Below are 338,024 nucleotides of genomic sequence, written 5' to 3' on the forward strand. Positions count from 1 at the left end.
CCTCCCCGAGGGCATGTGCCCCCGCTGCGAGGGCGTCGGCCAGATCTCCGACATCGACGTCGACGAGCTCGTCGACCGGACCAAGTCCCTCAACGAGGGCGCCATCACCGTTCCCGGGTACGCCGTCGACTCCTGGATGTGGCAGGTCATGGCCCACTCCGGCTTCTACGACCCCGACAAGAAGCTGGCGGACTTCACCGAGCAGGAGTGGGAGGACTTCCTCCACAAGCCGTCCTGCAAGGTGAAGGTCGGCAGCAACAACTTCACCTACGAGGGCTTGGTGGTGAAGCTCCAGCGGACCGTCCTCGTCAAGGACCGGGACGCGATGCAGGCCCACATCCGCGCCTTCGTGGACCGGGCCGTCGTCTTCCGCACCTGCCCCGAGTGCGACGGCACCCGCCTCACCCGGGCCGCGCTGTCCTCCCGCATCGACGGCGTGAACATCGCCGAGTGCTCGGCGATGCAGATCAGCGACCTCGCCGCGTTCGTGCGCCGGATCGAGGACCCTTCCGTCGCGCCGCTCCTCGCCGGTCTGCGCGAACTGCTCGACTCGCTCGTCGAGATCGGGCTCGGCTATCTGAGCCTGGACCGGGCCTCCGGCACGCTCTCGGGCGGCGAGGCCCAGCGCGTGAAGATGGTGCGCCACCTCGGCTCCTCCCTGACCGACGTCACGTACGTCTTCGACGAGCCGACCATCGGACTGCACCCGCACGACATCCGGCGCATGAACGACCTGCTGCTGCGGCTGCGCGACAAGGGCAACACCGTCCTCGTCGTCGAGCACAAGCCGGAGGTCATCGAGATCGCCGACCACGTCGTCGACCTCGGCCCGCGCGCCGGTTCCAACGGCGGCGAGATCTGCTACTCCGGCGACGTGCCGGGCCTGCGTGCCTCCGGGACGCTGACCGGCGAGCACCTCTCCCACCGGGCGAAGCTCCGCCCCGAGGTACGGCCGCGCACGGGCTCGCTCTCCATCACGGGCGCGGACCAGCACAACCTGCGGAACGTGAGCGTCGAGATCCCGACCGGTGTCCTGACCGTCGTCACGGGCGTCGCCGGCTCCGGCAAGTCGTCCCTGATCCACGGGAACCTGCCGGGCCGCGAGGGGGTCGTCGTCGCCGACCAGTCCCCGATCCGCGGCTCGCGCCGCTCGAACCCGGCCACGTACACAGGTCTGCTGAACCCCATCCGTACCGCCTTCGCCAAGGCCAACGGCGTCAAGGCTGCGCTCTTCAGCGCCAATTCGGAGGGCGCCTGCCCGAAGTGCAACGGACTCGGGCTCGTCTACACGGACCTCGCGATGATGGCGGGCGTCGCCTCGGTCTGCGAGGAGTGCGAAGGGAAGCGCTTCACCGCCGAGGTGCTCGCGTACACCCTCGACGGCAAGAACATCCACGAGGTCCTGTCGATGTCGATCGAGGAGGCCTACGACTTCTTCACGGCGAAGGGCCAGGCCCGCACGATCCTCGGCCGCCTGAAGGACGTCGGCCTCGGCTACCTCCGCCTCGGCCAGCCCCTCAACACCCTGTCGGGCGGTGAGCGCCAGCGTCTGAAGCTGGCGATCCACATGGCGGAGAAGGGCGCGACGTACGTCCTCGACGAGCCGACCACCGGCCTCCACCTGGCCGACGTCGACCAGCTCCTGGCCCTCCTGGACCGGCTCGTCGAGGCGGGCAACACGGTCGTGGTCATCGAGCACCACCAGGCGGTCATGGCCCACGCCGACTGGCTGATCGACCTCGGTCCGGGCGCGGGCCACGACGGCGGCCGGATCGTCTTCGAGGGCACGCCGTCCGAGCTGGTCGAGAAGGGCGAGACGCTGACGGCACGCCATCTGCGCGAGTACGTCGGCGCCTGATCCCCGGCCGTGGGTGCGGTCCGGTCCGCCCTCCGCACCCACGGCTCCGCCGCCGGCCGGCCCGTCCGCACACTGAAACGATCTGGACCCGGACCTCGGCCGCGGCGCACCATCACGCCCATGGCGACCTTCCTCCTTCTTCACGGCTTCCAGAACCACCGCCCGCCGGGCCACTGGCACCACTGGCTCGCGGGACAGCTCGCCGAGCGCGGGCACGAGGTGCGCTATCCGCAGCTGCCCGAGCCGGACGCGCCCGTACTGGAGGACTGGGTGGCGGCGCTGCGCGCGCAGCTCCACCCTCCCGCCGAGGGCGAGTTCGTCGTGATCGCGCACAGCCTCTCCGTCCTCCTCTGGCTGCACGCCGCCTCGCCCGACGTCGACCGGGTCCTGCTCGTCGCCCCGCCCTCCCCCGCCGTGACGGCCTCGATCCCGGAGATCGCCGCGTTCGCCGCGGGACTCGACCTCGACTCCGTACGGCTCAAGGCGCCGGCGCGGCTCGTCTACGCCGCGGGGGACCCCTACTGCCCCGAGGGCGCCGACGTCCCCTACGGCACACCGCTCGGCCTCGACATGGACGTGATCCCGGGCGGTGAGCACCTCACCCCGGACTCCGGGTACGGGGAGTGGCCGTCGGTCCTCCGATGGTGCGAGGACCCGGAGACCAGGCTCGGGCCCCGCTAGAACCGGGCAGAGCGCCGGGGCCGCGGCCGTCACCCTCCCGGGCGAACGATCACGGAGTCCGCCCGCCGCCCCGCGCGCACTGCCTAGGGTGGCGAGCCATGAGGTGGCTCAGCCGGGGAACCGCAGTCGAGAACGCCGTCGTCGCCGGGCAGATGCGGAGCTTCTACAGAGGGCTGTCGGCCGAGACCCGCAAGGACCCCCGGCTGGTGGCCCAGGCGTACGGCGAGCACCTCTTCCACCGGCGCCGGCGCAGGCTCGTGGACGAGAAGCGCTTCGCCGCCTCGCGCTTCCACGTCGGCATCGGCGTCGCCTCCGACGACTTCGCCGACCTGACCAAGCGGGCCGTGCTGGTCTCGGACACCCTCCTGCTCTCCCACAACGGGGCGGGGCACCGCCACCACGTCAGGCAGCTCTCGAACCGCGGATCGTTCATCCCCCGGACCGAGGAGGAGGAACGATCCGGAGTCCTGCCCACCGGGACCAGCACCACGGAAGACCTGTACATGCACTGCCCGGACCCGAACCGGCTGGGCCGCTGGCTGCTGCAGACCGAACCGTTGCTGCGCGCGGGCTGCGCCTGGTACCTGCCCACGTACTCGGTGTCCCGTCACACCACTCGCCACGGATACGCGGGGGAGCCGCTCGACCCCACCTACGAGCACCACTCCGACCCGGTCACGGACTCGGACGTGCCGAGCCTGCTCGACTTCGCGGCCACCGGGCGCCGGGTCGTCGCCCAGAGCCACACCCCCGCCGTGCTCAGCCGGCTCGTGATCCCGGTCGTCGAGGAACTGGAACTTCCCTTCGTCGACGGCGTCTCGCTGGAGGAGTTCAGCCGGATCACCGTCGGGGAGTTCGGCTCCTACCAGGCCCATCGCGGATGGTTGCGGATGGAGCTGGCCAACGTCGACAGCGCGCTCGACGCGGAGGGGCAGCAGAAGGAGCTGATGAAGATCGGCCTCCGGATGCAGGACGGGGTCCGGGGCATGCAGGCCCAGATGAACCAGGTCCGCCGCAAGCGGGCCGTCGCCGTGACCGGCGCGGTCGTCGGCACGGTCACCGCCAGCCTGGTCGCCGTCTACGGCCCCGCCCTCCAGTCGGCGCTCACGGCCGTGGTGGGCGGGGCGGCCGGCGGGCTGTGGGGGGCGTTCCAGGCCGGGGCCGACAACAGCCCGCGCACCCTCCGCGAGAACGCCTGGTACTACGTCTGGACGCTCTCGCGCGCGACGAACCGGAACCCCTGACGCGGACGCCCGGGCGGGGCACACACCGGGTGGGCGAGCCCATGACCGGATCGGGTGTCAGGCCGTGCGGCCCGGCCGCTCGGGCGCGATCATCGACGTATGACCACCGAGATCCACCTCGCCCAGCAGCCCGAGGCCGACGAGCTGCTCGGCCGCTCCCCGCTCGCCGCGCTCGTCGGCATGCTGCTCGATCAGCAGGTGCCCATGGAGTGGGCGTTCTCCGGGCCGTACACGATCGCGCAGCGGCTCGGCACGGACGATCTCGACGCGGGGCAGATCGCCGCGTACGACCCCGAGGCGTTCGGCGCGCTGCTCTCCGCGAAGCCCGCCGTGCACCGCTATCCGGGTTCGATGGCCAAGCGGATCCAGCAGCTGTGCCAGTTCCTCGTCGACGAGTACGGCGGTGACGCCGAGGCCGTCTGGGCGGACGCGGAGAGCGGGGCGGAGCTGCTCGCGCGGCTGAAGGCGCTGCCCGGTTTCGGGGTGCAGAAGGCGCAGATCTTCCTGGCCCTCCTCGGCAAGCGGTACGGCGTCCGGCCCACCGGGTGGCGGGAGGCGGCGGGGGCGTACGGCGAGCAGGGCTCGTACCGGTCGGCGGCCGACATCACCGGTCCGGAGTCGCTGGCGAAAGTTCGTGCCTTCAAGCAGGAGGCCAAGGCCGCCGCAAAAGCGGCGAAAGCGCAGAAAGCAGCCGGGAATTGAACGCTCCGGATGTCAATCCTGCTAAATCCGACATGAATTGTGCCGGAGCTGTTCACAGGAGCCATCAGAGATCGCTAACTTCCCCTCAACCTCGTCCTTATCGGGAAGGAACTCTGTGAACGCATCCTCTCGCAGAGCCGCGGCCACTCTGGCCGCAGCCGCACTCGCGACCCCGCTCCTGCTGGCCACCGCCTCCCCCGCCACCGCCATCGCGGACCCCGGGGCCAAGCCCGCCCGGGACGCCGCACAGCTGGCGAAGAAGCTGGTCCGCGAGACGTCCGGGAAGGACGCCTACAAGCACCTGCAGAAGTTCCAGGCGATAGCCGACTCGGCCGGCGGTCACCGCGCGGCCGGCTCGCTCGGGCACGACGCCTCGGCGGCGTACGTGTACCAGCAGCTGAAGAAGGCCGGCTACAACGTCTCGTACCAGAAGTTCGACTTCATCTACACCCAGACGCTGGCCGAGAAGGCCTCCGTCCTCTCCCCCGCGCCGCGTGATCTGGTGATCTCGGCGATGACGTACACGAAGTCGACCCCGGTCGGCGGCATCAAGGCCGACCTCGCGGCCGTCCCGGTCGACGCGGACGGCACGACCGGCTGTGAGCCGGGCGACTTCGCGTCGGGCACCTTCACCGGCAAGATCGCGCTGGTCAAGCGCGGCGGCTGCACCTTCGCCGTCAAGCAGGAGAACGCGGCCGCGGCGGGTGCCGTGGGCGCGATCATCTACAACAACACCGACGGCGCCCTCTCCGGCACCCTCGGCGACCCGGCCGCCGGCAAGATCCCGACGGGCGGCGTCACCCAGGCCGAGGGCGCGAAGCTCGCCGCGGACCTCGCCAATGGCCCGGTGAACGTCTCCTTCGAGATCCGTCAGCTCCAGGAGAAGCGTTCCACCAACAACGTCATCGCGGAGACGAAGGGCGGCAACGCCGCCAACACCGTGATGCTCGGCTCGCACCTGGACTCGGTGACCGCCGGCCCCGGTATCAACGACAACGGCTCCGGCTCCGCCGGTCTGCTCCAGGCCGCCCTGGAGCTCGCCGAGTCGAAGGACAAGGTCCGCAACAAGGTCCGCTTCGCCTGGTGGTCCGCGGAGGAGAACGGGCTGCTCGGCTCCGAGCACTACGTCGCGAACATGAGCGAGCTGGACAAGAAGGAAGTCAAGCTCTACCTCAACTTCGACATGATCGCCTCGCCGAACTACGGCCTGTTCGTCTACGACGGCGACAACTCCGACAACGTCGGCGCGGGCGCCGGTCCCGAGGGCTCCGCCCAACTGGAGCGGGACATCAACGACTTCATGGACAAGCGCGGCCTGCCGCACGAGGGCACCGACTTCACGGGCCGCTCGGACTACGGCCCGTTCATCGAGATCGGCATCCCCTCGGGCGGCACGTTCACCGGCGCCGAGGGCATCAAGACGGCCGCGCAGGCGGCCAAGTTCGGCGGGACGGCGGGTGTCGCGTACGACGTGAACTACCACGCGGCCGGTGACAACCTGTCGAACGTCAACATGAAGGCGTTCGACGCCAACATCGACGTCATCGCCAACGCCGTGGGCACCTACGCCCACGACATCAGCTCCCTGCGGAAGCCGGTCGTCTCCGTCCCGACGGAGGGCGACGCGGGCAGCGGCGGCGGCCTCCACGAGGACCACGGCCACGAGGTCACGGAGTAGTAGCCCGGGCGGCGGAAGCGGCTACCGCTTCCGCCGCGCCGTACCGAAGAGCGACCTCGAGATCTCCCGCCCCAACTGCGTCCCGATCGAGCGGGCCAGCGACTTGAACATGCCGCTGTCCACCACCTGCTCGACGAGCGACTCGTCCTCCTTCGGCGCCCGCGCCGTCGGCTTCGGCCGCGCCGCCTCCCCTTCCGCCGGCGTCGCCCGATCCGCCTGATCCGCCCGATCCGCCTGCTTCGCCTGCTCCGCCGAGAGGCGTTCGTACGCCGACTCCCGGTCCACCGCCTCCGCGTACCGCCCCCACAGCGGCGACCCCTCGACCGCCGCCTCCAGCGCGTCCGCCGCGATCGGACCCATCAGGGACTCCGGCGCCCGCAGCCGCGTCGCCGCCACCGGCGTCGGCGCGCCCGTCTCGCTCAGCACGGTGATCACCGCCTCGCCCGTACCGAGACCCGTCAGGACCTCCTCCAGGTCGTACGCCGAGTTCGGGAACGTCCGCACGGTGGCCTTGAGCGCTTTCGCGTCGTCCGGGGTGAAGGCCCGCAGCGCGTGCTGCACCCGGTTCCCCAACTGAGCGAGCACGTCGCCCGGAACGTCCTTCGGGGTCTGCGTCACGAAGAAGACCCCGACGCCCTTCGAGCGGATCAGCCGCACGGTCCGGGTGATCGACTCCAGGAACGCCTTCGACGCCCCCTTGAACAGCAGATGCGCCTCGTCGAAGAAGAACACCAGCTTCGGTTTCTCCAGGTCGCCGACCTCCGGCAGGTCCCCGTACAGGTCCGCCAGCATCCACATCAGGAACGTCGAGAACAGCTGCGGCTTGTCCTGCACCGCCGGCAGCTCCAGTACGGACACCGTCCCGCGCCCGTCCGCCGCCACCCGCAGGAACTCGCCCGTGTCGAACTCCGGCTCCCCGAAGAACCCGCCCGCCCCCTGCTGCTCGAACGCCGTGATCGACCGCAGGATCACCCCGGCGGTCACCGTCGAGAGCCCGCCGATCCCCTTCAGCTCCGGCTTCCCCACGTCCGACACGAGGAAGGCCACCACCGCCCGCAGGTCCTTGAGATCCACCAGCTCCAGACCTTTCTGGTCCGCGTAGTGGAAGATCAGCCCGAGCGACTGCTCCTGCGTCTGGTTCAGCTGGAGCACCTTCGACAGCAGGACGGGCCCGAAGCTCGTCACCGTGGCCCGTACGGGAATCCCCTGACCGACTCCCCCGAGCCCGTAGAACTCGCACGGGAAGCCCGTCGCCTTCCACTCCTGACCCACCTGCGCCGCCCGCTCCCTGACCCTCTCGCCGTCCGCGCCCGGCGCCGAGATCCCCGACACGTCGCCCTTGATGTCGGCGAGGAAGACCGGCACCCCGTTCGCGGACAGTTGCTCGGCGACGAGCTGCAGGGTCTTCGTCTTTCCGGTGCCGGTCGCGCCGGCGACCAGACCGTGCCGGTTGAGCATCGGCAGCGGGATGCGGATACGCGCGTCCGGGTGACATTCGCCGTCCCACAGCAGCGCGCCCAGCTCCAGGGCCGGTCCGGAGAAGGCGTACCCCGCCGCGATCCCGGCGACCGGAGACTGCTCGCTCACGCTCATGACGGAACCCCTAGTCCGGATTCGTGACGGTTTGCCCCAGCATCGCACCGGCTCCGCGTGGCTGCGCCGGGAGCCGCTTGCCCGGTAGGCTTTCCGTGTGATCTTCAAGCGCATCGGACAAGGCCGGCCGTATCCCGACCACGGCCGGGAAAGCACCCGGCAGTGGGCGGACGTCGCCCCGCGCCCGGTCCGCCTCGACCAGCTGGTCACCACGAAGGGCCAGCTGGACCTGGAGACGCTGCTCGCGGAGGACTCCACCTTCTACGGCGACCTCTTCGCGCACGTCGTGAAGTGGCGGGGCGATCTCTACCTCGAGGACGGGCTGCACCGCGCGGTGCGCGCGGCGCTCCAGCAGCGGCAGGTCCTGCACGCCCGCGTCCTGGAGATGGACTAGCGCCACGCCCGGGTCCCGGAGTTGCCGCGGAGCCACGCCCGCGTGCCGGAGACGACTCCGCGCCGACACGCCGATCTGACCCTTTCGGGGGCTCCGCCCGGCCATCCGGACGCGATCACATGATCGTCAAGTATCCAATGCCGACGGACGGCATTACGCTGCGTCCATGAGCATGCTCACTCCCCCCGGAATGGGCGGAAAATACCGCATCACGGGCGACAAGTACCCCCGTATGCGCCGCCCCCGGCACCGTCGCAGGATCGTCCTCGCGGCCGCGGCCGCCGTGGTCGTGCTCGGCGCGGCCGGGTGGGGGACCGTGCAGCTCGTCGACGTGTTCTCCGGCGGCGACGAGGACACGAAGACGACGGCCGGTCACCGCACCGACTGCAAGCCCGTCCCCAAGGCGACGACAGCACCCGGCGCCACGCTGCCCAAGCCCGCTCAGATCACGGTGAACGTCTACAACGCGACCCCGCGCAGCGGCCTCGCGAAGTCGACCGCCGACGAGCTCAAGAAGCGCGGCTTCGTCATCGGCAAGATCGGCAACGCCCCCGCCGCGTACGACAAGAAGGTCGCCGGCGCCGGGATGCTGCTCGGCGCCCCCGGGGCCACCAAGGGCGCTTTCCCGGTCCTCGGCACCCAGCTGAAGGGCGTCACGACGAAGACGGACACGCGCGCGACGGCGGACGTGGACCTGATCATCGGGACGGCCTTCAAGAACCTGGACCCGAAAGCGACGGCGGACGCCGCCCTGGTCGCTCTGAACAAGCCCAAGGCCGCGCCCGCCGCGAAGTGCTGAAGGTCCGCCGCTGACCGACTAGTCGGCCGTGCCGTACATGCGGTCACCCGCGTCGCCCAGGCCCGGGACGATGTAGCCGTGCTCGTTCAGGCGCTCGTCGACCGAGGCCGTCACGACGGTCACCGGCGTGCCCGCCAGCTCGCGCTCCATGATCTCGACGCCCTCGGGGGCGGCGAGCAGCACGACCGCGGTGACATCGTCCGCACCGCGCTTGATCAGCTCCCTGATCGCCGCGACGAGCGTGCCACCGGTGGCCAGCATCGGGTCCAGGACGTACACCTGGCGGCCCGAGAGGTCCTCCGGCATCCGCGTCGCGTAGGTCGACGCCTCCAGCGTCTCCTCGTTGCGGATCATGCCGAGGAAGCCCACCTCGGCGGTCGGGAGCAGCCGGACCATGCCGTCGAGCATGCCGAGGCCGGCGCGGAGGATCGGGACCACCAGCGGCCGCGGGTACGACAGCTTCACACCGGTCGTCGGCGTGACGGGGGTCTCGATGTCGACCTGCTCGGTCCGCACGTCCCTGGTGGCCTCGTAGGCGAGCAGGGTGACCAGCTCGTCGGCGAGCCGGCGGAAGGTCGGGGAGTCGGTGCGCTTGTCGCGCAGCGTGGTGAGCTTGTGGGCGACCAGCGGGTGATCGACGACGTGGAGACGCATGGTCACACAGTAGCCCGCACTGGCATCAACCCATGCCCTGGAGGGAAGGTGGGGGCACAGGACCCAGTCGTGGGGTGGTGTGGCCCATGCCCGACCCGGCAGACCCGGCACAGCCGCAGGACGCCAGGAACCACGGCGGCGAGAAGCCGCCCGAGACGGACGCGGAGCGCCGCAGGCGCCGCGCCCAGTTCCTGCGTGAACTGCACGAGGCGAAGGCGCTCCGCGACCGCGTGCAGCCCCGGCGCGCGCGGGCGGCCAGGATGCGCCAGCAGATGCGGATGAGGACCTTTCGCTGGTGAGGGCCACGGCGCCGGGCCGGCGTCGTGCGCCGCCCGTGCGCCGGGGCCGTGCGCCGGGTCCGCGCACCCACCCGTCGGGCGTCCGGATCAGACTGATGCACGACGCAAGAGCCGAAGACCTCTCCTGAAGCCGCTGTTTCTGCCACGATGCCGATTGGGCGGGGCATCGGAAGCGCGCCGCCGGATCGTCACACCTCTGATCAGTGGGAGAGTCACGGTGTACTTCGCCGCACTGCTCGCGCGCACCGAAGACGGGTGGGAAGCGAGCGACACGGAGCTCGACGACGTGGAGACCCTGTCGGATCTGATCGATCTGGCCCGCGAGGCCTCGGTCGACGACGACACGGTGATCGTCTTCATCGAACAGGAGGACGCCTGGTTCGGCGTCCTGCGGATCGAGGGGGAGGACGACCCTCGCATCTACGTGTCGGACGGAGCGGCCGCCGCCCGCTCCTCGTACGGGGAGATCCTCACCAAGGAGATCCTCGGGGACGACCTGGACGACGCCGACACCCTGGACGACCTGAACCTCGACGGTACGGAGGACGGCGAGCCTCTGGACCGCGACGACGACGACGAGGACGAGGCGGGTGCGTCCGTCGACGCGGTGCCCGCCGCACCGGTCGGCGACCGGCTGATCCTCGCGGACCTCGGCATGTCCGAGAGCCAGCTGCAGGAGCTCGACAGCGACGCACTCGCCGAGATCGCGGACGCACTGGGCGCCGCGGAGGTTCTGGAGACCGTTCGCTAGTGACCGAAGCAGTACCCGATCCCGACCCCGTACCCGGTCCCGAAGCGGCACCCGATCCCGTACGGGATCCCTGGCGGGAGTCCATGCGGCTCGCCCTCGCCGAGGCCGACCGGGCCGCGCTGGCCGGTGACGTACCGGTCGGCGCGGTCGTGCTGTCCCCGGACGGCACGGTCCTCGCCCTCGGACACAACGAGCGCGAGGCGACCGGCGACCCGACCGCCCACGCCGAGGTCCTGGCCCTGCGCCGGGCCGCGGCGAGGACCGGGGAGTGGCGGCTGACCGGCTGCACGCTCGTCGTGACCCTGGAGCCCTGTGTGATGTGCGCCGGCGCGCTCGTGCAGTCCAGGGTCGACCGGCTGGTGTTCGGCGCGCTCGACGAGAAGGCGGGCGCGGCCGGTTCGCTCTGGGATCTCGTACGGGACCGGCGGCTGAACCACCGTCCGGAAGTGATCCACGGCGTCCTCGGCGAGGAGTGCGCGGAGCAGCTGACGGCCTTCTTCCGGACCCGCTGAACCCGCCTCCGACCTGCGCGGCGATACGGATTTCATCGCTGGGGCATCTTTGGGCTAAGCTCTCTCTCGGTAGCGTGTCCGAGCGGCCGAAGGAGCTCGCCTCGAAAGCGAGTGTGGCGCAAGTCACCGAGGGTTCAAATCCCTCCGCTACCGCTGGTAGATGAAGGGTCGGTCCCGATGGGACCGGCCCTTCTTCTCGTTGGGTCGGCTGCGGGGCGCCGTACAACCAATGCGCGCGGTCGGTGGTCGGACGGGGCGGGACGCAGTGCCGTGCGTTCCACCCGGTTCCCAGGAGGATCGTTCCTTGCTGTCACAAAGCTCTGGCCGACGCCGTCTTGGTGCTTCGATCGCCGCCTGTCTCGCCGTCACCCTCGGGGCCGGTGTGCTGACCGCTGCCCCGGTGGGTGCGGCGGAGGTCCCGGTCGCCACCGAGGGGTCGGGGGGTCTGCTGCCGGCGGTGCCGGGCGCCTGGCTGGCATCCGCGGGCGCGAAAGGCTTCCTGACGTACGTTCCTTATGACGGCGAGGACGCGAGGTTGCGCTGGACCCCGTACGAGGGCGGCGCGACACGCGACCTGGCGTATCACGTGGTCGACGGCACCGCCGCCACGTCCGGGGAGATGGTCGTCACGTTGAGCGAGATCTACGGGACCTCGGCGACGGACATGACCACCGGCGCGTCGTTCGGCCTGCGTGCGGTCGACGACGGTGTGGACTCCCTCTATGCCGGTACGGCGGGCCAGGCCCTGTTCGTCAGCGGGGCCACGAACCTGTGGATGCAGACCAAGGACGCCGAACCCCGCGCCGTGCAAGGCCTGGAGAACGTCGCTACCGACGGGGTGTATCCGGGGGACGCCACGCACGGCCTGGTCACCGCGAGCGTGGGAGGCGAGTGGCGTGTCGGCCTCATCGACCTGACCAGCGCCACGTTCACCAGCCCCTACCCGGCCCACGCGCGGAACCCCGTCGTCTCGGGGAACCGTCTGGCATGGGTCGAGGACGACACCGCCACGAAGACGGTGCGGGTGGTCGTCCGCGACCGGACCACCGGCGCCGACACGATCGTCCCGGTCCCCGCTACGACGGCAGGCCAGAAGCTGGAGATCCGCCTCCTCGGCGACTGGGTGACCTACGGCGGGACGGCCCTCCACACGAAGACCGGCGAGACGTTCGGGTTCCTCGACCGCGTCGACGCCGCTTCCACCACCCCCGACGGCTCGGCCCAGATCGTCCAGGGCCGTAGCGCCGCGGAGGGCGAGGGCATCTTCCGCGTCACGCCCGGCGTGGACGGCCGGCCGACGGTCCGGCTCCTCGCGCACGCCGGCACCCCCACCTCCGCCCTGCACGACTTCGACAACAACGGCCTGTCCGACCTGCTGGGCCGGGACGCCTCCGGGGGGCTGTGGCGCGACAGCGCCAAGGACGGACAGCCGCGGTCGCGGATCGGCGGCGGCTGGCAGATCTACGACAAGATCGAGACCGTCGGCGACATCGCGGGAATGATCAGCCCCGGCTACACCCCCGAGCTCGTCGCCCGCGACAAGGACGGTGTGCTCTGGCTCTACGAGGGCCACGTGTACGGCGGCCTCAGCAAGCGGGTGCGAGTCGGCGCGGGCTGGCAGACGTACGCCACGATCACCGGCGGCAGCGACCTCACCGGCGACGGGCGACCCGACGTCGTCGCCGTCGACAAGGCCGGCGCACTCTGGCTGTACCGGAGCACGGGCGACACCACGCGCCCCTTCGAGTCCCGCAAGCGCATCGGCACCGGCTGGAACATCTACAACCAGGTCGCCGCCGTCGGAGACCTCGCCGGAGGCCCCGCCGGGGACCTCGTCGCCCGCGACAAGGAGGGCGCGCTCTGGCTCTACCTCGGCAAGGGCGACGGCACGTACACGCAACGCACGAGCATCGGCGCCGGCTGGCAGACGTACTCCCAGCTCATCGCCGCCGGAGACGTCGACCACGACGGCAAGGCCGACCTCTTCGCACACCACCCGGGTTCGAAGGCCGTCTACCTGTACTCCGGCACCGGCGACCGTCACAAGCCCTTCAGGGCCCGCAAGGTCTCGGATGTCCATGCGGGGAGCACGTACAACCACATGAGCTGACCGCTCTGTACGCGAAAGGCCCCGGACGCGCTGTGGGCGCGGCCGGGGCCTTCTCGTCGGACGGGGGAGCGGCATCGGGGGGACAAGCCGCTCCCCCCGATGAGAACCGGTCCTGCAAGTCCTCGCCGCGGTCAGGGGGGAAGCTCGCGGCGTGGACCCCGCAGTGAGGGCCGGTTCCTCGACCCCTGCGGATTCCTGCCAGATCCGCCGGGCTCGACATCCATGCTGCTCTGCCGTCACCCTTCCGGGGGGCGGCAAAGGACCCCGATCACCGGGCCCTTGGTCCATAAAGGCCCGGTGAAGTGGCCGAGACGGCTCCGTTAGACTCACGCGTCCACGCAGGGGTGCAGACAGGGGAGGGCGCGGCAGATGGCGCAAGCGAAGAAGGTCGCGCTCTACGCGCTCGTCGTCTTTGTGCTGTACACGATCATCAATTCCCCGGACAGGGCCGCCGATCTCGTCCAGGTAGGGTTCGAGGGCATATCGTCCGCCGCACAGGGCGTCGGCGAGTTCATGACCGAACTCGTCAACTAGAACCACCGACGAGGAGTCCTGCTGTGATCCGCCATCTGGTCCTGTTCAAGCTCAACGACGGCATCGCGAAGGACGACCCGCGTGCCCTCGCCGCGGCCGAGGCGTTCGACGGTCTGGAGAAGGAGATCCCGGAGCTCGGCTTCTGGGAGTGCGGCTGGAACGTCTCCGAGCGGCCCATCGCGTACGACTTCGCCATCAACTCGGCGGTCGAGGACACCGATGCGCTCCAGCGCTACCTGGACCACCCCGCCCACCAGGCCGGTGTCGCCCTGTGGCGCGAGATCGCCACGTGGGTGATCGCGGACTACGCGTTCTAGACACGTTCGGTTCTTTTCCGGAAGGCCCCCCGCCGTCATGGCGGGGGGCCTTCCGGCCGTTGGCGTCCGCCCGACGCCGTCAACACGTGGTTATGCGGTGCTTGCACACAGTGGACATGTCTTGTGATGCTATGACCGCTTTTGACGGATGAGTTGACCGTAGTTGACCAGCAAAAGGGGTGGCGTGAACGTGCCGGCCAGTACAGCGCCTCAGGTCCCGCCCCAGAACGAGGCCGGCGACCCGGACACCCCGCGCCCCCGACCGCAGAACAACCGCCCCCAGGGCAGCCGCCCCCAGAGCACCCGGGGCGCCGACACCCGCGCGCTCACCCAGGTGCTCTTCGGGCAGCTCAAGGGGCTTGAGCCGGGCAGCCCGGAACACGACCGCGTCCGCGGGGCGCTGATCGAGGCCAACCTCCCGCTCGTGCGGTACGCGGCGGCCCGCTTCCGCTCCCGCAACGAGCCCATGGAGGACGTCGTCCAGGTCGGGACCATCGGCCTGATCAACGCCATCGACCGCTTCGACCCCGACCGCGGCGTGCAGTTCCCGACCTTCGCGATGCCCACCGTCGTCGGCGAGATCAAGCGGTACTTCCGCGACAACGTCCGCACCGTGCACGTGCCGCGCAGGCTCCACGAGCTCTGGGTCCAGGTCAACGGCGCCACCGAGGACCTCACCACGGCCCACGGCCGCTCCCCCACCACCGCCGAGATCGCCGCGCGCCTGAAGATCGGCGAGGACGAGGTACTGGCCTGCATCGAGGCCGGGCGTTCGTACCACGCCACCTCCCTGGAGGCGGCGCAGGAGGGTGACGGACTTCCCGGACTGCTCGACCGGCTCGGCTACGAGGACCCGGCGCTCGCCGGGGTCGAACACCGCGATCTCGTACGGCATCTGCTCGTCCAGCTGCCCGAGCGCGAGCAGCGGATCCTGATGCTCCGCTACTACAGCAATCTGACGCAGTCCCAGATCAGCCAGGAACTCGGCGTCTCGCAGATGCATGTGTCAAGGCTCCTCGCCCGGAGCTTCGCCCGATTGAGATCCGCAAACAGGATCGAGGCGTAACCGAAACGGGTATACCGGCTCGGAGCAGTTCCGCGGCGGCCCAAATGCCGTACACCCCTTGTTTCCTGCGGATATTCACCCACGCCATGTCGACAAGTCACTACAGCGTGTTGCCGACATGTGACATTCTGCTGGAACCGCGTTTGCCGCAGCCCCGCCTCCGGTATTCAGGTGGAGGCTGCGTTCCTCCGATGGTCGTGGCCGCCGCGACCGTCCGCGACCTCAAGGGGGTGGCATGTCCGCAGAACAGGGCAGCTCGAAGGTGCTCACGCTCACGCCCGCGCAGACGCCTGTACCGATGCCGGTCCAGCCGACGGCCGAGAGTGCCGAGCCCGCCGCGCCGCTTGTTGTCACGCCGGAAGCCATCGACACCCGCACGCTCTCCCGCTCCCTCTTCCTCCGGCTGCGCGCCCTGGACGACGCCGGCGCCGCCGCGGAGAGCCCGGAGCGGACGTACGTCCGCGACACCCTCATCGAGCTCAACCTGCCGCTCGTGCGGTATGCGGCGGCCCGGTTCCGCTCCCGCAACGAACCGATGGAGGACATCGTCCAGGTCGGCACGATCGGCCTGATCAAGGCCATCGACCGCTTCGACTGCGAACGGGGCGTGGAGTTCCCGACGTTCGCGATGCCCACGGTCGTCGGCGAGATCAAGCGCTTCTTCCGCGACACCTCGTGGTCGGTGCGCGTGCCGCGCCGGCTCCAGGAGCTGCGGCTCGCCCTGACGAAGGCCAGCGACGAGCTCGCCCAGAAGCTCGACCGCTCGCCGACCGTCCCCGAACTCGCCGCCGTGCTCGGGGTGTCGGAGGAGGACGTCGTCGACGGCCTCGCGGTGGGCAACGCGTACACCGCATCCTCGCTCGACTCCCCCTCCCCGGAGGACGACGGCGGCGAGGGCTCGCTCGCGGACCGGCTCGGGTACGAGGACACGGCGCTGGAGGGCGTCGAGTACCGCGAGTCGCTGAAGCCGCTGCTCGCCAAACTCCCGCCCCGGGAGCGGCAGATCATCATGCTGCGCTTCTTCGCCAACATGACGCAGTCGCAGATCGGGGAAGAGGTCGGCATCTCGCAGATGCACGTCTCGCGGCTCCTGACCCGCACCCTGGCCCAGCTCCGCCAGGGCCTCATCGCCGACTGAAGTTCGCCGTTCCGGTTCACAACTGACATGGCGTCAGCAACACTGACGCCATGCGGCGACAGAAGTCACTTCTGACGGTGGTCGCGCTCTGCCTCGGCGGAGCGCTGACCGCGTGCGGCGGAAGCGAGGAAGAGGGCTACGCGGCGGTCGGCGCGGGCTCCACCCCGAGGGACGCGGTGCGCCCGTCGGGATCGGTCACGCTGATCCCCCTGGACTCCCCGTCACCATCGGCGAGCGGTACGACCTCGAGCACGTCGTCCCCCTCACCCCGCCCACCGGGCGCGGCCCCCGGCCCGACCCCGGCACCGTCCACCGGCGGTACGGGTACGGCTCCGGGCACCGACGCGGGTACGGGCACGGGCACAGGCGCCGGGACCTCGCGTCCCGGCACGACACCCGGCCGCCCCGGCACTACCCCGCCCCCCACCGCGACCGCACCGCCGCCGGGCGCGACGACCTCCCCACCACCCCCGGCGACGCCCGCCACCCCCGCCACGCTCACCCTCTCGGCCCCGGTCCTCGCGGACGGCGACAAGCGGTGGTGCGAACGCGTGACGATCACCTTCCGCAACACGGGCGGCACGGCGGCCACTTCGGGCACGGTCACCTTCGCCACCCACATCATCGGCGCGCTTGGCGTCGACTGGGCGACGATCGAATCGGCCCAGCCCCTCCCCGCCCCCATCGCGGCGGGGGCGGCGAGGACGGCGACGTACACGGTCTGCGTGGACTCCTGGCGGGTCCCGCTCGGCATGCGCGTCGACACCCAGAAGGTCACGGCGACATGGAAGTGACCGGGGGATCGTCCGGGACGTGATGCGCGCTGCGGTGCCGGCGCAGCAGCACGTTGGCATCGGTCTCCGCGCTCCAGTCGAACCGGGCACGCGCCGCCGTCCGCCGCGCGGCGAGCTCCGCGCAGTCCGTGCAGCCCGGCACAGGCACGGGCGGCCGGCTCAGCTCGTACTCCACCTCCGCCCGCTCGTTCGCGGCCCGCACGCCCGCGCTGAGCCGCTCGGCGGCCGTGGCGGGCCGTACCCGCGCCGGATCCGCCTGCCACTCGCGCCCACCCCCGACGGGCCGCAGCATGGCGTACGGCCCCGCCTCCCCCCGGTACTCGCCCACCTTGCGGACGGCGGGGTCGTAGACGAACCCCCCGCACTCCATCTGCCCTGCCATTCCACAGCTCCTCACCCGATCGGGCGACTACTCTCAGTGGCTAAAGCGTTGCTCAATGGAGAGGGCGGCCACAACGCTCGCCGCGTGCCAAGGACCCACTGTCACAAGGGGGGGTGGAGTGAGCCGACGTAACGCCACGGGGGGTACGGCCGCGACGACGGCCGGGGTCTTCGGCGAGGTGCTGCGGCACTACCGGGAGGCGGCGGGGCTGACGCAGGAGGGCCTGGCACGCCAGATCCCGTGCGACCGCTCGCACGTGGCCCGGGTGGAGGCGGGCACGCGGGTCCCACAGGACACGTTCGCGAAGGCGTGCGACGAGCTGTTGGGGACGGGCGGGGTGTTACTGCGGCTGTGGGGTCGGATCGACTGGTACCCGGAGGTCCAGCACCCGGACTGGTTCGAGCGGCGCGCGGACATGGACGCCAAGGCCGTGATCCTTCGGGAGTACCAGGTACACGTCGTGCCGGGTCTGCTCCAGACCCCGGAGTACGCCCACGCCCTGTTCTCCCGGGCGACGAGCGGCGCGGAACTGGAGGAGCGGGTCCGTGCCAGGTTGAGCCGCCAGCGACGTTTCCTGTTGGCGGACGGCCCGTTGTACTCGGTCGTACTGGATGAGAGCTGCCTCCGGACCGTCATCGGCGGCCCGGCCGTCATGCGCGCGCAATGTGCTCACCTGCTCCAGGTGGGCGGACTCCCCAACATCTTCCTACAGATCGCGCCGGCTCGCGATGCCGACCTGCACCGCCCGAACACGTCACTGTCGCTGATCAAGCTGCCCGACGGGCACGAATGGGTCTACTCGGAGTCGCTCGACAGCGGGCACTTCAGCGACGATCCGTCCGTCCTGCTCCGGCACACCCAGACCTATGATGGGCTTCGGGCGGATGCTCTGTCGGCCCGCGAATCCACCGCCCTGTTAGGCGACTTGATCGAAGGGTACGGACAGCATGGAGAGGCACGATCTGACTCCCGCGGCGTGGATCAAGAGCAGCTACAGCGGAGACAACGGCGGCAACTGCCTCGAAGTCGCCCCCGGATTCCCCGGCCTCGTCCCCGTGCGTGACAGCAAGGCTCCCGAAGGACCGGCCGTCGTCTTCGACCGCCGGGCGTGGGACTCGTTCGTGAGGTCCCTGTGAGCGGGATGCTGCCCAAGGGCACCAAGGTGCTCTCCATCGGGCTGCACCCCCGGTCGCTCGACTACCGGAAGATGCCCGAGGGCGTCACCAAGGAGTCGCTCACCGCACGCATCGAGGCTGCGAACTCCGCCTTGCGGGAGGCCGGGTTCGACATCGTCACGTGTCTGGTCGACCCCGACCCCGACACCGCCGAGGCGGCCGTCGCGGAAGAGCTCGGCGCCGGGTCGTTCGGGCTGGCGATGATCGGCGGGGGTGTGCGGATGGTTCCCGAGCACACCCTCGTGTTCGAGCGGGTCGTGAACGTGATCCTGGCGACCGCGCCCGGCATCCGGCTGTGCTTCAACTCCTCGCCGGAGACCACCGTCGACGCGTTGCGGCGCTGGATCGAGCCGTAGCCGTACGCCTCGGGCTCAGGCGAGGAACAGCGCGGCGACCGCCGGGGCCGCGTACATCATCGGCCAGACCACGTGCGCGTACGAGCGGGCGCGGATCACGGTGATGAGGGCGCCGGTGAAGTACAGGGCCACTCCGATGCCGGCCGCGAGGCCGATCGCCGGGACCCACAGGCCGACGACGAGGCCCGCCGCGCCGGCCGCCTTGGCGAGGCCGAGCCAGGTCCACCAGGACCGGGGGACGCCGTACTCGGTCAGCGGCTGGGTCACCCACGGGGCCTTGATGAAGACCGAGAGCGCCGAGAAGCCGACCATGAACGCGGCGACGGCGGTGACGACGATGTAGGTGGTGGACATCTCGGGCTCCTGGGTTCGGGGGTGGCGAGCGTTTCTCGCTCGTACACCCCACTGACGGAGAGCGCCGCCGCTGTGTGACAGGTACCGGCGGAGAAATAGGGTCACGTTCATGGATGCCAGTGCGGAGCACGCGATGATCGCGGTGCCGGCGGGGCCCGTCACCCTCTCGGACCGCCGGACACAGCGCAGTTGGACGGTCGAGGTCGCGCCGTGTCTGGTCGCGACGTACCCCGTCACCCGCGGCCTGTACGCGCAGGTCACCGGCGATACCCGGGGCGGGGAGCTGCCCGTCGAAGGCGTGTCGTGGTGGGACGCGGTCCGGTTCTGCAACGCCCTGTCAGATCGCGAGGGGCTCACGCCCGCCTACCTGATCCCGGCGGACGACGGCGGGGACGTCGAACGGAACACCTCGGCCGACGGCTACCGCCTGCCGACCGAGGCGGAGTGGGAGCACGCCTGCCGGGCCGGAACGGCCGGACCTCGGTACGGACCCCTCGACGAGATCGCCTGGCATCGCGGCAACTCCGAGGAGCGGATCCACGAGGTGGGCGGCAGACGGCCCAACCCGTGGGGGTTCCACGACATGCTCGGCAACGTCTGGGAGTGGTGCTGGGACGTCTACGACGCCGAGGTCTACGGCAGTTACCGCGTGCTGCGCGGCGGCGGCTGGTTCGACGAGCACTGGAGCTGCCGGGCCTCGGTGCGGCGCCGCAGCCACCCCGCCTTCCGCGTGGACGACGTCGGGTTCCGCCTCGCGCGGTCCGCCGGGCACTGACCGGAGCACCGGGGGGCGAGGACGCGGACGACCCTCCGGCGTCCTCACCCAGGTGAGTGGATCACACCGTCCAAGCAGCTCAGCGGGGCCGAGCCGTCGGCCGCATCCCCGCGGGCATGGCCGGAGTCTGTGGACCGTCACGCAGGACGGCCCGATCCGAGAGGTCTCCATGTCCACGTTCACTGGTATGCGAAGAGCCCTGGGGCGCGGCGGGCTCGCGGTCGCCGCGAGTCTGGCGCTCGTGCTCGCCCTTCCGGGAGCGGCACTGGCCGCCCCGGGAGATCTGGATCCCGGCTTCGGGGGCGACGGCACTGTGCTCACCGATGCCGGCGGGGAGGAGGCGGGCCAGGACGTGGTGGTGCAGGCCGACGGCAAGATCGTCGTCGTCGGCACGGACGCGCCGGACTCGTTGGGAAACTTCGCGCTGGTCCGCTACCTCGCGGACGGCAGTCTGGACTCCACCTTCGGTGACGGTGGAAAGGTGTCCACCGACATCGGTGGTTTCACCGAGACCGCCGAGGCGGCCGCGGTACAGGCCGACGGCAAGATCGTCGTGGTCGGGAGCGCCGCGACCGACTTCGAGACGTGCTGCACGTTCACGGTGGCCCGTTACACCGCCACCGGCAGTCTGGACACGACGTTCGGCGACGGCGGCGTCGCCTTCCTCACCGCGTTCGGCCAGCCCGCGGCGGCTCTGGACGTGGCGGTGCGTTCCGACGGCAGGATCGTCGCCGCCGGGTATGCCGGCGGCCGCTTCGCGGCGGCGCGCCTCCTGGCGGACGGCACCCCGGACACCAGCTTCGACGGCGACGGCACGGTGGCCACGGACCCGGACCCGAGTCCGGAGGCGGGCGGATCGGGCCGCTCCCTCGCCCTGCAGTCCGACGGCAAGGTCGTCGTCGGCGGCGAGGTGGGAACCACCCGCTTCGACTTCATGCTGATCCGCTACAACGCCGACGGCAGCCTGGACACCGGGTTCAGCGGTGACGGCATGGTGCGCACCGACTTCGGCGCCTACGAGGGCGCCGAGGAGGTGGCGGTGCAGGCCGACGGCAAGATCGTCGCCATGGGGAACACCGACGCGGACGCCGCGGTGGTCCGGTATCTCGCCAACGGCAACCTGGACACGAGCTTCAGCGGTGACGGCAGGGTGACCACCGCCGGTGGAGCCGCCAGGGACGGGTTCGTGCAGTCCGACGGCAGAATCCTCGTCGCGGGCAGGGGTGGTGGCGACGGCGGCGACTTCGGGCTGATCCGCTACAACCCCGACGGCGCTCCGGACCCCGGCTTCGGGACCGGCGGCAGGGTGACCACCTCTTTCGGCGGCACCGACATCGCCAACGCGGTCGCGCTGCAGGCCGACGGCAAGATCGTCGCGGCCGGCAACGGCGGGCCGAACACCGACTTCGCGGTCGCCCGCTACGAAGGAGGCGGAGGAGCCCCGACACCGCCCTCGGTCGACGTGTCGGTGACCAAGACCGGGCCCGCCACGATCAGCATCGGTGACCAGGCCACGTACACGATCCGGGTGACCAACAACAGCACGACGGCGACGGCCACAGCGGCCTCGGTCTCCGACACACTGACCGGCGGTTCCGGGACCCTGCTGTCGGCCACGCCCAGCCAGGGCGGCCCGTGCACCGTCAACCCCACCACGATGACGTGTCCGCTGGGCAACCTGGCCCCGGGCGCCTCGGCCACCATCACCGTGGTCGCGGAGCCGCGCGCCACCGGCACCCTGACGGACTGGGTGGCGACGGCGGCGGTCGAGACCGATCCGGTGCCCGGCAACAACAACGCCAACGCCGCCACCACGGTGAACAACGCCCGCGGCTGCACGATCATCGGCACGAGCAACTTCGAGACGCTCAACGGCACCTTCGGCAACGACGTCATCTGCGCGCTGAGCGGCAGCGACACCGTCAACGGCGGAGGCGGCAACGACACCGTGTACGCCGGACCCGGCAACGACCTGGTCAACGGTGGCAACGGAGCCGACCGTCTGATCGGGCAGAGCGGCAACGACCGCCTCAACGGCGACGCGGGCAACGACAACCTCGACACCCGGGACAGCGTCAACGGCAACGACGCCGCCTACGGCGGGACCGGTTTCGACACCTGCTCCACCGACACCGGCGACTTCCGCAACAGCTGCCCGTAGCGGGACGAACCGGCCGGTCCGGCCGACCTGTCGACCGTCACCGGAACCCGCGGAGGGTTCCGGTGACGGTTCACGTCGGGCCCGACCCAGGGCCGGCCCTCGGCTTCCGGCCGGGGCCGGCATGACGGCTCCGGCCCGGCTCAGCCCCTAGCCCAGGGCCAGCCACGCCACCGCGGCCAGGACGACGATCGCGGCGACCACGCCGACGATGAGGCCCACGCGGGGGCCGGAGGACTGGGGGGCAGCCGCCGCCTGGCGGCCGCCGCCCTGCGGGGCGCCCTCGTCGACGAAGGCGCGGAACATCTGGGTGCTGCCGGCGGGGTCGTAGTTGCCCTCGGGGCCGGGGCCCTGACCGTACGGAGCTTGGGGGTTGTGTGCCATGAGCCAGGACCCTAGCGAACCCCGGCTTCCCGCCCCAAGCCCCGGCAGGGTCCGGGCACCGGTCCAGCACGGCTCCGGCACTGATCCCCCGCACCCTCCCCCGCACCTCTCCCCCGGCCTCCACCTCCCGTCCCCACCCCCTTTGCCGATTCTTTAGCGCCGTTTGACCGATTTAGTTTGCCTGGAGCAACCATCCATCTCTATGGTTGCCCTAAGCAACAAGATGCATCGGGTCATGGGGTCACAGTGGAGAAGCCGAACCGGTACGAGAACCTCGCCCGACAGGTCAGCGCCATCGGCGCGGTCAAGCGCGGGATGGCCCGTTCGCTGCCCGCCGACTGCCCCAGCGGATCGGCCATCGTCCTCGCCCTGCTCAAGCACGACGGGGACATGAGGATGAGCCGGATCTCGGAGCGGATGGCCGTCGACATGTCGGTCAGCAGCCGCCACGTCTCCCACGCCGTCGACCGCGGCTGGGTCGAGCGGCTGCCGGACCCCGCCGACAGGCGCTCCCGCATCCTGCACCTCACCGACGAGGGCAGGGAGAAGCTCGACGAGCTCGACCGCCGGCTGACCGCGATGCTCACCCGCAACCTGGCGGACTGGTCCGACGACGACGTCGAACTGCTCACCCACCTGCTCGCCCGCCTCCGCGACTCGTTCGGGGACTGCCGGGCCCACCACGCGTAACAGCAAAGGACGTTCATGGCCACGACCACACCCGCCCCGCCAACGCAGGCGGGCGGCCACACCTCCGACGGTGCGCCCATGTCGCACCGGCAGATCATGGAGGCGCTCTCCGGGCTGCTGCTCGGCATGTTCGTCGCCATTCTGTCGTCGACGATCGTCTCCAACGCCCTTCCGCAGATCATCACCGACCTGGGCGGCGGCCAGTCCGCCTACACCTGGGTCGTCACGGCCGCGCTTCTGTCCATGACCGCGACCACCCCGCTCTGGGGCAAGCTCGCGGACCTCTTCTCCAAGAAGCTGCTCGTCCAGATAGCCCTGATCATCTACGTCGCCGGCTCGGTCGTCGCCGGCCTCTCCCAGAACACCGGCATGCTCATCGCCTGCCGTGTCGTCCAGGGCATCGGCGTCGGCGGTCTGACCGCCCTCTCCCAGATCATCCTGGCCGCGATGATCGCCCCGCGTGAGCGCGGCCGGTACAGCGGCTACCTCGGCGCCACCTTCGCCGTCGCCACCGTCGGCGGCCCGCTGCTCGGCGGAGTCATCACCGACACCGACTGGCTCGGCTGGCGCTGGTGCTTCTACGTCGGCGTGCCCTTCGCGCTGATCGCGCTCCTCGTCCTGCACAGGACGCTGAAGCTCCCGGTCGTTGGGGTCCCCCATGCCGGAGGCCAGGGGAGCAAGGTCAAGGTCGACTGGACCGGTGCCTTCGTCATCAGCGCCGCCGTCTCCCTCCTCCTGATCTGGGTGACCTTCGCGGGCGACAAGTACGACTGGATGTCCTGGCAGACGGCCGCGATGGTCGGCGGCTCCGTGGTCCTCGGCGCGCTCTTCGTCCTCGTCGAGTCCCGGGCGAGCGAGCCGATCATCCCGCTGCGCCTCTTCCGCAACCGCACCATCACCCTGGCCTCGGTCGCCTCGCTCTTCGTGGGCGTCGCGATGTTCGCCGGCACGGTCTTCTTCAGCCAGTACTTCCAGCTGGCCCGCAACGAGTCGCCGACGATGTCCGGCGTCCTCACCATCCCGATGATCGCCGGTCTGTTCGTCTCCTCGACCGTCTCCGGCATGGTCATCACCAAGACCGGCCGGTGGAAGGCCTGGCTGGTCAGCGGCGGTGCCCTGACGACCGGCGGACTCGGCCTGCTCGGCACGATCCGCTACGACACGGAGTACTGGCACATCGCGCTCTTCATGGGCGTCATGGGTCTCGGCCTCGGCATGATGATGCAGAACCTGGTGCTCTGCACGCAGAACCAGGTCGCCCCGGCCGACCTCGGCTCCGCCTCCTCCGTCGTCACCTTCTTCCGCTCGCTCGGCGGCGCGATCGGCGTCTCGGCGCTCGGCGCCGTGCTGGCCCACCGGGTCACGAACTACGTCCAGGACGGCATGGCCGCGCTCGGCCCGAAGGCCGCGGGCGTGAGCGGCGGCGGTACGGGCGGCGGCATCCCGGACATGGACAAGCTGCCGGCCCCGATCCGTACCGTCATGGAGGACGCGTACGGCCACGGCGTGGGAGACGTCTTCCTCTACTCGGCCCCCTTCGCGCTGCTCGCGTTCCTGGTGACGCTGTTCATCAAGGAGGTCGCCCTGAAGAGCGGTTCGGCCCCGCAGGCCGACGCGGCCCCGGTGGCGACCGAGAAGCCGGCGGCCGTCACCGCCGACGCGGTGGCCACCGTCTCCACCGGCCTGACCGTCAGCGGCACCGTCCGTACGGCCGAGGGCACGGACCTCGCCGGCGCGACGCTCACGCTGATCTCGCTCGGCGGGCAGCAGCTCGGCCGCGCGGTCGTCGGCGGTGAGGGCCGGTACGCCCTCGACGCGCCGGCAGCCGGTTCGTACGTCCTCATCGCCTCCGCCGACGGCTTCCAGCCGCAGGCCTCCACGGTCGTCGTCGACGACGGTCCGCTCGCCCACGACGTGCTCCTGACCGGGACCAGCGGGCTCACCGGCGCGGTGACCTCCGCCGAGGGCGGAACGCCCGTGGACGGGGCGATGGTCGTGATCACGGACGTACGGGGCGAGGTGCTGGCCACCGGCAAGTCCGGCGCGGACGGCGGCTTCGTCTTCGGCGAGCTGGTGCCGGGCGCGGTCACGGTCGCGGTCACGGCCGCCGGACACCGCCCGCAGGCGCTGCCCGTCGAGATCGGCGGCCAGGGCGTGACCCGGCTCGACGTGGCCCTCGTGGCCGGAGCGGTCGTCCACGGGACGGTCCGCGCGGGCCTCGACCACCGGCCGCTGGCCGACGCGCGGGTGACCCTGGTCGACGCCGCGGGGAACGTGAAGGCCTCGGCGACGACGGACACGGAGGGCGCGTACGCCTTCGCCGACCTGGACACCGGCGAGTACACGCTCATCGCGACCGGCTACCCGCCGGTGGCGGGACGGCTGACCGTGACCGGGGCCGGGGTCGACGGCCACGACATCGAACTCGCCCACCCGGGCGAGTGACCGACTCCCGGCCGCGCTCCGAGCGGAGGCGCGGCCGGGTCCGGGGCGGCAGGGGTCATGGGGACGGCCTGCCGCCCCGTCTGTTCTTTCGTAGTGAGGGTTGAGGGTACGGATGGGACTGCACGCACAGGTACGGACCCGCGACGGGTGGCCGGTCGAGCACGCGGTGGTGACCGTGACGGACGCTTCGGGCGGACAGGTCCTGCGGGCGGGGGCCGACGGGGACGGAGTCGCACGGGCGGAGGGCTCGCTGGCGCCGGGGCCGTACACGGTGGTGGTGACCGCGCTCGGCTACGCGCCGGACGCGCGCACGGCGTTGGTCGGCGGGACCGGGCGGGCGGACGTCGGGACGGTCGTCCTCGCCCGCGCGGGCGGTACGGAACTGCCGCCGCCGGGCACCTGGGCCGTGGACGCGGCGCACTCCTCGGTCGGCGCCGTGGCCCAGCACCTGGGGATCTCCAGCGTGCACGGCCGGTTCACCGAGTTCACCGGCCGGATCGAGATCGCGCCGGACGTCCTGGCCTCGCGTGTGGAGGCGGTCATCGCGGCCGGGTCCGTCGACACCGGCAACGGCCCGCGGGACAAGCACCTGCGGTCCGAGGACTTCCTGGACGTGGACCGATTCCCGGAACTCACGTACCGCAGCACGGCCCTGCGGGCGGCGGGCCCGGACCGGTGGACCGTGGACGGCGAGCTGACCCTGCGGGGCGTCACGCGGCACGTCCCGCTGGATCTCACGTACCTGGGGACGGGCGCGGATCCGTGGGGCGGAGTGCGTGCGGCGTTCCGCGCCGAGGCCGAACTGCGGCGCGAGGACTTCGCGATGAACTACAACCAGGTGGTGTCGGCCGGCATCGCGGCGATCGGCGCGACGCTTCGGGTGACCCTGGACATCCAGGCGGTACGGGAGGACTGAGGCCTCGCCGCGACGTCAGGAGGCTTCGCCGGCCTCGCGCGCGACCATGACCTCGATGCCCGCGACCAGCACGTCCAGGGCGTAGTCGAAGTCGCGGTCCCAGATGTCGCTGACGCTGCCGTGCGAGGCCCGTTCGTCGAGGATCTCCGCCATCGGTTCGAGCGCCTCCACGAACTGCGGATCGTCGCGGAAGGCCTTGATCGACTCACCGTAGAAGTCGTCCTGGGACATGCCCGCCTCGTTCGCCCGGCGCTCGAACTGCGACTCGATCGTCCCGTAGCCGTACACGAACTGGAAGACCGCCGACATCGCGCTCGGCTGCCGGTGCAGCGGCAGGCCGGTGTCCCTGACCGCGTCCTGGATCTTCGTGCCCACGGCGATCGCGTGCGGGCCGATGTTCAGGTACTGGCCCGCGCACGGCGACATCCACGGGTGGCGCACCAGCATCCGCCGGTAGTCCAGGGCGAGCACCCGGACCCGGTCCTGCCACCCCCCGGCGGCATCGACCGCGTCGAGGTCGATCTCCCCGTACACGGAGTCGACGGCGTACTCGATGATGTCGTCCTTGGTGTCCACGTACCAGTAGAGCGACATCGCCGTGACGCCCAGCTCGGTCGCCAGCTTGCGCATCGAGAGGCCGGCCAGGCCGTCCTCGTCCAGCATCCGGATCGAGGTCGCCACGATCCGGTCGCGGTCGAGGCCGGCCGGGCCGCCTCCGCTGCGCGGCGTCCGCTGCTCGAGCCACACACTGGAACGCGCCGGGTTCTTGGCGCGGTCGGCGGCCTTGACCATCGCGTTCCTCCGTGAGCTCACCTGTCAGCGGTCCGTCACCATGCTATGCAGCCGCCTGCCGCTTCTCGGACCGCTCCGCCCTCCGCAGCAGCGCCGCCGCGACCAGACCGCCGACGAAGACGGCGACCGCCCCGACCAGCTGGCTGGTCTGGAGGCCGGCGGCGAAGGCGTCGGAGATCTCGGCCCGTTCTGCCTCGCTTCCGGCCGCCGCGAGGGCCGCGGGCAGCGAGGTCGCGGTGACGGCGACAAGCGCGGCGAACCGGGCGTTGAGCACGGCGCCGAGGACGGCGACGCCCAGTCCGTTGCCGAACTCGGCGAGCGTGCCGTTGATTCCGGCGCCCACGCCCGCCTTCTCCGGCGGGATCGCGCTCATGATGGCGTTGGCCATGGCGGGGGACGAGACGGCGATACCGGCGCCCATCAGGACCAGGCCGAGGAGCATGCCCCAGTAACTGCCGTCCGTGCCGCCGCCGAGGACGGCGATCGAGGTGAGGCCGCCGGAGACCAGGGTCATACCGATGAGGACCGCCACCGGGGTGCCGATCCTCATCACGAGCTTCGGGCCGAGACCGGTCAGGTTGAGGCCCACGATGGTCAGCGCGAGCGGCGCCATCCGCAGACCGGCCTCCAGCGGCTCGTACCCGAGGACGAACTGCAGGTGCTGGGTGAGCAGGAAGAGCGAGCCGCCCATGCCGAAGACGACGAGCAGCGAGCCGCCGATGGCACCGATGAACTTCTGGTTGCGGAAGAAGTGCATGTCGAGCATCGGGTACGGGGTGCGCAGCTCCCACAGCGCGAAGGCACCGAGGACGGCGGCGCCGAGGGCGGCGGGGACCAGTACTTCGGCGGAGGTCCAGCCGTGCTCGGGGCCGGTGATGATCGCGTACACGACGGCGGTCATACCGATCGTGGAGAGCAGCGCGCCGAGCAGGTCGGGGCGCTCGCCCTGCGGGTTCTTCGACTCCGGTACGAGCTTGAGGACGGCGACCAGGCCGATCAGCGCCACCGGGATGTTGATGAGGAAGATCATTCCCCACCAGAAGTGGTTCAGGATGGCCCCGCCGATCAGTGGGCCGCCGGCGAAGCCGAGCGAACTGACGGTGGACCAGAGGGCGATCGCCCTGACCCGCTCCGAGTCGTCGAAGATCTGCATGACGACGGCGAGCGTGGTGGTCATCAGCAGCGCGCCGCCGACACCCATGCCGGCCCGGGCGGCGATCAGCTGCGCGGTGGAGCCGGCGAGTCCGGCGGCGAGCGAGCCGAGGCCGAAGAGGGCGAGGCCGACGGCGAGGAGCTTCTTGCGGCCGTAGCGGTCGGCGGCGTTGCCCGCGGTGAGCAGGAGGCCGGACTGGACGAGCGAGTACGCGTTGATCATCCACTGGATGTCGCTGGTGGACGCGTGGAGTTCGGAGGTCAGCGAGGGGATCGCGACGCTCAGGACGGTGTTGTCGAGCAGCACGGTGAGCTGGGCGAGACAGATGACGCCGAGGATCAGCCAGCGCTGCGGGTGTCCGCCGGTGGTGGCGGGCGAGGAGGCGGCGGTCGTCGCCGTCATGGGTCCCCCTTGTACGGTGTACGGGAATCAGGTCTCGTACACCGTACAAGGGACTCTCTTACGCTGTATAGCGATTACTTCTCGCGGGTCAGGTCGTAGAGGGTGGTGCCGTCGACGGTGACCTGTCCGAAGGTGGCCGTGACCCATGCGGAGATCTCCGAGTTGCCGCCCATTCCGCCACCACCGCCTCCGCCCGTGCCGCCTCCGCCGATGAAGTAGTGGATCTTGCCCTGGGCGACGTACTGCTTGAACTGGGCCAGGGTCGGGGACGGGTCACTGCCGTTGAAGCCGCCGATCGCCATCACCGGTTCTCCGGTGGCGAGCTGGTAGCCGGCGGCGTTCTGCGCGCCGATGGCCGCCGCGACCCAGGTGTAGCCGTCGGCGCCGTCGAGGAGGGTGGCCCTGGCCTCGGAACCGACGGTCGCGCCGTTGAGCAGGCCGCCCATACCGCCACCGCCGGCGCCCATGCCGCTGCGCTCCATGCCTTGGGGCGGGGCGCCGCCGGGCATCTGACCGGTGGGGGCCTGGCCTTGGCCCTGGCCCTGGCCTTGACCTTGGCCGCCCGGCATCTGGCCCGTGGGGGCCTGGCCTTGGCCCTGACCGCCGGGACCGCCGGGCATCTGGCCGCCCGGGCCCCTGCCGCCCTGCCCCTGGCCCGGGCCGTCGGCCATCCGCATGCCGCCGCCCGGGCGGCCGCCCATCGCACCGCCCGACGGGCCCGCCATCACGATCGAGCCCTGGTGGCCGGTGCTCAGCGTCTCCAGGGTGTACGCGAACGGCCCCGCGAGCCCCGCCGCCAGACCGAGCCCCGCGATCCCGAACCCGATCCGCCGGTCGAGCCGCCCCGCGAGCAGCAGCCCGACCGCGGCGGCCGACCCCACGACGAGGACCGCCCAGCGCAGCCACGGCAGCCAGTCCGGCGTCCGGCCCAGCAGCACGTACGCCCAGACCGCCGTCGCCGCGACCGTCCCCGCGAGCGCCGTCGAGGCGAGGAACCGGCCGCGCTCCTCCCACAGGACGCTCGCGCCCATGCCGACGAGCGCCGCGACGTACGGGGCCAGGGCCACCGTGTAGTACTCGTGGAAGATGCCGGCCATGAAGCTGAACACGGCCAGCGTGATCAGCAGCGAACCGCCCCAGACCAGGAACGCGGACCGGGCCGTGTCCGTACGGGGCGCCCGCCAGGTGACGACGAGACCGGCCACCAGAAGGATCAGCGCGGCGGGCAGCAGCCAGGAGATCTGGCCGCCGACGGCGTCGTTGAACATCCGCCCGATGCCGGTCTCACCCCAGCCGCCGCCACCACGGCCCCCACCACCGCCGCCACCGACGCTGCCGGTCTCGTCGCCGTTGATCCGGCCGAGGCCGTTGTAGCCGAAGGTGAGCTCCAGGAAGCTGTTGTTCTGCGAGCCTCCGATGTACGGACGCGAGGACGTCGGCCACAGCTCGACCAGGGCCACCCACCAGCCGGCCGAGACGATCATCGCGAGCCCGCCGAGGGCCAGTTGCCCGATCCGGCGGCCGAACCCGGCCGACGCGCACACCGCGTACACGAGCGCCAGCGGCGGCAGGATCAGGAACGCCTGGAGCGTCTTGGCGAGGAACGCGACACCGAAGGCGACCCCGGCCCACACCAGCCACTTCGCGCCGCTCTTCGCGTCCTCGAGGGCCCGCAGCACGCAGTACACGGCGACCGTCATCAGCAGCGCGAGCAGCGCGTCCGGGTTGTTGAAGCGGAACATCAGCGCCGCGACCGGCGTGAGCGCGAGGACCGCGCCCGCGATCAGCCCGGCGCCCGCGCCGAAGCGGCGCCGTACCGCCGCGTAGAGCACGCCGACGGTCGCCACGCCCATCAGTACCTCGGGGAGGAGGATCTGCCACGACCCGAGCCCGAAGACGCGCACGGACAGGGCCATCGGCCAGAGGGCGGCCGGCGGCTTGTCGACGGTGATGGCGTTGGCGGAGTCGAGCGAGCCGAAGAAGAACGCCTTCCAGCTCTCGCTGCCCGCCTGGACGGCGGCGGAGTAGAAGGAGTTGGCGTAGCCGGAGGCGCTCAGGTTCCAGACGTAGAGCACGGTGGTGACGGCGAGGAGCGCGAGGAAGGCGGGGCGCACCCAGGGGGCGTCCTCGGCCCGTCCGCGCCAGACGCGGGCGAGAGGGCCGCCGGGAGGCGCGGCGTGCGCGCCGTGGGCCGCCGGTGGCGCTGTGTCGTACGTGGTCGTGGTCATCGCGTGGTCCTTGCGAGCGAGGTGTCCGGGAAGACCCAGAGCCGGAAGAGGAGGAAGCGCACGACGGTCGCGGCGAGGTTGGCCACGATCAGGACGGCGAGTTCGGTGGAGTGGGCGGCGTCGCCGGTGGCCGCGCCGAGCGCCGCGAGCGAGCCGCTGGTCAGCGCGAGACCGATGCCGAAGACCACGAGTCCCTGCGCCTGGTGGCGTACGGCACGGTCCCGGCCGCGCACACCGAAGGTGAGGCGGCGGTTGGCCGCCGTGTTGGCGACGGCGGAGACCAGAAGGGCTGCGGCGTTGGCGAGCTGGGAGCCCATGCCGAGCCGGAAGGCCGAGTACAGCGCCACGTAGAAGAGCGTGGACAGCACGCCCACGGCGCAGAAGCCGACCAGCTGCCGGGCCAGACCGCCGGGCACGCCCGCGAGTTGCCGGTCGCGCGGATCGTCCCCGAAGGGGCGGGCGAGCCGGTCGAGCGGCAGCGAACCGGTGGCGAGCGCCCGGCCGACGCGCCAGACGCCCTTCAGGTCGTCGGTCGCGGTCCGCACGATGTGGACGGTGGAGTCGGGGTCGTCGACCCAGTCGACGGGCACCTCGTGGATGCGCAGCCCGGCCCGCTCGGCGAGGACCAGCATCTCGGTGTCGAAGAACCAGCCGGTGTCCTCGACCATCGGCAGCAGGCGCTCGGCGACATCGCCGCGTATCGCCTTGAAACCGCACTGCGCGTCGGAGAACCGGGCGGCGAGCGAGCCGCGCAGGATCAGGTTGTACGCCCGCGAGATGAACTCCCGCTTCGGCCCGCGGACGACCCGCGAGGAGCGGGAGAGCCGGGAGCCGATCGCGAGGTCCGAGTGGCCGGAGATGAGCGGCGCGACGAGGGGGAGAAGGGCGTTGAGGTCAGTGGAGAGGTCCACGTCCATGTAGGCGAGGACGGGTGCGTCCGAGTGCGACCAGACGGTGCGCAGCGCCAGGCCGCGGCCCTTCTGCTCCAGCCGTACGGACCGTACCTCGGGCAGCGTCGCCGCCAGCGCGGCCGCCACCTCGGGGGTCCGGTCGGTGGAGGCGTTGTCGGCGACCGTGATCCGGAAGCCGTACGGGAAGGTGCGGGAGAGGTGGTCGTGGAGCCGCAGGACGCACGGCTCCAGGTCCTTCTCCTCGTTGTAGACGGGAATCACCACATCGAGGACGGGCCGCCCGGCCATCCCCACAGGCAGGTGGTCCCGGGCGGGGAGGGTGCCCGCGATCGTTCGGGTTCGCATGGCACAGACCCTCGCCAGGGCGGCTGTCACGGCTGTGAGAACAGCCTGTGCCCTGCCTGTGAGTCCTGCGGGGCGGGACGGTGCTCCTCGGGTTGCGTGGGCTGCGTGGGCTCAACGGGCTCCGTGGGGAGCGCCACGGCGAAGACGGTCGTTCCCGGGCGGCTCCGCACGGTCACGTCCCCGCCGTGGGCGGCCGTCACCGCGCGGACGATGGCGAGCCCGAGCCCGGTGCTGCTGCCGCCGCCGGCGGCATGGCGGGTACGGGAGGCGTCCCCCCGGGCGAAGCGCTCGAAGACGACGGGGAGGAGCTCGGGCGGGATGCCAGGACCGTCGTCCTCGATCTCGACGAGGGCGCGGCCGCCCTCCGGCCGTACGCGCGCGGTGACGATCGTGCCGGGCGGGGTGTGGGTGCGGGCGTTGGCGAGCAGGTTGACCAGGACCTGGTGGAGACGGGCGGCGTCCGCCCGTACCGGCACGGCGGAGTCGGGAAGTTCGAGCCGCCAGTGGTGATCGGGGCCCGCCGCGCGGGCGTCCGAGAGCGCGTCCACGACGAGCGGTGCGAGATCGGTGCTCTCGTACGAGAGCGGGCGTCCGGCGTCCAGCCGGGCGAGCAGCAGCAGGTCCTCGACGAGGCCCGTCATCCGGGTCGCCTCGGACTCGATGCGCCCGAGCGCGTGCCGGGTGTCGGGCCCGCACTCCTCCCGGCCGCGCCGCGTCAGCTCCGCGTACCCCCGGATCGAGGCCAGCGGGGTCCGCAGCTCATGGCTGGCGTCCGCGACGAACTGCCGTACCCGGGTCTCGCTCTGCTGGCGGGAGTGGAGAGCGGAGTGGACGTGGTCGAGCATCCGGTTGATGGCCGCGCCGACCTGCCCGACCTCGGTCCGCGGATCGGCCTCGGGGACGCGGTGGTGGAGGGCCGGCTCACCGCTGTGGAGGGGGAGTTCGGACACCTGCGTGGCGGTGGCGGCGACCCGCCGCAGCGGGCGGAGCGCGATCCCGACCAGCGCACCGCCGGCCAGCGAGGCGGCGACGAGACCGGCGCCGGTGACGCTCACCTCGACGAGGATCAGGGTGGACAGCGTGTCCTGGACGTCGGACAGCGGGATGCCGACGAGATAGTCCCCGCGGCTCCCGGAGGCGTACTCGACCCGGTAGTCGTCCATGCCCGGCAGCTCGACGGTGTGGGGTGCGCCGTCGCGCGGAACGGCGGCGAGGGCGGCGCGCTGGGCCTCGTCCAGGGCCTGGGCACGGTACTTCGGACCGTACGCCCCCTGCTCCTCCTCCTCGGAGACGGCGGCGTCCCGCAGCTCACCGTCCACGACGGACGCGCCGATCGTGCCGAGCGGGGCGCCGGGTCCGGTGACGAAACCGAGCACCTCCGGTGTGCCGCCGGGGGTGAGCCCCGGCATGTTCTGCGGCGGCCCGGCGGCCCGGTTGGCGACGCCCCGCAGCTGCCCGTCGGCCTGGTCGTACAGATAGGACCGGAACGCGATCGTCGTCACCGTCCCGATCACGGTGGCGACGATCGCGATCAGGGTGACGGCGGAGACGACGAGCCGCGTACGGAGCGACCAGGAGCGGGGGGCTCGGACGGGGGCTCGGACGGGGGCTCTCATGGGGCCTCGCATGGGTTGCCCCTATTCCCCCGGCTTGATGAGATAGCCCGCCCCGCGCCGGGTGTGGATCATGGGGGGCCGCCCCACGTCGATCTTCCGGCGCAGGTAGGAGATGTACAGCTCGACGACATTGGCCTGGCCGCCGAAGTCGTACGACCACACCCGGTCGAGGATCTGCGCCTTGCTGAGCACCCGGCGCGGATTGCGCATGAGGTAGCGCAGCAGCTCGAACTCGGTCGCGGTGAGATGGATCGACTCGCCGCCGCGCGTGACCTCGTGACTGTCCTCGTCCAGGGTCAGGTCACCGACGGCGAGCAGCGACTCGCTCCGCGCGTGCGCCGCACCGGACCGCCGGATCAGCCCGCGCAGCCGCGCCACGACCTCCTCCAGGCTGAACGGCTTGGTGACGTAGTCGTCCCCGCCCGCCGTGAGCCCGGCGATCCGGTCCTCGACCGCGTCCTTGGCGGTCAGGAAGAGCACCGGCACGTCCGGCTGCTCGCGGCGCAGCCGGCCGAGCACGGAGAGCCCGTCCATGTCGGGCAGCATCATGTCGAGGATCACCGCGTCCGGCCGGAACTCCCGCGCCTCGCGCAGCGCCCCCGCCCCGTCGCCTGCGCTGTGCACCTGCCAGCCCTCGTACCGCAGGGCCATGGAGAGCAGCTCGGCGAGCGAGGCCTCGTCGTCCACGACGAGAACACGGACGGCGGAACCGTCGGGCCGGAGCATGTCGGTGCGCCCGCGGGGCCTGGTCGCGGTCGGTCGGATCGCAGTCATACGGCCACGCTGGCCGGACGTACTGAGATCTCCCTTTCCGCTACCTGTGAATTCCCTGAGAAACCTGCGGGAAGAGCGCGGCGCCGTTCTCGTACAGGACGCGGCGCAGCCAGTCGTCCCCGAGGCCGAGCCGTTCGAGGGCGTGGAGCTGGTGGACGTACGGATAGGGGATGTTCGGGAAGTCGGAGCCGAGGAGGATCCGGTCGCCCAGCGCGCGCAGCCGGGGGAGTTCGGCGGCGGGGAAGGGCGCGAGGCGTTCGCTGAAATCGGTGAAGGCCATGGTGGTGTCCAGGTGGACGCCCTCGTACCGCTCGGCGAGGTCGAGGAAGTCGGCGTACTCGGGCATCCCCATGTGCGCGACGATCAGCCGCAGCCGCGGATGGCGGGCGAGCAGCTGTCCGACGGGCCCGGGGCCGGTGAACTTTCCGGGGGTGGGCCCGGAGCCGCAGTGGACGACGACGGGCGTGCCGGCGTCGGCGAGGAGGCCCCAACCGGCTTCGAGGAGCGGATCGTTCGGGTCGAATCCGCCGACCTGGAGGTGCACCTTGAAGACGCGGGCACCGTCGTCGATCGCCTTGCCGACGTACGCGGTCGCGTCCGGTTCGGGGTAGAGGGTGGCGGTGTGGAGGCAGTCGGGCGTACGGGCGGCGAAGCCGGCGGCCCAGCCGTTGAGCCAGGGGGCCATGCCGGCCTTGTGCGGGTAGAGCATCGAGGTGAAGGCGAGGACCCCGAATTCGCGGAGGAGTGCGACCCGCCGGTCCTCCTCGTCGCGGTAGGTGATGGGCCACTCCACGCCGGTGAGGGGGCCGACGGCGTCGAAGTAGGCCCAGACCTTGTCGAGGACGTTCTGGGGCATGAAGTGGGTGTGGACGTCGACGAACCCGGGGATCCCGAGTCGCCGGGCGAGCTGCCGCGTCGTGTCAGCCGCGCTCAAAACCGTAACTCCGCTCGACCTTGCCGATGTGGACGCTGTAGCTCTCGTACCAGTGCTCCCTGCCGTGACGCTTCGCGGCCTGGTGCTCGGCGTTGTCCCGCCAGGCGTCGAGGGAGGCGAGGTCCCGGAAGTACGCGACGGTGATGCCGATGCCGCCGGGAGTGCGGGCGGACTCGTGACCGAGGAAGCCGGGAAGCTCGCTGACGATCTTCGTCATGCGGTCGCTGGTCTCGGCGTATCCCTCGGGGGAGTCGGGACGGATCGAGGTGAAGACAGCGGTGTAGTAAGGCGGTTCGAGGCCCGCCACCAGGTTCGGGGTCATGTGGATCACCCTCCGCCGGGCAGGGCGGCCGTGTCCATAAGGGCCGCCCGAAGGGATCCAAGTCTTTACCCGGTCCCGTCGCCGCTACATCGGGAACAGCTCGTCCTGGACGTCGGTGTCCGCCTTCCGCACGGGCACGGTGACGCGGTGGCCGGGGTCCACGGAGACGAGCCCCCACCCGCGGACGACACGCGTGTCGACGGCGAGGCAGCGCCCCGCGGCGTCACGAAGATGCAGGTCGGGCCCGGCGGCGGCGAGGAGGCGCCCGGCGACGACACCGTCGTCGACGAGCTCGGTGACGGCGCCGGAGAGCGGCGGCAGACCGTCGAGCCCGAACGCCTCGGCATGGTCGTACGCCTGGAACTCCAGCCGCTCCAGCGTCTCGGCCCATCCGGAGAGCCCGGTGGCACGCCCGTACAGCTCCTCGATCTCCCGGCGGCGCGCGTCCGGGCCGGGCAGGTCGTGCCGTACGGCGCGCTTACGGGCGTACGGGATCCGGTCGGGCACCTTCAGGGCGTGCCGCAGCAGCTCCTCGGTCCGCCGGGCGGCCATGAGCGGCCCGCGCCCGAGCCAGCCGAAGGCGACGGCCCCCTGCTCCAGGAGGCGGGCGTCACCGCGCTCCTCGGCCGTGATCCCGACCTTGGTCATCCCGGGCCCGAACCAGGCGAGATACACGCGGTACGTCCGGGGGTCGTCGGCGATCGTGTCGGCGGCGACCGAGTGGACCCGGTCGAGCCGCGCGCACTCGGGGCACTGCCCGCCGGTGGCGCGGGCGGGCACGGTCGCGTCGAGCGGGCAGGGGTTCCCGCGGGCGCCCGGGCAGCGCCGCGGCCCGACGGCCCGGAAGGCGACCTGCTGCCCGTACGCGAGCACGGACACCCGCCCACCGTCCCAACGGAGCCCGGGCACACCCCCGCTCCACCGCATCCCGACACACCGCCACGTCACGGAACCAGTCTGCTCCGAGCCACTGACAACGGAAGCGGCGGGACCGGCGGGCGGGCTTCAGGGGGTCCGGGCCGTACGACCACGTGGTCGCCGACGCGGTCGCCGGTCACCGGTCACCGGTCGCCCCGAGCCGGATCCCCCACCCCACCCATGCCCGTCCCGGCGCCCCCTCCCCCGAACGGCGCACGCGCGCCTGCGCGCCATGGCCGGTACCGCCGTACCCCTAGTACCGCCCGAAACAGGCCAAGGTGAACCTGGGTCAGAGGACGACGCGATAGTGGGTGGTCAGCCGCCGGTCGTCGCCCAGGACGTGGAAGGCGAGACCGGGCGGCTGGTCGCGATCGGCGGGGCGGTCGCCCTCCCAGGGCATGCGCAGGGTCCAGGTGACGGCGGGCCCGACGATCAGGGGACGGCCGGCGAAGGTCGAGGCGGCGGCGGTGTGGGCGTGCCCGGTCAGGACGGCGACCACCTGCGGGTGGGCGTCCAGCAGGGCGGCGAGCTGCCCGGGCTCTTCGAGCATTCCGGCGTCGGGCAGCGGGTGGTGCAGCGCCACCGGCGGCTGGTGGAAGGCGATCAGCGCGGGGGTGTCCCGCGGCAGCGCGGCGAGTCGGGTGTCGATCCAGTCGAGCGTCGCCGCGTCGAGACGGCCCTCGTCGCGGCCGGGGATGGTGGAGTCGCACATCAGGACGGCGACCCCGCCGACGTGGTGGATCCGGTTGACGGGCCCCGGATCGGGCGCCTCCCCGAGGAGCGCCTTGCGGTAGGCCGGGCGCACGTCGTGGTTGCCGGGGCAGGTGAGGACGGGAAAGGGGGCCGCCAGGATGCGGGCCGCTTCCTCGTACTCGGCTTCGGCGCCGTGATCGGCGATGTCTCCGGTGACCAGGACGGCATCGACCGGGCGGGGCAGGGCCCGGAGGTAGTCCATGACACGGGCGGCGCGCCGGGTGGCCCGCTCGCTGCCGTCCAGGTGCAGGTCGCTGATCTGCGCGAGCAGCAAGGTCATCCCTGGGCTCCTAACGGAATAAATTCGCTTTACCATTAGAGACCATAGAGTGGCCGAGGGAATGTGATCAAGTGGCTGACGACCGGACGGGGAAGGAGACGTCGATGGAGCGCTGGGCGGCACTGGAACTGGCGAGCACGATCCGCCACGATGGAGAAGGCGGCGTCACCGACGACCTCGCCACCGCAGCCGGAACATCCCGCTGGCTCCAGACGCAGGCCGACCACCTCCCGGCGCAAGGGATCGCAGCGGACGAAGACCTCAGGACGGAGCTCATCGAGCTGCGCCAGGCGATCCGGGCGCTGTTCGCTCGGGCGGTCAGCCCCGCACCGCCCAGCCCGGCGGACGCCCGGCAACTGATGCCGTCCGACAAGGCATTGGCGCACCTCAACGCGGTCGCCGCGCGCGAACCGATCACCCCGCAGCTCACCTGGCCCCCGAACGGCACGCCGGCACTCCACCTGTTGTCGACGGAGGGCACACCAAGGACACGCCTCCTGGCGACCCTGGCGCGCGCCGCGATCGACTTCCTGGCCGGCCCGCAGCGCGAACACCTACGCGCCTGCAGCGCACCCCGCTGTGTGCGCTACTTCGTCAAGGCCCACGGCCGCCAGGAATGGTGCAAACCCGCCTGCGGCAACCGCGCCCGAGCGGCCCGCCACTACCAGCGCCACCACGCACCCCCACCGGACGCCTCCACCCACCCCTGACGGCGGGTTGGGGTCCTGCGACGGGCGTACGACGACGGCGGTGCGCTGTCCGACGGCACGGGCGACCGACGGCTGACGGCCGTTGCGGTACGGCGCTGCGGTACCGCATGCGCGGCAGCGGCTTCACCGTGATGGCCTGCTGTTCCCGTCGACCCGCGCGCTTGACGTGCGCTTGCCTCGCCCTCGGCTGCCTCAGGGGTTCAGGACGCGAGATCGAGGGCTCACGGCGGATATGGGTCACAGGCCCTTCCATCGCCGTCTCGGTCGAGATGCGGCGCGTAACCGGGCTCGCCCCTGAAAAGAGGCGTGGCGCCCGCAGCTCGCACCTCGTCGCAGTTCTCGTAGCGTGGGGAAGCTTCGCTGGGTAGCTGCTCCGAGCCGTTCACCTCGCGTACGTCAGCGGCGACGATCGTGCCGCGGTGAACAGTGAAGGTGCCTTCGAAGACCCGCAGCGAGCCGTCGGTCTGCGTGGCCTCCAACCTGATCGAGACGGTGTCACCGTTTGCGCGGAGTACGTGAACTGTGTCGTGGGCGGTAGTGGCGAAGCCGTCCACGAAAGCTGCGTAGGAGTCTGCGAAGTTCTTGCCCCCGAGCTCCCAGGCACGTCGATAGTCCTGAGCGTTGATGGCAGCGAAGTACTCGCGCACAACGGACGGTGCGTCGGCGACGGTCGAAGGAGCCGTCGGACGGGAGGACACAGGCGCCGGTCCGCCCATCCACGCTGGCACCTGAACCTGGGAACCCCCGGTCTCCGGGGCCGTTGTGGCGCTCCGAACAGCGTCGGCGGGTCTACGCCGAGGCGAGCGTGGAGGAGGTGCGCTCCACGACCGGCAAGCTCTGCGCCCGCCTACTTCGATGCGGCCGCGACAGTCAGCGTGTAGTCCACACCGGTCGAGAAGTCACCCGACTGCTAGTCCACTGGCGTGCGCTGGCGTTGATGTCAGCCGCTGTTGCGGCAGCTCCGGGTGCCGTTGTCCCGGCCTTCGCAGTGGACCTGTGAAGGCCGGGACACCGATGGGTGGGGTGAGCGACGGTGGTGGTGGCGACCCCAGGACGCGGCGTCGATGGTGCGGCCGCGGTCGTCGCAGAGGGTGGCCTTGTCGGAGTTGGGGTCCCAGACGGTGGTCCTTCGGTGCCCGGAGCGCTCCTGTACGGCCCGCTCTCCGGTGGCGGCCGCATCAGTGGGCGCTCCGTAGGTCGTGTTGCCCGCCAATCGGCTTTTGATCGCCGCACACTGAAGTTCTTCAGCGCAGCAACGTCGAGAAATGGAGCCCCGATGGCGAGCCAGCCCATTCTGTTGTTTGACGGAGACTGCGGTTTTTGTGGCAGAACAATCGAGATTGTTCGGCGCACCGTTCAGCCGGGGGTGCAATTCGTCCCCTGGCAGTACGCCGACCTCGCCGCCCTGGGCGTCACCGAAGCCAGAGCCGACCGCGAGGTCCTCTGGATCAGCCCGGTCGGCGGCGAGGTCCACGGTGGACCACGCGCCCTGTCTGCCGTGCTGATGTGCGGACGAAGGCGCTGGTGGTGGCTCGGGCTCGCCCTTCGAGTGCCGCCCGTCAACTGGATGGCACGCGGTGTCTATCGGGTCGTCGCGAAGAACCGCCATCGCCTACCGGGCGGCACAGCCACCTGCTCTCTCCCTGCCCACATGCGGGGGAAGCCGGACTGTTGACTCCTACTCCGGTGAGGGCTGCGGCGGTACCACAGCGGATGCTGTCCCGACCGCGGCCTCCGCTCTCCTGTTTCCTGTGCGCTGGAAAGTGCGCCGCCACAGCCTTCCCAAAGCGCGGTAGAAGCGGTCCGGCAGGAACGCGGCGTCCGCGACGATCATCGCGCCCGAGAAGAGTGGCAGCCCCATGAGCACCGCGATATTCACGTGCATGCCCAACAGCAGGATAAGGACAGGGTATTTGAGCCTGCCGAACAGGACGAACGGAAACGCGACCTGCACCAGCACCGTCAGATAGCCGACGACGGCGATCAACACGTGATGGCCGGCGACCATCTGAGACAGCTCGGGCCAGGGCCGGAACAGGTCGATGTTCAGGACGTAGTGGAGGGCGGTCCCATCACCCCACTTGGGGCCCTGCACCTTGTACAGGCCCGCGCATCCGTAGAGGAAGCAAACCTGGGCGGCGATGACGAGCATGCCGCAGTTGTGCAGCACCGTGGTCAAGACAGTGCGGGCGTCGCCGAGATGGTGCCGGAGATCGCCGCCCCGCGGATCTGACGTCTTGCCCGCCGACGCCTGGAGCCGGGCCCGGCGGGCGTCGAGGGACCAGCGCCGGCCGCACGCGGTGAAGACCAGGTAGACAGCCATGAGGACCATGAGATTGTCCCCGCCGTCCGCCATGAAGAGCGCCCTGGCGTGGAACGACACCACCACGACCGCGAACAGCACGGACACCGCCCGCGTCCGCCAGCCCAGCAGGAACAGCGCACACGTGACCAGAGCGACGGCGTAGCAGACCTCGAAGTACACCCGGCTGTCGGACAGGGTGAGAATGCTGGCCCAACCGCTCTGGTCGAACATCTGCCTGGCCAGCGTGGGCGTCCACGGTGATCCAGGGCCCCACATCTCGTTGCGATGCGGAAACTCGCGGAGCAAGAAGACGAGATAGAGCAGCCCGTACCCGATGCGCAGCACCGCCGCCGCATACAGAGACACCGGCCGTTCGGTCAGGAGGCCGAGGCATGCGTGAACGCGGTCGAGTACGCGTCGCGGCATGAATACGACTGCCCGCCCGGTGGTACGTTCCGACACTTTCGGCGCCACGACCGATTCCTGCTCAGTCCGTTGCATTGGAGGCCACCTTCCACCAGGGCAGATACCGTGTATCGGCCCGCGCCGGTGCCGCTGCGACCGGGCGGGATTCAACCGCTGCGCCGGGCGCAGCGATAGGCAGCGTGATCACTCGCAGCTGGATGGAATCGAAGGGGCCGCCATGTTGGGCGGCGACGCGATCTGCCGCGATGTTGCGCAGATACTTCTCGATCATCAGAGCCCGCTCCGAGCGCGGCTGATTGTCTCTGCCATGCGTTTTGAGGAACGCGTTCCAGGCCTGGCGCAGCATGTTCTGTGCCGTATGGCTGGGGAAGACGTTGTGCTTTACGGCGGAATCGTCCACAGCAGTCAGATCGATCCAGTCACTCACCTGGGCGGTGCCGTCTGGTGCTGTCTGCTTGACCCTCGCCGAGATCTGCCGGTTGACGGACTGGGGATTCGGGGCGAAGAGCCGCCAGTTCTGCTCGAACACGGGCCGAACCCACGCGTTGACCTGCTGGCTGTACGCCTTCGAGACGGCGTTCGGAGGCGCCACGTACAGAAACACCAGAAGTACATGAACCAGGGTCACTGCCAGGCACAGGGCCACCGCGGCTCCTGTTCCAGCGCTCAGCAGGCGAGGTGGCCCCGAAATCTCACGGGCGCTACCCGCTCCCCCGCCGCCGTCCTGCGTTGCCGGCTCAGTGCCGGTCCGCTGCGGATACTTCTCGTTTGTCGACCCAGCACCGCTCAGCACGCCCCACCCGGTCCTTCCGATCCTGACTGTTCGCACCTGCTGCTCCTGCTTCCGCCGGCGGTGCGCGACGGAATCGATGACGATCCGCCGCGCACCACCCGTCTCACATCCAGTGCGGAACGTGCCACTCGTACTCGCCGTGCTTGCCCGGCTTGTACGGCCCGTAGTGGTGGCCGGGCTTGTACGGCCCGTCGTGGTGGCCCGGCTTCCCCGGCTTCCCCGGCTTCCCCGGGGAGTCGCACGCGCAGTCGCCGTATCCGCCCGTCTCATGCCCGCCCGTGTCGTGCCCGCCCGTGTCGTGCCCGCCCGTGTCGTGCCCGCCCACGGCGGCATCACCCGTCGCGGCATCACCCGTCGCGGCGTCACCCGTCGCGGCGTCACCCGTGGCGGCATCACCGGTCGCGGCATCACCGGTCGCGGCGTCACCCGTCGCGGCGTCACCCGTGGCGGCATCACCGGTCGCGGCATCACCCGTCGCGGCGTCACCGGTCGCGGCGTCACCCGTCGCGGCGTCACCCGTGGCGGCATCACCGGTCGCGGCGTCACCCGTCGCGGCGTCACCCGTGGCGGCATCACCGGTCGCGGCATCACCCGTCGCGGCGTCACCCGTCGCGGCGTCACCCGTGGCGGCATCACCCGTGGCGGCATCACCGGTCGCGGCGTCACCCGTCGCGGCATCACCCGTGGCGGCATCACCGGTCGCGGCATCACCCGTCGCGGCGTCACCCGTGGCGGCGTCACCCGTGGCGGCATCACCGGTCGCGGCATCACCCGTCGCGGCATCACCCGTCGCGGCATCACCAGTGGTCGTGGTGGTCGCGGCGTCGCCGGTGGTCGTCGTGGTGGTGTCTTCACACAACGGCCTGGTGATCACGTTGTTATTCAGCGTCACGGCCGCGTTGCGGGCCAGCACACGGCCCTCGATGGTCGCTCCACTGTTGACAGTGATCGATGTGAGCGCCATGAGAGTGCCCACGAAGGTCGAGCCGGATCCGAGCGTGGCCGATTCGTCGGTCACCCAGAACACGTTGCACGCCTGGGCGCCGTTCTGAAGGACGATGCTGCTCCCGGATGCCGTTGTCAGTCCCGCAGGCACCTTGAACACCCAGACGGCATCAGGGTTGTTCTGGGCATCCAGGGTCCACGTCCCGTTCACCAGGAGACCGGACTCGACGGCGTATGTACCCGGAACCAACGTGGGAGTCACGGGCGCCGGGGAAAGGTTGAATTCCGTGGGCTGCCCGAAGGCGTTGTCGTACGCGGTGCCGAGATCGGCCTTCGCCCCTGCAGCCGCCGCGCCTGCGTAGATCGTCCCGTCCGTCACCGTCCCGGGCGGGAATCCCGTAACGGCCGTTCCCGGAGATACACCGACATCTCCGGTGACCATAGAATTGCCTTCGTTGGTGACCGTCGAACCGGCCAGCACTGCGAAGCTTTCCGCAGTACCCAGCGGGACAACTGTTGCTGCATTTGCTCGTGTTGGCGTAACTGCCACGACGGCAACAGCGACCAGCAGGGTGAGTACCCCCGCGATCCAGGCCGTCATCGTGCGCCGTTGCGGCGCATCGGGAATGTTCAGTGTCATCGAGGAGCCAACTCCTGTTAGGGGGTGGTGGCGTCCGGCGTTCCTCGTCAAACGGAATCGCCTCTTCTGTCGGCGGCATATTACGCAGACACCCAACCCAGGTGGCGATTCACTCGGGTGATGTCGCCGAAATCATCAATACACATCAAGGAATGTACGATCAATATTGAGCCGACTGGCCGCCCCCCATCGGTGCGGCGATCCACCGTCGACCACTGTTCAGGGGAGCCATGAATTCGCCGTAGCAGAAATTCCCCTCACCTGGACGGCGGTTGCCGCAGGATTGGAGAGGCGGGCAGTGCATGTCCCCTAAGGGTTGTCCCGTAAATGATCTATGAGCGCCTCGGGCGCGGGTCCAGCTCGCCAGGGTGGTAACGCAGCGTCGGTGGTGACCAGTGCGGACGGCCCTGGGCCGACAACTCGGGGAAGGCGAGTCCGGGAACGCCGTCAGCAGCGCCGGTCCCGAGGGGTGCGTTCCGGCTGCGCCGGCATGGCCGGCTGTTCTTGCCCCGCCGGTTGTCGCCCCCTCTATCGCGGCGTGGAGCACCGCTCTGTTCGGGGCATCATCGAGCGGCAAATTACATGGTCACAATCCGTTTCCACCGCGGCCGGAGCCGACGGCACGGCGGATGATCAACAGTCGGTGCTCCGTGCCAACCTGCTGGCTCACGCAGAGCATTGAAGCTGGAGGTACACCGACCGTGGCGGCGAACAACACCCCCACCGTCAGGGGACGACGACTGGGAGCGGAGCTGCGCCGGCTCCGTATGGCCAGCGGTCTGACCGGGACGCAGGTGGCGGCGCACCTGCTGGTTTCCCAGGCCAAGGTCAGTCACATGGAGACCGGCCGCCGTGCCGTCAGTCCCCGCGACGTGCGTGATCTGTGCTCGCTCTACGGCGTCACCGACCAGGATGTCGTCGATTCCCTGACGGAGCTCGCCGGGGAATCGGGCCGGCACGGTTGGTGGCACGCGTACGGCGACATCCCCCACAGCGTGTATGTCGGCCTGGAGGCGGAGGCCGCCTCCATCGGTGCCTTCGAGGCCATGGTGATCCCCGGTCTGTTGCAGACGCCCGCCTACGCGGCCGCGGTCATCGAGGAAACGATCCCCCTGGTCACGGTCGAGCAGGCCGCCGCGCGCCTGAGGGTGCGGCTTCGGCGTCAGCACCGGCTCTACGACCCTGCCCGCCGCCTTCACCTGTGGGTGGTCCTGGACGAGTCGGCCCTGCGGCGCGTCGTCGGCAGCCGGGAGATCATGCGCGAGCAGCTGGAGCACCTGCACACGCTGAGCACCGAGCCGCACATCACTGTGCAGGTCCTTCCTCACACGGCGGGCGCTCACCCTGGCCTTGCGGGACAGTTCTCCCTCCTGCGGTTCCCCGACAGCCGCGAGGCAGTGGTGTACCTGGAGAGGTTCACCAGCGGCCTCTGCCTGGAAAGGCCGGCCGACGTGCAGCAGTACCACGCGGTGTACGCGCACCTGCAGGCGCAGGCCCTCAGCCCCGGGCACACCCGGCACTTCATCACCGACACCATCAAGCTCTACACATCATGAGGAGCACCTGGTCAGAGGTCACCCGAACCAGAGTGCAGCTCGGGGAAGCCTCCTTGGCCGAATCCCGGCCATCCTCATTACGGGACAGTCACCGGGCCCCACCAGCCGACCGGCCTCATCTCCACCACGTCGACCGGCCGGGCCACCGACCCCCGGAGCCTGAACCCGGATGCTCACGGTTCTCTGCACCAACGCCAAGGTGCGGCGGCTCCGGGCGCACGACCTGCGCCACACCTGCCCCTCGCTGCTGCTCGCTCAGGGCGTGGACGCCCGCACCATCATGGAGACGCTCGGGCACGGCACGATCACGATGACGCTCGACACCTACGCCCACGTCATGCGGACGACGCTCAAGGCGGCAGCCGATCGAATGGATGACGCCCTGGGCCTTGACGACACCGGCGAGGAAGAGGGTGAGGCTCCCGAGGAGACGCCGGCCGCCTGATCGGTTCGGCCGCCCGCGTTGATGTCACCCGCTGATGTCAAAGGCCCCCTGGACGATGTCCAGGGGGCCTTTGACCTGTGTGCACTCGGCAGGATTCGAACCTGCAACCTTCTGATCCGTAGTCAGATGCTCTATCCGTTAAGCTACGAGTGCTTGTGCTTCTCGGCTTTTTTCTTGCCGGTCGGCGTTGCGTGGACAACATTACATGACCTGCGCCGTAGCGCGAAATCCATTAGCCAGACCCCCTCTGACCTGCGGAAACGCCATCCTGGGGGTTCTCCTCCGCCCCCGTGGCGCCGCCGTACGGGTGAGCCTCGATCCGTCGTCCGGGGCCGGGAACGGCCGAAGCCCCGGCCTGTGGGGCCGGGGCTTCGGGTGGGGCGGAGGCGGAGGGATTTGAACCCTCGATGGGCTTTAAGGCCCAAACCGCATTAGCAGTGCGGCGCCATAGACCGGACTAGGCGACGCCTCCATGCACTCTCACGCGGGCGTGAGTGGTGCGTGCAGATGATGACACAGGCGAGCCTGGTGTCACCAATCGCTTCTCACCGTACTAGCCCTCCGGGGCGGAGAGCAAAGCCCCTCGGCGCACCCCGGTTGCGCAACGAACGGCAGTACGGAGCGTTAGAGGAGACGGGCCCGCGCCCCCGGCCCATCCGCCTCCCTGGAGTTCGTATGCTGCGCAGCCTCGTCCTCGCCGCCCTCGCCGCCACCACGACCGCCGCCGCCGGCCTCGGTGGCGTGGGAGGGCTCGGGCCCCTGCCCTCCCTGCCGTTGCTGTCCTCGCCCGACACACTGACCGTGACGATCACCAGCAGCGGCCACCGGAACGCCGACGGCACCTTCCGGCTCGAGTGCGGCGACAGGCCCGGCGGGACCCACCCGGCCGCCGCGCGCGCCTGTGCCCGCCTCGCCGGACACGCCGAGGCGGGGAAGGACCCGTTCGCGCCCGTCGCCAAGGACCGGTTCTGCTCCCTCCAGCACGGCGGGCCCGCCGCCGCGCACATCACCGGGCAGTGGCAGGGCCGCGCCGTCGACGCCCGCTTCTCCCGGGCCGACGGATGCGAGATCGAACGGTGGGAGAACCTGGAGCCCGTACTGCCCCACGTGCGGTGATGAGGTGAGGATGCCGTCGGGATGTTGCCGGGGGCATGCGACCTCCCCCCGAGACCGCCGGGCCTGCCTTTAGACTCCCTCTCAGTGACAGGCTGCGGTCCGGAGGGCAAGATGGGGCCGGCCAGCCGGGCAAGGTGCAGTGGGTCAGGGAGGAAGCGTCGTCGTGAGCAGCAGGCCATCCCGAGGCGCTGCTCGCCTCGCAGCCATACTTGACGCCCTCCCCGACGGCCTCGTGCTCGTCAACTGCAACGGCACGGTCGTCAACGCCAACACCATCGCCCTCGGCATGTTCGAGACCCCCGGCACCGCACTCGTCGGGCGCGGGCTGCTCGATCTGCTGCCCGGGTTCGACTCGCGCCTGATCCCCGGCTCCATGCGGCGCCCCGAGGGCACCGACGAACACGGCCGTACGAAGCCGACCCGGATGATCGCCCGCCGGACGGACGGCAGCGAGTTCGCCGTCGAGGTGACCAGCGCCAGCCTCGAGGACGGGCGCGAGGCCTACGACTCGTACACCGCCTACACCGGCGACGAGCTGCTCATGCTCGTCGTCCGCGACCTCACCGGCACGCTCGACACCGAGGCCGAGCTCGCCCGCTCGCAGCGCCAGACCGAGATGATCCTGCGCGCGGCCGCCGAAGGCGTCGTCGGTACGGACACCGACGGACGGGTCGTCCTCGTCAACCCCGCCGCCGCACAGATCCTCGGCTACCGGGCCAGCGACCTCGGCGGCAAGGACCTGCACCCCCTGATCCTGCACTCGCGCGCGGACGGCGAGCCCTTCCCGTACGAGGAGTCGCCGCTCGCCGACACCCTCAAGTCGGGGCGCAAGCACCGCGTCCGCGGGCAGGTGCTGTGGGCGAAGAACGGATCTCAGGTACCGGTCGACCTCACGACCGCTCCCGTACGGGACGGGGACCAGCTCGTCGGCGCGGTGATGACCTTCACCGACCGCCGGCCGTACGAGCAGCTCGCCGAGGAGCGGACGAGCGAGCTCGCCGCCCTCACCGAGAAGCACGACGCCGAGCTCGCCGAGCTGAAGAAGAGCCACGAGGAACGGGCGACGGCGGACAAGGAGCGGTACGAGGCGCTGGCCGCCCGGCACGAGCAGCTGACGGCCGTCCTCGGCGAGTCGCTGCGCGGGCCGCTGGAGGAGCTGCGGACCGAACTCTCCACCCTCGCCGCAGACGACGCCGGACAGCTCTGGCCCGAGGCCAACCAGCTCCTGCACCACCTGGCCGCCGGATACGCCCGGATGACGACCCTCGTCGACAACGTCCTCGGCTACCAGCGCCTGGACGCCGGGACGGAGACGCTCGGCACGTCCGTCGTCCTGCTCGACACGGTCGTCACGGCCGGCGTCGACGGGGCCGTGGAGCTCATCGGGCCCGGCCGGGCGCAGTTCGCCGTGCACGCCCCGCCGATCGAGGCCGAGGTGGACGCGGGCCGGCTCGCGACCGCGCTCGCCCATCTCGTCGCGGACGTCGCCGGAGTCGACTCCACCGGCAAGGCCCGCGTCGTGCCGGGCGCCGGGTACGCCGACTCGACGATCGTGGTGGCCGCCGCGCAGCGCGGTGACGTCGTACGGATCGAGGTCCGCGGACCGTACGCCGGTGGCGACCCCGTCCACCAGCCCATCGTCCGCGGCATCGTGGCCGCGCACGGCGGCGTGGTGCAGACGCACGAGGTGCCGGGGATGAGCGGCAGCGCGTACGTCCTCGAGGTGCCGCTCGGCGCCGGGAGGGGGACGGTCACGCCCCCGCCCGCGCCCCCTGCGCCCGCTGTCGCGTCCGCCTCGGAGCAGGCGGGCGCGCCGTCCGACGGGGCCGCGCTCGCGCTGCCCGCGCAGGCCTCGGACACGAACGGTGGCGGACGGCGGCGCGCCCGGCGTGCGTCCACCGACGCCTTCCTGGACAGCCCGGTGGCCGCCGAGGGCGGCGACGCCGGCGCCGTCGAGCCGACCGGACGTCGCCGCGGCCGTACGGAGCAGGCTCCGGCCGCTCCCGCCGAGCTGATCCCGGCCCAGAACGCGGGCACGGCGGGCGGTTCGGGAGAGAGCGCGGCCTCCTCCGGTGCCGTCGAGCCGACCGGGCGCCGTCGCGGCCGGCCCGCCGAGGGCTCCGTGGTGACCGCCGCCGAAGGCGCGCAGGGCCGTGCCGCGCTCGGCGACACCGTGCCCCCGCAGGGCGTGCCCGTCCCCGCCCAGGGCGTCCCGGCCGAGGCTCCCGCCCTGGCCCGGGCCCTGCCCGCGGCGAGCGGCGACGAGACGGGCGCGCCGCAGCCCACCGGGCGCCGCGCGCGCCGGGCGCTCGCGGCGCAGGAGCGGACCGCGGCCGCCGAGGCCGGGCCCCGTACGCCGTTCGCGCTGCCCCCGGCCGACGCGGACCGCGCCGCGGAGCCCGAGAGCGCTCAGCACCCCGCGCGGCAGGCACAGCCGCAGGCCGTACCCGCGTCGCAGCCGGCACAGCCGATGCCGCAGGCCATGCCGGTTTCGCCGCCGACGCCCATGCCGATGCCGATGCCCATGCCCGTGGCGGCGCCGATGCCGATGACCGTCGGCGACGAGGCTCAGCACGACGCCGTGCGGTCCGGGCCGGACGCCGACCACACGCCGCCGCACCCGCTGCCCGAACCGACCGGTCGCCGCCGGAACACGAGCGGACCGCAGGAGACGACCAGCGGCACCGGCACCGGTTCCGTACCGCTGCCTCCGGAGATGCCCGCGCCTGCCGCCGGGCCCGCCGCGACTGCCGTACCCGCCGCGACTGCCGCTCCCGCCGCCGCGCCGAAGGAGCCGAAGGACGGGACGCAGGGTGGGCGCGCGTTCAGCGTGCGGACGCTCGGGCAGGGCGTGCCCTTCGCCCAGCAGATCGCCGCACAGCAGATCGCCGCACAGCAGACCGCCGCACACCAGAACGGGCAGACCCCGCCGCCCGCCGGGAGCAACGGCTCCGGGCGGCGGCGCAAGCTCGCCACCCCGCCCGAGGGCGACCGGCCCGCACCCGCCGCCGTGTCCGCGGCACCCGCCGAGCCCGCGGGCAAGCCGCACCCGCAGACCAAGCTGGCCCCCGCGGCCCCCGAAGGCCGCTCGTACGCCATAGGGGCCCCCGCCGAGGGTGCCGCCGAGGGCCCCGAGCCGCTGGACGGTCCCGGCGGCGCGGTCGAGGTCGCCCACCAGCCCGTGCCGCGGCCCCTCGACGACGAGCTGCCCCCCGAGCCCCTGGACAACCCGCGCCGGCTGCTCGTCTGGCCCGCGCCGGACGTCTCCACACAGCAGGCGCTGAGCGACCGCGGCTACCGGCCGGTGATCGTCCACTCCCGCGAGGAGGTCGACGCCCAGATCGCCGCCTTCCCGGCCGCGCTCTTCGTCGACCCGCTGACCGGGCCCATCACCCGTACCGCGCTCCAGTCGCTCCGCCAGGCGGCCGTCGCCGCCGAGGTGCCCGTCCTGCTCGCGGCCGGGCTCGGGCAGGCCACCCGGGAGGCGGCGTACGGCGCCGATCCCGCCGTACTCCTCAAGGCGCTGGCGCCCCGCGACAGCGAGCAGCACCCGTCGCGCGTGCTGCTCATCGAGGAGAACGACGACATCGCGCAGGCGCTCGCCGCCACCCTGGAGCGGCGCGGGATGCAGGTGGCACGGGCCGCGGCCGACACCGACGCGGTCACGCTGGCCACCCAGATCCGGCCGAACCTGGTGGTGATGGACCTGATGCAGGTGCGCCGCCGGCGCGCCGGGATCATCGACTGGCTGCGCGCGAACGGGCAGTTGAACCGCACCCCGCTCGTCGTCTACACCTCGGCCGATCTCGACGAGGCCGAGCTGCCGAAGCTCTCGTCCGGCGAGACGGTCCTCTTCCTCGCGGAGCGTGCGAACAGCAACGAGGTGCAGGCCCGGATCGTCGACCTGCTCGCGAAGATCGGCACCAACTGAGAAGGAGGGGGCGCGGTGTCCACCGCGCCCCCTCCCTCCGTACGGACTACAGCTGGGTGACGTCCAGCTCGCCCTCCGCGTACTGCCTGCGGATCACCTTCTTGTCGAACTTGCCGACGCTCGTCTTCGGCACCGCGGGCACGATGGCCCAGCGCTCCGGGAGCTGCCACTTGGCGATGCCGCCCTCGGTGGCGAGGAAGTCCTTCAGCGCCTCGTAGTCCGCCGTGGCGCCGTCCTTCAGGACGACGGTCGCGAGCGGCCGCTCGCCCCACTTCTCGTCCGGTACGGCGACGACGGCGGCCTCGGCGACCTCCGGGTGCGCCATGATGGCGTTCTCCAGCTCGACGCTCGAAATCCACTCGCCGCCGGACTTGATGACGTCCTTGGCGCGGTCGGTGAGGGTGAGGTAGCCGTCCGGGCTGATGACGCCGACGTCGCCCGTCTTCAGCCAGCCGTCCTCGCTGAACTTGTCGGCGGGCCGAATCGGGTCGCCGTCGACGCCGCCGAAGTACGAGCCGGCGATCCAGGTTCCGCGCACCTCCAGCTCACCGGCCGACTCGCCGTCCCAGGGCAGCAGGTCGCCGCCGGGGCCGACGAGGCGGCCCTCGACACCGGCCGGGAAGCGGCCCTGCGTGACGCGGTACGACCACTCCTCCTCGGCGGTCAGACCGGCCGGCGGGTGGGCCATGGTGCCGAGCGGGGAGGTCTCCGTCATGCCCCAGGCGTGGCAGAGGCGGACGCCGAGCCGGTCGTACGCCTCCATGAGGGAGGGCGGACAGGCCGCGCCGCCGATGGTGACCTGCTTCATGGAGGAGAGGTCGCGGGGGTTGGCGGTGACCTCGGCGAGCAGGCCCTGCCAGATGGTGGGGACGGCGGCGGCGTGGGTCGGCTTCTCGCGCTCGATCATCTCGGCGAGCGGGGCGGGCTGGAGGAAACGGTCCGGCATCAGCATGTTGATGCCGGTCATGAACGTGGCGTGCGGCAGGCCCCAGGCGTTGACGTGGAACTGCGGGACGACGACGAGCGTCGTGTCCGCGGCCGTCAGACCCATCGACTCGGCCATGTTGACCTGCATGGAGTGCAGGTAGATCGAACGGTGGGAGTAGACGACGCCCTTGGGATCCCCGGTGGTGCCGGAGGTGTAGCACATGGCGGCGGCCGCACGCTCGTCGAGCTCGGGCCAGTCGAAGGTGGTGGGGCGGCCCGCGATCAGCTCCTCGTAGTCGTGCACGCGGGGCGTCACCCCGTCCAGCGCCGAACGGTCGCCGGGACCCGCGACCACGATGTGCTCGATGGTCGGCAGGTGGGGGAGGAGCGGCACGAGGAGGGGAAGCAGCGAACCGTTGACGATGACCACCCGGTCGTCGGCGTGGTTCACGATGAACGCCAACTGCTCGGGGGGAAGCCGCAGGTTGAGGGTGTGCAGGACCGCACCCATGGAGGGGATCGCGAAGTACGCCTCGACGTGCTGCGCGTTGTTCCACATGAGCGTCGCGACCCGCTGGTCGCCCGTGACTCCGAGCTCGTCGCGCAGGGCGTTCGCCAACTGGGTCGCGCGGGCGCCCGTCTCCGCGAAGGTCTGGCGGTGCGGCTCGGGCTCCCCGGTCCAAGTGGTGATCAGGGACTTTCCGTGAATCGTCATCCCGTGGTTCAGGATGCGGGTCACAGTCAGCTGTACGTCCTGCATGGTGCTCAGCACGGCGTCCTCCCGGTGGGCGCTACGTGGCAGTAAGGGTGTGGAGATTCTGCGCACGTACCGCTCGGTATGTCACTACCCGGGAGTACGGAAATTGCCAGTGACCGCTGGCAGAGGCAGCGGCGTCAGCGTACGGGGGAGAGTTCCGGGTCCTCGCGGAGCTTGCCGAGCGCACGCGACACCGCGCTCTTGACCGTACCGATCGAGACGCCCAGCACCTCGGCCGTCTGCGCCTCGCTGAGGTCCTCGTAGTACCGCAGGACGACCATGGCCCGCTGGCGGTCGGGGAGCTTCATCACCGCGCGCCACATGGCGTCGTGCAGCCCCTGCCGCTCGGCCGGGTCCGGCTCGGGCAGCCCGGCCGGCTCCGGAAGCTCCTCGCACGCGAACTCGTCGACCTTGCGCTTGCGCCACTGGGACGTGCGGGTGTTCAGCAGCGCGCGCCGCACATAGCCGTCCAGGGCGCGGTGGTCCTCGATCCGCTCCCAGGCGACGAACGTCTTGGTCAGCGCGGTCTGCAGCAGGTCCTCGGCGTCCGACGGGTTCGCGGTCAGCGAGCGCGCGGTGCGCAGCAGCACGGGCCCGCGTGCCCGTACGTAGGACGAGAACGACGGGTAGCCGGCGGCCGTGGAGGCGCCGACACAGACGGGGCCGGGAGGTGGCGGAGTCATGACTCCACGCTAGGAGCGGGTACGTGGGCGGCGGATCGGCCCCAGGTCCCGAACCGCACTCCCCCTCAGGTTGTAGGGGTGGGGATGGCTGGACCTCCTGAAGGTGGAGGTGGGGTGAGCCTGGAGTCAGGGTCGGGGCCGGCCGGCGCCTCAGCGGTCCGCGCCCAGGATCAAACCGGACGTAGGGACTCCGGTGCCCGCCGTGACCAGCGTCCTGGCCGCGCCCGGTATCTGGTTCACGGACGTGCCCCGTACCTGCCGCACGGCTTCCGCGATCCCGTTCATCCCGTGCAGATACGCCTCCCCCAGCTGGCCTCCGTGGGTGTTCAGCGGCAGCGCGTCCGCCGCGACGAAGTCGGCCGCCTCCCCGGGGCCGCAGAACCCGAACTCCTCCAGCTGCATGAGGACGAACGGGGTGAAGTGGTCGTAGAGGATGCCGACGTCGATGTCTCCGGGGGCGAGACCGGAGGTCTGCCACAGCTGTCTCGCCACCACGCCCATCTCGGGCAGGCCGGTCAGGTCGTCGCGGTAGAAGCTGGTCATCGCCTCCTGGGCGCGTCCGGCTCCCTGGGCCGCGGCGACGATCACCGCGGGCGGCCGGCGCAGGTCGCGGGCGCGCTCGGCGGAGGTGACGACGATCGCTTGGCCCCCGTCGGTCTCCTGGCAGCAGTCGAGGAGCCGGAGCGGCTCGACGATCCAGCGGGAGGCGGCGTGGTCGGCGAGCGTGATCGGCTTACCGTGGAAGTACGCGGCGGGGTTGGTGGCCGCGTACCGCCGGTCGGTGACGGCGACATGGCCGAAGGCGTCCGGGGTCAGCCGGTACGTGTGGAGGTACCGCTGGGCGATCATGGCGACCCAGGAGGCCGGGGTGAGCAGCCCGTAGGGCAGCTGCCAGCCGAGCGCGGCGCCCTCGGCGGAGGGCTCGCGCCGCTGGACGCCCGAGCCGAAGCGGCGCCCGGAGCGTTCGTTGAACGCCCGATAGCAGACGACGACCTCGGCGACCCCGGCCGCCACGGCGAGGGCGGCCTGCTGGACGGTGGCGCAGGCGGCCCCGCCCCCGTAATGGATGCGGGAGAAGAACGACAGCTCGCCGATGCCGGCCGCCTGGGCGACGGTGATCTCCGGGCTGGTGTCCATGGTGAAGGTGACCATGCCGTCCACGTCGGCGGGGGCCAGCCCGGCGTCGTCGAGCGCCGCGTGCACCGCCTCCACGGCCAGCTTGAGCTCGCTGCGGCCGGAGTCCTTGGAGAACTCGGTCGCCCCGATCCCGGCGACCGCGGCACGCCCCCCGAGCCGGTCGGCCCTCCGGATGCTCATGCCCCTGCCCCCTTCGCCTCGGGCGCCGACTCCCGCTCCGGCAGGCTCACCGTCACCGTGCCCGTCACGTGGTTGCCGAGCCCGTTGGCGCCGACCACGCGCACCTGGGCCGTGGCGCCCTCGACCTCGGTGACCATGCCCGTCAACGTCAGCGTGTCCCCCGGGTAGTTGGGCGCGCCGAGCCGTATCGCCACCTTGCGCAGGACCGCCCCCGGGCCGAGCCGGTCGGTGATGTACCGCCCCACCAGGCCGTTCGTCGTCAGGATGTTCATGAAGATGTCGGGGGAGCCCTTCGCCCTGGCCAGCTCCGCGTCGTGGTGCACGTCCTGGTAGTCCCGGGAGGCGACGGCCCCGGCGACGATCAGGGTGCGGGTGATCGGGATCTCCAGCGGCGCCAGCGTGTCCCCGGCCTTCATGAGCGCTCTCCGTTCGCGATCAGGTCGCCCAGTTCGGCGAGGAGTTCGGTGCCGCAGCCGAGGTAAGCGTCGAGCTGTCTGCCCCAGAGGAAGTGACGGTGGACGGGGTGGTCGAGGTCGGCCCCCATGCCGCCGTGGAGGTGCTGGCCCGCGTGGACGACCCGCTTTCCCGCCTCCGACGCCCACCAGGCTGCGGTCAGCGCGTGCTCGGCGGCCTCCAGCCCCTCGTCGTGGCGCCAGGCCGCCTCGTAGGCCGTCACCCGGATCGCCTCGGTGTCCATGTGGGCGTCGGCGGCCCGCAGCTGGACGGCCTGGTGGGTGGAGAGGGGGCGGCCGAACTGCTCCCGTACCGAGGTGTACGCGACGGCCCGGGCCAGCGAGCCGGCACAGACCCCCGCCTGGAGCCCGGCGAACACGATCCGGGCCGTGGCCAGCACGTCCGCACGGGCGCCCATGCCCCCGATCCGCTCGCCGCGCGCGCCGTCGAGGACGAGCCGGCCGGCGGCCCAGGGCGCGGTGAGCTCCACGGGCACGACGGAGGCTTCCGCCGTGGACACGAGCCACAGGGCGCCGTCCTGGTCCGGTACGAGGACGTGGGTGGCGTCCCTGAGCCAGGGCACCCACTCCACCGCCCCCGTCAGACGGCCGTCCCCGTCGGCCCGCACGTGTCCGGCGGGCGGGAAGGCACCGGTCGCCACGCTCGTACCGTCCCGGAGCCCCGGCAGCAGCCGCTCACGCTGCTCCTCGGTGCCGTGCCGGGCGACGGCGAGGAGGCCGAACGCACCGCTCGCGGCGAACGGCACCTGCGCCGTCGCGCGGCCCTGCTCCTCGGCGAGCAGCACGAGGCCGAGCAGCCCGATCTCCTCGACCGCACCGGGCAGTCCGGCCGCGCACAGGGCCTTCCACAGCTCGGCGTCCGTGCCCGAGCCGGCCGCCGCGAGCCGCTCGTGCGTGGAGAGGTCACCGAAGATCCGCGCCGCCAGCCCCTGGGCCGCGGTCTGCTCCTCCGTGGGCGTGAAGTCCATGTCAGCCCTCCCCGCCGTCCTGCGCCCGGAAGACGGGCAGCTCCAGCTCGTCGTCCACGCGGAGGAACTCCAGCCGGACCGGCATCCCGATCCGGACCTTGTCGTACGGCACACCGACCACGTTGCTGACCATCCGTACGCCTTCGGTCAGTTCGATCAGACCGACCGCGTAGGGAGGGTCGAAGGCCGGGAAGGGCGGGTGATGCATCACCACGTACGAGAAGACGGTCCCCTCGCCGCTCGCCCCGACGGTGTCCCACTCCGGCGAGCCGCAGGCACCGCACCCGGGCAGCCAGGGGAAGCGGAGGGCCGCGCAGGCCGCGCAGCGCTGGATGAGCAGCCGGTGCGCGGCGACGCCCTCCCAGAACCCGGCGTTGTCCCTGTTGATCACCGGCCGGGGCCGCCTGGCCACGGGCTCGCCGCCGCGCTTCGGCTTCGGTGCCGCCGGCGCGTACTTGAGGATGCGGAAGCGGTGGGTGCCCGCGAGCTCGCCGCCGGCTCGGATGTCCATCCGGGTCGTGACGAAGTGCCCCGTCCCGAGCTTGGTGGTCTTGCGCTCCGACACCGACTCGATCACGGCGTCGAAGGTGATCGCGTCGCCCGGCCGCAGCGGCCGCGGATACTCCTGCTCGCAGTCGGTGGCGACCACGGAGGTGAACCCCGCTTCGTCCAGGAGCGTGAGCAGCTCGTCGTACGCCCCGGACCGGTCGGTGTGGCCGGACAGGCCGCCCATCGTCCACGCCTGGAGCATGGTGGGCGGCGCGACGGCGTCCGGCCCCCTGTACGCCGGGTCGGTGTCCCCCATCGCCTCGCACCAGTGCCTGATCATGGGCTCGTTGACCAGGTCCTTGCCGGCGCCCGCGGTGGCGGCGGGCTGCCCTTCGTACGCCTTCAGCCGCTCGTACAGGCCGTCCGGACCGTTCCTCATCGCCGCCCCCTCCCCTTCATGCCGAGTCGCATCGTCGCGACGATCTCGCGCTGCACCTCGCTCACCCCTCCCCCGAAGGTGTTGATCTGCGCGGCGCGGTTCATCCGCTCGAGCTCACCGCCGTCGAACTCCCCCGGCGACCCCGCTCGCACGAGACCCGCTCCGCCCGCGATCTCCTGACATATTCGGTACACCTCCACCGCCGATTCGGTTCCCGCGAACTTCACCCCGCTGGCATCCCCGGGGGCCGGCCGACCGGCCCCCACATCCCCCACCAGACGCCAGTTGAGCAGGCGCGTCGCCGCGAGCCGGGCATGCGCCTCGGCGGCCCGGATCCGTATCCACGGCTCGTCAATGCGGCGCCGCCCCGTCACCGGATCGGGTGTGCGGGCCAGGCGGAGCGCCGCCTCGTAGAAGTCCTCGGCCTGCATTCCGATGGCGGCGAGGGCGACGCGTTCGTGGTTGAGCTGGTTGGTGATCAGCCCCCAGCCCCCGTTCTCCTCCCCGACGAGGTTCCCGGCGGGGACGCGGAGGGAGTCGTAGTACGTCGCGGTCGTCGTCAGCCCGCCGACCGTCTCGATCGGCGTCCACGAGAAGCCGGGGGCGTCGGTGGGGACCAGCACGATGGAGATGCCGCGGTGCTTGGGGGCCTCGGGGTCGGTGCGGCAGGCGAGCCAGATCCAGTCGGCGTTCTGGGCGTTCGAGGTGAAGATCTTCTGCCCGTCGATCAGCCAGGAGTCCCCGTCCCGTACCGCCTTGGTGCGGAGCGAGGCCAGGTCGGTACCGGCCTCCGGCTCGCTGTACCCGATGGCGAAGACGGTCTCGCCGCGCAGGATCCGGGGGAGGAAGTACGCCTTCTGCTCCTCGGTCCCGTACTTCATCAGGGTCGGGCCGACGGTGTTGAGCGTGACCATCGAGACGGGGGCGCCCGCGCGATAGGCCTCGTCGAAGAAGACGAACTGCTCGTCGGGGCCGCGGCCCTGTCCGCCGTACTCCGGCGGCCAGCCGACCCCGAGCATCCCGTCGCCTCCGATACGGCGCAGCAGGGCGCGCTGCGCTGCGCCGTCGGTGGCGGGCGGCGGGCCGTCGGGCATCACATCGCGGAAGTACGCGCGGAGTTCGGCGCGCAGCCGCAGCTGCCGCTCGGTCGGGGCGAGGTGCACGGCGACGGCCTCCCGTGGGTACGGCTAAGGTTTCTGACTGTCCGTCAGATACCGGAGCGGTGTCAAGGTCACGGACGCGGCGGGCCGTCCGGGCGCGCGCCGCGGACGAACCCGGAACGCGCGCAGCGGCCCGTGCGCCGGCGCCGAAGCGCCGCCGCACGGGCCGCTGTTCACCCCGTGGTGATTCCCCCCGTCGGGCCGGACCCCAGCTGTCGGCTAGAGCCACCAGGGGTAGAAGTTGACCGTCGCGTTCGACTGGTCGATGGCGGTGAGCCCGGAGCCGTTCACGCTCGCGGTGTTGTTCTGATTGGACGCACCGGACCCGGTGGCTACCTGCTGCGTGGTCGTCGAGTTGCCGAAGTTGTCGCCGCCCACGCCGCTGCCGATGATGGAGGCGACGCTCGTGTTCGATCCGTCGCCCGCGAATCCGCCGTTGTCGGCCTGCGCGACGCCACCGAAGAGAGCGGCGGCCAAGGGCAGCGCGGCGGCAGCGGCGAGAACGCGGGCGGTACGGATGCTTGCCATGTCTTTTCCTCCGTGAGCTGAGCTGAAGCTGTCGTGCCGAAGCACTGAAGTACGGCTGGTTCCAAGGCAGTTGGCCGACCGCCTCGGTCGTTGTGCTCGACGTCGCGACTCCAGAGTTGCCCACACAATCCCCGGCGAACCACCCCTCAGCAGCCGATTCCCCCTCAAGCGTGAGGACAAGTCGATAAACCCCCTTCCCGAACCCGAAGACGCAGCTCAGCGGGCCAGGGGCCGGATCACGCCGCTGCGGCCGCACCACCGCAAGAGGGGAAGCGTTCCGGCAGATTTTCAGCCAATCCTCCCCTCTTCCTTTTTTCGAACGCATGTACGAAACTGAGCTCATGGCCACCTCCGACCGGCGCTCCGCCACCCTGGCCCTGGCCCACGCACTGTCTGCGGCAGAGCGCGGCCTCCCCGTCATCCCCCTGTCGTCCTCCAAGCTCCCCGCGCTGCGCTCACCCCACCGGGACGACTCTCACCCGGTCGTCTGCCACGGCGAGTGCGGCCGTCCCGGGCACGGCGTGCACGACGCGACCACCGATCCCGCGGCCGTACGGGCACTCTTCGCCGCCGCGCCCTGGGCCACCGGCTACGGCATCGCCTGCGGGCGCCCGCCGCACCACCTCATCGGCGTCGACCTCGACGTCCTCCACGGAGACGCCCCCGCGGACGCGTCGGCCGAGCTCCGCCTCCTGGCGCTCCAGCACCTGTTCACGCTGCCGTCCACGGTCACGGTCCTCACCCCGAGCGGCGGCCGCCACCTGTGGCTGACCGGGCCGCCGGACGTCGTCGTCCCGAACTCGGCGAGCCGCCTCGCCCCCGGCGTCGACATCCGCGGCGCCGGCGGCTACCTGGTGGGACCGGGCTCGGTCACCGCCAAGGGCGCGTACCGGCTCGCCCCGGGCAGCGAGGACCTCGACCCGGCACCCTGCCCGCGCACCCTCCTCGACCTGATCGCGCCGCCCACGCCACCCCCGCGCCCCCACCACGCCCCGACGAGCCCGCGCCACGGCCGCGGGCTGATCCACTTCGTCCGCACCGCCCACGAGGGCCAACGCAACACGCGCCTGTTCTGGGCGGCCTGCCGGGCGTACGAGAACGGCCTCGGCGACTCCCTCGCCGACGCCCTGACGTCGGCGGCGGTCCACACGGGCCTGACCGAACACGAGGCCCGCACCACCATCCTCTCGGCGGCCCGCCTCACCCGGCACGCGGAAACCGACGCACCGACCGGGCGCGGTCACCTCGCGGGGTGACACGCACGCACGACGAAGGGGCGCCCCGTGACCGGGGCGCCCCTTCTGGTCAGCACAGCTGCTGACGTGCTGCGGTGGGTGTGGGATTTGAACCCACGGTGACTCGCGCCACGACGGTTTTCAAGACCGTTCCCTTAGGCCGCTCGGGCAACCCACCCATGCCCCGCCTCACCTGCTGCGGAGCGGCTACAGCCTACCGGGTGGGCGCATGCGGCGGGGATGGAAGGGCTCGTCAGGACCACTGGGTCTCCGCGAGCGAGCTGACCGGCTGCGGCTTGCCGATGACGGCCACGGCGATGAAGAAGTTGATCTGACCGATCGCGATGGTCAGGGTGGCCAGCGCCTTCTCGTCGTAGTGCTTCGCCACCTCGGCGTACAGCTCGTCCGTGACGCGCTCCCTGCCGTGCGGGGCGGGCTGGAGGGTGGCCTCCACCAGGGCGAGGGCGGCGCGCTCGGCGTCGGTGAAGTACGGGGCGTCCTGCCAGGAGGCGACCGCGGTGATCCGCTCCTCGGAGACCCCGGCCTTGCGCAGGAATCCGGTGTTCAGGGTCGTCAGGTAGGTGTTGCCGACGATCTGCCCGGCCCGCAGGTGGATCAGGTTCATCGTGGTGCGCGGCACCGAGCGGTTGCCCGTGGCCCGGAACAGGGCGGCGCCGATGTCGTCCAACTCGGGCACGAAATCGGCCGGGTTGGGCATCCGGGAGATGGTGGGGTTCGTCATGGCTGTGCTCCTTCGCTTCGGTCTGGCCGGCGTCTTCACAGCACTGACGGAGCGGTGGGCACACATGTGACAGGGATACGGGAGAGATTTTCCTGGGGTTCGGAGCGGGCCCGGACCACGGCGGCAAACCGCCCCGCGCCGGGTCCCGTTCGGGGCGGCGCGGGGATCGGCTCGGACGGTCAGTTGTCGCCCGTGCGTTCGCCGAGGGTCACCGTGGTGGTGGCTTCCTTGCCGTCGCGCTCGTAGGTGATCTTGATCGAGTCGCCCGACTTGTGCGTCCAGATCTCGCTGATCAGCGTCGGGCCGCTGTCGATCTGGCGGTCGCCGAAGCCCGTGATCACGTCGCCCGGCTTCAGGCCCGCCTTCGCCGCCGGGCCGTCCGCGATGACGGCCGGGGTGCCGCCCGCGCCCTCGTCGGCGATCGTGGCGCCCTCGCCCCGCTCCGTCATGTTCACCGTCGCGCCGATCACGGGGTAGACCGGCTTGCCCGTCTTGATCAGCTGCTCGGCCACGTTCTTGGCCTGGTTGACCGGGATGGCGAAGCCGAGGCCGATCGAGCCCGCCTGCGTCTGGCCGAGGCCGCTGCCGGTCGACTGGATCGCCGAGTTGATACCGATCACCGAGCCGCTCGCGTCCAGCAGCGGGCCGCCGGAGTTGCCCGGGTTGATCGAAGCGTCCGTCTGCAGGGCGCTCATGTACGAGTTGCTGCCGCCGGAGCCGTCGCCCGAGGCCACCGGGCGGTTCTTGGCGCTGATGATGCCCGTCGTCACCGTGTTCGACAGGCCGAAGGGCGCGCCGATCGCGATCGTCGAGTCGCCCACCGCCACCTTGTCGGAGTCGCCGAGCGGGAGCGGAGCCAGCCCCTCCGGGGCCTTCTTCAGCTTCAGGACGGCCACGTCGTAGCCCTCCGCGCGGCCCACGACCTCCGCGTCGTACGTCTTGCCGTTCGAGAAGGTCGCCGAGAGCGTGCCGCCCTCCGCCGCCGACGCCACCACGTGGTTGTTGGTGACGATGTGGCCTTCCTTGTCGTAGACGAAGCCGGTGCCCGTGCCGCCCTCGCCCTCGCTGTCCGTGCCGCTGCCGCTGCCGCCGGACTTCGCCTGGATGGTCACGACGCTCGGCAGCGCCTTGCCCGCCACCGCCGCGACCGTGCCCGGGTCGCGCTTGAAGGCCGCCGGCGAGTCGCCCGCGGCGACCGTCGTCGAGCTGATCCCGTCGTCGCCGCGCTCGGCCGCCCAGTAACCGATGCCGCCGCCGACGCCACCGGCAACCAGAGCGGCCACGAGGACCGCCGCGACGAGTCCGCCGGTCCGCTTCTTGCGCGGAGCCTCCGGGACGGGCGGGACGGGCGCACCCCAGGCCGGAACGGTCGGCGGAGGCGGGGGCCAGCCACCTGCCGCCGCCGCGGCCGGGACCTGAGCCGGGGCCGGGGCGTGGGCCTGAGCCGGGGCGTGGGCCTGAGCCGGGGCGTGGGCCTGGGGAGCAGGCTGAGCCTGAGTCTGGGGAGTGGTCGGGGCCTGAGGCCCGGCCGGGGCGTGGGTCGGTGCCTCGGCCTGGGTCGGTGCCTGCGGTTCCGCCGCGGCCGGAGGGCCTGCCGGCGCCTGCTCGTGAGCGGCGGGCGGGGCGACCGGGGGCGTGGGAGGGGCGGGAGGGGCGGACGGGGCACTCGGGTCCGCCGGAACCTCGGTGCCCTCGTTCTCGGTGCTCACAGCTCTCTCCTCGTTCACTGCACGGGTGGATGCCATCACTAGGGTGCTGCGAACAGCTTTTCCCACAGGCCGTCAGGCCACTGTAAGGCGGAGCTGTGCATCCGCACCCCATTCTTTATATACGGACAGAACGGACGCGATCCGCTACGGCCGCCCCGCCAATGGCACCATGACGCGGTGACCCACGCACGGCAGCACCCCCGGCCGCACTCGAACCCCGCCCCCGTCCAGGTGGTCGCCCACCGCGGGGCCTCCGAAGACGCCCCGGAACACACCCTCGCCGCCTACGTGAAGGCCATCGAGGACGGCGCCGACGCCCTCGAGTGCGACGTCCGGCTCACCGCCGACGGCCACCTCGTCTGCGTCCACGACCGCCGCGTCAACCGCACCTCCAACGGTCGCGGCGCCGTCTCCGCCCTGGAGCTCGCCGACCTCGCCGCCCTGGACTTCGGCACCTGGAGGGGCCGCGAGGAAGCGGGCGAGAGCCCGGACTGGAAGGACTCCGGACTCACCTCCGTACTCACCCTGGAACGTCTCCTGGAGCTCGTCTCCGACGCCGGGCGCCGGATAGAGCTGGCCATCGAGACCAAGCACCCCACCCGCTGGGCGGGCCAGGTGGAGGAGCGGCTGCTGACCCTCCTCAAGCGGTTCGACCTCGCGGAGCCGGCGGATCCGGCGGATTCCGCGGTGCGCGTCATGAGCTTCTCCCCGCGCTCCCTCAGCAGGATCGCCGCTGCCGCGCCGACCCTCCCCACCGTCTCGCTGTCGCAGTTCGTCACCCCCCGGCTGCGCGACGGACGGCTGCCCGCGGGCGCGCGGATCGCCGGACCGTCGATCCGGATCGTCCGCCACCACCCCGCCGTGATCCTGCGACTCCAGAAGGCCGGGCATCAGGTCCACGTATGGACGGTGGACGAACCGGAGGACGTGGAGCTCTGCGAGCGGCTCGGCGTGGACGCGATCATCACCAACCGACCCAAGCAGGTGCTGTCCCAGTTGGGCCGTCTTTGATCCTGTTTCCCTCCTCACGCATCCCCTTCTTCCCCACCCGTCACAGGTGTACAGGGAGTGCACCGGCGCGTTCGGTCCGTACTCGATCGTCACGAGTGCGTCACCGCACGCTCATGAGGCGGTTTCCGGTCCAGGCCATTGGGGCATCCACACCGTGGCGTGGGGCAAAGGAGGTCTCGGGGGTGGCGTTGGTGGTGGCACAGGAGGTGCCCACGTCGTCGAGCATGGCCGTACCCCATGGCCCTGCGGGCGTGGGTGAGGCGAGACATCGCATGCGGGAGCAGCTGAGCCGCAGCGGGATGTCCGAATCGGTCGTCGACGATGCGGTACTGATCCTTTCCGAGCTGCTCAGCAATGCCTGCCGGCACGGCAGGCCGCTGGGGCGGGCAGAGATGGGCGATGGGGATGTCCGTGCGGCCTGGCGCGTCGATCCGTCGGGTGGCCTGACGGTCGAGGTGACGGACGGCGGTGGTCCGACCCGGCCCGTTCCGTCGACGCCCTCGGTCACCGCGCGCGGCGGCCGTGGGCTGAACATCATCAGTGCGCTGGCTCAGGACTGGGGCGTACGGGACAACGCGTCCGGCGAGGTGACGGTCTGGGTGGTCGTCACCGAAGGCCATCGCCGCGAGGACTTCGCCGCGCGGGTCGGCGGCGGCCAGGGCTTCGAGTTCCTGGACGCGTACGACGACCTGGACTGACCCCGGACCGCGTCCGGCACCGGGCCCCGTCCGGGACGGGGCACGCCCCGGACCGCGTACGACCGGCCCCGTCCGAGACGGGGCACGCCCCGGACCACGTCCGACACCGGCGACGTCCCGGGTCGCACCCGACACCGGCCCCGTCCGGGACGGGGCCCGTCCCGGACCACGTACGACACCGGCGACGTCCCGCGCCATGTCCGGCACCGGCCCCACCCGGCACGGGCCCGACACGGGCCCCGCCCGGTGAACGTGGCCGCTTGAGTCCCTCGGCGCTTCCGTACGGCTAGGCTCGCCCGACACAGAGCCGTGCACCGAGCGCGGCCTGCACCACACGCACTGCCGCTATCGGGAGAAGCCACACCATGGCCAAGAAGCGCCCCCAGACGAAGGCCGTCAAGGCACAGGTCACGAACGGGGAGATCCCGGTCGTCGGCGCGCGCGAGCCGTGCCCCTGCGGGTCGGGCCGCCGCTACAAGGCGTGTCACGGCCGGGCCGCCGCGCACGCCGTGACCGAGCTGGTCCAGCGCCCCTTCGAAGGGCTGCCCGGCGAGTGCGACTGGGTCGCGCTGCGCGAACTGGTGCCCGCCGCCACCGTTCCGCTCACCCTCAAGGACGGGCTGCCCGAGGGCGTGCCGTCCGTGACGCTCGCGACCGTACTGCCCATGGCGTGGCCCGCGCTGCGCCGCGACGACGGCTCCGTCCTCCTCGCCCTGCAGAACGACTCCTCCTCCGGCGACCTCGCCCGCGATCTCGCCGACACCCTCCTGCGCGCCCTGGAGGCGGAGCCGGGCACTCCGGTCTCCGGCCGTCGCGTTCCGGCCGAGGGCCCGCGCCTTCAGGATCTGCTCGACCCGAACAGCGATTTCACGCCGGTCGTGCACACGGGCTTCGAATTCTGGATTCCGGAGTCCTCCGACAACTCCAACCCGGAGGTCGGTGCCTCCCTGGAGCGCGCCAACGCCGCCGCGATCCCCACGGTCAAGCTGACCGGCGTGGACTCGTCGTACTGGTGCGAGACCCCGGAGAAGAACCACCTGCGCTGGGTCATGCCGCACCCCGAGGAGAAGCTCCTCGACGCGCTCGCCCGCCTGCACGCCGCCGGTACGTCCTCCCTCGGCGACGACACCCGTCTCGTCGGCTCCTTCCGGGCCCACGGCCTGATGGTCCCGGTCTGGGACCTGCCGACCTCGATGCGCGCCGAGGACTGCGAGAAGCCGGCCGCCGAGTTCGCCGAGCGGCTCGCCGCGGCGCTGGCCACCGACGCTCCGCTCACCCCGGAGGAGCGCCGCGCCCGGGGCGGTCTCACCAACCGCCAGGTCACTCTGAGCTGACCCCCGTGATGCGCGTGGTGATGGCGGGGACTGACAGACCGACCAGTCGGTGACATCCGCCACAACTCCTCGTGCGGCCAGGTAAATCCCTGTCCGAATAACCGAGATCGAATTTGCGAACAGCAGATCTCTTGTTACCGTTCTAGAAGCCCGGTCGCTGGTGCATCCCCCGTCGCCAGCGATCGGGTCTTCTCATGCCCGGACGGATCCCGTCCCGAGGCTCAACTGCCGCCCGGTGCGGCCATGTTGCTCCCCGCCCGCAGCAGCAGCGGCGTACTGCCTCCCTCTCCCGAACCTGCGAATTCCGCCACGGCCGAATATGCCGAAGCGGCGCCCCGCGAACGCTCCCGCGGCGTCTCACAGGCCCCCGGTTCGTCCCGCGCCGGAACCGAGCAACGCACTTGTACGGTCCGCCCCGCAGGCCCCATAAGAGTGAGTACGGAGTCGAGCTGCTGGCCGCCGGCGTTGCGGTAGTACGTACGCGCCCAGGTGTCGGGCCCCTCCGTCAGCACGCACGTCTGCGCCTCGATCCCGTCGGGGGACGTCAGGTCGGGACCGCAGTGCGAGGCGCGGCCGGGAACGTCCGCGGGGGCCTGCGCGGCGGCGGCGGAGTTCTCGGGCGCGGGGGTCGGCGGGGCCTCGGGGGCGCCGAGACCGAGCCCGGGCAGCAGCCCCCCGTCGGCCCGTCGCCCGGCGTCCGGCGCGCGGTCCTCGGCGCGCGGCTTGGCGTCGGCGTCCGGACCCGGACCGCCGGCCTGGCCGGCGAGAGCGGCCAGCGGCAGCAGCGTGGCACACACCACGACGGCCCCGAGCCCGATCATGCGGAGATTCATGGGACCCACCTGCCCGGCTGGCTGCGACGTGAGAACGGCAAGAACGGCAAGAACCGCGTGCGCTACGTGATCAACGTGAACGGTGCGCCGAAGATATCGGCGGATCGGCGGCGCACAGCGCGCCGCGCGCCCATTTCCCGTACAAGTCGGGCAGCCTCACACCCGTACGGGTGAGGCAGCCCGGCGAACACCGCCCGTCCGAGCCCCTCGACCTGTCGCCCCGTCGACGCGCCGCGCGTCGCCCCCGGCCCTTCCGCCGCGCGTCGCCTCCGGCCGGTCCGTCCCCGCCCGTCAGTACGCGAGCCTGCTGCCGCCGCCCGGCGCGCCCGTGCTCGCCTCCACCAGCGCGTCCACGACCGCCTCCACGTCCGGCAGCCAGGGCCGGGCCGAACCCTCCAGCGGCGCGCGCTCCCAGCGCACCTGCCCCGGCCCCGCGACCGACGGCGGCAGCAGCAGATAGCCGCCCTCACCGTGGAACCGCAGCGAGCTGGGCACGCTGTCCTTCGCGTAGAGGAGCTCGCCGAGCTGTTCCAGGCCGTACGGAGCGACAAGCAGCGACCAGCGCGTGGGCGTCGCCACCACAGGCCCCAGCCGCATGCCCATCGTGTCGAGGGCGACCAGGGCTCGCGCCCCGGCGACGGCCGGCAGGCTCACCGCGCAGGGCGCGGTGCCTCCGGTGGCCAGGACCACCGGGGCGTCCGGGCGCCGGCCCCACCACCAGCGGATCATGCGCTCGTCGGTGGTGGCCGCGAGCAGTCCGGGGTCGAAGGGATGCGCGCCGGGGACGACACACCCCGGGTCGGGGCAGGCGCAGCCGGCCCCTCTGGACGTACGGGTCGTCGCCTTCAGCCCCACGCCGGGCAGCACGGGCCATCCCCACTCGGTGGCGCATACGAGCGCCGCGTCGAGCTGGACGGTCCTTTCCCTGCGCCGGAACCGGAACCTGCGTCGCCTTCCGAGGATCTCGCGCATGAGCGCTCGTTCCTTTCCGTTGAACGCCGAATCCACATCACACCATGTGCAGATCACTTCACTGTGCGTATCAGCGCGTACAAGGTCGGCGGTTCACCGCTCCATGTGGGGCGGGAGGGGCCGAGCTGAGGCTCGTCGTCCACTTGAGGGGGCGCGGCCTGCGGCGATGAGGACGCCCAGGCACCCTGCCAGGTTCCGGGGCGGTTCCAACTGCCCCTGGCCATCACCGATTACGTACCCGTCACGTTCAAATCAACGCGCTTTCAAACGACGCCAGTCGACCGCAAAAGGTGCGTCGAGGGGGCAATTTTCGGCCAACTTGGCCCGCACTTCAACCCTTCTGCCAAATCCCACGGACACCACAAGTCCCGTGGGGACAATGCTGGACATCGCTCCTCTTGTGCGTGTACATGTGGATGCATTGCTAGCGGCGCAGATTGACATGGGGGTTTGCGATGCTATTGAGCGAAACGCACCGGTCGGAAAGTCAGCCGACATGAGCGCCCCACACCTGCCGAAAGTGGCTGGAATCGATTCCACGGTTCCCTCGCCCGCGCACACTACCGCGCCTGTTCCGCCCGTACACCCGTCCGCGACAGCCCTCCCGGCGATCCCCGGCGCGATGATCCAGGACCGGCTGGCCGGCTGGGTCTCCGACCTCACCACCCTCCACGAACTCACCGAACGCCTGGTCAAGACCGGTTCGCTCGACGAAGCGCTGCGCGAGGTGCTGCGCGCCGGAGCCGCCCTCGTCGGCGCCCGTCGCGGCATGGCCGTCCTCGAACCCGGCGACGGCCTCGGACCCACCTCCACCATCGGCCTCGGACTCGCCCACGCCGACCTCGGCACCATCGAGACCGTGCCGCGCAGCGCCACCTCGTACGGCCGCATCCTCGACGGCCTCCCCGAACCGGCCCACGAACCGGCCGCCGCACGGGCCGTCCCCGATCCGGCCGGCGCCCACGGCTTCCCCGATCCGATCGCCGCGCCCCCTTCGACCGCGACCCCCCACCCGATCACCGTTCCCGATCCGATCGCCGTCCCCGACCTGCTCGGGGAGGCCGGGCTCGACCCGCGCCAGCGCGAAGTCGCCGCCCGGCTCGGCTACGCCGCCAGCTACGCGCTCCCCCTCGCCACCGAGGCGGCGGGCAAGCTCGGCGCCGTCGTCTGGCTCTACGACGAACCCGCCGAACCCGCCGAACGCCAGCGCCATCTCGTCGGCCTCTACAGCCGCCACGCCACCGAGCACCTCGCCCGCCTCCTGGAGCTGGAACGGGCCCGCGTCCAGGTCGCCACCATCGCCGAGGAGCTGCTGCCCAGCCGCCTCCCCCGGGTCCCCGGCGTCCAGCTCGCCGCCCGCCACCACACCGGCCCCCAGGGCGGCGGCGACTGGTACGACGCGCTGCCGCTGCCCGAGGGCGCCCTCGGTCTCGCCGTCGGCTCCGTCTCCGGGACCGGCCCCAGCGCGCTCGCCGCGATGGGCCGGCTGCGCGCCTCCCTGCGGGCGTACGCGGTCATGGAGGGCGAGGACCCCGTCGCCGTCCTCTCCGACCTGGAGCTCCTGCTCAGGCTGACCGAGCCCGCCCGCTCGGCCACCGCGCTCTTCGCCTACTCCGAGCCGAAGCAGCGCAAGCTCGTCCTCGCCGGAGCCGGACACACCCCGCCGCTGATCATCGGCGACCACCGCACGGAGTTCGTCGAGACCTCGCTGTCGGCACCGCTCGGGATGCTCGCCTGCTGGGAGGCGCCGAGCATCGAGATCGCCCCCGCCCCCGGAGAAACGGTGCTGCTCTACACCGACGGGCTGCTCCGCAGGACCGGCGACCCCATGGACCGGGCCTTCGCACGGCTGCACGCGGCCGCCGCGAGCGTCCCGAAGGCGGACCGCAGGGACCCCGGAGCCATCGCCGACCACGTCCTGCGGACGATGCTGCCCGAGGGCCTCGCCCACGCCGTCGACGGAGAGGACGTCGTCCTGCTCGCGGCCCGCTTCGAATGAGCCCCGCACGGACCACGCGTCCTCGCCGGAGCCGCGCCGCGCATGAGCTGCGCGTAGGCCGGAGGTGACTCAGCGGTAATGGGTCTTACGGCCCTGGGCCCCCTTCCGTACGACCGTACGATGGAGGGGGTTCAGTGTCGTACCAAAAGGAGACCCCCGTGGCAGACGAGCTCACCCCGGAAACCCCGGACGAGACCGAAGAGCCGATCAAGCAGCGCAAGAACGGCCTGTACCAGGGCGTGTCCGACGAGCTCGCCGAGAACATGAAGTCCGGCTGGGCCGACACCGAGCTGCGCGGCCTGGAGCCGATCGCCCAGGCGCGGCACACCGCCGACCGCCGTGCCGCGCTCTCCGCCCGCTTCCCGGGCGAGCGCCTCGTGATCCCGGCCGGCAACCTGAGGACGCGCTCGAACGACACCGAGTACAGCTTCCGCGCGTCGACCGAGTACGCCTACCTCACCGGCGACCAGACGCAGGACGGCGTCCTCGTCCTGGAGCCCACGAAGAGCGGCCACAAGGCGACGATCTACCTGCTGCCGCGCTCCGACCGCGAGAACGGCGAGTTCTGGCTCGACGGCCAGGGCGAGCTGTGGGTCGGCCGCCGTCACTCCCTGACCGAGGCCGAGCAGCTGCTCGGCATCCCGGCCAAGGACGTCCGCGAGCTGACCGCCGCGCTCAAGGAGGCCACCGGCCCGGTCCGCGCCGTCCGCGGCCACGACGCCGGCATCGAGGCCGCGCTGACCGACAAGGTCACCGCCGAGCGCGACGAGGAACTGCGCGTCTTCCTCTCCGAGGCCCGCCTCGTCAAGGACGAGTTCGAGATCGCCGAGCTCCAGAAGGCCTGCGACTCCACCGCCCGCGGCTTCGAGGACGTCGTCAAGGTCCTCGACAAGGCCGAGGCCACCAGCGAGCGCTACATCGAAGGAACCTTCTTCCTGCGCGCCCGCGTCGAGGGCAACGACGTCGGCTACGGCTCCATCTGCGCCGCCGGCCCGCACGCCACCACCCTCCACTGGGTACGCAACGACGGCGCGGTCCGCCCGGGCGAGCTGCTGCTCCTCGACGCCGGCGTGGAGACCACCGAGCTCTACACCGCCGACGTGACCCGCACCCTGCCCATCAACGGCCGCTACACCGAGCTCCAGCGCAAGATCTACGACGCCGTGTACGAGGCGCAGGAGGCGGGCATCGCCGCGGTGAAGCCCGGCGCCGCCTACCGCGACTTCCACGACGCCGCCCAGCGCGTGCTCACCGAGAAGCTCGTCGAGTGGGGCCTGGTCGAGGGCCCGGTCGACCGCGTCCTGGAGCTCGGCCTCCAGCGCCGCTGGACCCTGCACGGCACCGGCCACATGCTCGGCATGGACGTCCACGACTGCGCCGCCGCGCGCACCGAGGCGTACGTCGACACCACCCTCGAGCCGGGCATGTGCCTGACCGTCGAGCCGGGACTCTACTTCCAGGCCGACGACCTGAGCGTGCCGGAGGAGTACCGCGGCATCGGCGTCCGCATCGAGGACGACATCCTCGTCACCGAGGACGGCAACCGGAACCTCTCCGCCTCGCTGCCGCGCCAGGCCGACGAGGTCGAGGCGTGGATGGCCGCCCTGAAGGGCTGACCGGCCGGCCTGAAGGCGCGTACGAGAGAGGGCTCCCGCCGACCGTGACGGTCGGCCGGGGCCCTTTTTCGTACGCGCCGTCAGATCACGTCAGCGCGAGCGGGGCGTCCGTACGCCACTTCACGATCTTGTCGAAGCTGACCAGTGCCCCGCCCCGGCCCGTACGGCCGAAGTGGACATGGTCCGCCAGCTCCTCGATCAGCCGCAGACCCCGCCCGTTCTCGGCGTCCGCGGCGGCGGAGGTCACCGGGCACCCGGCCGCCGAGAAACCCGGCCCGGAGTCCGCCACCTCGATGTGGCAGGTCTCGCCGTCCAGATACGCGGTGACCCGGTACTCCGCCGAGGCCGGGCCGGAACCGGAGTCCCCGCCGTGCTCCACCGCGTTGGCGCACGCCTCGGTCAGTGCGACCGACAGTTCGTAGGACACATCGGGGTCGACCCCCGCCGTCTCCATCGTGCCGAGCAGCAGCCGCCGGGCGAGCGGAACGCTCGCGGCTTCGCGCCTCAGATGGAGGGACCACCAGATGCTCATGCTTCAGCCTCCTGGCTGCGGCTCGACATGCTGCGGCGCGACATACCGTTACCTATTGCCGCCCTATGAGGTCCGTAAGCGCCTCGGCACCACAAGAGCGCTCGTTCGGCGGATGTGTACACGCCGTGCGCCGGTGTATGCCGGTCCCGACACCCCGCCGCAGACCCTGCCCGGCGTCCCATCCGGCCCCCCTTCCGACGCCCCATCCGGCGCCCCGCCCGAAGTCGCCCCGAAGGCACCAAAGGTGATCTTCCGGACCTGCCTCATGCGGGGCACGGGCCTGGTGCAATGATGGGCCCGCCATGTCTGCCCCCGCGCTCGCGCCACGCCTGCTGAGGGCCGCGGTGTTCACCGCGGTCTGCGTCGTGCTGTCCGGGCTCGGACACGCCCTCGCCGCATGCGCGGGCATCGCCCTGTGGACACTGGCCGCCGGCTTCCTCGCGATCTTCGGCGTCACCGTGCTCTTCGCCGGACGGGAACGCTCGCTGCCCGTCATCGTCACCGCCCTGGCCGGCGGACAGCTCGGGCTGCACGTCCTGTTCGGGCTCGGGCAGCGGCCGCTCTCGGCCGGCTCCCTCGGTCCGGTCACCGACGACGCGCTGATCCGGATGGCCGCCAAGATCGTATGCGGCGGCGGGGCCACGTCCCTGAGCGCCGCCGACGCCACCCGGATCATCAGCGACGCCGGCCTCGACCCGGCCGACGCCGCCGCCACCGCGCACACGGCCCACGCCGCCCACCTCGCGGCCGGAACGGCGTCCGGCGCCGAGATCCTCCCCGACCTGCCGATGGTGCTGGGCCACCTCCTGGCCGCACTCGCCACCGGCTGGCTCCTGCGCCACGGCGACCTCGCCCTCGGCCGGCTCGTCCGGCTCTCCACCCACGGGGCGACCGAACTCGCCGAAGGCGCCCTCGTCCGCTCCCTGCGCGCCGCGCTGACTCTCGTACGGGCCCTGCTCGCCGGCCTCCCCGGACTTCCGGCCGCCGGACCGCGCCGCCTTGCCCGTACCGCGGACCACACCTCGCCGCCCACCGGCGCCGAGGCACTCCAGCACACGGTCGTCCGGCGCGGCCCTCCGGCCGCCGACTGCGCCCTCGCGGCCTGACGCGGACCGCTCACCGAGAGCGGGCCCGCGGCTCTTCGTACGCCCGTACCAACCGGATCACACCCTTCCGGCCCTCGGCGTGCCGGAACCCCGACCCTTCTCACGAGCTGGAGTGTCCTGTAGTCATGAACGTTTCCCGTATCGCCCTCACCGGTGGCATCGCCCTCTCCTCCGTCGTGCTGCTCTCCGGCACCGCCTTCGCGCACGTCGGCGTCCAGCCGCAGGGTGAGGCCGCCAAGGGCGGCTACGCGACGGTCAACGTCAAGGTCCCCAACGAGCGCGACAACGCCTCCACCATCAAGGTCGAGGTCAACTTCCCGGCCGACCACCCCCTCGCCTCCGTGATGCCGCAGCCCGTCCCCGGCTGGAAGTCCGAGGTCACCAAGTCCAAGCTCGCCAAGCCGCTGGAGCTGCACGGCAAGACCATCAACGAGGCCGTCACCAAGGTCACCTGGACCGCGGACGGCTCGAAGATCGGCCCCGGCCAGTTCCAGCAGTTCCCGCTCTCCCTCGGCCAGCTGCCGGAGAACACCGACCAGCTCGTCATCAAGGCCATCCAGACGTACGACAACGACGAGGTCGTCCGCTGGATCGAGGAGGCCAAGGACGGGGCCGAGCCCCAGTACCCCGCGCCCGTCCTGAAGCTCTCCGCGGCGAGCGACGACCACCACGGCGGCGGCGGCGCCAAGACGGACGACAAGGCCGGTCACGACGACAAGGCCAAGGACGAGGCCAAGGGCGACAAGGCCCACACGGAGAGCGCCGCCCACGCGGACTCCGACAGCAGCGACACCACCGCCCGCGTCCTCGGCGTCGTCGGCATCCTCATCGGTGTCGCGGGTGTCGCCTTCGGCCTGCTCGCCGGCCGCCGCCGCTCGGCCTGAACCGAGAGAACCACGAGAGAACGAGTTCCATGTCCGTCCAGAAGACGAACGACCCCAGCACCGACGCGCGGACCCGGCCCAGCCGCCGCGCGCCCCTGATCGCCGCCGCCGTCGCGGTCGTCGCCGCCCTCGCGGTGACGGCCGCGGTCGGCCTCGGCGGCGGAGACGACAAGGCCGCCGGATCCGGCAACGGAACGGTCGCCGCGATCTCCGGCGGCAGCGACGGCACCAAGGCGGCGACCGTCCTAGACCGCCCGTTCACCAAGCCCGACCTCGTCCTCACGGACACCAAGGGCCAGAAGTTCGACCTCCGCGCGCAGACCAAGGGCAAGCCGACGCTGATCTACTTCGGCTACACGCACTGCCCCGACGTCTGCCCGTTGACGATGAGCAACATCGCCATCGCCAAGAAGCAGCTCCCCAAGGCCGACCAGGACAAGCTCCAGGTCGTCTTCGTCACCACCGACCCCGAGCGGGACACCTCGGCCGAACTCGGCAAGTGGCTCCCCGCCGCCGGCGACCCGTCCTTCATCGGCCTCACCGGCGACTTCACCACGATCCAGGCGGGCGCCCGCCAGATCGGCATCGGCATCGACCCGCCGAAGAAGGAGAAGGACGGCTCGGTCGTCTCCATGCACGGAGCGCAGGTGATCGCCTTCTCGCCCACGACCGACCAGGGCTACGTCCTGTACGGCGAGGACACGAGGGTCGAGGACTACACCAAGGACCTGCCGAAGCTCATCAAGGGGGAGAACCCGTGAACCGCCGCACCACCACCCTGATCGCCGCCCTCGCCCTCACCTCCGGGCTGGCGCTGACCGGGTGCTCGACCGACAGTTCCGCCGGAGCCGCCGGAGCCACCGGCAAGCCCGAACTGAAGGTCAGCGGCGCGTTCATGCCGCAGCCCGTGATGGACATGGCCGGCGGCTTCCTGACCGTCAAGAACGACAGTGCCACCGCGGACAAGCTGACCTCCGTCACGAGCCCGATCTCGGACGACGTCCAGATCCACGAGACGAAGAACCAGAAGATGCAGCAGGTGAAGTCCTTCGACATCCCTGCCAACGGCGAGCTGAAGCTCGAACGCGGCGGCAGCCACATCATGTTCATGGCGCTGAAGCAGAAGCCCAAGCAGGGCGACAAGGTCAGCATCGAGCTGCACTTCGAGAAGTCCGACCCGATCAAGGTCGACCTTCCCGTCGAGGCCGCCACCCACAACCCGAAGCAGCACTGAGCTACTTGAGGGACTGACACACACATGCCCACCACCACCGCCCCGCGCCTCGGAACCGCCCTGGCGCGGCTGCTGCTCGTCGCGGCCACGCTCCTCGGCGCCCTGCTCGCCGGCGCAGCCCCCGCGTCCGCGCATGCCGCGCTCACCGGCAGCGACCCGCAGGACGGGGCGGTGGTCGCCACCGCCCCCAAGGACGTCAACCTCACCTTCTCCGAACAGGTCGCCATGAGCGACGACTCGATCCGGGTCCTCGACCCGGCGGGCAACCGCGTGGACACCGCCGAGATACGCGACCTGTGCAGCGGCTCGATCGTCAGGTACGGGGTCGGACTCCGCGCCGGCCTGCCCGAGGGCACGTACACCGTCGCCTGGCAGACCGTCTCCGCCGACAGCCACCCCATCGCGGGCGCCTTCACCTTCTCCATCGGCGCCCCCTCCCAGACCACCGTCGCCCTCCCCGACCAGGAGGTCGGCGGCGGACTCGTCGGCGCGCTCTACGGCATCGCCCGCTACCTCTCGTACGCCGGCTTCGTCGTCCTCGTCGGCGGCAGCGCCTTCGTCCTCGCCTGCTGGCCGCGCGGCGCGAGCGTCCGGCCCCTCCAGCGGCTCGTCGTGCGGGGCTGGCTCACCCTGACCGCGGCCACGCTGGCCATGCTGCTGCTCCGCAACCCGTACACCGGCTCCGGCGAACTCGCCGACGCCTTCGACCTCGGCGGACTCGGCTCCGTCCTGGAGACGAAGACCGGCGCCGCGCTCATCTCCCGGCTGCTGCTGCTCGGCGCGGCCGCGCTCTTCGTCGCCGTGCTCTTCGGGACGTACACCAAGCGGACCGACGAGAAGGAGAAGAAGGACCTCACCTTCGGGCTCGCGATCGGCGGCACCGTCGTCGCCGCCGGTATCGCCGGCACCTGGGCCCTCGCCGAGCACGCCTCCACCGGCATCCAGCCGGGGATCGCGATGCCCGTCGACCTGCTGCACCTGCTCGCCGTCGCGGCCTGGCTCGGCGGACTGACCGCGCTGCTCGTCGCCCTCTACCGGGCACCCGGCATCGAGCGGACCGCGGTGGAACGCTTCTCGAAGCTCGCCTTCGGTTCGGTCGTGGTCCTCGCGGCCACCGGGCTCTACCAGTCCTGGCGACAGGTCGGCTCCTGGTCCGCGCTGACCGGCACGTCGTACGGACAGCTGCTCCTGGTCAAGGTCGGGCTCGTGGCCGTCCTGGTCGGTATCGCCTGGATATCCCGCCGCTGGACCCAGCGCCTCGGGGAACCGGCGGCGTCCGACGCACCCGCCGAAGAGACCGCGCAGGACGAGAACGACCGGGAGGAGGACGCTCAGGACGAGGACGGCCGGGACGAGGCCGCCCAGGACGAGAACGACCGGGAGGAGGCCGCCCAGGAAGAGGACGGCCGGGACGAGGCCGACCTGGCAGCGAGCGACCGGGAAGAGGAGGCCCTCGACCCCGAGCGGGCCGCGCAGCTCGCCCGGCAGCGGGCCGCCGTCGCCCTCGCCCGTACGAAGCGGGACCGGGACGCCGACCCCGAGCGCACCGGCCTGCGACGCTCCGTCCTGACCGAAGCCGTGGTCGCCGTCGTCCTCCTCGCCGTGACGACCGTCCTGACCTCGACCGAGCCCGGCCGCACGGAGGAAGAGGCGGGCCGCTCGCAGTCCGCCTCCGGTTCGACCGCGGTGCCCGAGCGGCCCGTCGACATCCGGCTGCCCTTCGACACCGGCGGCCCCGCGGGCAAGGGGACCGTACGGCTCAGCCTCGACCCCGGCCGGACCGGCGCCAACGTGCTCCACCTGTTCGTCGACGGCCCCGACGGCCGCCCCCTGGACCTGCCCGAGATCAAGGTCGCCTTCACCCTGAAGGCGAAGGACGTGGGCCCGCTGCCCGTCGTCCCCGAGCGGATCCAGGCCGGACACTGGAGCGCCAACGCCGTACAGATCCCGATGGCCGGCGACTGGCAGATCCAGGTGACCGTCCGCACCTCCGACATCGACCAGACCACCATCGACAAGAACGTGAAGATCGGCTGACCGACGTGAGCGACAACGACAACCTTGAGATCTCCCGGCGGCGGCTGCTCGGCACGGTCGGCGCTGCGGGCGCGGCCGGCCTCGCCCTCGGCGCTGCGGGCGGCACCGGGGTCTATGCGGCGGTCGCCGACTCCGGCTCCTCGGCCTCCTCTGCCGCCGACGGAACGGCGCTGGCGACCGTCGGCTCCACCGAGGCGATGTTTCACGGGAAACATCAAGCGGGGATCATCACTCCGCTTCAGGCGCGCGGCCATCTGATCGCCTTCGACCTCGCGCCCGGGGCCGGCCGCAAGGAGGCCGCCGCGCTGCTGCGCCGCTGGTCGGCGACGGCCAAGGACCTGATGGCGGGCAAGCCGTCGACCGACGACACCGGTATCGCCCTGGACGCCGGACCCTCCTCCCTGACGGTCACCTTCGGCTTCGGCCACTCGTTCTTCGGCCGTACGGGACTCACCGCCCGCCGCCCCACACAGCTCGACGCACTGCCCGCCTTCTCCGCCGACGCCCTCGACCCCAAGCGCTCCGAGGGCGACCTCTGGGTGCAGATCGGCGCCGACGACGCACTGGTCGCCTTCCACGCACTGCGCGCCCTGCAGAAGGACGCCGGCTCGGCTGCCGGTGTCCGCTGGCAGATGAACGGCTTCAACCGGTCCGCAGGTGCCACGGCCAGGCCGATGACCGCCCGCAATCTCATGGGCCAGGTGGACGGAACCGGCAACCCGAAGCCGTCCGACCCCGACTTCGACCAGCGGATCTTCGTCCCCGCCGGGGGCGGGACCGGCGCCTCCGGGGCTCAGGAGTGGATGGCCGGAGGCTCGTACGCCGTCGTCCGCCGGATCCGCATGCTGCTCGACGACTGGGAGAAGCTCTCCCTGGACAAGCAGGAGCGGGTCATCGGACGCCGCAAGTCCGACGGCGCCCCGCTCACCGGAGGAACCGAGACCACCGAACTCGACCTCGACAAGACCGGGCCCGACGGCAAGCTCGTGATCCCGGACAACGCCCACTCGCGGATCTCCGCCCCCGAACAGAACGGCGGAGCGGCCATGCTGCGCCGCCCCTTCTCCTTCCACGACGGGATCGCGCCGGACGGCACCCCCGACGCGGGGCTGCTCTTCATCTGCTGGCAGGCCGACCCGCTCAGGGGCTTCGTCCCTGTTCAGCGCAAGCTCGACCGGGGCGACGCGCTCTCCCCGTTCGTCCGGCACGAGGCGAGCGGCCTCTTCGCCGTGCCGGGCGGGGCAGCGGAGGGCGAGTACGTGGGCCAGCGGCTTCTGGAGTCCTGAAAGCCCGGCGCCTATTAGGGTGACCGTATGTCAGCCACCCGGTATACGTATCTCGGCCCCGAAGGCACCTTCACGGAGGCCGCGCTGCGTACGCTGCCCGAGGCCGCGACCCGGGAACTCGTCCCGATGGTCTCCGTACCGGCCGCGCTGGACGCCGTACGCAACGGAGAGGCCGCCGCCGCGCTCGTACCGATCGAGAACTCGGTTGAGGGCGGCGTCACCGCGACGCTGGACGAGCTGGCCTCCGGGGAACCGCTGATGATCTACCGCGAGGTGGTCCTGCCGATCGCCTTCGCGCTGCTCGTCCGGCCGGGCACCAAGCTGTCCGAGATCAAGACGGTCACCGGTCACCCCGTGGCGCAGCCGCAGGTGCGGAACTGGCTGCGCGGTCACCTGCCCGACGCCCTGTGGGAGTCGGCGGCCTCGAACGCGGACGGGGCCCGGCTGGTGCAGGAGGGCCGGTTCGACGCGGCCTTCGCCGGCGAGTTCGCGGCGGCGACCTATGGCCTGGAGGCCCTGGTCACCGAGATCCACGACGCGGAGAACGCCGAGACCCGGTTCGTCCTGGTGGGCCGTCCGGCCAGGCCCTCGGCGCGGACGGGCGCGGACAAGACGTCGCTGGTGCTGTGGCTGGGTGATGACCATCCGGGTGCCCTCCTCGAGCTGCTCCAGGAATTCGCGGTGCGCGGGGTCAACCTGATGCTGATCCAGTCCCGTCCGACGGGCGCGGGGATCGGCAACTACTGCTTCGCCGTGGACGCCGAGGGCCATGTCTCGGACCGGCGCGTGGGCGAGGCACTCATGGGTCTGAAGCGGATCTGCCCGAAGGTGCGGTTCCTCGGTTCGTACCCGCGGGCGGGCGTCGCGGTCGAGGACGTACGGGCGCTGCGGCGCGGGACGTCGGACGCGGAGTTCATGGCGGCCTCCGATTGGCTGGCGAGGGCCCAGGACGGTCGGGCCTGACCTGATAGTGCCCCACCGCCTCCTTCGCCGGGGGCGGTCGTCCACAGGCGTGAACCACTAGTCCTACCTGCATATTTTCCGTCCACGCCCCTAGTTATCCACAGGCGACCCTCTCGGCCTGGGGACAAGTCGATATGGCTGGGGAGTGAGGTCGACAAATCACCCCAGTCGGCTTTCTGTCACCCACAGGGCGCAGCCCGCCTCACGTCACCCCCATTCCGTTGATCAACTCTTTAGAGCGAGTGAGATCAAGGAATTCCCACCCGGAAGAGTGCGCCGGGGTGGTTTGATCATGATTGCGCCCAGGAATTCGTTCACGATCCACAGAAGTTCCGCACAGCCTGTGGAAAACTTTTCAGGACAGGCCTCCGCTGTGGAGAAGTCCGCGCACCCACGGGGCGGTTCGGTCAAGCCGCGCGCCCGTCCGCCCCTTTTCGGGGGCCCCTGTACCGTTTATTGACGAATAGGGAGAGCATTTCCCAATGCCGGCAATTCGGGCATAGCAACACGCACGGCTATATCGGGTGGGGTGGGACGAGCGCGCACCGGTAGCCTGGTGGGGTGATTGACCTTCGCCTGCTCCGTGAGGACCCCGACCGTGTTCGCGCCTCCCAGCGCGCCCGTGGAGAGGACGTCGAACTCGTCGACGCCCTGCTCTCCGCCGATGAGCGGCGCAGGTCGTCCGGCGTCCGCTTCGACGAGCTCCGATCCGAGCAGAAGGCGCTCGGCAAGCTGATCCCCAAGGCCTCCCCCGAGGAGCGCGCCGAGCTCCTGCAGAAGGCGGAGCAGCTCAAGACCGACGTCAAGGCCGCCGAGGCCGAGCAGAACGAGGCCGACGAGACGGCCCGCAAGCTCCTGCTCCAGCTCGGGAACATCGTCCACGCGGACGTGCCCGTCGGCGGCGAGGAGGACTTCGTCGTCCTGGAGACGCACGGCACGATCCGCGACTTCGCGGCCGAGGGCTTCGAGCCCAAGGACCACCTGGAGCTGGGCGAGGCGCTGGGCGCCATCGACGTCGAGCGGGGCGCCAAGGTCTCCGGCTCGCGCTTCTACTACCTGACGGGTGTCGGCGCCCTGCTGGAGCTGGCCCTCGTCAACGCGGCGATCGCGCAGGCGACCGAGGCCGGGTTCATCCCGATGCTGACGCCGGCGCTGGTCCGCCCGCGCGCCATGGAGGGCACCGGCTTCCTCGGCCAGGCCGCGGAGAACGTGTACCACCTGGAGAAGGACGACTTCTACCTCGTCGGTACGTCCGAGGTGCCGCTCGCCGCGTACCACATGGACGAGATCATCGACGCGGACAAGCTCCCGCTGCGCTACGCCGGCTTCTCGCCGTGCTTCCGCCGTGAGGCCGGCACGTACGGCAAGGACACCCGGGGCATCTTCCGGGTCCACCAGTTCGACAAGGTCGAGATGTTCTCGTACGTCGCTCCGGAGGACGCCGAGAACGAGCACAAGCGGCTCCTGGAGTGGGAGAAGCAGTGGCTCACCAGCCTTGAGCTGCCCTTCCAGGTCATCGACGTGGCCACCGGCGACCTGGGCTCCTCCGCCTCGCGCAAGTTCGACTGCGAGGCCTGGATCCCGACCCAGGGCAAGTACCGCGAGCTGACCTCCGCGTCGAACTGCGACGGCTTCCAGGCGCGCCGCCTGTCCGTGCGGATGCGCGACGAGCGGGGCGGCAAGAAGGTCGTCCAGCCGCTCGCGACGCTGAACGGCACCCTGTGCGCCGTGCCGCGCACGATCGTGGCGATCCTGGAGAACCACCAGCTCCCGGACGGTTCGGTGCGGGTGCCCGAGGTCCTCCGGCCCTACCTGGGTGGCCGCGAGGTCCTGGAGCCGATCTCCAAGTGAGCTCCTTCCCGTACAAGCTCGTCGCGACGGACCTCGACGGCACGCTGCTGCGCGCCGACGAGTCGGTCTCGGAACGTACGCGTGACGCTCTCGCCGCCGTGGTGGCGGCGGGGGCGGCGCACATCGTCGTCACCGGCCGGTCCGTCCCCTGGACGCGGCACATCCTCGACGACCTCGGCTACGAGGGACTCGCGGTGTGCGGTCAGGGCGCGCAGGTCTACCACGCGGGCGAACACCGGCTGCTGACCTCGGTCACCCTGGACCGGCAGCTGGCCGGTCTGGCGCTGTCGAAGATCGAGGCCGAGGTGGGACCGCTGGCCCTGGCGGCGAGCCGGGACGGTCTGGACGGCGCGGTGCTGATCAGTCCGGACTACCGGGTGCAGGAGGGGCCGCTGCCGTTCGTCCCCTTCGAGGACCCGGCGGAGCTGTGGTCCGCCCCGCTGAACAAGCTCTACATCCAGCACCCCACGCTGTCGGACGACGAGCTGGCGGGCGCCGCCCGGCAGACGGTCGGCAGCCTGGTGGACGTCGTCATGGCCGGCCCGGGGATCGTCGAGATCCTCCCGCTGGGTCTGAGCAAGGCCACCGGCCTCTCGCTCGCGGCCCGCAGGCTCGGCGTGAAGGCGGCGGAGACGATCGCCTTCGGCGACATGCCGAACGACATCCCGATGTTCGGCTGGGCGGCGCGCGGCGTGGCGATGGAGAACGCGCACGAATCCCTGAAGGCGGTCGCGGACGAGGTCACGACCTCGAACGAGGACGACGGCATCGCGGTCGTGCTGGAGCGCCTGCTCGCGGCGTAGGCGCGGGGCCCGTACCCGTACGGGCCTCACCGCTTCGCTACGGCCCCGGGCCTCGGCGGCCGGCTGTCACAGCATGGTCGCCGCCCGCCCAGGGGTCACGCGGAGGATGCGCGGATCGAACGCGCGCGGGCGTGAACCCGACTACGGCTTAGCAAGCCGCTGCCTTACCACTCGGCCAATCCTCCGGGTGGGCGGCCTCGCGCGGAGAACCCGCGCGCTCGAAGCGGCCGCCCCGGCGGCGCTAGGGGGCGCCGCCCTGCAGGGAGCTCGACGGACTCGAACTCCGGCTCGAACTGGTGTCGGTCATCGTCGCGCTCCTCCCCGGTCTCGTGGCCGGCCCGGCGGCCTCACAGCGGGCGTCTCCCGCACAACTAGTGTGCGCGTGGCGGAGGTTCGGAAGCCACCGAATTACCGCGCGGGACGCCCCGGGTGAGCGGCCGGCAGGCCAGACCGACGGCGAGCGAGATCGCGTGACCCAGATCCGTGTACGTATGGCTCGTGAACAGCGGTACGGCGAATAACGTCAGCGCTCCCGCCAGATAGAGCCACCGCCAGGGCCGCGGGATCCGGTAGGTCAGGATGCCGACCGACGCCGCGAGCCCGTAGCTGACGCCGATGTCCACCACGTGCGCCATGCTGCGCGGCACATCGTGGTCCTGGATCGCCTCCAGGACGACCTTCTGGCTGATGAGCGTGGCCGCGATGTGGGCCGTGGCGACCGTGACGAGCCAGCGCGGCGTGCCGAGCCAGCGCTCGACGGGCGCGTGGAAGACCTCGAACAGCACCGCGTACAGCAGGAAGTTCGCCGGGTTCTCGATCCAGAACGCACTGCCGAGCAGCGCCCGGATCGGGTGGTGGGAGAGCTGGTGGAGATTGCTGCTGTTGCGGTGCAGCAGGTAGTGCTCCAGGCCGTCGGACGACAGCGCGATGACGATGCTGGTGATCGCGATGACGAGCAGCCACACATGCGTACCGGGTGACGAACGCACCCACGACCTGATCGGTCGGGACGGTTCGCCACCCGGCGCACCACCAGAAAGGGTTTCACACGGCACGTTTCAGTGCCTATCACCCTGAACCGGGAGAGTTCTCAGAAATTGATCATGTGTCCGGCAAGACCGTGGACCGCTTCCTTCACGGCCTCGCCCAGCGTCGGGTGCGCGTGGACGTTCCGCGCGACCTCGTGGACCGTCAGGTCCCACTGCTGGGCCAGCGTCAGCTCGGGCAGCAGCTCGGTGACGTCGGGGCCGATCAGGTGCGCGCCGATGATCTCGCCGTACTGCGCGTCGGCGATGATCTTCACGAAGCCGGTGGAGTCGCCGAGGCCGTGCGCCTTGCCGTTGGCGGTGAACGGGAACTTGGCGACCTTGACGTCGTACCCCTTCTCCCGCGCCTGCGCCTCGGTCCAGCCGAAGCTGGCGATCTGCGGCTGGCAGTACGTGGCGCGCGGGATCATCGGGTAGTCGAGCTCCATGGTCTCGGCGTCCCCGATGGTCTCGGCGGCGACGACACCCATGGACTCGGCGGTGTGCGCGAGCATCAGCTTCGCGGTCACGTCACCGATGGCGTAGATGTGCGGCACGTTGGTGCGGCAGCGGCCGTCGACCTCGATCGCGCCGCGCTCGGTGAGCGCCACGCCGGTGCTCTCCAGGCCGTAGCCGGAGACGTTCGGGGCGAAGCCGATGGCCTGCAGGACCTTGTCGGCCTCCAGGACCTTCTGCGCGCCGTCCTTGCCGGTGACGGTGACGCGGACCTGCGGGCCGGACTCGTCGATCGCCTCGACGCGGGTGGAGGTGAGGACGTCGATGCCGAGCTTGCGGTACTGCTTGGCCAGCTCCTTGGAGACGTCCGCGTCCTCCAGCGGCGCGACCCGGTCGAGGAACTCGACGATCGTCACCTTCACGCCGTAGTTGTGCAGGACGTAGGCGAACTCGATGCCGATCGCGCCGGCGCCGGCGATGATGATCGACTGCGGCACGTCCTCGGCGAGGATCTGCTCCTCGTACGTCACGACGCGCTCGCTGCGGGCGGTGCCCGGCAGGAGCCGCGGGGTGGCACCGGTGGCGATGATGCAGTTGTCGAAGGTGATCGTCTGCGTCGTGCCGTCGGACTTGTCGACCTGCATCGTGTTCGCGTCGACGAAGGTGCCGCGGCCGTCGAACTCCGTGATGCCGTTCTTCTTCATCAGGAAGTGGACGCCCTTGACCCGGCCGTCCGCGACCGTGCGGCTGCGGCTGAACGCCTCGCCGTAGTCGAAGGAGACCGTGCCGTCGACCTTGATGCCGAAGGTCTTGGCCTCGTGGTTGAAGATGTGGGCGAGCTCGGCGTTGCGCAGCAGCGCCTTGGTGGGGATGCAGCCGACGTTCAGGCAGACACCGCCCCAGTACTTCTCTTCGACGACCGCGACCCGCTTGCCCAGCTGGGCGGCGCGGATGGCAGCGACGTAGCCGCCGGGGCCAGCTCCGAGTACGACGACGTCGAAGCGGTCTGACATGACTGACTCCCGAGGGTGGTGAGGGTGTTCGGTCCCGTACGGAGCCACAGTAGTCCGGCGCCCCTCGGAGGGCCTCGGGCGTCAGTTGTAGGATGACTGGGCAACCGGGCCAATGAGGGTGGAGTGTCGCATGGCGGTGGAGTGGTGATGGCGCTGAAGGCGGCGGGGCGGACCTCGCTGGTGGATTCGGTGGTCGAGCAGCTGCGGGAGCAGCTGGTCCAGGGCGAGTGGGCCGTCGGCGACCGCATCCCGACCGAGCACGAGCTCGCCGAGCAGCTGGGCGTCGGCCGCAACACCGTCCGTGAGGCGATCCGGGTCCTGGTCCACGCGGGGCTCCTCGCCTCGCGTCAGGGCAACGGCACGTTCGTCCGCTCGACCGCCGATCCCGCGGCCGTCCTGCGCGGCATGCGCCATGCCGGCGCACGGGACGTCCTGGAACTGCGGGTGGCGCTGGAGGCGGAGGCGGCGCGCCTCGCCGCGGTACGGCGGGACACCCACGACCTGCTGCGGCTGCGGGCCGCCCTCACCACCCTCCGCGAGGAGGGCGACCGTGACGCGGACGCGGACCTGGCCTTCCACCTGGCCGTCGTCGCGGCCACGCACAACGCGGCCTTCACCGAGGTGTACCGCTTCTTCTCCACCCAGGTGCACGAGGTGCTCGTGGAGGCGCTCGGCGACCGGGAGATGCCGCCGGTCGACATCGACGCGCACGAGGCGCTGATCGCGGCGATCGAGTCGGGGGACGCGGAGGCGGCGGAGACGCAGGCCCGGGAGCTGTTGCGGGTGCCGATGGAGACGGTGACGGCACTGACGGGGGAGTCGCCCGCGGAGGAATCGTCGGAGGAGAAGCCGGCGGAGGGTGAGTCGCGGTGAGGACGGATGCGGGCAGCCCGGTCCTCGGCGCGCCGTCCGAGGACGGCCCGGCCACCGCAGCCTCCCAGGTCACCGACGTCACCCAGGCCACCCGATCCCAGTCCGCCGCCACGCAAGGGGCCTCGGGGCGGCGCGCGTTGCTCGCGCACCCGCTGCTGCTCATGGCCGCGATCGTGCTCGCCTCGCTCAACATGCGGGCGGCGCTGGCGAGCGTGGCTCCCCTGGTGGGTGAGATCGCGGCGCAGTACGGCCTGTCGTCGACGGCCAGTTCGCTGGTGACCTCCGTACCCGTCCTCTTCCTGGGGGCGGGCGCGCTGGTGGCGCCGGGGCTGGGACGGCGCTTCGGCGTCGAACCGGTGCTGCTCGCGGCGCTGTTACTGCTCGGCCTCGGCATCCTGGTGCGCGTGCTGCCGTCGGTGTACGCGCTGTACGGCGGCGGTGTCCTGGTCGGTACGGCGATCGCGCTGCTCAACGTGTTGATGCCCGGCCTGATCAAGCGGGACTTCCCGGACCGGGCCGCGTCGATGACCTCGCTCTACACGGGCGCGATGATCGCCGGTGCGACGGTGGTCGCGGCGGCGTCGGTGCCGCTGGAGGAGGCCTTCGGCGGGAGCTGGGAGGCGTCACTGGCCTTCTGGTCGCTGCTGGCGGCGCTCGCCGCGGTGTCCTGGCTGCCTCAGGTGCTGCTCGCCAAGGGCCGTACGGAGCGAGGGGGTCGGCCGTACGCCGGTCACGGGGGCCGTGCCGCGCCGGCGCCCGCGCCCGCGCGGAGCGTCTGGCGTTCCGCGCTCGCCTGGCAGGTGACCCTCTTCATGGGCCTGCAGTCCCTCTGGACGTACGTCCTGATCGCCTGGATGCCGACGATCTTCACGGACCACGGGATGAGCCGCTCCACGGCCGGCGTGCTGTTCGCCTTCAACACCCTGACGCAGGTGGCGGGGGCGTTCGCGGTGCCGCTGCTCGCGGGCCGGATGCGGAGTCAGCGCCCGCTGGTCGTCCTCGTCACGACGCTGGTCGCGGCGGGTTACGCGGGGCTGCTGGCCGCGCCCGTCGAGGGCGCCTGGCTGTGGTCCGCGCTCCTCGGCGTCGGACAGGGCGGAGGCGTCGGCCTCGCCCTGACCCTGATCGTGCTGCGGGCCGGCGACGCGGTGACCGCGTCCCGGCTCTCCGGGATGGCCCAGACCGTCGGCTATCTGCTGGCCGCGGCCGGACCGCTGGTCGCCGGCGCGGTGCACCAGGCGACCGGCTCGTGGACGGTGCCGATCGTCATGGTGCTTGGCGTCTGCGCGACCGCTCTGGTGGTGGGCCTGCTCGCGGCCGGGGACCGCAAGGTCTGACCACGCAGGACCACCCGCCCGAGATCTCATGACATGTACCGAGGCCCCCTCGCGGGGGCCTCGGTACGGCGCCGTCCCGCTCGGGGCGCGGGGTGCGTGCCGTCCTGCTCGGGGACTCGTGCGTGCCGTCCCGCTCAGGGACTCGTGCGTGCCGTCCTACTCCTCGCCCGCCAGCTTCAGCGTCCGCAGCTTCTGGCCCGCGTACCAGGTCGCGAGGACCGTCACGCCGATCAGCAGCGACACCGCCGTCGCCAGGCCGACGTCCGAGGTGACCAGACCCTCGCCGCTGACCTTCTGGGCGACCGCGAGCGCCCACTGCTGCACGCTGAGCGTCTTCGCCCCGGAGATCAGGGAGCCGAACAGGGCCTCCCAGACCAGCGCGTAGACGAGCCCGATGACGACCGCGTGCCGGCTGACCGTGCCCAGCAGCAGGAAGAGGGCGCTGTACGCGATGGAGGCGACCAGCGCCGCGACGGTGTACGCCACCGCCACCTGCTGCCCGTTGCCGTTGAGGATCATGCCGGCGATGAAGGTCGGCACCGCGGAGAAGACCATCGTCACGGCGATCGCGACGATCAGCTTGGTGAAGATGATCGACGGCCGCTTCACCGGCTTGGACAGCAGGTAGACGATCGAACCGTCGTCGATCTCCGGGCCGATCGCGCCCGTTCCGGCGATGACACCGATCAGCGGCACCATCGTGGCGAGCGCGAAACCGCCGAGGACATCGGCAGCGACCTGGTCGTCGGCGCCGTTGAACATCCGTACCGCAGCGGCGATCAGCAGCAGGAACGCGGGAAGAAGGAAGAGGATCAGCGCCCGCCGGCGGCCGAGGAGGGCCCGGTAGGTGAGCCGGGCGACTGTGGGGTTGTACATCGGTCAGGCTCCTTTCAGGCCGCTACGAGGTACGAGAAGACCGATTCGAGGGACTCGTCCGAGGGCGAGACCGTCAGCAGCCGGATCCCCTGCGCCCGGGCGACCCGGGGCAGCAGTTCCGTGAAGCGGCCGAAGTCCACCGCCTGGATGCGCAGGGCGCCTTCGGCGAGGTCGACCTCGATGCCGGCCGTGGACGGGTCGGCGATGAGCGCGGCCGCGAGCGCCCGGTCGTCGCTGGACCGTACGAGATAGCGGTGCGGCCGGTCCGTCATCAGCCGGCGGATCTTGCGGAAGTCGCCGGAGGCGGCGTGCCGCCCGGCCACGATCACCTCGATGTGCGAGGCGAGCTGCTCGACCTCCTCCAGGATGTGCGAGGAGAAGAGCACCGTGCGGCCCGCGGAGCCCATCCGGCGCAGCAGGTCCATCAGCTGCATGCGCTGGCGCGGGTCCATACCGTTGAACGGCTCGTCCAGCAGGAGCACGGACGGGTCGTGGACGAGGGCTGAGGCCATCTTCACGCGCTGGCGCATGCCCTTGCTGTACGTCGCGATCTTGCGGTCCTGCGCGTACTCCATCTCGACCGTGGCGAGCGCGTGCTGCGCCTCCTTGTCGCCCAGGCCGTGCAACTCGGCGTTGGCGACGACGAATTCACGCCCGGTGAGGAAGTCGTACATCGCCTCCCGCTCGGGCACGACGCCGATCTGCCGGTAGACGGACTCGTTGCGCCAGATCGCCGCGCCGTCGAGGGTGACCGTGCCCGTGGAGGGGGCGAGGAAGCCGCCCATCATGTTGATGAGGGTGGACTTCCCGGCCCCGTTGGGGCCGAGGAGGCCGGTGACGCCGGGGCCGATGGTCATCGTGACGTCGTTCACGGCCACGACGTTGCCGAACCACCGCGAGGCGTGGTCGATGTTGATCGTGGTCACAGTCCGACCTTTCGATAGCGGCGCATCAGGACTCCGTACGAGCCGGCGATGAGCGCGAGGACGACCAGCAGGTACACCACGCCGACTCCGGCGCCCGGGCCCACGCCGTCCCCGCCGGGGAAGGAGGTGCCGGCGCCGAGGAAGGCGGTCTGCACTCCGTCGATGAGCGTGATCGGCGAGAACAGGCCGATCCACTTGATGGCGTCGAGGTTGTCCGTGCCGTAGGCGATGCCCTGGAGCGTGGAGACCGCGCCGAAGGAGATCACCAGGGTCGCGATGACGGCGGCGACGCCGAAGCCGCGCCGCGGGGTGAGCGCGGCCATGACCAGGCCGATGCCGCCGAAGAGCAGCGAGAGCAGCGCCACGGAGACGAGCCCCTGGCCGAAGCCCGCGGCCTGGTCGGAGAAGTCCAGCTTCGCGAGCAGCGCCCCGACGAAGAGGATCACCAGCGGCGCGGCCGTCAGGACGAAGAGCGCCGATGCCATCGCCCCGTACTTGGCGAGGACGTAGTCCATCCGCTCGATCGGGCGCGAGAAGTAGAGCGGCACCGTCCTGAACCTCAGGTCCCGGGAGACGGACTGGGGGGCCTGGGCGGCCAGGTAGATGCAGATCACGAGCTGGAGGTAGATCGCGTAGGCCGTGTAGTCGAGCGGCAGCTTGTTCGCCTTGGTGACGACCGCGACCGCCACGATGATCAGCGCGGGAACGCACATCACGGCGAAGAGGATCATCGGCAGCACCTTGGACTTGGCGCTGCGGCCCAGTCCGTACGCCCCGCGCAGCGACTGCGAGAACAGCGCACGGCGCGCGTAGGCGCGGCCGAGGCGCGGCCCGTCGTAGTTGCGGTAGCCGATGTTGTGGATCTGTGTGGTCTCGGGGGCCTGGGAGCTCATCGCGCCGGCACCTCCTCCTGCTGCTGGGCGTCGGGGCGGAAGACCTCGGCGATGTGGTGCCGCCGCTGCTCCATCCGTACGAGACCGAGGCCGAGGTCGGCGACGGTGTCGCGGACGAGGTCGTACGTCTCCTCGCCCGCGGCCTCCACCAGGAGGATGTGCCCGGCTCCGGGCAGCCCGTCCTCGAGACCCTCGTGGAGGGTGACGCCCGCGGCGGCGAGCGCGGCGCGCACGGCCTGGGCCCCGTCGGGGTGGGTGTCGGAGTCGGTGACCTCGACCGCGAGGGTCGTGGTGATCTGGGTGAAGTCGCTGGTGGAGCTGGAACGCAGCAGCCGGCCGCCGTCGATGACGACGACGTGGTCGCAGGTGCGCTCCAGCTCGCCGAGGAGGTGGGAGGTGACGAGCACCGAGATGCCGAAGTCGGTCCAGACCCGGCGGATCAGGCCGAGCATCTCGTCACGGCCGACCGGGTCCAGGCCGTTGGTCGGCTCGTCGAGGAGGACCAGCTGCGGGTCGTGGACCAGCGCCTGGGCCAGCTTCACCCGCTGCTTCATGCCGGTCGAGTAGCCGCCGATGGGGCGGTACCGCTCCTCGTACAGACCGACGTGGCGCAGGGTGTCGGCCGTCCGCTCGCGGGCCGCGGTGGCGGGCAGACCCGACATCCGCGCCATGTGGACGACGAACTCGGTCGCCGAGACGTCCGGCGGGAGGCAGTCGTGCTCGGGCATGTACCCCACCCGTTCACGGATCTGGGCGCCGGAGGTGGCGACGTCCAGGCCGAGCACGTGGGCGCGGCCTTCCGTGGCGGGGGACAGGCCCAGGAGGATTTTGATCATCGTGGACTTGCCGGCTCCGTTGGCACCCACCAGTCCGGTCACACCGGGCCCGATGTCCAGGGAGAGCCGGTCGAGAGCGGTCACCCGGGGGAACCGCTTGCTGAGGCTTTCGGTGGCGATCACAGTCACGGTTCGAAGGTAGTGGTGTGCGCCACAGCAGTCGTCAGCCCAACGGCTCGATCCATATACGACTCCAGGCGTACAGACCCGTAAGGGAGTCGAGACCAAAGTCTTTCCGCGGAAGCCCCCGCCGGGTTTTCCACAGGCGTCCTGCACACCCCTTGACGTAGCCGCCGGGCATTGTCACATTCATCAGTGTCAAGTTACGACCACGTAGCGCACACACGGATGTTCATGGGACGGACGGGTGGCATGGCCTCAGCAGTGACAAGCGAACTGACCGCGGAGCTGCGGGGGTTCCGGGAAGTGCAGCGCCTCTCGTACGAGTGCGCGGAAGCCGTCGCGGCGCAGCTCAGGCCCGGCGTGACCGAGCGCGAGGCCGCGAAGATGCAGCGCGACTGGCTGTACGAGCGGGGCGTGCGGGACTGGTTCCACCGGCCCTTCGCCTGGTTCGGCGACCGCACGGCCTTCGTCGACTTCAAGATCCCGCTGCAGTTCTTCCCCACGAACCGGCGCCTCGAAGCGGGGATGCCGTTCATCCTCGACATGGCGCCCGTGTACAAGGGCTACACCTCGGACATCGGCTACTCCGGCTGTCTGGGCCTCAACCCGGTCCACGACAGACTCCTCGCCGACCTCCGGGCCCACCGGGAGCTGATCCTGGCCGAGGTGCGCGAACGCCGCACGCTGCGGGAGATCTACGAGGACGTGGACCGGCTCATGGTCCGCCAGGGATACGCCAACCGGCACCGCGCGTATCCCTTCGGCGTGATCGCCCACAAGATCGACCGGGTGAAGGAGCGCCGCTGGTCCCCCACCCTCTTCGGCTTCGGCACCCAGTCGCTCAAGGGCCTCGCGAGCGACGCGATCCACGGTCACCGCGACGGCTGGTCGCCGCTCTGGTCGCCGTACACGTTCTCCGACCACCCGCCCCGGCCGGGGCTGTGGGCGGTCGAGCCGCACCTCGGATTCCGGGGTACGGGAGCGAAGTTCGAGGAGATCCTCGTCGTCACCGACTCGAAGGACCCCGAGCAGAGCGCTTTCTGGCTGGACGACGACCTGCCGCACGTGCGGCGCTGGAACGAGGAGGGGGCGGCGGCATGACGGCGGCACTGAACGGGGCGCGGGAGCGCTGGGTCCGTACGGGCGGGATCGAGCTGTGCGTCGCCGAGCTGGGCGACACCGACCGGCCGACCGTCCTGCTCGTGCACGGTTACCCCGATTCCAAGGAGGTCTGGACGGAGGTCGCGCACCGGCTCGCCGAGCGGTTCCACGTCGTGCTGTACGACATCCGGGGCCACGGACGGTCCACGGCACCGGCTCCGCTGCGCGGCGGGTTCACGCTTGAGAAGCTGACGGACGACTTCCTGGCCGTCGCCGACGCGGTGAGCCCGGACCGGCCCGTGCACCTGGTGGGACACGACTGGGGCTCGGTGCAGTCCTGGGAGTTCGTGACCGTCCCGCGCACCGAAGGACGCATCGCCTCCTTCACCTCCATGTCCGGCCCGTCGCTCGACCACTTCGGGCACTGGATCAAGCAGCGCATGACGCGGCCCACCCCGCGCAGGGTCGGCCAGCTCCTCGGCCAGGGCGCCAAGTCCTGGTACGTGTACATGCTGCACACCCCCGTCCTGCCCGAGCTCGCCTGGCGCGGACCGCTCGGCAAGCGGTGGCCCAAGCTCCTGGAGCGCGTCGAGAAGGTCCCGGCCGGCGACTACCCGACCCCCTCGCTGCCCAACGACGCCGCGCACGGCGCCTGGCTCTACCGGGACAACGTCCGCTCGCGCCTGCGCCGGCCGCGCGCCGACGCGTACGCCCACGCACCCGTGCAGCTGATCACCCCCACCGGCGACGCGTTCCTGTCCGAGCGGCTCTACGACGACCTCGCCGACTGGGTCCCGGACCTGACCCGGCGCTCCCTGCCGGCCAAGCACTGGGTCCCGCGCACCCGGCCCGACCAACTGGCCTCCTGGATCACCGAGTTCGTCCAGGCGAACGAGGACCCGGCCACCAGGGCTCCGAGCACGGCCGCGAAGAGCGCCGCCGATCCCGTGTACGCAGAGCGGTTCGGTGGCCGGCTGGTCCTGGTCACCGGCGCGGCCAGCGGCATCGGCCGGGCCACCGCCTTCGCCTTCGCCGAGGCCGGCGCGCGGGTCGTCGCCGTCGACCGGGACGGCGAGGGCGCGGCCCGTACGGCTGAGATGGCCCGGCTCATCGGCGCCCCCGAGGCCTGGGGCGAGACCGTCGACGTCAGCGACGAACAGGCCATGGAGAAGCTCGCGGCCAAGGTCGCGAGCGAGTACGGAATCGTCGACGTGCTCGTCAACAACGCGGGGATAGGTCTCTCGGGCTCGTTCTTCGCGACGACCAGCGAGGACTGGAAGAAGGTCCTCGACGTCAACCTGTGGGGCGTCATCCACGGCTGCCGGATCTTCGGCGGTCAGATGGCCGAGCGCGGCCAGGGCGGCCATATCGTCAACACCGCCTCCGCCGCGGCCTTCCAGCCCTCCCGCGCCCTGCCCGCGTACAGCACGTCGAAGGCGGCCGTGCTGATGCTGAGCGAGTGCCTGCGCGCCGAGCTGGCGGGGCAGGGGATCGGGGTCTCGGCGATCTGTCCTGGGATCGTGAACACGAACATCACCGCGACGGCCCGGTTCGCCGGGGCGGGCGAGGAGGAGGAGAAGCGGCGCCAGAAGAAGGCCTCCCGGCTGTACGGGCTGCGCAACTACCCTCCGGAGAAGGTCGCGGACGCGATCCTGCGCGCCGTGGTGCGCGATCTGGCCGTCGTCCCGGTGACACCGGAGGCGCGCGGGGCGCACATGATGTCCCGGTTCGCCCCTAGGGCGCTGCGCGCGATAGCCCGGCTGGAGCCGCCCGCGTGAGAACCCGTACGGGCGGTGGCCACGGGGCCGGCGGCCGTGCGGGCGGTGGCGGGGCGGCCACGGCCGTACCCCGTCACGGCCGGCGGTCGTACCATCCCTCGCGGGAGAGCTCCCCGCGCAGGACCGCGATCGGGTAGCAGGATCGAGCGCGTGGGAGTGGGTTTGTCGGAGCAGACAGCACAGGGGGCGGCCGGGGCACAGGCCTCCCCGGCGGAGTACCGGATCGAGGATCTGGCCCACCACAGCGGTGCCACGGTCCGGACGATCCGCGCCTACCAGGACCGTGGCCTGCTGCCCCGGCCCGAGCGCCGGGGCCGGTCCAATGTGTACGGGGACACGCATCTGGCCCGGCTGCGGCAGATCGCGGACCTGCTCGACCGCGGCTACACCCTGGCCTCGATCAAGGAGCTGTTGGAGGCCTGGGACGCGGGTCGCGGTCTCGGCGGCGTCCTGGGTCTGGTGGCCGAGGTCGACGGACCGTGGACGGACGAGGAGGCCGACCGGATCTCCCGTGCGGATCTGGACGCCGCGTTCGGCGGCAAGCCCGACGAGGATGCGATCCGGGAAGCGATCGAGCTCGGCGTCCTGGAGCGGATCCCGGACCGGGAGAACGAATTCCTCGTTCCGAGCCCACAAGAGCTGGCGGTGGCAGCGGAGTTGTACGAAGCGGGCGTACCGCTCTCGGCGATCTCCGGACATCTGCGGGAACTTCGCGTCCAGGTCGAGCACATCGCCTCGCGCTTCCTGGAGTTCACGACCGAGCACGTCTTCGCCCGCTATCTGGAGCACCGGCCGCCGACGGACGCCGACGCGGTCGAGGCGGCGGCGATGGTGCGGAGGCTGAGGCCGCTCGCCCAGCAGACCGTGGACGCCGAACTCGCGCGCGCCATGCGTCTGTTCGCCACCCGGCACCTCCAGCACCACCTGTCGCCCGAGCCCCCGCCGGTACGTGACGACGAGCCCCGCCCGGTGGTCCTCCCGTCCGGCACGATTCGGGCCGTGCAGCGTCTGGTTGGCGCCGAGAACGCGGCGGCGTTCATCGCGGCGGCCGCCGAACGCGAGGTGCAGACACGCACATTGGACTCACTCGCCTCAAATCACCCTGACAGTAGCGAAGTAGCCCAAATGGGCTGATAATCCAGACTCGTTGTCCACAGAATCGCCAATTCCCCTGTGGATAACTACAGTTCGCTGTGGATCAAACATCCTGTGCGAATTTCATTGGTCGGCGGATCCGCCCTCCGGCATCCTGGCGTCATGAACAGACCGATGGACGAGAGACGCACCGTGAAGGTGTCGAAGTACCTCTCGAAACACCTGCGGCACCAACCCGAGCGGATCGGACTGGTCCTCGACGCGCACGGCTGGACCGAGATCGACGACCTCCTGCGCGCGACGGCCGCGAACGGCTTCCCGATCACGCGCGCCGAACTGGACCACGTCGTCGCCTCCAACGACAAGAAGCGCTTCGCGATCGAGGGAACGCGGATCCGCGCCAGCCAGGGCCACACCGTCGAGGTCGACCTCGACCTGCCGCCCGCGGAGCCGCCCGCGTACCTCTATCACGGTACGGTCGCCGCCCGGCTGGACGCCATCCGAGCCGAAGGCCTGCGCCCCATGGCCCGCCACCACGTCCATCTCTCCCCCGACCGGGAGACCGCGACCCGCGTCGGCGCCCGCCGCGGACGCCCGGTCGTCCTCAGCGTGGACGCCGGAGCGATGCACCGGGCCGGCCATGTCTTCCACGTCAGCGCCAACGGCGTCTGGCTGGCCGACACCGTCCCCCCGGAGTTCCTCCGCTTTCCCGGCTGAGAGATCCGGACCGGGCCCCGCTGCGGCATGATCGTTCCCATGACACACCCGCATCTGCCCACCACCGAGTCGGCCGTCACCGCGATCCGCGAGATCGCCCACGAGTACAACCTGGAGATGATCGTCACCGACGACATCGGTGCCGACCAGACCTCCCGGCGGACCGCAGCCGGTGTCTTCACCGTCCTCGACCCGGACGGCTCGCTCCCGCACGAGGCCCTCGTCGAGCTCGGCGGCTCCCCGGCGGTCACCGTCCGCCTCTTCCCCGAGGACGACGCCAAGATCACCGTCGACGGCGTGGACTTCGAGGACGTCCCGCGCGACTCCGTCCCCGCCTTCGTACGCTCCGTCCACGGGGGGCTGGCCTATGTGAAGGGCCGTTTCTTCCCGCCCGGCTGGCGCCTGATCGTGCCGCTGCCCGGTGACGAGACGTACAAGGAACTCATCCTCGACGAAAGCCTCACCCCCTGGCTGAGCCGTCAGGTCCGCTGACACGGGGCGGCCCCGCCGCGCCCTGCGCGGTTCCCGCCGGCCGCCGTAGGCTCGTGGGCATGACCTTGCGCCTGAGCACCGTGATCCTTCCCGTCCACCGCTGGCACGACGGCGGCCGCGAGCGCTGGCAGCGTGCCGAGGAGCTCGGCTTCCACGCCGGCTACACCTACGACCACCTGTCCTGGCGGACCTTCCGCGACGGCCCCTGGTTCGGCGCCCTGCCCACCCTCACCGCCGCCGCGACGGCCACCGAGCGGCTCCGTCTGGGCACCCTGGTCACCTCGCCCAACTTCCGCCACCCGGTGACGCTCGCCAAGGAGCTCATCTCCCTCGACGACATCTCCGGCGGCCGGGTCACGCTGGGCATCGGCGCCGGCGGCAACGGTTTCGACGCGACCGTGCTCGGCCAGGAGGCCTGGACACCGAAGGAGCGGGCCGACCGGTTCGGCGAGTTCCTGCCGCTGCTCGACCGGCTGCTGACCGAGGACGCGGTGACCGAGCGGGGCATGCACTACGCGGCGGAGGAGGCCCGCAACATCCCCGGCTGCGTCCAGCGCCCGCGGCTGCCCTTCGCGGTCGCCGCGACCGGCCCGCGCGGACTGAAGCTCGCTGCCCGGTACGGCCAGGCCTGGGTGACGACCGGCGACCCGAAGCTGTACGAGGAGGGCACGCCGGAGCAGTCCGTCGAGGCCATCCGCGGCCAGGTCGAGAAGCTCGGCAAGGCGTGCGCGGAGACCGGCCGGAACGTGGCCGACCTGGACAAGATCCTGCTCACCGGCTTCACGCCGGACCGCGGCCGGCCGCTGGAGTCCGTGGACGCGTTCGTCGACTTCGCGGGCCGCCACCAGGCGCTGGGCTTCACCGAGATCGTGATCCACTGGCCGATCCCCGACTCGGACTTCGCCGCCGACCAGCGCGTCTTCGAGCAGATCGCCACCGAGGCGGCCGGCCAGCTCGTCTGACGCCCGGCGCGCCTGACACCGAGGGGGCGTGGCGCGGGGCCAGAGGGCGTGGAACCTGCGCCGGGGGGCGCGCGTCGGGGCAGGAAATGCCCCTCTCAGATGTGCGCCCCCTCGCACGCCCGTGCACCAAGTGCGAAAGAATGGACCGGTGACCTCACCCCACTCCGCGCGCCGCGCCGCCCCGGCCACCCGACTGATCGCCACCGACCTCGACGGCACACTGCTGCGCGACGACAAGTCCGTGTCGGAGCGCACGATCGCCGCGCTCGCCGCCGCCGAGCGGGCCGGCATCGAGGTCTTCTTCGTCACCGGCCGCCCGGCCCGCTGGATGGACGTCGTCAGCGACCACGTCCACGGCCACGGCCTCGCGATCTGCGCCAACGGCGCGGCCGTCGTCGATCTCCACTCGGGAGGAACGTTCCTGGAGGTGCGTCCGCTGGCGCGGGACGTCGCGCTCGACGTGGTGTCGACGCTGCGCGCCGCCGCCCCCGGCACCTCCTTCGCGGTCGAGTTCACCACCGGCATCCACTACGAGCCGAAGTACCCGCCGTTCTTCCTCGACCCGGGTGCCACCGTCGCCTCCGCCGAGAAGCTGCTGTTCGAGGAGGAGCCGGGCGCCGCCGCCCCGGTCCTCAAGCTCCTCGCCCAGCACCCGGACCTCGACCCCGACGACTTCCTCGCCACGGCCCGCGCGTCCGCCGGCGCTCTGTCCTCCATCACCCGGTCCAGCCCGACGGCGCTGCTCGAGATCAGCGGCCTCGGCGTCTCCAAGGCGTCCACCCTGGCGCTGTGCTGCGCCGAGCGCGGGATCTCCGCCGAGGAGGTCGTGGCCTTCGGGGACATGCCGAACGACATCGAGATGCTCAGCTGGGCGGGCCGTTCGTACGCCATGGGCAACGCCCACCCGGACGTGATCGCCGCCGCCTCCGGCCGTACCGTCGCCAACAACGAGGACGGCGTGGCCGTCGTGATCGAGCGCATCCTCGCGGGCACGCTCGACGACTGACACCCCGGGCCCGGCTCGACACCGGGTACGGCTCGACTCCGGGTACGGCTCGACTCCGGGCCCGGCTCGATGGCGGGCCCGGCTCGGCGGGCCCGGCTCGACGGCCGGCCGGCTCCGGGGCCGGCCGGTACAGGTACGGCTCCGTCGCCGGTACGACTGCGGTGCCGGTACGGCTCCGGCACCCCCGCCCCGCCGGCGGTCCTACAGCGGGGCCTGCCACACCACCGTCGTACCGCCGCCGTCCTCGCCGATTCCCGGGCCGCACCAGCTCGACCCGCCCAGCGACTCCGCCCGCCGCGTCAGGTTGCGCAGTCCGCTGCGCCGCCCGCCCTCCGGGATGCCGACGCCGTCGTCCGCGACGGAGAGCCGTACCCCGGCGGTGCCGTCGGGGAGCTCGACGCCCGCGTCGACGACGACGTCGATCCGGGTGGCCCGCGCGTGCCGGAAGGCGTTGGACAGCGCCTCGCGCAACGCGGCGATGAGGTTCTTGCCGGTGAGTTCGCCGACCGTCGAGTCGATCGCCCCGAGGAAGCGGTGCGCGGGCTTGAAGCCGAGCGGGACGGCGGCCATGTTGATCTCCCGCAGCACGCGGGTGCGCAGCCCGGAAGGGGCCTCGGCGGGACCCTGCTGGAGGGCGAAGATCGCGGTACGGATCTCCTGGATGGTCACGTCGAGTTCGTCGACGGCCTTGCCCACACCGTCGCGCACGGCGGGCACGACCGACCTCCGCTGGGCGCTCTCCAGCATCATGCCGGTGGCGAAGAGCCGTTGGATGACCAGGTCGTGCAGGTCACGGGCGATCCGGTCACGGTCCTCGTAGACGGCGAGCCGCTCCCGGTCGCGCTGGGCCTCCGCCATCATCAGCGCGAGCGCCGCCTGGGAGGCGAACTGGGTGGCGAGCGTCCGCTCGGCCTCGGTGAACGGCCTGCCGCCACGCGCGCGTGGCGTGGCGAGCGCACCGAGCACCCTGCCGCCGCTCTGCAGGGGCAGCAGCATGCTGGGGCCGTACAGCGCGGCGAGGCGGCTGGCCATGCGTGGGTCGGTGGAGGCGTCGTCGACGAACACCGCCTCGCCTTCGAGGAGTCGGTCCACCACGGCGCTCTCGGGCGGGAGCACCATGCCCAATGCCTTGGACGGCCGGTCGGAGGAGACGGCGACGATCTCCAGACCCCCGTCAGCGGCGGGCAGCAGCACGATCCCGGCGGCCGCGTCGGCCAGCCTGCGGGCCTGCTCGGCGACCACCGTGAGGGCGTCGTCCGCGTCGCCGCCGGAGAGCAGGGCCGTGGTGACGGCCACCGATCCGTCGATCCACCGTTCGCGCTGGCGGGCGGCCTCGTAGAGGCGGGCGTTGCCAATGGCGATACCGGCCTCGGTGGCGAGGACCCGGACCATGTGGACGTCGTAGTCGTTGAACTCGCCGCCGTCCTTCTTCTCGGCGAGGTAGAGGTTGCCGAAAATCTCGCCCTGGACCCTGATCGGGACCCCGAGGAAGGTCCGCATCGGAGGGTGTCCGGGCGGGAATCCGGCGGAGCGGGGGTCGGTGGACAGATCGGCGAGACGGATCGTCTGGGGGTCGAGGATGAGCGCGCCGAGCAGCCCGGCGTGGCCGTCGGGGCGGCGCCCGATCCGGCGGGCGACCTCCTCGTCGACGCCGTAGGTGACGAAGTCGGACAGCCCCTTGCCCTCCTCGTCGACGACGCCGATCGCCGCGTAGCGGGAGCCGGCGAGTTCGGCCGCCGTCTCGCAGATGCGGTCGAGGGTGGAGTGCAGTTCGAGCCCGGTGCCGACCGAGCGCATGGCTTCCAGGAGCTGCGGCACGCGCGCGGTGAGCTCCGTGGACAGGCCCTGGAGGCTGCGGGTGGCCTGGGTGGCGGCTTCCAGGGGGTCCGGGAGATCAGGCACGGCGGCGGTCATGGCCTTGAGCCTAGTAAGTCCTATTTGGCGAGAAAAGTCGGACGCTCCACGGCCGCCCCCGAAGTCTCGCCGAAGGCTTGCCCGGAGGCCTCCCCCGACACCCGTCCCGGCGTGAGCAGCAGATCGGTCTCGCGCTCCTGCTCCAGCATCCGCCGCAGCGGGCCGTCGGCCCCTGCCAGCTCCGCGTAGGGCCCGCGCTGCACCGTCCGGCCCTCGTCGAGGACCACGACCTCGTCGACGGCGTCGAGGCCGTGCAACCGGTGGGTGATGAGGACCGTGGTGCGACCCTCGGTGGCGAGCAGCAGATCGTCGGTGAGGGCGTCCGCCGTGGCGAGATCGAGGTGTTCGGCCGGCTCGTCCAGGACGAGGACGGGGAAGTCGGCGAGGAGGGCCCGGGCAAGCGCGAGACGCTGCCGCTGGCCGCCCGAGAGCCGCGAACCGTGCTCGCCGACCAGCGTGTCCAGCCCGTCGGGCAGACCGTCCACCCAGTCGAGGAGCCGGGCCCGGCCCAGTGCCACGCGCAGCTCGTCGTCGCTCGCGCCGGTGCGCGCCAGGCGAAGGTTCTCGCGGATGCTGCTGTCGAAGATGTGGGCGTCCTGGGCGCAGAGCCCGACGAGGCGCCGGACATCGTCGCCGCTCAGCTCGGCCGCCTCCACCCCGCCGATCCGGTACGAGCCGGTGTCGGCGTCCAGGAAGCGGAGCAGCACCTGGGCGAGCGTGGTCTTGCCCGATCCGGAGGTGCCGACGACGGCGACGCGCCGCCCGGCCTCCAGCGTGAGCGCGAAGCCGCTGAGCGCCTCCCTTTCCTGCCCCGCGTGCCGTGCGGAAAGACCGCTGACCTCCAGCGGGAAGGGGCTCTGCGGCGGTGCGGCGGGCCGCTCGGGCTCGTGTACGGGGACGGGGGCGTCCAGGACCTCGTACACCCGCTCGGCGCTGCGCTTGACCCGCTGGCGGTACTGGACGGCGAGGGGGAGGCCGGTGACGGCCTCGAAGGCGGCGAGCGGGGTCAGGACGACGACGGCGAGCGCCACGCCGGCGAGGCGGCCGTCGAGGACGGCCTGGACGCCGACGACCGCGGCGGCTGCGACGGTCAGGCCGCAGACGAGCGCGGAGAGCCCGGCCCCGAGCGCGGTGGCGGCGGCCTGCCGGCGGGCGATGGCGGTGAGCGTACGGTCGGCCGCTCCGGCCCGGTCGGTTCGGTCCTTCAACGCTCCGGCCACCGTCAGTTCGGCACAGCCGCGCAGCAGGTCGACGACGCTGACGGCGAGGGCGCCGCGGGCCGGCGCGAGCTGCCGCTCGGCGCGGCGGGCCAGCATCCCGCTCAGCAACGGCACGGCGACACCGGCGACGAGGAGCCCCAGGGCGAGTACGGCCCCGGCCTCGGGCAGCAGCCAGGCGGTGAACCCGACGGAGCCGGCTCCCACGACGAGGGCGGCGCCCGCGGGCAGCAGCCAGCGCAGCCAGTAGTCCTGGAGCGCGTCGACGTCCTGGACGAGCCGGGAGAGCAGGTCGCCGCGGCGGGTGCGGCGCAGTCCGGCGGGGGCGATGCGCTCCAGGCGCCGGAAGACGGCGACCCGGAGTTCGGCGAGCATCCGCAGCACCGCGTCGTGGGAGACGATCCGCTCGGCGTACCGGAACACGGCCCGGCCGATGCCGAACGCCCGCGTGGCGGTGACGGCGACCATCAGGTAGAGCACCGGGGGCTGTTCGGAGGCACGGGAGATGAGCCAGCCGGAGACCGCCATGAGTCCTACGGCGGATCCGAGCGCCAGGCTCGCGAGCAGCAGGGCCAGGCCCATCCGCCCGCGCAGCTCTCCCGCCATGGCGCGCACCCGCCCGAAGACGGAGCGCTCCTCTCCCGTGTCCGCGCAACCCGGAACGCCGGCCGATGCCCCGGCCTCGGCGCGCGTCCCGGACTCCGCCGCTCCCTGGGCGGGCACGGTGGACGACCAGGCCGTCTCGTCCAGGGGCGCGGCGGGCCGCCGCTCCCCGGGGGCGCTCGTCGGCGCGAGCTCCACCACACGGTCCGCGACCGCGAGCAGGGCCGGGCGGTGGACGACCAGGAGGACCGTACGGCCCGCGGCGAGGCGGCGGACCGCGTCGACCACAGCCGCCTCGGTCTCGCCGTCCAACGCGGCCGTGGGCTCGTCCAGAAGCAGCAGGGGCCGGTCGGCCAGGAACGCACGGGCCAGGGCGAGGCGTTGACGCTGGCCCGCCGAGAGACCCGCGCCGTCCTCGCCGAGCACGGTGTCGACACCGGCCGGGAGGGACCGGAGGAACCCGTCCGCACCGGCGTCCCGCAGGGCCTCCCGTACCGCGTCGTCGGAGGCGTCCGGGCGGGCCAGGCGGACGTTCTCGCCGATGGTGCCCGCGAACAGATACGGCCGCTGCGGCACCCAGGCGATCCGCGACCGCCACTCCTCCACATCGAGCGTGCCGAGTTCGGCGCCCCCGACCCGGACCGAGCCGCCCTCCTCCGGGGTGGCGAAACCCAGCACCACATCGAGGAGCGTGGACTTCCCGACCCCGCTCGGCCCCACGAGGGCGACGGTCTCACCGGGTTCCACGACGAGCGAGGCCCGGTCCAACGAGGGCTCGGAACGGCCCGGGTGCCGGACGGTCACGTTCGCCAGCTCGATACGGGTCGACGCGGGCACCGCGCCGGTGCCGTGCTCGGGCGCCGGGGTCTCCAGTACCTCGAAGATCTCCTCAGCGGCGGCCAGTCCCTCCGCGGCCGCGTGGTACTGCGCGCCCACCTGGCGGATCGGCAGATAGGCCTCGGGCGCCAGGACCAGAATGACCAGACCCGTGTACAGGTCGAGGTCGCCATGGACCAGCCGCATACCGATCCCGACCGCGACCAGCGCCACCGAAAGCGTCGACAACAGCTCCAATGCGAAGGAGGAGAGGAAGGCGATGCGCAGCGTCTTCATCGTTGCCCGCCGGTACTCCGACGTGATGGCGCGGATCGACTCGGCCTGCGCCTTGGCACGTCCGAACACCTTGAGCGTCGGCAGCCCGGCCACCACGTCGAGGAAGTGGCCCGAGAGCCGGGAGAGCAGCTTCCACTGACGGTCCATCCGGGCCTGGGTGTACCAGCCGATGAGGATCATGAAGAGGGGGATGAGCGGCAGGGTCACGACGATGACCGCCGCCGAGACCCAGTCCTCGGTGACGATCCTCGCCAGGACCGCCACCGGCACCACGACCGCGAGCCCCAGCTGTGGCAGATAGCGCGCGAAGTAGTCGTCGAGCGCGTCCACTCCGCGGGTGGCGAGAGCGGCCAGCGAGCCGGCCTTCTGGCCGCTGAGCCATCCCGGCCCGAGCGCGGCCGCCCGGTCGAGCAGCCGCCCGCGCAGTTCGGACTTGACCGCCGCGCTCGCCCGATGGGCAGCCAGTTCGGTCAGCCAGGAGACCAGTCCCCGCCCCGCCGCGACTCCTGCGAGCAGCAGCAGGGGCGTGGTCAGGTCGGAAACCGACAGGCCCTTCTGGAAGGCCCCCACCACCACCTCGGCGATGAGCATCGCCTGGGCGACGACCAGCGCCGCCCCAGCCAGGCCGAGCGCCACGACCGCTCCGAGGAAGAAGCGGGTGGCCCTGGCGTACCGGAGCAGACGCGGATCGATCGGTTTCACGTGAAACATCCCCCACTAGTGAGCAGCGTCGGCGATGTGCTGGGTACCGATGCGCTTGCGGAACACCCAGTAGGTCCAGCCCTGGTAGAGCATCACCAGCGGAGCGGCGATCGCGGCACACCAGGTCATGATCTTCAGGGTGTACGGGCTCGACGACGCGTTCGTCACGGTGAGGCTCCACGCCGGGTCGAGCGAGGACGGCATGACGTTCGGGAAGAGCGTGAAGAAGAGCATCGCCACCGCCGCGGCAATCGTCACACCCGACAGCGCGAACGACCAGCCTTCCCTCCCCACCTTGATCGCCCCGATGGCGCCGACCAGCGACACCACGGCGACGAGCATGGCACCCAGACTCCAGCCGTCACCCTTGTCCGCCTGGGTCCAGAGCAGGAAGCCCAGCGCGAGGACGGCCGTGACGAGACCCAGCTTCAGCGCGAGCGCCCGGGCGCGGGCCCGGATGTCCCCCACCGTCTTGAGCGCGGCGAACACCGTCCCGTGGAAGGTGAAGAGGGCAAGGGTGACCAGGCCGCCGAGGAGCGCGTACGGGTTGAGCAGGTCACCGAAGGTGCCGACGTACTCCATCTCGCTGTCGATCTTCACGCCGCGCACGATGTTGCCGAACGCCACGCCCCACAGCACGGCGGGGATGAGGGAGGTCCAGAAGATGGCCTCCTCCCAGTTGCGCTGCCAGTTCTCCTCGGGCCGCTTCGCGCGGTACTCGAAGGCGACACCACGGATGATCAGACAGACCAGGATGATCAGCAGCGGCAGGTAGAAGCCGGAGAACAGGGTCGCGTACCACTCGGGGAACGCCGCGAAGGTCGCGCCGCCGGCCGTGAGCAGCCACACCTCGTTGCCGTCCCAGACGGGACCGATGGTGTTGATCAGGACCCGCTTCTCGGTACGGCCCCGGGCGAGCAGCTTGGTCAGGACGCCGACCCCGAAGTCGAATCCCTCGAGGAAGAAGTAGCCGATCCAGAGGACGGCGATGAGTACGAACCAGACGTTGTGGAGTTCCATACCTCGATCTCCTGAGCCTCAGTACGAGAAGGCCATGGGCCGGTCGGGGTCACGGTCGTCCCCGCCGATCTTGGTGGGCGGGTTGAGGTCGGACTCGGTGAGCTCGGGCGGTCCGGCCTTGACGTACTTCACCAGCAGCTTGACCTCGATCACGGCGAGCACCGCGTAGAGCAGGGTGAAGACGATCATCGAGGTGAGGACCTCGCCCTGGGAGGTGCCGGGGGAGACGGCGTCCATGGTGCGCAGCACGCCGTAGACGACCCACGGCTGGCGTCCCATCTCGGTGAAGATCCAGCCCCACGAGTTGGCGATCAGCGGGAACGCCATGGTCCAGAGAGCGATGATCCAGTACCACTTGCCCAGGCGGGGGCTGAGCGCCTTCCGCCTGAACAGGACCAGATTCGGCACCTCGTCCTCACCGGTCCGCAGCCCCGGCGACAGCAGGAACTTCTTACGGGTGAGCCAGAGGCCGAGCATCCCGATGGCGAGCGAGGCCATGCCGAAACCGATCATCCAGCGGAAGCCCCAGTAGGCGACGGGGATGTTGGGCCGGTAGTCGCCCGGGCCGAACTTCTCCTGCTCGGCCTTGTTGATGTCGTTGATGCCCGGGACGTACGAGCTGAAGTCGTCGTTGGCCAGGAACGACAGCAGGCCCGGGATCTCTATGGCCACCTTGTTGTGACCCTTGTCGACATCGCCGTACGCGAAGATCGAGAACGGCGCGGGTGCCTCGCCGTCCCAGAGCGCCTCGGCGGCGGCCATCTTCATCGGCTGCTGCTTGAACATGACCTTGCCGAGCAGGTCGCCGCTGATGGCGGTGCCGAGTCCGGCGATGATCAGGGTGATCAGACCGAGCCGCAGCGAGGTCCGCATCACCGGGACGTGCTTCTTGCGCGCCAGGTGGAAGGCGGAGATACCCACCATGAACGCACCACCGACCAGGAAGGCGGCCGTCATGGTGTGGAAGAACTGGGTGAGCGCGGTGTTCTGGGTCAGGACCAGCCAGAAGTCGGTGAGCTCGGCCCGGCCGCGCTCCTCGTTGATCCGGTAGCCGACCGGGTGCTGCATCCAGGAGTTGGCCGCAAGGATGAAGTACGCGGAGAGGATCGTGCCGATCGACACCATCCACATACAGGCCAGGTGGATCTTCTTCGGCAGCTTGTCCCAGCCGAAGATCCACAGGCCGATGAAGGTGGACTCGAAGAAGAAGGCGATCAGCGCCTCGAAGGCGAGCGGCGCCCCGAAGACGTCGCCGACGAAGCGCGAGTAGTCGGACCAGTTCATGCCGAACTGGAACTCCTGCACGATGCCGGTGACGACACCCATGGCGATGTTGATCAGGAAGAGCTTGCCCCAGAACTTCGTCGCCTTGAGGTACTTCTCGTTCTCCGTGCGCACCCAGGCGGTCTGGAGACCGGCGGTGAGGGCGGCCAGGGAGATCGTCAGGGGGACGAAGAGAAAGTGGTAGACGGTGGTGATGCCGAACTGCCATCGCGCCAAGGTCTCTGGCGCCAGAGCTAGGTCCACGTCGTCTTCTCCTTACCTTGCCGTGAGCACATCGGCAGTTTGCCCCTTTAATCCCGCCATTCCAGGGAGGAACGGGACACGCTTGTGAACGCGTTCACATTCACAAGCATTATGGCTCATACGAAATCCGTATGTAAGACCGGGGGTCCCCCCACCGAAGGTCACCCCTTCCCAGGACCTTCAACATATTGTTGAATCCTGGCTATGACCCTTCAGATCCGTATCTCCTGGCCCGCCGGACACACCACGGCGACCCTCGACGAAACCCCCACGAGCAAGGCGCTCGTGGGGGCTCTCCCGATCTCCTCCACCGCCCGGACCTGGGGCGAGGAGGTCTACTTCGACACACCGGTCTCCACCGCCGTCGAGGCCGACGCGCGGCAGGTGGTGGAGCCGGGCACGGTCGCCTTCTGGACCGAGGGCGACGCCCTCGCACTCCCCTACGGCCCCACCCCGATATCCCGGGGCTCCGAATGCCGGCTCGCGAGCCCGTGCAACGTGCTGGGCTCGCTGGACGGCGACCCGCGCGTCCTGGCCACCGTCAGGGACGGTGACCTGATCCGCGTCGAGCACGTCGAGGCCTGACCGACCGCGCTCCCACCATCCCGATCAGCCTCGGTCGATCAACCTCGCTGATCAGGCTCGGTCGACCAGGCTCCGTTGATCAAGCTCCGTCGACCGGCCTCGTGTGATCAGGCTCCGTTACGGAAGCCCTCCGCCGTCTTCAGGAACAGGTCGTTGGCCTCGCACTCACCGATCGTGACGCGCACGCCCTCGCCCGCGAACGGCCGCACCACCACGCCATGCCGCTCGCACTCCGCCGCGAAGTCCAGCGTCCGCTCACCGAGCCGCAGCCAGACGAAGTTCGCCTGAGTGTCCGGCACGGTCCAGCCCTGGGCCACGAGCCCCGCATGGACCCGCTCGCGCTCGCCCACCAACGAGCCGACCCGCCCGAGCAGTTCGTCCTCAGCCCGCAGCGAGGCCACCGCCGCGTCCTGCGCCAGCTGGCTCACACCGAACGGCACCGCCGTCTTGCGCAGCGCCGCCGCCACCGGCTCATGGGCGATCGCGAACCCGACCCGCAGTCCGGCCAGACCGTACGCCTTGGAGAACGTCCGCAGCACGGCGACGTTCGGCCGGTCGCGGTACAGCTCGATGCCGTCCGGGATGTCGGTGTCACGGACGAACTCGCGGTACGCCTCGTCGATCACCACCAGGACGTCGGAGGGCACCCGGTCCAGGAATCGCTCCAGCTCGGCGCGGCGCACCGCCGTGCCCGTGGGGTTGTTCGGATTGCAGACGAAGATCAGCCGCGTCCGGTCGGTGATCGCCTCGGCCATCGCGTCGAGGTCGTGCACCTCGCCGTCGGTCAGCGGCACCTGCACGGAGGTGGCGCCGCTGATCTGCGTGATGATCGGATACGCCTCGAAGGACCGCCAGGCGTAGATCACCTCGTCGCCCGGGCCCGAGGTCGCCTGGAGCAGCGACTGGGCCACGCCGACCGACCCCGTGCCCGTGGCCAGGTGCGAGACCGGGACCCCGAAGCGGTCGGCGAGCTCGTTCATCAGGCCCGTGCAGGCCATGTCGGGGTACCGATTGAAGGCCGCGGCCGCGGACAGCGCGCTCTCCATCACACCCGGCAGCGGCGGATACGGGTTCTCGTTGGAGGACAGCTTGAAGGCGACCGCACCGCCCGCGGCGGCCGGCTTGCCCGGCTTGTAGGTGGGGATGCCGTCCAGCACGGCCCGCAGCCTCGGGCCGGCCGCACCGGTCCCGCCGGCCGCACCGGTTCCGCCGGTCTCGCTCACTGCGCTCACTGTGGTCCTCCTCGACCGTCCGTACCACCAATACTCCTCACCTTATGAGGATTCGCCTCCGCTGCGAATGGGCTGTGGACAACGGAGTGGGGAACCTGTGGACGAGCGGGGGAGCGCGGGCTCGGGTGGCGCGCGCCGGTGGCGGGCGCCGTGGCGCGCGTCGCCCGTAGAGGTGAGTTGAGACCTCTTCGAGACATGACCTTCTTGGCAGGCCCATGCGGGTCGACAACCGCAGATCACACCTGGGAGGCCTTAACTCACTTGGTTTCTAAGGTAATTGGCGATTTTTGATCATGCAGAAACGTGCCTGTCAACGGGTGCATATGCGAGCGTCCCAACCACCCGGCCTCGCCCTACTATCGGCTCGCCATGACAGCAGCAGGGAAGCACCAGGTGAGCCGGGCACAGACCCGGGGAAGCCGGCAGGGGCGAGCGGGCATCCGGGATGTGGCCGCCGCCGCCGGGGTCTCCATCACGACTGTCTCCGACGCGCTCAACGGCAAGGGCCGGCTCCCGGACGCCACCCGCCGCCACGTCCGCGAGGTCGCAGACCGGCTGGGCTATCGCCCATCCGCGGCGGCCCGCACGCTCCGTACCGGCAAGTCGGGCCTCATCGGCCTGACCGTGACGACCTACGGGGATGAACCTTTCACCTTCACCGAATTCGCGTACTTCGCGGAGATGGCCAGAGCCGCCACATCGGCCGCGCTCGCCCGTGGCTATGCCCTGGTCATCCTGCCCGCCACCTCCCGCCATGACGTCTGGTCGAACGTCGCCCTCGACGGCACCGTCGTCATCGACCCCTCCGACCACGATCCGGTCGTCACCGAGCTCGTCCGCCAGGGCCTGCCCGTCGTCTCCGACGGACGCCCCGCCGGCACGCTCCCGGTGACCGCCTGGGTCGACAACGACCACGAAGCCGCCGTACTCGACCTCCTCGACCACCTCGCCGCCGCCGGCGCCCGCCGGATCGGCCTTCTCACCGGAACCACCACCGACACGTACACCCGCCTGTCCACCACCGCGTACCTCAACTGGTGCGAGCGGGTCGGACAGGACCCCGTCTACGAGGCCTATCCGGCGCACGATCCGTGCGCGGGCGCCGTCGCGGCCGACCGGCTGCTCGCCCGCCCCGACCGTCCCGACGCCGTCTACGGACTCTTCGACCCCAACGGAACCGATCTGCTGGCGGCGGCCCGCCGCTACGGACTGCGCGTACCGGACGATCTGCTGCTGGTCTGCTGCAGCGAGTCGACCGTCTACGCCAACACCGAACCGCCCATCACGACCCTCTCGCTCAAACCGCGCCGGATCGGCACGGCCGTCGTCCAGCTCCTCATCGACGCCATCGAGGGGATCGACACCGACGGACCGGTCGAGCAGGTGATACCGACCGAACTCATCGTGCGGACGTCGTCCCAGAGGCGTTCGCCGCGCACGACGGTCAGTCCGCCCCGGTCACCCTCGAAGGACTGACGAAGCACGCGTACGCGCCGAAACCCGGCCCACGTCGGGTCGGGTGGGGTCGGGTACGGACCCGGAGCCGGACACAAACCAGGCCCCGGCCCTGCCCCGACCCTGGACTGGACCTTCTCAATTCGGGCGAAACAACCGGTGAACCCGGAGTGGACCCGGATTCACCACCCCTGGTGCGTCACACAGGCGGACCCTCATTCCTATGATGGGCGCACGACACCGCGGACCACCCCGACCAGGCCGGTCCGCGATGTGCAGGGCATCGCGACGGTGGTGGAGGGGTCGATGACTCAGGGGGCCGGGCAGGAACCCGTGGTGCGCACGGCGACACTGCGTGATTTCCGCGTACCGCCGTACGCCCGGGTGCCCGTGCAGGGCCAGGCCCCGGAGCCCCCGGCCGGGCACCCCGTCGTGCCGTACGAGCCCGGGGCGCCGGTCGGCCCGGGCACACCCGGCGAACCGGGCGTACCGTCGGCCGAATCCGGCGCCGCCGGCGTGCTGGCCCGCGAAGCCGGTGCCCCCGGCGCTGCCTTCGAACCCGGCACGTCCGGCCAGCCCGCCGCGCACGGGTCCTCCTTCGAACGGGTCGAGTTCGTGAAGCCTGTCGAATTCGTCGAACCTGCCGAGCCCGCCGAGGCGCACGAGCCCGTCGAGTTCGTCGAGTTCGTCGAGGCGCACGAGCCCGTCGCGCCGTTCGAGCCGGCGCACCCCGCCCGCGTCACCGTCACCGACCCCACGCTCCTCCTCGGCCGGCCCTCCTCCGCCCTCTCCGCGCTCTCCGCCCTGACCACCGTCACCCCCGCCGCCGCGGCACCCGGCCACCCCGGGAACGCCTTCCCGGACGACGAGTTCCCCGAGGGCTACACCCCCACCGAGCGCGACCTCCCGGTGATCAACCGGGGGGACACCGTCCAGGTCCACGTGGACCCGGCCCCGGCGCCCGCCCCGGCAGGCGAAGGCCCCGGCCCCCTCTTCGTGGTCGGCGACGTCCACGGCTATCTCGACGAGCTCGTCGAGGCCCTGCGCGAGCAGGGGCTCATCGACGAGAACGGCGCCTGGGCCGCGGGCAACGCCCGCCTGTGGTTCCTCGGCGACTTCACCGACCGCGGCCCCGACGGCATCGGGGTCATCGACCTCGTCATGCGCCTGTCCGCGGAGGCCGCGGCCGCCGGCGGCTACTGCAAGGCCCTGATGGGCAACCACGAACTGCTGCTCATCGGCGCCAAGCGCTTCGGGGACACCCCCGTCAACTCCGGCGCCGGCACCGCCACCTTCCAGGCGGCCTGGCTGCTCAACGGCGGCCAGAAGCACGACATGGACCGCCTCCAGGACGTCCACCTCCAGTGGATGTCCCGGCTCGACGCCGTGGTGGAGGAGGACGGGCATCTGCTGATGCACTCCGACACCACCGCGTACCTCGACTACGGCAGCACCATCGAGGACGTCAACGAGACCGTCCACGAGATCATCAACCGGAACGACGCGGACGAGGTCTGGGACCTGTTCCGCAAGTTCACCAAGCGCTTCGCCTTCCGCGACGACGCCGGTCCCCAGGCCGTCCAGGAGCTGCTCGCCACGTACGGCGGCGGCCGTGTCGTGCACGGTCACAGCCCCATCCCGTACCTCCTGGGCCAGGTCGGCACCGAGGACGGCGAGGGCGGCTCGGGCCCGATCGTCGACGGTCCGCATGTGTACGCGGACGGTCTGGCGATCGCCATGGACGGCGGAGTGACCATGGCCGGAAAGCTGCTGGTCGTCCAACTCCCCCTGCATGGCTGAGGCATAACCCTGCGCATCCGGGGAAGGCGATTTCGGGAAACCCCCTGTCACCCTGTGCCATAACCGCAATACCATCGGATCATCCGTAGCAGGCTCTCCTCCGTTTCCGCCCAACTGGCCGTTCCCCACGGTCAGCAAGGCCCTACGGAGCATCGGGGGATGCACATGAACGTGGCTCCGCACCTGCTGACCGAGGATCGTGCCGAGTACGTGCGACTCCTCGACGACGCACTGCGTAACGCGCACGACCATCCGGATCTCGCCGAGACCGGGAAACGGCTCACGGCCGAACAGCTGCGCGCGATGGCGCTGAACGCGACGGCTCTGATCACGGCCGCGGCGGCGGTCGAGTACGACCACTTCGTGAAGGTCCGCGAAGAGGGCCGCTCACCGACCGGTACGAGCGTGATGAACGCCGTCCTGGCGGCGGAGGGCGAGGGGCCGAGCGCCGGACCGGGCGCGGGCATCGTCGCGATCGTCACGGTCCTGGCACCGGTCCTCGCCGGCACGGCCGCGGTGATCTTTCTGCTGGTCGGCGCCGTACTGAAGGTGCTGGCACCCACGCTCGCGTTCGCCGACACACTGCTGACCGCGGGGTGGTTCTTCGGCGCCGTCGCCGCCGCCGGCCTCTTCTGCGCGGCGGTCGGGCTGCTACTCACGGCGCTGCGCAACCGGTCGACGCAGGTGGCCGCGAGCGATCCACCACCCGCCGAAGCCGACGACGAGCTGTCCCGCGCCCGCGAGGCCTGGCGCCGCGCGCTGGTGGAACGGGGCATCGTGCCGTTCCTGCGCGACGCCCTCGCCGCCCCCGCCCCCTTCCCGGCCACGCCGCCCGTCGCGCCGCCCCGTACCGACCGCATACCGAAGATCGGTTACAGCGGCCCGGACTTCAGCAGCCCGAACGAGGGCGCCTCGGGCACGCGCCCGACGTTCAGCAGCCCGGACTTCACCAGCCCGGACTTCGGCTCGCCGGACCACCACGGGCAGGAGTAGCCGGGCCCGGAGGACGGCCGAGGACACCGGCCGGATCAGGCCATGCCCGCTCCGTAGAACGCCGCGGCGGGCACGAGCCGCACGGCCCCCCGGCCATGCGGTCCGACCCGCCGCTTCGTGCGTCCCGCCACACATACGTACGGAAGCGCGCCGCTACTCAGCCAGCGGCAGATACACCCGGTTGCCCGCGGCCGCGAACTCCTTGGACTTCTCCTCCATGCCGGCCGCGATCTCGTCCGACTTGAGGTCGCCACCGTGCTCCCGGCGGATGTCCTGCGAGATCTTCATCGAGCAGAACTTCGGACCGCACATCGAGCAGAAGTGCGCGGTCTTCGCGGGCTCGGCCGGCAGCGTCTCGTCGTGGAACTCGCGGGCCGTGTCCGGGTCGAGTGCCAGGTTGAACTGGTCCTCCCAGCGGAACTCGAACCGCGCGTCCGACAGCGCGTCGTCCCACTCCTGCGCCCCCGGGTGCCCCTTGGCCAGGTCGGCCGCGTGCGCCGCGATCTTGTACGTGATGACACCGGTCTTCACGTCGTCGCGGTTGGGCAGGCCCAGGTGCTCCTTGGGCGTGACGTAGCAGAGCATCGCCGTGCCCCACCAGGCGATCATCGCGGCGCCGATGCCCGAGGTGATGTGGTCGTACGCCGGGGCGACGTCCGTGGTGAGCGGGCCGAGCGTGTAGAACGGCGCCTCCTCGCAGATCTCCTGCTGGAGGTCGATGTTCTCCTTGATCTTGTGCATCGGGACGTGGCCCGGGCCCTCGATCATCGTCTGCACGTTGTGGCGCTTGGCGATCGTGTTCAGCTCGCCGAGCGTGCGCAGCTCCGCGAACTGCGCCTCGTCGTTGGCGTCGGCGATCGAGCCGGGCCGCAGACCGTCGCCCAGGGAGTACGTGACGTCGTACGCCGCCAGGATCTCGCAGAGCTCCTCGAAGTTCGTGTAGAGGAAGTTCTCCTTGTGGTGCGCGAGGCACCAGGCGGCCATGATCGAGCCGCCGCGCGAGACGATGCCGGTCTTGCGGCGGGCCGTCAGCGGCACGTACGGCAGCAGCACGCCGGCGTGGACCGTCATGTAGTCGACGCCCTGCTCGGCCTGCTCGATGACGGTGTCCTTGTAGATCTCCCAGGTCAGCTCCTCGGCCTTGCCGTCGACCTTCTCCAGGGCCTGGTAGAGCGGAACGGTGCCGATCGGCACGGGAGAGTTGCGCAGCACCCACTCGCGGGTGGTGTGGATGTTGCGGCCGGTGGAGAGGTCCATGACCGTGTCGGCACCCCACTTGGTCGCCCAGGTCATCTTCTCCACCTCCTCCTCGATGGAGGAGGTCACGGCGGAGTTGCCGATGTTGGCGTTGACCTTCACCAGGAACCGCTTGCCGATGATCATCGGCTCGATCTCCGGGTGGTTGACGTTGGCCGGCAGCACCGCGCGGCCCGCCGCGATCTCCTCCCGTACGACCTCGGGGGAGACGTTCTCGCGGATCGCGACGTACTCCATCTCCGGGGTGATCTCGCCCCGGCGGGCGTACGCGAGCTGCGTCACGGCCTGGCCGTCGCGGCCCCGGCGGGGCTGGCGCGGCCGGCCCGGGAAGACCGCGTCGAGGTTCTTCAGGCCACCACGCGGCGACGTGTGCTTGATGCCGTCGTCCTCGGGGCGGACCGGGCGACCCGCGTACTCCTCCGTGTCACCCCGCGCGATGATCCAGTTCTCGCGCAGCGGCGGAAGACCCCGCCGTACGTCGGTGTCGATGGTGGGGTCGGTGTACGGACCGGACGTGTCGTACAGCGTCACGTCCTTGCCGTTGGTGAGGTGCACCTGACGGACGGGCACTCGGAGGTCGGGGCGCGAGCCCTCGACGTATCCCTTGTGCCAGCCCGGCTTGCGCTCGTCCTGGCTGGTGGCAGGCGTGCGTGCATCCTGAATGGTCATGAGACCGATCTCCCTACGCCGGCATTACCCGGTAACAGGTTCGGCGGTCGGCGCAGCCTCCTCCCGTACGTACATGAGTACGCCCGTACGGTGATCAGCGCCCTCTCAGCCCGGTGCTCCGAGCTCCCGCGTGTGCAAAGGTGGCACCACGCTAGCGTCAACCCGGCCATGCTGAACAGTGGGCCCCCGCCGTTCTTGCGATGATCGGTCGGTGACCTCCTCGCAGCAGACCCCGGAACCCGACGGCCACGACGAACACGGCGACGTCGGTCACGGGCACGGCCACACCCACAGTCATGGGCCGGCCGCGCCCGTCTCCCGGCATCTGCGCAGGGTCATCGCCGCGGTCCTGATCCCGTTCGCCACGGCCGTGGTGGTCGGGCTGGTCGTCCTGTGGCCCGGCGGCGCCCCGGAGCACGAACGCACGGGCGTCGGCTTCGACCGGCAGACCTACCAGGGCACGGTCACCAGGGTCGAGCAGGTCGACTGTCAGGACGTGAACGCCGCCCAGGTGCCGCCGACCGCGGACCCCTCGACGCCCCAGGGGCGCGAGGCGGCCAACGCGCAGCAGGGGCAGTGCGAGAAGGCGACGATCGAGGTCACGAGCGGCCCGGACCAGGGCCGCACCTTCACCGAGATCGTGCAGCCGGACGCACCACGGCAACTGGACGAGGGACAGGGCGTGGTGGTGGCGTACGCGCCCGACGCCCCGCGCGATCTCCAGTACTCGGTGACGGACGTCAACCGCAAGGTTCCGCTGGCCGTCCTCGCCGGGATCTTCGCCCTCGCGGTCGTGCTCGTGGGACGGATGCGGGGCGTGATGGCCCTGATCGCGCTCGCGATCAGCTTCATGGTGCTGACGCTCTTCATCCTGCCGGCGATTCTGCAGGGGTCGAATCCGCTGGTGGTGGCGGTGGTCGGATCGAGCGCGATCATGCTGATCGCGCTCTACATGTGCCACGGACTGTCGGCCCGCACCTCGGTCGCGGTGCTCGGGACGCTGATCTCGCTGCTGCTGATCGGGTTCCTGGGCTCGTACTTCATCAGCTGGGCGTCGCTGACCGGGAACACCGACGACAACACCGGTCTGATCCACGGTCTTTACCCGGAGATCGACATGTCGGGTCTGCTGCTGGCCGGCATCATCATCGGTTCGCTCGGTGTGCTCGACGACGTGACGGTGACACAGACCTCGGCGGTGTGGGAGCTGCACGCGGCGGATCCCCGGATGGGGCCGCGCGCGCTGTACCGGGCCGGGATCAGGATCGGCCGCGACCACATCGCGTCCGTGGTGAACACGCTGGTGCTCGCCTACGCCGGTGCGGCCCTGCCCCTGCTGCTCCTCTTCTCCATCGCGCAGAGCAGTGTGGGGACGGTGGCCAACAGCGAACTGGTGGCGGAGGAGATCGTCCGCACGCTGGTGGGGTCGATCGGGCTGGTCGCCTCGGTGCCGCTGACCACGGCTCTCGCGGCCCTGGTGGTCTCGGCCGACCGGCCGGGCGGCGGGGAGAAGCGTTCAGCCAGGGGCGGGCGCCGCCGCCGCGCCAAATGACGGGCGGGCGGTGACGGGACGGGGACCTCAGGACTGGGACGCGCCGGCCCTCGCGGACGAGCGCGGCTTGCTCAGCCCGCGTTCTCCTCCGCGAGGATCCGGCCGAGCGCCGCCTCCAGGTTGTCCTCGAAGTCACCGAATGTCCGTTCCTGACCGAGCGGAACGAGCTTGTCCGTACGGTCGAGGAACGCGACGAGCGGCGGAGCACTGGCCCGGAACAGGGCGCGGTCGCTGCCGACCTGGAGCCGGATGGCGACGTCCGAAAGGGCCTCGGGGTCGGTGGGCGCGATGTGCACATCGCCGTCCCCGCTCGGTCCGTTGATCCCGTCGAGCAGCAGCTCCCGACCGAACGCCCAGGTCACGGGGGCGTCTCCGGGGAGGTGGAAGGTCATCCGCACCGCGTAGGGATCCCGGGTCTCGTAACGCAGCTCCACCGGGATCCTGAAGGAGAGCTCCTCGGAGACGAGGAAGCTCATCAGAACCTCGGCCTGAACCGACTCTCGCATGATGTACCCCGCAGTAGATGAAGCAGTTGTGTAAACACAGCAGCTGAAAGCTGGGACCAAAACGGCCAGGAATGATCCCTCACGGCCCTCTTGACGCAATCGTGCTGTACGCACTAGCAGATCACAAGGAGTGATTTTTCAGATACTGATAGAGAAAGCGAAGCTACTGAAGAGCCTTCCGATCTCATTGCGTAGTCGATCGACTGCGGGCAGCAACCGTTCTTGCTGGTGAAGAGGGAGAGAAATGGCCATCGCGGCCGCGGTGGACCCCGCAGTGATGGGGATCGCGGCGCAGACCGTGCCGAGCGCATATTCCTGACGCTCCACCAGGGGCTCCATTCGCCCCATAGCGCCCAAACGTTCCAAAAGGGCACGCCGGTTACGCACCGTGTACGGAGTGATGGATTCCACCGGATGGCGATCGAGGTGGTCTTGACGAGTCTTCAGATCCAGTTGACTGAGCAGACACTGACCGATCGCATGCGCGTGACCCGTCTCGCGGAAGTCGGCCCACTCGTCCACGGCCGGGGCGGAGGGGGTGTCGGCAACGGCGACGAGCTCGATCTCACCCTCGCGGTAGATCGCGAAGTAGACGGGGACGCCGATCTCGTCGCGCCAGTGCGCGAGCGAGTCTTCGATCTTGGTGCGACGATTCTGCAGGTCTCCGCCGCCGGCCAGTCGACCGGCTGCGTCGCCGAAGACGAACACACCCTTCTCGCGCCGGAGATAGCCCTCGTGCGTCAGGGTGCGGAGCAGGTGGTACGCGGTGGGCAGTGGGAGCCCAGCCTCGCGCGCGAGTTGTTTGGCGGGAGCTCCGTCCTCATGGGAGCCCACGGCCTCCAGTAGTCTCAGCGCCCGCTGCACCGAGCCGATCAGGGTAGGAGCGGCGGACTGCATAGCCGTGGCCAAAGGTCACCCCCAGGCATGACGACGGGTGCCGTACACCCGCCCGCGGGGGCCGCCCCCGCGCGCCCGCCGCGGCCTGGGAACCGGTGGGGTCCATGGCGGACCCGCCCGGGACGGGGTGGACCCTCGCAGGTCGATGCGGAGGTCTACGCCAGTTTTCCCCGGGGCGGCAGAGCTGTGCCACTCTAATGGCAGCTCCCAGGCCTGGCCCTGGATTCCCGGGCCGCGTCCCCCGCCCGGGCTAACACCCGGGCGGCCCGCCCCTACCGCTCGGTAGCGTGTGCTACCAATCCTCGCGCGACGTCGACGAGGACATGAACTTCCGTACGACGTAGATCAGTCCACCGACGAGTGCGACGAAGACCAGCACCTTGAAGAGCAGACCGATCACGAACGTCGCGATGCTGGTGATCAGGCCGCCGAAGACGAACAGGGCGATGACGGGTATGGCGACCCACTTCACCCACCAGGGCATCCCCGCGAGAATCTCTCGTACCGCCATCGTGCTTCCCTCATCTCCGAAGAGTCCGTCCCACGCGCTCTGCGCCGGACACTCTCGATGCTAGGGGTGACACCTGTGCCCGCGGGGGCCTCGGAGCCCTTGCTCTCCCCTGATCCACCCCCTAGGGGAGTTCAGCTCTCCGGTGGTGAGAACACCACCATGACCCGCAGGTCCTCGGTGATGTGGTGGAACTTGTGGGCCACACCGGCCGGTACATAGACCACACTGCCGCGCGCCACCTGCGTCGTCTCCATCCCGACCGTGATCGCGGCCCGCCCGCTGACGACGAAGTACACCTCGTCCTGGCCGTGCGGCTGCTGCGGATCGAGCGAGCCGGCGTCGAGCGCGTACAGACCGACGGACATGTTCCGCTCCCGCAGGAACTGGAGGTACGCACCGTCGTTGGCGGCGCGCTCCGCCTCGAGCTCGTCCAGTCGGAATGCTTTCATCGTGCGTCTGCCCCTGCCGTTGGCCCGATCATGTCTGCCACGATCAGACACATGAAGAATTTCGTAGTCAAGACGCTCGCGAACGCGGGCGCATTGGGAGTGGCGATCTGGCTGCTCCAGGACATCACCCTGACCGGTGACAGCACGGGCAAGAAGGCCTGGACGCTCATCCTCGTCGCCCTGGTTTTCGGGCTGGTGAACTTCTTGGTGAAGCCGATCGTCAAACTGATCTCGCTTCCGCTGTTCATACTCACCCTCGGCCTGATCACGCTGGTGATCAACGCCCTGATGCTGCTGCTCACCTCCTGGCTGGCGGAGCAGCTCGATCTCAGCTTCCATGTCGAGGGCTTCTGGACCGCCGTCCTCGGCGGCCTGATCATCTCCGTCGTCTCCTGGGCGCTCAACGTCGTGCTCCCCGACGGGGACTGAGTGCGGACCATGACGTACCGCGTCTGCTTCGTCTGTACCGGCAACATCTGCCGCTCGCCGATGGCCGAGTCCGTCTTCCGCGCCCACGTGGAGGCGGCCGGCCTGGCGGGCGCGGTCGAGGTGGACAGCGCGGGCACCGGAGGCTGGCACGAGGGCGACGCCGCCGATCCACGGACGGCCGCCGTCCTGGAGGAGCACGGCTACGCCTCCGGGCACACCGCCCGCCAGTTCCGCGCCTCGTGGTTCCCCGCGCTCGATCTGGTGATCGCTCTCGACGAGGGCCACCTGCGGGCGCTGCGCGCGCTCGCGCCGACCCCGGAGGACGCGGCGAAGGTGCGGCTGCTGCGCTCGTACGACCCGGCGGCCGACGACCTCGACGTGCCCGACCCGTACTACGGAGGGACGGACGGCTTCGAGGAGTGCCTTGAGATGGTGGAGGCGGCGAGCGAGGGACTGCTGGCCGCTGTGAGCGAGAGTGTGGAGGAACGGGCGGTATGAGCAGGGACACGTTCGGGGGCGCCGAGGGCATCGGCGACGGGACACGGGCGGTACGGGCGGGCCTTCCCGAGCCGGTGAAGTACGAGCCGACCCTGCCGGGACCGGTCTTCGCCGCCCACTTCCATCTGCCGGGCGACCCCACCGGCCCCTATACGTACGGGCGGGACGAGAACCCCACCTGGACCCACCTGGAGCGCGCCATCGGCGAGCTGGAGGCGCCGGGGGAACCGGGCGTCGAGACGCTCGTCTTCGCCTCGGGCATGGCCGCCATCTCCGCCGTCCTCTTCTCCCAGCTCAGGTCCGGCGACACGGTCGTCGTACCGGCCGACGGCTACCAGGCGCTGCCCCTGGTGCACGAGCAGCTCAGGGCGTACGGGATCGAGGTCCGCACCGCGCCCACCGGCGGCGACGCCCAGCTGTCCGTACTGGAGGGCGCGCGGCTGCTGTGGATCGAGACGCCCTCCAACCCCGGGCTCGACGTCTGCGACATCCGCCGTCTGGCGCGGGCGGCCCACGAGGCCGGCGCCCTGGTCGCCGTCGACAACACCCTGGCCACCCCGCTCGGCCAGCGACCCCTGGAGCTGGGCGCGGACTTCTCCGTCGCCAGCGATACCAAGGGCATGACCGGGCACGGTGACATCCTCCTCGGCCATGTCAGCTGCCTCGATCCGCGGCTCGCGGCGGACGTGCGGCGCTGGCGCAAGATCGTCGGGGCCATCCCCGGCCCCATGGAGGCCTGGCTCGCCCACCGTTCCCTGGCCACGCTCCAGCTCCGGATCGACCGGCAGTGCACCTCGGCACTGGCCCTCGCGGAGGCGCTGAGCAAGCGGGCCGAGGTGACCGGGCTGCGGTATCCCGGACTGCCGGACGACCCCTCCCACACGGTGGCGGCGACGCAGATGAAGCGCTTCGGATCCGTGGTGTCCTTCGTCCTGCCCGACCGGGACCGGGCGGATCGGTTCCTCGGCGCGCTACGGCTCGTGGACGACGCCACCAGCTTCGGGGGTGTCCGCTCGACGGCCGAGCGGCGCGGCCGGTGGGGCGGCGACGCCGTGCCGGAGGGCTTCGTCCGCTTCTCCGTCGGTGCGGAGGACCCCGAGGACCTGATCGCGGACGTCCTGCGCGCCCTCGACGCGGCCGAAGCGGCCACAACCCGCTGAGGCTCGGCACGTGACGTCCGAGTGCCGTCCGTGTGCTTTCCGGAGCGCCCCGCACGGAACCGGGGCGCTCCGAGCCTCCCCCCTCATGGCTCGGAACACCCCGGGTTCCACGCGCGGAGACCGCCTGAACAAGGCTAGTTGACTCTGCGTCAGTGTCCAATCACGGTAGCGACAGAGACCTATCGACTTATTTATAGTTGGACGGTCCTGAGGCGCAGTCAGCCGACCGCCTGAGTCGAACGGCCGACGCGGCCGGGAGGGGGCGGACATGGATCTCGCCCTGCTGCGCACCTTCGTCGCGGTGCACCGGGCCGGCTCCTTCACCCGCGCCGCGGCCCTTCTCGGACTCTCCCAGCCCGCCGTCACGAGCCAGATCCGCACCCTGGAACGGCAGCTCGGCCGCCCGCTCTTCCTCAGACAGGCCCGTGGGGTCACCCCCACCACGATCGGCGACGAGCTCGCCCACCGTGCGGCCCCGCATCTGGACGCGCTCGTGGAGATCGCCGAGACCGGTCTGGACGAGGAGAACGGCGTCCGCACCCTCCATCTCGCCGGGCCTCCCGAGTTCACCTCGATGCGTGTGCTGCCCGCCCTCACTCGGCTGGTCTCCCACGGGCTCGCGGTGCGGGCCGCGTTCCCCGCCACGACCGAGGAGATCCTCGACGGGCTCGCCGCGGGCCACCACGATCTGGCCGTCGCCACCGCCCGCCCACGCGGAGGGCTCTTCAGCTCCACTCCGCTCTGCGACGAGGAACATGTGCTGGTCGCCGCCCCGCGCTGGGCCGCCCGGCTGGCGCCCGACCTGTTGCTGCGCAAGGGCGCCGTGGTCCTGGAGCAGCTGCCGGTGGTGGAGGTGCACGAGTCGTTGCCGTTCGTCTCCCGCTACTGGGCAGCCGTCTTCGAGACCAAGCCGGCCGCGACCGCCACCGTCGTGGCGCCCGATCTGCGGGCCGTCCTGGAATCCACGGCCGCCGGGGCGGGGCTGGCCGTCCTGCCCCGCTATCTGTGCGAGGAAGCCCTGGAGCAGGGCCGCCTCGTGGCGCTCCTCGATCCGCCGGTGCCACCACTGCGGACGTACTTCCTCGTCGTCCGGACCGGGACCCTCGCACTGCCGCACATCGCGCGGGCGCACGAGTGGCTGCTGCGAGCCTCCGGAGACTGGTGAGTTTCAGGACACCCGTGGCGGGCCATTTTCTTCCCATGACCGAACGTCCTGTGGTCAAGCGCACCGCACGCGCCATTCTGCTCGATGGAAACGACCTCATCCTGATCAAGCGCACGAAGCCGGGGGTGGATCCCTACTGGCTGACGCCGGGTGGCGGGGTCGAGCCCTCGGACACCACTGTCGTCGAAGCCCTCCACCGCGAGGTGCACGAGGAGCTCGGCGCCAAGATCACCGATGTGGTCCCCTGCTTCGTCGACACCGTCGAGCACATCGTCGACGGCGGTGTCTCGGGAGTGAAGGTCCAGCACTTCTTCGTCTGCCGGCTAGATTCGATGGACCCCTCACTGCGGCACGGCCCCGAGGTGGAGGAGCCCTGCGGCGAGTACGAGATCGTCCGGGTGCCGTTCAGCCGGGTCGGCATCGCCGCCGTCCATCTCGTGCCGCTGTCCCTGCGTCACTACCTGGACGGCAATATCGAGGGGGTCCGCGCGATGCACGCCCCCGACCTGGGTTAGGAGCTCGACAGGAGTTCCAGCTCGGGAAGGGAGTTCCTGGGTCAGGACGCGAGCTCGGTCAGGAGGTCGTGGCGGATCCGTTCCAGGGGGATTCCGATCCCCCGCAGGGTGTCCACCCCGCGCCGGATCATGCCGGGCGGGCCCGACAGATAGGCCTCGTACTCGGTCCACGGCCCGTACTGGCCCACGACGTCCGGCAGCTGGGCCTGGTCCTCCTCGGTGACCGGCCGCACCGACAGCCAGGGGTACGTCTTCTGGAGCCGCATCATCGTGTCGATGTCGTACAGGTCGTGGCCGCTGCGCGCCCCGTAGAACACCTCCACGGGGCGCCGGTCCCCGTGCTCGGCCACGTCCTCGACCAGCGCTTTGATGGGCGCGATCCCAGTGCCGCCGCCCAGGCACAGCAGCCCGTTGTCCGTGGAGTGGTCGACCGTCATCGACCCCGCGGGCGGGCCGAGGCGCAGGACGTCGCCTGGTCGCGCGTGGTGCACCAGGGCATTGGAGACCCAGCCGGCCGGGACCGCCTTGACGTGGAGGGTGAGCAGCCCGTCGGGGCGAGGCGCCGAGGCGAAGGAGTAGTGCCGCCACACACGCGGCCACCACGGCGTCTCGAGCGTCGTGTACTGGCCGGCGAGGAAGGTGTACGGCTGGTCGGGCCGCAGCGTGATCACAGCGATCTCCGGGGTCCGCAGATCGTGCGAGACGACCTCGGCCTGCCACCAGGCGGGCGCGTGCAGCTCGCTCTCGGCCGCCGCGTCGATCATGATCTGCGAGATCGTCGTGTACGTCCGCACCCAGGCGGCCTCGGTCTCCTCGTTCCAGGTCAGGGTGGCGTACCGGATCAGCGCCCCGATCAGCGCCTCGCCTACGGCCGGGTAGTGCGTCGGCCGGGTCCCGTACTTGCGGTGTCCACGGCCCAGGTTCTGGAGGTACTCGGTGAGTACGGGGGCGTCGTCCAAGTGCTCGGCCGCCGTCAGCAGCGCCTTGAGGAGGCGGTCGCGCTGGGTGTCCATCGCAGCGGGGAACATCGCGCGCAGCTCGGGGTGGCGGACGAAGAGCAGGGCGTAGAAGTACGAGGCCACCTTGTCGGCGACGGGAGCGATCTCCGCCAGGGTGCGGCGGATGAGGATCGCGTCGGGGGACGGCCCGTTGCGGGACGGCCGGTCGGAGGATGGCCCCGGGACTATCCGGGGCGGTGCTTCGCCGTCGTCGTGCACGGCCTCTTCCATCGTGTGCCTCGCCTCACGCCTACGGCTCTTGTCGCCGCAGCTTGACAGGTTTGGTCACCGGTTCGGACAGAAAGTGGAATTCTCGGGCATTAGCCCCGCGGCGCGAGCTAGGCTGCGCTCTTTCGGACCAGGTCGTACGCCTCGCGCAGATCGCCTCCGGTGTAGGCGTGGCGGGACAGCCCGGCCAGATGGTGATCGGCGTTCACCGCCACGGTGAGCGGCACGGCGGCGAAGAGTTCCGCGTCGGACATCGAGTCGCCGTAGGCCACACAGTTCTCCAGGCCCAGCCCGTACTCCGCGCAGAGCCGGCGCGCGATGCTCACCTTCGCCGCAGCGTTGAGGATGCCCGGACGGTGGATGGGCGCGGTGAACGGCACCGGTGGCCAGAGGGAGCCATGGGCTGCATCGGCCCCCCAGTCGAGAAGGCGCTCGACGAAGAAGTCCGGCGAGAGCGAGATGACGGCGCAGCGCCCTCCCTGGGCATGGATGTCCGCCCAGACCTCACGGATACCGGCCAGCCAGGGCGCCCCTTCGAAGGCGGCCGTGACCTGCTCCGTCGTCAGGGCGGACCACAGAGCGTGGGCCTGAACCGCGAACTCGTCGGGCGTCATGCCGTCCAGCAGAAAGCCGCGCTCCAGGGCGGCGATCTCCTCGGCGAGACCGAGCTGCCGCGAGATCTCCACGGCGGCCGCCGAGCCCCGGATCAGGGTGCCGTCGAGGTCGAAGAGATGGAGCCTGCCGGCGCCCGGGGAAGTGGTCATGTACGCCGAGGCTAGTACGTGTGGTTACTCCCCCTGTCAGACGCGAGGCGAGGGGGCGGGGCGGCACGGTGTTTCACGTGAAACATCTCCAGCGCCCCGCTCGACGGGCTCTCCTCGTCGTCCATGCCGCCGTCTCCGTGTCGTGGCTCGGGCTCAGCGTGGGACTGCTGACGCTCGGCATCACGGCCTACACGACCCGGGACCCCTCGCTCACCGAAGCCTCCTACCGTGCGATGAAGGTGTTCGCGGACTGGCTGCTCGCTCCGGTCGCGGTGGTGACCTTGGTGAGTGGGCTGGTCCTCTCCCTGGGCACTCCCTGGGGACTGGCCCGGCACCGCTGGGTCTGGATCAAGTTCTGGATCACTCTGGCCACGGCGACCGCGACCGTCTTCGCCCTGCGCCCGGAGATCGAGCACGCGGCGGCAGCCGGGGTGCCGGACGCCGGCCTGGTGTCGGCGCCGACGGTGTCGACGGCGGCCTATCTGTTCATGACCGCGATCTCCGTGCTGAAGCCCTGGGGACTGACGCGCCGGGGTCGTCGCCTGCGGGCACGGACCAGTTCCCGTAAAGCGGTGGACGAACGATCATTGCGTCCGACAGCCTGAGCCCCATGCCGACGTCGCTCACCCCGCTCGATCAGCTTCCCATCCGTATCCTCACCTCAGCGGATCTCACCGCCTGCGCCGATCTCTCCGAGGACCGGGGCTGGCTGCGTGAGGAACACAAATGGAACCTCCTGCTGACCGCGGGGACTGGGTACGGCATCGACGACCCCGACGGCAAGGGGCTGATCGCGGCGAGCGTGGTCACCTCGTACGGACCCGGGCTCTCCGCGATCGGCATGGTGCTCGTCGCTGAGCGGTACGCCCGCCGGGGAGTGGGGCGCCGTCTGATGCACCACGTGGTGGCCGAGGCCGGGGACACCCCGCTCACGCTCCATGCGACCCCGAACGGTCAGCCGCTCTACGAGCAGCTGGGCTTCGCCCAGACGGGCCGCGCGGAGATGCTCAAGGGCCACTTCACCGCGACGGAACCGGTCCCGGAGATCGCGACCCGCGCTGCCACGGCCGAGGACCTCCAGACGGTGCTCCGCCTGGACACCGAGATCTTCGGCCTGGACCGGACCCATATGATCACCCGCCTGCCGGCCTTCGCGGACCATCTCCGTGTCGCCGAGGAGGACGGCGAGATCACCGGCTTCGCCGCGGCCTGGCCCAACATGGACACCCATGTGATCGGCCCCCTGATCGCTCGGGACACGGCCACCGCACAGGCCCTCGTCGCCGCCCTTGCCGCCGCCACCGACCGTCCCCTGCGCACGGACATCGACGTACGCCATGAGGCGCTGCTGACCTGGCTCAAGGCGAACGGCCTCGCCTCGATCGCCTTCAACGCGGTCATGGTGCGCTCCCTGCCCGACCTGCCGGGCGACTGGGGCCGCCGGTTCGCACCCCTGACCGTCGCGGCGGGGTAGAGCCCGAGTAATTGCACACGCGGGCTTTTGCGCTCATCGTCTACTCTGGGAAAAGCCGCTCCGGACCGAGGAGAGACCATGACCGCGACCGCCCCCGCACTCACCGCCCTCTCCCAGGGGTGGTGCGCCCTCTCGTTGCTGCACGGCAGGATCGAATCCCACATCGAGCGCGCCCTGGAGTCGCAGCACGGCCTGAGCGTGCGCGAGTACTCCCTGCTCGATGTGCTCAGCCGCCAGCACAGCGGTCCGGGCGGGCACCTCCAGATGAAGCAGGTCGCCGACGCCGTCGTCCTCAGCCAGAGTGCCACCACACGACTGGTGACCCGCCTGGAGGACCGGGGCCTCCTGACCCGCTACCTCTGCGCCACCGACCGGCGCGGTATCTACACCGACGTCACCGAGGCCGGGATGGAACTCCTCACGGAGGCCCGACCCACCAACGACCGGGCGCTGCGCGAAGCCCTCGACGAGGCGGCCAAGAACCCGGAGCTGGCCCCCCTGGTCCGTGTCGTCGAAGGCCTGCACGTTCCCGCCTAGCCGCCCTCAGCGTCCTGTTTCACGTGAAACAGACGTTCAGAGGCCGCGCCACCCCGCCTCGTCCACTCCGCCCGGGATCGCGTCGCTCCGCTCGTACGGCTCCCGGGTGAAGACGAAGGACCCCAGATCGAGATGGCTCACCGAGCCGTCGGGACGCCGGACCGGGCGGAGCGTCTCCCCCAGGTAGTAGCCGTTCAGGCCGATCCAACCGCCCTCCGGAAGCGCCCGGAAGGTCGCCCGCCGTCCGACACCGCTCAGCGGTTCGAGGGTCGCGCCCCGGTCCGGACCGAGGCGCAGCCCGAACGCGTACGTGCCCCAGTACCAGGGCCCGGCAAGGTCCAGCAGCTCCTGGTCCACCTCGCCCTCGGGCATCGGCCTCCACGGCTCGGGGAACCTGGGCTCGGCCTCCGCCACGATCCGTACGAGATCGGCCGCCACCGACGCCATCAGGGGCCCGGAGGTGGCATTGGCGAGGGCGACCGCCGCGACGCCGTCCTCGACGCTCACCCAGAGACAGGCGACGAAGCCCGGCAGCGAGCCGGTGTGGCCGATCAGCGTCCGGCCGTCCCTACGCAGCAGCTGGACACCCAGTCCGTAGCCGCCCTCCCAGTCACCGGCACCGGGCGCCGACGCCGGCGTGCGCATCTCCTCGACCGAGGCCGCGCCGAGCACACGGTCGTCGCCCTGCGCGAGGAACCGAGCGAAGCGGCAGAGGTCCTCGGCCGTCGACCAGAGCTGTCCGGCCGGCGCCATCAGCCCCAGATCCTCGGAGGGTTCGGGCAGCATCACGTCCGCCCACGGGTGTACGGCCCAGCCGCCGGCGTGCGGAGCGACCGGCTGCACGCTCGTCCGCGTCATCCCCAGCGGCTCCAGGATCTCGCCGCGCAGCGCCTCCTCCCAGGAGACCCCACGCAGCGCCTCGATCAGCGAACCGAGCAGCGTGTACCCGGGGTTGGAGTAGTGGAAGTGGCGCCCCACCGGGTGGAGCACCGGCTCCTCACCGAGCACATCGGCCAGCTTCGGCCGTACCGTCCCGGGCGTCCGCTCCCACCACGGACCGGGGCTCTCCGCCGCGAGACCCGCCGTATGGGCGAGGAGTTGGGCGATGGTCGTCTCGCCGACGTCCGTGCCCGGAAGATGCTTCTCCAGAGGGTCGTTCAGATCGAGGAGGCCCTCGTCACGGAGCCGCATCACCAGAACGGCGGTGAAGACCTTGGTGAGCGAGCCGATCCGGTACTGCGTGTCGGCGTCCGGGGCGTGCCCGTCGACACAGCTGCGCGCCCCGCTCCACACCATGGCTCCCTCGCGGGCCACGGCCCCGACGAAGGAGGGCGTACGTCCCTCGGACTGGGCGACCGCGACACGGTGCAGCAGCACCCGTTCGGTACTGGGAAGCAGAGCTTCGAAAGGTGAGGTCATGGACCGATCCAACGCGCTGCCCGAGCGGGCGTCGACCATATTTCCCGTCGGATACCCGTGTGGCGGGCGCGAGTTCGGCTCCCCATGATCCTCACAGCTTGCCGGATCAGGGCGCGAGCGCCCTTTACGCGTCCCACCACGGCGTTCCAGGGCAGGACGTTTCTACAGGTCAGACCCGCCTCGGCGTTCCAGTCTCCCGGAAACCGCGCGTCGGCTTGCCCCGGCTTTCCTGGAACGGATTCTCTGTTGCCGGGCCGGACGGAAACGCCGACCGGCCGCGGATCACCGACAGCACACCACCGGGGGAACACATGAAGCTGACACACGCCACCAAGACGCTCCTCGCCGGCCTCACGCTGGTCAGCACGCTCTCGCTGACCGCCTGCAGCGGCGACGACGCCACCACGAACGCCAAGCCCACCGGCTCGGCATCCACCGCTCCCTCGGGCAGCAGCACCGGCACCGGCCCGACCGAGGCAGGCACGGACACCAGCGGAAGCGGCAGCGGAAGCGGCAGCGGCCAGAGCACCGGCAAGAGCAGCGGCGGTGGCAGCGGAAGCGGCGAAGAGGCCACGGCGGGCACGGGTTCCAGCGGCAAGCCGTCCGGCATCTGCCGCAGCGACGAGCTGGAGGTCAGCGCGGTCGACAACACCACCGACATGGTGGAGGGCATCGTCACGGTCCAGTTGAAGAACGGCGGCGGCCGTGACTGCACGATCCGCGGCTTCGCCGGCGTCGACCTGAAGACCACGGCGGGCGACACCCTGTCGGTGGCACGCAACGGCGACAAGCCCGTCTCCGGCGTTCTGAAGGACGGCGAGTCCGCTGCCTTCAACATCACGTTCCCGCTCAACACGACCGGCGGCACGGGTGTAAGCGTGTCCAAGATCCTCGTCACCCCGCCGAACGAGACGAAGACGATCACCCTGAACTGGCCGGCGGGCTCCCTCCCGGTCGACAACCCGGACTCCCCGAACCGCCCCCTCCGGATCACCCCCGTCGGCAAGGTCGGCTGATTCCCCGCCGACTGACCCCCCGTCGGCTGCTTCGCGGGTGTGCCCGCCTCCTGTGTCCAGGGATGCCCTGGACACAGGAGGCGATCAGGTCTGTGCCATGTCGACGAAGCGCGAGTAGTGGCCCTGGAAGGCCACCGTGATCGTCGCCGTCGGACCGTTTCGGTGCTTGCCGACGATGATGTCCGCCTCGCCCGCGCGCGGTGACTCCTTCTCGTAGGCGTCCTCGCGGTGGAGCAGGATGACCATGTCCGCGTCCTGCTCGATCGAGCCGGACTCACGAAGGTCGGAGACCATCGGCTTCTTGTCGGTGCGCTGTTCGGGGCCACGGTTCAGCTGCGAGAGCGCGATCACCGGCAGTTCGAGCTCCTTGGCCAGGAGCTTGAGGTTTCGCGACATGTCCGAGACTTCCTGCTGCCGGCTCTCGGACCTCTTGGCGCCGGACTGCATCAGCTGGAGATAGTCGATGACCACGAGCTTGAGCCCGGCACGCTGCTTGAGCCGGCGGCACTTGGCGCGGATCTCCATCATCGACAGGTTCGGGGAGTCGTCGATGTAGAGCGGCGCCTGGGAGACGTCCGGCATCCGGCGGGCCAGCCGGGTCCAGTCCTCGTCGGTCATGGTGCCGGAGCGCATGTGGTGCAGCGCCACCCGGGCCTCCGCCGAGAGCAGACGCATCGCGATCTCGTTGCGGCCCATTTCGAGGGAGAAGATGACGCTGGGCAGGTTGTGCTTGATGGAGCAGGCCCGGGCGAAGTCCAGGGCGAGCGTCGACTTACCCATGGCGGGGCGGGCCGCGATGATGATCATCTGGCCCGGGTGCAGTCCGTTGGTGAGCTGGTCGAGATCGGTGAAGCCGGTCGGGACACCGGTCATCTCGCCGCTGCGGGAGCCGATCGCCTCGATCTCGTCGAGCGCGCCCTCCATGATGTCGCCGAGGGGCAGATAGTCCTCGGTGGTGCGCTGCTCGGTGACCGCGTAGATCTCGGCCTGGGCCGAGTTCACGATCTCGTCGACGTCGCCGTCGGCCGCGTATCCCATCTGCGTGATCTTGGTGCCGGCCTCGACGAGACGGCGCAGCACGGCGCGCTCATGGACGATCTCCGCGTAGTACGCCGCGTTGGCCGCGGTCGGCACCGACTGGACGAGCGTGTGCAGATAGGAGGCCCCGCCGACACGGGTGATCTCGCCCCGCTTGGTGAGCTCCGCACCGACCGTGATCGGGTCGGCCGGCTCGCCCTTCGCGTACAGGTCGAGGATGGCCGCGTAGACCGTCTCGTGGGCGGGCTTGTAGAAGTCATGGCCCTTGATGATCTCCACGACGTCCGCGATGGCGTCCTTGGAGAGCAGCATGCCGCCGAGGACGGACTGCTCGGCGTCGAGATCCTGCGGGGGCACCCGCTCGAAGCCGGAGAGGCCGCCGTCCCAGGGGCCGCTGTCGCTGCCGCGGTCGTGCTGGTCCTCACGGCCCCGACCCCGTCCACGGCTCTCACCGCGAGGGCGTGCGACGGGCAGCCGGTCACTCGGTCCGCTGTCGGCCCAGGGGTCGTCCAAGGGCTCGGGAATGCTCACCAAGCCACCTCCTCCCGTCCGCTCCGCGGACCTCGCCGTGCCACTCTTTCTTACGCCACGGCTCGGACAAACAAGAGGCTTTGACTCCGCTTTTGGCGCGTCGTGCGCCGGACCACGGTAGGCCCGTCGGCACCGTCAGCCAATCTGGTTATCCACAGGGCCTGTGGGTGAACGACCAGATGCTGTGGAGAACTCCGCCGAACCTGTGCACGGACCGGGGGACAGCCATGTGGACAAACTCATAGCCCGCCCTGCGACACCACCCTGACCTGCACGTTTTCGATCCACGGGCTGTGGGGGAGAAAAACTTTTCCCTCCGGACCAAGATCAGAACAAACGGCGCACACCCGAAGCTCCACACCAAGGATATGTAAGGGCTCTAGTCCCATTGCATCTCTTACCTGTGGAAGATTAGATTGAGACCCATGACCCAGGCTCCCCCGACCCCCAAGGCTGTCCGTCGGCAGCACGACCGAGAGATCATCTCGCTCGCCGTCCCGGCCTTCGGCGCGCTCGTGGCAGAGCCGCTCTTCCTCATGGTCGACAGCGCCATTGTCGGACATCTCGGCACTCCCCAGCTCGCCGGTCTCGCCATCGCGGCAGCCCTGCTCACCACCGCCGTCAGTGTCTTCGTCTTCCTCGCCTATGCGACCACGGCCGCAGTCGCCCGCCGGGTGGGAGCCGGTGACCTCACAGCAGCCATCCGCCAGGGCATGGACGGCATCTGGCTCGCGCTCCTCCTGGGCGCGGCGGTCGTCGCCGTCACCCTGCCCGCCGCCCCCTGGCTGGTCGACATCTTCGGCGCCTCCGACACGGCCACCCCGTACGCCATCACCTATCTGCGCATCTCCAGCCTGGGCATCCCGGCCATGCTGGTGGTCCTGGCCGCCACCGGCGTCCTGCGCGGCCTCCAGGACACCCGTACACCGCTCTACGTGGCCATCGGCGGCTTCGCGGCCAACGCCGTTCTCAACGTGGGCCTCGTCTACGGCGCCGGAATGGGCATTGCCGGCTCCGCCTGGGGCACGGTCATCGCCCAGTGCGCCATGGCCGCCGTGTACCTCGCCGTGGTGGTCCGTGGAGCGCGGCGCCACGGCGCCTCCCTGCGGCCGGACGCGGCCGGCATACGCGCCAGCGCCCAGGCGGGCGTCCCGCTGCTCGTCCGTACGCTCTCCCTGCGGGCGGTCCTGATGATCGCCACCGCCGTCGCGGCCCGTATGGGCGACGCCGAGGTCGCCGCCCACCAGATCATCCTGTCCCTGTGGAGCCTGATGGCCTTCGCGCTGGACGCGATCGCCATCGCGGGCCAGGCCATCATCGGCCGCTATCTCGGCGCCGACGACGCCGACGGTGCCCGACAGGTCTGCCGCCGCATGGTCCAGTGGGGCGTGGTCTCGGGCGTCGCCCTGGGCGCACTTCTCATTCTCGCCCGTCCGCTCTTCATCCCGCTCTTCACCGGGGACACCACGGTCCAGGACACCCTGCTCCCGGCTCTCCTGGTCGTCGCGGTCTCCCAGCCGATCGCCGGCGTGGTCTTCGTCCTCGACGGCGTCCTGATGGGTGCGGGCGACGGCCCCTATCTGGCCTGGGCCATGCTGCTCACGCTGGCGGTCTTCGCCCCGGTCGCCCTCCTGGTCCCCGCCCTCGGCGGTGGGCTCACCGCCCTGTGGTGGGCGATGACCCTGATGATGACCGTCCGCATGCTGACCCTCTGGCTGCGCTCGCGCTCCGGACGCTGGATCGTCACTGGCGCCACGCGGTGAATGTTTCACGTGAAACGCCGTGTTTCACGTGAAACGGCGGCCCGGCAAGGAGCTGGGTTCCCGTGAGACGGCGGAAGGGCCGCACCCCTGGGGGTGCGGCCCTTCCGTACTGCTGAGAGCAGCGTTACGCGGCGACAACCTCGACGCCGAGCTTCGCGGCAACCTCGGGGTGCAGACGCACGGACACCTGGTGCGAGCCCAGGGTCTTGATCGGCGAACCGAGCTCGACGCGACGCTTGTCGACGTCGGGGCCACCCGCGGACTTGATCGCCGTGGCGATGTCGGCCGGGGTCACGGAGCCGAAGAGGCGGCCGGCGTCGCCGGAGCGAACGGCCAGACGCACCTTCACGCCCTCGAGCTGGGCCTTGATCTCGTTGGCCTGCTCGATGGTCGCGATCTCGTGGATCTTGCGGGCGCGGCGGATCTGCGCCACGTCCTTCTCGCCACCCTTGGTCCAGCGGATCGCGAAACCACGCGGGACCAGGTAGTTGCGAGCGTAACCGTCCTTGACGTCGACGACATCGCCGGCGGCACCGAGGCCAGAGACCTCGTGGGTCAGGATGATCTTCATTGGTCGGTCACCCTTTCCTTATCGCGCGGTGGACGTGTAGGGCAGCAGCGCCATCTCACGGCTGTTCTTCACGGCCGTGGCGACGTCACGCTGGTGCTGCGTGCAGTTGCCGGTCACGCGGCGGGCACGGATCTTGCCGCGGTCGGAAATGAACTTCCGCAGCATGTTCGTGTCCTTGTAGTCCACGTACGCGGTCTTGTCCTTGCAGAACGCGCAGACCTTCTTCTTAGGCTTGCGCACAGGCGGCTTCGCCATGGTGTTTCTCCTGTGTGATCAAGAAGTTTGGGTACGAGCTGCCTTCGAGGGGAGTGCCCTAGAAGGGGGGCTCGTCCGAGTAGCCGCCGCCGCTGGAGTTTCCACCCCAGCTGCCTCCGCCGCCCTGCTGCTGACCGCCACCGGCCGGCGCGCTGGTCGCCCACGGGTCGTCGGCGGGAGCACCGCCACCACCCTGCTGGCCACCACCGGAGTTTCCACCCCAGCTGCCGCCGCCCTGCTGGCCGCCACCGCCGCCGTAACCACCCTGGCCACCACGACCGGTGGTCTTGGTGACCTTGGCCGTGGCGTTCTTGAGGCTGGGGCCGACTTCGTCGACGTCCAGCTCGTAGACCGTGCGCTTGACGCCCTCGCGGTCCTCGTACGACCGCTGCTTCAGCCGGCCCTGCACGACGACGCGCATGCCTCGCTGGAGCGACTCGGCGACGTTCTCCGCCGCCTGACGCCAGACCGAGCAGGTCAGGAACAGGCTCTCGCCGTCCTTCCACTCATTGGTCTGACGGTCGAAGGTGCGGGGGGTGGACGCGATACGGAACTTCGCGACCGCCGCACCGGACGGGGTGAAGCGCAGCTCGGGGTCGTCGACAAGATTGCCGACGACCGTGATGACGGTCTCGCCTGCCATTGGATGAACCTCTCGGCGGGATTGCTTCTGGCTGCTTGCTGCTACTCGAACCCGATGACCTCTGAGCTAGATGCTCAGTGGGTCTCGGGACGGAGGACCTTGGTCCGGAGGACCGACTCGTTCAGGTTCATCTGTCGGTCGAGCTCCTTGACGACCGCAGGCTCGGCCTGCAGGTCGATGACCGAGTAGATGCCCTCGGGCTTCTTCTTGATCTCGTAGGCGAGACGACGACGGCCCCAGGTGTCGACCTTCTCGACCTTTCCGTTGCCCTCACGGACGACGGAGAGGAAGTTCTCGATCAGCGGGGAGACAGCGCGCTCCTCGAGATCGGGGTCGAGGATGACCATCACCTCGTAGTGACGCATGTGGAACCCACCTCCTTTGGACTCAGCGGCCACGGTCGTTCCGTGGCAGGAGGGTCGTGATGCGTAAGCAACGGTATCGGCCACCACTGACAACCCCCCTCGACGAGCGTGGGGAGCGTCGGGTCCGGGACGGACCTGGGCAGACACCGGTGCAGACCGTACAGAGTACCCGCACATCCGCTTCCGGTTGAAATCCGGTGGTGGGGGGACGCAATCTGTACACATCGGATGTCGGCGGCGCTAAGATGCGCCGCCGTCCCGCAGGCACGCCAGGAGGTGCCCCATGGCACAGGCAATGCGACCCGACCCCGGACATTCCCTCCTCGCCACCGACGGCAGGCCCCACCCGCTCCAGGACACCCTGATGGCGGTGACGCTCTTCCTCGGAGTCCTCTCCTTCATCACCGCGCAGTTCCACAGCCTGCACGTGCTGGCGTCCTGGGCCGGACTGATCGGCATCATGACCGGCGCGTCCGGCCAGTTCATCTCGGTGACGACGAGGGAACGCTTCGCCCTTATCGTCGGGCTCGGCGCCTCGGCGGTGGGCTTCTATCTCGGGATGTTCTACGGCGGCCTCATCTGAGGCATCCGGGTCGGCCACCGGCTGACGGACACACGTCCCATCGGGGCGCTCCCCGGTCACAGTAGGCTTCGGCGCGAGAGCCGGAGCCCCTGAACCGATGGGGACACACCTGCCGAGGAGCGCCCCGTGAGCCTGACCCTGAGGACCATCAGCCGTGAGCAGCATCTGGCATTCATCCAGAGCCAGCCCGCGGCGAGCCACTGCCAGGTCCCGGCGTGGGCTGATGTGAAGACCGAGTGGCGCTCGGAGAACCTGGGTTGGTTCGACAAGTCCGGTGAGCTCGTCGGCGCGGGCCTCGTGCTCTACCGCCAGCTGCCGAAGATCAAGCGCTACCTGGCCTATCTGCCCGAGGGCCCGGTCATCAACTGGTACGCCCCGAACCTGGACGACTGGCTGCAGCCGATGCTCGCGCATCTCAAGCAGCAGGGCGCCTTCTCCGTGAAGATGGGCCCGCCGGTCGTCATCCGCCGCTGGGACTCCGCCGCCATCAAGTCCGGCATCCAGGACCCGGACGTGAAGCGGCTGAAGGACGTCGAAGCCTCGCACATCGAGCCGCGTGCCTTCGAAGTCGCCGACCGGCTGCGGAAGATGGGCTGGCAGCAGGGCGAGGACGGCGGCGCCGGCTTCGGCGACGTGCAGCCGCGCTACGTCTTCCAGGTGCCGCTCGCCAACCGCTCGCTCGACGACGTCCTCAAGGGCTTCAACCAGCTGTGGCGCCGCAACATCAAGAAGGCCGACAAGGCCGGTGTCGAGGTCGTCCAGGGCGGCTACGAGGACCTCGCCGAGTGGCAGCGGCTGTACGAGATCACGGCCGTGCGCGACCACTTCCGCCCGCGCCCGCTCTCGTACTTCCAGCGCATGTGGACCGTCCTCAACAACGAGGACCCCAACCGCATGCGGCTGTACTTCGCGCGTCACGACGGGGTGAACCTCTCCGCGGCCACGATGCTCGTGGTCGGCGGGCACGTCTGGTACTCCTACGGAGCCTCCGACAACATCGGCCGCGAGGTCCGGCCCTCGAACGCGATGCAGTGGCGGATGCTGCGCGACGCCTACGCGATGGGCGCCACCGTCTACGACCTCCGGGGCATCTCGGACTCGCTCGACGAGACCGATCACCTCTTCGGCCTCATCCAGTTCAAGGTGGGCACGGGCGGCGAGGCGGTGGAGTACGTCGGCGAGTGGGACTTCCCGCTCAACAAGCTCCTGCACAAGGCGCTGGACATCTACATGTCGCGTCGCTGACGGCCCGGGCGTCGCGCCCGTAATCTCGTACGTAATCTCGTAAGTCTCGTACACACCTTTGATACACCGCAGCCATCAGAAAGGTTCCGGGCCGGCCATGGCGCTCTCCCTCTACGTCGACACCGCTCGCTGGCGGGCGCACCAGAAGTCCGTGATCGACCAGTTCCCCGGTCTGATCCCGGTCTGCAAGGGCAACGGCTACGGCTTCGGCCACGAGCGGCTGGCCGACGAGGTCACCCGCTTCGGCTCGGACATGCTGGCCGTGGGCACCACGTACGAGGCCGCGAAGATCAAGGACTGGTTCGGCGGCGACCTGCTGGTGCTCACCCCGTTCCGGCGGGGCGAGGAGCCGGTGCCGCTGCCGGACCGGGTGATCCGCTCCGTGTCGTCCGTGGACGGCGTGCACGCCCTCGTGGGCGCCCGTGTGGTCATCGAGTGCATGAGCTCCATGAAGCGCCACGGCATCCTCGAGGAGGAGCTGGGACGGCTCCACGCGGCCATCGAGGACGTACGCCTCGAAGGCTTCGCCCTCCACCTGCCCCTGGACCGCACGGACGGCACCGACGCGGTCGAGGAGGTCATCGGCTGGATGGACCGGCTGCGGGCCGCACGGCTGCCGCTGCACACCATGTTCGTCAGCCATCTGCGGGCCGAGGAGCAGGCCCGGCTCCAGCAGCAGTTCCCGCAGACCCGGTTCCGCGCCCGGATCGGCACCCGGCTCTGGCTGGGCGACCACGAGGCCACCGAGTACCGCGGGGCGGTCCTGGACGTCACCCGCGTTGCCAAGGGCGACCGCTTCGGCTACCGCCAGCAGAAGGCTGCCTCGGACGGCTGGCTGGTCGTCGTCGCCGGCGGCACCTCGCACGGGGTGGGCCTGGAGGCTCCCAAGGCGATGCACGGTGTGATGCCGCGCGCCAAGGGTGTGGCACGCGCCGGTCTCGCGACCGTCAACCGGAACCTTTCTCCGTTCGTCTGGGCCGGCAAGCAGCGCTGGTTCGCCGAGCCGCCGCACATGCAGGTGTCGATCCTGTTCGTGCCTGCCGACGCGCAGGAGCCGAAGGTCGGCGACGAGCTCGTGGCCCATCTGCGGCACACCACGACGCAGTTCGACCGGCTCGTCGAGCGCTGACCCGCGAGCGGGCGGGCTAGTCCGCTCGCGGGTCCCGCGGGACCCCTTCGCCGGGGAGTCCCCACTCCACGCGCGGCCCCTCCACGGCCGGGGCCGCGTGCCGGGCGGGGTGCGCCGCCCTGCCCCGTACGAAGACGTCCTCAGCGCCGTCCAGGACGCCCCCGGAGGGGTCGTCCGAGCCGTCCTGCCGCACCACGTCCCGTTCGGGCGCCAGGATGTCGCGCACGACCACCGCGCACAGGTACAGCGTGCCGACCAGATGCAGGACGATCGTGAAGTGGTAGCCGTCCGTCGGCAGCCCCTGCTTGTTGCCGCTGGTGGTGAAGGCCAGGTACATCCAGATGCCCAGGAAGTACATGACCTCGCAGGCCTGCCAGATCAGGAAGTCCCGCCAGCGCGGCCGGGCCAGTGCGGCGAGGGGGATGAGCCACAGCACGTACTGCGGCGAGTACACCTTGTTGGTCAGCACGAACGCGGCCACGATCAGGAACGCGAGCTGTACGAACCGGGGCCGGCGGGGCGCCGTGAGCGCGAGGACGGCGAGGGCCGCGCCGGCGAGCGCCATCAGCACCATGGTGTACGTGTTGGCGCTGCCGGGGGAGATCTGCTCTCCGGTGCGCTGGCTGATCAGCAGCCAGACCGACCCGAAGTCGACGTTCCGCTCCTCGTTGAACGTGTAGAACTGCTTCCACCCCGCGGGCGCGAGCAGCATCACCGGCAGGTTCACCGCGAGCCAGGCGCCGGCCACGCCGATCAGCGCCGCGCCGAACTCCCGCCAGCGGCCCGCCCGCCAGCACAGCAGGAACAGCGCCCCGAGGATCAGGAACGGATAGAACTTCGCCGCGATCGCGAGGCCGAGCAGGGCGCCGAACGCGAGCGGACGGCCGCGTGACCACATCAGTACGGCGGCCGAGGTCAGCGCCACGGCCAGCAGGTCCCAGTTGATGGTGGCGGTGAGCGCGAACGCGGGGGCCAGGGAGACCAGGAGGGCGTCCCAGGGGCGGCGGCGGTGCGTACGGGCCACGCAGACGGCCATGATGACGGCGCAGACCATCAGCATGCCCGCGTTGACCATCCAGTAGATCTGCTCGCGGTGCACGAGGTCGCCGCCACCGGGCGTGAGCCAGGCCGCGACCTGCATGAACAGACCGGTGAGAACCGGGTACTCCAGGAACTCTATGTCGCCGCTCAGCCGGTCGAAGTACGGCACCAGGCCCTCGGCGAACCCGCGTCCGACGAAGAGGTGGGGGATGTCGGAGTAGCAGGCGTGGGTGTACTGCGAGGTGGTGCCCCGGAACCAGGCCCAGTCGTAACACGGGATCTTCTGCACCATGCCGAGCGCAAACATCCCGATGGCCACCAGCGCGATCACCCGCACGGGGGTGAGCAGCCCGCCGCCGAGCAGGGCCCGGCGGCCGACCGGCCCACCGATCAGTTCGCTGCCCGCCGCGGCGACCTCGTCACGACGGGTGGGGCACACCGTCGCCGGGGTCTGTGACCGGTCCCGCTGCGTACTCGTCTTGTGGAGGCTCGGCATGGGGACATCCTGCCGTACGTCCCCGGGAAACGGTGAGGGCCGCCGTGCCGGGCGACGTACGTGTGCGTACGTGCCGGGCACGGCGGCCCTCAGGGCGCTACCGGGCGGGGTCCGGTGGGTGGGTCATTCGCCGCCCAGCCAGCCGTTTCCACCGCCCCGAGTCGTGGGGTTCCCGGTGTCCGTCGGTGTCGGTGACGTCGGGGTCGTCGGAGTCGTCGGTGTCCCTGTCGGGCCGCCGTCCTGGCCGCCGTCCTGTCCACCGTTCTGGCCGCCGCTGTCGTTGCAGGGCCAGTCCCACACGTCACAGGACTTGTCCGGGTCCGGCGACTTGCTGGGCGTCTGCGACGGCGACTGCGAGGGAGTCACGGTCGCGGACGGCGTCTGCGACGGGGTCTCCGTCGGCGTCGGGGTGGGGCTGGCAGCGCCGCCGCCGAACACCGGCTCCGCGTCCAGGTCCTCCGGCTCCGGGAAGGACTCGACGTCCATGCCCTTGAGCGCGTCGGTCATGTAGTCCTTCCAGATCTGCGAGGGGAAGGACGAACCGTGGATCTTGGGCTGGGCGCCGGTGCCGAACATCGACTCGAACTTGCGGCCCTGCTTGGTCTCGTCGTCGTCGAAGCGGTACATGTCGATCGCGGTCGAGAGGTTCGGCGTGTACCCCACGAACCAGGCGGAGTTGTTGCCGTCGGTGGTACCGGTCTTGCCGGCCACGTCCCGACCGGGGATCGCGGCCTTACGGCCGGTGCCCTTCGGGTTCTCGACGACATCGCGCAGGACGTCGGTCACGTTGCTCGCGATCGCGGAGGAGAAGGCCCGCTCGGTCTTCGACTCGTGCTTGTAGATGACCTGACCCTTCTCCTTCACCTCCTTCACGGAGAACGGATCGTTGCGCTCACCGTTGTTCGCGAAGGTCGCGTATGCGCCGGCCATCCGGATGGCGCTCGGGTCGGAGATACCGAGGGAGAACGACGGCACATTGGCCTTGACCAGCGAGCTCTCGCGCAGACCGGCCTTGACGGCCGTCTCACGGACCTCGTCGATGCCGATGTCCATGCCCAGCTGCACATAGGGCGAGTTGGCGGAGCGGATCATCGCCTCGCGCAGGCTCATCGGGCCGTAGTTGGCGTCATCGTCGTTGACCTGCAGCCACTCCTCGCCCTTCTCGTTGTGCCAGACGGTGCCGTCGTAGTTCTTGATCCGCAGCTTGTTCTTGCCGGAGTAGCGGCTCTTGTTCGGGTCGACGATCGTGCGGGTCGAGGAGTCCTGGACCTTGCCCTCGTCGGGGTCACGGACGCCGTACTGCATGGCCGCGGCCAGCACGAACGGCTTGAACGTCGATCCGACCTGCGCACCGGTCTGGTCCGCGTTGTTGGTGAAGTGCTTGGTGGCGTCGGTGCCGCCGTAGATGGCGACGATCTCACCGGTCTTCGGGTTGACCGAAGCACCGCCGAACTGGACGTGCGTGTCCGTCTTCGGCCGCTTCTTCGGGTCGATGTGCTCGTCGTAGACCTTCTTGATGGAGTCCTCGAGAGCCTTGACCTTCTTCTTGTCGAAGGTCGTGTAGATCTCGTAGCCGCCCTGGGCGAGCTTCTTCTCGTCCATCCCGGGGTGGTTGTTGATGAAGTTGGCCTTGGCCGTGCTCACCAGGTAGCCGACCTGGCCGGTCAGCTGGGCGTTCTTCTTCGGCGGCTGCACCTTGGGGAAAGCCGGGTACTTCGCCCGGTCCGCCGCGTCGAGGTGGCCGTCCTTGACCATCTCGCCGAGGATCCAGTCCCAGCGCTCCGTGGCGCGCGTCAGGTTCGCCTCCGGCGTCGCCTTGGGGTCGATCTCGGTGGAGCCGGCGGGGTCGTAGTACGTCGCGCCCTTGAGGAGCGAGGCGAGGAAGGCGCACTCACTCGGGTTGAGCTGCTTGGCGTCCTTGCCGAAGTACGTCCGGGCCGCGGCCTGGATGCCGTAGGCGCCACGTCCGTAGTACGCGGTGTTCAGGTAGCCCTGCATGATCTCGGGCTTCTCCATCTCGGCACCGACCTTGATGGAGATGAAGAGTTCCTTGACCTTTCGGGACAATGTCTGCGATTGGTCGTTCAGCAGGCTGTTCTTCACATACTGCTGGGTGATGGTCGAGCCACCCTGCGTCTGACCGCCCTTGGCCATGTTCCACACCGCGCGGCCGATGCCCATCGGGTCGATGCCGGAGTCGTCGCGGAACGTCTTGTTCTCCGCCGAGATCACCGCGTTCTGCATGTCCCGGGGAATCTGGTCGATCCCGACGATCTGCCGGTTGACCTCACCGCCGGTCGCGGCCATCTGCGAGCCGTCAGCCCAGTAGTAGACGTTGTTCTGAGCCTTGGCGGCCTCGTCCTCCTTGGGGATCACCACCTGGGAGTACGCGATCGCCGCCCCGCCCATCACCAGCCCGAGGAACGCCAGGCACAGCCCCGAGACGAGCTTCCACGACGGCACCCAGCGGCGCCAGCCGTACTTGTCGTGGCGCGGGTAGTCGATCAGGCGCTTCCTGCCCGGCGGGCGGCCGCCCCCGCGGCCGCGACCCGGGCCACCGCCCTGTCCGCCGCCTCCGCCGCCTCCACCGCCACGCCGGCCACCGCCGTGGCCGCCCGCGCCCCCGTCGGGCGCGCGCCGCCGGCCTCCGCGCTGTGCGGCACGACGGGCCTCGGCCCGTCCACCGTAGGTGGTCTCCTCTCCGTACCCAGACGAAGGGGAGCCGGTACTGACATCCCGTCCCTGGGCCGACCGGCGGCCCTGGGGCTGCTGGGCGGCGCGCCGGGCCGCCGCGCGGCCGCCACTCGGCGGCTGCGACTGCGGCATTTTGCGACGATGCTCGCTCATCGAACGACTACTCCTCGGGCAGGCGCGTACGCCTGGAAGCGGCAGTTGAGTTCCGGTCCCCCCGAAATGCGTACGGCAGAGCCTCACCGAAGGCCCCTCCGTACCGCAGCCGGTCACCCCGATCACTGACGCACTGCGGCGTCGCTCGGTTCCCGGTGGTCTGCATGCCGCACAGACTACGCACGGCCAAAACCCACCTAGGGCCGAAGTTCACCCCAAATCAGGCAAGTCGATTGCTGTGAATTGACGATGTGACGCCGGTCACTGCGGCCCCACTTGTCGCAGCAGGATGGCCGTTCTATCGTCGTGATGTATCGAGTCGATACATCAGTACGGCATAAGGGCACCCGACAGCGGAGGAGGCGACGGATGAGCAGGCGCTCGGGAATCCTCGAGTTCGCCGTTCTCGGTCTGCTCCGCGAGGCGCCGATGCACGGGTACGAGCTGCGGAAGCGGCTCAACACCTCGCTCGGGATCTTCCGGGCCTTCAGCTACGGGACGCTCTACCCCTGCCTCAAGACGCTGGTCGCCAACGGCTGGTTGATCGAGGAGCCGGGCAGCGCTCCCGAGGACGCCCTCGCCGCTTCACTCGCAGGACGCCGCGCCAAGATCGTCTACCGGTTGACGGCCGAAGGTAAGGAGCACTTCGAAGAGCTCCTCTCCCACACCGGTCCGGATACCTGGGAGGACGAACACTTCGCCGCCCGCTTCGCCTTCTTCGGTCAGACCGAGCGCGAGGTGCGGATGCGCGTACTGGAAGGCCGCCGCAGCCGGCTGGAGGAGCGCCTGGAGAAGATGCGCGCCTCCCTGGCCCGCACACGCGAGCGCCTCGACGACTACACACTTGAGCTGCAGCGCCACGGAATGGAGTCCGTGGAGCGCGAAGTGCGCTGGCTGAACGAGCTCATCGAGAGCGAGCGGGCGGGACGGGATCAGCGATCCGGTCCCGACGTCCCTGAGGGCGCCGCTCAGCACGACAACGATTCTGGAGAAACGGGCGGCCTGCCCCGGCACGGGGGCAGTACCCGGCCGGATCCGTCCGACGACACCGCCAAGTGAATCCCTGCATCCCGCAGGGCTTCCACGATCACACAGGGAGCAACCGGAATGGGTTCGGTTCGCGTAGCCATCGTCGGCGTGGGCAACTGCGCCGCCTCGCTGGTACAGGGCGTCGAGTACTACAAGGACGCCGACCCGGCGTCCAAGGTGCCCGGCCTGATGCACGTCCAGTTCGGCGACTACCACGTCGGTGACGTGGAGTTCGTCGCCGCCTTCGACGTCGACGCGAAGAAGGTCGGCCTCGACCTCTCCGACGCCATCGGCGCCAGCGAGAACAACACCATCAAGATCTGCGACGTCCCGCACTCGGGCGTCACGGTCCAGCGCGGCCACACCTTCGACGGCCTGGGCAAGTACTACCGCATGACCATCGAGGAGTCCGCCGAGGCTCCCGTGGACGTCGTCCAGGTCCTCAAGGACAAGCAGGTCGACGTGCTCGTCTGCTACCTGCCCGTGGGTTCCGAGGACGCCGCGAAGTTCTACGCGCAGTGCGCCATCGACGCCAAGGTCGCCTTCGTCAACGCTCTTCCGGTCTTCATCGCCGGCACCAAGGAGTGGGCGGACAAGTTCACCGAGGCCGGTGTCCCGATCGTCGGTGACGACATCAAGTCCCAGGTCGGCGCCACCATCACGCACCGCGTGATGGCGAAGCTGTTCGAGGACCGCGGTGTCCGTCTTGAGCGCACCATGCAGCTCAACGTCGGCGGCAACATGGACTTCAAGAACATGCTCGAGCGCGACCGCCTCGAGTCGAAGAAGATCTCGAAGACCCAGGCCGTCACCTCGCAGATCCCCGACCGCGAGCTGGGCGAGAAGAACGTCCACATCGGCCCGTCGGACTACGTGGCCTGGCTGGACGACCGCAAGTGGGCGTACGTCCGCCTCGAGGGCCGCGCCTTCGGTGACGTTCCGCTGAACCTGGAGTACAAGCTCGAGGTGTGGGACTCCCCGAACTCGGCCGGTGTCATCATCGACGCGCTGCGCGCCGCGAAGATCGCCAAGGACCGGGGCATCGGTGGCCCGATCCTCTCCGCGTCCTCGTACTTCATGAAGTCCCCGCCGGTGCAGTACTTCGACGACGAGGCCTTCGCCAACGTCGAGAAGTTCATCAAGGGCGAGGTCGAGCGCTGATGCGCTGATCCACTTCGTCGATCGAGGGTCCCCGGTCTTTCGCCCGGGGGCCCTCTTCGTATGTGAGTCTTGCTGCCATGTCCGTCGTACGTGATCTGCGCGTACTCCTGCGCCTGACGAACTTCCGCCGTCTGCTCGCCGTGCGTCTGCTCTCCCAGTGCGCCGACGGTGTCTATCAGGTGGCGCTGGCCACGTACGTCGTCTTCTCCCCCGAGAAGGAGACCTCCCCCGCGGCCATCGCTTCCGCCATGGCCGTGCTGCTCCTCCCGTACTCCCTCGTCGGCCCCTTCGCGGGCGTGCTCCTGGACCGTTGGCAGCGACGCCAGGTCTTCCTCTACGGGAACGTGCTGCGAGCCCTCCTCGCCTGCAGTACGGCGGTGCTGATGCTGGCTTCCGTCCCCGACTGGCTCTTCTACGCCTCCGCCCTGTCGGTGACGGCCGTCAACCGCTTCGTCCTCGCGGGCCTCTCGGCCGCGCTGCCACGGGTCGTCGATTCCGAGCGGCTGGTGGTCGCCAACTCCCTGTCTCCGACGGCCGGCACCGTGGCCGCGACCGCGGGTGGCGGCCTGGCCTTCGGGGTGCGACTCCTGTTCGAGGACTCCGACGCCGCCGTCGTGGTCCTGGGCGCCCTCCTCTATCTCTGCTCCGCCCTCGCCTCCCTGCGGATGCCCCGGGAGCTCCTCGGCCCCGACCCGGACCTCGTCCAGCCCCGGCTTCGCGCGGCGCTGGCCTCGACCGCCCGTGGTCTGGTGGCAGGACTGCGCCATCTGGCCGAGCGAAGGCTCGCGGCACGCGCGCTGGCCGCGGTGACCCTGATGCGCTTCTGCTACGGCGCCCTCACGGTGACCGTGCTGATGCTCTGCCGGTACGCCTGGAGCTCCACGGAGTCGGAGGGGCTCGCACTTCTCGGGCTCGCCGTGGCGTTCTCCGGGGCCGGCTTCTTCACGGCCGCCGTCATCTCGCCCTGGGCGATCGGGCGGCTCGGCCCCTTCGGCTGGATGATCGCGTGCGCAGGTGCGGCAGCCGTTCTGGAGCCCGCACTGGGGCTGTCCTTCGCGCAGACCCCTCTGATGCTCGCGGCATTCCTTCTGGGGCTGGTCACCCAGGGCGTCAAAATCGCGACGGACACGGTCGTCCAGATGTCCGTGGACGACGCGTACCGCGGACGGGTCTTCTCCCTCTACGACACCCTCTTCAATGTCGCCTTCGTGGGCGCGGCCGCGGTTGCCGCTCTGATGCTGCCGTCCGACGGCCGGTCCGTCCCCGTCGTCGTGATGGTTGCCCTCGTCTACGCCTCGATCGCGGTGGCGCTGTGGAGCCGACGCAAGGAGGGGTGATGTTTCACGTGAAACATCACCCCTCCTTCAATGCCGCGCGGCGATGTTTCACGTGAAACATCGCCGCGGACTCAGCTCTGAGTCGCCCACCACTCCTTGAGCGCCGCGACCGCCGCCTCGTGCCCCATCGGTCCGTTCTCCAGGCGCAGCTCCAGCAGGAACTTGTACGCCTGCCCGACGGCCGGTCCGGGACGGATACCGAGAACCTCCTGGATCTGGTTGCCGTCCAGGTCGGGCCGGATCGCGTCCAGCTCCTCCTGCTCCTGGAGCTGGGCGATCCGTTCTTCCAGTCCGTCATAGGCGCGCGAGAGGGCGCCGGCCTTGCGCTTGTTCCGCGTCGTGCAGTCCGAGCGCGTGAGCTTGTGCAGGCGCGAGAGCAGAGGGCCCGCGTCGCGCACATAGCGGCGCACGGCGGAGTCGGTCCACTCACCGGTCCCGTATCCGTGGAAGCGCAGATGCAGCTCCACCAGACGCGAAACGTCCTTGATCATCTCGTTCGAGTACTTCAGCGCCGTCATGCGCTTCTTGGTCATCTTCGCCCCGACCACCTCATGGTGGTGGAACGAGACCCGACCGTCCTTCTCGAAGCGCCGGGTGCGCGGCTTGCCGATGTCGTGGAGCAGCGCGGCAAGGCGCAGCACGAGGTCCGGTCCGTCCTCCTCCAGGTCGATCGCCTGGTCCAGGACGGTCAGGGAGTGCTCGTAGACGTCCTTGTGCCGGTGGTGCTCGTCACTCTCCAGGCGCAGTGCCGGCAGCTCCGGCAGCACATGGTCGGCCAGGCCCGTGTCGACGAGCAGACCGAGCCCCTTACGGGGGTGTGCGGCGAGCAGCAGCTTGTTGAGCTCCTCCCGGACCCGCTCCGCGGAGACGATCTCCAGACGGTCGGCCATCTCCGTCATCGCCGTGACGACCTCGGGGGCGACCTCGAAGTCGAGCTGGGCGGCGAAGCGCGCGGCGCGCATCATGCGCAGCGGATCGTCGGAGAACGACTCCTCCGGCGTCCCGGGGGTGCGCAGCACCCGCGCGGCAAGGTCGTCGAGGCCGCCGTACGGGTCGACGAACTCCTTCTCCGGCAGGGCCACGGCCATGGCGTTGACGGTGAAGTCGCGCCGGACGAGGTCCTCCTCGATGGAGTCGCCGTAGGAGACCTCAGGCTTGCGCGAGGTGCGGTCGTACGCCTCGGAGCGGTACGTGGTCACCTCGATCTGGTAGCCGCTCTTCTGGCAGCCGACCGTGCCGAAGGCGATCCCGACCTCCCAGACCGAGTCGGCCCACGGGCGGACGATCTTCAGGACGTCCTCGGGCCGCGCATCGGTGGTGAAGTCGAGGTCGTTGCCGAGCCGCCCGAGCAACGCGTCCCGTACCGAACCGCCGACCAGCGCGAGGCTGAACCCTGCCTCCTGGAATCGGACGGCGAGGTCGTCGGCGACAGGGGACACGCGGAGTAGCTCGCTGACCGCGCGGCGTTGCACCTGGCTCAGTGCAGTCGGGGTGTCTTCATTGGCGTTCGGCACAACAGAAAAGGGTACGTGCCCCGGCCCGCGCCGGCGTCCCCGTTTTCCCGGGGGCCGGTGATCCCGTCCCCATCGGCTGGAGCAGTCCCCGGCACTTGCTCACGGCGTGCCTCGTTACCATGCGTGGACACAGCAACGGGGAACCACCGGCACCATTGATTACGACGAGGACGGGCGAACGCGTGGCCGAGGCGGCAGACATCCAGGGGACCCTTCCCTCACCTGCCCGTCGGTGGCTGCGGCGCACGGCGTCCTTCCTCGCCGGGGCGCCCCTGCTTGCCGGGCTCCTGCAGGGTGCGGTGGCCCCACCCGCCGTCGCCGCGACCACCACGGCAACCTCGGCCGTCACCGCCGGGAACGCCACTGGATCGCGCACGGTCGATGTGTCTCTCAACACGCTCAAGCCGATCGCGCCGGTGGAGGGCGACACGGTCACGGTCTCCGGGACGGTGACCAACAAGGGCAAGCAGACCGTGACGGATGCCACGGTGGACGTCCGGGTCGGCCCCCGGATGACGAGCCGGAGCGAGATCGAGCAGGTCTCGGGCCGTACCGGTTTCAGGGCCGGCAGCGACCCCTTGCCCCTCGGCGGCCGCTACACGGTCAAGGTCCCCCGGCTTGCGGCCGGACTCAGCCAGGACTTCACGCTCTCCGTCCCGGTCGACAAGCTCGGACTCGACGACGAGGGCGTCTACCAGCTGGGCGTCTCCCTCTCGGGCCAGACCGCTTCCCAGCCCGGTACGCGTGTCCTCGGCATCGAGCGGACCTTCCTGCCGTACCAGCCCGAGGCGACGGAGAAGAAGACCCAGCTCACCTACCTCTGGCCGCTGATCTCCTCGGCGCATGTCTCCGCGGAGACCGGCACCGACGACCAGCAGACGCCGGTCTTCGAGAACGACGACCTGGCCGCCGAGCTCGCCCCCGGCGGACGCCTGGACCAGATGGTCACGCTGGGCAAGGAGCTTCCCGTCACCTGGGTCATCGACCCGGACCTGCTGGCCACCGTCGACGCCATGACGAGGAGCTACCAGGTCAAGGACGGCACGGGCACGGTGCCCGGCGCGAACCAGGCCGTAGCCGAACGGTGGCTGGACGCCCTGCAGAAGGCCGTGGCGGGCCGCAAGGTCGTCGCCCTGCCGTTCGCGGACCCGGACATCGCCTCGCTCGCCCATCGCGGCAAGGACGTCCCCGGCTCGCTGAGCCACCTCCAGCCGGCGACGGAGCTGGCCGGGACGACCGTGGAGACGATCCTCCACGTGAAGCCGTCCACCGACTTCTCCTGGCCCGTGGACGGGGCCGTCGACCCCTCGATCATGGACGTCGCGACCTCTGCCGGCGCGCACAAGGTGATCGCCCGCAGCGACAGCTTCCGGGACGACCTTCCGTACACGCCGACGGCCGCCCGTCCCATCGGAGGCGGCACCACCGCCGTCGTCAGCGACGCCTACCTCTCGACGGCCTTCGAGGGCGACATGCTCCCCGCCGGGAACTCGACCCTCGCCGTCCAGGAGTTCCTCGCCCAGACGCTCGCGGTCACCCTGGAACAGCCCGAACAGCAGCGCAGCGTCGTGGTCGCCCCCCAGCGGTTGCCGACCACGTCCCAGGCACAGACCATGGCGAGCGCGCTGCGCGGCCTGACGGCCCAGCGCTGGACCCAGCCGCTCGATCTGATCGCTGCCTCCGCCGTGAAGCCGGACCCCGACGCCACCACCAAGGTGCCGGGCGCCTCCCGCTACCCGCGGGCGCTGCGCAAGCAGGAGCTGCCGGTCGAGGCCTTCCGCGACATGAAGGACACCCGCGCGGACCTGGACGACTTCAAGGTCATCCTCACCCTGCCCGACCGCGTGGTGACGCCGTTCGGCAACGCGATCAGCCGCGAGATGTCCACCTCCTGGCGCGGCCAGGCCCCCTCGGCCTCGCTGTACCGGATCACGGTGCACCAGTACCTCGAGAGCCTCACGCGCGAGGTACAGCTGGTCGACAAGTCGGACCTCACGCTCTCCGGACGCAGCGCCACCATCCCGGTGACCGTCCAGAACAAGCTCCTTCAGGGCGTGGACGACCTCGTGCTGAGGCTCACCTCCGGCAACAAGACCCGACTGAAGCTCAACGGCGGCGACGCCGTCGCCGAACTGCCGGTCAAGATCGCCGCAGGACACAGCCAGTCCGTGAAATTCACCGCCTCGGCCAACGCCAACGGTCCGGTGCCGATGACGGCCCAGCTGTTCACCAAGGACGGCACACCGTACGGACAGGAGATGACCTTCACCGTGAAGGTCTCCGAGATCACTCCGACCGTGATGCTCGTCATCGCGGGCGGGGTACTGCTCCTCGTCCTCGCCGGCGCTCGGATGTACACCCAGCGCAAGCGCGCGGCCGCCCGAAACACCGAAGCGGAGGCTGCGGAGGCTGCGGAGGGCGACGATCCCGAGCAGCCGAGTGACCCGACACCGGACACCGGTCCCGAAAGCGGCGACCCGTCCGACGCGGGTGAGAAAGTGGACCGTTGAGCGATGTCGTGGCCGGTCGGCCGGGGACGATGAGGTGGGGTAACCATGAACGCGCCGTACGACGGTGACCGCGGCCAGGGCGCGGGCGGCACCGAGCCGTCCGGTGGTACGCCCTCGGCGACCCCGGGACCCGGCATGCCGCCGGGCTCCTCGCCGCAGCAGCAGCCCGCCTCGGACCCGTACGCACAGGATCAGTACGCCCAGGACCCCTACGTCCAGGACGCCTACACCCACGACCCCTACCAGGCACGGGACCTCTCCGCGCAGGATCCGGTGACGGAGGCGCTCTACGACCGCGCCGCGCACCCCCCGCCCCCTCCGGGCACCTACCAGGAACCGCAGCCGCTCTACCAGCAGCCCGCGGCGCCCCAGCACGCCCCTGACCCCCGGGTGTGGGCCCAGACCCCGGCCCCCGAACCGGACGGCCCCTCGCGCCATCTGCCCTACGGCGACGACGCCCGCACCGTGCAGTTCACCGGTGTGGACGATCTCGTGACCCGGGCCGGCGACGAGCAGCCCGAACCGGATGCCTTCGCCCACCTCTACCGGGACCAGCAGACGCCCGGCCAGGTGCCCCCGCCCGCCCCGGAGCCGAATCCGATGCCCGCCCCCGCACCGAAGAAGTCCGGCCGCGCCTCCGGGCTCCTGAAGTCCAGCGCGGTGATGGCGGCCGGCACCCTGGTCTCCCGTCTCACCGGCTTCGTCCGCAGCCTGGTGATCACCGGAGCGCTCGGCGCCGCTCTCCTCGGTGACACCTTCACCATCGCGTACACCCTGCCGACGATGATCTACATCCTCACCGTCGGCGGCGGCCTCAACTCGGTCTTCGTGCCGCAGCTGGTCCGCTCGATGAAGAACGACGAGGACGGCGGCGAGGCCTACGCCAACCGGCTGCTGACCCTGGTCATGGTGGCGCTCGGCGCGATCGTGGTCATCGCCGTCTTCGCGGCCCCGCTGCTGATCCGGCTGATGTCGAACACCATCGCCGACGACGCCGCGGCCAACAGCGTCGCCGTGACCTTCGCCCGCTACTGCCTGCCCACGATCTTCTTCATGGGCGTGCATGTGGTGATGGGTCAGATCCTCAACGCCCGGGGCAAGTTCGGCGCGATGATGTGGACCCCGGTCCTCAACAACATCGTCATGATCGTCACGTTCGGCCTCTTCATCTGGGTCTACGGCACCTCCGCCGAATCCCAGATGGGCGTTCAGACGATCCCCGACGACGGCATCCGACTGCTCGGCATCGGCACTCTGCTCGGCCTGGTCGTCCAGGCGCTGGCGATGATCCCCTACCTCCGCGAGACGGGCTTCCGCTTCCGCCCCCGCTTCGACTGGAAGGGCCACGGCCTCGGCAAGACGGTCAAACTCGCCAAGTGGACCGTGCTGTTCGTCCTCGCCAACCAGGCGGGCGTACTCGTCGTGACCCAGCTCGCCACCGCGGCGGGTGAGGAGTCCGGCAGGAACGGCGCCGGCTTCCTCGCCTACTCCAACGCCCAGCTCATCTGGGGCATGCCGCAGGCCATCATCACCGTCTCGGTCATGGCCGCCCTGCTGCCCCGTATCTCCCGCGCCGCACACGACGACGACCCCGGCGCCGTCCGCGACGACATCTCGCAGGGCCTGCGGAACTCCGCCGTCGCGATCGTCCCGGTCGCCTTCGCCTTCCTGGCGCTCGGCGTCCCGATGTGCACCCTGCTCTACGCCTCCAGCGGCGTCCAGGCCGCCCAGGGCATGGGATTCATCCTGATGGCCTTCGGCCTCGGCCTCATCCCGTACTCGGTCCAGTACGTCGTGCTGCGCGGGTTCTACGCCTACGAGGACACCCGGACGCCGTTCTACAACACGGTCATCGTCGCTGCCGTCAACGCGGCCGCCTCGGCCGCCTGTTACTTCGTGCTCCCCGCCCAATGGGCCGTCGTCGGCATGGCCGCCTCCTACGGCCTCGCCTACGCCGTCGGGGTCGGGGTCGCCTGGCGGCGCCTGCGCAACCGGCTGGGCGGCGACCTGGACGGCGCCCACATCATGCGGACCTACGCCCGCCTCTGCCTGGCCTCGCTGCCCGCCGCGGTCGTGGCCGGCGCCGTCGGCTTCGGTCTGTTGAAGGTCCTCGGCGAAGGCGCTCTCGGCTCGCTCGTGGCCCTGCTCGTCGGCGGCGCTGTCCTGCTCGGAGTCTTCTTCGTGGCGGCCAAGCGCATGCGGATCGCGGAGCTGAACTCCATGGTCGGTATGGTCCGTGGACGCCTGGGACGATAGGAAGACAGCTGCCGCACAACCATCGTCGGCTGCCGCGTGTCGTGCATAGCGGCCGACTGTGGGCACAATTGGCATGGCTGTTGGATGTGGCGCAACGGATGGGGAGGCAGGAACGACGGTGGCGGAACGTAGCACGGCTGCCGTCGACGTGGCCGACAACAGCGGTGACGACCCGCTGACCGCCAAGGCGGAGAAGGCCGCGACCGACGGGGTGGCGGAAGCGCAGGACACGGTGGAGCAGTCCGCCGAGGTCGCAGAGGACAACGCCGCTCAGCGGCAGAACGGCGAACAGCCCTCCATCGAGACTCCCGAGCTGCACAGCGGGCACAAATTGGCCAGGCGCTACCGCCTGGAGGAGTGCGTCACTCGTCTGGACGGTTTCAGCAGTTGGCGTGCCGTCGACGAGAAACTTCGGCGTGCCGTCGGCGTCCATCTGCTGCCGGCCGACCATCCACGAGCCCGTTCGGTCCTTGCGGCGGCCCGTTCCTCGGCGCTCCTCGGAGACCCCCGCTTCGTCCAGGTCCTCGACGCCGTCGAGGAGAACGACCTCGTGTACGTCGTGCACGAGTGGCTTCCGGACTCCACCGAGCTGACGGCGCTGCTCGCCGCCGGACCGCTGGAGCCGCACGACGCCTATCAGCTCGTCAGCCAGGTCTCCCAGGCCATGGCCGCCGCGCACCGCGAAGGCCTGGCGCACCTCCGTCTCACCCCGAGCGCTGTACTGCGCAGCTCGACGGGCCAGTACCGGATCCGCGGCCTGGCCGTGAACGCCGCGCTGCGGGGCATCAGCGCCGAGCGCCCCCAGCGGACCGACACCGAGGCCATCGGCGCCCTGCTCTACGCGGCCCTGACCCAGCGCTGGCCGTACGACAGCGACGCCTACGGCCTCTCCGGGCTGCCCAAGGGGGTAGGCCTGCTCGCTCCCGACCAGGTGCGAGCCGGGGTCCACCGCGGGCTCTCCGAGATCGCGATGCGTGCTCTGGCCAACGACGGCGCCACCGCCTCGCGCCAGGAGCCGCCCTGCACCACCCCGGACGAGCTGGCCAAGGCCGTCGCGGCGATGCCCCGCATCCGCCCGCCGGAGCCCGAATTCCCCTCCCCGCCCGACTACCAGCGCACGACCTATCAGCAGGGCACGTACGGCCGTCCGCAGGCCCGCCCGGGCGCCGCGGCGACCCAGCCCGTGGTCGTGCCCCCTGCCCCGCTGGAGAGCCGCACCGGCAGGGTCCTGAAGTGGGCCGTGTCCGCGCTGCTGATCGCCGCCCTCGGCCTGGGCAGCTGGCAGATCGCGGACCGGCTGCTCGACCAGGACAAGAACAAGCAGGCCCCGCAGACCACCCAGCCGCAGGACCACGAGGACGAGAAGGAGCCCGAGACGGGCAAGCCGGTCACGATCGCCGGCGCCCAGGACTTCGACCCGCAGGGCGACGGCGCCGAGACGCCTTCGGAGATAAAGAACGCCTTCGACGGCAACCCCTCCACGTCCTGGCAGACGTCCATCTACTACGGGTACTCGAACTTCGGCAGGCTGAAGGAAGGCGTGGGTCTCGTCCTGGACCTCGGCACGGTTCAGGACGTCTCCAAGGTGGAGGTCACCTTCCAGGGCTCCACCTCCGTGGAGTTGCGGACAGCGCCCGAGAACGCCGCGTCCCAGCCCACGGCAGCTGACGGCTTCACGACCGTCGCCTCGGGCTCAGGTACGCAGGTCGCACTCACGGCCGACAAGCCTGTGAAGACGCGCTACGTTCTCGTCTGGCTGACCGACCTGCCCAGCAGTGGCGGCGGTTACCGCGGCAAGATCGCGGACATCAAGATCACCAGCTGACGGCATCCGGGGAGGGGGCTCACCGTTGGACGAAGCCATAGGCAGCGACACCAGCGACCAGGAACTCCTGGCGCGCCATGTCGCCGGCGACCCCGATGCCTTCGGTGAGCTTGTGCGGCGCCACCGCGATCGACTGTGGGCTGTGGCGCTGCGGACGCTGGGGGACCGCGAGGAGGCCGCTGACGCCGTCCAGGACGCCCTGGTGTCCGCCTTCCGGGCCGCGCATACCTTCCGCGGTCAGTCGGCCGTCACGACCTGGCTCCACCGCATCACGGTGAACGCCTGTCTCGATCGTGCCCGCAAGGCCGCGTCCCGCAAGACCTCGCCCGTGGACGACACCGCGCGCTTCGAGCAGCTCCTCGAACCCGCGGAGTCGGCCGAGGCCCCCGCCGAACGCGAGGACCTCCACCGTGAGCTGGTGACGGCCCTCGCCACGCTCCCTGCGGATCAGCGCGCCGCTCTCGTCCTGGTGGACATGCAGGGCTACCCGGTGGCGGAAGCCGCCCGCATCCTGGACGTCCCCACAGGAACGGTGAAGAGCCGCTGTTCGCGCGGGCGCGCCAGATTGCTGCCCATGCTCAGCCATCTGCGCGCCGACACCGTGGGTAACGAGGGCCCCGACCGGGGAAGGAACCGGACGCCGGGGACATCCGTCCCACCGGTGTCGGGGCCATCGGATACCGGACCGAACGGGCCGGCTGCTGTGAAGGGCGGAGGTGGGCGCGCGTGACTTCCACGACCGGCAGGGCCGACACAGCACAGCACCCGGACGTCTCGGAGATCTCCGACCTGACCGAGGGGCTGCTCTCGCCGTCCCGGACGGCGGACGTGCGTCGGCATATCGAGGGTTGCTCTCTCTGCGAGGACGTACGGACCTCCCTGGAGGAGATCCGCGGGCTGCTCGGCACCCTGCCCGGCCCGCCGCGCATGCCTGCCGACATCGCCGGCCGTATCGACGCCGCCCTGGCCGCTGAAGCGCTGCTGGACGCCACCACCCCCGACATCGGCACGCATGTTTCACGTGAAACGGCGAGCGATCACCCCGATGCGCGTCCCTCTGCGGCGCCCGCACCCGCCCCGGATCGCCCGGCCGGCCACCCTCGCGTCACCACCGGCCGCGCGACCACCGGGCCTGGTCGCCCCAAGGCTCGCCGCCGCCGCGTCGCCGCTCTCGGGGCGGTCTTCGGCGCAGCGGCGCTCAGCCTGACGCTCTTCCTCACGCAGGGCGGCATGCAGACGCTGACCGGCGGCGAATCGGCCGACAAGAAGACCTCCACCGCCGCGAGCGCTGTCGGTGACGATCGGTTCGACGGCCGCCCGGTGGAGGCCCAGGTCCAGGAGCTGCTTCAGGGAGACGGCGTCAGGGCTCCCAAGACCTCCCCGGAATCGCTCAGCGACGAGGGCGGCAACACCCCGAAGCGGGGGACGGCCGAGACCCTGCCCGACTGCGTCAAGGCCGGCACCGGCCGCACCGACACGGTGCTCGCCTTCCAGAGGGGCGACTACCAGGGAACGCCCGCCTATCTCGTCGTCCTGCCCGAGGGCGCCGAGAGCACCCATGTGCAGGCGTATGTCCTGGACGCCTCCTGCGCCGAGAACGCGGGACAGGCCAAGGCCGAGGTTCTGCTGACGCAGACCTACCCTCGCTCCTGACTCCTCGCCGCGCCGTGCGGCATTCTCGGGAATGCTTGCCCCGTAGGATCCGTTGGGTGGGGTGAGAGTCACCGATACGACCGCCCCGTAGGCAGTAGGCAGTCCGCAGAGACGAGGAAGAAACCCGTGAGCGACGTCCGTAACGTGATCATCATCGGCTCCGGGCCCGCGGGTTACACCGCTGCGCTCTACACAGCGCGTGCGTCGCTGAACCCGCTGGTCTTCGAGGGTGCCGTGACCGCTGGTGGCGCCCTGATGAACACGACCGACGTGGAGAACTTCCCCGGCTTCCGTGACGGCATCATGGGCCCCGACCTGATGGACAACATGCGTGCCCAGGCCGAGCGCTTCGGCGCCGAGCTGGTGCCCGACGACATCGTGGCCGTGGACCTGACCGGCGACATCAAGACCGTCACGGACACCGCCGGCACTGTGCACCGCGCCAAGGCCGTCATCGTCACCACCGGCTCCCAGCACCGCAAGCTCGGTCTCCCCAAGGAGGACGAGCTGTCCGGACGCGGAGTCTCCTGGTGCGCCACCTGCGACGGGTTCTTCTTCCGTGACCAGGACATCGCCGTCGTCGGCGGCGGTGACACCGCGATGGAGGAGGCCACCTTCCTCTCGCGCTTCGCCAAGTCCGTCACGATCGTCCACCGCCGTGACTCTCTGCGCGCCTCCAAGGCCATGCAGGACCGCGCCTTCGCCGACCCGAAGATCAAGTTCGCCTGGGACAGCGAGGTCGCCGAGATCCACGGAGACCAGAAGCTCTCCGGCCTGACGCTGCGCAACACCAAGACGGGCGAGACCAGCGAACTGGCGGCGACCGGTCTGTTCATCGCCGTGGGCCACGACCCGCGCACCGAGCTCTTCAAGGGCCAGCTGGAGCTGGACGCGGAGGGCTACCTCAAGGTCGATGCCCCCTCGACGCGGACCAACCTCGCCGGTGTCTTCGGTGCCGGTGACGTCGTCGACCACACCTACCGCCAGGCGATCACCGCTGCGGGCACCGGTTGCTCCGCGGCACTCGACGCCGAGCGCTTCCTCGCCTCCCTCGCCGACAGCGAGAAGAGCGAGAAGCTCGCCGAGACCCCCGCGGTCTGACCCCCATCCTCACCACTCACACCCCGCAAAGTTAAAGGGAGGTTGCCGTGGCCGGCACCCTGAAGAACGTGACCGACGCCGACTTCGACGAGGTCGTCCTCAAGAGCGACAAGCCCGTCCTGGTGGACTTCTGGGCCGAGTGGTGCGGTCCGTGCCGCCAGATCGCCCCGTCGCTGGAGGCCATCGCCGCTGAGCACGGCGAGATCGAGATCGTGAAGCTCAACATCGACCAGAACCCGGCCACGGCTGCCAAGTACGGCGTCATGTCCATCCCGACGCTCAACGTCTACCAGGGCGGCGAGGTCGTGAAGACGATCGTCGGTGCCAAGCCGAAGGCCGCGCTCCTCCGCGACCTCGAGGGCTTCGTCGAGGCCACTGCCTGACACCCCCGTTTCACGTGAAACACCGACGGCCCGCCTCCTCAGGGAGGCGGGCCGTTGTCATGACGGTCGGAGTGGCTCGGTCAGAGCGGCCGTAGCGCCGGTTCCTTCTGGACGGCGCCCAGGAGTCGGTCCAGTGCCAGCTCCACGTCTTCCTTCCACGACAGCGTCGTCCTCAGCTCCAACCTCAGCCTCGGATACGCGGGGTGGGGCCGCACGGTCTTGAAACCCACCGCCGTGAGGTGGTCGGTCGGCAGCACACAGGCCGGCTCTTTCCACCGTGCATCCCCGAAAGCCTCGATCGCCTTGAAGCCGCGTCGCAGCAGATCCTTGGCGACGGTCTGCACCATCATCCGGCCGAGCCCCTGCCCCTGATAACCCGGCATGATCCAGGCCGTCATCAACTGGACGGCGTCCGCGGAGACCGGGCTCGTGGGGAAGGCCATGGAGCGCGGCACATAGGCGGGAGGCGCGTACAGCACGAAGCCGACGGGCACCTCGTCGACATAGACCACGCGCCCGCAGGACCCCCACTCCAGGAGCACCGCCGAGATCCAGGCCTCCTTCTCCAGCTCCGGCCGGCCCGCCTTCACCGCCGCTTCCCCGCTCACCGGGTCGAGCTCCCAGAACACACAGGAGCGACATCGCTTGGGGAGGTCAGGAAGGTTGTCCAGAGTGAGCGGTACGAGCCGACGCCCCACGGCTGTTCCCTCGCTTCCCACGGCCTTCGCAGTACGGATACGCCCTCCCAGAATCGTATCGATGGGGCGATCAGGGCGATACCGCTCGCAGGCAAAGGGCGGACCGTGTTCCGGCTTTCACCGGATCACGGCCCGCCCTGGGGTCACGGAGATCGACGCGGAAACCGTCGGCGCGGTCAGCCCTCGACGTCCTCGTCGCTCTGCTCGGAACTCCCCTGATCCATGACACGGCCCTCACCGGGTGCCAGGGTCGAGAGGATCCGGTCCAGATCGTCTATCGAGGCGAACTCGACGACGATCTTGCCCTTCTTCTGACCGAGGTCGACCTTCACCCGCGTCTCGAAGCGATCCGAGAGCCGCGAGGCCAGGTCCGTCAGCGCCGGGGAGACACGCGCCCCGGCCCGGGGGCCCTTGGACTTGGTCGTGGCCGTGGGCTCGGAGCCCATCAGCGTCACGATCTCCTCGACCGCACGGACCGAGAGCCCCTCGGCCACGATCCGGTACGCCAGCTTGTCCTGCGTCTCCGGGTCCTCCACGGAGAGCAGGGCACGTGCATGGCCGGCGGAGAGCACACCCGCGGCGACCCGACGCTGGACCGGAGGGGAAAGCCGCAGCAGACGCAGCGTGTTGGAGACCTGCGGACGCGAGCGCCCGATCCGGTCGGCCAGCTGGTCGTGGGTGCAGTTGAAGTCCTTCAGCAGCTGGTCGTAAGCGGCAGCCTCTTCCAGCGGGTTCAACTGCGCCCGGTGAAGGTTCTCCAGGAGCGCGTCCAGGAGAAGCTTCTCGTCCTCCGTGGCCCGGACGATCGCGGGGATGCGCTCCAGGCCGGCCTCACGGCATGCCCTCCAGCGGCGCTCGCCCATGATCAGTTCGTAGCGCTCGGCACCCAGCTGGCGTACGACGACGGGTTGCAGCAGGCCGACCTCCTTGATGGAGGTGACCAGCTCCGCCAGAGCGTCCTCGTCGAAGACCTCACGCGGCTGCTTCGGGTTGGGCGTGATGAAGTCCAACGGCAGCTCGGCGAAGTGCGCACCGGCCGGAGACTCCGGCTCCACCACAACGGGGGCCTCTACGACCGGCACCACGGAGTCCGGGGACTGCGGGCTCTGTGGCAGGGTCGCCACCTTCGCGGCGGCCACCCCTCGGTCCGAGGACAACGCCGGAACGGCCCCGGGAGAGGCAGAACCCGCCCCCACACCGGCGGTCGGCGTCTGCCGCTCCTGGGGAGCAGCGGGGATCAGCGCACCGAGCCCACGCCCCAACCCTCTACGTCGCTCACTCACTGGATCCCCTCCGACATGCTGTGCTGGCTGTTCTGGTTGCCCATGTGTCCGTGCTGCGGGTCGTAGTGAATACCGACACCTCGCAGCGCGATCTCACGGGCCGCCTCGAGATACGACAGCGAACCACTGGAGCCCGGGTCGTAGGTGAGGACGGTCTGTCCGTAGCTCGGCGCCTCCGAGATGCGCACGGACCTCGGGATGCTGGTCCGCAGCACCTCCTCGCCGAAGTGGCTGCGCACCTCGTCGGCGACCTGCGAGGCGAGCCTCGTCCGGCCGTCGTACATGGTGAGCAGGATCGTCGAGACATGCAGCGTGGGATTGAGGTGCCCACGCACCAGGTCCACGTTCCGCAGGAGCTGGCCCAGACCCTCCAACGCGTAGTACTCGCACTGGATCGGGATCAGTACCTCGGCGCCGGCCACCATGGCGTTGACCGTCAAGAGACCGAGCGAGGGCGGGCAGTCGATGAGGATGTAGTCCAGCGGCTGCTCGTACGCCTGGATGGCCCGCTGGAGCCGGCTCTCTCGCGCCACCAGCGACACGAGCTCGATCTCCGCACCGGCGAGATCGATGGTGGCGGGGGCACAGAAGAGACCCTCGACATCCCGCACGGGCTGCACCACATCGGAGAGCGGCTTGCTCTCCACGAGGACGTCGTAGATCGACGGAACCTCGGCGTGGTGGTCGATACCGAGGGCCGTCGAGGCATTGCCCTGAGGGTCGAGGTCGATGACCAGCACACGGGCGCCGTGCAGCGCCAGGGAAGCAGCAAGATTGACCGTCGTGGTCGTCTTGCCGACTCCGCCCTTCTGGTTGGCCACCACCATCACGCGTGTCTGGGCAGGCCGGGGAAGACCCTCGCCGGCACGACCCAGCGCCTCTACTGCCAGTTGGGCAGCACGACCGATGGGGGTGTCGTCCATCGGGGGCGGTGTTTCACGTGAAACATCCTCCCCCGCCGATTCGGTTCGGGGACCGGGGACCGGATCGGTCATCGGTCCCGCGATGTTGGCGTCGGACCGCAAGGATTCACTCTCCTCGGCTTCAGGCTCGCGATGGACAGAGCCTGCCATGCTTTCGGGGTCGTGAACCAGCGAGGCCCGTGGTTCTGTGGATGAATCCACCTCTGTGGACAATCCCGTCCCCCTCGCGAGCGGTTTCGCGAGGGGTTTGCGGTCCCGGGGCGTGGCAGCCGCGCGGCCGCGGCTGATGATCCCCTGCAGCAATGAGCGACGTTTCACGTGAAACACGATGCACGCGCAGTCGACCCAGGACCGTTCGACACTCCCGAAATACGTACGTATGGCAGCTTGTACGGATCAGTTGCGCAGTGTTGACGGCTTATATACGCCGCGTTGACAGCTCAGCGGCGGCGCCGGGTCCTGCTCGGGCGGGCGGCCTTGGCGCGCTTCGCGGCGAATCTCACACCGCCCGGGCTCTCGCCGACCTCCACGCGTACGACGGTCGACAGCGGGTCCACGATCCCCTCGCCGACCTGGAGCACGGACGTGGCCACCACACCCAGCTTGGAGAGCGCGGCACGGGCTCCGTCGATCTCCTCCTCCGCGGTGTCGCCCTTGAGGGCCAGCATCTCCCCGTACGGACGCAGCAGCGGAACGCCCCAGCCGGCCAGCCGGTCCAGCGGCGCCACTGCACGCGCCGTCACGACATGCACCGGAGGGAGCTTGCCGAGCATCTCCTCGGCGCGGCCCCGCTCCACCGTCACATGGTCCAGGCCCAGCAGCTCCACGACCTCCTGGAGGAAGTTCGTCCGCCGGAGCAGCGGCTCCAGGAGCGTGATCTTCAGGTCCGGACGGACCAGAGCCAGCGGGATGCCCGGCAGCCCGGCCCCCGAGCCGACATCGCACACGGTGACACCCTCGGGCACCACCTCGGAGAGCACCGCACAGTTCAGCAGGTGCCGCTCCCAGAGACGAGGTACCTCACGCGGGCCGATCAGCCCGCGCTTGACGCCCGCGTCCGCGAGGAGCTCCGCGTAGCGGACGGCCTCCGGGAAGTACTCGCCGAATACCGTCCGCGCCTGTTCGGGCGCAGGGGGGAGCTCCGCTGCCTCCGTCACGGGAACCGTCCTTCCGCACCGCACACATGGGTGCGAGCGCACTGTGGTGGCTGACTATCAGGCTGACAAGATCGGCCCCGCCTGCGAGCAGACGGGGCCGACACTGCGAGAGGGGTCAGGCAGGGAGTACGACGACGAAGCGCTGCGGCTCCTCGCCCTCGGACTCGCTGCGCAGACCGGCGGCGGCGACCGCGTCGTGCACGACCTTGCGCTCGAACGGGGTCATCGGGTCCAGCTTGACCGGCTCACCGGTCGACTTCACGTCGGACGCGGCCTTGGCGCCGATCTCGGCGAGCTCGGCACGCTTCTTGGCGCGGAACCCGGCGATGTCGAGCATCAGCCGGCTCCGGTCACCGGTCTCCCGGTGCACGGCCAGGCGGGTCAGCTCCTGGAGCGCCTCCAGCACCTCGCCGTCACGGCCCACGAGCTTCTGCAGGTCACGACCGCTCGAGTCGCTGATGATCGAGACCGCGGCCCGGTCCGCCTCGACGTCCATGTCGATGTCGCCGTCCAGGTCGGCGATGTCGAGCAGACCTTCGAGGTAGTCGGCCGCGATCTCACCCTCCTGCTCCAGGCGGGTCAGGGTGTCGCCACCCTCTGCGGCGGCGGAGGTGGTGCCTTCCGTCACGGATGGACTCCTTCTACTTCTTGGACGACGGGTGCTTCGGGCGCTGCTGGCCCTTGCGCTGACCGGACTTGCCCTGGCGGGAACCCCCGGAGTTGGCCCGGCTCGGCCGCGCGGGCTTGTCGCCCTGCGCCGATTCCTTGACCTCGTCCTGCGGCTTCTTCTCCAGCGACGTGGTGGGCTCCTCGGTGACCTCGACGGAGTCGGCGGCCTCCTCGGCACCCTTGGCCGTGCCGTGCTGAGCCGCGGCCTGACGCTTCGCCTTGGTCTGGCGCTTGGGCTGCTGACGCCTGACCGCGGCACCGCCCTCGGCCTCGGCGGTGACGGTGTCGCCCTTGATCACGGTGCCGTCGGCCTGGGCGGCGAAGCCGGCCTTGCTCAGACCCGCGAAGAAGCGGCGCTCGTTCTCGTTCCGGTCGCTGCCCTTGGCGACGATCGCCTTGACCACGTTCTTCCGGCGACGGCCGCGGACCTCACCGTGCGCACCGACGCTCTTCAGCAGTCGCTGCAGGTAGGCGTCCTGGGCCTTGCTGCCCGGAGTCGGGTTCTGGCTGATCACGTACATCTGCTGGCCCATGGTCCACACGTTCGTGGTCAGCCAGTAGACGAGGACGCCGACGGGGAAGTTGATGCCCATGACGGCGAAGATCAGCGGGAAGATGTACATGAGCATCTTCTGCTGCTGCATGTACGGCGTCTTCACCGAGAGGTCGACGTTCTTCATCATCAGCTGGCGCTGCGTGTAGAACTGCGAGGCCGACATCAGGACGATCATGACCGCGGTGACGATACGGACCGAGGTCAGCGACGCGTCGAGAGCGGCGACCTCGGCGGCGCTGTCCGTGAAGGTGGACGCCAGCGGAGCGCCGAAGATGTGTGCCTGACGGGCGCTGTCCAGCAGCGACTGGTTGATGACACCGATCGTCTTGCCCTCGGCGATGTGCGAGAGCACCGCGTACAGAGCGAAGAAGAACGGCGACTGAGCCAGGATGGGAAGGCACGAGGAGAGCGGGTTGGTACCCGTCTCCTTGTACAGCTTCATCATCTCTTCGGACTGACGCTGCTTGTCGCTCTTGTAGCGCTCCTGGATCGCCTTCATCTTCGGCTGGAGCGCCTGCATGTTCCGCGTCGACTTGATCTGCTTCACGAAGAGCGGGATCAGACAGATACGGATCAGCACCACGAGGGACACGATCGACAGGCCCCAGGCCCAGCCCGTGTCAGGGCCGAAGATCGCCCCGTACAGCTTGTGGAACTGGACGATCACCCATGAGACAGGTGTGGTGATGAAGCTGAAAAAATTGGCAATCGTGTCCACTAATCAGGCTCCTTGAGCATTGGGCGAAGTCTCTGCGGCCGGGCTCGTCTCGGCGGGGGACCCGCCCTTGTCGCCGCGCAGCGCGTTCCGCAGCAGTTCATGCCAGCGAGGACGCTTGCGCGGGGGTACGTGGTCCACGCCGCCGGGCGACCACGGATTGCACCGCAGAATGCGCCAGGCGGTCAGGGCAGTGCCCTTGATCGCGCCATGCCGGTCGATGGCCGTGAATCCATAGTGGGAACACGACGGGTAGTACCGGCAGACGGGCCCCAGAAGAGGGCTGATCGTCCACTGGTACAGCTTGATGAGAGCCAGCAGCGGGTACTTCATCGCGCGCCCCCTCCCAGGAGCCGCTGAAGAGCGGCGTCGAGGTCTCGGGCCAGCTGTGCGTGATCGGCGTCACCGGCTCCGGGCAACGCCCGTACGACCACCAGGCTACCGGGGGGCAGCTCGGACAGTCGTTCGCGGACGAGATGGCGCAGGCGTCGCTTCACTTGGTTGCGTACGACCGCACCGCCCACGGCCTTGCTCACGACGAAACCCGCACGCGTCGGGGGAGCGCTCTCCCCAGGCGCGTGCGGGTCCGTTGCACCGCTGCGTAGGTGGACGACGAGGAGCGGGCGACCGGCCCGGCGCCCTCGGCGTACCGCGGTTGCGAAGTCCTCGCGCCGCCTCAGCCGATTCTCGGTAGGCAGCACGTCATGACCTGTTTAAGCGGATCAGGCCGACAGGCTCGAGCGACCCTTGGAACGGCGGTTCGCCAGGATGGCGCGACCGGCACGCGTACGCATGCGCAGGCGGAAGCCGTGGGTCTTGGCGCGGCGACGGTTGTTCGGCTGGAAGGTGCGCTTGCTCACTCGGGGGCTCCAGAAATGATTCGTAGATGGCGGGACATCGCCTGGCTGTCACCGTGCGCCCACGAGTAGCTCGCAATACGCCCGAGTGCACCGCTTCACGATCACAGACCGTGATCTTTGCCCATCGGAGGCAGGCGGCAGCAGCCATCGACAACTCGACCTGGTTACGGTACGCGCGGCTACGCCATCCGGTCAAACCGACCGATCACCGGGGTCCATTGTGCACAGGCTGTGGACAACAACTTGAACCAGGTCATCCGCCACGACTACCGTGGCTGGACTCCTAAATCTTTTTTCCGTTCTGTCCTTACCTGTCCTGACGGACATCGACCTACCGTCCCGAGAACCACACATTCGTGGGACCAACGAGGAAGCGTGCCCTGTGGCTGACGTACCTGCCGATCTTGCCGCAGTGTGGCCACGCGTGCTGGAGCACCTCCTCGGAGAAGGCCAACAGGGCATCGAGCCCAAGGACAAGCAGTGGATCGAGCGCTGCCAGCCGCTCGCGCTGGTGGCCGACACCGCACTCCTCGCCGTCCCCAACGAATGGGGCAAACGCGTCCTCGAAGGACGCCTCGCCCCGCTCATCAGCGAGACGCTCAGCCGTGAGTGCGGCCGCCCGATCCGGATCGCGATCACCGTCGACGACTCCGTCGGCGAGCCGACCCCGCTCGCGCCCCCGGTCCAGCAGCAGCCGCCCCGCTACGACGAGCGGCCGCCGGCGGAGACGTACGAGAAGTACGACGGCTACGGCCACCGGCCCCTGCCGGACGACGGCCTGCCCACCGCGCGCCCCGCCTACCCGGACTACCAGCAGCAGCGCCCCGACCCGGGTTCCTGGCCGCGCACCCAGGAGGACCTCTCCTGGCAGCAGCCGCGCCTCGGCTCCTTCCAGGAACGCGACCCGTACACGGGCCCGCGCCCGCAGCAGCCCCAGCAGCCCCGGTACGACGAGCGGCCGTCCGCCTACGACCAGCCGCAGCGACCGGAGCGGGCCGAGCTGCCCGACACGCCTCGGCCCGGATCCGGGCCGCGCCACGGCGGTCCCGGTGGTCCCGGTGGTCCCGGTGGACACGGCGGCCCCGGTGGACACGGAGGCCACGGGGGAGGAAGCACCGGCGCGGCCTCCGGACAGGGGTCCGGCTCCGGCGCACCCGGCGAGCAGCACGCGCGCCTGAACCCCAAGTACCTCTTCGACACCTTCGTCATCGGTTCCTCGAACCGGTTCGCGCACGCCGCCGCCGTCGCGGTGGCCGAGGCGCCGGCGAAGGCGTACAACCCGCTCTTCATCTACGGGGAGTCGGGCCTCGGCAAGACCCACCTGCTCCACGCGATCGGGCACTACGCGCGCAGCCTCTACCCCGGCACGCGCGTGCGGTACGTGAGCTCCGAGGAGTTCACCAACGAGTTCATCAACTCGATCCGCGACGGCAAGGGCGACACCTTCCGCAAGCGCTACCGCGACGTGGACATCCTGCTCGTCGACGACATCCAGTTCCTCGCGAGCAAGGAGTCGACGCAGGAGGAGTTCTTCCACACCTTCAACACGCTCCACAACGCGAACAAGCAGATCGTTCTCTCCTCGGACCGGCCGCCCAAGCAGCTGATGACCCTGGAGGACCGGCTCCGCAACCGCTTCGAGTGGGGTCTGACCACCGACGTACAACCGCCGGAGCTGGAGACGCGGATCGCGATCCTCCGCAAGAAGGCGGTGCAGGAGCAGCTCAACGCCCCGCCGGAGGTACTGGAGTTCATCGCCTCCCGGATCTCACGGAACATCCGTGAGCTGGAGGGCGCGCTGATCCGTGTCACGGCCTTCGCGAGCCTCAACCGGCAGCCGGTGGACCTGGGGCTGACCGAGATCGTCCTCAAGGACCTGATCCCCGGCGGCGAGGACTCGGCGCCGGAGATCACGGCCGGCGCGATCATGGCGGCCACGGCCGACTACTTCGGCCTCACGGTCGAGGACCTCTGCGGATCCTCCCGCAGCCGCGTCCTGGTGACGGCCCGGCAGATCGCCATGTACCTGTGCCGTGAGCTCACCGACCTGTCGCTGCCGAAGATCGGCGCGCAGTTCGGCGGCCGCGACCACACGACCGTCATGCACGCGGACCGGAAGATCCGCGCGCTGATGGCGGAGCGCCGCTCGATCTACAACCAGGTCACCGAGCTCACCAACCGCATCAAGAACGGCTGAGAGAGCCGCTCCACACCGTCGAAGGGCGCTCCGGGACACCTCCCGGGGCGCCCTTCCGCATGCTCCGGGACACCTCCCGGGGCGCCCTTCCGCATGCTCCGGAGCGGTCCTCCGCGTGCTCCGGAGCGACCGTCCCGAGGGCCCGGGACGGTCGTCCGGGCGCTCCGCGGCGTCCTTCCGCATGCCCTGAGACGGTCTCCGGCGGCGGCCACACGCCTGTGCGCAGGCCGGGCTGTTCGATTTCTTGGGTGCGGTGGCGCGTTCTCCACAGATTGCGGGATGATCTTCCGTCCACAGGGTGGGGACTCCGGAGTTATCCGAATCCTCTCCACAGGCTGGGTGGGCCGGCGATCAAGATCCCAGGTCAGAGGGGTGTGGATTTGTTGGCAACCTTGATCCACAGGTTGTGGACGAATCTTTCGTCCACAGGGGGTCTTGTTGGTTGTCCACTGGCAACCCACAGGGGTGGGTCTGTTGCCCACAAGTTCTCCACACCCCTGTCCACTGTTCGGCAACGAAACGCCCGGGGTCACCGCGTCGAGTGAAAGCCGTCACACCAAGGGAGACGGTTGGGCTGTGGGGAACACGGGTAAAGCTGGGGACAGCGCTGGGGAGAAGTCCCCGTGGCCTGTGTACCGGGTGTGCAGAACTTTCGGGCGTCCACAGAGAACCCCTGTTGTCCACCGGTGCCACCCACAGGGGCGGTGGACAAAAAACCGAGGTTGACCTGCGCATATGGCGTTATCCACGGTTTCCACAGGCCCTACTACTACTCCCACCTAGAGTTAGCCCGGAATCCGCTTCGAAGTGGGGCCTGTGCACAACTCGAGCCGGGAGCCTCCTCGACCTCTTGTCGCGACTTGACCCCGAGCCGCACCGAGTGTCGGCGGCGTACGTCAGACTGGGTCCCGCAGTCGACGAAGAGCCAGCAACAGCAGGAGGCGGTTCCGGTGAAGATCCGGGTGGAGCGCGATGTACTCGCGGAGGCGGTGGCCTGGGTGGCCCGTAGCCTTCCGGCCCGTCCGCCGGCGCCCGTACTCGCGGGCCTTCTGCTGAAGGCCGAGGACGGCGCGCTGAGCTTCTCGAGCTTCGACTACGAGGTCTCGGCCCGTGTCTCCGTCGAGGCGGAGATCGAGGAGGACGGCACCGTTCTGGTCTCCGGCCGCCTGCTCGCCGACATCTGCCGCGCCCTCCCCAACCGCCCCGTCGAGATTTCCACAGACGGTGTACGGGCGACCGTGGTCTGCGGCTCCTCCCGCTTCACCCTCCACACCCTTCCTGTGGAGGAGTACCCGGCGCTGCCGGAGATGCCCACCGCGACCGGCACCGTGCCCGGTGAGGTCTTCGCCTCCGCCGCCGCCCAGGTCGCCATCGCCGCCGGCCGTGACGACACTCTGCCGGTGCTCACCGGTGTGCGCATCGAGATCGAGGGCGACACGGTCACCCTCGCCTCCACCGACCGCTACCGCTTCGCGGTCCGCGAGTTCCTGTGGAAGCCGGAGTCGCCCGACGCCTCCGCGGTCGCCCTGGTGCCCGCGAAGACCCTGCTGGACACCGCCAAGGCGCTGACCAGCGGCGACACCGTCACCCTGGCGCTCTCGGGCTCCGGCAAGGGCGAGGGCCTGATCGGCTTCGAGGGCGCCGGCCGCCGCACCACCACCCGGCTGCTCGAGGGCGACCTGCCGAAGTACCGGACGCTCTTCCCCACCGAGTTCAACTCGATCGCGGTGATCGAGACCGCGCCGTTCGTCGAGGCCGTCAAGCGTGTGGCCCTGGTGGCCGAGCGCAACACCCCGGTCCGGCTCAGCTTCGAGCAGGGCGTGCTCATCCTGGAGGCCGGCTCCAGCGACGACGCACAGGCTGTGGAGCGTGTGGACGCGCAGCTGGACGGCGACGACATCTCGATCGCCTTCAACCCGACGTTCCTGCTGGACGGCCTGAGCGCGATCGACTCCCCGGTCGCCCAGCTCTCCTTCACGACGTCCACCAAGCCCGCGCTCCTGAGCGGCAAGCCCGCCGTCGACGCGGAGGCGGACGAGGCCTACAAGTACCTCATCATGCCGGTGCGGCTCAGCGGCTGAGTGTGCTCGGGCGGCCGTCGACTGAGCGGCTGACCCCACAGGTGTGCAGCGGGGTCCGGGCGTAGGCTCGGACCCGGGTACACCGCACACGACGCTTAAGGAATCTCTGATGGAGCTCGGTCTCGTCGGTCTCGGCAAGATGGGCGGCAACATGCGTGAGCGCATCCGCCGCGCAGGCCACACCGTCATCGGATACGACCGCAACCCGGACCTCGCCGATGTCCACAGCCTGGAAGAGCTTGTGGGCAAGTTGAAGGGTCCGCGGGTCGTGTGGGTCATGGTTCCGGCCGGTGCCGCGACCCAGTCCACCGTCGACGAGCTGGCGAACCTGCTCTCCCCCGGCGACATCGTGGTGGACGGCGGGAACTCTCGCTGGACCGACGACGAGAAGCACGCCGAGGAGCTCGCCGCCAAGGGCATCGGCTTCGTCGACTGCGGTGTCTCCGGCGGTGTGTGGGGCCTCGAGAACGGCTACGCGCTGATGTACGGCGGCGACGCCGAGCACGTGGCGCGGGTCCAGCCGATCTTCGACGCGCTGAAGCCCGAGGGTGAGTTCGGCGCGGTCCACGCGGGCAAGGTCGGCGCGGGCCACTTCGCGAAGATGGTCCACAACGGCATCGAGTACGCGATGATGCAGGCGTACGCCGAGGGCTGGGAGCTCCTGGAGAAGGTCGACTCCGTCACCGACGTGCGCGAGGTCTTCCGCTCGTGGCAGGAGGGCACGGTCATCCGTTCCTGGCTGCTCGACCTGGCCGTGAACGCGCTGGACGAGGACGAGCACCTGGACCAGCTCCGCGGTTACGCACAGGACTCCGGCGAGGGCCGCTGGACCGTCGAGGCCGCCATCGACAACGCGGTGCCGCTGCCGGCGATCACCGCCTCGCTGTTCGCGCGGTTCGCCTCGCGTCAGGACGACTCCCCGCAGATGAAGATGATCGCCGCGCTGCGCAACCAGTTCGGTGGCCACGCGGTCGAGTCCAAGAAGTAGTCCACAGGCTGTGCACCGCTCGGTGCACAGCAGCCGGGGGAAGGTCGGCGCACACCATGCACGTCACGCATCTGTCGCTGGCCGACTTTCGCTCCTACGCCCGGGTCGAGGTCCCGCTCGACCCGGGCGTCACCGCTTTCGTGGGCGCCAACGGCCAGGGCAAGACCAATCTGGTCGAGGCCGTCGGCTATCTCGCCACGCTCGGCAGCCATCGCGTCGCCTCGGACGCCCCGCTCGTACGGATGGGAGCGGACCGGGCGATCATCCGCGCCGCGGTCACCCAGGGCGAGCGCTCCCAGCTGGTCGAGCTCGAGCTCAACCCGGGCCGCGCCAACCGTGCCCGTATCAACAGGTCCTCACAGGTCAGGCCCCGTGACGTGCTGGGGATCGTACGGACCGTGCTGTTCGCTCCGGAGGATCTGGCCCTGGTCAAGGGCGACCCCGGGGAGCGCCGGCGCTTCCTCGACGAACTGATCACGGCGCGCTCGCCACGCATGGCGGGCGTGCGCTCCGACTACGACCGCGTCCTCAAGCAGCGCAACACCCTGCTGAAGTCCGCGGCCATGGCACGGCGGCACGGCGGTCGCGGCATGGACCTGTCGACGCTGGACGTCTGGGACCAGCACCTGGCCAGGGCGGGCGCCGAGCTGCTCGCGCAGCGGCTGGATCTGATCGGTGTGCTGCAGCCGCTGGCCGACAAGGCGTACGAGCAGCTGGCGCCGGGCGGCGGACCGGTCCTGCTGGAGTACCGGCCGTCCGCGCCGGGCCCCGGGCACACCCGCGAGGAGCTGTACGAGCAGGTGATCGCCGCACTCGCGGAGGTCCGCAAGCAGGAGATCGAGCGGGGTGTGACGCTGGTCGGCCCGCACCGGGACGAGCTGGCGCTCAAGCTGGGCGACCTGCCGGCGAAGGGGTACGCGAGTCACGGGGAGTCCTGGTCGTACGCGCTGGCGCTGCGGCTCGCCTCGTACGACCTGCTGCGGGCGGAGGGCAACGAGCCGGTACTGGTCCTCGACGACGTCTTCGCCGAGCTGGACGCGCGGCGGCGGGAGCGGCTCGCGGAGCTGGTGGCCCCGGGCGAGCAGGTGCTGGTGACGGCTGCGGTCGACGACGACGTGCCGGGGGTGCTCGCGGGGGTTCGGTACGGGGTCGCGGGGGGTTCGGTGGAGAGGCTGTGAGGTCGTGAGCGAGAACGAGGCCGCCGGCCAGGACGGCGCCGCCCCCAGGACGCCCGAGCCCTCGGGCGTCGACCTGGCCCGGGTGGCGCTGCGCGCCGCGAAGGAGCAGGCGAAGGCGCGGGGCGCGGCGGCCCAGCAGAAGAAGCAGGCGCGCCGGGGCGGCGGGCTGCGCTCGGGCGCGCACGCCGACGGGCGGGACCCGGTCGGTCTGGGCGCCGCGATCAACCGGCTCATCACCGAGCGCGGCTGGGAGGCCCCGGCGGCGGTGGGCGGGGTCATGGGGCGCTGGCCGCAGATCGTGGGCGAGGACCTGGCCAAACACTGTGAGCCGCTGAAGTACGACGAGGACCCCGAGGAGCGGGTGCTCACCGTGCAGTGCGACTCGACGGCGTGGGCGACGCAGCTGAGGCTGTTGGCGCCGCGGCTGGTGGCGCGGCTGAACGAGGACCTGGGGCACGGGACGGTACGGGTGATCAAGGTCCTGGGGCCCGGGGGGCCGCGCAAGGGCTACGGCCCGCTTCGGGCGCCCGGGTCCGTCGGGCCGGGGGACACGTACGGCTAGGCCGGGGGACACGTACGGCTGGAGCGCCGGGCGGGACAGGTACGCGTGGTGCGGGGGCCACTCGGGTGCGGGTTCGAGCGAAGGCGCCGGTCTGTGCGTTGTGACCACCGTCCCCCGGACTTCGTCCTGGGGGACCCCCGGCCCCGCGGAACGATTGCCCGCGACGGGGGCGGGCGGGTGGAGAACCCGTGCCCACGCCGGTCGCCGTGGCGATGCCCACGCCGCGCTACGACTCGAAGCGCTGGGTGGCCGTCAGAGCCCTTTGGAGCCCCTCCCCTGATATGGGGAGTCGTCTCGCTCCCGCTGAGGGCGGCACATGCGGACTCAGGTACCGGCAAACCCCCATTCGTGTCGGCGCTACCGGTAGACTGGTGGGTAATCCCGCCACCCCGCGGAACAAGTCGAACGACGCAGCCGCTCCCGTATGCCCGGAGAACGGCCTGTGCTGTGCCAGAAAGGGCGCTTCGTGGCCGATTCCGGCAACCCCAACGAGATCACTCCGTCCGCCAACGCTGCGTCGTACGACGCCAGCGCGATCACCGTCCTCGAGGGTCTGGACGCGGTCCGCAAGCGACCCGGCATGTACATCGGCTCGACCGGTGAACGAGGACTGCACCACATGGTGCAGGAGGTCGTCGACAACTCCGTCGACGAGGCCCTGGCCGGCCACGCGGACACCATCGACGTGACGATCCTGGCCGACGGCGGCGTGCGCGTCGTCGACAACGGGCGCGGTATCCCCGTCGGCATCGTCCCCTCCGAGGGCAAGCCGGCCGTCGAGGTCGTGCTGACGGTCCTCCACGCGGGCGGCAAGTTCGGCGGCGGCGGCTACGCGGTCTCCGGCGGTCTGCACGGCGTCGGCGTCTCCGTCGTCAACGCCCTCTCCACCAAGGTCTCGGTGGAGATCAAGACCGACGGCCACCGCTGGACGCAGGACTACAAGCTGGGTGCCCCGACCGCTCCCCTCGCCCAGCACGAGGAGACCGACGAGACCGGCACCTCGGTCACGTTCTGGTCCGACCCGGACATCTTCGAGACGACCGAGTACTCCTTCGAGACGCTCTCGCGCCGTTTCCAGGAGATGGCCTTCCTCAACAAGGGCCTCACCATCACGCTCACCGACGAGCGCGAGTCCGCGAAGGCCACGGTCGGCGCCGACGACCCGGACGCCGAGGCCGCCGCCGAGCCGGCCGCGCGCACGGTGAAGTACCACTACGAGGGCGGCATCGTCGACTTCGTGAAGTACCTCAACTCGCGCAAGGGCGAGCTGATCCACCCGACCGTCATCGACGTCGAGGCCGAGGACAAGGAGCGGATGCTCTCGGTCGAGATCGCGATGCAGTGGAACTCGCAGTACAGCGAGGGTGTGTACTCCTTCGCCAACACGATCCACACGCATGAGGGCGGTACGCACGAAGAGGGCTTCCGCGCCGCGCTGACGGGTCTGGTGAACCGGTACGCGCGCGACAAGAAGCTGCTCCGCGAGAAGGACGACAACCTCACCGGTGAGGACATCCGCGAGGGTCTGACGGCGATCATCTCCGTCAAGCTGGGTGAGCCGCAGTTCGAGGGCCAGACGAAGACGAAGCTGGGCAACACGGAGGCCAAGACCTTCGTCCAGAAGATCGTCCACGAGCACCTCAACGACTGGTTCGACCGCAACCCCGTCGAGGCCGCGGACATCATCCGTAAGTCGATCCAGGCGGCCACCGCGCGCGTGGCGGCCCGCAAGGCGCGTGACCTGACCCGCCGCAAGGGTCTGCTGGAGTCGGCGTCCCTGCCGGGCAAGCTGAGCGACTGCCAGTCGAACGACCCCACCCAGTGCGAGATCTTCATCGTCGAGGGTGACTCCGCCGGCGGCTCGGCCAAGTCCGGCCGTAACCCGATGTACCAGGCCATCCTGCCGATCCGAGGCAAGATCCTGAACGTCGAGAAGGCGCGGATCGACAAGATCCTGCAGAACACCGAGGTCCAGGCGCTGATCTCGGCCTTCGGCACCGGGGTCCACGAGGACTTCGACATCGAGAAGCTCCGCTATCACAAGATCATCCTGATGGCGGACGCCGACGTCGACGGTCAGCACATCAACACCCTGCTGCTGACCTTCCTCTTCCGCTTCATGCGTCCGCTGGTCGAGGCCGGTCACGTCTACCTCTCCCGTCCGCCGCTCTACAAGATCAAGTGGGGCCGGGACGACTTCGAGTACGCGTACTCGGACCGTGAGCGGGACGCGCTGGTCGAGCTGGGCAAGCAGAACGGCAAGCGGATCAAGGAAGACTCGATCCAGCGCTTCAAGGGTCTGGGCGAGATGAACGCCGAGGAGCTGCGCATCACCACGATGGACGTGGACCACCGCGTCCTCGGCCAGGTGACCCTGGACGACGCGGCCCAGGCCGACGACCTGTTCTCGGTGCTGATGGGTGAGGACGTCGAGGCGCGGCGTTCGTTCATCCAGCGCAACGCCAAGGACGTTCGCTTCCTCGACATCTGAGTCGGCCTCAGCTGACCGTAAGAAAGGACTGACGACCAGCAATGGCCGACGAGAACCCCCCTGTGACGACCGAAGAAGAAGAGCCGGTGCTGCGGATCGAGCCTGTCGGGCTCGAGACCGAGATGCAGCGCTCGTACCTCGACTACGCGATGTCCGTCATCGTGTCGCGTGCGCTGCCCGACGTCCGGGACGGCCTCAAGCCGGTGCACCGGCGCGTGCTCTACGCGATGTACGACGGCGGCTACCGGCCCGAGAAGGGCTTCTACAAGTGCGCCCGCGTGGTCGGCGACGTCATGGGTACGTACCACCCGCACGGCGACTCCTCCATCTACGACGCGCTCGTCCGCCTCGCCCAGCCCTGGTCGATGCGGATGCCGCTGGTGGACTCCAACGGCAACTTCGGTTCCCCGGGCAACGACCCGGCCGCCGCCATGCGGTACACCGAGTGCAAGATGATGCCGCTGTCGATGGAGATGCTCCGGGACATCGACGAGGAGACCGTCGACTTCCAGGACAACTACGACGGCCGCAACCAGGAGCCGACGGTCCTGCCGGCGCGTTTCCCGAACCTGCTGGTCAACGGCTCGGCCGGCATCGCGGTCGGTATGGCGACCAACATCCCGCCGCACAACCTGCGCGAGGTCGCGGCCGGTGCCCAGTGGGCGCTGGAGCACCCGGAGGCCACGCACGAGGAGCTGCTCGACGCGCTCATCGAGCGGATCAAGGGCCCGGACTTCCCGACGGGCGCGCTGGTCGTGGGCCGCAAGGGCATCGAGGAGGCGTACCGCACCGGCCGTGGCTCGATCACGATGCGCGCGGTCGTCGAGGTCGAGGAGATCCAGAACCGCCAGTGCCTGGTGGTCACGGAGCTTCCGTACCAGACCAACCCGGACAACCTCGCGCAGAAGATCGCCGACCTGGTGAAGGACGGCAAGATCGGCGGCATCGCCGACGTCCGCGACGAGACCTCGTCCCGTACCGGTCAGCGCCTCGTCATCGTGCTCAAGCGCGACGCCGTCGCCAAGGTCGTCCTCAACAACCTGTACAAGCACACCGATCTGCAGACGAACTTCGGCGCGAACATGCTGGCGCTCGTCGACGGTGTGCCGCGCACGCTCTCGCTGGACGCGTTCATCCGCCACTGGGTGACGCACCAGATCGAGGTCATCGTGCGCCGGACCCGCTTCCGGCTGCGCAAGGCCGAGGAGCGCGCCCACATCCTGCGCGGTCTGCTCAAGGCGCTGGACGCGATCGACGAGGTCATCGCGCTCATCCGCCGCAGCGACACGGTCGAGGTCGCGCGCGAGGGCCTGATGGGCCTGCTGCAGATCGACGAGATCCAGGCCAACGCCATCCTCGAGATGCAGCTGCGCCGGCTCGCCGCCCTGGAGCGCCAGAAGATCGTCGCCGAGCACGACGAGCTCCAGGCGAAGATCAACGAGTACAACGCGATCCTCGCCTCCGAGGAGCGTCAGCGGCAGATCGTCAGCGAGGAGCTGGCGCTGCTCGTCGAGAAGTTCGGCGACGACCGCCGCTCCAAGCTGGTGCCCTTCGACGGTGACATGTCCATCGAGGACCTGATCGCCGAGGAGGACATCGTCGTCACCATCACGCGTGGCGGCTATGTGAAGCGGACGAAGACCGAGGACTACCGCTCGCAGAAGCGCGGCGGCAAGGGCGTCCGCGGCACGAAGCTGAAGCAGGACGACATCGTCGACCACTTCTTCGTGTCCACGACCCACCACTGGCTGCTGTTCTTCACCAACAAGGGCCGGGTCTACCGGGCGAAGGCGTACGAGCTTCCGGACGCCGGCCGGGACGCGCGCGGCCAGCACGTCGCCAACCTGCTGGCCTTCCAGCCGGACGAGCAGATCGCCGAGATCCTGGCGATCCGCGACTACGAGGCCGCGCCGTACCTGGTGCTCGCCACGAAGGCCGGTCTGGTGAAGAAGACCGCGCTGAAGGACTACGACTCGCCGCGTTCCGGCGGTGTCATCGCGATCAACCTCCGCGAGGCGGAGGACGGCAGCGACGACGAGCTCATCGGCGCCGAGCTGGTCTCGGCCGAGGACGATCTGCTGCTCATCAGCAAGAAGGCGCAGTCGATCCGGTTCACCGCGACGGACGACGCGCTGCGTCCGATGGGACGGGCCACGTCCGGCGTGAAGGGGATGAGTTTCCGCGAGGGCGACGAGCTGCTCTCGATGAATGTCGTCCGGCCCGGTACGTTCGTCTTCACCGCCACCGACGGTGGGTACGCGAAGCGGACGAACGTCGACGAATACCGCGTCCAGGGTCGCGGTGGCCTTGGTATCAAGGCCGCCAAGATCGTGGAGGACCGTGGTTCTCTCGTGGGCGCTCTGGTGGTCGAGGAGACGGATGAGATCCTCGCCATCACGCTGTCCGGCGGTGTGATTCGTACGCGAGTCAACGAAGTCAGGGAGACCGGCCGTGACACCATGGGCGTCCAGCTGATCAACCTGGGGAAGCGGGATGCCGTCGTGGGTATCGCGCGGAACGCCGAGGCGGGCAGCGAGGCCGAAGAGGTCGAAGCTGCCGCGGACGGCGAAGGCGTCGAGGCCGCGACCGCGGTCGAGGCAGCCGAGGGCACCGAGCCCTCGGCCGGGGAGCACGAGGAGTAGAGCGTGAGTGGAGCCACGGGCGCCGGTTCGGCGGCTGCCGGAGCTTCTGCTGGTGCTGGAGCGAACGGTGCCCGTGGCTCCGCCACGGACTCCCAGGGGGTTGCGGTGACGGACACCCGAGGGCAGGGGCCCTCGTACGAGACGTACAACGGGCCGCTGCCCGGCGAGCGCGCCGGCGCGCAGCAGCCGAGCGGGCCCTACCACCCGCCGCAGGCGTACGGCGCTCAGGCGCCGGCCGCGGGCGGGGGTGGTCAGAACACCGGCGCCGTGCGCCGTCCGCGTACGGGGGCGCGCACCACGCCCCGTACGCGTAAGGCGCGGCTGCGGGTGGCCAAGGCCGACCCGTGGTCGGTGATGAAGGTGAGCTTCCTGCTCTCCATCGCGCTGGGCATCTGCACGATCGTGGCCGCTTCGGTGCTGTGGATGGTCATGGACGCCATGGGCGTCTTCTCGACCGTCGGCGGCACGATCAGCGAGGCGACGGGCTCGAACGAGTCCAACGGCTTCGATCTGCAGTCGTTTCTGTCGCTGCCGCGGGTGCTGATGTTCACCTCGGTGATCGCCGTGATCGACGTGGTCCTGATGACCGCGCTGGCGACGCTGGGCGCGTTCATCTACAACCTGTCGGCCGGTTTCGTGGGCGGCGTGGAGCTGACGCTGGCTGAGGACGAATGAGCTGTGTGGGGGCCTGAAGGAACCGATTTTGGGACTGGCCCCCACGTGCGCTAATCTTCAGGAGTCAGCGCGCGGGACACACACCGCAGAGCGCGGCGGGGCTATAGCTCAGTTGGTTAGAGCGCATCCCTGATAAGGATGAGGCCACAGGTTCAAATCCTGTTAGCCCCACAGTATTGATCGGCCCGGACGGTTCACCCGTTCGGGCCGATTGCTTTTCGTGCGACGGGCCCGGGTCAGGTCACCGATCGGTATCGGTCGGTGTGTAGAGTGGGCGTCAGAAGTCTCCTACGTCAACGAAAGACGAGGTCGCGCGGTGAAGAAGCTTCTCCTGGTCGCACTGGCCGCCATCGGCGGGCTCCTCGTGTACCGCCAGATCCAGGCGGATCGCGCCGAGCAGGATCTGTGGACGGAGGCGACCGACTCCGTGCCCGCAGGTTCGGGTGTCTGAGTCGCACACTGTCTGAGGGCGAAGCCCCGGCCGCGTTCGAGCGGCCGGGGCTTCGCGCTGTTTCTGGACCGTGACGCCGCACCCTTGAGTTCACCTCAGCAAATCACTAAGTTGCGAGAGCAAAGTTGCGTGTCGGCGGGGAACGGGCGGTGTCCGAGCACGGGGCGGCGCCGGTGGCGGAAAAGCGGGACAAGCGGGGCGAAGGCTCGGTGCGCGCAGACAGCGGAGGGACGCGCGGGGCAGGATGGACCGTCACCGGGGCCGCCCTGGCGGGCGGCGGAGCCGTCGTACCGATCGCGGGGGCGGTGTGCTCGTGAGGCGGCTACGGGGCGGGACAGCGACGGACACGAGGAGAGGCGCGTGAAGACGCAGCGCGTGACGCAGCGCGTGGAGACGCGGCGCTTGAGAACGTGGGGTGGCACGACGCGGGCGGCCGGGTGCCTGGTCGCCGCGGCGGCGTTCACGGCGTTGGCACCGCCGGGGACGTCGTGGGCGGCCGACGGGAGCCCCTACGCCTTCGACAGCGGGGCCACGCCGGTCAAGGGTGCCGCCACCAGCCTGGACGCCCGGCAGTTGAAGGCGGGTCAGAGCTACCGGGACAGCATCAAGAAGGACGGCAAGCTCTACTACCGGGTCGACCTCGACGACAAGCAGAACGCGTACGTGTCGGTGGTCGCCGTGCCGAGGGCCGGCGGCAAGGCGGAGTACGGCGACGGCATCAAGGTCAGCCTCCAGGACGGCTCCGCCGCGCAGTGCGGCTACCAGGACTCCTCCTTCGAGTCCGCCTCGTTCACCCGGCCCATCACCGCCTACGCCCACCGCACGATCGAGGCCGACAGCTCCACCTGCCAGCAGGCGGGCGCCTACTACGTCCTGGTCGAGCGGACGTCGAAGGCCGTCTCCGCGCCCGACGACTGGGAGCTGGAGATCCGGTACGTCTCCGAGCCGGGCGTGAAGCGGACCGGCCCCACCGAGCTGCCCGACAACTGGCCCTCCGCCTCGCCCCCGCCGCCCGGCGGCGGCCCGCAGAAACGCCAGGGCGGCGCGGGGTTTCACGACGCCATCTCGCTGAGGCAGGGCGAATGGCGCGCCGACATCAAGCCCGGGGAGACGCTGTTCTACCGGGTGCCCGTCGACTGGGGTCAGCAGATCTTCACCACCGCGGAGCTGGGCAGCAGCGCCACCGGCACCACGGAGTACGTCAGCAACGCGCTGGTGGTCTCGCTCGACAACCCGGCGCGCGGCCATGTCGACCAGGACACGGTCAGCTACGACGGCAAGCCGGCGACGCTGGCCATCGACCCGCACCGGCCGGTCGCCTTCGAGAACCGTTACTCCTCCAACAGCTACACCAACGCCATGCGGTTCGCGGGCTGGTACTACCTCTCGGCCACGCTCAGCCCGGAGATCGCCAAGGCGTACGGGGACAAGCCGGTGCCGCTGACCCTGCGGGTGAGCGTGACCGGCACGGCGAAGGCGGGTCCCGCGTACGACGGGGACGCCGGGCCGTTCAAGGTGACCGCCGACGACCGGGAGGCGGCCGCCAGCGGCGCGAGCGGGCCGCAGGCGGAGAAGAGCGACAGCATGGCGCTCGTCGCGGCAGCCGGGATCGGCGCCGGGACGGTGCTGGTCGCCGGCCTCGGCGTGTGGACGCTCGCCGGGCGGCGCAGGGCCGCACGGGACGCGGCGCGGGTCGGGTCGCAGGACGGTCCGCCGCAGTTCGGTCCTCCGACGGCCTGGTAGCGCCGCGGGCCGGGCGCCCGGCGGTCGGGCCGGTCGGGCGGTCGGCGGTCGGGCGGTCGGCGGTCCGGCCGTCCGGCGGTCGGGTCCGGGGCCGCTGCCGGGCTCAGGGCCGGGCGGGGCCGGTCTCAGGGCGGGGCAGGGATCAGGGCCTGGCCAAGCTCAGGATCTCGCTCAGGTCTGGGTCAGCGCCCAGATGCCGACGGCGAAGCAGACGAGCGCGACGAACAGGACCGGGATCGCCACCTTCGGGGGCGGTCCCGGTCGCTTCGCCGGGACGGATGGCGCCGCCGGAACGGGAACCTGACCGGCGGGAGCGGTGTATTGACGAGTAGAAGGCTGAGGGAACACCGCGGCCGTCGAAGTCTGGGCGAAGTCGGGCGCGACGGCGGGATGGGGGGAGGCCGTGTGCGCGGAAGCGGGGACCGGGGGCTGCGTGGGGGCGGCGACCGGCTGAGGAGGCGGCGGGGGCAGGTGGAAGCTGCCCGTCTCGGAGGGGCTCGGCGGCTGCTGGTGCTGTGCCGGCGGCTGTTGCTGAGCCTGGTCCTGCGGCTGTGCGGGTACGTGTGGGGGGGCGGCCGGGGCCTTGGGCGCCTGGGCCTGGCGCGCGGGGACCTCGGGGCCGTTCGGGCCGAAGCCGGCGGGCAGCGGGCCGATCTGGTCGAAGACCTCGACCGACTCCTCGTCCGGACGGGGCTCGGGCAGCATCTCGACGGCCGCGGTCAGCGCCTTCCGGACACCCGTGGCCGTCTTGAAGCGGGCCTGCGGGTCGGGCTGGAGCAGGCCCGCGAGGACCTGCCACAGCGGCTCGGGAATGCCCTCCGGGGCTCCCGGCGTCCCGTGCGCCATGAAGTACTCGATCAGGGCGCGGGAGTCCGGCTTCTGGCCCTGGAGCAGATACAGCGCGACCAGACCGACCGCGAAGAGGTCGGCGGGGAAGTCCGGCTCCGCGCCCAACATCTGCTCGGGCGCGAAGTAACCGGGCGTCCCCACCACGTAGTTGGTCTCCGTGAGGCGGGGTTCGCCCTTGCGCATCGAGATGCCGAAGTCGGACAGCCGCAGATGCGGCCGCCCGGTCCCGGTCACGTCGAGCAGGATGTTCGCCGGCTTGATGTCGCGGTGCACGACCCCCTCCGCGTGCACCGCGGCCAATCCGGCGAGCAGCTGGTCCAACAGCGTGCAGACGAAGCGCGGCGGCAGCGGCCCGTAGTCGCCGATGACGTGCGCCAGAGACCCGCCGGCCACCAGATCCATGGTGAACAGCACCTTGTCGTCGTCGGCGGCCCAGCTGGCCGGCGCGAGGACATGGGGATGATCGATCCGGAGCGCCTGCTCGCGGACGAAGCGGAGCAGCGTATGGGCATCGCTCTGCTGGAGGACCTTGGCCGCCACATACCGACGGCGACGGTGGTCCCAGGCGCGCCAGACGGCGCCGACCCCACCGCGTCCGATCGGGTCGATCAGCTCGTACCGACCAGCGAAGACCTCACCCATTGCGCTGCGCCCGCTCCCCGTTCCGGGTCCGTCCTACCGGACCGGCTGCTCTGCGTCAGTTCTGGTGCGACTCGTAGTGCGCGACCGCGTCCGCGGTGCGCCCGGCGCCGTACACCCGGAGAAACTCTGCCAGCTCCGGGTGGGCCGGGGCGAGGGAGTCGGCGGCATCGATGATGTCCCCCGCGGCCGCCACCGAGCGCAGCAACGACTGGATCTCGCGGACCACGCGGCGCACGGTCGGCGCACCGGAGCTGGTCGTGGTCTGGCTGGTGCCGGTGAGGACGGAGCCGCCCTGGGACTTCTTGATCTCGTCCATCCGGTCCGTGGCCTCGGCCGCGCTGACGCTGCCGTCGGCGACCAGGCCGGCGAGCTCCTGGAGGGCCTGGACCCGCTGGACGACGGCCGGGTTGCCGATCTTGGCCCGCTGGCCGCTCATCAACTGGGAGAGCATGGGCGCCGACAGCCCCAGCACAGCCGCGAGCCTGGCCTGATTGAGGCCGAGGTCGTCGATCAGCCGACGGAAGAGCGCCCCCAGCGGCTCTCCGTACCAACTGCGCTGAAGCTCGCGGGCTCTTGCCGTGGCTTCCTGCTGTACTGCGTCCATTGCTTCTCCCCATCCCTTGGTTCGCCACTGCGAACCCCGGGCAGCATCTTACGGAGCGTGGTCGTCCATCGGGAGTCCCAATCCTTTTGCGGGAAAGAGGGGGTGACCCGGTACTCTGTTCTCGTTCCGGGGCCTTAGCTCAGTTGGTAGAGCGCTGTCTTTGCATGGCAGATGTCAGGGGTTCGACTCCCCTAGGCTCCACCGGACAAGCCCCTTCGGACCGCGGCAGCGCGGTGCGGAGGGGCTTTTTGTCGATTGGCCCACTCCCAGGGCCTGTAATGGACCTGTCAGGCTGGGCAACGGGCCCCTAGCGTCGTGTCCATGGCGAACGCCCTCTCCCCGGTACCGCAGGCCTCCCGCGCCCCCCGGCGGGATCTTCCTGCTGACCGGAACGGCCACGAAACCCGCGGTCCGCTGGGCCGAGCACACCCGCACCCAGGCACCCGCCGCGCACGGCGCCACGGAGCTCGCCACGGCCCACTGAGCCGTACGGGTGGTGTTCATCGGAAGAACTGCGCGGTGACGGCGTAGCTCCGGGGAATCCGGATCCGCGTCCCCATCATGAGGAAGGTACGAAAAGCGCGCAATCCGAAATGAACCATCCGAGAACGTCACGAACGTAGCGTCACGAAAGTGAGGGGCTATGGCCACCGCCAAGGTCAAGCAGTTCTGGACCGCCTTCATCTCCGTACTCTTCGCCCTGCTCGCCTCCGTCGGCCTGGCGTCCACCGCCGCCGCCGCGCAGGCTCCCGCCGTCCAGCAGCCCGAGGAGCCGGCCGCCAAGAGCGCCGCCGCCGTGGCCCGCACCGTCGCCGCCGTACCGGCGCAGAGGGCGGCGTATCAGTGGCCCACGACGGTCCGCGAGCGCTCCCTGCCGCCCACGATCAAGCAGCGCATCGGCGCCGAGGCACACAACTCCTCGCCCTCCGTACGCCACCTGCGCGCCGGCTCCCCGCTCGAGACCACGCTCGCGGATCAGGCGGAGCTGTCGGACCTGGCGCTCGCCACGGCGGCGTAGGGCATGGGGAGTCGACGTACTCCTCCCCAGGCCCTACGAGCGCAGGCACCAGGAGCTAAGGCCCTGCGAGCCCAGGCCCCACGAGCCCAGGCCCCACGAGCCCAGGCCCCACGAGCCGGCCGGAACGCTGAGGCAGTCCACGGTCAGCGACGCTCGTCGTCATCCGTGTCCGCATCGGCTTCCTTGGCCTCCACCTCGGGATCGAGAGCCCCACTGCCGTCGACGGACGACAGCGGCGACGTCCCGGACGACGCTTCCGGTACATCCTCATCGACCTCGGTAGGAGCGGGCGGTTCGACCAGCCAGTCCGGGTTGGCCTGCTTGTCCCACCACTTCCACGCAAAGAACAGACCGGTGGTCACCACGCCGAGGACTGCGAGTCCCTTGGCGAGTCGTGCGGCCCTGGCCCGACGCTCGTGCTTCCGCACGAGTTTCTCGATCTCCCTCGGTGTCACCTGACCGCGCAGCGCGGCCCAGGCGGCCACCGAACGTGAACCGGCCTCGTCCAGAACGGGACCGGTGGCGGCGACCGCTTGTCCGACACGCGGCACCGTGTAGTCCGCCGCCTGACGGGCGGCCTTGCGGGTCACCACCGCGGCACGTTGCGCGGCGTCGTCGACCCGCGGCGGTACATGCGGTGCGACATGGCATTCGTACTGCACACGAGCTTGCTTACGGGCCTGCTGAGCGGCCTGCGAGACCTTCGGCGCGAGCCGGACGCGTGCCTCGTGCGCATAGCGCGCGGCCTGGTCCTTGGCCGTGCCGGCGTACTGAGCTGCCTGGTCCTTGGCCGTGCCGGCGTAAGGCGCCACCACTTCCGCGGCGTGCAGCACGCTGTCCTTGGCCGAATCGGTCGCGGCGCGCACGCTGTCCATCCGGGTCACGGGATCCTCCTACTCGGTGGCGGTGTCGGTATTTCGCCTTTCCACCCTTTTCGAAATCATGCCTGCCGGAACGCGGTCCGGCATGCGGGGCTGGCATCCGGGGCATACCCACGACGCTTCCGTGCAAGGATGCGATGCGCGTCAGTGGAGACTTACGGAAGGCGGACCGTGGCCGAGCAGCTCTACGCCACTCTCAGGACCAGCCAGGGCGACATCGAGATTCGGCTGCTGCCGAACCACGCCCCGAAGACGGTCAGGAACTTCACCGAACTCGCCCAGGGCGAGCGGGAGTGGACGCATCCGGTCACCGGCACGATCGCTGCGGACCGCCTGTACGACGGCACCGTCTTCCACAGGGTCATCGAGGGCTTCATGATCCAGGGCGGGGACCCGCTGGGGAACGGCACCGGCGGGCCGGGGTACGAGTTCGCCGACGAGTTCCACCCCGAGCTCTTCTTCGACCGCCCCTATCTGCTGGCCATGGCCAACGCGGGCCCGGGCACGAACGGCTCGCAGTTCTTCATCACGGTCGGCGCGACGACCTGGCTGAACCGCAAGCACACGATCTTCGGCGAGGTCGTCGGCGCGGCCAGCAAGAAGGTCGTCGACACGATCGCCGCCATCCCGGTCAACCCGAACACGAAGCGGCCGCTCGACGACGTGGTCCTGGAGTCGGTCGTCATCGAGACCCGCTGACCGGTCACCCCGCCCGGCCCCCGCGCCGACCGGGTCGCCCGCGCCCGCCGACAGGGAACCTTTCCGCCCCGCCCGTCCGTATCAGGAAGGCGGGGCGCAGCCTCGCCGCCCCATCTCCTCGGGAGGGACCTCCATGGAGCCGCAGTCCGGCCTGCCGCGCTGTTACCGCCACCCGGACGTCGAGACAGGCATCCGCTGCACCCGCTGCGACAAGCCGATCTGCCCGCAGTGCATGGTCTCCGCGTCCGTCGGCTTCCAGTGCCCCGACTGTGTACGGAACGGCTCCGGCACGGGCCACGCGCCCGACGCCAACCAGCCCCGGACGCTCGCCGGTGGCCGGGTGGCATCGGACGGGCGCCTGGTCACCAAGATCCTCATCGCGGTCAACCTCGCCCTGTTCATCGCCGTCCAGGTGGCCGGCGACCGGCTCGTGGACGAGCTGTCGCTGATCGGCTACGCCTTCAGCCCGCCGCTCGGCGAGATCGTGGGCGTCGCGGACGGCGAGTGGTACCGGCTGCTGACCTCGACCTTCCTCCACCAGGAGATCCCGCACTTCCTCTTCAACATGCTGGGGCTCTGGGTCATCGGCGGCATCGTCGAACCCGAGCTCGGCAGGGTCCGCTACGCCGCGCTCTGTCTGCTCTCCGGACTCTCCGGTTCCGCCCTCGCCTATCTGCTGGCCGCGCCGAACCAGCCCTCGCTCGGTGCCTCGGGCGTCGTCTTCGGACTGATCGGCGCCTGGGCCGTGCTCACCCGCCGCCAGCGGTACGACATGCGGCCGGTGGCCCTCTTCGTCGCCCTGTCGCTGCTGCTGACCTTCACCCGGCCCGGGATCTCCTGGGAGGCGCACATCGGCGGTCTCGTCGGCGGCGCCCTGGTGACCTACGGCCTGCTGCACGCGCCGCGGGCGCGGCGGAGCCTCGTGCAGTACGGAGCCTGTGGACTGGTGCTCCTGATCGACCTGGGGATGGTCCTCGCCCGCTCGGCAGCGCTCACCTGAGCGCGGAGGGCTGTGGACGAGCTTCTCCGCAAAGCTTTCCCCAGAGTTATCCACAGCGCGTGGCGGGCCGTGAGCATCTCGTGGAGAACGACCACGCCCCCCGCTCCTGAGCTGGGCTTTTCCAGCAGGAGCGAGGGGCGGGACGGATCCTGGGCCATCGTGCCGCAGTCACACCGGCGTCAACCGGACTGATGGTTATCCACAGATCTTCGTAAGTTATCCAGTGCTGTGCACAACGCTGTGGATAAGTTCAGGGCAAGGCTTGACGGGCAAGCCGGGAGCCCGCTACTTCCACTGCGTCGAGACGCCGAACCCGGCCGCGATGAAGCCGAAGCCCACCACGATGTTCCAGTTGTTGATGGACTTCACCGGCAGCGTGCCGTCGGTGACGTAGAAGACGACGATCCACACGAGCCCGATCAGGAACAGCGCCAGCATCACCGGTGCCACCCAGCTGCGATTGGTCAGCTTGATGTTGGTGGCCTGCTTGGCGGGCGGGGGCGTGAAGTCGGCCTTCTTGCGGATACGTGACTTCGGCACGAGGGACTCTCCTGTCGATGCGCTGCGTGACCGCGCAGGGAACTGTGGCTGGCGCCGGGGTGGGACGGCTGGGTGACGTAGGAGGACCACTGCGTCCCCCGGGCGTCCGTTAGCGTAGTGGTTCCACGGCACCGAAGGGGATCAGGGTACGTTGAGCAATTCTGCCGACTCTTCCCCCGGGCCGGGCCGACCCACCAGGTGGCGCCCCGTCCGGCTGCTGACGGCTGCCGTCTTCGCCCTGGCCGGGCTGATCTTCGTGACCAGTTTCAACACTGCCAAGGGTACGAACATCCGGACGGACGCGTCGCTGCTGCGGCTCTCCGACCTGATCGAGGAGCGCAGCCACAAGAACGCCGGCCTCGACGAGTCCACCGCCGCCCTGCGCGGTCAGGTCGACACCCTCGCGGCCCGCGACGACGGCTCCACGAGCGCCGAGGACGCGAAACTCCGCGCCCTCGAGGCGGCCGCCGGGACCAGCGAGACGTCCGGGGCGGGCCTGACGGTCACCCTCAACGACGCCCCGCCGGACGCCCAGGCGGCACCCGGCTACCCCGAACCACAGGCCAACGACCTCGTCATCCACCAACAGGACCTCCAGGCCGTCGTGAACGCGCTCTGGCAGGGCGGGGCCCGGGGCATCAAGGTCATGGACCAGCGGCTCATCTCGACCAGCGCCGTGCGCTGCGTGGGCAACACCCTGATCCTCCAGGGCCGGGTCTACTCACCCCCGTACAAGATCACCGCCGTGGGTGACCGGGGGAAGCTGACCAAGGCGCTCGCCGATTCGCCCGCCGTCCAGAACTACCAGCTGTACGTGAAGGCCTACGGCCTCGGCTGGAAAGTCGACGAGCACAAGGCGGTGACTCTTCCCGGCTACTCCGGCACAGTGGATCTCCACTACGCGAAGCCTGTGAGCTGACTGCGGGGAGGCCCAGCCGGTGGCGGTGCGACTGATCGTCAGGACGTTCAGCGAGCTGTGCATCACCGCCGGGACCGTGATCGTCCTCTTCGTCGTGTACGTCCTCCACTGGACCGGAGTCCAGGCGGAGAGCGCGACGGCCGGGCAGATCGCGACCCTGGAGCGGGAGTGGGTGGAGCGCCCCGTTCCGGGCGCCGCCCCGTCCGCGCCGCCCCCGAGGCCGTACACGACCGGCCGGGGCATCGCCGTCATGTACATCCCCCGACTCGGCGCGGGCTGGGAGTGGCCCGTCCTGGAGGGCACGTCCGCCGCCGTCCTGAAGAAGGGCCTCGGCCACTACGCCGCCACCGCCCGCCTCGGCGAGACCGGCAACTTCTCCGTGGCGGGCCACCGGCGCACGTACGGAGATCCGTTCAAGGACTTCCCCCGGCTGCGGCCGGGTGACGCGGTCGTCCTCACCGACGGCACGACCTGGTTCACGTACCGGATCGCGACGAAGCCGTACCGGACCGTCCCCACCGACATCGGCGTGATCGACCCCGTGCCCCGTCCGCTGCGGAAGAACGCGGCCGCCTTCGACGGCCCCGGACGCTATCTGACGCTCACCACCTGCGAACCGGAGTGGGGCAGCAGTCACCGGCTGATCGCCTGGGCGCACCTCGACGCCACCCAGCCTGTGACGCAGGGCAAGCCACCTGCTTTGGCGGGCTGACCCCTCACGGCTCCTTCGCCCCGTACTCTGGTGCCCGTAACGAACGGAAGGGGCAGTGGACGTCATGTACGGCTGGATCTGGCGGCATCTGCCGGGCAACGCGTGGGTCCGGGGCATCATCTCGCTCGTGCTCGTCCTGGGGGTCGTCTACGCCCTCTTCCAGTACGTGTTCCCCTGGGCGGAGCCGCTGCTTCCGTTCAACGATGTGACGGTGGACGGCCAGTGAGCGCGCGGATTCTCGTCGTCGACAACTACGACAGCTTCGTCTTCAACCTCGTCCAGTACCTCTACCAGCTCGGCGCCGAGTGCGAAGTGCTGCGCAACGACGAGGTCGAGCTCGGCCACGCCCAGGACGGCTTCGACGGCGTCCTGCTCTCGCCCGGGCCCGGCGCGCCCGAACAGGCCGGTGTCTGCATCGACATGGTGCGCCACTGCGCCGCGAACGGCGTGCCCGTCTTCGGCGTCTGCCTTGGCATGCAGTCGATGGCCGTCGCGTACGGCGGAGTCGTCGACCGCGCCCCCGAACTGCTGCACGGCAAGACCTCGCTCGTCACGCACGAGGGCAAGGGCGTCTTCGCCGGCCTGCCGTCGCCGTTCACGGCGACGCGCTACCACTCGCTGGCCGCCGAGCCCGCGACGGTGCCGGCGGAGCTCGAGGTCACCGCCCGGACGGACGACGGCATCATCATGGGGCTCCGCCACCGTGATCTGGCCGTCGAGGGCGTGCAGTTCCACCCCGAGTCGGTGCTCACCGAGCACGGCCACCTGATGCTCGCCAACTGGCTGGAGCAGTGCGGCGACAAGGGGGCGATCGGCAGGTCGGCGGGGCTCGCGCCGGTGGTGGGCAAGGCTGTCGCGTGACGGCGGGGTCGCCGTGGTTCCGGGCGACGAACCTGCCGGAACCGGAACCGGGGGCGATACCGGAGGAGGCGCCGTACGCGATGGCGCACCCGAATCCGTACGGTGAGTACGGGTACCAGTACGGGGCGATACCTGACGCCGTGGCCGAGGCGCCGCAGTCGGCGTCGCCACCTCAGTTCGAGCCGGAGCCGGAGCCTCAGGACGTGCCGTACGAGCCTCACGAGGTGGCCCAGGAAGGCCCGTACGAGCCTCCGGAGGCGCCGTACGAGCCTCGGGACGAGACGATGGCCCTGAGGGCCGTGGAGACGCCTGTGGCGCCTCCGGGCCCGGGCAGGGCCGAGCGGCGGCGCGCCGCCAAGGGCAAGGGGAAGGGCCGTCGGGGCGCACCCGCTGCCGCAGCCGCCTCCGGGACCCCGGCCGCACCGCTCTCCCGCGTCGAGGCCCGGCGCGCGGCCAAGGCGGCGAAGGACAGCGTCGGTGTCGTCGCGAGCCGTCTGGTGGGCGAGCTGTTCATCACCTTCGGGGTGGTGATGCTCCTCTTCGTCACCTACCAGCTGTGGTGGACGAACGTACGGGCCGGGCAGCAGGCGAACCAGGCCAAGGGGCAGATCGAGGACTCCTGGTCCAAGGGACGGGCGCCGGGCGCGTTCGAGCCGGGACAGGGCTTCGCGATCATGTACATCCCCAAGCTGGACGTGGTCGTCCCCGTCGCCGAGGGCATCAGCAAGCCCAAGGTCCTGGACCGGGGCATGGTGGGCCACTACAGCGAGGGCACCCTGAAGACGGCGATGCCGGGCGACAAGGAAGGCAACTTCGCTGTCGCCGGGCACCGGAACACGCACGGCGAACCGTTCCGGTACATCAACCAGTTGCAGCCCGGGGACCCGATCGTCGTCGAGACCCAGGACGCGTACTACACGTACGAGATGGCGAGCATCCTGCCGCAGACCGCGCCGTCGAACGTGTCGGTGATCGACCCGGTGCCGAAGCAGTCGGGCTTCAAGGAGCCGGGGCGGTACATCACGCTGACGACGTGCACGCCCGAATTCACCAGTACGTACCGCATGATCGTGTGGGGCAAGATGGTCGAGGAACGCCCGCGCAGCAAGGGAAAGCCGGACGCGCTCGTAGGCTGAGACCCTACGAATCCACGACCCCCATACTTCAGGACGGGACGACGCAGTGGCACGTGCGCGCAACTGGATCGCCGGAGTCATCAGTCTCTTCGGCGAACTCCTCATCACCGCGGGCCTGGTGCTCGGTCTCTTCGTCGTCTACTCGCTGTGGTGGACCAACGTCCTGGCCGACCGCGCCGCCGACAAGGACGGCGACCAGGTCCGCGACAACTGGGCGTCCGGGCCCGGCGCCCTGGACACCAAGGACGGCATCGGCTTCCTGCACGTCCCGGCGATGGGCGGGGACGAGATACTCGTCAAGAGGGGCACCGACAGCAAGACGCTGAACAACGGCGTCGCCGGCTACTACACGGACCCGGTCAAGTCGGCCCTCCCGCAGGACAAGCAGGGCAACTTCACGCTGGCGGCGCACCGGGACGGGCACGGGGCGAAGTTCCACAACATCCACAAGCTGAGGACCGGCGACGCGATCGTCTTCGAGTCGAAGGACACGTGGTTCGTCTACAAGGTCTACAAGTCCCTGCCGGAGACGACGAAGTACAACGTGGACGTCCTCCAGCAGGTCCCGAAGGAATCGGGCAGGTCGAAGCCGGGCCGCTACATCACGCTGACGACGTGCACGCCGATGTACACGTCGGACTTCCGGTACATCGTGTGGGGCGAACTGGTCCGCACGGAGAAGGTCGACGCGGCCCGGACGCCCCCGGCGGAGCTCGGCTGACGACGGTACGAGAAAGGCCCCGGCATCCTCGTGGATGCCGGGGCCTTTCCCGTTCAGCGTGTACGCGCGACCGCTAGTCGAAGATGCCGCCGCCGCCGTTGTTGCCGCCGTTGCCGCCGCCGCCCGCCGAGAAGACGGTGATCGTCTGGCCGGTGTTCACGGGGCTTCCCTCGGGCGGGTTGGTGCCCATGACGATGGCGTCGTTCTTGTCCGAGCCCTGCTGCTGCACCACCAGGCCCAGGGCCTCCAGCTGCTGCTTCACTTCCTCGAACTTCTTGCCCGTCAGACCCGTCGGGATCGTCGTCTGGGTCTGCTGCGGGCCCTTGGAGACGCGCAGCGTGATCTGGACGTCCTTCGGCTGGTTGCTGTTGCCGTTCGGCGTCATGCCGAGGACCGTTCCGAGAGGCTGCTGCGAATCCTCGTCCTGGCGTCCGACGTTCTCGAAGCCGAGCGTCTTGAGGTCCTGGATGGCCTGGTCGACGTTACGGCCGGTGACGTCGGGGAGCAGCGACTTCGCCTGCTTCGCCACGGTGATCGTGACCTCGGAGTTCTGCTCGGCCTTGGCGCCGCCGTCCGGGCTCTGGCGCAGGACCTTGCCCGGGTCCTCGTCGGACTCCTCCTGCTTGACGACGACCTTGAAGCCCTTGTCCTTGAGAAGCTGCTCAGCGCTCTCCTGGGACTTCTCCGTCACGTCCGGGACCTCGATCTGCGGGGCGCCCTCGGAGATGACGACCGAGATGGTCTCTTCGACGTTCATCTTCGCCGTGCCGTCCGCCACCGGCGTCTGGCTGCAGATCTTGCCCTTCGGCTGGTCGCAGCGCTCGGAGCCCGACTGCGCGACCTTCACCTGGGCGTTCTTCGCCCGGGACTCGGCCTCCTGGAGGGTGTGGCCGACCAGGGACGGTACGACCACCTGGTCCGTACCCTCCTTCTCGTCGAAGATCGACTGGCCGATGAGGACCGCGCCGACCAGGACCAGGATGCCCGCGAGGACCAGCAGGATCGTCGAGGTGTTCGACTTCTTCTGGCGCCGGCGGTCCGGGCGGTCGTCGTAGGCGTAGCCGCCGTCGTCCGGGTTCATCGGCGGGAGCATGGACGTCTGGCCGGCCGGGTCGGTCTGGCGCAGCGCGGTCGTCGGCTGGTCGTCCGGGGCGTAGCCGCCGTAGCCGTTGCCGTACCCGCCGCCGTACGCCGCCGCGCCCATGGCCGCGGCCGCCGCGACGGGCTGCCCGTCGAGGCAGGCCTCGATGTCGGCGCGCATCTCGTCGGCGGACTGGTAGCGGTAGTCGGGGTCCTTGACCAGCGCCTTGAGGACGATGGCGTCCATCGAGGGCGTGATCTCGGGGTCGAAGTTGCTCGGAGGCTGCGGCTCCTCCCGTACGTGCTGGTAGGCGACCGCGACCGGGGAGTCGCCGATGAACGGCGGGCGGACGGTCAGCAGCTCGTACAGCAGGCAGCCGGTGGAGTACAGGTCGGAGCGGGCGTCGACCTGCTCGCCCTTGGCCTGCTCCGGGGAGAGGTACTGGGCCGTGCCGATGACCGCGGCGGTCTGCGTCATGGTCATGCCCGCGTCGCCCATGGCGCGCGCGATGCCGAAGTCCATGACCTTGACCTGACCGGTCCGCGTCAGCATCACGTTCGCCGGCTTGATGTCGCGGTGCACGATGCCGGCGCGGTGCGAGTACTCCAGCGCCTGGAGGATGCCGACCGTCATCTCGAGCGTGCGCTCGGGCAGCAGCTTGCGCCCGGAGTGCAGCAGCTCACGCAGGGTCGAACCGTCGACGTACTCCATCACGATGTACGGGATGGAGACCCCGTCGACGTAGTCCTCGCCGGTGTCGTAGACCGCGACGATCGCCGGGTGGTTGAGCGAGGCGGCCGACTGGGCCTCACGGCGGAACCGGGCCTGGAAGGACGGGTCGCGGGCGAGGTCGGCCCGCAGCGTCTTCACGGCGACGGTGCGGCCGAGCCGGGTGTCGTGGGCGAGGTAGACCTCTGCCATGCCACCACGGCCGAGCACCGAGCCCAGCTCGTACCGGCCGCCGAGGCGACGCGGCTCTTCCATAACTGATCCAGCCCTCTCCGTCTGTCCCGACCGCACCCGTGTGTGGTCCGGCGGTGTGCTGTTCGCGCAAAGGCTACCGGCCACGGGAGGGCGATCCGCCCGCGACCGGCACCTGATACCTGACCGGTACCTGGCCGGTGCCCGGCCGCAAGCTCAGCTCCTGGTCTTCAGTACCGCCTTCATCACGGACTTCGCGATCGGGGCGGCCAGGCCGCCACCGGAGATGTCCTCACGGTTCGTACCGGCGGAGTCCTCGACGATGACGGCCACCGCGACCGGCGCGCCCTGGTCGGTCTTCGCGTACGAGATGAACCAGGCGTAAGGACGCTTGGCGTTCTTCTCGCCGTGCTGCGCGGTACCCGTCTTGCCGCCGACCTTGACGCCGTCCATCTTGACGTCGGCCTTGGCGCCGGTGCCGTTGCTGACGACGTTCTCCATCATCTGCTGGAGCTTCTGCGCGGTCTCCTGGGAGACCGGGCGGCTCATCTCCTCCGGCTCGTTCGCCTTGATCACGTCGAGGTTCGGCGCCTCGAGCTTGTCGATCATGTACGGCTTCATCAGCTTGCCGTCGTTGGCGATCGCGGACGCCACCATGGCCATCTGGAGCGGCGTGGTCGCGGTGTTGAACTGGCCGATGGAGGAGAGCGCGTTCCCGCCGCGGTCCATCTTCTTGTCGTAGACGGAGGCGGCGGAGCGGACCGGCGTGAACTGCTCGGCGTTGAAACCGAACTTTTCGGCCATTTCGACCATCTTGTCGCGGCCGACGTCGTCGCCGAGCTTGGCGAAGACCGAGTTGCAGGAGACCTCGAGCGCCTGGTTCAGGCTGGCGTTCTCGCACCCACTGGCATGGTTGACCATGTTCCGCGTGGAGAGCGGGATCTTGTACGGCTCGGGGGTGACCGTCGGCGCGTTGATGTCGGTGACCTTGCCGCTCTCCAGCGCCGCGGCCGCCGTGACGACCTTGAAGACGGAGCCGGGCGGGTAGATCTCGCGGAGCGCGCGGTTGAGCTTCGGCTTGTTCTTGTCCTTCTCCAGCGCGACCCAGGCCTTCTCGTCCTTGGCGGAGTAGCCGGCGAAGGTCGAGGGGTCGTACGAGGGCGTGGAGGCCAGCGCGAGGATCTTGCCGGTCTTGGGCTCGATGGCGACGACCGCACCGGTCTTGTCACCGAGGCCCTCGAAGGCGGCCTTCTGGGCGGCGCCGCTCAGCGTCGTGACGACGTTGCCGCCCTTCTTCTTGTCACCCGTGAACATCGACAGGGTGCGGTCGAAGAAGAGCCGGTCGTCGTTGCCGGTGAGGATGCCGTCCTCGATCTTCTCGATCTGGTTGGCGTCGTAGGCCTGCGAGGCGTAACCGGTGACCGGGGCCCACATGGGGCCGTCGGTGTAGGTGCGCTTGAACCGGTAGTACGGGTCCTGGGAGTCGACAGACCCGGTGATGGGCTGGCCGTCGACGATGATGTTGCCGCGCTCGGCGGCGTACCGCTCGATCGTGACGCGCCGGTTCTTCGGGTGCGCGTTCAGCTCGTCGGCGCGGACGTACTGGATCCAGTTGTCCCGGATCAGCAGGGCGAGGACCAGCAGGCCGCAGAAGATCGCGACCCGGCGCAGGGGCTTGTTCACGGTCGGACCACCTGGGTCATCTCGGCGTCGGGGGACGGGGCGGGGGCGGGCGCCGGGCGGCGCGCGGTGTCGCTGATCCGGATCAGGATGCCGATCAGGGCCCAGTTGGCGATCACGGAGGAACCGCCGTAGGCCAGGAACGGCATCGTCATACCGGTCAGCGGGATGAGGCCCATCACACCGCCCGCGACGACGAAGATCTGCAGCGCGAAAGCGCCGGACAGGCCCATGGCGAGCAGCTTGCCGAACGGGTCGCGGGCAGCGAGGGCGGTACGGACACCGCGCTCGATGATCAGGCCGTACAGGAGCAGGAACACCATCACGCCGGTCAGGCCGAGCTCCTCGCCGACGGTGGCGAAGATGAAGTCGGAGTTGGCGGCGAAGCCGATCAGGTCCGAGTTGCCCTGGCCGAGGCCGGTGCCGAGGATGCCTCCGGAGCCGAACGACATCAGCACCTGCGTCATCTGGTCACAGGCGGCGGCCATGTTCGACCCCTCGGGCGCCGTCTTCAGGCATTCGAACGGGTCGAGCCAGGCGGCCACACGGGACTGGACGTGGGTGGCGGTGGAGCCGACCACGACCGCACCGGCGGTCGACATCAGCAGACCCATCACGACCCAGCTGGTCCGCTCCGTCGCCACGTACAGCATGATCACGAACATGCCGAAGAACAGCAGCGAGGTGCCCAGGTCGTTCTCGAAGACCAGGATCAGGAGGCTGACGGCCCAGATGGTGAGGATCGGGCCGAGGTCACGGCCACGCGGCAGGTAGAGCCCCATGAAGCGGCGGCTGGCCAGTGCCAGCGCGTCTCGTTTCACCATCAGATAGCCGGAGAAGAAGACGGCGAGGACGAGCTTGGCGAACTCACCGGGCTGGATGGAGAAGCCGGCGACGCTGATCCAGATCTTGGCTCCGAAGACGTCGGCGCCGAGGCCCGGCACCAACGGCAGCAGCAGCAGGACGAGGGCCGCCACCATGGAGATGTACGTGTAGCGCTGGAGGACCCGGTGGTCCTTCAGGATCAGCAGCACGCCCACGAACATCGCGACGGCGATCGCCGAGTACAGCATCTGGCTGGGCGCGTCCGGGGTGAACGTCTTGTACCGGTTGATGATGCGCGGCGACTGGTCCAGTCGCCAGATCAGCACCAGGCCCATGCCGTTCAGCAGGGTCGCCAGCGGCAGCAGCAGCGGGTCCGCGTACGGGGCGAACTTGCGCACCACGAGGTGCGCGACGCTCGCGAGCAGGCCGAGGCCGAGGCCGTACCCGGCCATCCCCGCCGGCACCTTGCCGTCGATCGCCAGACCGACGTTGAGGTACGCGAAGACGGGGATGGCGACGGCGAACGCGAGCAACGCCAGCTCGGTGTTCCGGCGGCTCGGCGCCTCGATCGCGCCGATGGTGGTCGTGTTGGTGACAACGCTCATGGTGGTGAAAGGCCCCCTACGGGTGCTTACTGCTTGCCGCAGTTCGAGGCCAGCTTCTGCTCGTCCTCCGTGAGGGTGGGGCCCGGGGAGGGAGCGGCTGTGGTGGGCTTGTTGTCGGGCGTGGCGCCTTCGGCGGGCGGCTTGCTCGCCTGGTCCGCGGACTTCTCGGCGGCCTCGCGGCGCTGCTCGGTCTTCTTGCAGGCCGAGGCCTGCACGGACAGCTCCGCGATCTTCGTCTGGGCCTTGCCGAGGCTGCCGCCCGCGATGGTCTCCTCGACCTGCTTGCGCTGGTAGGGCGGCAGGTACTTGAGTTCGATCTCGGGGTGGTCCTTCTCCACGTCCGAGAGCGAGACCCACGCCAGGTCCTGGCTGATACCCCGGTAGAGCGCGACATGCTCCTCGTTGGAGCCGACGTAGTACTGCGTCTGCGTCCAGCGGTAGCCGCCGTAGACACCGCCGCCGACCACCGCGAGCGCGAGGATCAGGAAGAAGCTGCGCTTCAGCCACTTGCGGCCGGTGCGCGGCTTCTCGAACTTCTCGTACTTGTCGAAGTTCTCGTCGGTGTACGCCCCGAAGGAGCCCTGCGGCGGCATCCCGCCGTAGCCGTGGTCGTCGCCGCTGCCGGGCGGGCCGAAGCCCTGGGGCGCGTGCCCGCCGGGCGGCTGCTGGTGCGGCGCCGTGCGGCCCAGCCCGGAGGCCCGGCCGGCCGGCGTCTGCATCGCCCCGCCGTCGGACTGCTGCACCTGGTTCTCGGCGACCGCGCCGACGATCACCGGGGTGTCGCTGAGCTGACCGGCCAGGGTGTCACCGCCGTCGACGTCGAGGACGTCGGCGACGATCACCGTGATGTTGTCGGGGCCGCCGCCGCGCAGCGCGAGCTGGATCAGCTCCTGCACGGTCTCCTGCGGGCCCTGGTAGCTGGCGAGCGTGTCCTCCATCGTCTGATGGGAGACGACTCCGGACAGCCCGTCGGAACAGATCAGATAGCGGTCGCCGGCCCGCACCTCACGGATCGACAGATCCGGTTCGACATGGTCGCCACTGCCCAGCGCGCGCATCAGGAGCGAGCGCTGCGGGTGAGTGGTGGCCTCCTCCTCGGTGATCCGGCCCTCGTCGACCAGCCGCTGCACCCACGTGTGGTCCTGGGTGATCTGCGTCAGGACACCGTCCCGCAGCAGGTACGCACGCGAGTCGCCGACGTGCACGAGGCCGAGGCGCTGACCCGTCCACAGCAGGGCGGTGAGCGTGGTGCCCATGCCCTCCAGCTGGGGGTCCTCCTCGACCATCAGCCGCAGCTGGTCGTTGGCACGCTGCACGGCGGCACCGAGCGAGGTGAGGATGTCGGAGCTGGGGACGTCGTCGTCGAGGGTGACGAGCGTGGAGATCACCTCGGAGGAGGCGACCTCACCGGCGGCCTGGCCGCCCATGCCGTCGGCGATGGCGAGCAGCCGCGGTCCGGCGTAACCGGAATCCTCGTTGCCCTCGCGGATCATGCCCTTGTGCGACCCGGCGGCGAAGCGCAGTGACAGGCTCATGCGCACCTGCCCTGTCGGCGTCGCCTCGGGGTACAGCCGGTCTCGAGCCACACTGCCCACCCTCCGGTCGGGAGCCCGTGCCGGTACGCGGCCCGGACCTGACGGTCCGCCGCGCGGTCCGTCGTGGGGACCGCGTCGGCCCGCTCGCTCCGCTCGCTCATTGTCGTACTACTTCCGCAGCTCGATGACGGTCTTGCCGATGCGGATCGGCGCGCCCAGCGGAATCGGCGTGGCGGTGGTGAGACGGGTCCGGTCGAGATACGTGCCGTTGGTGGACCCGAGATCCTCGACGATCCACTGGCCGTCCCGGTCCGGGTAGATCCTCGCGTGCCTGCTGGACGCGTAGTCGTCGTCCAGCACGATCGTCGAGTCGTGGGCGCGGCCCAGCGTGATGGTCTGCCCCTGCAGGGCGACCGTCGTGCCGGTCAGCGTCCCCTCGGAGACGACGAGTTTGGTCGGCGCGCCGCGGCGCTGGCGCCCGCCGCCCGTGTTCTGCTGTCCGCGCTGCTGCGGCGGCGAGGCCGCCTGGCGCGGATTCTGCTGCGGCCGGGCGTCCTGGCGGCGCGAACCGCGCTGCGTGACACGTGTGCCGAACAGGTCGCTTCGAATGACCTGGACGGCCACGATCACGAACAGCCACAGAACGGCCAGGAAACCCAGCCGCATGACCGTCAGGGTCAGCTCTGACATTGCCCCCGCTTCACCCTTCGGCTTGCCGGTAAACGATGGTGGTGCTGCCCACGACGATCCGCGAGCCGTCGCGGAGCGTAGCGCGGGTGGTGTGCTGCCCGTCCACCACGATGCCGTTGGTGGATCCGAGATCCTGGATCGTCGAGGGCGTTCCGGTCCGGATCTCGCAGTGCCGGCGGGAGACGCCGGGATCGTCGATCCTCACGTCCGCGTCGGTGCTGCGGCCAAGGACCAGGGTCGGGCGGGAGATCTGATGGCGGGTGCCGTTGATCTCGATCCACCGGCGCACCTGGGCGCCGGAGGCAGGCATGGGGCCGGGTCCACCGGCCGTGGGGCGGCCGGCGGCGGGCGCCTGCCCGGGTCGCTGCATGCCGCCGGCGCCCGGCGGCGGGGCCGCGGGCATCGGCGGAGCACCGACCGGAGGATAGCCGTAACCACCCGGCGCGCGGCCGGGCTGAGGGGCGGCGGCGGGGGCCTGCTGCTGTGACGAACTCGACGCGAGCGTGCGACTGCGCACCCGGTAAAGACCGGTGTCGAGGTCGTCGGCCTTCTCCAGGTGCACCTTGATCGGGCCCATGAAGGTGTACCGCTGCTGCTTGGCGTAGTCGCGGACCAGGCCGGCGAGCTCGTCGCCGAGCTGACCCGAGTACGGGCTGAGACGCTCGAAGTCCGGCGTGCTCAGCTCGACGATGAAGTCGTTGGGAACGACGGTCCGCTCGCGGTTCCAGATCGTCGCGTTGTTGTCGCACTCGCGCTGGAGAGCGCCCGCGATCTCGACGGGCTGGACCTCGGACTTGAAGACCTTGGCGAAGGTGCCGTTGACCAGGCCTTCGAGCCGCTGTTCGAAACGCTTCAGGACTCCCATGGGGCACCTCCTCCGTCGTTGCCGTCCTGGTACTGCTTACTGATCGTATCCACGCGTCGGGAAATCGGCTGGTTCCCCTTCTCTGCCCTGTGGACGAGTGTCACCTCTCACAGGCTTTCCCCACGGATCGTAGAGGCGGCCCCTGGACAGTGTCCCGCACCCGGGGAGCGAGCAGGAGGAGTGGGGCGCGACGGCGGGCGTGGTCCGTCCCGTTCCTCCCGTTACCCGTGCCCTTCCGGGCACGCCGTGTCCCTGGTGGGCTTCCCTGGGCACTGCTCCGTCCTCTCCGTCCTCCGGCTCGCGGACGGCGATGTCCGTCCTCCGACTGTCCCTGTTCGCTCCGGGAGGGGGTCAAACAACGGATGTGAATCCACCGTCTGCGACGTGCTAATCTTCAGATGTCGCCAGGCGATCGCACCGGAAAAACGGTGTGGGAGCCCGGAGCACACCCAATGCGCGGGTGGCGGAATAGGCAGACGCGCTGGATTCAGGTTCCAGTGCCCGCAAGGGCGTGGGGGTTCAACTCCCCCCTCGCGCACCAGACGGAAGCCCCGTAGGTCATCGACCTACGGGGCTTCCGCGTTGTCGGCTTCGGGGCCGGCCGGCGATGTGAGGGATGCGACGTTCGTCGCGGTCGGGCGAGACGAAAGAGAGCCGCGGGCGGGGCTGGGCGCTGCCTAGGGTGCGAGCGTGGACGCGACTTCGAAGATCAGGGCCGGGATCGGCGCCGGGTGGGCATGGTTCGCGGCGCCCGAGATGTGGTCGCGGCGCAGGACCGCCGGCGAGGTGGTCCTCTCCGTCGTGATGGGGCTCCTCGCCGCCGGCAGCGAAGAACTGCTCGGCGGTGAGGGATGGCAGCTCGCCGCGGTCGGCCTGGCCGCCGCCGTGCTGTCGCTGCTGCGCCGGCGGCTGCCCGTCACCATGCTCGTCGTCACCGGCGGGCTCGCGCCGCTCGTTCCGGGCTTCGTGGTGCTCCTGATCCTCATCGGCTGGTCCTCCGGGCGGTACATCGCGGGCGCCGGGCGGGCGCTGATCGCGTACACCGTCGCGTACGTGCTGAACATCGCGGCGAGTCTGGTGGACATCTGGGACCTGCACCGGACGCTCACCGTCGTCTTCATGTCGACGCTCTACTACCTGGCGACGACCCTCGCGCCGGGCCTCGCCAACCGGTACTGGACCCAGCGCAGGACCCTGCTGCACACCCTGCAGGAACACAACGCCCAGCTGCTGCGGGAACGCGCGATGGTGGTCGGACAGGCGCGGCTCTTGGAGCGGCAGCGGATCGCCCAGGACATGCACGACAGCCTCGGGCACCAGCTCGCCCTGATCGCCGTCCACACCGGCGCCCTGGAGGTCGACCGGGAGCTGACCGACCGGCAGCGCGAGGCCGTCGGCGTACTGCGCAACGCGTCGGTGACCGCCATGCACGAGCTGCGCGAGGTCGTCGGCATCCTGCGCGACGGCGTCGCCGCGCCGTCCGAGACCGCGGCCGCGCCCGCACGGTCCGGCGACGCGTCGGGACGGGCGGCGCGGGGGACCGCCGGTATCCAGGGGCTCGTGGAGGCCGCGCGGGGCGCGGGGAACCGGGTGGAGCTGCGGCGCCGCGGGGAGCTCCGGCCGCTGCCGCCGGCCGCCGACCACGCCGCGTACCGGATCGTGCAGGAGGCGCTCACCAACGCCTACAAGCACGCGCCCGGCGCGCTCATCGACGTGGAAGTGCGGTACGAGCCGGACTCCCTGGTCGTGGAGATCGTCAACGAGGCGGCGGCGAAGTCGCCGGAGGGCGTGGTCAGCGGGGGGCAGGGGCTGACCGGGCTCCACGAGCGGGCGCGGCTGGTCGGCGGCATCGTCCACGCGGGGCCGGTCGACGGCGGCGGGTTCCGGGTCGCCGGGATGCTGCCGTACGGGACGGTGGAAGCAGCGCCTTTGGTCGATGCGGAGGACGACTTCCGGCAGCAGTCGACGAGGCCTCTGCTCGGCGACCGTGGTCGCGTACCGGTCGGGCAGGCCGACTGGACGCTGACGGAACGGGAGCTGGCGATGGCGATGCGCGGGGGCGGGAGCACGGGCCGTGGAGTCGCGGTGGGATGTGGGATAGCGTTCGCGGCCCTCGTGCTGCTGCTGGTGGCGGGGGGCTTCGGCGTCTACTTCCTGGTGTCGTCGCTGGAGAAGGGCATGATCGACCCGGGCGAGTACGACGCGGTCAAGGTCGGCGCGGCCGAACAGGACGTCCGTGACCGGCTGCCGTCCGGCGACACCGTCACCACCGTCGGGCTGCACGGCAAGGGGCCCGCGGAGCCCGAGGGATCGAAGTGCCTGGTGCTGATGTCCTCGGAGGTCGTGGACAGCGAGGCGGAGCCGGTTTTCCGGTTCTGCTTCAAGGACGGCAAGCTGATCGAGAAGAAGTCGTACGAGGTCACGCGCTAGCGCTGACCCGCCCGAACCGGTAGCCGTTGGGGAGTAGCTGTGGCAGGGCAGCGCATCAGGGTCGTGATCGCCGATGACGAGCCGCTGATCAGGGCCGGGATCCGGATGATCCTCACCTCGGACGAGGACATCGAGGTGGTCGCGGAGGCGGCGAACGGCCGGGACGCGGTCGAGGAGGCACGGGCACACGCCGCGGACGTGGTGCTGCTCGACATCCAGATGCCGGTGCTCGACGGTCTGTCCGCGCTGCCCGAGCTGCGCCGGGCGGCACCCTCGACACGGGTGATCGTGCTGACGACGTTCGGCGAGCGGGAGAACGTACTGCGCGCCCTGGAGCACGGGGGCGCCGGGTTCCTGCTCAAGGACACCGCCCCGGCCGAGCTGATCCGCGCGGTACGGGCCGCGGCGGCGGGGGACGCGTACCTCTCGCCCGCCGCCACACGTCACGTGGTGGAGCAGCTGGCCTCGGGCCGGGAGGTCGCGCGCGCCGAGCAGGCCAGGGGGCGGGTGGCGGCCCTCAGCGAGAAGGAACGCGAGGTCCTCGCGCTGCTCGGGGAAGGGCTGTCCAACGCGGACGCGGGACGGCGCCTGCACATGAGCGAGGCCACGGTGAAGACTTACGTCAGCCGGATCCTGGCGAAGCTGGGCTGCGAGAACCGCGTACAGGCGGCGCTGCTGGCGCGCGACGCGGGGCTCTAGGGGAGATCCAGGGGCGCCTGGGCGAGCTCGGCCGCCTGGGCGCCGGACTTCGGCGGGGTGCTCCGGCGGTCCGTCGCCGTAGCCGGGGGCGGGGTGACGTCGGGGAGGACGGCGGTGCCCGCCGCGTTGTAGCGGAGCAGGTACGAGGCGAACTGCGCGAGGTCCTCGGCGGACCAGTCCCTGAGGCGCTCCTGATAGGCGGCGCGACGGCTCGCCTGGGTGGCGGCGAGGACGCGGGTGCCCGCCTCGGTGGGGTGCAGGACCTGGACCCGGTGGTCCTCCGGGTCGGGCCGGCGCTCGACCAGGCCGAGTCTCTCCAGGCCCGCGACCTGGCGGCTGACCGTCGACTTGTCCAGGAGGTAGTGGGCGGCGAGGTCGGTGGCGCGGCAGCCCTGCTGGTCGTCGATATGGGCGAGCAGGGTGTACGAGACGAGCGGCAGATCCGGGTGGAGCCGGGCGGCCGCGGCGCGGGCGCGGCGGGAGAAGGCCGTCAGCTCCCGCTGGATGATGTCGACGGAAGCCTCGCGCGGGCCGTCGGTCATGATGCGCTCCCTGGATCACCGGATCACCTGACCGGTTTGCTCCCCACCGGTTCAGTTGTATAGTACAACGGTTAGTTAGTTGTAAAAGCCAACCATGGAGGTGTGCGGTGTCCGCAGGACCCCACTCCGCGGGACCGGCGTCGACAGGTGCGCTGCGGCATGTGCTCGGGCACCTGCTCACCCCGCTGCTCATGTGCGTCGGCATGGGCCTCGCCTACCTCGGCGCGTTCCACGCCCCCCAGCCCCACGACCTGCGCGTCGACGTCGTCGGCTCGGGCCCCACCACCCAGGTCCTCGCCCAGACCCTCCACGACAAGGGCGCCGGCGCCCTCGACGTCCGCACCGTCCCCGACCGGGACACAGCGGTCTCGGCACTGCGCGACCAGTCCACCTTCGGCGCCTACCTCCCCGGCGCCCACCCCGAACTGCTCGTCGCCTCCGCCTCCTCCGACACCAGCGCCATGGCCGTCGAGAAGGTCTTCACCAGGGTCGCCACCGCACAGGACGCACCCCTGAAGGTCACCGACGTCGCCCCCGTCTCGGACGGCGACCCCACCGGACAGGGCGTCTTCTTCCTCCTGGTCGCGCTCAGTATCGGCTCGTACGCCTCCGTCGCCGTCATCGGCGGCGCCGGAGCCGTCCTGCCCCTGCGCGTGCGTGCCCTGCTCGCCGCCGGAACGTCCCTCGTCGTCAGCCTCGTCGGCACGGTCTTCGCCGGACCGATGTTCCACCTCGTCGACCAGGGGCTCGGTGGAGTCTGGGCCATGTCCTGGCTGTACTCGGCCGGCATCCTGCTGATCGGCGTCGGACTCCACACCTTCCTGCGGCGCTGGACCACCCTCGGCGTGATGGTCCTCTTCGTCATGCTCAACTTCACCAGCTCCGGCGGGATCTACCGACCCGAACTCCAGCCCGGCTTCTTCGGCGCACTGCACGCCTTCTGGAACGGCGCCGGATTCGTCGAGGGCGTCCGCAGCCACGTCTACTTCGACGGCCACGCACTCGGCGGACACCTGTTCGTCCTCGCCCTCTGGCTCCTCGCCGGAGTGGCCGTCACGGTCTGCGCGGGCCTGGCCGAAGCGCGCCGCCTCCCGGCCACGTGTGCTGGGGCGCCGGCTGCGGCGGTCGCGCCTGTTGTGGCGTCCGGGGCGTCCGGGGCGGCGGGGGCGTCCGGGGCCGAGGCTGTCGCTGAGGAGGAGATGGAGGAGGCCGTCGGGGTCTGAGTGGCCGATGGCCTGGTGGGCAGTCGCCATAGGCAGTTGTCCACAGGTCGTTGTCCACAGGGGAAGACGGGCCGCCGAACCCGGCGGTACCGTCATGCCCAGTCGATGTCGGACAGCACAGCACGAAGGCGGGGGAGGCGTCCCATGGACGAGATCCAGACAGCGGTACCGGAACAGCGAGGCACGGAGAGCGGGCGCGTACCGCACGTGCCCGGGTTCGCCCGGCGGGCGGCGGCGGGAGCCACGAACTCCCCCAAGGAACAGGGCAAGGCCCTGCGCACCCGCGTCCCCCGCGCCACCCACAGCACCCTCGCCCTCGCCGACGACCGCCCCGACGCCGTCCGGGCCGTCGAAGAGTCGAGCCGCGACCGCGTACCGGAACTGACGCCCATACGCGTCGGACGCATGGCCGCCAGCCCCTTCGCCTTCCTCCGCGGCTCCGCCGGGCTCATGGCCCACGACCTGGCCGGCTCGCCCGTCACCGGCGTCGCCGCCCAGATATGCGGCGACGCCCACGCGGCGAACTTCGGCCTCTACGGCGACGCCCGCGGCGGGCTCGTCATCGACCTCAACGACTTCGACGAGACCGTCGTCGGCCCCTGGGAATGGGACCTCAAACGACTCGCCACCTCCCTCGTGCTCGCCGGCCGCGAAGTGGGCGCAGACGAGGACACCTGCCGGGCCGCCGCCTTCGACACCGTCGGCGCCTACCGGCGCACCATGCGGCTGCTCGCCAAGCTCCCCGCGCTCGACGCCTGGAACGCCATAGCCGACGAAGAGCTCGTCTCCCACACCGACGCCCGCGACCTCGTCGGCACCCTCGAACGGGTCTCGGAGAAGGCCCGGAACAACACCAGCGCCCGGTTCGCCGCCAAGTCCACCGAGTCCGTGACCGACGCCGACGGCGTCGGCCGGCGGTTCGTCGACGCACCGCCGGTCCTGCGCCGCGTCCCGGACGCGGAGGCGGCCGCCGTCGCCGCCGCGCTCGGCCCCTACCTGGACACCGTCTCCGAGGACCGGCTGCCGCTCCTCGCCCGGTACGCCATCCACGACGTCGCCTTCCGCGTCGTCGGCACCGGCAGCGTCGGCACCCGCTCGTACGTGGTGCTGCTCCTCGACCACCGGGGAGAGGCGCTCGTCCTCCAGGTGAAGGAGGCGCGCCCCTCGGCGCTCCTCCCCCATCTGCCGGCGGTCGGTTTCACCGCCGCGGACGCGGCGCACGAAGGGCAGCGCGTGGTGCTCGGGCAGAAGCGGATGCAGGTCGTCAGCGACATCCTGCTCGGTTGGACCACGGTGCAGGGGCGCCCGTTCCAGGTACGCCAGTTCCGCAACCGCAAGGGCAGCGTCGACCCGGCCGCGCTCACGCCCGACCAGGTCGACGACTACGGCCGCATGACCGGCGCCCTGCTGGCGCGCGCCCACGCCCACAGCGCGGACCCGCGCCTGATAGCCGGCTACTGCGGCAAGAACGAGGAGTTCGACGAGGCCGTCGCGGCCTTCGCCGTCGCCTACGCCGACCGCACCACGGCGGACCACACCGATCTGGTGACGGCGGTACGCGACGGCCGGATAGCGGCCGAGCTCGGCGTCTGACGGCACACGCCTGCCCGACACGGGCCGGCAGCCGTCCACGGGGGGACGGGGGAGGGGGGAGGGAGGGGGGGAGGGGCCCCCGGAGGATCGTAGGCTGGTGGGGTGACGGACCGGAGCGAGGACGTGGGCGTGGACCAGGACCAGGACGTGGACCCGGGCGCGGGCTCGGATTCGGGCGTGGACCCGGCGGGCGTGGGCTCGGATTCGGGCGTGGGCTCGGAGGCGGACTCGGCCGGATCGGAGCCGGGCGTGGCCCCGGAGGGCGGCCCGGCGGGCGTGGGCCCGGAGGCGGACTCGGTGGGCGTGGGCCCGGAGGCGGACTCGGTGGGCGTGGGCCCGGAGGGCGGCTCGGGTGGCGCGGCTGGGGCGGAGCGGCCTGAGGCGCGGCTGGAGAAGGCCGTGCGGGTGGCCGAGCAGGCCCTGATCGAGTTCGAGATCGCCGTGGAGACCTTCCGCGTCGAGGTCGACAACTTCTCCCGGCTGCACCATCAGAAGCTCGGCCCCATGTACACGCGGCTCGACGAGCTGGACGCGCAGATCGCCGAGGCGCGGGCGGCTCGGACCGGGGATCCGGAGGATCTGCGGCGGGCTCAGGAGGCGCGGGCCGTCGTGATGCCGATGCCGGCCGTCGACGAGCTCTTCCATGACTGGATGGACTCCGATGGGCTCTCCCCCGAGGCCGCCGCCATGCTGACCGGCCAGTCGGTGCAGCCGCCCAAGCGGGTCCGGCCCGGTGAGGAGGCGCGGAAGCTGTATCGCGAGCTGGCCCGCCAGGCCCACCCGGATCTGGCGCGCGAGGAGGACGAGCGCAAGCGGCGTGAGGAGTTCATCACTCGCGTGAACGCGGCCTACGCCCGCGGTGACGTGGCGCTGCTGCGCGAGCTGTCCGAGGAGTGGGCGGCCGGTCCGGTGCCCGAGCCTGAGCGGCTCAGCGAGAGCGAGGAGCTGTACGCGCGCCTCGAGTGGCTGTCGCAGCGCAAGGAGTTGCTGACCCTGGTGGCGCGGGAGCTGGAGGAGAGTGCGATCGGCGCGATGCTGCGGATGGCGCCCGACGACCCCGACCGGCTCCTTGAGGAGATCGCCGAGCAGCTGCTCGCGCAGGTCGCCGAGCGTGAGGCGGAGCTCGCCGCGCTCGTGGAGTAGGTGCAGTAGGTTTTTTTCACAGGGTTCGCGTTCAGTCGAGCCGTTCGTACGAGAGAAGGCCTGTCCCATGAATTTCGCCCCGCTCCCCTCGGTGGACGTGGCTTCCGTGCCGGCCGATGCCCTGGTGCTGGACGTCCGTGAGGACGACGAGTGGGTGGCGGGTCATGCCGATGGCGCGCTGCATGTGCCGATGAGCGATTTCGTGGCGCGTTTCGGTGAGGTGACCGAGGCGGTGGCCGACGGGCGTCGCGCGTATGTGATGTGCCGGGTGGGCGGCCGGTCGGCTCAGGTCACGCAGTATCTGGTGCAGCAGGGGATCGACGCGGTGAACGTCGACGGCGGCATGATCGCCTGGGACGCGGCCGGGCGTCCGGTGGTGACGGCGGCCGGCGCCCCGGGCTTCGTGGCCTAGGGCGGGGACGTCCGGGCGGTCGTCCCGGGCTGGTTCAGCCGAGGGAGTGGGCGGCCAGGAGGTCGCCCAGGGCTTCTTCGTGGGCAGCGGCGGGGCCGAGGGCGAGTTCGAGCTGTTTGGCCCAGGCGTGGTAGCGGTGCAGCGGGTAGTCGGTGTCGGCGCCGAAGCCGCCGTGGAGGTGCTGGGCGGTCTGCACGACGCGGCGTACGCCTTCCGAGGCCCAGATCTTGGCGACGGCGATGTCGGCGGCGGGCGGCAGTGGGCCGCCGGCTCCGCTGCTGATGCGCCAGGCGGCCTGCCAGAGGGTGACTTCCATGGCGCGCAGGTCGATGTAGCGGTCGGCTGCCTGGACGGCGACGGCCTGGAAGGTGGCCACGGGGTGGCCGAACTGTTCGCGTTTGCCGGTGTACTGGCTCGTCATGGTGAGGACGTTCTCGCCGAGTCCGAGGGCGAGGGCGCAGGTTCCGGTGGCGAGGACGCCGCGGAGCCAGTCCCAGGCGCCGTCGGTTTCGATGACGTCGGCGGTGTCGAGGCGTACGGAGTCCAGGCTTATTTCGGCGAGGAGTTCGCCGCTGGTGGAGTACTGCTCGGCCAGGGTGAGGCCGGGGTGGGTGCGGGGGAGCAGGGCGAGGACGGTCTGTCCTTCGGTGGTGTGCGCGGGGACGGCGATGCGGTCGGCGCCGTGGGCCCAGGGGACGGCGCTCTGGAGGCCGTCGAGGATCCAGTCGGTGCCGTCGCGGTGGGCGGTGACGGCGAGTTCGGCGGGGTCGTGGCCGGTGCGGCCGTTGGAGGCGGCGGTGAGGACGAGTTCGCCGCTTCCGATGCGGGGGAGGAGTTGGGCCGCGGTGTGTGCGTCGGCGTAGCGCTGGATGGTCATGGCGACCGCGCTGGTCTCCAGGAGGGGCACGCGGGCGAGGACGCGTGCGGATTCGCGGAGGACGAGGCAGAGGGCGATGGTGTCGAGGCCCGCGCCGCCGTGTTCGGGGTCGAGGACGAGGCTGAGCAGGTCGGCGGTGGCGAGGCGGGACCAGAGCGGTCGGTCGAAGTCGTCGGCGACGGCTCCGGGGGTGAGCGCGGGGCTCGGTACGGCGTCGGGCGTGACGCCGGAGAAGACCGCTTTGGCCGCCTCGACGGCCGCCTGCTGTTCCTCGGTGAAGGTGAAGTCCACGGCCATGCCCTCCCGTTGCCTGTCTGACGGATCGTCAAGATAGAACAGGTTCTAGGGGAAGGGAATGGGCGCGGGGGGACGGTCAGCGGTCGAAGTCCAGCTCCACTTCCGCGGTGGCCGGGTGGGACTGGCAGGCCAGGACGTATCCGGCCTCGGTCTCCTCCGGCTCCAGCGCGAAGTTGCGCTCCATGCGGACCTCGCCGTCGACGAGGAAGGCGCGGCATGTGCCGCAGACCCCGCCCTTGCAGGCGTAGGGGGCATCGGCGCGGGCGCGGAGGACCGTTTCGAGCAGCGTCTCGCCCTTCTGCACCGGCCAGTTGCCGGAGCGGCCGTGCAGGGTGGCCGTGAGCGTGGCGTGGGCCGGGGCGGTCGTGGCGGGCTCGGAGGCGGGTGCCGAGCCGTCGTCGACGTGGAAGATCTCCTGGTGGATCCGGGAGCGGACGACGCCGAGCCCGCGCAGGGCGCGTTCGGCGGCCTGGACGAGTCCGAACGGGCCGCACAGGAACCAGCCGTCGATGTCGTCGACGGGCAGGAGCGCGGGGAGCAGACCGGTCAGTCGTTCCTCGTCGAGCCGCCCGGAGGGGAGGCCGGCCTGCTGCTCCTCGCGGGAGAGCACGGTGACGAGCTGGAAGCGGTCGGGGAAACGGTCCTTGAGGTCGGCGACCTCGTCCAGGAACATCGTGGAGGAGGCGGTGCGGTCGCTCCGGACGAGGTGGAACCTGGCGTCCGGCTCCTGGGTGAGCAGGGTGGCCGCCATCGACAGGACCGGGGTGATGCCGCTGCCGCCGACCACGGCGGCGAAGCGGCCGGGGCGGGGCGTGAGGGTGAAGCGGCCCATCGGCTCCATGACGTCGACGGTGTCGCCGACGGCCAGTTCCTTCAGGGCGTACGTGGAGAACTCGCCGCCGTCCACCAGCCGGATGCCGACGCGCAGGACGGGGTGCTGGCCGGTGGGGGCCGCGGCCGCGCAGATCGAGTACGTACGGCGGATCTCCTCGCCGTCCCGCGCGGTGCGGCGCAGGGCGAGGTGCTGGCCGGGGGTGTGGCGGTAGGCGTCGCGCAGCTCGGGCGGGACCGCGAAGGTTACGGCCACCGAGTCGTCCGTGAGCTGCTCGACCTCGCTCACCCGGAGCGGATGGAACTCAGCCCGTCCGGAGCGTGAGGACTGCATCTACAACTCCTTGAAGTGGTCGAACGGTTCGCGGCAGGCCGTGCAGCGGCGCAGCGCCTTGCAGGCCGTGGAGGAGAACCGGCTGAGCAGCTCGGTCTCGGTGGAGCCGCAGTGCGGGCAGCGGATCGCCAGGGTGAGGGGCACGGGGCCGCCTGCCGGGCCCTGGGGGCGGGGCGGGGCGATGCCGAACTCGGCGAGCTTGCGCCGTCCTTCGTCGCTGATGTCGTCCGTCGACCAGGCGGGGGCGAGGACGGTGACGACGGAGACGTCGGGGACGCCGTGGTCGTGCAGGGCGCGCTCGATGTCGGAGGACATCGCCTCGATCGCGGGGCAGCCGGTGTACGTCGGGGTCAGTTCGACCTCGACGCGGCCCGGGCCGAGGACCTGGACGCCGCGGAGGACGCCGAGCTCTTCGAGGGTGAGGACGGGCAGTTCGGGGTCGGGGACGGCGCCGGCGATCCGGCTCAGTTCCCGCTCCAGGTCCGTCATGGCGGTGGTCACCATGTCGCCCCCGGGTGGCTGCGGTGCAGGTGCTGCATCTCGGCGAGCATGCGTCCGAAGGACTCGGTGTGCAGGCCCTGGCGGCCGGCTCCGGCGCGCCAGGCGCCGGTGTCGGGGCCGCTGGGGACGGTGAGGGTGGCCCGTTCGAGGACGGCCGTGATCGAGTCGAGCCAGGCGCCGCGCATGGCTTCGTGGTCCACGCCGAGGCCTTCGAGGGGCTGGAACAGTTCGCCGGTGTACCGCCAGAGGGCGTCGCAGGCGCGCTGCATGCGGGCGTGGCTCTCGTCGGTGCCGTCGCCGAGGCGCAGGGTCCAGTGTTCGGCGTGGTCCTGGTGGTAGGCGACTTCCTTGACGGCCTTCGCCGCGAGGCCGCTCAGGGGGCCGTCGCCGGCGGCGAGCTGTCCGTACAGGAGTCGCTGGTAGGTGGAGAAGTAGAGCTGGCGGGCGATGGTGTGGGCGAAGTCGCCGTTGGGCTGTTCGACGAGCTGGGTGTTGCGGAAGGCCCGCTCTTCGCGGAGGTAGGCCAGTTCGTCCTCGTCCCCGACGAGGGAGAGCAGGATGCGTGCCTGGCCGAGGAGGTCGAGCGCGATGTTGGCGAGGGCGACCTCTTCCTCCAGGACGGGGGCGTTGCCCGCCCACTCCCCCAGCCGGTGGGAGAGCACGAGGGCGTCGTCGCCGAGGGCGAGGGCGGCTTCGGTGATCGCGGTGGTGCCGGTGGTGCCGGCGGTCGCGCTCGCGGGTGCTTCGCTCACAGGTGCTTCACTCCCTCGGGGATCTCGTAGAAGGTGGGGTGGCGGTAGGGCTTGTCGGCCGACGGTTCGAAGAACGGGTCCTTCTCGTCGGGCGAGGAGGCGGTGATCGCGGCGGAGGGGACCACCCAGATCGAGATGCCTTCGTTGCGGCGGGTGTAGAGGTCGCGGGCGTTGCGCAGGGCCATCTCGGCGTCCGGCGCGTGCAGGCTGCCGGCGTGCGTGTGGGACAGTCCGCGGCGCGAGCGCACGAACACCTCCCACAGCGGCCATCCGTCGGTGGTCATGCCCGTGCCTCCCCGTTCGCGTTCGCGTCCGTGCTCGTGTCCGCGGTCGTGTTGGTGTTGGTGTTCGTGTGCTGCGGTGCAGCGGTGTGCTTGTCGGCGTAGGCCGCGGCCGCTTCCCTGACCCAGGCGCCTTCTTCGTGGGCGCGGCGGCGCCGGTCGAGACGCTGTTCGTTGCAGGGGCCGTTGCCCTTGAGGACGTCCCAGAACTCGGCCCAGTCGATGGGGCCGAAGTCGTAGTGCCCGCGCTCCTCGTTCCACCGCAGGTCCGGGTCCGGGAGGGTGAGTCCGAGGGCTTCGGCCTGGGGGACGGCGATGTCGACGAAGCGCTGGCGCAGTTCGTCGTTGGAGTGCCGCTTGATCTTCCAGGCCATGGACTGGGCGGAGTGCGCCGATTCGTCGTCCGGCGGGCCGAACATCATCAGCGAGGGCCACCACCAGCGGTCCACCGCGTCCTGCGCCATGGCGTGCTGCGCCTCGGTGCCCTGGGAGAGGGCGAGGAGTGCTTCGTACCCCTGCCGCTGGTGGAAGGACTCCTCCTTGCAGATACGGACCATCGCGCGGGCGTACGGGCCGTAGGAGCAGCGGCAGAGCGGGACCTGGTTGGTGATCGCGGCGCCGTCCACGAGCCAGCCGATCGCACCGACGTCGGCCCAGGTCAGCGTGGGGTAGTTGAAGATCGAGGAGTACTTCTGGCGGCCGGCGTGGAGCTTGTCGAGGAGCTCGTCGCGGCCGGTGCCGAGGGTCTCCGCCGCGCTGTACAGGTACAGCCCGTGGCCGGCCTCGTCCTGGACCTTGGCCATGAGGATCGCCTTGCGGCGCAGCGAGGGCGCGCGGGTGATCCAGTTGGCCTCGGGCTGCATTCCGATGATCTCGGAGTGGGCGTGCTGCGCTATCTGGCGGACGAGAGAGGCCCGGTAGGCGTCGGGCATCCAGTCGCGCGGCTCGATGCGCTCGTCGGCGGCGACGGCGGCGTCGAACACCGCCTCGTAGGCAGCCTGGGCCGCCGCCGCGGCCGTGTCCTGCTCGCCGTGCGCGGCCGCCCGCGCGCTCTGCGCGTCCGCGGTCACTGCGGTCGCTGCCGTCCCTGCGGTCATCGCACTCCCTACCGACCGATCGTTCGGTTGAATGACTTCAATGGTCGGTCGGCGGCCCGTATGGTGTCAACCCTGTGGATAACCGAGGGTGGACCGATCGGGATCGGGGCGGGATGGAAGCGCACGACGACGCGGACGCGCACGAGGAGCGCCACCTGCCGGAACCGGGTCCGCGCGGGGGCGCCGGGATCGCCTCGCTCTCCCTTCCGTACCAGGTCGTCGCGGCCGTCTCGCTCGCCGTCGTCGGCGTCCTCGCCTGCGTCCACCTCGCGATGGTGTTCCTGCACGTCGCGCCGTCGAACACGCTGACCAAGCAGCACGGCGCCGCGGTCGACGACTGGGTGTATCCCGAGTTCGAGCAGAACTGGAAGCTCTTCGCCCCCAACCCGCTCCAGCAGAACGTCGCCGTCCAGGTGCGCGCCCGGGTCGCGGACGCCGGCGGTGCTCCGCGCACGACGGACTGGATCGATCTGACCGCCCAGGACGCCGAGGCGATACGCGGCAGTCTCGTGCCCAGCCATACCCAACAGAACGAGCTCCGCCGGGCGTGGGACTTCTACCTGAACACGCACACCGAGGACCATCTGCCCAACGGTCTGCGGGGCCGGCTCTCCGAGAGCTACGTCCGCAGGATCGTCATGCTCCGTCTCGACGAGCAGCGGCTCGGTGGCGCGGTGGAGCAGATCCAGCTCCGCTCCACCACGCGCGGCGTTCCCGCCCCCTCGTGGAGCACCGAGAAGAGCAGCACGGAACCCGTCCACCGGGAGCTGCCGTGGTGGAAGGTGACGGCCGCCGATCTGCCGGGCGGGGCGCGTGACGACCGTACGGAGGCGGGCCGGTGAACCGATCATTCACGCACCAGAACGCCGACGGCGGCGAGAACCCCGAGGACGGCGAGAGCCGCGACGGCGCCGAGAGCCCGGAGAGCCGCGAGAGCCGCGACGGCGCCCAGAACGCCCGGAGTGCCGGAAGCCGCGCGGTCGAGCCCTCCTCGGTCGAGGCTCCTTCGGCCAAGGCCCCCGCGCCGCCTCGGGAGCCGTTCGACCGGCGGCTCGCCCGGGGCGTTCAGCGGGTCACGGCCTCGGCGCTCGGCCCGTACCAGACCGCGATCGTCCGGATCGGCTTCTCCCTCACCTGGCTGCTCTTCCTGCTGCGCGAGCTGCCCCACCGGCACGAGCTCTACGGCCCCGACGGCCCCTGGTCGTGGGAGATGGGCCGCCAGCTGATCGCCCAGAACGACGCGTTCACGGCCCTGATGTGGTCGGACGGCGCGTTCTGGTTCGAGATCGTCTACGCCCTCGCGTTGCTCTCCGCGCTCCTGATGCTGCTCGGCTGGCGGACCCGCGCCATGTCGGTGGTCTTCATGGTCGGCGTGCTGTCCCTGCAGAATCGCTCCGTCTTCATGGGCGACGGCGGGGACAACGTCCTCCACCTCGCCGCGATCTATCTCGTCCTGACCCGGTGCGGTCAGGTCTGGTCGCTCGACGCCCGCCGGGCGGCCCGTGAGGCCCGGGAGGCGGAAGAGGGGCGGGCGCCGAGTCGCGACGTCGTCGGCCCGCTGCTGTGGACGGTGCTGGGCGGTTTCCTGCTCGCCGCCACGTACTTCTCCGACATCACCGGCTCGCTGTGGCTCCTGGTGATGCTGTGGGTGCTGTGGCTGGCGCAGGCGCTGTGGTGGTGGGTGTGCCGCTACTCGCCGGGTGAGCCCCGCACGCTCCTCGACGTCCTCGCCAACCTCGCCCACAACGCCACCCTCGTCGTGATCATGGCAGAGGTCTGTCTGATCTACGCGACGGCCGGCTGGTACAAGATCCAGGGTTCGCGCTGGCAGGACGGCACCGCGCTCTACTACCCGCTCCAGCTGGACTACTTCACGCCCTGGCCCGCCCTGTCCGATCTGCTCGGCTCCAGCGGTGTGCTGGTGCTGGTGCTGACCTACGGCACCGTCCTGATCCAGGTCGCGTTCCCCTTCGCGCTGTTCAATCGCAAGGTCAAGAACGTCCTGCTCGTCGCGATGATGCTGGAGCACGCCGGTATCGCCGTGCTCCTCGGGCTTCCCCTGTTCTCGCTCGCGATGATCTCCGCGGACGCGGTGTTCCTGCCGACGGCGTTCCTGGTGTGGCTGGGCGCGCGGGTGGGGCGCGGCCGGGACCGGCTGCTGCCCCGCCGCCTCGGCAAGGTGCCCGAGCAGCGCCGTACGGGTGAGGATTCCGCCCCCCGTACCCTCGTGGGGTGAGCACCGCAGAACAGTCCGAGCCGATCCAGTACGACGACGGGTATGCCCCCGAGGTCGGTGTGGGGCCGCATCCGCTGCCCTGGCCGGACGGTGAGCGCTACGACCAGGAGCTGCTCGCGGACGGCGACCGGCGCAATGTCGTCGACCGGTACCGGTACTGGACGCGGGAGGCGATCGTCGCCGACCTGGACACCCGGCGCCACGACTTCCATGTCGCGGTCGAGAACTGGGGCCACGACTTCAACATCGGCTCGGTGGTGCGGACCGCCAACGCCTTCCTGGCGAAGGAGATCCACATCGTCGGCCGGCGGCGCTGGAACCGCCGCGGGGCGATGGTCACCGACCGCTACCAGCATGTGCGCCACCATCCGGACACCGAGTCGCTGACCGCGTGGGCGGCGGCCGAGGGCCTGGCGATCATCGGTATCGACAACCTGCCGGGCGCGGTGCCGCTGGAGCGGACCGTGCTGCCGCGCCGCTGTGTGCTGCTCTTCGGCCAGGAGGGGCCGGGCCTCACCGAGGAGGCGCGCGAGCACGCGGAGATGGTCTGCTCGATCGCCCAGTTCGGTTCGACCCGGTCGATCAACGCGGGGGCCGCGGCGGCGATCGCGATGCACGCGTGGGTGCAGCGGTACGCCGAGATCACCCCGGGCGCGTGACCGGCGGACCCGCGGTGAGCGGGCTCGCGGAGACCCCGTAGGGCCCCGCGAGCCCGGGAGATCACGCCTGGCGGCGGACCTCCACCACCCGGAAGCGGTTGGCGACGAACGCTCCGTCGCACAGGGCCGCGTTCGCGGCCGGGTTTCCGCCGGAGCCGTGGAAGTCGGAGAACGCCGCCGTCTGGTTGACGTAGACCCCGCCCGTCAGGTTCAGCGAGAGCTGGGCCGACTCCTCGAGGCAGACCTCCTCCACGGCGCGCTCGGTCTCGGGCGAGGTGGTGTACGCCCCGACCGTCATCGCGCCCTTCTCACGGACCGTGCGCCGCAGCAGCTCCAGCGCGTCGGCCGTCGAGTCGACGGAGACGGCGAAGGAGACCGGGCCGAAGCACTCCGAGAAGTACGCGGCGTCCGCGTCGGGCTTGGAGCCGTCCAGCTTGACGATCACCGGCGTACGGACGACGGCGTCCGGGAAGTCCGGGTTCGCCACCTCGCGGGAGGCGAGCGCCACCTCGCCGAGGCCGGGGGCGGCTTCCAGGCGCGCCTTCACGTCCGGGTTGACCAGGGCGCCGAGCAGCGCGTTCGCCCGGGCGTCGTCGCCGAGCAGACCCCCGACCGCGGCCGACAGGTCGGCGACCACCTCGTCGTACGACTTGGGGCCCGCGTCGGTGGTGATGCCGTCGCGGGGGATCAGCAGGTTCTGCGGGGTGGTGCACATCTGGCCGCTGTACAGCGACAGGGAGAACGCCAGGTTGGACAGCATTCCCTTGTAGTCGGCGGTGGAGTCGACGACGACCGTGTTGACCCCGGCCTTCTCCGTGTAGACCTGGGCCTGGCGGGCGTTTGCCTCCAGCCAGTCGCCGAAGGCGGTGGAGCCGGTGTAGTCGATGATCCGGACCTCGGGGCGGACCGCGAGGGTCTTGGCGATGCCCTCGCCGGGCCGCTCGACGGCCAGCGCGACCAGGTTCGGGTCGAAGCCCGCCTCGGCGAGGACCTCGCGCGCGACGCGGACGGTGAGCGCCAGCGGGAGGACGGCGCGCGGGTGCGGCTTGACCAGGACGGGGTTGCCCGTGGCGAGGGAGGCGAAGAGGCCCGGGTAGCCGTTCCAGGTCGGGAAGGTGTTGCAGCCGATGACGAGGGCGATGCCGCGCGCGACCGGCGTGAACGCCTTGCTGAGCTCCAGCGGGTCCCGCTTGCCCTGGGGCTTGGACCAGCCGGCGTTGCCGGGGGTGCGGGTCTGCTCCGCGTACGCGTACGCCACGGCCTCGAGACCGCGGTCCTGGGCGTGGGGGCCGCCGGCCTGGAACGCCATCATGAAGGCCTGGCCGCTGGTGTGCATGACGGCATGTGCGAACTCGTGCGTGCGGGCGGAGATCCGGGCGAGGATCTCCAGACAGACCAGGGCGCGGACCTCGGCGCCGGCCTCGCGCCAGCCGGCCATGCCGGCGCGCATCGCGGGCAGCAGGACGTCGATGTCGGCGTGCGGGTACTCGATGCCGAGCGCCGGGCCGTACGGCGAGGTCTCGTCACCGGTCCAGGCGTCGGTGCCGGGCTGGTCCAGCTCGAAACGGGTGTTCAGCAGCGCCTTGTACGCCTCGAGACCGGCGGCGGCGTCCAGCGAGCCGTTCTCGCCGTAGGCCTTGGGGTGCTCGGGGTGGGGCGACCAGTAGGCGCGGGTGCGGATGGTGTCGAGAGCCTGGTCGAGCGTGGACCGGTGCTTCTCGGCCAGGGCGTCGGTGGTCAGCTGAGCGGCGGCCATTACAGGACCAACTCCTCGTCGAGCTAGATCGATTCGGCGCGCGGAGCGCTCCACAACGGGTGGTCGTGGAAGACGGGTGGGCAGCAAAGGACGGACAGAGTTAGAGTAACCGAACGATCGGTCGGGACAAGGGGGTCTGTCGAAGCTGTGGACAACCCATCGGGGAGGATCAGTCGTATGACCGCCAATGTGAGCGACGCCGGGGCGGGCGCCGCGCCGGATTCCGGTGCCGACCGCCTCGACCGCAGCCGTACCGTCGCTGTCGTCGGCACGGGGACCATGGGCCAGGGAATCGCGCAGGTCGCGCTGGTCGCCGGACATCCCGTACGGCTCTACGACAGCGCCCCCGGCCGGGCCGAGGAGGCCGTGGCCGCCCTCGCCGCCCGCCTGGACCGGCTGGTCGAGAAGGGGCGGATGGACCGGGCCGCGCGCGACGGAGCCGTCGGCCGGCTGCACGCCGCCGCCGAGCTGACGGAACTGGCCGACGCCGCGCTCGTCGTCGAGGCGATCGTCGAGCACCTCCCGGTCAAGCGGCAGCTCTTCGCCGAGCTGGAGAAGATCGTCGGCGACGACGCGCTCCTCGCCACCAACACCTCCTCCCTCTCCGTCACCGCGATCGCGGGCGGGCTGCGGCTGCCCGGCCGCTTCGTCGGACTGCACTTCTTCAACCCGGCGCCGCTGCTGCCGCTCGTCGAGGTCGTCAGCGGCTTCGCCACCGACGAATCCGCCGCCACGCGCGCGTACGAGACCGTGAAGGCCTGGGGCAAGACCCCGGTGCGCTGCGCCGACACCCCCGGCTTCATCGTCAACCGGATAGCCCGGCCCTTCTACGCGGAGGCGCTGCGGGTCTACGAGGAGGGCGCGGCCGACCCCGCCACCATCGACGCCGCCCTGCGCGAGTCCGGAGGGTTCCGGATGGGCCCCTTCGAGCTGACCGACCTCATCGGCCAGGACGTCAACGAGGCCGTCACCCGGTCCGTCTGGGACTCCTTCTACCAGGACCCCAAGTTCACGCCCTCCCTCGCGCAGCGGCGCCTGGTGGAGTCGGAGAGGCTCGGCCGCAAGTCGGGCCAGGGCTGGTTCCCGTACGGGGACGGCGCTGCGGCGCCCGAGCCGCACACCGCGCCGCCCGCCGCGCCGCCGGCCTCGGTGACGGTCCAGGGCGACATGGGCCAGGCGTGCGCCCTGGTCCAGCTGATCGAGGAAGCCGCGATCGTGGTCGACCACGGGGACGACGGCGTGGCCGGCTACCCGGGCTGGATCGAGCTGCCGAGCGGCACCCGGCTCTTCCTCGCCGACGGGACCGCGGCCGAGGACGCCGAGATGCCGGTGATCCACATCGACCTCGCGCTGGACTTCTCCACCTGCGAGCGGATCGTGCTCGGGCCTTCGGCCACCGTGGACGACACCGCGCTCCAGGAGGCGATCGGCCTCTTCCAGGCGGCGGGCAAGAAGGTCAGCGTCATCCGGGACATCCCCGGCATGATCGTCGCCCGTACGGTCGCGATGCTCGCCGACTTCGCCTTCGACGCCGCCGCGCGCGCGGTGGCCGACGCCGACGACATCGACACCGCGATGCGGCTCGGCGTGAACTATCCGCGCGGGCCCCTCGCCTGGGGCGAGGAGCTGGGCGTCGGCTGGGTCCTGGAGACGCTCTCGAACCTCCACGAGGAGTACCCGACCGGCCGCTACGCCCCCTCGCAGGCGCTGCGCCGCAGGGCCACCGCCGAGCGGATCGCCGCCGAGTCGGCCGAGGTCGGGTCGGTCTCGGCCGAGGCGGAGGCGACGGCATGACCACCGCGAAGCGTGACACGTACACGCCCGAGACGCTGCTCTCCGTCGCCGTGCAGGTCTTCAACGAGCGCGGCTACGACGGCACGTCCATGGAACACCTGTCCAAGGCGGCAGGGATCTCCAAGTCCTCGATCTACCACCACGTCGCGGGCAAGGAGGAGCTGCTGCGGCGGGCCGTCAGCCGGGCCATAGACGGGCTCTTCGGAATCCTCGACGAGCCGGGTGCGGGGCGCGGGCGGGCCATCGAGCGGGTCGAGTACGTCACCCGGCGCACGGTCGAGGTGCTGATCGCGGAGCTGCCGTACGTGACGCTGCTGCTGCGGGTCCGGGGCAACACCGACACCGAGCGCTGGGCGATGGAGCGCCGCCGCGAGTTCGACCACCGGGTGGCCGACCTGCTGAAGGCGGCGGTGGCCGACGGGGACCTGCGGGCCGATGTGGACATCAAGCTCGCCACCCGGCTGCTCTTCGGAATGATCAACTCGCTCGTGGAGTGGTACCGGCCGCTTCCGGGCGCGCACGCGGAGCGTGAGCAGCTCGCCGACACCGTGGTCCACCTGGCCTTCGACGGGCTGCGTACGGCCCGCTGAGGCCCGCTGGAGCGTCCCCGCGGCCCCGTGGAGGGTTGTGCGGGGGCGCCGAGGGTGCCGAAGGCCGCCCTGGGCGTCGGCTCGGTGGACGCCGCCGGGCGTCGGGCATGGCCGCGAGCCTGCCCTCAGTGGTCCGGGTCGAGGTCCGTCTCCTCGAAGACCAGCAGCGTGCGGGTGGAGAGCACCTCGGGGATCGACTGGAGCTTGGTGAGCACCAGCTCCCGCAGCGTCCTGTTGTCCGGCGTGTGTACCAGCAGGAGGACGTCGAAGTCCCCGCTGACCAGCGCGATGTGCGCGGCGCCCGGCAGCGCCTGGAGCTGCTCGCGCACGGTGCGCCAGGAATTCTGGACGATCTTGAGCGTGATGTAGGCCGAGGCGCCGTGGCCCGCGCGCTCGTGGTTGACCCGGGCGCTGAAGCCGCGGATCACCCCGTCGTCGATCAGCCGGTTGATCCGCGCGTAGGCGTTGGCCCGGGACACATGCACCCGTTCGGCCACGGAACGTATCGAGGCGCGACCGTCCGTCTGCAGGATGCGCAGGATGTCGCGGTCGATCGCGTCGAGCGGCCGCGCCGGCGGGCCCTGCGGCACTCCGGCCGGACTCTGGGCCAGGGCCTGCTCCCAGCCGTCGGCCATTTGTTCATCCGCCATGTCCCCCCGCCTCTCATCCATGGACGACATGTCTCTATCCCAGGCTGTGGAGAACCGATTGTCCACAGGCTGAGGGCGCCTGTAGCCAAAATGCCTCCACGACCGAACAATCGGTAGGTGAGGCGCGCCACATCCGCGCCACCCGCCTTCGGGTCTTATGCCCGCTCCCACGAGGAGGTGGACTCGTTGCAACAGCGCAGTTCGACAGTCCAAGAGCCGCCCGGTGCCGCATCTGCATACCGGCCCACCCCGCCGCCGGCGTGGAAGCCGCGCACCGACCCCGCCCCGCTGCTGCCCGACGCCGAGCCCTTCCGGGTCCTCGGCACGGACGCGGTGGCCGACGCCGACCCCGAGCTGCTGCGGCGGCTCTACGCGGAGCTGGTGCGCGGCCGCCGGTACAACACGCAGGCCACGGCGCTGACCAAGCAGGGCCGGCTGGCCGTGTACCCGTCGACCACCGGGCAGGAGGCATGCGAGGTCGCGGCCGCGCTGGCCCTGGAGGACCGGGACTGGCTGTTCCCCTCGTACCGCGACACCCTCGCGGCCGTCGCCCGCGGACTGGACCCGGTCCAGGCGCTGACGCTGCTGCGCGGGGACTGGCACACCGGGTACGACCCGCGTGAGCACCGCATAGCGCCGCTGAGCACCCCGCTCGCCACCCAGCTGCCGCACGCCGTGGGACTGGCCCACGCCGCCCGGCTCAAGGGCGACGACGTGGTCGCGCTCGCCATGGTCGGCGACGGCGGCACCAGCGAGGGCGACTTCCACGAGGCGCTGAACTTCGCGGCCGTCTGGCAGGCCCCCGTGGTGTTCCTGGTGCAGAACAACGGCTTCGCGATCTCCGTACCGCTCGCCAAGCAGACCGCGGCCCCCTCGCTGGCCCACAAGGCAGTCGGGTACGGCATGCCGGGCCGGCTCGTCGACGGCAACGACGCGGTCGCCGTCCACCAGGTGCTGACCGAGGCCGTGGCACGCGCGCGGCGCGGCGGCGGACCGACGCTGGTCGAGGCCGTCACGTACCGCATCGACGCCCACACCAACGCCGACGACGCGACCCGCTACCGCGGGGACAGCGAGGTCGAGACCTGGCGGGCACACGACCCGATCGTGATCCTGGAGCGGGAGCTGACGGAGCGCGGGATCATCGACGAGAGCCGCAAGCAGGCGGCGGCGGAGGCCGCTGAGACGATGGCGGCGGCGCTGCGCGAGCGGATGAACGCCGACCCCGTCCTCGACCCGATGGACCTGTTCGCGCACGTCTACGCCGAGCAGACGGCACAACTGCGCGAGCAGGCCGCGCAGCTGCGGGCCGAGCTCGACGCCGAGGGTGAGGCGTGATGACGACCGCGCAGAAGACGACGGCGGACAAGGCCACGGCCAAGCCCGCCACCATGGCGCAGGCCCTCCAGCGGGCCATGCGCGACGCGATGGCCGAGGACCCGACGGTCCATGTGATGGGTGAGGACGTCGGCACGCTCGGCGGTGTCTTCCGGGTCACGGACGGCCTCGCGAAGGAGTTCGGCGAGGACCGCTGCACGGACACCCCGCTGGCCGAGGCGGGCATCCTCGGCACGGCCGTCGGCATGGCCATGTACGGGCTGCGGCCGGTCGTCGAGATGCAGTTCGACGCCTTCGCCTACCCGGCGTTCGAGCAGCTGATCAGCCATGTGTCCCGGATGCGGAACCGCACGCGGGGCGCGATGCCGATGCCGCTGGTGATCCGTGTGCCGTACGGCGGCGGGATCGGCGGCGTCGAGCACCACAGCGACTCGTCCGAGGCGTACTACATGGCGACGCCGGGTCTGCACGTCGTCACCCCGGCGACGGTCGAGGACGCGTACGGGCTGCTGCGGGCGGCCATCGCCTCCGACGACCCGGTCGTCTTCCTGGAGCCCAAGCGGCTGTACTGGTCGAAGGCGGACTGGCGGCCGGAGGCGCCGGCGCCGGTGGAGCCGATCGGCAAGGCCGTGGTGCGGCGCAGCGGGCGCAGCGCGACGCTGATCACGTACGGGCCGTCCGTGCCGGTCTGTCTGGAGGCGGCGGAGGCCGCGCAGGCGGAGGGCTGGGACCTGGAGGTGGTCGATCTGCGCTCGCTGGTGCCGTTCGACGACGAGACGGTCTGCGCGTCGGTGCGGCGCACCGGGCGGGCGGTCGTGGTGCACGAGTCGACCGGGTTCGGCGGGCCGGGCGGAGAGATCGCCGCGCGCGTGACCGAGCGGTGCTTCCACCATCTGGAGGCGCCCGTCCTGCGGGTCGCCGGGTTCGACATCCCGTATCCGCCGCCGATGCTGGAGCGGCACCACCTGCCGGGCGTGGACCGGGTGCTCGACGCGGTGGCGCGGCTGCAGTGGGAGGCGGGTCACTGATGGCGCAGGTGCTCGAGTTCAAGCTGCCCGACCTCGGTGAGGGGCTGACCGAGGCGGAGATCGTGCGCTGGCTGGTGAACGTGGGCGACGTCGTCGCCATCGACCAGCCGGTCGTCGAGGTGGAGACCGCCAAGGCGATGGTGGAGGTGCCGTGCCCGTACGGGGGCGTGGTGACCGCCCGTTTCGGCGAGGAGGGCACGGAACTGCCGGTCGGCGCGCCGCTGCTGACGGTCGCGGTGGGCGGTACGGCTTCGTCCGGCACGGCGGTGTCCGGTGCGGCCGGGGCGTCGGTTTCCTCCGCGGCCTCGGCCGGGGACGCCGAGTCGTCGGAGTACTCGGGCAACGTGCTCGTCGGGTACGGCACGGCCGGACCGGCGGCGAGGCGTCGCCGGGTGCGTCACGAGAGCGCTGCGGCAGCGGGCGCCGGCCGTACGGAGGCGAAGGCCGCGGCCCCGACTCCGGCCCAGGCTCCGGCTCCTGTTCCGGCTCCGGCGCCCGTTGACGGACCCCTGCCGGTGATCTCGCCGCTCGTACGGAAGCTGGCCCGGGACAAGGGGCTCGATCTGCGCGAGGTGCGTGGGTCCGGTCCGGCCGGGCTGATCCTGCGGGCCGACGTCGAGTCGGCCCTGGCCGCCGCCGAGACGGCCGCGGCGCGTCCGGCACCGGTGCCCGCGGCCGCGGTCCCGGCCGAAGGCGGGGAGAGGGTTCCGCTGCGCGGAGTCCGTGGCGCGGTCGCCGACAAGCTCTCGCGCAGCCGTACGGAGATCCCGGACGCGACCTGCTGGGTGGACGCCGACGCGACCGAGCTCATGGCGGCGCGGGCCGCGATGAACGCGGCGGGCGGGCCGAAGATCTCGTTGCTCGCGCTGCTCGCCCGGATCTGCACGCATGGGCTCGCGCGCTATCCGGAGCTCAACTCCACCGTGGACACGGCGGCACGGGAGATCGTCCGACTGCCGTCCGTGCACCTCGGGTTCGCGGCGCAGACCCCGCGCGGTCTGGTCGTCCCGGTGGTCCGGGACGCGGGCACGCGGACGGCGGAGTCGCTGACGGAGGAGTTCGCGCGGCTGACGGAGTCCGCCCGGCAGGGGACGCTGACGCCGGGTGACCTCACGGGCGGGACGTTCACGCTGAACAACTACGGGGTGTTCGGGGTGGACGGCTCCACGCCGATCATCAACCACCCGGAGGCGGCGATGCTCGGGGTGGGCCGGATCATCCCCAAGCCGTGGGTCCATGAGGGCGAACTGGCGGTCCGCAAGGTCGTCCAGCTGTCGCTGACCTTCGACCACCGGGTCTGCGACGGCGGCACGGCGGGCGGCTTCCTCCGCTACGTCGCGGACTGCGTGGAACACCCGGCGGTCCTGCTGCGCACGCTCTGACCCCGACGGGCTCGCGGGGCGAACACCCGCCTCGCGAGCCGACACCCTCCCGCCCCGGAGCCCGGTCCGTGGCCCGGGGCGACCCGGGGCCGTCGCCCACGAGCCCTCGCCCCGCAGCTCGGGCCTGCGCCCCCTCGCCCGGAGCCCGGGGCTCTCCCCTCGCCCCGCGCCCCTCGCCCCGCGCCCCTGGTCTCGTCTCCCTGGTTGAGACAGAGGGGGGCTTTGTGGGTGGGGGCGGATCATACTGCTGGGATGACGATCGGGTTTGACGCCATCGTGCTCGCCGGTGGAGGCGCGAAGCGGCTTGGTGGGGTCGACAAGCCGGGGCTGCGGGTAGGCGGGCGGGCCTTGCTCGACCGGGTGCTCGCGGGGTGCCGACAAGCCGGGCGCACCGTGGTCGTCGGCGGGCGGCGGGCGACCGTACGACCCGTCGTGTGGGCCAGGGAGGACCCGCCCGGCGGCGGCCCCATGGCCGCGCTCGACGCGGGCCTGCGCGAGGTCCGGGCCGACGTGGTGCTCGTTCTCTCCGCCGACCTGCCGTTTCTCGGTGAGGACACCGGCAGGCTCCTCCTCGACGCACTGACCGCAGAGCCCGACGCCGACGCCGCTCTCCTCGTCGACGCCGCCGGCCGTGACCAGCCGCTCGTCGCCGCCTACCGCGCCGCCGCCCTCCGACGTGAAGTGGATCTCCTCACCACCGCGCACGGCACCCTCTCCGGGCTCCCGCTGCGTCTGCTCACCCAGGGGCTGCGGATCGTCCGGGTCACCGCCGGCCCCCTCGCCTCCTTCGACTGCGACACCTGGGAGGACATCGCCACGGCCCGGGCCCGGATCAGGGAGCATGAGAACGTGCTGGACGAATGGATCACCGCAGTCAAGGACGAGCTGGGCATCGAGATCGACGTCGACACCGGCGTGCTGCTCGACCTGGCCCGGGACGCCGCCCACGGGGTCGCCCGCCCCGCCGCGCCGCTGACCACGTTCCTGGTCGGGTACGCGGCAGGCCGGGCGGCCGATGCCGGTGGTGGTCCCGAGGCGGTCGCCGAGGCCTCCCGCAAGGCCGCCGCCCTCGCCAACCGGTGGGCCGCCGAAGCGGAGCGGGACGCGGCCGGATGACCTCTCAGGAGCGTGCGGCCCAGGCCGCGCCCGGAACCGACGACGACGGTGTGGACGAGGTCCTCGCCCTCGTCGCCCTGCCGCGCGGCGAGAAACCCCGGCCCGCCGAAGAGCACCGCGCCACGGCCTGGCCGGCCGCGCGAGCCGTGGCCGCCCGCGCCGGGGCGGCCGTCGGGGCCGCCCGCACACCTCTCCGTACTCCCCTCGGGCAGGCGGTGGGCCATGTGCTTGCCGAGCCGCTGTGCGCGCTCACCGATCTGCCGTCCTTCGACACCTCGGCCATGGACGGCTGGGCCGTCGCCGGGCCCGGCCCCTGGGAGATCCGCGAGGAAGGGGCCGTACTCGCCGGCCACGCCCCCGCCTCCCCGCTGGCCGACGGCACGGCGGTACGGATCGCCACCGGCGCCCGTGTGCCGCACGACACCACGGCGGTGATCCGCAGCGAGCACGCCCGCACCGACGCGAGCGGCCATCTGCATGCCCGGCGTGAGGTCGTGCCCGGCCAGGACATCCGCCCCCGCGGCCAGGAATGCCGTGCCGGAGACCGGCTGTTGCCCGCCGGGACCCGGGTGACCCCCGCCGTCCTCGGCCTCGCCGCCGCGGCCGGGTACGACGAGCTGCCGACGCGTCCCCGGCCCCGGGTGGAGGTCCTCGTCCTCGGCGACGAGCTCCTGACCACCGGACTCCCCCGCGACGGGCTGATCCGGGACGCCCTCGGACCCATGCTCGGCCCCTGGCTCGACGCGCTCGGCGCCGAGGTGCTCGCCACCCGCCGGATCGGTGACGACGCCGACGCCCTGGCGGCGGCCGTCACCGGCTCCCCCGCCGATCTGGTGATCACCACCGGAGGCACGGCCGCCGGCCCCGTCGACCATGTCCACCCCGTGCTCGCCCGGACGGGCGCCGTCCTGCTCGTCGACGGGGTGAAGGTCCGCCCCGGACACCCGATGCTGCTCGCGCGCCTCGACGCCGGCCGCCATCTCGTCGGACTGCCCGGCAACCCGCTCGCCGCCGTGTCCGGCCTGCTCACCCTGGCCGAGCCGCTGCTCCGCGCCCTGGCGGGCGCCCCGGCCCCCGAGTCGTACTGCGTGCCCGTACGGGACGAGATCCACGGCCATCCGCACGACACCCGGCTGGTTCCGGTCGTCCACGAGGGCGACGACGCCGTGCCCCTGCACTACAACGGCCCGGCGATGCTCCGGGGTATCGCCGCCGCCGACGGGATGGCCGTCGTGCCGCCCGGGGGAGCACGGAGTGGAGTGGCCCTGGAGATTCTCGATCTTCCTTGGCCGATGGCTCCGACACACGGCGCTTCCCAGGGAGGATGTTTCACGTGAAACTTCCCAGCCGTGACGTCATGGCCCGCCAAGCGGACGAGAAGACGTCCCCCTCCCGTATCCGGATGCCCCGGCGCGTCGTCGAGAAGCCCCTGCGGCAGGTGACCAAGCGGCTGTTGATGGCCCTCGGCGTGCTGGCCCTCACGACCGTGATCGTCTACCTCGACCGCGACGGCTACAACGACAACGCCGACGGCACCCTCGACTTCCTCGACTGCGCCTACTACGCGACCGTCACCCTCTCCACCACGGGGTACGGCGACATCGTCCCGTACAGCGACTCGGCGCGGCTCGTGAACATCCTGGTGGTCACGCCGCTGCGTGTCCTGTTTCTGATCATCCTGGTCGGCACCACTCTCGAGGTCCTCACCGAACGGACCCGGGAGGAGTGGCGACTGAACCGCTGGAGGTCCATCTTGCGTGACCACACCGTCGTCGTCGGCTTCGGGACCAAGGGCCGCTCGGCGATCCAGACGCTCTGTGCGACGGGGCTGCGGAAGGACCAGATCGTCATCGTCGACCCGTCCACCAAGGTGATCGAGACGGCGAACGCGGACGGATTCGTCGGTGTGGTCGGCGATGCGACCCGCAGCGACGTCCTGCTCCGGGCCGAGGTCCAGAAGGCCCGGCAGGTCGTCATCGCCACGCAGCGCGACGACACCGCCGTCCTCGTGGCGCTCACCGCGCGCCAGCTCAACAGGGGCGCGAAGATCGTCGCGGCCGTACGCGAGGAGGAGAACGCGCCGCTGCTGCGCCAGTCCGGCGCGGACGCCGTCATCACCAGCGCCAGCGCCGCCGGACGGCTGCTCGGGCTCTCGGTGCTCAGCCCCAGCGCCGGCACCGTGATGGAGGACCTGATCCAGCAGGGTTCGGGCCTCGATCTGGTGGAACGGCCGGTCATAAAGTCCGAGGTCGGCAAGAACGTGCGGGAGACCGAGGACCTGGTGGTCAGCGTGTTGCGCGGCCACCGGCTGCTCGGTTACGACGATCCGGCGGCCAGCCCCCTGCAGTTGACGGACCGTGTGATCACGATCGTGCGGGCTGCGCCCGTCACCCCGTTGTCCACGCCGCCCGAGTAGCCTCGCCGCCATGCATGCGATCACGATTCCGGAACCCGGTGGTCCCGAGGCCCTCGTCTGGGCCGAGGTGCCCGATCCCGTGCCCGCCGAGGGCGAGGTGCTCGTCGAGGTGGTGGCGAGCGCCGTCAACCGCGCCGATCTGCTCCAGCGGCAGGGTTTCTACGACCCGCCGCCCGGCTCGTCCCCGTACCCCGGTCTCGAATGCTCCGGCCGGATCGCCGAGCTGGGGCCGGGTGTCTCCGGCTGGTCGGTGGGGGACGAGGTGTGCGCGCTGCTGGTCGGCGGCGGTTACGCGGAGAAGGTCGTCGTGCCCGTCGGCCAGCTGCTGCCCGTACCGGACAGGGTGGATCTCGTCACGGCCGCGGCGCTGCCCGAGGTGACCTGCACGGTCTGGTCGAACGTCTTCATGGTCGCCCATCTGCGGCCCGGCGAGACGCTGTTGGTGCACGGCGGCGCGAGCGGCATCGGCACGATGGCGATCCAGCTCGCCAAGGCCGTCGGAGCGAAGGTCGCGGTCACCGCGGGCGGTCCCGAGAAGCTCGCGCGCTGCGCCGAGCTGGGCGCGGACGTCCTGATCGACTACCGCGAGCAGGACTTCGTCGAGGAGCTGCGCAAGGCCACGGACGGGGCCGGTGCGGACGTGATCCTGGACATCGTCGGAGCGAAGTACCTGGAGCGCAATGTGAAGGCGCTCGCGATCAACGGCCGCCTGGCGATCATCGGCCTGCAGGGCGGTGTGAAGGGCGAGTTGAACCTCGGCGCGCTGCTCGCCAAGCGGGGGGCGATCACGGCGACCACGCTGCGGTCCCGTCCGCTCCACGAGAAGACGGCCATCGTCGCGGCGGTGCGTGAGCACGTCTGGCCGCTGATCGCCTCAGGGACGGTCCGCGCGGTCGTCGACCGTACGGTGGAGATGCCGGACGCCGCCGAGGCACACCGGGCGCTGGACTCGGGAACCCACGTCGGCAAGGTGCTGCTCAGGGCGCCGCAGGCCCACTGAGCACGCGGGACGGTACGTGAAAGGGCCCGGCGGGCACCCCAGGTGCCGCCGGGCCCTTCCGTAGACGTCTACGCCCTTACAGGTACGGCCCCGAGCGGACCGCGTGTCCGTGGCCCTGGTCGTCGTCGTCCTCGTGCGAGGCACCGGGCGGCAGCGCCCGGCGCATCTGCTCCAGCTGGGCGCGGGCCGCCATCTGCTGGGCGAACAGCGCCGTCTGGATGCCGTGGAAGAGGCCTTCGAGCCAGCCCACCAACTGGGCCTGCGCGATCCGCAGTTCCGCCTCGGAGGGGATCGCCTCGTCGGTGAACGGCAGGGAGAGCCGCTCCAGTTCCTCGACCAGCTCGGGCGCGAGCCCGTCCTCCAGCTCCTTGACGGAGCTGGCGTGGATGTCCTTGAGCCTGACGCGGCTGGCCTCGTCGAGAGGTGCCGCCCGTACTTCCTCCAGGAGCTGCTTGATCATGCTGCCGATGCGCATGACCTTCGCGGGCTGCTCGACCATTTCCGTCACCGGGACCTCGCGGGATTCGTCGTCACCCTGAGTGCCGCCGAGTGCCATCCCGTCCTGTCCCACGATGAGGACCTGGGGAGTCTCCTGCGACCGTTCATTCCTCGGCATCTCCATGCCGCCATTCTCTCGCACACATGCCTCACCACACGGTGTGCCCCCGGAGGAGGGTGATCCACCCTTCTCCGGGGGCACAGGACGGCAACGGTCGCCGGGCGGTCCGATCCGGTCCGGTCAGGTCCGGTCCACTCAGGTCCGTCCGGTCCGGTCAGGTCCGTCCGGTCAGGTCCGTCCGGTCCGGTCAGGTCGCCTCGCGGCGGGCCAGGGCCCCGCGGGAGCGGGTCACCAGGGCCGCGAGGAGCGCGGCACCGAGCGGTACGGCGACCAGGAGGGCAGCGAGCGTCTCCCAGGGGACGACGATCGGGACGTACGGCACCTCCGCCGATGTGGCCCAGCCCTGGTCCAGGTTCTCCTGGTGGAAGCGCAGCTCCTGGCGCTCCTCGGTGAGCCGCAGACCCATCGCCGGGAGCACGCCGGCAGCCGATCCGAGGATCACGCCCATCGCGGCGACCACTCCGCACTGGAAGCCGCTGAGCGTGCGGCGGACCCGCGGGGGCGCGCCGACGGCGGACAGCGTCTTCAGGTCGGCCTCGGCATCGGCCTGCGCGAGGCCGGTGGCGATGCCCGCGGCGCCGATGGTGACGAGGCCCGCGAAGACGGTCAGCGCGAGGAGCACGATGCTGGTGTCGCTGACGAAGCCCTCCTCCACATAGAGCCCGGCGTCGCTGCCGATCTTGGCGAGCTCGCCGTCGAGCTTCTGGCGCTGCTCGGCGGTGGGCAGCGAGTCGGTGGAGAAGAACGAGCCGAACGGCACCGTGGGCAGGCCCGCGGCCTTGGCGGCGGCCGGGGTGAGGAGCGCTCCCACGCCGTAGGCGTTCTCGCCGGTCACCAGGTGGGCGGGGAAGCTCTTGATCACGCCGGGGACCGGCTTGCCGTCCAGCTCGGCCTGCCGCGCCTTCTGGTTGTCGGTGACCAGCTTGATGCCGACCTTCCCGGAGGTGTCGACGGGAGCCTTGACGAAGGAGACGAGCTTGCCCTCCGCGAGGGCCTTCTCCGCGCCGGCGTCCTTGATGCCGAGCACGTTGAGGAGGGAGGCGTCACCGATGAGCAGGCCGCTCTCGACGTACGATCCGCCGCCGAAGTCACCGCCGCGGTCCTCCTTGCAGCGCCAGTCCTCGGCGAACTTGCGCCGCTGCTCGACGGTGTACTTCGCCGAGGGGTCCTCGCCCTCCTCGAAGGTGCCCCACAGCGGGCACTCGTTGGCCTTCGGGATGACCATCTCGAAGCGGCCGCAGCCCGCGCTGTCGCTGTACGGGGCGCAGCTCGGCTTGCCGACCTGGATGCGCTGGACGTCCGCGCGGGTGTCGACGGGCACCAGCCGCTGCACGGCGTCACGCACCGCCGGGACGTCCCGGCCGCTCTCCTCCATCACGAGCGCGGAGACCGCGCCGTGCGGCAGCTTCGGCGTGTAACCGGCCAGGTCCTGGGCCTCGCGGCTGGCCGCGTAGGTGGAGACGGCGACCGTTCCGGCGACCGCGGCGAGCACGGCGGCCACGGCGGGTGCCGTACGGCCCCGGTTGCGCACGGCGTCCCGCAGGGCGAGGCGCGGCGAGAGCGGCAGCCAGCGGCCGGTGCGGCCGAAGAGGCCCACCAGGGCGGGCGTCATGGCGACCACGCCCAGCTCGGCGATGGCGCTGCCGCCCGCGACGATCACGAACTGGTCCGAGATCACCGATCCGTAGAGCGCGATCGCACCGCCCAGGAGCAGGGCCGCCAGGCCGACCAGCGGCAGCACGCGGCTGCTGCGGCGGACCCCTCGACGGCCGGTGAGCGAGGCGAGGACGGTCTGCCGGGACGCGGTGACGGCCGGGACGATCGCGGCGAGGAGGCCGGTCACCACGGCGATCACCGCGATGCCGAGCAGTTCCAGCGGGCGGACGTCGAAGGAGCCGAACCGCTGGCCCATGGCGTTCTCGAGGACCGGGCGCAGGGCGAACGTCAGGATCAGGGCGAGGACGGTACCGACGACGGCCGACGCGACGCCGATGACGAGGCCGCCGCTCAGGACGATGGCGCGGATGTGGTGGCGGTCGCCGCCGTTGGCTCCGACGAGCCCGAGCTGACGGCGCGAGCGGCGGGCGCCCACGGCGAACGCGGGCCCGGCCAGCAGGCAGATCTCCAGCATCGCGAGGCCGACGATCGTGCCGACCGCGGCGAGCTCGGCGGCCTGGGCGCCGGGGCTGGACTCGAAGTCGCCCCAGCCCTCCTTCTGGTACAGCGGGACGTCTTCCTTGGCGGGCGGGTCGAGGAGCACGGCACGCGAGGCGACGGTCACACCCTTGGTGTTGATCTTCTGGACCGCGTCCCACGTGAAACCACCGGCGGACTTCACCAGATACGTGGTGGAGACGTCGGCACCGCTAAGACCGGCCTTCTCGACCGCCTTGGCGTACGGGGCGAGGAAGGCGCCCGGCAGGGCGTTGACCTGGTCGGCCTTGAGGTCGTTGGGGATCTCGTACGAGCCGACGATCCGGAACGTACGGTCGTCACCGCGCGCCGAGACGGTGGAGCCGATGCCCAGCCCGCTGGTCTCCAGGAAGTGCGTGGTCGCGGCGACCTCGTCGGCCTTCTGCGGGAAGCGGCCCTCCAGGAGGGTCATGATCCCCCGGGCGATCGGGTCGGCGGCCTTCAGCTCACGGATCTCGCTCTGCAGCAGCCCGTGGGCGGTGGTCAGCTTCGCGCTTCCGGAGCTGTCGGTGAGGAACGTGGCACCGGCCGGGATGGTCTTCCTGACATCGGTCGAACCGCTCGGCCAGACCTTGTCGTCGTAGTCCTCGGCCGTCGTGTTCATCTCGCCGGTGGGATCCTGCAGGATCGGCACGCCGCCCACGGAGGCGTCGACGAACCGGGCGTCGGCGCCTCCGATGGTCCGGGCGAGGCTCTCCTCGGTGGAGAGTTCGGAGCTGCGCAGGGTCAGATCGGCGGCGCTCACGCCCAGGATGGGCAGGGCGATCATGGCGAGGACGAGGAAGCTGCGTCCCTTGGACCGCCAGGCGTCACGGCGGGCGATACGGATCGCGGCGCGCCAGGAGTGGAGCCACTTGTTCACCGCTCGGCCGCCTGGCCGGTCAGGAGCGAGTCGGCCTCGCTGCGCACGGTCTGGTCGACGACGGCGCCGTCCCGCAGGAAGACGACACGGTCGGCCCAGGCGGCGAACCGCGGCTCGTGGGTGACGAGTACGCCGGCGGCTCCGGCGTCGCACCGGGCGCGCAGCAGGGCGAGGACGGACTCGCCGGTCTCGGAGTCGAGGGCGCCGGTGGGCTCGTCGGCGAGGACGAGGCGCCGGTCGCCGACGAGGGCGCGGGCGATGGCCACACGCTGCTGCTGGCCGCCGGACATCTCGTCGGGGAAGCGGTCGGCGAGGTGGCCGAGGTCCATCTCCTCCAGCGCGGCCAGCGCCTCGACGCGCGCCTTGCGGGCGGAGGTGCCGTCCAGTTCGCGTGGCAGGGCGACGTTCTCGGCGGCGGTGAGGGCCGGGATGAGGTTGTAGTCCTGGAAGACGTACCCGATGCTGCGGCGGCGCAGGGCGGCGAGGGCCTTGCGGTCGGCGGTGGTGATGTCGGTGTTCTCGACGATCACTCGGCCGGAGGTGGGGATGTCGAGGCCGCCCGCGATGGTGAGCAGGGTCGACTTGCCGGAGCCGGACGGGCCCATGACGGCGACGAGTTCACCGGGGAAGACATCGAGGTCGATGCCGCGCAGGGCGTGCACCTCGGTGGCGCCGGAGCCATGGACGCGGGTCAGGTTCTGGAGTTGCAGCACGGGCTGCGCTGTGGACATGGAGGGGTCCCCCTTGGACGTACGAACGCGGTCGGCGATCGTACGGAGCGGATGGAGAGATGGAGAGGCGGAGAGGCGGAGAGGCGAGAGGCGGACTACGCGGATCGGGAAGCGGAAGACGAAGCGGACCGGGAGGCCGACGTGGGAGGCTCGGCCGGTTCTGCGGGCTCGGGGGGCCGTGGGTCCCCCGCTCCGACGGCGGCCGTCGAGAGGCGGATCAGCCGGGCCTCGCAGTGGTCGAGCCAGCGGGCCTCGGCCTCGGTCTGGAAGATGAGCTGCTCCAGGACGAGGAGCCAGGCCACGTCGTCGCGTTCCCGGGACGCGCCGCTCTCGACCGCGGCGAGCGCCTGGGCCTTGAGCCGGGTGTAGTCCTGCATCGCCTTCACGGTGTGGCGGCGCTGGGACTGGATGACGGCGCGGATGTCGACGCCGGGCGCCCCGACGGCCATGGCGAGTTTGATGGAGAGCTCGTCACGGGCCGGGCTGGTGCGGTCCACCGGCTTCTCGAACCAGGCCCTGAGCTCCTCGCGACCGCTGTCGGTGATCGCGTAGAGCGCGTGGCCGGCCTCGTCCTCGCCGCCCTGGGCGACCATGCCGTCCCGTTCGAGACGGTTGAGCGTCGTGTAGACCTGGCCGACGTTGAGGGGCCAGGTGGAGCCTGTGCGGGACTCGAACTCCGTACGGAGCTGCGAGCCGTAGCGGGGCCCGCGTTCGAGGAGGGCGAGAAGCCCGTGGCGGATCGACATACTCAGTATGTATACCGAGTATGTCGAGGCCGACAAGGGACCTGAGAGGGAAGCGCGGCGTCCGTCTCAAGGAGGACCCGCGGAGTCGTGCGAGGGACGCCGGGCCTCAGCGGCGCCGCATCCGTACGCCGAGAAAACCGATGCCGAGCCCCATCAGCGCGAGTCCCGCGCCCAGCGTGAGCACGGGAATCTGCCGGTCAGCGCTGGTGGCGGTGGTCCGGGAGCCGAGCCGGGGCGCCGCGGCGGGCACGGTGGCGGGCGCCGGCTCGGAGGGCGTGGCCTCCGTCTCGGGTACCGCTTCGGGGAACTCGCCCCCCTCGTCCGACTCCTCTTCCACCCCTTCCGGCGGCTCCTCGGCTGTTGCCGTTTTGCTACGTGACGGGTCGGCGGCCGTGTCGGTGGCGCTCGGCTTCGGGGGGCCGGGGGGCCGGCCGGGCCGTTCGCGGCCCTCCCCGGCGGGGCGGCCGGCCAGGGAGCGCGACGGGGTGGGGCCGGGGGCTTCGGAGACCGGTGCCGGGGCGGAGTGCGACACCGCGGGGGAGGAGGGCGCGGCGGTCGGGGGCCGTCCGGGAGGGCCGGACGCGCCGGGGGCCTCCGGAGTGCCGCTCGGCGAGACCGTGGGGGACGGTGTGGCCGAGGAGGACGGTGTGGCCGAGGGGGACGGCGCGCTCTTCCAGTGCTTCGTGGGCGCGCTCTTGGACGCCGTCGTCGTGACGGGTGCGGGCCCGGGGCGCTCGTACCCGTACGCCATCGGCACGAAGCCCACCATCAACCAGCACACCGCCACCGGGCCGATCGCCCGCCACCGCAGTGCCCGTGTCCGCGCGTCGCGGAGTCCTGGAGTCACCGGGTGACCCCCCTCCCGTACCGAGCCGCCGAGGTTTCCCACTCAGCGTCACATGGGGGGACATTTCCGGCATCCGGGCGCCCGCGCACGGATGAAGAGCGCGACGAACGCCGCGCGCGGGCGACCCGGAAGGGGCGCTACTGCCCCGGGTTGCCCGTCGAGATCTCCAGGGTGAAATCGGCGTCGTCCTTCGACGCGTCCGCACCGGCCGGCGGGTACTGGCTGAGGACCGTGCCCTCGCCGTACGTCGCCTCGTCCACCGGGGTCTGCTTCGTGATCTTCCAGCCCGCGGCCTGGATGCAGTCCTTCACGGACTGGATGTTCTTGTACGTGAAGTCGGGGATCTCGAACTTCGCCGGGTCCTCGCTCGACTCCCTCGGCTCGGTGCACTTCTTCACGTCGATGGTCTTGGTCAGGTCAGGACCCTTGTGCCCGGGCGCGGCCGACTGGCTCTGGCTCGGGTCGCCGTCCGCCTTGGGGTCCGCGTCGTCCTTGTTGAGCGAGATCGCGGTGATCACACCGCCGATCGCGAGCAGCGCGACCACGATCGATCCCACGACCACCGGCATGTTCCGCCCGGACCCGCCGGACCCCGCGGACCCTCCGGATCCGTTGTGCAGGGGGCTGTTCACCGAGGTCTGCGGCGACATCTGGTACGGCCCGGGAGAGGGCGTCTGGTACATGGAGGCAGGCGGCGGGGTCTGCGCCTGCTGCGGGTACCCGTAGGAGGGGGCGGGCGTCGGCGGACCGTACGGACCGGGCTGCGGCGTCGGCTGCTGGTACGGCTGCTGGACACCGTGCGTCGAGGGCGGCGGCGTCTGGCCGACCGGCGGGAAGACCGCCGAGCCCACGCCGGAACCGCTGCTGACGGGACCGCCCGCCACGATCACCGGCGCGCCCGTCTGCCCGGCCGACAGCACCCGCAGGCACTCGTCCTGCATCGCGGCGGCGCTCGGGAACCGCTCGTTCGGGTTCTTCTTCAGCGCGCGGGCGACGAGCGCGTCCATCGCCGGGGTGACCGAACGGTTGATGGACGAGGGAGCGACCGGCTCCTCCTGGACGTGCGCGTACGCGATGGCCAGCGGAGAGTCCGCGTCGAACGGCAGGCGGCCCGTGAGGAGTTGGAAGAGCATGATGCCGACCGAGTACAGGTCGGAACGGGCGTCCACCGCGCGGCCGAGGGCCTGTTCGGGGGAGAGGTACTGCGGGGTGCCGACGACCATGCCGGTCTGCGTCATCGAGGTGACACCGGACTGCATGGCGCGGGCGATGCCGAAGTCCATCACCTTGACGACGCCACGCTTGGTCATCATCACGTTGCCAGGCTTGATGTCCCGGTGGACCAGGCCCATTTCGTGGCTGGTCTCCAGCGCGGCGAGGACATCGGCGGTCACCTTCAGCGCCTTGTCCGCCGGCATCGCGCCGAACTGCTGTACGTCGGAGGCGAGGACGGAGCCGAGCGGCTGTCCCTCGACGTACTCCATGACGATGTACGGCATGACGGCGCCGTCGAGGGTGTCCTCGCCGGTGTCGAAGACCGAGACGATGTTCGTGTGCGAAAGCTTGGCGACCGCCTGCGCCTCACGCCGGAACCGCTCCCGGAACGACTGTTCCCGGCCGAGTTCGGTGTGCAGCGTCTTGATGGCCACCTGACGGTCGAGGGCGCTGTCGTACGCCAGGTAGACGGAGGCCATTCCGCCTTCGCCGAGCAGGTCGCGAAGCTGGTACCGGCCGTTTGCGACCGAGCCGCCCGCATAGCGACCCTGTGCGCCGTCCTGGCTCATTCGTGCTCCCCCTACGCGCGCGTGGCGGCGCTGATCCGGAATTTCCTGGCCAAGTCTGCCCCAGGGCACCGACACGTCAAGCCGGGTGCCCGTTCCGTGACCCTCCGCGTGAGAAGCGTCTCGGAAGCGTTACACGAACGGACCGGAATTTGCACGGGTACACGCGTAGAGGGTTGGATGGCCCGTCCACTCGGACCGTGGTGTCGGACGAAGCCTGTAGCGTGACGGCGGTAGGGCACCACACGACGGACACATGACGGCGAGGACTGATGGCACCCGAATCCGAAGCAGGCGGCGGCGGCCTGTCGGGCGCCGCCGCGGAGTCCTGGGGCATCGGCGGAGTGGTCGGTGACGGCCGGTACCGCCTGACGCACCGTCTCGGACGCGGCGGCATGGCCGAGGTGTTCGCGGCCGAGGACGTCCGTCTGGGGCGCACGGTCGCCGTGAAGCTGCTCCGCTCCGACCTCGCCGAGGACCCGGTCTCCAAGGCCCGCTTCACACGCGAGGCCCAGTCGGTCGCCGGCCTCAACCACCACGCGATCGTGGCGGTGTACGACTCCGGCGAGGACGTCGTCGGCGGCCAGTCCGTGCCGTACATCGTGATGGAGCTGGTCGAGGGCCGCACCATCCGTGACCTGCTGATCAGCGCCGAGGCGCCCGGTCCCGAGCAGGCCCTGATCATCGTCTCCGGGGTGCTCGAGGCGCTCGCGTACTCGCACCAGCACGGCATCGTGCACCGGGACATCAAGCCCGCGAACGTCATCATCACGCACACGGGTGCGGTGAAGGTGATGGACTTCGGCATCGCGCGCGCCCTGCACGGCGCACAGTCGACGATGACCCAGACCGGCATGGTCATGGGCACGCCGCAGTACCTCTCCCCCGAACAGGCGCTCGGCAAGGCGGTGGACCACCGCTCCGACTTGTACGCGACCGGCTGTCTGCTGTACGAACTGCTGGCGCTGCGGCCCCCGTTCACGGGCGAGACCCCGCTCTCGGTGGTCTACCAGCACGTCCAGGACATCCCGGTCCCGCCGTCCGACGTCGCGCAGGACGCGCCGCCGGAGCTCGACGGGCTGGTGATGCGCTCGCTGGCGAAGGATCCGGACGACCGGTTCCAGAGCGCCGAGGAGATGCGCGGGCTGATCCAGTACGGCCTGCAGATGCTCCAGCAGGCCGGCGGTCACACGGGCATGTGGAACACCGGCCCGGTGGAGATGCACGAGGGCGGGCACACTCCGGTCGGCGGCGTCGCGGCGACGACCGCGATGGGCCACCCGATGCACCACGAGACCTCGCAGGGCCCGATCCTGCCGCCGATGAACCCGGAGGACGGCGGCTACGACGGCGGTCGCGGCGGGTACGGCCAGGATGGCTACGGCACGCAGCACGGCGGCAAGAGCGGTGGTGGCCGCGGCAAGGCGATCCTGTTCGTGGCGCTCGCGCTGATCGCGATCATCGCGGGTGTCGCGTACGCGCTGGACAAGGCCGGCGAGAAGAGCAGCGACAAGCCGACGACGCCGGTGGTCACCGACTCCTCGTCGGCGCCGTCGGACGAGCCGAGCCAGGAGAGCCCGCCGCCGAGCCAGGAGAGCCAGGAGCCGGACACGTCGACGGGCGGCGACCAGCAGCCCTGGACGCCGTCCTACACCCCGCCGACGACCCCGCCCACGACGCCCCAGACGACGCCGCCGACCACGCCGTCGACGGAGCCGACGGACGACGGTTCGGACGAGGGCGGCACCACGGGCGAGCCGACGGACGAGCCGACCGACCCGCCGACCGGTGATCCCACGGACCTGCCGACGGACCCGCCGACCGGCGGCGGCCCCGGCACCACACCCTGACCGCCCGGCACCACCCCCTGACCGCCTCCTGACCGACCGGCCCCCTGCGGGGTCGGTGCCAGGACAGCCGGAGCGGTGCCAGGGCCGGGAAGGGCCGGTCAGCCCGCGAACGCGTCGCGTACCGCCTCGTACTCACGGGTCCACCACACCGCCAGGGCCGACGCCGCGGGAAACTGCGGGTCGGCCCTTCGGTCGTGGAGCTGGTAGCGCCAGCGCAGTATCCAGAAGTCGTTGAGCCGCTCCCACCACACCCGGTGCACCGCCGACGCGAGCTCGGCCCCGTCCGCGCCGGCCGCCCGCCGGTAGGCGCGCGCGTACGCCCGTACCTTCTCCAGGGCCAGCTCGCCCGCCGGTCGTACGAAGAAGATGGCGGCGGCCCTGACGGCCTCCTCGGCCCGGGGCTGGACGCCGAGGCGGTCCCAGTCGACGATCGCGGCCGGCTCGGCGCCCCGGTAGAGCAGGTTCAGCGGGTGGAAGTCGCCGTGGACCCAGCCGGCCGCCGTGGCGGGCGGCGGGCGGCGGTGGGCGTGCTCGGCGAGCAGCCCGCGGCGTTCGAGCAGCCGGTGCTCGGCGAGCGCGTCGAAGCCGGTGCGCGGCCGGTGGGCGCGGGCGAGGCGGAGCAGCTCGTCGATGACGCGGAGGGTGTCCTCGGGGCGGGCGCTCTCGTGGCCTTCACCGGGGGGCGGGGACTCCATGACCTGCTCCAGGCAGGTGTGGACGTGCCCGAGGAGGGCGCCCAGGCGCCGGGAACCGCCGGTGGAGAGCTGGGCGCCGTCGCGGTGGCGGCCGTCGATCCAGGGGTGCAGGGCGTAGCAGCGGCCGCCGATGACGGCGACCGTGCGGCCGTCGGAGTCGGCGAGCGGCGGGGCGACGGGCAGGCCGAGGGCGTGCAGGCGCTGGGTGGCGCGGTGCTGCCGGCTGATGGTGTCCCGGTCGGCGGTCGGGGCGTCGAGGTGCTGCTTGAGGAAGTAGGCGCCGCGGGTGGTGGCGACGCGGTAGCCGCGGTTGAGGAGCCCCTGGGTGACGGGTTCGCAGGAGAGCGGCTCGCCGGCCTCGCGGTAGCGGCGCAGCACGGCGCCGACGGGCGGAGCGAGGGTTTCAGATGAGCGCGGCACTCGCCAGATGTTAGATCACGCTACGTGCTGGAGATGTCGCGCGGTGGTGTAGTCGAGCTGGTGCACGGTCACGAACTGGGGCTCGATCCGCATGTAGATCGGGTCGAAGGGGTCCCCGTCCACGACCTGTGGGGTGGGCCCGAAGGCGGCCAGCTGTTCCTCGGTGGGTTCGACGACCTCTGCGGTGCCGGTGAACTGCACGGACCAGAGGTTCTCGGCGCCGGAGTTGAAGTTGTCCGCGCCGTAGGCGACGACGCTGCCCGCGCAGGCGCGGTGGTAACCGAGGCCGCGGTGCATGCGGAGCAGGACGCAGCCCTCGTCCACGATGTGCCGGGCGGGGGCGACGAACGGCATGGCGCGCATGCTGGTCGCCACCCGGCCGTACGAGACGCGGCCCAGCAGTTCGATGGCGCGGATCTCCTCGGTGGACATGGCCTCCACTCTCCCGCGACCGGCACTGTGCCGGAAAGGGACGCCTGCCCCGGTTCGGCGGGGACGTAGGTCCCGAGCCGGGGCCTCAGTGCCGCTCGGCCTGGAGCCGGGCGACGTACGCCGCGGCCTGGGACCGGCGCTCCATTCCCAGCTTCGACAGCAGGCTGGAGACGTAGTTCTTGATGGTCTTCTCCGCCAGATGGAGCCGCTCACCGATGGCCCGGTTGGTCAGGCCCTCGCCGATCAGATCGAGGATCTTGCGCTCCTGTTCCGTCAGATTGGCGAGCTTGTCGTCACTCTTCGGGTTGTTTCCGTCCCGTAGCCGTTCCAGAACGCGTGCGGTCGCGACCGGATCGAGCAGGGACTTCCCGGCCGCAACGTCCCGAACGGCCGAAAGGAGTTCGTTTCCACGGATGGCCTTGAGGACATATCCCGAGGCCCCGGCCATGATCGCGTCGAAGAGTGCTTCGTCGTCGGCGTACGAGGTGAGCATGAGGCACTTGATGTCCTCGTTCTGCGAACGCACCTCGCGGCAGACCTCGACACCGCTGCCGTCCGGCAGCCGCACGTCGAGCACCGCCACGTCGGGGCGCGTCGCGGGGATCCTGACCAGGGCGTCCGCCGCCGTGCCCGCCTCCCCGACCACCTCGATGTCGTCCTCCACGGAGAGCAGCTCGTGGACGCCACGCCGGACGACTTCGTGGTCGTCCAACAGAAATACCCGGATTTTTCCATCTTCGCGCACCCGCTCAGTCTCACATATTGGCTCTTCCCGTGCCCGGGGTGCGCGGGATAACGTGCCCCGTGTTCCGGCGGCCCGCCAGGCCGTTGCCACCGCGCTGACCAGCGACTGTTCCCACTTTTCTCGATTTACTTGGAAATCCAAGCAAAATCGCAGGTCAAATGGGGTTTCGCAGGAATGCGCGGCAGTGGGTAACGTGCCTATGACAGGGCGCTCGCCGGGGCACCTGTCACGCCTGACCCGGCCGAGTCGCACCCACCCCGTGCGCGAGTACGGATTCAGGCGAGCCGCACTGGCCTTTTCCCGGCAACCCCGGGGGCCGGACCGACGGAGGAGCACGCACGTGACCGTGGAGAGCACTGCCGCGCGCAAGACGACGCGACGCAGCAGCGGCACCAAGCGCACTGCCAGCGCGAGCGCCAAGAAGTCCCAGACTTCCGAGCCGGAGCTCATTCAGCTGCTGACGCCCGAAGGGGAGCGCGTTCAGCACCCCGAGTACGACATCGACCTGAGCGCCGACGAGCTGCGCGGGCTCTACCGGGACATGGTCCTCACCCGCCGCTTCGACTCCGAGGCGACCTCGCTGCAGCGTCAGGGCGAGCTGGGCCTGTGGGCCTCGCTGCTCGGCCAGGAGGCCGCGCAGATCGGCTCCGGCCGCGCGCTGCGCGACGACGACTACGTCTTCCCGACCTACCGCGAGCACGGCGTCGCCTGGTGCCGCGGGGTCGACCCGACGAACCTGCTGGGCATGTTCCGCGGCGTGAACAACGGTGGCTGGGACCCCAACAGCAACAACTTCCACCTGTACACGATCGTCCTCGGCTCGCAGACCCTGCACGCCACCGGCTACGCCATGGGCATCGCCAAGGACGGCGCGGACTCCGCCGTGCTCGCGTACTTCGGCGACGGCGCCTCCAGCCAGGGCGACGTCAACGAGGCGTTCGTCTTCTCCGCGGTCTACAACGCCCCGGTCGTGTTCTTCTGCCAGAACAACCAGTGGGCGATCTCCGAGCCCACCGAGAAGCAGACCCGGGTGCCGCTCTACCAGCGCGCGCAGGGCTTCGGCTTCCCCGGCGTCCGCGTCGACGGCAACGACGTGCTCGCCTGCCTCGCGGTCACCCGCTCGGCCCTGGAGCGAGCCCGCCGCGGCGAGGGCCCCACGCTCGTGGAGGCGTTCACCTACCGCATGGCCGCCCACACCACCTCCGACGACCCGACCCGGTACCGCCGTGACGCGGAGCGCGAGGCCTGGGAGGCCAAGGACCCGATCCTGCGCCTCAAGGTTTACCTGGAGAACGAGGGCCACGCCGACGCGGCCTTCTTCGAGGAGCTGGAGGCCGAGAGCGAGGCGCTCGGCAAGCACGTACGTGAGGTCGTCCGCGCCATGCCCGTCCCGGAGCACATGGCGATGTTCGACAACGTGTACGCGGACGGGCACGCGCTCGTCGACGAGGAGCGCGCGCAGTTCGCCGCCTACCAGGAGTCCTTCGCGGGCGGAGAGGCCGAGTAATCATGGCTGTTCAGAAGCTTCCCCTCGCCAAGGCGCTCAACGAGTCGCTCCGCAAGGCCCTGGAGACCGACCCCAAGGTCGTCATCATGGGCCTGGACGTCGGCAAGCTCGGCGGTGTCTTCCGGGTCACCGACGGCCTGCAGAAGGACTTCGGCGAGGACCGGGTCGTCGACACCCCGCTCGCCGAGTCCGGCATCGTCGGCACCGCCATCGGCCTCGCGCTGCGCGGCTACCGTCCGGTCGTGGAGATCCAGTTCGACGGCTTCGTCTTCCCGGCGTACGACCAGATCGTCACCCAGCTGGCGAAGATGCGGGCCCGTTCGCTCGGCACCGTGAAGATGCCGGTCGTCATCCGCATCCCCTACGGCGGCGGCATCGGCGCGGTCGAGCACCACTCCGAGTCCCCCGAGTCGCTCTTCGCGCACGTGGCCGGCCTCAAGGTCGTCACCCCGGCGAACTCCTCCGACGCCTACTGGATGCTCCAGCAGGCGATCCAGAGCGACGACCCGGTCATCTTCTTCGAGCCCAAGCGCCGCTACTGGGACAAGGGCGAGGTCGACACCGAGGCCATCCCCGGCGAGCTGCACAAGGCACGCGTCGCCCGCGAGGGCAAGGACCTCACGCTCGTCGCGTACGGCCCGATGGTGAAGACCTGTCTGGAGGTGGCCGTGGCCGCCGCCGAGGAGGGCAAGTCGGTCGAGGTCGTGGACCTGCGCTCGATCTCCCCGCTGGACTTCGACACCATCCAGGCTTCGGTCGAGAAGACCCGCCGTCTGGTCGTCGTTCATGAGGCTCCGGTGTTCTTCGGTTCCGGCGCGGAGATCGCCGCCCGGATCACCGAGCGCTGCTTCTACCACCTGGAGGCCCCCGTCCTGCGGGTCGGCGGCTACCACGCGCCGTACCCGCCGGCGCGCCTGGAGGAGGAGTACCTGCCGGGCCTGGACCGCGTGCTCGACGCCGTCGACCGCTCGCTGGCGTACTGAGGAGAGCACCGTGACGATCCGCGAATTCAAGATGCCCGACGTGGGCGAGGGCCTCACCGAGGCCGAAATCCTCAAGTGGTACGTCCAGCCCGGTGACACGGTCACCGACGGTCAGGTCGTGTGCGAGGTCGAGACGGCGAAGGCGGCCGTCGAGCTGCCGAGCCCCTTCGACGGCACGGTCCACGAGCTGCACTTCCCCGAGGGCACGACGGTCGACGTCGGCCAGGTGATCATCTCGGTGAACGTGGGCGGGGACTCCGCCCCGGCACCACAGGCCCCGGACGCCCGGGCCGACGCCCCGGCAGCCGTGGAGGTCCAGGCCCCCGCCGCCGACGCGCCCGTCGAGGAGCCCCAGTCCGAGGGCCGGCAGCCGGTCCTGGTCGGCTACGGCGTCGCCGCGAGCTCGACCAAGCGCCGGGCCCGCAAGTCCACGGCCGATGCCCCCGTCGCCGTACCGGAGCAGCTGAACGGCCATGCGCCCGCGGGCGCACGCCCGCTGGCCAAGCCGCCGGTGCGCAAGCTGGCGAAGGACCTCGGCGTCGATCTGGCGACGGTCACCCCGACCGGTCCGGACGGGATCATCACCCGTGAGGACGTCCACCGCGCGGCCGCTCCGGCGCCCGCCGCACCGGTGGTCGAGGCCCCGGCGCCGGTCGCCCCGGTGCCTGCTCCCGCGGCGGCGCCCGCGTCGGCTGCCGTGTCGGCGGACGGCCGGGAGACCCGTATCCCCATCAAGGGTGTGCGGAAGGCCACGGCGGCGGCGATGGTCGGCTCGGCCTTCACCGCGCCGCACGTCACCGAGTTCGTCACCTTCGACATCACGCGCACGATGAAGCTGGTCGAGGAGCTCAAGTCCGACAAGGACATGGCCGGTCTGCGGGTCAACCCGCTGCTCCTCATCGCGAAGGCCGTCCTGGTCGCCGTCCGGCGCAACCCGGAGATCAACGCGGCCTGGGACGAGGCGAACCAGGAGATCGTGCTCAAGCACTACGTCAACCTGGGCATCGCCGCGGCCACCCCGCGCGGGCTGATCGTGCCGAACATCAAGGACGCGCAGGCGCAGACCCTGCCGGAGCTGTCGCAGTCCCTGAGCGAGCTGGTCGCCACCGCCCGCGAGGGCAAGACCACCCCGGCGGCGATGCAGGGCGGCACGTTCACCATCACCAACGTGGGCGTCTTCGGCGTCGACACCGGTACGCCCATCCTGAACCCCGGCGAGTCCGCGATCCTCGCGGTCGGAGCGATCAAGCTCCAGCCGTGGGTTCACAAGGGCAAGGTGAAGCCGCGTCAGGTCACCACGCTGGCCCTCTCGTTCGACCACCGTCTGGTCGACGGCGAGCTGGGCTCCAAGTTCCTGGCGGATGTCGCCGCGATCCTGGAGCAGCCGAAGCGCCTGATGACCTGGTCGTAACGGACCAAGCGCACCACGTGCGTTGTTTCACGTGAAACGCCCGACCGGGCTCCCCGGTCGGGCGTTTGCGTTCCCCCGAAGAGGGCGCGGCTCAGCGGAACGCGGCGACGTACCGCTGCGCCCAGTCGGCGAAGGTGCGGGGCGCGCGGCCCAGGACCTCCTCGACGTTCGGGCTGACGCGCTGCTCGGCGGGGCTGGGCTCGCCGAGGATCGTCAGCGTCGTCTCGACCACGGGCTCGGGCAGGAACGCCAGCATCTGCGCCCGGGCCTCGTCCCGGGTCTGCTCCACGAACCGCACGGGCTCGCCCAGCGCGTCGGCGATCGCCGCGGCCCGTTCCCGGGGCGTGCTGAGGACCGGGCCGGTCAGCTCGTAGATCCGCTCGGCGTGACCCTCCTCGCGCAGTGCCACCGCACCGACCTCGGCGATGTCGTCCGGGTCGATGACCGGCAGACCGGTGTCGGCGAAGGGCGCGGCGACCTCCCTGCGCGTACGGACCGGCTCCGCCCAGGCGAAGGCGTTGGAGGCGAAGCCGCCGGGGCGCAGGATCGTCCACTCCAGGCCCGACTCCCTTACCGCGTCCTCGATCGCGCGGCCCAGGGCGCCGTGGGAGGCGGACTCGGGCCGGGTGGCGACGCCCTGGGAGGACAACAGGACGACCCGCCGGACGCCACCGGCCTTCGCGGCGTCGAGGACGTCGTGCGTGTTCAGTAGGTGCGCGCTCGCGCCCCCGTTCTGGAGGAAGAGCGCGTCGGCACCGTCGAGGACGGGCCGCAGACTCTCCGCATCGGTCAGGTCCGACCGGACGTGCCGGATGGTCGGCGGCACGTCCGTCTCCGAGATCCCCCGGGACGTCGCGGTCACCTCCGCGCCGGCCGCCGTGAGAACCCGTACGAGCGATCGGCCGACGTTACCCGTCGCCCCCGTCACAACGATCATCGTGAACTCCCCTGTAGTTCCGCTTGGTTGACGTCAGGGACGCTAACAGCCTCGGTATAGTAGGTACCTAGAGGAAAGTGACTATGCCCGACGGTCCGAGGGGGACACGCATGACGGTGGAGATGATGCCGACGGCTTCGGCGGACACCGATCCGGAGCTCGCCTGTCCGGTCGCTCCCGTGGTGGACATCGTCTTCAGCCGGTGGACGACACCGATCCTGTGGACCCTCAACGCCCGTGGCCGGCTGCGGTTCGTGGAGCTGGAGCGGGCGATCGGCAGGATCACGCCGAAGGTGCTGACCCAGCGGCTGCGCCAGTTGGAGCGCGACGGCCTGGTCCTCCGTACGTACCACCCGGAGGTCCCGCCCCGGGTCGAGTACGAGATCAGCGACCTCGGCCGCAGCCTCGCCCCGCTCTTCGCGCACCTCGCCGAGTGGGCGGCCGGGAACCTGGAGAAGGTCGACGAGGCGCGTCAGGTCTACGACGCCGATCCGACGCGGTAGCGACCGGACACGTCCGTATCGCGGACGGGTCCGACTGATGCACCCCTCTTGTATCTAAGCTGTGCGCATGGCATCCGCACCCCCAGCAGCCGACCGCGTCTACATGCACGTCAAGCAGGCCGTCCTCGACCGTCGGTACGAGGGGGGCACGCTGCTCACGGAGGGCGAACTCGCCCTGGCCGTCGGGGTGTCCCGCACCCCGGTACGGGAAGCCCTGCTGAAGCTGGAGATGGAAGGGCTGCTCAAGCTCTACCCGAAGAAGGGCGCGCTCGTCCTCGCCGTCTCCGCGCAGGAGATCGCCGATGTCGTCGAGACCCGGCTGCTCGTCGAGGAGTTCGCCGTCCGCCGGGCCGTCCCCGCGTCCGCCGCGCTCGTCGAGCGGCTCGAAGAGCTCCTGGAGGAGCAGAAGCGGCATGCCGAGACCGGGGACCTCGCGGAGGTCGCCGTCACCGACCGCTGCTTCCACGCCGAGATCGTCAAGTACGCCGGGAACCAGATCCTCGCCCGCCTCTACGACCAGCTGCGCGACCGTCAGCTTCGGATGGGCGTCGCCGTGATGCAGTCCCAGCCCGACCGGATCGCCAAGAACATCACCGAGCACGCCGAGATCCTGGAGAGGATCAAGGCCGGTGACGTCGAGGGCGCGGCGAGCTGCGTCCGCCAGCACCTGAGCTGGGTCAAGGTCCTGGTCCGGGGTGAGGACCGGTGAGCCGCGACGGATACGGATCAGCCGTCACCCTCCCGGGTGACCCGCCCGGAGGCCGGCGCGCCGCCCTGGTCTGGGGCGTCGGCGTCGCCGTCTACTTCGTCGCCGTCATCTTCCGTACGTCCCTGGGCGTTGCCGGCCTCGACGCCGCCGACCGCTTCGACGTCAACGCCTCCGCCCTCTCCACCTTCTCGATACTCCAGCTGCTGGTCTACGCCGGGATGCAGATACCGGTCGGCCTCATGGTCGACCGCCTCGGCACCAAGAAGGTGCTGACCATCGGCGTCGTGCTCTTCACGATCGGCCAGCTCGGCTTCGCGCTCGCGCCCTCGTACGGCATGGCCCTCGCCGCCCGCGCCCTGCTCGGCTGTGGTGACGCGATGACCTTCATCAGCGTGCTGCGTCTGGGCACCCGCTGGTTCCCCGCCCGGCGCGGTCCCCTCATCGGCCAGGTCGCCGCGCTCTTCGGCATGGCGGGCAACCTCGTCTCCACCATCTTCATCGCGCGCGCCCTGCACGGCATGGGCTGGACGACCACCTTCGTCGGCAGCTCGATCGCCGGCGTCGTCGTGCTCGTCCTGCTGCTGCTCTTCCTCAGGGACCACCCCGAGGGGTACGAGCCGCCGCCCGCCGCGCAGGCCGGCGCCGTGTTCGTCCGCCGCCAGATCGCCGAGTCCTGGCGGGAGCCGGGCACCCGGCTCGGCATGTGGGTGCACTTCACGACCCAGTTCCCGGCGATGGTGTTCCTGCTGCTGTGGGGGCTGCCGTTCCTCGTCGAGGCCCAGGGCCTCTCCCGGGGCGTCGCGGGCGAGCTGCTGACGCTGGTCGTGCTCTCCAACATGGTGGTGGGGCTCGCGTACGGGCAGATCATCGCCCGGCACCACGCGGCCAGGGCCCCGCTCGCCCTCGGCACGGTCGCGGCGACGGCGCTGCTGTGGAGCGCCACCCTCGCGTACCCCGGCGACCGCGCCCCGATGTGGCTGCTGATCACCCTCTGCGCGGTCCTCGGCGCCTGCGGCCCCGCCTCGATGATCGGCTTCGACTTCGCCCGCCCCGCCAACCCGCCGGAGCGTCAGGGAACGGCGTCGGGAATCGTCAACATGGGTGGTTTCATCGCCTCGATGACGACGCTGCTCGCGGTCGGCGTCCTCCTCGACGCGACCGGCGACAACTACCGGATCGCCTTCTCGTCCGTCTTCGTCCTGGAGGCGCTGGGCATCGTGCAGATCCTGCGCCTGAAGGCCCGTACGGCCCGCCGGGAGAGAGAACGCCTCGTCGCCAGCCGCGTCGAGACGGTCCACGTGCCAGCCTGAGCCGGCCGCCTGAGCCGGCCGCCTGAGGGGGCGGCTCACCTCAGGGGAGTGCCCCGCCCGGGCACGCGCCGGCCAGGGACGCCCCCTCAGGGAGTCACGGCGAAGTTGTCCAGGATGGCCTGCGCCAGGTCCGTGTCGCCCTCGATCTTGATCCGGTCGGCAACGGCCGCCGGACGGACCCGGCCGCAGGCCAGCCGTACGTACGTCTCCCAGTCCAGCGCCAGCGTGACCGCCGGCCCCAGCGACGGAGCCCCGTCCACCGAGCCGCGGCCCTCCCCGTCGACCCGCACCGTCCGCAGGAACTCCACCGGGCCGTGCACATCCACCACGACCGCCGAGTTCGGCGGCGCGCCCGCGTCCTTCGCGACCACCTTCGGCAGGGCGGCCAGCAGGTTGTCCCGGGTCACGAGCGCGCCGGGGGAGTCCAGGTTGCCGGGCTTCCCGAGCGCGATCCGCAGGTCCTGCTCGTGCACCCACACGTCGAAGGCCCGCATCCGGTACGCCACTTCGAGGGTCTGCTCGGCGCCGAGCGGCGCGCGGATCAGGTGGTCAGGCTGACGGTTCTCGTTGCGCAGCTGACGCGCCCGGCGGATCAGGATGTACTCCAGCTCCGAGGTCATCTCGGGGCCGGTGTGGTGCCGCCGCACATCGACCTGCATCTCCATGTAGCGCGCGAACTCACTGCGTACGTGGTAGAGATCGCGGGGCAGCGAGTGGATGGGGCGCGGATCGCCCAGCATCTCGCACTCCAGGCCGATCACATGGGACACGATGTCGCGCACCGACCAGCCCGGGCACGGTGTCGCGCGGTTCCACTCGCCTTCCACGAGCGGCTGCACCAGCTCGGATATCGCTTCGATGGAGTGGGTCCAGGCGTCGGCGTAGGTCTGGAGGCTGGGATGGACGGTCACGGGACCCCTCGGCGGTTCTGCGGTGCACGGGCTGACGATCGAGCGGACAGGCGGGCTGGAGACAAGACTGCGTGGGAGGCTCGGACGCTAAGTTACGCTGCCCGAAGGCACCCCGGCAGTGCTTTCGTGTGACGATCGTAGGCCCGTGTTGACGGCTCGAATGCCAGGACGGTGGTAGTGTGCGCGCCTCGCTGATCCAGATCGCAGTAGACCCGGACGAACCGGTCGTTTCGCGCCGTGCGCGGGTGGCGGGGCTGGTGCGCGCGGAGCGCGGCGCCGCTGATCTCGTCGTCCTGCCGGAGCTGTGGCCGATGGGCGCGTTCGCGTACGAGTCCTTCGCGGCGGAGTCCGAACCGCTGCGCGGACCCACGTACGAGGCGATGTCGGCCGCCGCCCGGGACGCGGGCGTCTGGCTGCACGCCGGATCGATCGTCGAGGCGGCCGACGGAGCCCTCTTCAACACCTCGCTCGTCTTCACCCCGGCCGGAGAACTCGCCGCGCGGTACCGCAAGATCCACCGCTTCGGCTTCGACAAGGGCGAGGCCGTGATGATGGCGGCGGGGGACGAGCTGGTGACGGTCGCCCTGCCGGAGCTGACGGTGGGCGTCGGCACCTGTTACGACCTGCGCTTCCCGGAGCTGTTCCGGGGCCTGGTGGACGCGGGCGCCCAGGCGTTCGTCGTTCCGGCGGGCTGGCCGGCCCGCCGCCGCGCCCACTGGACTCTGCTCGCGCAGGCGCGGGCGGTGGAGAACCAGGCGTACGTGCTGGCCTGCGGCACGGCCGGCACCCACGCGGGCGTGGAGCAGGCCGGGCACTCGATCGTGGTGGACCCGTGGGGCGAGGTCCTCGCGGAGGCGGGCCCGGGCGAGGAGACCCTGCGGGTGGAGCTGGACGCGGAGCGGGTGACCACGACGAGGGAGCAGTTCCCGGCACTGAAGGACCGGGTGCTGTAGGCCACCCGGCAGGCTCAGTCCTCCCGCTCCCGTTCCGCCATCCGGATCACGCACACGGCGACCGCGATGAGCAGCGCCGCGTCGGCGTCCTCGCGGACGACGTTCACCGCGTACGTGTCCCGGACGTGGATCCACTGCCGGGAGATGTGGGCGAGGAGTTCGCCGTCGTACTCGACCGCGAACTCCCGGTCCAGGATCCGCCCGCTGACGTCCAGTTCGGTGCCCTCGACGAGCGTGACCCGGAAGTGGTTGCGGAGCAGGGAGAGCCGCTTCCTGCGGACGGTGGCGAGCGGCCGGTCGTCCTGCTCGATCGTCATCGTGTCCCGCAGGCTGAACATCTTCTGCCGCAGCGTGACCAGGACGTGCCCGGTGGGATCCTTCAGCTCCAGCGTGTCGCGCAGCCGCAGGGCCTTGCCGTCGACGAGGAAGGCGTGGCGGCCGTGCTCGTCCTCGATCCAGTAGTCGTCACCGATGGCGAAGATTTTGTCCCGTACGAGATATTTCATGCCCGGATGCGTTCCCCGCGAGGCGACGATTCACGCCGCTCGCAGGGTCCGCGCCGTGCACTCCGTTCATGACCAGAAGAAGGTCCTGAAGGTGGTGGAGTCGCTGCGCAGCGGCAGTGCGACCGGCGTTTGCAAGGGCCGGCGCACGTCGCCCGTACCCCGGTAGATCCGGGAGCCGGACGGCCCGACCGCGTACAGCTCCGCCGAGCCGTCCCTGTTGCCGAGGGGCACGAGGTGGCTTTCACAGCCGGATGGCAAGCTTGAAGCATGAACGATGCCGCCCCGGCGCCCGCCCCCGCGCCCCGCCGCCGTGCCCGTGTCCGTGCCCCCGAGCTGATCGGCAAGGGCGGCTGGATCAACACCGGGGACAAGGATCTGAACCTCGCCGACTTCCGCGGTCGCATCCTGATCCTGGATTTCTGGACCTTCTGCTGCATCAACTGCCTGCACGTCCTCGACGAGCTCCGTGACCTGGAGGAGAAGCACCGCGACACGCTCGTGATCGTCGGCGTGCACTCCCCGAAGTTCGTCCACGAGGCCGAGCACCAGGCCGTCGTCGACGCCGTCGAGCGGTACGAGGTGCACCACCCCGTCCTCGACGACCCCGAGCTCGCGACCTGGAAGCAGTACGCCGTACGCGCCTGGCCGACGCTCGTCGTCATCGACCCCGAGGGGTACGTCGTCGCCCAGCACGCGGGCGAGGGGCACGCGAACGCGATCCGGACGCTCGTCGAGGAGCTGGAGGCCGAGCACGAGGCCAAGGGGACGCTGCGGCGCGGGGACGGACCGTATGTGCCGCCGGAGCCCGTCGCGACCGACCTGCGCTTCCCGGGCAAGGCCGTCCTCCTCGGGAGCGGCAACTTCCTGGTCTCCGACACCACCCGCCACCAGCTCGTCGAGCTCGAGCCCGACGGGGAGACGGTGGTGCGGCGGATCGGGGACGGCGCGTTCCGCGAGCCGCAGGGGCTCACCGTGCTCCCCGACGGCAAGGTCGTCGTCGCCGACACCGTGAACCACGCGCTGCGGACGTACGACCCCGCCACCGGAGTGATCGAGCGGATCGCCGGCACCGGCAAGCAGTGGTGGCAGGGGTCGCCGACCTCCGGGCCGGCTCTCGACGTGGACCTCTCCTCGCCGTGGGACGTGGCCTGGTGGCAGGGCAAGGTCTGGATCGCGATGGCCGGTGTCCACCAGCTGTGGACGTACGACCCGGAGACGCGGACCGTCGCCGTCGCGGCCGGTACGACGAACGAGGGGCTCGTCGACGGGCCGGCCGCCGAGGCCTGGTTCGCGCAGCCCTCCGGGCTCGCCGCCACCGAGGACCGGCTGTGGATCGCCGACTCCGAGACGAGCGCGCTGCGCTGGATCGACACCGAGGGCGTCGTCCACACGGCCGTCGGCACCGGGCTCTTCGACTTCGGCCACCGCGACGGTGCCGCCGGCCAGGCGCTGCTCCAGCACCCGCTCGGTGTGACCGCCCTCCCCGACGGCTCGGTCGCGATCGCCGACACGTACAACCACGCCCTGCGCCGCTTCGACCCGGCGTCCGGCGAAGTGACGACGCTGGCGACCGATCTGCGCGAGCCGAGCGACGCCGTCCTCGTCGGGGACGAGATCGTGGTCGTCGAGTCGGCCCGGCACCGGCTGACCCGGCTGCGGCTGCCCGAGGAGGCGGTCCAGGTCGAGGCGGTCGCCCACCGTACGCAGCGCGAGGCCACCGAGGTCGCGCCGGGCCGCCTCCGGCTCGACGTGGTCTTCCAGGCGCCGACGGGCCAGAAGCTCGACGAGCGCTACGGCCCCTCCACCCGGCTCCTCGTCTCCTCGACCCCGCCGGAGCTGCTGCTCGGCGGCGAGGGCACGGGCACGGACCTCTTCCGGGAGCTCGACCTCGACCCGGAGATCACCGAGGGCGTCCTGCACGTCTCGGCCATGGCGGCGTCCTGCGACGACGACCCGGCCAACGAGTACCCGGCCTGCCATGTGCACCAGCAGGACTGGGGCGTTCCGGTGAAGGTGACGGCCGACGGCGTCGCCCGCCTCCCGCTCATCCTCGCGGGCATGGACGCGTAGCGCCCGTACCCCGCCAGGGGGTGTCCCCTAGCGCACGATCCCCTGGTTACGGGACGGCCGCCCGGCCGCACCGTCCAGACAACCGGCCACCCACGCCCCCGGGTCGTGGGTGGCCGGCCTGCCGCCCATGCCCGTCCGCTCCATGTCCGCGCACTCGCCGTCCCGCAACTGCCGGAACTTGGCGATCCGGACGGCCTGCACATAGCCGCCCTCGTAGGCGATGTCGGTGCCCCAGGGCGGGCGTTCGTCGTACCTGGCGACGACGATGCCGGCCACGGCCGTGCCGGTCAGCACGGCCGTGGCGAGGCAGGCGATGAACTTCCCCCGGGGAGGGCCCTCGTGACGATCCATGAGGTAGACGGTGCCGGTCCGCGCCTTTCCCGGATGTTTCGGCGGCCCCGGCGGGCAGGGTTTCCCGTACCCGCGCCGTGACGAGGACCGGTCCGCCGTCAGTACCCGCGGTCGCGCCGGTCCTCCTCCACGACCGTGGGGCCGACGGCCGGTGGAACGACGACCCGTCGGCGCCGGGCGATGCTGGTGAAGGTCGCCACGCCGATGAGACCGACCACCATCATGATCAGTCCGACCAGGTCGAGGTTGATGCCGTCGAGTTCCCAGTCCGTGGCGAACGTGAGGATCGCGCCGACGGCTATGAGGATGATGCACCCTCCCAGTCCCATGAATCCCGCCTCCTAAGGGGTAGTTGGGATCGGGTACCCGGGTTTCGGCGCGTCATCCCTCCAGGAAGGCCACCAGGGCGTTCGCCAGGAGGTACGGGTCGTCCGCGCCGCAGAGTTCACGGGCGCTGTGCATCGACAGGCAGGCGACGCCGATGTCGACCGTGCTGATGCCGTGGCGCGCGGCGGTGATCGGGCCGATCGTCGTGCCGCAGGGCATGTCGTTGTTGGAGACGAAGGTCTGCCACGGCACGCCCGCCCTCTCGCAGGCCGCGGCGAACACCGCCCGGCCGCTGCCGTCGGTGGCGTACCGCTGGTTGACGTTCACCTTGAGGATCGGGCCGCCGTTGGGGCGCGGGTGGTGCGTCGGGTCGTGGCGCTCCGCGTAGTTGGGGTGGACCGCGTGGCCGACGTCCGAGGAGAGGCAGATCGATCCCGCGAAGGCGCGGGCGCGGTCCTCGTAGGCGCCGCCGCGGGCGTAGACGGAGCGCTCCAGGACGTTGCCGAGGAGCGGGCCCTGGGCGCCGGTGTCGGCCTCGGAGCCGTTCTCCTCGTGGTCGAAGGCGGCGAGGACGGGGATGTACGGGAGGTCCCCGCGTCCCGAGACGGCGGCCAGGGCGGCCACGCCCGCGTGGACGGAGATCAGGTTGTCCATGCGCGGCCCGGCGAGGAGTTCGCGGTCGCGGCCGAGGTAGGCGGGGGCCTCGATGGCGTGGACCATCAGGTCCCAGCCGCCGACGTCCTCCGCGTCGACGCCCGCCTCCTCCGCCACGAAGCGGATCAGGTCGCCCTCGTGGACCTCGCCGAGGCCCCAGATCGGCTGCATGTGGCGCTGCCGTTCGAGCTTGAGGCCTTCGTTGGCCTGGCGGTCGAGGTGGATCGCGAGCTGCGGGACGCGCAGCACCGCGCGGTCCACGTTCACCAGGTGGTGGCTGCCGTCCCGCAGGGTCAGACGGCCCGCGAGGCCGAGGTCGCGGTCGAGCCAGGTGTTCAGCAGCGTCCCGCCGTAGATCTCCACGGCGACCTGGCGCCAGCCCCGCGCGCCCATGTCGGGCTGCGGCTTGACGCGCAGGTTGGGGGAGTCGGTGTGCGCGCCGACGATCCGGAACGGGGTGTGCGCCGTGGCACCCTCCGGCACGAACCAGGCGATGAGCGCGCCGCCGCGGATCACGTACTTCCCGCCGGTCGTCCCGTCCCAGGCGGCGGTCTCCTCGACCTGCCGGAAGCCTGCCTTCTCGAGCCGCTCGGCGGCGTTCGCCACGGCGTGGTACGGCGACGGGGAAGCCGCCAGGAAGGTCATGAGGTCGTCGGTGTGGCCGCGGTCGAAGCGGGCGGTGCTCGTCATGGGTTCACCTTACGCACGCCCCGGAATACGGCGCCGGGGCCCCGAAAGACGGAACGGCCCGCTCCCTCCCGGGCCGTGTGGCCGGGGAAAGCGGAACGGCCCGCTCCCCTCCCCGGGAGCGAGCCGTTCCTCGTTGGACGAGATGCGCTGCTAGAACGCGGCCTCGTCCAGGTCCATCAGCGAGCCGTCGACGGCCTCGGCCAGCGCGCGCTCGGCGCTGACGCCCGGCAGGACGTTGGCGGCGAAGAACTTCGCGGCCGCGATCTTGCCGGCGTAGAACGCCTGGTCCTTGGCGGAGGCGCCGGCGGCCAGCTTCTCGGCGGCGACGGCCGCACCCTTCAGCAGCAGGTAGCCGACGACCACGTCGCCGGAGGCCATCAGCAGGCGGGTGGTGTTGAGGCCGACCTTGTAGATGTTCTTGACGTCCTCACCGGTCGCGGTGAGGTCGGTGAGCATCGTGCCGACGATGCCCTCCAGGTCCACGGCAGCCTTGGCGAGCGCGTCGCGGGCGCCGGCCAGCTCCTCGCCACCGGTGCCGACCGCGAGGAACTTCTTGATCTCCTCGGCCAGCGCGTTCAGGGACGCGCCCTGGTCGCGGACGATCTTGCGGAAGAAGAAGTCCTGGCCCTGGATGGCCGTGGTGCCCTCGTAGAGGGTGTCGATCTTGGCGTCCCGGATGTACTGCTCGATCGGGTACTCCTGCAGGAAGCCGGAGCCGCCGAAGGTCTGGAGCGACTGCGCGAGCTGCTCGTAGCCCTTCTCGGAGCCGTAGCCCTTCACGATCGGCAGCAGCAGGTCGTTCAGGCCGATCTCGGCCTTCGCGTCCTCGCCGGCGGCCTCCTTGAGCTGGATCGCGTCCTGCACGGCGGCCGTGTAGAGGACGAGGGAGCGCATGCCCTCCGCGTACGCCTTCTGCGTCATCAGCGAGCGGCGGACGTCGGGGTGGTGCGTGATGGTGACCTTGGGCGCGGCCTTGTCCATGAAGTTCGCCAGGTCGGTGCCCTGGACGCGCTCCTTGGCGTACTCCAGGGCGTTGAGGTAGCCCGTGGAGAGGGTGGAGATCGCCTTCGTGCCGACCATCATGCGGGCGAACTCGATGATGAGGAACATCTGGCGGATGCCGTCGTGCTTGTCGCCGATCAGCCAGCCCTTGGCGGGGTGCTGGTCGCCGAAGGTCATCTCGCACGTGTTGGAGGCCTTGAGGCCCATCTTGTGCTCGACGTTCGTGGCGTACACGCCGTTGCGCTCGCCCAGCTCGCCGGTCTCCCAGTCGAAGTGGTACTTCGGTACGAGGAAGAGGGAGAGGCCCTTGGTGCCGGGGCCGTGACCCTCGGGGCGGGCGAGGACGTAGTGGAGGATGTTCTCCTCCATGTCGTGCTCACCGGAGGTGATGAAGCGCTTCACGCCCTCGATGTGCCAGGAGCCGTCGTCCTGCTGGACCGCCTTCGTGCGGCCGGCGCCGACGTCCGAGCCCGCGTCGGGCTCGGTGAGGACCATGGTGGAGCCCCACTGGCGCTCGACGGCGATCTGCGCGACCTTCTTCTGCGCCTCGTTGCCCTCGTTGAAGAGGATGCCGGCGAAGGCCGGGCCGGAGGAGTACATCCACACGGCCGGGTTCGCGCCGAGGATCAGCTCCGCGTAGGCCCAGATCAGGGAGCGCGGGGAGGTGGTGCCGCCGATCTCCTCGGGCAGGCCGAGGCGCCAGTACTCGGAGTCCATGAAGGCCTTGTAGGACTTCTTGAAGCTGGCCGGGACCGGGGCGGTGTTCGTCTCGGGGTCGAAGACCGGCGGGTTGCGGTCGGCGTCGGCGAAGGACTCCGCGAGCTCGTTCTCGGAGAGGCGGGTCAGCTCCTCCAGGACGCTCTTGGCGGTCTCGACGTCCATCTCCTCGAACGGACCGGTGCCGTACACCTTGTCGCGCCCGAGCACCTCGAAGAGGTTGAACTCGATGTCGCGGAGATTCGACTTGTAGTGCCCCATGGCGACGGCTCCGTAAGGATCGGGGAGGCAGGTTCCTCGTACACGTACCAGCGAGTAGCTAATGCTCTCAATCGATAATGCTACCCGCCGGTAATAAGAAGCAACCCCTATCCGGTCATCTGTGACGACAATCGCTGTGCCGACCGGTGGGGACAGGGGTGTCCGTGCCCGCGAGGTGACCACCCCGTAGGGGTCATGCGGGGGCGGCGCGGTCGATAGTCTGGGAACCATGTACGGCTACGACCAGACTCCGGGTGCCCAGCAGTACGCGCCGCCTCCGCAGCAGGGCATGCATCCCGGCATGCAGCCGGGCATGCAGGGCGGTGCACCGCAGGGCGGGTACGGTCAGCAGCCGCCCCTGTACCCCGAGCCCTCGCCCCCCTCCCTCGCCGACGCCGTAAGGGCCTTCACCACCGGGTCCCTCTCGGCCGAGGACTTCCAGCAGATCTTCGCGACCTCGAAGGTCTACTGCCCCCGCGGTGACAACCCCGGCTTCCTGGCCCTGCACAACACCCAGCAGCCGGTCATCCCGATGTTCACCTCGCTCAAGGAGCTGCGGCGGTACGCGGGCAAGGAGTCGAAGTACTTCGTGATCACCGGCGCCGAGGTGATCGACCTCCTCCCGACCGGCTACGGCTTCGTCCTCGACATGGAGGGCGACCACCGGATGGTCTTCGACGCGAAGGCCGTCGAGCAGATGGTCGATTTCGCGATGCGCCGGATGTACGGCTGACGCAGGCTGGAGACGTGGGAGAGCGCCCGGGAGGAATTCCTCCCGGGCGTTCCGCGTTCCGGGTGGCAGGAAGTTCATTGTTCAACTAAAGTGGTCGCACAAGGAGGTCCCGCCATGCCCGCTGTGACTGTCGAGAACCCGCTCACCCTGCCGCGCGTCGCCGCCCCGGCCGACGCCGTCTCCCGCCCCGTGCTCGCCGTGACCACGGCACCGTCCGGATTCGAGGGCGAGGGATTCCCGGTGCGCCGCGCGTTCGCCGGGATCAACTACCAGTACCTCGACCCGTTCATCATGATGGACCAGATGGGAGAGGTGGAGTACGCCCCCGGAGAGCCCAAGGGCACCCCGTGGCACCCCCACCGCGGCTTCGAGACCGTCACGTACATCATCGACGGCATCTTCGACCACCAGGACTCCAACGGCGGTGGCGGCACCATCACCAACGGCGACACCCAGTGGATGACCGCCGGCTCCGGACTGCTGCACATCGAGGCCCCGCCGGAGTCCCTCGTCGTCAGCGGCGGACTCTTCCACGGGCTCCAGCTGTGGGTGAACCTGCCCGCGTCCGACAAGATGATGGCCCCGCGCTACCAGGACATCCGCGGCGGCCAGGTGCAGCTGCTCACCTCCCCCGACGGCGGCGCGCTGATCCGCGTCATCGCGGGCGAGCTCGACGGCCACGCCGGACCGGGCATCACGCACACCCCGATCTCGATGATCCACGCGACGATCCGGCCGGGCGCCGAGGTGGCCCTGCCGTGGCGCGAGGACTTCAACGGGCTCGTCTACGTGCTCGCGGGGCGCGGCTCCGTCGGTGCGGAGCGCAGGCCGGTCCACATGGGCCAGACCGCTGTCTTCGGCAAGGGCGGCGCCCTCACCGTCCGGGCCGACGAGAAGCAGGACGGGCACACGCCCGACCTGGAGGTCGTCGTCCTCGGTGGGCAGCCGATCCGTGAGCCGATGGCGCACTACGGCCCGTTCGTCATGAACACCCAGGCCGAACTCCGCCAGGCCTTCGAGGACTTCCAGGCGGGCCGGCTCGGTACGATCCCGGCGGTCCACGGGATGGGCGAGTAGGGACCGAGGGCGGTACGGGTACGGGCACCGGTCCGGTACGCGTACGGGCATGGTTCCACGGGGTCGGGTGCGGAGCACTCGGCCCCGTACGCGTGTGCCGGTGAGGGCCCGGGCCCGCCGCTTCCGTACCCGGGCTCGTACCCGTACAAGCCCCTGACGGAGCGTCACTCGTCCGGTCTTGTAGCGCAGGACGACACGCCGGGCGGCGTGGTCCGGTGGACGGGTGCAGACGCCGAGTCCCCGCCCCCTCCTCCCCGAGGCCGCCCGACGGGTCGCCGCCTGGTGCGTCGTCCTGCTGCTCGTCGCGGGGGTCGCCGCGGTCGGGATCTGGCTGTGCGTGGTCTTCCAGACGGCCGTCACGCCCGTCCTGCTCGCCATCCTCGGCACCGCGCTCCTCGGCCCGCTCCACCGGCGGCTCGTGCGGATGAAGGTGCAGAAGTCGCTGGCCGCCGGGCTCACCGTCCTCGCGGTCCTCGGCTTCGTCGGCGGCGCCACCTACATCGTCGTCCTCGCGCTGATCGAGACCGGCGACCAGATCGTCGCCTCGCTGCGGCAGGCCGCCGTCGACATCGCCGACCATCTGGGCGCGGCCGGGACCTCGATCGACGACCTCGCCAGGAACGCGAAGGCGCTCCTGGAGAAGTTCGGCGGGACCGCCGCCTCCGGGGTGATCTCGGGGCTGAGCGTCGTCGGCCAGGTGGCCGCCATGGCCGTCCTCGCCCTGCTGCTGATCTTCTTCTTCCTCCGGGACTCCGACAAGGCCGCCGGAGCCCTGCGCTCGTTCGCCCCCCACGCGACCGGCGACACCATGGAGGCCATGGGCCGCCGCGCCTTCGAGGCCGTCGAGGGGTTCATGCGCGGGACGACCGTCGTCGCCCTCGTCGACGCGATCCTCATCACCGTCGGGCTGCTGATCCTGCGGGTGCCCGGTGCCGTCGGGCTCGGCGCGCTGGTCTTCGTCACCGCCTACATCCCCTACCTCGGCGCGTTCCTCTCCGGGGCCGTCGCCGTCCTCGTCGCCCTCGCCGACCGGGGTTTCGTCATCGCGCTCTGGGTCCTCGGCGTCGTCCTGGCCGTCCAGGTCATCGAGGGGAACGTCCTGCAGCCCATGATCCAGAGCCGGACCGTGCAGATGCACCCGGCCCTCGTCATGCTCGCCATCACGGCCGGCGCGTCCGTAGCCGGGATCCTGGGCATGCTGCTCGCCGTCCCCGTGACGGCGGCCGCGTTCGGGGTGATCGGCGAGCTGCGCGGGCGGTACGGGACACCGGAGGAAGCCGCCCCCGAGGCCTAGGGCTCAGGTCGCCGCCGGCATGCCGCCCGGCTCGAAGGACGCCAGCATCTGCTCCAGGGCCGCCTGGTCCGGGCCGACGAACGGATCGGCGTCCGGAGCCATCATCGCCGTCTCGATCATCAGGTCGGTCATCCGGACCGCGGGCGGCAGATGCGACGACAGAACGATCTCCGGGTTCATCTCCCGAAGCGGCTCCACGGTCGCCCGGTACTTCTCCGCGTCCGCGACGTGCACCCACGGGCTGTCCACGGTCGCCCACAGCAGCTGGGACCGCCGCAGCTCCTCCGGCTTGAGGTCGTTGGCGTGCCCGCTCTCGGCGAGCTCGGCGGTGGGCATCGGCCCGCCGAAGCAGTCGGAACTGAAGCAGATCCGGGTCTTCTCGTCGTAGAAGCCGACGGTCGCCGGGTTGTCGAAGAGCGGCGGCCGGAAGGCGTCGAGCACGCGGTCGCCGACGTCGATGGACTGGCCGGGGTTGAGGAAATGGACCCGGTCCATCGGCAGCGGACGCTCCGTGGTCATGATCCCGGCGCCGACGAAGGTGGTGATGACCTTCGCCCGGGGCGCGGCCACGAGGAGGTCGAAGATGCCGCCCGTGTGGTCGCGGTCGGGGTGCGTGAGCCAGATCCAGCGGATGTCGGCGGGATCGACGACCGAGCCGAGCACGCCGACGAAGTTCCGGTCGGAGAGGGAGAGCCCGGTGTCGACGACGACGGGTTCCTTGGCCGTGAGGACGTACGCGTTGACGGGGATGTGGCCGATGCCCGGCACTTCGAGGCTGTCGGCGAGGACGGTGGTGTCGCTTCCGACCTTGTGGGTGTCCATGAGGTGCTCCGTGGTCCCCCCGGCGACGGCGGGCGTATGCCACCAGTCTCCTCCGCGACGGTGGGCCTCGCGCGCGCTGCGCGGACCGGCGCGCCCGCGCTCCCCGCTCCCACGCGTACCGCGCCCCCTCCTACGCGCAGCCGCCCTTCTCCGACGGGGGCTCGTTCAGTTCGAACCAGATGGACTTGCCCTCGCCCCGCGGGTCGACGCCCCACGCGTGCGCCAGCATCTCCATCAGGACCAGGCCGCGCCCCGACGACGCCATCTCCCCCGGATGCCGCTTGTGCGGCAGCTCGTCGCTGCCGTCGGAGACCTCCACGCGCAGCCGGCGGGCGTCCTCGGTGCAGGTCACCTCGGCGACGAGGAGCGCGTCGCCGTCCGTGTGGATGAGGACGTTGGTGACCATCTCGGAGACCATCAGGACCGCCGAGTCGAGCTGGTCCTCGTCCCTCCAGTCGTGCAGCAGCTGCCGCATGTGCTGGCGGGCGGCCGCGATCCGTTCCGGCTCCGCCTGCGCGATGGTCATCATCGTGCGGCGCGGGGCCTCGCGGACGGCCGGGCCCTGGCGGGAGACGAGCAGGAGGGCGATGTCGTCCTCGCGCCGGTCGGCGAGCGGCCCGGTGGTGTGGTGCGAGCCGGGTCCGTGGACGGCCTCGACGAGGCTGTCCGCCAGGTCCTCCAGGGAGTCCTCGGCGTGCCCTTCGAGGAGCGCGCGGATCCGTTCCCAGCCGCTGTCGAGGTCGTGGCCGCCGGTCTCCAGGAGCCCGTCGGTGCACATCATCAGGGTCTCGCCGGGCTCCAGGGTGAACCGGGTCGTCGGGTAGTCGGTGTCCGGGACGATGCCGAGGGGCAGGCCGCCGGCCGTGGGACGCAGCAGCACCGTTCCGTCGGTCATCCGGACCGCCGGGTCGGGGTGCCCGGCGCGTGCGATGTCGACGACACCGGTGACCGGGTCGATCTCCAGGTAGAGGCAGGTCGCGAAGCGGGGGCCGCCGGCGTCGGCCCGCCCGTCCGGCGCGCCGCCCCCGTCTGGCCCCCCGTTGGGCCCTCCGCCCCCGTACGACGCGACGCCCCCGTACGACGCGACACCCCCGTCCGGCGCGCCCCCGTTCGGGTGTTCTCCGCGGCCGCGGACGGCCCCGTCCGCCGCGGTCCCGGTCGTGTCACCGTCGGTGATCCCGTACAGGAAGCGCGAGGCGCGGGAGAGGACGGCGTCGGGGCGGTGGCCCTCGGAGGCGTACGCGCGCAGGGCGATCCGCAGCTGGCCCATCAGCCCGGCGGCGCGCACGTCGTGGCCCTGGACGTCGCCGATGACGAGCGCGATGCGGCCGCCGGGCAGCTGGATCATGTCGTACCAGTCGCCGCCGACCTGGAGCCCGCCGCCGGTCGGCACGTACCGTGCGGCGACGTGCAGGCCCGGGATGCCGGGCCCGAGGACGGGCATCATCGTGCGCTGCAGGCCGAGCGACAGCTCGCGCTCGGACTCGGCGACACCGGCGCGGGCGAGGGCCTGGGCGAGCATCCGGGCGACCGTGGTGAGGACGGAGCGCTCGTCGGGGGTGAAGGCGACGGGGTGCTTGAAGGCGGCCATCCAGGCGCCCATGGTGCGCCCGGCGACGATCAGCGGGAGGTAGGCCCAGGACTGTCTGCCGAAGCGTCGCGCCAGCGGCCAGGTGACCGGGAAGCGGCGCAGGTACTCCTCCGGGGTCGGGAGGTAGATCGCCCGCCCGGTCCGTACGACCTCGGCCGCCGGGTAGTCGGTGTCCACCGACATCGAGGTGAAGGGGCTCTCGTCGCCCGCGCTGTGCCCGTGGTGGCCGATGATCGTCAGCCGCTCGCCGGCGACACCGAAGACGGCGAGCCCGTCCGGCGAGAAGCCCGGCATGGAGAGGGAGGCGGCGACCCGCAGCACCTCGGCGGTCGACCGCGCCTCGGCGAGCGCCCGCCCCGCGTCGAGCAGGAACGCCTCGCGCGAGCGGCGCCAGTCGCCGGTGACGGGCGTACGGGCGGCGGTGCCGGGCTGCGGCTCGGCGACCTCCTGGAGGGTGCCGACGAGTTCGTAGTCGTCACCCTCGATGAGCGGCTTGGACCTGCTCCGTACCGTACGGATCACCCGTCCGTCGCCGTCCATGATCCGCAGCCTGGCCTCGGCGAGGGTCCCTTCGGCGACGGCGAGGTTCACGACCCCGTCGATCTCGTTCCAGTCGACGGGATGAAACCGGGAGCGTACGGCCGCTTCCGTGAGCTCGACCGGTTCGGCGGGCAGCCCGAGCAGCCGGGCCGCCTCGGCGTCGAGCGTCACGGTCCCGGAAGCGTTGTCCCAGCGCCACAGGCCGGTCGCGATCGCGGCCAGGACGTCCTCGGTGCGCATTGCCCTACTTTATGAATATCGGACAGCAGGTCGCCACTGAGCGTATTCGAAAAGCGATCTTGGGTCTCCCGGTACGCTTGGTGGGTCTGCCGTCACGGCGGCACACCCCCTTGGATCCCGAAGACTGGATGAACGACGATGCATCGGTACAGGTCCCACACCTGCGGCGAGCTCCGCGCCTCTGACGTCGGCACCGACGTCCGGCTGAGCGGCTGGCTGCACAATCGGCGCGACCTGGGCGGCATCCTCTTCATCGATCTGCGCGATCACTACGGCATCACGCAGCTCGTCGCCCGGCCCGGCACCGCCGCCGCCGAGGTCCTCGACAAGCTGACGAAGGAGACCGTCGTCCGCGTGGACGGCAAGGTCGTCTCGCGTGGCGCGGAGAACGTCAACCCGGAGCTCGCCACCGGCGAGATCGAGATCGAGGCCGCCACGGTCGAGGTCCTGGGCGCGGCGAAGCAGATCCCCTTCACCGTCAACGCCGACGACGGCGTGAACGAGGAGCGGCGCCTGGAGTACCGCTTCCTCGACCTGCGCCGCGAGCGCATGCACCGCAACATCATGCTGCGCTCCGCCGTCATCGCCTCCATCCGCTCCAAGATGGTGGCCCTCGGTTTCAACGAGATGGCGACCCCGATCCTCGCCGCGACCTCCCCCGAGGGCGCCCGTGACTTCGTGGTCCCGTCCCGTCTGAACCCGGGCAAGTTCTACGCGCTGCCGCAGGCGCCGCAGCAGTTCAAGCAGCTGCTGATGATCTCCGGCTTCGACCGCTACTTCCAGATCGCGCCGTGCTTCCGCGACGAGGACGCGCGCGCCGACCGTTCGCCGGGCGAGTTCTACCAGCTCGACGTCGAGATGAGCTTCGTCGAGCAGGAGGACGTCTTCCAGCCGATCGAGAAGCTCATGACCGAGCTGTTCGAGGAGTTCGGCGGCGGGCGTCACGTCACGTCCCCGTTCCCGCGGATCCCGTTCCGCGAGTCGATGCTCAAGTACGGCAACGACAAGCCGGACCTGCGTACGGCTCTCGAACTGGTCGACATCTCCGACGTCTTCGAGAACTCGGAGTTCAAGGCGTTCGCGGGCAAGCACGTGCGTGCGCTCGCGGTGCCGAACACGGGTGACCAGCCGCGCAAGTTCTTCGACTCCCTCGGCGACTTCGCGGTCTCCCTGGGCGCGAAGGGCCTGGCCTGGGTCCGCGTCGGCGAGGGCAACGCCCTGACCGGCCCGATCGCCAAGTTCCTCACCGAGGAGAACGTCAAGGTCCTCACCGAGCGTCTCGGCCTGGAGCCGGGCCACGCGATCTTCTTCGGCGCGGGCGAGTTCGACGAGGTCTCCAAGATCATGGGCCCGGTCCGGGTCGAGGCCGCCAAGCGCGCCGGCCAGTTCGAGGAGGACGTCTTCCGCTTCGCGTGGATCGTCGACTTCCCGATGTACGAGCGGGACGAGGAGACCGGCAAGATCGACTTCTCGCACAACCCGTTCTCCATGCCGCAGGGCGGCCTTGAGGCTCTGGAGACGCAGGACCCGCTGGACGTCCTCGGCTGGCAGTACGACATCGTCTGCAACGGCATCGAGCTGTCCTCGGGCGCGATCCGGAACCACGAGCCCGAGATCATGTTCAAGGCCTTCGAGATCGCGGGCTACTCGCGCGAGACCGTCGAGCACGAGTTCGCGGGCATGCTCCGCGCCTTCGAGTACGGCGCCCCGCCGCACGGCGGCATCGCCCCGGGCGTGGACCGCATCGTGATGCTCCTGGCCGACGAGCCGAACATCCGCGAGACGATCGCCTTCCCGCTCAACGGCAACGCCCAGGACCTGCTGATGGGCGCCCCGACGGAACTCGACGAGGCCCGCCTGAAGGAGCTGAACATCCAGCTCCGCAAGCCGGTCGAGACGAAGGTCGTGACGGACCGTCCGGTGACGGACGCGGTCCACCCGGACGCGGCGCGATAAGAGCCCGAACGTGGTGAAGGGCCCGGGATCTTCGGATCCCGGGTCCTTCGTCGTTTCCGAGTGAGATCTCCCCATCGTCTGGGCAGGAAGAAAATGCCGGTGGTACAACCGTTACACGGTGTTCGCTCGGATCTGTCGGGGGAAGTGTGGGCAACGGTACGAGGCTGGAGAACGCGGCTCAACAGGCTGCGGCTGACGAGGCGTTACGCCTGTGGCTCCCCAAGGCGACCGTCCACTTCATAGAGGTGCCGCAGGGCCGGTCGGGGGCCGGAGTCGTCGGGGTGGACGTCAGCGGAGACGTGGGCGACTTCGAAGCCGGCGTCTACGTCCTGCGGGTCGGCCCGGACGACGACCGTCAGACCGAGGCCAACGACCGGGCGGCCCACGACCTCCTGCGGGCCGCCGACAAGGACTTCGCCAGGGACCACATCCCGCGTCTCCTGCACATCCACTCCACGGGCACGGGGCCCGACCGGCTCGTGGTCACCCTGCACGAGATCGCCGGGGGAGGACTGCGGCAGTACGTCTCCCCCCGCACCCGCACGACGGGGCTGCGGCGTTCGGCGCGGCGCATGTCCCGGGAACTGCTCTCCGCATGGTCGGACCCGAGCGACATCCTGATGACGACCCCTCACGAGCTGCTGGCCGACCTCGTGGGGCAGGACCGGGCCACGGCCTGCCTCGACTCCGCCGAGGTGTTCTTCCCCGGTGGGGGAACGGCGGAACGGGGTGGCTACGCCTTCCTCGACCCTCGCGAGATCCTCGGCGAGGGCAGGACCGGGTCCGTGCCGGTGATGCGCGGCTACTGCCACGGAGACCTGAACACCGGCAACATCCTCGTCCCCGTCGACGAGCGGGCCGACACCGACTCCGGCTACTGGATCATCGACCTCGCCCGGGCAAGGAGGGGGGCGGCCGGTTTCGACCTCGCGTACCTGGAGGTCAGCGTCCTCGTCAATCTGATGCCGAAGATCCGGGGCCCGGTTCTCGCGCGGTGTCTGGAGAGCGTCGAGGACGCGGTCGTGCGTTCGGTGCCGGACGACACCGACTGGCTCATGGCCTTCCTGGAGGAGTCCCGCCAGGGCATCCAGGAGTGGATCGACGCCCAGCAGGGCCGGGTGGACCAGCTCAACTCCCAGTTCCTGCTGCTGAGGATGATCGCCGGACTGCTCTGGGCGCGACGGTTTCCCGCACAGGACGAACGCGCGCACATCTGCCTCGCCTACGCGGGGTGGTACGCGCTCCGCTACCGCCGGTCCCTCGGCGACGACCTCGAGGCGGACCGCGAACCGGACGCGGGGGCCGCCCTGCCGACACGGGCGGACGCCGAGCAGGAACTGTGGCAGTCGCTGTGGGAGGCGGCGTCGGGGTTCGCCCCCCATGCGGCCCGCTACATCCTGGTCGCCGGGCGGATGCCCGACACGGCGTCCGTGGCGGCCCTGGGACGGATCCCCTGGTCCGTGATCGTCGACCTGGACCCGAGATCGGACGGCGAGGGCCTCTACCACCGCGCCGGCCCGGTGCTCGAATCCCAGCGCGCGGTCCATCTGTACACGCGCGATCAGCCGTTGGTCGACTATGCGCGCGGGACGGCATGGATGCTCGCCGTCGGCTCCGTGCTGCGCAACGAACCTCCCGAGGACCTCCGTAGCTGGGGGTACAAGCGCCTCGGTGCCATCCGGCAGTTGACGGCCGGTTTCCGCCAAGCGGTCGGTGACACCCCGGTCTTCGTCGTGGTCGTGGAGGGTGAGGCCCGGAACGGTGCGGGCTTGGAGCGCGACCGGCTCCTGCGGGCGGTCGAGGCCCTGGACGAGATGCTCCAGGGGCACGGGACGTTTCTGCACGTCGGCCAGTCCGCTCTGGCCACCCGCGTGGAGACGACTCTGCTGCCGCTGCCGCTTCCCGCCCTCCTCGACCGGTTGACCGAGACCCTCGGAGCGACCCCGGAGCAGGCGGACTTCACGGTCCCGGCCCTGGACAAGAGTACGGCGGCGATCTCGCCCGAGACCATGCAGAAGCTCCGGGAACACCTCGTCGTGCTCCACGACGGGATCGAGCTGACGGTCTCGCCCGCCGGGGTCCACCACAACGACGAGTTCTGGCGCGGTGGGCTGATCAGCTGGGCCGATCTGGACCTCGGCCGGGACGTCCCCCGTACCGTCACCGAGTCCCTGGTGAGCGCGTTGCGGGAGAGGCTGGATCAGCATCGCACGCGCACCGTGCTGCTGCACCACAAGCCGGGCACCGGAGGGACCACCGTCGCCCTGCGGGCGGCCTGGGACCTCCATCACGAGTACCCGGTCGCCGTTCTGCCGCACGGCGTGACCGTCGACCGCGCCAGGATCCCCCTGATCGCGGACCGGCTCAACCTGCTGCACAGCAGAACTCAGGCGCCGGTGCTGCTGGTCGCCGAGTCCAGCGACCTCAGTGAGGCCGACCGCGAGGTGCTGTACCAGGAGCTGGCCAAGCGGAGCGCCCGGGTCACCGTGCTCTACGTGCGGCGCGGAGTGGGCGACGCAGCGGCAGGAGTCCTCGCCGTCGACGAACGCCTCAACGCCACGGAGAGCCGCGACTTCGAGCAGCGCTACAGCGAACTCGCCCTGGAGCCCTCCCGGATCGGTGAGCTGCGACAGCTCTCGCGACAGCAGCACGAGCAGTACCGCACGCCCTTCTTCTACGGGCTGGTCACCTTCGAGCGGAAGTTCACCAAACTCTCCGACTACGTGAGCACCCATCTGGAGCGCGTCAGGGGCCGCGCGGCCGACGTGCTGAAGTACCTGGCGCTGGTGACGATCTTCTCCAACACGGGCCTCCAGAAGGAGCTCGTCCATCATCTGATGCGCCATTCCTCGGCCGCGGCGGAGCTCGAACTCGCCGACCTGCTGGGTCCCGAGGCGGCACGTCTGGTGACGGTCCGTTCGGGCAGGGTCCGCCTCCAGCACCAGCTGATCGCCGAACAGGTCCTCGCCGAGCTCCTCCACGACGAGCACTGGCAGTACTACCTCAAGGACCTCTCGATCGACTTCGTCGAGGCGCTCGCCCTGTCCACCGACGTCTCCTCCGAGCCGGTACGGGTGCTGCTCCGCCAGATGTTCGTGGACCGTCAGGGCGGAACGGTCGAAGGGGTGGAGGACCGGGGCTACTTCGCTCCGCTCATCGAGCGGCTCGACGTGAACTCGGCGCACGAGGTGCTGCGGTCCCTGACCCATCACATCCCGAACGAGCCCCACTTCTGGAACCACCTGGGGCGGCACCAGATGTACCGGCTGGACCGGGAGTACGACAAGGCGGAGGAGTACGTCTCCCGCGCGGTCGCCCTCGCCGAGAACGACTTCATCCACCACCACACGCTCGGCCTCACCCGCCGCGGCATCCTCAGGCAGGAGCTCAAGCGCGCCAAACCCCACGGTGTGGCGGCCGTCCTGAAGGTCGTCGAGGAGCACTTCGAACAGACGGTGGAGTGCTTCGACACCTCGCGCCGTCTCAACCGCGAGAACCTGCACGGCTACATCACGCATGTGCAGACGATCGTCATGGTCGCCCAGACGGTGAAGGCGGCCGCTCGCGTCAAGTCGATCGCGGAGCTCGACGCCGCCGCGGGCGACTGGGTGGCCGACAAGATCGGCGAGGCCAACGCCCTGCTCCACGAGGCGACCCAGGCCTACGGCACCCTCGACGACCAGGACAGCTACATGGTGCGCTGCCGCGCCGACATCCGGCAGTTGTACGGCGACCTGGACGCCGTGATCGAGATGTGGGAGCTGGCCGTCACCGGCCGGCGCTCCAACCCCATGGTGCAGCGGGCGCTGGCCCAGGCGTACTACACCCGCGGCGAGCGTCGCTGGCGCAATCTCAGCCACGCCGAGCTGCGCCGCATCGCGGAGCTGGCGCGGCACAACCTCTCCCGGTACGACTGCCGGGAGGAGGACTACCGGCTCTGGTTCGAGGCGTACAAGCAGCTGCCCGAGTTCGACATCAACGAGGCTCTTTCGCAGCTCCAGCTGTGGTCCGAGCGCTTCCCGTCCTGGCGCGCCCACTACTACCGCTACTGCCTCCTGTTCCACCTGTGGTTCAGCCGCCGCAGCAACGACGTCGAGTCGTTCCGTCACGCCCAGCAGCTCAGCCGTGAGCTGGTGTTCGGACGATCCCAGCGGTCGTACCTCTGGCTCGCCAAGGGTCCGCAGTGGTACCCGGTGATCGCGGACGGCGACCTCGGCGAGTGGGACCGGAAGAAGGTGTTCTGGAAGAACACCGAACCCCTCCAGCGGGTCAACGGTCTCATCGACGTCATGCACAGCCCCTGGGTGGGCACCATCAAGCTCGACGGACCGGTGACGGCGTTCTTCGTGCCGAGCCGCGACGACTTCGTGTCGGACAGTGACGAGAACACCCGGGTCAACTTCTTCCTCGGCATGAGCGCCGACGGCCTACGGGCCTGGGAGGTACGCGAGGGCCACCTTCCCGACGCGGTGGCCGCACGGGACGTGATCGGCCCCGTGGACGACCTCCCGGTGGACGACACGCTCGACGCGGCGACGGTCCAGGTCTCCACCGAGGTGCTCGCGGCTCGCGCCGCGCAGATCCGGGACGACCAGAAGCTGGCCTTCTGCCTCTCCCTCCTGCGGGCCTGGCAGGAGGTGGACCAGACACCGCGGCTGTCGGGGCTCACCGAGCGGGTCAAGGCGCGGTACCGGTACGACGGCTCCGACATCGAATCCCTGCTGGAGCGCTCGGACCAGGTGCGCTACATCGGCGGCGGCGACGACCCGGAGATCCGCCTGATCGACACGAACGGCAGACGGCCCGCCGCGCAGCGCCCCGAGACCCCCGCGACGAAACGCACCCCCGTGGACCAGGGGCGCAAGGTCCTGGGGCGCGCGATCCAGGTGTACGAGTCCAAGCGCAGTGTCCTGGTGATGTACGCCGGCGGCCAGTTGGCGAACCTCCAGTTCGAGGACGTCGTCGACCCGCCGGAGGAGATCCCCCGACGCGGGCAGCTGCTCTGGATCGCGAGGGAGCTCGACCATCGCGGTGGTTGCATCGCCCGGGAGGCCGAGCTGCTGCCGCTGACGGCCACCGTCGTCGACGACGAGCTGGTCCCGGAGAGTGGGCTGCGGGCGCGGGTCGAGAGCGATCTGCGGGACGAGATGGAGAACCTCTTCGTGGGAGGTGCGCCCCGGGTCGACGAGCAGACGATCACCGAGTGGCTGGAGGACCGGTTCCAGGGGTGCCTGCCGCTGGCCGAACGGCTCGGTCTCGGGGACCTGTCGGGGCTGTGGAGCGGGCTGGACTGGCTCCGCCGCGACGGAGCGGGGAAGACGGCCACCCTGTCGCTGGCGACGACAGCGGTGTTCGGCCGGGTGAGCCTGCCGGGTCAGGCGACGCGGCCCCCGGCCAAGCGGTCCGGGACGCCCCTCCCCCGATTCGACCAGGCTCTGGCGGCGGCGGTCGACGGTCTGCGGGAGCAGGAGGGCACGGATCCGACGTTCGCCGCGGTCATGAAGGCCATGCGGTCCTCTCTCGGTCAGGACTTCAGCAGAATCGTCGGGCGAGCCGGCGGGAAATCGCTGCGCATGCGGATCCTCAAGGAGCCCGGCTGGGAGCTGACGGGCAAGCCGCCCCAGCCGGACCGGGTACGACGCAAGGCCGGTCTTATCGGGGAGGTCGTGAGCGAGATCGAGGCCAAGGGCAAGGAACCCACCCTCGCCGTACTGGGTCTCGCCCTGCGCGAGAGGCTGGGATCCGAGTACGGCAGCACCGTGGGAGCCTCCCTCAAACGCTGGATCCAGGCTCAGCCGGGCTGGGAGGTGGCGACGGAACGCCCCGGCCACGAGGTCGTGGGACGGGTGGGGGCGACCGCCCCCGCCCCCACGGGTCCACCGGCTCCCGTCCCGCCCTCGCTCGCGTCCTCCCCGGCACCGGGGGCCGCCGACGGTGAACCGGACGTCGCCGCGGACATCGAGGAGACCGTCGAGGAGCTCGCGGCGCAGGGCAAGGAGGCGGCCCTGACCACCATCGGCAACCGTCTGAGGACCCGCTGGGGCTCCGAGGCCTACCAGCGGATCACCGCCGGACGACGGCTTCCCCTGCTCGCCACGGACCACGGTTGGGAAGTCGTCGAGGTGCGCCGCGACGTGCTGTGCCTGCGTCGGCCCGTGCCGTCCCCGAGCGGTGAACCCCTGCCGTCCCCGAGCGGTGAACCCGTCCCGTCCCCGAGCGACGAACCCGTGCCGTCCCCGAGCGGTGAAGGAGACCAGCGGTGACCGAGGTGACGCGGATGAGCACCGCCGCGCTGTTGGACTGCCTCGCGGCGCAGCAGGGCTCCGGCCCCGTGACGGAGCCGGAGCTTGGCCGTCGTGCCGGGCTGGCCCCCGAGGACGCCGGCACCGTCGTGCCCACCGTCGTCGCCCTGCTGAGCGTGTTCGGCGTGCTGCGGCAGGGTGCCGAGCCCGACGGCACCGCCACGGTGGCGGTGATCAGCCCGCAGGCGGCCTACTTCCTGCGGAGCACGGCTGCCTATCTCAGGGCAGGGCACGCGGTCCTGGACAACTGGGAGCGCACGGGAGCCGAGGAGGGGCCGTACACCGGGAGCCAGGCGCTCGCCGGACCGCAGTTCCTCTACCTGGCCGAGAGCCGTCGTCTCGCCCTGGACCCCGATGCCGTGCCGTTGAGGCAGGTGGAGGTGGTCCAGGTCGTGGTCAAGGCCCGGCACCGGGGCCGGGGAGGACGGGCGCAGTACCTTCTCCAGTACGACGAGAAGGCCCGCCAGTACCAGCTGCCCGGCGGACACGTCCGCTCCTCGGACACCGATCGACGTGCCGCGGCGATCCGGGAACTCGAAGAGGAGCTGGCCGGTTATCAGCACCGGCCCGACCGGGACGTCCTGACCGAGCTGGGCACCGTCGAGGCCGTCCAGCCCTCCCGCACGGTCGGCGCCGTGAGCGGGTACCGCGTCACCTTCTTCCAGCTGAGGACGGACGCGGACCGCCTTCAGCTGGGCCCCGGGGCGCACTGGGCCGCCGAGGACCGGGTGCTCGACCCGGAGTTCCGCGTCGGACGTGCGACGCTCAACGTCACTGCGCTGTCCGGTCTCGACACCGTCCTGCCCGGCGGTCTGACGGGCCTTCCCCTCAGTGTCCCGGAACCGCTGCGTCGTACCGTCCGCGAGGTGGTCCGGGACCGCCCCTGGGAGGCTGCCGGCCTGGCGGTGGGAGTGATCGGCCTGGCCGTGTCGCTCATTCCGCTGTTCCTGTGAGCCGAGCCGCGCAGCGGCGTGGAGGACGGAAGCACGAAGGAGGGGCCCGCCGGAGCGGGCCCCTCCTCCGTGATCGAGCCTTACGCCGTCTTCGGCTCCTCCAGGCGCGGGAAGAGCACCGCGCCCTTCGTCACCGTCGTGCCCGCAGGGAGCCTGCCCCACTCGCCGGCCGACTGGACCGGCTGGGCGGCCAGGGCACCCAGGGACGCTTCCGCGCCCAGGGAGTCCCAGAGCTTCTGGGAGGTCTCCGGCATGATCGCGTTCAGCAGGACCGCGACACCGCGCAGCGACTCGGCCGCCGTGTAGAGGATCGTCGCCAGGCGGGCGCGGCCCGTCTCCGACTCGTCCTTGGCGACCTTCCACGGCTCCTGCTCCGTGATGTAGCCGTTGACCTGCTTCACGAAGTCGAAGATCGCCAGGATGCCGCCCTGGAAGTCCAGCTCCTCGCCGATCTTCTGGTCGGCCGTCGCGACCGCCTTCGCCAGGCCCTCGTGGATCGCCTTCTCCGCGTCGCCGTCGGCCGTCGCGGCCGGCAGGGCGCCGTCGAAGTACTTGCCGACCATCGCCGCGACCCGGGACGCCAGGTTGCCGTAGTCGTTCGCCAGCTCGCTCGTGTAGCGGGCGGTGAAGTCCTCCCAGGAGAACGAGCCGTCCTGGCCGAACGCGATGGCCCGCAGGAAGTACCAGCGGTACGCGTCCACGCCGAAGTGCGAGGTCAGGTCCTGCGGCTTGATGCCGGTCAGGTTCGACTTCGACATCTTCTCGCCGCCGACCATCAGCCAGCCGTTAGCCGCCACACGGCCCGGGACCGGCAGGCCCTGCGCCATCAGCATCGCCGGCCAGATGATCGCGTGGAACCGGAGGATGTCCTTGCCGATGAGGTGGACGTTCGCCGGGAAGGTCTCGTCGAACTTCTCCGGGTTCTCGTTGTAGCCGACCGCCGTCGCGTAGTTCAGGAGCGCGTCGATCCACACGTAGATCACGTGCTTGTCGTCCCACGGGACCGGGACGCCCCAGTCGAACGTCGAGCGCGAGATCGAGAGGTCCTCGAGGCCCTGCTTGACGAAGTTCACGACCTCGTTGCGCGCCGACTCCGGCTGGACGAAGCCCGGGTTCGACTCGTAGAACTCGATCAGCTTCGGGCCGTACTCGCTCAGCTTGAAGAAGTAGTTCTCCTCCTTGAGGATCTCCACCGGCTTCTTGTGGACGGCACACAGCTTCGTGCCGTCCTCCGCCTCGATGAGGTCGCCGGGGAGCTTGTACTCCTCACAGCCCACGCAGTACGGGCCTTCGTACCCGCCCTTGTAGATCTCGCCCTTGTCGTACAGGTCCTGCACGAACTCCTGGACGCGGTCCGTGTGACGCTTCTCCGTCGTCCGGATGAAGTCGTCGTTCGCGATGTTCAGGTGCTCCCAGAGGGGCTTCCACGCCTCCTCGACGAGCTTGTCGCACCAGGCCTGGGGCGTGACGTTGTTCGCCTCGGCCGTGCGCATGATCTTCTGACCGTGCTCGTCCGTGCCGGTGAGGTACCACACCTTCTCGCCGCGCTGACGGTGCCAGCGCGTGAGCACGTCGCCTGCGACGGTCGTGTAGGCGTGGCCCAGGTGAGGAGCGTCGTTGACGTAGTAGATGGGGGTCGAGACGTAGAACGCCTTCGCCCCCTGCTTCTCGGATCCAGTGGCCGCCATGGTCGAAATCCTAACGGCCAGTTCAAGATCCACTCACATCGATAACGGGTGGGGGGAGCGGGGGCCGGACGCGGGGGCGGGAGACGGAGACGTCCGCGAAACGTTGGGCGGCATAGAAAGAGCCGTGACCGGCAGCGAGGAAGAGATCATGCGCGTACTTGTCGCCGAGGACGAGGAGGTCCTCGCGGAGCTCCTCGCCACCGGCCTGCGGCGGGCGGGCTTCGCCGTCGACACCGTCTACAGCGGCGACGCCGCCCTCGCCTACCTGGGCCTGCACGACTACGACGTCGTCGTCCTCGACCGCGACCTGCCCCGCGTCCACGGCGACGACGTGGCCCGCGCGCTCGTCGCCCGGACCGCCCGGACCCGGATCCTGATGCTGACCGCCTCCGCCTCCACCGAGGACCGCGTCGAGGGGCTCGACCTCGGCGCCGACGACTATCTGGGCAAGCCCTTCGAGTTCCCCGAGCTGGTCTCCCGCGTCCGCGCGCTGCGGCGGCGCAGCGCCCGGCCCGTACCGCCGCTGCTCGAACGTGCCGGGGTGGCGATGGACACCGTACGGCGGACCGCGACGCGGGACGGCCGGGTGCTCGACCTGTCGCCGAAGGAGTTCTCCGTGCTCCAGATCCTGCTGGAGGCGGACGGCGCCACGGTCTCCGCCGAGGAGCTCCTGGAGCGCGCCTGGGACGCGCACACCGACCCCTTCACCGGCGCGGTACGGGTCTGCATGAGCAAGCTGCGCGCGAAGCTCGGCGAGCCCGCGCTGATCCGGACGGTCCAGGGCGTGGGGTACGCGCTGTGAGCGCGGGAGTGCTGGGCTCCGGCTCGACGATCCGGACCCGGATCGCCCTCGTGTACGGAGGCGTCTTCGTCGTCCTCGGCGGGTGCCTCCTGACCGTCGTGAACCTGCTGTCCCGGGCCGGTACGGAGGGCGAGGCGGACGCCATCGCGGCGCGCGTGCGGGTCGTGGCGCCGTTCGAGACGGTCACCGCGTACCGGCTGAGCGACGACGTCAGCCGTGCTGCCGGCGAGCAGATGCTCATCTGGTCCTGCCTCGCCCTGGCCGTCATGGCGTTCGGCGCGGTCGCGGTGGGCTGGTGGACGGCGGGGCGGGTCCTGCGGCCGGTCCACGAGATGACCGCCCGGGCGCGGCGGCTCTCGGAGCGGAACCTGCACGAGAGGATCGGCGCGAGCGGGCCGGACGACGAGCTGAAGGAGCTCGGAGACACGATCGACGCGCTGCTCGGGCGGCTGGAGGCCGCGTTCGACAGCCAGCGGCGGTTCATCGCGAACGCCTCGCACGAGCTGCGGACCCCGCTCGCCACGCAGCGCGCCGCGATCCAGGTCGGGCTCGACGACACGACCGAGGTCAAGCAGGTGCTGCTGGACACCAACCGGCGCAGCGAGCGGCTCATCGACGGGCTGCTGGTGCTGGCCCGGAGCGAGCGGGGGCTCGAGGAGCGGGAGGACGTACGGCTGGGGGAGGTGGTCGCGGAGGAGTGCGAGGCGTTCGGGGTGGCGTGCGCCGGTGAGGCGAGTGGTGTCGTACGGGGGAGCAGGGTGCTGCTCGGGCAGCTGGTACGGAACCTCGTCGCGAACGCCGTCGCCCACAACGTTCCCGGGGGGTCCGTGGAGGTGCGTGCGGACGGTGGAGTGGTGACCGTCGTGAACACGGGGCCGGTGGTGTCGGCCGATGAGGTGCCGGGGCTCTTCGAGCCGTTCCGGCGGGGCGAGGGGCGCGACCGGATGGGTCCGGGGGCCGGGCTCGGCCTGTCGATCGTCCGGTCGATCGCGGCGGCCCACGGCGGGACGGTGGGGGCGGTGGCCCGGGGTGAGCGGGAGGGCGGCGGCCTGGTGGTGACGGTGACGTTGCCCGTCACCACCAGGTCTGCTGTGAGCCCTGCTCAGATCTCCCAGGTGGAGAGCAGCCCGCGGTAGAAGTCGGCGTGGGCGGTCTCCGACGGGGCCGGACCGGCGAGGTAGTGGCCGGTACGGGGGGCGGTGAGCTTACGGACGTAGTCGAACGCCTTGTTGTCCTCCTCGCCCCACGCGACGAACTGCCAGTGGATCGGGCGCTCGGCGGCCTCGGCGAGCGCCTGGGTGGCGGCCGTCTTGGACTCCGGGGCGCCGTCGGTCTGGAAGACGACGAAGGCGGGGCGGGTGGGGTCGGTCTTCTCGTGGTGCGCGAGGACCTCTTCGACGGCGCGGTGGTAGTTGGTACGGCCGAGGCGGCCGAGGCCCGCGTTGATCTCGTCGATGCGGCCGTCGATGCCGGCGGGGCGGAGTTCGGCGGTGCCGTCGATGTCCGTGGAGAAGAAGACGGCGGTGACGGTGGCGTCCTCGGTGAGGTGCGCGGCGAGGGCGACGGTCTGCTCGGCGAGGCGCTGGACGGAGCCGTCCTTGAAGTACCCGCGCATCGACCCGGACCGGTCGACGACGAGGTACACGGCGACCGGCGCCGCCCCGACGAGCCCGCGCTCCGCGAGCACGCCCGCGGCGGCGTCGTACGCCTCGACGAGCTGCGGCGCGTCGGTGGCGAGGGTGCTGTCGGTGGCGGTGGTGCCGGGGACGGGCTCGTCCACGACGGTCACGGCGGCGGCGGCGACGGGCTCGGCTTCGGCCGGAGCGGCGGCCTCCGGCTCGGAGGCCGGCGTGGCCTCGGGCTCGGCTGCGACCGGCTCGTCGGCTACGGCCTCGGCCTCGGCGGTCTCCGGCTCGGCCACGACGGCTTCGGCTGCGACCGGCTCGGCGACGACGGCTTCGTCCGCGACCGGCTCGGCCTGGGCCGGGGCGGCGGCTTCCTGCTCGTCGGCAGGGGTGGCCTCGGGCTCGGTGGCGACCGGCTCGTCGGCTACGGCCTCGGCGGTCTCCGGCTCGGCGACGACGGCTTCGGCCGGAGCAGCGGCTTCCTGCTCGTCGGCCGGCGTGGTCTCGGGCTCGGTGGCGACCGGCTCGTCCGCTACGGCCTCGGCCTCGGCCGGGGTGGCCTCGGGCTCGGTGACGGCCTCGGCTTCGGGAGCCTCGGCCTGCGGCTCCGCCGCGACCTGCTCGGCCTCGTCCGAGGCAGGCGCCTCGGCTACGGGCTCCTCCTGCGTGGCCTCGGCCTCCGCCTCGCCGTTGTCGGCGGTCTCGGCCACGGCCTCCTCCGCCGGAGCGTCCGCCGTCTCGGCGGCGGCCTCGGTCTGCGGCTCGTCCGCCACTTCGGCCGCGGCGGCGGCCTCGGCCTGCGGCTCCGCCGCGTCCTGCTCGGCAGCCGTCTCCGCGACGGGCTCCTCCGTCGGCGTCGCCTCCGCCTCGGCAGGCTCCGGCTTCGCCTCCGCGACCGGCTCCGTCGTGGCCTGCTTGGGCAGGTCCGCGACGGCCGGGGCCGCCTGCGCCTCCGCCGTGACCGCCTCCGGCTTCTCCGTGACCGGTTCGGCCTCGGAGTCCGGCTTCTGGGCCGTCCTCGCCGCCGGGACCTTCGGGTTGTCGAACGCCGCCGCAACCAGGTCGTCCGCCGCGCGCCGGGCCTCGTCCTCCGTCAGGGGCGGCGTCGGCGCGGGGTCCTCCTGGCGGGACGGGGCCCCCTGGGGCGGGACGGAGGTTGCCGGGGAATCGGCGTGCCGTTCCGCACGATCGCGTCCGAACACCTTACGCAGCAAGCTCCGAATGCCCATGGGCGAGGCCTTTCGCATGAGTTGGGTGCGGTGAATGTCCGTACTGGGAGGAATCATCCCTGGCCAGGGCGGACACGTAAGGTTAGCGGCCCCTGGTGTGTCGCCCCCGGCGCCCCAACCGGACCCGGAATCCTAGCCCCCGCACGCCCGAATCGCACCGGAATCGTGCCCCCGACCGGCCCTCCGCCGCCGCAAGCGGACGCGGAATACTGGCCTCCGGATCACCCCCGAACGGCCCCCGCATCGCGCCCCGTGCGGTAGCGCCGCCCTCCCCCAACCGCCGCCGAATCAGCCCCCGTTCCCGCTCATTCATTCGGCGTTCACTTCCGCGCCGCCCCCGTGCAGATGTGTGCACATAACGTCACCGCCGAACGGGAATCCCGACACCATGTCGGGACCAAGGGGCGGCGCAATACGCGCCGGAGGAGGACCAAGTGCGCAAACTGCTGCCGCTGCTGAGCACCAACCCGCACGGAGGCGGCCGTTCCGCCCTCACCTGTCGGTTCCGCTGTGGTGACGCCTGCTTCCACGAGGTGCCCAACACCAGCGACAACGAGTACGTCGGCGACGTCATAGCCGGCGCCCTCTCCCGTCGTTCCATGGTGCGCGCCGCCGCCGTCGTGACCGTCGCCACCGCCGCCGGCGGCGCCGTCATCGGCTCGGGTGGCGCCGCGCCCGCCGTCGCCGCGTCCAACTCCGACGCCGCCTCCGCCGCCGCCAAGGGCCGCCCCGTCGCCGACGGCGCCCGTGGTCTCCGCTTCACGCCCGTCGCGCCCAACACGGCCGACAAGGTCACCGTGCCCGTCGGCTACGAGCAGAACGTCGTCATCCGCTGGGGCGAGCCGATCCTCCGTGGCGCCCCGGCCTTCGACGCCGACAAGCAGACCGCCGCCGCGCAGGCCGGCCAGTTCGGCTACAACAACGACTTCCTGAGCCTCCTCCCCCTCCCCGGGGAGCGGGACCGCCAGATCCTCGTCGCGAACCACGAGTACACCGACGAGATCCTGATGTTCAAGGCGTACGACGCCGCCAACCCGACCCGCGAGCAGGTCGAGATCGCCTGGGCCGCCCACGGCTTCTCCGTCGTCGTGGTCCAGGAGGAGAAGCGTTCCGGCAAGCTCACGCCGGTCACGCGCCACCCGCTCAACCGCCGTCTCCACACCACCAGCGAGTTCGAGCTGACCGGCCCCGCCGCCGGCTCCGCGCTCCTGAAGACCTCCGTCGACCCGACCGGCCGCAAGGTCCTCGGCACGCTGAACAACTGCGCCGGCGGCACCACCCCCTGGGGCACCACGCTGCACGGCGAGGAGAACTTCAACCAGTACTTCGCCAACGGCTCCAGCGCCACCGACAAGCGCTACGGCATCGGCACCGGCGCCTCCGAGCGCAAGTGGGAGCGGTTCGACAAGCGCTTCGACCTCGCGCAGGAGCCCAACGAGGTCCACCGCCAGGGCTGGGTCGTCGAGCTCGACCCGTACGACCCCGAGTCCGTCCCGAAGAAGCGCACCGCGCTCGGCCGCTTCAAGCACGAGGCCGCGCAGCCCCGCCTCACCGCCGACGGCCGCCCGGTGGTCTACATGGGCGACGACGAGCGCTTCGACTACTTCTACAAGTTCGTCTCGTCGAAGCGGATGATGAAGGGCAACTCCCGCGCCGCCCACGCCCACAACCTCACCCTGCTCGACGAGGGCACCCTCTACGTCGCCAAGCTGACCGGCGACAGCCCGGCCGCCCAGATCGACGGCACCGGCAAGCTCCCGAACGACGGTGAGTTCGACGGCTCCGGCGCCTGGATCCCGCTGGCCACCGGCAACGTCTCGCACGTCGAGGGCATGACCGCCGAGGAGGTGTACGTCTTCACCCGCCTCGCCGGTGACAAGGTCGGCGCCACCAAGATGGACCGCCCCGAGGACGTCGAGCCGTCCCCGCGCTCCGGCCGCGTCTACGTGGCGCTCACCAACAACAGCGACCGCGGCAAGGCCGGCAAGGCCCCGGCGGACGAGGCCAACCCGCGCAACCTCAACAAGCACGGCCAGGTCCTGGAGCTCGCCGAGCACTGGGACGACCCGGCCTCGGACGGTTTCGCCTGGCGCCTCTTCCTCGTCGCCGGCGACCCGAACGACCCGGCCACGTACTTCGCGGGCTTCCCCAAGGACAAGGTCTCCCCGATCTCCTGCCCGGACAACGTCGCCTTCGACCCGCACGGCAACCTGTGGATCTCCACCGACGGTGCCCAGCTCGGCTCGCACGACGGCCTGTTCGGTGTCGCCACGCAGGGCGAGCGGCGCGGTGAGATCAAGCAGTTCCTGACCGTCCCCAAGGGCGCCGAGACCTGCGGCCCGATCATCCAGGACCGCCGCGTCGTCGTCGCGGTCCAGCACCCGGGCGAGATCGACGGCGCCTCCGTCGAGAACCCGAAGTCGGAGTGGCCCGACGGACCGGGCAAGATCGTCCGCCCGTCGGTCGTCTCCGTCTGGCGCAAGGACGGCCGCGACATCGGCGTCTGAGCCCACTGAACGTGGTGTGAGGGGCGTGGCACCGCCCCTCACACCACTCCCAGCCCCTCCCTGAACCGTACGAACTGCTCCTCCGGGTCCCCCGTGTACGCCCACGGAACCCATGCCGCCCGCGTCCCGAGCATCCCGAGCACCTCGCGCGCGACCTCCACCTGGCCCGCGTAACAGGCTGCGTGCGCCAAATAGTTGAGGTCCGGTACCTCCTCCGGCGCCACCGGGCCGCCCGGCTCGCGGCCGCCGATCCACCGCTCGAACGTCCGGCGCAGCTCGTCCACGGCCAGCTCGTGCTTCCAGTGCTGGTCGAAACCGCGCACCGGACCCCGCCCGAGCGCCCCGTCCGCGATGTAGCGGTACTCCTCCACCCGCGCCACCTGCACCAGGACCGGCAGCGGCGACCCGGGCGGCGCCACACCGGCCGCGTCCCGCGCGAAGTCGTACATCGCCCCGTGCGTGCCGTGCCACCGCGCCGACCAGTAGCGCATCACCTGCGCGTGGCCCTCGGTGTTGTACGGATCACGGCGCCGCAACTCGTCGAACCACTGCCGCAGTTCTCGGCGCGGCACCCCGCCTTCGTACAGCCGGGCCACCGAGAGCAGCGAGACCCACGGCATCGGGTCCGCCGGGGCCGCCTCCGTCGCACGCAGACACGCGTCGACGGTCGCGTCGACCCGCCCCCGGTCCACGACCGTGCCCCGGCCGGCGGCGATCGCCGTGTCGAAGACCCGCACCACCTCGGTGGCGGCCCGCAGCACCGCGGCGTCCGGGCTGTCCGGCTCCGCCGCCCGCCACGCCTCGACCGACGAACTGCCCGCTGCCGCGTGCGCGAGGAGCCGCACCCGGTGCGTCCGGCGCGCCCAGTCCTCACCGGTGTCCCGCAGCAGATCCCGTACACCCTGCCAGCGGCCGATGACGATGTCGTGCCGCGCCTCGGTGAGGGCGCGGTCGCCGAAGTCCGGGTCGAAGACGGGGGTGAAGCGGGCCGCGCGGGCCGAGCGCGCCGATCGGCGGAGAGCGGCCATCCAGGTCCTCCCTCGGAAGCCATGAAGCCAGAAGCCGTGAACCGTAGAGCCAGAAGTCGTGACCTCTGGGTCAGAAGCCGTGAACCGTGAACCGTAGAGCCAGAAGCCGTAGAGCCAGAAGCCGTAGAGCGGTGTGACCAGAAGCCTGGAGCCGTCGTGCCGGAAGCCGTGACCCCGGCAGCGCCTCGCGTCAGAAGTCCGTCGCCAGCGATTCGTCCGTCCTGCGCGCCCGTGCCGTGCTCGGTGCGAACGGCTCGGCGGCCGCCAGCGCGCGCGCCGCGTCGAGCCGTGCCGGGCGGTAGTACGTGCTGCCCCGGCGCCAGTACACGAGCATCGGGACCACGCCCAGCAGCAGCCCGCCCAGGCCGATGACCCGTGACGTCGTGGACAGTTCGCCGAGCGATTCGACGAACGCCCACAGCATGAACGCCGCCCCGAGCAGTGGCCAGACGCCCCCGACGAGGAAGTTCCGTACGGAGCTGAGCAGCATCCCCCGGTACGCGACCACCGCGGCGATCCCGGCGAGGCTGTAGTAGAACGCGATCAGCAGGCCGATCGCGGACACCGCGTCGCTGAGGATCCGCCCCATCGGACCGGCGGCCGCCGCCGCGCCGAACATCAGCAGCGCGGCTCCCCCCACGGCGGCGATCGCCACCCACGGGGTGTTCCAGCGCCGGTGCACGGTTCCGAGCGCGGCCGGCATCGTGCGGTCGCGGCCCATCGCGAAGAGCGAGCGGGTCACCTGGATGAGGGTGGTCTCCAGGGTGGCGATCGTGGACAGCAGCACGGCCACGACCAGCAGCTTTCCACCCACGCCCGGCCAGATCTCCTGGCCGAGCACGGCCAGGACGTTCGCACCCGCGGACTCGATCTGCCCCGAGGTCAGCAGCACGTTGACCGCGACCGTGAACGCCTCGAAGACCAGGAAGACGACCGCGACGCCCACCAGCGCGGCGAGCCCGGCCGTACGGCGGCTGTTCCGGGTCTCCTCGCTGAGGTTGCTGGTGACGTCCCAGCCCCAGTAGTAGAACGCGGCGATCAGCGCGCCCGAGGCGAAGCCCGCCGGGCCGTCGAAGTGGGCGAAGCCGAACCAGGACCAGTCGAAGGCGGTCGCGTGGCCCCGGTGCAGCAGCGCGGCCAGGACGAAGGCGACGAGGATGAGCATCTCGACGCCCGACATGATCAGTTGCGCCCGTACGGTGAGCCGGGCGCCGCCCAGGACGACGAGCAGCATCATCAGGAACCAGCCGGCGCCGACGGCCGCGGCCAGCGGGGTGTTGTCGGCGAGCCCGGGATCGATGAGAGAGAGCGTCAGCGCGCCGGCGGGGAGCGATCCGGCGACCATGAAGACGGTCGCGGAGACGACGAGGGCCCAGCCGGAGAGGAAGCCGAGGAAGGGGTGGAGGGTGCGGCCCACCCAGGAGTAGCCGGCGCCCGCGTTGACGTCGATCCGGCCGAGGCGCGCGTAGGCGAGGACGATGCCGAGCATCGGTATCGCGCAGTAGAGCAGCGCCGCGGGTCCGGCCAGGCCGACCGCGCCGAAGAGCACGGCCGTCGTGGCGGCCAGGGAGTAGGCGGGCGCACTGCCCGCGACGGCCATGACGATGGTGTCGAAGGTCCCGAGAACATTGGGCTGGAGCCCTCTGCCGGTGGTCGTGCGCATGGCGGCTGTCCTTGGGGGGCACGGGAGCGGTGCAGGACGAAGTGACCGTGCCGCCGAGTCAGTTGTTCGCCGGACCGCGCACGGATCAAGGTGAATCGAGCGCATCGTAGTCGCCCGGACGGATTCCGGTAACGGCGGATGGAACCTTCCGTTCTGTGACCGCCGGTAAGGGCATCCGTGCGCCCCCAGCGGGGCGTTTAGCCCGCAGTGGCACGGGGAGTGGCGATCGCGCGGGCCGCCACGACCTCCTGGCGCAGCGGGGCGAGCACCCCCTCCTCGTCGCCTGTCAGTTCCGTCCGTACCTCGACGAGGACGTCCGTGCCGCGCAGCCCGTCGGCGAGTTCCCGCAACTGCTGCTCCACCGCCCTGACTTCCTTCTGGTCCGGGGGCGGGGCGCCGTGGTTGACGCGGACCCGGGCGGCGGTCGTCGCGTCGACGATCCGCTCGACGGCGACGACCAGCGGCCACCAGGCGGAGGCCACGGTCCCGGTCGGCGGCGGTTCGGTCAGGGCGCGCTGGAACTCGGAGCGTACGGCGGACAGATCGCGGTACAGCTTCCGACGGGCCCGCAGCCGGGCGGGCGGGTCCTCGTCCTCCGGCGAGCAGAACGCCTGAGCCACATAGGCCGCCGAGTCGGCGACGGAGTCCGCGAGCCGGTCGCCGATCCGGCTGTGCCAGGACTCCGGCCAGAGCAGATAGCCGGCGACCAGCGCGATTCCGCAGCCGATGAGGGAGTCGTAGAGCCGGGGCAGCACCAGGTCGAAGCCCTGCTGGTTGAGGAGGTCGGAGAGCAGCAGGATGACGGGGGTGATCGCCGCGGTCTGGAAGGCGTACCCCTTGGCGGAGAAGGCGGGGATCAGCGCGGCGAGGACGATCATCACCGGCACGTCCCACCATCCGCGCGGCACCTCGGCGAGGACGAGCGCTGCGGTGACGAGCCCGACGGCCGTGCCGAACGCGCGCAGCACGGCCCGGGAGAAGACCGAACCGAAGTCCGGCTTCATCACGAAGGTGACGGTGAGGGCGACCCAGTACGAGCGGGGCACCTCGATCACCGACACCACCGACTGGGCGAGGCCGATGCAGAGCGCGAGCCGCAGCCCGTACCGCCAGGACTCCTCGGAGAGCAGGACGCCGCGGACCACCCGGCGGGACCTGACCCGCAGCGCGGCGGGGCGGCCGAGGCGGTCGTCCACGTTGTAGGGGTTGGGCTCCGCCTGGCCGACGACGGTGGCCGCGTGGCGCAGGGCCTGGTCGACGGCCCTCTCGGCGGGGCGCCTGGCGTCGGGGAGGTCGAGCTCGGGGATGTCCGTACGGCCCTCCCCGACCGCGTCGGCGAGTGCGCGCACCGCGGCCGGGATCGCGGGCGGCAGGGGGCGGTGGAAGCGGCGGGCGGCGACGTGGGCCGCCGGGGCGGCCTCCACGAGGGCGATGACCGCGTTGAGCTGGGCGAGCAGCCGTACGAGGATCGGCGCCCGGCCGTGCTCGCGGGCGCGGCGGGCGAGGACGAGGTCGTACGCCTGGTTGAGGGAGGCGGTGACGTCCTGGCGCCGTTCGTCGTACGCGTCGGTGCCGGCGGCTTCGAGGACGTCGGCGACGGCCCGGTAGGTGCCGGCCACGGCGGTCCGCTCGGGGACCCCGCCGCGCAGCGGCCAGCCGAGCAGGGTCAGGGCGAGGACGAAGGCCCCGCCGAGCCCGAGCAGCAGGGGCGGCTTCCACCAGGGGTCGGGCATCGGCAGGCCGGCGCCGACGACCGCGTTGAGGAGCAGCAGCAGGCCGGACACGGAGGCGACGGCGCCGATCGAGGAGATCATCCCGGAGACGAGCGCGATCAGGGTGAGCACGGCGACGGCCAGCCAGCCTTCGCCGTACACGAGGCTGCCGAGGGTGACGCCGAGGGCGCCGAAGAGCTGGGGGACGGCGATGTTGTAGAACCGCATGCGGTACGCGTCGGCGGTGTCGCCGATGACCCCGGAGAGGGCGCCCATGGAGACCAGGGCCCCGGAGACGGTCTGGTCGACGGCGAGTCCGACGGCGAGCGGGGCGGACAGTGCGACGGAGGCGCGGGCGACGGCTGCCCAGGGGATGGGCGCGGGGGCCGGACGGAGCCCGGCGGTGAGCCAGGGCGGTGGGGTGAGCCGCGCGGGACGTGCCATGGGCTCACGGTACGTGGGCGGCGAGCGCCTGCCGGGGAGGCGGACGGGGCGGTGTCAGCTGCGGTAGCCCTCCACCTCCGCCGCCGGGCGGACGGCCGCCGTGTCCGGGTCCTCGCCGAACTCGACCTTCGCGCGGCGCTGGCGCAACAGGTCCCAGCACTGGTCCAGTTGCACCTCCAGCTCGGCGAGCCGCGTCCGCTCCTCCGGGAGGAGCCCGCCCATCCGCCGGCGCAGCGCCCGCTCCTCCTCGACGAGGGCGCCGATGTTCGTGAGGATCTGCTCGTCGTCGTACATCCGGTCCATGGTTCCAGCGTCGCCGATCAGCGCCCGGCGTGCAGGTCGAGCCCGGTCAGGACGGCCCGGTGGTCCGACCCCGCGAGGTCGAGGAACCGCACGTCACGCACCCGGAAGTCGTCGCTGACCAGCACGTGGTCGATCTGTACGTAAGGCGGCAGGGGCAGCTCACGCGGCCAGGTCGGCGTCCGCGCGGCGCCCGCGAGCCGCGCGGCGTCGTGCAGCCGGCCCGCGTCGAGGACGGCGCGGAACGCGGCGTGGTCCTGGGAGGCGTTGAAGTCGCCGGCCAGGAGCACCGGGGCGCCGTCGCGGCGCGCGGCGGCGAACTCCGCCACCCGTCCCAGCTCCCGTTTCCACAGGTCGACCTGGCGGGGGATCGGCGGGAGCGGGTGCGCGAGCCGCAGCTCGACCTCCCGGCCGCCGATCCGCGCGCCCGCGCCCGGCATGCCCATCGCGGCCGGGATCGGGGGCCGGGCGGTCAGCGGGTACGCGCTCAGGATCACGGAGCCGGTCGAGCCCTCGCCGTCCACGACCGCCCGGTGCGGATGGCTGCCGGCCAGGGCCGCGGTGAGGGTGCGGACGCAGGCACGGTCGCACTCGGAGACGTAGACGACCTGCGGCCGCTCCCGGCGTACGGCCTCGGTGAGGGCCTGCGTCGCCTGGCCGAACTCGACGTTGGCGGTGAGCACCCGGAGCCGTTCGACGACGGGCCCGCGGGCGGTGGTGGTGTCCGGTCCGTACGGCAGCGTGAACCAGGCCGTGACGGCGAGGACGAGGACGGCGAAGCCCGCGAGCGGCCGCCGCCGGGCGGCGGCCGCGAGCAGCGCCGCGAGGCCGGCCGGGACGGTGAGCCAGGGCAGGAACGACAGCGCCTGCGGTACGGGAGTGACCGCGTCGCTGCCGAGGAGGCGGCAGCCCGTGACCACCGCCGGTACGGCCACGAGCAGGCCCGCGGCCCAGGCGGCGAGGCGCTGCCCGGGCCGGGGGGAGGTCGGAGGGGACGAGGGCATGGGGGACCGTTGCTCTGCCAGGACTTGCTCCACCTCGTCAGTGTCGCAGCGCCTGCTGGATCTCCGCCTTCGTCGCCCCCGAGAGGGTGCGATTGCTGCGCGCCGTACCGGTCTTGGACCCGGCCGGCTCCACGCCGTCGATGTTGAGGACGGCGGCGTCCAGCAGATTGCCGTCCTCGTCCCGGAAGTTGACCCAGACCGTGTAGTCGGCGTTCGAGTCCGTGGGGTTGGTGGCGGTGATCTCGGCCGTGGTCCGGTCGCCTTCCGTCCCCGTCGCGCCCGCCTTCACGTTGTCGGTGGCGTTCACCCCGTCCTTGACCTGGTTCATCTTCTCCTCGGCCGCCGAGGCGGCCGCCGCCGTGGCGGAGGAGACGATGTCCTCGGCCGCCTGCCGGTCCTCGTCGGTGCAGCCGGTGACGCCCGTCATGGCGAGCGCGAGGAGGGCGGTGGCGCAGACGGCGCGGGCGCGGGTGCGTGTACCGGCGCGGGTACGGGTCACGCCGTGTCCTTGCGGAAGGAGGTGTCGTCCGTGGCCAGCGCCCAGATCACGAAGATTGAGATGGCCATCGAGAACAGCGCCCACCAGGGGTGGTACGGCAGGAAGAGGAACTGCGCGATGACGTTCAGGGAGGCCAGGGTGATGCCGCCCATGCGCCCCCACTCGGATCCCTTGAGGATCCCGGCGCCGGAGACGGCGACGAGGACGCCGAGGACGATGTGGACCCAGCCCCAGCTGGTCAGGTCGAACTTGAAGACGTAGTCGCCGACGCGGGTGTAGACGTCGTCCTCGGCGACCGCGGCGATGCCCTGGAGGATGTCCAGGATGCCGATGACGAGCATCAGGACCCCGGCGAACAGGGTGCCGCTGGACGCCCAGGCGGAGCCGGAGGGGCTGCGGGGCGGACGAGGGGGTGCGGTGTGCTGGCTCATGGGCTCATCGTGCGGCGGCCGGTCCGGGAGCGAACGTCCAGCTGGGCCGTACGAGTGACGGCGCGGGAGCCGTGTCCCCCGCGCCGGTGTCTCACAGCGCGTCGAGGAACGCGGCGAGCGCCGCGTCGAACTCCGCCGGCCGCTCCAGGTTCGGCATGTGCGCCGCCCGCTCGACGACCACCAGCGTGGAGTGCGGCAGCGCGGCGTGCATCGCCTCCGCGTCCGACACGGGGGTGTACGCGTCGTCGCGGCCGACGACGACGAGCGCCGGTACGGAGACGGTGGTGAGCAGCTCGCGGTAGTCGGGCCGTTCGGCCCGGCCGCGCAGCGCCGCCGCCGCGCCCTCGGGATCGGTGGCGCACATCATCCGGTGGACGTGGGGCGCGGCGTGCGTGTTGTACGGGGCGACCATCCGGTCCAGGACCTCGTCGGCGTACCCCTTCATGCCTTCGCGGACCAGCCGTCCGGCCGTCGCGCGGCGGCCGGCCTTCCCCTCCTCGGTCTCGGCGGCGGGGAACGTGTCGGCGAGGACCAGGCCGCGTATCCGGCCGGGGAAGAGGCGGTAGCACTCCATGACGATCTGGCCGCCCATGGAGAGGCCGCCGAGGACGAACTCCTCGATGCCGAGGTGGTCGAGGAGCGCGGCGAGGTCCTCGGCGAAGGCGGAGAGCGGGGTGGTGCCGGGGACTACGGTGGTGGCACCGTAGCCGCGCAGGTCGGGGGCGACGACCCGGTGCGTGGCCGAGAAGCGGTCGATCTGGGGCCGCCACATCGTGCGGTCGAAGGGGTGGCCGTGGACCAGGACGAGCGCGGGACCCGTTCCCTCGTCCTCGTAGCCGATCGTCAGTCCGTCGATCTCTGCGGAAGCCATGGCCCGAGGCTAGGCAGCCCCCACTCCTCGGTGCAATGACATCCTTTGCTCTCGGTGCAATGAGAGCGCGCGGGACGAGGAGAGGTACCCGATGGACGAGTACCGCCGGATCGCCGACCGGGTCGCGGAGCGGATCGCGGACGGGCGGCTGCGCCCCGGCGACCGGCTGCCGCCGCAGAGGGTGTTCGCCCGTCGGCACCGGATCGCCAACTCGACCGCGATCCGGGTGTACGGAGAGCTGGCGCGCCGGGGTCTGGTCGTCGGCGAGGTCGGGCGCGGCACGTTCGTACGGGCGGCTCCGCCGCCGCCCGGGGCCGCGCTCGCGCTCGCCGAGGCCGCCGGGCACGCGCCGGTCGACCTCCAGCTCAACTATCCGGTGGTGGCCGGGCAGTCGGAGCTGATGGCGCGGGCGCTCACCTCCCTCGCCCGCGCCGACGTGCTGGGCGAGGCGACCGCCCGGCCCGCGGCGGCCGTGGGGACGCCGGAGGCGCGCGCCGCCGCCGTCCGGGTCCTCGCGCGGCCGGGCTGGGAGCCGGACCCCGACCGGGTGCTCTTCGCGGGCAACGGCCGCCAGGCCATCGCGGCGGCGCTCGCCGCGCTCGTGCCGGCCGGGGGCCGGCTGGGCGTCGAGGAGCTGACGTATCCGCTGGTCAAGACGGTGGCGGAGCGGCTCGGGGTGCGGCTGGTGCCGATCGCGCTCGACGGGGAGGGGATGCGGCCGGACGCGCTGGCGGAGGCGGTCCGCGCGGGATCTCTCTCCGCCGTGTACGTCCAGCCCACCCTGCACAATCCGCTCTCCGTGACGGCGAGTCCGGCGCGCCGCGCCGAACTGGCGGGCGTGCTAAGGGAGTCGGGGCTGACCGCGATCGAGGACACCACCTGGGCGTTCCTGGTGCCGGACGCCCCGGCGCCGCTGGCCGCCCATGCCCCGGAGCGGGTGGTGCTCGTCGACAGCCTCTCCAAGCGCCTCGCGCCCGGGCTGACCGTCGGCCATCTGGTCGCGCCGGAGGGTCTGGTGGAGGACCTGGCGCGTGCGCTGCGCTCCGGCGCGTGGACGGCGGGCGGTCTGCCGCTCGCGGCGGCGACCCGGTGGGCGGCGGACGGCACGGTGACGGAGGTCGTGGCGGCGAAGCGCGCGGACGCGGCGGCCCGGCAGGCGCTGGTGCGGCTCCACCTGGGCGCGTACGCGATCCGTGCCTCGCCGCACGCGTACTACTGCTGGTGGAAGCTGCCGGCGCCCTGGCGGGCGGAGGCCTTCGTGGTCGCGGCGGCGGCGCGCGGGATCGCGCTGACCCCGGGCGCGGACTTCGCGGCGGGCGGCCGCGGGGCGGCGGACGCGGTACGGGTCGGGCTCGCCTCGCCCCCGCTGCCCGTCCTGGACGACGCGCTGCGGCGGCTCGCCGGGCTTGCCTCCGAGATCCTGGACATCTAATATCCAGAACATGAGGATGAACGAGGGCGTGGAGTGGGCGCTGCACAGCTGCCTCAACCTGGCCTGGATCGGGCCGGAGCGGGCGGTGACGGCGGCCCGGCTCGCCGCCTATCACGAGCTGCCCGCCGCCTACCTCAACAAGCAGCTCCAGGCCCTCTCCCGGGCCGGGATCGTCAGCTCGGTCTCCGGGCCCAAGGGCGGCTTCCGGCTGGCCCGGCCGCTCGACCGGATCACCCTCATGGACGTCGTGGCCGCGATCGAGGGCCCGGAGGAGGCGTTCCGCTGCTCCGAGATCCGGCAGCAGGGGCCCGGTGCCGGTCCGGCCGCGAGCTACGCGGCCGAGTGTGCGATCGCGGGCGCGATGGGGGCGGCGGAGCTGGCCTGGCGGCGCGAGCTGGCGGCCCGCACCCTGGACGACGTACGGCAGCGGGCGGAGCTCCAGGCGCCCGCGGCACCGGAGCGCATCCGGCACTGGTTCGCCAACGCCTGACCGGCTGGTTGCCGGTCCGGTGACCGCCCCGTATTCGACGCGCCCTCCCGGCCGGGAGGGCTTTTCAAGGGGGTTATTCTGGATGTTGACTATCCAGGTTGAAGACGGACCGGGACGGCGCCGGGGCCGGGCCCGGGTCGGGGCCGTCACGCTCGGCATCTTCACCGTGATGACGTCGGAGCTGCTGCCCGTCGGTCTGCTCACCCCGGTCGCGGCCGAGCTGGGCGTCTCCGCCGGTACGGCGGGTCTGATGGTGACCGTCCCGGGCCTCGTGGCCGCCGTCTCCGCCCCGCTGATCGCCGTGCGCGCCGCCGGGGCCGACCGGCGCGCGGTCCTCGTCGTCCTGATGGCCCTCGTCGCCGCCGCGAACCTGGCGACCGCGGCCGCCGCCCACTTCGCGGTCGTCCTCGGCGCCCGGGTCCTGCTCGGTGTCGCCATCGGTGGCTTCTGGGCCCTCGCGGGCGGCCTTGCACCCCGGCTCGTCCCGGCGGCCGACGTCGGGCGGGCCACCGCCGTCGTCTTCGGCGGGGTCTCGGCCGCCTCCGTGCTCGGCGTCCCCGCGGCCACCACGGCCGCGGAATGGACCGGCTGGCGAGGGGCGTTCGCGGGAGTGGGGGTGGTGGCGGTGGTGGCGACGGGGGCTCTGGTGACGCTGCTGTCCCGCCTCCCGGGTACGGGTACGGGTGCGGCTACGGGTGGCTTCGGTCGGCTGCTGCGGCTGCCGCGCGACAACGCGCGCGTGCGCACCGGACTGCTGCTCACCCTCCTCCTCGTGACCGGCCACTTCCTCGCGTACTCCTTCGTCAGGCCGGTGCTCGCCGAGCACGTCCATGTCTCCGGGGAGCTGGTCGGCGTGGTCCTCCTCGGGTACGGACTCGCGGGCGTGGCTGGGAACTTCCTCACCGGCCCCGCGGCCGGCCGCTCCCCCCGCCGTACCCTCGCCGTCCTCTCCGCAGGCCTGACCGCCGCGCTCCTCGCGCTCGCCCTCGCCGGCTCCGCGACCCCGTCCGGTGCCGGACTGCTGCTCCTGTGGGGGCTCGCGTACGGCGGGGTCTCCGTCGGGCTGCAGTCCTGGTTCATGGCCGCCGCCCCCGAGGACGTGGAGACGGCGACCGGGCTCTACGTCGGCGCCTTCTGCCTCTCGATCGCGTTCGGCGCCCTCCTCGGCGGGCTGCTCGTCGACGCGACCACACTCACCGCGCTGCTCTCCACGGGAGCCGCGCTCACCCTGGCCGCCTGCCTCGCGGCCGTACTCTCCGGAAGGAAGCACACCCCATGACCAGCACCGACACCACCGCCACGACCGGCACCGGCGTCACCGGCTCCGACCCGCGCACGATCACCAACCCGGCCACGCTCCACGACCCGTCTCCCTTCGGCTACAGCCACGCCGTCTCCGCCCCCGGCGAGCTCGTCTTCATCGGCGGCCAGTACGCCTCCGACGAGACCGGCGCCCCCGTCCCCGGGGACTTCGCCGCCCAGGTCGAGCTGTCCTTCACCAACCTCCGCCGCGCGCTGGAGGGCGTGGGGCTCGGCTTCGAGCACGTCGTACGCCTCGGTTCGTACATCGTCGATCACGATCTCGCGAAGCTGGAGGTGCTCGGCAAGGCGCTGCACGGCGCCTTCGGCGACCGGCTCCCCGCGCAGACGCTCAGCGGCGTCGCCGCGCTCGCGCTGCCCGGGATGCTCTTCGAGATCGACGCCGTCGCGGTACGGCCCGCCGCCTGACCCGGCCCTCCCCGGCCCGGCCGCCCGCCGCCCCCCGCCCCGTCCGGTTGCGGCGGCGGGGGCTCCGGGTGTGCCCTAGAGGGTGCAGGGGGGCGAGAGTGAAGGAGACCCTGCCATGGCCGCACACGCAGCGGTGCCCGCCGGGCGGCACCTGAGTACGCACGGCTGGGGCCTGCCCCTCACGCTGGGCTTCGCCTACGGCTTCTGGGCGGCGGCGATCGTGCGCGACGGAGGCATCATCGACTGGGGCGAGGTCGTCCTCGGCATCGTCTCCGGAGCCGTGCTCGCGGGCGCCGTGTACGCCCTGCGCCAGTGGGGCCACGTCCTGCCGCGCGAAGTGCACGCGGCGGCCTGGGGCGCGCTCGCCGGCTGCGCCGTCGGCTTCCTCTTCAGCCTCTCGGGCCCGAGCGTGTACTCGGCCACCGTCCTCGGCCTGGTCGTCGCCGGAGGGACCATCATCGGCGCGTTCTACTGGCTCTACACCCACGAGGACGTCGCGGCCGTGGAGCGTGCCGTGGCACGACGGCGCCGGTAGGCGACCGCGACGGCGGCGAGCAGCGGGCCCCAGGCCGCCAGGGGCAGGTAGCAGGCCAGGAACAGGGCCTCCTGGACCGGCCCCTCGGTGTGGGTCCCCGCGGCGTCCGCGCCGATCCCGGCGACCGCCACGTACGTGTACCAGCCTGTCAGGGCGAGGAGCCCGAACGCCCCGCCCAGCGCGGCCGCCGTGGCCGCGCCGGGCGGGACGCGCCGTCCGCCCACGAAGGGAAGCCGGCGCGGCAGCACCTCGCCCCAGGAGCGGACCAGGCCGAGTGTGAGGAAGGCGAGCAGCTCGGCGACCACCGTCAGGGCGATCTGGAACGTGTTCTGGGCGAGTCCCGGGTCGTCGACGCGGGCGACGGGCAGTCCCAGGGTCAGCGCGATCCGCCAGATCCCCGAGGGGAGGACGATCAGCGGTACGGCGTGGGCGGCCAGGGCGGCCCAACGGGGCACGCCGGGCAGGGACTTCATCTTCGGCATGGCGTCAGCGTGCCGCCGGGGCGGGGGCCGGGACGTCGGCGCGAGGGGCGGACACCCTCCGCCGTACGGGGGAGCCCGGGTCGTTCTCTGGCAGCCGGGCCGGGTCCGTCGGAGACTGGGTGGAAGCGGAACGCATCCGGCAGCCTGGAGGCACGCGCATGACCGACCTCGCCATCGAGACCGAGGGTCTGGTCAAGGTCTTCGGCACGAACCGAGCCGTCGACGGGATCGACCTGCGCGTCCCGCCCGGCATCGTCTACGGCGTCCTCGGCCCCAACGGCGCGGGCAAGACCACCGCCGTCAGGATGCTCGCGACCCTGCTGAGACCCGACGAGGGGCGGGCCCGGGTCTTCGGCAATGACGTCGTCAAGGACGCCGACACCGTGCGCGGCCGGGTCAGCCTGACCGGCCAGTACGCCTCCGTCGACGAGGACCTCACCGGCACCGAGAACCTGGTCCTGCTCGGCAGGCTCCTCGGCCACAGCCGCCCCGCCGCCCGGGACCGCTCGGCGCAGCTGCTCGCCGCGTTCGGGCTCGCGGAGGCGGCCGACAAGCAGATCAAGAACTACTCGGGCGGTATGCGGCGCCGTATCGACATCGCCGCGTCCATCCTCAACACCCCCGACCTGCTCTTCCTCGACGAACCGACGACCGGACTCGACCCGCGCAGCCGCAACCAGGTGTGGAGCATCGTCCGCGCGGTCGTCGACCAGGGCACCACCGTCCTGCTCACCACCCAGTACCTGGACGAGGCGGACCAACTGGCCTCCCGCATCGCCGTCATCGATCACGGCAGGGTGATCGCGGAGGGTACGAAGGGCGAGCTGAAGGCCTCCGTGGGCTCGGGCTCGGTGCACGTACGGCTCCGGGACCCCGAGCAGCGCCCCGAGGCCGAGCGGGTCCTCCGGGACGCCCTGAAGGCCTCCGTCCAGCTCGACCCGGACCCGGTCGCGCTCACCGCCACCGTCGACGGCCACGGCACGGACCTCGGCGCCGCCGAGCAGGCCGCGCGGGCTCTCACGGCGCTGGCGCGGGCCGGGATCACGGTCGACAACTTCGGGCTCGGCCAGCCCAGCCTCGACGAGGTGTTCCTGGCACTGACGGACAGGAAAGGAACGACGGCATGACCACCGTCACCTCCGGCAAGGACACGCAGAACACCGACACCCTCGACTTCGTCGCCCCGAAGGCGGACGAACTCGCGGCGCTGCTCGTGGGCCGGTCCCGCCCGCCGCGGCCCGGCGCGCTCTCCGCCTCGATGACGTTCGGCTGGCGGGCCATGCTGAAGATCAAGCACGTGCCGGAGCAGCTGTTCGACGTGACGGCGTTCCCGATCATGATGGTGCTGATGTTCACGTACCTCTTCGGGGGCGCGCTGGCCGGCTCGGTCTCGGAGTACATCCAGTTCCTGCTGCCCGGCATCCTCGTGCTGAGCGTCGTGATGATCACGATGTACACCGGCATGTCGGTCAACACGGACATCGAGAAGGGCGTCTTCGACCGCTTCCGGACCCTGCCGATCTGGCGGCCCGCGCCGATGGTGGGCTATCTGCTCGGCGACATCGTGCGGTACCTGATCGCCTCCGCGGTCATGCTCACCGTCGGCATGATCATCGGCTACCGGCCGGCCGGCGGGGTGGTCGGCGTGCTGCTCGGAGTCGCGCTGCTGCTCGTGTTCTCGTTCGCCTTCTCGTGGATCTGGACCATGTTCGGCCTGCTGCTGCGCACCGAGAAGGCGGTCACGGGCGTCAGCATGATGGTGATCTTCCCGCTGACCTTCCTGTCCAGCGTCTTCGTCCTTCCGACGACCATGCCCGGCTGGCTCCAGGCCTTCGTGAACAACAACCCGGTGACGCACCTGGCGGACGGCGTACGCGACCTGATGGCCGGGAACTGGCCGGCGGCGGACATCGCCTGGACGCTCGGCTGGTCCGCGCTGTTCGTGATCGTCTTCGGAGCGATCACGATGCGGCTCTACAACCGCAGGTAGTCACTGCCCCCGCGGGGTGGTCTGCTGGACCGACCAGCGGTTGCCGTCCGGGTCGGCGAAGTACACGAACGAGCCCCACGGCTGGTCGTCGATGTCGGTGACCTCGATGCCGCGCCGCTTGAGGTGGGCGTGGGCCGCCTCGATGTCCGTGACGACGACCTGCATGTTGTCGAGGGAGCCCGGCTTCATCTGCGTGATGCCCTTCCCGAAGGCGATCGAACAGGCCGAGCCGGGCGGAGTCATCTGGACGAAGCGGATGTCGTCGCTGACGGGGAAGTCGTGGTCGAGGTGGAAGCCCACCTGCTCGTAGAAGGCCTTGGCCCGCTCGATGTCGGTGACGGGCACGCCGATCAGTTCCAGCTTGATGTCCATGACGGCATCATGCGCCCGCCGTGTCCCCGTCGCACGGCAAACCCGGTCAGTCGCCGCGGACCACCACCACCGGACACGGCGCGTGCTGGGTCACTCGGGTGGAGACCGAGCCCAGGACCGCCGCCTTGAAGCCCGCGTGGCCGCGGTCGCCGACCACCAGCAGGGACGCGCCCTCGGCCTGGTCGATCAGGGCCTGGGCCGGGTTGCCGCCGACGACCGTGCGGGTGACCCCGGCGGCGACGCCCGGGGCCAGGGCCTCGGTCAGGGCCTCCTCCAGGATCTGGTGCGCGAGATGCTCCGGCTCGAAGTCCGGTGGCACCCCGGGCGCCGCCGACCAGGACGCCGGGTACTCCCATCCGATCACCGCCTGGAGCGTGTCCCCGGTGAGGGCGGCCTGCCCGGCCGCCCACCGCAGCGCCTTCTGGGACGGCTCCGAACCGTCGACGCCCACCACGATCCTGCCGGCCATGTCGATCTCCGCTCGTTGTACGGCGCATCCGCCCCCAACGTAAGAGAGGATCAATCCAGGCGCAGGTCGGCGAGCTGCCGCTCGAAGGGCACGACCTCGTCGTCGTCCGCGTCGCCCGCCGGGCCCCTGGCCGCGACCAGGTCGGCGAGTTCGTGGCCCGCCCGGGCGATCCGGGACGGCAGGCCGTCCGTGTACTCGTCACCGCCCGAACCCCAGTCCTCCGAGGCCGCGTAGACGGCCGTCGGGACGACCAGCGCCCGCAGATATGCGAAGAGCGGGCGCAGGGCGTGGTCGAGGACGAGGGAGTGGCGGGCCGTGCCGCCGGTGGCGCCGACGAGCACCGGCCTGCCCGTCAGCGCGGCCGGGTCGATCAGGTCGAAGAAGGACTTGAACAGACCGCTGTACGAGGCGGTGAAGACGGGGGTCACCGCGATCACCCCGTCGGCGCCGGTCACCGCGTCGATCGCCTCCTGGAGCTGCGCCGAGGGGAAGCCCGTGACGAAGTTCTTCGCGATGTCGACGGCGACGTCCCGCAGTTCGACGACGCGGACCTCGACGATGTACTCCTGCTCGGTCAGCCGCTCCTGGGCAGCCTTGGCGAGGCGGTCGGCGAGCAGCCGGGTGGAGGAGGGGCTGCTCAGGCCGGCCGACACGGCGACCAGCTTCAGGGTCTGCATGACTTACGCCTCCTGGTTCTGCGGGGCGGTGCGGGTGACGGCGGGGTGGAGCGGGGCGGTCTCCGGGACACCGGCCGGCCGCAGGTTGGCGAACTCCTTGCGCAGCACCGGGACGACCTCCTCGCCGAGGATGTCGAGCTGCTCCAGGACGGTCTTCAGCGGCAGGCCCGCGTGGTCGACCAGGAAGAGCTGGCGCTGGTAGTCGCCGACGTACTCCCGGAAGGACAGGGTGCGTTCGATGACCTCCTGCGGGGAGCCGACCGTGAGCGGGGTCTCGCGGCTGAACTCCTCCAGGGACGGGCCGTGGCCGTAGACGGGCGCGTTGTCGAAGTACGGGCGGAACTCCCGTACGGCGTCCTGGGAGTTCTTCCGCATGAAGACCTGACCGCCGAGGCCCACGACGGCCTGCTCGGCGGTGCCGTGGCCGTAGTGCGCGTACCGCTGCCGGTAGAGGCGGACCATCTTCTCGGTGTGCTGCTTGGGCCAGAAGATGTGGTTGGCGAAGAATCCGTCGCCGTAGTACGCGGCCTGCTCGGCGATCTCGGGGGAGCGGATGGACCCGTGCCAGACGAACGGCGGGACGCCGTCGAGCGGGCGCGGCGTGGAGGTGAAGCCCTGGAGCGCGCTGCGGAACTTGCCCTCCCAGTCGACGACGTCCTCCCTCCACAGCCTGTGGAGAAGTGCGTAGTTCTCGATGGCGAGCGGGATGCCCTGGCGGATGTCCTGGCCGAACCACGGGTAGACCGGGCCGGTGTTGCCGCGGCCCATCATCAGGTCGACGCGGCCGTCGGCGAGGTGCTGGAGGGTGGCGTAGTCCTCGGCGATCTTCACCGGGTCGTTGGTGGTGATCAGTGTCGTGGACGTGGAGAGGATCAGGTTCTCGGTCCGCGCGGCGATGTGCCCGAGGAGGGTCGTCGGGGAGGACGGCACGAACGGCGGGTTGTGGTGCTCGCCGGTCGCGAAGACGTCGAGTCCGACCTCCTCCGCCTTCAGCGCGATGGCGACCGTGTTCTTGATCCGCTCGTGCTCGCTGGGGGTGCGGCCGGTCGTGGGGTCGGTCGTCACGTCACCGACGGTGAAGATCCCGAACTGCATCGTGCTCACCTCTCGCCTCGGGGGCTGTTGGTTGAATCGTAAACTATCTCCCCCAACGGCGCGACCCCCTGCCCTATTCCCGGCCCCCCTCGCGTCCCGTGCCGTCCCCGCCGCGGCCCGTACGCTGGTGGGCATGTCCGACTACGAGCGCTGGAAGGAACGCGGCGTCGCCCTGCGCGTCTTCGTGTACGTCTTCGCCACGCACGCGTTCGCCGGCTTCGTGTGGCTCCTCTTCTACGTGGGCCAGAACGCCCAGAAGTAGGGGCCGGAGCGGGCTCCCGTAGAGTTCGGCGACGTGAGTACCGTTCCTCCAGCTGCGATATCGGTCGTCGGGATCGGCGCGGACGGCTGGGACGGCCTTCCCGCGCGTTCCCGCCGCGTCCTGCGCGCCGCCGAGGTCCTCGTCGGCGGCCCCCGACAGCTCGACCTGCTGCCCGTCGCCGAGTGCCCCGGTGAGCGGATCGCCTGGCCCTCGCCCCTGCGGCCCGCCGTTCCCGGCCTGCTCGCCGCCCACGAGGGCCGGCGGATCGCCGTCCTCGCCAGCGGGGACCCCACGTTCTACGGGATCGGCCGCACGCTCGCCGAGACGGTGGGCGCCGAGCGCCTGCACGTCCTGCCGCACCCCTCCTCCGTCTCGTACGCCTGCGCCCGCCTCGGCTGGGCCCTGGACGCCGTGGAGACGGTCTCGCTGGTGGGCCGCGCCCTCGCCGCGCTCTCCGCGTCCCTGCACGACGGCCGCCGGCTCCTCGTCCTGAGCGAGGGCGCCGGGACGCCCGGCGCGGTCGCGGCGCTGCTGCGGGAGAAGGGCTTCGGAGGGACCCGGATGCGGGTCCTGGAGCAGCTCGGCTCCGACCGCGAGCGGATCGTCGACGGCACGGCCGCCGCCTGGCCGGACGAGCGGGTCGACGCCCTGAACGTGATCGCCCTCGACCTCGTACGCTCCCCCGGCGCGGCGCGGCTCGGCGCCGTGCCCGGGCTGCCGGACGAGGCGTACGAGCACGACGGCCAGCTCACCAAGCGGTACGTGCGCGCGGCGACGCTTGCCGCGCTCGCCCCCGCGCCCGGTGAGCTGCTGTGGGACATCGGTGGCGGTTCCGGCTCGATCGGCATCGAGTGGATGCGCACGGACCGGTCCTGCCGGGCCGTCGCCGTCGAGAAGGCCCCGGAGCGGGCCGCCCGGATCGAGCGCAACGCCGCCGCGCTCGGCGTCCCCGCGCTGCGGGTCGTCACCGCGGCCGCCCCCGGCGGACTGGCCGGGCTGCCCACCCCCGACGCGGTGTTCATCGGCGGCGGTCTGACGGCGCCGGGCCTGCTCGACGCCTGCTGGGACGCCCTGCCGGAGGGCGGCCGGCTGGTCGCCAACACCGTGACGCTGGAGTCCGAGGCGCTGCTCGCCCGCTGGTACGGCGAGTACGGCGGGGAGCTGGTCCGGCTCGCCGTCGCGCAGGCCGTGCCGGTGGGCGGCTTCACCGGCTGGCGCCAGGCGATGCCGGTCACGCAGTGGTCCGTAACGAAGGCAGGAGCTGGAGCATGACCGTCTACTTCATCGGCGCGGGGCCGGGCGCGGCCGACCTCATCACCCTGCGGGGCGCCCGCACCCTCGCCGCCTGCGGGGTCTGCCTGTACGCGGGCTCCCTGGTCCCGCGCGAGCTGCTGGCCGAGTGCCCGCCGGACGCGCGGCTGGTCGACACGGCGGACCTGGACCTGGACCGGATCGTCGCCGAGATCGTCCGGGCCCACGAGGCCGGGCAGGACGTGGCGCGGCTCCACTCCGGCGACCCGTCCGTCTTCAGCGCGGTCGCCGAGCAGATGCGCCGGCTCGACGCGCTGGACATCCCGTACGAGGTCGTTCCGGGCGTTCCGGCGTTCGCCGCCGCCGCGGCCGCGCTCAAGCGGGAGCTCACGGTGCCGACGGTGGGCCAGACGGTCATCCTCACGCGCATCGCCCAGCAGGCCACCCCGATGCCGGAGGGCGAGGACCTGGCGACCCTGGGCCGCAGCGGCGCCCTCCTGGTGCTCCACCTGGCGGCCCGGTACGCCGAGCGGGTGGTCGCCGAACTGCTCCCCCACTACGGCGCGGACTGCCCGGCGGCGGTCGTGGCGATGGCCAGCCGGCCGGACGAGATCGTGCTGCGGGGGACGTTGGAGGACATCGCGGCGCAGATGAAGGAGGCGGGGATCACGAAGACGGCGGTGATCCTGGTCGGCCGCACGCTGGCCGCCTCGCAGTTCCGCGACAGCCACCTCTACGACCCGGCACGGGACCGACACGTCTGCTGACGGCGACGGCGACGGCGCGGGACGCCTCGTCCCCTGACGCGGTCGGCGTCCGGGCCGCGCCCGTGCGGCCTCTGCCGCCTGGCGGCGGCCCGTGGGGCGGCACCTGCCCCCTGACGTGCGCGGGGTCGTGGTGGCGGGCCCGCGAGGTGGCTCGCGCCTCCTGGCGCGGCGAGCGGCTGGGCGGCGCCCGTGCGGCCCCTGCCGGGCGGCGGGACCCGCCCCCTGACGCGCCCGGGCCGGACACCCGGTGGGTGTCCGGCCCCGGCTTTCAGGCGTTCGGCCGCTTGCCGTGGTTCGCCTTCTTCTTCTTGCGGGCGCGCTTCTTGTTGCCTCGCTTCGCCATGGGCACATCCCTCTCTCGTGGGGGCCTTGCCTCGTCAGCCTAGGTTCGCGGGGCAGGGGCCGCATCCGGTGCGCCGGTGTGCCGGCGTGTCGACGCGGCGGTGTCGCTAAGGCCCCGCCACCGCCGACCGCCCCACCACCGTGCCCGCGCGGTCGATGCACACGACGTCGACCGCGACCGGGGCGCCGCGCAGGACCGCGAGGGACTCGTCGCGGGCGCGGGCGGCCACCAGGTCGCCGAGGGGGACGCCCGCGGACTCGCAGAGGCGGAGAGCCGCCAGGCCCGTGTTCGCCTCCGCGATCTCCGCGGCCAGCGAATCCGACGCACCGCCCGTGCGGGCCAGGTCCGCGAGGAAGGCCTTGTCGACCTGGGAGCGGGCCGAGTGGAGGTCCAGATGGCCCGCGGCCAGCTTGGAGAGCTTGGCGAAGCCGCCGCAGACCGTGAGGCGGTCGACCGGGTGGCGGCGGATGTACTTGAGGACGGCGCCCGCGAAGTCGCCCATGTCGAGCAGGGCGATGTCCGGCAGGTCGTAGAGCGTCGTCACCGTCTTCTCCGACGTGGAGCCGGTGCAGCCCGCCACATGCGTCAGACCCGCCGCGCGGGCCACGTCCACACCCCGGCGGATGGAGTCGATCCAGGCCGAGCAGGAGTACGGCACGACGATCCCGGTCGTCCCCAGGATCGACAGGCCGCCGAGGATCCCGATCCGAGGGTTCCACGTCGACCGGGCGATCTCCTCGCCGTGGTCGACGGAGACCGTGATCTCCACGTCGCCGCCCGCGCCGTGCGCCGCCGCGACCTCCGCCACGTGCTCGCGCATCATCTGCCGCGGGACCGGGTTGATCGCCGGCTCGCCGACGTCCAGGGGCAGGCCGGGCAGGGTGACCGTGCCGACGCCGGGACCGGCGCGGAACACGACGCCCGAGCCGGCCGGGAGGAGCCGTACCGTCGAACGGATCAGCGCCCCGTGCGTGACGTCCGGGTCATCGCCGGCGTCCTTCACGACCGCCGCCATGGCGTGGCCCGCCGCCAGCTCCTCGGCCGCGAGCGCGAACGCCGGACGCCCGCCCTTCGGCAGCGTGATCGTCACGGGGTCCGGGAAGTCGCCCGTCAGGAGCGCCGTGTACGCGGCCGTCGTCGCCGCCGTCGCGCACGCCCCGGTCGTCCAGCCGGGGCGCAGACCGGTGTGCTTGAGTTGGGCGTCGCGCCCGCCGCCTGCGCTCATGAAAGGGCTCCCGTGCACGTACTCATTCTCGGCGGGACCACCGAGGCCCGCGCCCTCGCCGCGCGCCTCCAGGAACCCGGTGCCGCCACCGTACGGGTCACCAGCTCGCTCGCCGGACGGGTCGCCGCCCCCCGGCTGCCCGCCGGGGAGGTCCGGATCGGCGGCTTCGGCGGCGTCGAGGGGCTCGTGGAGTGGGTGCGCGCGCACGCCGTGGACGCGATCATCGACGCCACCCATCCCTTCGCGGAGAACATCAGTTTCAACGCGGCCCGGGCGGCCGCCACCGCCCATGTTCCCCTGCTGGCCCTGCGCCGCCCCGGCTGGGTCCCGGCGGCCGGGGACGACTGGCACCAGGTCGCCTCCCTGGAGGAGGCGGCGCGGACCCTGGACGGGCTCGGGGAGAGGGTGTTCCTGACGACCGGCCGGATGGGCCTCGCCGCGTTCGCCCACTGCCCGCAGTGGTTCCTCGTACGGTCGGTGGACGCCCCCGAGCCTCCGATGCCGGCCCGCACCGAAGTCCTTCTGGACCGGGGGCCGTTCACGCTGGAGGGAGAGCGGGAGCTGCTCGCCCGCCACGCCGTCGACGTCCTCGTCACGAAGGACAGCGGCGGCGCGGCGACGGCCCCCAAGCTCCAGGCGGCCCGCGAGGCGGGCATCCCGGTGGTCGTCGTCCGCCGCCCGCCCGTCCCGGACGGCGTCCGGGTGGCGACGACGGTCGAGGCGGCCGCCGCCTGGGTCCGGGGGCGGGCGGCGGCCTGACTCGGCCCGCTTCGGGGGTGCCGAGTTCGGTGACCTCGGCCCCGTTCACGTCCGCCCGCCACGACAGGCGTCGCGGGCGACGCCGGCCGCGTAAGCCGGGCGGCACGTGGGCCCTCCGGCCCTTCACCCGTCGACGTGGAGCGCGAGACCGCCGGCCCCCGGCGCCTCCACGCCGGCCAGCCGCGGCCTTCCGCGTCACGCCTCCGGGTACCGCCTCGGCGTCCAGGTGATCGTGCGGCCGTCGCCGCGCTCGACCGCGCGCGTCTGCGACGAGCCGATGAGCAGCAGCGTCCGCATGTCGACCTCGGACGGCTCCAGGGTCTTCAGCGTCACCACCCGTACCGACTGCTCCGGGCCGCCGACGTCCCGCGCCACGACCACCGGGGTCTCGGGCGAGCGGAGTTCGAGGAGCAGGTCACGGGCCGCCGCCACCTGGTGCGTACGGGACTTCGAACCCGGGTTGTAGAGCGCCAGGACCAGGTCCGCCGAGGCCGCCGCGCGCAGCCGCGCCGCGATGACGTCCCAGGGCTTGAGGCGGTCGGAGAGCGAGATGGTCGCGTAGTCGTGGCCCAGCGGGGCGCCCGCCGCGGCCGCCGCCGCGTTCGCGGCCGTCACGCCCGGGAGGACCCGTACCGGAACGTCCGCGTACCGCTCCTCCGACGCCACCTCGAGGACCGCCGTCGCCATGGCGAAGACGCCCGGGTCGCCGCCCGAGACGACCGCGACCCGGCGCCCGCGCCGGGCCAGGTCGAGGGCGAACTCGGCGCGCTCGGACTCGACCTTGTTGTCCGAACCGTGCCGGAGCTGTCCGGGGCGCAGCGCCGGGACCCGGTCGAGGTACGTGGTGTAGCCGACCAGGTCGTCGGCGTTGACCAGCGCGCCGCGCGACTCCGGCGTCAGCCAGGGCGCGCCCGCCGGGCCCGTGCCGACGACGACGACCTCGCCGCCGGTGTCCCTGGACTCGGGGGTGACGGCGTCGATACGGGAGGGCAGCACGGCCACCGAGAAGTACGGGACGGTCTCCGCGTCCACCTCGGCGAGGACCTCCGTCCGCTCGCCCGCCATGAACGCCCGCTCCACGTACCGGGCGTCCTCCAGACGGCCCGCCCGCTCCAGGGCGCGCCGCACGGTCGGGAACGTCCGGCCGAGCTTCATCACGACCGCCGAGTCCGTGCCCGCGAGCCGTGCCGTCAGCTCGTCCTCCGGGAGCGTGCCGGGGATGATCGTCAGGACCTCCTCCGCCTCGCACAGCGGCTCCCCGAGCCGGGCGGCGGCGGCGCTGACGGAGGTGACACCGGGGATGACGGTGGTGTCGTAGCGGTCCGCGAGCCGCTTGTGCATGTGCTGGTACGAGCCGTAGAAGAGCGGGTCCCCCTCGGCGAGCACGGCCACCGTGCGGCCGGCGTCCAGGTGGGCGGCGAGGCGGGCGGCCGCCTCCTCGTAGAAGTCGTCGAGCGCGCCCCGGTAGCCGCCGGGGTGGTCCGTGGTCTCCACCGTGAGCGGGTACATCAGCCGCTCCTCGATGTGGTCCTCGCGAAGGTGCTCGGCCGCGATCGAGCGCGCGATGGAGCGGCCGTGGCGGGCGGAGTGGTACGCGATCACGTCGGCCGAGGCGATGGCCTTCACGGCCGCCAGCGTCATCAGGTTCGGGTCGCCGGGGCCGAGGCCGACGCCGTACAGCTTGCCGGGGGCGTCGGCGCTCATGCCTGGATCTCCGCTTCGGTCGCGATGGCGTTGATCGCGGCGGCGGTCATCGCGCTGCCGCCGCGCCGGCCCCGTACGACGAGGTAGTCGAGGCCGAGGGTCTGGGCGGCCAGCGCGTCCTTGGACTCGGCGGCGCCGATGAAGCCGACCGGGATGCCGAGGACGGCGGCCGGACGGCCGGCGCCCTTCTCGATCATCTCCAGGAGGTGGAAGAGGGCGGTCGGCGCGTTGCCGATGGCGACGACGGAGCCTTCGAGGCGGTCGCGCCAGAGTTCGAGCGCGGCGGCGCTGCGGGTGGTGCCGAGCTCGGCGGCGAGCGCGGGCACGGACGGGTCGGAGAGCGTGCAGACCACGTCGTTGTCGGCGGGCAGCCGCTTGCGGGTCACACCGCTGGCGACCATCTGCGCGTCGCAGAGGATGGGCGCGCCGGCGCGCAGGGCGGCGCGGGCGCGGGAGACGACCCGCGGCGAGTAGGCGAGGTCACGGACGAGGTCGGTCATGCCGCAGGCGTGGATCATGCGGACCGCGACCGTGGCGACGTCGGCGGGCAGATCCGCGAGGTCCGCCTCGGCGCGGATCGTGGCAAAGGACTGGCGGTAGATCTCCGCGCCGTCCTTCTCGTAGGCGAACATCGTGTCGTTCTCGCTCATCTCGTTGTGCGGGCCGTTGCGACTGCTTCGGGCAGGGAGTGACGGGGGGTGGGGCGGCCGTCCACGAGGTAGGTGCCCTCGGCGGTGGCGACGACGTCGACCCAGGTGCCGGGGGCGCCTTGGGGGTGGCCGCAGCGGCGTTCGCACCCGGAGAAGTGGACGGGGACGCCGGGCGCGCCGGGTACGGCGTCCGCGCGGACGTCGGCGAGGGACTTGGCGCAGCCGGGCCGCCCGGTGCAGGCGCCGACGCCGACGCGGGGGTCGTCGGGGCGGGTGATCAGCCCGGCCGCGGCCAGCTCGGGAAGCCGTGTCCGGGACGACCCGGCGACGACGGCCCCACGCCAGGGCGTGAGCCGTACCTCGCCGGCGGGCAACAGCGCGCGGAGCTGGGCGGCGGTCATCCGCCCGAGCGGCGCGAGCACGTGCAGCGCGTCGCTGCTGCCGAGGAGCCCGGGCGCGGGTGGCGTGCTGTGCGGCAGCGGCGGTACGGGGACGACGGGACGGGCGTCGATCCCGGCCCGCGTGAACGCGGCGGCGAGGTCGAGAAGACCGGCCCCGGCACCCGGCGCGTCGGCCGCCCCGCCACCCGGGGAGCCCGCGGGCCCGATGCCCGGCAGTTCCTTCGCACCGGCGGCTTCGATGGCCTCCGCCCCCGTCGCGCCGACGCCCGGAAGCTCCTTCACACGCCACGCGCCGTTCCCGGCCGCCCGTGCGGCCCGCAGGAACGCGTCGGCCGCGGCGAGCGCCGCTCGCGGCGCGTCGGCGCCCGCGACGCGGAACGCCTGCCCGCCGACGTACAGCAGGACGCCGCCCGCACGTGGGCCCGGGCCGGTCGTCTCCCGGGCGGCGTTCGTCCAGGGGCCTTCTGCGATCAAGGTCACATCTCCGCCCAGCCGCGCCACGTCCCCCCGGCCGTCGTCCAGGGCGAAGAGGAAGCGGCCCGACAGGGCGGCCGTCCAGGGGGCCGCGCAGAGCAGCGCGTCCAGTTCGCGGGACCACAACTGGACGTCCGCGTGGCCGAGTCCGTCCAGTCCCGCGGTCGGCGAGGCGACGATGTTGCGGACGCGTTCGTGGGTGGCGGAGGGGAGGAGGCCCGCCTCCGTCAGCCGGTCGGCCAGTTCCGCCCCGCAGCCCCCGCCCAGACCGCGCAGCTCCACGTTGCCCCGGGACGTGACCGTGACCCGGCCGTCGCCGAGGGACTCCGCCGCCGACGCCAGGACTTCGACCTGATGCGGCGTCAACAGGCCTGCGGGCAGGCGCAGTCGGGCCAGACCGCCGTCGTCGGCGGCGTGCAGGCGCAGCGCGCCCGGGCAGGCATCGCCGCGGTCCCGTATGAGAGGTTCGCCCCGGTTGGGCGTTGTGGGCGGGGTGGGCGACATGGCGGCGAGCATACCCACGTGGATCCGGTCGACCCCCGGGGACGACCCCTGCCCGTTGTGCGCACGATCTACTATGCAGACGGCATGGGGTCCCAGGACCCCGGGGAGGAAGCCCGGTGAGAATCCGGCGCGGTCCCGCCACTGTGAGCCAGGTCCCGGAAGGGGCCGGGTGAGTCAGGAACTCCTGCCGTCCACACGACCACCCGGGGCGCGGACAACCCCGAGGAAGGCCTGCGCACGCATGCGAATTCTGTTGCTGTCGCACTCCGACACCGACCTGCTCAGCGCCCGCGCGGCCGGCGGGCCCGTCGCGTACCGCTTCGCCAACCCCTCCCGTCTCGCCCTGGACGACCTGCCCGGGCTGCTGGAGGACGTCGACCTCGTTCTCGTACGGCTCCTCGGCGGTCTGCGTGCCTGGGAGGAGGGCCTGGAGGCCCTGCGGACGGCGGAGAAGCCGCTGGTCGTGCTCTCCGGGGAACAGGCCCCCGACGCCCAGCTGATGGAGGCCTCCACCGTCCCCGTCGGCGTCGCCACCGAGGCGCACGCCTACCTGGCGCACGGCGGCCCCGGCAACCTGGAGCAGCTGGCCCGCTTCCTCTCCGACACCGTGCTGCTCACCGGCCACGGCTTCGACGCCCCGGCCGCCGCGCCCACCTGGGGCCCGCTGGAGCGGACGGCCCGCACGGCCGACGGCCCGACGGTCGCCGTGCTCTACTACCGCGCCCACCACATGAGCGGGAACACCGCCTTCGTCGACTCGCTCTGCGAGGCGATCGAGGACCAGGGCGCCCGCGCCCTGCCGCTCTACGTCGCCTCCCTGCGTGCCCCGGAGCCGGAGCTGCTCGAGACCCTGCGCGCGGCCGACGCGATCGTCACCACCGTCCTCGCGGCCGGCGGCACCAGGCCCGCCGAGGCGCAGGCCGGCGGCGACGAGGAGGCGTGGGACGCGGGCGCCCTCGCCGCCCTCGACGTACCGATCCTGCAGGCGCTCTGCCTCACCGGCTCGCGCGCCGCCTGGGAGGAGAACGACGAGGGTCTCTCCCCGCTGGACGCCGCGAGCCAGGTCGCCGTGCCCGAGTTCGACGGCCGGCTCATCACCGTCCCGTTCTCCTTCAAGGAGATCGACGAGGACGGGCTCCCGGCCTACGTCGCCGACACCGAGCGCGCCGCGCGCGTCGCCGGGATCGCGGTACGGCACGCCCGGCTGCGCCACATCCCGAACGCCGGGAAGAGGCTCGCCCTGGTCCTCTCCGCGTACCCGACCAAGCACTCCCGGATCGGCAACGCGGTCGGTCTCGACACCCCCGCCTCCGCCGTCGCGCTCCTGCGCCGCCTGCGCGAGGAGGGGTACGACTTCGGCCCCGTCGAGGAGATCCCGGGCCTGGTCTCGGGCGACGGCGACGAGCTGATCTACGCCCTGATCGAGGCGGGCGGCCACGACCAGGACTGGCTGACCGAGGAGCAGCTGGCGAAGAACCCCGTCCGTATCCCGGCCGCCGACTACAAGCGCTGGTACGCGACGCTCCCCGCCGAGCTGCGGGAGGCCGTCGAGGAGCACTGGGGCCCGGCGCCGGGCGAGATGTTCCTCGACCGGTCCCGCAACCCCGAGGGCGACATCGTCCTCGCCGCCCTGCGGCGCGGGAACCTGCTGATCCTCATCCAGCCGCCGCGCGGCTTCGGCGAGAACCCGATCGCGATCTACCACGACCCCGATCTCCCGCCGTCCCACCACTACCTGGCCGCCTACCGCTGGATCGCGGCGCGCGCAGAGGACGGCGGCTTCGGGGCGGACGCGATGGTCCACCTCGGCAAGCACGGCAACCTGGAGTGGCTGCCCGGCAAGAACGCGGGCCTGTCCGCCGCCTGCGGCCCGGACGCGGCGCTCGGCGACATCCCCCTGGTCTACCCGTTCCTGGTCAACGACCCGGGCGAGGGCACGCAGGCCAAGCGGCGCGTGCACGCGACCCTGGTCGACCACCTGGTGCCGCCGATGGCGCGCGCCGACTCGTACGGCGACATCGCGCGCCTGGAGCAGCTGCTCGACGAGTACGCGCAGATCTCCTCCATGGACCCGTCCAAGCTGCCCGCGATCCGCGCGCAGATCTGGACGCTGATCCAGGCGGCGAAGCTCGACCACGACCTCGGGCTCGAGGACCGTCCGGAGGACGACGGCTTCGACGACTTCCTGCTGCATGTCGACGGCTGGCTGTGCGAGGTCAAGGACGCGCAGATCAGGGACGGTCTGCATGTCCTCGGCGGGGCCCCGGCCGGTCCCGAGCGCGTGAACCTGGTCCTCTCGATCCTGCGCGCCCGGCAGATCTGGGGCGGGACGCAGGCGCTGCCGGGTCTCCGTGAGGCCCTGGGTCTTGACGAGTCCGCCGCGACCCGGACCACCGCCGACGAGGCGGAGGCGACGGCGCGCGAGCTGGTCGAGGCGATGGAGGCGGCGGACTGGTCCGTGGACGCGGTCGCGGAGGTCGCCGCCGCGTACGGTCCCGACGTCGCCGCCGTGCTGCGCTTCGCCTGCGAGCAGGTCGTCCCGCGGCTCGCCGCCACGACCGACGAACTCGCGCACGCCGTCCACGCGTTGAACGGCGGCTTCGTCCCGGCCGGCCCCTCCGGGTCTCCGCTGCGCGGCCTGGTCAACGTGCTGCCGACCGGCCGCAACTTCTACTCCGTCGACCCCAAGGCCGTGCCCTCCCGCCTCGCGTGGGAGACGGGCCAGGCGCTCGCCGAATCGCTCCTGGAGCGCTACCGCTCCGACAACGGAGAGTGGCCGACGTCCGTCGGCCTCTCCCTCTGGGGTACGAGTGCGATGCGCACGGCGGGCGACGACGTGGCCGAAGCCCTTGCCCTGCTGGGCATCCGCCCGACGTGGGACGACGCCTCGCGCCGGGTGAACGGCCTGGAGCCGATCCCGCTCGCCGAGCTCGGCCGCCCGCGCATCGACGTCACGCTGCGCATCTCGGGCTTCTTCCGGGACGCGTTCCCGCACGTCATCGGGCTCCTCGACGACGCCGTGCGGCTTGCCGCCTCGCTCGACGAGCCGGCCGGGGACAACTTCGTACGGGCGCACGCGCAGGCCGACCTGGCCGAGCACGGCGACGAACGGCGCGCGACGACCCGGATCTTCGGCTCGCGGCCGGGTACGTACGGCGCGGGCATCCTCCAGCTGATCGACTCGCGCGACTGGCGGACGGACGCGGACCTCGCCGAGGTGTACACGGTGTGGGGCGGATACGCGTACGGCCGTGGTCTGGAGGGCCGTCCGGCGCGCTCGGAGATGGAGACGGCGTACAAGCGGATCGCCGTGGCCGCGAAGAACACGGACACGCGCGAGCACGACATCGCCGACTCGGACGACTACTTCCAGTACCACGGCGGCATGGTGGCGACCGTCCGCGCGCTGACGGGCACGGCCCCCGAGGCGTACATCGGCGACTCCACCCGCCCCGAGACGGTCCGCACCCGGACCCTGGTCGAGGAGACCTCGCGGGTCTTCCGCGCCCGGGTGGTGAACCCGAAGTGGATCGAGGCGATGCGCCGCCACGGCTACAAGGGCGCGTTCGAGCTGGCGGCGACCGTCGACTACCTCTTCGGCTACGACGCGACGACGGGTGTCGTCGCCGACTGGATGTACGACAAGCTGACGGAGACGTACGTCCTCGACCCGGAGAACCAGGCCTTCCTGAAGGAGGCCAACCCCTGGGCCCTGCACGGCATCGCGGAACGCCTCCTGGAGGCCGAGTCGCGCGGCATGTGGGAGAAGCCGGACCCGGAGACCCTGGCGGCCCTGCGCCAGGTCTTCCTGGACACGGAGGGCGATCTGGAGGACGGCGGCTCCGAGGGCTAGGCCGTCACGGGGGCCGGGGCCGGGGACAGTTCGAGCCGGCGGCCCCGGAAGCCCGCACGGATGCGGCGGTCGTGGGTGACGATCACCAGGGTGCCGGGGTAGGTGGCGAGGGCGGCCTCCAGTTCCTCCACGAGGCCGGGGGCCAGGTGGTTGGTCGGTTCGTCGAGGAGGAGCAGGTCCGCCGGGCGGGTGACCAGGCGGGCCAGCTCCAGCTTGCGGCGCTGTCCCGTCGACAACTCCCGTACGGGCGTGGTCAGATCGGCCGCCCCGAAGAGCCCGAGCCGGAGCAGCTCCTCCTCCCGGCCCGCCCCGAACGCCGCGGCGACCGTGCGCGGGTCGTCCGGCAGCGCGGCGTCCTGGCGGAGCATCCCGACCCGGGGCGGGACCGTCACCGTCCCGCCGTCGGGGGCGAGTTCGCCCGAGAGGACCTTGAGCAGCGTGGTCTTGCCCGCGCCGTTCGGGCCGGTGACCAGGAGGCGTTCGCCGGGGGCCAGGTGCAGGGAGTCCAGGCGCAGCCTGCCCTCCACCCGTACGTCCGTCAGCGCGACCGCGCCCGCGTGGCCCTCGATGTCCGCCGTGAACCGCAGCGGGTCCGGGGGCGGCGGCACCGGGTTCTCGGTGAGCCGGTGGAGCTTCTCCCGGGCGGCCCGGATCCGGCTCATCGCGCCGTGCGCCCGTGACCGGGCCCGGAACGCGCCCGCACCGCTGAAGGACGCCGGGGCCTTGCGCGGGATGGCGGAGAAGCGGTCGATGTTCGCGTCGGCGAGCGCCGAGTGGCGGGCGGTCTCGGCCCGCCACTCCTCGTACTCCCGCTCCCAGCGGGCCCGTTCGGCGGCCCGCCCGGCCAGATAGCCGGCGTAGCCGTTGCCGTACCGGCGCACTGTGCGCTGCTCGTGGTCGACCTCCAGGACGGCGGTGGTGACCCCGTCGAGGAAGGCCCGGTCGTGGGTGACGGCGACGACCGTCCCCCGGTGGGTGCGCAGCCGCTCCTCCAGCCAGGCCACGGCCTCGTCGTCGAGGTCGTTGGTCGGCTCGTCGAGCAGCAGCAGTTCGGGGTCGGCGGCGAGGGTCGCGGCGAGCGCGAGGCGCGAGCGCTGCCCGCCGGAGAGGGTGCCCAGGGGGCGGTCGCGGTCGAGCGGTGCCCGCTCGCCGAGCTGACGGAGCGTCGTCTCGACCCGCCGGTCGGCGTCCCGCCCGCCCCGCGCCTCGTACGCGGCGAGGAGCGCGGCGTACGTGTCCAGATCCCCGGTGCGCGCGAGCGCCGCCTCGGCCGCCCGGATCGCCCGCTCCAGCTTCCGTACGTCGGCGAGCGCGAGGTCGACGGCGTCGCCGACGGTCGCGGTGCCGGGGAGGTCCAGGGTCTGGGCGAGGTGGCCGAGACCGCCGGGGGAGTCGACGGTGACGGTGCCGTTGTCGGACGGCTCCAGGCCGGCGAGGAGCCGCAGGAGGGTCGACTTCCCGGAGCCGTTGTCGCCGACGACGCCGACGCGTTCGCCGGGCCGGACGGTGAGGGAGACGCGGTCGAGGACGATCCGGTCGTCGTAGCGCTTGGTGACGTCGGTGAGATGGACACGGAACAAGGGCGGATCCTTCGTCTGGACGACAGGGGAGAAAGCAATACGAGACGTCTCGTCTCGTTATGACGACCATAGGGGACCGCTCGCGATTCCGCAAGACGTTGCGTCTCGTCAGTCCCCGGAGCGCTCGCCCAGCACCCGCACGGCCTCCACGATCAGCTCCCAGAAGCCCGCGACGTCGACCTCCATCCCCACCTCCGCGTTGGCCGGGCGGCCCGTCACCCCCAGCAGGTCCACCACTGTGGCGCCCCGCGTGTACGTGCCCGTCAGCTCGACCGACACCGCCGCCCGCACCAGGCTGATCAGCGACGGATCGATCAGATGCGCCACGGTCAGCGGATCGTGCAGCGGCGGCGTGTCGAAGCCGAACACCTCGCGGTACGTGCCGGCGAAGTACGTCAGCAGCTCGACGCAGAGCCTGGCCAGTGGCGTCCCGAGCGCCGCGATCCGGGAGACGACATCGGCGGTCGCCCGGGCCTGGTGGGTGGCGTTGAGCCCGAACATCGTGATCGGCAGACCGCTGGAGAAGACGATGTCCGCCGCCTCCGGATCGCAGAAGATGTTGAACTCCGCGGCCGGGGTGGTGTTCCCGCGTCCCGTCGAGCCGCCCATCAGCACGATCCGCTCGATGCGCGGGGTCAGTTCCGGGTGGGCGATCAGAAAGGTGGCGATGTTGGTCAGCGGCCCGGTCGGGACGAGCGTCACGGGTGCGGGGTGCGCGAGCAGGGTGTCCCGGATCAGGGTGCGGGCGTCGCGCGGGTCCTGCGGGACGTCCGGCTCGCCGTCGCCGAAGCCGGGGCCGTCGAGCCCCGAGCCGCCGTGGATGTTCTCGGCGACGAGCGGCGCCCCGTGCAGCGGGCGGTCCCTGCCGGCCGCGATCGGCACCCCGCGGATCCCCGCGACGGAGCACACCCGGCGGGCGTTGAGGGTGGTCTTCTCCACGGTCTGATTGCCCGCCACCGTGGTCACGGCCAGCAGGTCGACGGCCGGATGGGCGGCGGCCAGCAGGATGTTGAACGCGTCGTCGTGACCGGGATCGCAGTCGAGGATCACGGGTACGGGCATACGTCCACCGTCCCACACGACCGCCCGGCCGTCACGACTCCCGGCCGCGTCGCGCCGCCCTCGGAGCTCCCGGGCGGCCCGCGTCCTCCAGGGGCGTCAGCCCAGTGTCCGTACCGGCGCACCCGCCAGATACGCCTCGATGTCCTCCACCGCCTGGCCGAAGTAGCGGTCGTAGTTGCCCCGCGTCACATACCCGAGGTGTGGCAGCGCCAGGACGTTCGGCAGCGTGCGCAACGGGTCGTCGGCCGGGAGCGGTTCGGTGGCGAAGACGTCGAGTCCGGCGCCCGCGATCCAGCCCTCGCGCAGCGCCCGCAGCAGCGCCTCGCCGTCGACCAGGCCCGCCCGTGAGGTGTTGACCAGGTACGCCGACGGGCGCATCGCCCGCAGTTCGGGCTCCCCGATCAGCCCACGGGTCCGCTCGGAGAGCACCATGTGCAGCGACACGACGTCCGCGCGCTCCATCAGCTCCCGCTGGTCCGGCACGTACGCGACCCCGTGCCCCGCCGCCCGCTCCGCCGTCAGGTTCGGGCTCCAGGCGGCGACCTCCATGCCGAAGGCGAGCCCGACCCGGGCGACCCGGCCGCCGATCTTGCCGAGGCCGACGAGCCCGAGCGTCCGCCCGGACAGGTCCGCGCCCACCGTCGACTGCCAGGGCCCGCCCTCGCGCAACGCCTGCGCCTCGGCCCGTACCTGCCGGGCCAGGCCCAGGATCAGCGCCCAGGTCAGCTCGGCGGGCGGCTCGGAGCTGCTGGCCGTCCCGCAGACCGTGATCCCGAGCGAGGCCGCCGCCGTCAGGTCGATGGAGGCGTTGCGCATTCCCGAGGTGACCACGAGCCGCAGCCGGGGCAGCCGCCCCAGCAGCTCGGCGTCCAGCGGTGTCCGCTCCCTCATGACGACGAGGATCTCGCAGTCCTCGACCGCCGCGACCAGCGCGTCCGGGTCGGTCAGGTGCTCGCGCAGGACGCGTACGTCGACGCGGTCGGCGAGCGGGCTCCAGTCGGCGGAGGACAGGGCGACGCCCTGGTAGTCGTCGAGTACGGCACAGCGCAGCTTCATGCCCCATGATCGCGCGGCCGGGCGATCGTACGACAGGGGTCGGCGTCCCGCCTCGCGGTGCTGCGGCACCCGGGTGACGGCCCCCGATCGGCCCACGCTCGGCCCCGCTCGGAGCGACAATCCCACCACCCGGTCGGAGACTTGGCCCGATGTGCCCGTGCTCCAGGCATACGGCTCCGTACGGTCTATCTCAACGCCCTGCCCGACACCGTCTCGCAGGCCGCCGCCGGCTCGGTCTACGACGCCTTGATCCGGCTCCTGCGGACGACGGTCCGGATGGTCGTGACCCTCGGGGTGGTGCTCGCCGTCGCGGCCTGGCTGTCCGGACCGGGCCGGTCCGCCACGGTGGTCCGGCAGCTGTGGCGCTCGGGCATCGCCGCGACCCGCGCGACGGCCGACCGGTTCGGCATGCGCACGGGCCCGGTCGGGCCGTTCTTGCGGCGGCATCGAGCGTGGGTCACCTGGATCCTGGTGGCGGCGGCGATCCTGGCGTACGTCCTCTGGAGCCACCCCACGGGGTGGGTGGTGCTGGGCCTGGCGCTGGCGCTGCTGTTCGCGCTCGCGGTGGCGGAGTTCCTGGCGGACGAGCCGGAGGGGACGGAGGGCACGCCCGACCACTCCACGAAGGGTCCGGGCGGGACCCCTGTCCCGGGCGGCACCCCCACGCCGGGCGGAGCCACACCGCCGGGCGGGGCGCCGTGATCACTCGCCGACACGGACCAACGCGAGGGTGATGTTGTCCGGCCCGCCCGCGTCGATGGCGGCCTTCCACAGCTCGAAGGCCGCCCTGCCGTCGTCGTGGACCCGCAGCAGCTCCTCGATCTCGTCGTCCGGCACCGGGTCGGTCAGCCCGTCGCTGCACACGAGATAGCGGTCGCCGGAGGAGAGCGGGAAGGCGGCGACGTGCGGGGTGACGGCGTTGAACGTGAGGCTGCCGCCGAGGGTCTGGGTGACGGCCGAGGTGGTGCGGTGCCCGGGTGCGGGCGGCGGGCTGTCGTCCACGCTGACCTGGCGCAGCTCGTCCCCGGCCGCGTGGAAGACCTTGCTGTCGCCGACGTTGAACGACAGCAGCGACCCCTCCAGGACGAGCGTGCCCGCGACCGTCGTCCCCATGGTGGCCAGTTCGGGGCGGCCGTCGGCGGCCGCGTACACGGCACGGTTGCAGAGGTTCAGCGCCTCGCCGACGGTCTCCGTACCGTCGAGCGAGGGCCCCAGCGCCGCGAGCCGGCGGACGACCAGGGCACTGGCCACCTCGCCGGCCGGCTGGCCGCCGAGCCCGTCGGCGACGGCGACGAGGAGCGGTCTGTCCACCGGGAACACCAGGGTCTGGGGACTGTCGGTCACCGTTCCGCACAGGGTCCACGGCCCGACGACGAGGCTGTCCTCGTTGTGCTCGCGCAGCAGCCCGGCATGGCTGAGCGCGGTCACGGCTATGTACGGCGTCACGGCATCCCGCCTCCTCACGCCACGTACCCCCATTGTCCCGCGAGGCCCTCCCGCGTGCGGAGGCGCGGTGCGGGTCCACGACGTGTTCCGCGGGTACGACGTGTCCCACCTGGACGACCCGGCATGCGGCGCGCGCCCCGCCGTCGCACGCTGGTCCTGAGCCGCCCGCCCGCAGGGGAGGCCGAGGAAAGGACGTCCGTCGATGTTCGCGAGGCTGAGCACCTACCAGGGGTCACCGGTTCCGCCGGACGGCGACCTGACCGCCAAATCGGAGGCGATCGTCAAACAGGTCGAGAACCTCCCCGGCTTCCGGGGCGCGTACTACCTCGTGGACCGGGTGACGGGAAAGTCGAGGTCGCTGACCTTGTGGGCGGACGAGGCGTCGATGGTGGAGAGCGAGGAGGAGGCGGCGCGGGTACGGCTCGAGTCGTCCCACCGGGAGGGCCAGCGGGTGGTCTCGGTGGACCACTTCGAGGTGGCCTTCGTCCGCCTGGCGCCCTGACGGGACGGGCGCCGCGGCGGGACCGGTGTCAGCTCGCCGCCCGCTTGACGAGCGCGGCGACGAACGCCTCGTCGTCGGCGGTGAGCCGCGTCAGGGCGAAGGCGGTCGGCCACATGGTGCCCTCGTCGAGGTTGGCGGGGTCGTTGAAGCCGAGGGTGGCGTAGCGCGCCTTGAACTTCGCCGCGCTCTGGAAGAAGCAGACGACCTTGCCGTCCTTGGCGTACGCGGGCATCCCGTACCAGAGCTTGGACGTGAGGTCCGGCGCGGCGGTCTTCACGATGGCGTGGATCCGCTCGGCGAGGACGCGGTCCGCCTCCGGCATCTCGGCGATCTTCGCGAGCACGTCGCTCTCGCCGTCCGTCTTGGCCGCGCGCGGGCTGCGGGTGGCCTTCTTCAGCTCCTTGGCGCGCTCTTTCATCGCGCCCCGCTCCTCGTCCGTGAAACCGTCGTAGGACGTGGCGGCGGCGTTGTCGCTCTTCATGGCGGGTCCTCTCGCAATGCGTGGTCGGGGCAGTTCCGGAGGGGATACGTGCAGGGTGGTGCGTGCTCGGTGGTGCGTGCTGGTCACCGCGTGCCGGGTACGGCCGGTGTTCAGGTCCGGCTGGTCGCCGAGGCGGGCTCCCAGGCGAACCCGTCGGGGTCGGTGAAGGCCCCGGATCCGCCGTTCAGCACGATTCGGTGCGAGCCCGTGCCGTCGACGGGGACACCGACGTCCTTGGCGAGGGCGCGGCGCCCGTACAGGGCGAGCTTGACGGGCCCGGATCCGGCGGCGAACTCGACGTACTTGCGGCCGAAGCTCTTCGCCACGGTGAGGCCCTGTTCTACGTAGAACTGCTTGGTCTCGGCCACGTCCGTGGCTCCGAGCAGGAGCACGATCTGCTCGATCCGCCGGGTGGCGGGGCCGGTGTCCTTCTTCGCGGACGTCGCGATCTTCCAGATGGCGCCGTCGGGCGCCCGGACGACGCCGGCGTAGCCCCAGAAGGACTTCGACGCGGGCTTCAGCGCCGTGGCACCCGCGTCGACGGCGGCGTCGACGAAGGCCCTGACGTCGGCCGGCTGGGAGACCGTGAGCGACAGCGAGAAGCCGCGGAAGCCGGTGCTCGGGGCGTCCGAGGCCCGCAGGCGGATCTGGTCGGCGAGGCCGAAGGCGGTGTAGAAGCGCTCGGCGGCCGCGATGTCGGCCACCTCGAGGGTGACGGTGTCGATGGAGTTCATGACTGCCACGCTAGTGACGGCACGGGTACGAGTGCTTCTCGATTCCTGACCGTTCCGGTCGCCTGTTCCGTCACGCGTGTCGGCAGCCGCGCAGCACCGACCGCCGCACCCTCCGCCGACCGGCGGCGGTAGTCGCCGGGCGCCATGCCGACCAGCTCGGTGAAGCGCGCGCCGAAGGTGCCGGGCGACGAGCAGCCCACCTCGGAGCAGACCTCGGTGACGCTGAGGTCGCGATGGCGCAGCAGCGCCATCGCGCGCTCGACGCGCCGCGTCATCAGGTACGCGTACGGCGACTGGCCGTAGGCCTGCCGGAACTGGCGGCCGAGATGCCCGGCCGCCATGCCGGCGCCACGGGCGAGCGCCTCGACGTCCAGGGGCCGCGCGCACTCCCGGTCGATCCGGTCACGGACACGGCGCAGCCGCGCGAGGTCCTTCAGGCGCTGCGCCGCGACGAGCGCGCTCATCCACGCGGGATGGCACATGGGGGAACTCCCTTCCGGGCGTACGGTTCAGCGGACTTCCTGGATGCGGACGAGGTTGCCCGCGGGGTCGCGGAAGGCGCAGTCCCGCACGCCGTACGGCTGCTCGGTCGGCTCCTGGACGACGTCGACGTCCCCGGCCTGCACCTTCTCGAAGGTGCCGTCGAGGTCCGGGGTGGCCAGCAGGATCCAGCCGTACGTGCCCTTGGCCATCATCTCGGCGATGGTGCGCCGCTCGTCCTCGGTGATCCCGGGGTCGGCGGCCGGCGGCGCGAGGAGGATGGAGGTCCCGGGCTGCCCGACGGGCCCGACGGTGATCCAGCGCATCTTGCCCTGCCCGACGTCACTGCGGACCTCGAAGCCGAGGACGTCCCGGTAGAAGGCCACGGCGGCGTCCGGGTCGTCGTGCGGGAGGACGGTGGTGTGAATGGTGATGTCCATGCCCACCACGCTAGTTGGGCCGGTGGCCCACCGCTTCTCGATTCCTGACCGACGTGCCGCGCCCTGCCCCTGTCGGATGTGCGGGGGGACGGAGTCCGGCAGCCCGGGACTCCGGCGACGACGCTGAGTACGGTGGACCGCGATCACTTCTTCCCACGAACGGAGCACCCCATGGCAGAGCACGGTTCCCCGGTCGACGTGGTCTCGGATCCGGTCGGCCGGGTGGTCGGCGGCCGGGCGGACGTCCGCGACGACGACTGGGGAGAGGTCTCCGCGGTGATCCGCCTGGACGAGCGCTTCGGGCCGGAGGCCCTCGCGGGCCTGGACTCCTTCTCGCACGTGGAGGTCGTCTACCACTTCGACCGCGTGCCGGTGGAGAAGGTGCAGACCGGCGCCCGTCATCCGCGCGGCAACACCGACTGGCCGCTGGTCGGCATCTTCGCCCAGCGTGGCAAGAACCGCCCCAACCGGCTCGGGGTCTCCCGCTGCAGGCTGCTGCGCGTCGACGGACGCGACGTCCATGTGCGGGGCCTCGACGCCGTGGACGGCACCCCCGTCCTCGACATCAAGCCGTACATGTCCGAGTTCGGCCCCCGCGGCGCCGTCACCCAGCCGGACTGGGCCACCGAGATCATGCGCCAGTACTACTGAGCCCCGCCGGGCAGTACGTCACGCCCCGCCGGGGCCCGGGCGCCAGGCCGTGGGGCTGTCGGCGCCCACGACGGGTTCGTTCGCCTCGGACCATGTCCCGGGCCGCGCTCCGGGCCGGGCCGCGGGCCGTGCCTCGGGACCCGTCTCCGCCCGGTCGAGCTGCTCGTCGAGCGCCATGGCCGCGGCGATCAGCGCGAGATGGGTGAACGCCTGCGGGAAGTTGCCCAGTTGCTCGCCGGACGGGCCGATCTCCTCGGCGAACAGCCCGACATGGTTGGCGTACGTGAGCATCTTGTCGAAGGCGTACCGGGCCTGGTCCAGCCGCCCGGCGCGGGCCAGGGCCTCCACGTGGAGGAAGCTGCACAGGTTGAACGTGCCCTCGGAGCCGCGCAGTCCGTCGGGCGACGCCGCCGGGTCGTACCGGTGGACCAGACTGTCGCTCACCAGCTCCCGGTCCATGGCGTCGAGCGTGCTGAGCCAGGCCGGGTCCCGTGGGGAGAGGAAGCCGACCCGCGGCATCAGCAGCAGCGAGGCGTCCAGGACATCGGTGTCGTAGTGCTGTACGAACGCCATCCGCTCCTGGTTCCAGCCGCGCTCGAGGATCTGCTTGAAGACCATGTCGCGGGTGTGCAGCCAGCGCGCGAGGTCCGCCGGGCGGGAGTACGCGGTGGCGAGCCGGATGCCCCGGTCGAACGCGACCCATGTCATGAGGCGGCTGTACGTGAAGTTCTTCCGACCGCCCCGGGTCTCCCAGATCCCTTCGTCGGGCCGGTCCCAGTTGTCGGCGAGCCAGTCCAGTACGTCGCTGAGCGCCTTCCAGCCACGGATGGCGCCCATGTCCTCGCCCTGAGCCAGAGCGTCGGCGGCCTCCCCGTAGATGTCGAGCTGGATCTGGTCCGCCGCGGCGTTGCCCGCGCGTACCGGCGCCGAGCCCCTGTACCCCTCCAGATGGTCGAGGACCTCCTCGGAGAGGTGGGGGTCGCCGTCGATCCGGTACATGATCTGCAACGGGTCTCCCGATCCGCTCCCACCCGCCTCGATGCGGTCGCGCAGCCAGTGGCGGAAGGCGTCGGCCTCCTTCACGAACCCCAGGTCGACCAGGGCCCGTACGGACAGGGAGGCGTCGCGGATCCAGGTGTAGCGGTAGTCCCAGTTGCGCTCGCCGCCGATCTGTTCGGGCAGTCCCATGGTGGCGGCGGCGATCGGGGCGCCGCTCGGGGCGTACGTGAGCAGCTTGAGCGTGATCGCCGAGCGGTTCACCATGGTGCGCCAGCGGCCGCGGTACGTGGAGGAGCGCAGCCATGAGAGCCAGAACGCGCGGCAGGACTCCAGCTCGTCGGCGATCTCGTCCATGTACGGGGGGACGGGGGCGGGTTCGCCGCCGGCCACGCTCGTCAGTACCACCGCCGCCATCTCGTGGGCGGTGAGCGTGAAGCCGGCTGTGATGTCCTCGCCGTCCGCCTCGAGGGCGAGGGGGGCGGTGGCCTGGACGTGCAGGTCCGTCCCGGGCCCCTGGAACACGACCGCGCGGCCGTCGGTCCGCGCCAGGGTGTGCGGGGCACGTCCGTAGTCGAAACGCGGGCGGCAGCTGAAGGTGAACGGCAGGCTGCCCCGGACCACGCGGGCGACCCTGACCAGGGTGTGCCGGTCGCTGGGGGTGGCGCTCTCGATCGGACGCATGAGGTCGGCCACTTCGCCGACACCGTCGGGGCCCATGAACCGGTTGACGAGGACGGCCGTGTCCGAGAGGTACAGCTGGCGGACCGTCGCGCTCTCCTCGCCCCGGAGGTCCGCCGCGAACCGGCACTCGCCGCCGCGTTCGCCGTCCAGGAGGGAGGCGAAGACGCTGGGGGAGTCGAAACGGGGGGTGCACCACCAGTCGATGGTGCCTCCGGAAGCCACCAGCGCGGCGGTCTGGAGATCGCCGATCAGGCCGTGGTCGGCGATGGGCGGGTAGGCGGTCACGTGCCCTCCTTCGGCAGGGCGAGAGGCTCGGGCGACCCGGGCGTCGAGCCTGCGCCCGCGACGGACACGCGTCCCCACGTCGCCCACCCCTCTCACAGCGTGCGCCCCGGCACAGCCCGCCGCACTCCGGGACGGGGCTGCGCGACGACGTGGTACCGATACCGGCGACGGGGACGGGCCGACTCGGCTCAGTCCTCGGCCGGCGGTGGGGAGGACTCCGCGGCGCGGCGGTATTCGGCGTTGATGCGCTGGGCTTCCTCGAGCTGGTCTTCCAGGACGATGATGCGACAGGCGGCCTCGATGGGGGTGCCCTGGTCGACGAGTTCCCGCGCGCGGGCGGCGATGCGGAGCTGGTAGCGGGAGTAGCGGCGGTGGCCGCCCTCGGACCGCAGAGGGGTGATGAGGCGGGCTTCGCCGATGGCGCGGAGGAAACCCTGGGTGGTGCCGAGCATCTCGGCGGCCCGGCCCATGGTGTAGGCGGGGTAGTCGTCGTCGTCGAGACGGCCGTACGAGTCGTCTGCTGTCATTTGCACCTCTCCGTGAAACGCGTCGAGGGGCCCTGGTGCCGTACGGCACCAGGGCCCCGAAGGAACTACTACACCACCTGCCGACCCCGATGACGCGTCGGCGTTCTGTGTCCGCTGCCCCGACCTGGCTGCTGTCGGGAATGCGGGGATCGCGGTTGCTTGACCGGAGACCACCTCACTTGTCGATGTCCTGCGGTACCCGGACCGTGACTTCCGCCCGGGCGATCCAGATGGCGCGGGTTCCTCCGTTCCTTCCGCTGCTGGTCACTTCGTACTGCACTCACGGGTACCGCAACTGCCATGACCGCGGTCCCGCTCCGGCGGCCCCTGATCACTGCGGGCCACCCGGTGCGGCTGTCAGTCCCGTCGCCGACCTGCAACAACGCTGGCTTCGAAACTCCACCGCCGCACCGCCCTGCCTACTGCACCTGCATGTACTGCCGGCCGGCAGTTCGTCTCTGCCAGGCCCCTGTTGTCTCTCTGGGGTACGTGAGAAACCATAGCCAGACCGATATCGAATGTCTACTGTCGCCAACATAGATTTTCGCGTTCGGCGGTGAGGTGATCGACGTCGACGTCGCCGTTCGACGGCGCACCGGCCGCGGCCATCCGTCGGGTCTCTGGCCGGAAGACGGTGGCGGCTCTTCCCGTGCGGTGGCACGTCCGGTCGGAGGTGGGGCGACCCGCGATAAAATCGGCTTTCATGTCGAAGCCTGACGAGCTGCTCGTTGACGTCGCCACTCTGGTGGAGTCCGGGCAGAGCAATCAGATGTCCCTGACCGTTGTCACCGGTGGTGCTGTCATCACCGGCCGGCTCGCTCCCGAAGCGGTGTGGAGGCGACGGGTGTCGGAGGTCCTGTCGGACTCGGCCCACCTGGGCGAGTTCTCCGCCGTCTTCACCGCAACGGCCCGGCGGGAAGAGCCGCCCGCGTATCTGCACTTCCATATGGCCCGGATCCTTCAGGGCCCGGTGGGTATCCCGGAGACGGGTGGGATGTACCGCGTCGCGATCGCGGACGTCAGCGCCTGGACGATGGGTGACTTCAGCTACTCCGATCACTGACTTCACGCCGCGTGGAAAAGCCACGGATACGCGGGAGGGCCCGACCGGCGCATGCCGGTCGGGCCCTCCCGGCCATTGGGGTGCCGGTTCGCGCTCTCGGTGGGGCGCGGTCGGACGGTCAGACCGCCAACGGGACGCCGAGCAGCGCGGAGGCGTGCTGGAGCGGGTCCGGTCCGGGGGCGGGCGAGGCGGACCGGGGCAGGCTGCGGCAGGTGAAGCCGAGCTTGGTCATGGCCCGCAGGACCTCGGCGGCTGTGAAATCGCGTCGGTCCTGGCGCGTGATGACCTGGCCGACCTGCTTGACGGGGTAGGTGCGGCGGCCGATGATCACGGACTCGCCGACGGCCTCCTCGGGCGTGACGCCCTTCATGGAGTCCAGGACGCCGCTCTTGGTGAGCTCGAACGGGAAGCGGGCGATGACACAGCGCACGATGCCTCACAGGGAGAGGAGAGGGGGGGAGGGTTCCGTGGTGAGGCGGATCAGCGGGCAAGGGCGAGTACGCCCGGGGTGCCGTCCTGTTCGTCCACGACGGACGAGGCGATGAGCCGCCGGTGGTGCACGGTGTGCTCGGCCGTCATGGTGGCGGGCGAGGTGAGCGGCGCGTCGTCGCCGGGGATGTCGAGGCCGAGGATGTCGCGCAGCTGGATCCGGTCCGTGTAGACCGGGCTGCGGCGGACGGTGGTGAGCTGTACCTGGGTGACCCGTCCGGTGCACAGGCCGTCGTTGTCGCAGACGAGCAGGTGACCGGTGCGGGCGCTGACCATGACGGACAGGGCCACCTCGACGGTCATGTCGTCACAGACCTGGGGTCCTGCCGTGTCCATGTCGTCGGCCACCGTCCCGTGGACGAGGGCGGCCTTCGCCGAGTGGGGCTGCATCTGGACGAGCGTCACAACGTGCCTCCTGCAGGACGGGTAGAGGGGGTCGGCTTCCGGGTCACGCGGTGTCAGGCCGCCTTGTCGACGGCGGTACGCCCCACGTTGCCGCGCCGGGCAGCCGAAGCGGGACGGCGCCGGCCGCGGGAGGCCGCGCCGCGCTTGCTCCGCTCGGCCGGCGGCGCGGTGATCGTGACGGGGATGCCGGAGGGGGCCTGGGCGCCCGTGATCCGGCGGAGCTCCTCCTCGCCGGAACGGACCTGGGTGGTCCGGGGCACGATGCCGGCGGCCGCCATGAGGCGGGTCATGTCGCGGCGCTGCTGGGGCGTGACGAGGGTGACGACGCTGCCGGACTCGCCGGCCCGCGCGGTTCGGCCGCCTCGGTGGAGGTAGTCCTTGTGGTCGGTCGGCGGGTCCACGTTGACGACGAGGTCGAGGTTGTCGACGTGGATGCCTCGCGCCGCGACGTTCGTCGCGACCAGGACGGTGACGTGCCCCGTCTTGAACCGGGTGAGGGTACGGGTGCGCTGCGGCTGCGACTTCCCGCCGTGCAGGGCCGCGGCCCGGACACCGCTGGCGAGGAGATCCTCGGTGAGGCGGTCCACGGCGTGCTTGGTGTCCAGGAACATGATCACCCGGCCGTCGCGCGCCGCGATCTCCGTCGTCAGCCGCTGCTTGTCGGCGCCCTGCACGTGCAGGACGTGATGCTCCATCGTGGTGACCGCGCCCTGGGAGGGGTCCACGGAGTGGACGACGGGGTCGGTGAGGTAGCGGCGGACCAGGAGGTCGACGTTGCGGTCGAGGGTGGCGGAGAACAGCATGCGCTGGCCCTCGGGGCGGACCTGGTCCAGGAGCGCGGTGACCTGGGGCATGAAGCCCATGTCGGCCATCTGGTCGGCCTCGTCGAGGACGGTGACGGCGACCTGGTCCAGTCGGCAGTCACCGCGGTCGATGAGGTCCTTGAGGCGGCCGGGGGTGGCCACGACGACCTCGACGCCACCGCGCAGCGCACTCGCCTGCCTCCCGATCGGCATCCCGCCGACGACGGTGGCCAGGCGCAGCTTCACGGCGCGGGCGTAGGGGGTGAGGGCGTCGGTGACCTGCTGGGCGAGCTCCCGGGTGGGGACCAGCACCAGCGCCAGCGGCTGACGGGGCTCGGCGTGCTGCCCGGCGGTGCGGGCCAGCAGGGCCAGGCCGAAGGCGAGGGTCTTGCCGGACCCGGTCCGTCCGCGGCCCAGGACGTCACGGCCCGCCAGGGAGTTCGGCAGCGTCGCGCCCTGGATGGGGAACGGAACGGACACGCCCTGCGCGGTGAGCGCGGCCAACAGGCCCCTCGGCATGTCGAGTTCGCTGAACGCCTCGACGGCGGGCAGAGCCGGAGTGATCGTCTTCGGCAGGGCGAACTCGCCCTGCACCGCGGCGGGCCGCCGGCCCTGACCACCCGAACGGCTCGGGCCTCCCGAACGGCTCGGGGCGGACGAACCGAAGCGGCTGCCCCGGACCGAACCGGTGGTGGAGCCGTACGCGTGGCCGCCGTTGCGGCGGGCACGGGAGGAACGGCTGTTCGTGCGTGTGGGGTTCATTCAGAACCTTCCTTGATACGGCGCGTATCGAGGAATTCCGGCGGCGTATGAACAGCGCGGGGAATTACAGGCACGGGCCGGAATGAAATGCGAGGTGAACTTGGCGTGCGAGGAATCAGCGACGGCGCAAGCGAAAAAAGGTGAGGATGCGTGGAAGGGGATCCAGCGCCTCGACGGGCACGGCTCCGACGAGCCGTGGTCCCTGAAGAATATGTTCCGCAGGTGAAAGCACTGCGGAATGCGTGCAGCTGGGGCCCGCACCCCGAGGGATGCGGGCCCCAGCTACGAATTGCGTGTGGGTCTCAGGCGGCGACGATGTTCTCGGCCGTCGGGCCCTTCTGGCCCTGCGCGATGTCGAAGGTGACCTTCTGGCCTTCCTGCAGTTCGCGGAAGCCCTGGGCGGCGATGTTCGAGAAGTGGGCGAACACGTCGGGGCCGCCACCGTCCTGCTCGATGAAGCCGAAACCCTTTTCAGCGTTGAACCACTTCACGGTGCCTGCAGCCATGTCATATCTCCTTTGGGCAGTACGCCGGTATCCGCACGGTGCGGATACCATGTCGCCGCGATGATGCCCTGCCCGGAAAAATGACCGGAAATACAAAGCGCTTCCTGTGGCCCGGAGGCCGACGGGAGGCGCTGAAGTTTTTTGGGTACCAAAACTGCAACCGACTTCGACAGTAGCACGCCGCAGTGGCTTCTGGGCGTCGGAAAATCTCCTCCTGTGCGCCGCGGTAAAAACTCTCCTCGCACGGGCCGTCAAATTCTAGGACGGCGAACACAGGTATTTCCTCGTCCCGGGTACAGCGTTTCGCCGGCGAGGAGGCCGTTCGCCGGTGAGGAGGTCGGTGGAGGCCGCCGCGCCGCCGCCTCGCCGGGGGTTTCCACGACTAGCCTCCGCAGCATGCTGCGCATCGTCGACGCCCGCACCGGTCACCTCGTGGAAATTCCCTCCGTGAGCCGCCATCTGCTGAGCATCTGCGTCCACCTGACGGCCGGCGACGCCGGGATCGGCATGGCGGATCTGCGGGCGCTGCTGGTCGGTGACGTACTGGCGCGCACGGCGGAGCTGCACGGCCTACAGTCCCGCACCTTCCTCGCCGCGCCGTACCTGCCGCCCGAGCAGGCCCGGATGCTTGATCGCGCCATGTCCGCCCTTGGCGTCCACCCGCCCGCCGCCGTGGGTGGCCACCATCCCGACGGGCCACTCCGCGCCGCTGCCGACGTCCACGTGGACGCGTCCGGGACAGCCGCACAGGACGCGGTCGACGGGGCCCGCCTCGACGTGGGCCGGGTCGAACCGGCAACCCCGGAGACGGGCGCCGCCTTCGCCCCGGAGGGAACCGACCCGCTGGCTGTGAGGATGCTGATGCTCGGCCACGCCTACCGCTCGCCGCTCACGGTCACCGGCACAGCGCTCGACGAAGCCGGGCGGAGGCTGGCGGACTGGCGGCGACTGGTGGCCGACTGGGCGGAGGAGCCGTCCCGCCCGGTCCCCGCCGATCTGCTGCGACACGCCCATGCGGTGCTGGCCGATGATCTCGACGTCCCCGCTGTCCTGGACATGCTGGGCACCGTGGCGACGCGCACCGACGTACCGTCCGGGTCCAAGTTCGAGACGTTCGCCCTCCTCGACCGCGTCCTCGGCCTGGACCTCGCGCGCGAGGTGGGTCACCAGCACAGGGCGGCGACGTGACGTCGGGAACGACCGCTCCTCACACCTCGTCGACGTGGGCGCCGGCGCGGGAGGGCGGTCTGCTGCTGGCGAGCCAGGAGAGGGTGGGTTCCGCGGCGGCGCCGGTGTCGACGGTGAGGTGGAGCCGTGTGCCGCCTTCGGGTACGGGGTAGCTGCGCTGTTCCGCCCCGGCGAAGGAGCGCCGGATCACTTCGGCGACCGCGCGGGCGGCTTCGGGGGTGGCGGCGACGATACGGATCTCGGCGTGTCCGGCCGAGGGCAGGCTCACGGTGTCGTCGGGGTACAAGGGGTGGTCCCTTCACGGGTGAGCGAGAGGCCCGCGGGCGGGTTGTCCCGGGTGTCGGGTGCCCCGCCCGCGGCCTTCGGCCGGAGGAATGGTCCAGTTGGTCAGGGCCAGGTGCCCATGAGCCGGCGGCGGGAGGCCTGCCCTGTCGGTGTGTGGTGGCTGTGGCCGGGTGGACGGGCGATGGCCGGGAACGGGTCGCTGTAGTGGTAGGCCGCGATACGTGCGTCGTGCTGGGCGTTGAGCCGGTGGATCAGGTGCATGCCGAGCGCGATCAGGACGGCGACTGCCGCGAGCGCGAGGAAGGTCTCCATGACGTCACCTCCGCGGGTTCCCGGGCACCATGATCATCCGCGCTCCGACGACCGGGTGCCGGAGCGGGGGCGTGGCCGAGCCGCCTTCGGTCTCCCAGGCGTCTTCGCTGCTTCGGGAGTCCCGCATACGGCGGCCGGTCGCGACCTCGTCGGACATCAGGACACCGGCGGTGAGGCTGCTGCCGGGGACGGCGGCGGCGGTCATGAGCCGTGCTGCTGCGGCGGGTTCGGTCTCGGGCGGGATCACCAGCAGGTCGCAGCGGCCGACGGTGTAGGAGAGCAGGATCATCTTGTCGGGATCCTGTTCGGTGAACCAGCCGACGTGCACGATGTGTCCGGTGGCGGGAACCTTGTGCGGGACGACGGGCCAGCGGGTGGGGTTCACCGTGACGCGTGTGATGCGTCCGTAGCGCCCCTCCAGCGCGTCGACCAGGGACGGAAGTTCGGCGGAGAGGTCACGCGAACGAGGCCACCAGGCCCCGTCCAGGAGGCCGGAGAGCGTGGTCTTCGGCGTCAGCGACAGGCGTGCCGGACGAGGGGGTGCGAAGGTGGTCATGACGCGGACCCGTCTCCGGGCCGCCCTGCAGGGCGGCCCAGTGTCTTGATCGCCGGAAACGACGTCCGCGTGGGAGCGGGTGTTCGAGTTACTCCCGGTATCTCCAGCGTACTCCGCGCCGGGGCCGGACGAGCCGTTCCGACCAGGTGTCTTTCACCGGGTCCCACCCGGCCGATGGCCACGGGCGTGACCGCAGGTACGCGGAGTACGGTGAGATCACGGCGGTATCGCGCCGGCCATGAGGTGTCGGCGCCCCCACACAGGCAGGCGGACCACCATGGCCGGATCCGACACCCCCACCCCTCGGAAGCTCCTTCCGGACGAGATCCACCGAGCGGTGAGGCCCGGGACGGCGCTGCTCCGGCTTCGGACGACGGGCTCCCGCGAAGGCGTCCTGGACGGCGCCTGGTGGCCCCGCTCCCGTACCGTCGCGGCCGAGCTGCCCGCCCTGATCGAGGCGCTCACCGCCCACCTCGGCCCCATCACGCGGGTCGGCCTCGACACCGTCGCCTGGGAGGACGTCCCGACCCGTGTGGTCGTCGACGACCGTGTCGTGCACCTCGACTCCTTCCCCGTCGGCGACGACACCGTCCTCATCACCCGTGGCGACAGCGACCACTTCGCCCTCCTGGTGGTGCCGCCGGACACGAAGCCCGACGCGGCACGTGACGCCATGGCCCGTGCGGTCGACGCCGGTAACGTCACCCGAGCCGCAGAGATCCTCGTCGCCACGCTCCCCGAACCGACGACCGACCGCGAGGAGTCGGCATGATCCGGATGGCGGACATCCGTGAGTGGCGCACCCACGACGTGGTGGACACGCGGGGCCACAGGATCGGGGAGCTGGAGGCGATCTACGTCGACACCAGCACCGACGAGCCGGCCATGGCCACGGTCCGGGTCGGCCTGCCCACCCGGCACCGTCTGGTCTTCGTCCCCCTGGACGGTGCGACGGTGGGGCCGGGGTACGTGAAGGTCGTCCACGAAAAGGCGCTGGTGAAGCAGAGCCCTTCGATCGGCACGGACGACGTCCTTCCCGCCGGGGACGAGGAAGCGGTCTTCCGGCACTACGACCTCCCCTACGAGCCCGGACGGCGAACGGCAGCCGGCCCACCGCTGAAGCCCCCGACCGGCCGAGGAGGTGGCCCTCGTGTCGCTCTTCCCGGCCCTGATCGTCGTGGCGATCGTGCTGGGCATCATCGGCGCCGTCGCCGACGGACTGCTCGTGGCGGACCTCGTCCACCTCGCCCTGCGCACGCGCAGCTCCGCCCGCCACCGCCCGGTCCGGTGACCCGGCGCACCCCGGCGTGCGGGTCCCGCGGACATCGGCCGATGATGGGAGTACGGCCGAGCACGCGGAGCTGACCATGACGGGTTGGCGTGTCAGGGACTACGACCAGGACGATCTCGAAGCGGTGCTCCGAGTCGACGCGGAGAGCGGCACGGCCGAGGAGCCACCCCTCTTTCCGCTCTCGGACGCCGTGGCGGCCCTCCAGGCCCTCCACCCGGCGGTGGTGGCCACCGCGGACGAGGAGGTGGTCGGTGCCGCGGTGAGCAGGGTGGAGGGTGACCGGGCGTGGATCCTGCGCATCAGCATGGCGCCTGCCTGGCGGCACCAGGGGCTGGGCAGCGACCTGATCACGGCCCTGGAGCACCGGCTGTTCGCCGGCGGCGTCCGAACGGTGCACGCCGTTCTGCCCGACGGAGAGACCGGCGCCACCGCCCTGCACAACTGCGGCTTCGGCGCCCGTCCTGGCCTGGTCTTCTTCGAGAAGCGCGGGCGAGTGACCCCTCAGTCGGTCAGCATGCTCGCGTCGCTGGGAGCGGAGCTGCCGCCCGGGGGACTGTGGCAGAAGGTCGCGGGCATGCAGCGGGAGAAGGAGCTCATCGAGCGGCGCCTGGTCCTGCCGCTGGCCCATCCCGAGATGGCAGCCGGGCACGGAGTGGAGCTGCCGCGGGCGGTGATGCTGTTCGGGCCGCCAGGGACGGGGAAGAGCACGTTCGCGCACGCGATCGCCAGCCGGCTGGGATGGCCGTTCCTCGAACTGTTCCCCGCCCGGCTGGCCGCCGAGTACGGGCTGGCCAGTGGGCTGAACCGGCGCTTCGACGAGATCGCCCGGCTCGACCACGTCCTGGTCTTCATCGACGAGGTCGAGGAGATCGCGGGGACCCGGAGCGGCGCGGACGCGACCGCGGTCGGTGTCGTCAACGAACTGCTCAAGGCGATCGTCCGGTTCCGGGGCCAGGACGGGCGGCTGCTGGTCTGCGCCACGAACGACGTGACCACGCTCGACTCCGCGTTCCTGCGGCACGGCCGTTTCGACTACGTGCTGCCGATCGGCCCGCCCGACCACCGCGCGAGGACCGCCCTGTGGGAGAGCTACCTGACCCGGGCGGGCGCGGAGGCCGACAGCGCGGCCCTGGCGTCCGCCAGCGAGGGGTTCACCCCCGCCGACATCGCCCATGTGGCGCGCACCGTCTCCCAGGTCCAGTTCGAGCGCACCTTCGACACGGGAGCCCGGGCCCGCCCCACCACCGAGGACTACCTGCGCACGATCGAAGAAACCAGGCCCACGGTCAGCGCCACCATGGCCAAGGAACTCGTCCACCAGACCGAGAAGTTCGCCCGCCTCTAGCCCGCCCTGACAACACGAAAGCCCCTGGTCTCTGACCTGGGGCTTTGCAGTGGAGCGGATGACGGGAATCGAACCCGCGCCATAAGCTTGGGAATCACCGCTGCTTTGGCCGTCCATACGGCCTCTGACCTGCGGACAAGCCTCTTCGCGGGTCCTTCCGGGAGGCTCTGCTCCCCCCCGTGGTGACCGCTGTTCACCGTCCTGGAGGGCACGGATGGGGCACGTGCCGGCCCCGGCTCGGCGGTCCGGTGCGGCTGGACGGGTGTAGTTCGGCGCCTGACTCCGGCGCCGTCCCCGGGAGCGCCGCTCGGCCGGATTACATGGGCCTGCGCCTCGGCGTGGGGCGTGCCGGTGCCCTTCACGGTCCCGGACCCGACGACTGGAAGAGCACCATGGCAGAGCGCCACCCTCGCAACCGCACCGGCCGCGGCCCGCTACGTCGCGGGCTCGTCGCCGCCGTGCTCGCGGTCGGCATGCTGACAGCTGCGGCGGCACCCGGATTCGGAACCGGCGCGACCCCGCCGGCGCCCGGCCCCCAGTTCACACCGCTGACGGCGGCGGTGATGACCGAACCGGCGCCGTTCCGGGCCACGGACGGCAAGACGCACCTCTCGTACGAACTGCTCACCACGAACGCACTGTCCAGCAGCGCAAAGGTGCGGCTCGACCGTGTCGAGGTCCGGGACGCCCGCACGCACCGGGTGGTGGGCGCGCTGAGCGGCCAGGCGCTGGCCGATGCCGCCAACCCGGTGGGTGACCCCCTGCCGGGTGCGGACGGGTACACCCCGGCGCCCCCGGGGCCGACGCCGACCGTCATCCCGGGCTCCCAGCAGTGGGTCGTCTGGCTCGACCTGGTCCTCGACCGCGGTCAGCGGGTGCCCAAGGTCCTCGAGCACCACCTCTCGGGTGCCGTCCTCACCGCCTCCGGCTCCTCCCCGTTCGATGAGACGGTCCAGATCACCCCGACCGACCGCACCGCGCCGCTGAACCTGGACGCGCCGGTCCGTCCCGGCACCTGGTACTCCAGCGAGTCGTGCTGCGGCAACACCCACCACCGGCGCGGCCTCGGCCCGATCAACGGCCGCTTCTACGTGCCGCAGCGCTTCGCGATCGACTGGTACCGGGTCGGCGAGCAGGGACAGACCTGGGAGGGCGACCCCGCGCGGCTCACCAGCTACCTGAGCTACCGGCAGCCCGTCGTGGCGTCGGCCGGCGGCAGGGTGGTGGAGGTCCAGGACGGAATCCCGGACAACACGCCGCCCGTCACGCCGCCGGTCCCGCCGATCGAGCAGACCGTCGGCAACCACGTCACCGTGGAGGTCGCGCCCGGCCGCTACCTGCTCTACGCCCACCTGACGCCCGGCTCGCTCAAGGTCCGGGAAGGCGACCACGTCGAACCCGGCCGGGTCCTCGGGCTGATCGGCAACAGCGGCAACTCGACCACGCCGCACCTGCACTTCCAGGTGATGACCACGCCCGAGTTCTTCCCGACCGACAGCCCGCCGTTCACCTTCCGGAAGTTCCGCGTCGTCGGACAGGTCGAACCCCGCCTCTGGGACGACAACCTGGGCACCCAGCCGACCGGCGTCCTCCCGATCACGCCCTCCCCTTACGACGGCCCCCACCACGCGCGCTATCCGCTCGACCGCGAGGTGCTGGAGTTCTGACCGCTCCCGGCCGGCCCCGGCGCGTGACGCCCGGAGAGCCCCGGACAACGACGAAGGCCCTGGTCTCTGACCAGGGCCTTCGTTCAAGAGCGGATGACGGGAATCGAACCCGCGCTATAAGCTTGGGAATCACCCGGCACTTGGGCCTGTGCATGGCATCTGACCTGCGCGAACGTCGGGACCTGGCCTCGTTCTGGCGGCTCCGTCCGCCCCCTTGCTGACCGCTGTTCACCGCCTCTACCGGCACGTTATGGCACAGCTGGCCAGATGCGTGGGGCCGGTGGCAGGGGCCAGTCGGGCGGGACCGGCAGGGGGCGGTCGGACGTGAGCGGGGAAGCGGGTGCGCGGCCGCTGAGCCAGCCGAGGAGGGCGTGGCCGGAGCCGGCGATTTCGGGGCCGTTCGGGGACAGGGTCCAGGACCGGCCGATGTCGAGGGCGCCGACCCGGGCGACCGGGAAGTCGCGTGCGGCGAGCGCCGTGAGGGTGTCGTCGAGGGCCCAGGTCACGTACGTGGCGGGCCAGTCGGTCGTGCGGTAGCCGACGTTCAGGTCGACGTGGTGCGTTTCGAGCTCGCGCCAGCAGCGGTGGAGGGTGTACCAGGCTGGGTGCTGCCAGCCCGCGAGTGCCGTGACCACGGTGCCCCAACGTTCCACGGGCATCGATGTGGCGTCTTCGGCCAGGCGGGCAAGGCGGCTGCGCAGGTCCGTGGCGAGCTCGGCCGCGGGGCGGTCGGCGCCTTCCTGGACGGCCCGGGCGAACGTCTTGGCATCCGTTCTCGGGGTGGGTTCGATGCCGGTGCGGGCCATGGCGAGCAGCCGCCGGTAGGCGCCGACGCTGTGAGCGACGTGGCTGATGACGTAACCGCGGGTCCAGCCTGCCAAGGCCGAGGGCGCACGCGTTCCCTCGTCGGTCAGCGTGTCGAGGGCGGCGGTGATCCGGGCAGCGGAGCGGGTGACTTCCTCGAGTACGTCGAGCATCCTCGTACCGTAGACGCGAGGTGGTCGTCGCCGAGCGCCGGACCGACGCGTGACGTGGGCTATCGGCCCCTGAGCAGGCCGCCGACCGCCGCGATGCCTGCTGTGACGGCACGTTCGCCGACGTTGCCGAACCCGAGGATCAGCTGCACCGGCTCCGTCGCACGAGAGGAGCGGCAGGTGCCCATTCCGTAGAGGCCGACCGACCGGGCGCGGGCGGCGGAGACGAGTTCCTGCTCGTCGGCCGGCCCGTCGAGGTGTGCCACCGCGTGGAAGCCCGCCGCGAGCCCGGTCACCGCGACGTCAGGGGCGTGTTCGGCGAGGGCGGCCAGCAGGGCGGTACGACGTGCCGCGTAGGTCGTCCGCATCCGGCGCAAGTGCCGGTCGAAGCGGCCTGACTCGATCAGTCTCGCGAGGGCGAGCTGATCGAGCGTGGGGGACCCGCGGTCGTTCAACTGCTTGTGCTCGACGATCAGCTCGGTGAGCGCGGGCGGGCAGAGCATCCACCCGATGCGCAGCGCGGGCGCGAGGGACTTGCTGACGGTGCCGATGGAGATCACGCGGTCCGCGGCGAGTCCTTGCAGTGCGCCCACCGGCTCCCGGTCGTAACGGAATTCGGCGTCGTAGTCGTCCTCGATGACGACGGCGTCCCGCCTCCTGGCCCACTCGATCAGTGTGAGCCGCCGCTCGGGCGCCAGGGCGACGCCGGTGGGCCACTGGTGCGCGGGGGTCAGGACGACGGCGCGGGCGTCGGTCCTGGCGAGCGCCCGTACGTCGATCCCGCGCTCGTCGACCGGCACGGGGATGGCCGACATGACGGCTGAGGCCGCAGCCGAGGAGATCGTGGCCGGTGAGCCGGGGTCCTCGTACGCCACCGTACGGATACCTGTCCTGGCCAGGGCGGACAGGGCCAGAGCGAGGCCCTGCGCGTAGCCGGAGCAGATCACGATCCGTTCCGGATCTGCCGCGGCGGCGCGCACCCGCCGCAGATATCCGGCCATGACCTCGCGCAGTGCCGCACTTCCGCGGGGGTCGCCGTAGTCGAGCGCCGCCGTGGGCATGGTGCGTGCCGCTTCGCGCGTGGCCCACAGCCAGTCGGCGAGCGGGAAGCTGTTCAGGTCGGGGACGCCGTACCTGAAGTCGGCGACCAGGGGTGACGGTGCCGGGGGCGGTGACGTGGGCGCCGACGGTACGCCCGCTCCGGCGGCGACCCGCGTGGCCGAGCCGACCCGTGTCACGAGGTAGCCCTCGGCCTGGAGTTGCGCGTAGCACTCCTGCACGAGGCCGCGCGAAACCCCGAGCATCCGGGCGAGTTCACGGGAGGACGGCAACCGCTCGCCGATCTGCAGCCGCCCGGTCCGGATCGCGTCCCGCAGTCGCAGTTCCAGCTGGGATCGCAGCGGCTCGCCGCTGTCCCGGTCGATGACCAGCAGCAGCTCGGGCGACAGACCGGACCACTCCAGGGGCATGGAATTGGATCTTACCGGCGGTCCACCCGGCCCCTAGCTTCGTCGTGTGACCAGGATGATCAACTCTCAAGCCGAGGATGCTCGTTCGCGGCCGGCGCTGGTGACGCGGCCCCTGCTGCTGCGCTTCGTCTCGGTCATAGGCGCCTCGACGAGCTTCTACCTGCTGCTCTCCGTCGTTCCCGTCTACGCCGAGGCGTACGGAGGCGGTCATGCCGCGGGACTGGCCTCGGGTGCGCTGATGCTCGCGACGGTCGGAGGCGGTCTGGCCGCTCCCCGGTTCGTGACCCGCTTCGGTTACCGCCCGCCGCTGGTGGCGGGGCTGGTCCTGCTCGGTGCGCCCGCGCTGGTGCTGACCGTGTCCGGGAGCACGGTGTGGATCACGGCGGTCTGTGTCGTGCGCGGTCTGGGCTTCGGGGTCACGGTCGTCGCGGGTGGTGCTCTGACGGCATCGCTGATCCCGCCTGAGCGCCGTGGTGAGGGGCTGGCGCTGGTCGGCATCGTGTCCGGGGTTCCGTCGCTGGCCGCCCTGCCGCTGGGGGTGTGGTGGGCAGCGCACGTCGGGTACGGACCGGTGTGCGCCGCCGGCGCCGTGGCCGCGCTGGCGGCCATCGTCTCGGTGCCGGGAGTGCCGGACCGCGAGCCGGCCTCGGGGCGGCCGATCGGGGTGCTGGCCGGGTTCCGGACGGCCGCTCTGGTGCGGCCCGTCGTCGTCTTCTCGGCCACCGCACTCGCCGCCGGAATCATCGTCACCTTCCTGCCCCTCGCCGTCCCGTCGGCTTCCGCCGGAGTCGTCGCCGTGGCCCTGTTCGTCCAGTCCGCGGCAGCGACCGTGGCCCGCTGGGTCGCGGGCCGGTACGGTGACCGGCACGGACCGGCCTCACTCGTCGTGCCCGGCCTGGTCGTCTCGGCCGCAGGGACGCTGCTGACCGCTCTGACGCACAGCCCGGTCGCCGTCGTCGTGGGCGTCGGCCTGTTCGGGGCCGGATTCGGAGCCACCCAGAACGCGACGCTGTCGCTGATGTACGCGCGTGTCCCCGAGTCCGGCTACGGCACCGTCAGCGCCCTGTGGAACGTCGCCTACGACGCGGGCATGGCCGTCGGGGCCGTCGGCTTCGGCATCCTCGCGTCCGGGACCGGCTACCCCTGGGCCTTCACCCTCACCGCCGCGCTGATGCTCACCGCCCTCGTCCCGGCCTGGCGCGACCGCCTGGCCGACGGCGCCCGCCGATGACCGGCACGACCACGTGCCGCCGGGGCCAGGCTCCGCCACCCGTGCGTGTCGTCGCGTTCGTCGACGACCTGACTGCCTTCAGCGACGAGACCGCCCTATGGGGGCGGTCTTCCACGAACAGGAGCTCACATGACCAGCACCACCATGACGGTGGCCATCCTCGGCCCCGGCGGCGTCGGCGGCCTGATCGGCGCGCTGTTGGCCCGCGACGGACACCGCGTCATCTGCCTCGCCGGAGAGGAGACCACTGCTGTGCTGCGCCGTGACGGTCTCTGCGTCCGGAGCGCGCGGTACGGCGACTTCACCACTCCGGTCGAAGCCGACACGTCGTTGCACGAACCGGTCGACGTCACGCTCGTGACCGTCAAACAAACCGCCCTGCCCGCCGCCCTCGACCGTGTTCCGACGCAGGCCCTCGGCAACGGTGTCGTCGTACCGCTGCTCAACGGACTCGACCACGTCGCAGCGCTGCGCCGACGATATCCGGCCGGCCAGGTCGTGGCCGGGACCATCAGGGTCGAGGCCACCCGCACGGCGCCGGGGCGCATCGCGCACACCAGCCCCTTCGCTGCCCTCGAACTGGCCGCCCCGCTCGTCGACTTCGCATCCCACCTCAGGCACGCCGGCCTCGACGTGACCCTGCGCACCGACGAGAGCGCCATGCTTTGGGACAAGCTTTCCTTCCTCGCCCCGTTCGCCCTGCTGACCACGCGCCACCGGGCCTCTGTGGGCGTTGTCCGCGACGAGCGGCGGTCGGAACTGCTTGCCGTCCTCGACGAAATCACCGCTGTGGCGCGCGCAGCGGGCGCACCGGTGACCGCCGAGGCCGTGCTCTCCTTCTTCGACCGGGCCCCCGAGACGATGAAGTCATCGATGCAGCGCGACGCGGAGAACGGCCACCCGATCGAACTCGACGCCATCGGCGGGGCCGTCCTACGGGCCGCGGCCACCCACGGGATCGAGACACCGATGACCGCACGCCTCGTCGCAGAGCTGGTTCCCTCAGCGAGCGAGTAGGCGCAGCCGCAGAAAACCCACCTCATCAGTTTGAGAGGTCTAGACAACGACGAAGGCCCAGGTCTCTGACCTGGGCCTTCGTAGAAGAGCGGATGACGGGAATCGAACCCGCGCTATAAGCTTGGGAAGCTCATGTTCTACCATTAAACTACATCCGCCTGGCGGTTCGTTGATCGGTACCGCAGACTCCGACACTGTACCCCATCGCGAAGTCGGGGCGTACCTCCCCGTGACGGAGCGGCGCCTGGAGACCGGTGCCGTCGGCGTTCTAATGTGGCTGTCTCGTCCACCACTTGTCGGGGAAGGGACTTGATGGGTTCGATGGAGCGCACCGTCGTTCGTTGTGCCGAAGGGCATGTGTTCAGTACCGCTTCGTTCCCGCTGCAGCAGCTCGGTGCCGGGCGGATCGGGCCGGGGCGGCTCATTCGGTGTCCACGGTGTGCGCGGCTGCGGCACGCCGTGCCCGTGGAGCTTGAGCCGCGCTGATGGCCGGCGGGGCGCGGAGTCTTCCCGATTGGGGCAGGTCCGCGCCCTCTGCGTATCGTGGGGGCGTGCTTCTCTCAGACAAGGACATCCGGGCCGAGATCGATGCCGGACGGGTGCGCATCGACCCGTACGACGAATCCATGGTGCAGCCCTCGAGCATCGACGTGAGGCTTGACCGCTTCTTCCGGGTGTTCGAGAACCACCGCTACCCCCACATCGACCCCGCCGTCGAGCAGCTCGACCTGACACGCGAGGTCGAGCCCGAGGGTGACGAGGCGTTCATCCTCCACCCCGGTGAGTTCGTGCTCGCCTCGACCTACGAGGTCATCACCCTCCCCGACGACATCGCGTCGCGGCTCGAGGGGAAGAGCTCGCTCGGGCGGCTCGGGCTCGTCACCCACTCCACCGCCGGGTTCATCGACCCCGGTTTCTCCGGGCACGTGACCCTGGAGCTGTCCAACCTCGCCACCCTGCCGATCAAGCTGTGGCCGGGGATGAAGATCGGGCAGCTGTGCATGTTCCGGCTGAGCTCGCCCGCCGAGTTCCCGTACGGCAGCGAGCGGTACGGCTCGCGCTACCAGGGGCAGCGGGGGCCGACGGCCTCCCGCTCGTACATGAACTTCCATCGGACCCAGGTGTGACAGCAATGAGTGACGTACGGGAGAACCTCACCTACGAGGGCTTCGGCCGCGCCATCCGCGAGCTCGCCCAGACCATCGCCGACGACGGCTACGAGCCCGACGTCGTGCTCTCCATCGCCCGCGGCGGCGTCTTCGTCGCCGGCGGTCTGGCGTACGCCCTCGACTGCAAGAACATCCACCTGGTGAACGTGGAGTTCTACACCGGCGTGGGGACGACCCTGGAGATGCCGGTCATGCTGGCGCCCGTCCCGAACGCCATCGACTTCAGCGACAAGAAGGTGCTCATCGCCGACGACGTCGCCGACACGGGCAAGACCCTCAAGCTCGTCCACGACTTCTGCGTCGACCACGTCGCCGAGGTCCGCTCCGCCGTCATCTACGAGAAGTCGCACTCCCTCGTGAAGTGCGAGTACGTGTGGAAGAAGACCGACGAGTGGATCAACTTCCCCTGGTCCGTCGAGCCGCCCGTCGTGCGGCGCGAGGGCCAGGTCCTCGACGCCTGACCGGGGCAGGACGCCCGAGGCATGACGAAGGCCCCCACCGCGTGCGGTGGGGGCCTTCGCCTCTTCCTACGGCGTGTTCCTCACAGCGTGCCCAGCTTGATGATCGACAGCAGGGCGATCAGCTGGATCGCCGACGCGCCCAGCGCCTTCGGCCACGGCAGGTCGTGCGAGCGGCTCACCATCAGCGTGAACAGGGCGCCCGCCGCCAGCCAGGTGGCCCAGCCGAGGACCTGCACCAGGCTGTTCTCGCCGCCCAGGAACATCGCGAAGACCAGGCGGGGCGCGTCCGTGATCGACATGATCAGCATCGACAGGCCGACGGTCGGCTGCCAGCTGCCGTCGCCGCCCAGCTGGCGCGCCAGCGTGTGCGTGACCGCTCCCAGGATGAGACCACCGACGACGAAGCCGGCGCCCGTCATCAGGACGTACGGGATCGCCGTCGACAGCGTCGCGCCGATCGCCTCCTCGCGCGCCTGGTCGAAGCCGAAGATCGCCAGCAGCCCGTAGAGGAACGTGACGACGAGCGCCGGGCCCCACACCGCGTGGTCCCGCATCTGGAGGAACGTCGGCGCCGGGCGCAGCACGATGCCGCTCAGGAGGGCCTTCCAGGGCAGCCGCGGGCCGGTCGGGACGGCGGCGGCACCGGAGTGGTACGTCGCCGCGTCGCCGTAGGGGTCCTCGTTCACGCTGAACATCTGCGTGTGCCCCGGCGTGTTCGCCGCGTAGTGCTGCTGCTGATGCTGCTGCGCTCCGTGCGGGTCCCCGAAGTACTCCGGCTCCCCGTACCCGCCACCGCCGCCCTGCGGGGCCTGCTGGGGCCACTGCTGCTGCGGGTGGGGCGGCGGGGCCGCGGTGTACCCGTACGGCGCCTGCTGCGGTCGTTGTTGCGGGGGGCGGTTGTCCCGGCCGCGTCCGTTCCTGAATCCAGCCACGCCTTGAACGTACCCGTTTCCGCTGTGTGGGCGCTCCTTTGCCACTGAGCTGTGACATCCCCTAGGGGGCCCCTAGGGGCTCGACGAGGTCGGCGGGTGCGCATACGGACCGACGCTACGCAGAAGGGCCGCCCCGCGCATCTCGCGCGGGGCGGCCCTCTCCTGCGTACCGGTTACTCGGCGGACACCGGCTCCGGGGCGTCCGCCTGGACGTCCTCCGGCTTCGTCTTCACCGAGTCGAGCAGCAGCTGCGCCACGTCCACCACCTGGACGGACTCCTTCGCCTTGCCCTCGTTCTTCTTGCCGTTCACGGAGTCCGTGAGCATGACCAGGCAGAACGGGCAGGCGGTGGAGACGATGTCCGGGTTGAGGGACAGGGCCTCGTCGACGCGCTCGTTGTTGATGCGCTTGCCGATCCGCTCCTCCATCCACATCCGCGCGCCACCGGCGCCACAGCAGAAGCCGCGCTCCTTGTGGCGGTGCATCTCCTGCTGACGCAGCCCCGGGACGGCCGACATGATCTCGCGCGGGGGCGTGTAGACCTTGTTGTGGCGGCCCAGGTAGCACGGGTCGTGGTAGGTGATCAGACCGTCGACCGGCGTCACCGGGATCAGCTTGCCCTCGTCGATGAGGTGCTGGAGCAGCTGCGTGTGGTGGATGACCTCGAACTCGCCGCCCAGCTGCGGGTACTCGTTCGCGATCGTGTTGAAGCAGTGCGGGCAGGTCGCGACGATCTTCTTGGCCGACTTCGGCTTCTTCGTCGACTCGTCCTCGTCGTCCTCGCCGAACGCCATGTTCAGCATCGCGACGTTCTCCTGGCCGAGCTGCTGGAACAGCGGCTCGTTGCCCAGGCGGCGGGGCGAGTCACCGGTGCACTTCTCCTCGCCGCCCATGATCGCGAACGTGACGCCCGCCATGTGCAGCAGCTCGGCGAAGGCCTTGGTGGTCTTCTTGGCCCGGTCCTCCAGGGCGCCGGCGCAGCCGACCCAGTACAGGTAGTCGACCTCGGTGAGGTCCTCGACGTCCTTGCCGACGATCGGGACCTCGAAGTCGACCTCCTTGGTCCACTCGACGCGCTGCTTCTTGGCCAGACCCCAGGGGTTGCCCTTCTTCTCCAGGTTCTTGAGCATCGTGCCGGCCTCCGAGGGGAAGGCGGACTCGATCATCACCTGGTAGCGGCGCATGTCGACGATGTGGTCGATGTGCTCGATGTCGACCGGGCACTGCTCGACACAGGCGCCGCAGGTGGTGCAGGACCACAGGACGTCCGGGTCGATGACGCCGTTCTCCTCGGCGGTGCCGATCAGCGGGCGCTCGGCCTCCGCGAGGGCGGCGGCGGGCACACCGGCCAGCTGCTCCTCGGACGCCTTCTCCTCGCCCTCCATGGTCTTGCCGCCGCCGGCCAGCAGGTACGGGGCCTTGGCGTGCGCGTGGTCGCGCAGCGACATGATCAGGAGCTTCGGGGAGAGCGGCTTGCCCGTGTTCCAGGCGGGGCACTGCGACTGGCAGCGACCGCACTCGGTGCACGTGGAGAAGTCGAGGATGCCCTTCCAGGAGAACTGCTCGACCTGGGAGACACCGAAGACGGCGTCCTCGGCCGGGTCCTCCCAGTCGATCTCCTTGCCCGCGGTCGTCATCGGCTGGAGCGCGCCCAGCGCGGTGGAGCCGTCGGCGTTCCGCTTGAACCAGATGTTCGGGAAGCCGAGGAAGCGGTGCCAGGCGACACCCATGTTGGTGTTCAGCGAGACCGTGATCATCCAGGTGAAGGACGTGACGATCTTGAGCGCCGCGAAGAAGTAGGTGAGGTGCTGGATCGTGCTCAGGTCCAGCCCGTCGAGCAGCGCGATCAGCGGGTACGAGGCGAAGAAGCCCGGCTCCCAGCTCGTCACGTGGTGCTGGACGCCCTCCAGGGCGCGCAGCGTCATGATGCAGAGGCCGACGATCAGGATGACGGCCTCGACGAAGTACGCCTGGCCGGTCTTGGATCCCGCGAAGCGCGACTTGCGGCCCGCCTTGCCCGGACGGCTCAGCTGCCGGATCACGATCAGGGTCACGATGCCGAGGACGGTCATCAGGCCGAGGAACTCGGTGAAGATCTCGTACGGCAGCCAGTCGCCGATGATCGGGATCAGCCAGTCGGCCTGGAAGAGCTGGCCGAAGGCGTTGACGATCGTGAGCAGCAGCGAGAAGAAGCCCACCGCGACGAACCAGTGCGCCACGCCGACGACACCCCAGCGGTTCATGCGGGTGTGGCCGAGGAACTCCTTGACCAGCGTGATGGTGCGCTGTGTGGGGTCGCCGGTGCGGGTGCCCGCGGGCACGGGCTGGCCGAGCTTCACGAAGCGGTAGATCTGCGCGATGGCGCGGCCGAACAGCGCGACGGCCACCACCGTGATGGCGATCGACACGATGATCGCGGCGAGTTGCATGAGGGGCTCCTCGGGCGGGCCTGCGAGGCGGAGCGCCCGCACTCTCCAGTGTGGCGAGTCCGGCGCTACTAAGCGGTAACTTATTCAGTCCGTGCTGAGATTACCTCTTCACGGCTCCGCGCTGTAGCGGCGCCTGCGGTGATCTGTGTCGCTCAGGCAAGCCTTGCCCCGCGACGCCTACGGACTGCTGGAAGCGTACGCGCCAGGATGGCCAGATCCATCCCGAGCCAGTGATGGTCCACATAGTGGAGGTCGAGGAGCTCGCGCTCCTCCCAGGGCAGCTCCGAACGTCCGCTGATCTGCCACAGCCCGGTCATCCCCGGCCGCACGGTCAGTCTCCGGCGGGAATCGCCCACGCACTCGCGGTGTCCGGGGGTGAGCGGGCAGGGGCCGACGAGCGACATCTCGCCACGGACGACATGGACCAGGAGGGGGAGTCCGGCCAGCGGGCCCTTCGTACGGAACGTGCGCATCGTGAAGGCCCGTCCGTCCCGGCCCGCGACGGTCCGACGGCGCATCACCCCGCCCGCTCCGGCCGTCGCGAGTGCGAGGGAGAGGGCGACGGCGGCGAAGAGAGGGGACAGGACGGCCAGCAGGGCGAGTCCGCCGAAGAGGTCGAGTGCGCGCTTGGCCGTCATTCCCCACACCCTTTCGAGTGACATTCATGGGATATTCGTGGGATACGCCCGGTTTGCCCGGCAGGGGCATCCCGGACTCTCTCATGGCGAAGGGCCCCGAGGCGGGGAATGACGCGCCCCGGCGGGCCTCTTGACGCCTCTTTGAGCGACTCTCAGGGTGAAGAGTTGAGTCACCCTCGCTCAGGTCTGTTGACGCGTCGGGGATCGTCATGCATCCTTGAGTCAGATCCACTCAAGTCAGTCAGCTGGAGGAATTGAAATGGCACGTGCGGTCGGCATCGACCTGGGCACGACTAACTCCGTCGTCAGCGTTCTGGAAGGCGGCGAGCCCACCGTCATCACCAACGCCGAGGGCGCCAGGACCACGCCGTCCGTCGTCGCTTTCGCGAAGAACGGTGAGGTGCTCGTCGGCGAGGTCGCCAAGCGCCAGGCGGTCACCAACGTCGACAGGACCATCCGGTCGGTCAAGCGCCACATGGGCACCGACTGGAAGATCGAGATCGACGGCAAGAACTTCAACCCGCAGCAGATGAGCGCCTTCATCCTGCAGAAGCTGAAGCGCGACGCCGAGGCGTACCTGGGCGAGAAGGTCGTCGACGCGGTCATCACCGTCCCGGCGTACTTCAACGACTCCGAGCGTCAGGCCACCAAGGAGGCCGGTGAGATCGCGGGCCTCAACGTCCTGCGCATCGTCAACGAGCCGACCGCGGCCGCCCTGGCCTACGGCCTGGACAAGGACGACCAGACGATCCTCGTCTTCGACCTCGGTGGCGGCACTTTCGACGTGTCCCTCCTGGAGATCGGTGACGGCGTCGTCGAGGTGAAGGCGACCAACGGTGACAACCACCTCGGTGGTGACGACTGGGACCAGCGTGTCGTCGACTACCTGGTGAAGCAGTTCGCCAACGGCCACGGCGTCGACCTGGCCAAGGACAAGATGGCTCTCCAGCGTCTCCGCGAGGCCGCGGAGAAGGCGAAGATCGAGCTGTCGTCCTCCACCGAGACGTCGATCAACCTGCCGTACATCACCGCCTCCGCCGAGGGTCCGCTGCACCTGGAGGAGAAGCTCACCCGGGCTCAGTTCCAGCAGCTGACGGCCGACCTTCTGGAGCGCTGCAAGACGCCGTTCCACAACGTCATCAAGGACGCGGGCATCAACCTGTCCGAGATCGACCACGTCGTTCTCGTCGGTGGCTCCACCCGTATGCCGGCCGTCGCCGAGCTCGTCAAGGAGCTGACCGGTGGCCAGGAGGCCAACAAGGGTGTGAACCCGGACGAGGTCGTCGCCATCGGTGCCGCCCTGCAGGCCGGTGTGCTGAAGGGTGAGGTCAAGGACGTCCTGCTCCTCGAC

Annotated in this window: 310 protein-coding genes, 9 tRNA genes, 3 pseudogenes and 1 riboswitch (1 of these 323 running past the window's edge); of the genes and pseudogenes, 169 read left to right on the top strand and 153 right to left on the bottom strand. The window is 71.0% G+C overall.

The annotated features are described in order from the left end of the window. The 5 genes from ACZ3OF_RS16080 to ACZ3OF_RS16100 all read left to right on the top strand — a co-directional run. On the top strand, window positions 1–1,858 hold the 3' portion of the coding sequence (locus ACZ3OF_RS16080) for an excinuclease ABC subunit UvrA (RefSeq protein ID WP_361435651.1). Its footprint begins 413 nt before the window's first position; only the last 1,858 of its 2,271 coding nucleotides appear in the window; the start codon falls outside the window, past its left edge; its stop codon occupies window positions 1,856–1,858. Window positions 1,859–1,978: 120 nt separating this feature from the next. Continuing rightward, complete coding sequence (locus ACZ3OF_RS16085; protein ID WP_361670501.1) at window positions 1,979–2,539, top strand: RBBP9/YdeN family alpha/beta hydrolase; 561 nt, start codon at window positions 1,979–1,981, stop codon at window positions 2,537–2,539. 98 nt (window positions 2,540–2,637) lie between these two features. Then, window positions 2,638–3,783, top strand: coding sequence for a hypothetical protein (locus tag ACZ3OF_RS16090; RefSeq protein ID WP_361670498.1), 1,146 nt, complete (start codon window positions 2,638–2,640; stop codon window positions 3,781–3,783). Between the two features lie 99 nt (window positions 3,784–3,882). After that, entirely contained in the window at window positions 3,883–4,485 is a 603-nt protein-coding gene (locus ACZ3OF_RS16095; protein WP_361670496.1) for an HhH-GPD-type base excision DNA repair protein, read from the top strand. 115 nt (window positions 4,486–4,600) lie between these two features. Next, a complete protein-coding gene (locus ACZ3OF_RS16100; RefSeq protein ID WP_361670493.1) occupies window positions 4,601–6,163 on the top strand; it encodes a M28 family metallopeptidase in 1,563 nt (520 codons plus the stop codon). Between the two features lie 21 nt (window positions 6,164–6,184). Here ACZ3OF_RS16100 and ACZ3OF_RS16105 read toward each other — a convergent pair whose 3' ends face one another. Then, entirely contained in the window at window positions 6,185–7,756 is a 1,572-nt protein-coding gene (locus tag ACZ3OF_RS16105; protein ID WP_467305100.1) for a helicase HerA-like domain-containing protein, read from the bottom strand. Window positions 7,757–7,853: 97 nt separating this feature from the next. Between ACZ3OF_RS16105 and ACZ3OF_RS16110 the strand changes: the two genes are divergently transcribed. Then, the gene (locus ACZ3OF_RS16110; RefSeq protein ID WP_260230859.1) at window positions 7,854–8,150 is read left to right on the top strand and encodes a type II toxin-antitoxin system VapB family antitoxin; all 297 of its coding nucleotides are present in this window, start codon (window positions 7,854–7,856) and stop codon (window positions 8,148–8,150) included. Window positions 8,151–8,316: 166 nt separating this feature from the next. After that, complete coding sequence (locus tag ACZ3OF_RS16115) at window positions 8,317–8,949, top strand: LytR C-terminal domain-containing protein (RefSeq protein WP_361670489.1); 633 nt, start codon at window positions 8,317–8,319, stop codon at window positions 8,947–8,949. An 18-nt stretch (window positions 8,950–8,967) separates the two neighbouring features. On the opposite strand, the gene upp is transcribed toward ACZ3OF_RS16115, so the two are convergent. Next, a complete protein-coding gene (gene upp / locus ACZ3OF_RS16120; RefSeq protein WP_361435637.1) occupies window positions 8,968–9,603 on the bottom strand; it encodes a uracil phosphoribosyltransferase in 636 nt (211 codons plus the stop codon). A gap of 86 nt (window positions 9,604–9,689) precedes the next feature. On the opposite strand from upp, the gene ACZ3OF_RS16125 reads away from it, so the two are divergent. The 10 genes from ACZ3OF_RS16125 to ACZ3OF_RS16170 all read left to right on the top strand — a co-directional run bounded on the left by ACZ3OF_RS16125 (window position 9,690) and on the right by ACZ3OF_RS16170 (window position 17,124). Then, entirely contained in the window at window positions 9,690–9,902 is a 213-nt protein-coding gene (locus tag ACZ3OF_RS16125; RefSeq protein ID WP_361670486.1) for a hypothetical protein, read from the top strand. A gap of 217 nt (window positions 9,903–10,119) precedes the next feature. Next, window positions 10,120–10,653, top strand: a complete 534-nt coding sequence (locus ACZ3OF_RS16130) for a tRNA adenosine deaminase-associated protein (protein ID WP_361670483.1) — start codon at window positions 10,120–10,122, stop codon at window positions 10,651–10,653. Then, window positions 10,653–11,165, top strand: coding sequence for a tRNA adenosine(34) deaminase TadA (gene tadA, locus ACZ3OF_RS16135; protein ID WP_467305105.1), 513 nt, complete (start codon window positions 10,653–10,655; stop codon window positions 11,163–11,165). The genes ACZ3OF_RS16130 and tadA overlap by 1 nt, the downstream gene beginning before the upstream one ends. Window positions 11,166–11,233: 68 nt before the next feature. Continuing rightward, window positions 11,234–11,318, top strand: a tRNA-Ser gene (locus ACZ3OF_RS16140). A gap of 229 nt (window positions 11,319–11,547) precedes the next feature. Next, window positions 11,548–13,275 (top strand): FG-GAP repeat domain-containing protein, encoded by a 1,728-nt coding sequence (locus tag ACZ3OF_RS16145; RefSeq protein WP_467305106.1) that lies wholly within the window; start codon window positions 11,548–11,550, stop codon window positions 13,273–13,275. A 369-nt stretch (window positions 13,276–13,644) separates the two neighbouring features. Beyond that, window positions 13,645–13,809: a hypothetical protein gene (locus ACZ3OF_RS16150; RefSeq protein WP_175439350.1), complete on the top strand. Its 165-nt coding sequence runs from the start codon at window positions 13,645–13,647 to the stop codon at window positions 13,807–13,809. A gap of 23 nt (window positions 13,810–13,832) precedes the next feature. Further along, complete coding sequence (locus ACZ3OF_RS16155) at window positions 13,833–14,126, top strand: Dabb family protein (RefSeq protein ID WP_361670435.1); 294 nt, start codon at window positions 13,833–13,835, stop codon at window positions 14,124–14,126. A 190-nt stretch (window positions 14,127–14,316) separates the two neighbouring features. Continuing rightward, window positions 14,317–15,192, top strand: coding sequence for an RNA polymerase sigma factor SigF (locus ACZ3OF_RS16160; protein WP_361670432.1), 876 nt, complete (start codon window positions 14,317–14,319; stop codon window positions 15,190–15,192). A 235-nt stretch (window positions 15,193–15,427) separates the two neighbouring features. Then, entirely contained in the window at window positions 15,428–16,330 is a 903-nt protein-coding gene (locus tag ACZ3OF_RS16165) for an RNA polymerase sigma factor SigF (protein ID WP_361670429.1), read from the top strand. A gap of 50 nt (window positions 16,331–16,380) precedes the next feature. Further along, window positions 16,381–17,124: a hypothetical protein gene (locus ACZ3OF_RS16170; RefSeq protein ID WP_467305109.1), complete on the top strand. Its 744-nt coding sequence runs from the start codon at window positions 16,381–16,383 to the stop codon at window positions 17,122–17,124. Here the strand turns inward: ACZ3OF_RS16170 and ACZ3OF_RS16175 are convergent. Further along, complete coding sequence (locus ACZ3OF_RS16175; protein ID WP_361670425.1) at window positions 17,105–17,506, bottom strand: hypothetical protein; 402 nt, start codon at window positions 17,504–17,506, stop codon at window positions 17,105–17,107. The genes ACZ3OF_RS16170 and ACZ3OF_RS16175 overlap by 20 nt on opposite strands. Window positions 17,507–17,624: 118 nt before the next feature. On the opposite strand from ACZ3OF_RS16175, the gene ACZ3OF_RS16180 reads away from it, so the two are divergent. The 3 genes and pseudogenes from ACZ3OF_RS16180 (at window position 17,625) to ACZ3OF_RS16190 (ending at window position 19,037) form a co-directional block, all read left to right on the top strand. Next, window positions 17,625–18,569 (top strand): helix-turn-helix domain-containing protein, encoded by a 945-nt coding sequence (locus ACZ3OF_RS16180; protein WP_361670423.1) that lies wholly within the window; start codon window positions 17,625–17,627, stop codon window positions 18,567–18,569. Continuing rightward, window positions 18,538–18,642 (top strand): annotated as a pseudogene (locus ACZ3OF_RS16185) (DUF397 domain-containing protein); the annotation flags it as partial. The gene ACZ3OF_RS16180 and the pseudogene ACZ3OF_RS16185, both read left to right, overlap by 32 nt. 5 nt (window positions 18,643–18,647) lie before the next feature. Beyond that, the gene (locus ACZ3OF_RS16190) at window positions 18,648–19,037 is read left to right on the top strand and encodes a hypothetical protein (protein WP_361670725.1); all 390 of its coding nucleotides are present in this window, start codon (window positions 18,648–18,650) and stop codon (window positions 19,035–19,037) included. Between the two features lie 15 nt (window positions 19,038–19,052). Here the strand turns inward: ACZ3OF_RS16190 and ACZ3OF_RS16195 are convergent, their stop codons facing one another. Next, on the bottom strand, window positions 19,053–19,391 hold the full coding sequence (locus ACZ3OF_RS16195; protein WP_361670420.1) for a DoxX family protein: 339 nt from the start codon (window positions 19,389–19,391) through the stop codon (window positions 19,053–19,055). 109 nt (window positions 19,392–19,500) lie between these two features. Here ACZ3OF_RS16195 and ACZ3OF_RS16200 point away from each other — a divergent pair, with 109 nt between their 5' ends. Both ACZ3OF_RS16200 and ACZ3OF_RS16205 read left to right on the top strand, forming a co-directional pair. Continuing rightward, the gene (locus ACZ3OF_RS16200) at window positions 19,501–20,166 is read left to right on the top strand and encodes a formylglycine-generating enzyme family protein (protein WP_467305112.1); all 666 of its coding nucleotides are present in this window, start codon (window positions 19,501–19,503) and stop codon (window positions 20,164–20,166) included. A gap of 187 nt (window positions 20,167–20,353) precedes the next feature. Further along, window positions 20,354–22,327: a calcium-binding protein gene (locus ACZ3OF_RS16205; protein ID WP_467305114.1), complete on the top strand. Its 1,974-nt coding sequence runs from the start codon at window positions 20,354–20,356 to the stop codon at window positions 22,325–22,327. A 147-nt stretch (window positions 22,328–22,474) separates the two neighbouring features. Here the strand turns inward: ACZ3OF_RS16205 and ACZ3OF_RS16210 are convergent, their stop codons facing one another. Next, window positions 22,475–22,708: a hypothetical protein gene (locus tag ACZ3OF_RS16210; protein WP_361599967.1), complete on the bottom strand. Its 234-nt coding sequence runs from the start codon at window positions 22,706–22,708 to the stop codon at window positions 22,475–22,477. A gap of 246 nt (window positions 22,709–22,954) precedes the next feature. On the opposite strand from ACZ3OF_RS16210, the gene ACZ3OF_RS16215 reads away from it, so the two are divergent. The 3 genes from ACZ3OF_RS16215 to ACZ3OF_RS16225 all read left to right on the top strand — a co-directional run bounded on the left by ACZ3OF_RS16215 (window position 22,955) and on the right by ACZ3OF_RS16225 (window position 26,759). Then, window positions 22,955–23,398, top strand: coding sequence for a MarR family winged helix-turn-helix transcriptional regulator (locus tag ACZ3OF_RS16215; RefSeq protein ID WP_361670414.1), 444 nt, complete (start codon window positions 22,955–22,957; stop codon window positions 23,396–23,398). A gap of 78 nt (window positions 23,399–23,476) precedes the next feature. Next, the gene (locus ACZ3OF_RS16220; RefSeq protein ID WP_467305400.1) at window positions 23,477–25,843 is read left to right on the top strand and encodes an MFS transporter; all 2,367 of its coding nucleotides are present in this window, start codon (window positions 23,477–23,479) and stop codon (window positions 25,841–25,843) included. A gap of 112 nt (window positions 25,844–25,955) precedes the next feature. Then, window positions 25,956–26,759 carry a YceI family protein gene (locus ACZ3OF_RS16225; protein ID WP_361670410.1) on the top strand — a complete coding sequence of 268 codons (804 nt, stop codon included), beginning with the start codon at window positions 25,956–25,958 and terminating at the stop codon, window positions 26,757–26,759. Window positions 26,760–26,774: 15 nt separating this feature from the next. Here the strand turns inward: ACZ3OF_RS16225 and ACZ3OF_RS16230 are convergent, their stop codons facing one another. The 10 genes from ACZ3OF_RS16230 to ACZ3OF_RS16275 all read right to left on the bottom strand — a co-directional run bounded on the left by ACZ3OF_RS16230 (window position 26,775) and on the right by ACZ3OF_RS16275 (window position 38,187). Continuing rightward, window positions 26,775–27,551: a TetR/AcrR family transcriptional regulator gene (locus ACZ3OF_RS16230; protein WP_361670407.1), complete on the bottom strand. Its 777-nt coding sequence runs from the start codon at window positions 27,549–27,551 to the stop codon at window positions 26,775–26,777. A gap of 43 nt (window positions 27,552–27,594) precedes the next feature. Then, window positions 27,595–29,106: an MFS transporter gene (locus ACZ3OF_RS16235; RefSeq protein WP_361670405.1), complete on the bottom strand. Its 1,512-nt coding sequence runs from the start codon at window positions 29,104–29,106 to the stop codon at window positions 27,595–27,597. 74 nt (window positions 29,107–29,180) lie between these two features. Beyond that, window positions 29,181–31,334 (bottom strand): ArnT family glycosyltransferase, encoded by a 2,154-nt coding sequence (locus ACZ3OF_RS16240; protein ID WP_467305120.1) that lies wholly within the window; start codon window positions 31,332–31,334, stop codon window positions 29,181–29,183. Further along, window positions 31,331–32,590 carry a bifunctional glycosyltransferase family 2/GtrA family protein gene (locus ACZ3OF_RS16245; protein ID WP_467305122.1) on the bottom strand — a complete coding sequence of 420 codons (1,260 nt, stop codon included), beginning with the start codon at window positions 32,588–32,590 and terminating at the stop codon, window positions 31,331–31,333. The genes ACZ3OF_RS16240 and ACZ3OF_RS16245 overlap by 4 nt, the downstream gene beginning before the upstream one ends. Window positions 32,591–32,616: 26 nt before the next feature. After that, the gene (locus tag ACZ3OF_RS16250) at window positions 32,617–34,206 is read right to left on the bottom strand and encodes a sensor histidine kinase (RefSeq protein WP_361670396.1); all 1,590 of its coding nucleotides are present in this window, start codon (window positions 34,204–34,206) and stop codon (window positions 32,617–32,619) included. A 21-nt stretch (window positions 34,207–34,227) separates the two neighbouring features. Beyond that, on the bottom strand, window positions 34,228–34,980 hold the full coding sequence (locus ACZ3OF_RS16255; RefSeq protein ID WP_361670393.1) for a response regulator transcription factor: 753 nt from the start codon (window positions 34,978–34,980) through the stop codon (window positions 34,228–34,230). Window positions 34,981–35,020: 40 nt separating this feature from the next. Further along, window positions 35,021–35,914 (bottom strand): amidohydrolase family protein, encoded by an 894-nt coding sequence (locus ACZ3OF_RS16260; RefSeq protein ID WP_361670391.1) that lies wholly within the window; start codon window positions 35,912–35,914, stop codon window positions 35,021–35,023. Then, entirely contained in the window at window positions 35,901–36,236 is a 336-nt protein-coding gene (locus ACZ3OF_RS16265) for an antibiotic biosynthesis monooxygenase family protein (protein ID WP_361670389.1), read from the bottom strand. Before ACZ3OF_RS16265 ends, ACZ3OF_RS16260 begins: the two co-directional genes overlap by 14 nt. Before the next feature lie 84 nt (window positions 36,237–36,320). After that, entirely contained in the window at window positions 36,321–37,163 is an 843-nt protein-coding gene (locus ACZ3OF_RS16270) for a DUF2797 domain-containing protein (protein WP_361670722.1), read from the bottom strand. A 280-nt stretch (window positions 37,164–37,443) separates the two neighbouring features. Continuing rightward, window positions 37,444–38,187 (bottom strand): metallophosphoesterase, encoded by a 744-nt coding sequence (locus tag ACZ3OF_RS16275; RefSeq protein WP_361670386.1) that lies wholly within the window; start codon window positions 38,185–38,187, stop codon window positions 37,444–37,446. A 104-nt stretch (window positions 38,188–38,291) separates the two neighbouring features. On the opposite strand from ACZ3OF_RS16275, the gene ACZ3OF_RS16280 reads away from it, so the two are divergent. Further along, window positions 38,292–38,897 (top strand): CGNR zinc finger domain-containing protein, encoded by a 606-nt coding sequence (locus ACZ3OF_RS16280; RefSeq protein ID WP_467305402.1) that lies wholly within the window; start codon window positions 38,292–38,294, stop codon window positions 38,895–38,897. Between the two features lie 221 nt (window positions 38,898–39,118). Here ACZ3OF_RS16280 and ACZ3OF_RS16285 read toward each other — a convergent pair whose 3' ends face one another. Further along, window positions 39,119–39,544 (bottom strand): excalibur calcium-binding domain-containing protein, encoded by a 426-nt coding sequence (locus tag ACZ3OF_RS16285; protein ID WP_467305126.1) that lies wholly within the window; start codon window positions 39,542–39,544, stop codon window positions 39,119–39,121. Between the two features lie 629 nt (window positions 39,545–40,173). Here ACZ3OF_RS16285 and ACZ3OF_RS16290 point away from each other — a divergent pair. Next, window positions 40,174–40,572, top strand: a complete 399-nt coding sequence (locus ACZ3OF_RS16290) for a thiol-disulfide oxidoreductase DCC family protein (protein WP_361670383.1) — start codon at window positions 40,174–40,176, stop codon at window positions 40,570–40,572. Between the two features lie 3 nt (window positions 40,573–40,575). On the opposite strand, the gene ACZ3OF_RS16295 is transcribed toward ACZ3OF_RS16290, so the two are convergent. The 3 genes from ACZ3OF_RS16295 to ACZ3OF_RS16305 all read right to left on the bottom strand — a co-directional run bounded on the left by ACZ3OF_RS16295 (window position 40,576) and on the right by ACZ3OF_RS16305 (window position 44,006). Next, window positions 40,576–41,628 carry an HTTM domain-containing protein gene (locus ACZ3OF_RS16295; RefSeq protein WP_361670717.1) on the bottom strand — a complete coding sequence of 351 codons (1,053 nt, stop codon included), beginning with the start codon at window positions 41,626–41,628 and terminating at the stop codon, window positions 40,576–40,578. Window positions 41,629–41,689: 61 nt separating this feature from the next. Beyond that, the gene (locus ACZ3OF_RS16300; RefSeq protein WP_467305128.1) at window positions 41,690–42,274 is read right to left on the bottom strand and encodes a DUF5819 family protein; all 585 of its coding nucleotides are present in this window, start codon (window positions 42,272–42,274) and stop codon (window positions 41,690–41,692) included. 250 nt (window positions 42,275–42,524) lie between these two features. Continuing rightward, entirely contained in the window at window positions 42,525–44,006 is a 1,482-nt protein-coding gene (locus ACZ3OF_RS16305) for an ice-binding family protein (protein WP_467305130.1), read from the bottom strand. A gap of 701 nt (window positions 44,007–44,707) precedes the next feature. On the opposite strand from ACZ3OF_RS16305, the gene ACZ3OF_RS16310 reads away from it, so the two are divergent. Together ACZ3OF_RS16310 and ACZ3OF_RS16315 are read left to right on the top strand one after the other, a co-directional pair. Next, window positions 44,708–45,562, top strand: a complete 855-nt coding sequence (locus ACZ3OF_RS16310) for a helix-turn-helix domain-containing protein (RefSeq protein ID WP_361670375.1) — start codon at window positions 44,708–44,710, stop codon at window positions 45,560–45,562. Between the two features lie 169 nt (window positions 45,563–45,731). Further along, window positions 45,732–46,007, top strand: coding sequence for a tyrosine-type recombinase/integrase (locus ACZ3OF_RS16315; protein ID WP_467305132.1), 276 nt, complete (start codon window positions 45,732–45,734; stop codon window positions 46,005–46,007). A gap of 80 nt (window positions 46,008–46,087) precedes the next feature. Here ACZ3OF_RS16315 and ACZ3OF_RS16320 read toward each other — a convergent pair. Then, window positions 46,088–46,160: transfer RNA gene (locus ACZ3OF_RS16320), tRNA-Arg, on the bottom strand. A 228-nt stretch (window positions 46,161–46,388) separates the two neighbouring features. After that, window positions 46,389–46,479: transfer RNA gene (locus ACZ3OF_RS16325), tRNA-Ser, on the bottom strand. A gap of 203 nt (window positions 46,480–46,682) precedes the next feature. On the opposite strand from ACZ3OF_RS16325, the gene ACZ3OF_RS16330 reads away from it, so the two are divergent. Together ACZ3OF_RS16330 and ACZ3OF_RS16335 are read left to right on the top strand one after the other, a co-directional pair. Continuing rightward, complete coding sequence (locus ACZ3OF_RS16330) at window positions 46,683–47,123, top strand: SSI family serine proteinase inhibitor (protein WP_361670369.1); 441 nt, start codon at window positions 46,683–46,685, stop codon at window positions 47,121–47,123. A gap of 163 nt (window positions 47,124–47,286) precedes the next feature. Then, on the top strand, window positions 47,287–51,054 hold the full coding sequence (locus ACZ3OF_RS16335) for a PAS domain-containing protein (protein WP_467305134.1): 3,768 nt from the start codon (window positions 47,287–47,289) through the stop codon (window positions 51,052–51,054). 46 nt (window positions 51,055–51,100) lie between these two features. On the opposite strand, the gene ACZ3OF_RS16340 is transcribed toward ACZ3OF_RS16335, so the two are convergent. The 8 genes from ACZ3OF_RS16340 to ACZ3OF_RS16375 form a co-directional block, all read right to left on the bottom strand. Continuing rightward, a complete protein-coding gene (locus ACZ3OF_RS16340) occupies window positions 51,101–52,753 on the bottom strand; it encodes a long-chain fatty acid--CoA ligase (protein WP_467305136.1) in 1,653 nt (550 codons plus the stop codon). Window positions 52,754–52,875: 122 nt separating this feature from the next. Then, complete coding sequence (locus ACZ3OF_RS16345; RefSeq protein WP_467305138.1) at window positions 52,876–53,421, bottom strand: SigE family RNA polymerase sigma factor; 546 nt, start codon at window positions 53,419–53,421, stop codon at window positions 52,876–52,878. 150 nt (window positions 53,422–53,571) lie between these two features. Continuing rightward, the gene (locus ACZ3OF_RS16350) at window positions 53,572–54,738 is read right to left on the bottom strand and encodes a lipid-transfer protein (RefSeq protein ID WP_467305140.1); all 1,167 of its coding nucleotides are present in this window, start codon (window positions 54,736–54,738) and stop codon (window positions 53,572–53,574) included. Next, window positions 54,735–55,154 (bottom strand): MaoC family dehydratase, encoded by a 420-nt coding sequence (locus ACZ3OF_RS16355; protein ID WP_361670358.1) that lies wholly within the window; start codon window positions 55,152–55,154, stop codon window positions 54,735–54,737. The genes ACZ3OF_RS16350 and ACZ3OF_RS16355 overlap by 4 nt, the downstream gene beginning before the upstream one ends. After that, window positions 55,151–56,179, bottom strand: a complete 1,029-nt coding sequence (locus tag ACZ3OF_RS16360) for an acyl-CoA dehydrogenase family protein (protein ID WP_361670356.1) — start codon at window positions 56,177–56,179, stop codon at window positions 55,151–55,153. Before ACZ3OF_RS16360 ends, ACZ3OF_RS16355 begins: the two co-directional genes overlap by 4 nt. Window position 56,180: 1 nt before the next feature. After that, on the bottom strand, window positions 56,181–57,107 hold the full coding sequence (locus ACZ3OF_RS16365; protein WP_467305143.1) for a bifunctional MaoC family dehydratase N-terminal/OB-fold nucleic acid binding domain-containing protein: 927 nt from the start codon (window positions 57,105–57,107) through the stop codon (window positions 56,181–56,183). After that, window positions 57,104–58,270: an acyl-CoA dehydrogenase family protein gene (locus ACZ3OF_RS16370; RefSeq protein ID WP_361670352.1), complete on the bottom strand. Its 1,167-nt coding sequence runs from the start codon at window positions 58,268–58,270 to the stop codon at window positions 57,104–57,106. Before ACZ3OF_RS16370 ends, ACZ3OF_RS16365 begins: the two co-directional genes overlap by 4 nt. 216 nt (window positions 58,271–58,486) lie before the next feature. Further along, complete coding sequence (locus ACZ3OF_RS16375; RefSeq protein WP_361670350.1) at window positions 58,487–58,795, bottom strand: hypothetical protein; 309 nt, start codon at window positions 58,793–58,795, stop codon at window positions 58,487–58,489. Window positions 58,796–59,136: 341 nt separating this feature from the next. Between ACZ3OF_RS16375 and ACZ3OF_RS16380 the strand changes: the two genes are divergently transcribed. After that, window positions 59,137–60,051 carry a bifunctional DNA primase/polymerase gene (locus tag ACZ3OF_RS16380; RefSeq protein WP_467305146.1) on the top strand — a complete coding sequence of 305 codons (915 nt, stop codon included), beginning with the start codon at window positions 59,137–59,139 and terminating at the stop codon, window positions 60,049–60,051. Window positions 60,052–60,123: 72 nt separating this feature from the next. Here ACZ3OF_RS16380 and ACZ3OF_RS16385 read toward each other — a convergent pair. From ACZ3OF_RS16385 to ACZ3OF_RS16395, 3 genes are all read right to left on the bottom strand, one after another. Then, window positions 60,124–60,208 (bottom strand) — tRNA-Ser (locus ACZ3OF_RS16385). A 75-nt stretch (window positions 60,209–60,283) separates the two neighbouring features. Next, the gene (locus tag ACZ3OF_RS16390) at window positions 60,284–60,772 is read right to left on the bottom strand and encodes a carboxymuconolactone decarboxylase family protein (RefSeq protein WP_467305148.1); all 489 of its coding nucleotides are present in this window, start codon (window positions 60,770–60,772) and stop codon (window positions 60,284–60,286) included. 179 nt (window positions 60,773–60,951) lie between these two features. After that, window positions 60,952–62,481, bottom strand: a complete 1,530-nt coding sequence (locus ACZ3OF_RS16395; RefSeq protein WP_467305150.1) for a S1C family serine protease — start codon at window positions 62,479–62,481, stop codon at window positions 60,952–60,954. Between the two features lie 177 nt (window positions 62,482–62,658). Here ACZ3OF_RS16395 and ACZ3OF_RS16400 point away from each other — a divergent pair, with 177 nt between their 5' ends. From ACZ3OF_RS16400 to ACZ3OF_RS16410, 3 genes are all read left to right on the top strand, one after another. Further along, window positions 62,659–63,492: a glycerophosphodiester phosphodiesterase gene (locus ACZ3OF_RS16400; RefSeq protein WP_361670339.1), complete on the top strand. Its 834-nt coding sequence runs from the start codon at window positions 62,659–62,661 to the stop codon at window positions 63,490–63,492. Between the two features lie 95 nt (window positions 63,493–63,587). Beyond that, a complete protein-coding gene (locus tag ACZ3OF_RS16405) occupies window positions 63,588–64,190 on the top strand; it encodes an ATP-binding protein (protein ID WP_467305153.1) in 603 nt (200 codons plus the stop codon). Window positions 64,191–64,555: 365 nt separating this feature from the next. Further along, complete coding sequence (locus ACZ3OF_RS16410; protein ID WP_361670336.1) at window positions 64,556–65,524, top strand: DUF5926 family protein; 969 nt, start codon at window positions 64,556–64,558, stop codon at window positions 65,522–65,524. A 221-nt stretch (window positions 65,525–65,745) separates the two neighbouring features. Here ACZ3OF_RS16410 and ACZ3OF_RS16415 read toward each other — a convergent pair whose 3' ends face one another. Then, entirely contained in the window at window positions 65,746–66,357 is a 612-nt protein-coding gene (locus tag ACZ3OF_RS16415) for a hypothetical protein (protein ID WP_361670333.1), read from the bottom strand. A 291-nt stretch (window positions 66,358–66,648) separates the two neighbouring features. Further along, window positions 66,649–67,329, bottom strand: a complete 681-nt coding sequence (locus tag ACZ3OF_RS16420) for a bifunctional DNA primase/polymerase (RefSeq protein WP_361670330.1) — start codon at window positions 67,327–67,329, stop codon at window positions 66,649–66,651. Window positions 67,330–67,708: 379 nt separating this feature from the next. Between ACZ3OF_RS16420 and ACZ3OF_RS16425 the strand changes: the two genes are divergently transcribed. Together ACZ3OF_RS16425 and ACZ3OF_RS16430 are read left to right on the top strand one after the other, a co-directional pair. Then, the gene (locus ACZ3OF_RS16425) at window positions 67,709–69,328 is read left to right on the top strand and encodes a PP2C family protein-serine/threonine phosphatase (protein WP_467305404.1); all 1,620 of its coding nucleotides are present in this window, start codon (window positions 67,709–67,711) and stop codon (window positions 69,326–69,328) included. 158 nt (window positions 69,329–69,486) lie between these two features. Continuing rightward, on the top strand, window positions 69,487–70,944 hold the full coding sequence (locus ACZ3OF_RS16430; RefSeq protein WP_467305156.1) for an aminopeptidase P family protein: 1,458 nt from the start codon (window positions 69,487–69,489) through the stop codon (window positions 70,942–70,944). 85 nt (window positions 70,945–71,029) lie between these two features. Here ACZ3OF_RS16430 and ACZ3OF_RS16435 read toward each other — a convergent pair whose 3' ends face one another. Next, window positions 71,030–71,476, bottom strand: a complete 447-nt coding sequence (locus tag ACZ3OF_RS16435) for an ATP-binding protein (RefSeq protein ID WP_361670321.1) — start codon at window positions 71,474–71,476, stop codon at window positions 71,030–71,032. Between the two features lie 302 nt (window positions 71,477–71,778). Here ACZ3OF_RS16435 and ACZ3OF_RS16440 point away from each other — a divergent pair, with 302 nt between their 5' ends. The 9 genes from ACZ3OF_RS16440 to ACZ3OF_RS16480 all read left to right on the top strand — a co-directional run bounded on the left by ACZ3OF_RS16440 (window position 71,779) and on the right by ACZ3OF_RS16480 (window position 81,640). Continuing rightward, a complete protein-coding gene (locus ACZ3OF_RS16440; RefSeq protein ID WP_361670318.1) occupies window positions 71,779–72,582 on the top strand; it encodes a hypothetical protein in 804 nt (267 codons plus the stop codon). Between the two features lie 125 nt (window positions 72,583–72,707). Next, on the top strand, window positions 72,708–73,466 hold the full coding sequence (locus tag ACZ3OF_RS16445; protein WP_361670315.1) for a YcnI family copper-binding membrane protein: 759 nt from the start codon (window positions 72,708–72,710) through the stop codon (window positions 73,464–73,466). Between the two features lie 95 nt (window positions 73,467–73,561). Further along, window positions 73,562–74,227: an SCO family protein gene (locus ACZ3OF_RS16450; RefSeq protein WP_467305406.1), complete on the top strand. Its 666-nt coding sequence runs from the start codon at window positions 73,562–73,564 to the stop codon at window positions 74,225–74,227. After that, window positions 74,224–74,700, top strand: coding sequence for a copper chaperone PCu(A)C (locus tag ACZ3OF_RS16455; protein WP_467305160.1), 477 nt, complete (start codon window positions 74,224–74,226; stop codon window positions 74,698–74,700). The genes ACZ3OF_RS16450 and ACZ3OF_RS16455 overlap by 4 nt, the downstream gene beginning before the upstream one ends. Window positions 74,701–74,724: 24 nt before the next feature. Continuing rightward, on the top strand, window positions 74,725–76,737 hold the full coding sequence (locus ACZ3OF_RS16460) for a copper resistance protein CopC (protein ID WP_467305162.1): 2,013 nt from the start codon (window positions 74,725–74,727) through the stop codon (window positions 76,735–76,737). A 5-nt stretch (window positions 76,738–76,742) separates the two neighbouring features. After that, window positions 76,743–78,023, top strand: a complete 1,281-nt coding sequence (gene efeB, locus ACZ3OF_RS16465) for an iron uptake transporter deferrochelatase/peroxidase subunit (RefSeq protein ID WP_467305164.1) — start codon at window positions 76,743–76,745, stop codon at window positions 78,021–78,023. Window positions 78,024–78,050: 27 nt separating this feature from the next. Then, window positions 78,051–78,986, top strand: a complete 936-nt coding sequence (pheA, locus tag ACZ3OF_RS16470; protein WP_467305166.1) for a prephenate dehydratase — start codon at window positions 78,051–78,053, stop codon at window positions 78,984–78,986. Window positions 78,987–79,547: 561 nt separating this feature from the next. Beyond that, a complete protein-coding gene (gene serS, locus ACZ3OF_RS16475; protein WP_361670296.1) occupies window positions 79,548–80,837 on the top strand; it encodes a serine--tRNA ligase in 1,290 nt (429 codons plus the stop codon). Continuing rightward, window positions 80,834–81,640, top strand: a complete 807-nt coding sequence (locus tag ACZ3OF_RS16480; protein ID WP_361670293.1) for an HAD family hydrolase — start codon at window positions 80,834–80,836, stop codon at window positions 81,638–81,640. The genes serS and ACZ3OF_RS16480 overlap by 4 nt, the downstream gene beginning before the upstream one ends. A 100-nt stretch (window positions 81,641–81,740) precedes the next feature. Here ACZ3OF_RS16480 and ACZ3OF_RS16485 read toward each other — a convergent pair. The 3 genes from ACZ3OF_RS16485 to lpdA form a co-directional block, all read right to left on the bottom strand. Further along, window positions 81,741–81,825, bottom strand: a tRNA-Ser gene (locus tag ACZ3OF_RS16485). Between the two features lie 186 nt (window positions 81,826–82,011). Beyond that, window positions 82,012–82,629, bottom strand: a complete 618-nt coding sequence (locus ACZ3OF_RS16490) for a rhomboid-like protein (RefSeq protein WP_467305169.1) — start codon at window positions 82,627–82,629, stop codon at window positions 82,012–82,014. Between the two features lie 101 nt (window positions 82,630–82,730). Continuing rightward, window positions 82,731–84,134: a dihydrolipoyl dehydrogenase gene (lpdA, locus tag ACZ3OF_RS16495; protein ID WP_361670287.1), complete on the bottom strand. Its 1,404-nt coding sequence runs from the start codon at window positions 84,132–84,134 to the stop codon at window positions 82,731–82,733. Between the two features lie 147 nt (window positions 84,135–84,281). Here lpdA and ACZ3OF_RS16500 point away from each other — a divergent pair, with 147 nt between their 5' ends. Together ACZ3OF_RS16500 and ACZ3OF_RS16505 are read left to right on the top strand one after the other, a co-directional pair. After that, window positions 84,282–85,007: a FadR/GntR family transcriptional regulator gene (locus ACZ3OF_RS16500; protein WP_361670711.1), complete on the top strand. Its 726-nt coding sequence runs from the start codon at window positions 84,282–84,284 to the stop codon at window positions 85,005–85,007. Beyond that, on the top strand, window positions 85,004–86,344 hold the full coding sequence (locus tag ACZ3OF_RS16505) for a CynX/NimT family MFS transporter (protein WP_467305171.1): 1,341 nt from the start codon (window positions 85,004–85,006) through the stop codon (window positions 86,342–86,344). Before ACZ3OF_RS16500 ends, ACZ3OF_RS16505 begins: the two co-directional genes overlap by 4 nt. Window positions 86,345–86,500: 156 nt before the next feature. Here ACZ3OF_RS16505 and ACZ3OF_RS16510 read toward each other — a convergent pair whose 3' ends face one another. From ACZ3OF_RS16510 to ACZ3OF_RS16525, 4 genes are read right to left on the bottom strand one after another with little or no spacing between them, the layout of a single operon-like run. Next, on the bottom strand, window positions 86,501–87,220 hold the full coding sequence (locus tag ACZ3OF_RS16510) for an ABC transporter permease (RefSeq protein WP_361670284.1): 720 nt from the start codon (window positions 87,218–87,220) through the stop codon (window positions 86,501–86,503). A 14-nt stretch (window positions 87,221–87,234) separates the two neighbouring features. Next, window positions 87,235–88,146 (bottom strand): ABC transporter ATP-binding protein, encoded by a 912-nt coding sequence (locus ACZ3OF_RS16515; protein ID WP_361670281.1) that lies wholly within the window; start codon window positions 88,144–88,146, stop codon window positions 87,235–87,237. Then, complete coding sequence (locus ACZ3OF_RS16520) at window positions 88,143–89,039, bottom strand: ABC transporter permease (RefSeq protein WP_361670279.1); 897 nt, start codon at window positions 89,037–89,039, stop codon at window positions 88,143–88,145. The genes ACZ3OF_RS16515 and ACZ3OF_RS16520 overlap by 4 nt, the downstream gene beginning before the upstream one ends. Then, complete coding sequence (locus tag ACZ3OF_RS16525; RefSeq protein WP_361670706.1) at window positions 89,036–89,998, bottom strand: ABC transporter ATP-binding protein; 963 nt, start codon at window positions 89,996–89,998, stop codon at window positions 89,036–89,038. Before ACZ3OF_RS16525 ends, ACZ3OF_RS16520 begins: the two co-directional genes overlap by 4 nt. A 249-nt stretch (window positions 89,999–90,247) precedes the next feature. Between ACZ3OF_RS16525 and ACZ3OF_RS16530 the strand changes: the two genes are divergently transcribed. The 7 genes from ACZ3OF_RS16530 to ACZ3OF_RS16560 all read left to right on the top strand — a co-directional run bounded on the left by ACZ3OF_RS16530 (window position 90,248) and on the right by ACZ3OF_RS16560 (window position 97,149). Further along, complete coding sequence (locus ACZ3OF_RS16530) at window positions 90,248–91,099, top strand: M24 family metallopeptidase (protein WP_361670276.1); 852 nt, start codon at window positions 90,248–90,250, stop codon at window positions 91,097–91,099. Then, on the top strand, window positions 91,096–92,877 hold the full coding sequence (locus tag ACZ3OF_RS16535) for an SDR family oxidoreductase (protein ID WP_467305175.1): 1,782 nt from the start codon (window positions 91,096–91,098) through the stop codon (window positions 92,875–92,877). Before ACZ3OF_RS16530 ends, ACZ3OF_RS16535 begins: the two co-directional genes overlap by 4 nt. A 162-nt stretch (window positions 92,878–93,039) precedes the next feature. Beyond that, window positions 93,040–94,011: a MerR family transcriptional regulator gene (locus tag ACZ3OF_RS16540; RefSeq protein WP_361670270.1), complete on the top strand. Its 972-nt coding sequence runs from the start codon at window positions 93,040–93,042 to the stop codon at window positions 94,009–94,011. Between the two features lie 135 nt (window positions 94,012–94,146). Next, window positions 94,147–94,689, top strand: coding sequence for an RNA 2'-phosphotransferase (locus ACZ3OF_RS16545; RefSeq protein ID WP_361670704.1), 543 nt, complete (start codon window positions 94,147–94,149; stop codon window positions 94,687–94,689). A gap of 39 nt (window positions 94,690–94,728) precedes the next feature. Continuing rightward, window positions 94,729–95,181 carry an SRPBCC family protein gene (locus ACZ3OF_RS16550; protein WP_361670267.1) on the top strand — a complete coding sequence of 151 codons (453 nt, stop codon included), beginning with the start codon at window positions 94,729–94,731 and terminating at the stop codon, window positions 95,179–95,181. A gap of 59 nt (window positions 95,182–95,240) precedes the next feature. Then, window positions 95,241–96,143 (top strand): LLM class flavin-dependent oxidoreductase, encoded by a 903-nt coding sequence (locus tag ACZ3OF_RS16555; RefSeq protein ID WP_467305178.1) that lies wholly within the window; start codon window positions 95,241–95,243, stop codon window positions 96,141–96,143. A 148-nt stretch (window positions 96,144–96,291) separates the two neighbouring features. Continuing rightward, window positions 96,292–97,149 carry a Cof-type HAD-IIB family hydrolase gene (locus ACZ3OF_RS16560; RefSeq protein WP_361670261.1) on the top strand — a complete coding sequence of 286 codons (858 nt, stop codon included), beginning with the start codon at window positions 96,292–96,294 and terminating at the stop codon, window positions 97,147–97,149. Between the two features lie 201 nt (window positions 97,150–97,350). Here the strand turns inward: ACZ3OF_RS16560 and ACZ3OF_RS16565 are convergent, their stop codons facing one another. Genes ACZ3OF_RS16565 through ACZ3OF_RS16580 form a run of 4 tightly spaced genes read right to left on the bottom strand, consistent with a single transcriptional unit; the run spans window position 97,351 to window position 105,245 of the window. Beyond that, window positions 97,351–99,063: a sensor histidine kinase gene (locus ACZ3OF_RS16565; protein ID WP_361670258.1), complete on the bottom strand. Its 1,713-nt coding sequence runs from the start codon at window positions 99,061–99,063 to the stop codon at window positions 97,351–97,353. Between the two features lie 20 nt (window positions 99,064–99,083). Next, entirely contained in the window at window positions 99,084–102,698 is a 3,615-nt protein-coding gene (gene cydD, locus ACZ3OF_RS16570; protein ID WP_467305181.1) for a thiol reductant ABC exporter subunit CydD, read from the bottom strand. Window positions 102,699–102,713: 15 nt separating this feature from the next. Next, on the bottom strand, window positions 102,714–103,718 hold the full coding sequence (cydB, locus tag ACZ3OF_RS16575; RefSeq protein WP_467305183.1) for a cytochrome d ubiquinol oxidase subunit II: 1,005 nt from the start codon (window positions 103,716–103,718) through the stop codon (window positions 102,714–102,716). Between the two features lie 18 nt (window positions 103,719–103,736). Next, on the bottom strand, window positions 103,737–105,245 hold the full coding sequence (locus tag ACZ3OF_RS16580) for a cytochrome ubiquinol oxidase subunit I (protein WP_467305185.1): 1,509 nt from the start codon (window positions 105,243–105,245) through the stop codon (window positions 103,737–103,739). Window positions 105,246–105,449: 204 nt separating this feature from the next. Here ACZ3OF_RS16580 and ACZ3OF_RS16585 point away from each other — a divergent pair, with 204 nt between their 5' ends. Further along, window positions 105,450–105,830, top strand: a complete 381-nt coding sequence (locus tag ACZ3OF_RS16585; RefSeq protein ID WP_467305187.1) for a cyclophilin-like fold protein — start codon at window positions 105,450–105,452, stop codon at window positions 105,828–105,830. A 107-nt stretch (window positions 105,831–105,937) separates the two neighbouring features. Here ACZ3OF_RS16585 and hisC read toward each other — a convergent pair whose 3' ends face one another. Beyond that, entirely contained in the window at window positions 105,938–107,053 is a 1,116-nt protein-coding gene (hisC, locus tag ACZ3OF_RS16590; RefSeq protein WP_361670702.1) for a histidinol-phosphate transaminase, read from the bottom strand. Window positions 107,054–107,431: 378 nt separating this feature from the next. On the opposite strand from hisC, the gene ACZ3OF_RS16595 reads away from it, so the two are divergent. The 3 genes from ACZ3OF_RS16595 to ACZ3OF_RS16605 all read left to right on the top strand — a co-directional run bounded on the left by ACZ3OF_RS16595 (window position 107,432) and on the right by ACZ3OF_RS16605 (window position 111,310). Then, the gene (locus tag ACZ3OF_RS16595) at window positions 107,432–108,538 is read left to right on the top strand and encodes a LacI family DNA-binding transcriptional regulator (protein WP_351658196.1); all 1,107 of its coding nucleotides are present in this window, start codon (window positions 107,432–107,434) and stop codon (window positions 108,536–108,538) included. 285 nt (window positions 108,539–108,823) lie between these two features. Beyond that, window positions 108,824–110,317 carry a metallophosphoesterase gene (locus ACZ3OF_RS16600; RefSeq protein WP_467305191.1) on the top strand — a complete coding sequence of 498 codons (1,494 nt, stop codon included), beginning with the start codon at window positions 108,824–108,826 and terminating at the stop codon, window positions 110,315–110,317. Window positions 110,318–110,476: 159 nt separating this feature from the next. Beyond that, window positions 110,477–111,310, top strand: a complete 834-nt coding sequence (locus ACZ3OF_RS16605) for a hypothetical protein (protein ID WP_467305193.1) — start codon at window positions 110,477–110,479, stop codon at window positions 111,308–111,310. 153 nt (window positions 111,311–111,463) lie between these two features. Here the strand turns inward: ACZ3OF_RS16605 and thiC are convergent, their stop codons facing one another. Continuing rightward, complete coding sequence (gene thiC / locus ACZ3OF_RS16610; RefSeq protein ID WP_361670237.1) at window positions 111,464–113,236, bottom strand: phosphomethylpyrimidine synthase ThiC; 1,773 nt, start codon at window positions 113,234–113,236, stop codon at window positions 111,464–111,466. Window positions 113,237–113,447: 211 nt separating this feature from the next. Between thiC and ACZ3OF_RS16615 the strand changes: the two genes are divergently transcribed. After that, on the top strand, window positions 113,448–114,788 hold the full coding sequence (locus tag ACZ3OF_RS16615) for a YibE/F family protein (RefSeq protein ID WP_467305196.1): 1,341 nt from the start codon (window positions 113,448–113,450) through the stop codon (window positions 114,786–114,788). Between the two features lie 71 nt (window positions 114,789–114,859). On the opposite strand, the gene ACZ3OF_RS16620 is transcribed toward ACZ3OF_RS16615, so the two are convergent. The 4 genes from ACZ3OF_RS16620 to ACZ3OF_RS16635 all read right to left on the bottom strand — a co-directional run bounded on the left by ACZ3OF_RS16620 (window position 114,860) and on the right by ACZ3OF_RS16635 (window position 117,151). Continuing rightward, on the bottom strand, window positions 114,860–115,294 hold the full coding sequence (locus tag ACZ3OF_RS16620; RefSeq protein WP_361600136.1) for an SsgA family sporulation/cell division regulator: 435 nt from the start codon (window positions 115,292–115,294) through the stop codon (window positions 114,860–114,862). Between the two features lie 138 nt (window positions 115,295–115,432). Further along, window positions 115,433–116,191, bottom strand: a complete 759-nt coding sequence (locus ACZ3OF_RS16625) for an IclR family transcriptional regulator (protein WP_361670231.1) — start codon at window positions 116,189–116,191, stop codon at window positions 115,433–115,435. Between the two features lie 292 nt (window positions 116,192–116,483). Then, window positions 116,484–116,702 carry a DUF5326 family protein gene (locus tag ACZ3OF_RS16630; RefSeq protein WP_361435453.1) on the bottom strand — a complete coding sequence of 73 codons (219 nt, stop codon included), beginning with the start codon at window positions 116,700–116,702 and terminating at the stop codon, window positions 116,484–116,486. A gap of 131 nt (window positions 116,703–116,833) precedes the next feature. Beyond that, window positions 116,834–117,151, bottom strand: a complete 318-nt coding sequence (locus ACZ3OF_RS16635; RefSeq protein WP_355110745.1) for a cupin domain-containing protein — start codon at window positions 117,149–117,151, stop codon at window positions 116,834–116,836. A gap of 51 nt (window positions 117,152–117,202) precedes the next feature. On the opposite strand from ACZ3OF_RS16635, the gene ACZ3OF_RS16640 reads away from it, so the two are divergent. The 5 genes from ACZ3OF_RS16640 to ACZ3OF_RS16660 all read left to right on the top strand — a co-directional run bounded on the left by ACZ3OF_RS16640 (window position 117,203) and on the right by ACZ3OF_RS16660 (window position 120,918). Further along, a complete protein-coding gene (locus tag ACZ3OF_RS16640; RefSeq protein WP_260231340.1) occupies window positions 117,203–117,580 on the top strand; it encodes a phage holin family protein in 378 nt (125 codons plus the stop codon). A 9-nt stretch (window positions 117,581–117,589) separates the two neighbouring features. Further along, window positions 117,590–118,078, top strand: coding sequence for a low molecular weight protein-tyrosine-phosphatase (locus ACZ3OF_RS16645; RefSeq protein ID WP_467305203.1), 489 nt, complete (start codon window positions 117,590–117,592; stop codon window positions 118,076–118,078). Then, window positions 118,075–119,238 (top strand): cystathionine gamma-lyase, encoded by a 1,164-nt coding sequence (locus tag ACZ3OF_RS16650; protein WP_467305205.1) that lies wholly within the window; start codon window positions 118,075–118,077, stop codon window positions 119,236–119,238. The genes ACZ3OF_RS16645 and ACZ3OF_RS16650 overlap by 4 nt, the downstream gene beginning before the upstream one ends. Window positions 119,239–119,506: 268 nt before the next feature. After that, window positions 119,507–120,403 (top strand): LysR family transcriptional regulator, encoded by an 897-nt coding sequence (locus ACZ3OF_RS16655; RefSeq protein WP_467305207.1) that lies wholly within the window; start codon window positions 119,507–119,509, stop codon window positions 120,401–120,403. 35 nt (window positions 120,404–120,438) lie between these two features. After that, window positions 120,439–120,918, top strand: a complete 480-nt coding sequence (locus ACZ3OF_RS16660; protein WP_361670219.1) for an NUDIX hydrolase — start codon at window positions 120,439–120,441, stop codon at window positions 120,916–120,918. A 41-nt stretch (window positions 120,919–120,959) separates the two neighbouring features. Here the strand turns inward: ACZ3OF_RS16660 and ACZ3OF_RS16665 are convergent, their stop codons facing one another. Together ACZ3OF_RS16665 and ACZ3OF_RS16670 are read right to left on the bottom strand one after the other, a co-directional pair. Continuing rightward, a complete protein-coding gene (locus tag ACZ3OF_RS16665; protein ID WP_467305210.1) occupies window positions 120,960–122,147 on the bottom strand; it encodes a globin domain-containing protein in 1,188 nt (395 codons plus the stop codon). A gap of 107 nt (window positions 122,148–122,254) precedes the next feature. Then, window positions 122,255–122,908, bottom strand: a complete 654-nt coding sequence (locus ACZ3OF_RS16670; RefSeq protein WP_361670213.1) for an HAD family hydrolase — start codon at window positions 122,906–122,908, stop codon at window positions 122,255–122,257. 77 nt (window positions 122,909–122,985) lie between these two features. Between ACZ3OF_RS16670 and ACZ3OF_RS16675 the strand changes: the two genes are divergently transcribed. From ACZ3OF_RS16675 to ACZ3OF_RS16685, 3 genes are all read left to right on the top strand, one after another. Continuing rightward, on the top strand, window positions 122,986–123,513 hold the full coding sequence (locus tag ACZ3OF_RS16675) for a DUF2269 domain-containing protein (RefSeq protein ID WP_467305213.1): 528 nt from the start codon (window positions 122,986–122,988) through the stop codon (window positions 123,511–123,513). A gap of 5 nt (window positions 123,514–123,518) precedes the next feature. Beyond that, a complete protein-coding gene (locus ACZ3OF_RS16680; RefSeq protein WP_361670206.1) occupies window positions 123,519–124,382 on the top strand; it encodes a GNAT family N-acetyltransferase in 864 nt (287 codons plus the stop codon). A 78-nt stretch (window positions 124,383–124,460) separates the two neighbouring features. After that, window positions 124,461–124,919 (top strand): MarR family winged helix-turn-helix transcriptional regulator, encoded by a 459-nt coding sequence (locus tag ACZ3OF_RS16685; RefSeq protein WP_361670203.1) that lies wholly within the window; start codon window positions 124,461–124,463, stop codon window positions 124,917–124,919. 36 nt (window positions 124,920–124,955) lie between these two features. On the opposite strand, the gene ACZ3OF_RS16690 is transcribed toward ACZ3OF_RS16685, so the two are convergent. Further along, complete coding sequence (locus ACZ3OF_RS16690) at window positions 124,956–126,338, bottom strand: serine hydrolase domain-containing protein (RefSeq protein ID WP_361670200.1); 1,383 nt, start codon at window positions 126,336–126,338, stop codon at window positions 124,956–124,958. A gap of 311 nt (window positions 126,339–126,649) precedes the next feature. Between ACZ3OF_RS16690 and ACZ3OF_RS16695 the strand changes: the two genes are divergently transcribed. Beyond that, window positions 126,650–127,354 carry a DUF4232 domain-containing protein gene (locus tag ACZ3OF_RS16695; protein WP_467305216.1) on the top strand — a complete coding sequence of 235 codons (705 nt, stop codon included), beginning with the start codon at window positions 126,650–126,652 and terminating at the stop codon, window positions 127,352–127,354. Window positions 127,355–127,438: 84 nt separating this feature from the next. Here the strand turns inward: ACZ3OF_RS16695 and dnaB are convergent, their stop codons facing one another. Continuing rightward, window positions 127,439–128,923 (bottom strand): replicative DNA helicase, encoded by a 1,485-nt coding sequence (gene dnaB / locus ACZ3OF_RS16700; RefSeq protein ID WP_361670194.1) that lies wholly within the window; start codon window positions 128,921–128,923, stop codon window positions 127,439–127,441. Between the two features lie 425 nt (window positions 128,924–129,348). On the opposite strand from dnaB, the gene ACZ3OF_RS16705 reads away from it, so the two are divergent. Continuing rightward, on the top strand, window positions 129,349–130,686 hold the full coding sequence (locus tag ACZ3OF_RS16705; RefSeq protein WP_361670191.1) for an MATE family efflux transporter: 1,338 nt from the start codon (window positions 129,349–129,351) through the stop codon (window positions 130,684–130,686). A 124-nt stretch (window positions 130,687–130,810) separates the two neighbouring features. On the opposite strand, the gene rplI is transcribed toward ACZ3OF_RS16705, so the two are convergent. From rplI to rpsF, 4 genes are all read right to left on the bottom strand, one after another. Next, window positions 130,811–131,257 (bottom strand): 50S ribosomal protein L9, encoded by a 447-nt coding sequence (gene rplI / locus ACZ3OF_RS16710; protein ID WP_315894947.1) that lies wholly within the window; start codon window positions 131,255–131,257, stop codon window positions 130,811–130,813. Window positions 131,258–131,275: 18 nt separating this feature from the next. Further along, window positions 131,276–131,512 carry a 30S ribosomal protein S18 gene (rpsR, locus tag ACZ3OF_RS16715; RefSeq protein WP_005315025.1) on the bottom strand — a complete coding sequence of 79 codons (237 nt, stop codon included), beginning with the start codon at window positions 131,510–131,512 and terminating at the stop codon, window positions 131,276–131,278. 58 nt (window positions 131,513–131,570) lie between these two features. Continuing rightward, a complete protein-coding gene (locus ACZ3OF_RS16720) occupies window positions 131,571–132,155 on the bottom strand; it encodes a single-stranded DNA-binding protein (RefSeq protein ID WP_361435422.1) in 585 nt (194 codons plus the stop codon). Between the two features lie 74 nt (window positions 132,156–132,229). Then, complete coding sequence (rpsF, locus tag ACZ3OF_RS16725) at window positions 132,230–132,520, bottom strand: 30S ribosomal protein S6 (protein WP_004950685.1); 291 nt, start codon at window positions 132,518–132,520, stop codon at window positions 132,230–132,232. Between the two features lie 283 nt (window positions 132,521–132,803). On the opposite strand from rpsF, the gene ACZ3OF_RS16730 reads away from it, so the two are divergent. The 3 genes from ACZ3OF_RS16730 (at window position 132,804) to ACZ3OF_RS16740 (ending at window position 135,477) form a co-directional block, all read left to right on the top strand. Beyond that, window positions 132,804–133,103, top strand: a complete 300-nt coding sequence (locus ACZ3OF_RS16730; protein ID WP_361670188.1) for a hypothetical protein — start codon at window positions 132,804–132,806, stop codon at window positions 133,101–133,103. Window positions 133,104–133,229: 126 nt separating this feature from the next. Beyond that, the gene (locus ACZ3OF_RS16735; RefSeq protein WP_329118429.1) at window positions 133,230–134,348 is read left to right on the top strand and encodes a lipid II:glycine glycyltransferase FemX; all 1,119 of its coding nucleotides are present in this window, start codon (window positions 133,230–133,232) and stop codon (window positions 134,346–134,348) included. A gap of 97 nt (window positions 134,349–134,445) precedes the next feature. Then, window positions 134,446–135,477 carry an alanine racemase gene (locus tag ACZ3OF_RS16740; protein ID WP_361670184.1) on the top strand — a complete coding sequence of 344 codons (1,032 nt, stop codon included), beginning with the start codon at window positions 134,446–134,448 and terminating at the stop codon, window positions 135,475–135,477. Between the two features lie 16 nt (window positions 135,478–135,493). On the opposite strand, the gene ACZ3OF_RS16745 is transcribed toward ACZ3OF_RS16740, so the two are convergent. After that, window positions 135,494–137,014, bottom strand: a complete 1,521-nt coding sequence (locus tag ACZ3OF_RS16745; protein WP_467305224.1) for a glycosyltransferase family 87 protein — start codon at window positions 137,012–137,014, stop codon at window positions 135,494–135,496. Between the two features lie 123 nt (window positions 137,015–137,137). Continuing rightward, a complete protein-coding gene (locus ACZ3OF_RS16750; protein ID WP_361670177.1) occupies window positions 137,138–139,861 on the bottom strand; it encodes a transglycosylase domain-containing protein in 2,724 nt (907 codons plus the stop codon). A gap of 369 nt (window positions 139,862–140,230) precedes the next feature. Between ACZ3OF_RS16750 and ACZ3OF_RS16755 the strand changes: the two genes are divergently transcribed. From ACZ3OF_RS16755 to ACZ3OF_RS16765, 3 genes are all read left to right on the top strand, one after another. Then, window positions 140,231–140,920 (top strand): PadR family transcriptional regulator, encoded by a 690-nt coding sequence (locus ACZ3OF_RS16755; RefSeq protein WP_361670174.1) that lies wholly within the window; start codon window positions 140,231–140,233, stop codon window positions 140,918–140,920. 48 nt (window positions 140,921–140,968) lie between these two features. Then, complete coding sequence (locus tag ACZ3OF_RS16760) at window positions 140,969–142,051, top strand: inositol-3-phosphate synthase (RefSeq protein ID WP_361670172.1); 1,083 nt, start codon at window positions 140,969–140,971, stop codon at window positions 142,049–142,051. Window positions 142,052–142,128: 77 nt separating this feature from the next. Beyond that, window positions 142,129–143,388 carry an MFS transporter gene (locus tag ACZ3OF_RS16765; RefSeq protein ID WP_467305229.1) on the top strand — a complete coding sequence of 420 codons (1,260 nt, stop codon included), beginning with the start codon at window positions 142,129–142,131 and terminating at the stop codon, window positions 143,386–143,388. Between the two features lie 71 nt (window positions 143,389–143,459). Here the strand turns inward: ACZ3OF_RS16765 and ACZ3OF_RS16770 are convergent, their stop codons facing one another. Then, the gene (locus ACZ3OF_RS16770) at window positions 143,460–144,902 is read right to left on the bottom strand and encodes a CCA tRNA nucleotidyltransferase (RefSeq protein ID WP_361670166.1); all 1,443 of its coding nucleotides are present in this window, start codon (window positions 144,900–144,902) and stop codon (window positions 143,460–143,462) included. Between the two features lie 182 nt (window positions 144,903–145,084). On the opposite strand from ACZ3OF_RS16770, the gene ACZ3OF_RS16775 reads away from it, so the two are divergent. The 7 genes from ACZ3OF_RS16775 (at window position 145,085) to trxA (ending at window position 154,630) form a co-directional block, all read left to right on the top strand. After that, entirely contained in the window at window positions 145,085–147,412 is a 2,328-nt protein-coding gene (locus ACZ3OF_RS16775) for a DUF6049 family protein (protein WP_361670163.1), read from the top strand. 45 nt (window positions 147,413–147,457) lie between these two features. Next, window positions 147,458–149,668, top strand: a complete 2,211-nt coding sequence (gene murJ, locus ACZ3OF_RS16780; RefSeq protein WP_361670160.1) for a murein biosynthesis integral membrane protein MurJ — start codon at window positions 147,458–147,460, stop codon at window positions 149,666–149,668. Between the two features lie 118 nt (window positions 149,669–149,786). Beyond that, window positions 149,787–151,493, top strand: coding sequence for a protein kinase family protein (locus tag ACZ3OF_RS16785; RefSeq protein WP_361670157.1), 1,707 nt, complete (start codon window positions 149,787–149,789; stop codon window positions 151,491–151,493). 25 nt (window positions 151,494–151,518) lie between these two features. Further along, complete coding sequence (sigM, locus tag ACZ3OF_RS16790) at window positions 151,519–152,223, top strand: RNA polymerase sigma factor SigM (RefSeq protein WP_361670154.1); 705 nt, start codon at window positions 151,519–151,521, stop codon at window positions 152,221–152,223. Next, window positions 152,220–153,146 carry a hypothetical protein gene (locus ACZ3OF_RS16795; protein WP_467305233.1) on the top strand — a complete coding sequence of 309 codons (927 nt, stop codon included), beginning with the start codon at window positions 152,220–152,222 and terminating at the stop codon, window positions 153,144–153,146. The genes sigM and ACZ3OF_RS16795 overlap by 4 nt, the downstream gene beginning before the upstream one ends. 126 nt (window positions 153,147–153,272) lie before the next feature. Further along, window positions 153,273–154,247 (top strand): thioredoxin-disulfide reductase, encoded by a 975-nt coding sequence (trxB, locus tag ACZ3OF_RS16800; protein ID WP_361670148.1) that lies wholly within the window; start codon window positions 153,273–153,275, stop codon window positions 154,245–154,247. 47 nt (window positions 154,248–154,294) lie between these two features. Then, complete coding sequence (trxA, locus tag ACZ3OF_RS16805; protein ID WP_352187218.1) at window positions 154,295–154,630, top strand: thioredoxin; 336 nt, start codon at window positions 154,295–154,297, stop codon at window positions 154,628–154,630. An 80-nt stretch (window positions 154,631–154,710) separates the two neighbouring features. On the opposite strand, the gene ACZ3OF_RS16810 is transcribed toward trxA, so the two are convergent. The 9 genes from ACZ3OF_RS16810 to rpmH form a co-directional block, all read right to left on the bottom strand. After that, on the bottom strand, window positions 154,711–155,328 hold the full coding sequence (locus tag ACZ3OF_RS16810; protein WP_467305235.1) for a GNAT family N-acetyltransferase: 618 nt from the start codon (window positions 155,326–155,328) through the stop codon (window positions 154,711–154,713). Between the two features lie 176 nt (window positions 155,329–155,504). Continuing rightward, the gene (locus ACZ3OF_RS16815; RefSeq protein ID WP_361670142.1) at window positions 155,505–156,611 is read right to left on the bottom strand and encodes a ParB/RepB/Spo0J family partition protein; all 1,107 of its coding nucleotides are present in this window, start codon (window positions 156,609–156,611) and stop codon (window positions 155,505–155,507) included. After that, entirely contained in the window at window positions 156,608–157,684 is a 1,077-nt protein-coding gene (locus ACZ3OF_RS16820) for a ParA family protein (protein ID WP_361670140.1), read from the bottom strand. The genes ACZ3OF_RS16815 and ACZ3OF_RS16820 overlap by 4 nt, the downstream gene beginning before the upstream one ends. Before the next feature lie 290 nt (window positions 157,685–157,974). Then, complete coding sequence (gene rsmG, locus ACZ3OF_RS16825) at window positions 157,975–158,691, bottom strand: 16S rRNA (guanine(527)-N(7))-methyltransferase RsmG (RefSeq protein WP_361670137.1); 717 nt, start codon at window positions 158,689–158,691, stop codon at window positions 157,975–157,977. Window positions 158,692–158,806: 115 nt separating this feature from the next. Next, complete coding sequence (locus tag ACZ3OF_RS16830; protein ID WP_361670134.1) at window positions 158,807–159,319, bottom strand: Jag family protein; 513 nt, start codon at window positions 159,317–159,319, stop codon at window positions 158,807–158,809. Window positions 159,320–159,332: 13 nt separating this feature from the next. Beyond that, a complete protein-coding gene (yidC, locus tag ACZ3OF_RS16835) occupies window positions 159,333–160,634 on the bottom strand; it encodes a membrane protein insertase YidC (RefSeq protein ID WP_361670131.1) in 1,302 nt (433 codons plus the stop codon). A gap of 3 nt (window positions 160,635–160,637) precedes the next feature. Next, a complete protein-coding gene (yidD, locus tag ACZ3OF_RS16840) occupies window positions 160,638–160,964 on the bottom strand; it encodes a membrane protein insertion efficiency factor YidD (RefSeq protein WP_352187225.1) in 327 nt (108 codons plus the stop codon). Beyond that, window positions 160,961–161,332, bottom strand: coding sequence for a ribonuclease P protein component (gene rnpA, locus ACZ3OF_RS16845; protein WP_361670128.1), 372 nt, complete (start codon window positions 161,330–161,332; stop codon window positions 160,961–160,963). The genes yidD and rnpA overlap by 4 nt, the downstream gene beginning before the upstream one ends. Before the next feature lie 21 nt (window positions 161,333–161,353). Next, window positions 161,354–161,491 (bottom strand): 50S ribosomal protein L34, encoded by a 138-nt coding sequence (gene rpmH / locus ACZ3OF_RS16850; RefSeq protein WP_060891143.1) that lies wholly within the window; start codon window positions 161,489–161,491, stop codon window positions 161,354–161,356. A gap of 382 nt (window positions 161,492–161,873) precedes the next feature. On the opposite strand from rpmH, the gene dnaA reads away from it, so the two are divergent. The 11 genes from dnaA to ACZ3OF_RS16905 all read left to right on the top strand — a co-directional run bounded on the left by dnaA (window position 161,874) and on the right by ACZ3OF_RS16905 (window position 176,499). Then, window positions 161,874–163,688: a chromosomal replication initiator protein DnaA gene (gene dnaA / locus ACZ3OF_RS16855; protein WP_467305243.1), complete on the top strand. Its 1,815-nt coding sequence runs from the start codon at window positions 161,874–161,876 to the stop codon at window positions 163,686–163,688. 950 nt (window positions 163,689–164,638) lie between these two features. Continuing rightward, the gene (gene dnaN / locus ACZ3OF_RS16860) at window positions 164,639–165,769 is read left to right on the top strand and encodes a DNA polymerase III subunit beta (RefSeq protein WP_361435373.1); all 1,131 of its coding nucleotides are present in this window, start codon (window positions 164,639–164,641) and stop codon (window positions 165,767–165,769) included. Window positions 165,770–165,878: 109 nt separating this feature from the next. Next, window positions 165,879–166,757, top strand: coding sequence for a phosphogluconate dehydrogenase (NAD(+)-dependent, decarboxylating) (gene gnd / locus ACZ3OF_RS16865; RefSeq protein ID WP_361435371.1), 879 nt, complete (start codon window positions 165,879–165,881; stop codon window positions 166,755–166,757). A gap of 56 nt (window positions 166,758–166,813) precedes the next feature. Continuing rightward, a complete protein-coding gene (gene recF / locus ACZ3OF_RS16870; protein WP_361670119.1) occupies window positions 166,814–167,935 on the top strand; it encodes a DNA replication/repair protein RecF in 1,122 nt (373 codons plus the stop codon). A gap of 4 nt (window positions 167,936–167,939) precedes the next feature. Further along, a complete protein-coding gene (locus tag ACZ3OF_RS16875; protein ID WP_361670116.1) occupies window positions 167,940–168,497 on the top strand; it encodes a DciA family protein in 558 nt (185 codons plus the stop codon). A gap of 442 nt (window positions 168,498–168,939) precedes the next feature. Next, window positions 168,940–170,988 (top strand): DNA topoisomerase (ATP-hydrolyzing) subunit B, encoded by a 2,049-nt coding sequence (gyrB, locus tag ACZ3OF_RS16880; protein WP_361670113.1) that lies wholly within the window; start codon window positions 168,940–168,942, stop codon window positions 170,986–170,988. Between the two features lie 41 nt (window positions 170,989–171,029). Continuing rightward, a complete protein-coding gene (gene gyrA, locus ACZ3OF_RS16885; protein WP_361435363.1) occupies window positions 171,030–173,630 on the top strand; it encodes a DNA gyrase subunit A in 2,601 nt (866 codons plus the stop codon). 3 nt (window positions 173,631–173,633) lie between these two features. Then, window positions 173,634–174,305 carry a DUF3566 domain-containing protein gene (locus ACZ3OF_RS16890; RefSeq protein WP_467305247.1) on the top strand — a complete coding sequence of 224 codons (672 nt, stop codon included), beginning with the start codon at window positions 173,634–173,636 and terminating at the stop codon, window positions 174,303–174,305. A 97-nt stretch (window positions 174,306–174,402) separates the two neighbouring features. Further along, window positions 174,403–174,476 (top strand) — tRNA-Ile (locus ACZ3OF_RS16895). A 145-nt stretch (window positions 174,477–174,621) separates the two neighbouring features. Beyond that, window positions 174,622–174,756 (top strand): DLW-39 family protein, encoded by a 135-nt coding sequence (locus ACZ3OF_RS16900; RefSeq protein ID WP_003958712.1) that lies wholly within the window; start codon window positions 174,622–174,624, stop codon window positions 174,754–174,756. Between the two features lie 402 nt (window positions 174,757–175,158). Beyond that, the gene (locus ACZ3OF_RS16905; RefSeq protein WP_467305409.1) at window positions 175,159–176,499 is read left to right on the top strand and encodes a hypothetical protein; all 1,341 of its coding nucleotides are present in this window, start codon (window positions 175,159–175,161) and stop codon (window positions 176,497–176,499) included. A 171-nt stretch (window positions 176,500–176,670) separates the two neighbouring features. Here the strand turns inward: ACZ3OF_RS16905 and ACZ3OF_RS16910 are convergent, their stop codons facing one another. Together ACZ3OF_RS16910 and ACZ3OF_RS16915 are read right to left on the bottom strand one after the other, a co-directional pair. Then, window positions 176,671–177,990 carry a serine/threonine-protein kinase gene (locus ACZ3OF_RS16910; protein WP_361670104.1) on the bottom strand — a complete coding sequence of 440 codons (1,320 nt, stop codon included), beginning with the start codon at window positions 177,988–177,990 and terminating at the stop codon, window positions 176,671–176,673. A gap of 55 nt (window positions 177,991–178,045) precedes the next feature. Then, window positions 178,046–178,594 carry a helix-turn-helix domain-containing protein gene (locus ACZ3OF_RS16915; RefSeq protein WP_352187237.1) on the bottom strand — a complete coding sequence of 183 codons (549 nt, stop codon included), beginning with the start codon at window positions 178,592–178,594 and terminating at the stop codon, window positions 178,046–178,048. Window positions 178,595–178,722: 128 nt separating this feature from the next. On the opposite strand from ACZ3OF_RS16915, the gene ACZ3OF_RS16920 reads away from it, so the two are divergent. Continuing rightward, window positions 178,723–178,795 (top strand) — tRNA-Ala (locus ACZ3OF_RS16920). Window positions 178,796–179,237: 442 nt separating this feature from the next. Beyond that, complete coding sequence (locus ACZ3OF_RS16925) at window positions 179,238–179,612, top strand: DUF6344 domain-containing protein (protein ID WP_361670101.1); 375 nt, start codon at window positions 179,238–179,240, stop codon at window positions 179,610–179,612. Between the two features lie 143 nt (window positions 179,613–179,755). Here ACZ3OF_RS16925 and ACZ3OF_RS16930 read toward each other — a convergent pair whose 3' ends face one another. Beyond that, window positions 179,756–180,496: a DUF5324 family protein gene (locus ACZ3OF_RS16930; RefSeq protein ID WP_361670098.1), complete on the bottom strand. Its 741-nt coding sequence runs from the start codon at window positions 180,494–180,496 to the stop codon at window positions 179,756–179,758. A 168-nt stretch (window positions 180,497–180,664) separates the two neighbouring features. Between ACZ3OF_RS16930 and ACZ3OF_RS16935 the strand changes: the two genes are divergently transcribed. Together ACZ3OF_RS16935 and ACZ3OF_RS16940 are read left to right on the top strand one after the other, a co-directional pair. Next, window positions 180,665–181,192, top strand: a complete 528-nt coding sequence (locus ACZ3OF_RS16935; protein WP_361670095.1) for a peptidylprolyl isomerase — start codon at window positions 180,665–180,667, stop codon at window positions 181,190–181,192. A gap of 133 nt (window positions 181,193–181,325) precedes the next feature. Further along, entirely contained in the window at window positions 181,326–182,192 is an 867-nt protein-coding gene (locus tag ACZ3OF_RS16940; protein ID WP_361670093.1) for a rhomboid family intramembrane serine protease, read from the top strand. A gap of 285 nt (window positions 182,193–182,477) precedes the next feature. On the opposite strand, the gene crgA is transcribed toward ACZ3OF_RS16940, so the two are convergent. Continuing rightward, window positions 182,478–182,732: a cell division protein CrgA gene (gene crgA, locus ACZ3OF_RS16945; RefSeq protein WP_137988265.1), complete on the bottom strand. Its 255-nt coding sequence runs from the start codon at window positions 182,730–182,732 to the stop codon at window positions 182,478–182,480. Between the two features lie 151 nt (window positions 182,733–182,883). On the opposite strand from crgA, the gene ACZ3OF_RS16950 reads away from it, so the two are divergent. The 6 genes from ACZ3OF_RS16950 to ACZ3OF_RS16975 are packed head-to-tail and all read left to right on the top strand — an operon-like array spanning window position 182,884 to window position 187,081. Continuing rightward, window positions 182,884–183,651, top strand: a complete 768-nt coding sequence (locus tag ACZ3OF_RS16950) for a DUF881 domain-containing protein (protein ID WP_361670090.1) — start codon at window positions 182,884–182,886, stop codon at window positions 183,649–183,651. A gap of 19 nt (window positions 183,652–183,670) precedes the next feature. Further along, window positions 183,671–184,363 (top strand): class E sortase, encoded by a 693-nt coding sequence (locus ACZ3OF_RS16955; RefSeq protein WP_361670087.1) that lies wholly within the window; start codon window positions 183,671–183,673, stop codon window positions 184,361–184,363. A 55-nt stretch (window positions 184,364–184,418) separates the two neighbouring features. Further along, window positions 184,419–184,589, top strand: coding sequence for a hypothetical protein (locus ACZ3OF_RS16960; protein WP_361600656.1), 171 nt, complete (start codon window positions 184,419–184,421; stop codon window positions 184,587–184,589). Next, the gene (locus tag ACZ3OF_RS16965) at window positions 184,586–185,224 is read left to right on the top strand and encodes an aminodeoxychorismate/anthranilate synthase component II (protein WP_361670084.1); all 639 of its coding nucleotides are present in this window, start codon (window positions 184,586–184,588) and stop codon (window positions 185,222–185,224) included. Before ACZ3OF_RS16960 ends, ACZ3OF_RS16965 begins: the two co-directional genes overlap by 4 nt. Then, window positions 185,221–186,360 (top strand): class E sortase, encoded by a 1,140-nt coding sequence (locus ACZ3OF_RS16970; RefSeq protein ID WP_467305254.1) that lies wholly within the window; start codon window positions 185,221–185,223, stop codon window positions 186,358–186,360. Before ACZ3OF_RS16965 ends, ACZ3OF_RS16970 begins: the two co-directional genes overlap by 4 nt. A gap of 46 nt (window positions 186,361–186,406) precedes the next feature. Next, a complete protein-coding gene (locus ACZ3OF_RS16975) occupies window positions 186,407–187,081 on the top strand; it encodes a class E sortase (protein WP_467305256.1) in 675 nt (224 codons plus the stop codon). Between the two features lie 73 nt (window positions 187,082–187,154). Here the strand turns inward: ACZ3OF_RS16975 and pknB are convergent, their stop codons facing one another. The 6 genes from pknB to ACZ3OF_RS17005 all read right to left on the bottom strand — a co-directional run bounded on the left by pknB (window position 187,155) and on the right by ACZ3OF_RS17005 (window position 195,283). Beyond that, entirely contained in the window at window positions 187,155–189,146 is a 1,992-nt protein-coding gene (gene pknB, locus ACZ3OF_RS16980; protein ID WP_361670075.1) for a Stk1 family PASTA domain-containing Ser/Thr kinase, read from the bottom strand. 153 nt (window positions 189,147–189,299) lie between these two features. Further along, window positions 189,300–190,766 carry a peptidoglycan D,D-transpeptidase FtsI family protein gene (locus tag ACZ3OF_RS16985; protein WP_361670072.1) on the bottom strand — a complete coding sequence of 489 codons (1,467 nt, stop codon included), beginning with the start codon at window positions 190,764–190,766 and terminating at the stop codon, window positions 189,300–189,302. Continuing rightward, a complete protein-coding gene (locus ACZ3OF_RS16990; protein WP_361670070.1) occupies window positions 190,763–192,193 on the bottom strand; it encodes an FtsW/RodA/SpoVE family cell cycle protein in 1,431 nt (476 codons plus the stop codon). Before ACZ3OF_RS16990 ends, ACZ3OF_RS16985 begins: the two co-directional genes overlap by 4 nt. 26 nt (window positions 192,194–192,219) lie before the next feature. Continuing rightward, window positions 192,220–193,728, bottom strand: coding sequence for a Stp1/IreP family PP2C-type Ser/Thr phosphatase (locus ACZ3OF_RS16995; protein ID WP_361670067.1), 1,509 nt, complete (start codon window positions 193,726–193,728; stop codon window positions 192,220–192,222). A 168-nt stretch (window positions 193,729–193,896) separates the two neighbouring features. Further along, on the bottom strand, window positions 193,897–194,418 hold the full coding sequence (locus ACZ3OF_RS17000) for an FHA domain-containing protein FhaB/FipA (protein WP_361435325.1): 522 nt from the start codon (window positions 194,416–194,418) through the stop codon (window positions 193,897–193,899). Between the two features lie 10 nt (window positions 194,419–194,428). Further along, the gene (locus tag ACZ3OF_RS17005; RefSeq protein ID WP_361670065.1) at window positions 194,429–195,283 is read right to left on the bottom strand and encodes a DUF3662 and FHA domain-containing protein; all 855 of its coding nucleotides are present in this window, start codon (window positions 195,281–195,283) and stop codon (window positions 194,429–194,431) included. Between the two features lie 454 nt (window positions 195,284–195,737). Here ACZ3OF_RS17005 and ACZ3OF_RS17010 point away from each other — a divergent pair. From ACZ3OF_RS17010 to ACZ3OF_RS17020, 3 genes are all read left to right on the top strand, one after another. Then, window positions 195,738–195,824 (top strand) — tRNA-Leu (locus tag ACZ3OF_RS17010). A 215-nt stretch (window positions 195,825–196,039) separates the two neighbouring features. Further along, window positions 196,040–197,713 carry a sensor histidine kinase gene (locus tag ACZ3OF_RS17015; protein ID WP_467305410.1) on the top strand — a complete coding sequence of 558 codons (1,674 nt, stop codon included), beginning with the start codon at window positions 196,040–196,042 and terminating at the stop codon, window positions 197,711–197,713. A 39-nt stretch (window positions 197,714–197,752) separates the two neighbouring features. Continuing rightward, on the top strand, window positions 197,753–198,412 hold the full coding sequence (locus ACZ3OF_RS17020) for a response regulator transcription factor (RefSeq protein ID WP_361670063.1): 660 nt from the start codon (window positions 197,753–197,755) through the stop codon (window positions 198,410–198,412). Here the strand turns inward: ACZ3OF_RS17020 and ACZ3OF_RS17025 are convergent. Then, a complete protein-coding gene (locus ACZ3OF_RS17025) occupies window positions 198,409–198,954 on the bottom strand; it encodes a MarR family winged helix-turn-helix transcriptional regulator (RefSeq protein ID WP_467305262.1) in 546 nt (181 codons plus the stop codon). The genes ACZ3OF_RS17020 and ACZ3OF_RS17025 overlap by 4 nt on opposite strands. A 107-nt stretch (window positions 198,955–199,061) precedes the next feature. Between ACZ3OF_RS17025 and ACZ3OF_RS17030 the strand changes: the two genes are divergently transcribed. The 4 genes from ACZ3OF_RS17030 to ACZ3OF_RS17045 all read left to right on the top strand — a co-directional run bounded on the left by ACZ3OF_RS17030 (window position 199,062) and on the right by ACZ3OF_RS17045 (window position 203,325). Next, window positions 199,062–200,177: an ABC-2 transporter permease gene (locus ACZ3OF_RS17030; RefSeq protein WP_467305264.1), complete on the top strand. Its 1,116-nt coding sequence runs from the start codon at window positions 199,062–199,064 to the stop codon at window positions 200,175–200,177. Between the two features lie 144 nt (window positions 200,178–200,321). Then, window positions 200,322–201,770, top strand: coding sequence for a DUF2252 domain-containing protein (locus ACZ3OF_RS17035; RefSeq protein WP_361670056.1), 1,449 nt, complete (start codon window positions 200,322–200,324; stop codon window positions 201,768–201,770). Between the two features lie 102 nt (window positions 201,771–201,872). Beyond that, the gene (locus ACZ3OF_RS17040) at window positions 201,873–202,913 is read left to right on the top strand and encodes a hypothetical protein (RefSeq protein ID WP_467305267.1); all 1,041 of its coding nucleotides are present in this window, start codon (window positions 201,873–201,875) and stop codon (window positions 202,911–202,913) included. A gap of 67 nt (window positions 202,914–202,980) precedes the next feature. After that, on the top strand, window positions 202,981–203,325 hold the full coding sequence (locus ACZ3OF_RS17045; protein WP_361670054.1) for a rhodanese-like domain-containing protein: 345 nt from the start codon (window positions 202,981–202,983) through the stop codon (window positions 203,323–203,325). A 34-nt stretch (window positions 203,326–203,359) separates the two neighbouring features. Here the strand turns inward: ACZ3OF_RS17045 and ACZ3OF_RS17050 are convergent, their stop codons facing one another. The 6 genes from ACZ3OF_RS17050 to paaA all read right to left on the bottom strand — a co-directional run bounded on the left by ACZ3OF_RS17050 (window position 203,360) and on the right by paaA (window position 208,295). Next, on the bottom strand, window positions 203,360–204,493 hold the full coding sequence (locus ACZ3OF_RS17050; protein WP_467305269.1) for an acyl-CoA dehydrogenase family protein: 1,134 nt from the start codon (window positions 204,491–204,493) through the stop codon (window positions 203,360–203,362). A gap of 82 nt (window positions 204,494–204,575) precedes the next feature. Next, window positions 204,576–205,664 (bottom strand): 2Fe-2S iron-sulfur cluster-binding protein, encoded by a 1,089-nt coding sequence (locus ACZ3OF_RS17055; RefSeq protein WP_361670052.1) that lies wholly within the window; start codon window positions 205,662–205,664, stop codon window positions 204,576–204,578. After that, complete coding sequence (gene paaD / locus ACZ3OF_RS17060) at window positions 205,665–206,168, bottom strand: 1,2-phenylacetyl-CoA epoxidase subunit PaaD (RefSeq protein WP_361435313.1); 504 nt, start codon at window positions 206,166–206,168, stop codon at window positions 205,665–205,667. It abuts the gene before it with no gap. Continuing rightward, window positions 206,162–206,917, bottom strand: a complete 756-nt coding sequence (paaC, locus tag ACZ3OF_RS17065; protein ID WP_361670049.1) for a 1,2-phenylacetyl-CoA epoxidase subunit PaaC — start codon at window positions 206,915–206,917, stop codon at window positions 206,162–206,164. The genes paaD and paaC overlap by 7 nt, the downstream gene beginning before the upstream one ends. Further along, entirely contained in the window at window positions 206,914–207,201 is a 288-nt protein-coding gene (gene paaB / locus ACZ3OF_RS17070; RefSeq protein WP_361670046.1) for a 1,2-phenylacetyl-CoA epoxidase subunit PaaB, read from the bottom strand. Before paaB ends, paaC begins: the two co-directional genes overlap by 4 nt. Continuing rightward, window positions 207,198–208,295: a 1,2-phenylacetyl-CoA epoxidase subunit PaaA gene (gene paaA, locus ACZ3OF_RS17075; protein WP_467305274.1), complete on the bottom strand. Its 1,098-nt coding sequence runs from the start codon at window positions 208,293–208,295 to the stop codon at window positions 207,198–207,200. The genes paaB and paaA overlap by 4 nt, the downstream gene beginning before the upstream one ends. A gap of 113 nt (window positions 208,296–208,408) precedes the next feature. Between paaA and ACZ3OF_RS17080 the strand changes: the two genes are divergently transcribed. Genes ACZ3OF_RS17080 through ACZ3OF_RS17090 form a run of 3 tightly spaced genes read left to right on the top strand, consistent with a single transcriptional unit; the run spans window position 208,409 to window position 211,190 of the window. Further along, entirely contained in the window at window positions 208,409–209,137 is a 729-nt protein-coding gene (locus ACZ3OF_RS17080; RefSeq protein WP_361670041.1) for a DUF5819 family protein, read from the top strand. Beyond that, window positions 209,134–210,531, top strand: coding sequence for an HTTM domain-containing protein (locus ACZ3OF_RS17085; protein WP_467305276.1), 1,398 nt, complete (start codon window positions 209,134–209,136; stop codon window positions 210,529–210,531). The genes ACZ3OF_RS17080 and ACZ3OF_RS17085 overlap by 4 nt, the downstream gene beginning before the upstream one ends. Further along, the gene (locus ACZ3OF_RS17090; protein ID WP_361670036.1) at window positions 210,528–211,190 is read left to right on the top strand and encodes a TrmH family RNA methyltransferase; all 663 of its coding nucleotides are present in this window, start codon (window positions 210,528–210,530) and stop codon (window positions 211,188–211,190) included. The genes ACZ3OF_RS17085 and ACZ3OF_RS17090 overlap by 4 nt, the downstream gene beginning before the upstream one ends. Before the next feature lie 61 nt (window positions 211,191–211,251). On the opposite strand, the gene paaN is transcribed toward ACZ3OF_RS17090, so the two are convergent. After that, entirely contained in the window at window positions 211,252–212,946 is a 1,695-nt protein-coding gene (paaN, locus tag ACZ3OF_RS17095; protein ID WP_467305278.1) for a phenylacetic acid degradation protein PaaN, read from the bottom strand. Window positions 212,947–213,123: 177 nt separating this feature from the next. Between paaN and ACZ3OF_RS17100 the strand changes: the two genes are divergently transcribed. Continuing rightward, window positions 213,124–214,740 carry a 3-hydroxyacyl-CoA dehydrogenase gene (locus ACZ3OF_RS17100; protein WP_467305280.1) on the top strand — a complete coding sequence of 539 codons (1,617 nt, stop codon included), beginning with the start codon at window positions 213,124–213,126 and terminating at the stop codon, window positions 214,738–214,740. Next, the gene (locus ACZ3OF_RS17105; protein ID WP_361435307.1) at window positions 214,737–215,330 is read left to right on the top strand and encodes a TetR/AcrR family transcriptional regulator; all 594 of its coding nucleotides are present in this window, start codon (window positions 214,737–214,739) and stop codon (window positions 215,328–215,330) included. Before ACZ3OF_RS17100 ends, ACZ3OF_RS17105 begins: the two co-directional genes overlap by 4 nt. 125 nt (window positions 215,331–215,455) lie before the next feature. On the opposite strand, the gene ACZ3OF_RS17110 is transcribed toward ACZ3OF_RS17105, so the two are convergent. Continuing rightward, the gene (locus ACZ3OF_RS17110) at window positions 215,456–215,980 is read right to left on the bottom strand and encodes an Lrp/AsnC family transcriptional regulator (protein WP_391800093.1); all 525 of its coding nucleotides are present in this window, start codon (window positions 215,978–215,980) and stop codon (window positions 215,456–215,458) included. Between the two features lie 177 nt (window positions 215,981–216,157). Here ACZ3OF_RS17110 and pdhA (ACZ3OF_RS17115) point away from each other — a divergent pair, with 177 nt between their 5' ends. The 7 genes from pdhA (ACZ3OF_RS17115) to ACZ3OF_RS17145 all read left to right on the top strand — a co-directional run bounded on the left by pdhA (ACZ3OF_RS17115) (window position 216,158) and on the right by ACZ3OF_RS17145 (window position 224,260). Beyond that, complete coding sequence (gene pdhA, locus ACZ3OF_RS17115) at window positions 216,158–217,318, top strand: pyruvate dehydrogenase (acetyl-transferring) E1 component subunit alpha (RefSeq protein ID WP_361670029.1); 1,161 nt, start codon at window positions 216,158–216,160, stop codon at window positions 217,316–217,318. After that, on the top strand, window positions 217,318–218,346 hold the full coding sequence (locus ACZ3OF_RS17120) for an alpha-ketoacid dehydrogenase subunit beta (protein ID WP_361670027.1): 1,029 nt from the start codon (window positions 217,318–217,320) through the stop codon (window positions 218,344–218,346). The genes pdhA (ACZ3OF_RS17115) and ACZ3OF_RS17120 overlap by 1 nt, the downstream gene beginning before the upstream one ends. Further along, window positions 218,346–219,728: a dihydrolipoamide acetyltransferase family protein gene (locus ACZ3OF_RS17125; protein WP_467305284.1), complete on the top strand. Its 1,383-nt coding sequence runs from the start codon at window positions 218,346–218,348 to the stop codon at window positions 219,726–219,728. Before ACZ3OF_RS17120 ends, ACZ3OF_RS17125 begins: the two co-directional genes overlap by 1 nt. A gap of 252 nt (window positions 219,729–219,980) precedes the next feature. Further along, window positions 219,981–220,844, top strand: a complete 864-nt coding sequence (locus ACZ3OF_RS17130; RefSeq protein ID WP_361670023.1) for a DUF6457 domain-containing protein — start codon at window positions 219,981–219,983, stop codon at window positions 220,842–220,844. Next, window positions 220,841–222,181 carry a molybdopterin molybdotransferase MoeA gene (locus tag ACZ3OF_RS17135; RefSeq protein ID WP_361670020.1) on the top strand — a complete coding sequence of 447 codons (1,341 nt, stop codon included), beginning with the start codon at window positions 220,841–220,843 and terminating at the stop codon, window positions 222,179–222,181. The genes ACZ3OF_RS17130 and ACZ3OF_RS17135 overlap by 4 nt, the downstream gene beginning before the upstream one ends. Continuing rightward, window positions 222,169–223,260, top strand: coding sequence for a potassium channel family protein (locus tag ACZ3OF_RS17140; protein ID WP_361670017.1), 1,092 nt, complete (start codon window positions 222,169–222,171; stop codon window positions 223,258–223,260). Before ACZ3OF_RS17135 ends, ACZ3OF_RS17140 begins: the two co-directional genes overlap by 13 nt. Before the next feature lie 10 nt (window positions 223,261–223,270). Then, entirely contained in the window at window positions 223,271–224,260 is a 990-nt protein-coding gene (locus ACZ3OF_RS17145) for an NAD(P)H-quinone oxidoreductase (protein ID WP_467305287.1), read from the top strand. Window positions 224,261–224,336: 76 nt separating this feature from the next. Here ACZ3OF_RS17145 and ACZ3OF_RS17150 read toward each other — a convergent pair whose 3' ends face one another. The 5 genes from ACZ3OF_RS17150 to ACZ3OF_RS17170 form a co-directional block, all read right to left on the bottom strand. Beyond that, the gene (locus ACZ3OF_RS17150) at window positions 224,337–224,882 is read right to left on the bottom strand and encodes a bacterial proteasome activator family protein (protein WP_352187277.1); all 546 of its coding nucleotides are present in this window, start codon (window positions 224,880–224,882) and stop codon (window positions 224,337–224,339) included. 184 nt (window positions 224,883–225,066) lie between these two features. Further along, window positions 225,067–227,934, bottom strand: coding sequence for an ABC transporter permease (locus ACZ3OF_RS17155; protein WP_361670013.1), 2,868 nt, complete (start codon window positions 227,932–227,934; stop codon window positions 225,067–225,069). Then, on the bottom strand, window positions 227,931–228,665 hold the full coding sequence (locus tag ACZ3OF_RS17160) for an ABC transporter ATP-binding protein (RefSeq protein WP_361670010.1): 735 nt from the start codon (window positions 228,663–228,665) through the stop codon (window positions 227,931–227,933). The genes ACZ3OF_RS17155 and ACZ3OF_RS17160 overlap by 4 nt, the downstream gene beginning before the upstream one ends. Before the next feature lie 95 nt (window positions 228,666–228,760). Next, entirely contained in the window at window positions 228,761–229,411 is a 651-nt protein-coding gene (locus ACZ3OF_RS17165; protein ID WP_467305291.1) for a PadR family transcriptional regulator, read from the bottom strand. Between the two features lie 106 nt (window positions 229,412–229,517). Continuing rightward, window positions 229,518–229,748: a hypothetical protein gene (locus tag ACZ3OF_RS17170; protein WP_467305293.1), complete on the bottom strand. Its 231-nt coding sequence runs from the start codon at window positions 229,746–229,748 to the stop codon at window positions 229,518–229,520. 148 nt (window positions 229,749–229,896) lie between these two features. On the opposite strand from ACZ3OF_RS17170, the gene ACZ3OF_RS17175 reads away from it, so the two are divergent. Then, window positions 229,897–230,265: a hypothetical protein gene (locus ACZ3OF_RS17175; RefSeq protein WP_467305295.1), complete on the top strand. Its 369-nt coding sequence runs from the start codon at window positions 229,897–229,899 to the stop codon at window positions 230,263–230,265. A gap of 130 nt (window positions 230,266–230,395) precedes the next feature. Here ACZ3OF_RS17175 and ACZ3OF_RS17180 read toward each other — a convergent pair whose 3' ends face one another. After that, window positions 230,396–232,042, bottom strand: a complete 1,647-nt coding sequence (locus ACZ3OF_RS17180) for a protein kinase domain-containing protein (RefSeq protein WP_361670000.1) — start codon at window positions 232,040–232,042, stop codon at window positions 230,396–230,398. Window positions 232,043–232,311: 269 nt separating this feature from the next. Between ACZ3OF_RS17180 and ACZ3OF_RS17185 the strand changes: the two genes are divergently transcribed. Next, entirely contained in the window at window positions 232,312–233,889 is a 1,578-nt protein-coding gene (locus ACZ3OF_RS17185) for a protein kinase domain-containing protein (protein ID WP_361669998.1), read from the top strand. Between the two features lie 98 nt (window positions 233,890–233,987). Here the strand turns inward: ACZ3OF_RS17185 and ACZ3OF_RS17190 are convergent, their stop codons facing one another. The 3 genes from ACZ3OF_RS17190 to ACZ3OF_RS17200 all read right to left on the bottom strand — a co-directional run bounded on the left by ACZ3OF_RS17190 (window position 233,988) and on the right by ACZ3OF_RS17200 (window position 236,181). After that, a complete protein-coding gene (locus tag ACZ3OF_RS17190; RefSeq protein WP_361669995.1) occupies window positions 233,988–235,004 on the bottom strand; it encodes a phosphotransferase in 1,017 nt (338 codons plus the stop codon). 15 nt (window positions 235,005–235,019) lie between these two features. Next, a complete protein-coding gene (locus tag ACZ3OF_RS17195) occupies window positions 235,020–235,436 on the bottom strand; it encodes a pyridoxamine 5'-phosphate oxidase family protein (RefSeq protein WP_467305298.1) in 417 nt (138 codons plus the stop codon). 85 nt (window positions 235,437–235,521) lie between these two features. Then, complete coding sequence (locus tag ACZ3OF_RS17200) at window positions 235,522–236,181, bottom strand: response regulator transcription factor (RefSeq protein ID WP_361669989.1); 660 nt, start codon at window positions 236,179–236,181, stop codon at window positions 235,522–235,524. A gap of 340 nt (window positions 236,182–236,521) precedes the next feature. Here ACZ3OF_RS17200 and pdhA (ACZ3OF_RS17205) point away from each other — a divergent pair, with 340 nt between their 5' ends. The 3 genes from pdhA (ACZ3OF_RS17205) to ACZ3OF_RS17215 are packed head-to-tail and all read left to right on the top strand — an operon-like array spanning window position 236,522 to window position 240,082. Further along, entirely contained in the window at window positions 236,522–237,688 is a 1,167-nt protein-coding gene (gene pdhA, locus ACZ3OF_RS17205; RefSeq protein WP_361669987.1) for a pyruvate dehydrogenase (acetyl-transferring) E1 component subunit alpha, read from the top strand. Window positions 237,689–237,690: 2 nt separating this feature from the next. Then, window positions 237,691–238,671: an alpha-ketoacid dehydrogenase subunit beta gene (locus ACZ3OF_RS17210; RefSeq protein WP_361669984.1), complete on the top strand. Its 981-nt coding sequence runs from the start codon at window positions 237,691–237,693 to the stop codon at window positions 238,669–238,671. Between the two features lie 31 nt (window positions 238,672–238,702). Further along, a complete protein-coding gene (locus ACZ3OF_RS17215) occupies window positions 238,703–240,082 on the top strand; it encodes a dihydrolipoamide acetyltransferase family protein (protein ID WP_467305412.1) in 1,380 nt (459 codons plus the stop codon). A gap of 91 nt (window positions 240,083–240,173) precedes the next feature. On the opposite strand, the gene ACZ3OF_RS17220 is transcribed toward ACZ3OF_RS17215, so the two are convergent. Next, complete coding sequence (locus ACZ3OF_RS17220; protein WP_361669982.1) at window positions 240,174–241,019, bottom strand: NAD(P)H-binding protein; 846 nt, start codon at window positions 241,017–241,019, stop codon at window positions 240,174–240,176. Window positions 241,020–241,129: 110 nt separating this feature from the next. On the opposite strand from ACZ3OF_RS17220, the gene ACZ3OF_RS17225 reads away from it, so the two are divergent. The 3 genes from ACZ3OF_RS17225 (at window position 241,130) to ACZ3OF_RS17235 (ending at window position 243,541) form a co-directional block, all read left to right on the top strand. Then, entirely contained in the window at window positions 241,130–241,522 is a 393-nt protein-coding gene (locus tag ACZ3OF_RS17225) for a winged helix-turn-helix transcriptional regulator (RefSeq protein WP_361669979.1), read from the top strand. A gap of 67 nt (window positions 241,523–241,589) precedes the next feature. Beyond that, a complete protein-coding gene (locus tag ACZ3OF_RS17230; RefSeq protein ID WP_361669976.1) occupies window positions 241,590–242,231 on the top strand; it encodes a GntR family transcriptional regulator in 642 nt (213 codons plus the stop codon). Beyond that, on the top strand, window positions 242,228–243,541 hold the full coding sequence (locus ACZ3OF_RS17235; RefSeq protein ID WP_467305303.1) for an MFS transporter: 1,314 nt from the start codon (window positions 242,228–242,230) through the stop codon (window positions 243,539–243,541). The genes ACZ3OF_RS17230 and ACZ3OF_RS17235 overlap by 4 nt, the downstream gene beginning before the upstream one ends. Window positions 243,542–243,627: 86 nt before the next feature. Here ACZ3OF_RS17235 and ACZ3OF_RS17240 read toward each other — a convergent pair whose 3' ends face one another. Then, window positions 243,628–244,452: a maleylpyruvate isomerase family mycothiol-dependent enzyme gene (locus ACZ3OF_RS17240; RefSeq protein WP_361669970.1), complete on the bottom strand. Its 825-nt coding sequence runs from the start codon at window positions 244,450–244,452 to the stop codon at window positions 243,628–243,630. Between the two features lie 179 nt (window positions 244,453–244,631). On the opposite strand from ACZ3OF_RS17240, the gene ACZ3OF_RS17245 reads away from it, so the two are divergent. Beyond that, entirely contained in the window at window positions 244,632–245,405 is a 774-nt protein-coding gene (locus ACZ3OF_RS17245; RefSeq protein WP_361669967.1) for a carbon-nitrogen family hydrolase, read from the top strand. Window positions 245,406–245,419: 14 nt separating this feature from the next. Here ACZ3OF_RS17245 and ACZ3OF_RS17250 read toward each other — a convergent pair whose 3' ends face one another. Continuing rightward, window positions 245,420–245,911, bottom strand: a complete 492-nt coding sequence (locus tag ACZ3OF_RS17250) for an LURP-one-related/scramblase family protein (protein ID WP_361669964.1) — start codon at window positions 245,909–245,911, stop codon at window positions 245,420–245,422. Window positions 245,912–245,977: 66 nt separating this feature from the next. Then, window positions 245,978–246,142, bottom strand: a complete 165-nt coding sequence (locus ACZ3OF_RS17255; protein WP_467305307.1) for a hypothetical protein — start codon at window positions 246,140–246,142, stop codon at window positions 245,978–245,980. A 36-nt stretch (window positions 246,143–246,178) separates the two neighbouring features. Between ACZ3OF_RS17255 and ACZ3OF_RS17260 the strand changes: the two genes are divergently transcribed. Continuing rightward, window positions 246,179–247,981, top strand: a complete 1,803-nt coding sequence (locus ACZ3OF_RS17260; RefSeq protein WP_467305309.1) for an NHL domain-containing thioredoxin family protein — start codon at window positions 246,179–246,181, stop codon at window positions 247,979–247,981. 27 nt (window positions 247,982–248,008) lie between these two features. Here ACZ3OF_RS17260 and ACZ3OF_RS17265 read toward each other — a convergent pair whose 3' ends face one another. The 4 genes from ACZ3OF_RS17265 to ACZ3OF_RS17280 all read right to left on the bottom strand — a co-directional run bounded on the left by ACZ3OF_RS17265 (window position 248,009) and on the right by ACZ3OF_RS17280 (window position 251,983). Continuing rightward, window positions 248,009–248,332 carry a hypothetical protein gene (locus ACZ3OF_RS17265; protein WP_361669956.1) on the bottom strand — a complete coding sequence of 108 codons (324 nt, stop codon included), beginning with the start codon at window positions 248,330–248,332 and terminating at the stop codon, window positions 248,009–248,011. Window positions 248,333–248,430: 98 nt separating this feature from the next. Further along, the gene (locus ACZ3OF_RS17270; RefSeq protein ID WP_361669954.1) at window positions 248,431–248,661 is read right to left on the bottom strand and encodes a DUF6458 family protein; all 231 of its coding nucleotides are present in this window, start codon (window positions 248,659–248,661) and stop codon (window positions 248,431–248,433) included. A 52-nt stretch (window positions 248,662–248,713) separates the two neighbouring features. Beyond that, window positions 248,714–250,003 (bottom strand): M18 family aminopeptidase, encoded by a 1,290-nt coding sequence (locus ACZ3OF_RS17275; RefSeq protein ID WP_361669951.1) that lies wholly within the window; start codon window positions 250,001–250,003, stop codon window positions 248,714–248,716. A gap of 150 nt (window positions 250,004–250,153) precedes the next feature. Next, complete coding sequence (locus ACZ3OF_RS17280) at window positions 250,154–251,983, bottom strand: acyl-CoA dehydrogenase (protein ID WP_361600400.1); 1,830 nt, start codon at window positions 251,981–251,983, stop codon at window positions 250,154–250,156. Between the two features lie 229 nt (window positions 251,984–252,212). On the opposite strand from ACZ3OF_RS17280, the gene ACZ3OF_RS17285 reads away from it, so the two are divergent. The 3 genes from ACZ3OF_RS17285 to ACZ3OF_RS17295 all read left to right on the top strand — a co-directional run bounded on the left by ACZ3OF_RS17285 (window position 252,213) and on the right by ACZ3OF_RS17295 (window position 255,087). Beyond that, window positions 252,213–252,716: an SseB family protein gene (locus ACZ3OF_RS17285; RefSeq protein ID WP_361435275.1), complete on the top strand. Its 504-nt coding sequence runs from the start codon at window positions 252,213–252,215 to the stop codon at window positions 252,714–252,716. A 114-nt stretch (window positions 252,717–252,830) separates the two neighbouring features. Continuing rightward, window positions 252,831–253,793, top strand: a complete 963-nt coding sequence (locus ACZ3OF_RS17290; RefSeq protein ID WP_361669948.1) for a pirin family protein — start codon at window positions 252,831–252,833, stop codon at window positions 253,791–253,793. 223 nt (window positions 253,794–254,016) lie between these two features. Next, on the top strand, window positions 254,017–255,087 hold the full coding sequence (locus ACZ3OF_RS17295) for an AI-2E family transporter (RefSeq protein WP_361669945.1): 1,071 nt from the start codon (window positions 254,017–254,019) through the stop codon (window positions 255,085–255,087). A gap of 3 nt (window positions 255,088–255,090) precedes the next feature. Here ACZ3OF_RS17295 and ACZ3OF_RS17300 read toward each other — a convergent pair whose 3' ends face one another. Together ACZ3OF_RS17300 and ACZ3OF_RS17305 are read right to left on the bottom strand one after the other, a co-directional pair. Next, window positions 255,091–255,909, bottom strand: coding sequence for an MBL fold metallo-hydrolase (locus ACZ3OF_RS17300; RefSeq protein WP_361669943.1), 819 nt, complete (start codon window positions 255,907–255,909; stop codon window positions 255,091–255,093). Between the two features lie 130 nt (window positions 255,910–256,039). Continuing rightward, window positions 256,040–258,280, bottom strand: a complete 2,241-nt coding sequence (locus ACZ3OF_RS17305) for a SpoIIE family protein phosphatase (RefSeq protein WP_361669940.1) — start codon at window positions 258,278–258,280, stop codon at window positions 256,040–256,042. A gap of 138 nt (window positions 258,281–258,418) precedes the next feature. Between ACZ3OF_RS17305 and aspS the strand changes: the two genes are divergently transcribed. The 3 genes from aspS to ACZ3OF_RS17320 all read left to right on the top strand — a co-directional run bounded on the left by aspS (window position 258,419) and on the right by ACZ3OF_RS17320 (window position 267,491). Further along, window positions 258,419–260,236: an aspartate--tRNA ligase gene (gene aspS / locus ACZ3OF_RS17310; RefSeq protein WP_361669937.1), complete on the top strand. Its 1,818-nt coding sequence runs from the start codon at window positions 258,419–258,421 to the stop codon at window positions 260,234–260,236. A 146-nt stretch (window positions 260,237–260,382) separates the two neighbouring features. Continuing rightward, entirely contained in the window at window positions 260,383–266,499 is a 6,117-nt protein-coding gene (locus ACZ3OF_RS17315) for a P-loop NTPase (RefSeq protein ID WP_467305317.1), read from the top strand. Then, a complete protein-coding gene (locus ACZ3OF_RS17320; protein WP_467305319.1) occupies window positions 266,496–267,491 on the top strand; it encodes an NUDIX domain-containing protein in 996 nt (331 codons plus the stop codon). Before ACZ3OF_RS17315 ends, ACZ3OF_RS17320 begins: the two co-directional genes overlap by 4 nt. A gap of 80 nt (window positions 267,492–267,571) precedes the next feature. Here ACZ3OF_RS17320 and metG read toward each other — a convergent pair whose 3' ends face one another. Beyond that, entirely contained in the window at window positions 267,572–269,179 is a 1,608-nt protein-coding gene (metG, locus tag ACZ3OF_RS17325) for a methionine--tRNA ligase (RefSeq protein WP_361669930.1), read from the bottom strand. Window positions 269,180–269,327: 148 nt separating this feature from the next. Here metG and ACZ3OF_RS17330 point away from each other — a divergent pair, with 148 nt between their 5' ends. Both ACZ3OF_RS17330 and ACZ3OF_RS17335 read left to right on the top strand, forming a co-directional pair. After that, on the top strand, window positions 269,328–269,981 hold the full coding sequence (locus tag ACZ3OF_RS17330; RefSeq protein ID WP_361669928.1) for a response regulator transcription factor: 654 nt from the start codon (window positions 269,328–269,330) through the stop codon (window positions 269,979–269,981). Beyond that, window positions 269,978–271,117 (top strand): sensor histidine kinase, encoded by a 1,140-nt coding sequence (locus ACZ3OF_RS17335; protein ID WP_467305322.1) that lies wholly within the window; start codon window positions 269,978–269,980, stop codon window positions 271,115–271,117. Before ACZ3OF_RS17330 ends, ACZ3OF_RS17335 begins: the two co-directional genes overlap by 4 nt. Here the strand turns inward: ACZ3OF_RS17335 and ACZ3OF_RS17340 are convergent. Further along, window positions 271,084–272,808 carry a VWA domain-containing protein gene (locus ACZ3OF_RS17340; protein ID WP_467305324.1) on the bottom strand — a complete coding sequence of 575 codons (1,725 nt, stop codon included), beginning with the start codon at window positions 272,806–272,808 and terminating at the stop codon, window positions 271,084–271,086. The two genes, ACZ3OF_RS17335 and ACZ3OF_RS17340, sit on opposite strands and share 34 nt — an antisense overlap. Window positions 272,809–273,269: 461 nt before the next feature. Between ACZ3OF_RS17340 and ACZ3OF_RS17345 the strand changes: the two genes are divergently transcribed. Next, on the top strand, window positions 273,270–275,342 hold the full coding sequence (locus tag ACZ3OF_RS17345) for a PhoX family protein (RefSeq protein WP_361669921.1): 2,073 nt from the start codon (window positions 273,270–273,272) through the stop codon (window positions 275,340–275,342). Between the two features lie 38 nt (window positions 275,343–275,380). Here the strand turns inward: ACZ3OF_RS17345 and ACZ3OF_RS17350 are convergent, their stop codons facing one another. The 8 genes from ACZ3OF_RS17350 to ACZ3OF_RS17385 form a co-directional block, all read right to left on the bottom strand. Then, window positions 275,381–276,370 (bottom strand): hypothetical protein, encoded by a 990-nt coding sequence (locus ACZ3OF_RS17350; RefSeq protein WP_361669919.1) that lies wholly within the window; start codon window positions 276,368–276,370, stop codon window positions 275,381–275,383. A 190-nt stretch (window positions 276,371–276,560) separates the two neighbouring features. Next, window positions 276,561–278,033, bottom strand: coding sequence for an APC family permease (locus ACZ3OF_RS17355; protein ID WP_467305327.1), 1,473 nt, complete (start codon window positions 278,031–278,033; stop codon window positions 276,561–276,563). Window positions 278,034–278,230: 197 nt separating this feature from the next. Next, a complete protein-coding gene (locus ACZ3OF_RS17360) occupies window positions 278,231–280,189 on the bottom strand; it encodes an FUSC family protein (RefSeq protein WP_361669915.1) in 1,959 nt (652 codons plus the stop codon). Between the two features lie 54 nt (window positions 280,190–280,243). Beyond that, on the bottom strand, window positions 280,244–280,483 hold the full coding sequence (locus ACZ3OF_RS17365) for a DUF2630 family protein (RefSeq protein WP_361670685.1): 240 nt from the start codon (window positions 280,481–280,483) through the stop codon (window positions 280,244–280,246). A gap of 26 nt (window positions 280,484–280,509) precedes the next feature. Beyond that, entirely contained in the window at window positions 280,510–281,493 is a 984-nt protein-coding gene (locus ACZ3OF_RS17370) for an endonuclease/exonuclease/phosphatase family protein (RefSeq protein ID WP_467305330.1), read from the bottom strand. Between the two features lie 37 nt (window positions 281,494–281,530). Further along, window positions 281,531–281,992, bottom strand: a complete 462-nt coding sequence (locus ACZ3OF_RS17375; RefSeq protein WP_361669910.1) for a hypothetical protein — start codon at window positions 281,990–281,992, stop codon at window positions 281,531–281,533. Continuing rightward, window positions 281,989–282,423, bottom strand: a complete 435-nt coding sequence (locus tag ACZ3OF_RS17380; protein ID WP_361669907.1) for a DUF7144 family membrane protein — start codon at window positions 282,421–282,423, stop codon at window positions 281,989–281,991. The genes ACZ3OF_RS17375 and ACZ3OF_RS17380 overlap by 4 nt, the downstream gene beginning before the upstream one ends. Before the next feature lie 91 nt (window positions 282,424–282,514). Then, window positions 282,515–283,294, bottom strand: coding sequence for an alpha/beta fold hydrolase (locus ACZ3OF_RS17385; RefSeq protein WP_361669905.1), 780 nt, complete (start codon window positions 283,292–283,294; stop codon window positions 282,515–282,517). Window positions 283,295–283,385: 91 nt separating this feature from the next. Here ACZ3OF_RS17385 and ACZ3OF_RS17390 point away from each other — a divergent pair, with 91 nt between their 5' ends. The 5 genes from ACZ3OF_RS17390 to ACZ3OF_RS17410 all read left to right on the top strand — a co-directional run bounded on the left by ACZ3OF_RS17390 (window position 283,386) and on the right by ACZ3OF_RS17410 (window position 287,479). Further along, window positions 283,386–284,726, top strand: a complete 1,341-nt coding sequence (locus tag ACZ3OF_RS17390) for an aminotransferase-like domain-containing protein (RefSeq protein WP_467305333.1) — start codon at window positions 283,386–283,388, stop codon at window positions 284,724–284,726. Between the two features lie 16 nt (window positions 284,727–284,742). Beyond that, window positions 284,743–285,216, top strand: coding sequence for an RrF2 family transcriptional regulator (locus ACZ3OF_RS17395; RefSeq protein WP_361670682.1), 474 nt, complete (start codon window positions 284,743–284,745; stop codon window positions 285,214–285,216). Window positions 285,217–285,298: 82 nt separating this feature from the next. Then, the gene (locus ACZ3OF_RS17400) at window positions 285,299–286,495 is read left to right on the top strand and encodes an MFS transporter (RefSeq protein ID WP_467305335.1); all 1,197 of its coding nucleotides are present in this window, start codon (window positions 285,299–285,301) and stop codon (window positions 286,493–286,495) included. Next, a complete protein-coding gene (locus ACZ3OF_RS17405; protein ID WP_467305337.1) occupies window positions 286,492–286,944 on the top strand; it encodes a RidA family protein in 453 nt (150 codons plus the stop codon). Before ACZ3OF_RS17400 ends, ACZ3OF_RS17405 begins: the two co-directional genes overlap by 4 nt. 115 nt (window positions 286,945–287,059) lie before the next feature. Continuing rightward, window positions 287,060–287,479: a hypothetical protein gene (locus ACZ3OF_RS17410; protein ID WP_361669893.1), complete on the top strand. Its 420-nt coding sequence runs from the start codon at window positions 287,060–287,062 to the stop codon at window positions 287,477–287,479. Here the strand turns inward: ACZ3OF_RS17410 and ACZ3OF_RS17415 are convergent. Then, window positions 287,422–287,961, bottom strand: a complete 540-nt coding sequence (locus ACZ3OF_RS17415) for a hypothetical protein (RefSeq protein WP_361669891.1) — start codon at window positions 287,959–287,961, stop codon at window positions 287,422–287,424. The genes ACZ3OF_RS17410 and ACZ3OF_RS17415 overlap by 58 nt on opposite strands. Window positions 287,962–288,119: 158 nt before the next feature. Here ACZ3OF_RS17415 and ACZ3OF_RS17420 point away from each other — a divergent pair, with 158 nt between their 5' ends. Together ACZ3OF_RS17420 and ACZ3OF_RS17425 are read left to right on the top strand one after the other, a co-directional pair. Next, entirely contained in the window at window positions 288,120–289,088 is a 969-nt protein-coding gene (locus ACZ3OF_RS17420; RefSeq protein WP_361669889.1) for an ATP-binding cassette domain-containing protein, read from the top strand. Continuing rightward, window positions 289,085–289,951: an ABC transporter permease gene (locus tag ACZ3OF_RS17425; RefSeq protein WP_361669887.1), complete on the top strand. Its 867-nt coding sequence runs from the start codon at window positions 289,085–289,087 to the stop codon at window positions 289,949–289,951. Before ACZ3OF_RS17420 ends, ACZ3OF_RS17425 begins: the two co-directional genes overlap by 4 nt. Here ACZ3OF_RS17425 and ACZ3OF_RS17430 read toward each other — a convergent pair whose 3' ends face one another. From ACZ3OF_RS17430 to ACZ3OF_RS17445, 4 genes are read right to left on the bottom strand one after another with little or no spacing between them, the layout of a single operon-like run. Continuing rightward, window positions 289,952–290,323, bottom strand: coding sequence for a VOC family protein (locus ACZ3OF_RS17430; protein ID WP_467305342.1), 372 nt, complete (start codon window positions 290,321–290,323; stop codon window positions 289,952–289,954). It abuts the gene before it with no gap. A gap of 46 nt (window positions 290,324–290,369) precedes the next feature. Then, the gene (locus tag ACZ3OF_RS17435; protein ID WP_361669882.1) at window positions 290,370–290,792 is read right to left on the bottom strand and encodes a universal stress protein; all 423 of its coding nucleotides are present in this window, start codon (window positions 290,790–290,792) and stop codon (window positions 290,370–290,372) included. 50 nt (window positions 290,793–290,842) lie between these two features. Continuing rightward, complete coding sequence (locus ACZ3OF_RS17440) at window positions 290,843–291,469, bottom strand: FMN reductase (protein ID WP_361669879.1); 627 nt, start codon at window positions 291,467–291,469, stop codon at window positions 290,843–290,845. A gap of 3 nt (window positions 291,470–291,472) precedes the next feature. Further along, window positions 291,473–292,564, bottom strand: coding sequence for an LLM class flavin-dependent oxidoreductase (locus ACZ3OF_RS17445; RefSeq protein ID WP_361669877.1), 1,092 nt, complete (start codon window positions 292,562–292,564; stop codon window positions 291,473–291,475). 133 nt (window positions 292,565–292,697) lie between these two features. On the opposite strand from ACZ3OF_RS17445, the gene ACZ3OF_RS17450 reads away from it, so the two are divergent. The 3 genes from ACZ3OF_RS17450 to cobM are packed head-to-tail and all read left to right on the top strand — an operon-like array spanning window position 292,698 to window position 294,844. Further along, window positions 292,698–292,826, top strand: coding sequence for a DUF6126 family protein (locus ACZ3OF_RS17450; RefSeq protein WP_315893974.1), 129 nt, complete (start codon window positions 292,698–292,700; stop codon window positions 292,824–292,826). Window positions 292,827–292,859: 33 nt separating this feature from the next. Further along, window positions 292,860–294,098 (top strand): precorrin-6y C5,15-methyltransferase (decarboxylating) subunit CbiE, encoded by a 1,239-nt coding sequence (cbiE, locus tag ACZ3OF_RS17455; protein ID WP_467305349.1) that lies wholly within the window; start codon window positions 292,860–292,862, stop codon window positions 294,096–294,098. Beyond that, window positions 294,095–294,844, top strand: coding sequence for a precorrin-4 C(11)-methyltransferase (gene cobM / locus ACZ3OF_RS17460; RefSeq protein WP_361669873.1), 750 nt, complete (start codon window positions 294,095–294,097; stop codon window positions 294,842–294,844). The genes cbiE and cobM overlap by 4 nt, the downstream gene beginning before the upstream one ends. A gap of 268 nt (window positions 294,845–295,112) precedes the next feature. On the opposite strand, the gene ACZ3OF_RS17465 is transcribed toward cobM, so the two are convergent. Both ACZ3OF_RS17465 and ACZ3OF_RS17470 read right to left on the bottom strand, forming a co-directional pair. Then, window positions 295,113–295,187 (bottom strand): 50S ribosomal protein bL37, encoded by a 75-nt coding sequence (locus ACZ3OF_RS17465; protein ID WP_099895366.1) that lies wholly within the window; start codon window positions 295,185–295,187, stop codon window positions 295,113–295,115. Window positions 295,188–295,293: 106 nt separating this feature from the next. After that, window positions 295,294–296,412: a cobalt-precorrin-5B (C(1))-methyltransferase gene (locus tag ACZ3OF_RS17470; RefSeq protein ID WP_361669871.1), complete on the bottom strand. Its 1,119-nt coding sequence runs from the start codon at window positions 296,410–296,412 to the stop codon at window positions 295,294–295,296. Between the two features lie 12 nt (window positions 296,413–296,424). On the opposite strand from ACZ3OF_RS17470, the gene ACZ3OF_RS17475 reads away from it, so the two are divergent. Next, window positions 296,425–297,171 carry a cobalt-precorrin-6A reductase gene (locus ACZ3OF_RS17475; RefSeq protein ID WP_467305352.1) on the top strand — a complete coding sequence of 249 codons (747 nt, stop codon included), beginning with the start codon at window positions 296,425–296,427 and terminating at the stop codon, window positions 297,169–297,171. A gap of 195 nt (window positions 297,172–297,366) precedes the next feature. On the opposite strand, the gene ACZ3OF_RS17480 is transcribed toward ACZ3OF_RS17475, so the two are convergent. Genes ACZ3OF_RS17480 through ACZ3OF_RS17490 form a run of 3 tightly spaced genes read right to left on the bottom strand, consistent with a single transcriptional unit; the run spans window position 297,367 to window position 300,916 of the window. Then, on the bottom strand, window positions 297,367–298,875 hold the full coding sequence (locus tag ACZ3OF_RS17480; RefSeq protein WP_361669866.1) for a precorrin-2 C(20)-methyltransferase: 1,509 nt from the start codon (window positions 298,873–298,875) through the stop codon (window positions 297,367–297,369). Further along, window positions 298,872–299,507 (bottom strand): precorrin-8X methylmutase, encoded by a 636-nt coding sequence (locus tag ACZ3OF_RS17485; RefSeq protein ID WP_361670681.1) that lies wholly within the window; start codon window positions 299,505–299,507, stop codon window positions 298,872–298,874. The genes ACZ3OF_RS17480 and ACZ3OF_RS17485 overlap by 4 nt, the downstream gene beginning before the upstream one ends. Before the next feature lie 14 nt (window positions 299,508–299,521). Continuing rightward, window positions 299,522–300,916, bottom strand: a complete 1,395-nt coding sequence (locus ACZ3OF_RS17490; RefSeq protein ID WP_467305356.1) for a cobalamin biosynthesis protein CobG — start codon at window positions 300,914–300,916, stop codon at window positions 299,522–299,524. Between the two features lie 54 nt (window positions 300,917–300,970). Further along, window positions 300,971–301,107, top strand: a riboswitch (cobalamin riboswitch). Between the two features lie 38 nt (window positions 301,108–301,145). Between ACZ3OF_RS17490 and cobN the strand changes: the two genes are divergently transcribed. Beyond that, window positions 301,146–304,757 (top strand): cobaltochelatase subunit CobN, encoded by a 3,612-nt coding sequence (gene cobN / locus ACZ3OF_RS17495; RefSeq protein WP_467305358.1) that lies wholly within the window; start codon window positions 301,146–301,148, stop codon window positions 304,755–304,757. Here the strand turns inward: cobN and abc-f are convergent. From abc-f to ACZ3OF_RS17510, 3 genes are all read right to left on the bottom strand, one after another. Continuing rightward, window positions 304,754–306,337, bottom strand: coding sequence for a ribosomal protection-like ABC-F family protein (gene abc-f, locus ACZ3OF_RS17500; protein WP_467305360.1), 1,584 nt, complete (start codon window positions 306,335–306,337; stop codon window positions 304,754–304,756). The genes cobN and abc-f overlap by 4 nt on opposite strands. 108 nt (window positions 306,338–306,445) lie before the next feature. Then, a complete protein-coding gene (locus ACZ3OF_RS17505) occupies window positions 306,446–307,399 on the bottom strand; it encodes a nucleoside hydrolase (protein ID WP_361669857.1) in 954 nt (317 codons plus the stop codon). Between the two features lie 96 nt (window positions 307,400–307,495). Continuing rightward, entirely contained in the window at window positions 307,496–308,455 is a 960-nt protein-coding gene (locus tag ACZ3OF_RS17510; protein ID WP_361669855.1) for a D-2-hydroxyacid dehydrogenase family protein, read from the bottom strand. A 177-nt stretch (window positions 308,456–308,632) separates the two neighbouring features. Here ACZ3OF_RS17510 and ACZ3OF_RS17515 point away from each other — a divergent pair. Next, window positions 308,633–309,157, top strand: a pseudogene (locus ACZ3OF_RS17515) (hypothetical protein); the annotation flags it as partial. Here ACZ3OF_RS17515 and ACZ3OF_RS17520 read toward each other — a convergent pair. After that, window positions 309,158–309,934, bottom strand: coding sequence for a PP2C family protein-serine/threonine phosphatase (locus ACZ3OF_RS17520; RefSeq protein WP_467305363.1), 777 nt, complete (start codon window positions 309,932–309,934; stop codon window positions 309,158–309,160). A gap of 169 nt (window positions 309,935–310,103) precedes the next feature. Between ACZ3OF_RS17520 and ACZ3OF_RS17525 the strand changes: the two genes are divergently transcribed. Then, window positions 310,104–310,403 (top strand): hypothetical protein, encoded by a 300-nt coding sequence (locus ACZ3OF_RS17525; RefSeq protein ID WP_361435228.1) that lies wholly within the window; start codon window positions 310,104–310,106, stop codon window positions 310,401–310,403. A gap of 28 nt (window positions 310,404–310,431) precedes the next feature. Here ACZ3OF_RS17525 and ACZ3OF_RS17530 read toward each other — a convergent pair whose 3' ends face one another. The 4 genes from ACZ3OF_RS17530 to ACZ3OF_RS17545 all read right to left on the bottom strand — a co-directional run bounded on the left by ACZ3OF_RS17530 (window position 310,432) and on the right by ACZ3OF_RS17545 (window position 312,538). Further along, window positions 310,432–310,884, bottom strand: coding sequence for an iron chaperone (locus tag ACZ3OF_RS17530; RefSeq protein WP_361669848.1), 453 nt, complete (start codon window positions 310,882–310,884; stop codon window positions 310,432–310,434). A gap of 110 nt (window positions 310,885–310,994) precedes the next feature. Next, complete coding sequence (locus ACZ3OF_RS17535) at window positions 310,995–311,618, bottom strand: glyoxalase (RefSeq protein WP_361669846.1); 624 nt, start codon at window positions 311,616–311,618, stop codon at window positions 310,995–310,997. Next, a complete protein-coding gene (locus ACZ3OF_RS17540; protein ID WP_361669844.1) occupies window positions 311,615–312,100 on the bottom strand; it encodes a helix-turn-helix transcriptional regulator in 486 nt (161 codons plus the stop codon). The genes ACZ3OF_RS17535 and ACZ3OF_RS17540 overlap by 4 nt, the downstream gene beginning before the upstream one ends. Window positions 312,101–312,127: 27 nt before the next feature. Next, window positions 312,128–312,538, bottom strand: a complete 411-nt coding sequence (locus tag ACZ3OF_RS17545; protein ID WP_361435224.1) for a VOC family protein — start codon at window positions 312,536–312,538, stop codon at window positions 312,128–312,130. Between the two features lie 171 nt (window positions 312,539–312,709). On the opposite strand from ACZ3OF_RS17545, the gene ACZ3OF_RS17550 reads away from it, so the two are divergent. Continuing rightward, entirely contained in the window at window positions 312,710–313,189 is a 480-nt protein-coding gene (locus tag ACZ3OF_RS17550) for an SAM-dependent methyltransferase (protein ID WP_467305368.1), read from the top strand. Window positions 313,190–313,207: 18 nt separating this feature from the next. Here the strand turns inward: ACZ3OF_RS17550 and ACZ3OF_RS17555 are convergent, their stop codons facing one another. Next, window positions 313,208–315,154 carry a glycoside hydrolase family 15 protein gene (locus ACZ3OF_RS17555; RefSeq protein ID WP_361669839.1) on the bottom strand — a complete coding sequence of 649 codons (1,947 nt, stop codon included), beginning with the start codon at window positions 315,152–315,154 and terminating at the stop codon, window positions 313,208–313,210. Window positions 315,155–315,342: 188 nt separating this feature from the next. Then, the gene (locus ACZ3OF_RS17560; RefSeq protein WP_361669836.1) at window positions 315,343–315,681 is read right to left on the bottom strand and encodes a MerR family transcriptional regulator; all 339 of its coding nucleotides are present in this window, start codon (window positions 315,679–315,681) and stop codon (window positions 315,343–315,345) included. A gap of 703 nt (window positions 315,682–316,384) precedes the next feature. On the opposite strand from ACZ3OF_RS17560, the gene ACZ3OF_RS17565 reads away from it, so the two are divergent. Further along, complete coding sequence (locus tag ACZ3OF_RS17565) at window positions 316,385–316,744, top strand: hypothetical protein (RefSeq protein ID WP_361669834.1); 360 nt, start codon at window positions 316,385–316,387, stop codon at window positions 316,742–316,744. Between the two features lie 118 nt (window positions 316,745–316,862). Here the strand turns inward: ACZ3OF_RS17565 and ACZ3OF_RS17570 are convergent, their stop codons facing one another. The 4 genes from ACZ3OF_RS17570 to ACZ3OF_RS17585 form a co-directional block, all read right to left on the bottom strand. Next, window positions 316,863–317,174: an SCO5918 family protein gene (locus ACZ3OF_RS17570; protein WP_361669832.1), complete on the bottom strand. Its 312-nt coding sequence runs from the start codon at window positions 317,172–317,174 to the stop codon at window positions 316,863–316,865. 50 nt (window positions 317,175–317,224) lie between these two features. Beyond that, window positions 317,225–317,638 (bottom strand): hypothetical protein, encoded by a 414-nt coding sequence (locus ACZ3OF_RS17575; RefSeq protein ID WP_361669830.1) that lies wholly within the window; start codon window positions 317,636–317,638, stop codon window positions 317,225–317,227. 53 nt (window positions 317,639–317,691) lie between these two features. After that, on the bottom strand, window positions 317,692–319,203 hold the full coding sequence (locus tag ACZ3OF_RS17580; RefSeq protein ID WP_361669828.1) for a DEAD/DEAH box helicase: 1,512 nt from the start codon (window positions 319,201–319,203) through the stop codon (window positions 317,692–317,694). Window positions 319,204–319,505: 302 nt separating this feature from the next. Further along, the gene (locus ACZ3OF_RS17585; protein WP_156725637.1) at window positions 319,506–319,709 is read right to left on the bottom strand and encodes a cold-shock protein; all 204 of its coding nucleotides are present in this window, start codon (window positions 319,707–319,709) and stop codon (window positions 319,506–319,508) included. A 396-nt stretch (window positions 319,710–320,105) separates the two neighbouring features. Here ACZ3OF_RS17585 and ACZ3OF_RS17590 point away from each other — a divergent pair, with 396 nt between their 5' ends. Next, complete coding sequence (locus ACZ3OF_RS17590) at window positions 320,106–320,897, top strand: cysteine--tRNA ligase (protein WP_361669825.1); 792 nt, start codon at window positions 320,106–320,108, stop codon at window positions 320,895–320,897. Between the two features lie 19 nt (window positions 320,898–320,916). Here ACZ3OF_RS17590 and ACZ3OF_RS17595 read toward each other — a convergent pair whose 3' ends face one another. The 3 genes from ACZ3OF_RS17595 to ACZ3OF_RS17605 all read right to left on the bottom strand — a co-directional run bounded on the left by ACZ3OF_RS17595 (window position 320,917) and on the right by ACZ3OF_RS17605 (window position 322,050). Further along, on the bottom strand, window positions 320,917–321,183 hold the full coding sequence (locus ACZ3OF_RS17595; RefSeq protein ID WP_361669823.1) for a hypothetical protein: 267 nt from the start codon (window positions 321,181–321,183) through the stop codon (window positions 320,917–320,919). 101 nt (window positions 321,184–321,284) lie between these two features. Further along, on the bottom strand, window positions 321,285–321,494 hold the full coding sequence (locus tag ACZ3OF_RS17600) for a hypothetical protein (protein WP_467305375.1): 210 nt from the start codon (window positions 321,492–321,494) through the stop codon (window positions 321,285–321,287). A gap of 4 nt (window positions 321,495–321,498) precedes the next feature. Beyond that, window positions 321,499–322,050, bottom strand: coding sequence for a DUF5994 family protein (locus ACZ3OF_RS17605; RefSeq protein WP_361669818.1), 552 nt, complete (start codon window positions 322,048–322,050; stop codon window positions 321,499–321,501). Window positions 322,051–322,327: 277 nt separating this feature from the next. On the opposite strand from ACZ3OF_RS17605, the gene ACZ3OF_RS17610 reads away from it, so the two are divergent. The 5 genes and pseudogenes from ACZ3OF_RS17610 to ACZ3OF_RS17630 all read left to right on the top strand — a co-directional run bounded on the left by ACZ3OF_RS17610 (window position 322,328) and on the right by ACZ3OF_RS17630 (window position 326,353). Next, window positions 322,328–322,822: a DUF5994 family protein gene (locus tag ACZ3OF_RS17610; protein ID WP_467305378.1), complete on the top strand. Its 495-nt coding sequence runs from the start codon at window positions 322,328–322,330 to the stop codon at window positions 322,820–322,822. Beyond that, window positions 322,819–323,142: pseudogene (locus ACZ3OF_RS17615) on the top strand (PRC-barrel domain-containing protein); the annotation flags it as partial. The gene ACZ3OF_RS17610 and the pseudogene ACZ3OF_RS17615, both read left to right, overlap by 4 nt. A 58-nt stretch (window positions 323,143–323,200) precedes the next feature. Continuing rightward, entirely contained in the window at window positions 323,201–323,341 is a 141-nt protein-coding gene (locus ACZ3OF_RS17620) for a hypothetical protein (RefSeq protein ID WP_361669813.1), read from the top strand. Window positions 323,342–323,417: 76 nt separating this feature from the next. Further along, entirely contained in the window at window positions 323,418–324,686 is a 1,269-nt protein-coding gene (locus ACZ3OF_RS17625; RefSeq protein ID WP_361669811.1) for an ATP-binding protein, read from the top strand. A 392-nt stretch (window positions 324,687–325,078) separates the two neighbouring features. Continuing rightward, on the top strand, window positions 325,079–326,353 hold the full coding sequence (locus ACZ3OF_RS17630) for a M23 family metallopeptidase (RefSeq protein WP_361669809.1): 1,275 nt from the start codon (window positions 325,079–325,081) through the stop codon (window positions 326,351–326,353). 248 nt (window positions 326,354–326,601) lie between these two features. On the opposite strand, the gene ACZ3OF_RS17635 is transcribed toward ACZ3OF_RS17630, so the two are convergent. After that, window positions 326,602–327,330: a maleylpyruvate isomerase family mycothiol-dependent enzyme gene (locus tag ACZ3OF_RS17635; RefSeq protein WP_361669807.1), complete on the bottom strand. Its 729-nt coding sequence runs from the start codon at window positions 327,328–327,330 to the stop codon at window positions 326,602–326,604. Window positions 327,331–327,389: 59 nt separating this feature from the next. Continuing rightward, window positions 327,390–328,796 carry a MocR-like pyridoxine biosynthesis transcription factor PdxR gene (gene pdxR / locus ACZ3OF_RS17640; RefSeq protein ID WP_361669805.1) on the bottom strand — a complete coding sequence of 469 codons (1,407 nt, stop codon included), beginning with the start codon at window positions 328,794–328,796 and terminating at the stop codon, window positions 327,390–327,392. Window positions 328,797–328,851: 55 nt separating this feature from the next. On the opposite strand from pdxR, the gene ACZ3OF_RS17645 reads away from it, so the two are divergent. Both ACZ3OF_RS17645 and ACZ3OF_RS17650 read left to right on the top strand, forming a co-directional pair. Next, window positions 328,852–330,027 (top strand): MFS transporter, encoded by a 1,176-nt coding sequence (locus ACZ3OF_RS17645; RefSeq protein WP_361670678.1) that lies wholly within the window; start codon window positions 328,852–328,854, stop codon window positions 330,025–330,027. A 129-nt stretch (window positions 330,028–330,156) separates the two neighbouring features. After that, a complete protein-coding gene (locus tag ACZ3OF_RS17650; protein WP_467305383.1) occupies window positions 330,157–331,044 on the top strand; it encodes a ketopantoate reductase family protein in 888 nt (295 codons plus the stop codon). Between the two features lie 87 nt (window positions 331,045–331,131). Here ACZ3OF_RS17650 and ACZ3OF_RS17655 read toward each other — a convergent pair. Then, a tRNA-Gly gene (locus ACZ3OF_RS17655) sits at window positions 331,132–331,202 on the bottom strand. A 393-nt stretch (window positions 331,203–331,595) separates the two neighbouring features. Between ACZ3OF_RS17655 and dcd the strand changes: the two genes are divergently transcribed. Together dcd and ACZ3OF_RS17665 are read left to right on the top strand one after the other, a co-directional pair. Beyond that, window positions 331,596–332,171: a dCTP deaminase gene (dcd, locus tag ACZ3OF_RS17660; RefSeq protein ID WP_030690788.1), complete on the top strand. Its 576-nt coding sequence runs from the start codon at window positions 331,596–331,598 to the stop codon at window positions 332,169–332,171. 5 nt (window positions 332,172–332,176) lie between these two features. Next, complete coding sequence (locus ACZ3OF_RS17665) at window positions 332,177–332,674, top strand: phosphoribosyltransferase (protein ID WP_361669786.1); 498 nt, start codon at window positions 332,177–332,179, stop codon at window positions 332,672–332,674. Window positions 332,675–332,754: 80 nt separating this feature from the next. Here the strand turns inward: ACZ3OF_RS17665 and ACZ3OF_RS17670 are convergent, their stop codons facing one another. The 3 genes from ACZ3OF_RS17670 to ACZ3OF_RS17680 form a co-directional block, all read right to left on the bottom strand. Then, entirely contained in the window at window positions 332,755–333,606 is an 852-nt protein-coding gene (locus ACZ3OF_RS17670; RefSeq protein ID WP_467305385.1) for a Yip1 family protein, read from the bottom strand. A 173-nt stretch (window positions 333,607–333,779) separates the two neighbouring features. Continuing rightward, complete coding sequence (locus tag ACZ3OF_RS17675) at window positions 333,780–336,035, bottom strand: (Fe-S)-binding protein (protein ID WP_467305387.1); 2,256 nt, start codon at window positions 336,033–336,035, stop codon at window positions 333,780–333,782. Between the two features lie 152 nt (window positions 336,036–336,187). Further along, window positions 336,188–336,673: a sugar transferase gene (locus ACZ3OF_RS17680; RefSeq protein ID WP_467305388.1), complete on the bottom strand. Its 486-nt coding sequence runs from the start codon at window positions 336,671–336,673 to the stop codon at window positions 336,188–336,190. A gap of 259 nt (window positions 336,674–336,932) precedes the next feature. Here ACZ3OF_RS17680 and ACZ3OF_RS17685 point away from each other — a divergent pair. Then, window positions 336,933–338,024: Hsp70 family protein (locus tag ACZ3OF_RS17685; protein ID WP_361649849.1), on the top strand; the 1,092-nt coding region annotated here is incomplete at its 3' end.

Source organism: Streptomyces sp. NPDC022552 (assembly GCF_055561875.1).

Coding starts and splice junctions, on each gene's coding strand:
- ACZ3OF_RS17650 (WP_467305383.1), top strand. CDS start 330,157: ATGACCAGCACCACCATGACGGTGGCCATCCTCGGCCCCGGCGGCGTC.
- ACZ3OF_RS17480 (WP_361669866.1), bottom strand. CDS start 298,875: ATGAGCGCCGACGCCCCCGGCAAGCTGTACGGCGTCGGCCTCGGCCCC.
- ACZ3OF_RS17270 (WP_361669954.1), bottom strand. CDS start 248,661: ATGGGACTGGGAGGGTGCATCATCCTCATAGCCGTCGGCGCGATCCTC.
- ACZ3OF_RS17490 (WP_467305356.1), bottom strand. CDS start 300,916: ATGCTCGCCGCCATGTCGCCCACCCCGCCCACAACGCCCAACCGGGGC.
- aspS (WP_361669937.1), top strand. CDS start 258,419: ATGCATCGGTACAGGTCCCACACCTGCGGCGAGCTCCGCGCCTCTGAC.
- ACZ3OF_RS16690 (WP_361670200.1), bottom strand. CDS start 126,338: ATGACCTCACCTTTCGAAGCTCTGCTTCCCAGTACCGAACGGGTGCTG.
- ACZ3OF_RS16915 (WP_352187237.1), bottom strand. CDS start 178,594: ATGGACGCAGTACAGCAGGAAGCCACGGCAAGAGCCCGCGAGCTTCAG.
- ACZ3OF_RS16530 (WP_361670276.1), top strand. CDS start 90,248: ATGGCCTCAGCAGTGACAAGCGAACTGACCGCGGAGCTGCGGGGGTTC.
- ACZ3OF_RS17680 (WP_467305388.1), bottom strand. CDS start 336,673: ATGACGGCCAAGCGCGCACTCGACCTCTTCGGCGGACTCGCCCTGCTG.
- ACZ3OF_RS16640 (WP_260231340.1), top strand. CDS start 117,203: ATGAAGAATTTCGTAGTCAAGACGCTCGCGAACGCGGGCGCATTGGGA.
- ACZ3OF_RS16460 (WP_467305162.1), top strand. CDS start 74,725: ATGCCCACCACCACCGCCCCGCGCCTCGGAACCGCCCTGGCGCGGCTG.
- ACZ3OF_RS17140 (WP_361670017.1), top strand. CDS start 222,169: ATGTTTCACGTGAAACTTCCCAGCCGTGACGTCATGGCCCGCCAAGCG.
- ACZ3OF_RS16225 (WP_361670410.1), top strand. CDS start 25,956: ATGGGACTGCACGCACAGGTACGGACCCGCGACGGGTGGCCGGTCGAG.
- gyrA (WP_361435363.1), top strand. CDS start 171,030: ATGGCCGACGAGAACCCCCCTGTGACGACCGAAGAAGAAGAGCCGGTG.
- ACZ3OF_RS17410 (WP_361669893.1), top strand. CDS start 287,060: ATGGCCGCACACGCAGCGGTGCCCGCCGGGCGGCACCTGAGTACGCAC.
- pdxR (WP_361669805.1), bottom strand. CDS start 328,796: ATGCCCCTGGAGTGGTCCGGTCTGTCGCCCGAGCTGCTGCTGGTCATC.
- ACZ3OF_RS17520 (WP_467305363.1), bottom strand. CDS start 309,934: ATGGGGGTACGTGGCGTGAGGAGGCGGGATGCCGTGACGCCGTACATA.
- ACZ3OF_RS17405 (WP_467305337.1), top strand. CDS start 286,492: ATGACCAGCACCGACACCACCGCCACGACCGGCACCGGCGTCACCGGC.
- ACZ3OF_RS16425 (WP_467305404.1), top strand. CDS start 67,709: ATGCTGGACATCGCTCCTCTTGTGCGTGTACATGTGGATGCATTGCTA.
- ACZ3OF_RS16595 (WP_351658196.1), top strand. CDS start 107,432: ATGACAGCAGCAGGGAAGCACCAGGTGAGCCGGGCACAGACCCGGGGA.
- ACZ3OF_RS17125 (WP_467305284.1), top strand. CDS start 218,346: ATGGCGCAGGTGCTCGAGTTCAAGCTGCCCGACCTCGGTGAGGGGCTG.
- ACZ3OF_RS17360 (WP_361669915.1), bottom strand. CDS start 280,189: ATGGCACGTCCCGCGCGGCTCACCCCACCGCCCTGGCTCACCGCCGGG.
- ACZ3OF_RS17165 (WP_467305291.1), bottom strand. CDS start 229,411: ATGTCGATCCGCCACGGGCTTCTCGCCCTCCTCGAACGCGGGCCCCGC.
- murJ (WP_361670160.1), top strand. CDS start 147,458: ATGAACGCGCCGTACGACGGTGACCGCGGCCAGGGCGCGGGCGGCACC.
- ACZ3OF_RS16210 (WP_361599967.1), bottom strand. CDS start 22,708: ATGGCACACAACCCCCAAGCTCCGTACGGTCAGGGCCCCGGCCCCGAG.
- ACZ3OF_RS17540 (WP_361669844.1), bottom strand. CDS start 312,100: ATGTGCCATCCCGCGTGGATGAGCGCGCTCGTCGCGGCGCAGCGCCTG.
- ACZ3OF_RS17005 (WP_361670065.1), bottom strand. CDS start 195,283: ATGGGAGTCCTGAAGCGTTTCGAACAGCGGCTCGAAGGCCTGGTCAAC.
- ACZ3OF_RS17630 (WP_361669809.1), top strand. CDS start 325,079: ATGGCAGAGCGCCACCCTCGCAACCGCACCGGCCGCGGCCCGCTACGT.
- thiC (WP_361670237.1), bottom strand. CDS start 113,236: ATGACCATTCAGGATGCACGCACGCCTGCCACCAGCCAGGACGAGCGC.
- ACZ3OF_RS16745 (WP_467305224.1), bottom strand. CDS start 137,014: ATGCCGAGCCTCCACAAGACGAGTACGCAGCGGGACCGGTCACAGACC.
- ACZ3OF_RS16380 (WP_467305146.1), top strand. CDS start 59,137: ATGGCCACCTCCGACCGGCGCTCCGCCACCCTGGCCCTGGCCCACGCA.
- ACZ3OF_RS16095 (WP_361670496.1), top strand. CDS start 3,883: ATGACCACCGAGATCCACCTCGCCCAGCAGCCCGAGGCCGACGAGCTG.
- ACZ3OF_RS17605 (WP_361669818.1), bottom strand. CDS start 322,050: ATGACCACCTTCGCACCCCCTCGTCCGGCACGCCTGTCGCTGACGCCG.
- ACZ3OF_RS16360 (WP_361670356.1), bottom strand. CDS start 56,179: ATGGACTTCACGCCCACGGAGGAGCAGACCGCGGCCCAGGGGCTGGCG.
- ACZ3OF_RS17180 (WP_361670000.1), bottom strand. CDS start 232,042: ATGAGCCAGGACGGCGCACAGGGTCGCTATGCGGGCGGCTCGGTCGCA.
- ACZ3OF_RS16995 (WP_361670067.1), bottom strand. CDS start 193,728: ATGAGCCTGTCACTGCGCTTCGCCGCCGGGTCGCACAAGGGCATGATC.
- ACZ3OF_RS17215 (WP_467305412.1), top strand. CDS start 238,703: ATGCCCGACGTGGGCGAGGGCCTCACCGAGGCCGAAATCCTCAAGTGG.
- ACZ3OF_RS17365 (WP_361670685.1), bottom strand. CDS start 280,483: ATGTACGACGACGAGCAGATCCTCACGAACATCGGCGCCCTCGTCGAG.
- ACZ3OF_RS16295 (WP_361670717.1), bottom strand. CDS start 41,628: ATGCCGCGACGCGTACTCGACCGCGTTCACGCATGCCTCGGCCTCCTG.
- gnd (WP_361435371.1), top strand. CDS start 165,879: ATGGAGCTCGGTCTCGTCGGTCTCGGCAAGATGGGCGGCAACATGCGT.
- pheA (WP_467305166.1), top strand. CDS start 78,051: ATGTCAGCCACCCGGTATACGTATCTCGGCCCCGAAGGCACCTTCACG.
- ACZ3OF_RS16415 (WP_361670333.1), bottom strand. CDS start 66,357: ATGAATCTCCGCATGATCGGGCTCGGGGCCGTCGTGGTGTGTGCCACG.
- ACZ3OF_RS17035 (WP_361670056.1), top strand. CDS start 200,322: ATGGACGAGATCCAGACAGCGGTACCGGAACAGCGAGGCACGGAGAGC.
- ACZ3OF_RS16600 (WP_467305191.1), top strand. CDS start 108,824: ATGACTCAGGGGGCCGGGCAGGAACCCGTGGTGCGCACGGCGACACTG.
- ACZ3OF_RS17470 (WP_361669871.1), bottom strand. CDS start 296,412: ATGAGCGCAGGCGGCGGGCGCGACGCCCAACTCAAGCACACCGGTCTG.
- cobN (WP_467305358.1), top strand. CDS start 301,146: ATGCGAATTCTGTTGCTGTCGCACTCCGACACCGACCTGCTCAGCGCC.
- ACZ3OF_RS17195 (WP_467305298.1), bottom strand. CDS start 235,436: ATGTCCACCGAGGAGATCCGCGCCATCGAACTGCTGGGCCGCGTCTCG.
- yidD (WP_352187225.1), bottom strand. CDS start 160,964: ATGAAGTACCCGCTGCTGGCTCTCATCAAGCTGTACCAGTGGACGATC.
- ACZ3OF_RS16345 (WP_467305138.1), bottom strand. CDS start 53,421: ATGACTCCGCCACCTCCCGGCCCCGTCTGTGTCGGCGCCTCCACGGCC.
- ACZ3OF_RS16230 (WP_361670407.1), bottom strand. CDS start 27,551: ATGGTCAAGGCCGCCGACCGCGCCAAGAACCCGGCGCGTTCCAGTGTG.
- ACZ3OF_RS17105 (WP_361435307.1), top strand. CDS start 214,737: ATGACCACCGCGAAGCGTGACACGTACACGCCCGAGACGCTGCTCTCC.
- ACZ3OF_RS16350 (WP_467305140.1), bottom strand. CDS start 54,738: ATGAGCATCCGGAGGGCCGACCGGCTCGGGGGGCGTGCCGCGGTCGCC.
- ACZ3OF_RS16940 (WP_361670093.1), top strand. CDS start 181,326: ATGGAGCCGCAGTCCGGCCTGCCGCGCTGTTACCGCCACCCGGACGTC.
- ACZ3OF_RS16565 (WP_361670258.1), bottom strand. CDS start 99,063: ATGACCGCCGCCGTGCCTGATCTCCCGGACCCCCTGGAAGCCGCCACC.
- ACZ3OF_RS16270 (WP_361670722.1), bottom strand. CDS start 37,163: ATGCGGTGGAGCGGGGGTGTGCCCGGGCTCCGTTGGGACGGTGGGCGG.
- ACZ3OF_RS17560 (WP_361669836.1), bottom strand. CDS start 315,681: ATGACAGCAGACGACTCGTACGGCCGTCTCGACGACGACGACTACCCC.
- ACZ3OF_RS16685 (WP_361670203.1), top strand. CDS start 124,461: ATGACCGCGACCGCCCCCGCACTCACCGCCCTCTCCCAGGGGTGGTGC.
- ACZ3OF_RS16170 (WP_467305109.1), top strand. CDS start 16,381: ATGCGGCGACAGAAGTCACTTCTGACGGTGGTCGCGCTCTGCCTCGGC.
- ACZ3OF_RS17430 (WP_467305342.1), bottom strand. CDS start 290,323: ATGGACATCAAGCTGGAACTGATCGGCGTGCCCGTCACCGACATCGAG.
- ACZ3OF_RS17565 (WP_361669834.1), top strand. CDS start 316,385: ATGTCGAAGCCTGACGAGCTGCTCGTTGACGTCGCCACTCTGGTGGAG.
- ACZ3OF_RS16115 (WP_361670489.1), top strand. CDS start 8,317: ATGAGCATGCTCACTCCCCCCGGAATGGGCGGAAAATACCGCATCACG.
- ACZ3OF_RS17300 (WP_361669943.1), bottom strand. CDS start 255,909: ATGGACACCCACAAGGTCGGAAGCGACACCACCGTCCTCGCCGACAGC.
- ACZ3OF_RS17675 (WP_467305387.1), bottom strand. CDS start 336,035: ATGCAACTCGCCGCGATCATCGTGTCGATCGCCATCACGGTGGTGGCC.
- ACZ3OF_RS17330 (WP_361669928.1), top strand. CDS start 269,328: ATGCGCGTACTTGTCGCCGAGGACGAGGAGGTCCTCGCGGAGCTCCTC.
- ACZ3OF_RS16680 (WP_361670206.1), top strand. CDS start 123,519: ATGCCGACGTCGCTCACCCCGCTCGATCAGCTTCCCATCCGTATCCTC.
- cydB (WP_467305183.1), bottom strand. CDS start 103,718: ATGGAACTCCACAACGTCTGGTTCGTACTCATCGCCGTCCTCTGGATC.
- ACZ3OF_RS16650 (WP_467305205.1), top strand. CDS start 118,075: ATGAGCAGGGACACGTTCGGGGGCGCCGAGGGCATCGGCGACGGGACA.
- rpsR (WP_005315025.1), bottom strand. CDS start 131,512: ATGGCGAAGCCGCCTGTGCGCAAGCCTAAGAAGAAGGTCTGCGCGTTC.
- ACZ3OF_RS17635 (WP_361669807.1), bottom strand. CDS start 327,330: ATGCTCGACGTACTCGAGGAAGTCACCCGCTCCGCTGCCCGGATCACC.
- ACZ3OF_RS16750 (WP_361670177.1), bottom strand. CDS start 139,861: ATGAGCGAGCATCGTCGCAAAATGCCGCAGTCGCAGCCGCCGAGTGGC.
- ACZ3OF_RS17485 (WP_361670681.1), bottom strand. CDS start 299,507: ATGTTCGCCTACGAGAAGGACGGCGCGGAGATCTACCGCCAGTCCTTT.
- ACZ3OF_RS16820 (WP_361670140.1), bottom strand. CDS start 157,684: ATGGCAGGCTCTGTCCATCGCGAGCCTGAAGCCGAGGAGAGTGAATCC.
- ACZ3OF_RS16175 (WP_361670425.1), bottom strand. CDS start 17,506: ATGGCAGGGCAGATGGAGTGCGGGGGGTTCGTCTACGACCCCGCCGTC.
- ACZ3OF_RS16555 (WP_467305178.1), top strand. CDS start 95,241: ATGACCTTGCGCCTGAGCACCGTGATCCTTCCCGTCCACCGCTGGCAC.
- ACZ3OF_RS17290 (WP_361669948.1), top strand. CDS start 252,831: ATGCCCGCTGTGACTGTCGAGAACCCGCTCACCCTGCCGCGCGTCGCC.
- ACZ3OF_RS17380 (WP_361669907.1), bottom strand. CDS start 282,423: ATGAGCCAGCACACCGCACCCCCTCGTCCGCCCCGCAGCCCCTCCGGC.
- ACZ3OF_RS16730 (WP_361670188.1), top strand. CDS start 132,804: ATGGCACAGGCAATGCGACCCGACCCCGGACATTCCCTCCTCGCCACC.
- ACZ3OF_RS16645 (WP_467305203.1), top strand. CDS start 117,590: ATGACGTACCGCGTCTGCTTCGTCTGTACCGGCAACATCTGCCGCTCG.
- ACZ3OF_RS17160 (WP_361670010.1), bottom strand. CDS start 228,665: ATGTCCACAGCGCAGCCCGTGCTGCAACTCCAGAACCTGACCCGCGTC.
- ACZ3OF_RS17530 (WP_361669848.1), bottom strand. CDS start 310,884: ATGAAGAGCGACAACGCCGCCGCCACGTCCTACGACGGTTTCACGGAC.
- lpdA (WP_361670287.1), bottom strand. CDS start 84,134: ATGTCAGACCGCTTCGACGTCGTCGTACTCGGAGCTGGCCCCGGCGGC.
- ACZ3OF_RS16720 (WP_361435422.1), bottom strand. CDS start 132,155: ATGGCAGGCGAGACCGTCATCACGGTCGTCGGCAATCTTGTCGACGAC.
- ACZ3OF_RS16255 (WP_361670393.1), bottom strand. CDS start 34,980: ATGACTGCGATCCGACCGACCGCGACCAGGCCCCGCGGGCGCACCGAC.
- ACZ3OF_RS17230 (WP_361669976.1), top strand. CDS start 241,590: ATGGCATCCGCACCCCCAGCAGCCGACCGCGTCTACATGCACGTCAAG.
- ACZ3OF_RS16205 (WP_467305114.1), top strand. CDS start 20,354: ATGCGAAGAGCCCTGGGGCGCGGCGGGCTCGCGGTCGCCGCGAGTCTG.
- ACZ3OF_RS16265 (WP_361670389.1), bottom strand. CDS start 36,236: ATGACCCCGAACCTGGTGGCGGGCCTCGAACCGCCTTACTACACCGCT.
- ACZ3OF_RS17510 (WP_361669855.1), bottom strand. CDS start 308,455: ATGAAGCTGCGCTGTGCCGTACTCGACGACTACCAGGGCGTCGCCCTG.
- ACZ3OF_RS16090 (WP_361670498.1), top strand. CDS start 2,638: ATGAGGTGGCTCAGCCGGGGAACCGCAGTCGAGAACGCCGTCGTCGCC.
- recF (WP_361670119.1), top strand. CDS start 166,814: ATGCACGTCACGCATCTGTCGCTGGCCGACTTTCGCTCCTACGCCCGG.
- paaD (WP_361435313.1), bottom strand. CDS start 206,168: ATGGTGACCACCGCCATGACGGACCTGGAGCGGGAACTGAGCCGGATC.
- ACZ3OF_RS16220 (WP_467305400.1), top strand. CDS start 23,477: ATGTCGCACCGGCAGATCATGGAGGCGCTCTCCGGGCTGCTGCTCGGC.
- ACZ3OF_RS17545 (WP_361435224.1), bottom strand. CDS start 312,538: ATGGACATCACCATTCACACCACCGTCCTCCCGCACGACGACCCGGAC.
- ACZ3OF_RS16125 (WP_361670486.1), top strand. CDS start 9,690: ATGCCCGACCCGGCAGACCCGGCACAGCCGCAGGACGCCAGGAACCAC.
- ACZ3OF_RS16510 (WP_361670284.1), bottom strand. CDS start 87,220: ATGTACAACCCCACAGTCGCCCGGCTCACCTACCGGGCCCTCCTCGGC.
- ACZ3OF_RS17135 (WP_361670020.1), top strand. CDS start 220,841: ATGACCTCTCAGGAGCGTGCGGCCCAGGCCGCGCCCGGAACCGACGAC.
- ACZ3OF_RS17590 (WP_361669825.1), top strand. CDS start 320,106: ATGCTGCGCATCGTCGACGCCCGCACCGGTCACCTCGTGGAAATTCCC.
- ACZ3OF_RS16620 (WP_361600136.1), bottom strand. CDS start 115,294: ATGCGAGAGTCGGTTCAGGCCGAGGTTCTGATGAGCTTCCTCGTCTCC.
- ACZ3OF_RS16390 (WP_467305148.1), bottom strand. CDS start 60,772: ATGACGAACCCCACCATCTCCCGGATGCCCAACCCGGCCGATTTCGTG.
- metG (WP_361669930.1), bottom strand. CDS start 269,179: ATGGCGGCCACTGGATCCGAGAAGCAGGGGGCGAAGGCGTTCTACGTC.
- pknB (WP_361670075.1), bottom strand. CDS start 189,146: ATGGAAGAGCCGCGTCGCCTCGGCGGCCGGTACGAGCTGGGCTCGGTG.
- ACZ3OF_RS17225 (WP_361669979.1), top strand. CDS start 241,130: ATGACGGTGGAGATGATGCCGACGGCTTCGGCGGACACCGATCCGGAG.
- ACZ3OF_RS16420 (WP_361670330.1), bottom strand. CDS start 67,329: ATGCGCGAGATCCTCGGAAGGCGACGCAGGTTCCGGTTCCGGCGCAGG.
- ACZ3OF_RS16330 (WP_361670369.1), top strand. CDS start 46,683: ATGCTGCGCAGCCTCGTCCTCGCCGCCCTCGCCGCCACCACGACCGCC.
- ACZ3OF_RS16250 (WP_361670396.1), bottom strand. CDS start 34,206: ATGAGAGCCCCCGTCCGAGCCCCCGTCCGAGCCCCCCGCTCCTGGTCG.
- ACZ3OF_RS16660 (WP_361670219.1), top strand. CDS start 120,439: ATGACCGAACGTCCTGTGGTCAAGCGCACCGCACGCGCCATTCTGCTC.
- ACZ3OF_RS16190 (WP_361670725.1), top strand. CDS start 18,648: ATGCTGCCCAAGGGCACCAAGGTGCTCTCCATCGGGCTGCACCCCCGG.
- rplI (WP_315894947.1), bottom strand. CDS start 131,257: ATGAAGATCATCCTGACCCACGAGGTCTCTGGCCTCGGTGCCGCCGGC.
- ACZ3OF_RS16245 (WP_467305122.1), bottom strand. CDS start 32,590: ATGCGAACCCGAACGATCGCGGGCACCCTCCCCGCCCGGGACCACCTG.
- ACZ3OF_RS16755 (WP_361670174.1), top strand. CDS start 140,231: ATGAGCAGGCGCTCGGGAATCCTCGAGTTCGCCGTTCTCGGTCTGCTC.
- ACZ3OF_RS16200 (WP_467305112.1), top strand. CDS start 19,501: ATGGATGCCAGTGCGGAGCACGCGATGATCGCGGTGCCGGCGGGGCCC.
- ACZ3OF_RS16585 (WP_467305187.1), top strand. CDS start 105,450: ATGACCCTTCAGATCCGTATCTCCTGGCCCGCCGGACACACCACGGCG.
- ACZ3OF_RS16765 (WP_467305229.1), top strand. CDS start 142,129: ATGTCCGTCGTACGTGATCTGCGCGTACTCCTGCGCCTGACGAACTTC.
- ACZ3OF_RS16535 (WP_467305175.1), top strand. CDS start 91,096: ATGACGGCGGCACTGAACGGGGCGCGGGAGCGCTGGGTCCGTACGGGC.
- ACZ3OF_RS16445 (WP_361670315.1), top strand. CDS start 72,708: ATGAACGTTTCCCGTATCGCCCTCACCGGTGGCATCGCCCTCTCCTCC.
- ACZ3OF_RS16235 (WP_361670405.1), bottom strand. CDS start 29,106: ATGACGGCGACGACCGCCGCCTCCTCGCCCGCCACCACCGGCGGACAC.
- ACZ3OF_RS17210 (WP_361669984.1), top strand. CDS start 237,691: ATGGCTGTTCAGAAGCTTCCCCTCGCCAAGGCGCTCAACGAGTCGCTC.
- ACZ3OF_RS17425 (WP_361669887.1), top strand. CDS start 289,085: ATGACCACCGTCACCTCCGGCAAGGACACGCAGAACACCGACACCCTC.
- ACZ3OF_RS17450 (WP_315893974.1), top strand. CDS start 292,698: ATGTCCGACTACGAGCGCTGGAAGGAACGCGGCGTCGCCCTGCGCGTC.
- ACZ3OF_RS17045 (WP_361670054.1), top strand. CDS start 202,981: ATGAATTTCGCCCCGCTCCCCTCGGTGGACGTGGCTTCCGTGCCGGCC.
- ACZ3OF_RS16605 (WP_467305193.1), top strand. CDS start 110,477: ATGCACATGAACGTGGCTCCGCACCTGCTGACCGAGGATCGTGCCGAG.
- ACZ3OF_RS16635 (WP_355110745.1), bottom strand. CDS start 117,151: ATGAAAGCATTCCGACTGGACGAGCTCGAGGCGGAGCGCGCCGCCAAC.
- ACZ3OF_RS17625 (WP_361669811.1), top strand. CDS start 323,418: ATGACGGGTTGGCGTGTCAGGGACTACGACCAGGACGATCTCGAAGCG.
- ACZ3OF_RS17585 (WP_156725637.1), bottom strand. CDS start 319,709: ATGGCTGCAGGCACCGTGAAGTGGTTCAACGCTGAAAAGGGTTTCGGC.
- ACZ3OF_RS16665 (WP_467305210.1), bottom strand. CDS start 122,147: ATGGAAGAGGCCGTGCACGACGACGGCGAAGCACCGCCCCGGATAGTC.
- ACZ3OF_RS16435 (WP_361670321.1), bottom strand. CDS start 71,476: ATGAGCATCTGGTGGTCCCTCCATCTGAGGCGCGAAGCCGCGAGCGTT.
- ACZ3OF_RS17130 (WP_361670023.1), top strand. CDS start 219,981: ATGACGATCGGGTTTGACGCCATCGTGCTCGCCGGTGGAGGCGCGAAG.
- ACZ3OF_RS17550 (WP_467305368.1), top strand. CDS start 312,710: ATGGCAGAGCACGGTTCCCCGGTCGACGTGGTCTCGGATCCGGTCGGC.
- ACZ3OF_RS16275 (WP_361670386.1), bottom strand. CDS start 38,187: ATGACCTTGCTGCTCGCGCAGATCAGCGACCTGCACCTGGACGGCAGC.
- ACZ3OF_RS17220 (WP_361669982.1), bottom strand. CDS start 241,019: ATGATCGTTGTGACGGGGGCGACGGGTAACGTCGGCCGATCGCTCGTA.
- upp (WP_361435637.1), bottom strand. CDS start 9,603: ATGCGTCTCCACGTCGTCGATCACCCGCTGGTCGCCCACAAGCTCACC.
- ACZ3OF_RS17350 (WP_361669919.1), bottom strand. CDS start 276,370: ATGGCCGCTCTCCGCCGATCGGCGCGCTCGGCCCGCGCGGCCCGCTTC.
- ACZ3OF_RS16545 (WP_361670704.1), top strand. CDS start 94,147: ATGGACGAGAGACGCACCGTGAAGGTGTCGAAGTACCTCTCGAAACAC.
- ACZ3OF_RS17265 (WP_361669956.1), bottom strand. CDS start 248,332: ATGGATCGTCACGAGGGCCCTCCCCGGGGGAAGTTCATCGCCTGCCTC.
- ACZ3OF_RS16280 (WP_467305402.1), top strand. CDS start 38,292: ATGGAGCGCTGGGCGGCACTGGAACTGGCGAGCACGATCCGCCACGAT.
- ACZ3OF_RS16195 (WP_361670420.1), bottom strand. CDS start 19,391: ATGTCCACCACCTACATCGTCGTCACCGCCGTCGCCGCGTTCATGGTC.
- ACZ3OF_RS16290 (WP_361670383.1), top strand. CDS start 40,174: ATGGCGAGCCAGCCCATTCTGTTGTTTGACGGAGACTGCGGTTTTTGT.
- ACZ3OF_RS16375 (WP_361670350.1), bottom strand. CDS start 58,795: ATGGCAAGCATCCGTACCGCCCGCGTTCTCGCCGCTGCCGCCGCGCTG.
- ACZ3OF_RS17305 (WP_361669940.1), bottom strand. CDS start 258,280: ATGCGCACCGAGGACGTCCTGGCCGCGATCGCGACCGGCCTGTGGCGC.
- ACZ3OF_RS16740 (WP_361670184.1), top strand. CDS start 134,446: ATGGCGCTCTCCCTCTACGTCGACACCGCTCGCTGGCGGGCGCACCAG.
- ACZ3OF_RS16500 (WP_361670711.1), top strand. CDS start 84,282: ATGGCGCTGAAGGCGGCGGGGCGGACCTCGCTGGTGGATTCGGTGGTC.
- ACZ3OF_RS17280 (WP_361600400.1), bottom strand. CDS start 251,983: ATGGGGCACTACAAGTCGAATCTCCGCGACATCGAGTTCAACCTCTTC.
- ACZ3OF_RS17415 (WP_361669891.1), bottom strand. CDS start 287,961: ATGCCGAAGATGAAGTCCCTGCCCGGCGTGCCCCGTTGGGCCGCCCTG.
- ACZ3OF_RS17385 (WP_361669905.1), bottom strand. CDS start 283,294: ATGGCTTCCGCAGAGATCGACGGACTGACGATCGGCTACGAGGACGAG.
- ACZ3OF_RS17275 (WP_361669951.1), bottom strand. CDS start 250,003: ATGACGAGCACCGCCCGCTTCGACCGCGGCCACACCGACGACCTCATG.
- ACZ3OF_RS17610 (WP_467305378.1), top strand. CDS start 322,328: ATGGCCGGATCCGACACCCCCACCCCTCGGAAGCTCCTTCCGGACGAG.
- ACZ3OF_RS17665 (WP_361669786.1), top strand. CDS start 332,177: ATGAGTGACGTACGGGAGAACCTCACCTACGAGGGCTTCGGCCGCGCC.
- ACZ3OF_RS16355 (WP_361670358.1), bottom strand. CDS start 55,154: ATGAAGGCCGGGGACACGCTGGCGCCGCTGGAGATCCCGATCACCCGC.
- ACZ3OF_RS16550 (WP_361670267.1), top strand. CDS start 94,729: ATGACACACCCGCATCTGCCCACCACCGAGTCGGCCGTCACCGCGATC.
- ACZ3OF_RS17260 (WP_467305309.1), top strand. CDS start 246,179: ATGAACGATGCCGCCCCGGCGCCCGCCCCCGCGCCCCGCCGCCGTGCC.
- ACZ3OF_RS17600 (WP_467305375.1), bottom strand. CDS start 321,494: ATGGAGACCTTCCTCGCGCTCGCGGCAGTCGCCGTCCTGATCGCGCTC.
- ACZ3OF_RS16440 (WP_361670318.1), top strand. CDS start 71,779: ATGTCTGCCCCCGCGCTCGCGCCACGCCTGCTGAGGGCCGCGGTGTTC.
- ACZ3OF_RS16670 (WP_361670213.1), bottom strand. CDS start 122,908: ATGACCACTTCCCCGGGCGCCGGCAGGCTCCATCTCTTCGACCTCGAC.
- ACZ3OF_RS17120 (WP_361670027.1), top strand. CDS start 217,318: ATGACGACCGCGCAGAAGACGACGGCGGACAAGGCCACGGCCAAGCCC.
- cobM (WP_361669873.1), top strand. CDS start 294,095: ATGACCGTCTACTTCATCGGCGCGGGGCCGGGCGCGGCCGACCTCATC.
- ACZ3OF_RS17025 (WP_467305262.1), bottom strand. CDS start 198,954: ATGACCGACGGCCCGCGCGAGGCTTCCGTCGACATCATCCAGCGGGAG.
- ACZ3OF_RS17445 (WP_361669877.1), bottom strand. CDS start 292,564: ATGCAGTTCGGGATCTTCACCGTCGGTGACGTGACGACCGACCCCACG.
- ACZ3OF_RS16240 (WP_467305120.1), bottom strand. CDS start 31,334: ATGACCACGACCACGTACGACACAGCGCCACCGGCGGCCCACGGCGCG.
- ACZ3OF_RS16085 (WP_361670501.1), top strand. CDS start 1,979: ATGGCGACCTTCCTCCTTCTTCACGGCTTCCAGAACCACCGCCCGCCG.
- ACZ3OF_RS16655 (WP_467305207.1), top strand. CDS start 119,507: ATGGATCTCGCCCTGCTGCGCACCTTCGTCGCGGTGCACCGGGCCGGC.
- ACZ3OF_RS17535 (WP_361669846.1), bottom strand. CDS start 311,618: ATGAACTCCATCGACACCGTCACCCTCGAGGTGGCCGACATCGCGGCC.
- ACZ3OF_RS16760 (WP_361670172.1), top strand. CDS start 140,969: ATGGGTTCGGTTCGCGTAGCCATCGTCGGCGTGGGCAACTGCGCCGCC.
- ACZ3OF_RS17525 (WP_361435228.1), top strand. CDS start 310,104: ATGTTCGCGAGGCTGAGCACCTACCAGGGGTCACCGGTTCCGCCGGAC.
- ACZ3OF_RS17390 (WP_467305333.1), top strand. CDS start 283,386: ATGGACGAGTACCGCCGGATCGCCGACCGGGTCGCGGAGCGGATCGCG.
- rpsF (WP_004950685.1), bottom strand. CDS start 132,520: ATGCGTCACTACGAGGTGATGGTCATCCTCGACCCCGATCTCGAGGAG.
- ACZ3OF_RS17080 (WP_361670041.1), top strand. CDS start 208,409: ATGGAAGCGCACGACGACGCGGACGCGCACGAGGAGCGCCACCTGCCG.
- ACZ3OF_RS17435 (WP_361669882.1), bottom strand. CDS start 290,792: ATGGCCGGCAGGATCGTGGTGGGCGTCGACGGTTCGGAGCCGTCCCAG.
- ACZ3OF_RS16925 (WP_361670101.1), top strand. CDS start 179,238: ATGGCCACCGCCAAGGTCAAGCAGTTCTGGACCGCCTTCATCTCCGTA.
- ACZ3OF_RS17150 (WP_352187277.1), bottom strand. CDS start 224,882: ATGGAGATGCCGAGGAATGAACGGTCGCAGGAGACTCCCCAGGTCCTC.
- ACZ3OF_RS17400 (WP_467305335.1), top strand. CDS start 285,299: ATGTTGACTATCCAGGTTGAAGACGGACCGGGACGGCGCCGGGGCCGG.
- ACZ3OF_RS16365 (WP_467305143.1), bottom strand. CDS start 57,107: ATGAGGAACGGTCCGGACGGCCTGTACGAGCGGCTGAAGGCGTACGAA.
- ACZ3OF_RS17355 (WP_467305327.1), bottom strand. CDS start 278,033: ATGCGCACGACCACCGGCAGAGGGCTCCAGCCCAATGTTCTCGGGACC.
- ACZ3OF_RS16910 (WP_361670104.1), bottom strand. CDS start 177,990: ATGGGTGAGGTCTTCGCTGGTCGGTACGAGCTGATCGACCCGATCGGA.
- ACZ3OF_RS16630 (WP_361435453.1), bottom strand. CDS start 116,702: ATGGCGGTACGAGAGATTCTCGCGGGGATGCCCTGGTGGGTGAAGTGG.
- paaB (WP_361670046.1), bottom strand. CDS start 207,201: ATGACCACCGACGGATGGCCGCTGTGGGAGGTGTTCGTGCGCTCGCGC.
- paaN (WP_467305278.1), bottom strand. CDS start 212,946: ATGGCCGCCGCTCAGCTGACCACCGACGCCCTGGCCGAGAAGCACCGG.
- ACZ3OF_RS17100 (WP_467305280.1), top strand. CDS start 213,124: ATGACCGCCAATGTGAGCGACGCCGGGGCGGGCGCCGCGCCGGATTCC.
- ACZ3OF_RS17250 (WP_361669964.1), bottom strand. CDS start 245,911: ATGAAATATCTCGTACGGGACAAAATCTTCGCCATCGGTGACGACTAC.
- ACZ3OF_RS17440 (WP_361669879.1), bottom strand. CDS start 291,469: ATGCAGACCCTGAAGCTGGTCGCCGTGTCGGCCGGCCTGAGCAGCCCC.
- ACZ3OF_RS17580 (WP_361669828.1), bottom strand. CDS start 319,203: ATGAACCCCACACGCACGAACAGCCGTTCCTCCCGTGCCCGCCGCAAC.
- ACZ3OF_RS17015 (WP_467305410.1), top strand. CDS start 196,040: ATGTGGTCGCGGCGCAGGACCGCCGGCGAGGTGGTCCTCTCCGTCGTG.
- ACZ3OF_RS17420 (WP_361669889.1), top strand. CDS start 288,120: ATGACCGACCTCGCCATCGAGACCGAGGGTCTGGTCAAGGTCTTCGGC.
- ACZ3OF_RS16990 (WP_361670070.1), bottom strand. CDS start 192,193: ATGAGCGTTGTCACCAACACGACCACCATCGGCGCGATCGAGGCGCCG.
- ACZ3OF_RS17505 (WP_361669857.1), bottom strand. CDS start 307,399: ATGCCCGTACCCGTGATCCTCGACTGCGATCCCGGTCACGACGACGCG.
- ACZ3OF_RS16105 (WP_467305100.1), bottom strand. CDS start 7,756: ATGAGCGTGAGCGAGCAGTCTCCGGTCGCCGGGATCGCGGCGGGGTAC.
- ACZ3OF_RS17110 (WP_391800093.1), bottom strand. CDS start 215,980: ATGGCGGATGAACAAATGGCCGACGGCTGGGAGCAGGCCCTGGCCCAG.
- ACZ3OF_RS16695 (WP_467305216.1), top strand. CDS start 126,650: ATGAAGCTGACACACGCCACCAAGACGCTCCTCGCCGGCCTCACGCTG.
- ACZ3OF_RS17285 (WP_361435275.1), top strand. CDS start 252,213: ATGTACGGCTACGACCAGACTCCGGGTGCCCAGCAGTACGCGCCGCCT.
- ACZ3OF_RS17185 (WP_361669998.1), top strand. CDS start 232,312: ATGGCACCCGAATCCGAAGCAGGCGGCGGCGGCCTGTCGGGCGCCGCC.
- ACZ3OF_RS17055 (WP_361670052.1), bottom strand. CDS start 205,664: ATGCAGTCCTCACGCTCCGGACGGGCTGAGTTCCATCCGCTCCGGGTG.
- ACZ3OF_RS16305 (WP_467305130.1), bottom strand. CDS start 44,006: ATGACACTGAACATTCCCGATGCGCCGCAACGGCGCACGATGACGGCC.
- ACZ3OF_RS16410 (WP_361670336.1), top strand. CDS start 64,556: ATGGCCAAGAAGCGCCCCCAGACGAAGGCCGTCAAGGCACAGGTCACG.
- ACZ3OF_RS16150 (WP_175439350.1), top strand. CDS start 13,645: ATGGCGCAAGCGAAGAAGGTCGCGCTCTACGCGCTCGTCGTCTTTGTG.
- ACZ3OF_RS17000 (WP_361435325.1), bottom strand. CDS start 194,418: ATGTCAGAGCTGACCCTGACGGTCATGCGGCTGGGTTTCCTGGCCGTT.
- ACZ3OF_RS16705 (WP_361670191.1), top strand. CDS start 129,349: ATGACCCAGGCTCCCCCGACCCCCAAGGCTGTCCGTCGGCAGCACGAC.
- ACZ3OF_RS16315 (WP_467305132.1), top strand. CDS start 45,732: ATGCTCACGGTTCTCTGCACCAACGCCAAGGTGCGGCGGCTCCGGGCG.
- ACZ3OF_RS17645 (WP_361670678.1), top strand. CDS start 328,852: ATGATCAACTCTCAAGCCGAGGATGCTCGTTCGCGGCCGGCGCTGGTG.
- ACZ3OF_RS16625 (WP_361670231.1), bottom strand. CDS start 116,191: ATGCAGTCCGCCGCTCCTACCCTGATCGGCTCGGTGCAGCGGGCGCTG.
- ACZ3OF_RS16165 (WP_361670429.1), top strand. CDS start 15,428: ATGTCCGCAGAACAGGGCAGCTCGAAGGTGCTCACGCTCACGCCCGCG.
- ACZ3OF_RS17145 (WP_467305287.1), top strand. CDS start 223,271: ATGCATGCGATCACGATTCCGGAACCCGGTGGTCCCGAGGCCCTCGTC.
- ACZ3OF_RS17395 (WP_361670682.1), top strand. CDS start 284,743: ATGAACGAGGGCGTGGAGTGGGCGCTGCACAGCTGCCTCAACCTGGCC.
- ACZ3OF_RS16520 (WP_361670279.1), bottom strand. CDS start 89,039: ATGAGCTCCCAGGCCCCCGAGACCACACAGATCCACAACATCGGCTAC.
- ACZ3OF_RS17370 (WP_467305330.1), bottom strand. CDS start 281,493: ATGCCCTCGTCCCCTCCGACCTCCCCCCGGCCCGGGCAGCGCCTCGCC.
- paaA (WP_467305274.1), bottom strand. CDS start 208,295: ATGACCGCAGGGACGGCAGCGACCGCAGTGACCGCGGACGCGCAGAGC.